Annotated in this window: 431 protein-coding genes, 2 tRNA genes, 1 other RNA gene and 3 pseudogenes (2 of these 437 cut by a window edge); 227 read left to right on the forward strand and 210 right to left on the reverse strand. The window is 63.2% G+C overall.

Annotated elements, in window-relative coordinates; all coding sequences use genetic code 11:
• A protein-coding gene (locus X907_RS06460; protein ID WP_233352556.1) for an FAD-dependent oxidoreductase crosses the window boundary here: on the forward strand, positions 1-54 show its final stretch. It extends 888 nt beyond the left edge of the window; the window shows 54 of its 942 coding nt (coding positions 889-942); its start codon lies off the left edge, out of view; its stop codon occupies positions 52-54.
• Here the strand turns inward: X907_RS06460 and X907_RS06465 are convergent.
• Together X907_RS06465 and X907_RS06470 are read right to left on the reverse strand one after the other, a co-directional pair.
• Positions 46-684: a hypothetical protein gene (locus X907_RS06465; RefSeq protein WP_127566382.1), complete on the reverse strand. Its 639-nt coding sequence runs from the start codon at positions 682-684 to the stop codon at positions 46-48. The genes X907_RS06460 and X907_RS06465 overlap by 9 nt on opposite strands.
• A 3-nt stretch (positions 685-687) precedes the next feature.
• The gene (locus tag X907_RS06470; protein WP_233352557.1) at positions 688-927 is read right to left on the reverse strand and encodes a DUF2188 domain-containing protein; all 240 of its coding nucleotides are present in this window, start codon (positions 925-927) and stop codon (positions 688-690) included.
• A 244-nt stretch (positions 928-1,171) separates the two neighbouring features.
• Here X907_RS06470 and aspS point away from each other — a divergent pair, with 244 nt between their 5' ends.
• The gene (gene aspS, locus X907_RS06475) at positions 1,172-2,998 is read left to right on the forward strand and encodes an aspartate--tRNA ligase (protein ID WP_127566384.1); all 1,827 of its coding nucleotides are present in this window, start codon (positions 1,172-1,174) and stop codon (positions 2,996-2,998) included.
• 68 nt (positions 2,999-3,066) lie between these two features.
• Here aspS and X907_RS06480 read toward each other — a convergent pair whose 3' ends face one another.
• The 4 genes from X907_RS06480 to X907_RS14670 all read right to left on the reverse strand — a co-directional run bounded on the left by X907_RS06480 (position 3,067) and on the right by X907_RS14670 (position 6,124).
• Positions 3,067-3,366 (reverse strand): GIY-YIG nuclease family protein, encoded by a 300-nt coding sequence (locus X907_RS06480; protein ID WP_127566386.1) that lies wholly within the window; start codon positions 3,364-3,366, stop codon positions 3,067-3,069.
• A 308-nt stretch (positions 3,367-3,674) separates the two neighbouring features.
• Entirely contained in the window at positions 3,675-4,859 is a 1,185-nt protein-coding gene (locus tag X907_RS06485) for a pentapeptide repeat-containing protein (protein ID WP_170175485.1), read from the reverse strand.
• Positions 4,860-4,920: 61 nt separating this feature from the next.
• A complete protein-coding gene (locus tag X907_RS06490) occupies positions 4,921-5,418 on the reverse strand; it encodes a pentapeptide repeat-containing protein (protein WP_127566390.1) in 498 nt (165 codons plus the stop codon).
• Positions 5,419-5,989: 571 nt separating this feature from the next.
• Positions 5,990-6,124, reverse strand: coding sequence for a hypothetical protein (locus tag X907_RS14670; RefSeq protein WP_257791278.1), 135 nt, complete (start codon positions 6,122-6,124; stop codon positions 5,990-5,992).
• Positions 6,125-7,337: 1,213 nt separating this feature from the next.
• Between X907_RS14670 and X907_RS06500 the strand changes: the two genes are divergently transcribed.
• The 9 genes from X907_RS06500 to hisIE all read left to right on the forward strand — a co-directional run bounded on the left by X907_RS06500 (position 7,338) and on the right by hisIE (position 15,333).
• Positions 7,338-8,348 (forward strand): DDE-type integrase/transposase/recombinase, encoded by a 1,011-nt coding sequence (locus X907_RS06500; RefSeq protein ID WP_127566394.1) that lies wholly within the window; start codon positions 7,338-7,340, stop codon positions 8,346-8,348.
• Between the two features lie 345 nt (positions 8,349-8,693).
• Positions 8,694-8,999 carry a YerC/YecD family TrpR-related protein gene (locus X907_RS06505; RefSeq protein ID WP_127566396.1) on the forward strand — a complete coding sequence of 102 codons (306 nt, stop codon included), beginning with the start codon at positions 8,694-8,696 and terminating at the stop codon, positions 8,997-8,999.
• Positions 8,996-9,880, forward strand: a complete 885-nt coding sequence (hisG, locus tag X907_RS06510; RefSeq protein ID WP_127566398.1) for an ATP phosphoribosyltransferase — start codon at positions 8,996-8,998, stop codon at positions 9,878-9,880. Before X907_RS06505 ends, hisG begins: the two co-directional genes overlap by 4 nt.
• Positions 9,880-11,193, forward strand: coding sequence for a histidinol dehydrogenase (gene hisD, locus X907_RS06515; protein WP_127566400.1), 1,314 nt, complete (start codon positions 9,880-9,882; stop codon positions 11,191-11,193). The genes hisG and hisD overlap by 1 nt, the downstream gene beginning before the upstream one ends.
• A gap of 1 nt (position 11,194) precedes the next feature.
• Positions 11,195-12,403 carry an imidazoleglycerol-phosphate dehydratase HisB gene (gene hisB / locus X907_RS06520; RefSeq protein WP_233352558.1) on the forward strand — a complete coding sequence of 403 codons (1,209 nt, stop codon included), beginning with the start codon at positions 11,195-11,197 and terminating at the stop codon, positions 12,401-12,403.
• A 208-nt stretch (positions 12,404-12,611) separates the two neighbouring features.
• Positions 12,612-13,220, forward strand: coding sequence for an imidazole glycerol phosphate synthase subunit HisH (gene hisH, locus X907_RS06525; protein WP_127566402.1), 609 nt, complete (start codon positions 12,612-12,614; stop codon positions 13,218-13,220).
• Positions 13,221-13,223: 3 nt separating this feature from the next.
• Positions 13,224-13,946 carry a 1-(5-phosphoribosyl)-5-[(5-phosphoribosylamino)methylideneamino]imidazole-4-carboxamide isomerase gene (locus tag X907_RS06530; RefSeq protein ID WP_127566404.1) on the forward strand — a complete coding sequence of 241 codons (723 nt, stop codon included), beginning with the start codon at positions 13,224-13,226 and terminating at the stop codon, positions 13,944-13,946.
• Positions 13,940-14,707 carry an imidazole glycerol phosphate synthase subunit HisF gene (gene hisF / locus X907_RS06535; RefSeq protein ID WP_127566405.1) on the forward strand — a complete coding sequence of 256 codons (768 nt, stop codon included), beginning with the start codon at positions 13,940-13,942 and terminating at the stop codon, positions 14,705-14,707. Before X907_RS06530 ends, hisF begins: the two co-directional genes overlap by 7 nt.
• A complete protein-coding gene (gene hisIE, locus X907_RS06540; protein WP_127566407.1) occupies positions 14,704-15,333 on the forward strand; it encodes a bifunctional phosphoribosyl-AMP cyclohydrolase/phosphoribosyl-ATP diphosphatase HisIE in 630 nt (209 codons plus the stop codon). The genes hisF and hisIE overlap by 4 nt, the downstream gene beginning before the upstream one ends.
• A 25-nt stretch (positions 15,334-15,358) precedes the next feature.
• Here hisIE and X907_RS06545 read toward each other — a convergent pair whose 3' ends face one another.
• A complete protein-coding gene (locus X907_RS06545; RefSeq protein WP_170175486.1) occupies positions 15,359-17,947 on the reverse strand; it encodes a M14 family zinc carboxypeptidase in 2,589 nt (862 codons plus the stop codon).
• 73 nt (positions 17,948-18,020) lie between these two features.
• Between X907_RS06545 and X907_RS06550 the strand changes: the two genes are divergently transcribed.
• Both X907_RS06550 and X907_RS06555 read left to right on the forward strand, forming a co-directional pair.
• Positions 18,021-20,033: a TonB-dependent receptor gene (locus X907_RS06550; protein ID WP_170175487.1), complete on the forward strand. Its 2,013-nt coding sequence runs from the start codon at positions 18,021-18,023 to the stop codon at positions 20,031-20,033.
• Between the two features lie 119 nt (positions 20,034-20,152).
• Positions 20,153-21,808 (forward strand): thiamine pyrophosphate-binding protein, encoded by a 1,656-nt coding sequence (locus X907_RS06555; RefSeq protein WP_127566414.1) that lies wholly within the window; start codon positions 20,153-20,155, stop codon positions 21,806-21,808.
• 378 nt (positions 21,809-22,186) lie between these two features.
• Here the strand turns inward: X907_RS06555 and X907_RS06560 are convergent, their stop codons facing one another.
• Positions 22,187-22,360 carry a DUF4169 family protein gene (locus X907_RS06560; protein WP_127566416.1) on the reverse strand — a complete coding sequence of 58 codons (174 nt, stop codon included), beginning with the start codon at positions 22,358-22,360 and terminating at the stop codon, positions 22,187-22,189.
• Positions 22,361-23,752 carry a class II fumarate hydratase gene (gene fumC, locus X907_RS06565; protein WP_127566418.1) on the reverse strand — a complete coding sequence of 464 codons (1,392 nt, stop codon included), beginning with the start codon at positions 23,750-23,752 and terminating at the stop codon, positions 22,361-22,363.
• A 100-nt stretch (positions 23,753-23,852) separates the two neighbouring features.
• On the opposite strand from fumC, the gene X907_RS06570 reads away from it, so the two are divergent.
• Positions 23,853-24,260, forward strand: coding sequence for a RusA family crossover junction endodeoxyribonuclease (locus X907_RS06570; RefSeq protein WP_127566420.1), 408 nt, complete (start codon positions 23,853-23,855; stop codon positions 24,258-24,260).
• Between the two features lie 21 nt (positions 24,261-24,281).
• Positions 24,282-25,307 carry a zinc transporter ZntB gene (locus X907_RS06575; RefSeq protein WP_127566422.1) on the forward strand — a complete coding sequence of 342 codons (1,026 nt, stop codon included), beginning with the start codon at positions 24,282-24,284 and terminating at the stop codon, positions 25,305-25,307.
• Between the two features lie 5 nt (positions 25,308-25,312).
• Here the strand turns inward: X907_RS06575 and X907_RS06580 are convergent, their stop codons facing one another.
• Positions 25,313-25,753 (reverse strand): SspB family protein, encoded by a 441-nt coding sequence (locus X907_RS06580; protein WP_127569364.1) that lies wholly within the window; start codon positions 25,751-25,753, stop codon positions 25,313-25,315.
• Positions 25,754-25,906: 153 nt separating this feature from the next.
• On the opposite strand from X907_RS06580, the gene X907_RS06585 reads away from it, so the two are divergent.
• The gene (locus tag X907_RS06585; RefSeq protein ID WP_170175488.1) at positions 25,907-27,283 is read left to right on the forward strand and encodes a cytochrome P450; all 1,377 of its coding nucleotides are present in this window, start codon (positions 25,907-25,909) and stop codon (positions 27,281-27,283) included.
• 101 nt (positions 27,284-27,384) lie between these two features.
• Positions 27,385-27,987 (forward strand): hypothetical protein, encoded by a 603-nt coding sequence (locus X907_RS06590; protein WP_127566426.1) that lies wholly within the window; start codon positions 27,385-27,387, stop codon positions 27,985-27,987.
• Positions 27,988-28,009: 22 nt separating this feature from the next.
• Here the strand turns inward: X907_RS06590 and ssrA are convergent.
• Positions 28,010-28,373: a transfer-messenger RNA gene (ssrA, locus tag X907_RS06595) on the reverse strand.
• On the opposite strand from ssrA, the gene X907_RS06600 reads away from it, so the two are divergent.
• Positions 28,374-29,045 carry a DUF2459 domain-containing protein gene (locus X907_RS06600; protein WP_127566428.1) on the forward strand — a complete coding sequence of 224 codons (672 nt, stop codon included), beginning with the start codon at positions 28,374-28,376 and terminating at the stop codon, positions 29,043-29,045. It abuts the tmRNA gene before it with no gap.
• On the opposite strand, the gene X907_RS06605 is transcribed toward X907_RS06600, so the two are convergent.
• Entirely contained in the window at positions 29,042-29,422 is a 381-nt protein-coding gene (locus X907_RS06605; RefSeq protein ID WP_127566430.1) for a VOC family protein, read from the reverse strand. The genes X907_RS06600 and X907_RS06605 overlap by 4 nt on opposite strands.
• Before the next feature lie 196 nt (positions 29,423-29,618).
• On the opposite strand from X907_RS06605, the gene X907_RS06610 reads away from it, so the two are divergent.
• The 15 genes from X907_RS06610 to X907_RS06680 all read left to right on the forward strand — a co-directional run bounded on the left by X907_RS06610 (position 29,619) and on the right by X907_RS06680 (position 44,763).
• Positions 29,619-30,458, forward strand: coding sequence for a thymidylate synthase (locus tag X907_RS06610; protein ID WP_127566432.1), 840 nt, complete (start codon positions 29,619-29,621; stop codon positions 30,456-30,458).
• A gap of 9 nt (positions 30,459-30,467) precedes the next feature.
• Positions 30,468-30,980, forward strand: coding sequence for a dihydrofolate reductase (locus X907_RS06615; protein WP_127566434.1), 513 nt, complete (start codon positions 30,468-30,470; stop codon positions 30,978-30,980).
• Positions 30,981-31,086: 106 nt separating this feature from the next.
• Positions 31,087-32,271 (forward strand): FtsH protease activity modulator HflK, encoded by a 1,185-nt coding sequence (gene hflK / locus X907_RS06620; RefSeq protein ID WP_127566436.1) that lies wholly within the window; start codon positions 31,087-31,089, stop codon positions 32,269-32,271.
• Between the two features lies 1 nt (position 32,272).
• Positions 32,273-33,166, forward strand: a complete 894-nt coding sequence (gene hflC, locus X907_RS06625) for a protease modulator HflC (protein ID WP_127566439.1) — start codon at positions 32,273-32,275, stop codon at positions 33,164-33,166.
• Positions 33,167-33,170: 4 nt separating this feature from the next.
• A complete protein-coding gene (locus tag X907_RS06630) occupies positions 33,171-33,380 on the forward strand; it encodes a DUF2065 domain-containing protein (RefSeq protein ID WP_233352560.1) in 210 nt (69 codons plus the stop codon).
• Between the two features lie 80 nt (positions 33,381-33,460).
• Complete coding sequence (locus X907_RS06635) at positions 33,461-34,861, forward strand: Do family serine endopeptidase (RefSeq protein WP_127566441.1); 1,401 nt, start codon at positions 33,461-33,463, stop codon at positions 34,859-34,861.
• Positions 34,862-34,880: 19 nt separating this feature from the next.
• Positions 34,881-35,807 (forward strand): tRNA (adenosine(37)-N6)-dimethylallyltransferase MiaA, encoded by a 927-nt coding sequence (miaA, locus tag X907_RS06640; protein WP_127566443.1) that lies wholly within the window; start codon positions 34,881-34,883, stop codon positions 35,805-35,807.
• The gene (gene ilvC, locus X907_RS06645; protein WP_127566445.1) at positions 35,804-36,796 is read left to right on the forward strand and encodes a ketol-acid reductoisomerase; all 993 of its coding nucleotides are present in this window, start codon (positions 35,804-35,806) and stop codon (positions 36,794-36,796) included. The genes miaA and ilvC overlap by 4 nt, the downstream gene beginning before the upstream one ends.
• A gap of 60 nt (positions 36,797-36,856) precedes the next feature.
• Positions 36,857-37,651: a TVP38/TMEM64 family protein gene (locus X907_RS06650; protein WP_127566447.1), complete on the forward strand. Its 795-nt coding sequence runs from the start codon at positions 36,857-36,859 to the stop codon at positions 37,649-37,651.
• Positions 37,652-37,708: 57 nt separating this feature from the next.
• Positions 37,709-38,749, forward strand: coding sequence for a rod shape-determining protein (locus tag X907_RS06655; RefSeq protein WP_127566449.1), 1,041 nt, complete (start codon positions 37,709-37,711; stop codon positions 38,747-38,749).
• A 107-nt stretch (positions 38,750-38,856) separates the two neighbouring features.
• A complete protein-coding gene (mreC, locus tag X907_RS06660; protein ID WP_233352561.1) occupies positions 38,857-39,762 on the forward strand; it encodes a rod shape-determining protein MreC in 906 nt (301 codons plus the stop codon).
• Positions 39,763-40,275, forward strand: coding sequence for a rod shape-determining protein MreD (gene mreD, locus X907_RS06665; protein WP_127566453.1), 513 nt, complete (start codon positions 39,763-39,765; stop codon positions 40,273-40,275).
• A 20-nt stretch (positions 40,276-40,295) separates the two neighbouring features.
• Complete coding sequence (mrdA, locus tag X907_RS06670) at positions 40,296-42,173, forward strand: penicillin-binding protein 2 (protein ID WP_127566455.1); 1,878 nt, start codon at positions 40,296-40,298, stop codon at positions 42,171-42,173.
• Between the two features lie 2 nt (positions 42,174-42,175).
• Positions 42,176-43,321 (forward strand): rod shape-determining protein RodA, encoded by a 1,146-nt coding sequence (gene rodA, locus X907_RS06675; RefSeq protein ID WP_127566457.1) that lies wholly within the window; start codon positions 42,176-42,178, stop codon positions 43,319-43,321.
• 86 nt (positions 43,322-43,407) lie between these two features.
• Positions 43,408-44,763 carry a sodium-dependent transporter gene (locus tag X907_RS06680; RefSeq protein WP_127566459.1) on the forward strand — a complete coding sequence of 452 codons (1,356 nt, stop codon included), beginning with the start codon at positions 43,408-43,410 and terminating at the stop codon, positions 44,761-44,763.
• Between the two features lie 96 nt (positions 44,764-44,859).
• Here the strand turns inward: X907_RS06680 and pip are convergent, their stop codons facing one another.
• A complete protein-coding gene (gene pip / locus X907_RS06685; RefSeq protein WP_233352562.1) occupies positions 44,860-45,789 on the reverse strand; it encodes a prolyl aminopeptidase in 930 nt (309 codons plus the stop codon).
• Positions 45,790-45,990: 201 nt separating this feature from the next.
• Here pip and X907_RS06690 point away from each other — a divergent pair, with 201 nt between their 5' ends.
• Positions 45,991-46,590, forward strand: coding sequence for a hypothetical protein (locus tag X907_RS06690; RefSeq protein WP_127566463.1), 600 nt, complete (start codon positions 45,991-45,993; stop codon positions 46,588-46,590).
• Positions 46,591-46,597: 7 nt separating this feature from the next.
• Positions 46,598-47,215, forward strand: coding sequence for a class I SAM-dependent methyltransferase (locus X907_RS06695; protein ID WP_127566465.1), 618 nt, complete (start codon positions 46,598-46,600; stop codon positions 47,213-47,215).
• On the opposite strand, the gene X907_RS06700 is transcribed toward X907_RS06695, so the two are convergent.
• Genes X907_RS06700 through X907_RS06710 form a run of 3 tightly spaced genes read right to left on the reverse strand, consistent with a single transcriptional unit; the run spans position 47,189 to position 50,291 of the window.
• Positions 47,189-48,298, reverse strand: a complete 1,110-nt coding sequence (locus tag X907_RS06700) for a hypothetical protein (protein ID WP_127566467.1) — start codon at positions 48,296-48,298, stop codon at positions 47,189-47,191. The genes X907_RS06695 and X907_RS06700 overlap by 27 nt on opposite strands.
• On the reverse strand, positions 48,295-49,014 hold the full coding sequence (locus X907_RS06705; protein WP_127566469.1) for a class I SAM-dependent methyltransferase: 720 nt from the start codon (positions 49,012-49,014) through the stop codon (positions 48,295-48,297). Before X907_RS06705 ends, X907_RS06700 begins: the two co-directional genes overlap by 4 nt.
• Positions 49,011-50,291 (reverse strand): glycosyltransferase family 4 protein, encoded by a 1,281-nt coding sequence (locus X907_RS06710; protein ID WP_127566472.1) that lies wholly within the window; start codon positions 50,289-50,291, stop codon positions 49,011-49,013. Before X907_RS06710 ends, X907_RS06705 begins: the two co-directional genes overlap by 4 nt.
• A gap of 184 nt (positions 50,292-50,475) precedes the next feature.
• On the opposite strand from X907_RS06710, the gene X907_RS06715 reads away from it, so the two are divergent.
• The 5 genes from X907_RS06715 (at position 50,476) to X907_RS06735 (ending at position 55,311) form a co-directional block, all read left to right on the forward strand.
• Positions 50,476-51,687 carry an MFS transporter gene (locus X907_RS06715; protein WP_233352563.1) on the forward strand — a complete coding sequence of 404 codons (1,212 nt, stop codon included), beginning with the start codon at positions 50,476-50,478 and terminating at the stop codon, positions 51,685-51,687.
• 104 nt (positions 51,688-51,791) lie between these two features.
• On the forward strand, positions 51,792-52,946 hold the full coding sequence (locus X907_RS06720) for an MlaE family ABC transporter permease (protein WP_127566474.1): 1,155 nt from the start codon (positions 51,792-51,794) through the stop codon (positions 52,944-52,946).
• Positions 52,943-53,707: an ABC transporter ATP-binding protein gene (locus X907_RS06725; protein WP_127566476.1), complete on the forward strand. Its 765-nt coding sequence runs from the start codon at positions 52,943-52,945 to the stop codon at positions 53,705-53,707. The genes X907_RS06720 and X907_RS06725 overlap by 4 nt, the downstream gene beginning before the upstream one ends.
• Before the next feature lie 3 nt (positions 53,708-53,710).
• The gene (locus X907_RS06730; protein ID WP_127566478.1) at positions 53,711-54,667 is read left to right on the forward strand and encodes an MlaD family protein; all 957 of its coding nucleotides are present in this window, start codon (positions 53,711-53,713) and stop codon (positions 54,665-54,667) included.
• Complete coding sequence (locus X907_RS06735; RefSeq protein ID WP_127566480.1) at positions 54,664-55,311, forward strand: ABC-type transport auxiliary lipoprotein family protein; 648 nt, start codon at positions 54,664-54,666, stop codon at positions 55,309-55,311. The genes X907_RS06730 and X907_RS06735 overlap by 4 nt, the downstream gene beginning before the upstream one ends.
• Here the strand turns inward: X907_RS06735 and X907_RS06740 are convergent.
• Positions 55,308-57,287 (reverse strand): hypothetical protein, encoded by a 1,980-nt coding sequence (locus tag X907_RS06740; protein WP_127566482.1) that lies wholly within the window; start codon positions 57,285-57,287, stop codon positions 55,308-55,310. The genes X907_RS06735 and X907_RS06740 overlap by 4 nt on opposite strands.
• 83 nt (positions 57,288-57,370) lie before the next feature.
• A complete protein-coding gene (locus X907_RS06745; protein WP_127566484.1) occupies positions 57,371-57,682 on the reverse strand; it encodes a hypothetical protein in 312 nt (103 codons plus the stop codon).
• 179 nt (positions 57,683-57,861) lie between these two features.
• Between X907_RS06745 and X907_RS06750 the strand changes: the two genes are divergently transcribed.
• The gene (locus X907_RS06750) at positions 57,862-59,070 is read left to right on the forward strand and encodes a DUF418 domain-containing protein (RefSeq protein WP_127566486.1); all 1,209 of its coding nucleotides are present in this window, start codon (positions 57,862-57,864) and stop codon (positions 59,068-59,070) included.
• Complete coding sequence (locus X907_RS06755; protein ID WP_170175489.1) at positions 59,067-59,471, forward strand: gamma-glutamylcyclotransferase family protein; 405 nt, start codon at positions 59,067-59,069, stop codon at positions 59,469-59,471. Before X907_RS06750 ends, X907_RS06755 begins: the two co-directional genes overlap by 4 nt.
• A 28-nt stretch (positions 59,472-59,499) precedes the next feature.
• Here the strand turns inward: X907_RS06755 and X907_RS06760 are convergent, their stop codons facing one another.
• The 6 genes from X907_RS06760 to X907_RS06785 all read right to left on the reverse strand — a co-directional run bounded on the left by X907_RS06760 (position 59,500) and on the right by X907_RS06785 (position 65,079).
• On the reverse strand, positions 59,500-60,507 hold the full coding sequence (locus X907_RS06760; protein WP_127566490.1) for a patatin-like phospholipase family protein: 1,008 nt from the start codon (positions 60,505-60,507) through the stop codon (positions 59,500-59,502).
• Entirely contained in the window at positions 60,507-61,307 is an 801-nt protein-coding gene (locus tag X907_RS06765; RefSeq protein WP_127566492.1) for a 3-hydroxybutyrate dehydrogenase, read from the reverse strand. Before X907_RS06765 ends, X907_RS06760 begins: the two co-directional genes overlap by 1 nt.
• 93 nt (positions 61,308-61,400) lie before the next feature.
• Entirely contained in the window at positions 61,401-62,183 is a 783-nt protein-coding gene (gene yaaA / locus X907_RS06770) for a peroxide stress protein YaaA (protein WP_127566494.1), read from the reverse strand.
• 91 nt (positions 62,184-62,274) lie between these two features.
• Positions 62,275-63,684 (reverse strand): FAD-binding oxidoreductase, encoded by a 1,410-nt coding sequence (locus X907_RS06775; RefSeq protein WP_127566496.1) that lies wholly within the window; start codon positions 63,682-63,684, stop codon positions 62,275-62,277.
• A gap of 9 nt (positions 63,685-63,693) precedes the next feature.
• Positions 63,694-64,074 carry a GrlR family regulatory protein gene (locus X907_RS06780; RefSeq protein ID WP_127566498.1) on the reverse strand — a complete coding sequence of 127 codons (381 nt, stop codon included), beginning with the start codon at positions 64,072-64,074 and terminating at the stop codon, positions 63,694-63,696.
• Positions 64,075-64,104: 30 nt separating this feature from the next.
• On the reverse strand, positions 64,105-65,079 hold the full coding sequence (locus X907_RS06785; protein WP_127566500.1) for an L-threonylcarbamoyladenylate synthase: 975 nt from the start codon (positions 65,077-65,079) through the stop codon (positions 64,105-64,107).
• Between the two features lie 157 nt (positions 65,080-65,236).
• Between X907_RS06785 and X907_RS06790 the strand changes: the two genes are divergently transcribed.
• Entirely contained in the window at positions 65,237-67,240 is a 2,004-nt protein-coding gene (locus tag X907_RS06790; RefSeq protein ID WP_127566502.1) for a PhoX family protein, read from the forward strand.
• Positions 67,241-67,376: 136 nt separating this feature from the next.
• Here X907_RS06790 and X907_RS06795 read toward each other — a convergent pair whose 3' ends face one another.
• Genes X907_RS06795 through X907_RS06810 form a run of 4 tightly spaced genes read right to left on the reverse strand, consistent with a single transcriptional unit; the run spans position 67,377 to position 70,466 of the window.
• Positions 67,377-68,201 (reverse strand): alpha/beta fold hydrolase, encoded by an 825-nt coding sequence (locus tag X907_RS06795; RefSeq protein WP_127566504.1) that lies wholly within the window; start codon positions 68,199-68,201, stop codon positions 67,377-67,379.
• A 7-nt stretch (positions 68,202-68,208) separates the two neighbouring features.
• Positions 68,209-68,796 (reverse strand): TetR/AcrR family transcriptional regulator, encoded by a 588-nt coding sequence (locus X907_RS06800; protein WP_127566506.1) that lies wholly within the window; start codon positions 68,794-68,796, stop codon positions 68,209-68,211.
• Positions 68,797-68,838: 42 nt separating this feature from the next.
• Positions 68,839-69,822, reverse strand: coding sequence for an NUDIX hydrolase (locus tag X907_RS06805; RefSeq protein ID WP_127566508.1), 984 nt, complete (start codon positions 69,820-69,822; stop codon positions 68,839-68,841).
• On the reverse strand, positions 69,819-70,466 hold the full coding sequence (locus tag X907_RS06810) for an HD family hydrolase (protein WP_233352564.1): 648 nt from the start codon (positions 70,464-70,466) through the stop codon (positions 69,819-69,821). The genes X907_RS06805 and X907_RS06810 overlap by 4 nt, the downstream gene beginning before the upstream one ends.
• A 94-nt stretch (positions 70,467-70,560) precedes the next feature.
• Here X907_RS06810 and X907_RS06815 point away from each other — a divergent pair, with 94 nt between their 5' ends.
• From X907_RS06815 to X907_RS06840, 6 genes are all read left to right on the forward strand, one after another.
• Positions 70,561-71,400: a universal stress protein gene (locus X907_RS06815; RefSeq protein WP_127566510.1), complete on the forward strand. Its 840-nt coding sequence runs from the start codon at positions 70,561-70,563 to the stop codon at positions 71,398-71,400.
• A 313-nt stretch (positions 71,401-71,713) separates the two neighbouring features.
• Complete coding sequence (gene rpsA, locus X907_RS06820; RefSeq protein ID WP_127566512.1) at positions 71,714-73,423, forward strand: 30S ribosomal protein S1; 1,710 nt, start codon at positions 71,714-71,716, stop codon at positions 73,421-73,423.
• A gap of 150 nt (positions 73,424-73,573) precedes the next feature.
• A complete protein-coding gene (locus X907_RS06825; RefSeq protein ID WP_127566514.1) occupies positions 73,574-73,858 on the forward strand; it encodes an integration host factor subunit beta in 285 nt (94 codons plus the stop codon).
• A 56-nt stretch (positions 73,859-73,914) separates the two neighbouring features.
• Positions 73,915-74,331: a large conductance mechanosensitive channel protein MscL gene (mscL, locus tag X907_RS06830; protein ID WP_127566516.1), complete on the forward strand. Its 417-nt coding sequence runs from the start codon at positions 73,915-73,917 to the stop codon at positions 74,329-74,331.
• A gap of 40 nt (positions 74,332-74,371) precedes the next feature.
• Positions 74,372-75,016 carry a phosphoribosylanthranilate isomerase gene (locus tag X907_RS06835; protein WP_127566518.1) on the forward strand — a complete coding sequence of 215 codons (645 nt, stop codon included), beginning with the start codon at positions 74,372-74,374 and terminating at the stop codon, positions 75,014-75,016.
• 179 nt (positions 75,017-75,195) lie between these two features.
• Entirely contained in the window at positions 75,196-76,407 is a 1,212-nt protein-coding gene (locus X907_RS06840) for an ammonium transporter (protein WP_127566520.1), read from the forward strand.
• Between the two features lie 66 nt (positions 76,408-76,473).
• Here the strand turns inward: X907_RS06840 and X907_RS06845 are convergent, their stop codons facing one another.
• The 6 genes from X907_RS06845 to X907_RS06870 all read right to left on the reverse strand — a co-directional run bounded on the left by X907_RS06845 (position 76,474) and on the right by X907_RS06870 (position 81,862).
• Entirely contained in the window at positions 76,474-77,538 is a 1,065-nt protein-coding gene (locus tag X907_RS06845) for a zinc-binding metallopeptidase family protein (RefSeq protein ID WP_127566522.1), read from the reverse strand.
• Positions 77,539-78,684 carry a beta-ketoacyl-ACP synthase III gene (locus tag X907_RS06850; RefSeq protein ID WP_127566524.1) on the reverse strand — a complete coding sequence of 382 codons (1,146 nt, stop codon included), beginning with the start codon at positions 78,682-78,684 and terminating at the stop codon, positions 77,539-77,541.
• Positions 78,685-78,841: 157 nt separating this feature from the next.
• Positions 78,842-79,063, reverse strand: a complete 222-nt coding sequence (locus X907_RS06855; RefSeq protein WP_127566526.1) for a hypothetical protein — start codon at positions 79,061-79,063, stop codon at positions 78,842-78,844.
• Positions 79,060-79,641 (reverse strand): DNA-3-methyladenine glycosylase I, encoded by a 582-nt coding sequence (locus X907_RS06860; protein ID WP_127566528.1) that lies wholly within the window; start codon positions 79,639-79,641, stop codon positions 79,060-79,062. Before X907_RS06860 ends, X907_RS06855 begins: the two co-directional genes overlap by 4 nt.
• A 65-nt stretch (positions 79,642-79,706) precedes the next feature.
• Complete coding sequence (locus X907_RS06865; protein WP_233352565.1) at positions 79,707-80,957, reverse strand: DNA polymerase IV; 1,251 nt, start codon at positions 80,955-80,957, stop codon at positions 79,707-79,709.
• On the reverse strand, positions 80,954-81,862 hold the full coding sequence (locus tag X907_RS06870) for an ROK family protein (protein ID WP_127566532.1): 909 nt from the start codon (positions 81,860-81,862) through the stop codon (positions 80,954-80,956). Before X907_RS06870 ends, X907_RS06865 begins: the two co-directional genes overlap by 4 nt.
• Positions 81,863-82,039: 177 nt before the next feature.
• On the opposite strand from X907_RS06870, the gene X907_RS06875 reads away from it, so the two are divergent.
• Together X907_RS06875 and X907_RS06880 are read left to right on the forward strand one after the other, a co-directional pair.
• Positions 82,040-82,405 (forward strand): response regulator, encoded by a 366-nt coding sequence (locus X907_RS06875; RefSeq protein WP_145962654.1) that lies wholly within the window; start codon positions 82,040-82,042, stop codon positions 82,403-82,405.
• Between the two features lie 15 nt (positions 82,406-82,420).
• Positions 82,421-83,782: a PleD family two-component system response regulator gene (locus X907_RS06880; RefSeq protein WP_127566536.1), complete on the forward strand. Its 1,362-nt coding sequence runs from the start codon at positions 82,421-82,423 to the stop codon at positions 83,780-83,782.
• Positions 83,783-83,829: 47 nt separating this feature from the next.
• Here the strand turns inward: X907_RS06880 and rpmG are convergent, their stop codons facing one another.
• Positions 83,830-83,997 (reverse strand): 50S ribosomal protein L33, encoded by a 168-nt coding sequence (rpmG, locus tag X907_RS06885; RefSeq protein ID WP_009800672.1) that lies wholly within the window; start codon positions 83,995-83,997, stop codon positions 83,830-83,832.
• 229 nt (positions 83,998-84,226) lie between these two features.
• On the opposite strand from rpmG, the gene X907_RS06890 reads away from it, so the two are divergent.
• Positions 84,227-84,454 (forward strand): hypothetical protein, encoded by a 228-nt coding sequence (locus X907_RS06890; RefSeq protein WP_127566539.1) that lies wholly within the window; start codon positions 84,227-84,229, stop codon positions 84,452-84,454.
• 13 nt (positions 84,455-84,467) lie between these two features.
• On the opposite strand, the gene X907_RS06895 is transcribed toward X907_RS06890, so the two are convergent.
• From X907_RS06895 to X907_RS06955, 13 genes are all read right to left on the reverse strand, one after another.
• Positions 84,468-85,634 (reverse strand): MFS transporter, encoded by a 1,167-nt coding sequence (locus tag X907_RS06895; protein WP_127566541.1) that lies wholly within the window; start codon positions 85,632-85,634, stop codon positions 84,468-84,470.
• 9 nt (positions 85,635-85,643) lie between these two features.
• Positions 85,644-86,276 carry a hypothetical protein gene (locus tag X907_RS06900; RefSeq protein WP_127566543.1) on the reverse strand — a complete coding sequence of 211 codons (633 nt, stop codon included), beginning with the start codon at positions 86,274-86,276 and terminating at the stop codon, positions 85,644-85,646.
• Positions 86,273-86,998 (reverse strand): NUDIX domain-containing protein, encoded by a 726-nt coding sequence (locus X907_RS06905; RefSeq protein WP_233352566.1) that lies wholly within the window; start codon positions 86,996-86,998, stop codon positions 86,273-86,275. Before X907_RS06905 ends, X907_RS06900 begins: the two co-directional genes overlap by 4 nt.
• Before the next feature lie 13 nt (positions 86,999-87,011).
• Positions 87,012-89,264 (reverse strand): ribonuclease R, encoded by a 2,253-nt coding sequence (gene rnr, locus X907_RS06910; RefSeq protein WP_127566545.1) that lies wholly within the window; start codon positions 89,262-89,264, stop codon positions 87,012-87,014.
• The gene (gene topA / locus X907_RS06915; protein ID WP_127566547.1) at positions 89,261-91,858 is read right to left on the reverse strand and encodes a type I DNA topoisomerase; all 2,598 of its coding nucleotides are present in this window, start codon (positions 91,856-91,858) and stop codon (positions 89,261-89,263) included. Before topA ends, rnr begins: the two co-directional genes overlap by 4 nt.
• Before the next feature lie 363 nt (positions 91,859-92,221).
• Entirely contained in the window at positions 92,222-93,343 is a 1,122-nt protein-coding gene (dprA, locus tag X907_RS06920) for a DNA-processing protein DprA (RefSeq protein ID WP_127566549.1), read from the reverse strand.
• On the reverse strand, positions 93,340-93,957 hold the full coding sequence (gene plsY, locus X907_RS06925) for a glycerol-3-phosphate 1-O-acyltransferase PlsY (protein ID WP_373870275.1): 618 nt from the start codon (positions 93,955-93,957) through the stop codon (positions 93,340-93,342). The genes dprA and plsY overlap by 4 nt, the downstream gene beginning before the upstream one ends.
• Entirely contained in the window at positions 93,945-95,228 is a 1,284-nt protein-coding gene (locus tag X907_RS06930; protein ID WP_127566551.1) for a dihydroorotase, read from the reverse strand. The genes plsY and X907_RS06930 overlap by 13 nt, the downstream gene beginning before the upstream one ends.
• A complete protein-coding gene (locus X907_RS06935; protein WP_127566553.1) occupies positions 95,225-96,187 on the reverse strand; it encodes an aspartate carbamoyltransferase catalytic subunit in 963 nt (320 codons plus the stop codon). Before X907_RS06935 ends, X907_RS06930 begins: the two co-directional genes overlap by 4 nt.
• Before the next feature lie 65 nt (positions 96,188-96,252).
• Positions 96,253-97,191, reverse strand: coding sequence for an AEC family transporter (locus tag X907_RS06940; RefSeq protein WP_127566555.1), 939 nt, complete (start codon positions 97,189-97,191; stop codon positions 96,253-96,255).
• On the reverse strand, positions 97,188-98,105 hold the full coding sequence (locus tag X907_RS06945) for an AEC family transporter (RefSeq protein WP_127566557.1): 918 nt from the start codon (positions 98,103-98,105) through the stop codon (positions 97,188-97,190). The genes X907_RS06940 and X907_RS06945 overlap by 4 nt, the downstream gene beginning before the upstream one ends.
• Positions 98,102-98,521 (reverse strand): Holliday junction resolvase RuvX, encoded by a 420-nt coding sequence (gene ruvX / locus X907_RS06950; RefSeq protein ID WP_233352568.1) that lies wholly within the window; start codon positions 98,519-98,521, stop codon positions 98,102-98,104. The genes X907_RS06945 and ruvX overlap by 4 nt, the downstream gene beginning before the upstream one ends.
• A 67-nt stretch (positions 98,522-98,588) precedes the next feature.
• Positions 98,589-99,332: an SDR family NAD(P)-dependent oxidoreductase gene (locus tag X907_RS06955; RefSeq protein WP_127566561.1), complete on the reverse strand. Its 744-nt coding sequence runs from the start codon at positions 99,330-99,332 to the stop codon at positions 98,589-98,591.
• Between the two features lie 95 nt (positions 99,333-99,427).
• On the opposite strand from X907_RS06955, the gene X907_RS06960 reads away from it, so the two are divergent.
• The 10 genes from X907_RS06960 to dxs all read left to right on the forward strand — a co-directional run bounded on the left by X907_RS06960 (position 99,428) and on the right by dxs (position 107,328).
• A complete protein-coding gene (locus X907_RS06960; protein ID WP_127566563.1) occupies positions 99,428-100,573 on the forward strand; it encodes a GNAT family N-acetyltransferase in 1,146 nt (381 codons plus the stop codon).
• Positions 100,570-101,148 carry a hypothetical protein gene (locus X907_RS06965; RefSeq protein WP_127566565.1) on the forward strand — a complete coding sequence of 193 codons (579 nt, stop codon included), beginning with the start codon at positions 100,570-100,572 and terminating at the stop codon, positions 101,146-101,148. Before X907_RS06960 ends, X907_RS06965 begins: the two co-directional genes overlap by 4 nt.
• A complete protein-coding gene (locus X907_RS06970; protein ID WP_127566567.1) occupies positions 101,138-101,569 on the forward strand; it encodes an HIT family protein in 432 nt (143 codons plus the stop codon). Before X907_RS06965 ends, X907_RS06970 begins: the two co-directional genes overlap by 11 nt.
• A 152-nt stretch (positions 101,570-101,721) precedes the next feature.
• Complete coding sequence (locus tag X907_RS06975) at positions 101,722-102,156, forward strand: SET domain-containing protein (RefSeq protein WP_127566569.1); 435 nt, start codon at positions 101,722-101,724, stop codon at positions 102,154-102,156.
• Between the two features lie 53 nt (positions 102,157-102,209).
• Positions 102,210-103,121 (forward strand): histone deacetylase family protein, encoded by a 912-nt coding sequence (locus X907_RS06980; RefSeq protein WP_127566571.1) that lies wholly within the window; start codon positions 102,210-102,212, stop codon positions 103,119-103,121.
• Between the two features lie 49 nt (positions 103,122-103,170).
• The gene (locus X907_RS06985; protein WP_127566573.1) at positions 103,171-103,764 is read left to right on the forward strand and encodes a histidine phosphatase family protein; all 594 of its coding nucleotides are present in this window, start codon (positions 103,171-103,173) and stop codon (positions 103,762-103,764) included.
• A gap of 47 nt (positions 103,765-103,811) precedes the next feature.
• Positions 103,812-104,063 carry an exodeoxyribonuclease VII small subunit gene (locus X907_RS06990; RefSeq protein ID WP_127566575.1) on the forward strand — a complete coding sequence of 84 codons (252 nt, stop codon included), beginning with the start codon at positions 103,812-103,814 and terminating at the stop codon, positions 104,061-104,063.
• On the forward strand, positions 104,063-104,431 hold the full coding sequence (locus tag X907_RS06995; RefSeq protein ID WP_127566577.1) for a tRNA-binding protein: 369 nt from the start codon (positions 104,063-104,065) through the stop codon (positions 104,429-104,431). The genes X907_RS06990 and X907_RS06995 overlap by 1 nt, the downstream gene beginning before the upstream one ends.
• 45 nt (positions 104,432-104,476) lie before the next feature.
• Positions 104,477-105,367, forward strand: a complete 891-nt coding sequence (locus X907_RS07000) for a polyprenyl synthetase family protein (protein ID WP_127566579.1) — start codon at positions 104,477-104,479, stop codon at positions 105,365-105,367.
• Positions 105,368-105,423: 56 nt separating this feature from the next.
• A complete protein-coding gene (gene dxs / locus X907_RS07005) occupies positions 105,424-107,328 on the forward strand; it encodes a 1-deoxy-D-xylulose-5-phosphate synthase (RefSeq protein WP_127566581.1) in 1,905 nt (634 codons plus the stop codon).
• A 101-nt stretch (positions 107,329-107,429) separates the two neighbouring features.
• Here dxs and X907_RS07010 read toward each other — a convergent pair whose 3' ends face one another.
• Positions 107,430-107,639: a cold-shock protein gene (locus tag X907_RS07010; protein WP_127566583.1), complete on the reverse strand. Its 210-nt coding sequence runs from the start codon at positions 107,637-107,639 to the stop codon at positions 107,430-107,432.
• A gap of 312 nt (positions 107,640-107,951) precedes the next feature.
• Here X907_RS07010 and X907_RS07015 point away from each other — a divergent pair, with 312 nt between their 5' ends.
• From X907_RS07015 to mnhG, 9 genes are all read left to right on the forward strand, one after another.
• Positions 107,952-108,179, forward strand: coding sequence for a hypothetical protein (locus tag X907_RS07015; RefSeq protein WP_127566584.1), 228 nt, complete (start codon positions 107,952-107,954; stop codon positions 108,177-108,179).
• A 44-nt stretch (positions 108,180-108,223) separates the two neighbouring features.
• Positions 108,224-108,946, forward strand: coding sequence for a TlyA family RNA methyltransferase (locus X907_RS07020; RefSeq protein ID WP_127566587.1), 723 nt, complete (start codon positions 108,224-108,226; stop codon positions 108,944-108,946).
• Positions 108,947-109,055: 109 nt separating this feature from the next.
• On the forward strand, positions 109,056-111,368 hold the full coding sequence (gene mbhE / locus X907_RS07025; protein ID WP_170175490.1) for a hydrogen gas-evolving membrane-bound hydrogenase subunit E: 2,313 nt from the start codon (positions 109,056-109,058) through the stop codon (positions 111,366-111,368).
• Positions 111,369-111,372: 4 nt separating this feature from the next.
• Positions 111,373-111,807, forward strand: coding sequence for an MnhB domain-containing protein (locus X907_RS07030; protein ID WP_127566591.1), 435 nt, complete (start codon positions 111,373-111,375; stop codon positions 111,805-111,807).
• A complete protein-coding gene (locus tag X907_RS07035) occupies positions 111,804-112,202 on the forward strand; it encodes an NADH-quinone oxidoreductase subunit K (protein ID WP_127566592.1) in 399 nt (132 codons plus the stop codon). Before X907_RS07030 ends, X907_RS07035 begins: the two co-directional genes overlap by 4 nt.
• Positions 112,199-113,692 (forward strand): proton-conducting transporter transmembrane domain-containing protein, encoded by a 1,494-nt coding sequence (locus X907_RS07040; RefSeq protein WP_127566593.1) that lies wholly within the window; start codon positions 112,199-112,201, stop codon positions 113,690-113,692. The genes X907_RS07035 and X907_RS07040 overlap by 4 nt, the downstream gene beginning before the upstream one ends.
• Entirely contained in the window at positions 113,689-114,033 is a 345-nt protein-coding gene (locus tag X907_RS07045) for a Na+/H+ antiporter subunit E (RefSeq protein ID WP_127566594.1), read from the forward strand. Before X907_RS07040 ends, X907_RS07045 begins: the two co-directional genes overlap by 4 nt.
• A 5-nt stretch (positions 114,034-114,038) precedes the next feature.
• Positions 114,039-114,311, forward strand: a complete 273-nt coding sequence (locus tag X907_RS07050) for an MrpF/PhaF family protein (protein ID WP_127566595.1) — start codon at positions 114,039-114,041, stop codon at positions 114,309-114,311.
• Positions 114,308-114,751, forward strand: a complete 444-nt coding sequence (mnhG, locus tag X907_RS07055; protein ID WP_233352569.1) for a monovalent cation/H(+) antiporter subunit G — start codon at positions 114,308-114,310, stop codon at positions 114,749-114,751. The genes X907_RS07050 and mnhG overlap by 4 nt, the downstream gene beginning before the upstream one ends.
• Before the next feature lie 204 nt (positions 114,752-114,955).
• Here mnhG and X907_RS07060 read toward each other — a convergent pair whose 3' ends face one another.
• Positions 114,956-115,627: a hypothetical protein gene (locus X907_RS07060; RefSeq protein WP_127566597.1), complete on the reverse strand. Its 672-nt coding sequence runs from the start codon at positions 115,625-115,627 to the stop codon at positions 114,956-114,958.
• Between the two features lie 134 nt (positions 115,628-115,761).
• Entirely contained in the window at positions 115,762-117,114 is a 1,353-nt protein-coding gene (locus X907_RS07065) for a hypothetical protein (protein WP_127566599.1), read from the reverse strand.
• A gap of 163 nt (positions 117,115-117,277) precedes the next feature.
• Between X907_RS07065 and X907_RS07070 the strand changes: the two genes are divergently transcribed.
• Entirely contained in the window at positions 117,278-118,588 is a 1,311-nt protein-coding gene (locus X907_RS07070; RefSeq protein WP_127566601.1) for a class I SAM-dependent RNA methyltransferase, read from the forward strand.
• 9 nt (positions 118,589-118,597) lie between these two features.
• On the opposite strand, the gene X907_RS07075 is transcribed toward X907_RS07070, so the two are convergent.
• Complete coding sequence (locus X907_RS07075; protein WP_127566603.1) at positions 118,598-119,566, reverse strand: DDE-type integrase/transposase/recombinase; 969 nt, start codon at positions 119,564-119,566, stop codon at positions 118,598-118,600.
• Positions 119,567-119,849: 283 nt separating this feature from the next.
• On the opposite strand from X907_RS07075, the gene serS reads away from it, so the two are divergent.
• From serS to secF, 8 genes are all read left to right on the forward strand, one after another.
• Complete coding sequence (gene serS / locus X907_RS14675) at positions 119,850-121,418, forward strand: serine--tRNA ligase (protein ID WP_127566605.1); 1,569 nt, start codon at positions 119,850-119,852, stop codon at positions 121,416-121,418.
• Positions 121,415-122,230 carry a 5'/3'-nucleotidase SurE gene (gene surE, locus X907_RS07085; RefSeq protein WP_127566607.1) on the forward strand — a complete coding sequence of 272 codons (816 nt, stop codon included), beginning with the start codon at positions 121,415-121,417 and terminating at the stop codon, positions 122,228-122,230. Before serS ends, surE begins: the two co-directional genes overlap by 4 nt.
• An 8-nt stretch (positions 122,231-122,238) precedes the next feature.
• The gene (locus X907_RS07090; RefSeq protein ID WP_127566609.1) at positions 122,239-122,883 is read left to right on the forward strand and encodes a protein-L-isoaspartate(D-aspartate) O-methyltransferase; all 645 of its coding nucleotides are present in this window, start codon (positions 122,239-122,241) and stop codon (positions 122,881-122,883) included.
• 93 nt (positions 122,884-122,976) lie between these two features.
• Positions 122,977-123,405, forward strand: a complete 429-nt coding sequence (locus X907_RS07095) for a DUF6491 family protein (protein WP_127566611.1) — start codon at positions 122,977-122,979, stop codon at positions 123,403-123,405.
• An 88-nt stretch (positions 123,406-123,493) separates the two neighbouring features.
• Complete coding sequence (locus X907_RS07100) at positions 123,494-124,447, forward strand: LysM peptidoglycan-binding domain-containing protein (RefSeq protein WP_127566613.1); 954 nt, start codon at positions 123,494-123,496, stop codon at positions 124,445-124,447.
• 94 nt (positions 124,448-124,541) lie between these two features.
• Positions 124,542-124,925, forward strand: coding sequence for a preprotein translocase subunit YajC (yajC, locus tag X907_RS07105; RefSeq protein ID WP_127566615.1), 384 nt, complete (start codon positions 124,542-124,544; stop codon positions 124,923-124,925).
• A 35-nt stretch (positions 124,926-124,960) separates the two neighbouring features.
• A complete protein-coding gene (gene secD, locus X907_RS07110; protein ID WP_127566617.1) occupies positions 124,961-126,592 on the forward strand; it encodes a protein translocase subunit SecD in 1,632 nt (543 codons plus the stop codon).
• Between the two features lie 15 nt (positions 126,593-126,607).
• Entirely contained in the window at positions 126,608-127,582 is a 975-nt protein-coding gene (secF, locus tag X907_RS07115) for a protein translocase subunit SecF (protein ID WP_127566619.1), read from the forward strand.
• Between the two features lie 83 nt (positions 127,583-127,665).
• Here the strand turns inward: secF and X907_RS07120 are convergent, their stop codons facing one another.
• Entirely contained in the window at positions 127,666-128,979 is a 1,314-nt protein-coding gene (locus X907_RS07120) for a serine hydrolase domain-containing protein (RefSeq protein ID WP_127566621.1), read from the reverse strand.
• Positions 128,980-129,105: 126 nt separating this feature from the next.
• On the opposite strand from X907_RS07120, the gene X907_RS07125 reads away from it, so the two are divergent.
• Positions 129,106-129,957 carry a squalene/phytoene synthase family protein gene (locus tag X907_RS07125; RefSeq protein WP_127566623.1) on the forward strand — a complete coding sequence of 284 codons (852 nt, stop codon included), beginning with the start codon at positions 129,106-129,108 and terminating at the stop codon, positions 129,955-129,957.
• On the opposite strand, the gene X907_RS07130 is transcribed toward X907_RS07125, so the two are convergent.
• Both X907_RS07130 and trmFO read right to left on the reverse strand, forming a co-directional pair.
• On the reverse strand, positions 129,954-131,915 hold the full coding sequence (locus X907_RS07130; protein ID WP_170175491.1) for a S9 family peptidase: 1,962 nt from the start codon (positions 131,913-131,915) through the stop codon (positions 129,954-129,956). The two genes, X907_RS07125 and X907_RS07130, sit on opposite strands and share 4 nt — an antisense overlap.
• A 67-nt stretch (positions 131,916-131,982) precedes the next feature.
• Complete coding sequence (gene trmFO / locus X907_RS07135) at positions 131,983-133,386, reverse strand: methylenetetrahydrofolate--tRNA-(uracil(54)-C(5))-methyltransferase (FADH(2)-oxidizing) TrmFO (protein WP_127566627.1); 1,404 nt, start codon at positions 133,384-133,386, stop codon at positions 131,983-131,985.
• A 150-nt stretch (positions 133,387-133,536) separates the two neighbouring features.
• Here trmFO and X907_RS07140 point away from each other — a divergent pair, with 150 nt between their 5' ends.
• From X907_RS07140 to X907_RS07165, 6 genes are all read left to right on the forward strand, one after another.
• Positions 133,537-134,646: an energy transducer TonB gene (locus tag X907_RS07140; RefSeq protein WP_127566629.1), complete on the forward strand. Its 1,110-nt coding sequence runs from the start codon at positions 133,537-133,539 to the stop codon at positions 134,644-134,646.
• 50 nt (positions 134,647-134,696) lie between these two features.
• Complete coding sequence (locus tag X907_RS07145; RefSeq protein WP_127566631.1) at positions 134,697-135,416, forward strand: hypothetical protein; 720 nt, start codon at positions 134,697-134,699, stop codon at positions 135,414-135,416.
• Between the two features lie 7 nt (positions 135,417-135,423).
• A complete protein-coding gene (locus X907_RS07150) occupies positions 135,424-136,524 on the forward strand; it encodes an energy transducer TonB (RefSeq protein ID WP_127566633.1) in 1,101 nt (366 codons plus the stop codon).
• A gap of 60 nt (positions 136,525-136,584) precedes the next feature.
• On the forward strand, positions 136,585-137,430 hold the full coding sequence (locus tag X907_RS07155) for a hypothetical protein (protein ID WP_127566635.1): 846 nt from the start codon (positions 136,585-136,587) through the stop codon (positions 137,428-137,430).
• A gap of 76 nt (positions 137,431-137,506) precedes the next feature.
• Positions 137,507-138,547, forward strand: coding sequence for a hypothetical protein (locus X907_RS07160; RefSeq protein ID WP_127566637.1), 1,041 nt, complete (start codon positions 137,507-137,509; stop codon positions 138,545-138,547).
• A 5-nt stretch (positions 138,548-138,552) separates the two neighbouring features.
• Positions 138,553-139,563 carry a CPBP family intramembrane glutamic endopeptidase gene (locus tag X907_RS07165; protein WP_127566639.1) on the forward strand — a complete coding sequence of 337 codons (1,011 nt, stop codon included), beginning with the start codon at positions 138,553-138,555 and terminating at the stop codon, positions 139,561-139,563.
• Between the two features lie 38 nt (positions 139,564-139,601).
• On the opposite strand, the gene aqpZ is transcribed toward X907_RS07165, so the two are convergent.
• Positions 139,602-140,309, reverse strand: coding sequence for an aquaporin Z (aqpZ, locus tag X907_RS07170; RefSeq protein ID WP_127566641.1), 708 nt, complete (start codon positions 140,307-140,309; stop codon positions 139,602-139,604).
• Positions 140,310-140,705: 396 nt separating this feature from the next.
• Between aqpZ and X907_RS07175 the strand changes: the two genes are divergently transcribed.
• Both X907_RS07175 and X907_RS07180 read left to right on the forward strand, forming a co-directional pair.
• A complete protein-coding gene (locus X907_RS07175; RefSeq protein ID WP_127566643.1) occupies positions 140,706-141,620 on the forward strand; it encodes a hypothetical protein in 915 nt (304 codons plus the stop codon).
• Positions 141,621-141,630: 10 nt separating this feature from the next.
• On the forward strand, positions 141,631-142,560 hold the full coding sequence (locus tag X907_RS07180) for a hypothetical protein (protein ID WP_127566645.1): 930 nt from the start codon (positions 141,631-141,633) through the stop codon (positions 142,558-142,560).
• Positions 142,561-142,603: 43 nt separating this feature from the next.
• On the opposite strand, the gene uvrA is transcribed toward X907_RS07180, so the two are convergent.
• Entirely contained in the window at positions 142,604-145,495 is a 2,892-nt protein-coding gene (gene uvrA, locus X907_RS07185; RefSeq protein ID WP_127566647.1) for an excinuclease ABC subunit UvrA, read from the reverse strand.
• Between the two features lie 257 nt (positions 145,496-145,752).
• On the opposite strand from uvrA, the gene ssb reads away from it, so the two are divergent.
• Complete coding sequence (gene ssb / locus X907_RS07190; protein ID WP_127566649.1) at positions 145,753-146,229, forward strand: single-stranded DNA-binding protein; 477 nt, start codon at positions 145,753-145,755, stop codon at positions 146,227-146,229.
• 73 nt (positions 146,230-146,302) lie between these two features.
• Complete coding sequence (locus X907_RS07195; RefSeq protein WP_127566651.1) at positions 146,303-146,674, forward strand: TM2 domain-containing protein; 372 nt, start codon at positions 146,303-146,305, stop codon at positions 146,672-146,674.
• Positions 146,675-146,680: 6 nt separating this feature from the next.
• Here X907_RS07195 and X907_RS07200 read toward each other — a convergent pair whose 3' ends face one another.
• On the reverse strand, positions 146,681-147,724 hold the full coding sequence (locus tag X907_RS07200; RefSeq protein ID WP_127566653.1) for a Kelch repeat-containing protein: 1,044 nt from the start codon (positions 147,722-147,724) through the stop codon (positions 146,681-146,683).
• Between the two features lie 483 nt (positions 147,725-148,207).
• On the opposite strand from X907_RS07200, the gene gyrA reads away from it, so the two are divergent.
• The 5 genes from gyrA (at position 148,208) to queA (ending at position 154,218) form a co-directional block, all read left to right on the forward strand.
• On the forward strand, positions 148,208-151,072 hold the full coding sequence (gyrA, locus tag X907_RS07205) for a DNA gyrase subunit A (protein WP_233352570.1): 2,865 nt from the start codon (positions 148,208-148,210) through the stop codon (positions 151,070-151,072).
• Positions 151,072-151,566, forward strand: a complete 495-nt coding sequence (gene coaD / locus X907_RS07210; protein ID WP_127566655.1) for a pantetheine-phosphate adenylyltransferase — start codon at positions 151,072-151,074, stop codon at positions 151,564-151,566. The genes gyrA and coaD overlap by 1 nt, the downstream gene beginning before the upstream one ends.
• Positions 151,563-152,564: a peptidylprolyl isomerase gene (locus tag X907_RS07215; RefSeq protein ID WP_127566657.1), complete on the forward strand. Its 1,002-nt coding sequence runs from the start codon at positions 151,563-151,565 to the stop codon at positions 152,562-152,564. Before coaD ends, X907_RS07215 begins: the two co-directional genes overlap by 4 nt.
• A 5-nt stretch (positions 152,565-152,569) precedes the next feature.
• Positions 152,570-153,016, forward strand: coding sequence for a peptidylprolyl isomerase (locus X907_RS07220; protein ID WP_127566659.1), 447 nt, complete (start codon positions 152,570-152,572; stop codon positions 153,014-153,016).
• A 137-nt stretch (positions 153,017-153,153) separates the two neighbouring features.
• On the forward strand, positions 153,154-154,218 hold the full coding sequence (queA, locus tag X907_RS07225) for a tRNA preQ1(34) S-adenosylmethionine ribosyltransferase-isomerase QueA (protein WP_127566661.1): 1,065 nt from the start codon (positions 153,154-153,156) through the stop codon (positions 154,216-154,218).
• 127 nt (positions 154,219-154,345) lie between these two features.
• On the opposite strand, the gene typA is transcribed toward queA, so the two are convergent.
• Positions 154,346-156,172, reverse strand: coding sequence for a translational GTPase TypA (gene typA / locus X907_RS07230; protein ID WP_127566663.1), 1,827 nt, complete (start codon positions 156,170-156,172; stop codon positions 154,346-154,348).
• Between the two features lie 665 nt (positions 156,173-156,837).
• Here typA and gor point away from each other — a divergent pair.
• The 3 genes from gor to X907_RS07245 all read left to right on the forward strand — a co-directional run bounded on the left by gor (position 156,838) and on the right by X907_RS07245 (position 161,058).
• The gene (gor, locus tag X907_RS07235) at positions 156,838-158,220 is read left to right on the forward strand and encodes a glutathione-disulfide reductase (protein ID WP_127566665.1); all 1,383 of its coding nucleotides are present in this window, start codon (positions 156,838-156,840) and stop codon (positions 158,218-158,220) included.
• A gap of 4 nt (positions 158,221-158,224) precedes the next feature.
• The gene (locus tag X907_RS07240; protein WP_127566667.1) at positions 158,225-159,592 is read left to right on the forward strand and encodes a class II 3-deoxy-7-phosphoheptulonate synthase; all 1,368 of its coding nucleotides are present in this window, start codon (positions 158,225-158,227) and stop codon (positions 159,590-159,592) included.
• A 164-nt stretch (positions 159,593-159,756) separates the two neighbouring features.
• Positions 159,757-161,058, forward strand: a complete 1,302-nt coding sequence (locus X907_RS07245; RefSeq protein WP_127566669.1) for an alginate export family protein — start codon at positions 159,757-159,759, stop codon at positions 161,056-161,058.
• Between the two features lie 61 nt (positions 161,059-161,119).
• Here the strand turns inward: X907_RS07245 and X907_RS07250 are convergent, their stop codons facing one another.
• On the reverse strand, positions 161,120-162,814 hold the full coding sequence (locus tag X907_RS07250) for a methyl-accepting chemotaxis protein (RefSeq protein ID WP_127566671.1): 1,695 nt from the start codon (positions 162,812-162,814) through the stop codon (positions 161,120-161,122).
• Between the two features lie 235 nt (positions 162,815-163,049).
• On the opposite strand from X907_RS07250, the gene X907_RS07255 reads away from it, so the two are divergent.
• The gene (locus X907_RS07255; protein ID WP_127566673.1) at positions 163,050-164,354 is read left to right on the forward strand and encodes an alginate export family protein; all 1,305 of its coding nucleotides are present in this window, start codon (positions 163,050-163,052) and stop codon (positions 164,352-164,354) included.
• A gap of 60 nt (positions 164,355-164,414) precedes the next feature.
• Here the strand turns inward: X907_RS07255 and X907_RS07260 are convergent, their stop codons facing one another.
• From X907_RS07260 to X907_RS07275, 4 genes are all read right to left on the reverse strand, one after another.
• Positions 164,415-165,746: a PepSY domain-containing protein gene (locus X907_RS07260; RefSeq protein WP_127566675.1), complete on the reverse strand. Its 1,332-nt coding sequence runs from the start codon at positions 165,744-165,746 to the stop codon at positions 164,415-164,417.
• Positions 165,743-167,800, reverse strand: a complete 2,058-nt coding sequence (locus tag X907_RS07265) for a TonB-dependent receptor family protein (protein WP_127566677.1) — start codon at positions 167,798-167,800, stop codon at positions 165,743-165,745. The genes X907_RS07260 and X907_RS07265 overlap by 4 nt, the downstream gene beginning before the upstream one ends.
• A gap of 68 nt (positions 167,801-167,868) precedes the next feature.
• On the reverse strand, positions 167,869-168,288 hold the full coding sequence (locus X907_RS07270; protein ID WP_127566679.1) for a DUF2946 family protein: 420 nt from the start codon (positions 168,286-168,288) through the stop codon (positions 167,869-167,871).
• A 146-nt stretch (positions 168,289-168,434) separates the two neighbouring features.
• Positions 168,435-168,701, reverse strand: coding sequence for an HU family DNA-binding protein (locus tag X907_RS07275; RefSeq protein ID WP_127566681.1), 267 nt, complete (start codon positions 168,699-168,701; stop codon positions 168,435-168,437).
• A gap of 209 nt (positions 168,702-168,910) precedes the next feature.
• On the opposite strand from X907_RS07275, the gene X907_RS07280 reads away from it, so the two are divergent.
• Positions 168,911-169,108, forward strand: a complete 198-nt coding sequence (locus tag X907_RS07280) for a hypothetical protein (protein WP_127566683.1) — start codon at positions 168,911-168,913, stop codon at positions 169,106-169,108.
• On the opposite strand, the gene X907_RS07285 is transcribed toward X907_RS07280, so the two are convergent.
• From X907_RS07285 to X907_RS07295, 3 genes are read right to left on the reverse strand one after another with little or no spacing between them, the layout of a single operon-like run.
• Positions 169,096-169,512, reverse strand: coding sequence for a PaaI family thioesterase (locus tag X907_RS07285; RefSeq protein ID WP_127566685.1), 417 nt, complete (start codon positions 169,510-169,512; stop codon positions 169,096-169,098). The two genes, X907_RS07280 and X907_RS07285, sit on opposite strands and share 13 nt — an antisense overlap.
• Positions 169,509-170,504: an NADP-dependent oxidoreductase gene (locus X907_RS07290; protein ID WP_127566687.1), complete on the reverse strand. Its 996-nt coding sequence runs from the start codon at positions 170,502-170,504 to the stop codon at positions 169,509-169,511. Before X907_RS07290 ends, X907_RS07285 begins: the two co-directional genes overlap by 4 nt.
• Before the next feature lie 4 nt (positions 170,505-170,508).
• Complete coding sequence (locus X907_RS07295) at positions 170,509-171,333, reverse strand: hypothetical protein (protein WP_127566689.1); 825 nt, start codon at positions 171,331-171,333, stop codon at positions 170,509-170,511.
• 133 nt (positions 171,334-171,466) lie between these two features.
• Between X907_RS07295 and X907_RS07300 the strand changes: the two genes are divergently transcribed.
• Positions 171,467-172,411 (forward strand): Gfo/Idh/MocA family protein, encoded by a 945-nt coding sequence (locus X907_RS07300; protein WP_127566692.1) that lies wholly within the window; start codon positions 171,467-171,469, stop codon positions 172,409-172,411.
• 84 nt (positions 172,412-172,495) lie between these two features.
• Positions 172,496-173,842, forward strand: a complete 1,347-nt coding sequence (gene gltX / locus X907_RS07305) for a glutamate--tRNA ligase (RefSeq protein ID WP_127566694.1) — start codon at positions 172,496-172,498, stop codon at positions 173,840-173,842.
• Between the two features lie 235 nt (positions 173,843-174,077).
• Here gltX and X907_RS07310 read toward each other — a convergent pair whose 3' ends face one another.
• The gene (locus tag X907_RS07310; protein WP_127566696.1) at positions 174,078-174,605 is read right to left on the reverse strand and encodes a phosphoribosyltransferase; all 528 of its coding nucleotides are present in this window, start codon (positions 174,603-174,605) and stop codon (positions 174,078-174,080) included.
• A gap of 101 nt (positions 174,606-174,706) precedes the next feature.
• Between X907_RS07310 and X907_RS07315 the strand changes: the two genes are divergently transcribed.
• Complete coding sequence (locus X907_RS07315) at positions 174,707-174,883, forward strand: DUF1328 family protein (RefSeq protein ID WP_127566698.1); 177 nt, start codon at positions 174,707-174,709, stop codon at positions 174,881-174,883.
• A gap of 42 nt (positions 174,884-174,925) precedes the next feature.
• On the opposite strand, the gene tyrS is transcribed toward X907_RS07315, so the two are convergent.
• Positions 174,926-176,161 (reverse strand): tyrosine--tRNA ligase, encoded by a 1,236-nt coding sequence (tyrS, locus tag X907_RS07320; protein WP_127566699.1) that lies wholly within the window; start codon positions 176,159-176,161, stop codon positions 174,926-174,928.
• 94 nt (positions 176,162-176,255) lie between these two features.
• Between tyrS and X907_RS07325 the strand changes: the two genes are divergently transcribed.
• From X907_RS07325 to X907_RS07345, 5 genes are all read left to right on the forward strand, one after another.
• Positions 176,256-177,359: an anhydro-N-acetylmuramic acid kinase gene (locus X907_RS07325; RefSeq protein WP_127566701.1), complete on the forward strand. Its 1,104-nt coding sequence runs from the start codon at positions 176,256-176,258 to the stop codon at positions 177,357-177,359.
• Between the two features lie 158 nt (positions 177,360-177,517).
• Positions 177,518-178,366 carry a hypothetical protein gene (locus tag X907_RS07330; protein ID WP_127566703.1) on the forward strand — a complete coding sequence of 283 codons (849 nt, stop codon included), beginning with the start codon at positions 177,518-177,520 and terminating at the stop codon, positions 178,364-178,366.
• Between the two features lie 48 nt (positions 178,367-178,414).
• On the forward strand, positions 178,415-179,671 hold the full coding sequence (locus X907_RS07335) for a DUF8173 domain-containing protein (RefSeq protein WP_127566705.1): 1,257 nt from the start codon (positions 178,415-178,417) through the stop codon (positions 179,669-179,671).
• Between the two features lie 82 nt (positions 179,672-179,753).
• Entirely contained in the window at positions 179,754-180,725 is a 972-nt protein-coding gene (lipA, locus tag X907_RS07340; protein WP_127566708.1) for a lipoyl synthase, read from the forward strand.
• A 14-nt stretch (positions 180,726-180,739) separates the two neighbouring features.
• Complete coding sequence (locus tag X907_RS07345) at positions 180,740-181,228, forward strand: type II toxin-antitoxin system RatA family toxin (protein WP_127566710.1); 489 nt, start codon at positions 180,740-180,742, stop codon at positions 181,226-181,228.
• On the opposite strand, the gene X907_RS07350 is transcribed toward X907_RS07345, so the two are convergent.
• Together X907_RS07350 and X907_RS07355 are read right to left on the reverse strand one after the other, a co-directional pair.
• Positions 181,196-181,696 carry a CinA family protein gene (locus X907_RS07350; RefSeq protein ID WP_127566712.1) on the reverse strand — a complete coding sequence of 167 codons (501 nt, stop codon included), beginning with the start codon at positions 181,694-181,696 and terminating at the stop codon, positions 181,196-181,198. The two genes, X907_RS07345 and X907_RS07350, sit on opposite strands and share 33 nt — an antisense overlap.
• The gene (locus X907_RS07355; RefSeq protein ID WP_127566714.1) at positions 181,693-182,829 is read right to left on the reverse strand and encodes a bifunctional 2-C-methyl-D-erythritol 4-phosphate cytidylyltransferase/2-C-methyl-D-erythritol 2,4-cyclodiphosphate synthase; all 1,137 of its coding nucleotides are present in this window, start codon (positions 182,827-182,829) and stop codon (positions 181,693-181,695) included. Before X907_RS07355 ends, X907_RS07350 begins: the two co-directional genes overlap by 4 nt.
• A 94-nt stretch (positions 182,830-182,923) precedes the next feature.
• Between X907_RS07355 and dusB the strand changes: the two genes are divergently transcribed.
• The 10 genes from dusB (at position 182,924) to hflX (ending at position 195,332) form a co-directional block, all read left to right on the forward strand.
• Entirely contained in the window at positions 182,924-183,952 is a 1,029-nt protein-coding gene (dusB, locus tag X907_RS07360; protein WP_127566716.1) for a tRNA dihydrouridine synthase DusB, read from the forward strand.
• A complete protein-coding gene (locus tag X907_RS07365; RefSeq protein WP_127566718.1) occupies positions 183,949-184,989 on the forward strand; it encodes a two-component system sensor histidine kinase NtrB in 1,041 nt (346 codons plus the stop codon). The genes dusB and X907_RS07365 overlap by 4 nt, the downstream gene beginning before the upstream one ends.
• Complete coding sequence (locus X907_RS07370; protein ID WP_127566720.1) at positions 184,986-186,278, forward strand: response regulator; 1,293 nt, start codon at positions 184,986-184,988, stop codon at positions 186,276-186,278. The genes X907_RS07365 and X907_RS07370 overlap by 4 nt, the downstream gene beginning before the upstream one ends.
• 118 nt (positions 186,279-186,396) lie before the next feature.
• Positions 186,397-188,577, forward strand: coding sequence for a sensor histidine kinase (locus X907_RS07375; protein WP_233352229.1), 2,181 nt, complete (start codon positions 186,397-186,399; stop codon positions 188,575-188,577).
• A 3-nt stretch (positions 188,578-188,580) separates the two neighbouring features.
• Positions 188,581-190,005, forward strand: coding sequence for a nitrogen assimilation response regulator NtrX (gene ntrX, locus X907_RS07380; protein ID WP_127566724.1), 1,425 nt, complete (start codon positions 188,581-188,583; stop codon positions 190,003-190,005).
• Positions 190,005-191,378 (forward strand): Trk system potassium transporter TrkA, encoded by a 1,374-nt coding sequence (trkA, locus tag X907_RS07385; RefSeq protein ID WP_127566726.1) that lies wholly within the window; start codon positions 190,005-190,007, stop codon positions 191,376-191,378. The genes ntrX and trkA overlap by 1 nt, the downstream gene beginning before the upstream one ends.
• 4 nt (positions 191,379-191,382) lie before the next feature.
• Positions 191,383-192,780, forward strand: a complete 1,398-nt coding sequence (locus X907_RS07390; RefSeq protein WP_127566728.1) for a potassium transporter TrkG — start codon at positions 191,383-191,385, stop codon at positions 192,778-192,780.
• 6 nt (positions 192,781-192,786) lie between these two features.
• The gene (locus X907_RS07395) at positions 192,787-193,641 is read left to right on the forward strand and encodes a D-amino-acid transaminase (RefSeq protein ID WP_127566730.1); all 855 of its coding nucleotides are present in this window, start codon (positions 192,787-192,789) and stop codon (positions 193,639-193,641) included.
• Between the two features lie 105 nt (positions 193,642-193,746).
• On the forward strand, positions 193,747-194,007 hold the full coding sequence (hfq, locus tag X907_RS07400) for an RNA chaperone Hfq (RefSeq protein ID WP_127566732.1): 261 nt from the start codon (positions 193,747-193,749) through the stop codon (positions 194,005-194,007).
• Positions 194,004-195,332, forward strand: coding sequence for a GTPase HflX (gene hflX / locus X907_RS07405; protein WP_127566734.1), 1,329 nt, complete (start codon positions 194,004-194,006; stop codon positions 195,330-195,332). The genes hfq and hflX overlap by 4 nt, the downstream gene beginning before the upstream one ends.
• A gap of 3 nt (positions 195,333-195,335) precedes the next feature.
• Here the strand turns inward: hflX and mazG are convergent, their stop codons facing one another.
• From mazG to X907_RS07420, 3 genes are all read right to left on the reverse strand, one after another.
• Positions 195,336-196,139, reverse strand: coding sequence for a nucleoside triphosphate pyrophosphohydrolase (gene mazG / locus X907_RS07410; protein ID WP_127566736.1), 804 nt, complete (start codon positions 196,137-196,139; stop codon positions 195,336-195,338).
• Between the two features lie 65 nt (positions 196,140-196,204).
• Positions 196,205-196,948, reverse strand: coding sequence for a glutaredoxin family protein (locus X907_RS07415; protein WP_170175492.1), 744 nt, complete (start codon positions 196,946-196,948; stop codon positions 196,205-196,207).
• Between the two features lie 86 nt (positions 196,949-197,034).
• Entirely contained in the window at positions 197,035-197,496 is a 462-nt protein-coding gene (locus X907_RS07420) for a methyltransferase family protein (protein ID WP_127566738.1), read from the reverse strand.
• A 180-nt stretch (positions 197,497-197,676) separates the two neighbouring features.
• Between X907_RS07420 and X907_RS07425 the strand changes: the two genes are divergently transcribed.
• Positions 197,677-198,324 (forward strand): hypothetical protein, encoded by a 648-nt coding sequence (locus X907_RS07425; RefSeq protein ID WP_127566740.1) that lies wholly within the window; start codon positions 197,677-197,679, stop codon positions 198,322-198,324.
• Between the two features lie 274 nt (positions 198,325-198,598).
• On the opposite strand, the gene X907_RS07430 is transcribed toward X907_RS07425, so the two are convergent.
• From X907_RS07430 to X907_RS07480, 11 genes are all read right to left on the reverse strand, one after another.
• Positions 198,599-200,767, reverse strand: coding sequence for a TonB-dependent receptor domain-containing protein (locus X907_RS07430; protein ID WP_233352231.1), 2,169 nt, complete (start codon positions 200,765-200,767; stop codon positions 198,599-198,601).
• A 144-nt stretch (positions 200,768-200,911) separates the two neighbouring features.
• Complete coding sequence (locus X907_RS07435) at positions 200,912-202,405, reverse strand: sulfite reductase subunit alpha (protein ID WP_127566744.1); 1,494 nt, start codon at positions 202,403-202,405, stop codon at positions 200,912-200,914.
• Entirely contained in the window at positions 202,402-203,409 is a 1,008-nt protein-coding gene (locus X907_RS07440) for an FAD:protein FMN transferase (protein WP_127566746.1), read from the reverse strand. Before X907_RS07440 ends, X907_RS07435 begins: the two co-directional genes overlap by 4 nt.
• A gap of 9 nt (positions 203,410-203,418) precedes the next feature.
• Complete coding sequence (locus tag X907_RS07445) at positions 203,419-204,240, reverse strand: DUF4198 domain-containing protein (protein ID WP_127566748.1); 822 nt, start codon at positions 204,238-204,240, stop codon at positions 203,419-203,421.
• Positions 204,241-204,263: 23 nt separating this feature from the next.
• On the reverse strand, positions 204,264-204,776 hold the full coding sequence (locus tag X907_RS07450; RefSeq protein ID WP_127566750.1) for a DUF2271 domain-containing protein: 513 nt from the start codon (positions 204,774-204,776) through the stop codon (positions 204,264-204,266).
• Between the two features lie 12 nt (positions 204,777-204,788).
• Complete coding sequence (locus tag X907_RS07455; RefSeq protein ID WP_127566752.1) at positions 204,789-205,406, reverse strand: PepSY-associated TM helix domain-containing protein; 618 nt, start codon at positions 205,404-205,406, stop codon at positions 204,789-204,791.
• Between the two features lie 133 nt (positions 205,407-205,539).
• Entirely contained in the window at positions 205,540-205,908 is a 369-nt protein-coding gene (locus X907_RS07460) for a DUF6746 family protein (RefSeq protein ID WP_127566754.1), read from the reverse strand.
• A gap of 417 nt (positions 205,909-206,325) precedes the next feature.
• A complete protein-coding gene (locus tag X907_RS07465; protein WP_127566756.1) occupies positions 206,326-206,952 on the reverse strand; it encodes an FMN-binding negative transcriptional regulator in 627 nt (208 codons plus the stop codon).
• Positions 206,936-208,363 carry an amidase family protein gene (locus X907_RS07470; protein WP_127566758.1) on the reverse strand — a complete coding sequence of 476 codons (1,428 nt, stop codon included), beginning with the start codon at positions 208,361-208,363 and terminating at the stop codon, positions 206,936-206,938. Before X907_RS07470 ends, X907_RS07465 begins: the two co-directional genes overlap by 17 nt.
• Before the next feature lie 64 nt (positions 208,364-208,427).
• Complete coding sequence (locus X907_RS07475; RefSeq protein WP_170175493.1) at positions 208,428-210,620, reverse strand: TonB-dependent receptor; 2,193 nt, start codon at positions 210,618-210,620, stop codon at positions 208,428-208,430.
• 133 nt (positions 210,621-210,753) lie between these two features.
• Positions 210,754-211,761: an alpha/beta hydrolase fold domain-containing protein gene (locus X907_RS07480; protein ID WP_170175494.1), complete on the reverse strand. Its 1,008-nt coding sequence runs from the start codon at positions 211,759-211,761 to the stop codon at positions 210,754-210,756.
• 115 nt (positions 211,762-211,876) lie between these two features.
• Here X907_RS07480 and X907_RS07485 point away from each other — a divergent pair, with 115 nt between their 5' ends.
• Positions 211,877-212,656: a helix-turn-helix domain-containing protein gene (locus X907_RS07485; RefSeq protein WP_127566764.1), complete on the forward strand. Its 780-nt coding sequence runs from the start codon at positions 211,877-211,879 to the stop codon at positions 212,654-212,656.
• Here the strand turns inward: X907_RS07485 and X907_RS07490 are convergent.
• The 9 genes from X907_RS07490 to X907_RS07530 all read right to left on the reverse strand — a co-directional run bounded on the left by X907_RS07490 (position 212,653) and on the right by X907_RS07530 (position 222,597).
• A complete protein-coding gene (locus tag X907_RS07490; RefSeq protein WP_170175495.1) occupies positions 212,653-214,827 on the reverse strand; it encodes a S9 family peptidase in 2,175 nt (724 codons plus the stop codon). The two genes, X907_RS07485 and X907_RS07490, sit on opposite strands and share 4 nt — an antisense overlap.
• Positions 214,828-214,928: 101 nt before the next feature.
• A complete protein-coding gene (gene pruA, locus X907_RS07495) occupies positions 214,929-216,551 on the reverse strand; it encodes an L-glutamate gamma-semialdehyde dehydrogenase (protein ID WP_127566768.1) in 1,623 nt (540 codons plus the stop codon).
• Positions 216,552-216,851: 300 nt separating this feature from the next.
• Positions 216,852-217,712 carry an MBL fold metallo-hydrolase gene (locus X907_RS07500; RefSeq protein ID WP_127566770.1) on the reverse strand — a complete coding sequence of 287 codons (861 nt, stop codon included), beginning with the start codon at positions 217,710-217,712 and terminating at the stop codon, positions 216,852-216,854.
• Positions 217,709-218,497 carry a TatD family hydrolase gene (locus X907_RS07505; protein ID WP_127566772.1) on the reverse strand — a complete coding sequence of 263 codons (789 nt, stop codon included), beginning with the start codon at positions 218,495-218,497 and terminating at the stop codon, positions 217,709-217,711. The genes X907_RS07500 and X907_RS07505 overlap by 4 nt, the downstream gene beginning before the upstream one ends.
• 21 nt (positions 218,498-218,518) lie before the next feature.
• A complete protein-coding gene (locus tag X907_RS07510; protein WP_127566774.1) occupies positions 218,519-219,562 on the reverse strand; it encodes a DNA polymerase III subunit delta' in 1,044 nt (347 codons plus the stop codon).
• A complete protein-coding gene (gene tmk / locus X907_RS07515; RefSeq protein ID WP_127566776.1) occupies positions 219,559-220,194 on the reverse strand; it encodes a dTMP kinase in 636 nt (211 codons plus the stop codon). The genes X907_RS07510 and tmk overlap by 4 nt, the downstream gene beginning before the upstream one ends.
• Before the next feature lie 8 nt (positions 220,195-220,202).
• Positions 220,203-221,348, reverse strand: coding sequence for a D-alanyl-D-alanine carboxypeptidase family protein (locus X907_RS07520; RefSeq protein ID WP_127566778.1), 1,146 nt, complete (start codon positions 221,346-221,348; stop codon positions 220,203-220,205).
• Positions 221,349-221,443: 95 nt separating this feature from the next.
• Positions 221,444-222,004, reverse strand: coding sequence for a septal ring lytic transglycosylase RlpA family protein (locus X907_RS14695; protein ID WP_127566780.1), 561 nt, complete (start codon positions 222,002-222,004; stop codon positions 221,444-221,446).
• Positions 222,005-222,102: 98 nt separating this feature from the next.
• On the reverse strand, positions 222,103-222,597 hold the full coding sequence (locus tag X907_RS07530; RefSeq protein ID WP_233352234.1) for a response regulator: 495 nt from the start codon (positions 222,595-222,597) through the stop codon (positions 222,103-222,105).
• A gap of 178 nt (positions 222,598-222,775) precedes the next feature.
• On the opposite strand from X907_RS07530, the gene X907_RS07535 reads away from it, so the two are divergent.
• Positions 222,776-223,345 (forward strand): hypothetical protein, encoded by a 570-nt coding sequence (locus X907_RS07535; RefSeq protein ID WP_127566784.1) that lies wholly within the window; start codon positions 222,776-222,778, stop codon positions 223,343-223,345.
• A 109-nt stretch (positions 223,346-223,454) separates the two neighbouring features.
• A tRNA-Ser gene (locus X907_RS07540) sits at positions 223,455-223,544 on the forward strand.
• Here the strand turns inward: X907_RS07540 and X907_RS14740 are convergent.
• From X907_RS14740 to X907_RS07560, 4 genes and pseudogenes are all read right to left on the reverse strand, one after another.
• Positions 223,515-225,161, reverse strand: a pseudogene (locus X907_RS14740) (recombinase family protein); the annotation flags it as partial. The gene X907_RS07540 and the pseudogene X907_RS14740 overlap by 30 nt on opposite strands.
• On the reverse strand, positions 225,158-225,550 hold the full coding sequence (locus tag X907_RS07550) for an HVO_A0114 family putative DNA-binding protein (RefSeq protein WP_009802170.1): 393 nt from the start codon (positions 225,548-225,550) through the stop codon (positions 225,158-225,160). The pseudogene X907_RS14740 and the gene X907_RS07550, both read right to left, overlap by 4 nt.
• Positions 225,547-225,906, reverse strand: coding sequence for a toxin-antitoxin system TumE family protein (locus X907_RS07555; protein ID WP_009802169.1), 360 nt, complete (start codon positions 225,904-225,906; stop codon positions 225,547-225,549). Before X907_RS07555 ends, X907_RS07550 begins: the two co-directional genes overlap by 4 nt.
• Positions 225,903-226,181 (reverse strand): hypothetical protein, encoded by a 279-nt coding sequence (locus X907_RS07560; RefSeq protein WP_206740500.1) that lies wholly within the window; start codon positions 226,179-226,181, stop codon positions 225,903-225,905. The genes X907_RS07555 and X907_RS07560 overlap by 4 nt, the downstream gene beginning before the upstream one ends.
• Positions 226,182-226,401: 220 nt before the next feature.
• Here X907_RS07560 and X907_RS07565 point away from each other — a divergent pair, with 220 nt between their 5' ends.
• From X907_RS07565 to X907_RS07590, 6 genes are all read left to right on the forward strand, one after another.
• Entirely contained in the window at positions 226,402-227,598 is a 1,197-nt protein-coding gene (locus X907_RS07565; protein WP_009802168.1) for a hypothetical protein, read from the forward strand.
• Positions 227,599-227,724: 126 nt separating this feature from the next.
• Positions 227,725-229,782 carry a ParB/RepB/Spo0J family partition protein gene (locus X907_RS07570; RefSeq protein ID WP_112062389.1) on the forward strand — a complete coding sequence of 686 codons (2,058 nt, stop codon included), beginning with the start codon at positions 227,725-227,727 and terminating at the stop codon, positions 229,780-229,782.
• Positions 229,783-229,878: 96 nt separating this feature from the next.
• Positions 229,879-230,919 (forward strand): DUF7146 domain-containing protein, encoded by a 1,041-nt coding sequence (locus X907_RS07575; protein WP_040613343.1) that lies wholly within the window; start codon positions 229,879-229,881, stop codon positions 230,917-230,919.
• Between the two features lie 320 nt (positions 230,920-231,239).
• Positions 231,240-232,178 carry a DUF2493 domain-containing protein gene (locus tag X907_RS07580; protein ID WP_127566786.1) on the forward strand — a complete coding sequence of 313 codons (939 nt, stop codon included), beginning with the start codon at positions 231,240-231,242 and terminating at the stop codon, positions 232,176-232,178.
• A 121-nt stretch (positions 232,179-232,299) separates the two neighbouring features.
• Positions 232,300-232,743, forward strand: a complete 444-nt coding sequence (locus X907_RS07585; RefSeq protein WP_009802164.1) for a hypothetical protein — start codon at positions 232,300-232,302, stop codon at positions 232,741-232,743.
• A gap of 557 nt (positions 232,744-233,300) precedes the next feature.
• Positions 233,301-233,633: a DUF736 domain-containing protein gene (locus tag X907_RS07590; RefSeq protein ID WP_009802162.1), complete on the forward strand. Its 333-nt coding sequence runs from the start codon at positions 233,301-233,303 to the stop codon at positions 233,631-233,633.
• Positions 233,634-233,675: 42 nt separating this feature from the next.
• Here X907_RS07590 and X907_RS07595 read toward each other — a convergent pair whose 3' ends face one another.
• The gene (locus tag X907_RS07595; protein ID WP_009802161.1) at positions 233,676-233,903 is read right to left on the reverse strand and encodes a helix-turn-helix domain-containing protein; all 228 of its coding nucleotides are present in this window, start codon (positions 233,901-233,903) and stop codon (positions 233,676-233,678) included.
• A 170-nt stretch (positions 233,904-234,073) separates the two neighbouring features.
• On the opposite strand from X907_RS07595, the gene X907_RS07600 reads away from it, so the two are divergent.
• The 22 genes from X907_RS07600 (at position 234,074) to X907_RS07700 (ending at position 252,005) form a co-directional block, all read left to right on the forward strand.
• Positions 234,074-234,349, forward strand: coding sequence for a DNA -binding domain-containing protein (locus tag X907_RS07600; protein ID WP_009802160.1), 276 nt, complete (start codon positions 234,074-234,076; stop codon positions 234,347-234,349).
• Positions 234,350-234,478: 129 nt separating this feature from the next.
• The gene (locus tag X907_RS14745) at positions 234,479-234,820 is read left to right on the forward strand and encodes a transcriptional regulator domain-containing protein (protein ID WP_366080137.1); all 342 of its coding nucleotides are present in this window, start codon (positions 234,479-234,481) and stop codon (positions 234,818-234,820) included.
• Complete coding sequence (locus X907_RS07605) at positions 234,744-235,193, forward strand: DUF2285 domain-containing protein (protein WP_158085768.1); 450 nt, start codon at positions 234,744-234,746, stop codon at positions 235,191-235,193. Before X907_RS14745 ends, X907_RS07605 begins: the two co-directional genes overlap by 77 nt.
• 261 nt (positions 235,194-235,454) lie before the next feature.
• On the forward strand, positions 235,455-235,739 hold the full coding sequence (locus X907_RS07610) for a helix-turn-helix transcriptional regulator (RefSeq protein ID WP_009802159.1): 285 nt from the start codon (positions 235,455-235,457) through the stop codon (positions 235,737-235,739).
• Positions 235,736-236,242 carry a DUF2840 domain-containing protein gene (locus tag X907_RS07615; protein ID WP_009802158.1) on the forward strand — a complete coding sequence of 169 codons (507 nt, stop codon included), beginning with the start codon at positions 235,736-235,738 and terminating at the stop codon, positions 236,240-236,242. The genes X907_RS07610 and X907_RS07615 overlap by 4 nt, the downstream gene beginning before the upstream one ends.
• Complete coding sequence (locus X907_RS07620; protein WP_009802157.1) at positions 236,239-236,817, forward strand: S26 family signal peptidase; 579 nt, start codon at positions 236,239-236,241, stop codon at positions 236,815-236,817. The genes X907_RS07615 and X907_RS07620 overlap by 4 nt, the downstream gene beginning before the upstream one ends.
• Before the next feature lie 13 nt (positions 236,818-236,830).
• Positions 236,831-237,178, forward strand: coding sequence for a DUF736 domain-containing protein (locus X907_RS07625; RefSeq protein ID WP_084399898.1), 348 nt, complete (start codon positions 236,831-236,833; stop codon positions 237,176-237,178).
• A gap of 22 nt (positions 237,179-237,200) precedes the next feature.
• Complete coding sequence (locus X907_RS07630) at positions 237,201-237,884, forward strand: lytic transglycosylase domain-containing protein (protein ID WP_112062388.1); 684 nt, start codon at positions 237,201-237,203, stop codon at positions 237,882-237,884.
• 247 nt (positions 237,885-238,131) lie between these two features.
• Entirely contained in the window at positions 238,132-239,889 is a 1,758-nt protein-coding gene (locus X907_RS07635) for a relaxase/mobilization nuclease domain-containing protein (RefSeq protein WP_009802154.1), read from the forward strand.
• 23 nt (positions 239,890-239,912) lie between these two features.
• The gene (locus X907_RS07640) at positions 239,913-241,922 is read left to right on the forward strand and encodes a conjugal transfer protein TraG (RefSeq protein WP_127566788.1); all 2,010 of its coding nucleotides are present in this window, start codon (positions 239,913-239,915) and stop codon (positions 241,920-241,922) included.
• An 8-nt stretch (positions 241,923-241,930) separates the two neighbouring features.
• Positions 241,931-242,344: a ribbon-helix-helix domain-containing protein gene (locus X907_RS07645; RefSeq protein WP_009802152.1), complete on the forward strand. Its 414-nt coding sequence runs from the start codon at positions 241,931-241,933 to the stop codon at positions 242,342-242,344.
• A 162-nt stretch (positions 242,345-242,506) separates the two neighbouring features.
• On the forward strand, positions 242,507-243,490 hold the full coding sequence (trbB, locus tag X907_RS07650) for a P-type conjugative transfer ATPase TrbB (RefSeq protein ID WP_112062325.1): 984 nt from the start codon (positions 242,507-242,509) through the stop codon (positions 243,488-243,490).
• Positions 243,487-243,816, forward strand: a complete 330-nt coding sequence (locus X907_RS07655) for a TrbC/VirB2 family type IV secretion system protein (RefSeq protein ID WP_009802150.1) — start codon at positions 243,487-243,489, stop codon at positions 243,814-243,816. Before trbB ends, X907_RS07655 begins: the two co-directional genes overlap by 4 nt.
• Positions 243,816-244,085: a VirB3 family type IV secretion system protein gene (locus X907_RS07660; RefSeq protein ID WP_009802149.1), complete on the forward strand. Its 270-nt coding sequence runs from the start codon at positions 243,816-243,818 to the stop codon at positions 244,083-244,085. The genes X907_RS07655 and X907_RS07660 overlap by 1 nt, the downstream gene beginning before the upstream one ends.
• A gap of 3 nt (positions 244,086-244,088) precedes the next feature.
• Complete coding sequence (trbE, locus tag X907_RS07665) at positions 244,089-246,548, forward strand: conjugal transfer protein TrbE (protein WP_112062326.1); 2,460 nt, start codon at positions 244,089-244,091, stop codon at positions 246,546-246,548.
• Positions 246,541-247,281, forward strand: coding sequence for a P-type conjugative transfer protein TrbJ (gene trbJ, locus X907_RS07670; RefSeq protein ID WP_009802147.1), 741 nt, complete (start codon positions 246,541-246,543; stop codon positions 247,279-247,281). The genes trbE and trbJ overlap by 8 nt, the downstream gene beginning before the upstream one ends.
• Before the next feature lie 5 nt (positions 247,282-247,286).
• Positions 247,287-247,559 carry a putative entry exclusion protein TrbK-alt gene (gene trbK-alt / locus X907_RS07675; RefSeq protein WP_009802146.1) on the forward strand — a complete coding sequence of 91 codons (273 nt, stop codon included), beginning with the start codon at positions 247,287-247,289 and terminating at the stop codon, positions 247,557-247,559.
• A 3-nt stretch (positions 247,560-247,562) separates the two neighbouring features.
• Positions 247,563-248,849, forward strand: coding sequence for a P-type conjugative transfer protein TrbL (gene trbL, locus X907_RS07680; protein WP_009802145.1), 1,287 nt, complete (start codon positions 247,563-247,565; stop codon positions 248,847-248,849).
• The gene (gene trbF / locus X907_RS07685) at positions 248,849-249,532 is read left to right on the forward strand and encodes a conjugal transfer protein TrbF (RefSeq protein ID WP_112062327.1); all 684 of its coding nucleotides are present in this window, start codon (positions 248,849-248,851) and stop codon (positions 249,530-249,532) included. Before trbL ends, trbF begins: the two co-directional genes overlap by 1 nt.
• Complete coding sequence (gene trbG, locus X907_RS07690) at positions 249,529-250,566, forward strand: P-type conjugative transfer protein TrbG (protein ID WP_112062328.1); 1,038 nt, start codon at positions 249,529-249,531, stop codon at positions 250,564-250,566. The genes trbF and trbG overlap by 4 nt, the downstream gene beginning before the upstream one ends.
• Entirely contained in the window at positions 250,563-251,741 is a 1,179-nt protein-coding gene (locus X907_RS07695; protein ID WP_112062329.1) for a TraB/TrbI/VirB10 family type IV secretion system protein, read from the forward strand. Before trbG ends, X907_RS07695 begins: the two co-directional genes overlap by 4 nt.
• Before the next feature lie 3 nt (positions 251,742-251,744).
• The gene (locus X907_RS07700) at positions 251,745-252,005 is read left to right on the forward strand and encodes a DUF2274 domain-containing protein (protein WP_009802141.1); all 261 of its coding nucleotides are present in this window, start codon (positions 251,745-251,747) and stop codon (positions 252,003-252,005) included.
• Between the two features lie 517 nt (positions 252,006-252,522).
• Here the strand turns inward: X907_RS07700 and X907_RS07705 are convergent.
• Positions 252,523-253,704: an NAD(P)/FAD-dependent oxidoreductase gene (locus X907_RS07705; protein ID WP_009802140.1), complete on the reverse strand. Its 1,182-nt coding sequence runs from the start codon at positions 253,702-253,704 to the stop codon at positions 252,523-252,525.
• 30 nt (positions 253,705-253,734) lie between these two features.
• Positions 253,735-256,350, reverse strand: a complete 2,616-nt coding sequence (locus tag X907_RS07710; protein WP_009802139.1) for a helix-turn-helix transcriptional regulator — start codon at positions 256,348-256,350, stop codon at positions 253,735-253,737.
• A gap of 210 nt (positions 256,351-256,560) precedes the next feature.
• Here X907_RS07710 and X907_RS07715 point away from each other — a divergent pair, with 210 nt between their 5' ends.
• The 7 genes and pseudogenes from X907_RS07715 to X907_RS14800 form a co-directional block, all read left to right on the forward strand.
• Positions 256,561-257,772: an alkane 1-monooxygenase gene (locus X907_RS07715; RefSeq protein ID WP_009802138.1), complete on the forward strand. Its 1,212-nt coding sequence runs from the start codon at positions 256,561-256,563 to the stop codon at positions 257,770-257,772.
• A gap of 174 nt (positions 257,773-257,946) precedes the next feature.
• Positions 257,947-258,420 carry a rubredoxin gene (locus tag X907_RS14750; RefSeq protein ID WP_040612567.1) on the forward strand — a complete coding sequence of 158 codons (474 nt, stop codon included), beginning with the start codon at positions 257,947-257,949 and terminating at the stop codon, positions 258,418-258,420.
• Between the two features lie 10 nt (positions 258,421-258,430).
• Positions 258,431-259,876, forward strand: coding sequence for an aldehyde dehydrogenase family protein (locus tag X907_RS07725; RefSeq protein WP_040612565.1), 1,446 nt, complete (start codon positions 258,431-258,433; stop codon positions 259,874-259,876).
• Between the two features lie 31 nt (positions 259,877-259,907).
• The gene (locus X907_RS07730) at positions 259,908-261,536 is read left to right on the forward strand and encodes a GMC family oxidoreductase (protein WP_009802135.1); all 1,629 of its coding nucleotides are present in this window, start codon (positions 259,908-259,910) and stop codon (positions 261,534-261,536) included.
• Positions 261,537-261,662: 126 nt separating this feature from the next.
• The gene (locus X907_RS07735) at positions 261,663-263,285 is read left to right on the forward strand and encodes a long-chain fatty acid--CoA ligase (protein WP_170175496.1); all 1,623 of its coding nucleotides are present in this window, start codon (positions 261,663-261,665) and stop codon (positions 263,283-263,285) included.
• A 94-nt stretch (positions 263,286-263,379) separates the two neighbouring features.
• Complete coding sequence (locus tag X907_RS07740) at positions 263,380-264,066, forward strand: OmpW/AlkL family protein (protein ID WP_009802132.1); 687 nt, start codon at positions 263,380-263,382, stop codon at positions 264,064-264,066.
• Positions 264,067-264,755: 689 nt separating this feature from the next.
• Positions 264,756-265,309, forward strand: a pseudogene (locus X907_RS14800) (IS66 family transposase); the annotation flags it as partial.
• A 51-nt stretch (positions 265,310-265,360) separates the two neighbouring features.
• Here X907_RS14800 and X907_RS14770 read toward each other — a convergent pair.
• Positions 265,361-265,508: pseudogene (locus X907_RS14770) on the reverse strand (integrase catalytic domain-containing protein); the annotation flags it as partial.
• 763 nt (positions 265,509-266,271) lie between these two features.
• On the opposite strand from X907_RS14770, the gene X907_RS07750 reads away from it, so the two are divergent.
• Positions 266,272-266,649 carry a hypothetical protein gene (locus X907_RS07750; RefSeq protein ID WP_127566790.1) on the forward strand — a complete coding sequence of 126 codons (378 nt, stop codon included), beginning with the start codon at positions 266,272-266,274 and terminating at the stop codon, positions 266,647-266,649.
• 49 nt (positions 266,650-266,698) lie between these two features.
• On the opposite strand, the gene X907_RS14430 is transcribed toward X907_RS07750, so the two are convergent.
• From X907_RS14430 to X907_RS07790, 8 genes are all read right to left on the reverse strand, one after another.
• Positions 266,699-268,927, reverse strand: coding sequence for a coiled-coil domain-containing protein (locus X907_RS14430; protein ID WP_170175497.1), 2,229 nt, complete (start codon positions 268,925-268,927; stop codon positions 266,699-266,701).
• 138 nt (positions 268,928-269,065) lie between these two features.
• Positions 269,066-270,283 carry a phage major capsid protein gene (locus tag X907_RS07760; RefSeq protein ID WP_127566792.1) on the reverse strand — a complete coding sequence of 406 codons (1,218 nt, stop codon included), beginning with the start codon at positions 270,281-270,283 and terminating at the stop codon, positions 269,066-269,068.
• Positions 270,284-270,286: 3 nt separating this feature from the next.
• On the reverse strand, positions 270,287-271,117 hold the full coding sequence (locus tag X907_RS07765; RefSeq protein WP_127566794.1) for a head maturation protease, ClpP-related: 831 nt from the start codon (positions 271,115-271,117) through the stop codon (positions 270,287-270,289).
• Positions 271,118-271,412: 295 nt separating this feature from the next.
• Positions 271,413-272,450 (reverse strand): helix-turn-helix domain-containing protein, encoded by a 1,038-nt coding sequence (locus X907_RS07770; RefSeq protein ID WP_127566796.1) that lies wholly within the window; start codon positions 272,448-272,450, stop codon positions 271,413-271,415.
• Positions 272,450-272,818, reverse strand: a complete 369-nt coding sequence (locus tag X907_RS07775) for a hypothetical protein (protein WP_127566798.1) — start codon at positions 272,816-272,818, stop codon at positions 272,450-272,452. The genes X907_RS07770 and X907_RS07775 overlap by 1 nt, the downstream gene beginning before the upstream one ends.
• Entirely contained in the window at positions 272,818-273,009 is a 192-nt protein-coding gene (locus tag X907_RS07780) for a helix-turn-helix transcriptional regulator (RefSeq protein WP_127566800.1), read from the reverse strand. Before X907_RS07780 ends, X907_RS07775 begins: the two co-directional genes overlap by 1 nt.
• 56 nt (positions 273,010-273,065) lie before the next feature.
• Positions 273,066-273,587 carry a hypothetical protein gene (locus X907_RS07785; protein ID WP_170175498.1) on the reverse strand — a complete coding sequence of 174 codons (522 nt, stop codon included), beginning with the start codon at positions 273,585-273,587 and terminating at the stop codon, positions 273,066-273,068.
• A 7-nt stretch (positions 273,588-273,594) separates the two neighbouring features.
• A complete protein-coding gene (locus X907_RS07790) occupies positions 273,595-274,857 on the reverse strand; it encodes a tyrosine-type recombinase/integrase (RefSeq protein ID WP_127566804.1) in 1,263 nt (420 codons plus the stop codon).
• Between the two features lie 733 nt (positions 274,858-275,590).
• On the opposite strand from X907_RS07790, the gene zwf reads away from it, so the two are divergent.
• Genes zwf through X907_RS07810 form a run of 4 tightly spaced genes read left to right on the forward strand, consistent with a single transcriptional unit; the run spans position 275,591 to position 280,275 of the window.
• Positions 275,591-277,054, forward strand: a complete 1,464-nt coding sequence (gene zwf, locus X907_RS07795; RefSeq protein WP_127566806.1) for a glucose-6-phosphate dehydrogenase — start codon at positions 275,591-275,593, stop codon at positions 277,052-277,054.
• Positions 277,038-277,757, forward strand: coding sequence for a 6-phosphogluconolactonase (pgl, locus tag X907_RS07800; RefSeq protein WP_170175499.1), 720 nt, complete (start codon positions 277,038-277,040; stop codon positions 277,755-277,757). The genes zwf and pgl overlap by 17 nt, the downstream gene beginning before the upstream one ends.
• Before the next feature lie 29 nt (positions 277,758-277,786).
• Positions 277,787-279,646 carry a phosphogluconate dehydratase gene (gene edd / locus X907_RS07805; RefSeq protein WP_127566810.1) on the forward strand — a complete coding sequence of 620 codons (1,860 nt, stop codon included), beginning with the start codon at positions 277,787-277,789 and terminating at the stop codon, positions 279,644-279,646.
• The gene (locus X907_RS07810; RefSeq protein WP_127566812.1) at positions 279,643-280,275 is read left to right on the forward strand and encodes a bifunctional 4-hydroxy-2-oxoglutarate aldolase/2-dehydro-3-deoxy-phosphogluconate aldolase; all 633 of its coding nucleotides are present in this window, start codon (positions 279,643-279,645) and stop codon (positions 280,273-280,275) included. Before edd ends, X907_RS07810 begins: the two co-directional genes overlap by 4 nt.
• A gap of 255 nt (positions 280,276-280,530) precedes the next feature.
• Here X907_RS07810 and X907_RS07815 read toward each other — a convergent pair whose 3' ends face one another.
• Positions 280,531-281,358: a 2-keto-4-pentenoate hydratase gene (locus X907_RS07815; RefSeq protein WP_127566814.1), complete on the reverse strand. Its 828-nt coding sequence runs from the start codon at positions 281,356-281,358 to the stop codon at positions 280,531-280,533.
• Between the two features lie 277 nt (positions 281,359-281,635).
• Between X907_RS07815 and X907_RS07820 the strand changes: the two genes are divergently transcribed.
• The 4 genes from X907_RS07820 to X907_RS07835 are packed head-to-tail and all read left to right on the forward strand — an operon-like array spanning position 281,636 to position 286,069.
• Positions 281,636-283,273 (forward strand): pectate lyase family protein, encoded by a 1,638-nt coding sequence (locus X907_RS07820; RefSeq protein WP_127566816.1) that lies wholly within the window; start codon positions 281,636-281,638, stop codon positions 283,271-283,273.
• A gap of 9 nt (positions 283,274-283,282) precedes the next feature.
• A complete protein-coding gene (locus tag X907_RS07825) occupies positions 283,283-284,290 on the forward strand; it encodes a TRAP transporter substrate-binding protein (protein WP_233352235.1) in 1,008 nt (335 codons plus the stop codon).
• The gene (locus tag X907_RS07830; RefSeq protein ID WP_127566818.1) at positions 284,283-284,786 is read left to right on the forward strand and encodes a TRAP transporter small permease; all 504 of its coding nucleotides are present in this window, start codon (positions 284,283-284,285) and stop codon (positions 284,784-284,786) included. Before X907_RS07825 ends, X907_RS07830 begins: the two co-directional genes overlap by 8 nt.
• A complete protein-coding gene (locus X907_RS07835) occupies positions 284,786-286,069 on the forward strand; it encodes a TRAP transporter large permease (protein WP_127566820.1) in 1,284 nt (427 codons plus the stop codon). Before X907_RS07830 ends, X907_RS07835 begins: the two co-directional genes overlap by 1 nt.
• Here the strand turns inward: X907_RS07835 and X907_RS07840 are convergent.
• From X907_RS07840 to X907_RS07865, 6 genes are all read right to left on the reverse strand, one after another.
• A complete protein-coding gene (locus tag X907_RS07840; protein ID WP_127566822.1) occupies positions 286,066-286,428 on the reverse strand; it encodes a methylglyoxal synthase in 363 nt (120 codons plus the stop codon). The genes X907_RS07835 and X907_RS07840 overlap by 4 nt on opposite strands.
• An 80-nt stretch (positions 286,429-286,508) precedes the next feature.
• Positions 286,509-289,244 (reverse strand): TonB-dependent receptor, encoded by a 2,736-nt coding sequence (locus X907_RS07845; protein ID WP_233352236.1) that lies wholly within the window; start codon positions 289,242-289,244, stop codon positions 286,509-286,511.
• Between the two features lie 231 nt (positions 289,245-289,475).
• Positions 289,476-290,234 carry a 2-dehydro-3-deoxy-D-gluconate 5-dehydrogenase KduD gene (gene kduD, locus X907_RS07850; protein ID WP_127566824.1) on the reverse strand — a complete coding sequence of 253 codons (759 nt, stop codon included), beginning with the start codon at positions 290,232-290,234 and terminating at the stop codon, positions 289,476-289,478.
• A gap of 9 nt (positions 290,235-290,243) precedes the next feature.
• On the reverse strand, positions 290,244-291,092 hold the full coding sequence (gene kduI / locus X907_RS07855; RefSeq protein WP_127566826.1) for a 5-dehydro-4-deoxy-D-glucuronate isomerase: 849 nt from the start codon (positions 291,090-291,092) through the stop codon (positions 290,244-290,246).
• Positions 291,093-291,135: 43 nt separating this feature from the next.
• Complete coding sequence (gene uxaC / locus X907_RS07860) at positions 291,136-292,590, reverse strand: glucuronate isomerase (protein ID WP_127566828.1); 1,455 nt, start codon at positions 292,588-292,590, stop codon at positions 291,136-291,138.
• Between the two features lie 107 nt (positions 292,591-292,697).
• Complete coding sequence (locus tag X907_RS07865) at positions 292,698-293,777, reverse strand: LacI family DNA-binding transcriptional regulator (protein ID WP_127566830.1); 1,080 nt, start codon at positions 293,775-293,777, stop codon at positions 292,698-292,700.
• A 159-nt stretch (positions 293,778-293,936) separates the two neighbouring features.
• Between X907_RS07865 and X907_RS07870 the strand changes: the two genes are divergently transcribed.
• The 15 genes from X907_RS07870 (at position 293,937) to X907_RS07935 (ending at position 310,281) form a co-directional block, all read left to right on the forward strand.
• The gene (locus tag X907_RS07870) at positions 293,937-295,469 is read left to right on the forward strand and encodes a UxaA family hydrolase (RefSeq protein ID WP_127569388.1); all 1,533 of its coding nucleotides are present in this window, start codon (positions 293,937-293,939) and stop codon (positions 295,467-295,469) included.
• On the forward strand, positions 295,466-296,914 hold the full coding sequence (locus tag X907_RS07875; RefSeq protein ID WP_233352238.1) for a mannitol dehydrogenase family protein: 1,449 nt from the start codon (positions 295,466-295,468) through the stop codon (positions 296,912-296,914). Before X907_RS07870 ends, X907_RS07875 begins: the two co-directional genes overlap by 4 nt.
• 23 nt (positions 296,915-296,937) lie before the next feature.
• On the forward strand, positions 296,938-297,951 hold the full coding sequence (locus tag X907_RS07880; RefSeq protein WP_127566832.1) for a sugar kinase: 1,014 nt from the start codon (positions 296,938-296,940) through the stop codon (positions 297,949-297,951).
• A gap of 163 nt (positions 297,952-298,114) precedes the next feature.
• Positions 298,115-298,618, forward strand: a complete 504-nt coding sequence (locus X907_RS07885) for a Na+/H+ antiporter subunit E (RefSeq protein WP_170175500.1) — start codon at positions 298,115-298,117, stop codon at positions 298,616-298,618.
• Positions 298,608-298,904, forward strand: coding sequence for an MrpF/PhaF family protein (locus tag X907_RS07890; protein WP_233352239.1), 297 nt, complete (start codon positions 298,608-298,610; stop codon positions 298,902-298,904). Before X907_RS07885 ends, X907_RS07890 begins: the two co-directional genes overlap by 11 nt.
• Complete coding sequence (locus tag X907_RS14435) at positions 298,901-299,191, forward strand: cation:proton antiporter (protein ID WP_170175501.1); 291 nt, start codon at positions 298,901-298,903, stop codon at positions 299,189-299,191. Before X907_RS07890 ends, X907_RS14435 begins: the two co-directional genes overlap by 4 nt.
• Complete coding sequence (locus X907_RS07895; protein ID WP_170175502.1) at positions 299,188-300,117, forward strand: hydrogenase subunit MbhD domain-containing protein; 930 nt, start codon at positions 299,188-299,190, stop codon at positions 300,115-300,117. Before X907_RS14435 ends, X907_RS07895 begins: the two co-directional genes overlap by 4 nt.
• Positions 300,114-300,428, forward strand: a complete 315-nt coding sequence (locus X907_RS07900) for an NADH-quinone oxidoreductase subunit K (protein WP_233352240.1) — start codon at positions 300,114-300,116, stop codon at positions 300,426-300,428. The genes X907_RS07895 and X907_RS07900 overlap by 4 nt, the downstream gene beginning before the upstream one ends.
• Positions 300,425-301,900, forward strand: a complete 1,476-nt coding sequence (locus X907_RS07905; RefSeq protein WP_127566838.1) for a complex I subunit 5 family protein — start codon at positions 300,425-300,427, stop codon at positions 301,898-301,900. The genes X907_RS07900 and X907_RS07905 overlap by 4 nt, the downstream gene beginning before the upstream one ends.
• Positions 301,897-303,378 carry a complex I subunit 5 family protein gene (locus X907_RS07910; protein ID WP_127566840.1) on the forward strand — a complete coding sequence of 494 codons (1,482 nt, stop codon included), beginning with the start codon at positions 301,897-301,899 and terminating at the stop codon, positions 303,376-303,378. The genes X907_RS07905 and X907_RS07910 overlap by 4 nt, the downstream gene beginning before the upstream one ends.
• The gene (locus X907_RS07915) at positions 303,375-305,045 is read left to right on the forward strand and encodes a complex I subunit 5 family protein (RefSeq protein ID WP_127566842.1); all 1,671 of its coding nucleotides are present in this window, start codon (positions 303,375-303,377) and stop codon (positions 305,043-305,045) included. Before X907_RS07910 ends, X907_RS07915 begins: the two co-directional genes overlap by 4 nt.
• Positions 305,046-305,372: 327 nt before the next feature.
• The gene (locus X907_RS07920; RefSeq protein ID WP_127566844.1) at positions 305,373-306,104 is read left to right on the forward strand and encodes a Crp/Fnr family transcriptional regulator; all 732 of its coding nucleotides are present in this window, start codon (positions 305,373-305,375) and stop codon (positions 306,102-306,104) included.
• 67 nt (positions 306,105-306,171) lie between these two features.
• A complete protein-coding gene (locus X907_RS07925) occupies positions 306,172-306,621 on the forward strand; it encodes a DUF2267 domain-containing protein (protein WP_127566846.1) in 450 nt (149 codons plus the stop codon).
• A 1-nt stretch (position 306,622) separates the two neighbouring features.
• On the forward strand, positions 306,623-307,426 hold the full coding sequence (locus X907_RS07930) for a universal stress protein (protein ID WP_127566848.1): 804 nt from the start codon (positions 306,623-306,625) through the stop codon (positions 307,424-307,426).
• Positions 307,427-307,542: 116 nt separating this feature from the next.
• Positions 307,543-310,281 carry an HAD-IC family P-type ATPase gene (locus X907_RS07935; RefSeq protein ID WP_127566850.1) on the forward strand — a complete coding sequence of 913 codons (2,739 nt, stop codon included), beginning with the start codon at positions 307,543-307,545 and terminating at the stop codon, positions 310,279-310,281.
• Here the strand turns inward: X907_RS07935 and X907_RS07940 are convergent.
• On the reverse strand, positions 310,272-311,681 hold the full coding sequence (locus tag X907_RS07940; RefSeq protein WP_127566852.1) for a bifunctional enoyl-CoA hydratase/phosphate acetyltransferase: 1,410 nt from the start codon (positions 311,679-311,681) through the stop codon (positions 310,272-310,274). The two genes, X907_RS07935 and X907_RS07940, sit on opposite strands and share 10 nt — an antisense overlap.
• Positions 311,682-311,692: 11 nt before the next feature.
• Positions 311,693-313,447: a PHA/PHB synthase family protein gene (locus tag X907_RS07945; RefSeq protein ID WP_233352241.1), complete on the reverse strand. Its 1,755-nt coding sequence runs from the start codon at positions 313,445-313,447 to the stop codon at positions 311,693-311,695.
• 158 nt (positions 313,448-313,605) lie between these two features.
• Between X907_RS07945 and X907_RS07950 the strand changes: the two genes are divergently transcribed.
• From X907_RS07950 to X907_RS07965, 4 genes are all read left to right on the forward strand, one after another.
• Entirely contained in the window at positions 313,606-314,037 is a 432-nt protein-coding gene (locus X907_RS07950; protein WP_127566856.1) for a phasin family protein, read from the forward strand.
• Between the two features lie 92 nt (positions 314,038-314,129).
• Positions 314,130-314,897: an SDR family NAD(P)-dependent oxidoreductase gene (locus tag X907_RS07955; RefSeq protein ID WP_233352242.1), complete on the forward strand. Its 768-nt coding sequence runs from the start codon at positions 314,130-314,132 to the stop codon at positions 314,895-314,897.
• Entirely contained in the window at positions 314,894-316,081 is a 1,188-nt protein-coding gene (locus tag X907_RS07960; protein WP_127566858.1) for an acetate/propionate family kinase, read from the forward strand. The genes X907_RS07955 and X907_RS07960 overlap by 4 nt, the downstream gene beginning before the upstream one ends.
• 502 nt (positions 316,082-316,583) lie before the next feature.
• Positions 316,584-317,705, forward strand: a complete 1,122-nt coding sequence (locus tag X907_RS07965) for a baeRF11 domain-containing protein (protein ID WP_127566860.1) — start codon at positions 316,584-316,586, stop codon at positions 317,703-317,705.
• 221 nt (positions 317,706-317,926) lie between these two features.
• Here X907_RS07965 and X907_RS07970 read toward each other — a convergent pair whose 3' ends face one another.
• The 3 genes from X907_RS07970 to X907_RS07980 form a co-directional block, all read right to left on the reverse strand.
• Positions 317,927-320,380, reverse strand: a complete 2,454-nt coding sequence (locus X907_RS07970) for a TonB-dependent receptor plug domain-containing protein (protein ID WP_170175503.1) — start codon at positions 320,378-320,380, stop codon at positions 317,927-317,929.
• A 117-nt stretch (positions 320,381-320,497) separates the two neighbouring features.
• A complete protein-coding gene (locus X907_RS07975; protein WP_127566864.1) occupies positions 320,498-321,586 on the reverse strand; it encodes a dipeptidase in 1,089 nt (362 codons plus the stop codon).
• Positions 321,587-321,731: 145 nt separating this feature from the next.
• The gene (locus X907_RS07980) at positions 321,732-322,280 is read right to left on the reverse strand and encodes a helix-turn-helix domain-containing protein (protein WP_127566866.1); all 549 of its coding nucleotides are present in this window, start codon (positions 322,278-322,280) and stop codon (positions 321,732-321,734) included.
• Positions 322,281-322,682: 402 nt separating this feature from the next.
• On the opposite strand from X907_RS07980, the gene amaB reads away from it, so the two are divergent.
• The 3 genes from amaB to X907_RS07995 all read left to right on the forward strand — a co-directional run bounded on the left by amaB (position 322,683) and on the right by X907_RS07995 (position 326,235).
• Complete coding sequence (gene amaB / locus X907_RS07985) at positions 322,683-324,158, forward strand: L-piperidine-6-carboxylate dehydrogenase (RefSeq protein WP_127569399.1); 1,476 nt, start codon at positions 322,683-322,685, stop codon at positions 324,156-324,158.
• A 39-nt stretch (positions 324,159-324,197) separates the two neighbouring features.
• Positions 324,198-325,196: a tetratricopeptide repeat protein gene (locus tag X907_RS07990; RefSeq protein WP_127566868.1), complete on the forward strand. Its 999-nt coding sequence runs from the start codon at positions 324,198-324,200 to the stop codon at positions 325,194-325,196.
• A gap of 94 nt (positions 325,197-325,290) precedes the next feature.
• Complete coding sequence (locus tag X907_RS07995; RefSeq protein ID WP_127566870.1) at positions 325,291-326,235, forward strand: tetratricopeptide repeat protein; 945 nt, start codon at positions 325,291-325,293, stop codon at positions 326,233-326,235.
• A gap of 39 nt (positions 326,236-326,274) precedes the next feature.
• Here X907_RS07995 and X907_RS08000 read toward each other — a convergent pair whose 3' ends face one another.
• Positions 326,275-326,766: a hemerythrin domain-containing protein gene (locus X907_RS08000; protein ID WP_127566872.1), complete on the reverse strand. Its 492-nt coding sequence runs from the start codon at positions 326,764-326,766 to the stop codon at positions 326,275-326,277.
• Positions 326,767-326,851: 85 nt separating this feature from the next.
• Positions 326,852-328,231 carry an META domain-containing protein gene (locus X907_RS08005; RefSeq protein WP_170175504.1) on the reverse strand — a complete coding sequence of 460 codons (1,380 nt, stop codon included), beginning with the start codon at positions 328,229-328,231 and terminating at the stop codon, positions 326,852-326,854.
• Between the two features lie 128 nt (positions 328,232-328,359).
• Here X907_RS08005 and kynA point away from each other — a divergent pair, with 128 nt between their 5' ends.
• Genes kynA through X907_RS08020 form a run of 3 tightly spaced genes read left to right on the forward strand, consistent with a single transcriptional unit; the run spans position 328,360 to position 330,873 of the window.
• The gene (kynA, locus tag X907_RS08010) at positions 328,360-329,208 is read left to right on the forward strand and encodes a tryptophan 2,3-dioxygenase (RefSeq protein WP_127566876.1); all 849 of its coding nucleotides are present in this window, start codon (positions 328,360-328,362) and stop codon (positions 329,206-329,208) included.
• A gap of 19 nt (positions 329,209-329,227) precedes the next feature.
• A complete protein-coding gene (locus X907_RS08015) occupies positions 329,228-329,491 on the forward strand; it encodes an Lrp/AsnC ligand binding domain-containing protein (RefSeq protein WP_127566878.1) in 264 nt (87 codons plus the stop codon).
• Positions 329,491-330,873: an L-serine ammonia-lyase gene (locus X907_RS08020; RefSeq protein ID WP_127566880.1), complete on the forward strand. Its 1,383-nt coding sequence runs from the start codon at positions 329,491-329,493 to the stop codon at positions 330,871-330,873. The genes X907_RS08015 and X907_RS08020 overlap by 1 nt, the downstream gene beginning before the upstream one ends.
• 211 nt (positions 330,874-331,084) lie before the next feature.
• On the opposite strand, the gene X907_RS08025 is transcribed toward X907_RS08020, so the two are convergent.
• Complete coding sequence (locus tag X907_RS08025) at positions 331,085-331,531, reverse strand: MerR family transcriptional regulator (protein WP_233352246.1); 447 nt, start codon at positions 331,529-331,531, stop codon at positions 331,085-331,087.
• 51 nt (positions 331,532-331,582) lie between these two features.
• On the opposite strand from X907_RS08025, the gene X907_RS08030 reads away from it, so the two are divergent.
• Positions 331,583-333,598 carry a TonB-dependent receptor plug domain-containing protein gene (locus tag X907_RS08030; RefSeq protein WP_127566882.1) on the forward strand — a complete coding sequence of 672 codons (2,016 nt, stop codon included), beginning with the start codon at positions 331,583-331,585 and terminating at the stop codon, positions 333,596-333,598.
• A 197-nt stretch (positions 333,599-333,795) separates the two neighbouring features.
• On the opposite strand, the gene X907_RS08035 is transcribed toward X907_RS08030, so the two are convergent.
• The 4 genes from X907_RS08035 to X907_RS08050 all read right to left on the reverse strand — a co-directional run bounded on the left by X907_RS08035 (position 333,796) and on the right by X907_RS08050 (position 337,582).
• Positions 333,796-334,443, reverse strand: a complete 648-nt coding sequence (locus tag X907_RS08035; RefSeq protein WP_127566883.1) for a CoA transferase subunit B — start codon at positions 334,441-334,443, stop codon at positions 333,796-333,798.
• Positions 334,444-334,457: 14 nt separating this feature from the next.
• Positions 334,458-335,153, reverse strand: coding sequence for a CoA transferase subunit A (locus tag X907_RS08040; protein ID WP_127566885.1), 696 nt, complete (start codon positions 335,151-335,153; stop codon positions 334,458-334,460).
• A gap of 322 nt (positions 335,154-335,475) precedes the next feature.
• Positions 335,476-336,369: a YihY/virulence factor BrkB family protein gene (locus tag X907_RS08045; RefSeq protein WP_233352248.1), complete on the reverse strand. Its 894-nt coding sequence runs from the start codon at positions 336,367-336,369 to the stop codon at positions 335,476-335,478.
• Between the two features lie 67 nt (positions 336,370-336,436).
• On the reverse strand, positions 336,437-337,582 hold the full coding sequence (locus tag X907_RS08050) for a CaiB/BaiF CoA transferase family protein (protein WP_127566887.1): 1,146 nt from the start codon (positions 337,580-337,582) through the stop codon (positions 336,437-336,439).
• A gap of 104 nt (positions 337,583-337,686) precedes the next feature.
• Between X907_RS08050 and X907_RS08055 the strand changes: the two genes are divergently transcribed.
• Positions 337,687-338,964: a diguanylate cyclase domain-containing protein gene (locus X907_RS08055; RefSeq protein WP_127566889.1), complete on the forward strand. Its 1,278-nt coding sequence runs from the start codon at positions 337,687-337,689 to the stop codon at positions 338,962-338,964.
• Here the strand turns inward: X907_RS08055 and mfd are convergent.
• The 3 genes from mfd to X907_RS08070 all read right to left on the reverse strand — a co-directional run bounded on the left by mfd (position 338,961) and on the right by X907_RS08070 (position 344,107).
• Positions 338,961-342,458, reverse strand: coding sequence for a transcription-repair coupling factor (gene mfd, locus X907_RS08060; protein WP_127566891.1), 3,498 nt, complete (start codon positions 342,456-342,458; stop codon positions 338,961-338,963). The genes X907_RS08055 and mfd overlap by 4 nt on opposite strands.
• Positions 342,459-342,735: 277 nt before the next feature.
• Positions 342,736-343,056: an FAD assembly factor SdhE gene (locus X907_RS08065; RefSeq protein ID WP_127566893.1), complete on the reverse strand. Its 321-nt coding sequence runs from the start codon at positions 343,054-343,056 to the stop codon at positions 342,736-342,738.
• A 49-nt stretch (positions 343,057-343,105) separates the two neighbouring features.
• Complete coding sequence (locus tag X907_RS08070; RefSeq protein ID WP_127566895.1) at positions 343,106-344,107, reverse strand: hypothetical protein; 1,002 nt, start codon at positions 344,105-344,107, stop codon at positions 343,106-343,108.
• Between the two features lie 151 nt (positions 344,108-344,258).
• Here X907_RS08070 and recG point away from each other — a divergent pair, with 151 nt between their 5' ends.
• Positions 344,259-346,352 carry an ATP-dependent DNA helicase RecG gene (gene recG, locus X907_RS08075; protein ID WP_127566897.1) on the forward strand — a complete coding sequence of 698 codons (2,094 nt, stop codon included), beginning with the start codon at positions 344,259-344,261 and terminating at the stop codon, positions 346,350-346,352.
• A 43-nt stretch (positions 346,353-346,395) separates the two neighbouring features.
• On the opposite strand, the gene X907_RS08080 is transcribed toward recG, so the two are convergent.
• Positions 346,396-347,109, reverse strand: coding sequence for a DUF502 domain-containing protein (locus tag X907_RS08080; RefSeq protein ID WP_127566899.1), 714 nt, complete (start codon positions 347,107-347,109; stop codon positions 346,396-346,398).
• 182 nt (positions 347,110-347,291) lie between these two features.
• Here X907_RS08080 and X907_RS08085 point away from each other — a divergent pair, with 182 nt between their 5' ends.
• The gene (locus tag X907_RS08085) at positions 347,292-348,428 is read left to right on the forward strand and encodes a DUF3089 domain-containing protein (protein WP_233352250.1); all 1,137 of its coding nucleotides are present in this window, start codon (positions 347,292-347,294) and stop codon (positions 348,426-348,428) included.
• On the opposite strand, the gene rfaE2 is transcribed toward X907_RS08085, so the two are convergent.
• Together rfaE2 and kdsA are read right to left on the reverse strand one after the other, a co-directional pair.
• Positions 348,425-349,894 carry a D-glycero-beta-D-manno-heptose 1-phosphate adenylyltransferase gene (gene rfaE2, locus X907_RS08090; protein WP_127566901.1) on the reverse strand — a complete coding sequence of 490 codons (1,470 nt, stop codon included), beginning with the start codon at positions 349,892-349,894 and terminating at the stop codon, positions 348,425-348,427. The genes X907_RS08085 and rfaE2 overlap by 4 nt on opposite strands.
• Positions 349,895-349,902: 8 nt before the next feature.
• Complete coding sequence (gene kdsA / locus X907_RS08095) at positions 349,903-350,766, reverse strand: 3-deoxy-8-phosphooctulonate synthase (protein WP_127566903.1); 864 nt, start codon at positions 350,764-350,766, stop codon at positions 349,903-349,905.
• 122 nt (positions 350,767-350,888) lie between these two features.
• Here kdsA and X907_RS08100 point away from each other — a divergent pair, with 122 nt between their 5' ends.
• Genes X907_RS08100 through X907_RS08115 form a run of 4 tightly spaced genes read left to right on the forward strand, consistent with a single transcriptional unit; the run spans position 350,889 to position 355,809 of the window.
• A complete protein-coding gene (locus X907_RS08100; RefSeq protein WP_127566904.1) occupies positions 350,889-352,343 on the forward strand; it encodes a cryptochrome/photolyase family protein in 1,455 nt (484 codons plus the stop codon).
• Positions 352,340-353,710, forward strand: coding sequence for an NAD(P)/FAD-dependent oxidoreductase (locus tag X907_RS08105; RefSeq protein ID WP_127566906.1), 1,371 nt, complete (start codon positions 352,340-352,342; stop codon positions 353,708-353,710). Before X907_RS08100 ends, X907_RS08105 begins: the two co-directional genes overlap by 4 nt.
• 2 nt (positions 353,711-353,712) lie before the next feature.
• The gene (locus X907_RS08110) at positions 353,713-354,501 is read left to right on the forward strand and encodes a DUF1365 domain-containing protein (RefSeq protein ID WP_170175505.1); all 789 of its coding nucleotides are present in this window, start codon (positions 353,713-353,715) and stop codon (positions 354,499-354,501) included.
• A gap of 57 nt (positions 354,502-354,558) precedes the next feature.
• Entirely contained in the window at positions 354,559-355,809 is a 1,251-nt protein-coding gene (locus tag X907_RS08115; protein ID WP_127566910.1) for an SAM-dependent methyltransferase, read from the forward strand.
• Here the strand turns inward: X907_RS08115 and X907_RS08120 are convergent.
• From X907_RS08120 to X907_RS08135, 4 genes are read right to left on the reverse strand one after another with little or no spacing between them, the layout of a single operon-like run.
• Positions 355,806-356,597 carry an SDR family NAD(P)-dependent oxidoreductase gene (locus X907_RS08120; protein ID WP_127566912.1) on the reverse strand — a complete coding sequence of 264 codons (792 nt, stop codon included), beginning with the start codon at positions 356,595-356,597 and terminating at the stop codon, positions 355,806-355,808. The genes X907_RS08115 and X907_RS08120 overlap by 4 nt on opposite strands.
• Entirely contained in the window at positions 356,594-358,144 is a 1,551-nt protein-coding gene (locus X907_RS08125) for a cryptochrome/photolyase family protein (protein ID WP_127566914.1), read from the reverse strand. The genes X907_RS08120 and X907_RS08125 overlap by 4 nt, the downstream gene beginning before the upstream one ends.
• On the reverse strand, positions 358,144-358,824 hold the full coding sequence (locus X907_RS08130) for a DUF6134 family protein (protein ID WP_127566916.1): 681 nt from the start codon (positions 358,822-358,824) through the stop codon (positions 358,144-358,146). Before X907_RS08130 ends, X907_RS08125 begins: the two co-directional genes overlap by 1 nt.
• Positions 358,825-358,868: 44 nt before the next feature.
• The gene (locus X907_RS08135) at positions 358,869-359,528 is read right to left on the reverse strand and encodes a cupin domain-containing protein (RefSeq protein ID WP_170175506.1); all 660 of its coding nucleotides are present in this window, start codon (positions 359,526-359,528) and stop codon (positions 358,869-358,871) included.
• Positions 359,529-359,638: 110 nt separating this feature from the next.
• Here X907_RS08135 and X907_RS08140 point away from each other — a divergent pair, with 110 nt between their 5' ends.
• Entirely contained in the window at positions 359,639-360,652 is a 1,014-nt protein-coding gene (locus tag X907_RS08140; RefSeq protein WP_127566920.1) for a cysteine synthase A, read from the forward strand.
• Here X907_RS08140 and X907_RS08145 read toward each other — a convergent pair.
• The gene (locus X907_RS08145) at positions 360,649-361,710 is read right to left on the reverse strand and encodes an amino acid ABC transporter substrate-binding protein (protein WP_127566922.1); all 1,062 of its coding nucleotides are present in this window, start codon (positions 361,708-361,710) and stop codon (positions 360,649-360,651) included. The two genes, X907_RS08140 and X907_RS08145, sit on opposite strands and share 4 nt — an antisense overlap.
• Positions 361,711-361,773: 63 nt before the next feature.
• On the opposite strand from X907_RS08145, the gene metC reads away from it, so the two are divergent.
• The gene (metC, locus tag X907_RS08150; protein WP_127566924.1) at positions 361,774-362,916 is read left to right on the forward strand and encodes a cystathionine beta-lyase; all 1,143 of its coding nucleotides are present in this window, start codon (positions 361,774-361,776) and stop codon (positions 362,914-362,916) included.
• 13 nt (positions 362,917-362,929) lie between these two features.
• Here the strand turns inward: metC and X907_RS08155 are convergent.
• The 6 genes from X907_RS08155 to X907_RS08180 form a co-directional block, all read right to left on the reverse strand.
• Positions 362,930-363,006: transfer RNA gene (locus X907_RS08155), tRNA-Pro, on the reverse strand.
• A gap of 93 nt (positions 363,007-363,099) precedes the next feature.
• A complete protein-coding gene (locus X907_RS08160) occupies positions 363,100-363,546 on the reverse strand; it encodes a MerR family transcriptional regulator (RefSeq protein ID WP_127566926.1) in 447 nt (148 codons plus the stop codon).
• Positions 363,547-363,558: 12 nt separating this feature from the next.
• A complete protein-coding gene (locus tag X907_RS08165; protein WP_127566928.1) occupies positions 363,559-363,861 on the reverse strand; it encodes an integration host factor subunit alpha in 303 nt (100 codons plus the stop codon).
• A gap of 81 nt (positions 363,862-363,942) precedes the next feature.
• Positions 363,943-364,905 carry a beta-ketoacyl-ACP synthase III gene (locus X907_RS08170; RefSeq protein WP_127566930.1) on the reverse strand — a complete coding sequence of 321 codons (963 nt, stop codon included), beginning with the start codon at positions 364,903-364,905 and terminating at the stop codon, positions 363,943-363,945.
• The gene (gene plsX, locus X907_RS08175) at positions 364,902-365,978 is read right to left on the reverse strand and encodes a phosphate acyltransferase PlsX (protein ID WP_127566932.1); all 1,077 of its coding nucleotides are present in this window, start codon (positions 365,976-365,978) and stop codon (positions 364,902-364,904) included. Before plsX ends, X907_RS08170 begins: the two co-directional genes overlap by 4 nt.
• A 116-nt stretch (positions 365,979-366,094) precedes the next feature.
• On the reverse strand, positions 366,095-366,634 hold the full coding sequence (locus X907_RS08180; protein WP_127566934.1) for a ubiquinol-cytochrome C chaperone family protein: 540 nt from the start codon (positions 366,632-366,634) through the stop codon (positions 366,095-366,097).
• Between the two features lie 121 nt (positions 366,635-366,755).
• Here X907_RS08180 and X907_RS08185 point away from each other — a divergent pair, with 121 nt between their 5' ends.
• Positions 366,756-367,259 (forward strand): outer membrane protein assembly factor BamE, encoded by a 504-nt coding sequence (locus tag X907_RS08185; RefSeq protein ID WP_127566936.1) that lies wholly within the window; start codon positions 366,756-366,758, stop codon positions 367,257-367,259.
• Between the two features lie 103 nt (positions 367,260-367,362).
• On the opposite strand, the gene X907_RS08190 is transcribed toward X907_RS08185, so the two are convergent.
• The 10 genes from X907_RS08190 to glyA form a co-directional block, all read right to left on the reverse strand.
• The gene (locus tag X907_RS08190; RefSeq protein ID WP_127566938.1) at positions 367,363-369,534 is read right to left on the reverse strand and encodes a sodium-translocating pyrophosphatase; all 2,172 of its coding nucleotides are present in this window, start codon (positions 369,532-369,534) and stop codon (positions 367,363-367,365) included.
• 175 nt (positions 369,535-369,709) lie between these two features.
• Positions 369,710-370,192, reverse strand: coding sequence for a hypothetical protein (locus X907_RS08195; RefSeq protein WP_127566940.1), 483 nt, complete (start codon positions 370,190-370,192; stop codon positions 369,710-369,712).
• 24 nt (positions 370,193-370,216) lie between these two features.
• Positions 370,217-371,200 (reverse strand): thiamine-phosphate kinase, encoded by a 984-nt coding sequence (thiL, locus tag X907_RS08200; RefSeq protein WP_127566942.1) that lies wholly within the window; start codon positions 371,198-371,200, stop codon positions 370,217-370,219.
• Positions 371,200-371,685: a transcription antitermination factor NusB gene (gene nusB / locus X907_RS08205; RefSeq protein ID WP_127566944.1), complete on the reverse strand. Its 486-nt coding sequence runs from the start codon at positions 371,683-371,685 to the stop codon at positions 371,200-371,202. The genes thiL and nusB overlap by 1 nt, the downstream gene beginning before the upstream one ends.
• Positions 371,686-372,123, reverse strand: coding sequence for a 6,7-dimethyl-8-ribityllumazine synthase (locus X907_RS08210; RefSeq protein ID WP_127566946.1), 438 nt, complete (start codon positions 372,121-372,123; stop codon positions 371,686-371,688). It lies immediately after the preceding gene.
• 27 nt (positions 372,124-372,150) lie between these two features.
• Positions 372,151-373,266, reverse strand: coding sequence for a 3,4-dihydroxy-2-butanone-4-phosphate synthase (ribB, locus tag X907_RS08215; RefSeq protein ID WP_127566948.1), 1,116 nt, complete (start codon positions 373,264-373,266; stop codon positions 372,151-372,153).
• Complete coding sequence (locus X907_RS08220; RefSeq protein ID WP_127566950.1) at positions 373,266-373,883, reverse strand: riboflavin synthase; 618 nt, start codon at positions 373,881-373,883, stop codon at positions 373,266-373,268. The genes ribB and X907_RS08220 overlap by 1 nt, the downstream gene beginning before the upstream one ends.
• Positions 373,884-373,899: 16 nt before the next feature.
• Positions 373,900-374,565 (reverse strand): RibD family protein, encoded by a 666-nt coding sequence (locus tag X907_RS08225; RefSeq protein WP_127566952.1) that lies wholly within the window; start codon positions 374,563-374,565, stop codon positions 373,900-373,902.
• Positions 374,565-375,047, reverse strand: a complete 483-nt coding sequence (gene nrdR, locus X907_RS08230; protein ID WP_127566954.1) for a transcriptional regulator NrdR — start codon at positions 375,045-375,047, stop codon at positions 374,565-374,567. Before nrdR ends, X907_RS08225 begins: the two co-directional genes overlap by 1 nt.
• Before the next feature lie 11 nt (positions 375,048-375,058).
• Positions 375,059-376,363 carry a serine hydroxymethyltransferase gene (gene glyA / locus X907_RS08235; RefSeq protein ID WP_127566956.1) on the reverse strand — a complete coding sequence of 435 codons (1,305 nt, stop codon included), beginning with the start codon at positions 376,361-376,363 and terminating at the stop codon, positions 375,059-375,061.
• A 274-nt stretch (positions 376,364-376,637) separates the two neighbouring features.
• Between glyA and X907_RS08240 the strand changes: the two genes are divergently transcribed.
• On the forward strand, positions 376,638-377,066 hold the full coding sequence (locus X907_RS08240) for a Ros/MucR family transcriptional regulator (protein WP_127566958.1): 429 nt from the start codon (positions 376,638-376,640) through the stop codon (positions 377,064-377,066).
• A 15-nt stretch (positions 377,067-377,081) separates the two neighbouring features.
• Here the strand turns inward: X907_RS08240 and X907_RS08245 are convergent, their stop codons facing one another.
• The 7 genes from X907_RS08245 to X907_RS08275 form a co-directional block, all read right to left on the reverse strand.
• Positions 377,082-377,327 carry a DUF6898 family protein gene (locus tag X907_RS08245; RefSeq protein ID WP_179951431.1) on the reverse strand — a complete coding sequence of 82 codons (246 nt, stop codon included), beginning with the start codon at positions 377,325-377,327 and terminating at the stop codon, positions 377,082-377,084.
• Complete coding sequence (gene hemA, locus X907_RS08250; RefSeq protein WP_127566960.1) at positions 377,327-378,541, reverse strand: 5-aminolevulinate synthase; 1,215 nt, start codon at positions 378,539-378,541, stop codon at positions 377,327-377,329. The genes X907_RS08245 and hemA overlap by 1 nt, the downstream gene beginning before the upstream one ends.
• A 131-nt stretch (positions 378,542-378,672) precedes the next feature.
• Entirely contained in the window at positions 378,673-379,569 is an 897-nt protein-coding gene (gene mmsB, locus X907_RS08255) for a 3-hydroxyisobutyrate dehydrogenase (RefSeq protein WP_127566962.1), read from the reverse strand.
• 30 nt (positions 379,570-379,599) lie between these two features.
• On the reverse strand, positions 379,600-380,649 hold the full coding sequence (locus tag X907_RS08260; RefSeq protein WP_127566964.1) for an enoyl-CoA hydratase/isomerase family protein: 1,050 nt from the start codon (positions 380,647-380,649) through the stop codon (positions 379,600-379,602).
• A gap of 24 nt (positions 380,650-380,673) precedes the next feature.
• Entirely contained in the window at positions 380,674-381,081 is a 408-nt protein-coding gene (locus X907_RS08265; protein WP_127566966.1) for a type II toxin-antitoxin system VapC family toxin, read from the reverse strand.
• Complete coding sequence (locus X907_RS08270) at positions 381,078-381,338, reverse strand: type II toxin-antitoxin system Phd/YefM family antitoxin (RefSeq protein ID WP_233352252.1); 261 nt, start codon at positions 381,336-381,338, stop codon at positions 381,078-381,080. Before X907_RS08270 ends, X907_RS08265 begins: the two co-directional genes overlap by 4 nt.
• Before the next feature lie 262 nt (positions 381,339-381,600).
• The gene (locus X907_RS08275) at positions 381,601-382,737 is read right to left on the reverse strand and encodes an isobutyryl-CoA dehydrogenase (protein WP_127566968.1); all 1,137 of its coding nucleotides are present in this window, start codon (positions 382,735-382,737) and stop codon (positions 381,601-381,603) included.
• Between the two features lie 51 nt (positions 382,738-382,788).
• Between X907_RS08275 and hemB the strand changes: the two genes are divergently transcribed.
• On the forward strand, positions 382,789-383,772 hold the full coding sequence (hemB, locus tag X907_RS08280) for a porphobilinogen synthase (RefSeq protein ID WP_127566970.1): 984 nt from the start codon (positions 382,789-382,791) through the stop codon (positions 383,770-383,772).
• A gap of 240 nt (positions 383,773-384,012) precedes the next feature.
• On the opposite strand, the gene X907_RS08285 is transcribed toward hemB, so the two are convergent.
• Genes X907_RS08285 through X907_RS08295 form a run of 3 tightly spaced genes read right to left on the reverse strand, consistent with a single transcriptional unit; the run spans position 384,013 to position 385,993 of the window.
• Entirely contained in the window at positions 384,013-384,645 is a 633-nt protein-coding gene (locus tag X907_RS08285) for a trimeric intracellular cation channel family protein (protein ID WP_127566972.1), read from the reverse strand.
• A complete protein-coding gene (locus X907_RS08290; protein WP_127566974.1) occupies positions 384,642-385,502 on the reverse strand; it encodes an NAD(P)-dependent oxidoreductase in 861 nt (286 codons plus the stop codon). The genes X907_RS08285 and X907_RS08290 overlap by 4 nt, the downstream gene beginning before the upstream one ends.
• 20 nt (positions 385,503-385,522) lie before the next feature.
• The gene (locus X907_RS08295; protein WP_127566976.1) at positions 385,523-385,993 is read right to left on the reverse strand and encodes a flavin reductase family protein; all 471 of its coding nucleotides are present in this window, start codon (positions 385,991-385,993) and stop codon (positions 385,523-385,525) included.
• Positions 385,994-386,077: 84 nt separating this feature from the next.
• Between X907_RS08295 and X907_RS08300 the strand changes: the two genes are divergently transcribed.
• From X907_RS08300 to X907_RS08325, 6 genes are all read left to right on the forward strand, one after another.
• Positions 386,078-386,974 (forward strand): flagellar motor protein MotB, encoded by an 897-nt coding sequence (locus X907_RS08300; RefSeq protein WP_127566978.1) that lies wholly within the window; start codon positions 386,078-386,080, stop codon positions 386,972-386,974.
• Positions 386,975-387,084: 110 nt separating this feature from the next.
• Positions 387,085-387,813: an arginyltransferase gene (locus X907_RS08305; protein ID WP_127566980.1), complete on the forward strand. Its 729-nt coding sequence runs from the start codon at positions 387,085-387,087 to the stop codon at positions 387,811-387,813.
• An 83-nt stretch (positions 387,814-387,896) separates the two neighbouring features.
• Positions 387,897-389,012 carry a TRAP transporter substrate-binding protein gene (locus X907_RS08310; protein ID WP_127566982.1) on the forward strand — a complete coding sequence of 372 codons (1,116 nt, stop codon included), beginning with the start codon at positions 387,897-387,899 and terminating at the stop codon, positions 389,010-389,012.
• 3 nt (positions 389,013-389,015) lie between these two features.
• A complete protein-coding gene (locus tag X907_RS08315; RefSeq protein WP_127566984.1) occupies positions 389,016-389,804 on the forward strand; it encodes a TRAP transporter small permease subunit in 789 nt (262 codons plus the stop codon).
• Entirely contained in the window at positions 389,804-391,378 is a 1,575-nt protein-coding gene (locus X907_RS08320) for a TRAP transporter large permease (RefSeq protein WP_127566986.1), read from the forward strand. Before X907_RS08315 ends, X907_RS08320 begins: the two co-directional genes overlap by 1 nt.
• On the forward strand, positions 391,371-392,477 hold the full coding sequence (locus tag X907_RS08325; protein ID WP_127566988.1) for an AI-2E family transporter: 1,107 nt from the start codon (positions 391,371-391,373) through the stop codon (positions 392,475-392,477). Before X907_RS08320 ends, X907_RS08325 begins: the two co-directional genes overlap by 8 nt.
• Here X907_RS08325 and X907_RS08330 read toward each other — a convergent pair.
• From X907_RS08330 to folK, 13 genes are all read right to left on the reverse strand, one after another.
• Positions 392,474-393,478, reverse strand: coding sequence for a M48 family metallopeptidase (locus X907_RS08330; RefSeq protein ID WP_127566990.1), 1,005 nt, complete (start codon positions 393,476-393,478; stop codon positions 392,474-392,476). The two genes, X907_RS08325 and X907_RS08330, sit on opposite strands and share 4 nt — an antisense overlap.
• 24 nt (positions 393,479-393,502) lie before the next feature.
• A complete protein-coding gene (locus X907_RS08335) occupies positions 393,503-394,051 on the reverse strand; it encodes a LemA family protein (RefSeq protein WP_127566992.1) in 549 nt (182 codons plus the stop codon).
• A 94-nt stretch (positions 394,052-394,145) separates the two neighbouring features.
• Complete coding sequence (locus tag X907_RS08340) at positions 394,146-394,598, reverse strand: hypothetical protein (RefSeq protein WP_127566994.1); 453 nt, start codon at positions 394,596-394,598, stop codon at positions 394,146-394,148.
• Positions 394,599-394,600: 2 nt separating this feature from the next.
• Positions 394,601-396,853, reverse strand: a complete 2,253-nt coding sequence (parC, locus tag X907_RS08345) for a DNA topoisomerase IV subunit A (protein WP_127566996.1) — start codon at positions 396,851-396,853, stop codon at positions 394,601-394,603.
• A gap of 50 nt (positions 396,854-396,903) precedes the next feature.
• A complete protein-coding gene (gene recO, locus X907_RS08350; RefSeq protein ID WP_127566998.1) occupies positions 396,904-397,632 on the reverse strand; it encodes a DNA repair protein RecO in 729 nt (242 codons plus the stop codon).
• 159 nt (positions 397,633-397,791) lie between these two features.
• Positions 397,792-398,739 carry a GTPase Era gene (era, locus tag X907_RS08355; RefSeq protein ID WP_127567000.1) on the reverse strand — a complete coding sequence of 316 codons (948 nt, stop codon included), beginning with the start codon at positions 398,737-398,739 and terminating at the stop codon, positions 397,792-397,794.
• Complete coding sequence (rnc, locus tag X907_RS08360; protein ID WP_127567002.1) at positions 398,729-399,418, reverse strand: ribonuclease III; 690 nt, start codon at positions 399,416-399,418, stop codon at positions 398,729-398,731. Before rnc ends, era begins: the two co-directional genes overlap by 11 nt.
• Complete coding sequence (gene acpS, locus X907_RS08365; RefSeq protein WP_127567004.1) at positions 399,415-399,828, reverse strand: holo-ACP synthase; 414 nt, start codon at positions 399,826-399,828, stop codon at positions 399,415-399,417. The genes rnc and acpS overlap by 4 nt, the downstream gene beginning before the upstream one ends.
• Positions 399,825-400,571 carry a pyridoxine 5'-phosphate synthase gene (locus X907_RS08370; protein ID WP_127567006.1) on the reverse strand — a complete coding sequence of 249 codons (747 nt, stop codon included), beginning with the start codon at positions 400,569-400,571 and terminating at the stop codon, positions 399,825-399,827. Before X907_RS08370 ends, acpS begins: the two co-directional genes overlap by 4 nt.
• A 5-nt stretch (positions 400,572-400,576) precedes the next feature.
• The gene (gene pyrE, locus X907_RS08375; RefSeq protein WP_127569408.1) at positions 400,577-401,164 is read right to left on the reverse strand and encodes an orotate phosphoribosyltransferase; all 588 of its coding nucleotides are present in this window, start codon (positions 401,162-401,164) and stop codon (positions 400,577-400,579) included.
• 28 nt (positions 401,165-401,192) lie between these two features.
• Positions 401,193-403,334, reverse strand: coding sequence for a RelA/SpoT family protein (locus tag X907_RS08380; RefSeq protein ID WP_233352255.1), 2,142 nt, complete (start codon positions 403,332-403,334; stop codon positions 401,193-401,195).
• Positions 403,335-403,415: 81 nt separating this feature from the next.
• The gene (gene rpoZ / locus X907_RS08385; protein ID WP_127567010.1) at positions 403,416-403,781 is read right to left on the reverse strand and encodes a DNA-directed RNA polymerase subunit omega; all 366 of its coding nucleotides are present in this window, start codon (positions 403,779-403,781) and stop codon (positions 403,416-403,418) included.
• A gap of 108 nt (positions 403,782-403,889) precedes the next feature.
• Entirely contained in the window at positions 403,890-404,408 is a 519-nt protein-coding gene (folK, locus tag X907_RS08390) for a 2-amino-4-hydroxy-6-hydroxymethyldihydropteridine diphosphokinase (protein WP_170175507.1), read from the reverse strand.
• Positions 404,409-404,454: 46 nt separating this feature from the next.
• On the opposite strand from folK, the gene X907_RS08395 reads away from it, so the two are divergent.
• Together X907_RS08395 and X907_RS08400 are read left to right on the forward strand one after the other, a co-directional pair.
• The gene (locus X907_RS08395; protein ID WP_127567014.1) at positions 404,455-405,036 is read left to right on the forward strand and encodes a LabA-like NYN domain-containing protein; all 582 of its coding nucleotides are present in this window, start codon (positions 404,455-404,457) and stop codon (positions 405,034-405,036) included.
• Positions 405,026-405,676 (forward strand): uracil-DNA glycosylase, encoded by a 651-nt coding sequence (locus X907_RS08400; protein WP_170175508.1) that lies wholly within the window; start codon positions 405,026-405,028, stop codon positions 405,674-405,676. Before X907_RS08395 ends, X907_RS08400 begins: the two co-directional genes overlap by 11 nt.
• A gap of 262 nt (positions 405,677-405,938) precedes the next feature.
• Here the strand turns inward: X907_RS08400 and smpB are convergent, their stop codons facing one another.
• Entirely contained in the window at positions 405,939-406,409 is a 471-nt protein-coding gene (gene smpB, locus X907_RS08405) for an SsrA-binding protein SmpB (RefSeq protein ID WP_127567016.1), read from the reverse strand.
• Entirely contained in the window at positions 406,406-407,278 is an 873-nt protein-coding gene (gene dapA, locus X907_RS08410; protein ID WP_127567018.1) for a 4-hydroxy-tetrahydrodipicolinate synthase, read from the reverse strand. The genes smpB and dapA overlap by 4 nt, the downstream gene beginning before the upstream one ends.
• A 154-nt stretch (positions 407,279-407,432) precedes the next feature.
• On the opposite strand from dapA, the gene X907_RS08415 reads away from it, so the two are divergent.
• The gene (locus X907_RS08415) at positions 407,433-409,586 is read left to right on the forward strand and encodes a lytic transglycosylase domain-containing protein (protein WP_127567020.1); all 2,154 of its coding nucleotides are present in this window, start codon (positions 407,433-407,435) and stop codon (positions 409,584-409,586) included.
• Between the two features lie 228 nt (positions 409,587-409,814).
• On the opposite strand, the gene X907_RS08420 is transcribed toward X907_RS08415, so the two are convergent.
• Positions 409,815-410,807, reverse strand: a complete 993-nt coding sequence (locus X907_RS08420; protein WP_127567022.1) for a threonine ammonia-lyase — start codon at positions 410,805-410,807, stop codon at positions 409,815-409,817.
• 190 nt (positions 410,808-410,997) lie between these two features.
• Between X907_RS08420 and X907_RS08425 the strand changes: the two genes are divergently transcribed.
• A complete protein-coding gene (locus X907_RS08425) occupies positions 410,998-412,635 on the forward strand; it encodes a long-chain-fatty-acid--CoA ligase (protein ID WP_127567024.1) in 1,638 nt (545 codons plus the stop codon).
• A gap of 250 nt (positions 412,636-412,885) precedes the next feature.
• Complete coding sequence (locus tag X907_RS08430; protein ID WP_127567026.1) at positions 412,886-413,077, forward strand: superinfection immunity protein; 192 nt, start codon at positions 412,886-412,888, stop codon at positions 413,075-413,077.
• On the opposite strand, the gene X907_RS08435 is transcribed toward X907_RS08430, so the two are convergent.
• From X907_RS08435 to X907_RS08445, 3 genes are all read right to left on the reverse strand, one after another.
• Entirely contained in the window at positions 413,078-414,499 is a 1,422-nt protein-coding gene (locus X907_RS08435) for an MATE family efflux transporter (protein ID WP_127567028.1), read from the reverse strand.
• Positions 414,500-414,584: 85 nt separating this feature from the next.
• A complete protein-coding gene (locus X907_RS08440; RefSeq protein WP_233352259.1) occupies positions 414,585-416,867 on the reverse strand; it encodes an NADP-dependent malic enzyme in 2,283 nt (760 codons plus the stop codon).
• Positions 416,868-416,941: 74 nt separating this feature from the next.
• Positions 416,942-418,477 carry an NAD(P)H-hydrate dehydratase gene (locus X907_RS08445; RefSeq protein ID WP_233352261.1) on the reverse strand — a complete coding sequence of 512 codons (1,536 nt, stop codon included), beginning with the start codon at positions 418,475-418,477 and terminating at the stop codon, positions 416,942-416,944.
• 110 nt (positions 418,478-418,587) lie between these two features.
• Here X907_RS08445 and X907_RS08450 point away from each other — a divergent pair, with 110 nt between their 5' ends.
• The 10 genes from X907_RS08450 (at position 418,588) to X907_RS08495 (ending at position 432,621) form a co-directional block, all read left to right on the forward strand.
• Positions 418,588-418,926: a P-II family nitrogen regulator gene (locus X907_RS08450; protein WP_127567030.1), complete on the forward strand. Its 339-nt coding sequence runs from the start codon at positions 418,588-418,590 to the stop codon at positions 418,924-418,926.
• 67 nt (positions 418,927-418,993) lie between these two features.
• Positions 418,994-420,397 (forward strand): type I glutamate--ammonia ligase, encoded by a 1,404-nt coding sequence (gene glnA / locus X907_RS08455; RefSeq protein WP_127567032.1) that lies wholly within the window; start codon positions 418,994-418,996, stop codon positions 420,395-420,397.
• A 185-nt stretch (positions 420,398-420,582) separates the two neighbouring features.
• On the forward strand, positions 420,583-423,792 hold the full coding sequence (locus X907_RS08460; protein ID WP_127567034.1) for an autotransporter outer membrane beta-barrel domain-containing protein: 3,210 nt from the start codon (positions 420,583-420,585) through the stop codon (positions 423,790-423,792).
• 45 nt (positions 423,793-423,837) lie between these two features.
• Positions 423,838-424,446: a transglycosylase SLT domain-containing protein gene (locus X907_RS08465; RefSeq protein WP_127567036.1), complete on the forward strand. Its 609-nt coding sequence runs from the start codon at positions 423,838-423,840 to the stop codon at positions 424,444-424,446.
• Positions 424,447-424,505: 59 nt separating this feature from the next.
• Positions 424,506-426,602: a DNA topoisomerase IV subunit B gene (parE, locus tag X907_RS08470; RefSeq protein ID WP_127567038.1), complete on the forward strand. Its 2,097-nt coding sequence runs from the start codon at positions 424,506-424,508 to the stop codon at positions 426,600-426,602.
• Between the two features lie 148 nt (positions 426,603-426,750).
• On the forward strand, positions 426,751-428,169 hold the full coding sequence (locus X907_RS08475) for an amidohydrolase (RefSeq protein WP_127569416.1): 1,419 nt from the start codon (positions 426,751-426,753) through the stop codon (positions 428,167-428,169).
• A 1-nt stretch (position 428,170) separates the two neighbouring features.
• Positions 428,171-429,445 carry an amidohydrolase family protein gene (locus X907_RS08480; RefSeq protein ID WP_127567040.1) on the forward strand — a complete coding sequence of 425 codons (1,275 nt, stop codon included), beginning with the start codon at positions 428,171-428,173 and terminating at the stop codon, positions 429,443-429,445.
• A gap of 192 nt (positions 429,446-429,637) precedes the next feature.
• Complete coding sequence (locus tag X907_RS08485) at positions 429,638-431,044, forward strand: DEAD/DEAH box helicase (RefSeq protein WP_127567042.1); 1,407 nt, start codon at positions 429,638-429,640, stop codon at positions 431,042-431,044.
• Between the two features lie 122 nt (positions 431,045-431,166).
• Positions 431,167-432,222, forward strand: a complete 1,056-nt coding sequence (locus X907_RS08490) for a GGDEF domain-containing protein (protein WP_127567044.1) — start codon at positions 431,167-431,169, stop codon at positions 432,220-432,222.
• A gap of 114 nt (positions 432,223-432,336) precedes the next feature.
• Positions 432,337-432,621, forward strand: coding sequence for a hypothetical protein (locus X907_RS08495; protein WP_127567046.1), 285 nt, complete (start codon positions 432,337-432,339; stop codon positions 432,619-432,621).
• On the opposite strand, the gene X907_RS08500 is transcribed toward X907_RS08495, so the two are convergent.
• The 11 genes from X907_RS08500 to X907_RS08550 all read right to left on the reverse strand — a co-directional run bounded on the left by X907_RS08500 (position 432,618) and on the right by X907_RS08550 (position 441,659).
• Positions 432,618-433,223, reverse strand: a complete 606-nt coding sequence (locus X907_RS08500) for a glutathione S-transferase (protein ID WP_127567048.1) — start codon at positions 433,221-433,223, stop codon at positions 432,618-432,620. The two genes, X907_RS08495 and X907_RS08500, sit on opposite strands and share 4 nt — an antisense overlap.
• 59 nt (positions 433,224-433,282) lie before the next feature.
• Complete coding sequence (locus tag X907_RS08505; RefSeq protein ID WP_127567050.1) at positions 433,283-433,642, reverse strand: HesB/IscA family protein; 360 nt, start codon at positions 433,640-433,642, stop codon at positions 433,283-433,285.
• A gap of 10 nt (positions 433,643-433,652) precedes the next feature.
• A complete protein-coding gene (locus tag X907_RS08510) occupies positions 433,653-434,084 on the reverse strand; it encodes an SUF system Fe-S cluster assembly protein (RefSeq protein WP_127567052.1) in 432 nt (143 codons plus the stop codon).
• A 20-nt stretch (positions 434,085-434,104) separates the two neighbouring features.
• Positions 434,105-435,346: an aminotransferase class V-fold PLP-dependent enzyme gene (locus tag X907_RS08515; protein WP_127567054.1), complete on the reverse strand. Its 1,242-nt coding sequence runs from the start codon at positions 435,344-435,346 to the stop codon at positions 434,105-434,107.
• Positions 435,343-436,440 carry a SufB/SufD family protein gene (locus X907_RS08520; RefSeq protein ID WP_127567056.1) on the reverse strand — a complete coding sequence of 366 codons (1,098 nt, stop codon included), beginning with the start codon at positions 436,438-436,440 and terminating at the stop codon, positions 435,343-435,345. Before X907_RS08520 ends, X907_RS08515 begins: the two co-directional genes overlap by 4 nt.
• Positions 436,440-437,204 (reverse strand): Fe-S cluster assembly ATPase SufC, encoded by a 765-nt coding sequence (gene sufC, locus X907_RS08525; RefSeq protein ID WP_127567058.1) that lies wholly within the window; start codon positions 437,202-437,204, stop codon positions 436,440-436,442. The genes X907_RS08520 and sufC overlap by 1 nt, the downstream gene beginning before the upstream one ends.
• Positions 437,205-437,253: 49 nt before the next feature.
• Complete coding sequence (locus X907_RS08530) at positions 437,254-438,036, reverse strand: hypothetical protein (protein ID WP_127567060.1); 783 nt, start codon at positions 438,034-438,036, stop codon at positions 437,254-437,256.
• Entirely contained in the window at positions 438,036-438,404 is a 369-nt protein-coding gene (locus X907_RS08535; protein ID WP_127567062.1) for a hypothetical protein, read from the reverse strand. Before X907_RS08535 ends, X907_RS08530 begins: the two co-directional genes overlap by 1 nt.
• The gene (sufB, locus tag X907_RS08540) at positions 438,404-439,909 is read right to left on the reverse strand and encodes a Fe-S cluster assembly protein SufB (protein ID WP_127567064.1); all 1,506 of its coding nucleotides are present in this window, start codon (positions 439,907-439,909) and stop codon (positions 438,404-438,406) included. Before sufB ends, X907_RS08535 begins: the two co-directional genes overlap by 1 nt.
• 131 nt (positions 439,910-440,040) lie before the next feature.
• Complete coding sequence (locus X907_RS08545) at positions 440,041-441,180, reverse strand: cysteine desulfurase family protein (protein ID WP_127567066.1); 1,140 nt, start codon at positions 441,178-441,180, stop codon at positions 440,041-440,043.
• An 8-nt stretch (positions 441,181-441,188) separates the two neighbouring features.
• A complete protein-coding gene (locus X907_RS08550) occupies positions 441,189-441,659 on the reverse strand; it encodes an Rrf2 family transcriptional regulator (RefSeq protein WP_127567068.1) in 471 nt (156 codons plus the stop codon).
• A gap of 237 nt (positions 441,660-441,896) precedes the next feature.
• Between X907_RS08550 and X907_RS08555 the strand changes: the two genes are divergently transcribed.
• The gene (locus tag X907_RS08555) at positions 441,897-442,571 is read left to right on the forward strand and encodes an alpha/beta hydrolase (RefSeq protein ID WP_127567070.1); all 675 of its coding nucleotides are present in this window, start codon (positions 441,897-441,899) and stop codon (positions 442,569-442,571) included.
• Between the two features lie 71 nt (positions 442,572-442,642).
• Here the strand turns inward: X907_RS08555 and lpdA are convergent, their stop codons facing one another.
• The 14 genes from lpdA to X907_RS08625 form a co-directional block, all read right to left on the reverse strand.
• Positions 442,643-444,055, reverse strand: a complete 1,413-nt coding sequence (gene lpdA / locus X907_RS08560) for a dihydrolipoyl dehydrogenase (RefSeq protein WP_127567072.1) — start codon at positions 444,053-444,055, stop codon at positions 442,643-442,645.
• 27 nt (positions 444,056-444,082) lie between these two features.
• Positions 444,083-444,895, reverse strand: coding sequence for an acyl-CoA thioesterase (locus tag X907_RS08565; RefSeq protein WP_127567074.1), 813 nt, complete (start codon positions 444,893-444,895; stop codon positions 444,083-444,085).
• A complete protein-coding gene (locus X907_RS08570) occupies positions 444,896-446,260 on the reverse strand; it encodes a pyruvate dehydrogenase complex dihydrolipoamide acetyltransferase (RefSeq protein ID WP_127567076.1) in 1,365 nt (454 codons plus the stop codon). It abuts the gene before it with no gap.
• Between the two features lie 48 nt (positions 446,261-446,308).
• Entirely contained in the window at positions 446,309-446,569 is a 261-nt protein-coding gene (locus tag X907_RS08575) for a DUF5076 domain-containing protein (RefSeq protein WP_127567078.1), read from the reverse strand.
• Between the two features lie 5 nt (positions 446,570-446,574).
• A complete protein-coding gene (locus X907_RS08580; RefSeq protein WP_127567080.1) occupies positions 446,575-447,993 on the reverse strand; it encodes a pyruvate dehydrogenase complex E1 component subunit beta in 1,419 nt (472 codons plus the stop codon).
• Complete coding sequence (locus X907_RS08585; protein WP_127567082.1) at positions 447,993-448,391, reverse strand: nuclear transport factor 2 family protein; 399 nt, start codon at positions 448,389-448,391, stop codon at positions 447,993-447,995. The genes X907_RS08580 and X907_RS08585 overlap by 1 nt, the downstream gene beginning before the upstream one ends.
• Complete coding sequence (gene pdhA, locus X907_RS08590) at positions 448,388-449,416, reverse strand: pyruvate dehydrogenase (acetyl-transferring) E1 component subunit alpha (RefSeq protein WP_127567084.1); 1,029 nt, start codon at positions 449,414-449,416, stop codon at positions 448,388-448,390. Before pdhA ends, X907_RS08585 begins: the two co-directional genes overlap by 4 nt.
• Positions 449,417-449,548: 132 nt before the next feature.
• Positions 449,549-449,863: an FtsB family cell division protein gene (locus X907_RS08595; RefSeq protein ID WP_127567086.1), complete on the reverse strand. Its 315-nt coding sequence runs from the start codon at positions 449,861-449,863 to the stop codon at positions 449,549-449,551.
• 107 nt (positions 449,864-449,970) lie between these two features.
• Positions 449,971-451,248, reverse strand: a complete 1,278-nt coding sequence (eno, locus tag X907_RS08600) for a phosphopyruvate hydratase (protein WP_127567088.1) — start codon at positions 451,246-451,248, stop codon at positions 449,971-449,973.
• A 170-nt stretch (positions 451,249-451,418) separates the two neighbouring features.
• Complete coding sequence (rpmF, locus tag X907_RS08605; protein WP_036513502.1) at positions 451,419-451,601, reverse strand: 50S ribosomal protein L32; 183 nt, start codon at positions 451,599-451,601, stop codon at positions 451,419-451,421.
• Between the two features lie 432 nt (positions 451,602-452,033).
• The gene (locus X907_RS08610) at positions 452,034-453,662 is read right to left on the reverse strand and encodes a CTP synthase (protein ID WP_127567090.1); all 1,629 of its coding nucleotides are present in this window, start codon (positions 453,660-453,662) and stop codon (positions 452,034-452,036) included.
• 85 nt (positions 453,663-453,747) lie between these two features.
• The gene (locus X907_RS08615; RefSeq protein WP_170175509.1) at positions 453,748-454,182 is read right to left on the reverse strand and encodes an MAPEG family protein; all 435 of its coding nucleotides are present in this window, start codon (positions 454,180-454,182) and stop codon (positions 453,748-453,750) included.
• A 7-nt stretch (positions 454,183-454,189) separates the two neighbouring features.
• Entirely contained in the window at positions 454,190-454,621 is a 432-nt protein-coding gene (gene secG, locus X907_RS08620; RefSeq protein WP_127567094.1) for a preprotein translocase subunit SecG, read from the reverse strand.
• A 49-nt stretch (positions 454,622-454,670) separates the two neighbouring features.
• Positions 454,671-455,258 carry the 3' portion of a response regulator gene (locus X907_RS08625; RefSeq protein ID WP_233352267.1) on the reverse strand. Its footprint extends 417 nt past the window's final position, so only the last 588 of its 1,005 coding nucleotides appear in the window; the start codon falls outside the window, past its right edge — the gene reads right to left on this strand; the stop codon is at positions 454,671-454,673.

Genomic DNA, 455,258 nt, shown 5'->3' on the forward strand with positions numbered 1-455,258 from the left:
GCGCTGGTCAGCGGGCTGGTGGGAGGGCCTTTGGGAAGGTTGGGGTTACGCTGAAAATTCGTCGGGTTTTCCGGCCGCGTACCAGTCTTGCATGGCCCTGATGACATTTATGGGGGCGTATAGCTCAATGTCGCGCTCGGACGCGCCGTTGGTTATTTCACGCTCATAGTGCCATCCCCGGAACGTTGCGTAATCGCCCAGTACCCGTTCGGTCCCGATGCTGTCGGCGCCTGCATGATGGACCAGCCAGTCGCGAACATGCCGAACCGCTTCGACATAGTCCATTCCGTGGGAATGGATGTCCCAGCCCGCGATGTCTGACAGACCCTTTTGATAGTCGAACTTGTTGCTTTCCAATATCAGGATCGATTTCTCCGCCAGCTCGTGACCGCCGAATTTCCGGCATCCATGGTCAATGCCAAGCTCGAACGGCATGTTCATGCGGTAGTATTCGTCCGCTTCGCTGGATTTGCAGCGGCTGAGATCGTGAATTCCGAATTTCGACGATCTGACCAGCTCCAGAATCCGGTCCAGACGCGCGGCTGCGCCGTCTGCATTCTCCGGAGCGATCCGGACATGGAAGCCGAGATCAATTACACAGAACGCGATAGACTGGAGTATCGGCGCGTAATCGCCATCGAACGGGCAATTAAGGAAAACCGACCGCTCGAACGGGACCGGCAAGCCTTAGGCCTTCGGAGGACGCGGTTCGTTGCGGAAGGAATTCCGCTCCCGGATCAGTCCATTACGACCGTGGATATAAAGCTCGGTGCCCTGGTTTTTGGCAATCTTGGTGGCCGCCGCGATGGCGGCTTCCTGTGTCGCGTGAACACTTGAGGCTCGTGCTGCGCCAGCTTTCCGTACGCTCCAGCCCGACTGGCTCGGAACAACATGCTGGCCTTTGCGGCTGATGGTTCTGTTCGACATGTCTGAACGTTCCGACTCTCAATACGATTTCTGCACCAAAGATAATACGCCAGCAGGCATTGATCCAGCTTTTCCCGGCCAAAGTTTGGCGTCCACCCGGGATTACGAATGTGTCTGGCCGCGCACAACCCCGCAAACCGCGTCCCCGCCTTGACATTGGCGGCGTGGCGATGCCTTTTCCGCGCTGATTTTCAAGGCGGGTCCCATCACCCGTTTCCACCCCGTTTTCAAAGAGCCCTGACCCATGTCCGTTACCAAGACCCACTGGCGCACCCATACCTGCGGCGAGCTGCGCAAGACCGACGTGGGCAATGATGTCACCATCTCCGGCTGGGTACACAGAAAGCGCGATCATGGCGGCCTCCTGTTCATCGATCTGCGCGATCATTACGGCCTGACCCAGTGCGTGCTGGAGCCAGACTCAGAGCATTTTGCGCGCCTTGAGCGCCTGCGCGTGGAGAGCGTTGTCACGCTGACCGGCAAGGTGGTTGCCCGCAGCGAGGACACGGTGAACAAGAATCTGCCGACCGGCGAGGTGGAGCTGCGCGTGGAAGGACTGACCGTCCAGTCCGAGGCCGAAGAGCTGCCGCTGGCCGTGTTCGGCGAGCCGGACTGGGCCGAGGAAGTGCGCCTGAAACACCGCTATATCGATCTGCGCCGCGAGAGCCTGCACAAGCGCATCGTGCTGCGCTCCAAAATCATCGACTCCATCCGCCGGCGCATGATCGAGCAGAATTTCGTCGAGTACCAGACGCCGATCCTCACCGCGTCCAGCCCGGAAGGCGCGCGCGACTATCTGGTCCCCTCGCGCATCCATCCGGGCAAGTTCTACGCCCTGCCGCAGGCCCCGCAGCAGTTCAAACAGCTCATCATGGTCTCCGGCTTTGACCGCTATTTCCAGATCGCGCCCTGCTTCCGCGATGAGGATGCACGCGCCGACCGCGCGCCGGGCGAATTCTACCAGCTCGACATGGAAATGAGCTTTGTCGACCAGGAAGACGTGTTCGGCGTGATCGAGCCGGTGCTGGCGGGCCTCTTCCGTGAGTTCGCCGACGGACGCGAAGTGAGCGATGATGCCTTCGCGCGCATTCCTTATGCCGAAGCCATCCGCACCTATGGCTCTGACAAGCCGGACCTGCGCAACCCCTTAAAAATACAGGCCGTCACCGAGCATTTCGCCGGTTCCGGCTTCAAGGTCTTCGCCGGGATGATCGAGAAGAACGCAGGCGTAGAAGTGTGGGCGATCCCTGCGCCTACGGGCGGCTCACGCGCCTTCTGCGACCGGATGAATAGCTGGGCGCAAAAGGAAGGCCAGCCCGGCCTTGGCTATATCTTCTGGCGTGAAGAGGGCGGTCAGCTCGAAGGCGCTGGCCCCATCGCCAAGAATATCGGCGAGGCGCGCACTGACGCCATCCGCAACCAGCTGGGTCTCAAAGCGGGCGATGCCGTCTTCTTCGTCGCAGGAGTCCCGAAGGATATGTACGCCTTTGCCGGCCGCGCGCGCGATATTGTCGGGCGCGAGCTCGATCTGTGCGAGAAGAACGTCTTCAAGTTCTGCTGGATCGTCGATTTCCCCATGTATGAGTGGAATGAGGACGAGAAGAAAATCGATTTCTCCCACAACCCGTTCTCCATGCCGCAAATGGAGGCCGAGGCCTTCATGGCGCTGGACAAGGCCGACCATGACACGCTGCTGGGCCTGAAAGCCTGGCAGTATGACATTGTGTGCAACGGGGTGGAGCTGTCCTCTGGCGCGATCCGTAACCACCGCCCCGATGTGATGCTCAAAGCCTTTGAATTTGCCGGTTATGGCCCCGAAGTGGTCGAGGAAGCGTTCGGCGGCATGCTCAACGCCTTCCGCTATGGCGCGCCGCCTCACGGGGGCATCGCGCCGGGCGTGGACCGGATCGTCATGCTGCTGGCGGGCGTCGAAAACCTGCGCGAGATCGTGATGTTCCCGAAAGACCAGCAGGCCCGCGATCTGATGATGAACGCGCCGGCCTACCCGGAAGCGCGCCAGCTGCGCGAGCTGCACCTGCGCACCGTGCTGCCTGAGGCGAAGAAGGGGTAGGAGGGGAAGCCTCCTGCTTCTACCTCTCGTCATTCCAGAAGCGGCGTGAGCCGCTATCTGGAACCCAGCTAGAGCAGCGTCTCGTACAGATCGCGCCAATCAGGGTTGGCCGCTTCGATCAGTTCCAGCTTCCATGCGCGTTTCCAGCCTTTGATCCGCGTTTCGCGGACAATGGCGTGCTCCATGGTGGCATGCATCTCGAACCAGACGAGCAGCGTCACGCCATACTTGCGTGTGAAACCGGGCACCATTCCTTCGCGATGTTCGTAAATCCGCCGTACCAGATCACTGGTCACGCCGGTGTAGAGCGTGCCGTTGCGCTGGCTCGCCAGAATGTAGACGGCAGGCTGAAAGAGGCGCTCTCGCATCCCGGTATTCTGACGGCTGATTGCGCGAAAGAAACAGTTTTCTGGGTTCCGGCTCTGCAGCTTCGCTGCGGCCGGAATGACGATTGGAGTGGTAACGTACCGATCCCTCGTCATTCCGGGGGAGCGTAGCGACACCCGGAACCCAGCTTTTTATAAGCGACTGGGTTCCAGATAGCGGCTGCGCCGCTTCTGGAATGACGAAGGTTGGGAGCTGTGAGAGTGTGGCGCATAGTGCCTAAAAGCGCGACCGCGCGCCCGCGACTGCCTGTACCCCGGCTACGGCCAGGGCACGCACTGGAAAACCAATCCTACCGCCGGTCGGACCGTTCCGCGCGGGCAGGGGGCGCAGGCGGTGTGGACGGGCGCTGCGCGTCCTCCAGCCAGAGCTGCACCGGCTCGCCCAGTTCAGAGCGGCGCATTTCAAACTGCCAGCCCGTATACGCCCGCGCCCGGGCGAGCTCGGCCTGCGCACGCGCGGCTTCGCGCAAGGATGCGCGGGCGCTTTCCATCGCCTCGCGCTCCAGCCCGCCAGAGGCCATGGCGCGCGATTGCACGCTGGCCAGCGCATCGGCGAAGGCTTCCTGGGCGGCTTCCAGCTGCGCCAGGCGGCGCGCCTCGGCCTCGGCGATGAAGGCGCGCTCATCCACCGGACGGGCGCCGGGGACTTCGTCCTCGCAGACAGCCAGCGTGATATTCATGTCTTCAGGCAGACGCGTTGATGCGTCGCCGCATGCCCGTTCCAGCAGGGATGGCGTCAGGCCGCGTGCCTCGCTCAGGTCCGCGCCGGTGAGGTTTACCGCGCGAAAGCGCGCCCCGGTCAAATTGGCCTCGCGCAGGCTCGCGCCGGTCAGGTCCACATGATCAAGGAAGGCGCCCTCCATCGCGGCATCGCGCAGATTGGCGTGGTGCATGATGATGTGCTGCATGACCACATTGGTCAGGCGCGCATCGCTGAGGTCGGCCGCGCGCATGTCGCCAGAGCGTATCGTCGCCGTGCTGAAATCGGCCTCGCGCAGATTGGCCCCCTGCAGGCTTACCTGCACAAGGCTGGCCCCGGTCATGCGCACATTGCGCGCATCGGCGCCCTGCAGCATCACCTGATGGGCGCGCATGTCGGTCATGTTGGCGTCTGTCAGGCTGGCGCCGCTCATTGTCACGTTCGACAGGCGCACCTCGCGCATGGAGGCATCGGCGAAGTTCGCGCCATCAAGGCGCATATTGGCAAAGCGCGCGCCGAGCAGCTGGGCGCCGGAAAAATCGGCATTGGCAAAATCGCCGCGATAGAGATGGGCGCCGGCCAGGTTGGAGCCGCTGAAATCGCATGATGCGCATTCCCCGCCAATAACGAGGCGGCGCTGCGGGTCGCTGTCGCGCGGGGCTCTGATGGCTTGCCCGGCATCATTGGCATCGCCAAAAGCGGACGCGGCCAGCGCTGGCGGCGTTAACGCCGTCAGGGGGAAAAGCGCAGCAATGACAACATGGCGCAGCTTCATGCCCTTTTCCCTACTCCCCGGCGCAGGCAAGAGCGACTTAAATTGCAGTAATGGGAAAAGTCTAGCGGCCCGGCGCGCAAGGCGGAACGCGAAGCCCGCCCGGCAGGCGGGTGGAGTCATCGCCGCAGGCGGCGTTGAGCTGGGCCTGCGTCAAACCGTGCGCGCCCTGCATTTCCGCGCCGGAAATATTCGCGCCGGCAAGGTTCGCCCCGGAAAAGTCCGCACCGCCAAAATACCCGCCGACCAGAATGGCCCGCTCCAGATTGGCTCCGGCAAAGCTGACCCCGGTAAACCGGCCGCCAAACAGATTGGCGATGGAAAGATCAGCTTGCGCCAGCCGTGCATTGTTCATCGTGGAGAGCGAGAGATCGGCCTGGCGCAGGCGCGAGCCGGAAAGATCGACGCCCGGCAGATTGCGATAGGCAAGGTCGGCCTGGAACAGATTGCACCCCGTACACGATGCGCCCGCCTGTACCCGCGCGATCTCGCCGGCATTTTGCGCCAGTGCGGGCGCGCCAGCGGCGATTGCCAATGCCAGAGCGGCCAGAACCTGTTTCATCACGGCACATCCTCATCCTGCCCATGCGGGCTTTGGGGAAGGAGCAAGCAAGAGCCGGGCCGGGGGAGGGTGCTGGGGGCAGGCCCAGCTGAAGATGCCTGATGCTCTGGGTTCCGGCTCTGCAGCTTCGCTGCGGCCGGAATGACGATGTAGAAAGATGCGCTCTCTCTTCTCGTCATTCCGGGCGAGCGTAGCGAGACCCGGAACCCAGATTTTCATGAGCGGCTGGGTTCCAGATAAGCGCTGACGCGCTTTCTGGAATGACGAAGGGAAGGCTTCGACCGTTATCGCATCGCACTGACGCCTGCGCCGCCGCCCGCCGTCTCCACCTCCGACCGGCCCTCCATGACAACGTGCCAATGTATTAACACGATGAACTGAGTGGGCTGGCCAAGGCAGGGGAAGAGGGAATGCGTGGGTGGAGCCGCGCGGCGGGAAGAGGGAAGGTGCGGGCAGGGCGGTGCGTCTGGAAGGTGCGGGGTGCGGAGCGCCACACGGGTATCTGGGTTCCAGATAGCGGCTCACGCCGCTTCTGGAATGACGATGTAGAAGAACACGCCCTCTCTTCTCGTCATTCCGGGCGAGCGTAGCGAGACCCGGCCTTGCGTGTGTTGGCGATGCGCCGGACGCGGCCCTCCCGGGGATCATAAAGATCAAGCCAGAGCTTGGAGATGTCGCATCCGATATAGCGATAGGGTAAAGTCAAGATGCCTGTTCCTGTGATGCGAGGTCCGATGCAACCGGCCTCGTGCAACTGTTCAGGTTGAACCACGGTGTGCGGGACGGGGTCCGGGCCGGGTCACGGTCTTCAAAAACCTGGAACCCAACGGCCTCCGTCCCGCAAACATCCTGACACATCAACCACACACAGGAACCCAGCCGGCGCGCAGCGCCGCAAGGGCGACCGCCCGCCCGCGACTTTTCGCGGAACATCGCAACGCGGATGCGTTGCGGAACTAAAATAAAGACTGGGTTCCAGACAAGCGCTGACGCGCTTTCTGGAATGACGAAGGGAAGGGTTCGGACAGTCTGGTGCATCGCGCAGCAAGCACGCGGACCGGCGAGCCACTTCACCCACTCAACTCCACCTTCACCCCGCAACCATCTCCCGCAGTCTCTGATCCGCCTCGCTCCACCTCGAGTGGCCCAACAGAGCGTGCCAATGTGGTAACGCAATGTGCTGGGTGAGCAAGTCATGGCGGGGCGGTGCGTCTGGGAACTGGTGGGGAGTTATGGCAGGGCGGTGCGTGTGGAAGGGGCGGAGCGCAGCGGCACCCGGCCGGGTTTCTGTACTGCGCCAGCTCCCCCGGTCATGGCCGTGCGCCGTGCTCTCACGTCTCGCGAGCTCAACTCACCGGGTCCCCGGCCGCAGAGCCGGGGTCCAGCGTCCAGCCCCTGCGCTATTCCATGGAGCTCGCGTTCCCCGTTGTCACGGGGACAGGCGGGGCGGGGGAACCCGGCGTGTAGGGATTCTTGTTCAATGCGGCGCAGCCATTTTTGTATCTCGAACCTCTCCACCGGGGTCCCCGCCCCCGAGCGGGGACCCAGCTTGTCGAGCATAATGTGACACTTGCCATGCATGCCACCTTCATGGGACAGGCGCAGGCTCGCCAGCGGGCGCCTGTACGTCCCCAGACGGACAATCGGGTCCATGACAACGCCCCGTGGCCAAAAACATGGATCCCGGCTCTGCGGCCGGGAACCCGGTGGAGAGGTCCACGGCCAAACCGGCAGAAGCTTTGAAAATGCATCAATATCGGGGTCTCCCGCGCTGACGGGAGACCCAGCTTGTTCTTCAGGAACAGCTCGCCATGGATACCGGCGCCCCCGTTTTCATGTTTCATCTCGTTTGATTGTTTGGATACCGCTTCGGTGTCTGCGGGTGTAGAGTATGTGCGGTCCAGACTGGGAGGCCGGTGATGGAGTTGCGTCTTCATGCCAATGCCCGCACGACGCCGGCGACACGGCGTTACATCCAGACCTGTGGCAAGCCGGTTGCTGTGCTGTCGGCCGAGCTGGGGGTGTCAGAGACTACGATAAGACGCTGGCGGGCGCGCAGCGAAGTGGCTGACCGCCCGCATGTGCCCCATACGCTGAAGACCTCTATGAGCGGCGTGGAGGAAGCGCTGGCTGTCGAGCTGCGCTGTCATGTGGGCCTGTCGCTGGATGATGCGCTGGAGGTGATGCGGCGCTGTGTGAAGCCGGACCTGTCACGCGCGGCCCTGCACCGCTGCTGGCGCCGTCATGGCATCTCGGCCCGGCCCGTGCAGGCGCGTGCGCGCACCGGCGTGTTCGAGACCGGCCAGCCCGCCGGGTTCATCCATGTCGATGTGAAGCACCTGACACGCCTGAACCGGCAGCCCGCCTATGCCTTCATCGCCATCGACCGGGCCACGCGCTTCGTCCATCTGGACATCTTCAACACGCGCAGCGCAGCCAACGCCGCCGCCTTCTTCGAGCGCTTCCTGGAAAGCTTCCCGCTGAAGGTCCACACCGTCCTGTCCGATAACGGATCAGAGTTCACAGACCGGTTCGCCGTCGACAAGAAGGGCAAGCCCGAAGACCGTCCCAGCGGTACCCATGCCTTCGACCGGGTCTGCGCCGCCCACGGTGTCAAACACCGGCTCACACGCCCCTTCCGTCCGCAGACCAACGGTATGGCAGAACGCTTCAACCGCCGCCTGCAGGAACATCTCGACGCCCACCCGCCAAACGGACGCAATCAGGGCCGCAACTGCTTCGACACGCACGAGCAGCGCAACGCCTATATCCGAAACTTCGTCCAAAACTATAACCGCACACGCCTGCGATGCCTCGGCTATCAAAGCCCGCTCGAAATCCTCAACAATCTCACGGAACACAACATTTTCACGGGGACAGGCGGGGCGGGGAAGAGTGCCAGGAATCGGGAATCCATAACAATGCCCTGACGTTTGAAATCTGGGTCCCCCGTCGGGGCGGGGGACCCCGGTAGAGGGCGTTGCAAAGTCCCCATCCCCGCCTCCGCCCACACCCCCACACCCTCGCATCCCTCATTTCACGCCCACTGCTCTCGACCCATTGTGTTATCGCGCTAATACGATATAGGGGTGTCACAACGGTGTATGGTTCGGCGCGATGGGGTGTCCGGGCCAGTGGCATCGGGTTCCGTGTGGGCCAGCTCTCTGAGGTCCGTACCAGTGACGCCTGGGCCAGCGCATCCGGCCTTGCGGTATCCGGCCCTGTGTCACCCGGCGGCGCAGCGGGCGGGCAAAAGAATGAAAGGGAGGGCGGTGATGCGCCTCGACAGGGAAACGAAGGAACGTGATTTCAACGCGCTGTGCGAGGCGCTGCTGGCCGCAAAGGATGCGGGCGAGATGGCGCGCTTTCTCACCGATCTGACGACGCCGGGCGAGCGCGATGCGCTGGCCGAGCGCTGGCGTGTGGCGCAATTGCTGGAGGCGGGCCGGTCCTATCGCGAGATCAGCGCGGAGACCGGCGTCTCCACCACCACGGTCACGCGCGTGGCGCGCTTTCTCGCGCAGGAACCGCACCAGGGCTACCGCCTGATCCTTGACCGCATGAAGGAGAAAGTCCGATGAGCGCCGGACGCCTCACCTTGGCCGTACAAAAAAGCGGCCGGCTCGCCGAGGGCGGGTTTGACCTTTTAAAACAGTCGGGCGTGAAGCTCGCCTATGCGCGCGACGCGCTGATGCGCCGGGCGGAGAATGTGCCGCTCGATCTGATGCTGATCCGCGATGATGACATCCCGAGCTTCGTCGCCTCTGGCGCGTGCGGGTGCGGCATTGTCGGTGAGAATGTGCTGGCCGAGGCGGCGGCGCGTTCAGCCAGAGTGGCAGGCTTGCAAATCGTCCAGCGGCTGGGCTTTGCCAGATGCACGCTGAAACTCGCCGCGCCTCTGGAGGGACCGGTCCAGTCGGTGGCAGATCTTGAGGGCCGCGCCATCGCCACCTCCTATCCCGCCCTGACGGCGGCTTATCTGAAAGAACGTGGCATCACGGCAGAAATCGTGGAGATGGGCGGCTCTGTCGAGGTCGCCCCGCGCATGAAAATCGCCGACGCGATCTGCGATCTGGTCTCCACCGGCGCGACGCTGGAAGCCAATGGCCTCGCCGCGTTCGAGACCGTGCTGGAGAGCGAGGCGGTGCTGATCGCCAACCGCGAAGCGCTCAATGGCGCGGCGGCGACGCTGGACCTGCTGGTGGAGCGCTTCAAGGGCGTGATCGCCTCGCGCCAGACCAAATACATCCTCCTGAACGCCCCCAAGGACCGGCTGGACGAGATACGCGCCGTGCTGCCGGGCGCCGATGCGCCAACGGTAGCCCCCGTGGTGGGCCGCGATGATGTGGTCGCCATCCATGCGGTGTGTACGGAGGAAGTGTTCTGGTCGACGCTGGAGCAGATCAAGGCCGCGGGCGGGCGCTCCATCCTCGTCCTGCCGATCGAAAAGATGATGGCCTGATGACCCTTCTCAGCCGATATGTCTGGGCGGAGTTGTCGCCTGAGGAACGCGCGGCCCTGATGGCCCGGCCGAGCGATAGCTCGGATGCGTTTGCGGTGGCCGCGAAAATCCTCTCCGAGGTGCGCGCCGAGGGCGAAACCGCCGTGCGCCGCTATGCGCAAGAACTCGATGGCCATGCGCCTGCAGACTTCCGTGTGCCGGTGAGCGATCTCAAAGCCGCGGCGGACGCGCTGGACCCGGAGGACGCAAAAGCCATCCTCGCCGCTGCCGATGCCGTGCGCCGTTATCACGAGTGCCAAGGATATAAATCCTATTGCCTCGAAACATGGCCCGGCGGCGTGGCGGAGCGGCGCGTCACGCCGCTGGAGGTGGCAGGCCTCTACGTGCCTGCGGGCACCGCGCCTCTGGTCTCAACGCTGCTCATGCTCGCCATCCCGGCGCAGATCGCTCGCGTCAGCCGCATCGCTGTCCTCACCCCGCCCGTCGGGAAGGCCGGGCCGGACCGCACCATTCTGGGCGCGGCGGGCCTGCTTGGCCTTGATGAGGTGTACGCGCTTGGGGGCGCGCACGGGGTTGCCGCGCTGGGCCTCGGCGTTGCGGGACTTCCCCGCGCTGACCGCATTTTCGGGCCCGGCAATGCCTATGTCGCGGCCGCCAAGGCGCTGCTCGCGCAGACGCCCGGCGGCGCGGCGGCGGACCTTCCCGCTGGCCCTTCCGAGGTCATCATCATCGCCGATGACAGCGCGGACCCGGACTTTGTCGCCCTCGATCTGCTCGCCCAGGCAGAGCATGACCGCCTCGCTCAAGTTCTGCTCATCGCTTTCTCCGAAGGATTCATCGACCTGGTGGAAAGCGCTCTCAAAGCCCGCCTTGAGGGACTTCCCAGGCGTGACATCGCGCTTGCGGCGCTTTCCGCGTCCAAGGCATTCCTCGTAAGGAACGAAGCGGAAGCGGTGGCTGCGGCGAATGCCTATGCGGGCGAGCACCTCATCATCCAGACAGCCGATCCGGAAGCGCTCTGCGGTGAGATCCGCCATGCCGGGTCCATATTCCTTGGTCCATGGACGCCCGAAGCCGCTGGCGACTACGCCGCGGGCCCCAACCATTCGCTGCCCACTGCCGGGGCCGCCCGCGCCTATGGCGGGGTCAGTGTCGAGATGTTCCAGAAGACGACCAGCGTTCTGCGTTTCGAGGCCAGAGGCGCAGCCGCCATCGCGCCCACGGTCGAGCGGCTCGCCGCCCTTGAAGGGCTCGATGCGCACCGGCTCGCCATGGCCGTGCGCCGGGAAAAGGCGCAAGAGGAGATGATCTGACATGAGCGCCATTATAGACCTCTCCCGAGGGGCGGGGATAAGGGCAGAACTATCCCGCAAGGCGCTGCTCGCCCGGCTGTCGGATATTCTGGGGTGCGACCCTGAAGCGCTCGTCCTCGCTGCGAACGCCGAGGCGGCGCAGCAAGCGCTCGAAGGTGTGGATACATCCTTCGACACCAGCCGTTTGGCTGAGGGTCTCGCGGCGCTGGAAAGCCCGTCGAAAGAAGGCGTTACGCTCTACCGGCTGGGCCGCGAGATCAGCGATTACGTGGTGATAGATACGCGAAATCCGGCGCTGGCGGCGGAACTCACCGATAAATCGGCCCTGCCATACCCTTATCTGGCCCCTGACATAGTACCGCGCCTCACGCCGGCCGCCATTGCATCGGCGAAAGCTGAATGGGATCAGTATGTTTCGCTGATGCTGTCATGTGCTGCGCGAATGGGTGAACTGACGGGCGCGGTGGTGGATAGAGAGGGGGATAAACTCACCCTTTCCAGCCCCGATAAGGGCGCTCTGGCGCAGCGCCTCGCCGCTTTGGGGCTGAAACTGGAGGAGACGGGCGAGGGCTTCACCGCCTGGGTGCTGACCCTTGCCGAAGCCAAGGCTCTGGCCGCCTATCTGGGTGGTCTCAAAGCCCCGCGCACGGCCTCGATCCGGCGCACCACGAAAGAGACCGACATCGCGCTCTATATCGATCTCGACGGAGAGGGCGGGCGGTTTGAAACCGGCGTCCACTTCTTCGATCACATGCTGGAGCAGGTCTCCCGCCATGGCGGCTTCCGTCTCGATGTGGTGTGCGAGGGCGATATCGAGGTCGATACCCACCACACGATCGAGGATGTGTGCCTGGCGCTGGGCGAGGCGATCCGCCTGGCGCTCGGCGACAAGGCCGGCATTGCCCGCTTCGGCTTTGCCCTGCCCATGGACGAGACGCGCGCAGGCGTGTGGATCGATCTTTCGGGCCGTCCTTACCTGCGTTTCGACGGCGAGATCCCCGGCGAGCGGGTGGGGGATTACCCGGTGGATATGTGCGCCCACGCTTTCCGCTCGATCTCGGAGACCCTGAAAGCGGCCATCCATGTCGAGGTGAGCGGGGATAACCCCCACCACATGATCGAGGCCTGTTACAAGGCGTTTGGCCGCGCGCTGCGCCAGGCCATCCGGATTGAGGGCGCCTCTATCCCCTCCACGAAGGGGGTATTGTGATGGGGGCCACCGCTTTTCTATCCCGCGTTTCACCGGCGTTTGCCGGGAAAACACTGCGGAGAAATACCCAAGCTTCGTCATTCCGGAAACGCCGTCAGGCGTTATCCGGAACCCAGCCATCTTTTTGTAAAGACTGGGTTCCGGGTCTCCCCCGGATCAAGTCCGGGCTCGCCCGGAATGACGAGGGTGGGGTAGTTGGAATAATACAATGACCCTCGCCCTTATCGATACCTCGACCGCGAATATCGCCTCCGTGCGCTATGCCTTGAACCGGCTCGGCGTCGAACCTGTCCTCGCCGCGACACCGGGAGAGGCGGCGCGCGCGGACAAACTTATCCTGCCGGGTGTGGGCGCGGCTGGCCCCGCAATGCGTGCGCTGGAGCGCTCCGGCTGGGCCGATGCCCTGCGTAATGACACCCGCCCGCTGCTGGGCGTGTGCCTGGGTATGCAGCTTTTGTTCGGGGAAAGTGACGAGGATAGCGGCACACGTACTCCCGTTCCCCTGCTGGGGCTTATCCCCGGCCGGGTGGAGCGTCTGGCCCCATCTGATGCGGGTCCGTGGCCGCACATGGGCTGGAATACCCTCTCTTTCCCGCCCGGTTCAGACCCGCTTCTCACCGGGATAGAGGAGGGGGCGCATGTCTATTTTGTCCACGGGTTTTACGTGCCCGAAGGCGCATCGACGCTGGCCACGACGGCTTACGGAACGCGGATAAGTGCGATGGTGCGCCATGGACACATTGCCGGCTGCCAGTTCCATCCCGAACGCTCCGGCGCTGTCGGCGCGCGTATATTGTCCAACTTTATCAAGGGTTAAACCGTGATACTTTATCCAGCCATAGATGTCCTCGAGGGGCGGGTAGTGCGCCTGGCAAAGGGGGATTTCGCCGCCGTTACCGACTATGGGGATGACCCCGCCGCGGTGGCTCGCAGCTATCTGAAAGCGGGGGCAGAATGGCTGCACCTGGTGGATCTTTCCGGCGCGCGCGATGGCAAGAGGCGTCAATTATCCCTGGTCGAAAGCGTCGCCGCGACGGGCATCAAGGTGCAGACCGGCGGCGGCGTACGCACGGGCGAAGACATTGAATCGCTGCTGGATTCCGGTGCTTCGCGGGTGGTGATCGGCTCGCTGGCCGTCACCGATCCGGGAAAGGTTTCCGGCTGGCTTGTCCGCTACGGGGCGCAGGCGATTGCCGCCGCCTTCGATGTGCGCATGAAGGGGGATACGCCCATCCCGGTGGTCAAGGGCTGGACCGAGGAAGCGGGGATAACGCTGGGGGAGCTCCTGCAGGCCTATCAACGCCACGGCCTGCGCCACGCGCTGGCGACAGACACCGGCCGGGACGGCATGCTGGAGGGCATCAATATCCCGCTTTATCAGAGCCTTGTGGCCTCGCGGCCGGAGATCGCCTGGCAGGCTTCGGGCGGTGTCGCCACGCTGGACGACATCCGGCAGGCCAAGGCCCTCAAAATGGGCGGAGTAATCATTGGCCGCGCGCTCTTTGAGGGCCGCTTCACGCTGGAAGAGGCGCTGGCATGCTAGCCCGGCGCATCATTCCCTGCCTTGATGTGCGCGATGGCAAGGTGGTCAAGGGCGTGCGCTTCAAAGACCATGAGGTGGTCGGCGATATTGTAGATCTGGCAAGGCTTTACGCCGAGCAGGGCGCTGACGAGCTGGTCTTCTATGACATCTCTGCCAGCCCGGAAGGGCGCGAGGTGGAGCCCCTCTGGGTGGCCCGTGTCGCGCAGGTGATCGACATACCGTTCTGCGTGGCGGGTGGCATCCGGTCAGTAGCGGCGGCCCGTGCGCGCCTGCATGCGGGAGCAGACAAAATATCCATCAACACCCCGGCCCTTGAAAACCCCAATCTGATCAATGCACTGGCGGAAGAATTTGGCAGCCAGTGTGTGGTTGTCGGCATGGATAGCCGCAAAATTGGGGGGATAAACCGGCTCCACCAATACACCGGCGATCCGGACCGGACCCTGACCAGCGAGCGCGACACGCTGTCATGGATAAAAGAGGTGATAGAGCGCGGCGCAGGCGAGATCGTGCTGAACTGCATGGACCAGGACGGCGTGCGCCAAGGCTATGATATTGAACAGCTAATCGCCGCCCGTGAGGTGTGCTCGGTACCCCTGATCGCCTCGGGCGGGGCGGGCGCGATGGACCATTTCGCCGAAGTGTTCAAAAAGGCCAATGTTGACGGGGCGTTAGCGGCAAGCGTCTTCCACAAGGGCGTCATTTCCATCCCCGATCTGAAGATCTATCTCGCACAATCCGGCATCGAGGTGCGCCCATGAGCGATGAACTCTCCCCGCTTTCTGCGGAGCAAATCGACTTTGAAAAGGGGGGCGGGCTGGTGCCTGCCATCGTCCAGCATGGCCTCACCGGCGAGGTGCTGATGCTGGGCTATATGAATGCGCAGGCGCTTGCCGCGACGCAGGAGAAGGGGCTCGTAACCTTCTGGTCGCGCTCGAAAAACCGGCTCTGGACCAAGGGCGAGACGTCTGGCGATGTGCTGCGCCTGGCCGGCCTCGCCGTTGATTGTGACCGTGACGCGATACTGGTGCAGGCTTTGCCCGAAGGGCCGACCTGTCACATCGGCACGCGCTCCTGCTTTGGCGATTATCCCGGCCCGGCGCTGGCTTTCTTGAGCGAACTATCCGCGATCGTGGATAGAAGGGCGGATAGTTCGCCGGAGGAAAGCTATACCGCCCGGCTATTGGCCAAGGGAATCAACAAGGTAGCGCAAAAAGTTGGAGAAGAGGGCGTCGAGACGGCATTGGCTGGCGTTTCAGAGGATAACTCCGCCCTCACCGGCGAAGCGGCGGACCTGATTTTCCACCTCATTGTCCTCCTGAAAGCGCGCGGACTATCCCTCATTGATGTCGCCGAAGAATTGAAGCGCCGCCACGCCAAGGCGTGACAGCGCTTGTCTTTTCGTCCCTGACCTATTGCGCGGTCCGCCAGGGATTGCGGAATGTATCCCCGAAGAAGACGGCATTTGTCAGTACACGTGCGGAGCCGCGGAAATAGGCGCGGTAATAGGGATTGTCGGCAAACAGGATCACCGCCCCGCGTCCGCGCCGCTCTGCATAAACGGCGCCAAGTCCTTGTAATGCATTGATGTTTGCCTCTGACGCATAGCCGGACAGCAACCCGTCACGGCTGTAACGCACTGGAATCGCAAAGGGATTCGTCCCGATCGCGAAGGCCTGCGTGCTCTCGCGCTGCACCGGCAGACGGTTTGAAGTGAGGCCGTAGAGAAGCGGGTGGGAGAGATCCACATCCGTGCCGAAGATAGCGCCGGAGATGCGCTCCTCGGTGTCCCAGCGTGATATGGTGGCATAGGCGAGGGGATTGCCGCCGCCATTGTCCCCGTTTCGTTCGGCCCAGCTGGCGCTGGTCAGCTCGTTGCGGATCGCATAGCTGGCGCCGCCCTGAATACCGATCAGCACACCGCCGGCACGCGTCCAGTCGCCGAGCCTTTTGGCGTCAGCCTCGCCCAGCCCGCCATAGCCGCCATTGGCCAGGATGATATGCGTGTAACGGCTGAGGTTGGCCCGGCCGAACTCGCTAATATCAATCATGGAAACCGGCATGTTCAGTTCGTGGTCGAACAGGTGCCAGATCTCGCCGGTTGCGTTCACATCCTGCCCGCGCCCCGTCAGCAGCAATATTTCCGGACGGCGCACATTGCTGGTGGCAAAGCCGCCCAGATCAGAACCCTGACGCGTCGCGCCGCTGGTCGCCGCGATGACGCGCACACCGTCCGCCGCTGTCCTCTGGACAAGGGCGTGGACAGTTTCGGGATCGACATCTTGCTGACGCACCTGAATGACGACCGAACCAGGGGGGACAGAGACCTCTCCATCCGCCGTGGTTACGCTGATGGCATCAGGCACCATGCGGGCGCGGATGCCGGCATCGAGGAAGCGATAGAGCGCACGCGGCGCATAAAAGTTAGTCCAGTCAATGACATAGGCATAATCGGTACGGGCAGGGGCCGGAACGGCCCGGTCAGCTGGCGTGACGCGTTCACCGGCCAGGTTTGGCGCGAAGATGCCGGGGCGAACTGCAGCAAAATCAAGGCCATAGGCCAGAGGCTGCGTCCATCCGGAGACATCGTAGAACTCGGTCATGTCGTCAATGATGCGGGTCTCGAAAAGGGCCTCGACCACGCGGAACTCGCGCTGGCGCACAAGGACTACATAACTGTTTGCCGGGTCGAAATCTGTATTTCCCAGCCTTGTGCGCTGTCTGAGCCGGTGAATCTCGATGCCATGAACGTCCAACATATCGATGAAATCATTCAGTCTTCCGGAATCGGCGGAGCTGAAGACATAGGCCAGATTGGGTGCGGCGTTCGCCAGCTGCGCGCTCTCGCGGTAGAAATCGCGCTGGAAGGACAGAAGCTGCTCCCGATTGGCCAGACCGGCCCGGACCAGCGCCAGCCCCACGCGGGCCTGCTGACCTATCTTGTCATCATAACGCAATGTTCCAAAATCGGTTTCCTGAACGATGCCGCGCACCGAGCTCTGCTCGAACAGGTAGGGCACCGAGCCGACAAGGCCGGGATAGCTGGAGCCATAGCCGAGATAGAAATCGTCGAAAAGCTCCTCGCTGACATAGAGCGCGCCTTCACCGTCGAGCTGTTCGGTCAGAAAGCTGTTCATGCGCTGGTTAAGTGCAAGCCCGTCTGCTGACAGCAAAGGGTGCAGGCCGTCTGGCGGCCCCGGAGAGAAGAAGTAGGTTGTGTTCTGCCCCATCTCGTGGAAATCAGCCGCAATATTGGGCATCCATTCACGCGTCGCGCGCACCAGCGCCACCGCTTCGGGCTGGGTCACGGGCAGCCATTGGCGGTTCAGGTCAAACCAGTAATGGTTCGTCCGCCCCCATGGCCATTCATTGAAATGCTCGCGGTGCTGCGGGTCTGCCACCGGCACCCGCGCGCGGTGCATATTGGTCCAGCTGGCGAAGCGCTCCGTGCCGTCCGGGTTGATCGGACCGATCAGGTGGATGACCGAACGGTCAAGCATATCAGTGACTTCCGCGCCCTGACCGGCGGCCAGAAAATACAGGAGCGGCATGATCGCGTCATAGCTGGACGGCTCTGAGCCATGCACGCCATGAGTGAACTGGATCACGACCGGGTGGTCTGCCGGGATCGCGCTTGTATTGCCGGCCGCGGAAATGGCGTGCTGCGCCTCGCGGATCTCGTCCAGCCGCGCATGGTTTTCCGGCGCGGTGATGGTCACGCGCATGATCCGGCGGCCGAAATGGGAACGCCCGACACTGTCAATCGTTACCCGGTCGGAGGCGGCGGCAACCGCCTGCATATAGGCTGCGATCATGTCGGGTGTGTAGATGATTTCGCCGACGGCAAAGCCGGTTACAGCCTCTGGCAGGGGAATCGCAGGATCGTACTCGACATCCTGAGCGATCAGCTCAGTTAAAGGCTTGGGCTCATAGGCATTCGCCGCCGAAAGCCCTACACACGCGCCCAGCAAACCCACCAGCACGAACCGGCAAAACATCATGGCATCAACCCCCGCAAGAAACGCCGTAACCCTAGGCGGGCAAGGCCTTGCGTCAAGCGCGATGCGCGCCTGTATGGCTGCTCCAGCGGTGCTGCTTGCCATGTCCGCGATAGCGGTGGCTCAGCCTGCTTCTGCTGTACCGGACGAGGTGATCGTCGTCAGCGCAGCACGCACGGCCCAGGCGCGCGATAGCGCCGCGGTGCCGGTGGCCGTGCTGGACGCGCAGACTATCCGTACCGTCGGCGCCCAGCATATCGCCGAGCTGTTGAACCGGGCGCCGGGCGTCTACGTCCATCGCGGCAACGGGGCAGAACACCTGACCGCCATCCGCTCTCCGGTCCTGAGCGCTGGCGCGGGCGCGGGATCATTCCTGTATCTGGAAGACGGGATTTCCCTGCGCGCGCCTGCGTTTGCCAATATTAACGGCCTGTTCGAGGCGGTCGATGAGCTGGCCGGCCGGGTGGAGATCATCCGGGGGCCGGGCGGGGCGGTCTATGGCTCGAACGCGCTGCACGGACTGGTCAATGTCATCACGCCTGACCCGGCCCTTTCCAGCCGCCGCGCCGAGCTGGAGCTGGGCAGCTATGGCCGTATACGCGTCACGGCCTCGGCCAGCGGTTCAACGCGCCTGGGAGATGGCTTTATCGGCCTCTCGGCGCGTTCCGAGGACGGTTGGCGGGATGATGCCTCGCTGTTTCGCGCCGGCCTTCAGACGCGGCTGGACTGGGGGCAGGGAGCAACGCGCTGGAGCCTGCGCGCCAGCGCCATCCATCTGGAGCAGGAAACCGCCACCTTCGTGAACGGGTTTGAGGCCTATCGCGATGAAGCGCTGTCGCGGCGAAATGCAAACCCGGAGGCCTTCCGTGATGCGCGCGCCTTCCGGGTGAGTCTGCATGCCGATCACACCCTGTCCGAACGCTGGAGCCTGTCTGGCGCCGTGTACGCACGCAGCAATGACATGGACTTCCGGCTCCACTTCCTGCCCTCGCGCGCGCTGGAGTTTACCGGCCATGACAGCATTGGCGCGCAATCGGCGCTCACCCGCCAGACATCGCAAGGCAGCCTGACCATCGGCGCAGATGGCGAATGGACGCGTGGTTATCTGATTGAAGACCAGACGCTGGCGAGCTTTGGCGAATTCCCGCAAGGCGTTCATTACGACTATGACGTGGAGGCGCTGACCGGCGCGGTGTTCGCGATGGGCCGCCACACCCTTACAGAGGCGCTGGAGATCGAAGGCGGGGCGCGGCTGGAGACGACCCGGTTTGACTATACGAACAATACCGATGATGGCGCGACAGGGCGCTTCCTGCGCTTGTCTGACCGCTCTGACAGCTTCACCACGTTCGCGCCTCATGCAGGGCTCGTCTGGCGCTTTGCGGATAATTGGCGTGCGTTTGCGCGTGCCGCGCGCGGCGTACGTGCGCCCCAGACGGATGAGCTCTACCGGCTGCAGCCCGGACAGGAGATCGACAATATCGAACCGGAAGCGCTCGACAGTCTGGAGGCGGGCCTGCGCCTGTCGCGCCCCGACGGTCTGGCGCTGGAGCTGACCGCCTTCACCATGGTCAAGCGCAACGTGTTCTTCCGCGATGCGGACGGTATCAATGTCACCGACGGGCGCACGACCCATGAGGGTATGGAGATTGAGGGCGTGTGGCCGGTCACGGCCACGCTGACCTTCTCTGGCGCGCTCATTTGGGCCATTCACAAATATGATTTCGACAGGCCGGTCAGTCAGGCCTTTGAGGTGATCGAGCGCGGCAACCGCGTCGATACCGCCCCGGAATGGCTGTGGAATCTGCGCGCAAGCTGGCAACCCGTGGACGCGGTTCGTCTCGAAGCGGAATGGGTGCATGTGGGCGAGTATTTCGCCGATGCGGCCAATGATGCGGTCTATGCCGGGCACCATCTGGTCAATCTGCGCGGCGCGATGCAGGTACGCGAGGGCGTTGAGCTCTTCGCTTCGCTGCGCAACGCCGCCAATACACGCTATGCCGAGCGTGCCGACTTTGCCTTTGGCGGCTATCGCTACTTCCCCGGCGAACCGCGTACCGTTTCCGTTGGCGTGCGGGTAAGGGGATAGCTTGCCAGTCCTCAATCTCGCGAGTTGCGGCGAGGTGAGCTACAACGCAGCCCAAACTTGCCCCGCCCGCCGGTCGCGGCTAGCAGTGAAAAAGAAATATTTTTCTGAAAGGAAATCCCATGCCCCGTCAGACTGGTGCCCAGCACCTCGCCGATGCCTTGCTTGCCAATGGTGCTGATCTGGCGTTTGGCGTGCCGGGCGAGAGCTATCTGGCGCTGCTTGATGCGGTCTATGAGAAGGGCAAGGACTTCCGCTTCATCACCTGCCGTCAGGAGGCGGGCGCGGCCAACATGGCCGAGGCTCATGGCAAGCTGACGGGCCGCCCCGGCATCTGCATGGTCACGCGTGGGCCCGGCGCGACGCAGGCCAGCGTGGGCGTCCATACCGCGTTTCAGGACTCCACACCGATGATCCTGCTCATTGGCCAGGTGGCGCGCGACATGAAGGACCGGGAAGCCTTTCAGGAAATCGACTACACGCATTTCTTCCGCGATCAGTGCAAATGGGTGGCCGAGATCAATGATCCCGCCCGCGTGCCCGAATACATTGCGCGTGCCTTTGCCACCGCGATGAATGGACGGCCCGGCCCGGTCGTGCTGTCTTTGCCCGAAGACATGCTCACCGAAACCGCCGAGGCGCCCGCCATCCGCCGCGTGGAGACAGCCCATGCCGCGCCTGCGCCGGGCGACATCGCCAAGCTGGAAGCCCTGCTGGCAAAAGCAAAGCGCCCGTTCGTGATCTATGGCGGCACCAAGTGGAGCGGCGAGACGGTGGAGAAGGCGCGCCGCTTTGCCGAAAACAATGATCTGCCCGTCGCCTGCTCCTTCCGCTCCAAGGACCATTACAACAATATGGGCCCGAACTATGCCGGGGATCTGGGCGTTGCGCCGAACCCCAAGCTGGTGGAGCGCGTGAAGGGCGCAGACCTTCTGATCGTGTTCGGCCCGCGCCTCGGCGAGATGACGACCTCTGGCTATACGGTGCTCAAACCGCCGGTTCTGGAGGGACAGACGCTGGTCCACATCCATCCCGGCGCGCAGGAGCTGGGCCGGGTCTACCAGCCTGATCTCGCCATCAACGCCACCGTGGCCGCCGCCGCCGATGCGCTTGCCCACATCAAGGTGGATGCATCCGCCTGGGCCGGTGAGGCTGCTGCCGCGCATGAGGAGTTTCTGGCGTTTTCCTCGGTCGTTGAGGTGAAGCGCGGCTTCAACCTCTCGAAAATGTTCTGCTGGCTGTCGGACAATCTGCCCGAAAGCGCGATCCTCACCAATGGGGCGGGCAATTACGCGGCATGGCTGCACCGCTTCTACCGCCACAAGGCTTGCCGCACCCAGCTGGGGCCGACCTCCGGCGCGATGGGCTATGGCGTGCCTGCTGGTATCGCGGCCAAGATCGCCAAGCCGGACGCGCTGGTCGTCTCGGTCAATGGCGATGGCTGCTTCCTGATGTGCGGGCAGGAGCTGGCGACCGCCGCGCAGTACGGCGCCAACGTCATCTTCATCGTCGCGGACAACGGCGCCTACGGCACGATCCGCATGCATCAGGAGCGCGAATATCCGGGCCGTGTTTCAGGCACCGAGCTTAAAAATCCGGACTTTGTGGCCTACGCCAAGAGCTTTGGCTGTGAAGGCATCCGCGTGGAGTCGTTCGACGACTTTCCGGCTGCTTTCGAGCAGGCGAAAAATTGCGGCAAGCCAGCGCTGCTTCACCTGATCTGCGATGTGGAAGAGATCGCGCCGGGCCGCACGATTTCGGCTCTGAGGGGGAAGTAGGTGGCGTTTCACCGTCCACCTCTCAATCGTCATTCCGGCGAACGCCGGAACCCAGCTTTTTTTGAGAAACACTGGGTTCCAGATAAGCGCTAACGCGCTTTCTGGAATGACGAAGGTGGAGTGGTTTTAATACTTGTCATCCTCCGGCAGAGCGCTAGCGAGGTCCGAGCCACCCATGCCTGAGAGCTTGCTTTTCCCTCGTCCTTCGAGACGTTCGCTTCGCTCACCCTCAGGATGAGGGAAAAAGCACACCAAAGCCCTCATCCTAGCGGACGCAGTGGCGCTCGAAGGGCGAGGGCGTAGTTTCTTTGCAGGCATGGGTCACCCGCATCTCCGCCTGCGCGGGGACAGGTAAAGCGGGTGATGACGGCACAACGCCTACTCCCGCTTCTTCCCGTCCAGGTCGCGGGCGGCCTTGTCCGTCTCCGCCTTGCGTTTCAGCTTTTCAGCCTTCGTCTGCCCGTAAGCGGCGCGATTGGCGGCAGCGTCTTTCGCTGCCGCCTCTTTTGCCTTGCGCTTGCGCGCGGTCCGCAGATTGACGATTTCGCTCAATTATATCGGGCCGATCATCTGTTCGGGGCGCACCACCTCGTCGAACTCTTCTGACGTGACAAAGCCGAGCTTGATGGCTTCCTCGCGCAGCGTGGTGCCGTTCTTGTGCGCGGTTTTGGCGACGGTCGTCGCGTTGTCATAGCCGATCTTCGGGGCAAGCGCCGTCACCAGCATGAGCGAGCGTTCCATGATGTCGGCAATGCGCGCCTCATTGGCCTCGATGCCGGCCACGCAGTTCTCGGTGAAGCTGATCGCCGCGTCGGCCAGCAGGCGGGTGGAGGTGAGCACGTTGTAGATCATCACCGGCTTGAACACGTTGAGCTGGAAATGGCCCTGGCTGCCGGCGAAGGTCACGGCGGCGTTATTGCCCATCACCTGCGTGCAGACCATGGTCATCGCCTCGCACTGGGTGGGGTTGACCTTGCCCGGCATGATGGACGAGCCGGGCTCGTTTTCGGGCAGGGCAAGCTCGCCAATACCGCAGCGCGGGCCGGAGCCCAGAAGCCGGATGTCATTGGCGATCTTGAACAGCGACACGGCCAGCGAATTGAGCGCGCCATGTGCCTCCACCAGCGCGTCCTTGGTGGAGAGGGCTTCAAACTTGTTGGGCGCCGTCACGAAGGGCAGGCCGGTCAGCTTGGCCACTTCCTCGGCGAACGCCACATCAAAGCCCGGCTTGGCGTTCAGCCCCGTGCCGACCGCCGTGCCGCCTTGTGCCAGCTCGTAGAGCGCGGGCAGGGCCGCTTCCACGCGGCGGATGCCGTTCTCGACCATCGCGACATAGGCGGAGAACTCCTGACCCAGCGTGATCGGCGTCGCGTCCATCAGATGCGTGCGGCCGATCTTGATAACGTCCTTGAAGGCCTCTGACTTGGCCTTCAGCGCATCGCGCAGGGTTTTCAGGGCAGGCACCAGCGTGGCGTGAAACTCGCGCGCTGCGGCGATGTGGGTGGCCGTAGGGAACACGTCATTGGAAGACTGGGAGCGGTTCACATGGTCATTGGGGTGGACCGGGCTTTTGGACCCCATCTCCCCGCCCAGCATTTGAATCGCGCGGTTGGAGATGACCTCATTGGCATTCATGTTTGACTGTGTGCCGGACCCGGTCTGCCAGACGACGAGCGGGAAATGGTCATCGAGCTTGCCGTCCGCCACTTCCAGCGCGGCCGCCGCAATGGCATCGCCTTCCTTGGTGTCCATATTGCCGAGCGCCATATTGGCCTTGGCCGCGCAGTGCTTCACCACGCCCAGCGCGCGTACAAGCGGCACCGGCATGGTCTGGCCGCCAATCTTGAAGTTGATGAGCGAGCGGGCGGTCTGTGCGCCGTAATACTTGTCGGCGGGAACCTCTAGCGGGCCAAAGGAGTCGGTCTCGGTGCGCATGGCAGACATGGTGTTCCTCAGCGGGTCTGGTTTGCCTGCGCGCCTTGCCACAGGGCCAAAGCGCGCGGACACTGGTGAATATAACGAATCGGGTGTGTAGCATCGGGCCATGAGGGATCAAGCCGCTGACCGCTACGCACTGCAGGATGAGGGCCTTGAATGGTCCGGGAGAGGCAAGGTGCAGGTAGCAACACCAACAGGATCGCTTCACTTGCGCGTCGATGCGCTGACCTCGCAGTCGCGCCGTTTCAAGACGCTGATCGGGGAGTTTTTCCGCACCGAGTTCAAGCGCGTGCGCCCGAAATGGGGACCGTATGAGGTCACCATCATCATCGAGCGCACCGAAAACTCGCCCGTCCATGATGTCGACAATGTCGCCAAGGCGGTGCTGGACGCGCTGACCGGCGTGGTCTTCCACGATGACAGCCAGGTGGAGCGTCTGCACGTGGAGAAGGTGATGGGTGAGCGCGCGCGGGTGCGTGTGCGCGCCGTGCCGCTGGTGCCCGAAGCGGCCTGATCTGCCACGGGAGGCCATCCCATGGCCGCAAGCGATTTGACGACTGACGGCTTTGCCCTGCCGCCCGTCCTCTGCTTTGCGCTGGATGGCCGGGGTGCAGCAGAACCCGCAACACTTGAGGCAATAAGCCCGCCCAACCACGACGCGAAGCCGGAAGCGCGCGGCAAGGGGCGCCCGCCCTTCATCTGGGTCCATCTGCAACGTGAAGACCCGCGCACACGCGCCTGGCTGGAGGCCGAGAGCGGCCTGGACAGCTTCCTGCAATCGGCATTGCTGGCTGATGATACGCGGCCGCGCTGCACCGTTCACGGGGAAGGGGCCATTATCATCCTGCGCGGAGTAAACCTGATGGAGGGTGCCGAGCCGGAGGACATGGTCTCGGTGCGGCTCTGGGTGGACCGTTCCCGCGTGATCGGTGTCTGGGTGCGTCCGCTGAGCGCGGTGGAAGACCTTGTCAGCGCCATTGAGCGCGGCATCGCGCCTGTCAGCCCCGGTGAACTGGTCGGCAAGCTCGCCCAGCGTCTGGCGGACCGGATGGAGCCGCACGTCTCCGAATTGCACGAGGAGCTTGATGCGTTCGAGGATGCGCTGCTGGAGGACGACACCGTGCAACGCGGCGCACTGGCAGACCTGCGCCGCCGCGCGATCCGCCTGCGCCGCTATATCGGCCCGCAGCGAGACGCGCTGACCACGCTGTCGATTGAAGACCTCAGCTGGCTCTCTGACCGTGACCGCTCGCGGGTGCGCGAAGCCGCCGACAAGACGACCCGCATTCTTGAAGAGCTGGAAGCGGTGCGCGAGCGCGCGGCACTGATACAGGACCAGATCGTGGAGGCGCGCGGCGCACGCATGGACCGCTATATGGTGCTGCTGTCAGCGCTGGCGGCGATCTTCCTTCCGCTTACACTCTTCACCGGCCTTCTCGGCATCAATGTCGAAGGTATCCCGTTCGCCGAGGAGGAATGGGCGTTTGCCGCCGTTACCGGGCTCATCATCGTGGCCGCGGTGATCCTCACCTACGTATTCAGGAAAATGAAGCTGCTCTGAGCGCCTCAGTCTTTCTTGCGGAAGGCGTCCAGGCTGACAACCGTGCCTTCTTCGCCGCCGCCTGCTGCAGCGCTCGGCGCGGCGCCATTGGCGGCGTCCGGTGCTTCGTAGTCGAAGTGAAGATGGAAACCGACCGCCGGATCGTGGAAGCGCGTCACCGCGCGATAGGGGACTTTGAGATATTTCGGCACGCCGCCGAATTTCAGCGTGACCTCGAAATAGTCTTCCTCCGCCGCGAGATCCCAGAACTGGTGTTCCAGCACGACCGTCATCTCGTCGGGATAGGCTTCGGCCAGGCTGGGATCGATGTCACAGCCCGGATCAGAGGTCTTGAAGGAGATGTAGAAATGGTGGGCGCCGGGCAGACCTTCGGGACTGCCGGCCTTGTTGAGCGCCTGACGGATCACGCCGCGCAACGCGTCCTGCGCCAGCCGGTCATACCGCATCAGGTCCTTGCTCACTGCGTCTCCCCCTGCCTCGAGCTTTCGCAACCGAGCCTAGCCGACGCGTTCCTTGCGTCAATCGGCCAGCACTGCTGCACCAATCTTCAATAGCCGTACGATCCATACTGCGCTAGTAATTGGCATATGGAAAAACCCATGCCAGCCAAGGGTGACGCCGATATGACGGACAGCTTTCAGCCGGCCCGGGTGACGCCCCTGGAACAGCCCACGAATCTGCTGAAAACTGGCATGTTGATGCGGGAGAACCCGCTATCCATCCTGCCCGCACTGCTTTTTGAAAAGACGATTCTGACCGGACCATATCTCGGCCGGTCGGTGCATCATGTGTCCGGCCCTGCGGAAATGAAGTCGGTCCTGCAGGACAATTTCGAGGACTGGTGCAAATCCCCGCTCATCCAGCGCATGCTGCGTCCTGTTCTGGGCGACGCCATCCTGACCGCGCATGGCGAGAACTGGCGGCGGCAGCGCATGACACTGCAACCCGCCTTCCTCAAGCGCCGGCTGGACCCGTTCGCGCCGATAATGGCCGAGGCTGCACTGATGGCGGTGGAGCGGCTGAAGCACCCGCAAACGCCTGAGATCATGAGCGTGATGAGCGATGCGACCTTCGCCGTTATCGAGCGCGTGCTGTTCTCTGACGTCGAAGGTTTCGACAGGGGCGAGGTGAGGCGGGCCATAGAGGTGTTGCTGGAAGAGATCGGGCAGATGCGCCTGTCTGACCTTGCACCTGTCCCTGAATGGATGCCGCGCATGATGACGCGGCGAGCCGTTCAGGCACGCAAGGTGTTCCGCAAGGCGGTAGAGGGCCAGATCGCCCGCAGGCGCGCGGCGGCCGATCCGGGCAGCGATCTTCTGGGCCTTCTTCTCACCGTCCGCGACGAGGAGACCGGCGAAGGCCTGTCCGACACCGATATTCGCGACAGTGTGATGACGTTTGTGGCGGCAGGCCATGAAACCACCGGCATAGCCCTGACCTGGGCGCTTTATCTGCTGGCCAACCAGCCGCAAGCGCAGGCGCGCCTGCGCGAAGAGGCAAAGGCCGTGCTCGGCGACGGGCCCGCGACCGCCGAGCATGTGAGCCAGCTTTATTTCACCCGTCAGGTGCTGGAGGAGGCGATGCGCCTTTATCCGCCTGCGCCCATGGTGGCCCGCCGGGCCGTACGGGCGACCGAGATATGTGGTCGCCCGGTGCGCAAGGGCGATGTGGCGCTGCTCGCCTTCTACTGCCTGCACCGGCACACGACGCTCTGGGACAATCCCGACAGCTTTGATCCGGACCGCTGGCTGCGCGACCGCAGGCCCACCGACCGCTATCAATTCCTGGCCTTTGGTGGCGGGCCGCGCGCCTGCATCGGCATGGGCTTTGCGATGATGGAGGCAACCATCATGCTGGCCACGCTGGTACGTGAGCTGGCGTTTTCACCGCCCGCCGATGCCCGCCCTGTTGAGCTGGCCATGCAGGTTACCTTGCGTCCCGCTGGCGGGCTTCATCTGATTGTCAAACCGGCCTGATACGCGTGGCCCAGCTGTCATGAAAATCAGGGCGCGCCGCTTTCGCAGCGCCCGTAATGGCGTTAACCTTGCTGACAGCTGGCAAATCAGGGGGTGGGGTATTGGAACGGCTGACCGAGCTTGAACATGAACCGGCCCGCGCCCTCGCCGCTGAATACATGCATGAGGCCGACATCCTTCTGGGCCGCCTCCCGCGCCGCGTGGCCCGGCATTACCGGCGTGAAGTGGAAGTGCGGGTGATTGAAGCCCTGAATGGCGGCCGCAATGCGAGCGCGGACACGGTGGCCCGCGCGCTCGATCTCGTCGGCCCGCCCGGCCACTACCTGCCGTCTGAAATCGCCGGTCAGGCCGCACGTCATGCCGCGCGCACCCTCAACCCGCGCCGGGTGGTAGAGGCATTGCGCTACGGGGCCATGTCAGGGCCGGGCACCGCCGCTGCCGTCAGCGTGCTGGGCCTGCTTTACGCCGCTGCTGCCTTTGCCATCATCGCGGGCATTGCCCGGCTGATCTCGCCTGATGCTGCCGGCGTCTATCAATTGGCCAATGGCGCCTATGTTCTGGGCGTCGGCGGGAATCACTCCGAAGCGCGCGACGTGCTGGGTATATTGTTCGTGCCGCTCAGCTGGGCCTTTGGCGCAGGCCTCTACACAGCGCTGGCGCAGCTATTGCCGGTCGTGATCCGCGAACGGTCGCGCAGACGATAGCCAGGTCGCGAAAATCTGAGGAAGTAGGGGGCTTCTGTTGCCAGGCGCCCCCCGAACCCCGCCTGCGGCTTGCTAGAGCCGAGGACTTAAGATGCGAAATGATCGCGCCGCTTACGCAGCGAGACGCACTTCTTCAGCAAAGTTGTCGTTGGCAACTTTAACAATGGGCTGATAACGGAGCCCATGCGGGTGAAAGCAACGTCTTTACCCATCCGTCGATCCTGATCGGCCCCATGCTCACCGCCCAACGCAGCGGAAAAGAGATTGGTGGAGCCGCCGGGAATCGCACCCGGGTCCGGTCTGGTTATTACACGCACGTTTATCACCATAGACCGCCGAAGCGGACGAGATTGAATATAAGGCGTCTGGCCGTGTTATGAAAGGGTATGGCACGGCTTTACCCCCTGATATGTCTGCTGACGGGCTTCACGCTTGCGCTTGCTGCCTGCACCCGGCCTGCGCCGGTGGCGGTCGCCAGCGCGGATGACTGCGAGCTGATCGCCGTCAGTTCCAATGGCTGGCATACGAATTTCTACCTGCCTGCAAGCGCGTTTCCCGGTGACGGGCCGTTGCGCGCGGCGTTTCCCGATGCGCGCTGGTTCTCAATCGGCTGGGGCGATGCGGGAGCCTATGTGGATGGCGTAAACCCGCTCAACAGCATCGCCGCCATCGCATGGCCAACGCGCTCTGTCGTGCATGTCGCGGCGCTGGGCCGTGATCCGCGCGAGGCCTATTTGAGCGAATATCGCGATGTCGCGCTGTCCGGTGAGGCGCTCGCCATCATCGTTGAGGGTCTGGAGGCCGAGCTGGTGCTGGATGAGGCGGGCGCTCCGCGCTTAGTCGCTGACGGGCTGGATGCGCGCGGCAGCGCGTTTCTGGCTGGCCGCTCCACCTACCACGCTTTCCAGAGCTGCAATGTATGGACGGCGGCCCGCCTGCGCGAGGCGGGCCTTGATGTCGGCTGGACGGGCGCGCATTTGCTGCCCGCAAGCCTGCTAAACCGGCTGGAGCGGACAGCGCCATCACGCTGCCCGCCCCCCGGGAAGGAAACCCGCTAGCCGGGAATGCCGGTCATCAGGAAGGCATTCAGCTTGTTGCCGTCGGGATCGCGGAAATAGCCGGCGTAGAAATTGTCGCCGCGCGGGCCGGGCTTGCCTTCACACGTGCCGCCATGGGCCAGCGCGATGTCATAGAGCCGGTGGACCTGCTCCTTGTCTTTCGCTTCCAGCGCGACCATCACGCCATTGCCGACACTGGCCGCATTGCCGTCAAACGGCTTGGTGGCGGCGATGCCGGCCGCGCCGCCGGGCTTGCCCCAGGCCACGAAAGCGTCACTCTCCATCATGCGCGGCGTGTCGAGCTCTTTCGCGATGGCATCGTAGAAGGCACACGCTTTTTCCAGGTCGTTCGTGCCGACAGTTACATATCCGATCATTGAAATATTCCCTTTTTGTTCCAGCCCACGCAAACTGCCACCAGCGCGCGGTGCGGGCAAGGGCGATTTGATGTCCGGAGACTTAAATCCTGTTCATAACTGGCTTGTGCCTGCGGTTTGGTGGCCCGCATGGGTAGGCCGAATCACCCCGATGGGGCAGGGTGCCCCCATACCCTCGCGGCTTAGAGAATCGCCCATGGCCCTTGCCGAACATCATCCCGCCCCCACGCCCCCCGGCATCGAGGCGGCGTATCTCGATCTGCTGCGCGATGTGATGGCCAACGGCACGCCGTCAGATGACCGCACAGGGGTAGGCACGCGCACGGTGTTTGGCCGCCAGATACGCTGTGATCTGGCTGACGGGTTTCCGCTTCTGACCACCAAGAAGGTGCATTTCCGCTCCATCGCCATCGAGCTTCTCTGGTTCATCAAGGGGATGACCAATGTGACATGGCTGCAGGAGCGCGGCGTCACCATCTGGGATGAGTGGGCGGACGAAAATGGCGAGCTGGGCCCCGTCTATGGCAAGCAATGGCGGCGCTGGACTGGCCCTGACGGGCGCGAGATTGACCAGCTGGCAGATCTTGTGGCGCAGATAAAGGCCAATCCGGCTTCGCGCCGCCTCGTGCTGTCGGCTTGGAACCCGGCCGATGTGCCCTCCATGGCGCTGCCGCCTTGTCATACGCTGTTCCAGTTCCACGTCGCGAACGGGCGTCTCTCGCTGCAGCTTTACCAGCGCAGCGCGGATTTGTTCCTCGGCGTACCGTTCAATATCGCGAGCTATGCGCTGCTGCTGGCCATGATGGCGCAGGCGACGGGGCTGAAACCCGGCGAGTTCGTCCACACATTCGGGGACGCACACATTTATTCAAACCATGTCGAGCAGGTGGAGCGCCAGCTGGCCCGCGATATGCGGCCGCTGCCCACGCTGAAGCTCAATCCGAACATCACCGACCTCTTCGCCTTCGAGTACGAAGACATTGAGATCATCGGCTATGACCCGCATCCGGGCATATCCGCGCCGGTGGCGGTTTAGGGCGGCGGTGTGAGTGGTATCCCCCTCTCAATCGTCGTCGCCGTCGCGAAGAATGGCGTGATCGGGCGGGACAATGACCTGCCATGGCGCATCCCCTCTGACCTGAAGAACTTCAAGGCCACCACGCTCGGCAAGCCGGTCATCATGGGCCGCAAGACGTGGGACAGCCTGCCGCGCAAGCCTTTGCCCGGCCGCGCCAATTTCGTTGTCTCACGCAGCGTCACGGCACTGGAAGGCGCGCAAGTTTTCTCCGATGCGGACGATGCGGTGGAGGCTGCGCGCAAGGTTGCGGTGAAGGATGGTGCCAGCGAAGTATGCCTGATTGGCGGCGCGGCGCTTTATGCAGCCCTGCTGCCCGCTGTCAGCCGCATCCATCTGACCGAAGTCGATCTCGAGCCGGAGGGTGATGCGCATTTTCCGATGCTTAACCCGCTCGAATGGCGTGAGGTCAGCGCCGAACGTTTCAACCCGGCACCGGGCGATGATGCGGGGTTTGTGGCGCGGGTTCTGGAGCGGGTGTGACGCATCGCGCACTGCGTCCGGTGCCGGTTTGACTTGAACCGGCGGGCCGATCCGTCCACATATCGTCGCAACACCGATCAATTTTCATTCCGTTACGAGGACGTATATGCCCTGGAACGACAATGCAGGCGGCGGCGGGGGGCCTTGGGGCTCTGGCGGCGGCGGACGGCGCGGCAATAACAATAACCAGAATCCGTGGGGGCAAGGCCCCGGCGGCGGACGGCGTGGCTCTGGCAACGGGCAGGGCGGCGGCGAGCCGGATCTGGAACAGTTCATTGCCCAGTTGCAGGCACGTATCCGGCGCATGTTCGGCGGCGGTGGCGGCAAGGGCTCCGGCGGTCCGGGCCTTGGCCTGATCGCGGCGGGCATCTTCTTTGTCTGGCTCGCCTGGCCGGGGTCTGCCTGGTACGTGGTCGGCCCGCAGCAGGCGGGTGTGGTCCTGCGCTTTGGCGAATATGTGCGCACCACGGGCGCGGGCCTGCAGTTCAAGCTGCCGGTGCCGTTCGAGACGGTGATGCTGCCGGAAGTGACGACGACCAACGAGGTCGCCGTCGGTGCCACGCCGCAGGAAAGCCTGATGCTGACCCGCGACGAGAACATCGTCGAGATCGATTTCGTGGTGCAGTGGCGTGTTGACCTGACCTACCCGGAAGGTGTGCGCGACTTCCTGTTCAATGTGCGTGATCCGCAAGGCACGGTGAAAGCCGTTGCCGAAAGCGCGATGCGTGAAGTTGTCGGCACGACCGAGCTTCAGCCCATCATTACGGCGGGCCGGACCGATGTTGCCCGCCGCGCGCGCCAGATCATCCAGGATACGCTCGCCAACTATAATTCCGGCATTCAGGTGCTGGAGGTCCAGCTGCGTGAAGCGTCGGCACCGGCCAGCGTTATCGACGCGTTCCGCGATGTGGACGCGGCGCGTCAGGATGCGGAGCGTGCCGCACTGCAGGCGACGGCCCACGCCAACCAGGTGATCCCCGAAGCGCGCGGTGATGCAGTGCGTCTGCTGGAGGAATCGCGCGGTTATCGCGAGCGTGTGATAGCGGAAGCTGAGGGCCAGGCCTCACGCTTCAACCAGATTTACACCGAGTATCGCCTGGCACCCGATGTTACCCGCCGGCGCATTTTCCTCGAAACGATGGAGCAGGTGCTGGGCCGGTCTGAACTGATCATCCTTGATCAGCAGAGCGGAAGCGGCGCAGTGCCATACCTTCCGCTTGACCAGCTTGGCCGGGACCGCAGCCCCGCCCGCACGCAAACCGGTTCCGCATCCAGAACGGGAGAGCGCTGATATGCCTCGTATTGTATTGATCAGCCTTGCCGTCATCCTCGCCATCGCGGTGATTGTCGGTCTGTCGGCGACCTATACCGTTTCCGAACGGGAATCCGCTCTGGTGCTGCGGCTGGGTAATCCGGTCGCCGTCATCAACGAGCCCGGTGACGAAGAGCCGGGTCTGCACTTCAAGATCCCGTTCGTCGATGACGTGCTTCATTTCGACAAGCGCAATGTCGAGTTCAACATGGCACCGGCCGAGATACTGGCCGCAGACCAGGAACGTCTCGTCGTTGATGCCTTCCTGCGCTACCGCATCGTCAATCCGTTGCGGGTCTACCAGACCGTGCGCGACGAGCGTGGCCTGCAGCAGCGCCTGTCGGCGATCATGGATGACTCGCTGCGCGGCGTAATCGCCTCTATCCCGTCCAGCGAGGTCATCTCCGGTCAGCGCGCCCAGGTGATGAACCGTATCCAGCTTGCCGTCGAGGCGCAGGTCGCCACGCAGGATATCGGAATCCAGGTAATTGACGTGCGTATCCTGCGCGCTGACCTGCCTCAGCAGATCACCGACCGGGTGTTCGAGCGGATGCGGTCCGAGCGTCAGCAGGAAGCAGCCCTGATCCGTGCCCAAGGTGAGGAGCGGGCCCGCCAGATCCGCGCCGAGGCCGACCGGGAAGCCGTGGTTATTCTCGCGAATGCCCGCGCCGAAGCGGAACGTATCCGCGGTGAGGGCGATGGCCGCCGGACGGCGATCTTTGCGGAGTCCTATGGGCAGGACCCGGACTTCTTCGCCTTCTACCGCTCGATGCTGGCCTATGATCTCGCCCTGCGGGACAATACGCCGATCATCATCAGTCCGGATTCGGAGTTCTTCCGCTACTTCCAGAACCAGGCGGGGGCGCCGAACTAACCAGATGAGTGTCGGAGCCATGCTCGGCTGGATCGTCCTCGCTATCGGCCTCGTGCTGGTTGTCGAGGGGCTTCTTTACGCGCTGGCTCCGTCTCTCGCCCGGCGGATGGCAGAAGCGGCGGCCAGCGTGCCACCCGGCACGCTGCGGCTGGCGGGTGTGGGCGCGGTTGCTGCAGGCGTAATCCTGGTCTGGTTTGGACGGTCCGTGGGCTGAGCGCCACCTGCAATGGGGGGTGTTGGCAGGCAAACAACGCGTTAAGCTTGATCAAACCTGCCTTGCTACCGGAGTCGCCCATGCGTGCCGTTCTGGCTGTCATAGCCGCCGCATTCCTGCTTGCCGTCCCTCAGGCGCTGGCCCAGCCCCGTGAGGGGTTCGGTGATCTGGCAGACCAGCTCTCGCCAGCGGTGGTCAACATATCGGCGGCCCAGCGCATGCGCTCGCAGGCCAATCTGCCGACTTTCCCGCCGGGCTCTCCGCTCGAGCGCTTCAATGATCTTCTCGGTGACAATCCGCGCGTGGCCAACTCGCTGGGGTCGGGATTCATCATCGACGCGCGCGGGCTGGTCGTAACGAATAACCATGTCATTGAGGAAGCCGACGAGGTCGAGGTCGTCTTTACCGATGGGCGCACGCTGCCGGCCGATATTGTCGGCGTGGACCCGGCGACCGACCTGGCGGTACTGCGCATTCGGGGCGGGGGCGAGAATTTCCCCTTCGTGCGCTTTGGCGACTCTGATGGCGCGCGGGTCGGCGACTGGGTTATTGCGATCGGCAACCCGTTCGGCCTTGGCGGTTCACTGACAGCAGGTGTGATTTCGGCGCGAGGGCGCGAGATCGGCGGACGCTATGACGACTATCTGCAGACCGACGTCGCCATCAACCGGGGTAATTCCGGCGGGCCGCTCTTCAATATGGATGGCCAGGTTGTCGGTGTGAACACCGCCATTTTCTCACCGACCGGCGCCAGTGTCGGTATCAGCTTTTCCATCCCCTCCAACATTGCAGCGCCCATCGTGCGCCAGCTGGCCGAGTTCGGCGAAACCCGCCGTGGCTGGCTGGGCGTCAATGTGCAGGCCGTGACCGCCGATACCGCAGAAGCGCTGGGACTGGCCAGTCCGCGCGGCGCCATTGTCAGCCGGGTCGATCCGGACGGACCCGCCTATGCCGCGGGAATTGAGCGCGGTGACCTCATTCTGGCGTTCAATGGCGAGGTGGTGCCCGATGACCGGCGCCTGCCTCGCATGGTCGCCGACACGGCTATCGGGTCGCGTGTCAGCGTCGATGTCCTGCGGCGGGGTGAGCCTTTGACCCTGGAAGTAGAGGTGCAGCGCCTTGACGAACCCGACGCTGCCCCGGCGCGCCCTGTGGGCGCAGATTCAGACACGCCGGGCGCAACGCCATCGTCGCGCACCGTGTTCGGCCTGACGCTCGCGCCTGTTACCGACGCGCTGCGCCGCACGCACCGCCTGCACCCGGACGCCAGAGGGCTGGTCGTTACAGCCGTCGAACCGGGGTCGGACGCGGCGGGCAAGGTACGCGTCGGCGACGTTGTGGAGGAGATTGCCTGGACGCAGGTCAGCACGGTTGACGAGGCCCGCCAGATTGCCCGCGCCGCAGCGGGTGAGAGCGGCCGCCCGGTGCTTTTCAGCTTGAACCGCCAAGGCCAGTTCATCCTGCAAAGCCTTAGACCATAAGGCTTTGCTGGAGGTGGCCATGCCGCCCTTTATCCTGATTGGCGGCCCGACCGCATCCGGCAAGACGGCTCTAGCGGTTGCGCTGGCGCGCCATATTGGCGGCGAGGTGATCAACACCGACTCCATGCAGCTTTACCGGGGGCTGGACATATTGTCCGCGCAGCCGGACGAGGCCGAGCGCGCCGGGGTGCCGCATCATCTGTTCGCCGTTGCAGACCCATCGGAGCGCTGGTCGGCGGGCCGGTGGGCCCGGGCTGCACTGGCGATCGCCGAGCCTTTGCAAAAACGAGGCGTGCCTGCCGTTTTCGTCGGCGGTACAGGGCTGTACTTCAAGGCGCTGATAGATGGCATTGCTCCGGCGCCGGACATTCCGGCCGGGGTGCGCGCCGACGTGGGCGCACTGGAGCAATCGGGATACGCGCCACTGCGTGCCGAGGCGGAGCGTCTGGATGCTGAAGGCGCGGGGCGGATCAAGCCCGGTGACCGGCAGCGTCTTGTTCGCCTGATCGAGCTGGTGCGCACAACGGGAAAACCTTTAAGCGTGCTGCACGCCGATACCCGTCCGCTGATTGCGCCGGGCAGCTGGGCGGGCTTTGCCCTGCGGCCTGACCGCGAGGCGCTCTACGCCCGCATTGAACGGCGCTTTGATGCCATGATGGCAGCAGGCGCGCTGGAAGAGGCGCGGGCCCTGCATGCGCGCGGGCTGGACCGTCAGCTTCCTGCGCTGAAGGCTGTGGGTGTCCGGCCGCTGCTGGCACACCTCGACGGTGAACTTCACCTCGAAGAAGCTGTGGAGCGGGCCAAGACCGACTCCCGGCGCTATGCCAAGCGTCAGTTCACCTGGTTCACCAACCAGCATGCCGACTGGACGCGCCTTGATGCCCCCACACATGAAGAGAACTTCGCACGCTTGCGGATCGCCCTTGAAGAGACGGATACGCCATGACCCTGCCTGAAGCGCTATACGACCGCGATATTGATCTTGCGCCCCTGCAAGCCTGCACGCTGGCCATTATCGGTTATGGCAATCATGGCCGGTCTCACGCGCTGAACCTGCGCGATAGCGGTGTGAGGGACGTGCTGGTGGCGCTGCGTGATGGCTCGCCGTCGCGGGCAAAGGCGCAAGGCGACGGGTTTGAGGTGGTCAGCCTTGATGAGGCCGCCGCGCGCGCGGATTATGTGTCGATCCTCGCTGCCGATGAGGCGCATGGGGCCATATGGGCTGATCATATCGCTCCCAACCGCAAGGCCGGGCAGGGGCTCATCTTCTGCCACGGTTTTTCCATCGATTATGACCTGATCGGTCCGCCCGCCGATTGCGACGTCATTCTCGCCGCTGCCAAGGGGCCGGGGGGCGCTGTGCGCGAGAGCTTTGAGCGTGGCGGGGGGCTGACGGGTTTCTGGGCGGTTCATCACGACGCGTCAGGGCAGGCGCAAGCCATAGCGAAAGCCTATCTCAAAGGGCTCGGTTGCGGGCGCGCCGGCATCTTCCCGACCAGCTTCCGCGAGGAGGCGCTGGCCGACATTCTGGGTGAGCAGGCCGTGCTGGTTGGCGGCATGTGCGCACTGGCGCGCCAAGGGTACGAAACGCTGGTCGCCGCAGGCATCAGCCCGCTCATGGCCTATATCGATACGGTCCATGAACTCAAATACATCGCCGAGCTGATCCATACGCGCGGCATTGCGGGCATGTATGCCGCCATCTCCGACACGGCGGAATTCGGGGCACATGGCGTGGAAGCACGCATTGCAGAGGCCGTGAAGCCGGTCTTTGAAGACATTGTTTCGGATGTCACCTCCGGTGATTTTGCCCGCCGCTGGGTCGCTGATTTCGAGAAAGACAGGGCAGGCCTGCATGCGGCCCGCGCAAGGGCGGGCCAGCACGAGCTGGAAGACACGGGCCGCTATCTGCGCAAGGCGTTGGGGCTGGAATAGCCCACCTTGCGGTGTACACCTTGCATAGCCGGGTGCCAGCGAACGCGTTATGAGAGTTTTATGAACCAGCTGACCAGCTTTCTGACCCGACTGGACGCGCGTGCGGCGCGCGCCATCGCGGTATCAATCGCCCTGTTTGCGCTGGTCCTGGCGATTTTCCTGGTCGGGCGCTTCGTCTTCGATATCGAGCCGGGCGATGTCCAGCTCTGGTTCGAGGAGGCTGCTTCGCGCTGGTATGCGCTACCGCTGACCATATTGGCGTTTACCGTGCTCTCCTATGTAGGCGCGCCGCAGTTTGCGCTCTTTGCGGCGGCGGTGCTGGCGTTCGGGCCAACGACCGGATTTGTCTATTGCTGGCTTGGCACCATGGTTTCGGCAGCGGCGAATTTCTGGACCGGCAGAGTGCTGGGCGCCGATGTCGTGCGCCGCTATGGCGGTGAAACGGTCAATCGCATTTCGGCTTTTGTCGGCAAGAACGGGTTCTGGGCCAGTGCGATCATCCGCAATGTGCCGTCAGCCCCGTTCATCGTCGTCAATATGGCCGCTGGCGTGTCACAGATGACGTTTCTCGCCTTCATGGGCGGAACCGGCCTTGGCATCCTGCCCAAGATTGCGCTGGTCACTTTTGCTGGCAGCGGTGTCATCGCCTTGCTGTCGGGCAGCGGGTTGTGGGTGGTTGCGATCCTTGCACTGACGGCATTCGGCTGGCTTGTGGCGATGCTGATGGCGCGCAAATGGCTGCGCTCGACGCCGGCCGGGCAGGCGGCAGAAGGTGTTTCCGATGTGCCTGCGGAGGCCAGCGACGGCACGTCATCTCTTGCAATCCGCGACGGCACATCGCACAAGGGTAAATAGTGCCCCGCCTTTAGTGTTCGGGCGGCCCACAGCCACCGGCTCGCAGGTATTTTCAGGATGTTTTCTAGCGTTTTCGGTCTTCTTTCCGCTGACATTGCCATCGATCTGGGTACTGCTAATACCCTGGTCTATGTGAAGGGCCGCGGTGTCGTGCTCAACGAGCCCTCCGTGGTTGCCTACAAGATCGAGAAGGGCCGAAAACACGTCCAGGCCGTAGGCGCGGAAGCCAAGCTCATGCTGGGCAAGACCCCCGGCAATGTCGAAGCCATCCGCCCGATGCGCGATGGCGTGATCGCGGACTTCGATGTGGCCGAGGAAATGATCGCCCACTTCATTCGCAAGGTTCACAACCGGCGCAGCTTCGTCTCGCCGCAGGTTGTGATCTGCGTGCCGTCGGGTGCAACGGCGGTCGAGCGCCGCGCGATCCACGAGAGCGCTCTGGGCGCCGGCGCGCGCAAGGTTTACCTGATTGATGAACCGATGGCCGCTGCGGTCGGCGCAGGCCTTCCCATTGACGAGCCGACCGGTTCGATGATCGTCGATATTGGCGGTGGCACCACCGAAGTCGCCGTGATGTCGCTCTCCGGCATCGTCTATTCGCGCTCGGTGCGTGTCGGCGGCGACAAGATGGACGAGGCGATCATCAACTATATCCGCCGGTCCGCGAACCTCCTGATCGGTGAGACGTCGGCAGAGCGCATCAAGAAGGAAATCGGCTCGGCCAGCCCGCCCCCGAAAGGCGAAGGCCTGACGCTGGAGATCAAGGGGCGCGACCTGATGAACGGCGTGCCGCGCGAGATTGCCGTCACCGAAGCCATGATTGCTGACGCGCTGTCCGAACCGGTAGAGCAGATTGTGGAGGCTGTGAAGCAGGCGCTGGAAGCCACACCGCCGGAACTGGCCGCTGATATTGTGGACAAAGGCATCGTGCTGACCGGGGGTGGCGCGCTGCTGCGCAATCTGGATACTGAATTGCGTGACCGTACGGGTCTGCCGGTAAGCCTTGCCGATGAGCCTTTGTCCTGTGTCGTGCTGGGGTGTGGCAAGGCAGTGGAAAATCTCAAGATTTGGCGGCCTATCCTGTCAGAAGCCGTGTAGGCGGCGCGGGATTGATTCTCTAGAGGAGGTGCCGGGCGGTGGCGCAATGGCGTTCAGCGCGGCAGGGGGCAGATGACGCGGTCCGCTTTTCGCGGACCTTGCTCCTCATGTTCATTGCCTTGTCGGCTGTTCTGATAGCCGCAGACCGTACCGAGGATCGTGTCGAGGCCGTGACGGTATTCCGCGCGGCTTTCAATGATCTGTCTCTGCCCATTCTGGAAGCGGCGGCCCAGCCTCTCAGAGGCCTCTACAACATAGGTCCGTGGTGGCGCCGCCAGATAGAGCTGGCCGGCGAAATCCGCGAACTGCGTCAGGAAATGTCCGAGTTGCGGGCCTGGCGCGACGTGGCGCTGAACTACTCCGAGCAAATGCGCCGGCAGCAGGAATTGCTCAACCTTGATCCGCCCATGCCACGTCAGCGCATCACCGCCTGGGCTGTCACCGAGACAGGCGGTCCGTTCGTCCGCACGCGCCTTGTCGGCGTTGGTACAGATCACGGCGTCGCGCCCGGCTATCCGGCGCTGAACATTTACGGGGTGGTTGGCCGCACGATTGATGTCGGCGCACGCTCATCACGCATACTGCTGCTGACGGACCTGAATAGCCGGGTATCTGTCATGGCCGACAGATCCAATGCCCGCGCCATGCTGGTGGGCGACAACACCGACTTTCCGCGCCTCGACTATCTGGGCCGCGCGCCTGACCTGCGGGAAGGCGACCGGATCGTCACCTCCGGCGATGACAACATCCTGCCGCGCGGATTGCCGATTGGTGAGGCCGTGCTGGACAGGCGCGGCGCCTGGCGTGTTGCGCTGTACTCCAGCGCCACCCCGATAGACCTGATCTGGATATGGCCGTTCACACCCGTTGGCGCACCAGCTGATGAGGCACCGCCCGGTTTGCAGCTGCCCGCACCCCCACCCGAACAGGCACGGGACGATACGCCCGCGCCGGTCATCGGCGTGTCACAGGACGAGCCGGAAGCCGACTCTGATAGCGGGGAGGGGCGATAGATGCGTGCATCGCTGGAACGCAACTCGACCTGGCCGGTCCTGACCGCGATGGCCTTGACGCTGACCCTGAGTCTGCTTGCAGTGGCTGCGCCCTTGCGGCTGCCTGAAGGGCAAGGGTTTCCGGCGCCCTTTTTCCCGCTGATCGCGTTGTTTGTCTGGTCTGTCCGCCATCCGCGTTTTGTCCCGCCCTGGCTGATATTCATCATCGGCCTGTTTCAGGATCTGCTCACCGGCGGGCCGCTTGGCATGTGGGCTCTTGCCTATCTGCTGGCGTTTGCGATCGCGCGCTTGCGCTCCACTGAACCCTCAGCGCGTGAGTTCATCCTGCTCGTCGCGCGCTTTTCGGTGATGGCGGGTATCGCGACGCTGGTTGCCTGGTCTGCAGGTTCGCTTTCCATTGGCCAGCCTGCAGACCCCACAAGCCTTGTCACCGAAGCTGTGATAACGCTTATCGTGTTTCCGGCGTTTTGCTGGCTGTTTGCGCGAAAGCGCGAACGCACCACATTTTCATGAGGGTTTGACAAAGAGCGACCATGCGCCGCGACAAGCAGGAAGCCCAGGCCCAGTTCAATCGGCGCACCTTCATGGTGGGTGCGGGCGGGGTTGGCGCGTTCGCCGGTATCGGTGCCCAGCTCTACACCTTGCAGATCCTGCAGGAAGACGAGTACCGGGTCCTCTCCGACAACAACCAGTTCTCCTTCCGTATCCAGTTGCCGACGCGCGGCAGGATACTGGACCGCTTTGGCGAGACCATTGCAGAGAACCGCGATAGCTACCGCATCTATCTGATCCGCGAGCAGGCGGGCGATCCTGCACTGGCCCTCGACCGGCTGTCGCGCTTCATGCCGATGAGCGAAGCGCGGCGCGAACGTGTCTTGCGTGATCTCGCGCGCACACCCCGTTTCCAGCCGGTGACGATTGCCGAGGGCGTGGACTGGGAAACCTTCAGCCGCGTCAATCTGCACCTGCCTGAACTGCCGGGCGTAATGCCCGATGTGGGCGAGGTGCGGACCTATCCGATGCCTGCTGCCTTTGCGCATGTCGCCGGATACGTACAGTCAGCGCCGCCCGAAATCGCAGGCGATGACCCGCTACTGCGTCATCCGGCATTTCGTGTCGGACGGACCGGGGTGGAGATAGCACGTGACGTGGAGCTGCGGGGGGCAGCTGGCTCCCTGAAGGTCGAGGTAAACGCGTTCGGCCGCGTCATCCGCGAATTGCCCGATCAGTCTCGTCCGGCCGAGCCCGGGCGCGACATCGCGCTCACCATCGACTCCGAAGTGCAGCGCTTTGCCACCGAACGGCTCGGCACACAGAGCGCCTCGGCTGTGGGGCTGGATGTCCAGACCGGCGAGATTGTCGTGATGGCCTCAACCCCGTCATTTGACCCCAACCTGTTTGTGCTGGGCATCCCTTCGCGCGAGTTCAGCGACCTGAATGAAAACCCGCTCCGTCCACTGTTCAACAAGGCAACGAACGGCCTTTATGCGCCAGCGTCCACTATCAAGGGCGTCATCTCTCTGGCCGCGCTCAGACACGGCGTGATGCGCCCGGGTGAACGGGTCACCTGCCGCGGATCGGTACAGCTCGGCAACCGGCGCTTCCATTGCTGGCGGCGGGAGGGACATGGCCCGGTCAACATGCACGACGCCATCAAGGTCTCGTGTGACACCTATTTTTATGAAGTTGCCGCCCGGCTCGGCATTGAGCGCATCCGAGAAGCGGCGCTGGAACTGGGCTTCGGTCAGCTGTTCGAGGTGGGCATCCCGATGCTGTCGCAGGCAGGCGGATTGTTCCCCAGCCCGCAATGGAAGCGTGCGCGTACCGGGCAGGGCTGGTCCATGGGTGACACCTACAATGTCGGCATCGGACAGGGGGCCGTGCTCGCCTCGCCGCTGCAACTGGCTGTAATGACGGCACGTATGGCGACGGGCCATGCGGTCGAACCGACGCTCTACCCGCGCGGCGGGCCGGTACACTTCCCCAGGCTGGACTTTGACGATGCGCACATCCAGGCGGTGCATAACGCCCATGTCGGTGTGGTACACGAGCCAGGGGGCACGTCATACTGGTCACTTGGCGGGCTGGGTGTTGAAGGTATCCGCATGGCGGGCAAGACGGGCACCAGCCAAGTCTACTCCATCACGGCCGAGGAGCGCGCGCGCGGCGTACGCGATCAGGATGATCTGCCCTGGCGTTTGCGCAATCACGGACTGTTCATCTGTTATGCTCCAGCGGAGGCGCCGCGCTACGCGGTCGCCGTCGTTGTTGAGCATGGCGGAGGCGGGGCCCGGTCCGCAGCCCAGCCCGGTCGCGACATATTGCGCGAGCTGATCTTGCGCGATCCCGCGGGCCATTCGGGCGTGGTGGCTGCCCGGCATGAGCCGATCAACCTGGCTCAGGGAGGCTAGCCTTGCCGGTATTCACCCAGCCAGTGCCGCGCGATCTCCGGGCCAAGCTGTTCGAGCTGAACTGGGCCTTTGTCCTTCTGATCGTGCTTACAGGGTGCATCGGTATCCTGATGCTCTACTCGGTGGCTGGGGGCGCGTGGGATCCTTGGGCGATCCGTCATGCCACGCGTTTTGGCGCCGGCTTCCTTGTGATGCTGGTCGTGGCGATGGTGCCGCCCCGGATGTGGATGAGCCTTGCCTATCCGGCCTATCTGGGCGCGCTTTTCCTGCTGATCATGGTGGAGCTTTTCGGCGCCACTGCCATGGGCGCGCAGCGCTGGATAGACATCGGCCCGCTGCGCATGCAGCCCTCTGAACTCATGAAGATAGCGCTCGTGCTGGCGCTGGCGCGCTATTATCACGATCTGCCGCCGGAAAAGGTTTCCACGCCGGGCGGCATGATTGTCCCCGTGCTGGCAATCGCGCTTCCGTTCGGCCTCATCGCCAAACAGCCTGATCTGGGAACCGCGGTGCTCACCGGCGCCACCGGCGCGGTTATGGTGTTTCTGGCCGGGCTGAGCTGGAAAATCATCGTGCCGGGAATGGTGGCGGGTGTCGTCGGCGGCGTTGCGTTTTTGCGCTACGGCCTCGAAGAATACCAGCGTGCGCGGGTATTGACCTTCCTGAACCCTGAGAATGATCCGCTTGGCGCCGGTTACCACATCATGCAGTCCAAGATCGCGCTGGGCTCGGGCGGCCTTACCGGCAAGGGCTATATGCAGGGCACACAATCCCATCTGAACTTTCTGCCGGAAAAGCAGACCGACTTTATTTTCACCATGCTGGGCGAAGAATTCGGCTTTGTCGGCGGTATCGCCGTACTGGTGCTCTATGCGCTGATCCTTGGCCATTGCCTGATGACAGCGATGGCCTGCCGCTCGGTTTTCCTGCGTCTGGTAACAATGGGCGTCACGACAACCTTCGCCCTCTACGTGTTCATCAACGCAGCGATGGTGATGGGGCTGGTGCCTGTGGTTGGCGTGCCATTGCCCATGATTTCCTATGGCGGTTCGGTGATGTTCACCGTGCTGATCGGACTGGGCCTGATATTGGGCGCACACATCCATCGCGCGGCCGAACCACCGAAAGGTGCAGGTCTTTTCGGCTAAGCACGCTTGACCTTGCAGGCCCGGTAGGGAAGTCTCGCCGCCAAATCACACCATAACAAACAAGCTTGAATAGCGGGGGAAAGTACATGGCCATAGGCGGCGGCGCGCACAGTACCTGGGGGACACGATTCGGCTTCCTGATGGCGGCCATCGGCTCCTCGGTGGGCCTCGGCAATTTCTGGCGATTCCCTTATGTGGCGGGTGAAAATGGCGGCGCCGCCTTTATCGTCATTTATCTCGTCTGCGTGGTGTTCATCGCCCTGCCCATCCTGATGGCCGAGCTGTCTGTCGGGCGCCATGCGCGCCGCTCTGCGGTCGGATCAGTCCAGAAAATGGCCTTCAACGCAGGCGCCCCCGGCATCTGGTCGGTGGCCGGCTGGGTCGCGATGGCGGGCGGCATATTCATCCTGTGCTTCTATTCGGTCGTTGCAGGCTGGGTCGTCGCCTATGTGTTCCAGATGGCCACAGGCCAGTTCATGGGGCTGTCGACTGATGTTGTGGCAGGCCGGTTCGAGGAACTGATCGGCGATACCAACGCCGTTATTGGCTGGCATACGGCCTTCATGATCGTCACGGTGGGCATCGTCTCGCTGGGCGTCACCAAGGGCATTGAGCGTGCCGTGACCATCCTCATGCCGCTCTTCTTCACCATGCTGCTGGCGCTTGTGATCTATGCGGCCTTCACCGCCGATATGGGCGCGGCGCTGGCCTATCTGTTCACGCCGGACTTCTCCGAGATCGGCCCGCAGACTTTCCTTGCCGCGCTGGGCCAGGCCTTCTTCTCCATCGGTGTCGGCAGTGCGATCATGATTACCTACGGCTCCTATCTGCCGCGCACTGACAATCTGGCCGGTTCAGCGACCATCATCACCGGTGCAGACACCCTGGTGGCGATCGTTGCAGGCCTGGCGATCTTCCCGTTCGTGTTCGCCTTTGCGCTGGACCCGGCTGCGGGCCCGGCCCTGTTCTTCCAGACGCTGCCAAGTGCCTTCGCCCAGATGCCGGCGGGCCAGTATGTCGGTACGGCGTTCTTCGTGCTCGCCTTCATTGCCGCGCTGACTTCGTCAATCTCGCTATTGCAGGTCGTGGTGGCTTTCGCCGAGGAGCATACGGACTTTGGCAGGACGGGTTCGGCGGTCTTCTTTGGGGTGATCATCTGGCTGGTCGGCTGCGGTGCGGCGTTCTCCGGGGGATTCTTCGATCTGCTGGACACGCTTTCGGGCAGTGTCTTCCTGCCGCTGGGCGGGCTGCTGATCGCGGTCTTCACGGGCTGGGTCGTTGCCCGTTCGCTGATGCGCCACGAACTGGCTGGCGCATCCAACCTGGTGTTCAACATCTGGCGCTTCCTGATCCGGTTCCTGGTGCCGATTGCCGTGTTCCTGATCCTTGCGGCCGGCATCGCTTCGGCCTTCGGCGTCAGCCTGCCGGGCCTGCAGGGCTAGCTTTACACAACGCCTGAAAAGCCCCGGAACCGCACGCGGCTCCGGGGCTTTTTGCCTCCCAGGGTTTTTAGCGCGCGTGGATGCAGCGAAAGCTGGCTAGCCCAGCTCTGCTCCAAGCCGGTCGGTCGCGCGCACCAGCGCATCGACAATGCCCGGCTCGCCCGCGGCATGGCCGGCGTCGGGGACAATGTGCAACTCGGCTGACGTCCAGTTTCTACGCAGCTGCCAGGCGGCGCGCACGGGCGTGACCATGTCATAGCGGCCCTGCACGATCACGCCGGGTATCCCCGTCAGATGGGCCGTGTTGTCCAGAAGCACGCCATCACGCTCAAGGAAGCCGTTATTGACGAAATAGTGGGTTTCCATGCGCGCCAGCGCGTCGGCCCGGCGGGCATCCGGTGGAGGGGCATCGCTTTCGTGCACAAGGCTGATCAGCGCGTTTTCCCATTGTGCCCAGGCCAGTGCATCCTCACGGCGCGTGTCCAGCTCATCGGCCTGCAGGCGGGCGTGATAGGCGCGCAGCACGTCGCCGCGTTCTTCAGCGGTCAGGCGGCCGGTCAGCGCCTGCCAGGCGTCGGGGAATATCCGGTTGGCACCGTCGCGGTAGAACCAGTCGAGTTCGGCTTTCGTGCATCCGAAAACGCCCCGCAGGATGAGGCCCATCACCCTTTCCGGGCACGCGCGCGCATACGCCAGCGACAAGGTAGCGCCCCACGAACCGCCAAACACAATCCAGCGTTCAACACCAAGCGCAGACCGGATGGTTTCCATGTCGGCAACCAGCCGGTGCGTGTCGTTCGCGCGGATGTCGGAGAAGGGTCTCGACCGGCCGCAGCCGCGCTGGTCAAAGATGATGATGCGATAGACATGGGGGTCAAAAAAGCGGCGCATTGAGGGTGCCGCGCCGCCGCCCGGGCCGCCATGCAACGCAATAATTGGAACCCCGTCGGCCCGGCCGCATTCTTCATAATAGAGTGTGTGCCCTTCGCCGACATCCATCATGCCGGTACGATAGGGTTCTATCATGGGGTACAGGCCGATCCTTTCCCGTCTGCGTAAAGTGTCCATGGGCGGCCCTGTAAACAGTCGAGCATGCGATTTCGCTTTGAGTATCGGAACACTATGAGGTTTTATTCAATTGCGGAAGCGATACGCCATCGTATCGCAGCACAGCCATCGGCCGGGGCGCTTGTGACGGTAACGCACACACTAGGTGGACTGACACTGATGCTGTCGGCTGCAGTGCTGTTGACGGCCTGCGTAAGCCAGCCCGTTGACATCGCCTCCCGCCCCCAGTCTGAAATGCCGGTCAGCGCGCAGGAAGATTTGCGAACCGCCGTAGCGGCGTTCCGCATGCGCCAGGAAGAGGCTGGCGGGTGGACTCTGGGCGCGGACGGTTCGGCGCGCGGGCTGCTGGGACGTCTTGTAGGCGGCGCGCCCGAACGCGGGGATGCTGTTGGCGATTATATCCGTCAGGCTGGTGATGCCCTGCCGTCCTATCTTGCCGGTGATATTGTTCTGGCCAGTGATCTGGCAGATGATGTCTCGCAAGCTGCGCTTGTAGTTGCCAGCACCAGCACGCCGCTGCCCGAAAGCCTGCTGGTCCGGGATATTACGTCGGTCGAGACTGTTCTTGCCTCCGCGCGCCGGGCCCGTACCTTCTTTCAGGCGGTGTCGGTAGACGAGCGTGCCGGGCTCACATCCAATCAGCGTGTGACCCTCAGCGAGGCACTCGCGCGTCTCGATGATGGCATTCGCGGCCTGGTGGAGGCAGCAGATGCGCTGGCCGACCGGCGCTGGGCAGCCAGCAATGCGTTGACCGGCTGATCCTGTCTTGAGCGCATATCCGGCCTTCGACCCTGAAACCGTACAAGGCTTCCTCGCACGCGAGGAGGGCGAAGCACTGGCGCGCCATGTCCGTGCGCTGACCGTACAGGGGCCAGTTCTGGAAATCGGGTCCTGGTGCGGGCGGTCCAGCGTATGGCTGGGACAGGCCGCGCAGGAAGCCGGACGCATTGTCTACGCGCTCGACCATCATCGCGGCTCTGAAGAGCATCAGCCGGGCGAAGGCTATCACGACCCGGCGCATTTCGACGCCGGGCTGGGCCGGGTAGACACGCTGCCCGCTTTCCGCCGCTCTATTGCTCTGGCGGGTCTGGAGCAGACGGTTATCGCGCTCGTCGGGCCGTCAGCCATCATTGGCGCACACTGGGCCACCCCGCTGGCCATGGTCTTCATTGATGGCGGGCACGCGATGGATACGGCGCTGGCAGACTATCGCGCTTGGGCCGGGCAGGTCGTGCGCGGCGGCATTCTGGCGATCCACGACGTGTTTCCTGACCCGGCGGACGGGGGGCGTCCGCCCTACGAGATATGGAAGCTGGCCGTGGCGTCCGGCCTCTTTGAGCCGGTCGAGCGGATCAATTCACTCGAATTTCTGCGCCGGCTTTAGCGCGCGCTCCAGCCAGGCATCGGCGCGGGCATGGCGGATCAGCAGGTCGGATCCCGGCGACAGGGCGTCAAGCGCATCGGCGGCGAGGATGACCGCACCGGCGGTCCATGAGGGGCGCTCCTTGGGCCAGACATCGCCGATCTCGTACTGCCAGCCCATCCAGTAGCCGCCATCAGGGGCCGCCAGCGGCGCCAGCTCGTTGACCAGTGTCCGGGCGTCATCACGCCGCCCTGCACTGAGGCAGGCCAGTGCCAGCTCCGCTGTTTCTGCTGCCGTCACCCAGGGTTCGCCGGTGACACACCGGCAGCCCAGATCGGCGACGACGAATGTGTCCCAGCCCTCATCCAGGCGCGCCTTGGCGTCTGCGCCGGTCAGCACCCCGGCCAGCACCGGATAATACCAGTCCATCGCGTAGGAGGAGCGGTCTATGCCCTTGCGGTCAAACCGCTCCGGCATGGCTGTCAACGCGCGGGCGATGGCCGCGCGGCTTCTGGCCCAGTCGGTGCGCGGTTTTTCAAGGATTTCGGCCATGCGCAGGCCGCACTCGAAGCTCTTGAACAGGGAGGAATTGCCCGCCCGCAAGGCGTCCACGTCTTCCAGTGGCTGGCCGATGTCCGGCGCACGCCAGACCACATCGCCATGGCGGGTCTGCAAATTCATCACGAAATCCAGCGCGCGGGCCACCATCGGGAAGTAGCGCGCGATCAGGCGTGGCTCGTCCAGCGCCAGCGCGCAGCGCATCACCGTCACGGCGGCATAGCCGGCAAAATTGGTGTCGCGCGCCGTCACAGGCACTGGCGGAGGCGCAATGCGCTCGCCGCTTTCGTCCATGGGAATGCCCGCGCCCAGTTCGCCCGTCCAGCCGCCATCGGCCTCCTGCCGGGCCGCCAGCGCGTCCAGCGCCAGATGTACGCCTTCCACCCGTCCGGCCACGGCAAGGCCCATCGCGCTTTCGCCATGGTTCCACGGGTCCCAGACGCCGGTTTCGACCCACGGGATCGCTCCGTCGCGCTGCTGCAACGACTCAATGCGGTCGGCGCAGGCGCGGATATCCAGCCCGGTTACGATGGATCGCGGGCTCATGGGCGGGCCTTGTCAAAATAGAGGGCAACCGATTTGCCCAGAAGCGGATTGAGAGCTTTCTCGCTCCAGCGCGTCAGGCGCGGCGCGGACAGCAAATCCCATTCGAGCATCGTGCGGTAGGCGGCCACCAGGCCGCTCTGCTCGCGCCGCTCCCACAGCGCGCATTGCAGCCACCAGAACGGGCTGTGCAAAGCATGCGCCCAGTGACGCTGGCGGAAGGTATAGCCGAGCGCCTCCACCTGTTTGCGTAGCGCGCCATCCTTGAAGATGCGCACATGCCCGCCCGGCGTGTTGTGATATTCCTCAGACAGCATCCAGCAGATCTTTTCCGGCCAGTAGCGCGGCACGGACAGCGCAAACTTGCCGCCGGGCTTGAGAACCCGGTCGATCTCGCTCAGCGCCAGCGGCACATCGGGAAGGTGTTCGAGAACCTCAGAGCAGATGACGGCATCAAAACTGTTGTCTGCAAAGGGCAGGCGGCCTGCATCGCCGACCGTGAACACGGCAGTGCGCGGCGGGGTTTCAGGTGGCGGGGGCAGCTCGAAAAAGCCATCGATCGCCGCGCCCAGATCAGCAAAGTCGAGGTCCAGCCCCGTCACATCCAGCGCGCGTTCGTGCCAGTAGAGCGCATGCAGATGGCGCCCGCGCCCGCAGCCGAGATCCAGCACGCGCTGGCCGTCGGCAAGTTCCAGCCGATCAGGATCAATCGTCATCATGCGGCCATCACTCCAGTGTCGGTCAGGCCCAGCACATCGCGGTAGAGGCCGATGGAGAGCCCCGCATGCAGATCCCAGCGGAAGAGGGTGCGCACCCGGTTCAGCCCGGCCCGGCTCATGCCTGCGCGCAGGCTTTCGTCGTCCAGCACGCGGGCAATCGCTGCGGCCAGCGCCTCGTCATCGCCGACCGGCGTGACCAGCCCGGCATCGCCGGCCACTTCCGGCAAGGCGCCGCCATCCGACACGATGACCGGTGCGCCGCAGGCCATCGCCTCGGCAGGGGGGAAGCCAAAACCTTCAAAGCGCGAAGCCGACACGAAGACGGTGGCGCGGCGGTGCAGGTCTGCGATCTCTTCGCGCGTCAGGCCGGATACGAAATTCACCCTGTCAGACAGGCCAGTACGCTCCAGCATGCGCTTTGTCGGTCCCTCGCGCAGCTGGCCGATCACGGTCAGGTGGGCAGCCGGATGGCTGTCTTTGAGGCGGGCCAGTGCCGCGATCAGCACATCCAGCCCCTTGATCGGCACATCCGCGCTGGCGCTGGCGACGATCAGCCCGCTCTCGCGCTTTACCGACGGGTCAGGCGTGAAGCTGGCATGGTCGATACCGTTATAAGCCACGCGTACGCCGCTTGGGTCCATGCCCGTACGTTCGGCGTAGGAGCGCCGAGCGGCATCGGACACAGCGATGAAATGGGTGAGGGCGCGCGCCGCCTTTGCCTGCTCATTCACGAAGGAATGCCAGCGCCAGGACAGCGCCTTGCCAAGCCGGGTATGTGCGCCCGCCACCGCGAAATCACGGTCAATCGCAATCGGATGGTGCAAGGTAGTGATCACGGGCAGCGTTTGGGCGATGCGCGCCATCGGCATGGCCAGTGTCTGGTTGTCGTGGATGATGTCAAAGCGGTGGCCCTCACGCGCGATGAAATCCTCCAGACGCAAGGCGAAGGCCGTCATCTCACCGAACGCGCCGGTATTGTGGGCGAGCCATTCGGCGCGGTCGGCCCGGCTGGCCAGATGCCGCCAGCGCAGCGCCAGCATGGCGTTATCGACAGCAAAGAGATCAAGCGAAGGCAGCTTGATAAGCTCGATACCTTCAACCAGCTCAGGGTAGGGCGGGCCGGACGCCACGCTCACCTCGCAGCCCGCAGCTTTGAGTGCCCGCGTCAGCTCATGCACATAAATGCCCTGCCCGCCGACATGCGGGTGGGAGCGATAGCTGGTCACCAGCACCCGCAAGGGCCGCTGTGACACGGGATAATCAGCAAGGTCTTTCATTGGCGCGGGAAGCTAGACGGGCAATGCCGTTCCGCCAAGTGCCAATGTGAACAGCGTTTACTGTGGGGGATGTTCTTTTTCCTCGTCCGTCGAGACGTTCGCTATCGTTCACCCTCAGGATGAGGAAAAGAATGCCCAAGCCCTCATCCTGAGGAGCACGTAGTGCGTCTCGAAGGACGAGGGCTTGCTAGCCCCATTGCCCGCGCCGCCCGCACCGCGCTACACCGCGCGCGTGACAAGCCCGGCCCGACTTCTCGCCCGCTCCGATACGCGTTTTGCGCTGTTTTACGGCGCGTTCTATCTCGGCTTCGGGGCGTATCTGCCCTACATGCCGGTCTGGTATGCCGAGCGCGGCCTGTCGCCGGAGTTGATAGGCATTGCCGCCGCCGCCGGCATGGTGGGGCGGGTCGCCGTTGCCCCGCTGGGGGCATTCTGGTCGGACAGGGCGGCGCGCAGGCGCGACGCGATTCTGGCCTTCTCGCTTGCCGGGCTAGCCGTATTCTTGGCGCACATACCGGGCACGCATCCAATATTCATCCTCGCGCTGGCAGGCCTCAGCGGCGCTGCCGTTACAGGCGTCATCCCGCTGGTGGACGCGTTTGCCATGGGGCAGGCCCGCAAGGAGGGGTTTGCCTTCGGCGTGCCGCGCGCCTTTGGTTCGGCCCTGTTTGTCATTGGCAATCTGGGCACGGGCGCGCTGATCTCGATGTATGGCGGCGAAGCGGTTCTGGTCTGGGTGCTTGCCAGCGCGGCGCTGACGGCGCTGGCCGCCGTCTTTCTTCCCGCTGGGCGTATCGACACCTCGGCCGGAGCAGCGCGCCACGAAGCGCCTCCCTTGCGCATTCTGCTGGGGGCCGGGTTCCCGCTGGCCTTTGCCGCTTCCGCCCTCATTCAGGGCGGTCATGGCTTCTACTATGCGTTTTCCGCACTGGCCTGGCGCGCTGATGGTGTGCCCGCCTGGGCCATTGGCGCTCTGTGGGCGACGGGCGTCGGCGCGGAAATCATCTTCTTCGCCGTCTGGGGACGTGTGCTGAAGGGGTGGAGCCCTGCGGCGATGATGGCACTGGCCGGGGGCGTCGCAGTAGTGCGCTGGCTGGCGCTCGCCCTGTCCCCGCCATTATGGGCGCTCTTTCCCTTGCAGGGATTGCACGCGTTCAGCTTTGCTGCCGCCTATCTGGGTTTTCTGCGCTATGCGGCCGACCATGCGCCCGAACGTCTCGCCGCGACGGCGCAGTCGGTGAACTCTGCCCTTTCGGGCGGGCTGGTGCTGGCCGGTGCAACCTTCGTCTCTGGTCTGGCGTTTGCTGCCTTCGGCACGGCCGGGTTCGCGCTGATGGCCATACCGGCAGGACTGGGCGGATTGTGCGCGCTCTGGCTGATACGGCGTGACCGATAAGCGTCATTATGCGCACAATATCGTGTAACGGCCTTGAGAAGACTTGGGAATGGGCGCGAAGCGCCTGATAAAGCTGGCAACAGGGCTGCTCGCGCCGGAGGGGTATGGCTGCCAGAGACACCAGTTCGCAGGTTCAGCCCCGTCTCACTGTCAGCGAGGCGGACGGCAGAGCTGTGCTGCAGCCTTCGGGCGACTGGCTGATCGAGACCATTGGTCAGATGGACCGTCAGATGCGCGCCGTGGAACAGCAACACAGCGCAAACCAGATCAGTCTGGACGTGTCCGGGCTGGGCCGTATTGATACCTCCGGCGCCTACCTGCTCGGACGTCCGCTCCGGCAGGGCGATGATACGATCCCGGAGAGCAGCATAACAGGCGAGCATCCTGCAGCTGCCAGGCTGATCCGGGAGGTCCACAAGCGCATGGATCATTGCCCGCCGGAGGAAAGCTCTGGCTGGGGACTGAAGACCCTGCTGGAGCGGGTGGGTGCAGGCACCCAAGAGGTGCTGGAGGAAGCCTGGGACACGCTCGGCTTTTTCGGCCACACGCTGGTGACGCTGGCCGCGTCCTTGCTCAACCCGGCAAAGCTGCGCTGGACATCCACAGTCCATCTTATGGAAACGGTCGGCATCAACGCCTTGCCGATCATTGCCGCCCTCTCGTTCTTCATCGGGGCGGTCGTGGCTTTCATGGGCGCAAGTCTGCTGGAAACGTTCGGCGCATCGGTCTTCACGGTTGATCTGGTGGGCATTTCGGTCTTGCGCGAATTCGCAGTGCTGATCACGGCGATCATGCTGGCAGGGCGCTCGGATTCGGCGTTCACCGCGTCGATCGGCTCGATGAAGATGCAGCAGGAAATCGATGCCATGCGCGTCATCGGGCTGAACCCGTACGAGGTTCTGGTCGTGCCGCGGGTGATTGCCTGTGTGGTCATGGCGCCCTTGCTCACGCTCGCAGCCATGCTGGCGGGGCTTTTTGGCGGCCTGCTGGTGTCCTGGGCGACACTGGACATATCGCCAGCCTTCTTCCTGACCCGGCTGCAGAATGTGATCGACTGGTCCCATTTCATGGTGGGCATGTCCAAGGCACCTGTGTTCGGACTGGTGATTGCCATTATCGGCTGCCGTCAGGGCATGAAGGTCGGCGGCGACGTGGAGAGCCTGGGTCAGCGCACCACGGCTTCGGTCGTACAGGCCATATTCATGGTCATCGTCATCGATGCGCTGTTCGCGCTCATGTATCTGGAGGCCGACATATGAGCGCGCGCCCGGTTATCGAGGTGCGTGGGCTGATTACGCGTTTCGGCAGCCATACCGTGCATGATGGTGTGGACCTTGAGGTGCGGCGCGGCGAGGTCATGGGCATTATCGGCGGTTCGGGCAGCGGCAAGTCGGTCCTGCTTCACGCCATACTGGGTCTCAAGAAGCCCAATGGCGGCGAGATATTCTACGATGGCGCGGCGCTCTCACGCATGTCGGCGGATGAGCGCTCGGCGCTGGAGCGGCGCTGGGGCGTGCTGTTCCAGGGATCGGCGCTGTTCTCCTCGCTGACGGTGAAGGAAAACATTCTGGTGCCGATCCGTGAGCATGTCTCGCTGCCGCCCGCCCTGATGGACGAGATCGCCGATCTGAAGCTGGGCCTGGCTGGCCTGGGGGTCGAGGCCGCCAACAAGTATCCGTCCGAGCTGTCGGGCGGCATGAAGAAGCGGGCAGGGCTGGCGCGGGCGCTCGCGCTGGACCCTGACGTCCTGTTTCTGGACGAGCCGACGGCAGGGCTCGATCCGATCAGCGCTGCTGCGTTTGACGAGCTGATCCGCGAACTGTCCCAGACGCTGGGACTGACCATACTGCTGGTGACGCATGATCTTGATACGCTGCACGCTGTTTGCGACCGGGTGGCGGTCATCGCCGAGAAGCGTATCATTGCCGTTGATACGATAGCGCGGCTGGCTACCAACCCTCACCCGTGGATACAGAGCTATTTTGGCGGCCCGCGCGGGCGGGCAGCATTGAGGAGCTGAACAATGGAAACCCGTGCCCACCATGCACTGGTCGGCCTGTTCGTCATCCTGCTTGCGCTGGCAGGCGGACTGTTCTTTGTCTGGCTGTCGCAGGCCTCGTTTGACCGTGAGTTCCGCCAGTATGATGTGGTGTTTGAAGGGCCGGTGCGCGGCCTTCGCACGGCCTCGGAGGTGCGCTTCAACGGCATCCAGGTCGGCGAGGTTGTCGATCTGGGGCTGAACCCCGACGATACAAGCGAGGTGATCGCGAGAGTGCGGGTCGATTCCACGACACCGATCCGCGTGGACAGCTTCGCCCAGCTTGAACCACAGGGTTTGACGGGCCTGTCCTATATCCAGATTTCGGCAGGCGAGTCGGGCTCACCCTTGCTCGAAACCCGTTTTGGGGACCGTCCGGCACGCATCTATGCCCGCCAGACCCAGCTGGATCTGCTGGTCCAGGGCGGCGAGACACTGCTGGAGACCGTTCAGACCACAGGTGTGTTGCTGAACCGCCTCCTGAACGACGAGAACCAGGAACAATTCTCGTCCCTGCTGGAGAACCTCGCCACTCTTTCAGGCCAGTTGGCCGAGAATGGCGCGATGATGGCCGAGATGCGCGATACCATTGCCTCTATCGAGCGGGCGGCGAACGATATGTCGACTGCGGCGGCCAGCATCGAACAGTTCGGCGTCACGGCCGAGCGCTTCCTGATTGATGAGGTCGGGCCGATGGTGGCCGAGACCGAGGCTGCGTCCATTGCGGTCAATCAGGCGTCAATGGAGACTTATGACGCGCTGGTTGCCTTGCGCCCCGGCCTGGAGGCCTTTGCCAGTGACGGCGTTTACCAGCTCAACGCGGCGTCGCACGATTTGCGCCAGCTTGTTGAAAACCTGGAGCGTCTGACAGCAGATCTTGAAAATGACCCCGGCGGGCTTCTGACCCGGCGGCGCGGTGAGGAAGTCGAGGTGCCCCAATGATCGCAAGAAACCTGCTGATGGCCGGAGCAGCGCTGGCGCTTTCCGGTTGCATCTCGCTTCTGCCGGAGTCTGAAAGCAGCTCGCTCTACAGGCTTTCAAACCATGTTCCCGTGGAGACGGCCGTAAATCACGAAGCCCCCGTTGTGCGCATCGCACGGCCCGTGGCACCGCGCGCGCTGTCGGGTGACAGGATCGCTCTGGACGCGGGGCAGGGGCGGGTGGCCTACATGGCCGGAGCAAACTGGATCAGTGCCGTGCCGGTTCTGGTGCAGGAACTGGTGGTCGATACGTTCGACCGGCGCTCCACCGTGCTTATGGCGGCCAGACCCGATGACGGTGTGGCTACAAGCTGGGATCTGCGCATGGAGCTGCGGCGGTTCGAGGCGGTCTACGATCAGGGCAGCAATGCCGCGCCGCGGATCGATATTGCCATTCGCGCGCGCCTGATTGACACGGCGAGCCGCGAAGTGGCGGGTGTACGCACATTCGAGGCGTCGCGCCGGGCTGACGGGAATCGCCAGGCCCTGATTGTCGACGCGTTCAGCCGTGCCGCGTCTGATTTGTCGGGCGATTTGGTTGACTGGGCGTCCGCGCAGGTGACGCAGGCTCAGGAGAATACGGCCGGGGAGGCGCAGGCAGACTAGTCGCGCCGTTTGCCGCGCTTTGCCGGACTGCCGGCAGGCGGTTCGTCATCCTCGTCCGGGTCCATGTTCGCCAGCAGGTCTTTCCACCGCCAGCCGCCTTCCGGCCGCGCCTGTGTGGCCAGACGCTCGTCGCGCGGGCGCTCCCGGCTGGTGCCGTCCTCGTCGGCGTCGTCAATGACCCGGTCACGGGCTTCTAGCTGGACCTCGTCCTCCGCCGGAGCGGGCGAGGGACGCGATGACCGCCGCCGGACGTTCAACGGATCGGGAACCTCATCGGGGGCGATGTCGATCGGCTTGCGTCCGCCAGCCACCGATCCCATGCGCAGCATGAAGTCTGACAGAAGCTCGTAATTATGCCGCACGCGCGCCTGGAACATGGCATCGATCTCGCGTGCGCTTTCAGAGGCGTCCTCGGCGGTCTGGTTGAGCTTGGACAGCCCCTCCGACAGGGCGCGTTCCAGTTCGAGCGTGGCCCGGCGGGCGGCGGCGGGTGCGTCGTCAAAGCGCGAACGCATGTCGCGCAGCATCAGCTCCACATGGTCGGCCTGCTTGCGCGCTGCCTCCAGCGTGTCTGCGAGCTGCTTGCGGACGGTTTCACCCGCCTCTTCAGACGCTTTTGCGGCCTTGTCGACGAGTAGTTCAGCCTCCCGCAGCCGCGCCTGGAAGGCTTCGTCAGACCGGCGGGCCGCCTCGAACCCGGCTTCGCTGACGCGTTCCAGTGCGGCCTCGGCGGCGCTCGCCTGCCCGGAGAAGCGTTCAGCGGACTCGGTGGCGGCTTCACGGGCTTCCCTGGCCGTCTCGGTCAGGCGTTTGAGAATGGCCTCATTGGACTCGGCGGCAAGCCGGGTCTCGCTCTCAATGGTTTTCGACAGGGCTGAGGCGCGGGTAATGGCGTCATTGATAGCGCGCGTAAACACTGCGCCGCTTTCCTCGGCGGACTTGCGCAAAGTCTCTGCGCCCGAGCCTGCAGTCTTGGAAAGGGTGGCGAGTTCGGCCTTGTGGAAGTCCAGCGCCGCCGCAATTTTTTCCTGCTCCTTGCGCAGGGCTTCACTGGCCTCTGCCAGACGCTCGCGATGTTTGAGATAGGCCGCATCCAGACCATCGCCGCGGCTTTTTAGCGTCTCGGCGAGCTCGCGCATGCTGCCGGCACGTTGCGCCAGTATCTCGGAGGCTTTCTCGGCGGACTTGATGGTTTCGTCACCGGCGCCGGAAAGACGTTCCGCGCCAGCGCGCAAGGTGAGGGCGCCTTCATTGGCCTTCTCCTTCGCCAGCTCGGCCGCTGCCGCGACCATCTCGCCCTGTTCCTGAATGGCCGCCGCGATAAGCGAGGCTTTATCATCAAGGCTGTCGGCAATCTCGGCCAGCTTCTCTCGCTCACCTTTAAGGGAGCGCATAAGCGACTCTACCCGTTCCCGGGCCGCCTTCGACGTATCTTCGAGACTGTCGGCATGGTGGGTGATGACTTCTTCCATCGCAGCCAGACGCGCCAGTGCGCTGTCCATGGCGGTGTTGATCCGGCCTACCTGCAGGCTGACGGCATCGGCCATCTGGCGCACCTCGCCCTGCAAGGTGTCGGCGGGGGTCGACAATCGTGCAACGGCATTTTCAACCGAACGGACTTGCGCGCTGGCGCGGGCAACCGTCCGCCCCAGCAGTCCGGAAAGCAGGAAGAGCAGGGCTGGCGCACCCGCAAAGATGGCGATGCCCGCCAGCTGGGCAGGGCTTAGCGCCGCGAAATCATCAATCACGTAGCCATAGAGATAGGCGCCCGCACCACCAAGCCATAGCGCGGCGCAGGCAGCCCCGGCGAACGCAATCCATCCGCCTCCATTTGCCGCCTTCGCGGGCGCGACACTGATCGAAGCCGCGGTTCGCGGTGCTGGCACCTGACCCTCTGCCGGGTCTTTCAACACAGCCGGTGTCACCGGCTGTGCGGTTTTGGCGGATTTGGCAGCGGAGTTGTCGTCGGCAGGCATTATTCGCCTCGATCACAGCACAAGGGGCATGTCAGCACCAATGCCGACAGCAAAAGCTGGTTCTAGGGCGAGACGGAGAAAAATTAAAGCCGCAAGACCGGCGCAGCCGGCACAGATGGCAGGTGGCCGGGTGCCGAAGCGCAGCCGGAGACGGGCTCAACCGGCCCGTTGCGAACGACAAAAATCAGCTCGCCGTGGACGGTGCGCGTCTGTTCCACATACACTTCAGATGCAAGGAAGTGGACAGTGGCCGCGTCATCCATGAAACGGGCTTCCTCGAAGCTCTGCTGGCGAACGGCCGGAGTGCAGTCTTCCCCACGATCATAAGCGATGCCCACGAGTGCCAGCACGGCCCCCGCGATCCAGTGCAATATGTCGATTGCCACGCCTAACATCGATTTTGTCCCTATCCCTGTGTCAGCTTATGAACCTGTGCCCGCGCCCGCTCAAGGAAATTTACCCGTTTGCGCGATGAAATCTTCGTAAGGTTGCCGGGTGGTTACGGGTTTTCTGCTTGCATGGTGCGGCGGGCGGCCCGAAGTTGGCGTCGAAGCAACGGGGAGAGCTTTTCACCATGGAACCGGCACCAGTCACTTTGACGGACCGTCATCAGAGTCTTGATGTGCTGCGTGGCATCGCCGTGCTGGGTATTCTCATGGTGAACATCCCCACCTTTTTCATGTTGCCGGAGGCCTATCAGTACCCACCAGCTGACCCGGGCTTTGATGCGGCCGGTGCGCAGGCCTGGCTGTTTGTTCACGTCTTCTTCGAGATGAAATTCATCACCATTTTTTCTGCCCTCTTCGGTGCAGGCATATTGCTGATGACCGGGTACGGACCGGACTCCTCCACGAAGGTTCACTATCGCCGCATGCTCTGGCTGCTCGCCTTCGGCATGGTGCATGCCTACGCGCTCTGGTTCGGTGACATCCTCGTCTCCTACGCCGTGTTCGGCATGATCGCCGTGCTCTTCCGCAAGATGAGCGCGGGAAAGCTGGTCTTCTGGGGCTTTTTCTGGATCACGCTGACCGGATTGCTGATGGTGGGCATGTTTGCCTCCTTCATGATGTTACCCGAAGAGATGGACCCTGCCTCGATCGGTATGGCGCAAAGCCCTGAGGCGGCCGCCAGCATCATCGCCGCTTATCAGGAGGGCAGTGCGGGGCGCTGGGGCCATAACGCACTCATGGCCCTTATGGCGCAGCTGTCGGGGATGGCCCTGTTCGGTGGCCGGGTGATCGGCGTGATGTTCCTGGGCATGGCGCTGTTCAAGTCCGGCTTCCTGACCGCCAAATGGGGCGTCACCAAGTACGCCGCCAGCGCCTTTGTCGGTCTCGCGATCGGCTTGCCGCTCGCCTGGTATGGCGGGCAGCACGCGGTCGCTGACAATTTCGACCTGCGCGGACTCTGGCTGCACACGGCGACGAACTATGTCGCCAGCCTGCTGATGGCGTTTGGCTATGCCAGCATCGTGATGCTGATCTGTAAAATTCCGGTGCTGGCGCTGCTGCGCGTGCCTTTTGCCGCCGCCGGGCGGATGGCCTTCACCAATTACCTCACCCAGACGATCACGCTGGTGATCCTGTCCACGGGCACGATTGGTCTGGGCCTCTATGGCACGCTGGGGCGTGAAGAGCTCATCCCCATCGTGCTCAGCATCTGGATGGTACAGCTCGCCGTTTCGGTTATCTGGCTGCAGGTCTTCCGCTTCGGGCCGTTTGAATGGCTGTGGCGCTCGCTGACCTACTGGAAGCTGCAACCGATCACCAAGCCCAAAGCATGAGCGCGGTAAAGGCGGGAGACGCGTTCGCGGTCTACGGCCTGCTACGCAAGGGCGCGTCGGGATTTGCGCAGTTCGGGCTGGAGGCTGCGTTCAGGCCGCTCGGCCCCTGCCGCATACCCGGCGTGATCCATGATCTGGGCGGCTATCCGGGCCTTGTCGCAGGCGAGGGCGCGGTCATTGGCGAGCTGTTTGAAGTCGCCGACCCGTCAGTGATCGCCCGGCTCGACGCGTTCGAGGACTATTATCCGCAAGCGCCTGACCGCTCGCGCTATCTGCGCCAACGTATCCGCCTCGTGTCACCAGATGCCGACGCCTGGGTCTATGTCTGGAACCGGCCAGTGACGGGATTTGCACGCGTGGAGAGTGGCGACTGGCTGGAATGGGTGGCCAGCAAGACGTGATGGCCCCGGCCTGTTCCTGGAGCCCGGCCTATTCCTGAAGATAGCCGCTGCGTACATCCACGCTGGAGCGCTTGCCGACATGGGTGACGCAATTCTCCAGCCATTCCTTCGCCGCCTGCCGCCCTGCGTCACGAAGGCCGGTCAGGAAGCGCCAGCTTGTGTCGTACTTGCTGGCGGCTGAATAGTCTTTGAGCGCTTCATCGGCGCGGATGGCGTGAATGTGCAGATTGCGCAGGCGGGCCTTTTCCGCGTCTTTGAGTAGATCATCCTCGATCAGCCGCTTGACGAAGGCGACCGCGCGCAGCTCGGCCATCAGCGAGGCGTTGAACGTGATCTCGTTGACCCGGTTCATGATGTCGTCGGCCGATTTGGGCGTACCGGGGCGTTTGAGCGGATTGATATGCACAATCAGCAGATCGCCCGGCGTGTCAGCGTAGAAAACCGGCCACAGGGCAGGATTGCCGGTAAAGCCGCCATCCCAGTAGGGCTCCCCGTCAATCTCCACGGCCTGACGGATGAAGGGCAGGCAGGCCGACGCCAGTACGGCATCGGTGCTGATGCGCTCGCCGGCAAAGACTTCGGCGCGCCCCGTCGTCACGCAGGTCGCGGTCACGAACAGTGCAATTTCATTCTGCGCGCGCAGCCGCTCAAAATCGATCTGCGCGTCCAGAATGTCCTTCAGCGGATCGAGATTATATGGGTTGAGATCATAGGGGCTGGTCAGGCGCGAGAAGGCGTCGAAGAACGGCATCAGCTTCAGGAACGTGCCGCCCGGAACCATTGGCCGGAAGGCTGCGCCGCGCCGGGAAACTTCCTGCCAGAAGCTTTCAAGGCTTTCGCGGGCGCCGTCTGCGCCGCCATCCAGCCAGCCATGGGCCAGCGCCACGGCGTTCATCGCGCCAGCGCTGGTAGCCGTTATAGCTTGTGGGGTTATGCGGCCATCTTCCAGCAGGGCATCAAGCACGCCCCAGGTGTACGCGCCATGCGAACCGCCGCCCTGCAGGGCCAGCGAGACCGCTCCGGCGCGCGCCGCCATCAGGCGGCCACCCAGCCGCCCTCGACAGGGAAGGCCGCACCATTGGCCGATGCGCCGGAATCCGACACCAGATAGAGCAAGAGGCCGGTCAGGTGATCGTATTCAACGAACTTCTTCGTCGGCTGCGCGCTCAGCATCACATCGCGCACTACTTCTTCCTCGGAGATGCCGCGCGCCTTTGCCGTGTCGGCGATCTGGCTTTCCACAAGCGGGGTGCGCACATAGCCGGGGCAGATGGCGTTGCAGGTAATGCCCGCTTCAGCCACTTCCAGCGCCACCGTTTTGGTCAGGCCCAGCACTCCATGCTTGGCGGCCACATAAGCCGACTTGTAGGGCGAGGCGACAAGCCCGTGCGCGGAGGCGATATTCACAATCCGCCCGCGCCCGGCCTTCTTCATCACTGGTACGGCGTGGCGGATGGTGTGGAAGCAGGAGGTCAGGTTAATCGCGACGATCGCGTCCCATTTCTCCGGTGCAAGCTCTTCAACCGCAGCGACCTGCTGGATGCCCGCATTGTTGACGAGAATGTCGAGCCGGCCAAAGGTTTTCACCGCGTCGGCGATCAGCTCCTTGATCTCGCCGGCGTCCAGCATGTTGGCGCCGTTATAGGCCGCCTTCACGCCGAACTCGGTCTCGAGGGACTTGCGGGTCTTCTCGATCTCGCCGGCATCGCCCAGCCCGTTGAGCATGATGTTCGCGCCATTCGCCGCCAGCGCACGCGCCAGCGCGAGGCCGATGCCGGAGGTCGAGCCGGTAATGACCGCAACCTGGCCGCTCAAGTCGGTCTTCAGACCGCCCATGACTGTCTCCTTGGCCTTGTTGGCCTGTGTCGGGATTTGTTGCGGTGCAGAAGACGGTTTGCGCCGATTTTGTCAAGACCTGGGGCGTAGGCTTCAGCCCTTCTTCGAGGGCGGTTGAGGGCGGGTGAACAGGAGCCGGTCTGGCTTCGAACCGGCCTTGTCGAGCTTGTAACCCTCAACACTGAAGCGGGAAAGCTGGGCTGGATCCTCAGTCCGGTTTTCGATGATCCAGCGGGCCATCATGCCGCGTGCCTTCTTGGCGTAGACCATCAGCGCGCGCAGCTGGCCGTCCTTCTCTTCCTTGAAGTCAACCGCGATGACGCGCGCCTTCATTGTCGCCAGACGGGCAGCCTTCGAATATTCATTGGACGCCAGATTGACGATCACCGGATGGGCGTGGCCGTCCAGCGTGGCGGAGAGCTCTTCCGCGATGTCGTCACCCCAGAAGTCATAAAGGTTCGCGCCCTTTGTCGTTTTCAGGCGCGTGCCCATTTCGAGCCGGTAGGGCTGGATGGCGTCCAGCGGACGCAAGGTGCCATAAAGCCCTGAAAGAATGCGCAAATGGTCTTGCGCCCATTCCAGATCGTCCTTCGACAGGCTCGCCGCATCCAGTCCGCGATAGACCTCGCCCGCGAAGGCCAAAGCGGCGGCCTTGCCGCCCTCGCTCTCAGGGTTGAACGCCTTGAAACGCTCCACATTGAGCGCGGCCAGATCATCGGAAATGTGCATGAGCTGGCGCAGCTGGGCGCGCGACAGCTTCGCTGTGGTCTTTGACAGTTCTGCCGTGCGCGTCAGAAGCGCGGGCCGGCTGGTCTCCAGCTCCAGACGGGCCGGTTCGAAATCGAGCTGCTTGGCCGGGGAGAGAAGGATCAGCATGAAGGTTGGGTCTCGCCTGCAACGGTAGTGGTGGTTTCTATCGAAATAGGGGTGTTCACCGGAAATGCCAATGGCAGGTGCCCGGCGGATTTCAGGTCAGCCCCGTCAGGATGCGCGGGTTCATGATATTGTTCGGGTCCAGCGCCGCCTTGATCGCCCGCATCAGCTCCACCTCTACCGGCTTGCGCGCTTTCAGCTCGGCCTGTTTGAGAATGCCGATACCGTGCTCGGCCGAGATCGATCCGTGATGCTTGTCCACCAGATCATAGATGAGCCGCGTGGCGGGTGCCGCGCGCGCGATGAAGTCCTCTCCGGCACCGGCCTCGCGGGCGGCCAGGTTGAAATGGACATTGCCATCGCCGACATGGCCGAACGCGATCACGCGAGAGCCGTCAACCAGCGCTTCGGCCTGCTGCGTCGCCTCGCGCATGAAAGCTGCCATGCGCGATACCGGCACCGACACATCGTGCTTGGCGGCCTTGCCATGCGCCTTTTCGCCTTCCGGCACGTTTTCACGCAAGGCCCAGAACTGCGCGGCCTGCGCGTCCGACTGCGCCAAAGCGGCGTCCGACACCAGCCCGGCCTCAAACGCGCTTTCCAGCGCGGTCTCCATCAGAATGCCGGCGCGTTCTTCCTCCGCGCTCGACAGCTCGATCAGCACCATCCAGTCCGGATTGCCTTCCAGGGGCGAGCGGGCGCCGGGCACGTGCTGGCACACCAGCTCCATCGCGAAGCCGGAGATCAGCTCGAACGCGCTGACCGCGCCGCCTGTCCTGTCCTTGAGATGGCCCAGCAGGCTCACTGCCGCTTCGGGATCGGGTACGGCCGCGATCGCGACACTCACCGATGCCGGGCGCGGGAATAGCTTCAGCGTGGCCGCGGTGACGAGGCCGAGCGTGCCTTCCGCGCCGATGAAAAGCTGTTTGAGATCGTAGCCGGTATTGTCCTTGCGCAGGCCTGAGAGCCCGCTCAGCACCCGGCCATCGGGCAGCACCGCTTCCAGTCCCAGAACAAGCTCGCGCATCATGCCATAGCGCAGCACCTGCACGCCGCCCGCATTGGTGGAGATCAGCCCGCCAATCATGGCGGAGCCCTGCGCGCCGAGGCTCAGGGGGAAGAGCTTGCCTGCGTCGCGGGCGGCGTCCTGCACGGTTTGCAGCACGGCGCCAGCCTCGACCGTCATCGACTCATTGGCGGTGTCGATATCGCGGATGGCATTCATCCGCTTCATCGAGATGACGACCTCGTTGGCCGGCGTGGAGGCACCCACCAGCCCGGTAATGCCGCCCTGGGGCATGACTGCGATGCGCGTATCATTACAGGCGGCCAGCATCTGTGCGGCCTCCTGCGTGCTGGCCGGTTTCAGGACCAGCGGCGTGCCGCCCGCATAACGTCCGCGCCAGTCGCGCGCATGGCTTTCCAGCTCCGCCGGATCAACGGACCAGGATTTAGGATCCAGCGAGGCGGTCAGCGATGCGAGGGCAGGGGGCAAAGCGGTCATGGCGGGAATCTAGTCCTCCAGTTCGACGGGCAGGCGGGACATGATTGCGGTCAGTTTCAGGCCGGGCGCGCGATCCATGCGTCCTTCTAGATGGTATAGCTCACCATCCACCCGGCCGTCATAAACTACGCTGAAACGTTCAACATCCCCTACGACTGATACGGTCTCGGGCCGGTGACGGACGAACAGCATGCGCGCGACCGGGCCATTGGACCCTTCTCCCAGATAGCCGTCATAGTAATAGCTGCTATCGCCGCCCGTCGCGCGGCCATTGCGCACGGTCACGACCCCGCCGGACTGGTCCAGCGGGCTGCGGAAGCGCACGACATAGACGCCATCGGGTATCCATCGCGAGCGCGGGAAGTGAGGTTTTGTTGTCTGGGTGTCCATGCTGGATTCGCCTGCTGACGGGTTCACTCTTCAGTTGTCTTTCGGTGCGGCGGCGCGGGCAAGCCGGTCATTGATGGCTTCGCCCAACCCTGTCGCGGGAATCGGTGCAACCGCTATTGGCCTGCCGAGTGCGTCTGCCTCGCGCAAACAGGCAAACAGGCGTGTGGCCGCTTCGGCCAGATCGCCGGCCAGCGACAGATACAGTACCTTGCCAGCCGTTTCTCCCTGCCATGTGCGGAAGGCGAGATAGGTTTCGTCCGCTGCCGGTTCGGTGACATCCAGCCTCAACGGGGATTGAGGCGCGTAATGGCTCTTGAGCATGCCCGGCGCGTTGATGGCCGCGCCAGCGCCAGCCCTCTGAACGGGCTGTCCGGTCAGCGCCTCGATGCGTTCAGCTTCCAGGGCGCCAGCGCGCAACATCACCAGGCCGTCGGGCGTGTCCGCCAGGATCGTGCTTTCGAGGCCCATCCGGCATGGCCCGCCATCAAGGATAAGGCCAATCCGGCCGCCAAGGCTTTCGGCGACATGCAGGGCCGTTGTGGGGCTGATACTGCCCGAACGGTTTGCACTGGGCGCGGCGAGCGGGCGGTCGAGGCGCGTCACAAGCCCGGTCATCGCTGGCGATGCCGGCCAGCGTACGGCCAGCGTATCAAGGCCAGCCCGCGCCAGATCACAAACCGGGCTGGTATCGCGGTGACGGCCTACCAGCGTCAGCGGGCCGGGCCAGACCGCTTTAGCTAACGCAAGGGCAGCAGATGACAGATACACCAGCGTCAGCGCGCGCTCCAGACTGTCCACATGGGCGATCAGCGGGTTGAATCGCGGACGCCCCTTGGCCTCGTACAGCGCGGTAATGGCCGCCGGGCTGGTGGCGTCAGCGGCCAGCCCGTAGACAGTCTCGGTCGGCACCGCCACCAGCCCGCCCGCATCCAGCAACGCAGCTGCCCGGTCAAGGCTCACAGCATCGTGTGCTGGCAGGATGGGGGCGGTCGCTGTATCGCTCATGGCGGGAGGCTTGGCGTGTGTGTGCCGCGTTGGCAAGAGGCGCGAAGCGCAAACTGCGGCAAAGCGCCCCGGCAAACCTGTTTCAGGTATCACACCCTCGTCACACTGGCCTGCTAGGCCCATATCGCAGCCAAGAAGAAACTCCCCGGAGCCTGACATGACCGATCTCGCCACACGACTCGATCCCGATTTCGAGCCGGAAACCAACCGTTCAGGCAATCGTCCGTTTGCCGATGTGGTGAGTGCGCGCCTCGACCGGCGCAGCTTCCTGCGCGGCGGGCTGGGGCTGGCGGTCAGCGGTTTTGTGGCCGGTCCGGTGGCCGCCTGCGCACGCACGCCGGAGGCTCAGGCGATGGCCGGGCCTTCTCTGGGCTTCAATGCGGTGCCGGTGACGGCGGCCGATACGATTGTTGTGCCAGACGGCTACGAAGCAAAAGTCGTCTATCGCTGGGGCGATGCCATTAGTGGGGATTTCCCGGCCTTTGCCCCGGACAATTCCGGCGAGGATCAGGCCCACCAGGCCGGCATGCACCATGACGGCATGCACTTCTTCCCCATCGATGGCAGTTCCACAGACGGGCTGCTGGTGATGAACCACGAATATATCGAGACGCGCTTCCTGCACTATGGCGCGACGCAAGGCAGCGAGATCAACTCCTGGGGCACGCCCGATCATGCGGGTCCGCGCCCCGCTGACCACGTCCTTAAAGAGTTGAACGCCCATGGCGTTTCCGTCGTGCGCATGCGTGCGGACGGTAATGGTGACTGGCAGATCATGCGCGATCCGCGCAATCGCCGCATCACCGGCCTGACCCGGATGGAAATTGCCGGCCCGGCGCGCGGTCACGCCAAGATGGCGACGCTCTACAGCCCGGAAGGCACCCACACGCGCGGTACGCTGTCCAATTGTGCGCACGGCGTCACGCCGTGGAATACGTATTTCGCGGCGGAAGAGAACTGGTCGGGCTATTTCGTCAATACGGACGCGGAGCATCCGCGTGAACATGCCCGCTACGGCGTGCGCCCCGATGTCAGCCGGCATAACTGGCACCTCGCTGACGATGGCGGGGACGGGTTTGTGCGCTTTGACGCCTCCACCAAGGCCAATGCGCCAGCCGGCGATTACCGCAACGAACCGAACATGTTCGGCTGGATGGCCGAGATTGATCCGTTCGACCCGGACTCCACGCCCGTCAAACGCACCACGCTCGGTCGCTTCGCCCATGAGGGCGTGGTGTTCGCACCGGCCGAGGCCGGTCAGCCCGTGGTCTGCTATTCGGGCGACGATTCGCGCTTTGAATACATCTACAAGTTTGTTTCCGAGGGGCTTTACCAGCCCGGCGTGACGCGCGGAGACATCCTTGATAGCGGCACGCTCTATGTGGCCCGCTTCAATGATGATGGAAGCGGCGACTGGCTGCCGCTGGCCTACGGTCAGAACGGGCTGGACGAAAGCAATGGCTTTGCCGATCAGGGCGATGTCCTGATCAACACCCGCACGGCGGCTGACATTGTGGGCGCAACGCCGATGGACCGTCCTGAATGGGGCGCGGTCGACCCGCAGACCCGGGCGGTCTATTTTACACTGACCAACAATACCCGCCGCACCGAAGATCAGGTGGACGCCGCCAATCCGCGCGCCGACAACGCGTTCGGCTCGATCATCCGCTGGAACGAGGCCGATGGCGACCAGACCTCCGTCCGCTTCAACTGGGACATTTTCGTCCTCGCCGGTCCGGAAGGTGACAGCCGCGATGCCAATGGCGACCCGCTGGATCAGGATGCCATTTTCGCGGCGCCGGACGGGCTGTGGTTCGATGCCGACCGGCGCTTGTGGATACAGTGCGACATCTCGGACAGCGCATTGAATGCGGGTGTTTACGCGCCCTTCGGCAACAACAAGATGCTCGCCGCCAATCCGGACACGGGCGAGATACGCCGCTTCCTGACCGGCCCTGTCGGCTGCGAGATCACCGGGGTGGTCACGACGCCTGATCAGCGCACCATGTTCATCAATGTGCAGCATCCCGGCGCGAACACGCCGGAGGCCGATTTCGCAGCGGGCAATTTCGACAGCCACTGGCCCGATGGCGGCAATACCCTGCCGCGTTCGGCAACGGTGGCGATTCGGCGCCTGGATGGCGGGAAGATAGGGGCGTAGGGGTTTTCCCTCGTGCTTCGAGACGCGCTGCGCGCTCCTCAGCATGAGGGAAAACAATCGAAGCCCTCACCCTGAGGGCGAACGCAGTGAGCGTCTCGAAGGGCGAGGGCTTGTTCGCGTGCTGGAGGTGTCTGGGCTAACCCCTTACCCCGTCCAGAAAATCGGCCACTTCGGCCAGCACGCCGGGATCGCGCAATACGCCGCGATGGCCGAGTCCCGGCTTGATGACGAGCTTGGCGCCGGGCCAGTCTCTCGACGCCTTCTCGCCTGCGCCGAGGGGCACGATTACATCGTTGTCGCCGTAGATGAATAGCGCCCTTGCGGTCATCGCGGGGGCGTCACGGGCGATATCGAAGCGGGTTATCGGCGTCTTCAGGACGGATTCTATACCGTCCTTGATCAGCTTTATTGCCCGCTCCGACACACCCATCGACCCGGCCTGGAAGCTGACATTGTCGTCCATTGAACATGGCGCAGCCAGGGCGATGAAAGCGGCCGGTTTGACGAAGCCTTCGCTCATCGCAAAGACGCTCGACGCTGCTCCCATGGAGTGGGCCACAACCGCGAAGGGCTGGCCGAGAGTTGCCGCTGTGGCACTGAGGCCTTCGCCAAATTGCGGCAGGGTCGCGGCGTGCCCTTGTGATGCCCCGTGGGCTGGCCCGTCAATCAGGACAACCCGGTAGCCGTGCTCCATCAGGTTTCGTGCATGACTGGAGAGATCGGCCGCATCTGCCTCCCAGCCATGCAGGAAGAAGACGGACGGGCCAGTGCCGCCGGAATAGATGCGCTGGCGGCCCAGCGGCCCCTCGATCCAGCTCGCGTCGAGCGTCTCGAGAAAATCCCTGCCGGTATCGCTCTGCTTGCGCACGCGGGGGCGCTCAAAGCGTTTTGCGGCAATGGCGCGGAAGCGCGCGGGTGCGATCGTGGCCATGATATTGGCCATCAGAATTGCAGTTTTCATCGGTCTCTCAGGCGCGTGCGCTGTCAATAAGGGCGGTGAAGCTGGCGCGGGCCAGCCGCCCGGCCTCGTCGCGCCCCTGAACCACTGACCAGGACTGGCAGCCCACACCAATCGCCTCGAACTGGAAGGCGAAGCGCTTGGCGTCGGTAGTGGCGGCAAATCCGCCTTCGTGGATGGCCAGCTTGGCAAGACGCTCCACCCAGTCTGTCCAGCCGCGCCGTGCCTGCCGGGCGAGTTCTGCCGCCTTTGGCGTCAGGGCAGGTGCCTCGAAGGCGGCTTGCAGGATCGGGCAGGGGCGTGACGGATCGCGTAAGAGCCAGCCCGTCCAGTTCGTCCCCAGCGCCTCGATCCGGGCCAGTGTGCCACTTTGCTGGCGTGCAGGCTCTACCACCTGCTGGCGGAATTGCTCGATAGCAGCTTCGATAACGCAAACCTGCAAGGCTTCCTGACCGCCGAAATGGGCAAACAGCCCGCTTTTCGACATGCTGCACGCCTTGGCCAGATGGCCGATGGACAAGGTGGCAAGACCGCCCTTGGACATCTCGTCCAGCGCGGTTTCAACGATACGGGTCCGGGTGGATTTTTCGTGTGGCATGCCGCCTATGTGCGAACGTTCGTTCGCCTTGTCAAGCGGGTGTCATTTCAGTCTCGGAATCGCCAGCCCCAGCGCCGGACCCGCGCTCACCGCCTCCTTGCGGAAGCGGTAGAGTTCGGCCGGGCGCCCGCCCGTGCGTGCCTCGAACCGGCCCGTGCCTTCGACGAAGCCTGCCCGGTCCAGCGCACGGCGGAAGTTCTGCTTGTGCAGGGCAAAACCGGCAATGCCTTCCACCATGCGCTGCAGCTCGGACAGGGTGAAGGTTTCACCCATTAATTCAAACACTACGGGGCGGTACTTAACCTTGCCGCGCAGGCGTGAAATGGCGGTAGCCAGAATGCGCCGGTGGTCGGAGGCCATGATCTGTCCGGTCCCGGTGCGTGCGCGGGAAGGTTCGCCCTGATCGCGCGCCGCCTCGGCCACCAGACCCGCTTCATAGAGCAGTTCATAACGGTCCAGCGCGCGTTCCTCGTTCCAGACAAGGCCATCCAGCGCGAAATTGGTACGGACCCGCTCCAGCCGCGCTGCGCGGCCTCCCGGTGCGCCTGCCTCATCGGCCCAGCTGCGCAAGGCAGGCGCCAGTAACTCATCGATGAGGGGCGGGCGGCCATGGCGATGATCTTCCCAGGGGAAGAACTCGTTCCAGCTTGCCCAGCGTGCGCCCAGGCCTGACAGCTCACGCGCTTCACGGGCGAGGCCCAGATAGCCCAGCGAGATAACGCGTCCACCGGCTGCGCCCGTGAGCGCCGCCAGCGGGGCTTCACGCCCGCGGTCGCCAAACGTGTAGAGCTGCTCCACATAGCCCAGCTCGAACCCGGTCTGGCCGCGCACCCATTCGCGCAGGCCGATCTCGAAGGTGCGGTGAGCTTCCGGATCAAACGGACCGAAGGGCAGGGCGGCTTCCGGCGTCGCCAGCCCTTGCGTGACCAGCACGCGCGGCTCGCCCTCTTCACTGGCGAAGATCACCGCGTTCAGGCCGACGACCAGACCCTTTGATACCGGAAGAGGCGGGCGCGAAGGGCTCATGACTGGCCCGCCTTGTGGCCTGTCTTGCGGTCTTCCTCGTCCATGGCAATCAGTAGCGCCTCGAAGCGCGCGACATAATCGCCCTGAACCTCGGCGGTGGAGCGCACGGGAATCTCCACGCGCAAACCCAGAGGCGGTTTGCCGAAGAACTCGCGCGCGTCTTCCACGCTGAAACCGGCAAGCTGGACCGCCTCGAAGAAGGCGCACAGACGGTCGGCCTTCTTGATCGTGGTCTTCACATATTTGGGTAATTGGGCGGGCAGGCCGAAGCGGGTGTGTACGGCGCGCTCCAGCTTCGCCTCGAAGGCCTGATAGTCGAAGCCCAGCGCGCTCTTGAAGGGCGAGATCATGTCGCCGATCACGTATTCTGGCGCGTCGTGCAGCAGGGCGGCCATGCGCCATTTCGCCGGCCATGCGGGCTCCATCTGGCCGCACAGGCGCTCCACGATCAGGCTGTGCTCGGCGACAGAAAAGGCATACTCGCCCAGCGTCTGCCCGTTCCAGCGCGCCACGCGGGCCAGGCCTTGGGCAATGTCCTCAATTTCGATGTCGAACGGAGAGGGGTCCAGCAAATCCAGACGCCGCCCGGACAGCATGCGCTGCCAGGCTCTGGGCGGGGGCGTCGATGTCTTGCGTTGAGCCATGTGGGTAATCGTGTCGCGGGCCAGCTTCTCCCCTCCCGGTCTAGAAGGAATTGGCGTAAGTTCAAGCACAAGGACACGCATATGGAGGCTGGTGATGAACCCCGAACGCATTCTCGTAGCCCTGCAGGGCGATGAAGCCGATGACACGCCCCTTGCTGCCGCAATGGCGCTGGCCCCGCTGGTCAAAGCGGATATACGCGCTGTTTTCGTGGAGCCCGACCCTGCGAGCTACATGCTGTGGACCGGGCCGGGCGCAGCCGGTGCCTCGGTTGTTACCAGCGCGATCGAAACCGTCCGCGAGGAGGCGGCCAAGGCCGCCATTGAGGCCGAAGCTCGCATGAAGCGTCATCTTGAAACGCTGGAAGACCGGGGCGTGAACGCCTCTTTCCGACGGGTGACGGACAGCCCTTCGGAGGCTGCCCAGCAGGCAAGGCTGGTACGCATGCTGGTCGCGTGCCCGGATGCTGCTGCCGGCAAGGGGCCGCTCTCTGGCTTTACCGCGTCCTGCCTTGTCGATGAGGCGTGCCCGCTCTTCGTTCCGCGTGGCGGGGCTATACCGCCGAAGAAAATCTGCGTGGCGTGGGATGGCTCGCGTGAGGCCTCGCGCGCGGCGTTCGCTGCCGAGCCTTTCTTCACCAAGGGCGTGGAGGTGACGATCCTGCACAGCCCGAAAAATCTCGACTATGCCGACCGCGCAGCGGCGGCGCCCAACCGGCTGGCCAACTGGCTTGCCCCGCGCGGTATCAAGGCGAAATCTCAAGCCGTGGAAGCAAAGGGCAGTCTCGGTGAGGCGCTGCTGGAGGCAGCTTCGGGCGCGGACCTGCTGGTGGCGGGTGCCTATGGCCAGTCCCGGCTTGCCCAGTTCATTTTCGGTGGTGTCACCCGCACCCTGCTGGGCGCCAAGGACGGGCCGTCCTTGCTGGTGGCGCACTAGTGTTGCACCTGCGATAACACCCCCTCCCGCTTGCGCTTAAAGCCCTGATGGAGTAAGGACGCGCGCGCTTCGGTTCTGCCGGTTTGGCAGGCAGGGCGCTTAACCGGGCACGATTTTGTCATCGGCCCTCCGGCTCCTCCAACCCCCTTTCTTTAATGATAGACGGGCCCGGAGTGCCGGGTTCCGGTGGCAGGGACGTGTCCAGACCGTAACCATTCCGGCTGCGAGGGGCGTTTGCTCCAAAGCAGCAAGACCGCCGGAGACAACCGGCCGGCCGGAATACAAACGCATAAGCTGGAGACTGTCTTTTCGCATGAATGCTACATCTTCCTCTGCGGCTAGCCGCGACGATTTTGCCTCAATGCTCGAAGCGAGCTTTGCAGGCCGTGACCTTGTAGAAGGCTCTGTGGTGCGTGGCACCGTGACCGCCGTCGAACACGACATGATCGTGATCGATGTGGGTCTGAAAACCGAAGGCCGCATCTCGCTGCGCGAGTTCGCGGGCCCGGGATCGACCACGCCGAAAGCCGGTGACGAGGTTGAAGTCTATCTGGAGCGCATCGAGAACGCGCTCGGCGAAGCGGTGCTGTCACGTGACAAGGCCCGCCGCGAGGAAGCCTGGGACCGTCTTGAGAAAATGTTCGAGGCCAAGGAGCCGGTCAACGGCGCCATTGTCGGCCGCGTCAAGGGCGGCTTCACGGTCGATCTGGGCGGCGCTTCGGCCTTCCTGCCGGGCTCCCAGGTTGATATCCGCCCCGTGCGCGATGTCGGCCCGCTGATGAACAAGGAACAGCCGTTCGCGGTTCTGAAAATGGACCGTCCGCGCGGCAATATCGTGGTTTCGCGCCGCGCTGTGCTGGAAGAGTCGCGCGCTGAACAGCGCGCCGAGCTCGTCGGCAATCTGGCCGAGGGCGAGACCCGCGAAGGCGTCGTCAAGAACATCACCGATTACGGTGCGTTCGTGGATCTGGGCGGCATTGACGGCCTGCTGCACGTCACCGACATGAGCTGGAGCCGCGTTGGCCATCCGAGCGAAGTCGTGGAAGTCGGTCAGACCGTGAAAGTCCAGATCATCAAGATCAACAAGGACACCCAGCGCATCTCGCTCGGCATGAAGCAGCTGCTCTCAGATCCGTGGGATGCTGTGGCCGCCAAGTACCCGGTGGGCGCGACCTTTGAAGGCCGCGTGACGAACATCGCCGAGTACGGCGCGTTCGTTGAGCTGGAATCGGGCGTTGAAGGTCTGGTCCACGTCTCTGAAATGAGCTGGACCAAGAAAAACATCCACCCCGGCAAGATCGTCTCCACCTCCCAGGAAGTCACCGTCATGGTGCTGGACGTGGACGAGGAGAAGCGCCGCATTTCGCTCGGCATCAAGCAGACCCAGCGCAATCCGTGGGAAATCTTCGCTGAGACCCACCCGGCCGGCACGGTCGTGAAGGGCGAAGTGAAGAACATCACCGAGTTTGGCCTGTTCATCGGCGTCGGCGAAGACATTGATGGCATGGTCCACCTGTCCGACATCGACTGGGATCGTTCTGGCGAAGAGGCGCTTGCCGACTTCAACAAGGGCGACATGGTCGAAGCCAAGGTGCTGGACGTGGATGTCGAAAAAGAGCGCGTCTCGCTCGGCATCAAGCAGCTGGCTGGCGATCCGATGGAAGATTCCGGCGGGTTCAAGCGCGGCGAGACCGTGACCTGCACCGTGACGGAAATCACCACGGGCGGTATCGAGGTCTCCTTCGGCGAAGGCGGGCAGATGAAGTCCTTCATCCGCAAGTCCGACCTGTCGCGTGACCGCGCCGAGCAGCGACCCGAGCGTTATTCGGTCGGTGACAAGGTTGATGCGCGCATCACCAATATCGACAAGGGCGCACGGCGCGTATCCGTCTCCATCAAGGCCCTGGAAATGGCCGAGGAGAAGGAAGCGGTCGAGCAGTATGGCTCGTCTGAATCCGGCGCATCGCTCGGCGACATTCTCGGCGCCGCGCTGAAACAGCAGGACACCAAGAAGGACGAATAGTCCGCCTTGCTGACTAACGGCAAATGGCCGGACCTGTCACGGGTCCGGCCATTTTCTTTGCCGGTATCACTCTTTTTGCCTTGAAGTGATTGACCTTGGCCGGTACCCGTCCCAAGGTTCCAGCCTTCGTCATCCCGGGGACGCGAAACCATGATCAAGTCTGAACTGATCGAAAAACTGGCCGCCGCCAATCCGCACCTTTTCCAGCGTGATGTCGAGCGGATCGTCAATTCGATATTCGAGGAAATCACCCAGGCGCTGGAGCGCGGGGAGCGCGTGGAGCTGCGCGGGTTTGGTGCCTTTTCGGTGCGCAATCGTCCGCCGCGTCAGGGCCGCAATCCGCGCACCGGCGATTCTGTGTCGGTGAAAGAAAAGCATGTGCCCTTCTTCAAGACGGGCAAGGAATTGCGCGAGCGCGTGGACGGCAAGAGCTAGGCCCGCGCGGCAAACCGGCATAGGCTTTCCTGCAGCTTCGCCAGGAGGGCTACAACATGCTCAATGAATTCAAGAAATTTGCCATGCGCGGTAATGTGGTCGATCTTGCGGTCGGCTTCATTCTCGGCGGCGCGTTCTCCACGATCGTCTCGTCCTTCGTGAACGACATTCTTATGCCGCCCATCGGGCTTCTGCTGGGCGGGGTGGATTTCACCGAGCTCTTCGTGGCGCTGGACGGGGTGGAATACGCCTCGCGCGCGGCGGCGGCCGAGGCCGGGGCTGCGACCATCAATTATGGTATCTTCATCAATGCGGTGATCAGCTTCGTGATCGTTGCCTTCGCGCTCTTCCTGCTCATCAAGGCGATGAACCGGCTGGAGGACAAGAAGAAGGACGAGACGCCAGCCGCTCCACCCGCCAAGCCGCGCAATGAAGAGCTGCTGGAAGAGATTCGGGATCTTCTGAAGAAGTAGCCGCTTTTCTCGCCGCCGGGGGCGGGCTAGGACCGTCCCCATGACCACGCGCGTAAAAATCTGCGGGATGAGTGACGAGGCATCGGTGAAGGCGGCCATCGCCGCCGGTGCCGATTATCTCGGCTTCATCATCTTTCCCAAAAGTCCGCGCGGCGTGACACTGGCTGATGCCGCGCGCCTGTCGGCGCTCAAAGGCAGCGCGAAATCGGTTGCCGTGCTGGTTGACCCTGATGACGCGCTTCTGGGGCAGGTCTTGCGCGTGCTTGCGCCCGACATCATCCAGCTGCACGGACAGGAAAGCCCGGAACGCTGCCTTGATGCGCGCAATTACGCAGGTGAGGGCGTGTGGAAGGCCGTGCCGGTCGGCGGGGCCGCCGATGTAGCGCGCGCCAGCCGCTATGCGGGCTTTGCCGATGCGATCCTCTTTGACGCCAAACCGCCCGCAGGCGCGGACCGCCCGGGCGGCTGGGGCGAGGGCTATGACTATAGCCTCGTCAAAGGTTTTGACGCCTTGCCCTTCATCCTGGCCGGCGGTCTGACGCCTGAAAATGTCGCCGGCGCCATCACCGCTTCGGGAGCGCCTGCCGTCGATGCCGTGTCGGGCGTGGAAAGCGCGCCGGGTGTGAAGGATGCTGCCAGAATTATGGCCTTCCTGAGCGCGGTGAAGCGTCTAGAGATGCGGTAGCGCGGCGTTAGCGGCAGGGAAAATCCGGGCGGGTGCGCGCTGCACCAATTCCGTGCAGGCGAGCCCCAAACTCCGGCACGTCCGCTCCTGCTGCGCTGCAATACAAGCCGGGACGCTGACAAGCTTCGACAGGCGGACGCACGCTTTGCGCAGGTTTTCTGCCAAGGGGTAATCCGCAAATGGAAGACGCTGCCTTCTCTGCAGGCGATACCGCCTGGATTCTGACTGCTTCAGCGCTTGTGCTGATGATGACCGTTCCGGGGCTTGCGCTCTTCTATGGCGGCATGGTGCGCCGGACCAGCGTCCTGTCTACCCTGATGCATTCGCTGGCGGCGGCAGTCCTGGTCACGGTCACGTGGACGCTGGTTGGCTACTCGCTCGCGCTGACGGGTGAGGGGGCATTCATTGGCGGGCTGGACCGGCTCTTCCTCGCCGGGCTGGAGCCGGGCAGCGACGCGGACGGACTGCCAGAGCCGGTCTTCATCCTGTTCCAGCTCACCTTCGCCATCATCACCGTGGCGATCATCTCTGGCGCAGCTGCCGAGCGGATGAGTTTCAAGGCCTGGGTTATCTTCGTGCCGGTCTGGCTGCTGGTGGTCTATGCGCCGATTGCGCACTGGGTGTGGGGCGGCGGCTTCCTGGATGAGGCGGGCGTCATCGATTTTGCCGGCGGTGCGGTTGTACATATCAATTCGGGGGTTGCAGGGCTCATTCTGGCGCTGGTGCTGGGCCCGCGCCGGGGCTGGCCGAAGGAAGGCCATCCGCCGCACAATCTCGTTCTCACGGTCATAGGTGCGGGTCTGCTCTGGGTTGGCTGGTTCGGGTTTAACGGCGGCTCGGCGCTGGCAGCGGACGAGATCGCTGCCCATGCCGCGCTCGTGACGCAGATTGCGGCGGCCATGGCGGCGCTGGTCTGGTGCGCTCTGGAATGGATCCTGCGCGGCAAGCCGACCGTGCTGGGCGCAGCCTCTGGCGCGGTGGCGGGGCTTGTCGCGATCACGCCCGCAGCGGGTTTTGTTGGCCCGCAGGCGGCCTTTGCTCTGGGGGCTGTTGGCGCTGTGGCGGCCTATTTCGCCGTCACGGCCCTGAAAAGCACACTGAAATACGATGACAGCCTGGACGCGTTCGGCCTGCACGGGATTGCCGGGTTCGCCGGCGCGGTGCTCACCGGGGTGTTCGCCGTCGAGGCGATAGGCGGAACCGCCGGCGGCATTGAAGGCAACTGGCTGCTGGTGTGGACCCAAACCTGGGGTGCGCTGGCCGCCGCTGCCTGGTGTGCCATCGGCACGTTTGTCATTCTCTTCCTGATCGGGCGCGTGGTGAAGCTGCGCATCGAGGAAGAACACGAAGTTACCGGGGTCGACATCGCGCTGCATGGCGAAAGCGCCTGACGATCTCGGATTACCGTTCCTCCCTGACTAAAAACCCCGCCAGTTCGCTGGCGGGGTTCTTTTTTATCACGATGTCAGGGCCAGTGCGGTCCGCAGCATCGCCACCAGCGCGCGCGGCGAGGTGGTTTCCTGGTTGGAGTGGTAATTCACTGTCGGCACCTGCAGGCTGGCGCCGGTAAACGCACCCTTGGACTGGGCGGTGATCTTGCCCAGCTCGGTCAGGCCGATGCCTTTGAGTGGCTGCCCGCGCCGGGTGCGCGCTGCATTCTCCGCCTCGATAAAGGCGTCCTTGAAAATGATGGGCGCGCCTGCGCTTGCGGCTGCGCGTTCGACCCGCTCTACCATCGCTTCGTGGAAGCTGGCACTGGCATCACGCCGCCGCAGGATGACGGCGCCTGCCAGCATGGCCGCCGAATCCTCGAACGGGCTGGTGTCCAGAACGACGACATCCTTGCGCGCGGGCAGCGCCTTGTCTGCCCAATGCAGGAAGTGCGCGGCGGAACGCCCGATTTCCTCTTCGGCGGTGAAGACGATATGACCGCCCAGTCCCAGCTCGGCGGCAACGCGCAGTACCGCCACCGATACCGGGTTGTCCAGCTGGCCGGAGACTTGCCCGTTCGAGCTGCGATCAAGTGCGCGGGCAAAGCTGATAGGGGTTCCCGGCGGCAGGGCCGGCATCCCGGGAATATCCAGAACGATCCGGCCCTCGCCATCCAGCCTCGCGCCGGTGACATCGCCGTAGGCGAGGCGTCCGCCGGTCTTGCGGTCATACGCGAAGACTTCCTCGCCGCCATAGCGTTCGTTAACGCGCACAGCGAGAACCTCCGACGCAACCGCCTGCTCGCCATACTTCTCGTTCTTGACCGCGTGGGCGGCGTAGACGGGGGCTCCGTCGGGCGCGATCACGGCGCCGTGCCTGTCCACATGCGCGATGAAGACCGGGCCGGGCTTTGCGGTATCGATGACGCACAGATTGGCGTGGCGCTCCGGCGTGAAGCCAAGCCCCGAAAAATCGCGCGCGAGATGGTCAAGAAACGGTGTCTCGTGGCCAACGACGCTCGGAAAATCGAGATACTCGTTGGTCTTGGCCAGAATCCGCGCGGCGAGATCGGTCTCGCCGGCCCGGTTCATCTAAAGCTTCTCCACAAAGACGGTGCCGGCAGAATACCCGGCGCCGAACGAGCAGATCACACCCTTGTCGCCGCTTTTCAGATCATCGGAGTGCTTGTGAAATGCGATGATCGAACCGGCAGAGGATGTGTTGGCGTATTCATCCAGAATGGTCGGCGCATCCTCGCCACCAGCTTCCCGCCCGAACACTTTCTTGGCGATCATCAGATTCATGTTGATATTGGCCTGGTGCAGCCAGACACGGCGCATCTGGTCTGGCTCCAGCCCAAGATCATCCATGTGCTCGCGGATCATGTCCGACACCATCGGCACGACCTCCTTGAAGACCTTGCGGCCCTCCTGGACGAAGAGCCTGTCATCTTTCGGTGAACCATTCTGCAGCGGACGGTTGTCGCCGGTGGCGCGCTCGGTGCGGTTCAGGAAGCCGAAATTATTGCGGATATTGTTGGAGAACTGGGTTTTCAGGCGCGAGCCGATAATCCGCCATCCGCCTGTCCCCAGCTCCGCGCGCTCCAGCAACACCGCCGTGGCCACATCGCCAAAGATGAAATGGCTGTCGCGGTCGCGCCAGTTGAGGTGCCCGGACGTGATCTCCGGGCTGACCACCAGTATGGCGCGGGCATTGCCCGCCGCGATCATGTCCGCAGCGGCCTGCATGCCGAACGTGGCCGAGGAACAGGCGACATTCATGTCAAAGCCGAAGCCGTGCTCCATCCCCAGAAGCTGTTGCACCTCGATCGCGACCGCCGGATAGGCGCGCTGCATGTTGGACGCGGCGACAATGATGCCATCCACGTCAGCAGGCGTCTTGCCGGCGCGCTCCAGCGCATCGCGGGCAGCGTGGGCGCCGATCTCGGCAAGGATGGCAGGCTCATCGTTCGAGCGCTCAGGGATGTTGGGCATCATCCGGGTGATGTCGAGTACGCCGTCTTTTTCGACGACAAAGCGGGACTTGATGCCCGATGCCTTCTCGATGAACTCCGCTGAGGAGGGTGTCAGCGCTTCCAGCTCGCCGCGGGAGATGTCGTCCGCATGCTCGCCATTATAGCGCTCGGCATAGGCATTATACGCAGCCACCAGCTCTTCATTGGATATGGAATGGGGCGGCGTCCACAGCCCTGTGGCGCGAATGACGGCTTCACTCATCGGTTTCCCCAAACGATTCCTGATCGCTATGTCGTTACCCTAGCCTTCACAAAGGTGCAGAGTCGACCATTGTGACGCCGGTGGCCTTTGGCCATACCCGATTATCCCCGCACGTGCATGTGGCTTGCGCACAACAAGGGATGGTCGTTGGAGCGGATCAGCCGCTGCGCCCGCCGCTGATGACGCGGTGAATGGGCTGCGGGCGCTCGCGTACGACGCCATCTCCGTCCGTACACTGGTATTCCAGCACGCCAGTGGGGCCGTGGCGTCCGCCCATCTCGCAGTCCCGGTCCAGCGCGTGGGCTGGCGGACGGTTGGCGCAGGCACCGAGCGCGAGAACCCCAAGGGCAAGAACGGCGAGTTTCAGTGCAGGTTTCATGATGACCTCGACAGGTTTTTCACTTCCTCATGGCGGTGACAGCTGACCAGATGATCGTTGACCAGCCCGGTCGCCTGCATGAAGGCATAGACGATGACCGGGCCGCAGAATTTGAAGCCCTCCTTCTTGAGGGCCTTGCTCATCGCCTGACTGACCGGCGTTTCGGCGGGCACTTCCTTCATCGTGGAGAAGCGGTTCTGCACCGGCTCGCCGTCCACGAAATTCCACAGATAGTCGCTAAAGCCCTGTCCGCGCTCGCGCATGGCGAGATAGGCTTTCGCATTGCCTATCGAGGCTTCGATCTTCGCGCGCGATCGGATAATGCCCGCATTGCCGAGCAGGCGGGCAATATCCGCCTCGCCATAGCGTGCCAGCGTCTCCGGGTTGAAGCCGTCAAACGCCTCCAGGAACGCCTCGCGCTTGCGCAAAATGGTGATCCAGCTGAGGCCGGCCTGAAACCCGTCAAGGATCAGCTTGGCAAACAAGGCCTCGTCATCACGCTCGGGCACACCCCATTCGGTGTCGTGATAATCGACATAGAGCGGGTCTTCGCCCGGCCAGGGACAGCGATGGAGCATGGGGTTTTTCCGCCTTCCAGATTTCAGCCAAACATCTCAGTGCCATGCGGCCAAGTGAACAAATGCTAATGGTCTTTCAGGGAGCGCCCCTTGATGACCGCCGAGGGGCCAAATCTGGCGCGGGCCTTGTCCATGGCGCGCTCGGCAGCGGCGCGCTTGGGCCCGTCAGGATCGAGAAGGTCGCGCGCATCGCCCGTGGCCGGTTCCAGATCGCTGAAACCTATCCCGATCAGCCGGTAGCGTGGGCCTTGCGGCTCGGCGCGTAAGAGCTCGCGGCCTGTGCGGAACAGCGTGTCGGCCAGCTGGGCGGGCTGGTTGAGCGTGCGCCGCCGCGTCAGGGATTTGAAGCTGTCCGTCTTCAGTTTCAGCGTGACGACGCGGCCAGCAATGCCTTGCGCCTTCATCCGGTCGGCCACCTTCACGCATAGCGGCCAGAGACGCTTTTCCAGCTCCTCATGGCTGGCGACATCGTCAAAGAAGGTGGTTTCGGCTGACACGCTCTTGCGTTCGCCATCGCGGGCCACCGGACGATGGTCTATGCCTTGCGCCAGCCGCCAGAGCCGCGCGCCCGACGGCCCGTGACGGCGCAGCAGCGCATCCTCACCGCGCGCAATGACGTCTCCGAGCGTCTTCAGCCCGTCCCGGTTCAGCGTGGCGGCAAAGGCCGGGCCGACGCCAAACACGCTCTGCACCGGGCGCGGGCGCAGGAAGTCTGCCGCCTCGGCCCGTCCTATCACCGAAAATCCGTCCGGCTTGTCGAGTTCGGATGCGGTCTTGGCGAGAAACTTGTTGTAGCTGAGGCCCACCGACACCGTGACGCCCACCTCCGACTTGATGCGCGCCGCCAGCTTCATCAGCGTCAATGCGGGCGGGCTGCCGTGCAGGCGCTGCGTGCCCGTCAGGTCGAGAAACGCCTCATCGATGGAGAGCGGCTCCACCGCCGGGGTTACGTCCTCCATCATCTGGCGGATGCGCTTGCCTTCGGCTGCATAGAGGCTCATGCGCGGGGAGATGACCACGGCATCCGGGCAGGCTTTGAGCGCCTTGAACATGGGCATGGCCGAGCGCACGCCGTGCAGCCTTGCCACATAGCAGGCGGTGGCCACCACGCCGCGCTTGCCGCCGCCAATAATGACCGGCTGGTTGGCCAGCGACGGATCATCGCGCTTCTCAATGGAGGCATAGAAGGCATCGCAGTCGATATGGGCGATCGAGAGGGTTTCCAGCTCGTCATGGACGAACACCTTGCGCGAGCCGCACGCCCCGCATCGCGGCGGCGTTGATGGTGCAAAACAGGTACGGCAATACCCGGTCATTGCGCTTCCATTGGCCATAGCCAGGCAGCCCCGCGCACACCGGAGGAGTCGCCGTGCCGGTTCACTACGACGCGTGTGCGGAACTCGTCGGAGAAGACATGCGGGGCGAGGCGGGTTTCCAGATCGGCGGCCAGGCCGGGCAGGTTGGATAGTCCGCCGCCCAGCACGATCACATCGGGGTCCAGCACGTTGACGATGGTGGAGAGCGAGCGCGCCAGCCGGTCAGCGTGACGGGCGAGCGCGGCAGCTGCTTTCACGTCGCCTTCGGCGGCCTTTGTTGCAATCTGGTCGGCTGTAAGGCTTTCGCCTGTCACTCGCTGGTGGTCGCGTGCCAGCGCCGGGCCGGAGCACCAGCTTTCCACGCAGCCAAGGCGGCCGCATCCGCATCGGGGTCCGGGAATCTCGTCCGTTGAAGGGCGGGGCAGGGAGGTGTGTCCCCACTCGCCGGCGATAAGCCCGCCGCCCTCATGGAGGCGTCCGCCAATGACGATGCCGCCGCCTACGCCCGTGCCTGCGATCACGCCGAACACGCAATGCGCGCCCGCGCCTGCGCCGTCGGTGGCTTCGGACAGGGCAAAACAGTTGGCGTCATTGGCGCAGCGCACGTCCTGCGCCAGCACGTCTGTCAGATCGCGCTGCAGGGGCTGGCCATTGAGGTGGGAGGAGTTGGCGTTGCGTACCAGCCCGGTGCGCGGATTGATCGAGCCGGGGTGACCGATGCCAACGCTTGCAGGCGTGCCGCCCGCTAGCTGGCGGACTTCGGCGACAAGATCGCGAATCAGTTCCACGCCGAGGCGGTAAGTGGACTGCGACGGCTTGCGGATGCGGGCCAGAATGGTGCCGTCAGCGCCCAGCGCGATGGCTTCTGTCTTGGTGCCGCCCAGATCAACGCCGATGCGGATCATGCGGAATCCCCTGCCAGTCATGGTGTGGCCACGTTCTTATCTTGTTCCTTACCGGGTTCCTAGCGCGCGACTCATCGTTGATTAAGGAAAATGGTGTCTACTCGGCAGTGGATGGAAAAAGGTCCACGCCAAAGGCGGGGCAAACGGGGGAAGCACGCGGTCGCCATGCTGCAGGTCATGTCCAAAAAAGTTCTGATCGTTGAAGATAACGAGCTGAACATGAAGTTATTTCATGATCTGCTCGAGGCCCACGGCTACGAGACCCTCCAGACCCGGGAGGGCCTGAAGGCCATTGATATCGCGCGCGAGCATCGCCCCGATCTCATCCTGATGGACATCCAGCTGCCGGAAGTGTCCGGGCTGGACGTCACCAAATGGCTCAAGAGCGATGAAGACCTCTCCGGTATCCCGGTCGTGGCCGTCACCGCCTTTGCCATGAAGGGTGATGAGGAGCGTATCCGCGAAGGCGGGTGTGAGGGCTATCTCTCCAAACCCATCACGGTGACGAGCTTTATCGAGACAATCCGGAAATTTATCGGATAGGGAGGCGCCAGACCCATGAGTGCGCGCATCCTCGTAGTCGATGATATCGAGACCAACAGGCGCTTGCTGGAAGCGCGCCTGTCGGCTGAGTATTTTGATGTCGTGCTGGCGTCTTCCGGAGCCGAGTGCCTTGAAAAGGCCCGCGACACCATGCCGGACATGATCCTTCTGGACATCATGATGCCAGGCATGGACGGGTTTGAAACCTGCCGCCGCCTGAAGGCCGACGCTGCCACCCGCCATATCCCCGTCATCATGGTAACGGCGCTGGATCAGCGCGAGGACCGGGTGAAGGGGCTGGAAGCGGGCGCGGACGAGTTTCTCACCAAGCCGGTCAATGATGTTGCCCTGTTTGCGCGTGTGCGCTCGCTTCTGCGCCTGAAGGAAGTGCTCGACGAGCTGCGCCTGCGCCACGAGGGCGCACTGGCTGATGATGGCGTTGAGGACGGTGATCTGGACGGCCCGGCGATTGTTATCGTGGCCGCTGGCGATGATGTCGCCGCCGAGCGCCTGTCTGCCAAGCTGCCCAAGGGCTTCGCGGCGCGCCCGATCGGTGATCCGGCTGGCGTGGTGAAGGCCGCGCGGGCCGGGGCAGAGCTGGTGCTGATCGATCTGGCGACGGCAAAGTTTGATGCCTTGCGCGTCTGTGCGCGCATCCGCTCTGACGCTGTAACCCGGCACACGCCGATCATCTGCGTTGTCGATCCCGACACGCCGCAGGACATGGTCCGCGCGCTGGATCTGGGGGTCAGCGATGTGGTGACGCGCCCGGTTGATCCGGGTGAGCTGGCGGCGCGCCTGAACACCCAGCTAAAGCGCAAGCGCTATGCCGAACAGCTGCGCGAGCGTCTGGAAGAGAGCCTTGAGATGGCGGTCATTGATCCGCTGACCGGGCTTTATAATCGCCGCTATATGGGCTCACGCCTGCGTCAGGCTGTCGATGCCTGGGAGGCCGCCGCCGAGACGGTGTCGGTCATCCTGTTTGACATCGACCATTTCAAGCGCATCAACGACACTTGGGGCCACCAGGCCGGAGATGAGGTGCTGCGCGCCTTTACCGAACGCATGAACGCCCAGCTGCGCGCGCTCGACATTGCCGGGCGTCATGGCGGCGAGGAATTCATGGTCGTACTCTCCGGAGCGACCCAGAGGGAAGCCGTGGAAGCCGCCGAGCGGGTGCGGGCAGCGATCGCGCGCGCGCCCTTCCGTCTGGCGAATGCGGGAATCACGGTGGATGTGACAACCAGTGCCGGCGTCGCCGAAATCATGCATGGCGATACGCCAGAACGCCTTATTGCGCGCGCTGATGCCGCGCTCTATCAGGCCAAGGCTGCTGGCCGCAATCAGGTCATGGCGGCACAGAAAAAGGCCGCGTGACGATCACGCGGCCTTCCTCAAATCGGCAGATGCGGTAAGGGGCAGATCTACTTGATCTTGCCTTCCTTGAACTCGACATGCTTGCGCGCGACCGGATCGTACTTTTTCAGCACGAGTTTCTCGGTCATGGTACGCGCGTTTTTCTTGGTCACGTAGAAGTAACCCGTGCCAGCCGTCGAATTGAGGCGGATCTTGATGGTTGTCGGCTTGGCCATGTCACTCACCTGAAACTGGATTGCCGCGCCAGACCGGACCTGACGCTTCGCGAGCGCGCGAAAATACGCATGTTCGTATGGGTGTCAATGGCGGTGATGCGTTCAGCTCCGCCAGCTCATGGACACGATTGCGGGAAAAAGTGACTGAAAGCCAATGAAGCCGTATACTCTGTTTTCGGCGTTGATCCCGCGAATGGGTTGTTGACGTCGTGTGCCCAGGACGAGGTTTATGGCAGACAACGTTACAAACGAGCCTTTGCTTGAACACCTGAAGGCGCTGCGAACCCAAGTGGGAACGCTGCAGAACGATATGTCCGATGTGAAGACCAGCCTTATTAGCCTGCGTCAGCACCTGACCGCGTTCATGTCCACCGATGCCGCACATGAAGGCGCGCTGGCGTCGTTGCAGGCACGCCTTAATCGCATCGAACGTCGGCTGGAAATCTCCGAAACCTGATCACAAGCCCGGTTCAGCGCCGCCAGTTTCTCAGCGCAATCGGCAGATAGATTGCCGCAATCACGCTGAGTGCGAGCAGGAAGCCGTGCGGGTTGATCCAGTCCATGGCCATTCCGCCCAGTGGCGGCCCGAACAACGATCCCGAACCGTAGGCGAAGATGAAGGCTGCATTGGCGGCGGCCAGCTGGCCTGCCTGAACCCGCTCGCCGATCACTGACAGCCCGACTGTGTAGTAGGCGCTGGCAAGACCGACATAGAGGAAGATGAGCGGGAAGAGGGCAAAGCCAAACCCGCTCGACGCGATGATGAGCAGCGGTATGGCAACCGCGCCGCCGGTAATCAGCGCCAGCGTACGCATGCGTCCTGTCCGGTCAGCAAAATTGCCAATGGGTATCTGCATGCAGAGCGCCCCCAGCGCGCCAGTGGTCATCAGCAGGCCCACCATTACGGTCGTCAGGCCTGTCCGGTCACCATAGACGGGCATCAGGGCGAAGAAGCTGTTTTCCAGCGCGCCGAACAGGAAGCCGGCAAGAATGGCAGCCGGGGCGAGGCGCGCTGTGGTGAGCATGGCCAGCGGGCTGCCCTCGTCCCCACTCGGCGGTATCAGGCCCGGACCACGCAGGAACACGACCGGCAACACGCCCGCCGCATAGATCGCCGCTCCGGCGATCCACGGCGCCCAGCCTTCTGCCCCCAGCAGCGCCAGCAGCAGCCCGCCAGAGCCGAACCCCGCCGACAGCACCGTCGCATACACCGCCAGCAATGAAGCGCGCCGTTCAGGCTTTGCCAGCTGGTTGATCCATGTCTCGCTGGCGATGAAGACGATGGTTACAGCAATGCCGATAACAAAGCGCGTGCCAAACCATGCCCAGACATCGCGCACGGCCGGAAACACCAGAATGCCAAGCGCGATGACCGCCAGGCTGGTGGCCAGCAGCGCGCGCGGGCTGATGCGCGTGAAAAGGCCCGGGATGAAGGGGGTCGCCAGAATCATGGCCAGCGCGGCGGCGGCGGCGTTGACACCTGCTTGCGCGCCAGAACCCGTCATCGCCTCCAGATTGAGCGAAATGAGCGGCATGAGCAGGCCGAAACCGCACCCGGCCAGCCCCCCGCACATGATCGTCACAAAGAGCGACCGTGTGCGCGCATGAGTGTCGCTGATGAGGAATGAGAGGGCCATGGGGCCAGTCTATAGCCGGGTCGTAAGCAGCCGTCCCGCCTGTTTTCGCACATGCAACGGCCTGATGATCACGCCGGATGCCGCAGCCCGCGCAAGCGGTATGAACGGGGCAAGCCCGGCAAGGCCCAGACGCGCCTCTACGGCCTCTTCTTCCACCCAGATGGCCCGTCCGCCTGGTGCCACGGGAAAGAGTGCCTGCACGGCGCGCGAGGCGGCGATGGCAAACAGGCGCACATGCCAGCGGCGGCCGCCCGGCAGGGCGAGCATGCTTCGGCCCAGATAGATTAGGCCCTGCCGGTCAGGGGCAAGGCCGTGGCGCGCTGCCCGCCCCCACAGGCCCGGCTGCGGCGCCAGGGCTACGGCATGGTGCGCGGGAGAGGCGAACAGCAGGCCCAGCTGGGCATGCGCCGCGCTTAACGCCGTGTCAGTGAATGCACGGGCAGGCAGGCTGCGAACACCAAGGGCGCGTGCCGATATATCGGGGTCATCGCCCACATTGACGGCGGCACGCGCGCTCACGGGCGAAAACGCCAGCGGCAGCGCCTCTGGCACGGCGGGCAGGGCGAAGCGGCCTGTGGCGCTGTCGACGACAAAAACACCGGCTGCGGGGCGCGCGCGCTGCCTCTGGTGCGGCGCGCTCATAGCTCGTCGACGCGCGGACCTTTCGGCGTCACGCGCGCGCAGCGTACCGGGGCAGGGCCCTTCATGTGGCTGGCAAGTTCGGCCAGCACGAAGCGGGTGATGATGGGCAGGTCCAGCGTGCCGGTATCCTCCAGTGACACCCAGCGTAAATCTTCCAGCTCCGCGGCCAGAAAATCATCGGCGCGTCCGGTAACAGCCTCTTCCGGTGCGCGGAAGAACCAGGCGTCAAACCGGCGCGGACGGCCGGGCGGTGTAATCGCGCGCGCCACCAGCTCCAGCGGTGCGGCGGCGGGGGCGAGGCCCGCCTGGGTGAAGGGTTTCCATTGTGGGCTGGCCCGTGAAATAGGCGCGCTCTCGCCGATCAGAAGCCCGGTTTCCTCTGCCGTCTCGCGGATCGCGGCTGCAGCGGCCGCGCGGGCCCGGCGCTCTGTCATGCAGCGTGTCAGCACGGCACGTACTGGTTCCGCCGGTTCACTGGCCAGCGGCGCATAGCCGTCCGTCCGGTCGACGCGACCACCTGGAAACACGTATTTGCGTGGCATGAAGACATGCTCGCCAGAGCGCCGGCCGAACAGGATTTCGGTCGTTCCGTTGGCACGCTCGCGCGTGAGGATCAGGGAGGCGGCCAGCGCCGGCCTGCGCACGGAGGGGTGCGGTTTCACGCCGGGGCGTTCATTGCCTTCCGAATGGCGCGTCGGGTCGAAAGGATTGCCTTTAGCCACGTTTTTAAGGTCTCTACCGCCGCCGTCTGGACTTGTTGCCCCTGTCCCGGCCCGCCGGAGGGCGTCCGCCCTTGCGGCGCCCCATCGGCTTTCTGCCCGGTTCAGGCGGGGTCAGTATGTCCACCAGCAGGCCGCCCGTCACGGGTGTTGCTTCGCTAAGCCGCACATTGACGGTCATGCCCAGCCGGTAGGTCGCGCCGGTATTCTCGCCGATAAGGGCGTGTGCGGACGGATCGTGGTGGAAATATTCCCGCCCCAGACGCGATACCGGGCAGAGCGCGTCAGCCCCGGTTTCGCTCAGGCGGATGAAGGCACCAAAGCGGGTAACGCCGGTAATGCGCCCCTCAAATTCCGCGCCCACCCGGTCAGCTAGGAAGCCTGCAATGAAGCGGTCGGTAGCATCGCGTTCGGCGGCCATGGCGCGGCGCTCGTTGGAGGTGGTTTCCTCGGCAATCACTTGCAGCGAGGCGCGTTCTTCGTCGGTGGTTCCGTCCCGGCCCAACTTGAAGGCGTGGATCAGCGCGCGGTGGACGGTCAGGTCGGCATAGCGCCGGATTGGCGAGGTGAAGTGGGCGTATTTTTCCAGATTTAGCCCGAAATGGCCCAGATTGCGCGTGTCATAGATGGCTTGTGACTGGCTGCGCAGCACCACCTCATTGACCGTCTCGTAGTGCGGCCCGTCCTTTGCCCGCTCCAGCACCTGATTGAAGCGCTTGGTCGTCAGGCGCTCGCCGCGCGCCCAGCTAAGCCCCACGGTCGGCAGGAAGTCGGACAGGGCCTCGATCTTCTCGGTGCCCGGCTCGTCATGGACGCGGTAGATGAGCGGCGTGCGGGCCGCTTCCAGCGCCTCGCCAGCGGCGACATTGGCCTGGATCATCATCTCTTCGATCAGCTTGTGCGCGTCGAAGCGTTCGCGCCGCTCCACCGCGATCACCGAGCCATCCTCGCCAATGCGCACCTTGCGTTCGGGCGCATCGATTTCCAGCGGCTCGCGCACCGCGCGCGCCTTTTGCAAGGCTGCATAAGCGCCCCAGAGCGGTTCCAGCACGTGTTTTTTGAGCGTCTCCGCCTTGCCTGTGCCCTTGCCGTCAATGGCGGCCTGTGCCTCCTCATAGGAGAGCTTGGCCGCCGAGCGCATCCAGCCGCGCAGGAAGCGGTGGGCGCGCTTGTTGCCGTTCCTGTCGAACACCATGCGCACGGCGAGGCAGGGGCGGTTCTCCCCCTCGCGCAGTGAGCATAGATCGTTGGACAGGCGCTCAGGCAGCATCGGCACCACCCGGTCGGGCAGGTAGACCGACACGCCGCGCTTCCTTGCGCCCTTGTCGAGCGCTGAACCGCCCTGCACATAGGCCGCAACGTCTGCGATGGCGACGATAACCACCCAGCCGCCCTTATTGGCTGGATCATCATCGGGCGCAGCCCACACCGCATCGTCATGGTCCTTGGCGTCTGCCGGATCGATGGTGATGAGGGGGATGTCGGTCAGGTCCTCGCGGTCCTTGGCCGTGACCGGCTTGATGGCTCGTACTTCCTTTTCTTCGGCATCGCCAAAGCCTTGCGGGATGCCGTGTTCGGCCAGGGCGATGATGGAGCCAGCGCGCGGGCTGTCCGCGCTGCCGATGACTTCCTCTATAGCCCCGGTTTTAAGCCCGTGCGCGCGTTCGGATGCCAGGCGCACCATGACCAGATCGCCATCCTTCGCGCCCGTGCCTTCGCCCTTGGCGGGGATCAGCTCGTGCTTGGTGCGCCGGTCCACCGGCACCAGCCGCGCGCCGCCGCGCCCGGTCTCGCGATAGACGCACAAAATGCGGTGCGCAGACTGGCCGAGCGTGCGCATGACACTGGCGTAGTATTCATCGCCGTCCTTTTCCAGGCGCGCCAGAAACTTGTCGCCAATGCCCAGCGCGCTTTCGCGCCTGCCGCCCTTGCCCTGACCGGGCGCGAGCCGGATGACGGGGCTGTCGCCGTCGGCGCGCACCGCGCGGCACAGCATCTCGCCATCGACATCCCGGTCGACGATCTCCACCACGGTCACGGGCGGCAGGCCGCCACGTATGGCATAGGATTTCTGCCCTGTGCGGGTGATCTCGCCGTCTGTTTCCAGCACTTTGAGCGCGGATTTCAGGGCAATCTTCGCATCACCGCGCAAGGCCAGAGACCGGGCGATCTCGCGCTTGGTGAAGCGGCCTTCGCCCAGCCGGATCGCTTCCAGCAGGGCTTCGCGGGTAAACCCGCCATCGCGGAACGGATCGTTTTCGCGGCTCACTTACTTCCTGCTTTCGCCTTTGAGGCGGCTGTCTTCGTTGCGGCAGGCTTCTTCGCTGCTGCGGTCTTCTTCTTCGCCGGTGCCTTGCGCTTGCCCTTGGCAGAACCGGCCTTGGCATTGATGAGTTCCACCGCCTGTTCCAGCGTCACAGCTTCCGGCGTTACGTCCTTGGGCAGGGTGGCATTGATTTTGGCCCATTTCACATAGGGGCCATAGCGCCCGGCCATGACCTGGATGGGGCCGCCATCAGGGTGCTCGCCCAGCTCTTTGAGCGGTTCGGCGCTGGCGCGTCCGCGCCCGCCATTGGCCTTCTTGTCCTCGATCAGGGTGACGGCGCGGTTGATGCCGATCTCGAACACTTCATCGATGGACGGCAAATTGGCGTAGGTCTTGCCGTGCTTGACGAAGGGGCCGTAGCGGCCAAGCCCGGCCTCGATCATCTCGCCATCATCCGGGTGCGGCCCCACCTGACGGGGCAGGTCGATCAGCATGACCGCCTTTTCCAGATTGATGGAAGCCGGGGCCCAGCCCTTGGGCAGGGAGGAGCGGCGCGGCTTGTCCTCGCCCTCCAGCTTCATCTCCAGATAGGGCCCAAAGCGCCCGTCTTTGAGATAGATCATCTGCCCGTGCTCAGGGTGCGCACCGATCTCGCCATCACCCTCGATAACGGACTGACCTTCGCCATTGCCGCCGAGCGGGCGGGTGAAGCGGCAGTCAGGATAGTTGGAGCAGCCCACAAACGCGCCATGCTTGCCGAGGCGCAGCGACAGCGTGCCGACATTGCAGGACGGGCAGAGCCGCGCATCCTTGCCGTCTTCGCGGGCCGGGAAGATCAGCGGTGCCAGCGCGATATTCATCGCATCGATCACCTGACCGACGCGCAAATCGGCAATGCCTTCCACGTTGGCGGAGAAATGCTCCCAGAAGCGGCGCAGCAGCTCCTTGTAGGGCATTTCGCCGGCGGACACCTTGTCGAGCTGGTCTTCAAGGTCCGCCGTAAAGTCGTACTCGACATAGCGGGTGAAGAAGTTTTCCAGGAAGGCGATGACGACCCGGCCCTTGTCTTCGGGCACGAAGCGCTTGTCTTCCATACGCACATAGTCGCGGTCGCGCAGCACCGAGAGCACGGAGGCGTAGGTGGAGGGCCGGCCAATGCCCAGCTCTTCCATCTTCTTGACCAGCGTGGCCTCGGTATAGCGCGGCGGGGGCTGGGTGAAGTGCTGTTCGGTGAAGGTTTGCGCGGCTTTGGCGCTAGCGCCCTGTTTCACTGCAGGCAGGCGTGCTTCGCCGTCCTCATCGGCATCATCGTCCAGCCCTTCGCGATAGAGCGCGAAGAAGCCGTCAAACGTGACGACCGAGCCGGTGGCGCGCAGGGCGAGCTTGCCGCCATCCGCTTCCAGATCGATCGTGGTACGCTCCAGACGCGCGCTTTCCATCTGGCTGGCGACCGCGCGCTTCCAGATCAGCTCGTAGAGCCGGGCCTGATCGGCTTCCAGGCGCAGCGAGGAGGGGTGACGCAGGAAGCTGGTCGGGCGGATCGCCTCGTGGGCTTCTTGCGCGTTCTTGGCCTTGGAGGAATAGGCGCGCGGCACGTCCGGCACGTATTCCTCGCCATAGCGCTCGCCAATGGCCTTTCGGGCCTGATGAATGGCGCTGCCATCCATCGAAACGCCATCGGTACGCATATAGGTGATGAGACCGGTGGTCTCGCCGCCAATATCGATGCCTTCATAGAGGCGCTGGGCGACACGCATGGTGCGCTGGGCATCAAAGCCCAGCTTGCGCGAGGCTTCCTGCTGCAGGGTGGAGGTGGTGAAGGGCGCGGGCGGGTTGCGCTTTGTGGGCTTGGCCTCGACCGCTGCGACGGTGAAGTCTGCAGACTTCACCGCAGCCTCGGCGGCGCGCGCGGTCTGCTCGTCACCAATACTCAGGCGCGTGATCTTCTTGCCGTCAAACTGGGAGAGGCGTGCGCGGAACAGATCAGACCCGTCGGCGCGGACATCGGCCTCGATGGACCAGTATTCCTGCGGCGTGAAGCGCTCAATCTCGCCCTCGCGCTCGGTAATCAGGCGCAGCGCCACCGACTGGACGCGCCCCGCGGAGCGCGCGCCGGGCAGTTTGCGCCACAGCACGGGCGAGAGCGTAAAGCCGACCAGATAATCAAGCGCGCGGCGGGCGAGATAGGCGTCCACCAGCTCCATATCCACATCGCGCGGATTGGCGAGGGCGTCCTGCACGGCGCTTTTGGTGATCGCGTTGAAGGCAACGCGCTTGACCGTCTTGTCCTTCAATGCGCGGCGCTTGGTCAGCGCTTCGAGCAAGTGCCAGGAGATGGCCTCGCCCTCGCGATCCGGGTCAGTGGCCAGGATCAGCGTGTCGTGATCTTTGAGGGCGTCGGCTATCGCCTTCACTTTGGGGGCTGACCGGGAATCGATCTCCCACTCCATTGCGAAGTCTTCGTCGGGCCGTACCGATCCATCCTTGGCGGGCAGGTCGCGCACATGGCCGAAACTCGCCAGGACGGTGAAATCCTTGCCCAGATATTTGTTGATGGTCTTGGCCTTGGCAGGCGACTCAACGACGACGACAGTCATGAAATGCTATATGCCCTTTGCATGAGGGATGGGGCTGGCCGCCCGGCGCGCGAAAGTGGGGGTGGTTCCGGCGCAAGTCAACATGGCCGGTATTGTCTCCGCAAGATGCGCGTTAAGGCTGCATTGGTTACAAATTTCACGTTGGGAGGTTTTCCGCCAGCTGGATGGTCAGCAGATTGAGCGGGCTTATCTCTCATAAAAAATCACCTCCCAACATCCCTGCCAGTGCCTCCTCCCGCCTCGCTGCCGGCTGTCTGGTTGACGTCTCGCCGTTGATGATCGCTCTTGTCAGAACGGGCAATAGATACGGCGGCGGATCCAGTCCTGTCGCAGAAATACGCTGGCGGGACCGGCCCGATGGTATCAGCAGGCCAGGCGCACCATCCCGCCGGGGTCCACCTCGCAGCGTCCGGCCAGTTCCAGCTCAACCAGGGCTGCGGCCACCACGCGGGCAGGCGCACCGGACAGGCGCACCAGCTCGTCGCGTGAGATGGGCGCGGGCGAGAGCAGGGCGGCAACGCGCTCACGCACGGCGTCCGTTGCGCTGCTATCATCGGAATCCAGCAAGGGTTCGTCCTCATAACCGGCGCGTTCGCGCTCTTGCACATTGTCCCGGCGCAGGCCGGAGAGGATGGTGATGACATCATCGGCGCATTCAATCAGGGCGGCGCCTTCGCGCAGGAGCCGGTTGGTGCCCTTGGCGCGCGGATCGAGCGGGGAGCCGGGCACGGCCATCACCTCGCGCCCCTGTTCCAGCGCATAGCGCGCCGTGATGAGCGAGCCGGAGCGTTCGGCGGCCTCCACGATGACAACGCCCATGGAGAGGCCAGAGATCAGCCGGTTGCGGCGGGGAAAGTCGCGCGCTTGCGGGGAGTAGCCGGGCGGGGATTCGCTGACCAGCAGGCCCTGTCCGGCGATGGCCGCGTGCAGATCGCGGTGCTCTGGCGGGTAGATGCTGGTCAGCCCACCCGCGAGCACCGCCACGGTGCCGGTGCTTATCGTTGCCGCATGCGCTGCGCCGTCTATGCCGCGCGCCAGACCGGAGACCACGACAATACCGTGCTCACCGAGGCCGCGCGCCAGATCACCGGCAAAGCGCAAACCCACGCCCGACGCGCTGCGCGCGCCGACGATGGCGCAGGCCGTGCGGCCAGTCAGATCAAGCGGGCCCAGCGTGGTGATGACGGGCGGGGGCGGGTCGAGGGCGGCGAGGCCAGCAGGGAAATCCGGCTCGCAGGCGCACAATAGCCGCGCGCCGATCCGGTCCAGCCAGTCGAGTTCCGCTTCGGCTTCATCGCGCGAGGCAGGCACGAGCGCGGTCGCGCGTCCACCCTTTTTCGCCAGTGCGGGCAGGGCATCCAGAGCGTCTTCGGCGGTCTTGAAGCGCTTGATCAGCTCGTTGAAGGTGACGGGGCCAACCCCGCGCGTGCGCGCCAGTCTCAGCCAGGCAGTGCGCCCGGCGGGGCTGAGCGGCGTGCGCTTCACGCCTTCTTCGCCCCGATGCGCGGTTCCTCACCGCGAACGAGGCGCGCGATATTCTCCTTGTGCCGCCACCACAGCAGCGCGGCGAGAAACAGGGCCAGCAGCGCCACGTCCGGCCGACCAAAGGCCAGCGCCAGCAGCGGTGCGAAGGCTGAAGCGGTCAGCGCGCTAAGGGATGAGATACGGAATACCAGCGCCATGCCGAGCCATGTGGCGCAGACCAGCAGGCCGACCGGCCACAGCACGGCCAGCAGCACGCCAAGGAAGGTCGCTACGCCCTTGCCGCCCTTGAAGCCCAGCCAGAGCGGGAAGCAATGGCCGAGAAACGCCGCGCCGCCTGCGATCAGGCCCGCGGTGGGCGAAACGGCGAAGGTAAAGATCAGCGCGGCAATGCCTGCCTTGCCGCTATCGAGCACCAGAGTGGCGAGCGCGAGGTCCTTGCGGCCCGTGCGCAGCACGTTCGTTGCCCCGATATTGCCGGAGCCAACCGTGCGTATATCACCCAGTCCTGCGAGCTTCACCAGCACCAGGCCAAAAGGGATGGAGCCGAGCAGATAGCCGCCGACGGCAGCGAGGATCAGGAAGATTTCGGCTGGCAAAAGGCTTACTCCGCAAATCCGGGCCGGGCGTACACCATGGCCCCGTCAACGACACTCAGCAAGACACGGCCCTGGAGGCGGCGGCCCGAGAAGGCGGATGGTGCGGGGCTTTCCAGCCCGTCCTTGCCGTAAACATTGGGCGCTTGCGGATCGAACAGCACCAGATCGGCCGGCGCGCCTTCTTCCAGCCGCCCTTGCGGCAGGCCCAGCAGTTCGGCCGGATTACTGGTGAGGGCTTTCAGGCCAGCGGCCAGCGGCAGCTGCCCGTCCGCATCGAGCGTACACAGAACCGGGATCAAAGCTTCGAGGCTGGATGATCCCGGCGCGGCATCGGAGAAGGGATTGGCCTTGGCTTCCAGCGCGACCGGCGTGTGGTCGGAAACGATCACGTCAATCAGCCCGTCAGCGATGGCGGCCAGCAGCGCCTGCCGGTCGGCTTCACTGCGCAGAGGCGGGTCGAGCCGGTAGGCCGGGTCCAGCCCGCCCATATCCACCTCGTTGAAGAGCAAATGAGTGAGCGGCGCGCTGGCAGCGACGTCCAGCCCGCGCTTGCGGGCGGTCTTCATCGCGTCGAGCCCGTCAGCGGTCGTCAGCCGTTCAAACAGGATGCGGGCGCCCGTCAGCTCGGCCAGCGCCGCGAGGCGCTCCACGCCAAGGCGCTGGGAAATGCCCGGACGCGCGGAAAGGCCGAGACGCACCGCCATCGCGCTTTCATGGGCGATGGTCCCGGCGGAAAGATGCGTGTCTTCCGCCGTCAGCCCCACCCAGGCGTCAAACGCGCTGGCATAGCTCAAAAGATTGCGCAGGAAGCGCGTGTCGGCGATCAGATCACCGCCATCGGAGACCAGCGCCGCACCGGCGCGCAGCATCAGGCCGATCTCGGCCATGTCGCCAGCTTGTGTATGCGTGCGCGCCGCGCCTAGCAGGCGGACAGGAGCCTGCAGCGCACGAAAGCTGATCCAGTCAATGTCTTCAGGCCGGGTGAGGCCAGCGCCGCTGGATGAGGACAGGGCCAGCGTGCCAACACCTGCCGCAGCAGCAGCGCGGATGGTGGTGTCGAGGCTTTCAATGCCGGAGCGGCCCGGCTCAGCGGCGCGCGCGCCAATGTCGATAAGAGCGGGGCTGAGCGCCGCACCATCCGCCTCGATAATCTGGTCTTCCGCATCCGGGGAGAGACCGGGGCCGATAGCGTCAATCACGCCGTTCTCGACGCGCAGATCGCCTTCTCTGTCGCGCCCCGATGCCGGGTCGATCAGGCGCGCGCCCGCGATGAAGATACCGCCGCTCATGGCACCATCTCCTGCATGCCGCGCCCGGCGAGCAGTTCGAGTACCGCCATGCGCACGGCGACGCCTGCCTCCACCTGATCGAGGATGACGGACATATCCGTGTCGTCGGCCAGCGCGGAATTGATTTCGATACCCCGGTTCATCGGCCCCGGATGCATGACGATGCAGTCCTGATTGGCCAGCGACAGGCGGGCATGGTCGAGGCCGTAGATCGCTGCGTATTCGCGGGCCGATGGGATCAGGCCGGAGCTCATGCGCTCGCGCTGCAGGCGCAGCACCATCACCGCGTCACAGCCCTCAATGGCCGCCTCTACCGAATGGAACACAGATGCGCCCCAGCGGTCGGCATCGGCGGGCAGCAGGCTGGCCGGGCCGCACAGGCGGATGTCGGCGTTCATCAGCGAGAGCAGGGCGACATTGGAACGCGCGACGCGTGAATGGAGAATATCGCCGATGATGGCGATGCGCTTGCCGCCCACGTCTCCGAGGTGTTCGCCCAGCGTGAACAGGTCCAGCAGCGCTTGCGTGGGGTGCTCATTGGCTCCGTCACCGGCATTGATGGTGGAGATGCCGGTCGTGCGCTGGAAAAACTCTGCCGCGCCGGGGCTGGGGTGGCGCACGACCAGCAGGTCTGGCTGCATGGCCGCCAGCGTGTTGGCGGTGTCGGCGAGCGTCTCGCCCTTTTTCAGCGAGGCATTGCCAGCGGAGAAGTTCACCACATCCGCGCCCAGGCGCTTGGCGGCGATCTCGAAGCTGGCAAGCGTGCGCGTGGACGCCTCGAAGAACAGATTGATCACCGTCAGCCCTTTAAGGCTGGGGTGCTTCTTGTCTTCGGTCCGGTTGCGGGCGAGATGCGCGCGGGCGCTGTCGAAAATGAGCTCCAGATCAACGCGGTTGAGAGCGGACGCCGCTATCAGTCCGCGATGGGGGAAGGTGTAGCTGTATTCACCCTGTCCCATTCAAGCACTCCGCCTCGATTGCGGTTGCGCGGTATAGTGGTGTGCGCGCCGCCCGGCAATAGACCCTAACCCAAAAGCGTCAGCGCGGTGAGGACCGGCAGCGCAATCGCGCTGGCCAGAACCGTGAGCGTTATCATGCCTGCCGTCAGCCCGGTCTCGCCCTCGAACTCGGTAGCCACCGCGTACACAAACGCCGCTGATGGCCCGCCCGTGGCCAGTACCAGCAGGGTTTCCGCATTGCCGTTGATGCCCAGCACGCCTGCGGCCATGAGCACGAATAGCGGCACGGCAAATGACCGGATCGCCGCCGCGCTGAACAGCAGACGGATGCGGCCCTTGAGGGCGGCAAAGTCCAGCCCCGCCCCCATGCAGATCAGCACCAGCGCCAGCGAACCGTATCCGGCCAGATCCAGCGGAGAGAGCAGGGTGTCCACCGCTTCTGCCGTCATCAGGGGCGGCAATAGCGGCCAGATCAGCGCTGTGGCGACGGCAAGCAGGCAGGCGATCAGCACCGGGTCCCTCACCAGTGCCGGCAGCGCCTTTCGCATACCGCCATCGCGCGTGCCGGCAAAGGCCATGACGATGATGATCGTCGCCAGCACCAGCGCGGGCGCTGCAATCGTGCCGGTCCATTGCGTGGAGGCTGCGCCCTGCAGCCGGTCAGCCAGGGTGAAGAAGAGGACCACGTTCCACACGCAGCACACCGCCACCAGCGCCGCCGTCTCGCGCGCCGTCGCTTTCAGCAATCTTGCCACGCCGAGCGACAGGATGAGCGCCAGCACTATCCCGCCTGCCGACAGGGCGATGACGGGCAGGGCGCCCGCCTGCGTCAGGTCTGCGCGCGCTATCGTGACGAACAATATGCAAGGCAGGAGCACGCGGTAATTGAGAAGATTGATGCCGCGCCACTGGCCATCGGGAATGATCTGCCAGCGCCGCAGGGCGTAACCCAGGGCGACCAGCACGAAGGCAGGAAAGAAGACGGCGAGTATGTGCAGGGTCATAGTGCGGCAATCGCTATCCAGATGGGCATGGTGATGGCGGCAAGCAGGGTGGTGGCGGTGACATGGCCTGCCATCATCTCCGCATCCCCGCCCATTTCGCGAGCCAGCACATAGGCGGCGGCTGCGCCCGGTGTTGCGCCAATCCCCACCAGCACGGCGAGTGCCACGCCTTCGACGCCCAGCAGAATGCCCAGCGCATAGAAGACCGCAGGCGCGATCAGGAGCTTCGCCGTCACCGAGAGCGAGATAATGCCCGGACGGGCGCGCAGCGAGCTGAAATCCAGCCCCGCCCCGATGGTCAGAAGGATGAGCGGCAAGGAGGCGCGCCCTGCAAGGTCCAGCGTGTCGGCGACCGGGCCGCTCTGGAACACACCGGCCACATTCGCTGCAAGGCCCGCCAGACAGCCGATAATGATCGGATTGGTGATAATGCGCAGGCCGACGCGTTTCAGGTTGGGCACGTGATCGCTCTTGCCCCAAACGGTCATCACCGCCACGCACATCACATTGACCAGCGGCACGGTCGGGGCGAAGGCCAGCGCTGCCAGCGCCGCGCCTTCCTCACCAAAGGCTGCCGGTGCCAGCGCCAGCAGCACGAAGCCGTTCCAGCGCACCCCGCCCTGAAAAAGGCTGGTATAGACCGGCCCCGGCATGGGCAGGAGGCGGAAGGCGAGCATGATGACGCCCATTGCGACAAAGCCGCCGGCCGCTGCCAGCATGAAGCTGCCCGCAGGCACGGATGCATAGTCGGCCCGGCTGATCGTGATGAAGAGGAAGGCCGGCATCAGCGCCTGATAGGAGAGCCGGTTTATCCCGCCCCAGAGCGGCGCGGCCACCAGCCCGGACCGGCGCAACACCCAGCCCAGCGTGATAACGCCGAACACCGGGAAAAGCGCGATGACGACCGGGCTCATGCTTCCGGCACGCCTTCGGCGATACGCAGGAGCGCGTCCTCAAGGATTACGGCGGCGGCTTCCGCGTCGATCATCTCCTTGTGGCGGTGGATGGGTATGCCTGCCTCGGAGAGGGTTTCACCCGCCTCGAAGGTGGAAAGCCGCTCATCCTGATAGGCAATCGGCAGGTCACGCAGGCGAAGGAGATTGGTGGCAAGCGAGCGGGCAGACTGCGCGCGCCGCCCGTCCCCGCCATCCATGTGCAGGGGCAGGCCGATAATCAGCCCCTTGCAGGCACGCTCGTCGTAAAGCTTGAAGATGCGCGCCGCGTCCTCGGAGAATTTGGTCCGCTCGATGGTTTCAATCGGGCTGACCAGTGTGCGGTCTGAATTGCACGCGGCAACGCCAATCGTGCGTGTGCCGGGGTCCAGCGCCATGAGCGGTCCTTTTGGCAGTAAGGCCGGGTGCAGGAAGATCATGGCGCTGGGAATGCTCCGGCTGGGTTCAGGCGGTCAGGCCGCCTGCGACATCAATCGTGGTGCCGGTGACGAAGCTGGCCTCATCGCTGGCAAGGAACACCGCGACACTCGCGATTTCATCGGCTTTACCATAGCGGCCCAGCGGCACCATCATGCGCTGCAGGTCGGCGGTCTCGCCGTCTGCGGGGTTCATGTCGGTATCGATGGGGCCGGGCTGGATGACATTGGCGCGCAGCCCCTTGCGGCCCAGCTCGCGCGCGGCAGCTTTGGTAAGAAGCTGCACGGCGGCCTTCGACGCGCAGTAGGAACCAAGACCGGGCGAGGGCGCGCGGTCGCCAAGAATGGACCCGACCGTGATGATCGAGCCGCCCGGCTCCATGATGTTGGCGGCAAGGCGGATGGCCTCGAACGGCGCGGTGACATTGACCGCCATGACATCGTTCCAGTCCTCATCGCTCATCTTGCGCAAGGTGACTTCGCGCGCGATGCCGGCATTATTGACCAGAATGTCGATACGGCCGTGCTTCTCCGCCGCCGCACTCATCACGCGGGCGGTTTCGCCCTGTTTGCGCGCGTCGCAGCCGACGGCCTCTGCCTTGCCGCCTTTTGAGTTGATGGCGGCGGCCACCGCCTCGGCCTTGTCCTTCGATCCGCCATAGGTCAGCACCACGGTTGCGCCCTCATCGGCAAACGCCTGACAGATGGCCGCGCCAATCCCGCGCGAACCACCCGTTACAAATGCGACTTTTCCTGACAGCCTTGCGCCCATGACAGATGTCTCCTCCAACTTGTTGCGTTGCCGCTCTATATGAGCGCGAGAGACAAGCCCTTTCGCTCACCTACTGCAAGTATCGAGACGCATGAATGTCTGAAATCAGCGTGCGCATGATCGAGGGGCTGGCGGAGATCAGCAGCGAGGCGTGGGACGCCATCGCCAATCCTGACGGGCAGATGTTCGATCCGTTCCTGAGCTGGGACTTTCTTCAAGCGCTGGAGCAATCAGGCTGCGTCAGTGAGGAGACGGGCTGGATACCGCGCCATCTGATCGCAGAAGACGGCGCGGGCAATGTGCTGGGCGTGCTGCCGCTCTATGTGAAAACCCATTCCTATGGGGAGTACGTGTTCGACCACGCCTGGGCCGACGCGCTGCACCGGGCAGGGGGCGAATACTATCCCAAGCTGGTCACGGCCGTGCCATTCACGCCGGTGACAGGGCGGCGCGTGCTGGCGGCAGATGCGGGCGTGCGCGGAGCGCTAGCCGCATCCGCCAAATCCGTCGCCGGGCAATGGAATGCTTCCGGATGGCATGTACTGTTTCCAGATGCCTCAGAGCGCGAGGCGCTGGCCGCATCGGGGCTCAGCGAACGCCTCGACATCCAGTTCATCTGGGATAATCGCGGCTATGGCTCTTACGATGATTTTCTGGGTGATCTCGCCTCACGCAAGCGCAAGGCGCTGAGTAAAGAGCGTGAGGCGGCGCAGGCCGGGCTGGAGATCGTGGCGCTCACCGGCGCGGAGCTGACGCAAGAGCACTGGGATGTGTTCTTTGCCTGCTATCAGGACACCGGCGCGCGCAAATGGGGCACGCCCTATCTCAACCGCGAGTTTTTCCAGCTCGTCCATGAGCGCATGGCGCAGCATGTCCTGATGGTGATGGCGCGCCGGGACGGGCAGTGGATTGCCTCGGCGCTGAACTTCATCGGGGGTGAGGCGCTCTACGGGCGCTATTGGGGCTGTCTGGAGGGCCAGGACAGCCTGCATTTCGAGCTCTGCTATCATCAGGCCATCGACTACGCGATTGCGCATGGGCTCAAACGCGTGGAGGCGGGCGCGCAGGGCCATCACAAGCTGGCGCGCGGCTACCGCCCGCAAGCGGTCGGCTCCTCCCACTTTCTCACCCATCAGGGCCTTGCCAGCGCCATTGACCGCTATCTGAGCCGCGAACGCCAGGCGGTGCTGGCAGAAATCGCTTCTCTTGACGCCGAGGGACCGTTTAAATCGGGAGTATGAGCTTTGTCCGGCTGGCCAATCCCCTGAGCTTCAGCGCCGCAATCACCATGGTTGCGGCGCTGAACGGTCAGGGGATTTACGCGTTCATGGGCAATGAGCACCTCGCGCAGATGGACCCTTCCTATCATTTCGCGCTGGGAGGTTTCCCAGTTTACGTCGCGGAGGCTAACCTGCAGACTGCACGCGCTTATCTGGACGTGATCGACCGTAAGGCGACTGAACGGAAAACAATTGAGCAAACGGTTGACGATGAGGTGCGCGACGCCGAACCGGACTGCCCTGTCTGCGGAGGCGAAAGCCACCCCCGGACCAACTGGCTGCTCACAATTCTGACGAATTTTGCTGTGACGCTTACGGGGTTTCCGGTGCCGTCAAAACGTCGGCAATGCGTTGGTTGCGGCCATGTCTGGCGACCGGCAGGGCGTGAACCCTTTACCCCCGAGGAGCTGGGTTACGACCCCGATGGCCCTGTCGAGGGCGATTTCGTGGCCTCGCTCAAGTCAACGCTTTCGAGGATCCGCTCCATCGGTTACGAGCACATGCAAGACAAGCAGGAGACCCGCCATGAGCCTTGATGGCCGTTATGACGACCAGAGTATTTTCGCGAAAATCCTGCGCGGCGAGGCGCCTGCCGTGAAGGTGCGCGAGGATGAGCACACGCTGGCGATCATGGATGTCTTCCCGCAGGCACCGGGCCATGTGCTGGTGATTCCGAAAGAGCCAGCGCGCAACCTGTTCGAGTTGTCGGAAGAAGCGGCGGAAAAATCCATTCTGGCGGTCAAGGCCGTTGCCGCCGCCGTGCGGCGCGCTCTGGAGCCGGATGGCGTGTTCGTCGCCCAGTTCAACGGCGCACCCGCCGGCCAGACTGTCTTCCACATCCATTTCCACATCATTCCGCGCGTGGAAGGCGAGGAGATCGCCGGGCATGGCAAGGCGGGTATGGCCGATCCGGCGGAGCTGGAAGCGCTTGCGGTGAAAATCCGCGCCGCGCTCTGAATTGGCGTCTGCCCCGAAAATCCCGCTTGATTTTTTCCCTATTCGCGCATCATAGGCGCTGGAGCGTCGCACTCTGCACGGGGCATTGAATCGCCCCTTGCCCCTTTACCCGCCCGCGTCGACGCACGGGCGCGTTCTGGCGTTCTTGCACCATGTTACTCATCGACACCTTTGTCGGTCCCAGTGCCATTGAAGGCGTTGGGGTTTTTGCGGCTGAACCGATCCGCAAGGGACAGCTCATCTACCGCTTTGAGCCGGGTTTTGACCGGCTGATTGGCGAGGTTGAACTGCCCAATCTTCCCGAAAGCATCCGCCGCTTTGTCGAGCGCTATACCTATCCGCACCCCAAAGAGGCCGGGATGCTGGTGCTGGACGCAGATAATGGCCGGCACATGAACCACTCGCTGGAGCCCAATACCGATTTCCGGGACTCGGTGTTTGGCTATGCGATCCGCGACATAGCGGCGGGTGAGGAAATCACCTGCAACTATGCCGAGTTCGAGCCGGGCTTTTACATGCTGCCTTCCATGGTGTCGGCCCACGCCGCCGCCCCGAAGGCGGTCAATGGCAGCGGCGCGCATCTTTAAGGCCGGGTGGCCATGTGCTTGTTAAAGGCGCGAGGTGATGGCAGACATTTGCCATGCGCACGATTGCCATCACTTCTGCCACCGGCTTTGACCACGTAACGCCGGACGGCCATCCCGAACGCGTGGCGCGGCTTGAGGCCGTTTCCCGCGCCCTTGCGCCATTGTCACCGCGCGAAGCCTCGCCCGCGACGCGTGAGGCGCTGCTGCGCGTGCATGATGCGGCCCATATCGATCAGGTTTTCGCGGCCAGTCCCTCAGACGGTCATGTTTCGCTGGATGCCGACACCTGGATGAGCCCCGGCTCGCTCAATGCGGCCCTGCATGCCTGCGGGGCGGTGATTGAAGGTGTTGATGCGGTACTGGACGGGGACGCCGAGGCCGTGTTCGTCGGCTGCCGCCCGCCCGGCCACCATGCCGAGCCAGACCGGGCGATGGGCTTTTGCCTGTTCAACCAGATCGCTATCGGCGCGCTGCACGCGCTGGAGGTGAGGGGGCTTGGCCGCGTGGCCGTCATCGATATCGACGTGCATCACGGCAATGGCACTGAGGCCAGCGCCGAGCGCGAGCCGCGCCTGTTTTTCGCCTCCGTCCATCAGGGCTGGATTTATCCCGGCACCGGCGCAGCCCATGAGACGGGCCGGCACGGCAATATCGCCAACCGTCCGCTGCCTGCGGGCGCAACCGGTGACACCTGGCACCCCGCGCTGGACGAGCTGATCGAGGCGGTGCGCGCCTTCCAGCCCGACCTGCTGCTGGTCTCTGCCGGATTTGATGCGCACAAGGATGATCCCCTTGCAGGGCTGGCTCTGGACGAAGGCGATTTCGCCCGTGCAGGCACCGCTCTGGCGCGGCTTGCACAGGAAAGCGCGCACTCCCGGCTTGTCTGCGTGCTTGAGGGCGGATACGACTGCCCGGCGCTTGAACGGTCGGTTGCGGCTTTTATTGGCGCGCTGCAGGCGGCCTGACGGGGACCAGCGCTTGTCAGCCCTTGTTGATCAATCTCCGAAAAGCACCATGAAACAGACCGTTGCCACGCGCCTGCCCGGCTCCATCATCATTGCCCGCCACGGTGAACCCGATGCGGACCGCCGCATGGTGCTGGACTGGCGCGGCTATGAGAAATGGTGGGCCGATTACGATCTGGCGGGCCTGAAAGAGGGCCAGAGCGCGCCCAAGGCGCTGTGTGAGGCCGCTGGAAAAGCCCATTCGGTCTATGCCTCCACCCTGATCCGCGCGATTGAAACCGCGCAGGCTTGCGTCGGCGCGCAAGAGATCACGCAGAATTCGGTCTTTATCGAAGCGCCTTTGCCGCCCCCGCCCATTCCCGGCCGGTTCAAGGCGCGCACCTGGGGCGTCTATGCCCGCTGCACCTGGTGGCTCGGCATGGCGCGCGGCAAGGAAACCCGCGCGCAGGCCGAAACCCGCGCCGAGGAAGCCGCCGCCATCCTCATCGAGGCCGCCCAGCACGGCGATGTGGCCCTGTTTGCCCATGGCTGGTTCAACCGCATGCTGCGCCCGGTGCTCAAACGCCATGGCTATGTCTGCGTGCGCGATGGCGGGGATGATTACTGGTCCTGGCGGCGCTACGAGCTCAAAGGGCGCAGCTAGCGTTCACCCCACTGGACGCGCGCCGCGGCGCTTGTCACTCTGGTAACATGACCGACTCAACCCCTGCCGATATCGCCAAGCTGAGCTTTGAAGCCGCGCTGAAAGAGCTGGAGGATATTGTCCAGCAGCTTGAGCGCGGGGATGTGGAGCTGGAGAAATCCATCGCCATGTATGAGCGCGGCGCGGCGCTGCGTGCCCATTGCGAGGCGCGGCTTAAAGATGCGCAGCTCAAAGTCGACAAGATCGTGCTCGGCGCGGATGGCAAGCCGGGGACCGAGCCTGCGGGCCTTGACGGCTGATGCGTACACCTGCCGACCCGCCTGCCAGTGAAATCAGCCCGGACGATTTCTTCGCCGCCGACATTCGCCTTGGCACGATCACGCGCGCCGAACCGTTCCCGGAGGCGAGAAAGCCTGCCTACAAGCTCTGGATCGATTTTGGAGAAGGGGTGGGCGAGAAGCGCTCATCTGCGCAGATAACCGCGCATTACAATGTGGAAGACCTGCCGGGACGCCGTGTGCTGGCGGTGGTCAATTTTCCGCCGCGCCAGATCGGCCCTGTGCGCTCTGAAGTGCTGGTGCTCGGTGTGACGGACAGTGCGGGCCAAGTGGTCTTGCTGGAGGTGCCAGAGCACGCCGATGTGGCCAACGGCGCTGGTGTCAGCTAGACCGGCTGCGTACCACCCCCTTTTGCCCGGAGCGCACCGCCCGTCATGGCCAGTTTTCAGGCCCAGCTTGAAGAATCCGCTGACCGCGTGACCGTGGCGCTCGACGCGCTGCTGGCGCGCGCTGACGGGCCTGAGGCGCGCCTGGCCTCGGCCATGCGCTATGCGGCCCTGGGCCCGGGCAAGCGCATCCGGCCCTTCCTGACCCTCGCCGCCGGACGCATGCTGGGCGCGGATGAGCGCGGTCTCCTGCGCGCGGGCTGCGCTATCGAGTGCATTCACGCCTATTCGCTGATCCATGATGATCTGCCCTCAATGGATGATGATGATGTGCGGCGCGGACGTCCGACCGTGCATATCGCCTATGATGAGGCGACGGCGATCCTGGCCGGTGATGCGCTGCAATCGGCGGCCTTCGAGATCATGGCCGGCGCCGACACCCATCCCCATCCGAGCGTCCGTCTGGCGCTGGTCGAAGGGCTGGCCAAGGCCTCCGGCGCGCGCGGCATGGCCGGCGGGCAGATGATCGACATGCTCTCGCCCCAGCGCGTAGGCGATGATATTGGCGTGTTGACGCGCCTGCACCGGATGAAGACCGGCGCGCTTATCAGCTTTTCGGTGGAGGCTGGCGCAGTGCTGGCGGAGGCGGGCAGCGATGCGCGCCATGCGCTTGAAGGTTACGCCCATGATCTCGGGCTGATCTATCAGATCGTCGATGACCTTCTGGACGCCGAAGGCCTGCCGAGCATTGCCGGCAAGGCGGTCAATAAGGATGCCCGTCAGGGAAAAACCACATTTGTCACGATTCTGGGGGTGGACGGCGCGCGCGAACGGGCGCGTCATCTCGCCGCTCAGGCCAAGGAATACCTCGCACTCTTCGGCAGTTCTGCCAATATCCTCAAGGACTGCGTGGACTTCGTTCTTGAGCGGCGTTCCTGACCGCCACAAACATTGCCACGGGAACCGGCAGATGCCGGACTGACGCTGGAGCCATCATGCCCGAGACGCCCAATCTGGACCGCATCGCCTCTCCGAAGGACCTCAAAAGCCTCGACCTTGCCACACTGCGCGCGGTTGCAGACGAGCTGAGAGCCGAGACGATTGATGCGGTGTCGGTAACGGGCGGGCATCTGGGCGCAGGGCTCGGCGTGGTGGAGCTGACAGTAGCCCTGCATCACGTGTTCGACACACCCGATGACGTGTTGATCTGGGATGTCGGCCATCAGTGCTATCCCCACAAGATTCTCACCGGGCGGCGCGACCGTATCCGCACGCTGCGCCAGGGCGGCGGGCTTTCCGGCTTCACCAAGCGCTCCGAGAGTGAATACGACCCGTTTGGCGCAGCCCACGCCTCAACCTCCATCTCCGCCGCGCTCGGCTTTTCCGTTGCCAGCGATCTCAAGGGCGAGAAGCGCCATGTCGTGGCGGTGATCGGCGACGGCTCGATGTCGGCCGGCATGGCCTATGAGGCGATGAACAATGCCGGGGCGCTCGACAAGAATCTCATCGTCATCCTGAATGATAACGATATGTCGATCGCTCCGCCCGTGGGCGCGATGAGCCATTACTTTGCGCGCCTTGTCTCCTCCAAGGGCTATCGCTCCCTGCGCAGGATCGGCAAGGGCCTCGCCAAGGTGATCGGCGTCGAGGAAGCGGCCCGCCGCGCCGAGGAATATATGCGCGGCATGGCCGTTGGCGGCACCATGTTCGAGGAGCTGGGCTTTCGCTATGTCGGCCCGATTGATGGCCATGACGTGGCCCAGCTCGTCGCGGTGCTGAAGAATGTACGCGACGGGCAGGACGGCCCGGTCCTGATCCACGCCGTGACCCATAAAGGCCATGGCTATGCGCCTGCCGAGGCCGCTGCCGACAAGTATCACGGCGTTGCCAAGTTCAATGTCATCACTGGCGAACAGGCCAAGTCAAAACCCGCCGCGCCCAGCTATACCGGCGTCTTTGCCGACGCGCTGATCCGCGAAGCAGAGGCCGATCCGTCAATCGTCGCCATCACGGCCGCCATGCCGGGCGGGACGGGTTTGGACAAGTTTGCCGCGCGCTTCCCGCAGCGCTGCTTTGATGTCGGTATTGCTGAGCAGCATGCCGTGACCTTCGCGGCGGGGCTTGCGGCAGCGGGCATGAAGCCGTTTGCCGCGCTCTACTCCACCTTCATGCAGCGTGCCTATGACAGCGTGGTCCACGATGTCGCCATCCAGAACCTGCCGGTGCGCTTTGCCATCGACCGGGCAGGGCTGGTCGGCGCGGACGGCTCCACCCATGCGGGCAGCTTTGACGTCGGTTATCTCGGCATGTTGCCCGGCATGGTCATCATGGCCGCAGCCGACGAGGCCGAGCTGGCACGCATGGTGAAAACCGCCACGCTGATTGATGACGGCCCCAGCGCCTTCCGCTATCCGCGCGGCGAGGGCACGGGCGTGGAAATCCCCGCCAACCCGCAGGCGCTGGAGATCGGCAAGGGCCGCATCGTGCGCGAAGGCAGCACGGTGGCGATCCTCTCGCTGGGTACACGCCTTGAGGAATCCCTCAAAGCCGCAGACCAGCTGGCCGCCCATGGCCTGTCCGCCACGGTGGCCGATGCCCGCTTTGCCAAGCCGCTTGATGAGGATCTGATCCTGCGCCTGGCCCGCGAGCATGAGGTCCTGATCACCATCGAGGAAGGCTCGCGCGGCGGATTCGGCGCGTTTGTGCTGCACCTGCTGGCGGAGAAAGGCGTGCTCGACCGGGGCCTCAAAATCCGCACCATGACGCTCCCGGACGTGTTCCAGGAGCATGACAGCCCGGTGAAGCAGTATGATGAGGCGCGCCTGAATGCCCGCCACATCACCGCAACCGTGCTCGACGCGCTGGGGCGGTCCGAAGAGGCGGCAAAAGCGCTGGCGTAATCACGCAGACAAAGAAAAACCCCTCCTGCCCGTCGGCAGGAGGGGTTTTCCCGGTCAACGCCTGCGCAGCAAGCTGCGCGGGCGTGATCTCAATCTGTCAATCAGGCCGATTGCAGGTTGGTCGCGGAGAATTTGCCGCTCTTGGCGTCGCGCGCTTCCTCGTAGGAAATGCGCTGGCCTTCGTTGAGGGCGGCCATGCCCGCACGTTCAACAGCCGTAGCATGGACGAATACGTCCTTGCTGCCATCATCCGGCTGGATGAAGCCGTAGCCTTTGGTGGTGTTGAACCATTTTACAGTTCCCGTAGCCATGGGAGTATTCCTTGTAACAAGACAAAACAAAGCGGCCTGTCGCACAGGCGCGCCAGCGGTATCGAAGAGAGGTAGAGGGAAGGGGGCGCCAAAAAAACGGAAGCGCAAAACCTGATCGTCGGCCAAATCTCGATAAGGCTTTATATTCTAAATGCGTGGCGTGCGCAAGGAAAATTGGCAATAGAGAATACTTTGTGTTGAAATGAATGCACCCGTATAGGTGCCCGCAGTTTTTTCATTATAGAATTGCCCAATTCGAGCGTAGCCGGTGTGAGGCTTCCTGTGCGCAGGAAGACGCGATATGCTCGCGTCATGACAAAGCTCCTTGATCACGCCGTGAAAGTGGCCGGAACGCTCCCTGACGACGTTCAGGATGAGATTGCCCGCCTGATGCTGACCCTTGCCGGTGATGACAATGCGCTTGAGCCGGTGGATCCCGATCATCTCGATGGAGTGCTCGAAGGGCTGGAGCAGGCGCGCGCCGGTGAATTTGCATCTCGCGCTGAACTGGCAAGGACCTTAAGCCGGTTTGGCGAATGAAGGTTCGCTTCTCGCGCCGCGCGCCGGGACTGGAGTAGGGTCGCATGCGGGCAGATCTCCAGCTGGTCGCGCTTGGCCATTTTGAAACGCGCGCCCGTGCTCAGGCTGCCATCAGGGCAGGGCGGGTGCGGGTGAATGGCGAGGTGCTGACCAAGCCATCGCAGACCATCGCGCCCGGCGCCCAGATCGAGGCAGAGGCCGAACACCCTTTCGTCAGCCGCGCCGCGCTCAAGCTGGTCGCGGCTCTCAATGCATTTGCGGTCAGTCCGCAGGGGCGCGTCTGTCTGGATGTGGGCAGTTCCACCGGCGGCTTTAGCGAACTTCTGTTGCAGCGCGGCGCAGCGCAGGTTTATGCGGTTGATGTTGGCCGGGACCAGCTTCACCCATCCTTGCGGGGCCATCCACGCCTGACCAGCCTTGAGGGTACGGACGCGCGCGGCCTGTCGCCTGCCTTGATACCGGAATCACCCTCGCTGATAGTGTGCGATGCCAGTTTCATAGGGCTGTCCAAACTGCTCGGTGTGCCCCTCTCGCTGGCGGCAGTTGACGCAGATTTGATCGCCTTGTTCAAGCCACAATTCGAGGTTGGCCGGGCCCATATCGGCAAGGGCGGTATCGTTAGCGATGAATCGGCCGTGCAGACAGCGCTGCAGGCCTTTCAGGACTGGCTGCAAGGGCAGGGCTGGCCGGTGCAGGCTGTCATGCCCAGCCCGATTTCCGGCAGTGATGGCAACCGCGAAATCCTTGTCCATGCGAGGCGCGCATAAAGCCCCACATGGCGCATGGTTCTTACAATTATCATTGACGCTGCATTGCAGTATTTGCTTAACACACCCCTCCTGTCTCGACTGTTTACCCCCAATTGCCGGAGGCCCGATGTCGCCTGTCTGGTTTGTGATCATAGCGGGCGTGAGCGCGCTCATCGCCGCTCCTGTTACGCGCGCTGCCGGGCGTTTTGCCGGGCCGCTGCTGGCACTGGTGCCGGCCTTCCTGTTCGTTTCGCTGCTGATGCAACTGCCTGACCTGCCAGCAGGTACGGCCATTCTCCAGACGATTGACTGGGTGCCCGCTTACGGCGTTTCGCTGGGCTTCCGGCTGGACGGCTTCTCGCTTCTCTTCTCGCTTCTGATCACCGGCATCGGCACGCTGGTGGTGATCTATGCGGGCAGCTATTTCAGCGATGACGCGAAGGACCGGGGCCGCTTCCTGGGCTTCATCTTGCTGTTCATGACCGCGATGCTCGGCACGGTGCTGGCCGATGACCTCATCATGCTGTTCATCTTCTGGGAGATGACCAGCCTGGTCTCCTTCTTCCTGATCGGCTTCAAGCATGAAGACGCCAAGGCCCGCAAAGCCGCGCTCCAGTCGCTGGTCGTTACGGCGGGCGGCGGTCTGGCGCTGCTGGGCGGTATCATCATTCTGGGCCTGACGGCTGGCACGTTCTCGCTGACCGGGATCACGGCGCAGGCACCGCAGATTGCCAATTCGCCTGCCTTCCCGGCGATCATCGTGCTGGTGCTCATCGGCTGCTTTACCAAGTCTGCCCAGTTCCCCTTCCATTTCTGGCTGCCGAACGCCATGGCCGCGCCGACCCCGGCCAGCGCCTATCTGCACTCGGCCACCATGGTGAAGCTCGGCGTCTATCTGCTTGCCCGGTTTGATACCGGGTTTGGCGAGTACGTGATCTTCTACGGTCCGCTCATGGTATTTGGCGGTATCACCATGCTGATCTCGGCCTATGCCGTGATGCGCTCCACCGGCTTCAAGGCGGTGCTGGCCTGGTCGACCGTATGCTCACTGGCAACGCTGGTCCTTCTGGTCGGTGTTCCGGGAGAGGCGGGCGTCAAGGCGATGATCGGCTTCCTGGTGGCCCACGCACTGTACAAGGCAGCCCTCTTTTTTGCTGCCGGTCAGGTTATCCACTCCACTCACCAGTACGAGCTGGCGCGTCTCGGGGGGCTTCGCTTCAAGCTGCCGATTACCGCGATTGCCAGCCTCCTGGCGGCCATCTCCATGGCGGGCGTGCCCTTCTTCCTCGGCTACAAGGCGAAGGATTTGTTCCTGACCGCGGCCTTCGAGGGCGGAAACTGGGGCATGTGGCTTACACTGGTGGCGCTGGCGAGCTCCGCCGTGATGACGGCGGTGGCCGGTCTGGCTGCGCTTAAACCCTTCTTCCTTAAGCCGCCCTATGGCGAGGTGAAGCTCTATCACAACGAGTATTACGGCATGGCCCTGCCGCCGCTGGCGCTCGGCGTGCTGGGACTGTTCATCGGCGTCATGCCAGCTCTGGCGTGGAACAGCGTGCTGATCCCGGCGATGAGCGCGCTCTATGGCAACACCGTGGTGCTTGAAGTTCACGCGGCGCCCAGCCTGGGCCTCAAATTCCTCATCACCCTGGGGCTTCTGGCTTCTGGCGCGGCGCTGGTCTGGTTCTGGACGCGGCTCTATCGCGACCCCGATAACGTCAAGGCCAATGTGGTCTTTGCAGACCTTGGCTACGGCGCGGTCATGGGCTGGCTCGACCGGGCAGGGAAGGTAACAGCGCGCGCGCTGCAGACGCTGTCCTTGCGTACCTATATCGCGATTACGCTGGGCGTCTCCACGCTGGCTCTCCTGCTGTCGCTCACCGGCTTTAGCGGCGAGATGGTAACGGCGGCTGCCGCCGAGCCCGTCCGGCCCTATCTGGTCGTGGTGTTGCTGCTGACCCTGATCGGGGCTGCCGTGGCCGCGTTTGCCCGGTCGGTACTCATTGCGATCCTGGGCGTGGGTATTGTCGGCTACACCATGGCGGTGGTGTTCCTGATGAATGGCGCACCGGACGTGGCGTTTACGCAGTTCACCGTCGAGACGTTGTCCATCGTGATCCTGCTGGCCGTACTGCTGCGCCTGTCACTCGCTCCGGCACCGCAAAAATCCCTGTTCAAGCGTCCTCTGGCGCTGGCGATTTCGCTGGGCTTTGGCATTGCCTGCGGCCTCGGCGTGCTGGCGATGAGCGTGCTGCCCTTCGATCCGCGCCTGTCGGAATTCTTTGGCGAGGCCAGCTATGCCGAGGCGCACGGCCGCAATGTCGTCAACGTCATCCTGGTTGACTTCCGCGCGCTCGACACGCTTGGCGAGATTACCGTCGTGGCCTTCGCCACATTGTGCGTCTGGGCGCTGCTGCGCCGCCGCGTGAAGAAGGAGGGCTAGGACCATGCAGTCTGTCATTCTCAACGCGCTGGCGCGGATGTTCTTCGTCGCCATGCTGGTCTTCTCGGTCTTCATCCTGCTGCGCGGTCATGATGAGCCGGGCGGGGGCTTTATCGGCGGTCTGGCGGCGGCGTCTGCCTACACCATCGTGACCCTGGCCTTTGGCGCAGCGCGCGCCCAGCGCTGGCTCATCCTTCACCCGGTCGTGCTGATGGGTGTTGGTATTTTCTGCGCGATCATTTCGGGTATTCCCCCGCTGATCGGCGATTTGGGCGGCTTTCTCTACCATCTGTGGTGGGAAGGCCAGATCGGCTTTCTCCATCTGAAGCTCGGCACGACATTGCTGTTCGATATCGGCGTCTATTTCGTCGTTATCGGCGGTGTGCTCTCCATCCTTTTCCGCATGTATGAGACCGGCGCCGAGGAGGCCAGCGAATGACGCTTCTCTACGCTATCGCCGTTGCTGCCATCATGGCGGCGGGCATATTCCTGATGCTGGACCGCAATGTGATCCGCATCGTGCTGGGCACGGCCCTGATCGCCACGGGTGTGAACCTGATCCTGTTCCTTGCCGGGCGGCTGGGAGCCACGGACCCGGCCATCATCCAGGCGGGCAGCTATGCGCTGGGCGAAGGTGCGGCCAATCCGTTGCCGCAGGCGCTCGTCCTGACCGCCATTGTGATCGGCTTTGCGTTGCTGGCGCTGGCCGCCATCGTCGCCTACGAGGCGACGCGCGCGCTCGGCACGGTCAATGCTGACGAGATGATTGCCGCGCGCGATCTCGGTGATCCGTTCAAGGGTGAAGACACCAAGGGGAGCCCTGCACGCAAATGAGCGCTGATCTTCTGGTCATTCTTCCCATCGTGCTGCCGCTGACAATGGCGGGTTTCTGCGCCGTTTTCTGGCTGCGTCCGGACTGGCAGCGCTGGGTCACGGTGTTCGGCATGGCCCTTCTTGCGGCCGCCGGTATCGGCCTGCTGCTGGCCGTGCAGGCAGAAGGCGTGCTGTCCACGCAGCCGGGTAACTGGGCTGCGCCGTTCGGCATTTCCATCGTCGCTGATCCGCTATCGGCTCTGGCTGTGGCGGCAGCAGGACTGGTGGCGTTTGCCGCCTCTGTCTACGCCTTCCGGGGTGTGGACCAGAATGCCCTGCATGGCGGCTTCTTCCCGCTCTTCTGCGGCCTGATGGTGGGCGTCAATGGCTCCTTCCTCACGGGCGACATCTTCAACCTCTATGTCTGGTTCGAGGTGCTGCTGGTCTGCGCCATCGGCCTTCTGGTCGTTCACCGCGAAGGCATCAACCTTGATGCCGCCGTGAAATACGCCGCGCTGAACCTGTTTGGCACCATCCTGTTCCTGACGGGCGTAGCGTTCCTTTACGGCGCAGTGGGCACGCTGAACTTTGCTGATCTGGCGCGTATCGTGCCTGAGATGGAGCCGTCAGCGGGCCTGACCTTCGCACTGGTGCTGTTCCTGCTCGCCTTCGGGGTGAAGGCCGCTGCCTTCCCGCTCTTCTTCTGGCTGCCGATCGCCTACCACACAGCCCCGCCGGTCGTGTCGGCGCTGTTTGGTGCGCTGCTCACCAAGGTCGGCATCTATTCGGCCATGCGCGTCTTCATGCTGCTGTTTGAGGGCACTACGGGGCTCGTCGGCGAGGTTGTCGTCTGGGTGGCAGCGATCACGATGGTGACGGGCGCCATAGCCGCCCTCATCCAGACCGATCTGCGCCGCATGCTCGCCTTCCTGATCGTGTCGGGCATGGGCTATCTGATGATGGGCCTCGCCCTGTCGACGCCTGAAGGTCTCGGCGCGGCGAGCTTCTACCTCATCCACGATATTCTGGTAAAAGGAGCGGTCTTCCTGCTCGCGGGCGTGATTGCCATTGCCGCCGGGTCGTCTGACCTGACGAAAATCGGCGGGCTCATCCGCACCCATCCCGTGCTGGCGGTGATCTTCCTCGGCGCGGGCCTGTCGCTGGCCGGCCTGCCGCCTTTCTCCGGCTTCTGGGCCAAGGTTCTGGTGGCAGATGCGGCCTTTGACGGCGCAAAGCCCATCCTTGGCGGAATCGCGCTCGGCACCGGCCTTATCAGCCTGATGTGCGTGGTGAAAATCTGGATGGAAGCCTTCTGGAAGACCGCGCCCGAAGGCATGCGCGTCACGGCGCGCCTGCCGCTGGTGATGGTGGTTCCGGCGACCGCGCTGGTTCTCGTCAGCCTGGCCATCGGCCTTTACGCCGGTCCGCTCATGGAGCTGACGCAGGCTGCTGGAGAGGGCCTCGCTGATCCTTCGGCCTATATCGACGCCGTCATGGGAGCAGGTCAATGAACCCGTTTCGACTGATCATGAAGCTTGGGATATGGGCGCAGCTCGGCGTCATCTTCCTGATCGAGCTGTTCAAATCGTCCTTTTCAGTGGCCTGGGCGGTGATCAATCCCTCCATCAGGTTTAATCCGGCCATTGTTGCTGTACCGCTGGACCTGAAAAGCGACATCCATATCGCCACTTTGGCCAATCTGGTTTCGCTCACCCCGGGCACGACCTCGCTGCATGTCTCCGAGGATCGCTCGACCCTCTACGTGCATGCGCTCGATTGCCCGGACAGGGAGGCGGTCATTTCCGGGATCAAGACGACGTTTGAAAGCATTCTTCTCCGGTCGGAGGCATAACGGTCATGCTGGTTGATCTTTTCCCTTCCTACCTGCTGCTGGGTCTGGTTCTGGGCCTTCTGCTGACCGGCATACGTCTCGTCATCGGGCCGGGCGTGGCTGACCGCTTCGTCGCTCTGGACATGATGACGGTGCTGGCCATCGGCATCACGGCTCTGACCACGCTGGTGACCGGACGCAAGGAATTCCTCGATATCGGGCTTGGCCTCGCCGTCACCGGCTTCATCGCCACGGTGGCGCTGGCCGTGTTCCTGGAACGCAAGGAGAGGGATCAATGATCCGCGAGATTATCGGTGCCGTCCTGATGCTGGGCGGGATGTTCTTCCTGATCGTGGCCGCGATTGGCGTGTTCCGCCTGCCAGATCCTTTCCTGCGCCTGCACGCCTCCACCAAGGCCGGTACGCTGGGCGCGGGCCTGCTGGTGGCGGGTGTCGCCGTGTCCTACACGGAGGATAATCTGGGCCTGACAGCCTCCATCATCATCGTCTTCCTGCTGGCGACCCTGCCTGTGGCCGGGCACCTTCTGGGCCGGGCCATGTATGTGTCGGGCGCGGATTTCGTGATGAAGGACGGCAATGACGGGCTGAAGGGCGTGCTGCCGCGTGCGCAAGCCTCGCTGGAGGCGCGCCTTGCCGGGCGCAGCGCCGACCCGGCTTTGCCGACACCGGAAAAGCAGAAGGAAAAGGCCGAGAAAGCCAGGGTCAAAACCGGGGAATAGAAAAAAGGGCGGCTCGGATGAGCCGCCTTTTATGCTTTGTGCTCAGCCCATCCGGGCTTCGCTGCGGGCAAAAGTGCCCGGCGGCCGGTCGGCCTTGCAGGCCGCAAAGCGGCCTGAAAAGCGCGAACGCGCGCCCGCGACTTTTCGCGGAACATCGCAACGCGGCCTGCCCCCGGCTACGACCGGGGAATGCGTTGCGGACAACTAGTTCGACGGGCGCCACACCCCGTCAGGCCCCTGGCAGACCCATTCATACCGGCCGGTGATCTGCACCTGGCGGCAATTCTGGTTCACCTGCTGGGCCGGATAGTGCGGCTGGGTGCCCTGCGGCTGGTAGCTGTAGGGGTCATAGCCCGGACCGCCGGCCAGCTGGCTGTTATCCTGATAGCCGTAATTGTCGTAATACGGGTCATAGCCCTGCTGGCTGTAGCCATATTGCTGCTGGCCGTAATGGGGCTGCTGGTAGCCGGCCTGCGGGCGCGGGCCACCCGGCAGATGGTCGCAATTACTGCCGACGCTGCCCATCGCACCGCCAGCCAGCGCGCCAAGGCCCGCACCGGCGATCACGGCGCCATCATTGGAACGGCGGTTGTACGGCTCGACATAGCCGCGGCCGCGATGACCGCGCCAGCCACGATTATTGTGGGCCTGGTTCTGATAGTGGCGGTCGCGCCGGGCTGATTCGTTGGAATTGTGTATCTGCGCGCCAAGCACTGCGCCGAGAAGCCCGCCGACAACGGCGCCGGTGACCTGCTGATTGCGCTGCTGGGAGATGCACTCCGCGTAGGTCTGCTGCGCCTGCGCGGCAGGGGCGAGAGCCAGCGGGGCTGCGAGCGCTGCGGCAACGATGGCCGAACTTTTCAGAACATGTTTCATCGCAAGGGGCTCCTTTCGTGCCTGGTCCTTGAATATGGTCCTACCCTGCCAGATCGCGGATGAGCGCAACATGAACGAAAACCGCCCTGCGGAAGTTCCGCAGGGCGGTTCGCGCGTCGTCCCTGACGGGAAGGCTACTGGACCCGTGCCACCTGCCAGTAGCCATACTGGTCCTGACACATACGCACGCGGTCATAGGCGACCTCGCCATTGGGCAGGAAGATTTCCGCATCGCCCCAGCGGCAGCGCTGATTGCCCCAGTTGTGGAAGTCGCGGGCGTAGACGACACCGCGCACGCCTGAATACGGGTTGTGCCAGTAATACGGATTGCCCGTGGAGAAGGCGTAGTGCGTGGCATAGTGGTACTGGCCACGGTCGCAATCGCTCAGGGCTGCGCCGAGCGTGCCGCCAATCAGGCCGCCAGCCAGCAGCGCGCCGGCATCACCGTCCGAGATGGCAGCGCCGAGCAGGGCACCGACCAGCGCCCCGGCAGCGACATTGCCACCGCTCGGCCGGCACACACCGTCCGTGTAGTAGAAATTGTGGCGGGCATAGCTGGAATGCCAGCGCGGGTGATACGTCCAGCCCGAATAGTGGATATGGTGGTGGACGATCCGTACCGGCGGCGTCCAGCGCACATTCCGGCGGCCATAGCGGTTCACATAATAATGGTTGTGATAGACCACGGGCGCGCGAACGGCATTCGAGCGTGAATAGCGCACATTATAGTGCTGGTGGCGGTAGTTGGGCCGCGATTGCTGCGGACGGTTCTGCCACTGGCCCTGCTGCGGGCGCCCTTGCGGACGGCCTTGCGGACGGTGTTGCTGCGGGCGGTTCTGCCACTGGCCCTGAGGCTGGCCTTGCGGACGGCTCTGCGGGCGCTGCTGTTGCTGCGCCTGCCTGCGATCCTGCCAGTCGCGGCGGTCAGGCCTGCCTTGCGTTGACTGGCCACGCTGCGCCTGTTCGCGGCGCTGCTGGAACTGGGCCCGGCGGTCCCCATCGCCACGGTTCTGCCACTGGCGTTGCGGCTCGCTCTGCTGCGCGACAGCCTGCTGCGGGGCGATAGCGGGTTGGCCGCCGGGACGGGTGGGTTGCCCCTGTCGTTGCGGACGCTGCTGAGGCGCTTGCTGTTGTTGCGGAGCGCTCTGCTGCGGAGCGCTCTGGCGAGAGGGGCGCTGCTGCGGAGCCGACTGCTGGGGACGTTGCTGCGGAGCCGATTGCTGGGATTGTTGGCGCCCCTGCCAGCCGCCTTCACGGCCTCCGCCACCACGCTGGCCGCGGCTTTCGCTGCCGCCGCCGCGTTGGCCACGGCTTTCACTGCCGCCTCCGCGCCGGCCCTCACGGCCACCGCGTTCTTGCGTATCAAGGGCAAGATCAACCGCATTGGCGGCTTCTGCTGACGGGACGAAAGGCAGTTCGCCGGGCGCAGCGAAGGCGGTCATCAGTGCAATCGCTGCTACCGATATGGTCAGTTTTCCGGTCGCCATCGGGCTTCCTCCTTGGTTTCAAGAGGCCACAATCGGGCAATTAACCAGACGGTAACAATGCCAAGCTGAGCCGGACATGAACAATGCCTTCAGGTTGGCTCAGCCGCGCGATTTACCGCGTGGCGCTTGACGATACAGCCCTTACAGGGGCAAACGCTCCGCCATGAAGCGCCGTTCCCGTTCATCTTCGCCCCAGAGGGCCGTGCCGGAGCGGACGCTGCGCGTGACCGCCCGTGCCATAGGCGCGCGCGGTGATTCCATCTGTCCGGATCCGGAAACCGGCGGATCGGTATTTGTGCCCGGCCTTCTGCCCGAAGAGACCGCTGATATCGTGGCGCGCGGCGAACGCGGGAGGATACGCGAACGCCTGACCACTTCCCATGAACGCATTGAACCCTTCTGTTCCGTCGCAGAAAAGTGCGGCGGCTGTTCGCTGCAGCACTGGCAGGGTGATGCCTACCGCGCGTGGAAGCGTGATCTGGTCGCCGATGCGCTGGAGCGCGAGGGGCTGACGGCTGAGCTATTACCGCTCGTCGATGCGGGCGGCGCGGGCCGCCGCCGGGTCGCCCTGCATGCGCGCAAGATGGGCACCCGCCTGCTGCTTGGGTTCACCGAGCGGGCAGGGCAGGCCATCGCCGACACGAATGATTGCCCGATAGCCGAGGCGCGCATCCGCAAATCCTTCCCGGCCTTGCGCGAACTGGCCATGGCCGTTCTCACACCAAAGTTTGACACCGCGACGATCTCCGTCACCGCAACTGATCCGGGTCTCGACGTGCATGTGGCGCGTAAAGGCCAGGTGACGCTCGATGACCGGTTGACGGGCGGGGAGCTGCTGGCGCGCGAGGGCTGGGCGCGCCTGACCATTGGCAGTGAACTCATCGCGGAAGGCACGCCCCCGGTGGTGCGCTTTGGCAGCGCCAAGGTAGCTCCGCCGCCCGGCGGCTTCCTGCAGGCGACCGATGCGGGCGAGGCGGCGCTGGCAGCCATCGTCATGGACGCGCTCAAAACCGCCCTCAAATCCGCGCCGAAAGAGGCCAGAGGCGTGATCGACCTTTATGCCGGTTCGGGCGCCTTCGCGCTGCGCATGGCCTCTCTGGCGCCTGTGAGGGCCGTAGAGGGGGAGGCCGCGCCGCTGGCCGCGCTGGACCATGCTGCGCGCCATACGCCCGGCCTGAAGCCTGTGAGCGTGCTGCAGCGCGATCTGGCGCTGGAGCCGCTCTCCATCCGCGAGCTGACGGGCGCAGCATTTGCCGTGGTCGATCCGCCGCGCGCGGGCGCGAAAGAGCAGATGGCATTGCTCGCCGGATCCGGCATCCCGGTGATTGTTTCGATCAGCTGCAATCCGGCGACGTTCGCGCGTGACGCCGCCATTCTGGTCCGCGCCGGATACCGGATGGGGCCGGTTACGCCCGTGGACCAGTTCGTCCACACCGCCCATGTGGAATGCGCGGCCGTGTTCACGAAGGGGTAGTTTCACCCTTCATCTCGTCACCCCCACGCAGGTGTTGTGTTCCGTGAGATTGTTGAGGATTTCGAGCGGGCTTTGATAGCCGAGGCATCGCAGGCGTGTGCGGTTATAGTTTTGGACGAAGTTTCGGATATAGGCGTTGCGCTGCTCGTGCGTGTCGAAGCAGTTGCGGCCCTGATTGCGTCCGTTTGGCGGGTGGGCGTCGAGATGTTCCTGCAGGCGGCGGTTGAAGCGTTCTGCCATACCGTTGGTCTGCGGACGGAAGGGGCGTGTGAGCCGGTGTTTGACACCGTGGGCGGCGCAGACCCGGTCGAAGGCATGGGTACCGCTGGGACGGTCTTCGGGCTTGCCCTTCTTGTCGACGGCGAACCGGTCTGTGAACTCTGATCCGTTATCGGACAGGACGGTGTGGACCTTCAGCGGGAAGCTTTCCAGGAAGCGCTCGAAGAAGGCGGCGGCGTTGGCTGCGCTGCGCGTGTTGAAGATGTCCAGATGGACGAAGCGCGTGGCCCGGTCGATGGCGATGAAGGCATAGGCGGGCTGCCGGTTCAGGCGTGTCAGGTGCTTCACATCGACATGGATGAACCCGGCGGGCTGGCCGGTCTCGAACACGCCGGTGCGCGCACGCGCCTGCACGGGCCGGGCCGAGATGCCATGACGGCGCCAGCAGCGGTGCAGGGCCGCGCGTGACAGGTCCGGCTTCACACAGCGCCGCATCACCTCCAGCGCATCATCCAGCGACAGGCCCACATGACAGCGCAGCTCGACAGCCAGCGCTTCCTCCACGCCGCTCATAGAGGTCTTCAGCGTATGGGGCACATGCGGGCGGTCAGCCACTTCGCTGCGCGCCCGCCAGCGTCTTATCGTAGTCTCTGACACCCCCAGCTCGGCCGACAGCACAGCAACCGGCTTGCCACAGGTCTGGATGTAACGCCGTGTCGCCGGCGTCGTGCGGGCATTGGCATGAAGACGCAACTCCATCACCGGCCTCCCAGTCTGGACCGCACATACTCTACACCCGCAGACACCGAAGCGGTATCCAAACAATCAAACGAGATGAAACACGCAGGTGGGGGTCCAGAGATCATAACGCTCAGTGGGTCGCCAGCGGCTCTGGGTTCCCGCCTGCGCGGGAACGACGAGATTTTGTAACTCACCCGGATTAAACCCGCCCCCGATCCTCACCCCCACCGCCAAAGCCCGGTGGACGTGTGCGGCGGGCGCGGCTATCACGCGGGCCTAACTTTTCGGCGGGCCAAATCCCATGCACGACATACGTTTCATTCGCGAAAACCCGGACGTCTTCGACGCCGCCATGAAAAAGCGCGGGCGCGGGCCGGAGGCGTCACGCCTGCTGGCGCTGGATACGGCGCGCCGCGAAGCCACCGCGCGCCTGCAGGAGATCGAGACGGAGCGTAATGCGAAGTCCAAGCTGATTGGCCAGGCCAAAGCCAAGGGCGATGACGCGCTGTTCAACCAGCTCCGCGCCGAGGTGGATGCCCTCAAAGGCCAGATGGACGAGGCGGACGCCGCCCAGAAATCTGCTGATGAGGCGCTGCGCACCGAGCTCGCCTCGCTGCCCAACATGCCGTTCGAGGACGTGCCTGAAGGCGCAGACGAAAACGACAATGAAGAAGTGCGCGGCTGGGGCGAACCGAAAGAGCTTGGCTTCGAGCCGAAGGACCATGTTGCCATTGGTGAGGGGCTTGGCGGGCTCGATTTCGAGGCCGCCGCTGCCATGTCCGGCGCCCGCTTTGCGGTGCTGAAAGGCCAGCTCGCCCGTCTGGAGCGCGCGCTCGCCGCCTTCATGCTCGATATGCACACGCTTGAACATGGCTATCAGGAGACCAGCGTGCCGCTGCTGGTCCGCGACGAGGCGCTGTTCGGTACCGGGCAATTGCCGAAATTCAAGGAAGATTTGTATGAAGTTAAGACGCCAGTATCCATCCGTCTGGCTGACCTTCGATATCAAACTCAAATCGACATTAAAAAAAGAGAAGAAATTATATCAATTGCAGATATAATGCTGGCAAAATTAAAGGTAATCCGTGAAGAGGCTTCCAGTGAAGGCTTGTCTCCGGACGATGTCGTGCCCCATCAACACTGGCCTGTTTTGAGCATTGTCGAAAGCGCATTGGAAGAGTTGACGGAGCGTGGGGAGGCTCTGAATAGAAATTCAGAAAAGATTCGGATAGAGGCGGATCAACTCGCGGCTTCTCAGAACGCTAGTAGCTGGCTCATCCCCACCGCCGAAGTCTCGCTGACCAATCTGGTGCGCGACGCGATCCATTCTGAAAGTGCCTTCCCGATGCGGCTGACGGCGCACACGCCCTGTTTCCGCTCTGAGGCGGGCGCGGCGGGGCGCGATACGCGCGGACTTATGCGCATGCACCAGTTCTACAAGGTGGAGCTGGTCTCCATCGTGAAGCCCGAAGAGAGCGAAGAAGAGCTGGAGCGTATGACGGGCTGCGCCGAGGCGGTGCTACGTGCTCTGGAGCTGCCCTACCGGGTCATGCTGCTGTGTGCGGGCGATATGGGCTTTGGCGCACGCAAGACCTACGATCTGGAGGTGTGGCTTCCCAGCCAGAACACCTATCGGGAAATTTCGTCCTGCTCCAATTGCGGGGATTTTCAGGCCCGGCGTATGGATGCCCGCTTCAAGCGCGAGGGCGAGAAGAAGCCGGAATATCTCCACACGCTCAATGGCTCAGGCGTGGCCGTGGGCCGCGCGCTTCTGGCCGTGCTGGAAAATCATCAGAATAAAGACGGCTCGGTGACGATTCCGGCCGCGCTGCGCCCCTATATGGGCGGTATCGAGGTGCTGCGCCCATGAGCAAGCTTTTTACCGGCAATAATCCGCGCATCCTGATCACCAATGATGACGGCATCCGCGCGCCGGGGCTGAAAGTCCTGCGTGCTATTGCCGAATCCATCTCTGACGATGTCTGGGTGGTGGCGCCTGCCGAGGAGCAGTCCGGCATGAGCCGTGCGCTGTCGCTGAACTCGCCCCTGCGCGCGCGGCGTGTGGCCGACAAGCGCTATGCGGTCACCGGCACACCGGCTGACTGCGTGCTGATGGCGATCAACGACATCGTGGAAGGCAAGGAGCCTGATCTGGTACTGTCGGGCGTCAATCGCGGCCAGAACATCGCCGAGGACGTGACGGTTTCCGGCACGGTGGCGGGCGCGATGCAGGGCCGCCAGATGGGCATTCCCTCGATCGCCTTCTCGCAGGCTTATGGCTTTAGCGGGCGCGACACGATCAAATGGCAGACGGCCAGCGCCTTCGGCCCGGTCATCCTGAAAAAGCTGCTCGAGGAACGCTGGTCGGAAAATGTCGTGATGAACGTCAACTTTCCGGACCGCGAGCCAGAGGATGTGGCCGAGATTGAGGTAACGGTGCAAGGCACGCGTGACCAGCATAATATCAAGACCGTGCGCCGCGAAGATCTGCGCGGGCAGGCCTATTACTGGATCGGGTTTGAGGGACGCCCTTCGACTCCGGCGGTCGGCACTGATCTGCGCGCCATCTACGAAGGCCGCATCTCCATCACACCGCTGCACCTTGATCTGACCCACCATGAGACGCGAGACCGGCTGGCCGATCACTTAAGCGGTCCGGTGGAAGCGCCGGTTGAAAGCTGAAGGCGGCCATGAGCGGGGGCTTTGACACGCGCGTTATCGAGCTGGTCATGGCGCTCCGCAATGCGGGCGTGAAGGACAAGGCGGTGCTGGCGGCGATAGAGCGCACACCGCGCGATCTGTTCGTGCCGGAGAATTTCGCCGACCACGCGTTTGAAAACCGCCCCTTGCCGATTGATTGCGGCCAGACCATTTCCCAGCCGCTTATCGTGGCGCTGATGACGCAGGCGCTGGAGGTCACCGACCGCTGCAAGGTGCTGGAGGTCGGCACCGGCTCGGGCTATCAGGCCGCCGTGCTGGCAAGGCTGTGCCGCCGGGTCTACACGATCGAGCGCTACCGCACACTCTCTCTGGAAGCCGTCAAACGCTTTGAAGGCTTGCGCCTGACCAATATCGTCACGCGCATTGGTGATGGCACGAAGGGCTGGCCCGAACAGGCGCCCTTCGACCGCATCATCATCACGGCGGCGGCGCCCTCGCGCCCCGATGCCATTCTCGCCCAGCTGCGCGAGGGCGGCGTGTGCGTGGCGCCGGTGGATAATGGCCCTGTGCAGACGCTCTACCGCTACCGCCTGGAAGGCGGAGAAATCAGTGAGGAGGCGCTGCTGGATGTGCGCTTCGTGCCGCTGGTAGAGGGCGTCGCCCGCTCCCTGTGAGCGGAAATTGTGAACGCACGCTAACTTGACCTCGCCGGGGGAGGGTTCATGCTTGCGCGAGGGACTGGATTGTCTTTTTTGGGAGATATCCGCATGAAACCACGTAATTTTGTCACCGGGATGGCCGCTGCGGCAGCGGCACTCGGCATGGCGTCGGCCGTATCGGCACAGGATATGTCGGACGCGGCCGCCGAGCGGCTGGCCCAGTTTGAACGCACGGGCGAAACCCGCACTTGCGTCAACCTCACCCAGGTGCGGTCTATTCAGCCGCTGGACGACAGCCATTTCCTGATCGAGATGCGCAATCGCGACACGTATCTCAATGTGGTCAATGGCCGGTGCAGCCGCGCCGCCAGCTCCAGCACCTACCTGCAATACTCCATAACCGGCAGCCAGCTCTGCCGCGGCGAGATTGTCAATGTGATCGATAATGGCGGGCAGGGCATGCTCTCGGGCAGCTGCAGCCTTGGTGGGTTCGAGCGTCTGACGCAAGCCGGGGAAGGTGACAGCGCATCGCGCTGACACCGTGCGCGTAGCTAACGCGTGATTAACGCTCCCGCGCCATGATGCCTGTCCGTACCCCTTATGGTGCGGACAGGAATGGCGGTTGATGATAACGCAGGCGTTTCGTTGGGCGGCTTTGGCGGTGCTTTGCGCCGCCCTTGGCGCGTGCGCGTCCCGCCCCGAACCGATTCGCGGCGCGTCTGCACCGGCGTCTGGCGCTTCCAGCGACGCCGCCAGTTGCGGCAGCCGCTATACTGTCCGGCGCGGTGACACGCTCAGCGGTATCGCTGATCGGTGCGGTGTCCGCTGGCTCGATCTCGCCGCCGAGAACAATATCTCCGCGCCCTACACCCTGCGTGACGGCCAGGTGCTGGTCATGCCGGGCGGCGCGCGCACCTACACGGTCCGGCGCGGCGACAATCTCTACCGCATCGCGGTCAGTCACGGCATGACCCAGCAGGAGCTGGCGGCGATCAATGGTATCGCCCCGCCCTATACGATCTATCCCGGTCAGGAATTGCAGCTGTCAGGTAATGCGCGGCCCGTGCAGACGGCGTCTGCCACGCCGGCGCCAGCGCCGCGACCGGCCCAGCCATCAACCCAGCAACCCGCGCAACAGCCTTCCCAACAGCCCGCTCCGGCGCAGCAGCCTGCGCCCGCTCCCTCGCAGCCGGTCGCCGGGGCGCCCCAGTTCCGCTGGCCGCATGGCGGGCAGGTGATCGCCAATTTCGGCTCCCAGCCCGGCGGCCGCCGCAATGATGGCATCAAGATCGCAGCCAGCGTTGGTGAGCCGGTGCGCGCGGCAGCGGCTGGCGAAGTGGTCTATGCGGGCAATGAGTTGCAGGGCTATGGCGAGCTTGTCCTGCTGCGCCATGGCGACTGGGTGACCGCCTACGCCCATAACTCGGTACTGCGGGTCTCGGTGGGACAGCAGGTGGAGGCCGGCGCGGTGATCGCCGAGGCGGGCTCTACCGGATCGGCAAACCGCGTGCAGGTACATTTCGAGATCCGGCGCGGCGTGACTCCGGTCGATCCGCTGCAATACCTGCCCCGTCGCTAATAACTGAGCACAACAAGCGGATGCGAGTTGCGCCTGCGGCTCGCGTGGATATAGTCCCGCGCAAATTTCCCCTTGCATCCAAGGATACAACGCCATGCCCGCATTTCTCGACTCTGTGACGCTTGCTGCCGCCGGTGGTGGTGGTGGAATGGGTGCGCTGCTGATCCAGCTTTTCCCGTTCGTGCTGATCTTTGTGGTCTTCTACTTCCTGCTGATCCGCCCGCAGCAGCAGCGCGTGAAGAAGCATCGCGAAATGGTCGAGGCGCTGCGCCGCGGCGATGAAGTCGTCACGGCAGGCGGCCTGATCGGCAAGGTTACCCGCGTCGCCGATGGCGAACTGACCGTCGAACTGGCGCAAGGCGTGCGCGTGAAAGTGGTGCGCCACACCATTTCTGAAGTGCGCGCCCGCACCGAGCCGTCCCGTTCGCGCCGCGACGAAGACGATGCCGATGACAGCGATGAGGAACAGCGCGGCTAGCGCTCAGCGCTGCTGCGCCCTATCTGCAATCCGCCATGCTTTATTTTGCCCGCTGGAAGATCGCCCTCATCCTTGGAGCCATCCTGATCGGGGTGCTGTTCCTTCTGCCCAATTTTGTGCCGGAGAGCACGCGCTACGGCCCTGATGGCCGCCCGCAAGGCGTGTGGACAGTCCTGCCCAGCGACACGCTCAATCTGGGTCTGGACCTGCGGGGCGGATCACACCTCGTTTTCCAGGTGGATATGGATGAGGTGCGTTCAGAGCGCCTTGTGCGCCTGTCTGATGATGTGCGCACCGTATTGCGCAACCAGCCGGCCATCCTGACGGCGGCGCCGGCCGTGGTTGAGGGCCGCGTCGTCGTGCGTCTATCTCGCCCGGACGACATGGAGGCGGCGCTGCGCCGGCTCAGAGCCATCAACGAGCCGGTCTCGAACTCCTTCGGTCAGGCCAGCATGGACCAGACACTGTCCATTGATGCTGATCCGGATGGCCGTACGATCCGCGTTGGCATTACCGAGGCCGCTTTCGCTGAAATCCAGCGCCGCACCGTCACCCAGTCGGTGGAAGTCATCCGCCGGCGTATTGACGGCACGGGCACGACCGAGCCGACGATTGTCCGTCAGGGCGATGACCGTGTGCTGGTGCAGGTGCCGGGCGAGAGCGATCCCCAGCGCATTATCGACGTTGTCGGCACCACGGCGCGCATGACCTTCCACATGGTCGAGGCCAATGTTGATCCCGGCCCGGACGGGCAGGGGCGTACACCGCCCGGCGTCATCATTCTGCCGACCGAAGAAGCGGGTGAACCCTTCCTGGCCGTACAGCGCCGTGCGCTGGTGACCGGCGAGCAGCTGGTTCGCGCCAGCCAGGGCTTCAACGAATCCGGCCAGCCTTCGGTGAACTTCACCTTCAACACCTCCGGCGCGCGCGCCTTTGGCGATGCGACGGCGGCCAATGTCGGGCGCCGCTTCGCCATCGTCCTCGATGATGTCATCATCTCCGCGCCGCGCATCCGCTCGCCCATCATGCAGGGGTCAGGCATGATCGATGGCGGTTTCACCGTTCAGTCCGCGAATGACCTGGCCAATATGCTCAATGCCGGCGCGCTGCCTGCGCGCCTGACGCCGGTCGAGCAGCGCTCGGTCAGTGCCGGTCTGGGACAGGACTCGATTGAACGCGGCCAGACCGCGATCATTATCGGCTTCAGCCTCGTCATCGTCTTCATGCTGCTGGCCTATGGCTTCTTCGGCATCGCATCCACGCTGGCGCTGATCGTCAATATCTGTCTCCTGATGGGCGGTCTGTCGGGGCTGCAGGCGACGCTGACCCTGCCGGGCATCGCCGGTATCGTCCTGACAATCGGCATGGCGGTGGACGCCAATGTGCTGATTTTCGAGCGTATCCGCGAGGAATACCGATCAGGCCGGACGGTGACCAACGCCATCGAGAACGGCTATCAGCACGCGCTGTCGGCCATTCTGGACGCAAACGTGACCACCTTCATCGCGGCGGCCGTGCTCTACATGATGGGCGCCGGTCCGGTGCGCGGCTTCGCCGTCACGCTGGGTATCGGCATCGTGACCTCGGTCTTTACCGCCTTCGTGTTCTCGCGGCTTCTTCTGGCGGGTTGGCTGCGTTTTGCCAAACCCAAAGCCCTGCCGATGTAGGCGGGAGAAAAAACCATGAATCTTTCCAGTTTTGCTCTCGTACGCTTCCTGCCGGTGGAGACCAATTTCGGCTTCATCCGCATGCGGGTCGGCGCGTTTGTCCTCTCGCTCTTCATGGTGCTGGGGTCGGTGACGGCTTTCTTCACCATGGGCCTCAATCTCGGCATTGATTTTCGTGGCGGCACGGCAATCGAAATCAGCACGCAGGGACCAGCCGACATCGCGCTGATCCGCGAGGTGGTCACGGCTGCGGTCCCCGGCGATGTGCAGGTACAGGGCTTTGGCACCGAGGAAGACGTCCTCATCCGCGTCGGCGAGATCGACCCTGAGGTCATCAACGCGCTCGAAGGCTTTGACGCTCTTGACGCTGCACAGGCCCAGCAGGCCGTGCAGCAACTGGTGCGCGGCGCTCTGGTCGAGGCGATACCTGATGTCAGCTTCGAGCGGATGGAGGTTATCAGCCCGCAAGTTTCCGACGAGCTGCGGGTGGCAGGCGCGACAGCGGTGCTCGTCTCGCTCTTCCTGATGCTGGTCTATATCTGGCTGCGCTTTGAGTGGCAGTACTCGGTAGGCGCGGTGCTGGCACTGGCCCATGACGTGATCATCACGATCGGCTTTTTCTCCGTCACCCAGCTGCAGTTCAACCTGCCGACCATCGCGGCCATTCTCACCATAGTCGGTTACTCGATGAACGATACCGTGGTCATTTATGATCGCATCCGTGAGATGTTCCGCAAGTATAAATCCCTGCCAACGGCCGAGGTGCTGGACCTTGCCATCAACGCCACGCTGTCGCGCACCATCCTGACATCCGGCACCACGCTGGTGGCGCTGATCGCCATGGCGGTCATGGGCGGTCCGGCTCTGGAAGGCTTTGCGATGGCGCTGATCTGGGGCGTGGCCATCGGCACATATTCCTCGATCTTTGTGGCTGCACCTCTGCTCACCGTGACAGGTGTCCGCCGCGATGCCGGGGACCGCGAGGACTGACCGGCCCCGCCAGCAGGCATCTGAACCAAAGAAAAACCCCGGCGCTGGCGCCGGGGTTTTTGCTTGCAGGCTGTGTGGCAGGCTTACTCGGCGATTACCGCAGGCATGAGCTGGCGGAATATCGCTCTGGCGCCTTCACGCGGCGTTGTGGCAGAGGGCTGCTCCTGCGCCAGGATCAGCGCCACCACGCCGGTTTGCGGGCTGACAAAGAAATCAGTGTCGAAATAACCGCCCCAGCCGAAATCGGCCGGGTAGCCGCTCGCCGATGAGCCCTGTCCCTCATAGACAACGCCCAGCGAGTAGCCAAAGCCCAGATTGCCGGCATTCATGTTCTCAGGCATGCGGTCTGCACCGACATGGACCCGGGTCATCGCGTTCACGCCGTCCTGTGACAGGATACGTGTGCCTTCCAGCTCCCCGCCATTGGCAAGCGTCTGTGCGAAGCGGAAATAGTCATTGGCGGTAGAGAACAGGCCTGCGCCGCCTGCGGCGACATTGGCGCCAAACGCATAGTCCAGGCTGGACGGCAGCGCCTGGATCGCCCCGCTCTCGTCGTGGGTGTAAAGCGTTGCGATGCGCCCATGCAGCGCCTCGTCCGGAAAGAATGTCGTGCTGTCCATGCCCAGCGGCCGGAAGATGCGCGACTGCATATAGCTTTCCAGGTCCTGACCGGAGACAACTTCCACCACCCGGCCCAGAATGTCGTTCGACCAGCTATAATACCAGCGCTCTCCGGGCTGGAAATAAAGCGGCAGTCCGGCCAGATGGTCGATGCGCTGCTCCAGCGTCATGTCGCGGTCTTCATAGACGTTGCGGGTCAGGTAGAGGCGGCCCAGATCCGTCTCGTAATCAAACACATAGCCGATACCGGATGTATGGGTGAGGAGGTCCTCAATCGTGATTGCGCGGGCGGCCGGCACGGTCGCGATCTCACCGCTTTCATTGGCCATCACCGACACCGCCACGTGTGCATCGGCAAAAGCAGGGATGATGTCGGCCAGCGGCTGGTCGAGCCGCAGCGCGCCATTTTCGACCAGCTGCATCACCGCGACGGCAGTAACGGGCTTGGTCATGGAGGCAATGCGCACCAGCGTGTCGGCATTCATCGGGCGTTCCGCCTCGATATCGGCGTAGCCAGTCTCGGAGATGTGCTGCACCACACCGTCGCGCGCGATAAGCGCCACATAGCCGGAGCGCGCCTGCGCGGCGGCGAACTGGTTCAGCGTGGCATCCAGCGCGGCCAGGCCTTGCCCGTTAAGCTCGCGCGCGGCGGGTATGGACTCGCTCACCGTATCGGCACTGGCCTGCGTTTGCGGGCTGCAGGCGGCAAGGCCGAGGGATCCCGCCAGCGCGGAAGCCAGCAGAAGGGTGGTCAGGCGCCAGCGCGCGTCATACATGTCGGGTCTCCGCAGCAGGGGGTGGTGTCTGGTGACGCGAAGCTCACCCCGCAGCTGCAGTATTGGCAAGTCAAAACACGCCTCTCTCCTGCGATTGGCGCCGTATTTTTGGAAACTGTCCCGACCATGAGCGCCGACACCTTCGCTGATACGCTTCGCCGCGAGGATCCCGCCCGGTATCTGGCCAGCCTGTTTGCGCCTGCGCCCGTGCGCGCCAATCTGTGGGCGGTTTACGCCTTCAATGCAGAGATTGCCCGCATCCCGGCCAGCGTAAGCGAGGCTGTGATCGGCGAAATGCGTCTGGCATGGGCCAGGGAGGCTCTGGCCGACCTGTATGCCCGCCCGCCGCGCGTACGCCGCCATCCGGTCTATGAGGCGCTGGCCACCCTGCGTGACCAGCCAGGTGCTCCAGACGAGGCCCTGCTGGCAGGCCTGGTCGAGGCCAGAAACGCCGATCTGGGTGAGGGCGCGTTTCCCGACACGGCAGAGCGTGACGCTTACATTGACCGCACAGCAGGCACGCTGATGCGCGCAGGCGCCCGCCTGTGTGCGCCGGACTGGCAACCTGGCGATGGGGCAGAGCGCGCCCTGACAGCAGCGGGGCGCCTGTGGGGATATACCGGCCTGCTGCGCGATTTTGCCCGGCTGTGCGCGGCTGGCCGGCCGCCTGTCACGCAAGACGAGCTGGAGGCCAGCGGCGCCAGTGTGGAAACGCTGCGCCGGGGCTTGCAACCCGAAACCGCCATAAAGGCGCGTGAAGGGCTGGTGGACCGGGCGCGACACGCCGCGCGCGACCTTTCCGCCTCACGCAAGGCGCTCCCGGCATCGGTTTTTCCCGCCATCGGCTATGCGGTGCTGGCGCGGGGCGATCTCGCCGCTGCCCGCCGGCCGGCAGACCCATACAACTACGCCCCCGCGGATAATCCGCTGGGGGCGCAGCTTGCCCTGCTATGGGCTTCGGTTACAGGCCGGGTCTAGTCAGCCGGGTCACCTAGCACCTCAAACAGGAAGCGCTCCATCTCCTCGAGCACCTGAAGGCGTGCCTGATACCCGGTCAGCCAGTGATCGCCCCCCTCCTGGGCAATGAAGGTCACGGGATGGCCCGCACTGCGCAGTGCGGAGTCCATGCGCTCGCTCTGATTGATCGGCACCACGCTGTCGTCCCGGCCGTGCAGCAGCAGGACAGCAGCCCCGGCACGGGCCGCGTTTTCTGCGGGCGAGCGGGCGCGCAGATAGCCGGAATCTGCAGACGTGGCGCTGCCTACCATGGACTCCCGCCAGTAGCGTACCGCCGCGCCGCCTGCGATTGACCGCGAGGCGGTGTAGTTGAGCATGCCCTGCAGATCGGAGACGCCGTTGATCGAAATGGCGCAGGCATAGAGTTCGGGCGTGTAGACTGCACCGGCGAGAGCAGCGTAACCGCCATAACTCGCCCCGGCGATGCAAACGCGTTCGCTGTCGGCAATACCCTGCTGGATCGCGTAAGCAACGGCATCGGACACGTCGTGCTGCATGATGCCAAGGCCCCACTCACCATATCCGGCGCGGCGCCAGTTATAGCCGAACCCGTCCGAGCCCCGGAAATTCGGCTGGATAACCGCAAAACCGCGATCGGCAAGGAAATGCGCAAAGAGGTCAAATCCGCCATAATCGCGCGCCGCCGGTCCACCATGGGGCAGAACTACAGCCGGGTGCGGTCCGGGGGTGTCGGGAACGGTGATGTAGGCCTGTACGGTGGTGCCATCGCGCGCGGTGTATTCGATGGAGCGGCGTTCCGGCAGTTCCAGCCCGGCCACGACCGGATTGGTTTCCATCGGAGCAGACAGCTCCAGCTGGCCGTTGACGTTTTCTGTCAGCAGGAAGAAATGGGACGGTCTGTCATTGTAATCGGCACTGATAATCATCGAGCGCCGGTCTTCGGTCCATGAAGCGATGGTCACCACATCGGCGTCCAGGGCGGCCTCCAGCTCGGTCTGCAGGCTCTCCCATTCCTCATCAAACCAGAGCGTGCTGACATTCTCTTCGGCCAGAACCAGCCCGATCACTTCCCGCGAGTGGGGATCGCGGCGCGCGCCCCCGATCTCAAACCGGGTATCTTCGTAGATTATGGTCTCATTGCCTGATCCATCGAGCGGAATGGACAATACGGTGTCGGCGAACCCTTCACGGTCAACGGTCACCAGAAGCTCGGTCTCGTCTGCGTTCAATCCGAGAATGCTGGTAATCTGCGGGGCCCCTTCCGGCCGACGCAGGGAGCGGAACCTCGACCGGCTCTCGGCCAGTGAAACGGTCATGTAGCGCCGGTCGCTGCCCCGGTCGATCCGGGCAACCGGCTCGAAATTGCGGTTCAGTATCCAGCCGGCATTATTGGCATCTGCTGCGATTTCAAGGCTGGCAAGCCCTGTATCTACATCGGCCCAATACAGGTCCGGAGTGCCTAGGTTGGAGCTCACTTGCACCAGCACGCGCCGGTTCTCCCGGTCGACGCCGCGCACGTTGGAGGTGTCCGGGTTGAAGGCCATGCGCCGCCCCTGCCGTATCAGCCGGCGGAATTCCTGCGTACGCAGATCAAACGCCATCAGCAGGTTGAAATCGACCACGCCGCGAACAGCATCGAGCTGGGTTGCTATCCCGCCGCGGATCACGAGCATGTCCTCGTCGACCCAGAACATGCCGCCAATTCTTACGTCGTTGGCAGCCAGCGAAATGGTCTCGCCCGTCTGCAGATTGCTGACGCGGATTTCTGCCCGGTCATCGCGCCGTGAGAGGTAGGCAAGCTGGCTGCCGCTAGGCGACAGCGTCGGCGAGCTGATGGCGCCGAGCTGGGCGAACTCGGCGGCAGGCACGCGTTCCTGCGCCATCGTCGCGGCAGGCAGGGCAGAAAATGCTCCGGCTGCCAGCACGATGCTGGCGGCAAGGCTTCTGACGTTCAACATGGTAGGCCCCCTCAAAGCTGGATTTTTTGTAATGTTCCGCATTGAGAGGGGGATCACAAGGGCGCAATTACTCTGCGGCGTGTTTCGTCTGTCCCAGCCAGGCATCACAATCGGCAAGGGCGCGCGCGCTCATCAGCCGCTTCTTGGCCTGGGCCTTGGCAGCGCCGCGCAGGCGCTCGCCATTCGGCCCCTTGGACGGCCCCTGCATGTCCGGGAAGAGGCCGAAATTGACATTCATCGGCTGGAAGGCGCCCTTGCGGCCCGGCACATGGCCGGTGGTGATATGCATCAGCAGCGCCCCCAGCGCCGTGGTGGCAGGCGGCGGCGTTGCGGGCTGGCCCAGACGCTCTGCGGCGGCAAACCGGCCTGCCAGCAGCCCCATGGCCGCGCTTTCAACATAGCCCTCAACCCCGGTTATCTGTCCGGCGAAGCGAAGCGCGGGCCGCGCCTTCAGGCGCATTACCGGGTCCAGCAGCTTTGGCGAGTTCAGGAAGGTATTCCTGTGAATGCCGCCCAGCCTTGCGAACTGCGCGTTCTCCAGCCCCGGTATCATGCGGAAAATGTCGCTCTGCGCGCCGTATTTCAGCTTGGTCTGGAAACCGACCATGTTGAACAGCGTGCCATGGGCATTGTCCTGACGCAGCTGGACGACCGCATAGGGCTTCTCGTCGGGCTTGTGAGCATTGGTAAGGCCGCGCGGCTTCATCGGCCCGTGGCGCAGCGTCTCGATGCCGCGCTCGGCCATCACCTCGATGGGAAGGCAGGCCTCGAAATAGGGCGTGTCCTTCTCCCAGTCCCGGAACACCGTCTTGTCGCCGGCCAGCAGCGCCTCGACGAAGGCGTGATACTGGTCCTTGTCCATCGGGCAGTTGATATAGGCGGCGCGGTCTTCCTCCGTTTCGCCCTTGTCATAGCGTGACTGCTTCCACGCCACGCCCATATCGATGCTGTCGGCAAAGATGATCGGCGCGATGGCGTCAAAGAAGGCGAGTTCGCCTTCACCCGTCAGCCCATGCACCGCTTCGGCGAGCGCAGGCGAGGTGAGGGGGCCGGTTGCCACGATCACATTGTCCCACTCTTCAGGCGGCAGCCCGGCGATTTCCTCCCGGCGTATCTCGATATTGGGGTGCGCTTCCAGCTTCGCCGTCACCGCGCGGGAGAACGCTTCGCGGTCCACGGCCAGCGCGCCGCCCGCAGGCACCTGGTTCACATCGCCCATCGCCATGATCAGCGAGTTCGCCCGGCGCATCTCCTCGTGCAGGAGGCCCACCGCATTGGTCTCATGGTCATCGGAACGGAAGGAATTGGAGCAGACCAGCTCCGCCAGCCCGTCTGTCTGGTGGGCTTCGGTACGGCGTACCGGGCGCATCTCGTGCAGGATCACGTGCGCGCCAGCCTCTGCCGCCTGCCAGGCCGCTTCCGAACCGGCCATGCCGCCGCCAATGATGTGTATGGGTTGGGTTTGTGTCATGGCGCGGATATAGCGCCGCAACGGCGCAGGCTCAAACCGGCAGGGCAGGCGGGTAGGCGGAATTTCCGCCGGGGGCAAATTTCGTGTTGACCGTCCGGGATTTGCATCCAAGGATTGCGTCCGGGGAAGGCGGGCTGAACGGGGGCAGTAATGCAGAAAATTATCATCGCGGCGCTGGCCGCGCTGTGTGTCAGTGCGGGCGGATACGCCATTCCGCCCGGTGTCCTTGCGGCGTTTGATGCCTATATGGACGCGGTGGAAGCCAATGATCTGGTCGGGGCGGTGCCACATGCGGAGGCCGCCTGGCAGGCCGCTTCGCGGGGTGGGGTGGACACCGAGACACTCGCCGTGCTCGCCGAAAACCGCGCGGAGATATACGTGCTGACCGGCGATCATGCCCGTGCCGGTGCTGCTTGGCAGGACCTTGCCGGTGTGCTGGAGCAGGACAATGCAGAGGCCGAGGAGCGTGCCCGCGCGTATGTCAGCGCGGCGGTCCAGTACGCTCTGGCACGTGATCTTCCTGCGGCAATAACGGCCGCCGATGCGGCCATCGTGCTCTACCCGCAGGATGCTGTATCCAACCGGCTTTTTCTGGCTCTGCGCGTGAAGGCGGTATCGGAGTGGGCGCAGGGGCAGCTTGGTCCGGCAGGCGTGGCGGCGGATCGCGCCATGCGGGTGCGTGAGCAGATCGGTGCCAGCGTGGACAGCACGACCATGACCACGGCGATGATCGCTGCCGTACACCATATCCTCGGACGGAACCGGGTGGACGCGGCCTTCTACATATCGATAGCGAGTGATCTGGCTGCCGTGCTTCCGGCTGATGATGAGAACCGGCTTATGTTATGGGGCTGGTCTTCCTTCCTGCGGTCATTGCTTTCCGACACCGAACGCGAAGCCCTCTATGAGCGGCGGTTCAATTCTGCGCTGCTGGATTTTGACGATCCGGGGCGGCAGGAACGTGAGCGCGCACAGGAAGAAGGTGTTGAGGACGCGCGGCCTCTTCGACGCGATCATCCAAGATACCCGCAACAGATGCTTGAACGCGGTGTTAATGGAGTTGCCGTGGTGATGTTTGACGTCACTGAGGAGGGGCGCCCGGAAAATGTGCGGGTGGCAATGTCAATTCCTCATGCCGACTTCGGCCGAGAGGCGGTGCGGGCGGTCCAGAGGTGGCGGTACACGCCTCGCACGGAAAACGGTGTGGCCGTAAGGCGCGAAGGCGTGGTGACGTCCTTCGACTATCAGATCAGCCAATAAGGCAGCCCGCCATGCTATTTTCGATCGCGCTATATCTGTCGGCATTGACGATGTCGCCACCAGAATCCGAGCTGGATCTGCCTGCCGTCACCGTGCAGGACGTCATGTCGGCGTGGGAGGCAGGGCAGGCGGCAGAGGCCGGGCGCCTCGCTGAGGCCTATCTGACGGCCCGCACCGCCGACGACGGCAGGCTGGGTGTTGAAGGCGCAGGGCTCGCGTTTATTGCAGGCATCGGACGGGTGATCAGCGCCGGCAGGGAAGACGCTCACTCCGGCTACTGGATGTGGGTGGCGCGTCAGCACGAGGACGTGTGCGGCGCGTTGCCAGACCAGTATTCGACGGTGATTGACATCATGATGACCGCGCCGGGCCGCTGGCTTCGTGTGGACAGGCTGATCCGGGGTGGGCCGTTTCTGGACGCCACCAGCCAACCGTGCCGGGACGAGGCCCGCGCTTCCGTTATACCCGCCGCTGCAAATGCTGTCGGCGCGCCTGGTGCGGTGGTGGTGTTTTCTCACGATGCGGAACGGGGCTGGGGTGTTCGCGGCCGCCGGCCGACGGTCCGCGTGCCGCTCATTTTTGAATATCCGGCCGGCGCGCTGTCACCATCCTTGGCCCAGGGCCGCGTGTTTGAAATCCGCTTCAGGTCGGTACATGCTGTCCCCGGTGGTGCAATCGTCCTGAGCCCCTGCTCGGCCATGAGTTTTGATCTGGGCATGGAGGTGGGCCCTCTCTGCCGGGCCGATCAGCCGGGCTCCGGGGAGGAGTGATCACCCGATGACAGCAAACCAGCGAATCGACCAGCGGGCTGGCCTCATGCTTCAAGCCATGACCGCCATGCTGGCCGCTCTCGGCCTGAGCGCCGCCGCCAACGCCATTCCTGCCGACGTGATGAACGCCTATCGCGCCTATATGGCTGCGATTGAAGCTGATGATCTGGACGCGGCTGCGGCCCATGCCGAGGACGCCTGGCAGGCTGGTGTGGCAGCCAGTATCGACGGCGATACGCTTGCGGCGCTGGCCGAGAACCGGGCGCAGCTACTGTATGATATGGGCCGGTATGAAGCGGCCGGTCCGGCGTGGGACGCCGTGTATGCGGTTGCACCAGACATTAATGTGCTGGCGCTGGCTTCATCCGCCTATTTGCTGGCCGAGGACCGGCAGGCAGCAGCCGAACGTGCACGGTCGCTGCTTGCGGCAGGGCGCGGCCTGTCTGACGATCTCACCTATCTGGCGCGCTACATTGTTGCGGTGGAAGCGGGTCCGGGCGGGTTCACCGCAAGCACTGGCCGGGAAGCGTTCCAGAGAGGGCGTGCGCCGCAGCTGGTTCAGGATTTCATGCGGGAAGGAGAGCGGATGCTGCAAGGGCGTAGCCATGCACTGGAGTTCAGATATGCCGCTTTTGCGGCCGGTGCAGCGCGGGGGATTGGTCTCCATCCGTCTGTCGCTGATCATCTTCAGCAATGGGCTATACAGGTCGACCTGCCAGAGCACGAGGCACAACTGGCCCGCGCGCATCTGGGGGAGTCGCTGTTTGCTGCCCTGCTGATCCGGCAGGGGGTGTTTCCGGTACGAAACCGGGATGACCAGTCTGACGCAGCCACCAACGACCGCCTCGCTCGTAATGCTGTCCCGCCGGATTACCCCGCCGCTGCTCTGAGGCAAGGCCGGCAGGGGCTTACGGTGATGCGCTTTGATGTCAGTGAGGCGGGCCTGCCGGAAAACATCCAGGTCGTGTTCTCGGTGCCTGATAGCACCATGTTTGACCGGGAGAGCGTTCGCGCCATCGAACGCTGGACTTATGACCCACGAATTGAAGAAGGCGTGGCGGTCCGGCGGACCGGTGTGGAGACCAGCTTCAGATTCAGCGTGCAGTGACACCCCCTGCGTCACCCTGATCCTTGGCAGACCGGGCAGAGCGGGCTAAGTCCCGCTGCCATGAAACTCATCCATGCCGATGCCCTGCAAGACGGGCTTGCCCTCATATTGCGTCATCCCCGCGCCGTTCTGGCCGCCAGCGCGCTGTGCGCGGCCATCGCCGCGCTTGAAGCGCTGGTCTTCTCGCTCACTGGCGAAGCGGGGCCGGGCCTGATTGGCGTTACCCTGCTTTTCATCCTTGGCTTTCATGCTTGGGTGATTGCGGCGGTGCTGGTCACGCGCCCGGCGCTGGGGCTGGCCGAGGGAGACATTCAGGACCGAGCCCGCGACGTGTCGCGTCTGGTGCTGGTGGCAGGGCTGACGCTGGTGCTGGTGCTGACCGTGCTGGGCACCGCCTTTGTCATGCTGGCCTTCATGCTGGGCGCGCTGGCAATCCTTGGCGCTGAGCGGACAGGCCTGACCGAGCCGCCCGAAGGCTTTGTGAATATCTTCGCCCTGTTCAGCACCGCAGAATGGATCATCGCGGTTGCTCTGATCGCGGTATTCGCCGGTTTTGCTCTCTGGTTCATCTCCCGCCTGCTGCCCGGCATTCCCGCCACGCTGGCGCGCGGCAAGGTGCAGCTTCTGGCCGCATGGCCGATATTGCAGGGGAGGGGGCTTGGCGGCTTCATTACCGGCACGCTGGCGGTGTTGCCCGGCATCGTGCTGCTGGTGGCCTTCGCCTTTCTGGTGGAAAGCGTGACCGGATATAACCCCGCACAGGGCGTGCGGGCAGACGGGTTGAACCCGCTTGGCATCGCCCTTTTGCGCGCCGTTCTGGTGGGCGGATCGGTGGCCTTCGGGCTGACCCCGCTGCTGGGCACGCATGCCCGCCTCTACATGAAATTTACGTCACAAAGCGTGTAAAACACGCCTTGGAGCGTGCCGTGCTCACGGGCCTGTGATAGTGTCCCGCCAAATTGTTGCAGGGTAGGGACATACAATGACATCTCCGATCGAGACGAAATACGATTTCACCAGCGCAGCCTTCTGGTTCTTCAAATGTGTGGGCCGCAATCCGGGCGGTGCCTTCTCGATCGCGCTCTGGCAGATCATCGCCTATGCGGTGATTGTCGGCGCTCTGCTGGTTTTCGGCCTGCCTGCCATCCAGTCGGTTCTGGAGCTCGTTGCCACGACGGACGATCCTGATCCGGCCCAGGTCTTTGCTGCTGCGGGCACGCTGGCGGCCCTGTCGCCGGTAATCGTGATCGTTTCCATTCTTGTGGCGCTCATGGCGCAAGGCGCCTGGCTGCGCCTGATGACGCGCAACGAGGTGGCGGGCGGTATCCCCTTCCGTCTCGGCGCGGATGAGGGACGGCTCTTCCTGGTCAATCTGTGCCTGATCGGCCTCGTGATCGCCGGCTATGTCGCCGCTATCATCTTTTTCGGAATTGTCGTTGCCGTGACCATGGGGATCAATTCTGCCGCCGATGGTGCATTCTGGGCGGCGCTTCTCAACGGTTTCATCTGGTTTGCGGCAGTGGTCGGGTTCACCGTCGCGGCCGTCATCATCTGTGTGCGCCTGGCTGCCGGTCCGGCGCTCACCGTGCGCCAGAAAGGCTTCCGCCTGTTCCACTCCTTTGCGGCCACGAAGCGGATCGTGGGCTGGCTGGTGCTGACCTATTTCGTCCTGCTTCTGATCGCGCTCGTCGGCTCCATGGTCCTGTCCATCGTCCAGCAGATCGCCGTGATGGGCGGCATGATGGGCGCCATCGCCCCCTACTGGGGTGATCTGATGGCGGGCGCCGAGCCGGACCCCGAACAGGTCCGCGAGATGATCACCGGGCTCATCACCAGCCCGGCAGCCATTATCGCCCTGTGCGTGATGCTGCTGGCGCAGGTGATCTTCCAGATCGTGTTTGAAGGCCTGTGGCACGGCGTCGGCGCATACACGGCGGTTCGCCATGATAGCGGTGATGGCCCGTTTGAAACCGATCTTGCTGCCCCGGCTGAATCGGTCGGCAACGCGCCGTCAGAGGGCTGATACTCATGGCTGAGCAGGCCCTCGTGCCGCCGCCCTGGCAGGCGCTCTACGCCCCGTGGGCGCCGGCATCGCGGCGGACCTTTGGCTGGGCGACGCCCTTCATCCTGTTTCTGACCTACGTCATCTCGTCCATTCCGATGATCGTGCTGACGGTCATTGCGATGGCTGGGGCGCCCGGAGGCCTCGAAGCTGCGGCTGAAGGGGACACGTCTGCTGCGCTCTCCGGCGATGTCATGTTGCCGGGTATTCTATTGCAGTTTGCCTTGTGGGCGGCGCTGATCATCGTCTGGGTGAAGGCGTTTGAACGGCGTGAGCTGGCCTCGATGGGCTTTACCGCCACGGGCTGGCTGGGGCGCTATTTGCGCGGGCTTGTCGTGGGCGTGGGCCTTGTCCTCCTGCTGGGCGGGGTGATGGCCGCGCTGACCACGCTTGCGCCGCAGGCCGTGCCCGAAAGCATGCGCGACATGGCCATGCCGGAAAATGCCGACTGGGCGGTGCTGGCGGGCGGCGCCTTTATAGGCTTTGCGCTGTTCGCCATCATCACCTTCCTCATTCAGGGCGGTGCGGAGGAGGTGATCTTCCGCGGCTGGCTGATGAGCACGCTGACGGCGCGCTGGGGCGCGGTGGCAGCCATTATCGCCTCCAGCGTGATCTTTGGTGCCTTCCACCTGCATGTGATGGTGTCCGGCGTGGCCTACGGCCTGATGGCCGTGTTCGGCATCACCGCGACGGGGCTTTTCTTCGCGCTCTACGCCTATGCCGAGCGCGGCGTGTGGGGCGCCGCCGCCGCCCATGGCACGTTCAACGCGGCGGCTACGCTGATACCGCTGGCGGTCATGCAGGCCAGCGAGCCGGACCGCATGCCATCTGATCTCTTCGCCGAGGTGATTGCCCGCGCAACCGGCATGGCGGGTGTGGAAGCCACAGAGGTCGGCCCGCATCTTCTCGTTCAGCCGGGCGTGTTCCTCACGCTCAGCCTCATCCTCTTCCTGCGCCTGCGGGCGAGGAAGGGGTAGCCGCGACGCCCCTCGCGGAGCATCGCGGCCATCGCTACCTAGTTGTCAGCCTTGAAGAAGTGCCGGTAGGCGAAGCCGGCAATCACGGCGCCAACAAGCGGGGCAACCCAGAACAGCCAGAGCTGCCCGGTGGCACCGCCATCGCCCAGCGCCAGCCATTCCATCAGGGCCGGGCCGGTGCTGCGCGCCGGGTTTACCGAGGTGTTGGTGACCGGAATGCTGATCAGGTGGATCAGCGTGAGGCACAGGCCGATGGCCAGCGGCGCAAACCCCGCCGGAGCGCGGGCATCCGTTGCGCCGATAATGACGACGAGGAAGCCCAGCGTCAGGATCAGCTCGATCGAGAAGCCGGAGACAAGATTGTAGCTGCCCGGCGATCTCTCAGCAAAGCCGTTTGAGGCCAGCCCCGCCACGTCGCCTGGTGCGCCGCTCGCGATAAAATAGAGTGCGGCTGCTGCCACGAGCGCCCCCAGCAACTGGGCGGCGATATAGGCCGGAATGTCGCGTGCCGCGAAGCGCCCGCCAGCCCACAGCCCAAGCGTCACCGCGGGATTGAGATGGCAGCCGGAAATGTGCCCGATGGCGTAGGCCATGGTCACAACGGTCAGGCCGAATGCCAGCGACACCCCCAGAAGCCCGATGCCGACATCCCCGAAAGCGGCGGCGTACATGGCGCTGCCGCACCCGCCAAATACAAGCCAGAATGTACCGAAAAATTCTGCCAGACTGCGTTTCATTATAGGCATGACTCGTCTCCAGTTGTCCTTGTCCTGTCCGGACCGCGGCATTGGTCAATGAGTCGGCCTATACAGGAAATGCATCTGGACTGTTTCTTTATTGATCAGGTGATCGGCGGCGAAACCTAGCCCGCTTTCTTCAGCGCTTTCTGGCGGCCCACGCCGCACTCAATGCACTGGATAAGGAGGAACTGGGCGCGTGCGGTGCCTATCCCGCATCAAGCGCAAGGTGGGCGGGGTGAAACCCCTGACGCGCGGTGATCCGGCTCCTTTTTTTTTGAGGGGCTTCACCCGGCGTCCGCTTCCGTCCTGCGCGGGAATATTTTTATCGCCAGCCCAATTACGGGTTGCGGTCCCGTATTAATGCCGCCACGATTGCCTATGGCGATAGCGGGAGGGCGGGCCATGGCTTTCAGCTTCTGGAAAGCACTGGGCTACGGCGTCAAGCGTGTGCGTGAACGCCCGGTGGAGGCGGCGCGCATCTGGGCGTTTGATGCGGCGTTCATCATTGTGCTTCCCTTCGTCCTGCTGGCGGTTAGCGGTGCCTGGACAGGGCAAGGTGGCCGCATCACGCTTGATGGCCTGCCGCCGGCGCAGGCATTTGCGGCGCTGGCGATTTTCTTTTCGATGTCTGTGTTCTGGCTCTGCTCTGAAGGGGCATGGGCTCGCTTTCTGGCGACCGATGAGCCTGCCGGGATCATTCCCTACCGTCTTGGCAAGGATGAACTGCGCATATTTGGCCTGCTGGTCGCCTGGTCGATTCTGGCGATCATCATCGCGTTCTGCATGATGATGCCGATAGCCTTGCTGGCTACGATGATGGCAGATGGCGTTGTCGCCGGACGGGCCAGCGCGGGCTTCTTTGCCGTGCTGCTAATGATCGCTGGCATGTTCATCCTGCCGCGTGTGAATACCAGTCTTATGCTGGCTGTCCGGCGCAAGGCCTTCAACCCGATGTACCATTTCAGCGCCACCGATCCGTTCTGGTTCCGTTTGGGCCTGGCCTTCGGTGTAGGCGTCGTCTTTGCCCTGCTGCTGGCCTACGCGTTGCCGCTATTCCTCGCCTTTGTCCTGGGCTTTGATGGGCCTGCGCGTCTGGTGATGGGTGGCCAGTCAATGACGCCCTGGGCCGAATGGTTCGCCGTGCAGAAATCGCCTCAGGCCGGTCACGCCTTGATTGTTCTGATCGCCTGGCTTGGGTCGGGCGCGGGTATGTTGGTGGCGCGCGGCATTTATGCCCACGCGGCGCTCAATGCGCTGGAGCAGCACCAGCTTGACGCCCGGCACGTCTATCCGGCCGGTGAGGCCACTACTGGCTAGCAGGCACTCCATGAAGATAGCCTTTTCAATCCGCGCTGCATTCCTGCGCACGCCCCGCATGGTCGCCCGGCGTCCGGGCCGGTTTTCCATTCTGCTGCTGGCGGATTTCGCGGCCTATACGGCCATGACACTCATCCCGCTTGCGATGATCTGGCCATACATGCTGGATCCGGCGGCGATGCTTCAGCTGGAAGAAGGCGAATTCTTCCCGCGCGCTCTCATCGACCTCTATGTCCGCATGTGGCTCTTCTTCGGACCGGCTTCGCTGGTTTTCTGGGTGGTCAGCGATGCGGCCTGGTTCCGCCTGCTGACAGGGCGGGAGGCCGGCTGGTTTCCCTACAGGCTGGGGCGAGACGAGTTGCGTGTAGCTGGAACAGGTCTGGTGATATGGCTGGCAGGCTTGCTGGCCAATTCGCCGCTGATTGCCCTGATCGGCCTTCTTGTCATCCTTGACCCGAACAATATCTGGGCGGCGTTACCGCTCATGTCGGTAAGTCTGGTCATCTTCTTTTTCGTCTGGACGCGGGTTGCGCCAATGGTGCCGCACGCGATTGTCACGCGGACATGGAAGCCGTTCACGGTCCTGGCGCGCGCAAGGCATATCTGGGGGCGCCTGATGGGCGCTTTCGCCTTGCTGATCTGCGCCCTGATGGCGTTCAGCCTGCTGTATTCCCTTGTGATGATCGCTGTCATGGTCCCGGTCATGATCGCGGGTGCAGGCACGATGGTTGCCGGCGATCCGATGGCAGGCATGCTCTCGCCCGCCTTCGTGATCATGCAGGCTCTCAATATGATATTTAATCTCGTGGGCTCGCTCGCATTCATCGCCTTCGCCCGCGGCATCTCCGCCGAGGCTGCGATCTGCCTTGATCAGCACCAGAGAGTGCAAATCCCCGTTGCGCCGCCGCCTTCAGGCGAGGCTGTGCCCGCGGCAGGATAAAGTTTCCGGAGAGGGGCTGCAGAAGGCGGTATTGGCTGATGGCCTAACCCGCTTTCCGCAGCGCTTTCTGACGGGCCATGTCGCGCTCCAGTACGGGCTTGAGATAACGCCCGGTCCAGCTCGCCTCCACGCCGGCCACGTGTTCGGGCGTGCCAGCGGCCACGATCTCGCCGCCGCCATCCCCGCCTTCGGGGCCGAGATCGATGATCCAGTCGGCGGTCTTGATGACATCGAGATTATGCTCGATCACGATCACCGAATTACCCTGTTCGACCAGCTCATGGAGCACTTCGAGCAGCTTCTTCACGTCCTCGAAGTGAAGCCCTGTGGTCGGCTCATCAAGGATGTAGAGCGTGCGGCCCGTGGCGCGCTTGGAGAGCTCCTTGGAGAGCTTTACCCGCTGCGCCTCACCCCCCGATAGCTGGGTGGCGGGCTGGCCGACCTTCACATAGCCAAGGCCGACGCGTTTCAGGGTTTCCATCTTGTCGCGCACGGACGGCACGGCCTGGAAGAAGTCGGCGGCCTCTTCCACCGTCATGTCGAGCACCTGCGCGATGGATTTGCCCTTGAAGGTCACTTCCAGCGTCTCGCGGTTGAAGCGCGCGCCATGGCACACATCGCAGGTGACATAGACATCGGGCAGGAAGTGCATCTCGATCTTCACCACGCCATCGCCCTGACACGCCTCGCAGCGCCCGCCTTTGACGTTGAAGGAGAAGCGGCCGGGCTTGTAGCCGCGCGTCTTGGATTCCGGCAGGCCGGCAAACCAGTCGCGAATGGGTGTGAACGCGCCGGTATAGGTCGCGGGGTTGGAGCGCGGCGTGCGGCCAATCGGCGACTGGTCTATGTCGATGATCTTGTCGAGCAGTTCCAGCCCTTCCACCGTCTCGTGCGGGGCAGGGACCGCGCTCGCCCCGTTGAGCTTGCGCGCAGCCGCCTTGTAGAGCGTTTCCAGCGTCAGGGTGGATTTGCCGCCGCCCGACACGCCCGTGACGCAGGTGAACACGCCCAGCGGAAACTCCGCCGTCACGTTTTTGAGGTTATTGCCGCTCGCGCCAGTGACCTTCAGCACGCGCTTTTTATCGATCTTGCGGCGCTTTTCCGGCACCTCGATCATGCGCGTACCGGCAAGATACTGCCCGGTCAGGCTTTTCGGGTTGGCGCGGATGTCCTCCGGCTTGCCTTGCGCCACCACCTCGCCGCCATGCACACCGGCAGCGGGGCCGAGATCGACCACATAATCGGCCGTCTCGATGGCTTCCTCGTCATGCTCCACCACGATCACGGTATTGCCGAGATCGCGCAGGCCCCGCAGGCTCTCCAGCAGACGCGTATTATCGCGCTGGTGCAGGCCGATAGAGGGTTCATCCAGCACGTAGAGCACGCCGGTCAGGCCCGACCCGATCTGGCTGGCAAGGCGGATACGCTGGCTCTCTCCGCCTGACAGCGTGCCGGATGCACGGCTGAGCGTGAGATAATCCAGCCCCACATCGACCAGGAAGCGCAGCCGGTCGCGTATCTCTTTCAGGATGCGCCGGGCGATCTCCTGTTCCTTGTCGGTCAGGCGCTCCTCGATATTGGAAAACCAGGCCAGCGCCTCGCGGATGGAGTGTTCACCGGCCTGCGAGATGTCATAGCCGCCAATCTTCACCGCCAGCGCTTCGGGCTTCAGGCGCTTGCCGTGGCAGGTCTCGCAAGGCTGGTTGGACTGGAAGCGGCCCAGCTCCTCGCGCACCCAGGCCGAATCCGTCTCCCGCCAGCGCCGTTCCAGATTGGGGATCACCCCCTCAAACGACTTGGTGGTGGAAAACTGGCGAAGCCCATCTTCGTAGGTAAACTTGATCTTGTCGGCGGTGCCGTAGAGCACGGTGCGCTGAAACTTCTCCGGCAATGTGCGCCAGGGCTTGTGCATGTTGGCGCCATAATGGTCGGCCAGCGCCTGCAGGGTCTGCTGGTAGAGCTTGGACGTGCCGCGGCTCCACGGCGCAACCGCGCCCTCATAAAGGCTCTTTTCCCGGTCCGGGACGATCATCGCCTCGTCAAATTTCAGGCTGACGCCGAGGCCGTCACAGGCAGGACACGCCCCGAACGGATTGTTGAAGGAGAAGAGGCGCGGCTCAATCTCCTCAATGGTGAAACCGGTCTCCGGGCAGGCAAACTTTTCGGAGAAAATCAGGCGTTGGGGCGCGTCCTTCCCGTCGGCGGGCGCGTCGGCGAACTCGGCCATGGCCAGGCCGTCGGCGAGGCGCAGGGCGGTCTCCAGACTGTCAGCAAGGCGCTGTTCCAGCCCCTCGCGGATCGCCACCCTGTCCACCACCACGTCAATGTCGTGCTTGAACTTCTTGTCGAGCTCCGGGGCTTCTTCCAGTGTGTAATAGGTGCCGTCCACCTTCACCCGCTGGAAGCCCTGCTTCATCAGCTCGGCAAATTCCTTGCGGTACTCACCCTTGCGCCCGCGCACGATCGGCGCCAGCAGGTAAAGCCGCGTGCCATCTTCCAGCGCCATCAGCCGGTCGACCATCTGGGAGACGGTCTGCGAGGTGATGGGCAGGCCGGTAGCAGGCGAGTAGGGGATGCCGACGCGCGCCCATAAAAGGCGCATATAATCATAGATCTCGGTGACCGTGCCGACCGTGGAGCGCGGGTTTTTCGAGGTGGTTTTCTGCTCGATGGAGATGGCCGGCGATAGGCCTTCAATGGAATCCACATCCGGCTTGCTCATCAGCTCCAGGAACTGGCGGGCATAGGCCGAAAGGCTCTCCACATAGCGGCGCTGACCCTCGGCATAGATCGTGTCAAATGCCAGCGAGGACTTGCCCGACCCGGACAGGCCGGTGAACACGATCAGCTCGTCGCGCGGCAGATCGACCGACACGTCTTTGAGATTGTGCTCGCGCGCGCCGCGCACCGAAATGTGTTTCAAAGGGTCGGGCATGGGGGCGGAAAATCCATAAATCTGCAAAGGGCCAGCGGGCGGCACTGGCCGGAGGTTAAATAGGCCGCAAGGCAGCCCCGCGCTACCTTGCCCGCATCGTCATTACACCTCGCGGTGCGATTGCGTTCACCGGGCGCATGGACACCCCGGCGGTGATGGAGTGATATGCGCTCGAAAATTCACTTGGCGACTCGCCCGTTGACGGGCGGAACAATATGTGAACATTTTAAAGAAAAGCGCAAGCACGGGGTTCGGATATGGCAGGCAGTGTCAACAAGGTCATCATTATCGGCAATCTGGGCGCGGACCCGGAAGTGAAGGCCATGCCGTCCGGCGACCGGATGGCGAAATTTCCCGTCGCGACGTCGGAAACCTGGCGTGACCGCCAGTCCGGCGAACGCCGCGAGAAAACCGAATGGCACAACGTGGTCATCTTCAACGAGAACCTCGCCAAGGTCGCCGAGAACTATCTTAAAAAAGGCGCCAAGGTTTACATCGAAGGCTCGCTGCAGACCCGCAAATGGCAGGATCAGAACGGGCAGGACCGTTACTCCACCGAGATCGTGCTGCAGAAATATCGCGGCGAGCTGACCATGCTGGATGGCAAGGGCGATGGCGGCGGTTCGGGCGGTGGCAATTATGGCCGCATGGATGACCGCTCAGGCGGCGGCAATAATGACCGCCCGCGCGAAAGCTTCGCCTCCGACACGCTGGACGACGATATCCCGTTCTAGGGGCGTATCTGCTTTACAGCTCACTGGCTAACGCGCGATGGTCCCCGCTCAATCATCTTGAGCGGGGACATCCATGAATCGCCAGAGCTACACAGCCGAACTCCTGACCATTGTCGGATCACTGCCCGAGGCCAACCGGCCAGGCTTCATCTCCGCCTTTCAGGCCTCGGAGAAGAACCCGGTCCTGTTGTTCGGATTCAATATCTGGCTGGGCGGTCTGGGCATTGACCGATTCCTCGTCGGCGACATTCTGGCCGGCGTGCTCAAGCTCATCACGCTGGGCGGATTTGGCCTGTGGGTGCTGATCGACTGCTTCCTGATCGGCGGCAGGACACGGCAGAAGAATATCGAGTACGCGCGTCAGCTGCGCGATTCCTTCTCCAGCCGCGCCAGCGCGCCGGCCCCGGCACCCGCATCCTCCGAACCCCCGCCAGCCGCGTCCTGACGCGCACTAGGGCCTGAACACCTCCACTGCGGCGCTGGTATCGACGGCGCCGCGCTGGGCGGCTCCGCCAATCGTGTAGATCGCGCCATCAATGGCGTGCGCGCCCAGGCCGTGGCGCGGGGTGGGCATGGTGCTGACCGCTTCCCAGCTATCGGTCTCCGCCCGCCAGGCCCACACCTCCTCATAGACGCCGCCGCCATCCTCAAACCATTCGCCGCCAAACACGTAGAGCGTATCGCCGACGCTGGCGGCCGCCAGCCCGCCAGACCCGCGCGGGCCACGGGAGGGCTGGGGCAGGGGCGCGGCAAAAGTCCAGCTATTGCTGGCCGGGTCATAGACCTCATGGGCGGGCGTATTGCCGCCAGAGACGGTGCGCCCTGCCACCACATGGATCAGCCCGTTCATCACGGCGGCAGCGGCTGAATTGCGTGCGCTGGGCGAGGGCGCCAGCGTCGTCCATGTCCCTTCCGCCGGGTCCAGCACCAGATGCGCTGTCACGTCCGACTGGTGGTTCCATTCCGAATTTTCCACGCCGGACGGACGCCGCCCGGTGATGACATGGATGCGGCCATCCAGCGCCACCGCCACATTCTCCGACCAGGGGCCGGGCAGGGCTGGCCCTTCCTGCCAGGCGGTGTCCTCGCCGGGGCGCAGCGCCCATACCCGGTTGGTATTGGACCACACCCCGCCCTGCTCGGTGGTGTAGCCGCCAATCGCGTAGAGCGTGCCGTCAAGGCCGGCGCATTGCGGGTGATGGATCGGCATAGGCAGGCGCGGCATCTCGCGCCAGCTCTCATCGGCGCCGGGGGTAAGGGCCAGCACGCGGTCTGAAATGTCCAGCGGACGCTCTGAAATCCCCGTCGCGAACCCGCCAATCACGTAGAGCGTGCCGTCCAGCAGGGCAGGGTAGATTTCCTGTACGGGGAAGGGCAGGTCCGGAGCATTGCTCCAGCGCGTGTCGTCATTGCGGCGCGCGAAGCCCGCGCCCGATGCGATCAGGCCCGTTCCGGCGGCGAGGCCCAGCGTTGCGGCCCTGCGTGTGAGTTTCATGGGGTCAGCCTCCCTTTGCGTTTTCAGCAGGCTAGCATCGGGGCGGTGGTGGTTCCATAGCTGCCGGTTCGGAGCTGTCGAAGTATCTTTCAATGGCCTCTCAACCGGGGTCCCCCGCCCCGACGGGGGACCCAGACATTGGCTGAAGGTCAGGAAAAGTGCTGGATCCCGGGTCAAGCCCGGGAACCCGGTTGAGAGATCGAAGGCTCCTCGGGCCGCGAAGCGGACCGCAAGCGCGACTGCGCGCCCGCGACTTTTCGCGGAACATCGCAACGCGGATGCGTTGCGGAACTAAAAGAGGCATGGATCACCCGCATGAAGCGGGTGATGACAGGTATACCCCCCAACAACACCTCATCGTTTGCCCCTGTGGCTGGGGCTTGGTAAACCCTTTCCCAGCTTTGCTGACACGTGATTCCGGGTGCCAGCGCCCATTCCTTGCGGGGCATCTTCCATGCCCGCCAGACTACAGGACAGATACGCTTGAGCGACACACCGAACGAGCCCGGCCCGGACGATATCGATATTGACGAATCCGGCGCTGGCGGGAACGGCATGAATGGCGATGAGGCGGGCGGTCAGCCCCCGCGCCCCGAAGGCGGGCCGATGATCGCCATCGAGGAGGAGATGCGCCGCTCCTATCTCGATTACGCGATGAGCGTGATCGTGAGCCGCGCCATTCCTGATGCGCGCGACGGGCTCAAACCCGTTCACCGCCGCATCCTCTGGTCGATGCACGAGCAGGGCTATACCCACGACAAGCAATACCGCAAATCGGCCCGCGTCGTCGGTGACGTGATCGGTAAATACCACCCGCACGGCGACCAGGCCGTCTATGACGCGCTGGCACGCATGGCGCAGGACTTCTCGATGGGGCTGAAACTCCTCGACGGTCAGGGCAATTTCGGCTCGGTCGATGGCGATCCGCCTGCCGCGATGCGTTACACCGAAGTGCGCATGGACAAGCCTGCCGAGGCGCTGCTGGCCGATATCGACAAGGAAACCGTCGATTACCGGGAAAACTACGACGCGTCGGAAAAAGAGCCGATTGTCCTGCCTGCACGCTTCCCGAACCTGCTGGTGAACGGGGCTGGCGGCATCGCCGTCGGCATGGCGACCAATATCCCGCCGCACAATCTGGGCGAGGTGGTCGATGCGACCGTCGCCCTGCTGGAAGACCCGGAACTGACCGATCTCGATCTGATCGAGTTCGTACCGGCTCCCGATTTTCCCACCGGCGGCGAGATCATCGGCCGCACCGGCTCGCGCAATGGCTTGCTGACCGGACGCGGCTCGGTGCTGGTACGCGGCAAGACGACAATCGAGGAAATCCGCAAAGACCGGCAGGCCATCCTGATCCACGAGATTCCCTATCAGGTGAACAAGGCCTCGATGATCGAGAAGATCGCCGAGCTGGTGCGTGAAAAGCGCATTGAGGGCATTTCAGATCTGCGCGATGAGTCCGACCGTTCGGGCATGCGCGTGGTGGTCGAGCTGAAACGCGATGCGAATGCCGAAGTGATCCTGAACCAGCTTTATCGCTGGAGTCCGCTGCAAACCTCGTTCGGGGTCAATATGCTGGCCCTCATCGGTGGCAAGCCGCAGCTGGCGGGCCTGAAAACCTATCTCGAAACCTTCATCGCCTTCCGCAAGGAAGTGACGGCCCGACGGGCCAAGTTCGATCTGAAGAAGGCGCGCGACCGCGCCCATATCCTGATCGGGCTGGGCATTGCAGTGGCCAATATCGATGAGGTGATCCGCCTGATCCGCGCCGCGCCGGACCCTGCGACGGCCCGTGAACAGCTTAAAGAGCGTGCCTGGCCGGCGGCAGACATCGCGTCTCTGGTGGCGCTGGTGGCTGATCCGCGCTCGATCATTCTTGACAACAACACGATCCACCTGACCGACGAGCAGGCGCGCGCCATTCTGGAACTGCGCCTGAACCGCCTGACCGCGCTTGGCCGTGACGAGATTTCCGGCGAAGCGGAGAAGCTGGCGGTCGAGATCGCCGACCTGCTGGACATTCTCAAAAGCCCCGTGCGCATCCGCGAGATCGTCAAGGGCGAGCTGCTGGATTCCAAGGAACGCTTTGGCGTGCCGCGCCGCACCGCGCTTGTGGAGGGTGATTTCGAGATCGAGGATGAAGACCTCATCCCCCGCGAGGAGATGGTCGTCACCCTGACCCATGGCGGCTATGTGAAGCGCACCCCTCTCTCGCTCTACCGGGCGCAGAACCGGGGCGGGCGCGGCCGGGCAGGCATGGCGATGAAGGACGAGGATTTCGTCTCCACGCTGTTTGTCGCCTCCACCCATGCGCCGCTGCTCTTCTTCACGTCGGACGGCATGGTCTACAAGACCAAGACCTGGCGCCTGCCGCAGGGCGCGCCCAACACCAAGGGCAAGTATCTGACGAACCTCCTGCCGACGCTCGGCGAAGGCGCGCGCGTCACCTCCATCATGGCGCTGCCGGAGGACGAGGCTGAATGGAGCCGGTTTGATGTGATGTTTGCCACCACATCGGGCGGTGTCCGGCGCAACAAGCTGTCGGACTTCGTTCAGGTGAACCGCAACGGCAAGATTGCCATGAAGCTGGAGGAGGCTGACGGCCAGATCCTCGATGTGCGCCTGTGCCATGAGGGGCAGGACGTTCTGCTGACGACTGCGAACGGCAAGGCGATCCGCTTCCCCGTCACCGATGTGCGCGTGTTTGCCAGCCGTAATTCCACCGGCGTTCGCGGCATACGCATGGAGAAAGGCGACACGGCCATCTCCATGGCGATCCTCAACCATGTCGAGATCGGGCGGGCCGAGACGCGCGCCTATCTCAAGCGCCGCCGTGCCGAAATGCGCAATGAGGGCGACGAGGAGCTGGATGCGGCCGAGGCCGACATCGACGCTGGCGATGAGGAAGAGGGCGAGGAAATCACCTTGTCCGAGGTCCGCTACATGGAGCTTCGCGCCCATGAGGAAATCCTCCTCAATGTCGTGGAGTCCGGCATGGGCAAGCGCGTCATCTCGTATGAATACTTCCCGCAGAGCCGGGGCGGGCAGGGCGTGTGGACCAAGGACAAGCGTCAGTCCGAGCCGCTGGCAGCCTGCTTCCTGATCGAAGAGGGCGATACCGTGATGGCCGTCACCGATGGTGGCCAGCTTATCCGCTTCCCCGTCGACACGGTGCGCATTGCCAGCCGCGCCACCAAGGGCGTGCGCCTGATCCGTCTTGCCAATGACGAAAAGGTGGTGTCCGTTGCGCGCATCGCCAAGAACGACGAAGCCGAGGGCGATGAAGACGCCGGCGGCGGCGAAGCCGATACGGCGCCGGAAACCGGCCCGTCTGGAGAAAGCTGATGAAAGAGCGCGTCGCCCTTTATCCTGGCACGTTCGATCCGCTGACGAACGGCCATATCGATATCGTGCGCCGCGCGGTGAAGCTTTACGACAAGCTGGTCATCGGCATTGCCCGCAATGAGGACAAGCGCCCGCTCTTCTCGCTTGATGAGCGGGTGGAAATGGCGCTGGACCTGACGCGCGAATATACCGGCGAGACGGTGATCGAGGTGCGCCCGTTCTCCGGCCTGCTCATGCACTTTGCCGAGGAAGTTGGCGCCGGAGCGATTATCCGCGGCCTGCGCGCCGTCTCGGACTTCGAGTACGAGTTCCAGATGGTCGGCATGAACCAGCGCCTCAATCCTGACATCGAGACGGTGTTCCTTATGGCCGATCCGCGCCATCAGGCGATTGCCTCGCGGCTCGTCAAGGAAATCGCGCGGCTGGGCGGTGACATTACCGCCTTCGTGCCGCCCACCATCAAGACCCGTGTGCTGGAGAGATTTGCCAAATGATCCGTATGACTTCTGCCCTGCTGACGGCGAGCGTCAGCGCCTTCGCCCTGGCGGCCACGGCCTGCGCAGACGCGTCCACCGATACCGGGATGGCGGAGTCGTCCGCCACGATCCAGGAAGCCGATGGCAGCCGCTATGCGCGCGACGGTATCCCGTCCGGCCCCGATGCGGCCCGTCAGATCATCGCGGACGCGCCTGAGGCGGCATGGCGCGCGGTTGATCCGGACAGGCTTCTCGTCATCTCCACGCGTCATGGCGACATCTGGGTGGAGCTGGCACCGGAATTTGCGCCCAACCATGTCGCGCGCATCCGCGAACTGGTGGCTGAAGGCTTTTATGACGGCAAGGTCTGGCACCGCGTAATCCGTGATTTCATGGCGCAAGGCGGCGGCGCGTCCGACAATCCGGGGCTGAATGCCGACAGGGAGCCGCTGCAGGCGGAGTTCATGATCGCCCGCCGCCTGGATACCGATATCGCCATCAGCGAGCTGCAGGACCGTGTGGTTAATCCGCGCGAGGCAAACACCCGCGCACGCGCGGGCTTCTGGAACGGATTCCCGGCCTCCACCATGCCGCTAGGCCAGGCCGGCATTCGCGCCGATGGCCAGGTGGAATCCTGGCTTTTGCACTGCCGCGGCGCAGTAGCAGCAGCCCGCACCAGCAATCCCGATTCGGCTAACAGCCAGTTCTACATCACCACCGGCACCCCGGCGCATCTGGAAGCGGTCTACACCGTGTGGGGGCGTGTCCGGGCGGGGCAGGACGCGGTGGATGCCATCCGTGTCGGCACGATGGGCGAGACGATGGGCTTCCGCCCGGACTTCATCATGTCCATGCGCATGGCCAGCGAACTGCCCGAGAGTGACCGTCTCACGATCGAGGTGTTCGACACCGATACGCCTGACTTCGCCGTCTATCTCCAAGCCCTTCAGGCGGCCAATAATGACCGCCTGCCCGATGTCTGCGACATCGAAATTCCTGTCCGCATCACGGAGTAAATCCCTTGGCCGATACCCTCATCTTCACCCTCGACACCGGGGGTGATGTAAAAATCCGTTTCCGCCCCGATCTCGCCCCCAAGCATGTCGCCCGCATCAGCGAGTTGGCACAAAGCGGCTTTTATGACGGCATCAGCTTCCACCGCGTGATTGACGGCTTCGTCGCGCAGGGCGGCTGCCCGAAAGGCACCGGCACGGGCGGTTCGGGCACCAAAATCCCGGCCGAGTTCAGCGCCGAGCCGCATGTACGCGGCACCATGTCCATGGCGCGCACCAATGACCCCAATTCCGCTGACAGCCAGTTTTTCATCTGCCTGGACGCCGTGCCCTATCTGGACAATAGCTACACCGTCTGGGGCGAGGTGATTGAAGGCATGGAATTCGTCGACGCCCTGCCCAAGGGCGAACCGCCCCGCAATCCAGGCAAGATCGTGAAAGCGACGGTTCAGTAGCAATGGCGGTTTCTCCCCCCGTTTACGGGGGGAGTGCCCCTGAAAGGGGCGAGGGGGGGAATAAAACAAACTCCCCCCTCCGTCAGCTTCGCTGACACCTCCCCCGTAAACGGGGGAGGAAAAGACACGGCCACCCCATGAAGCTCTCCGACTTTGATTTCCACCTGCCAGAGGACCGGATCGCGCTGAGGCCCGCTCGTCCGCGTGACAGCGCGCGCCTGTTGCATGTGGGCCAGGGCGGGGCGCTGGGTGATCACACCATGCTGGACCTGCCAGCGCTATTGCAGCCCGGCGATCTCCTGGTGCTGAACAATACCAGCGTCATCCCGGCGGCACTGACCGGGGAGCGTCCGGCGCGCGCGGTTGGCGGCGGCGGCCCGGCCCGCATCGAGCTGAACCTGCATACGCGCGTGAGCGAGGATAGCTGGCGCGCCTTCGCCCGGCCCGCCAAGCGCGTGCGCGAAGGCGACACGATCCATTTCCCCGAAGGCCTGTCGGCGACCGTAATGGCGAAAGCCGAAGGCGGCGATATTGCCTTGCAATTCAATGCGTCAGGGGCAGGTCTTGATGCCGCACTTGAAGGTGCGGGCAACCCGCCTCTACCCCCTTATATTGCCTCGAAACGCGATACGGATGCTCAGGATCGCACTGATTACCAGACCCTGTTCTCCGACCCCGCCCGCAAGGGCTCGGTCGCTGCGCCCACGGCTGGCCTGCACTTCACCGACCGCCTGTTCGCGGCGCTGGAGGCGAGGGGCGTGTCGACCACCCAGCTGACCCTTCATGTTGGCGCTGGTACCTTCCTGCCGGTGAAGACCGAAAACGTCGCCGAGCACACCATGCATGCCGAATGGTATGAGATCAGCGAGGACACCGCCGCCGCGATCAATACGGCAAGGGCTGAAGGCCGGCGCATCATCCCGGTCGGCACCACGGCGCTCAGAACGCTGGAAAGCGCCGCCGATAATGAAGGCCGGGTGAGGGCGGGCAGCACCGAAACGGCGATCTTTATCACGCCGGGCTATCGTTTCCGGGTGACGGACGCGCTGCTGACCAATTTCCACCTGCCCAGATCCACGCTCTTCATGCTGGTCAGCGCGCTGGTGGGGCTGGACGTGATGCAGGGCGCCTATTCGCACGCGATTGCGCGCAGCTACCGCTTCTTTTCCTATGGCGATGCGTGCCTGATCGAGCGGGGTTAGCCCCTCTTCCTTCGAGACGCTCGCTTCGCTCGCCCTCAGGATGAGGGGCGAAAACCCAAACCCTCATCCTGAGGAGGCCGAAGGCCGTCTCGAAGGACGAGGGTTTGGTGCAAAGTCAGATCCCGCCTCAACCCTTGTCGCGGCTGGCCTTCTTGCGCTCGTGCTCCAGCAGGAGTTTCTTGCGGATGCGGATGGATTGCGGCGTTACCTCGACCAGCTCATCATCATTGATGAACTCCAGCGCGTATTCCAGCGTCACGCGGATCGGCGGGACGAGCACCACGGCCTCGTCGGCCCCGGCGGCGCGGATATTGGTCAGCTTCTTGCCTTTTAGCGGGTTCACGATCATGTCCTCCTCGCGGGAGTTCAGACCGATAATCATGCCCTCATAGACTTCGGTGGCGTGGCCGATGAAGAGCTTGCCGCGCTCCTGGATGTTCCACAGCGCATAGGCCAGCGCCTTGCCGGTTTCCATGGAGATGATCGCGCCCTTGGGCCGCTGGCCGACATCGCCCGCCTGCTTCGGCCCGTAATGGTCAAAGCTGTGGAACATCAGGCCGGAGCCTTGCGTCAGCGTCAGGAATTCGGAGCGGAAGCCGATGAGGCCGCGCGTCGGCACGATGTAATCCAGGCGCACCCGGCCATTGCCATCGGGCACCATGTTCTTCATCTCGGCTTTACGTGAGCCGAGGCGCTCCATCACGCCGCCCTGGTGGATTTCCTCCACATCGATGGTGAGGTTTTCATAGGGCTCGCTTTCCACGCCATCGACCATCTTGGTGATGACTTCCGGGCGGCCCACGGCCAGCTCAAAGCCTTCGCGGCGCATGGTCTCGATCAGGATGGAGAGATGCAGCTCGCCCCGGCCCGACACCTTGAACTTGTCGGCATCGTCCAGCTGCACCACGCGCAGTGCCACATTGTGGATCAGCTCGCGGTCAAGGCGCTCCTTGATATTGCGCGAGGTGACGAACTTGCCTTCGCGGCCCGCGAAAGGTGAATCGTTGACCTGGAAGGTCATGGCGATGGTCGGCTCGTCGACCACGAGTGCCGGCAGCGCCTCGACATGTTCCGGATCGCACAGCGTGTCGGAAATATTGAGCGGATCAATGCCGGAGAAGGTGACGATGTCACCGGCGCTCGCGCTCTCCATCTCCACGCGCTCCAGCCCGTGAAAGCCAAACACCTGTAAGACCTTGCCTTTGCGCGTCTTGCCGTCCGCGCCGATCACCGAGACCTGCTGGTTCTTGGCCAGCTTGCCGCGCCGGATGCGGCCAATGCCGATCACGCCGGTATAGCTGGAATAATCAAGCGCGGAGACCTGCAGCTGAAGCGGGGCGTCCGGGTCCACATCCGGGTGGGAGACGCGCTCCACGATGGTCTGGAACAGCGCGTCCATATTATCGCTCTGGGCGCTCGGATCGAGCGTGGCAAAGCCCTGCAAGGCGGACGCATAAACTACGGGGAAGTCCATCTGCTCGTCATTGGCGCCGAGGCGGTCAAACAGATCGAAGGTCTGGTCGACCACCCAGTCAGGGCGCGCGCTCGGCCGGTCGATCTTGTTGATGACCACGATGGGTTTGAGACCCAGCGCCAGCGCCTTCTTGGTCACGAAGGTGGTCTGCGGCATCGGGCCGTCCACCGCATCGACCAGCAGCAGCACCGAATCGACCATGGACAGAACGCGCTCCACCTCGCCGCCAAAATCGGCGTGGCCGGGCGTGTCGACGATATTGATGCGCCAGTCGCCCCAGGTCACGGCCGTGTTCTTGGCCAGGATGGTGATGCCGCGCTCTTTCTCCAGATCGTTGGAATCCATCACCCTTTCGACTTCCTCGCCGCGCGTGCCCAGCGTGCCGGACTGGCGCAGCAGCTTGTCAACGAGGGTGGTCTTGCCGTGGTCGACGTGGGCGACGATGGCGATATTGCGCAGTTTCTCGACCGGGAAGGTCATGGCGGCGTTCCTGACGTCTTGGGGAGCTAAGTGTTCTTTTCGCGCGCCCTCATACAGGCGGGCGGGCCTTATGGCCAGTCATGATGCAGCCCCTCGCCCTTTTCGTTCTCGCGGTGAAACGCGGAGAAGGCGGAAGCGCAGCGACCTTTTTCTGGGTCTCCCGTTCCCCGTTTTCACGGGGACAGGCGAGGCGGGAGACCCCGGAATTTGAAACGTCTGCGTAGAGTAGGCCAGACCTTGTGTAGCGCGAACCTCTCCACCGGGGTCTCCCGCCCCGACGGGAGACCCATAAAGCCCGGCAAGCTGCGACGGCGGAAAGGCCCCCCGCAACTCGTCATGCCCGCGCAGGCGGGCATCCAGAGATTAAGGGCGAGGACCTACTCACCTCGTCATTCCGGGCGAGCCGCAGGCGAGACCCGGAACCCAGACATTCTGGCGAAAAGCTGGGTTCCAGATAGCGGCTGACGCCGCTTCTGGAATGACGAGGGTATTTTCATCTCCACCCAAAAACGGGGACAGATTCCGGCCCCGAAAACCGCCCTCGCACCGCCCCGCCGTTGTGGCAGTTTTGCCACATGTGAAAATGGGCCTTCCGAACCTATGAATCGGGGGTGCGCGTACCCACGTTCGGGCGTTCAAACCTATAAAACGGGGCTTTCATACCCATGGCCGATTTTGACTATGATCTCTTCACCATCGGGGCCGGTTCAGGCGGGGTGAGGGCCTCGCGCCTAGTGGCCATGAAGGGGCATAAAGTGGCCGTGGCCGAAGAGCACCGGCCCGGCGGCACCTGCGTCATCCGCGGCTGCGTGCCGAAGAAGTTCATGGTCTATGCCTCTGGCTTCAAAAAGCAATTCGAGCTGGCGAAGGCTTATGGCTGGTCGGTGGAGGCGCCGCAATTTGACTGGCCAAACTTCCGCGATGCGATGAATGCGGAGGTGGACAGACTATCCGGCATTTATGCGAAGAACTTGGCCAATGCGGGCGTGGAGCTGATCTCCGAGCGAGCCGAATTCATCGATGAACACACGCTGGAGCTCAAACCCAGCGGACGGCGGATAAGCGCGAAAACTATCCTGATCGCAACAGGGGGAAGACCCAATGTGCATGAGGGGCTGGAAGGCGTAGAGCTGGCCATCACCTCGGACGAGCTGTTTCACCTGAAACGCCTGCCCAAAACCATGCTGATCGCGGGCGGCGGCTATATCGCGTGCGAATTCGCGCAAGTGTTTGCGCAGATGGGCGTTGAAGTGACGTTGGTCTATCGCGGCGACATCGTTTTACGCGGGTTTGACGATGATGTACGCGAGTTCGTCCATGAGGGGCTGAAAGCCTCCGGCGTGCGCGTGATCACGCACACCGTGTTTGAAAAGATCGCTGATAACGGCGATGGCACCAAGACAGTTCACCTTAAGAATGGCGATGAATGCCCTGTAGATGAAGTGGTTTTCGCGATTGGCCGCGATCCGCACACCAGGGGGCTGGGCCTGGAGAAGGCCGGCGTGGAAACCGGCGCGCGTGGCGTCGTGAAGGTCGATGAGTACTCGCGCTCAAACGTGCCGCACATCTATGCCGTGGGCGATGTGACCGACCGGGTCAATCTGACGCCGGTGGCCATCCGCGAGGCGATCTGCTTTGCCGAAACGGCCTTCGGGGACAATCCGAGCGCCTATGACCACAGCAATATCGCCAGCGCCGTCTTCACCCAGCCGCCTGTCGGCACGGTGGGTTTAAGCGAGGCGCAGGCCCGCGCCGAACACGGCGATGTCGATGTTTATAAAAGCGTTTTCCGGCCGATGAAGGGCATGCTCGGGCCCAATCCCGACCGCATGCTGATGAAGATGATTGTGCAGCGCGGCACGAACAGGGTTCTCGGCGTGCATATTGTAGGCGATGATGCGTCCGAGATCATCCAGGCTGTCGGCATTGCCGTGAAAGCCGGGCTGACCAAGGAACAGTTTGATGCGACCTGCGCGGTGCATCCAACCGTCGCCGAAGAGCTTGTAACCATGCGGGAAAAATGGACCCCGCCCGAATTGAAAGTGTAGCGCCATGAGTGGATGGAAACCGTCAAGCTGGAGATCGAAAACCGCTCTGCAGTTGCCGAACTATCCCGACGCGGCCGCGCTGGCAGCGGTCGAGGCGGAGCTGTCGCGCCGTCCGCCGCTGGTCTTTGCCGGCGAGATACGCCGTCTGCGCCGCCAGCTCGCCAATGTCGCCTCTGGCCAGGCTTTCCTGCTGCAGGGCGGGGATTGCGCGGAAAGTTTCAAGGAGTTCTCCGCCGGAAATGTGCGCGATACATTCCGCGTGCTTTTGCAGATGGCGGTGGTGATGACCTTCGCCGCGGCAAAACCCGTGGTCAAAGTGGGGCGGATAGCCGGGCAGTTTTCCAAGCCGCGCTCCAGCGATACCGAGGTGATCGATGGCATTGAGTTGCCGTCCTATCGCGGTGATTCCATTAATGATATGGCGTTCACGCCAGAGGGGCGGGTGCCAGATCCGCAACGCCTTGTGCGCGCCTATGACCAGTCGGCTTCGACGCTCAATCTCCTGCGTGCCCTGGCCTCTGGCGGCTATGCCGATCTCCACAATGTTCACCAGTGGACGCTGGATTTCCTGTCGGATAGTCCGGCCGGGGAGCGCTATCAGGAATATGCCGACCGCATCACCGAGGCATTGTCCTTCATGCGCGCCTGCGGGGTGACGGCTGATGCCGCGCCGTCGCTGGAAGGCGTTGATTTCTATACGTCTCACGAGGCGCTGCACCTGCCGTTCGAAGAAGCAATGACCCGGATGGAGACCCAGTCCGGGCGCTGGTATGGCACCTCGGCGCACCTGATCTGGATCGGGGATAGAACCCGCCAGCCGGACGGGGCGCATATCGAGTATTGCCGCGGTGTCGAAAACCCGATCGGCCTCAAGTGCGGCCCGACGCTCGATCCGGACGAACTCATTGAACTGATTGACCTTCTCAACCCGCGCAATGAGGCGGGCCGTCTGGTGCTCTATGCCCGCATGGGCGCTGGCAAGGTAGAGAAGGGCCTGCCGCCGCTGGTGCGCAAGGTCGTGTCCGAAGGGCGCAATGTCGTCTGGTCATGTGACCCGATGCACGGCAACACCATCAAGGCCGGAAACGGTTATAAAACAAGGGCTTTCGATCATATCCTCTCCGAGCTCAAGAGCTTTATCGAGGTGGTTCGCAGCGAGGGCGCAGAGCCCGGCGGCGTCCATTTCGAGATGACCGGACAGGATGTGACCGAGTGCGTTGGCGGGGCAGGGCATCTTTCCGAAGCTGACCTTTCCAGCCGCTACCATACCCATTGCGATCCACGCCTGAACGCCGATCAAGCCCTTGAAATGGCATTCCAAATTGCCGATGCGCTCAAACCCGCTGCGGCCATGCGCGAAGCGGCTGAATGATCGCTAACTAGCTAATATATATGCGTTGTCATGCGCCGCGCCTGCTTCATGGGCGTGGCGTATACTGCCGTCGGTTTCAACTGTCCACCCGGCTTGATCCCCGCCCCAGACCGGCTATGTGACGGTCCCGTGACACTTTGGTGACAGGGCGGGCGGACGTGATCATGATCAGCGGCAGGGGATTGTTCGCGGCCGTCGCGATCTGGCTGTCCGGTGCTGCTGCCCACCCGCAGCCCCCTCAACCTTCTGTGGAATTGGAGTTTTCCGGCTTTGCGCGTGTACGCGCGGAAACGCTCGGCGCGCACTACCGGGCCGGGATGAACGGTTCGGACCAGCTGCTTTCAACTCAGCTTTTCCTGCGCGGCGAGGCCCGCCTGGAATCGGTTACGCTTGTCGGAGAACTCATTGATGCGCGCGGCTATCTTCAGGATGATGGCTCGGTCATTTCTTCGAGCGCCTACAATGCGGCGGACATTTTCCAGCTGTATGCCGAAGCTCAGGTGTCGAGCCAACTTACTGCCAAAATTGGTAGATTTACGATGCCGCTCGGCTCGGGGCGCCTGTCCGACGCCAGCTCGTTCTCCAACATGCCAGCCAATTTTGAAGGTGTGCGGCTTCAGCTCGACATAGATGAAAACTGGCGGGCCATTGGCTTTTTCACGGCGCCGGTGATCCGCGACCCGGCAGACCGGCAGGCACTGGCGGATAACCGCATGGGACTTGACTACGCGGACTGGCATACGCGGTTTTACGGCGCCCATCTGTCGCGCAACGGCTTGCCACATGGCCTGCGGGCAGAGGCCTATGTCTTCGCGCTCGACGAGAATGGCGGCGCACGCCTGGTAACCCCGGGCGTGCGTCTGCGCCGCCCTCCGCAAGAGGGGCAGTACGACTTCGATGCCGAGCTAATGCTCCAGACCGGGCACACCATTATCGGCGCCACGCGCCGCGATGTCAGTGCAGCGGCGTTTCAGGCGAATACGGGCTATACGTTCGAGCGCGAAAACCCGGTCCGCCTCTCGGCCCATCTCAGCTATGCCAGTGGTGACCGGCAGCGCAGCGCAGACTGGAACCGCTTCGATCCGCTGTTCGGCGGACGCGGGTCTGATTACGGCCATACCGGCCTGTTCGGTCCAATAGCGCGGGAAAACCTCATCAGCTACGGCGCGCGCGCCGAGTGGAGCAACGGGCCGGTACGCGCACGCCTCGTCGCCCATGATGTCCATCTTGCCTCACGGACAGATAGCTGGGAGCGTGCACGCCTGCGCGATGGTAGCGGCAATTCGGGTCGTCATATCGGCCAGGTGATCGATACGCGGATCCAGTGGGACGCCGTTCCCGAGCGCCTGACGGTGGAGTGGGGCGCAGCGGCGCTCATCAAGGGCGACTTCGCGCGCCACGCGCCGGGCGCTCCCGATACCGGCAACTCACTGTACAGCTATCTTTCGCTAAGCACGCGGTTCTGAACGGCAAAACGCCGCCGGGCTTGTCCCGGCGGCGTCTGCGCTATGCTCATGGCACCGGGTGCTATGCGGCGCGTACCTTTTCCACGAAAGCGGCCATCTGCGTTTTCAGCGATTGCGTCTGGCCGGACAACATGGAGGCAGCGTTCTTTACTTCGGCGGCGGCCTTGCCGGCCGCGTTCGACGCTTCTGCTATGCCGGCCATGGAGGCTGTAACCTCGCCCGTGCCGGTCGCGGCTTCGGCGACATTGCGGGCGATTTCCTGCGTTGTGGCCTGTTGCTCCTCTGCTGCTGCAGCGATGCCTTCGGACCGCTCGGTGATGCCGGATATCTGGCCGGTGATGACCGTGACAGACTCAATGGAGCCATTGGCGGCGGTCTGCATGTCCTGGATCTTCGAGTTGATTTCCTCGGTCGCTTTCGCCGTCTGTTCGGCCAGCGCTTTCACCTCGCTGGCGACCACGGCAAACCCTTTTCCAGCCTCGCCTGCGCGTGCAGCCTCGATCGTGGCGTTAAGGGCGAGCAGATTGGTCTGTTCGGCAATCGTGGAGATCAGCTCGGTGACAGAGGCGACGGTATCGACCACTTCGCGCAGGCGGTTCATGGCCTCGGCAGACTGACCGGCCTGCTGGAGTGCCTGACGGGCCTGCTCACGGGTTTCGCCGATCTGCTTGGCGACTTCCGTGATGGAGGCAGAGAACTCTTCTGCTGCACCAGCGACCGATTGCACATTGGCGCTGGCCTGTTCGGCGGCGGCAGACACCGTGGTGGACTGGCGGTTTGTCTCCTCGGCAATGGCGGCCATGTTGGACGCATTGCCCAGAAGCTGCTCCGCAGCTGCGCCCACCTGGGTGACGATCTGGCCGACTGCAGTCTCGAAATCGTCAGCCAGCTGGTTCATTTCCTGAATGCGCTGCTCGCGTGACCGTTTTTCGGTCGCCTCGGCTTCCGCCTCAAGCTCGCGGGTACGCTGCAGCTGTTCGCGGAAGTAATTGGCGACGCCTGCCAGTTCCCCGATCTCGTCCTTGCGCTCGGCGCCGGTTACGACGGTGTCCAGCTTGCCATCGGCGATGTGCTGAATGCTGGCCATCACGTCAGAGAGTGGCCGTGCAATGCCAAACCGCGCGATCACGAAACCCAGCGCCAGACCGGCCAGAATGCCGATGACGGCGACAGCGATCAGCATCATCATGCTGGATTCCGCGACGTCGGCGGCGTTGTCGACTATATCATTGCCATAGGTGTCGAGCGTATCAACTACCGACCCCACGTCACCGCGAAGCGCTCGCAAGACGGCGCGGTTTTCGTAGGCGTGATCAATGACCCTTTGATGGGCCGATCCGATTTCAATACCGCGAGCCCGCCGAGCGAGGTTGATGGTCTGGTTGGCCCGTTCGACATAGGCGTTGAACTGGCCTTCGACCGCGTCGACCCGCGCCCGTGTTGCCGGCTCAACATTGGCTTTCAGCCAGGTGAGCCGGTCACGCGCCTGCTCGACCGCTTCGTTCATGATGCTTTGGGCGTCATCTGCCAAAGCCGGACTTGCAGCAGCAATATATTCTGCCCGGCCAATATCGACGATGCTCTGATTGAGGCGCGCCCCGATGCGGGTTCCGTTCCCGGCCTCGTTGATCTCAACGCTGGCGGCCGTCAGCGCCTGGAGCCCCCAGGCACCGATGCCGGAAATGGCTGCCGCACTGAACGCCATGATACCGATGATGATAAAAATCTTCGTTGCTATTTTAAAACGCGAAAGCATGCCCAAAGTCTCCTTTACTTGTCCCGCCCAGCGTCTGCATGCGGTTGGATGAAGAAAAAATGCTGACTGTCCTTGCGGTATCAAGTTCTCGACGAAACACCTAACCGAGGGTTAATCGCGCTGCCCGGCGCTTCCAAGTGGATCGCCCGGATTGGTTTGCGCCACATGGTTAAGCTGAAAGTCAACTTTTCGGTTTGTATTGGCGGAGTTCTTCCTCAACTTCGCCAGGTTCATCATGAAAATCGCTCTTGCTTCCGCCCTTTCGGGCCTTCTCGTGACGGTCTCTGCGCCGGCCATCGCGGCCGCGTCAGAGACGCAGGCTTCCCCCTTCACGCTCTCCGGTTCGGCGCGCATCCGCTATGAATCGATCAGCGATCTGTTCCGCGCAGGCGCCAACGGCTCAGATCAGATGCTCTCCAGCCGTGTTCGCATCAAGGGCGAATACGATGCGGGCCGCGTCATTTTTGGCGGCGAGTTTCTCGACGCGCGGGCATGGCTCACCGATAGCGGTTCGGTTATTCCGGCTGGCAGCGTGAATGCTGCGGAGTTGCTCCAGGCCTATGTACGTGTGCCGCTGGAAGGCGGCGAGCTTCAGGCTGGGCGATTCGTGATGAATGTCGGGTCTGGCCGTCTGGCCACCGAACAGGGTTTCCGTAACACGCCCAATAACTTTGAAGGCGTACGCGGACGTTTCACGCCTGCGGAAAACTGGACTCTCGAAGCGTTCTTTACGGCGCCGGTACGCATCCGCCCGAATGACCGCAATGCCATCGAGAACAACACCGCCCAGATCGATGAAGCCGAGTGGGGCACCCATTTCTGGGGTGTTCATGCCACGCGTACCGGCCTGGCCGGCAATCTGCGTGCCGAAGCCTATCTGTTCGGCCTGAATGAAGAAAACGGCGCCGATCTGCTTACTCCGGGATTCCGGATTTCCAGCCCGCGTGCGGCTGGCACCTATGATTTCGAGATCGAGATGATGGCCCAGTTTGGCGATCAGCCCTCGGCTGGCGGCACGCTGGATGTACGCGCCTGGTCGGCAAATGCGGCACTGGGCTACAGCTTTGATGCGCCATGGCGCCCCCGCCTGTCAGGCCAGCTGGTTTACGCCAGCGGTGACAGCAATCCTTCTGACGGGGAGTGGAATCGCTTCAACCCGCTCTTTGGCGCGCGCCGTGGGGATTATGGCACGACGGGCCTGTCCTTCGCCCATTTCCGCGAAAACCTGATCGCGTTTGGTCCGCGTCTCGACCTGCGTGATGGTCCGACAGCGATCACCCTGCAGGTGCAGGAATCCTATCTGGCTTCCGACACCGACCGCTGGCGTGTTGCAAACCTGCGCGATACCACCGGCCAGTCCGGCAGCCGTATCGGTACGCTGGCAGAAGCGCGCATGACTTACTGGATCCGCCCTGACCGGCTGCAGCTGGAAACCGGCGCCATGGTGCTCTTCCGTGGTGATTTCGCCAAAAACGCGCCTGGTGCGCCCGCCGGCGACAACCCGGTCTACGGCTATGTCATGCTGAGCGCACCGTTCTAGCCTGATCTTTCTCAGAGTGCGTATGAAGGCCCCGTCCCGGTTAGGACGGGGCCTTTTCGTTCAGCGCTTTGGCTGTGGCCGTCTGCGCCGCCGGGTGAATGTCAGCCCGGTCAGAGCCAGCGCTATCAGGGCGGCGATGACCACCATCATCAGCGTGTCTCGCACATCGCGGCCCAGCGGGTTGGCGAACTGCCATTTGTGAAGCTGGTCAAAGCTGCGCCCCTCCAGTGCCGCAACCGGGCCTGCCTGTCCGGCCTGCGCGAGCAGGCCATCTACCGGGTCAGCGAAGACCGGGCCGCCTTGTGTTTCCACCCGCCAGACCGGCAGGCGCTTGCTGGCAAAGCCGTAATCGCCATCGAATCGGGTCTGCAGGGCGGTCACGCTGTCTGATGGCGCGTCCGCAAGGCGGAGCGCGCGGGCAGCATCATCAAGGGGCAGGCCCGCGCCGTTACCGGCGAAATAGCGCGCCTCACGGCCCTCTGCCGCGCGCCAGAGCCCGCCTTCAGTGTCCGCCGTGGCCGCCAGATGGGCAAAGCGCCCTTGCGGCACCTCATCAAGGCTGGCGGGCGCAAACAGGGCGGCGCCGGGGCGTTCGGCGGCAAACAGCGATGCGTTCACCCAGGCATGGAAAAGCCCCGATACAGGAAAGGCGAGGGCAGGCAGGGCCAGCGCCAGCCCGGCATAGCGGTGCCATCGGCGCAGCCCCTTTCCCTTTGCGGTAAACGTAAGGCTGATGCCTGCCAGCACCGTGCTGATGAAGATCAGGGTGAGCGCAGTGATGACCAGCAGGCGCAAGGGCTCGACGGGTTTCAGGAAGGAGAGCGTGTGTACGCTCTGGAAGACACGCAGCATCACCCGGCGTGGCGCATTGGTGACGGAGGCCAGCCGGTCCGAGCCGGTATCGACATAGACGGTAAGCCGGTCTGACGTGTCGAACATCACCGCCATGACCGGCAGGAGACGGTTGATGGCCGGATAGTCTGCGCTGAAGGCTGTGATCTCTTCCACCGTGAGCACGGGCACGTCGGGCAGGGCGGCGTAGTGGCGGGCGAGCGTGATGGCGTGCTCGCGCGCCGCTTCCGGTGCTGGTTCGCCGGTTGCGGCATTGAGGGCGAGGCGGGGCGTATGCGGATCAGTGCGCACTGACCAGTAGGCGCCATTGCCGGACGGGGCCAGCCGGAGATGTCGAACCCCGGACGGCATGGCGGCGAGGGTGGAGGGGGCCGAAGCCCCCTCCGTTTCGATTTCCAGCGCGGGCGGCATCTGGATCGCGGCTCGCGGCGCGGTCCAGCTCATGATGGGATGGAGGAAGCCTGAAAGCCCCCACATCACCACGGCAAGAACCGCGAGTTGCGGCCCCGTCCGGTGCAGCCGCCGGACATCGATCCTCATTGCCCGCCCCCGAAGGCCAGCGTCACGCCCGCATAGACGGCGCGGGTTTCGCCGGGGGTAAAGCGCGCCAGCGCAGCCGTGGACGCATCGGCAACAGTCTGTACCGCCGAGACATAGGCTTCGTCGGTCAGATTGCGGCCCTCGACATAGAAGCCGAGGCGGTCATTCACATCATAACGCGCAGAGACGCCCAGCAGGGTGTAACCGGGGAGCTTTTCCGAATTCATGTAGTCGGTGAAGCCGTCCCCGCTCTGCCAGGTAAGGCTGGGCGCAATCTCGAACGGACCGAAGCCGTAGCGCAGCTCGGCCACCAGACGGTGACGGCCCAAGCCCGGCAGGCGGTTATCGCCATAGGTCGTATCGCCGTCGAAACGGAAATCGCCATAGGTGTAGGCCAGACGCGTGCGCCACGTTCCTGCTTCGCCCTCATGCAGCAGGGCTTCAGTGCCGAGTTCGAAGCCGGTACGCACCGTGTCATCGGCGTTGAAGATCGCAGCCGGAATGCCGGGCACGACCGTGAAGGCGGTGAACTCGTTATCCAGATGGATGCGGTAGAGCGCGGCCTCAAACCGGAAACGGTCGTAGGCGCCCCTCAGGCCGATCTCGTAGCTCGTGCCTTCCATCGCGCGGATCGGCGTGAAACCGCCCACCCCGCCTTGCGTCACGTCGGAGAAGGTGGGCGGCTCGAAGATCTGGCTGATATTGGCAAACCCGGTCAGCGCGTCATCGAAGCGGTAGAGCGCGCCGATGCGGGCCGTGACGCTGGAGAAGCTGACATCCCCGCCTGCCGCCGGGTTGATCCGGTCCTCGACTTCGCGCCGCGTTGAATTGTTCACCAGCCCCGCCAGCAGGTCGAAGCGCTCGGTCAGCCCCACGCGGGCATCGATAAAGGCGTTCGCGCCTGAACCCTTCTGGCGTGCGTTACCAATCTGGAAGCCGGCTGTGCCGCCATTATTGAGGAACACCCGTGCGTCGGTTTCACTGCGCCGCAGATCGCCGCCAAGCGTGAACTCCACCGGCAGGCCGGCCAGCTCGGCCTCATGGCTCCAGCGGGCAAAGAGGCGGTAATCCTCCATGTCCTGATCGACGATGACCGGAACCGGGTGCCAGAGCGTGCGCGTGGTTGCGCTGCCGCCAATGGAAAAGCGGCCCACACCTGTATCAAAATGGGACACTGTCCAGCCGCGCCAGGCATTCAGGTCGCGGCCATAGCGAAGGGCGATCGCAGCAGGGTCCTGCTGGCGCGGATCAGCCCGCAGCTGGGCCAGCGTCAGATTGCCCGGCATCTCCTGATTGATGTCGCTGCCAAGCAGGCCAAAGCGCGTTTCCACCTGATCATTCCAGCGCCAGCCGAGATCGGCATAAATGCGGCCATTGGACTGGTTTGCGTTGGGACGGAAGCCGTCCTGACGCTGCCAGGTAGCGGCGAGGGCATAGTCCAGATTGCCGTGCGTGCCGCTGGTGCGGCCATGGGTGCGTGTCGTACCGAACGAGCCGGCTTCCAGCCGGACACCCGACTGGTTGTTCAGCGAGGCCGCGCTTAGCCCCTCAATCTCGATAGACCCGCCCAGCATGGTGGAGCCGGTGCGGAAACCGTTGGCACCGCGATTGACCGCCATGTGCGAGACGAAAAGCGGATCAAGCTCCTGATAATCGCCAAACCCGTCGGCGTTATTGATCGGGACGCCGTTGAAGATCAGCTCCACACCGCGCAGGTGCATATTGTTGGCAAGACCCGAACCGCGCACCGACAGGCGCGAATCCTCGCCGAATTTGGGCTGGGCCACCACACCGGCGGTAAACGCCAGCGTATCGGCAAACCCGATCGCGTAACGCGTGGCGAAGCTTTCCGCGTCGATGATGGAGATATTGCCGGGCTGGCGCGCGGCTTCGGCTGCCGCTTCTTCAGCAGGCGCGGACAGGCGGTAGCCGGTGACGACAACGCGGTCCTGTAGTTCGCCGGTTTCGGCCGTTTCCGCGAAGGCAGCTGTAGACAGGCCGGCAGCGGCCAGCAGAACGAACCCGGCAGTGCGGGCAAGGTATTGGGTTTTCATTGGGATGTCCCCGAAGGCAGATGCTTGAACAGTGGCCCGCAGCCCCGTTCAGCGTCATGCCGAGGGGATCAGGCCGTTTGGAGGTCTGTCAGGCTGCTTGAGGGTGGTCCGCGCTGGCCGGGCAGGGCGATATGACCGGATGCGGATTTGCCTGCTTCTGGCGCGTATAGACGGTGAAGCGGCAGGGCGTGGCTCAGCCAGGCCGGGCTGTCGGGCATGACCGCAATGGCGGCAAGTCCGGCAAAGGCACACGGTGCCTCAGGGGTAATGGGATCTGCGCTATCGGGCGATACGGCCTTGCCATCGGCATCGAGGACCAGTTCGCGCATGCCCTCGGATGTACAGATGACAAGGGTGAACTGCCCGTCGGCGCCTGCCTGCGGCATCCACCCCGATGGCACCAGGCCGCTCATGCACGCGGCGACAAGCGCGAGCGTGGCCATGATCTGGCGAAGGCTGGAAAGCCGGGAGGGGCGGGCGTTCAACATGGGTTGATCTGCTAACGCCGGTTTCTGATGCGTGCAACATCGCGAAGCTGCGGCGAAACGCGCAAACAAAAACGCCGCCAGTTGCCCGGCGGCGTTTTCGCGAAGGGGTGTCTCCCGTCCCTTTCGGGCGGGAAACGGAAATTCCCTTAGATGTCTTTCAGCGCAGACGCCGGGCGGAATGCCAGCGAGGTCTTGGCTTTGGACTTCATTTTTTCGCCCGTACGCGGGTTGCGGACTTCACGCGCTTCGCGGTGCTTGGCGTGGAAGGTGCCGAAACCGGCGAGCTGAACCGTGTCGCCTTTTTTGGCGGAGGCAACGATGGCATCGACGAAGGTGTCGATGGCGTCGCCGGCCTGGGCGCGGGTGATGCCAGCCTTGTCGGAGATGGCTTTGGCGAGTTCTGCTTTGTTCATGAGGGTTCCCCCCGGTTGTTTGACGCCTCGCCAGCCGCAAGCGGCAGGGTTGGCCGTTCATTGGACGGATGAATCAATCGCGATTCTCATAAGGCATAGCAAGGAAATACAGGGGAGTCGGCAGGTTTTACGCAGGCATCTGCCATTCATCCGATCCATATGGTAAACAAAAGCTTGAAATCTGGCCCGGTGTTTGCGCTACGGAAAGCATGGAACCCAAACGCGCCCCATTATTGAACATCGTCGCCGCGACCGGCCTGGCTGTCAGCGTGGCTGTGCTGAGCTATGCGGGGTTTGAAGCCCTGTTTTCCAGCCCCACCCTGTCGGCCCTGACAGGCGCGGTTGTGGGCGGTTTCGTTCTGGGACGCCTATTGCGCCAGCGCCGGGACACGGCTCACCGCGCGTAAAGCACCATCTGCGTACAGCGGAAGAGCGCGAGCACCTTGCCATCGGCTTCACGCCGCGCGGCTGCATCCCACACCTGCGTGGTCCGGCCCAGATGCACCGGCTTTGCTTCCCCCAGCACCCGGCCATCGCGGGCTGTGCCCATGAAGTTCGATTTCAGCTCCACCGTGGTGAAGCTGATCGCGCCTTCGGGCAGATTGGCCATGGCCCCATAACCGCATAGCGAGTCCAGCAACGCCATGATGCTCGCGGCATGCAGGAAGCCGTTGGGCGCCAGCAATTCCTCGCGCACATCTATATAGCCTTCGACGTGCGCGGGATCGCCATTGGTAATGACGAGACCCACGAGGCCGGGCAGCTTACCGGCGCTGACGGCATTGATGGCGTCGAGATCTGACGTGTTCACACTTTCACCAGCATTTTGCCGAGATTGGCGCCGGTGAAGAGGCCGGTGAACGCCTCGGGCATCTTTTCAATCCCCTCATAGACGGTTTCGCGGCTCTTCACCTTGCCGCTCATCATCCAGCTGGAGAGATCCTTGATGAACTCGCCCTGCAGGTCGAAATGCTCGGTAACGATGAAGCCGCGCATCATCAGCGACTTCGTGACGATATTGGTCATGTTGTGCGGGCCGGGCGAGGGCGTCTCGTCATTATAGCGCGAGATCATGCCGCACGCGGCGATGCGCCCGAACTGATTGAGCACGTCGAGAGCGGCCACCAGATGATCGCCGCCGACATTCTCGAAATAGGCGTTCACGCCTTCAGGGGCCGCCTCCTTGATGGCTTTGCGCAGGTCAGGCACGTCCTTGTAGTCGATCGCGGCGTCGGCCCCGATCTCCAGGCAGAAATCGGTCTTGGCCTTGCCGCCGGCGGTCGCGATGACGCGCGCGCCCATGGCCTTGGCAAACTGGATACCGGCAGAGCCCACCGCGCCTGCGCCCGCGCTCATCCACAGCGTTTCGCCTTCTTTCAGGCCTATAATGCGCTTCAGGCCCGCATAGGCCGTCAGCCCTGTAAGGCCGGCAATGCCCAGATAGGCGTGGGCGGGCAGAAGGTTTGCATCGACCTTCATCAGGCCCTTGGCGGGTGCCACATAAGCTTCGCGCCAGCCGAGCATGCTCATCACATAGTCGCCCTCTTTCAGGGCGCCGGAGCGCGACTTGATGACCTTGCCGACCGCGCCGCCTTCCATGGGCTTACCGGGCATGAACGGGTCGATATAGGTCTTCAGGCCCGCCATGCGCGGGCGCATGTAAGGATCGACCGAGAGCCATTCATTCGCCACCAGCACCTCGCCCTCGGCCGGCTCAGGCAGGTCCACCTCCGCCAGCGTGAAGTATTCGGGCTTCACCGCACCGGTGAAGTGACGAACGAGATGGATTTCACGAGATTTCATGGACTTACTCTTCAGTTGCGGAAGGGGGTGGAGCTTCGGCCGGCGCGTCGCCGGAGTCGAGGCTGATGGACATGAGTTCAAGGAAGGAGACATCGTAGCCGAGCTGCAGCACCAGTTCCATACTGGCCATGGTCAGGGCCATGATCAGCACGGTTGATGGGATGGTGACCAGAAGGCTCGCAATGAGCAGGCCGGCCAGGGCCAGCGGGTGCAGACCATACCCGCCAGAGCCGATCCGGATCAGCGCCACGAAGAACACGATGGCGCTGAGGCTCTGTGTCATTATGAATGCGAGCTCGCTGAAGATGAGCAGCGGAACCACCAGCAGCGATGCAATCAGCATCGCATTGTTTGCCGTCAGGTAGCACTGCAGATGGTGCCACCAGCTGACCGATGGCCGGAACAGCTTGATAACCACAAGATAGGGGACCATGCCTGCCACCAGAATGGGCCAGTTTAAGAGCCCGCCCCAGCGAGACACCGTTGCGGAGACCTCCTCGAACGTGTGTCCACGCTCGGCAAGCGCTGCGCGCACCCTGTCCCAGCCATCTGCTGCCATCATCGTCTCGAGCGAGAACATGTTGGGCAGGCCGAAAAACGCGATGATCGCGAAGGTCAGTCCCATCAGGCTGAGAAACAGCCGCAGAGGTGAGAAGTAGGCGTTGGTCCCGTTTAGTACATCGCGGGCGATGCGCGGCGTAAACACCAGCGTGTCGATCACCGTGCGGACAATGTTCGGCCCTAGCGGAAGGCCTGCAACACCGGCGACCGCGCCACGCAGCTCTGACTGCGGCGTTACGGGCCCGGAATCCCTCTCTGAATTGCTCATTCGTGCTCTCCCCGCCCTGTTGCCCGTCATGCTAGGGGCGCTTTGCGGCAGCGGAAACAGGAAAATCCCGCGCCGGGGCGAATTGTGAACTTCCCCTTTGTCAGCCTCGCCGCAACGTGCAATCTCCGCCCCTATGAGCAATGCATCCCAACCCTTGCGCGCCGGGGTCGTCGGCGCGGGCGTTTTTGGCGGCTATCATGCAGGCAAGTATGCCGGTGATGCCCGCACCGAGTTTATCGGCGTATTCGATCCGGTGCGTGACCGGGCGCGGGCGATTGCCCGTCAGTACGGGGCCATCGCCTTCACCTCGCTCAACGCGATGATCGAGGAAGCCGACATCATCACCGTTGCCAGCCCGGCCCTCTTCCACCATGACGCAGCCCACCGCGCGCTGGCGGCGGGCCGGCATGTGCTGGTGGAAAAGCCGATCTGCGCCACCGTGGAAGAGGGGCGTGAGCTGCTGGAGCTGGCGCGAAAATATGGCCGCGTCCTGCAGGTCGGCCATCAGGAGCGCTTCGTCTTTGCCGCGATGGGGCTGTTCGGCACGCTGCCGCCTGCGCGCACCCTGTCCGCACGCAGGATGGGCACGCCGTCGCCCCGCAATCTGGACGTCTCGGTGACGCTCGACTTGATGATCCACGACATTGACCTGGTGCTGGCGCTGGCGGGCAGCGCCCCGTCAAAGGTCGAGGCGGATATGCGCGCCGAACGCGGCGGGCTGGCCGATCACATCGTCACCAGGCTGGAATTTCCCGGTGGTCAGGTGGCAGAGCTCGAATCGAGCCGCGTGGCCGCAGACCGCGACCGCGTCATGACCATCGAGTTCGAGGGCGGGGCAGTGCTGGACGTGGACTTCATCCGCAAGCGTTTCGAGAACGGAGCCGGGCTGCCGCTGGATCCCGGCTTTGCCGACGCGCCCATGGCGAAGGATTCGCTGGGCGCCAGCGTGCAGAACTTTGTGTCGCGCGTGCTCGACCCCGCTCATGTCAGTCCGGCCGCGGACGGGCAGGCAGGTGTCCTGGCACTGGAGACGGCTCTTGCCATCGACGCCGCAGCGGGCAGCCTCAGCCGGATGTAGGCGAGCGGCATTTGACGCCTGACAGCGGGCATGGCAAAGCCAGCCGCCTTCACCTGCCGCTCTAACTGTGCTGGAAATCCGTCCATGTCCGTCAAAGTCCGTTTTGCGCCGAGCCCGACCGGCCTCATCCATGTCGGCAATGTCCGCATTGCCCTGATGAACTGGCTGTTCGCGCGCCGCGAGGGCGGGACTTTTGTGCTGCGCGTTGACGATACTGACCTTGAGCGCTCCACCAAGCTGTTTGAGGACCAGATCGTGGAGGACCTCCACTGGCTGGGCCTGAATTTTGATGAGCGCTTCAACCAGTCGGCCCGCTTTGACCTTTACGAGGCTGCGCGCGCGAAGCTGGTCGACACCGGCTTCCTCTATCCGTGTTACGAGACCGAGGACGAGCTCGATCGCAAGCGCAAGCTGCAACGCGCGCAGGGCAAGCCGCCTGTCTATGACCGCGCCGCGCTGAGCCTCACCGACGCCGAGAAGGCGAAATACGAGGCCGAGGGGCGCAAACCCCACTGGCGCTTCAAGCTGTCGGGTGGGCGTATCGAGTGGAACGATCTGGTGCGCGGCCCCAGCCATATCGATACGAGCTCGGTCTCTGATCCGATCCTGATCCGGGAGGATGGCAGCTATCTCTACACGCTCCCCAGCGTCGTCGATGATCTTGAAGCGAAGATCACCCACGTGATCCGCGGCGAGGACCATGTGACGAACTCCGCTGCGCAGATCGAGATTTTCGAGGCGCTCGGCGGCAAGGGCTCATCGCCTGCACTCGCGCACTTCCCGCTGCTGGTAGGCTCTGATGGCGAGAAACTTTCCAAGCGTATTGGCGGCCTCTCGGTAAAGGCGCTGCGCGAGGAAGAGGGCATCGAGCCGATGGCGATCCTCTCGCTGCTGGCCAAGCTTGGCACGTCTGACGCCATCGAGGCGCGCAGCGATCTTGCCTCGCTGGTCTCCGAGCTCGATTTCTCGAAAGTCTCGCGTACGCCTGCGCGCTTCGACTTTGCCGAGATGGAGCGGCTGAACGCCAAACTGCTCCATGAGACAGGGTTCCTCGCGGTCAGGGACCGGCTGGAAGCCCTTGGTATCACCGCCGGTGAGACGTTCTGGAATGCCGTGCGGCCCAATCTCAACCGGCTGAAAGACGCCGCAGACTGGTGGCAGCTGGTCGAGGGGCCTGTCACGCCGGTGATCGAGGATGCGGACTATGCCGCCAAGGCGGCGTCACTGCTTCCCGATGGCGAGCTGACCCGCGAAAGCTGGGGCGCGTGGACGAGCGCCATCAAGGCCGAGACAGGCCGCAAGGGCCGCGAGCTGTTCATGCCGCTGCGCCAGGCGCTGACCGGCCAGAACCATGGCCCGGAGATGGATGTGGTGCTGATGCTGATCGGCCGGGAAAAGGCGCTGACGCGTCTGTCGGGGCAGGCGGCTTAATATCATATTTTAGCTCCGCAACGCATCCGCGTTGCGATGTTCCGCGAAAAGTCGCGGGCGCGAAGGCCTGTCCCCGGCTTGATCGGGGATCGCGCTTGCGGTCCGCTTCGCGGCCCGAGGGGCCTTCGAGACGTTCGCTTCGCTCACCCTCTGGATGAGGGAAAAGCGTACAACGCCCTCATCCTGAGGAGCCACGCAGTGGCGTCTCGAAGGACGAGGGCGTTTAAGTCACCCCTCACACAAACCCGTCTGGGACAGGCTTGTGCGCTGCGATCTCTTCCTCCGTCAGCCCCTCCAGTTCATGGGGGAAGACCAGCCAGTCGTCGGTCTCGTGGACGTGGTAGTCCGGCCGGATTGTAGTCTCGTTGCGCTTTGGCTTGTACCAGGCGACAGCGGTGCGCACCTCATAGCGGCCCTTTAGCGCGTCCAGCACGGCCGCCAGCGTATGGCCCCGGTCCAGTACATCATCGACCACCAGCAGCTTGCTGCCGGCGGGCAGCACCGCTGTCAGCGCATCCAGACCAGAGATAGCGATCTCGCTCTTACGCTCGTCTATCCCGGTGTAGGAATGGGCGGCGAGGGGTGAGTGGCCGATTTTCACGCCCTTGAAGGCCAATGCCTCATGCAGGGCAATCGCGACCGGACAGCCTCCACGCCAGAGTCCGACCAGATGATCAGGCCGCCAGCCGCTTTCCAATACGCGTAGCGCCAGACTAAACCCGTCGCGCACCAGGCTGTCAGCGGTCAGAAAGCGTTTTTCCATGGGGATTTACCGGCTTTTATGTGTTGTTTTTTGAGTGCTGTGGAACGCTATCTGCGGGGCGGCGTTATCTGTTCGTGTTCATAATGCGAAAGGATAGCAATATGCTTCGTCTAGCACTGGCCTTCTTTATCGTTGCGATAATTGCGGCCCTGTTCGGTTTTGGTGGTATTGCTGCCGGTGCCGCCAGCATTGCCCAGATACTTTTCTTCCTCTTTGTGGTCCTGTTCCTTGTCGCCCTCGTGGTGGGCTTGGTGCGCGGACGCTCACCGAGGATATAGTTCTCCCCAAGGGTAGAACGTCAGTGAGGCCGGGCTTTCCCCTTAGCCCGGCCTTACTAATGCGTGACGTTTCTTGCCGACAGACAGCTTGATCGCGCCATCTTTCACATCAGCCTCACCGAGTGAGCGGGACTGATCACTTTCGGTCTCGTCATTCACCTTCACGGCGCCCTCGGCAAGCTTGCGCTTGGCTTCACCTTTTGAGCCAGACAGGCCCGCCTCGACGAGAGCATCGAGCAGGCCGATACCAGCACCCAGATCAGCGGTGATCGTCGGCAGGGCATCGCCCGTGCCGCCCCCGGCGAACGTCGCCTTGGCGGTTGCCTCCGCCTCGCTCGCCGCTGCATCACCGTGCAGCATGGCGGTCGCGGCATTGGCAAGCGCAATCTTGGCGTCGTTGATCTCCGCGCCCTGCAGGGCCTCCAGCCGGGCGATCTCGGTCAGCGGCATGTCGGTGAAGAGTTTCAGGAAGCGGCCCACATCCGCGTCTTCGGTATTGCGCCAGAATTGCCAGTACTCGTACGGGCTTTTCATATCGGCATTGAGCCAGACCGCGCCGTCGGCCGTCTTGCCCATCTTCGCGCCTGATGCGCTGGTAATCAGCGGCGTCGTGAAGCCATAGACTTCCTTGCCATCGACGCGGCGGCACAGCTCCACCCCGTTGATGATATTGCCCCACTGGTCGGCTCCGCCCATCTGCAGGGCCGTGCCGAATCGCCGGTTCAGCTCCAGATAATCGACCGCCTGCAGGAGCATGTAGTTGAACTCCAGGAAGGTCATGGGCTGCTCACGGTCCAGGCGCAGCTTCACACTGTCAAAGCTGAGCATGCGGTTGATCGTGAAATGCGTGCCGTAATCGCGCAGAAAGTCGAGATAGCCGTATTCGGCCAGCCACTCGTCATTATTGACGACGATGGCCTCCTTCATGTCGAGCAGGGCGCCGAAGGGTTTGAGGATGCCTTCCTTGTTCTCGGCGATGATTTCCGGCGTCAGCATGGGGCGGCTGGTGTCACGCCCTGTGGGGTCGCCCACCTTGGTGGTAGCGCCGCCCATGAGAATAATGGGCTTGTGCCCTGCCTGCTGCAGGCGGCGCAGCAGCATGATCTGCACCAGTGAGCCAACATGCAAGGAACGGGCGGTCAGGTCGAAGCCAGTATAGCCGCTAAGCGTTTCTGACGCCGCGCGCTTGTCCAGCCCCTCAATATCGGTTGCCTGATAGAGATAGCCGCGCTCGACCAGCGTTTTGACAAGTTCTGACGCATAGGTGTTTGCGGCCATGGCTTAGGGCTTTCCTGCTGAAACGAATATGGCGCTAATAGCAGTAATGCACGCGGGTATGGAAGGCGTAGAGCCATCGGATGGGTAAACTAACATGAAGTGGGTTGGTCTGATGAGCGGCACTTCGCTGGACGGGGTGGATGCGGCGCTGCTGGAGAGTGATGGCGAGACGCTGATCCGCTTCGGGCCGGGGCTGGAGCGCCCCTACACAGTAGATGAGCGCAAAGTGCTGCAGGCCGCCGTCGATGCCGCGCTGCAATGGCGCTGGCAGGGCGAGGCGCCCGGCGTGTTCGCGGACGCAGAAGCCGTGCTGACCACCACCCATGCCGAGGCGGTGGAGGCCGTGTGTGCAAAGGCGGGCCTTGCGCCGTCAGAGCTGGATGGCGTTGGCTTTCACGGTCAGACTGTGCTGCATCAGGCACCCAGAGACGGCGTGGCGGGCCGTACCCTGCAGATCGGCGACGGGCAGGCGCTCAGCCGCCGGCTCGGCTGCCGGGTGGTTTTCGATTTCCGGTCAGCAGATGTCGCGGCTGGGGGGCAGGGCGCGCCTCTGGTTCCGGTCTATCACCGCGCGCTGGCAGAGTGGTCCGGGCTGGAGCGCCCTTTGGGCGTCATCAATATTGGCGGCGTCGCCAATATTACCCATATCGCGGCTGACGGCACGCTGACCGCCTTCGATACCGGGCCCGGAAACGGCCTTATCGACGCTTTCATTGAGGCCCATACCGGCGAGGACATGGACAAGGATGGCGAAATCGCTGCGCGCGGCCGCATCCACGAGGCGGCTTTTGCGGAGTTTCTCTCCAATCCGTATTTTGCTGCTCCGGGACCAAAATCGCTCGACCGCTGGGATTTTTCCCTCGATGCGGTGCGCAATCTCTCGCTCGAAGACGGCGCAGCCACGCTGACCGGCCTGACCGCAAAGACGATTGCGCTGGGCGTTGCTGCCCTGCCGGACGCGCCGGAACGGCTGGTCCTGTGCGGGGGCGGCCGGCGCAACAAAACGCTTGCCGAGCTGGTCTCGGCGGCAACCGGCCTGAAAGTCTATTGCGCTGAAGCGCTGGGCTGGCGCGGTGATCTGGTTGAGGCCGAGGCGTTCGCCTTCCTTGCGGCACGGGTGATGGCTGGCCTGCCCTATACCTGGCCCGGCACGACGGGAGTGGCTACGCCGATGGGCGGGGGCAGGGTGGTGGAGTAGCGCCGCTGGCGCATATCGTGCAACGCCGCATTTTTCCTGACAGCTTAATGACAGACGGCAAAAATTTATCGTTTTTCGGAAAAAACCCTTTCATATCGAGTTTCGATATGTTATCGAGTTTCGATATGGTTGGTCCCTCATCAAAAGAGGTAAGAAAAATGAAAAACCGTCTCCTCCTTTCCACCGTCACCGCCACGGCGGTCATTCTTGTGGCCTGCGGGCTGCCGCCCGTTGCCTCAAGCTCCTCAGCGCAGGATGGCACGCGTATCACGGGCGGAGATATTCGCCTCTCCCTGAATGAAGACACCGATGCGCGTATCACCGGCGCTGACGTCAGGCTCGATGGCCGGGTCGGCGGCGAGTTGCGCGTTGCTGGCGCCGACATCACGCTTCGCGACATGTCGGTGGGTTCGCTCTCGGTGACGGGCGCTGATGTAAGCTTTGCCGGTGCTGTTCTGGGCGATGCCCGCGTGACGGGCGCTGACATCTCCATCCGGGGCAATGTTGGCGGCGATCTGCGCGTTCGCGGCGCGGATGTGCGTATGGAAGGCAATGTCGCCGGGGAGGTGGATGGCAGCTTCGCCGACGCGCACTTCAACGGCCGGCTCGGCAGCCTGCGTGCCAACGGCGCCGACATCCGCCTCGCGGCGGGCTCCATCGTTGATGGCGATGTCCGGCTCAATGCCGCCGCCTTCGACAGCCGTGCCGCCATCGGCGGAACGCTGCATGCCAATGTTCGCACGGCGCGCCTTGGCGGTTCAGTCGCCGGCAATGCCGACATCTATGCCGACGAAGGAAACCGCCGCCGTTTGCGTGACACGGACGGGCTGGTCGAGATCAGCGGTGAGCTGTCGGGTGGAACGATCTGCGCGCGGCGCGTTGTTATCTCCGGCACCGTTACCGGGCCATTGAGTGTGCGCGCGCTGGAGCCGGTCAGCTTTACAGGCGATGGCACCGCCCCGCAGCTGGACTATACACCGCGCGGCTCTGACCGTTGCCGCCGCTAGTTTTCGCCAGATTGAATTTCCTGAGCCATTACAGAAAGGCTTGAAACCATGATCAGCAAATGGATAGCGCGTTTCGCCCAGACGGGCATGCTGGCCGGGCTGTTGCTCGCCGCATCGCCCGCCCATGCGCAATATATCGGCGGCGATCTCAATCTTGATCTCGATCAGGACCGTTCGGCCCAGTTCCTGGCCGGCGATGTGACCCTGCGCGGCCGCGTCGGCGGCGACATTAGCGGCCTGGCGGGCAATGTCGACATTACCGCCGACATAGGCGGCAGCGTCCAGCTGGCTGCCGGGGACATCGTCATCCGCGGCACGGTAGGCCGGGATGTATCGATCGCCGGCGCCAATATCTCCATTCTGGCAGATGTTTCGGGCAGTGCCGACCTGGCTGGCGCTGACATCCGGGTCGGTGGACGCGTTGGCCGGGATCTGGCCGCTGGCGGCGCTCTGATCGCCATTGATGAAAGCGGGTCCATCGGCGGCAATATGGATCTCGCTGGCAGTGAAATCCGCATGTCCGGCACGGCGCAAGGGCGTCTGAAAGGGCGGGCCCGCACCGTTATCATCGAAGGCACGGTGGCCGGCGATGTCGAGCTTCATGCAGAGAATGTTGAAATCATGCCGGGTGCGCAGATCGCCGGTCAGCTCCGGGTTCGCGGCCCCAACGCGCCTGTCATCGCGGATGGTGCCCAGATCATCGGTGAAATGACTTATGAGGAAGCGCCGTTCAGCGAACAGCGCCGTGCCCGCAGCCATGCGGGCCCGCGCGTGTCAGACTTCGGTCCGCCGGTCTGGGCATTCGGGACGGCCATGGGTATCGCGGCTTTTGTGCTGGGCCTGCTGGCCTGCCTGATCTCGCCGCGCGCCGTGTCGGGCATTGCCGACCATTTCCGGGCGCGCCCCTGGGCTTCGGGTCTGCTGGGGCTGGTGCTGGCCGCCTTCCTGCCGATCCTGCTGGTGGCGGTGTTTGTCTTCCTCGCGATCACGGTGATCGGCATTCCGCTGGGTATCATCCTGCTGTTCGCCTTCCCCTTCATTATGGTGCTGGCCTACGCATTTGGCGCAGTGGTGCTCGGGGACCTGATCTTCAACCGCTCGGGCGACGGAATCGGCCTTGGCATGCGTGTCCTGTCGCTCTTCCTTGTACTGGCGGTTGTCGGGGCGCTCGGTGTTGTGCCGGTGCTTGGCTTTATCATCGGGTCGATTGTCTTCTTCATCGGCCTTGGGGCCTGGACGCTGGCCCTTTTCAATCGCAATCCGCGCATAGTTGCCGCCGAGCATAACGGTGGGGCGGCAATCTAGCGTGCCAACGCATAGCTGACTTGCGCAGCGGCCCGGTTCACAGCGCTTGAACCGGGCCGCTTTGCGCGCCATGTTCCCGGCCATGACAACACTCTTCGACACCCGCCAGCAGCAGCGCGCCGAGCGCCATCCCGAAAAGCAGAAGCGGCCCGATACGCCGGTCCTGCGAAAGCCGGAATGGATTCGCGTAAAAGCCCCTGCAGGCGGTGTGTTCTCGGAGACCCGCAAAGTGGTGCGCGAGAATAATCTCGTCACCGTGTGCGAGGAGGCGGGCTGCCCCAATATCGGCGAGTGCTGGGCGCAAAAGCACGCCACCTTCATGATCATGGGCGATACCTGCACCCGTGCGTGCAGCTTCTGCAATGTGAAGACGGGCATGCCCGCGCCGCTGGATATTGACGAGCCGCGCCGTGTTGCCGAAGCCACCGCCACCATGGAGCTGCAGCACGTCGTCATCACCTCGGTGGACCGTGATGATCTGGCCGATGGCGGGGCGGAGCATTTCGCACTGACCATCCGCGCGATCCGCCAGCTCAATCCGAAGACCACTATCGAAATCCTCACACCGGACTTCCTGAGGAAGCCCGGCGCGGCCGAAATCGTGATTGATGCGCGCCCGGATGTGTTCAACCATAATCTGGAAACCGTGCCGCGGCTCTATCTCTCCATCCGGCCCGGTGCGCGCTATTACCACTCGCTGCGCCTGCTGGAGCGGGTGAAGGAGCGCGATCCCTCCCAGTTCACCAAGTCCGGCATCATGGTCGGCCTTGGCGAGACCAAGGAGGAGGTGATGCAGGTGATGGACGATATGCGTTCAGCCGGTATCGATTTTCTCACCATCGGCCAGTATCTGCAGCCGACACGCAAGCACGCTGCCGTTGATCGCTTCGTCACACCTGACGAGTTCAAGGGCTATGAGACGATTGCGCGCGCGAAGGGCTTCCTCATGGTGTCCGCCTCGCCGCTCACCCGGTCCAGCTATCATGCAGGCGAGGACTTTGCCCGGCTGCGTGATGCGCGCGAGGCGGCGCTGAAAGCAGGCCGCAAGGCCTGAAGCGCGGCGAGCTGATGACCTCTGAACACCGCGAGAGCCTGCGCCTCCCATACCAGCCTGACGAGCTGTTTGATCTCGTCAGCGATGTGCGCGCCTATCCCAAATTCATACCACTTATCAGTGCGCTGCGCGTGATACGTGAGAGCGTGGTTGAGGGGGTGGGCGAGCTGGACGCCGAAGCGCGCGTGCAGTTCCGTTTTGTCCGTGAGAGCTTCACCACGCGCGTCCTGTTGGACCGGCCAGCCAGGACCATCAAGGTCTCCTACCTCTCCGGTCCGTTTCATGATCTGGCCAATGAGTGGCGCTTTGCAGAACTGGCAGACGGTTCGACCGAAGTCAGCTTCTGGATCCGCTACCGCTTCCGCAATCCGGTGCTGAACGCCCTGATGGATGCGAGCCGGTCGCGCGCCATCCGCTATCTGATCGAGCGTTTCCGTGAGGAAGCCGCCCGGCGCTACACGCCAGTGGAGTCAGGCACTGACCGCCTCGGACAGGAGGCGTAGGGCTTCCGACGCCGCTGCTTCACGCACACCGTGGCGGTCCAGGTGGGCGAAGAGATGCCGTTCGCTATGCGTTGGCTCTCCGCGCCGGGCGAGGCCGAACCAGACCAGCCCCACCGGCTTTTCATCGCTACCGCCACCCGGTCCGGCAATGCCGGTGATAGCCACGGCGATCTCCGCGTGGGAGTTGAATAGCGCGCCTTCGGCCATGGCGCGCGCTACCTGTTCGCTCACCGCGCCGTGCTGGGCGATCAGGGTGACGGGCACAGCCAGGCTCTCGGCCTTCGCGGCGTTGGAGTAGGTGACAAAGCCGCGCTCCAGCACGGCTGAGCTGCCGGCGATCTCGGTGATGGAGGTGGCGACCAGCCCGCCGGTGCAGCTTTCGGCCGTGGCCAGGGACACACCCTGCCCGGTGGCAAGCTCAACCAGTTCACGGGCCGCATGGGTTAGCAGGGCGGGCAGGGTGCTCATCGCAGAACTCCGGTGAAGGCGGCCTGCGCGGCGATCCCTTCGCCCCGGCCGGTGAAGCCCAGTTTCTCGGTGGTGGTCGCCTTGATGTTCACGCGCGCCAGCGGCAGGCCGGTCAGTTCTGCCACACGCGCCCGCATCGCATCGCGTACCGGCCCGATCTTCGGGCGCTCGCAGATCAGTGTGATGTCGGCGTGAGCGGGGCTTATGCCCGCCTCGCGGGCAAGCTGCATGGCGTGGGTAAGAAACTGCGCACTGTCAGCGCCGCGCCAGCGTTCATCGCTTGGCGGAAAATGCTGGCCTATATCGCCTGCGCCCGCAGCGCCCAGAATCGCGTCCGTCAGGGCGTGCAGGCCCACATCGGCGTCAGAATGGCCTACCAGCGCCAGATCGCAGGGCACGAACACGCCGCACAGATGGACGCCGTCTCCCGCCGTTAGCCGGTGGACATCAAAGCCCGTACCCATGACCGGCAGGCCGGACGGTCCGCCCAGCTGGGTTTCGGCGCGTGCAAAATCGTCCGGGTAGGTCACTTTGAACACCGTCTCATCGCCTTCAACCAGCTTAACCTGAAGTTCCGCTGCGCGGACCAGCGAAATTTCGTCGGGATAATCAGCGCCGCGCGCCTCATCGAACGCCCAGCTCAGCGCGGCGAGATGAAAAGCCTGCGGCGTCTGCACGCGCATCAGCCCGTCGCGCGAAACAGCCTCGACGCCCGCCTCGGTTTCGCGCGCCAGCGCATCGGCGACGGGCAGGGCAGGCGCGGCGCCCGATGTGTCCTCCAGCGCGTGCAGCAAGCGGTCGATGAGCGCCGGGCTCAATCCCGGACGCGCCGCATCGTGAATGAAAACAAGCGGCTGGCTAGCCTTTTCAATGCAAGCTTTTACGGAGCGGGTGCGGCTGGCCCCGCCTTCCACCAGAATGACATCAAGCCCTTCGAGCGCCTGGCGGGCCATTTCGATATGACCTTCGGCTACGGCGATGATGATCTCCCGGCAGAGCGGATGGCTGGCAAACGCTTCCACAGACCATCGCAGCAAGGGCTTGCCCGCAACACGCTCGAATTGCTTGGGCAGGCTGCGGCCAGCCCGCGTGCCGCTTCCTGCGGCAACGATGCATGCACTGAATGGCGTCATCGGGTCTCTTTCGTGCAGCACTCTGGCACCAAAACCGGGCAGAGCGCTGTGCGGCGTCTGGCGGTCCGCGTCCATACACTGTATCTGCACGCCTATGACAAGGGTGTCACATAATGCCGTCGAGGCAGGTTTCAGCGTTGGCGCGGTGCGTGTGGACGTGCCGTGCATTCTCGCGCCGATGTCTGGCGTGACCGACTACGCCATCCGCAAGCAGGCCAAGGCCTTCGGAGCGGGCCTTGTGGTGTCGGAAATGGTGGCGTGTGAAACGCTGGCGCAGGGCCGTGCTGACGTGGTGCGGCGCATGGCGGGCGATGCAGATGTCGCGCCGCGTGTGATCCAGCTGGCCGGGCGTGAAGCGAAATGGATGGATACAGGCGCGCGCATCGCCGCTGACGCGGGTGCTGAAATCATCGACATCAATATGGGCTGCCCGGCGCGCCAGGTGACGCGTGGCCTGTCGGGATCTGCCCTGATGCGTGATCTCGACCATGCGCTGGAGCTGGTCGAGGCGACGGTGAACGCCACCGATGTGCCAGTGACGCTGAAAATGCGCCTCGGCTGGGACCACGACACCATCAACGCGCCGCAGCTTGCACGCCGCGCTCAGGATGCCGGCATCCGCATGGTCACGGTGCATGGCCGCACCCGCCAGCAATTCTATACCGGGACCGCCGACTGGGCGGCGGTGCGGCCCGTGAAGGATGCCGTGTCCATCCCTGTGGTGGTCAATGGAGACATTACCAATGCCGATGAGGCGCGCGCGGCGCTGGCCCAATCTGGCGCGGACGCCGTGATGGTGGGCCGCGCCGCCACCGGGCGCCCCTGGCTGCCCGGTGCCATCGGCCGGGCATTGCTTGAGGGCGGTGATGCGCTCGATCCGCCCATGGCGGACATGATTGGCGCGCTTGTACGGGCCACCGATGACTCAGCAGCCCTTCATGGCGAAATTCTGGGCGTGCGGTGCATGCGCAAGCATTATGCCGGCTTTGTAGACCACCTGTTTGATGATCCGGGCGAGGCGCGAAACTGGCGCAGCGTGCTGTGCAAGGCCGCCAGCGTGAAGGCCGCTATTGCGGGGCTGGAGCGCCTTGCTGGCGAAGCCGGGATACGCAGCGCCGCATGAACCCGTCAGACGCCACGACCGCCCAGGCTGCCGATTTTCTGCCAAGCGCGGTGCTGCTGATCAATGGCGCTGGTATCATCTCTTATGTGAACGACGCCGCCGAAGCGCTGTTTGAACGCTCCGCGCGCCGGATGGCGGGCGAGCCTCTGGATGCGCTGGGACCGTGGGGCAGGGCCGCGCGCGCGGTAGCCAGCCGGGCGATCAGCGAGGGCAGGGCGGTTTTCGCCCATGATGTGCGCGTGGAGTTTCCCGACGGCACACGCCGGGCAGCGATTGATGCCGCGCCTCAGATGGACGGGGCCTGTATCTCCATCCGCCTATGGCCGGAGGCCGGTGCTGTCGCGCGTGGCGACCGGGCAGCGAACGCTGCCGCAGGGTTCGGGCGGATGCTGTCTCACGAGCTGAAAAACCCGATGGCAGGTGCGAGAGGCGCCGCGCAGCTCATCGCGTCGTCGGCAGACCCCGAAACGGCCGAGATGGCTGCGCTCATCATGACGGAGCTGGACCGGGCGCTGCGTATTGCCGACCGCTGGAGCAAGGTTGGCGATATAGCGCCGCACCCGTTTGCGCCGCTGAGCCTCAATGAGGTGGCCAGCGAGGCACTGCGCTCCATGTCGGCGGCCAGCGGCAAGGGGCTGGTGCTGGTCGAGGACTACGACCCGTCACTGCCCGATGCCTTTGGCGATCGTGATCTTGTGCTTCAGGCCGTGCTTAACCTGCTGGTCAATGCCGCCGAGGCTCTGGCGGGCCAGAGCGACGGCACCATCGAGATTTCCACGCGCTACCGCATGGCGCGGCCGGGCGGGGTCGCCCCCGAAGCGCGCCTGCAGATTGATGTGACTGATAATGGGCCCGGCGTTCCTGAAGAGCTGGGCGAGTCGATTTTCTCACCATTTGTGACCGGCAAGCCGGCCGGCGAAGGGCTCGGGCTGGCGCTGGTGTCGAGGGTCGCGGAGCTGCATGGCGGCGGACTGGAATATGAGAGCCGGGCCGGACGTACGGTGTTCCGTATGTATTTACGCGAGGAGGGGACATGACGCAGGACAGCAGCGCCGGGCGGCGTATTCTGGTTCTGGAGGATGACGAGACCTTGCGCCTGGTCATCTCCCGTGCGCTGACACGCGCCGGTTTCGACGTACGTGCGACGGCTTCGCCCTCATCGGCCATTGAGCGGATGGCGCGCCGCGATGCTGACCTTCTGGTCGCGGACGTGCTGCTGGGCGACGAGAACTTCCTCGACCGGCTCGAAGAGCTTCAGCATGTGCGCCCCGACGCGCCCGTACTGGTGATAAGTGCGCAAACGACGGCCGCTACGGCGATCCAGGCGGTCCGGGGCGGCGCGTATGAGTATCTGCCCAAGCCGTTTGATCTGGACGATCTGGTAGATGCCGCCTGCCGGGCTCTCGACACCGGCGAGCGGGCAGGGCAGCAGCGCTCGGGCGCAAACCCGTTTCCCGATCTGGTGGGGCGGTCCCCCGCCATGCAGACGGCTTTCCGTTTGCTGGCAAGGCTGTCGACGGCCAGCGCGCCGGTATTGTTCACAGGGCCGGACGGGTCGGGCAGGGCCAGCGCCGCGCGGACATTGCACCGCGCCTGCAAGCCGGGCGCGCCGCTGATCGAAGCCGGGCCTGACAGGCTGAGGCGTGAGGGGGTTCAGGTTTTCGCCGAGGCGCGCGGTGGCGGCCTGCTGCTGCGCCGTGCCGAACGCTGGGACGATGGTATTCAGGATCTCGTGCTGGAGCAGCTTGGCCAGATGAGTGACACACGCCTTTACGTTACCGCGCTGGCTGATGTGCGCACAATCATGGCGCCCGCCCTGTTCGAGCGCCTGGCAGTGGGCCATGTCGATATGCCGCCCTTGCGCTCGCGCGGCGATGACCGCCTGCGCCTGTTCGAGCACTTTCTCAAAAAACACGGACGCACCGACTTTGCGATTGCGCGCGACGCCGCAGAGTTCATCAACGCCTACCCTTGGCCCGGCGAGGTAGCAGAACTCGAGCGGACCGCTGCGCGCCTTGCCGTTCAGGGTGATCGCGGGACGATGGGGCTGGCGGCACTGCAAGAAGCGCTGACAGCCCCTGTGGCGCCGGGCACCGGCGCAGCGCTGGAAGACGCCGTGCGTGCCTTTGCCGCTGCGCGCCTCAGCGAGCACAGTCATGATGTAGCCAATGATGTTGCAGCGATAGTGGACAAGGCCATGATTGAAACCGTGCTGGCCCATTGTGGCGGGGTGAGGCGGGATGCGGCACGCTACCTCGGACTTAACCGCAATACGCTCGCGCGGCGCCTGACGGCCCTGGGCATGGATTCCGGCGGTGAGGAGTAGTTGCAACACTGGGCGTTGATATTTGGCCACACCCGGTCCAACATGGATGTCGGGGCGATTTACGAATAGGCGCAGACGCTTGCCATCCTGGCTCAAAAACGGCTTTAAATCCTTGCGCATGTCGCTGTTCGCCACCGGGTTTCTGGTGGCAGCTGTGGGTGTGGTCGCCTGCGCGATTCTGGCCGTATCGGAGCAGGGCGCAATCGGCAGCCTGGCCCCGCTTTTCTATACACTGCTATCCATATCAGCCGTCATTATTGCCGGCCTCGCCGGCGCCGTCAGCGTGCGTGCCGCGCGCATTTTCATGGGCCGGCGCTTTGGTGCGCCCGCGCCCCGTCTCCACATGCGGTTCATGGCGCTGTTCGCGCTGGCTGCGGTTGCACCGTCCATTCTGATGGCCCTGCTGCTGGCTCTCGTTTTGGGCCGGGGGGTGGAGTTCTGGTTTGGTGAGCGTGTCACCACGCTGGTTGAGACCATGGCCGAAGTTGGCCGGGCGCAAGCGCCGCTGGAGTTGAATCTGGCCGAGCTTCAGCTGGTCAGCATGGCGGGGGATCTGTCCTATCCCGAAGCCGTCGCGGCGATGAGCGAGAGCCGTATCGAATACACGCAATATCTGCGCAACCAGGCTATCGGGCGTAATTTTGCGTCTGCCTACGTGATCGACAGCCGCTCCACGATTCTGGCCCGCGCGGAGGCGCCAGGCGCGCCACCATTCGTGGCACCGTCACAGCGCATGTATGAGTTTGCGGCCTCGCGCGACATCGGTGTCAGCGACCCGACCCAGCGTGAGGATGCGCCGGCCTATGTTCGGCTACTGGTGAACCTTCCAGCCTATGATGACGCGTATCTTTATGTGGTCTGGTACGTCGATCTGGGGGTGCTGACCGCCGCCGAGGAGGCGACCGCCTCCTACCGTCAGGCCGTGGCGCGTGAAGAGGGGATGCGCCAGGTCTTCATCCTCGTCTATTTCGCCGCTGTGGCACTGATCCTCGTTGGCGCGTTGTGGCTGGCGCTGAGCGCGGCGACGCGGGTGGTAACGCCCGTTGCGCGTCTTGTCGGCGCCGCAGAGCGGGTGCGGCGGGGCGATCTCGACGCGCGCGTCCTGGTCCAGCGTGACGACGACGAGATTGCCGCCCTTGGCCGCGCCTTCAACCGGATGACGCGCCAGCTGCGTAGCCAGCGCCGCGCCCTGCTCGAAGCGAACGCGGAATCGGAAAGCCGGCGCAACTTCATCGAGGCGGTGCTGACCGGGGTCAGTGCCGGTGTGGTGGGTCTCGCCCCTGATAACCGCATCACGCTGGTCAACCGCTCGGCAGAAGCGCTGCTGGATGTGGAGGCAGGCACGCTGACCGGCGAGCAGGTCGACACCGTGCTGGGTGTGTTTGCGCCCATCGTGGAGGAGGCGCGGCGCTCGCGCGCGGTGCTGATCGAGCGGCAGATCGACATTCCAGGCAATGATGGCGCGCTGCTCAATCTGAACGTACGCGCCTCCACCGATGACAAGGGCGAGCTGGTCATCACGTTTGATGACGTGACGCGCCTCGTCGCGGCCCAGCGCAACGCCGCATGGCGCGATGTCGCGCGCCGGATTGCCCACGAGATCAAGAACCCGCTGACCCCGATCCAGCTGTCCGCCGAGCGCATCCGCCGGAAATACCGGGCTGCGATACCCGACGACCAGGCCGAGATATTCGACAAATGTGTCGAGACCATCGTGCGTCAGGTCAGCGATATAGGGCGGATGGTCGACGAGTTCTCTGCGTTCGCGCGGATGCCGACACCCAAGATGGAAGCGGCCGATCTCGTCGGCGTGGTTGAGGGCGCAGTCTTCTCGCAGCGCGTGGCGTCGCCGCGCATCAAGCTGCCGCTGGAACTGCCCGGGCATCCGGTGATCGTGGAGTGCGATAGCCGTCTCACGGCGCAAGCGCTTGCCAATATTCTGAAGAATGCCGGTGAAAGCGTGCTGGCGCGGCTTGATGAAGATGGCGCCAAACAGGGCGGCGAGGTTGCCGTGACCCTGAAGCTTGAAAACGACACCGCCGTGATTGAGGTCGTCGATAACGGGCTTGGCTGGCCGTTTGCGGACCGGGCAAAGCTGACCGAACCCTATATGACGACACGTGAGAAGGGCACAGGCCTTGGCCTGGCCATCGTGAGGCGGGTCATGGAAGACCATGGCGGCCGGCTGGAACTTGAAGAACGCGAAGACGGGGCGCGGGGCGCAGTTGTGCGGCTGGCCTTCCCCTTGCTTGAAATAACGAATGCGGCCAATGAGTCCGCTCTGTCCAGAGAGGCGTAAGGTATGGCACACGACATTCTGGTCGTTGATGATGAAGCCGATATCCGCGAGCTGATCGGCGGCTTGCTTGAGGACGAGGGCTATATGGCCCGCTATGCCGGTGACGCCGACGAGGCTCTGGCGGCGGTGCGCCAGCGCAAGCCCTCGCTGGCCATTCTGGATGTCTGGCTGCAGGGCAGCCGGCTGGACGGGATCGCCCTGCTCGACGAAATCCGCGCTGCCGATCCCGGCCTGCCAGTCATCGTGATCTCCGGGCACGGCACGATCGAGACCGCCGTGGCCGCCATCCGCAAGGGCGCTTACGATTTCATCGAGAAGCCGTTCAAGTCCGACAAGCTGCTGCTGACGGTGGAGCGTGCGCTGGAAGCCAGTCAGCTGCGCCGGGAAGTCGCCGAGCTGCGCGCCCGCACCGAAATGCATAACGAGCTGATCGGAAGATCGACAGCTGCAAACCAGCTTCGCCAGACTATTGATAGGGTTGCGGCCGCAAATTCACGTATTTTGATAAGCGGCCCGGCAGGGTCCGGCAAGGAGCTGATCGCCCGGCTGATCCATGCGCGCTCCCCGCGTGCAGGCGGTAATTTTGTGCCTGTCAGCGCAGCCATGATGAACCCGGACCGGGTTGAGGAAGAGCTTTTCGGAGCCGAACGCGCGGACGGCGGCGTCGAACGCGTCGGCCTACTGGAACAGGCCCATGGCGGGACGCTATTCCTTGATGAAGTCGGCGACATGCCGCTCGCCACGCAAGGCAAGCTGCTGCGCATGCTCGTCGAGCAGCGCTTCCGGCGGCTGGGTGGCGGCGTCGATGTGGAAGTGAATGTGCGTGTGCTGTCCTCCAGCTCGCGCGATCTGCGTTCGCTTATCAGCCAGGGGCGCTTCCGGGAGGATCTCTATCACCGTCTGGCGGTCGTGCCGATTGATGTGCCGCCATTGTCGGACCGGCGCGAGGACATTCCGCTCTTGGTGAGCCACTTCCTGGAGCGTCTGACGGCGATGTCCGGGCTGACGCCGCGCAAGATCGGGCCCGATGCCATGGCAGCGCTGCAGGCGCATAGCTGGCCGGGCAATGTCCGCCAGCTGCGCAACAATGTGGAACGCGTGCTCATTCTGGCAACCGGCGATCCCAATGAAGCCATAACGCTTGATGCGCTTCCTTCAGAGGTGGTGGGACGCGATAGCGGTCCTGGCGGACTGGATACAGAGCGGATGATTGCGCTGCCGCTGCGCGATGCGCGCGAGAATTTCGAACGTGAATACCTCAAGGCACAGATCAGCCGGTTTGGCGGCAATATTTCCAGGACGGCCACCTTTATCGGCATGGAGCGTTCCGCCCTTCACCGGAAGCTGAAGAGCCTCGGTGTGGGCGGCACTGACAGGGCTGGCGACGGTGAAAGTGACGATACATCCGCGGCGGGGAGTGAAGGCTGATGAAAGCCGTCGTCTGCGGAGCAGGGCGGGTAGGGTACGGCATCGCCCGCGAGCTGGCTGCCGAAGGCAATTCGGTGACGGTCGTGGACTGGTCGCAAACGCTCATCGACCGGGTGACAACCGATCTGGATGTGCGCGGTATTGTTGGCCATGGCTCACATCCTGACACGCTTGAACGCGCCGGCATTGCCGATGCTGACCTGCTGGTTGCGGTCACGTACTCCGACGAGACAAACATGGTCGCCTGCCAGGTGGCGCATTCCATCTTCGATACACCGCTGAAGATCGCGCGGGTGCGGGCCCAGAGCTATCTGGCGAAATCCTGGCGCGATCTCTTTGCCCGCGGTGCGCTGCCGATTGATGTGACGATCTCGCCGGAGCTGGAGGTGAGCCGTGCCATCCTGCAGCGTCTGGAGACGCCGGGCGCATCGGCGACGGCGCCTTTCGCCAATAACCGGCTGCAAGTGTTGGGTCTGCGCGTGGATGAAGGCTCCCCTATAGCGGGGACGAACCGGGAGCATCTGCGCGAGCTGTTTCCCGATCTTGGCATGGATGTCGTCGGTGTGCGCCGGGATGATACGGTTTTCATCCCCGAAGAGCGCGACCCGCTAAGTGTCGGCGATGACGCCTATGTCGCCGTCGCGGGGCCGCACGTGCCGCGTGTGCTGGATGTGTTTGGTCATCAGGTGCAGCGCGCGCGCCGCGTGGTGATTATCGGCGCGGGCAATATAGGGGTGTATGTCGCCCGCGCGCTGGAGCGCATGGCGGGGGTGCGTGTCCGCGTCATCGAGGCAGACAAGGCGCAGGCCGAAAAGGCCGCCGACAGTCTTTCGCGCACCGTTGTGCTGCATGGTGACGGCCTTGACCGCCGGCTGCTGCGCGAGGCGGGGGTAGAGGATGCGGAGCTGGCGATCTGCCTGACCAATGACGACAAGGTGAACCTGCTCTCGGCCGTCATGGCCAAGCGTGAGGGTGCGCAGCGTACGCTCTGCCTGGTCAACGAGCCGGGGCTGAAGGATGTACGCACCGAGCTTGGGATAGACATCATGATCGATCCGCGCGGCGTCACCGTGTCCACCATCCTCCAGCACATTCGGCGCGGCCGGATTACCGGCCTGCAGACACTGGCTGACGGTCAGGCCGAGGCGCTGGAGGGCGTGGCACTGGCGACTTCGCCGCTGGTGGGCAAATCTCTGCGGGATCTGGACCTGCCCGAGGATGTTTCGGTTTGCGCGCTTGTGCGCGGCGAGAAGGTCTATTTCCGCCGGGACAATGTGACGATCGAGACCAATGACCGGCTGGTGGTGTTTGCCCTGAAAGCGGCTGTTCCCAAGGTAGAGCAGCTATTCCGGGTCTCCCTGGAATACTTCTGATCCCATGCAGCCCTCTCCCCGCACGATACGCGCCCTGGGCTGGAGTTGGCTCACGATAGGTCTGTTTGCGCTGCCCGTGACACTTTATGCCACCGCCCTGAGCGAAGTGGCGGCCGCGCGCGGGCTGGGGGCCAGCGCGCTGATCGGTATATTTGCTGGTGGCGGCTGTCTGCTGGCCACAGCCGGGCTTGGCCGGCGGGTTCGCGCGCCAGCGGCCTTGCGCCTTCTGGTTATTGGCTGGATTACCGGCCCTCTGGTCGCCGCTCCTTCTTTCGGAGCGGTGTCGGACGGATGGGTGGAGGCAGTGTTCGAGGCGGTGTCAGCCCTGACGACGACGGGTGCGACACTGACCGAGCCGGACGCGATGCCACGCAGCCTGGTCGTCTGGCGCTCCATGCTGCAATGGCTGGGCGGGCTGGCAACGCTCGTACTCGCGGTCACGGTACTGGCGGGGCTGGATGACCGCCGCGCCGGCCTGCGCCGGTCATCGCTGCTGACGATCGAAAGCGGCGACCTGTTCTCCAATCTGGGACGCGCACTTGTCCGGCTGGGTGGGGTGTATACGGGCCTGACAGTGATCGGTTTCGTGATACTGGCCTTCGCTGGCGCGAGCGGGTTCGAGGCATTCAACCTGGCACTGTCAGGCATTTCGACCGGCGGCTACGTGCCGCGCGGCGGCGAGCTGACAGAATGGCTGCCTTGGCCAGCGGTAACAGTGCTTGCGGTCCTTTGCGTGCTAGGGGCGGGGAATATGGCGGTGCTCTACGAGCATGTGTCGCGGGGGCGGGTCACCCGCCGGTTTGGCGATGTGCGCTCCATGCTGATCGTTTCGGTGATCTGCGGCGCGATGCTCGCCCTCGCGTCCGGCCCGGCGACGGGGATTGCCGGATTTTTCGACGCGCTGTTCGCCGTTACAACTACCGGGTACTCTGTGAGCCCTGTGGGCGCGGGCCTGCCCTTGATTGCCCTCTTGACGCTGGCGCTCGCCGGTGGCGCGGCGGTATCGACGTCTGGCGGCATCAAGATGGCGCGGCTCCGGCTTCTGGTGAGGCGGGCAGGGCGCGATATACTGCTGCTGGTCCAGCCCTCTGCGGCCGGTGGATCACGCTTTGCCGGACGCGCGGTCAACGAGGCGGCTCTGGTATCGGTCTGGGCCTATGCGCTGGCCTATCCCGTGGTTCTGGCGCTCGGAGCGCTCGCGCTGGGCCCGTTTGCCGCTGATATGGGGATTGCCTGGTCGGTGGCTGGGGCTGCGCTGACAAATGCCGGGCCGATAGCGGGAGAAGCCTATGGTGAAGTGGGCGCAGGCGGCCTGATAATCGCCTCGATCCTGATGATTCTCGGCCGGATCGAAATTCTGCCGTTTGCGGCGGTTGTGTTCCTTCTGTTTAGCGGAGACTGACGCTTTATGGCCCGCATCGCCTACGTAAACGGCTGCTACCTGCCCATCGATGCGCCGGCCATCCAGATCGAGGACCGCGGTTTCCAGTTCTCCGACGGTGTCTACGAGGTCTGGCTGGTCCGCGACGGCCAGTTTCTTGACCATGCAGGTCATCTGGAGCGCCTGAAACGTTCGCTCGGCGAGCTGCGTATTGATCTGCCGATGAGCGACGCCGCGCTGGATGTCGCCTTGCGTGAGACGCTTCGCCGTAACCGGCTGGGCGATGCGCTGGTCTATCTGCAGGTCACGCGCGGAGCTGCCAGGCGCGATCACGCCTTCCCGCTAAAACCCGTACGCCCTACCATCGTCATTACGGTCCGGCCCGCCCCGCGCGCGCCACTGGCAGCACGCGCCGAAACGGGCATTGGTGTCATCACGGCCAATGACATCCGCTGGAAGCGCTGTGACATCAAAAGCATATCGCTCCTTCCCAATGTTCTGGCCAAACAGGCGGCGCGCGAAGCAGGGGCCTTTGAGGCCTGGCTGATCAATGCAGACGGCGAGGTCACAGAGGGCAGCTCCAGCAATGCATGGATCGTGACGGGCGAGGGGGCACTGGTAACGCGGCCCGCAGGCGATGACATCCTCAACGGTATCACCCGCCAGCGCATTATCCGCATCGCCGCCGCCCAAGGACTGCGGCTGGAAGAGCGTGCCTTCACGGTGGAGGAGGCCTTGAGCGCGCGCGAGGCCTTCATCAGCTCGGCCACCTCCATGGTGATGCCGGTTGTCAGCATTGATGGCAGACCTGTAGCCAATGGCGCGCCGGGTTCGCTTGCCGGGGCGCTCAGGGAATCTTATGAGGCAGGTGAACAAGCCTGACACCCGTGTTCGGCTTACCCCATTGCACCCGCACGCGAGCGCCGCTACCTATGGCGTTCCTTGTGTGTGATGCCCTTTATGTGGGCGGGGAATAGGTGGATTGCCATGTCGAACGATAAAAAACAGAACCTTCAGGACGTGTTTCTCAATACGGTCCGCAAGACCAAGACACCCTTGACGATTTTCCTTGTGAACGGGGTGAAGCTGCAGGGCATTGTCACCTGGTTTGACAATTTCTGCGTGCTCCTGCGCCGCGATGGACAGGTCCAGCTTGTCTACAAGCATGCGATCTCGACCATCATGCCGAGCCAGCCGGTTCAGCTGTTTGACGGTGCCGAAGATGGTGCGGACGGGGACAGCGATTGACCGAAACTGCCCAGGCACCAACCCGCGCACTCATAATCCATCCGCTGCCCCCGGGCGCGGATGACAGCCGGGCCGATGCGCGTCTTGAGGAGGCCTCTGGCCTGGCCATCGCGCTGGGTCTTGAGGCCGCTGACGCCATCATCGAGCCAGTGCGCAAGCTGGAAGCGGGCACGTATTTCGGCAAGGGCAAGCTGGAAACCCTGCATGAGCGCATGCAGGCACTAGAGGTGCAGGCTGTCATCATCGACACGGCCCTGTCGCCCGTCCAGCAGCGCAATCTGGAAAAGCGCTGGCAGGTGAAGGTCATCGACCGCACCGGGCTGATCCTGGAAATTTTCGGTGAACGGGCCCGCACCCGCGAGGGCCGGCTGCAGGTGGAGCTGGCGCGCCTCACTTATGAGCGCTCGCGCCTGGTGCGCACCTGGACCCACCTGGAGCGTCAGCGCGGCGGCCGCGGCTTCCTGGCTGGCCCCGGTGAAACCCAGATTGAGACCGACCGCCGCCTGCTGGCCAGCAAGATGGCCAAGCTGCGCCGCGAACTGGAGCAGGTAAAGCGTACCCGCGCCCTGCACCGCACGCGCCGGCAGGCCGCGCCATGGCCGTCGATTGCGCTGGTCGGTTACACGAATGCGGGCAAGTCCACCCTGTTCAATCGTCTGACCGCGGCTGGCGTGCTGGCCAAGGACATGCCGTTTGCCACGCTGGACCCGACCGTGCGCGGCGTTCGTCTGCCATCCGGGAGGCGCGTGCTCGTGTCCGACACGGTGGGCTTCATCACCGATCTGCCGACCGAGCTCATTGCCGCCTTCCGCGCCACGCTGGAAGAGGTGAGGGAGGCCGACATTCTCGTCCATGTACGCGATCTGTCGGACCCCGACCATGAGGGGCGAAAGGCGGACGTTGAAAGCGTGCTGACCGCACTGGAATGCGGGCCTGCGCATGGTCAGCCCATGATCGAGGCCTGGAACAAGTTTGACCGGCTGGACGCCGAAGCGCGCGATGACGCTGTCTGGGCGGCGCGCATGGCGGCCAGCAAGTCCCGCGCATCGGTACACACGGTGTCAGCCGTGACGGGCGAGGGGGTATCCGCGCTTCTGGAGGCGGTGGATGCCGCCCTGGGCCGGGATGATGAGCGTATCTCGCTCGACCTTGAGCCCGGACAGGCCGAAATCGCTGCCTGGCTGCATGAGCATGGCGAGGTCGTCAGCGACCGGCGCGACGCCAAGACCGGGCAGATCCGGATCGAAGCGCGGCTCGCCGGACCTGATGCAGGCCGGTTCCGGGCGAAGTTCGCAGCCCTGCTGAATGATGAAGCGGACGCGTAAAAGCTAGCGCGCTGCGCGTTCATCCTCTTTCACGCGGCCCCATTCAGCTTCCATCTCGTCGAGGCTGGCCTTGCTGACCGGATTTCCAGCCGCGTCCATACGCGCCTCCACCGCGCGGAAGCGGCGTTCAAACTTGGTGTTGGCGTCACGCAAAGCTTCTTCGGGGTCAACATCAAGTTTCCGCGCCAAATTGGCGCAGACAAACAATAAATCGCCAACTTCTTCCTTGATGTTGGCGGTGTCTTTCGCCGCGATGGCCTCGCGCAGCTCGCGTGCTTCTTCCTCGAACTTGTCGAATACGCGCTCCGCATCGGGCCAGTCAAAGCCGACGCGGGCGGCCCGCTTGGTGAGTTTTAGTGCTCTAACAAGGGCGGGCAGGGCAAGGGGAATGTCGGCAAGGGCGGAACTGTCCGGGTTTCGCGCCGCGCGCTCTTCGGCTTTTTGCGCCTCCCAGGCGATTGTCTGGCCTTGCGCGTCGCGCGTATCACCATCGCCGAACACGTGCGGGTGGCGGCGCTCCATCTTTTCGGCGATGGCGTCAGCGACATCATCAAACGCGAAATGCCCGGCCTCGGACGCCATCTGGCTGTGAAAGACGACCTGAAACAGCAGATCGCCCAGCTCGGACTTCAGATCCGCCATATCGCCGCGCGCGATGGCATCGGCAACTTCGTAGGCTTCTTCGATGGTGTAGGGTGCGATGGACGCGAAATCCTGCTCCACATCCCAGGGGCAGCCGGTTTGCGGATCGCGCAGGCGCGCCATGATGGCGAGGAGGCGGTCCAGAGGGCGGGCGTCGGCGGTCATCTTGCGCGTCTCCATCAGTCCTGTCTTTCATGGGCTGATGTGCGCGAAAAATAAACCTGCGCGGCCTAGCCGATCGCATACATGCGCAGCGGCATCCAGACCGCCATGGCGATCATGATCAGGTTTTCGGTCAGCGAGATGAAGCCCAGCGGTACTCGGCTATCGCCGCCCATGCAGGCGCATTTGAGCTCGCGCCGGTCGATATAAACCGCCTTGAAGACCGAAATGGCCCCAATGGTACCGATGAAGAGCGCAACAGGCGAGGAGAGCCAGATCAGCGAACCGGCCAGCATGAGAACGCCCGCACCAGCCTCGGCAAACGGATAGATGCGCCCATAGGGCACCCAGCGTTGCGCCAGCAGGTCGTAATTGAGAAACATCGTCGAGAAGGACTCGATATTGGTCAGCTTCTGCAGGCCGAGCAGCACCATGGCGATGGCAATGAAATACTCCACCGTATGGAGGTGGAGGAGGGGGCCGCCCGCCTGCCACGCGACGGCCAGCGCCAGCAGGGCGGCCACCGAGAACAGGGCGATGACGGGCGTGTAGCTGGTGCCTTTGCCGGTGGAGAGACCCAAATGCTCCCGCAGCGCCTCATATCCGCCAATGCGCTTTCCATCGATGAAGGTCTGCGGGGTGGTCTTCACGCCGTGCTCCGCCTTGAAGGCGTCGGTTTCCTCGCGGCTGGTGAGCAAATGGTCCTCTACCGTGAAGCCCTTGCTGCGCAGGAGGTGGCGGCTTTTTAGCCCGTAGGGGCAGGTATGATCCGGCATATCCATGCGGTAGAGAACGGCCGTTTTTCCAGTCATCACAGTGTCCTTTCCGTGAAGGGCGGATTGGCGCGCACCCTCGACCTTACCATCATGGGAAGGTCAACGCGAAAGGCGAGGCAGGTTCAGATCCAGCGGCGCACGCGGGCGCAATAGGCAGTAAACGTATTACCGAACAGGGTCTGCAGCGCGCGTTCTTCGGGCTGTATCTGGAAGTGGTTGATATAAGCGACGAAGAAAGCAATGCCCACCAGCCCGCCTGGATGACCCAGAATGAGTGTCCAGCCGAGCAGCATGACCGCCATGCCCAGATACATGGGATTGCGGGTGCGCGTGTAAACGCCGTTCACAACAAGCGAAGTGGCCGCGCCGGGATCGATAGGGCTGAGCGTTGTACGCGCTTTCTGGAAGGCAAGAATGCCGGCTGCGGCTGTTGCCACGCCCAATGCCGCGACGAGCAAGCCAAGCGCTGCCTGACCGGGAAAGCTCATGCCCAGGCCCGGCGTCAAGGCCGTGAGGCCCCAGCCCAGCGTGCCTGAAACCAGCACGACAAGAGGGGGCGGAATTCGGGTTTCAAGCCATCTCATTGCGGGTACGCCTTTTCGTGCGGTGAGCCGTGGGAGAGGGCAGCTCGGCACGGTCTCGCTCTACGGCGCCAGTCTAGGCAAGGTTGAAACTTTAGCTAGAGTGCGAACACAATGGTATCGCTCGCTCACCATCCGTCGTCCCGACGGCCGGCCCGGCCGCGATGGCGGGCGCGTACGAAAATGGCGGCCGTGCTGGCTGCCTTGGCCCTGCACGTGGTTCTGATGGCCGGGCTTGCTGGTGTGTGGCACAGCTCCACGCTGGAGACGATGCCTGCTCCGCAGATTGTCTTGTTGAGTCTGGTTTCGCCGCCTGCGGAGCCGGAATCCGTGCTCATCCCAGCCCCGGAAGCCATGCCTGAGCCGGTGCCCGAGGTCGAGGCGGACTCTGTCCAGGCGCGACCGGCCCCGGTTCCGGCTGCCCCAGCGGGGGCGGAGGATGTGGCGGAGCCGGCGGACATTCTCACGGCTGATGGGGGGCAGGCGGGCTTTGCGCCCGATGCGCCGCGCCAGGGGGCCGCCGCGCGCAGCGTGGCGTGCGCAGTGGCCTCGGGCCAGCTGCGAGAGGCGATGGGGTGCGATGGCACCCGTGATGGTGCGTTTGAGAGTTTCACGGCGCACGCCGACGCCGATACCGTTGCCCGGATTGATCGGGCCTTCGCGATGACACCGGATGATCCGGGGCCGAGGACCCCGACAGCAAACCTCGCCCCGATGGCGTTACCGGGTCAAACCTTCAGCCAGCATTCCCATTATGTGAGTGGCGCACATTCGGCATTTGGCCGGTTGCCGGTTTCCGAAAGAAACCGTGATCCGGGGTTCGGGGACTAGGGTCAGGCCCGGAGGCTGGCTGCTTTGTAAGCGCCTGATCCTCTCATGCATGTTTGTCGCAAAGGAGGAACTCTCTCAATATGGTGCGTGCGCTGTGGCGGGCGAGGTGCCATTCTGTTGCCGTCGTTGAAATGCCAACTGAGTATCACGCCGGTGGCCCAGCCCCCTGATCCCGGGCCGCGACTCGCCGCTTCTGGTTTCAAGCCGCCGCAGCGGCCTGAACAGAAGGGCGTCAGCGTTACTTCCTCGTACCGCTGACGCCCTGTCTGGGACCCTAGAAGCGCACGTTCATGGACACCCACAAACGGCGCGGTTCCTGCAAGTTGGCGTACTCGCTGGCATAGGCCGTGGAGCCATTGGCCGCGACATAGGGCAGATAGCTCACAAAGTCCTGATCGAACAGATTATAGACCGTTGCATTGAGTGTTACCTGCTCGTTGACATGCCAGGCACCGCCCGCATGGGCTACGGTGTAGGCAGAGAAGCTGCCCAGCTGGTCCTGGACGATGCCGGACCCCCGATAGCGCTCCGAACGGTACTCGCCGCGCAGCCAGAAGTTCAGTGCGTCGCTGAAGCGCCAGTCGATACGGCCGTTGAGCATGTGGTCGGGCGTGTTGACCAGGGGCTCTCCAGCATTGGCGCCGCTCTTTTGTTCGCTATCGGTCCAGGTGTAATTGCCAGACGCCCTCACGGTGTCGGTAACATCCCAGCGGGCGTAGAGTTCGATGCCGCGTGTCTCGGCCTCGTCAATATTCACGTTCTGGGAAAACTCCGCCACCACCGGCCAGTATCCCACATCCGTGCAGCCTGACGGATTGGCGGGGAGGGCGGCATATTCCGCCTCGGTCAGCCCGAAGCTGCAATTGGCCAGCGGCGTACCCGATGCGATCTTGTTGTCGAACAGATTGTAAAAGACGGTCGCATTGACCTGCAGGTTTGACCGGTTGTCGAAATAGATTCCAGCTTCATAGGTGGTGGACGTTTCCGGCTGCAGGGTCGGCGTGCCGAGGGTCGGCCGCGTGCCCTGTGCGGTGAACCCGACAATGCCTTCTGCGATCTGGTCGAGGCGCGGCGTCTTGAAGCCGCGGCTGACCCCGCCGCGCAGCGTGACCATGTCGGTGGCGTTCCAAACCAGATAGGCGCGCGGGCTGAAATGGTCGCCGAAAACATTGTGGTTGTCATGGCGTGCGCCGACAGTCAGGCGCAGCGTATCCATGATGCGCCACTCATTCTCGCCAAATACGGCCCATTGCTCATGCGTGAACGGCTCAGGGGCTACCCCGTCCACCATTTCTGCATCCCAGTACTGACCGCCGATGGTGAGGGTATGCGCGCCAAACGCCCGGCTATAGCGGGTATTGAAGATCGTGTTGGTCGCTTCAAGATCGCGGGGATCGCCCTGGCGGCGGGACGTGCCGGGCACATCGTCGGGGAGTACCCGGCCGATCGTCTCGGTCACGTTACGGGTGATATCGCTGTCGAGTGTGCCGCCGAGCAGATTCCAGGTGTGAGCCAGGACAATCTGGTCGCGGTTGAATTCCTGGGTCGGGCCGTATCCCTGCACGCCCAGCGTTCCGAGCTGGCCGGTCGAGTTATCATATTCCTGACGGGTAAGATCATAGTCCAGCCACAGGCGATGGTCAGGATGCGGGGTCAGGTTCAAACGCCCGCCAAGCGACCAGATCTCCGCCTCGACCGGGCTTGGTCCGCGCTGGGATACGCCGAGCGGATTGCCATTCACGTCGGTGTAGGTGAGGTCAGCCGCTTCGCGATGATAATAGCGGCCGCGCAAGGCAAAGCTGAGCAGGCCGGGCCGGATTGCACCGTCGACATACCCGCTGGCCGAATAGGTGTTGCCGTATTCGTCGTCGCCTTGCAGCGTGGTGTCTACGGTGATCTCGCCCTGCAAGCCATCGCGCGGTTCGCGGGTGATGATATTGATCACGCCGCCCATGGCGTCGGAGCCGTACAATGTGGACATCGGGCCGCGCACAACCTCGATACGTTCAATGGCCGATACGGGCGGAATGAAGCTTGATCCAGTTTCACCGAAGCCATTCGGCGTGACATTGCCGGCCGGGTTCTGGCGGCGGCCATCGACCAGCACCAGCGAGTAGTCGGAGGGCATGCCCCGCACCGAGATGGACACGCCGCCAGTCTTGCCTTGTGAATTGCTGACATCAATGCCCTGAACGGTGGACAGCGCTTCGGCCAGCGACGATGTGCGCTGCTGCTCAAGCTCGACGCGCGGTATGAGCGTCACACTGGCAGGCGCATGTTCCAGAAACTGCTGGAAGCCGGAAGCTGTGACCACGATACGGTCAATCTCGTCGGCCGCATGAGGCTGGCCATCCCCGTCATTCTCCAGCTCATAGGCAAGGCCCGCGCCTGTTAGCCCCAACGCGCCCGCCAGAATGGTTCCCGTCAAAAGTACCGTTCGCATTGTCCCGTCCCTCATTTGCGATTGCGAATAACTTGCACCCGATAACGCCCGAGAGGAGGTGATGCAAATGCGAATTGTTCTTATTTGCATAAAATTTACAGTAGTGACTTAAAAGGCAGGCAATAGCGGCGTACAGGGTGGGAGCTAGTAAACGTCCCGCCTGTAGCGCCCATTGCGCCGGAGCGCCTCCAACTGCCGGCGCCCGCATATGCGGGAGAGCACCCCATGAACGCCTTCGCCCAGCGTGTGGCGCGAACCACATACGTAGATCGCGGCGCCACTGCGCAGCCATGCCCGGACACGGCTCGCCTGCTCCAGCAGCACATCCTGTACATAGCGCGGTCCTTGCGATTCCCGCGAGAAGGCCAGATCAACCCGTGCAAGCGCGCCGCCAGCCTGCCATCGCTCAAGCCACGGCACGTGTAACGGATCGCTCTGCGCGCCGCGCTCACCGAAGATGAGCCAGGAGGGTGTGCGGCCGGTCTGCATACCCTCGCGTATGTGTGCCGCGAGGCCTGCAAGGCCGGTACCCGCGCCGATCAGGATAAGCGGGCGGCCGTCAGACGGGCCATGAAACGCCGGATTGCTCCGGATCCGTAACGGGACCGGCGCGCCCGGGCGCGCATGCCGGCACAGCCAGCCCGAGCCGAGTCCGGGCTGGCCATCCGGGGTGCGTGCTTCTCGTACAAGCAATTCCAGATCCAGCTGGCCGGGGAGCGAGGCAATCGAGTACTCCCGGCACGGCAAGGGCGGTAATCGGGCGGACAGCGCATCCTCATCCAGGCCACGCAAGCCGGCCAGACTGTCGCGATCAGGCAGGACGCGGCTTGCCAGCAGCGCGGCGAGTTCCCGCCCGCCTCCGAGCACATCAACCGCCTCATCAACCCTGTCCGGCGCGTTGCGTGGCTTGATGACGGCGATGTCCCCCGCTTTCCATGATGGCATGGCCCCGTCTGGCGGTGAGAGGTGTACCCGCCAGGCAGGCAGCCCAAGTCCTTGCGGGTTCAGGCACTCCCGCCGGGCAAGCTGCCAATCGTCAAACGCGGCTGGCGCGTGTGCGTCCCTCCCGTCTGCGCCGAGCGCGGCCAGATGACCGTGCCAACGGGTGATGCCGGCCTCGTCATCCCCGTCCAGTTCCACAGGTGGGAACAGGGGTGACGCGCCGTTCTGTGTGAGCCAGGCTGCCAGTCTGCGGCCGAAGGCGCAAAAGGCGCTGTATCGCCGGTCGCCCAGCGCCAGCAGGGCAAATTTCACCCCCGTCAGAACGGATGGCGCGGACATGATGCCTGTCTCAAATGCCGCCGCGTTATCGGGCGCGTCACCGTCTCCCGTGGTGGACACGATAAAGACCGCGCGGCGGGCAGCCGTGACATCGGCGGCTGATAGCGCCTCCAGTGGCGCCAGACGCACGGCACGTCCAGATTGTCTGAAGGCTTCCGCCGCGTGCCAGGCATGTGCCTGAGCGGTGCCGGTCTGGCTTGCAAAGGCGATCAGAACCGTATCCTGGGTGGACGCGCCCGCCCCGAATGCCTCCACGCGCTGGCGTGTCCGGCGCTCGCGCCAGTAATGACCGGCATATATGGCGCCAGAAAAGGCCAGCCATGAGGCCCCCACACCCAGAGCAGCGCCGACACTCATTGCAGAAGCGCCTCAAAGGCCGGGCTCAGACACTCCTTAAGGCCGGCCGGTGTACGCACGACAAACCGGGCGGCAATCGTCCGGCTGCGGGCATAAGTCATCGCAGCATCAGGCGGCATCGCCCCAAACGCCGTTGCCAGCGCATCGGCCATCATGCAGCTTGTATGGATGACCGAAATACCTGCCATGCCGTGCATGGACGGTCTTTTGGCGGCCGGATCGAATGTGTGCGCGTAGCGCGTGCCGGCGTGCTCGAAGAAGCGCTGGTAATCTCCCGAGCTTGCAACGCTGACCCCGTGCAGGGCAGCGAGCACCGGCGTGGTGTTGCACCCCGGCGGATCGTCCAGCTTCACCCACCAGGGCAGGCCGTCAGGCTTGACGCCCTGACCGCGCAGTTCGCCGCCAATCTCCAGCAGAAAACTGGAAACGCCGAGCTCATCCAGCAGGCTTGCGCCCCGGTCTACGGCATACCCTTTCGCAATGCCGCACAGATCAAGCTTCACACGGCCCGGCTGGATGGCAACGCCCGTGTCAGGATGGAAGACGATGTCCTGCCAGCCGGATGTGGCTGCTGACGCGCGCATCGCATTTTTGCCGGGTGGCTTTGATACCGGTCCGGGCGGCCCGAAACCCCAAAGATCGCTGAGGGCCCCGAGAGCGGGGTCAAAAGCTCCGCCGGTTCCGTGTGCCAGACGCAGGGCCGCATCCAGTACCTCGGCAAATTCCGGCGAAAGCACAAACGCCGTACCGGCTGGCGCGGTGTTGAAGCGCGCCAGCTCGGACTCCGGCTCCCAGGGGCTCATCTGTGCGATGATCGCGCTGAACACCGCTTCCAGCCCACTGCGCACAGTGTCCAGTGCCAGCCCCGCCGGGCGGACCAGAGAAAGGGACCATGAGGTTCCCATCGTGTCACCGGCAAGCTGCTCCACTCCCGATTGCGCATCAGGCGGCGTTAGCCGGTCAGGATCCAGCCAGCCGGGTATGAGGACACGATAGTCAACCATTGCGGTGGTCTATTGAGGCAGAACTTCAAGCGTTGCGACGTAGGTCGCGCGGCGGTTTGTTGCGCCTTCAAAGGATGGGTTGTCGTCGTTTACCGATGCCTCCAGCCAGTACATGCCTGCTTCCGGCCAGATCACGGTGAAGATGCCTTGCGCATCCGTGCTGACAGTCCAGTCGCCGACCTGATCGCGATAGCGCGAACCGCCCGGAACAATCTCGACCTCGATACCGGCCGCCGGCTGACCTTCGAGCACGAGCTGGAATTGTGCTGATTCTCCGGCAAACAGATCGTTGGGGTGGGTCACCGGCACCAGTTCCAGACCTGAGCCCTGGGCTGACAGCGCGCCTGTATCCGGCGCGCCGCGCGTCGTGAATGCTTCAACACGGCGGGCCAGTTCGGTGACCTGCAGGTTGTCGGCACCGGCTGGAATCTCGGCGGCGAAACGTTCTGGCGTACCGCGCCAGCGCTGGCGCTCTCCATTGATCGTGTAGCTGGCAAACAGGCCAGAGCTGGCAATGGCAACCCGGTAGGTTCCCGGTTCCGTCAGCTGGATGTCGAACGTGCTGCGGTAACGGCCTGTCGCCGCGTTTTGCGCGTCGACGGGGGCTCCCCCCGGTCCGGTTACTACAAGGCCTTCCAGGCGCAGCGGATGATGCTCGAAATAGAACAGATCATTCGAGATCGCCGCATCGATCGTGACCCACGGGTCTTCACCCGAGAGAACCGTTGCAGACGGGTAAAGCCACATACGGTGCGCCTCGGCAGCCGTGGTCAGAGTGGCCATCAGGGCCAGGCCTGCCGCTGTGGCGGTGAACGAACGAAACAGGGTCATGACGGTCTAAGTCTCCTTGCTAATCACGGATTGAGGTGGATCACGACGGCGCCAAGCTCGTGGCTGCCGGTGGTTTCGAGGGTCTGGCCTGCCTCAGGCGGCCACTGGAATGGAATGCGGACCAGTTCGCGTCCGCCGACTTCCCGGGCGGCTTCGACGACCAGCCGGTATTCGCCGGGAACCAGAGCGCTGAGCGCCGGGTGACTGGCTTCGTAGGCGGTGGCGTGGCGCCCAGGCGGCCGTGTTGCGCCACTTATGCCGTCCGCAGGCATCTCCATTGCCCGGCCCGCCCGGCGCCACCATTGACGCATGTCTTTGAGCCAGGTCGTTCCTTCGCCATTGCGCAGGGCCACGTCGTACCAGACCGACAGTGTGGCAACGGCCGTCTGGTCGGGTTGCTCGATCCATACCGCCACATAGGGGCGGTGATACTCGGCGACATTCAGCCGCGGAATCTCGACCTCTACCCTTAGCTCGCCAGCAAGGGCAGGGCCCGTCAGTGCTCCGGTCAGGGCGGCAGGCAACAGCAATCGCATGGATTTACCTCGTCAGTGAACAAACAGAAGGATGAGAATGAGCGGGGCAGCCAGCCCCAGACTGACCACAGGCCAGGTGCTAGGCCGGCCGCGCGCGTGAAATTGCAGTAGCAGCAGCCCTGTCAGACAGAAGACGATGCAGGCAACGGCAAAAATGTCGATGAACCAGCTCCAGGCAGTGCCGGTATTGCGCCCCTTGTGAAGGTCGTTGAGGAAGGCGATCCAGCCCCGATGAGTCTGCTCCAGCAGCACCTCGCCTGTTTCGACATCAATGCTGAGCCAGCCATCTCCGCCTGGACGGGGCAGGGACAGATAGATGTCCACATCGCTCCATTCGGCCTGCCGGTTGCCCGTCCGCACCCCCAGCTCATCGTGCAAGCGGGCCGCTACAGCCTCTGGAAGCGGCGCCTCGCCCTCGAACCCGGTCTGCAGCGTCTGAAGCGTGTCATTCTCCAGGACCATGCCTGTCTCTACCGTGACCGCGCGCGCCTCAATATCGGCGGCATGGTTGAGTGTGATGCCGGTTACGGCGAACAGAATCATCCCGACCAGGCAAAGCGCGGAGCTGATCCAGTGCCAGAGGTGCAACTGGCGTAACCAGAATGCTCGCGATTTCGGGGGGGCGGACATGGGCTGACATTTCCGGTACGTAACGGAGATAATGTTCCGCTATCGCGCCGCACTGGGTTGCGATGCGCGGCCATTGGCCAGGCTCATAGACGCGAGTGCGGCTATCGAACCACGGTGGACGGGGGTGCTAAGGCTATTCGGGCAGCACCGTGCGAACGCCGTCGACAAACACCGCGCCTTGCGTACGCACTGTCTCGTCATCCCACTGCTCAGACGCGAGATGCACCTCTTCCAGCACATCTGCCAGCCGCGCGATTTCCGCCGACAGGCGCTCAACCGCGTTTTCGAGCGTGTAGCTAAGCTCGTGAATGTCCATCATCGCTTCCTGATCGACATCACCAGACAGGCGCGCCTCTAGCAGCGCGGTATGGCTGCGCAGATTGGCTACCGCTTCCTCAAGCGTTTCGGACGCGAGCCCTTCAAAATGGCCATCGTCATCGCCATGGGCGGCGGGAGACAACACCAGAGCGGCGCAGAACGCCGCAACAACAAGAGATTTCATGAGTCGCCCTCCTAATACTGCAACTAAGTCGCAACTGCATCGCACGGCCGTGCCTTGATTACAAGTCCGGGGAGACAGCGGCAGGCAAGAAAGGACGGCATTGTCTCGATTTTCTGCCATCTTTCGCAGAATGATCGTCCGGGTCTTTACGCCTCGGCTGCGCGTGCGCTCAAGCCCGGCGGCGTTTTTCTTCTGGAGGCGTATCATCCTGACCAGATTGGCTTGGGGACCGGCGGGCCGGGTGCCACGGTTGATCGCGGGCGCTTTGCTGCATGCCCGGCCACAACCGCCAAAGGCGGAATACATTGGCGTCAACGTGATGATTGCTGGTCAGATGTGGACCCTAAGCTTGATACAATGGTGCGGGTTCTGGGTTGCCGTGTGGCGGTAGATACTCACGCGGCCGTATTGGACCAATCAGGAGGACGCTGTGCCTGTTCGAACACTGCGCATGAGGCTCGCAAGTGAGGGAGCTTCGGGGTCGAGGGCGTCCAGAATTTCGGCGAACTGGGCGTCACTTTCGTCCTGGCCGAGCTTGAACACCGGGCGGGCTGCACGTATGGGCGCGGTGAACCCGACGACACCACGTGACAGACGCGCATACCGCTCACCCATCTCTTCTGGCGACCAGCCATTGGGACGTCCGGATTCCATTGCGCCGATCAGATCACGCAGCAGGGCGTCGATCTCGCCTGGGTCCTCGGTCAGGGTGACATCGCATTCAAAGGCGGCACTGGCATAGTTCCAGGTCGGCGCCTGGCTGCGGTCAGACAGCCAGGACGCGGAAACATAGGCGTGTGGCCCCATGAAGAGAAACAGGGCGCGCGGGTTGGCGCGCAACCGCTCGAGATGAGGATTGGAGCGGGCAAAATGCCCGGCCAGTGCCACGAGACGGCCTTGCGCATCCAGGCGGGGGCGGATGGGCAGGGGCGTAGCGGAAAATCCGCCCTGGGCGCTGACGATCCAGGCGAACGGGCTCTGTTCGACCAGCTCGATTAGCGCCAGATCTGAATCCGGGCAGTATTTTTCAGGCGCGGGGTCCATCAGGAATCCTTTTTCCAAGGGCCGATACAGGAGGCCAGCGATCTGCCCATGGGCACGCGGCTTCCAGCTCGAAAGCCAGTTCCAGAAGACGGTTTTCGGCACCGCGAGGCCCGGCCAGCATGACCCCGACCGGCAACCCGCCCCGGTTCCAGTGAAGAGGCAGGCTTATCGCAGGCGTACCGGCGAGGTTCTGAAGCGGGGTATAGCCCAGCCAGCCGAACATCCGCTCCATGAGCAGGTCAGGATCCAGATCTGGCGCCATATCTCCGATCAGAGGTGGCGGGCTGGCGAGCGTGGGCGTTAGCCAGACGTCAAAGTGGTCCGCGAACGCGGATAGCTGAGCCGGCAAAGCGGCGATCTGAGCATATGCCTGTTCAAGGTCTTCAGGAGAAAGGGCCTCGGCCATGCGCCCGAGGGCCCGCGTCCAGGGCTCGAGCACCCTGGCGGGCTCCTGACCGCGCGCCCGGACCGCGTCCACACAGTCAGCGCCCAGATGCATCCACAGCACGCGTTCGGCGCGTTCTGCGGCGGGGCCATGGACGGGCAGTTCTGCGGCCTCGACATGATGGCCCAGAGCGGCGAGCAGCTCGGCCGCTTCGGTCAATGCCTCCTGGCAATCAGGATGGGGTGCCCCGCCGGCCAGCGTGGGTTCGATCAGGGCGATCCGTAGGCGCCTGCGGCCGGGCCCGGCGGGCGCGGCCTCACGGCCGGGGCGGGCAAGAGCAAAACCTGCCGCTACATCGCGGACAGTACGGGCCATCAGGCTGTCGGCGACCAGCAGATCCTCAATCGGATGACGGGCGCGCACCCTTACGGCGGCGCCCCGGCCGGGCTTGAGGCCGACAATGCCGCAGCATGAGGCCGGTATCCGGATCGAGCCCGCTCCGTCGCTACCGTGTGCCAGGGGTGTCATGCCAGAGGCTACGGCCGCAGCGGCGCCTCCGCTCGACCCTCCCGGCGAGAAACGTGCGTCCCACGGGTTACTGGTGACCGGTCCGATGTGTGGCTCGGTAACACCCAGAAGCCCGAACTCGGGCATGGCGGTCTTGCCCAGGGGCACCAGCCCGGCCTCGTCCAGCCGGGTGGCATAAGGAAAGCCCTGCGCTGCGGCTGTGGGCGGCACACTTGCCGATCCCCCACGCCCGGGCATGCCGGGATATTGCAGGGAGTCCTTGAGCAGGCACGGGACGCCGGAGAGCGGGCCGGCGGGCAGCGGCGATCCGGCACGTGTCCGCGCCAGATCGTAGGCCTTCCAGCTTATTGCCTGCAGATCTGGGTCGAGAGCGTCAATCCGCATGATGGCGGCTTCAGTCAGCTCTAATGCCGACAGCTCGCGTCGGCGGACCAGCTCCGCCTGGGCCATGCCGTCAAGTCCGCCAAGGGACATGGCATCCGAAATCTTCACGTTCATGCTTTCCGTCAAACGCAAGGCGCCCGTCAGGGCGCCTTGCTGATGAAGGGTATCGATAAGGGTTTCAGTAGCGCCAGCGCGCCGTGATTCCGATGGTCCGGGGCCGGACGATACCCTGGCCAATCCCGTTCACTTCCGAGACCGTGCGGGTGACCCCACGCTCGTCAAAGATGTTGGTGCCGAACAGCGAGATGTCAGCATTTCCGAACGTGCCGGTCAGGCGCAGATCAACCAGATCATAGCCCCCCTGAAGGCGAGGCGTCGCCCCTGGAATGGCGGAGTTCAGATCGCTGATACCTTCCGAAAGATGGACGTGTGAGGCGCTGAACACCGGATCGAACGGCGCATAAAAGCGATAGGTCGCGGTATTGGTGATCGACCAGTCCGACGAACCTGGCAGGCGTGCGCCTTCCGGAGCCGTGCCAGCCCAGAGAATGAAGAGCGGTTCTTCCAGCCGCGCCTCCTGGAAGGTGACGGAACTGGACAGGTCGAGCTGGTCGGTGGGCCGCCATGAAGCGCTCAGCTCGATGCCGCGGCTTGAAGCCGCCCCGCCATTGGTCGCGTAGTTGAAGAAATCCGGGGTCTGCAGCCTGAGCTGGATATCCGTCCAGTCAACGTAGAAAACGGTGGCGTCGAGCTGAAGATCACCATTGAGCCAGTTGCTGCGAACACCGATCTCGTAATTGGTCAGCTTGTCACTCGATGACCCTGAAGGGATCGGATGCGCGCTGAGGCCGGGCACGTTGGGCGTACCGAAACGGAAACCCTCCGAGATCAGGCCATAGACCATGAGGTTCTCATTGGGCGTGTAGCTGAGCGAGAGTGTCGGCGAGAAGCCTTCCTCAGTGTTAGAGGCTTGCTGGATGATGGGATCGCCGGGATAGGTCGAAAAACCAACCTGGGTGCTGACGGTATCCACTTCCGTGCGGAACAGCCTCCCGCCCGCCGTCAGCCTCCATTGAGGCGTAAGATGGAACGTTGCCTCGCCAAAGAGGGCGGTTTCCCGGCCGGATACGGTGGAATAGAACGCGTTGAAGATTTCGCCGTCCGGCGCGATCACGGCCCCGGCTCCAGGCCCATACAGGCTGGACTGGTCAAACTGACCGGCAGCGCCAACCGAGCCGATCTGCTCGTAAAGTTGCTTTTCCGTGTCAAACACCATCGCGCCGACTAGCCACTCGAAGCGTTGCCCCGAGGGAGACGCAAGGCGTAGCTCAAGGCTGGTGCCTTCGCTTTCACCACCGGAATTGATGTAGAGCGGGTTGGTGAGATTGAGGTCAAGATCCGCATTGTACAGGGCCCGGATCGGGGTGTAATCGAACCGCCAGTCCTGGCTCTTCTCGTGATACGCGGCCAGAGCGGTAAAGCTGGCCCAGCCGAAATCATGGTCCAGGCGCGCGCTGTGGATCACCACTTCAGTGTCGGTGAACTCTGGGGTGGCCGTATTCCGCTGCAGATCGCCGACAGACGGTATCTGATAGGCGTTGTCCGCGCTATCGATGGTCTGGAACATGCTCATCCAGCTTAGCGTCGTGTCGGCAGATGGCGTGAACACCAGCGAGAGACGCCCGCCACCTACCGTGAGGTCGTTCGCTCCGCCTGTACCTACGTTCTCGATATAGCCCGGATCGTCGCGGTAGAGCAAAACTGCGCGCGCCGCGAACCGGTGTTCGACAATCGGCAGGTTCACCATGGCTCTGGCGGTGTAGCCAAGATTGGCGTTGCGGGTCTGGCTTAGCGTGGTCTCCAGAGCGGCCTCGAAACCGCTCGCATCGGCGGTGTTGGCAACATAGTTCACTGCTCCGCCCATTGACGCAGAGCCGAAGAGGGACCCTTGAGGACCGCGCAACACTTCCACCCGGTTCAGGTCGAAAGCATCAATGTCAGGCACGGCAATGGTCCAGCCCGGCTCGGTCAGCGGGATCTCGTTGAGGAAATACCCGGTGGTCGCCTGGCCCTGCACATTGCCCGAGCTGGTGGCGATGCCGCGCACTACCACGTGAGAGACGCCGGGCTGGTAGTTATTGAACACCACGCCGGGGGCTCGCTGGATATAATCGGCAAGAGACTGCGCCCCGAGATCGGCAAGCGCTTCACCGCCGAACGCGGACACGGAGCCAGCGATGTCGCGGGGATCTTCCTCGCGCCGGGTCGCCGTCACGATGATCACCTCGGCCGCACGGCCCTGGCGGGCCTCCCTCTCTCCGTCCTGTCCGGCCGGCTCTTGCGCGAAGGCCTGGGACGTAAGTGCGCTCACTCCTGTCAAGAGTATCGCTCTGAATGCCATTTTGCGTGCCATCATCTCCCCTTCCTGATTGGGTCCCCCGGTGTGCCCGGTTGTGACAAGGCTATGACGGCGGAAGGGGCGCCCACACGCCGCGAAGGGACATTCACTGTCGCGATTGGGCCAAGCCGGCAGTCAGCTCGGCTTTTAGCCAGTCCGCGCCGTCCTGTAACGCCTTTGCTGCCAGAGGAGATATCTCCACTGCTTCGAGAAAACTGTGTGTGGCTCCCTTATAGATCTGGGCTCTCACTCGAACACCAGACGCTTCCATACGGCGCGCCAATTCGAGGCTTTGTCCAGTCAACACGTCACATTCGGGGATGGTGAGAAAGGCCGGCGGCAGGCCCTCAAGCGCCGCCTTAGCCGGAACGGCGAGCGGGTTTCCGGCATCGGCAGGGCCGCGCAGATAGTTTTCCCAGAACCTGTCCATCTCAGCTGACGTTAGCATCGAGTCCGGGCCACCGAAACGGCTCTCCCACTCTGGCGCGATTACGTTATCGAAAGCCCCATAGTGCAGGTGGAGCGCTTTCAGGAGGCCTGTTTCCCCCCGGTCGCGCAACATCACGGCACTGGCCAGTGCCATGTTCGCACCGGCAGAGTCTCCACCTGCCGCTATCCGGTCAGGGTCGGCTCCCAACTCATGGGCGTGCGCCCGTATCCAGACAATAGCGGCAGCGATCTGCTCCAGCGCCACCGGAAAGCGGGCCTCCGGAGACAGCGCATAGTCTACACCGGCGACGATGACGCCCGCCCGGCTCGCATACTCCCGCATCAGCCGGTCATGTGTGTCCAGGCTGAACATCACCCAGCCTCCGCCGTGGGCGTAGACCAGGACCGGCTTGGGCTGTGTGGACGGGCAGGGATCATGCAGCCGCACCCGGACCTCGCCATGCGGTGTAGGTACTTTCACCTCGAAAGTGCGTGCCATCTCCGGCCCGCCTGCCGTCCAGGGAGCGCGCACGAATTCCGCGACGGCGCGCGCTTCGGCAGGGGTGCAGTCCGCAATCGGCCGCTGGCTCGCATAGGACTGTGCAATACGGGCCATGAAGCGTTCGATGTCCGGGTCGAGCGCCGTGCCCGATATGCCAGCTTGTGTGCTGATGGAATGCGCCATGCCGTCTCCCTGTGGCGGCAGAGTGCCGCATCTAGATGTTCTTTTTTGGCTTTTTAGAGCGCGTTCCGCACACCCGCTATCGCAATTGGATACCTGATCATCTAAAATGGGCCACATGGAGCGCAGTACACGTGGAGATGATTACCAGCATGTCAGCCGGCCGGTGGCCGCGCTGCTGGACGAGTATCCCGATCACTTCCTTGATCCCTTCCACTCGCATGAGCGCGCGCAGCTGATTTATGCCAGCGCCGGAGTCATGTCGGTCATGACCGACGAAGCAAGTTTCACCATTCCGCCGCAACGCGCCGTCTGGATGCCTGCCGGCGTGCGCCATCAGGCGCTGTGCCGGGGGCCGGTTTCCCTGCGCACGCTCTATGTCGAGCCAGGCGCGGATCTGCGTCTGCCCAAACGATGCATGGTGCTGGAGATCTCGCCCCTGCTGCGGGCTCTGATCCTTGAAGCCTGCGAGTTGCCGGTGGAGTATGATCTTGATGGGCGCGATGCGCGGCTGATCCGTCTCATGCTGGACGAGATCGCACGGGCCGTGGAGCATCCGCCTGGAGCACTTCGCGTCCCCATGCCGACGGACAAGCGTCTGATGCGGGTATGTACGGCAATCATGGATGACCCGTCCGCCGATTTCGATCTCGATGCTCTGGCGCGTCTGGCGGGCATGGGCCGGAGAACCTTCACCCGCGCTTTCCGGCGTGAAACGGGGCTGAGCGTCGCAGATTGGCGCCAGCAGGCGCGTCTGGCTGCGGCGCTCTCGCTGCTGTCATTGGGGTTGCCGGTGACCACCGTGGCCTTCGACGTGGGTTATAACAGCCCTAGTGCCTTCACAGCCATGTTCCAGAAGGCGTTCGGCATGCCCCCCAGCCAGTATTTCCGGACTTAAGCCCGCCCGGCGGCGAAGTCGGCAAAGGCCCAGAACAGCGCCATCTGCGCGTGCCGGTCAGAAACACCGCCGCTGGTCTGATGGCCGGCGGCCATATGCGTCATGAACAGTACCGGATTGTCCGATGTGGTGGCCTCTCTGAGCGCCGCGGTCCATTTTGCGGGCTCCCAGTAGCTGACCCGAGGGTCGCGCACGCCTGCGGTGGCCAGAATGGCCGGGTAGGGCTGTGGCCGCACGTTCTCATAAGGCGATATGGCGGCGATCCAGTCATAAGCGTCCGGGTCTGCGAGCGGGTCGCCCCAGTCCGGGCGGAAGAGCGGGACCAGAGGGTGATCGGCATCACTCATCGTGTTGAGCATGTCCACGAAGGGCACTTGGGCGATGATACCCGCATAGAGGCCCGGCGCGCGATTGACGGCGCCGCCCACAAGAAGCCCGCCCGCCGAGAGGCCATAGCCCACAATTCCACCGGCTCTTGCGAGACCTTGATCGAGCAGATGCTCGGCGCAGGCGTTGAAATCAATGAAACTGTTGACCTTTTTCTCTCTCCGGCCATCCAGAAACCAGCGGCGGCCTTGTTCCGATCCACCGCGGACATGCGCGATGGCGTAGATCCATCCCTGATCGACAAGAGCGATGGCCTCAGGGGAGAAATTGGCTTCGGTGCTTACCCCATAAGCGCCATACCCGTAGAGCAGGACCGGCTTGGGGCCAGTGCCGTCAGGCGTTCGGCGGCGCAGAACGGTGAGGGGAATCTGTGCGCCGTCCGGGGAGGGGGCGTTCAGCCTCAGAACCTCGTAATCATCGCGGCGGAAACCGCCACCAATCCGCTGACGTGCCAGTTCGTGCGTCTCACCGCTGCTCATGTCGCAGCTTATCCAGCCTGCCGGCTCGCGCGGTGACTGGTGGATCAGCCGCAGACGCGAACCTGAATGCTCCTGAACCCCATCGAAGGCCAGCCCATACGCGTCATCATCAAAACCGGTCACGTGTTCGGCGCCGTTCAGATCCCGCGTGACGATTTCCAGCCGTCCGTTCCGGCGCTGCCGGCGGGCTAGGTGCCCGGCGAAGGGACGAATGTCGAGAATGTGCGTGCCGGGCTGATGCACGACCAGCACACGCCAGTTTTCGCGGCCTGGTGCCTCGCGCGGCGCGGTGACGATCTGACCGTCGATAGCCTGATCAGCGTCTGTCAGGATGACCAGAGTGCCGCCCCAATCCTCGACTTCATAGCGAAGGCCGGGTGTGCGTGGCTCGACTAGCACAGGCTCATCCTCGATCCTGTTGGCGGCAATCAGCCGCCATTCATCCAGAACGGGCCCAGAGATACGGATCGCGATATGCGCACCCGACGCGGCCCGGCGTACCGAGAGGAATAGCGCCTCATCGGTCTCTTCATAGACCAGCGTATCGGCTCCGGTGCTGTCACCGAGCTTGTCCAGCGGCGTGCGATAGACGCGCGTGGGCCGTCCGCGCGCATTCCGGCGTGTCCAGAACACGAAGCGTGAGCACGGTGAGACCGCCACGCCCTCCCACCCGAAGGCTTCGGCATTGGGCTGTTCAACCGTCTCGCCGGTCTGCAGATCGTGGGCGCATATCCGGTAGGCGTCTCCGCCTTCGGTATCTTCAGCCCAGACGAAGTAGCGATGGTCAGGGCTGTGCTGTTCGGCGACCGGCCGGTAATAGGCGCGGCGGCGCGCCCGGTCACCCGGCGCGAAAACGATCTCCTCGGAGCCGTGCGGCAGGGTGCGGACGTGTTCGGGGTGATCCGCTCCCAGCGGGTGTCTTACGCGATAGGCAAAGCCGCCGGTTTCGAGGGCGGGTGCCTCTGTCGGCTCGCTCTGCAGCGCGCTCATCCGCGCAGCGTAGACCCCGCGCCGTTCGGTCAGCGGTTCCAGCACCGCTTCAGCGTAAGCGTTCTCCGCTTCCAGATGTGCAATGATTTCGGCGTCCAGCAGCGCTGGATCAAAACGCGCCTCGTCCCAGTTCTCCGCCCGCAGCCAGGCGTAATTGTCGATCCGGACGCGGCCAAGTTGTTCGATCCGGACCGGACGGCGTGCAGCGCGAGGCGGGGTAGGGGCATGGACACCCGCTGACGCAGCGGGCTGGCCCGGCAACCAGGCGAGAAAGGCGCCAAGCGACGCGGATATCAATAGCTCTCTGCGGTTCATTGCTGGCTCCCTGTCCCACATAGCCTAACGCTCCACAGCGGGCGCGGCGATCCGCAGCGGGCCACGGATCGTCTGGATCGGGCCACGCGCGCCTGGAGATGTCAGATGCTGGCGTCAGGCTCAATGGAGGGGTAGCGCCAGTCAGCGGGCGGGATGAAGTTCTCCTTGATCGTGCGGGGGGACACCCAGCGCGTGAGGTTCCAGAGCGAGCCGGCCTTGTCGTTGGTACCTGACGCACGCGCGCCTCCGAAGGGCTGCTGGCCCACTACCGCGCCCGTAGACTTGTCATTCAGATAGAGATTGCCGGCGGCATAGCGCAGTTTCGCCTGAGCGTGCTCGAGTACGGCGCTGTCCTGCGCAAAGATGGCACCGGTGAGTGCATATTCGCTGGTTTGGTCGATGTCGCCAAGGATCTCGTCAAAGCGCGCATCCTCGTAAACGAAGGCGGTGATGATCGGGCCAAACAATTCCTCACGCATCAGCGGCGAGTTCTGATCCTGCGTTTCGATCAGGGTCGGGGGCGTGAAATAGCCCTCGCAGTCATCGGGTTCACCCTGGGTCAGAACGGTGTGACTTGAGTCCCTGCGCGCGCGGGCAATGGCCTCGGCGTGGCGGGACCAGGCGCGCCGGTCGATCACCGCACCCATGAAGCAGCTGAAATCGCGCACATCGCCAACACGGATCTGGGCGATCTCGTCCACCAGCCGGTCGCGGAGCGTTGGCCAGAGTGAGCGGGGGCAGTAGAGGCGCGACGTCGCCGAGCATTTCTGGCCCTGATACTCGTATCCGCCCCGGATGACGCCGATTGCGAGCGCGTCCACATCCGCGCTGGCATGGGCCAGGGTGAAATTTTTCCCGCCTGTTTCGCCAACCAGCCGGGGCATGTTGCGATAAGAGCCAGCCGCGATCTCTCGGCGCAGATGGTCGAACACGCCCGTCGAGCCGGTAAAATGAATGCCCGCCAGGCCGGAATCGTCCAGCACGATGCGCGTTACCATTTCGGCGTCGCCATAGACCAGGTTGATGACGCCATCGGGCAGACCTGCTTCCTGCAGCACGGCCATGATGTAGTGCGCGGACAGCTTGGCGTTAGGCGAGGGCTTCCACACGACAGGCACCCCCATCATGGCAGGCGCGCAGGGCAGGTTGGCGGCTATTGCCGTGAAGTTGAACGGTGTAACGGCGTAAACGAAGCCTTCGAGAGGGCGGTAATCCACCCTGTTCCATTCACGAGGGGCAGAAATGGGTTGCTCTGCGTAAAGACGCGTCATGAAGTGCGCGTTGAAGCGCAGGAAATCGGCAAACTCGGCGGCCGAGTCGATCTCCGCCTGGTGTACTGTTTTGGACTGGCCGAGCATGGTTGCGGCGTTGAGGCGATACCGCCAGGGTCCGGCGACAAGGTCAGCCGCTTTCAAGAATATGCGGGCACGGGCCTCCCAGCCTGTTTGTGACCAGTCGTGGGCAGCGCGCTTTGCGGCGTCGATAGCAGCTTTGACATCCGCCGCCCCGGCGAGATGCGCATCGGCCAGGACGTGTGCATGGAGGTGCGGCATCACCGCCGTTTCCAGATTGCCGGTGGTGATCGCCTTGCCGCCGATGATGCTTGGCAAGCTGGCACGGTTACCAGACATGGTGGTGAGCGCGGCTTTGAGGCGCGCGCGTTCGGTGGAGCCCGGCGCGTAGGCGCGGACGATCTCGTTGGCGGGGAGGGGCAGGGTTGTCATGCCGGCAAACTATCTGACCGCTGCCGCGCAGAATGTCGTTCCTGGGTCAAACGAGCGCGTCTTCAGGCCAGCCGGCGCGCCGTAGCGTCAGCCCTTCGCGCAACGCCCCGTCATCGATCTGGATGGTCTGCTATGAGAAGTGAACGGCCAGGTTTTCCCGCAAGACACGCGAGGAGGCTAGCGTGCAAGATTTCTATGCGGCACAGATGCCGGATTACTACTTTACGCCCACACCAATTAGTCGCATAATAAATATTATGAGAAATATAATCTGGCTTGGGACAGGCTCCAAAGGCGATCTTACGTCGAGTCTGCGGCCAGGATCTCGCCCGTAATCTCGTTCAACACGAGCTTCAGCCCGTCATAGCCCGGCCGGACGCCATCGGGGCAACGTGCGAGCACCGTGCGGTAATCCATGTCGATATGCATATTGGTGAGCACGGTGCTGGCAACGCCGGCGCGCGTCGCCCAGCCGAGCGTCTGGTCCAGATGCGAGTGAGACGGATGTGGCTTCTCGCGTAAAGCGTCCGCTATCCAGAGGCTTATGCCGGAAATCGCATCAAAGGCGCTGTTCGGCATCTCCTTGACGTCTGGCGTGTACGCGACAGGGCCGATACGCACACCGCTGCATGGCACAGACCCGTGATCGACGGTAAAGAAGCGCCCTTCTATGCGCCCGCCTGCCCCGTCTACCGAGAATCCGCCATCTTCCGGCAGAACCACGGGCTCCAGTATGGGGGGGTAGCCGGAGCCCGCTGGCGTCTCGAAGATATAGCCAAAGCGTGCAAACAGCGCTTCATATGTAAAATCAGCCATATAGGCCAAAAGTCTCGCGCGGCGCCGATAGACGATGGCGCGCAGATCATCAATGCCGTGCGACTGGTCGGCATGGTCGTGGGTGAAGGCCACGCCATCAAGATCATGCACGCGCTCGCGCAGCATCTGAAACCGGAAATCCGGTGATGTATCAATGATAAGCCGGGTAATCTGCGCGTCGTTTGCCAGCGCAGACAGGCTTGCCGCGCGTTCGATCAACAAGGAGCAGCGTGTGCGGTAATTCTTCGGCTCCGCCGGATCGCAATCGCCCCAGTCGCCATCAACACGCGGAACACCGCCCGATGAGCCGCACCCCAGCAATGTGATGCGCAGGAGACCGCTCATGGCGAGACCGTGATACGGTCGAACAGGGTCAGGCAGTTTGCGGTCGTACGCTGCGCGGTTTCTTCCGCCGTCCAGCCCCGGATTTCTGCCAGTTTATCAGCGACATGCGGGAGAAAGCTCGGCTCGTTTTTCTGCCCGCGATACGGCACAGGCGCCAGATACGGGCAGTCGGTTTCGATGATAACGCGGTCGGCTGGGATGATATCGCGGAAGATCGCACGGACATCGTCGGCCTTCTTGAAGGTGATGATGCCGGAAGCAGAGAACCACAGACCCAGCGCGCTTGCCCGCCGTGCCAACTCTTCCCCGCCGGTATAGCAATGCAGGAGAGCCTTGAACGGCCCCTTCCCCATCTCCTCCTCCAGCAGATCAGCCATCTGCTGATCGGCCTCACGGCAATGCAGGATGACGGGAAGCCCGGTACGCCGTGCCGCTTCGATGTGGGCCCGCAGGCTCGCCATCTGCTGGTCGAGCGGGCTGTAATTATAGTGCAGATCAAGGCCCGTCTCGCCAAACGCCACGAGTTTTGGATGGCCACCAGCCATGGAGATCAACTCGTCAGCGCTGATGTCCGGCCGGTTCTTGGCGTGATGCGGGTGCGCGCCCAGCGTACACCAGACATCCGGCTGCGCTTCGGCGATGGCCTTGACCTGATCGAATTCGCCGAGACGGCAGCAGATCGCGATGACGGGCGATACCCCAGCCGCGCGCGCGCGCTCCAGCACCGCGTCCAGGTCATCGCTGTAGGTCTCGCCGCGCAGATTGGCGTGTGAATCGATGAGCATGGGTGAAAGTCCCGTCCTACGTCAGGCGGCAGACTGCCGGGCGGCATCTTCCAGCAATGAAAATGCGGCCAGCAGGCTTTGCCGCGGGTCGAGATAGAGCGTTTCAGCCTCCCGGGCGAGGCTGGTAATGCGCCGCGAGGCATCAGCCCACTGCCCGGCCTGCGCCGAATCGCCCTTGCTGGCCGCGTCTCTTGCCCGCCGTGCGGATTCCCCGGCCATCATGTCGAACAGGACAGCGCGGGCCTGATGGCTGTCCGTGCCGGTCGCTTTACTGATGAGCCGTTCGGCGCCGCTCTGGTCGATCCGGCCTGACGGACTGAAGGCCGCTGTCAGGTCACGCTGCATGCCAGCCAGGCCGCTGACATGGAAGGCAAGCGCCCTGCCCGGCGCGCCTTTGGCAAGTCTTGCCAGCAAGGCGGCTTCCTCGCCGGGTACGGAATGCCGCTCTTCAAGCCAGTCGGCGCAGTGTGCTTCTGGCCCCGCGCGTAAGTGCAGACGGCGGCAGCGCGAGCGCACGGTCGTGGGCAGACGGCCCGGTGATGTGACCACAAGGATCAGGATTCCGCGTTCGGGCGGTTCTTCAAGACTTTTCAGCAAGCCATTGGCAGCATTGCGGTTCATCTCGTCCGCGCTATCGATGACGGCCACGCGCCAGCCGCCCTCTGCCGCACGGCGGGAGAAGAAGGCGGGAATCCGGCGGGCTTCCTCGATCGTGATCTCGCCCTTCAGCCGTTTGCGCTGCTCATCATACGGGCGGCGCACCAGCAAGAGATCGGGATGGGACAGCGCCTCCATGCGCTGGTTCACCGGATCTCCCGGCGCATGAGCCAGAGGCGCGGATGGATCAGGTTTCACGCCCAGCAGACGCCGCGCCATGCGCCAGGCCAGTGTTGCCTTCCCGACGCCCTTGGGGCCGGTGATCATCCAGGCGTGATGCATCCGGCCAGAGCGGATGGCAGAGGCGGCGGCCGCTTCCGCGTGTTCATGCCCGAGAAGGCTGTGGACATGGCGTGGATGCGGCAGGCCGGGCTCTGCATCGGCTTCTGGCAGGGCATCATCGCTCATTGCGGCCACCCAAGGCGTTGCTGGATGATGCCCAGCGCCGCGTCGAGCACGTCTGCCGGCGGCTGGCCCGCATCGATAACGGCGCACCGCTCCGGTTCCGCCGATGCGATGTCCAGAAAGCCCTGCCTGAGCCGCTGGTGGAAGGTCAGCCCCTTGCCTTCAAAGCGCTGTTCGTTATCGCCTCGTGACCCGGCACGGCGTAAACCGGTCTCGGGATCCAGATCGAGCACCAGTGTCAGGTCCGGCGCAAAATCGGCGAGCGTCAGGCGGCGAAGCGGATCCAGCGTGGCCCGGTCAATGCCGCCCGCGGCGCCCTGATAGGCCGTAGTGGAGTCGAAAAAACGGTCAGATATGACCCATTTCCCGGCTGTCAGCGCGGGTTTGATACGGCGCTCCACATGGTCATAGCGCGCGGCGTAAAGCAGCAGCGCCTCACTCATGGGCTGCCAGCGGTCCGCAGCACCTTCTACCAGCAGCTTGCGGATGCCTTCAGCGCCGGGCGTGCCGCCCGGTTCACGGGTGCGCTCAACGCTGATGCCGCGCTGGACGAGAGCCGCTTCCAGCTCCGCGGCGAGCGTGGATTTGCCCGTCCCTTCCCCGCCTTCCAGCGTAATGAACCGTCCCGGCTTCATGCCGCACGTCAGCCGGCAACCAGATTGACCAGCGCGCTCATCGCGCGTGACACCATGCCCTGCCGGCGCACATCGCTGGCGGCTTCCAGCGGGTATTCGCGCGTGCGGCCATCGGGCATCGTGATCACAAGGCGCGCCACTTCATCACCTTCGGCAACTGGCGCGGTCAGCGGGCCGTCATAGACGATCTCGGCGCGCATCCGGTCGCGCTCACGCCGGTGCATTGCCGCGCGAATGGGCGCGGTTGTACGCAAGGAGACGTTACGGGCGGTGCCCATATAAACGTCTGCCGCACCGATCTCTGCGCCTGCCTCAGCAAGGTCGACCATGACAAAGTCGGAGAAGGCAGCCCGCATCAGGCGTTCGGCCTCGTTGGCGCGTTCACGCATGGACTGGGTACCGTTAAAGACGATAATACGGCGTTCTCCGTTACGCTCTGCGGACGCAGTCAGGCCATAGCCTGCCTCGCTGGTATGGCCTGTTTTCAGGCCGTCTGCGCCTTCAAAAACACCCAGCAACGGATTGCGATTGGCCTGGCGGATGCCGTTATAGGTGAAGGTGGTTTCACTATAAAATTCATAGTATTGCGGGTAGTTTCTAATAATGTGCGCCGCCAGGCGGGCCAGGTCTTCTGCCGAGATGACATGGCCCTCCGCCGGCAGGCCGGTGGAGTTGCGGAAGCTGGCCGTTTCCAGACCGATTTCGCGCGCACGGCGCGTCATCATGTCGGAAAAGGCCTCCTCGCTGCCGCCAATCGCCTCGGCGACCACGATGCAGGCATCATTCCCGGACTGGACGATGATACCCCGCAAGAGATCGTCCACTCGCGCGCGGCTATTCACCTCAAGAAACATGGTGGAGCCACCCGAAGCCGCCCCGCCCTCGCGCCAGGCGCGTACGCTGACAGGCAGTTCGTCGTCGAGTGACAGCGTGCCCGCTTCGAGCGCCTCGAACACCATGAGCGCGGTCATCAGCTTGCTCATCGAGGAGGGCGGCATGGGTTCGCTGCCGTCTTTCGAGAACAGGACTTCTCCGGTCTCATAATCCATGATGACGGCATGGCTGGCCGATGTCTGGAAGGCAGGTTCCTGCGCACTGGCAAGACCGCCAAAAACGAGAAACAGACCGGCAAGTGCGGCAACGAGACGGACCATGGCGGCTCTCCAGCATCAGCAGATAAACAGGGACATTCCATAAAACCGTGCGCCGGGCCTGCAGTCCAGACGGGCGAACAGGTTCAAGAGGCGGTTCAGTTGCCGCCGCCGCGTGCGCTGGCGGTATTGCGCCGGGGAAGAAAGCCTGAAACGGCGGCCCGGTCTTGCGGATCGGCGGGCCCGAACGCCTCCACCCTCACCTCCGCCAGACCGTCTTCAATAAGGCCAAGTATCCGGGCGGCGGCCCGGCTGAGATCCACGATCCGTCCCTCGACGAAGGGGCCGCGATCATTGATGCGGACAACCACGCTCTGGCCGTTGTCGAGGCGCGTGACACGGGCAAGGCTGCGCATGGGCAACTCTGGATGCGCCGCCGTCAGCGCATGCATGTCATATACTTCCCCACTTGCCGTCAGGCGCCCGTGAAAGCGATCACCATACCAGGATGCCAGACCTGTTTCGCTTTGGCGTGCGGGCTGGGTCAGGGGATCAGGCGCAACGCTCCCCGCGGCTGCCACGATGTGGACCGGACTGGCCGCAGGCAGGACAGTAGCTGACACGTCTCCGGTATCAGTGGTTTGCGAACACGCTGTCACCAGCAGGCCTGCAATAGCGGCCATAACACCTGTAAAGCGATTGCGCGTTGACAAGATCATCGGCCATCCTTGCGCCCTGCCCGCCCGGAGGCTGTGTCACTAGCAGGCACAGCGCGGCCGGGCAATCGGCCAGATGATCCAGTGCGCGCTGTATGGGGTCAGGCGGAAATGCCGGCGGCCTGCTCTCTGGCTTGCCGCCTTTCCTTGCCGGAGAACTCGACATCCTTGTGACGGCGGCGGTCCGGTCCGGTGTAGTTTTTCGAACGTACAAACGGGCGCGGCGCGTTGATGATCTCGGCGATCCGGTTCCACAGATCGCGCGCGGTAACCGGCTTGACGCATACTTCGGTGACGCCCGCATCGCGCGCCGAGATGACACGCGATCGCTCGGTAAAGCCGGTAATCATGATGATGGGGATCATCTGCTGGTTATGGTCGCGCCCGGTCCTGATCAGACGGGTGAGCTCGATACCGTCCAGGATCGGCATGTTGTAGTCCAGCAGGACGAAATCGTAGGAGCGCGTGCGGATCAGCTCCAGCGCTTCCACGGCGCCGCGCACCTCGTCCACATTACGAATACCGAAACTGTTGAGAACGGTTCGCAGGATCGAGGTCATGTGCGTGTTGTCGTCCACAACCAGGACACGCAACACTTCAAGCCTTCTGCGCTCTCCCGCACTATTATCCGGCAACGCCCCACACTCCGGTCGATCTCCAGTCAAGCTAGGAGGGCAGTGCTGAACAAACGGTTGCTGACCTGACCAGCTCGCGTTTGCGTTGGGGGGCGGAATGCGGCCATGATGCCGCCTGAACTTGGAAAAAGGACGCGACATGAGACGATTTGCCTTGCTTGCAGGCGCTGGAATGACCCTGGGCCTCGCCGCTCCGGCAGTGGCTGAAGACAACTTCTGGGACCGGCTGAACGCGCTGTGCGGACAGGCGTTTGAGGGCGGGCTGGTGCGCGCGCCGGAGGGCGATACCAGCTTTGAGGGGCAAGCCCTGTTCATGCATGTGCGCGCCTGCGAGGAGAATCGAATCCGCATCCCGTTCGTGGTGGGTGATGATCTGTCGCGCACCTGGGTGCTGACGCGACACGATGATGGCCGTATCGAGCTGCGCCACGACCATCGCCATGATGATGGCAGCGATGATGAGGTGACCATGTATGGCGGTTTCTCGCCCAGCGAAGGCGGGCCGCACGGACGGATATTCCCGGCTGATGACCAGACCAACACCGTCATCCCCGGCTCATGGCCGAATGTGTGGATGATGGAGGTCCATCCCGGCGAGCGTTTTGTCTATTTCGTCCAGCGCCTCGGCACCGAGCGCGCCTTCCGCGTGGAGTTCGACCTGTCAGAGCCGGTGGATGCGCCCCCTGCCCCATGGGGTTGGGAGGACTAGGTGCCCGCCCCTGCCCTGCCGCCCGCGGGCGGGGCAGATGCGGCGCCCACAACGCAGCGGGCAATTACGCTTGCGGGACGGCGCGTTAAGCGGCTAAACGATGCGCGTCGGAGGGGTGGCCGAGTGGTTTAAGGCACCGGTCTTGAAAACCGGCGTGCGGGAAACCGTACCGTGGGTTCGAATCCCACCCCCTCCGCCATTTCGGTATAAAACTGGGCACGCCGTTCGCCGCCGATTCTGCGCTATTTGCGGCGGCTAGGGTTCTCAGAAGCTCGTTCTTCGATCCCATGATGCGCACTTCGCGCTCGTCGACCTCGACGCGCTGAGCTAACGCGCGCAGATGATCGCGCCGATAGCCGCCGCCCTCCAACCGCATTTTCTCGCGGGCCGCTGCGGCGAATCTCTCGATCATTTCCGGCGTGACGGCCTGATGAGTGGCGCTGTCGAGCATGGCTTCGGCGCGTTCCGCGTCGGTTTTCGCCTGATCACGAAGGACTTTCAGACCGGCGATGCGCTCTTTCAGCGCCGGATCGTCGAGGTCGGCGACGCCGATCTCGATGGCGTCGTAAAGGCGTTTCAGCCGCAGCTCCGATTCCGTTGCCCGCCGGTTCAGTTCGGCGATGTGCTCACGGCGGCGCTCAGCGCGCTCTTGCCGTCGGTCGAGCACATCGACGAGAACCTCTTCCAGCCGATCAGACGTCAGCAGACGCTCCTCCAGATGCTGAGCAACCAGCGTATCGAGCTTATCCATCGGGATTGTCCGGCCCTTGCAGCCAGTCTCGCCCTGACGCGCCTTGATCGAGCAGGCGTAGTAGCGGTAACGCCCGCTCTTGCCAGTGCGGATGGTCATGGCGCCGCCGCACTTGCCGCAAAAGCAGATCCCCGTCAGCAAGGTTGGTCCTGTCACTACGCGTGGCGGCGCGACCTTGGGATTGCGCGCCTGCATCAGCTTCTGCACGGCGTCGAAGGTCTTGCGGTCTATGATCGGCGGAACCGGAACCGTCACCAGGTCTTCCGGCTTGGTCGGCTCCTTGTTCTTGCGATGCTTGCCCCATTGATGCTCGCCGATATAGGTCCGCCGGGTCAGGATGCGATGAACCTGTCCGATGCCCCAGCGGCCGCCGTCTCGCGTGAAGATGCCCCTGCCATTGAGATGCGTGGCGATCGCTTTGACGCCCATGGCCCCGCGCGTTCCGTCCCCTTCCAGGGCGAGGCGATAGATCAGCCGGATCGTGTCGGCGTGCAGCGGATCGATCTCCAGTTTCTTCTTGGTCTTGGCGCCGCGCTGTTCGGCCGCGACCACGCGATAGCCGACGGGCGGGCGCGAGCCGTTCCAGAAGCCCTGGCGGGCGTTTTCCTTGAGCGCGCGCAGGACGTGCTTGGCGTTCTCCTTGGACTGATATTCATCGAACAGCGCCATGATCTGGCGCATCATGACGTGCATGGGATCGTCGCCCATCTCCTGGGTGATGGAGACGAGCTTGACGCCGTTCTTGGCGAGCTTCCGGACGTAGAACTCCAGCTCGAAATGGTCGCGGAAGAAACGGCTGAATGAGTGGACGACCACGATGTCGAAGGCTGAGGGCTTGGACGTACCCGCCTCGATCATGCGCTGGAATTCGGGGCGCTTGTCGTTCGTTGCTGACGCTCCTGGCTCCACATAGGTCTCGACGAGTTCGTAGCCGCGCGCCTCGCACCACGCTTCGCCCTGGCGTTTCTGGTCAGGGATCGAGACGTCATGCTCGGCCTGCCGCGTCGTCGAGACGCGCAGGTAAAGCGCGGCGCGGAGCTTCACGGCGTTTTGCGGTGCGTTCATGATGCGCCTCCCGCTGCCTTTCGCCATTCCTCGCCGGTCAACGTCAGATCAAGCGAAACACGGTCGTAGAGGACTCGCGGACGCCGCCGGCGCCCTTCCGGTTCCATCTCGACCAAACCGTATTCGGCCATCTTCTTCAGCGTTCGCGACAAGTTCGATTTGGCGCGCCCAGTCATCTCCGCCAACTCGTCAAGCGAAGCCGGTGCGCGTTCGGCGATGGTCCGCAACAGTTCGCGATTACCGGCTGACAGCACCTGGGCAAAGGACTCGGTCGATGTGAACCATACCTTCGGATCGTCCGGCCCCGGCTTTTGCTCGCCGCGGGCGATCCGCATGGTGCGGGCCTTCATCTCCTCATAATCGGCGATGCCGATCTTCAACGTCGTCATTGCAGTACGCCTCGCTCCTTTAACACTGCATCCACCGTCTCCCAGAAATCGACGATCAGGCTCGCGGCATCCTGATAGTCATAGGGACGCACGGTCCGGAGCCGGTGGCGGTGATCCTGCGGTTCTCCGCGTTTGCGGCGGCCGACAGGATGAGCATTGTCGAAGCCGACAAGCCGCTCGCCGTCAGGTCCGTGCAGCGTCAGCGAATAGTCGAGCCCATGGGGCTTCTCCGGGCTAACGGGCACGCGCGTAACGACGAACTTCACCCAATGCCTGCCCGCAGGGTCGATGACGAGCACCTGGCCATCGAGATCGAGCAAGGCGTCAAGGCTCGGATCGTATGTCTCCTCTGTCATATTAGGTTATCTTTAGATGATAACTTTGTCAAGGAGCCAACCGAACCCAAGGGGCCGAACAAATCGTCGAACAGATCACCGAACCAGGCCTCAAACACATCCACTTCGGACGAAGTGACCGGCACGCGCTTCAGCCACTCATCGGTGACGCGCCAGTCGGTCAACTCTGGTTCGGGACGTCCACGCGGCTTCGGTTCCGGAATCTGCGCGTAGTCGTAAAGATCAATTTTTGCCGCGCGCGAACGCTGCCGGCGTTTGGGTACGGAATTGGACATGAAGCGACTGTGCCGCCCCGTAGTACGCGGAGAAATGCTCCGCATCCGGGTGAAGCGTCAATGGCGGCGAAGACAGGTGTTCGGCGGTGCTGCGCCAAATGCCTGGCCAATCAAGACGAACATGTTCCCCGATAAAGAGTAAGAGTTCGGCGGCTTTCGCCGTGACGGGTTTGGAGGTCGAGAGAGAGGCTCTCGGCCGACCTGTCGCGGAGATTGACCCATGACCAACCTTGAAACCCTGGACGGCCGGCGCGACGCGAGCGGCGGCTACAAAGTCGATATCTCGCGCGGAGAGCGGATCGGCCGCGTCTCCTCGGAATGGTTTTCCCGGCCGAATGACGAGCGCTATCTGTCCCTGTCGGAGCTCTACGCGTCGGTGAAGGGCCGCGCCGAGCGCAGCCGCACGCGGACAGTCGAGAGCGCGGCGATCCGCGTTGAAGCCCATCGCGACGATCCGGAAAACCTGGCGCTCATCCTGCCCGACGCCGAGGCGCCGGTCGCGCCGACCCATTGGAGCTTCGGCCAGCTCGCCAGCCTAGTCAGCGCGCCGGCGGCCTATCTGCGCCAGCTCCCGGCGCCGCTTGCGGGCATCAACCTGCAATACGGGCTCACCTCGCACCGAGCCGAGCAGATCAAGACGCTGGAAACCGAAGACGGGCGCACGGAACTGCGCGCCGTCACCGGCCCGGATTATGGCCGCATCTACGACCACGAACTCGTGGCGGCCGTGCAGAAGATCGCGGGGAACGGAACTGGCGATACGCGCTGGAAAGTGCCCGGCACGCTCGACTGGTCGAGCGGCGTCTACAATCCGATGGTCGACATCACCAAGGACACGACCACGCTCTACGCCTCCGACCGAGACGTCTTCCTCTTCCTGGTCGACGACATGAACCCGATCGAGGCGGGCAAGCTGTCCGACGGATCTCCCGATCTCTATTTCCGGGGCTTCTATTGCTGGAATTCTGAAGTCGGCGCGAAGACGCTCGGCATCGCCAGTTTCTATCTGCGCGCCGTCTGCCAGAACCGCAATCTCTGGGGCGTTGAGGACTTCCAGGAAATTAGCATCCGACATTCCAAATACGCCGCCAATCGCTTCGCGCACGAGGCGGCGCCGGCGCTGACCCGCTTCGCTGACTCCTCGCCGCGACCCTTCGTCGAAGGCATTCGAGCAGCGCGCGAGCGCATCGTCGCCCACAGCGACGATGACCGCACCGACTTCCTCCGCAAACGGGGCTTCTCCAAGGCGGAGACGGCCAGAATCGTCGAGACAGTCCTCGCCGAAGAAGGTCGGCCGCCGGAGTCCGTATTCGATTTCGTGCAGGGCATCACCGCCGTCGCCCGGTCGAAGCCGCAGCAGGACACCCGGCTCGAAATGGAGGGCAAGGCGAAGAAGCTCCTCGAGCGCGCGGCGTAGCTGCGGCCGGCGCTCCGCCTTTCCGGTCCGTCGCTTCCTCAAGAGGAAGAGGCGGGCCGGGTTCTCCGTGACGGGTTTGGAGGTCGAGAGAGAGGCTTTCGGCCAGCCCGCCCACGGAGAACTGACATGACCAAGTCTCAGAAAATCACCCTCAGCGCCTCGCGCGACATCCCCTTCAACAAGCTGGTGCTCAGCCAGTCCAATGTCCGCCGCGTCAAGGCCGGCGTCTCGATCGACGAGCTCGCCGAAGACATCGCCCGGCGCACGCTTCTGTCCTCGATCACCGTCCGGCCGGTGCTGGATGAGGACGGCGCTGAAACCGGCATGTTCGAGATCCCGGCCGGCGGACGCCGCTACCGGGCGCTCGAACTGCTGGTCAAGCAGAAGCGTCTGAACCGCACGGCGCCCGTGCCCTGCATCGTGCGCACGGACGGCCTCGCCGAAGAAGACAGTCTCGCCGAGAATGTTCAGCGTGCGCCGCTTCATCCGCTCGACCAGTTCCGCGCCTTCCAGGCGATGCGCGAGAAAGGCAAGAGCGAGGAAGAGATCGCGGCGGCCTTCTTCGTCTCGGCGAACGTCGTCAAGCAGCGGCTCAAGCTCGCCGCTATCGCGCCATCGCTTCTCCACGCCTATGCCGAGGAGGAACTGACCCTCGACCAACTCATGGCCTTCACGGTCAATCCCGACCATGAGCGCCAGGAACAGGTCTGGGAGTCGATCAAACGGACTTATGCGAAACAGCCCTATGAAATCCGCCGCATGCTGACCGAAGGCGCCGTGCGCGCCTCCGACCGGCGGGCGCAGTTCGTCGGGCTCGACGCCTATGAGGTGGCCGGCGGCGCCATCCTTCGCGATCTCTTCCAATCCGACGACGGCGGATGGCTCCATGACGCTGGCCTGCTTGCGAAACTCGTCGATGAAAAGCTCGAAACCCATGCGGAAGCGATCCGCGCCGAGGGCTGGAAATGGATCGAGATCGGCACGGACTTTCCCTACGGCCATACCTACGGTCTGCGCCGGATCATCGGCGAGACCGAGCCGATGAGCGAGGACGAGATCGCGAACTTCCACGCACTGAAAGCCGAATACGATCAGCTTGAGGACGATTACGCCGACGCCGAGGAGTTCCCGGAAGATATCGACACCCGGCTCGGCGAGATCGAAACGGCGATGGAAGCCTTGCAGGAGCGTCCCGTCCGCTTCGAGCCGGATGAAATCGCCGTGGCCGGCGTCTTCGTCAGCATCGGCCATGACGGCCGCCTGCGTGTCGAGCGCGGCTATGTCCGCCCCGAGGATGAACCTTCCGTCGAATCCGACGGACAGGACGAGGTCGATGGGATCGACGCGTCTGACGAGGAGGACGTCGACGACGCTACGCCCCCTGATGCCAGCGACGAGGCGGAAGAGGAAGACGATGGCCTGAAGCCTCTCTCCGACCGCCTCGTCATGGAATTGACGGCGCATCGCACGCTCGCTCTGCGCGACGCGCTTGCCAACGATCCGCAGACGGCGTTCCTCGCCGCCTTGCACGCGATGGCGCTGCGGCTCTTCTACCACTATCCGCTGGATAGCTGCGTCGAGATCACCCCGCACAGCGCCGGTTTCGGCGCCCAGGCGCCGGGCCTTGGCGACACGGCTTACGCGCTCAGCATCGACGATCGCACGACGAGCTGGCTAGGGGCGCTGCCGAAAGCGCCTGAGGATCTGTGGGAGGCGCTGGTCGGGTTCGACAACGATAGCCGCGAGGCGCTGTTCGCGCATTGCGTCGCCATGACCGTCAACGCCGTCCAGGAACCGTACAACCGCCGTCCGCGGGCGCTCGCCCATGCCGATGTGCTGGCGGCGACGCTCGGGCTCGACATGGCGGCGACGGGCTGGGCGCCGACGGGCGAGAGCTATCTCGCTCGCGTCACCAAGGCCCGCATTCTGGAGGCCGTGCGCGAAGCGAAGGGCGAGAATGCATCCGACCGCATCGCCGGCCTCAAGAAACCGGACATGGTCGCGGCTGCCGAAGAGCTTCTCGAAGGAACCGGTTGGTTGCCCGAAGTGCTGCGCATGCCGGCTCTTCCCGACAGCGAAGCGCAATCGGCGGATAACGGCGGCGAACCGGCCATGGGCGATTACGCCGTCATCACCGATGATGAACCTGTCACCGGCAACGCCTTCGCCACTGCGGCCGAGTGACCGGGAGCCAAGCCCCCCAACGGCTCCCGCAGCCGCCCCTGGAGCCCGCCCAATGTGGCGGGCTCCTTCTTTTTTGCTCTCACCATGGAGGCGCAAATGAACAGCGCAGCATCCGAAATCGCACGACGGCTCGGCCGCGAGGCGGAGGCCGTCTGCCGCCATTACCTCTCCAACGGTCGCAAGCAGGGCCGCTACTGGATCGTCGGCGACATCGAGAACACGCCCGGACGCAGTCTTTATGTTCGCCTGACGGGACCAGCCCACGGTCCGGGCGCTGCCGGCAAATGGGCAGACGCCGCCACAGGCGAACATGGCGACCTGCTAGACCTCATTGCCGCTGCGCATCATTTGCAATCCTTCGGCGAGACGCTCGATGAGGCGCGACGATTCCTGAGCTTGCCACGCCCCGAACCGCCACAACGTGAGCGTCAATCCGCGCCCACCGGATCGCCGGAGGCTGCACGGCGCCTCTTCGCCATGGGAAGACCGGTCGGTGGAACGCTCGCCGAGCGCTATCTTCGTCGACGCGGTCTTTCCGGGCTTGGCGACGCGCCAGCGCTGCGATTTCATCCGTGCTGCTACTATTGGCGAGAAGGTCAGCCCAAGGACACCCCACCGGAGACCTGGCCTGCATTGCTCGCCAAGGTCACGGACGTGAACGGCAATCTCACCGGCGTTCACCGCACATGGCTCGATCCGGCGACGGCTCGCAAGGCGCCCCTCGATCCATCACGCAAGGCGATGGGGAACCTGCTCGGCCATGGCGTGCGGATCGGAACTGCGAGCGACATCCTCGCTGCTGGCGAAGGGCTGGAAAGCACGCTCTCCGTGCGCATGGCGTTGCCCAACATGCCCGTCATATCCGCGTTATCGGCCAATCATCTCGCCGCGCTGATCCTGCCGACCGGGCTTCAGCGTCTCTACATCGCTGCCGACGCCGACGAAGCAGGCGACATGGCCACCGCCAATCTGATCAAACGCGCAGGAGCCGTCGGTATCGAAACGATCCGGCTTATTTCTCTTGGCGGCGACTTCAACGAAGACCTCCGCAAGCTCGGACGGGACGACCTAAGGACGCATCTGGGTCAGCAACTGGCCACGGCCGATTTCTCACGGCTGCTTTCCGACGAACACTGAGCGGCTGAGCAGGCCCGTCATTAGTCTGGTCGCTATCGTCAGATCACCTCCTAATTGGAGAGCCTCGCCTTCGGCCTTCCGAGAGGAGCGAGACGGAGCGGAGACTGGCCGGGCCGGCAACGGCTGCGGCGACGCTCTTTTCCGCCGCCGGGCGTGAAAGCCCGACTTTGCATCGCGAAACAAAAGAGCGCCGCCTTCGCCGTCCTCCGCCTCTGGCTCCGGCCGCCGTGACCGGCGGTGCAGTCCCAGCCAGCCCCCGCTTTCCCGTCGCTCGGGAAGGCCGCGAGAGGCGCGGCCCATGCCGAACAGGAGACGATCCCATGACCGCCGAGACCACCGAACCAATGGCCAGCTCCGCAACCGCGGCCGTACTCGAAGAATTGCAGCTTTACGGCTATCGGCCTTTCGCCGACGAACCCGACCCGAGACCCTTGCCCGATGCCGACGCCCTCCAGGGTGCGATAGCCGATATCTTCGACGCACTCGCCGCCACGCTGGAAGACACGCGTCTCGAACCGGATGTCGAAGACCTGCTCTGGTCCGTGACCAACCTGTTTCATCGCACAGCAGCCCGCGTCGACCGCGACCTCGACGACAACGAGCAGGCCCAGAAACGCTCGCAGCGCGAACAGGACGGGTCGGAAATTCGCTCGGTCGAACTTGAAGCCCTGACGGCGCAAGGAACCACGCTGATCGAGCGGCGCAACGCTTACGAGCTCATGCGCGATATCGCCGCCGACCACTTCGAGACCCATATCGGTCAGACCTGGCGACCGCACTCGGGATCACGGATCAGTCACCGGACGCTGACGGCGGCCATGATCGACAGCCGCGACTATCTCTCGGCGAAGCGGCGCGCGGAGATCGAACCCCTCCTGCCAAGCGGACCACGGGTTGCGTTCTCCGGCGGACTGGACGTCACCGACCATCGGGCGATCTGGGATGCGCTGGACCGTGTGAAGGCCAAGCACGCCGACATGGTGCTCCTGCATGGCGGATCGCCCAAAGGCGCCGAGAAGATCGCCGCGTGCTGGGCCGATAACCGCAAATGCCAGCAAATCGTCTTCAAGCCGGACTGGAAGCGCCACGGCAAGGCGGCGCCGTTCAAGCGCAACGACGCGCTTCTTGAGGCGATGCCCATCGGCCTCATCCTCTTTCCGGGGTCGGGAATTACGGACAATCTGGCAGACAAGGCCAAAAAGCTCGGCGTCCCGCTCTTCGATTTCAGGCCGAAGAACAACAAAGCGCAGGCAGCGTGATGCCTGAGATGCATCACCTGATGCGCGCGCCGGAAGGTTTCGGCGTGCGCTGCTTTGCGCTATACTTCGAAAAGCGCCGTGGCGGTTGGTGGAGGCGCTCCATCCATGAAGGAGACCGCCCATGTTTCTGTCCGCATTGCTGAGCGTTGTCGGCCTCGGCTTTCTCTGCTGGCTGTTATTCAGCCTGGCCGTCTATGCGCTTCCGTTCTTCGTCGCCGTTACTGTCGGCTACTATGCGTTTGAAAACGGCGCGGGGCCGATCGGCGCCATCGCTGTCGCACTATTCGCCGGCGCAGTCGCTCTTATCCTCGGGCAAGTCGCGTTCGCCACGATACGGTCACCGACCATCCGCCTGGCGATCGGCGCGCTCTATGCCTTGCCGGCCGGGTTGGCCGGTTTTCACGCGGTCAAGGGTCTCTCTGAGACCGGCGGCGCGGGCGAGACGTGGACCCTCATCTTCGCAAGCATCGGTGCAATCATCGTCGGCGCGACAGCATGGGTGCGCATCGCATCCCTTGCAGGACCAGAGACGCAGTCCGGCGGTGTCAATTCGCATCATGCTTGATACGCAGCCACAGACGGCTAAATCGCTCACGTCAATGGGGATTCACTCCACGGTTAAGGTTCAGATAAGTGGAAACCGGGATCGTGCTTGACACGTTCCGCAGCCACTTTCGTGCGTTGAAGGAACATGCCCAATCCGGCCCTTGGCGCGCAAGGTCAGAATGGAGCGGTCTCGTTCAAATCTATCCGGCGTGGTTTTAACTTTTTCTCTGAAACGATGTCGATCGCTCATCGCCTACGCTCGTTGCCGGCGTTTTTCGACTGTCGCGCTGGCCGGTGACGAACTTCTCCTGAGCCTCATCACCCACGCCCGACACGGCCTCTCATGGACTGATCTGGCCGGTATCGGCTGACGCCTCGACCGCCTTGGCCGCAACGGCGGAGCCGAACTTTCTTCCCCTGGGCTACGCCCATTCCTCGCGAAACAAGAAACTCCGTCTCCGCTGTCCTCCGCATACGCTCCGGGTCCTCCGGACTGCGTCGGCGGTCGTCCCGGCCTTGTCGATCTCCATCGAGGCCGCGACGGGCGCGGGCTCGAAAGCCAAAAGGAGAACTGACATGGCCACCATCGGAACCTTCAAGAAGTCCGCCAACGAGTACGTCGGCGAAATCGTCACCCTCAGCGTTCAAGCGAAGAATGTAAGGATCATCCCGGAAGAGGATCGCGCGAACGACAACGCACCCAGCCACCGCGTCTTCGTCGGCCGAGTCGAGATCGGCGCCGCCTGGTCCAAGCGCTCGAATGAGGGCCGCGACTATCTGAGCCTCAAGCTCGACGATCCGAGTTTCACCGCTCCGATCTACGCCAACCTCTTCGACGACACCGTCATCGAAGGCGAAGAGAGCTACAGCCTTATCTGGTCGCGGTCACGCCGCCAGAGCGGCGATTGACGCCCCGACAGCCCCGCCCGGTCTTCCCAGGCGGGGCTGCCATCATGCCTCTCGGCTTTTCCGCTGATCGTCCAAGAGTTCGGCCGGTTTGACGTCAAGTGCCTCGGCCACGTGCCAGAGGGTGATGATAGTGACGTTCTGCTGCCCGCGTTCCATCGCGCTTATATGAGCGCGGTCAACGCCCATCCTATCCGCCAGAGCGGCCTGGCTGAGGCCGGCTTTTTCCCTAAAATACTGAAGGTTCGCGCCAAATACTTCCCGAATATCCATCCGCCAGTAAAATGCGGATCGCGTATTTTAATGCGACGCACTATAATACGCGGCGAACGACGCGGCCGCCACGAAGCTGCAACCAACCCGGCGACGTTTGCGCCGCCTGCGCTTGCTAGGTTATGGTTTCCAGTTCATTAATAATATGGGCCAACTTGCAAGGATTTCGCATGCCCTCGAGACAGCACAGGATCGCCGACGCGCCACCGAACGATGCGGCTGTGACGGTCTATGATCGCAATCACCTGAAGCTCTATATGCGCCTGCTCGATGCAAGTGAGGCCGGTGCAACGCTTGAAGATGTGGCGTCGCTCTTGCTCGGTATCGACGCCAACAAGGAGCCGGAACGTGCGCGCCAGGTCCACGACAGTCATCTATCCCGCGCTCGTTGGATGACCGAACAAGGCTACCGAGATCTTCTCAAGAATGGTCTTCCCGCAGGTTGATCGGCGTGCGGGCACCATGCGTAAAAGACGACGCCAGTGGCCACACAGCGCAACCGCTGGTATAAAGCGTAATATCCCGACTGACTGACGCAATTCCATGCGCCAGTTTGCGATTGGGAGGATTTCGCAATGCCGTCAGATTGGCGCGACGACAAGCAGTATGATCACTTCGATGATCTCGGTGTCTCCGGGCTCGCTTGGGAATGCCTTCGTCGGAACTCGCGCTATCGTGATGACTACGAGCTAATGCGGGAGGGCGGCGGCGCTCCAGCAGACTGGGGGTTACGATTTCGCTGTAAACCCACAGCTCAACGCACTCAGCGCTCCGATTTTCTGGCTTCCAACCGCAGCACCCGCCGTCGTTCAACTGATCGATGCTCTTCCGGACGTGGGCTTGACCTCTGCCAATCCAGCCGCGCGCATCGCATATCAGAAGATCGACGACGACGGGATTTCTTGGGTTCGGCTTAAAAACGGCGTTAATCTCGTTGGTAATTTGCTCAGTGATCGCCCCGTTGGCCTGCTACTTCCGCTAGATGACGACTGGGCAGTTCGGCTAGCCGCCGCTGATCGCCTATATCACCAACTTGTGGAGCGCGACCTGCATCCGCCTATCACGCGACAGCGACGCGAACGCCTGAAACGAGCCCTGCGAACAATCGACGGCCGCCAGCGCGGGGCCAGTTATCGCGCCGTCGCCACAGTCTTTTTTGGAGCCGCCCGCGTGTCCGCTGAGCCATGGAAGACCAGTTCGCTAAAGGCTCAAATCGCCCGCCTTGCTGCCTACGGACGAATGATGATCGATCATGGGTACAGGAATTTGCTGAAAGGGCAATCTCGGTAGGGGCAGGAAAATTGATCAGTAAATATGCTTCTCACGTCCATAATGCGCGCCTACTGGGCGATCTTATTACCGTGTCCTACACCTTAAGATTTCTAACACCAAACGATACCTCTTCACACTCCGTTCTCATGCCCCCCAAAGGGGAGTGACGTTTTCGCCGCGCGCTGATCGTCATCCCTCCCGGCGCGCATCTTACGCTTTTCTCGTCTCCGACAGTCCCGCGCTTCCCGAAGCGGGATGGCCTAACCGGAGACGCGACCCATGCCCGATCCCAATGCCGGACTTCCCCCACGCTATTTGAGAACGCCGGAAGCGGCCCATTTTCTCGGCCTTTCGGGGCGGACGCTCGAAAAACACCGGACCTATGGCACGGGGCCACGCTACTCGAAGATCGGCGGGCGCGTCGTCTACGCGATCGAGGATCTGCAAGCCTGGGTCAGCCGGGGAGAGAAGAACTCGACCTCGGACGACACGGGCGACGAGGTGTTGCCCGCCAAGCGGCATGCAGCGATCTCGCCCGCCTATGCACGGAAGGCCCGCTCATGAGCGGCGGGGCCACTGTCGAACTCGTCTGGATCGAGAAGCAGATCGAGCACTGGATTCGCTTCGGCCGGATCGTGCGGACAACGATCCAGAGCCGCAGTGGCAGCACCGTCGCTTTCGATCCCGGCGCCGTCTTCGCCTTCGTCCGCTGGCAGGCGAACGACTTCGGGACTACGGAAAGCCGGATCGACATCCTGCGTGCGCCCCGACCGGGTGAGTCCTATGCGACCGTGCCGCAGGTGACACCCGGCGGCGATAGCCTGCTGCGCCAGTCCGGCTGGCTCAAGGTCGAACGGGTTCTTCAGTTCGCCGATGCGATCGAAGCGCTCGGCATCGACCCGGCCGACGCCGCGCCGGACTATTGGCGCCACGTTCACAACAGGCTGTCAGCAGGCCTGGAGCCGCGAGGCTACACAGCCGCTCAACATCGCGCCTGGCTCCTGCGCCAAGCCTGTCCACCCGATCCACTGACATTGCGAGCCGCGTCGGCGGGGAGCGTGTCATGACCCGGTTCGGATACGTCATGACGACCTATTTCTCGGTGCTCGCGATCGGCGGACTGGCCTTCGTTCATGTGAGCCCCAAGCTGATCTGGAACGCGTCCGCAAGCGCGCCCATCGGGCTATACGCCGTTGCGTCGGACGACGATCTTGCCGTAGGCGATCTGGTCGTCGTCGATCCGCCGGAATCGCTTGCGACCTATCTCGCCGAGCGCGGCTATCTGCCCGAGGGCGTACCGCTCCTCAAGCACGTCGCTGCGCTTCCCGGACAACGTGTCTGCCGCGATGGCGCCGCTGTCGCTGTCGACGACATCCCCCTGGCGCAGGCCCAGCCGAGCGACCGCTTCGGACGCGACCTGCCCGTTTGGCAGGGCTGCCACTTCGTCGCCAAGACGGAACTCTTCCTCCTGAATCCAAGCCATCCCGACAGTCTCGACGGTCGCTATTTCGGCGCACTCCCGGCAGACGCCGTGATCGGGCGCGCCGTTCCGATCCTCACCGATGAAGACGGCGACGGCCACTATGTCTGGCGCGCCGATCACGACGCCGACGCTCTCGAAAATTCTTCCGACCGCAAATGAAAGGAACTGCCCCATGGCTCAGATCGGTCAATTCACCCGCACAGAAACCGGCTTCACCGGACGCCTTCACACGCTCATTCTCTACCGAGAACTCACCCTCGTCCCGGCAACATCGTCGGACAGCGAAAACGCGCCCGACTATCGCATCCATCACGGCGATCACGACGGACCGGAGATCGGCGCCGGCTGGAAACGCACCGGCGAGAAGGCTGGTGAATACATCTCTTTGCAGATCGACGACCCGACCTTCGCATTTCCGATCCGCGCCAATCTCTTCAAGACCGACGCCGAGGACGGACATTGGGCGCTCTATTGGAACCGCCCCGCAAAGCGCCCCGAGAAACGCGATGAGCGCGGCTAGACCGTCTCGGCGCTGCGCTATTATGGCGAAGTTCCTCCTCTGCGGTCTGCTCTCCGGCGTGGTTGTCTCTCACGCCGTATCAGCAGAGACCGCGTCCTCCAGGACGGAACAAGGCGGCAATTCCTATGCTGCCTATATCGCCGAAGCTGCGCAGCGCTTCGGCTTCCCGGCGCGTTGGATCCTCGCTGTCATGCGCAGGGAAAGCGCCGGCGACGTGCGCGCCGTCAGCGAAAAAGGCGCGATGGGGCTGATGCAGATCATGCCCGATACCTGGGATGAGCTGCGCGCGCGTTACGGTCTGGGGCGCGACCCGTTCGATCCTCGCGACAACATTCTGGCGGGCGCCGCTTATCTCCGTGAACTGCATGACCGCTTCGGATCGCCGGGCTTCCTCGCCGCCTACAATGCGGGACCGACACGCTATGCCGAGCATCTAGCTACAGGCCGACCGTTGCCCCGAGAAACCCGCGATTATGTTGCGGCGTTGGCGCCGCTCCTCGGCGCGTCGGTTGCAGCAGAACGGCGAGAACCGAGCGCAATTCTGACCGTGGACTGGCGCGCGGCGCCGCTCTTTTCCGCTCGTACCGACCGACAAACGCCTGCTGATGAAACGCATCTGAGCAGTGGCGCAGGCACTTTTCCTTCACACACATCCGGCGCATCGGACGGTCTGTTCCCGCCAACTGGAAACGGGGATCGGCGATGATCCCGCTGATCGCACTCTCGCGCGGTCCGTCGCGCGATGGCGTGTTTCCGGGAGGGAGGACGGGGACGGAAGGCGCAACAACAACGGGAGGGCGAGATAAAAGGCGCGGCACGGATACGCGCTATGTCGTTGTTGTTGTTGGGTATTTCGCCCGCTGCGGTCATGGGCACAGTGCCGCCCCACGGCTCAACCCACTGTTTTTATGCGGGTTTCACCGTGCCGCGCGCTTTCAAGCGGGCGCTTTGTCATGAGCGACCGCGATAATGACATGCGCATCCGGCCCGGCCGCATCCGCAACAAGGGGACAAGCGCCCGGAAGGCGCAAAGCTTTGTCGGCCAGGTAATGGGCGCCGCCCGCAAGGCCGGACACACCGGATACAAGCTGAACGGTTCGAAAGGACGCGGGCGCGGATCGCAATTCGGCCGGGGCCGTTTCGCCGGCGCAGCGCGCGGACTGTCACGCACCCAGCGGCGCGTCGTCATCAAAGCGCGCGTCGTCCGTCATCGTGGCGCACGTTTCCGTTCCGCCCCGCTCGCCAAACACATCGCCTATCTGAAGCGTGAAGGCGTGACCCGTGACGGGCGTGATGCGGGCATGTTCAACGCCGAAGCAGACAGCGTCGATGATCGCGCTTTCGCAGAGCGATGCGAAGAGGACCGGCATCATTTCCGCTTCATCGTCTCGCCTGAAGACGCCGACCGCCTCGAAGACCTGCGCGCCTACACACGCGACCTGATGAGCCAGGCCGAGCGCGATCTCGGCACGAAGCTTGACTGGATCGGCGTCGATCATTGGAACACCGACAATCCGCACATCCATGTTCTCGTGCGGGGCCGAGCCGATAACGGCAAGGACCTCGTCATCGCCCGCGACTATATCAGCCGAGGGTTCCGCAGCCGCGCCGAGCAACTGGTCGAACTGGAGCTCGGGCCGCGCGCCGAGCAGGAGATCGCATCCGAACTTCAGGCGGAGGTGAAAGCCGAACGCTGGACGGGTCTTGACCGCGCGCTCCAGGGGCTCGCCGATGACGGTGCCGGGGTTGCTGATCTGCGTCCCGGCTCCCCGGAACCGCGCGATCCGGAGCTGCGCAAACTCCTTATTGGTCGCGCCCAGACGCTGGAAGGGCTCGGCCTCGCCGACAGGCTCGCCCCGGCGGTTTGGTCTCTGAAACCGGGCGCACAGGAAACGCTGCGCGATCTCGCCGAGCGTGGCGACATCATCAAGACCATGCACCGCGCCATGTCCGGCGGACCAGGGCGCGCACAAACGGACTTCGCGATTGAGGACACACCGACTGCCCCAGTACTTGGACGGTTGGTCGAGCGCGGGCTGCATGACGAGTTGCGCGGCGAGGCCTATGCCGTGATCGACGCCGTGGACGGCAGCGTCCATCATCTGCGCTTCAACGATCTCGACGCCACGGGCGACACGCCCGAAGGCGGGATTGTCGAGACGCGGGTCTGGCGCTCGGACAATGGCGGCCGTCAGCGCATGGCCCTTGTCGGCCGCTCCGACCTCAACCTCGAAACCCAAATCGGCGCGAGTGGTGCGACCTGGCTCGATCGGCTGCAACTCGCCAAGACCCAGGCGCCGCTCAGCATGGGCGGCTTCGGCGCCGAAGTTCGCGAAGCGCTCGACCGGCGCGCCGATCATCTCGTCGCCGAGGGGCTCGCGACCAGAAATGGTCGGCGCGTCACCTTCGCCCGCGACCTCCTGAAGACGCTGCGCGAACGAGAGCTCGACGCTGCGGCGGCGCGTGTCGAAACCGAGACAGGCTTGCTTCGCAGAAATTCTGCAGAAGGCGATCGCATCTCGGGAACCTATCGCCGGCGTCTCGATCTCGCCTCAGGCCGTTTCGCCATGGTCGATAGCGGCCTCGGCTTCGAACTCGTCCCGTGGAAACCCCAGCTCGAACGCCATCTCGGCCAGACCGTGACGGGAACGATGACGCCGGGTGGTGGGATCGACTGGAGCCTCGGCCGCAAGCGCGGGCTTGGCATCTGAGCATCACCCCGGAAGGAAAAGACATGCCGATCAAGACACAGCCAACACAGGCCACCAAAATCCTCTGGGGCCAGATCATCATCGTCTCGCTCGTTGTGGTCGGTTTCATCTGGACCGCAACACAGTGGACCGCATGGCGGCTCGGCTTTCAGCCTCAGCTCGGCGCGCCGACGACGGACATTCTCGGATGGCCGATCTATCCGCCCTGGAGCTTCTTCGTCTGGTGGTATTTCTACGACGCCTATGCGCCGCGTGTGTTCGTCGAAGGCGCGATCATTGCCGGCAGCGGCGGGATCGCCGCGATCGGTGTCGCGATTTTCCTCTCCGTCCTCCGGGCTCGCGAGGCGCGCGACGTAACCACCTACGGCTCAGCCCGATGGGCGGAGCGGAAGGACGTTGAATCGTCCGGGTTGCTTGCCGCGGACGGCGTCGTGCTTGGCCGCTTCGAGAACCACTACCTCCGGCATGACGGCCCGGAGCATGTGCTCTGCTTCGCGCCAACCCGCTCGGGCAAGGGCGTCGGCCTCGTCGTCCCGAGTCTCCTGACCTGGCCGGGCTCGGCCATCGTCCATGACATCAAGGGAGAGAATTGGCTGCTCACCGCCGGGTGGCGGGCGCGGTTCACCCGCACCATCCTGTTCGATCCGACCGACGCGAAGAGCGCGGCCTACAATCCACTGCTCGAAGTCCGGCGCGGCGACAGCGAAGTACGCGACGTCCAGAACGTCGCCGACATCCTCGTCGATCCGGAAGGTCTGCTCGAACGCCGGAACCATTGGGAGAAGACTAGCCATTCGCTGCTCGTCGGCGCGATCCTCCATGTCCTCTACGCCGAGGCGGACAAGACGCTCGCCGGCGTCGCCGCCTTCCTCTCTGATCCGGGCCGGCCGATCGAGGCGACGCTCGCGGCGATGATGCGCACACCGCATCTTGGCGACCGGCCGCATCCGGTCGTGGCGCAGGTGGCGCGCGAACTCCTCAACAAGTCGGAAAACGAACGCTCCGGTGTTCTGTCTACGGCGATGAGTTTTCTGGGCCTCTATCGCGATCCCGTCGTCGCCAGGGTCACGAGCCGCTGCGACTGGCGGATCAAGGATCTGGTCTCTGGCGCGCGGCCGACCACGCTCTATCTCGTCGTGCCGCCCTCCGACATCAGCCGCACAAAGCCGCTCGTCCGGCTTGTGCTGAACCAGATCGGACGTAGGCTGACAGAAGAGTTGAACGCCAATCGCAAGCGCCATCGCCTGTTGCTGATGCTCGACGAATTTCCGGCGCTCGGGCGGCTCGACTTCTTCGAAAGCCAGCTCGCGTTCATGGCGGGCTATGGATTGAAGGCCTTCCTCATCGCGCAGTCCCTCAATCAGATCGAGAAAGCCTATGGCCAGAACAACGCCATCCTCGACAACTGCCATGTCCGGGTGAGCTTCGCGACCAATGACGAACGTACTGCCAAGCGCGTGTCCGATGCCCTCGGCACGGCGACCGAGATGCGGGCAATGAAGAACTATGCCGGGCACAGATTGTCGCCCTGGCTTGGCCATCTCATGGTCTCCCGGCAGGAGACCGCGCGGCCTTTGCTGACTCCCGGCGAGATCATGCAATTACCGCCGGATGATGAAATCGTGCTCGTCTCCGGCGCGCCGCCGGTCCGGGGCAAAAAGGCGCGCTACTATACCGACCCACAGCTCAAGACACGCATCCTGTCACCGCCCAAACTGATGGCCGAACCGACCGTATCGAAAGAGTTGCAGGCAGATGATTGGAGTGACCGCGCACCCGTCGCCGCGCCAAAGCCAAGGAAGAGGGCCTCCAGCGATGCGGGCGAAGATGCAGACGGCGGCATTCGCCGTGAGCCGGAACTGCCCGAGCATGAAGACATCGCGCCGGAGCCGGCACCATCTGCGCGAGAAGAGTTCGCGGGTCTCGATGATGAAACGGATGATGACGCTCAGCGGGCTCGCCAGATGCAGGGCCGATTCCGCAGCATCGCCCGGCAGGCCTCGCTTGATCCCGATGACGGCATCGAACTTTGAGGCCCGCCATGAAGAAAGATCGGCTCAATGTGTATTTCGATCCAGCTTTATCAGCGGAGCTCGACACGCTGGCGGCGCGGCGCAAAGTTTCGAAATCCCAGATCGTGGAAGCGGCGCTTGCCTCCTACCTTTCCCCCGACGCTGCGGATCAGCGCGAGGCTGCGATTACGCGACGTCTCGACCGGCTGACCCGCGCCGTCGAACGGCTCGAACGCGACGTGACGATCGGCAACGATGCGATAGCCTTGTTCATCCGGTTCTGGCTCACGACGACTCCGCCATTGCCAGATACGATGCGCGATGCCGCGCAGGCGAAAGGCCGCGAGCGGTATGAAGGCTTTGTAGAAACGCTCGGTCGGCGGCTCGCAAAGGGTAACACCTTCGCCAAAGAAGTGTCGCAAGATTTCACACCGAAAGAGTAAATCTACAGCCTGTTTCCCAGGTATTTTGAAGTGAACTGTTTCGACCGTTTTTCGCTTTCTCCTGCCGTTGCGCGCCGTAGTACTACTACGCCTTCAAGGCTGTTGCCGATCAGCCTTTAAAGGTCTTCTTGATCGACCCCGTAATCCAATGCGGGGCCGCCAATGACCGTCCATACATTCAAATCCGAAGCGCTCGCCCGTGGCGCGCGCATGCTCAGAACCGCTCTGGGGGCCGACGTCGCCGCATGGCTCGAAGACCCTGCGGTTGTCGAGGTGATGCTCAATCCGGATGGCCGCCTCTGGGTCGACCGCCTGAGCGAAGGCCTCGCCGACACCGGCGAAGAGCTTTCCGTCGCTGACGGCGAACGCATCGTCCGTCTGGTTGCGCACCATGTCGGCGCAGAGGTTCATGCTGGCGCTCCGCGTGTGTCCGCGGAGCTGCCGGGAACAAGGGAGCGGTTCGAGGGGCTTCTGCCGCCTGTGGTCGCCGCCCCGGTCTTCGCGATCCGCAAGCCGGCCGTCGCGGTCTTCACACTCGAAGACTATGTCCGCGCCGAGATCATGCCAGACGATGCGGCGGCGGCATTGTGCGACGCCATCACATCCCGCGCCAACATCCTTGTCGCTGGCGGCACCTCGACCGGCAAGACCACGCTCACCAATGCATTGCTGGCGGAAGTCGCCAAATCCTCCGACCGCGTCGTTCTGATCGAGGACACACGCGAGCTCCAATGCCTGACGCCGAACCTTGTCGCTCTGCGGACCAAGGATGGCGTCGCGTCGCTTTCCGATCTCGTTCGCTCCTCGCTGCGCCTGCGGCCTGACCGCATCCCCATCGGCGAGGTGCGCGGGGCTGAGGCGCTCGATCTCCTCAAAGCCTGGGGCACCGGCCATCCCGGCGGCATCGGCACCATCCATGCCGGTTCAGCGCTCGGCGCGCTGCGCCGCCTCGAACAGCTCATCCAGGAAGCCGTCATCACCGTGCCCCGCGCGATGATCGCCGAGACAATCGACCTGATCGCCGTCCTCTCGGGGCGCGGATCGGCGCGCCGACTTTCCGAACTCGCCCGCGTCGAGGGCCTCGATGCGACCGGGGACTACCAGATCCAACCGCTTCTTCACCCCAGGACAGGAGACCATCCATGACCAAAACCACAATTCTCTATCCGCGCTGGCCGCTTTACGCGACGGCGCTCGCGTTCAGCCTTTTGCTCGTCGCGCCCGCCCATGCGGCGGGCTCGGGCATGCCCTGGGAGGCGCCGCTCCAGTCAATCCTGGAATCCATTGAAGGGCCGGTCGCCAAGATCGTCGCGGTGATCATCATCATCGTCACAGGACTGACGCTCGCCTTCGGCGACACCTCCGGCGGTTTTCGCCGCCTCGTGCAGATCGTCTTCGGCCTCTCCATCGCCTTCGCGGCGTCGAGCTTCTTCCTGTCATTCTTCTCGTTCGGCGGCGGAGCGCTGATCTGATGCGCGAGCTGGCCGACATTCCGGGCTTTTACGCGCCCGTCCACCGCGCCCTGGTCGAACCGATCCTGCTCGGCGGCGCGCCCCGCACGGTCGCCATCGCCAACGGCACGCTCGCAGCAGCCGTCGGACTTGGCCTTAGGCTCTGGGTGGTCGGGATCGCACTCTGGCTTGTCGGCCATCTCCTCGCGGTCTGGGCCGCAAAACGTGATGCCCAGATCGTCGATGTTGCGCGCCGGCATCTTCGTTTCCCAACCTGGTTCGGAGTCTGAGCGATGATGCGCCTCGCCGAATATCGCTCGACCGCCTCGCTATTGGCAGATTTTCTTCCGTGGGCGGCGCTCGTCGCGGAGGGCGTCATCCTCAACAAGGATGGCAGTCTGCAACGCACCGCACGGTTTCGGGGGCCTGACCTCGACTCCGCGACACCGTCAGAACTCGTCGCCGTGTCCAGCCGGCTCAACAACGCCCTTCGCCGGCTCGGATCGGGCTGGGCGGTGTTCGTCGAAGCGCAGCGGGCGCCGGCGCGCGACTATCCGCTCTCACATTTTCCCGATGCCGTTTCCGCCCTCGTGGACGCGGAACGACGCGCCCAGTTTGAAGATGCGTCCAGACATTTCGAAAGCAGCTACTTCCTGACTTTCGTCTGGATGCCGCCGCTCGACGATACGAGCCGCGCGGGACGATGGCTCTATGAGGACGCGCCCGACAGCAGCCTCAACCCGCGAGAGCATGTCGAGAGTTTTATGGCGCGAACGGATCGCCTGCTCGATCTCCTCGACGGCTTCATGCCGGAGGCCGCCTGGCTCTCAGACGAAGAGACACTGACCTTTCTGCATTCGACCGTGTCGACGCGTCGTCAACGCCTGCGCTTGCCCGAAACGCCGATGCATCTCGATGCGCTCCTGGCCGATAGCGCGCTTGTCGGCGGGTTGGCGCCGAGTTTGGGCGGGGCGCATCTGCGCAGCCTCTCCATCATCGGATTCCCCACGGCCACATGGCCGGGACTGCTGGATGAGCTCAATAGCCAACCCTTCGAATATCGCTGGGTCACGCGCGCTATCTGCCTCGACAAGACCGACGCGACCAAACTGCTGACGCGCATCCGCCGGCAATGGTTCGCCAAGCGCAAATCCATCGCCGCGATCCTGAAAGAGGTGATGACCAATGAGGCGTCGACGCTGCTCGATAGCGACGCGGCGAACAAGGCCGCCGACGCCGATGAAGCCTTGCAAGAGCTCGGCGCCGACATAGCGGGCGCCGCCTACATCACCGCTACGCTGACCGTCTGGGATGAGGACGAAGCCGTCGCGGACGCCAAGCTAAAGGCGGCGGAAAAAGTCATTCAGGGTCGTGACTTCACCTGCATGCCCGAGACTTTGAACGCCATCGAGGCGTGGCTCGGCTCGTTGCCCGGCCATCTCTACGCCAATGTCCGTCAACCGCCGGTCTCCACGCTCAATCTCGTCCACATGATCCCGATATCGGCAGTCTGGGCAGGACCGGCGCGCAATGATCATCTGGACGGACCTCCACTCTTTTACGCGGAGACGGAAGGCTCGACTCCGTTCCGCTTTTCACCCCATGTCGGCGATGTCGGGCACACGCTGGTCGTCGGTCCGACCGGGTCGGGCAAATCCGTGTTGCTGGCGTTGATGGCGCTGCAATTTCGTCGCTATGCGGGCGCGCAGATCTTCGCCTTCGACTTCGGCGGCTCGATCCGCTGTGCGACCGTCGCCTGTGGTGGCGACTGGCAGGATCTCGCCGGCGCGCTTTCGGATGACGAAGCCGCCGTCCAGCTTCAGCCGCTGCGCAACATCGACGATATCGGCGAACGCGCCTGGGCGCAGGACTGGCTGTCCGGCCTGATCGCGCGAGAAGGCGTCACCATCGATCCGGTCGCGCGGGATCATCTCTGGTCGGCGCTGACCTCGCTCGCCTCGGCGCCTGTCGCAGAACGAACGCTCACGGGGCTATCCGTCCTGTTGCAGTCGACCGAACTCAAACAGGCGCTCACGCCATTCTGTCTTGGCGGCCCCTTCGGGCGTTTGCTCGACGCCGAAACAGAAGAACTCGGAACAGCCGATTTCCAGGCCTTCGAGACCGAAGGGCTGATCGGATCGGCCGCGACGCCGGCCGTGCTCGCCTATCTGTTCCACCGGATCGAGGATCGCCTCGATGGACGTCCGAGCCTCATCATCGTCGATGAAGGCTGGCTCGCGCTCGATGACGGGACATTTGGCGGCCAGCTCCGCGAATGGCTTAAGACTCTAAGGAAGAAGAACGCCTCCGTCCTCTTCGCCACGCAATCGCTCGCCGACATCGACAATTCCGCGATTGCGCCCGCCATCATCGAGAGCTGTCCAACGCGCATCTTCCTGCCGAACGAGCGTGCCTTCGAGCCGCAGATCGCCGACATCTACCGCCGCTTCGGCCTCAATGAACGCCAGATCGAGATCGTCGCGCGGGCCATGCCGAAGCGGGACTATTACTGCCAGTCGCGCCGCGGCAATCGGCTCTTCTCGCTCGGTCTCGGCGAGGTCGCGCTCGCCTTCACGGCCGCATCGTCGAAGACCGATCACGCCGCCATCACCGACATCCTCTCCGAACACGGACGAGACGGCTTCGCCGCAGCCTGGCTCGCCCGTCGCGGTCTCGATTGGGCCGTCGAACTGCTCGGCCAAACACCTGATCCGATCCCATCCCCTCAAACCACGGAGACTACTCATGCGTAAGAAACTCGCCGCCCTCATGCTGACCGGAGCCATCGCTTTGGCGCCGATGCAACCGGCCTATGCGCTATTCGGCGTCGGCGACGTCGTCATCGATCCGACCAACCTCGCGCAAAATATTCTCACCGCCGCACGCACCCTCGAAATGATCAACAATCAGATCACGCAGCTTCAGAACGAGGCGCAGATGTTGATCAACCAGGGACGCAACCTCGCAAACCTGCCGCACTCATCGCTGGCGCGTCTGCGGTCGATCATGCAGCAGACGGAAGATCTGCTGGGCGAAGCGCAGCGCGTTGGATACGTCGTCTCCGAAATCGAACGCGTCTTCTCAGAACAATATGGAGACGCCGCAGCAACCGGCGATTTCGCCGCCATGAACGCCAATGCCGAGGCGCGCTGGCGGACCTCGGTTGCAGGCTATGAAGACGCGTTGAAGGTCCAGGCCGGCGTCGTCGGCAATATTGAAGCGACGCGCACGGAATTGAGCACTCTCGTCTCGCAAAGCCAGGGTGCGGTCGGCACCTTGCAGGCGGCGCAGGCCGGCAATCAACTTCTCGCCCTGCAAAGCCAGCAGATGACGGACCTAACCGCCGCCATCACCGCGCAGAACCGCGCGGACGCGCTGGACGCGGCTCGGCGCGCGTCCGCTAAAGCGCAGGGGCGCGAGAACCTCAATCGCTTCCTCGACTACGGGACCGGCTACACGCCAACCGCCGTCAGCATGTTCCGGTAATACCCGTGCGCAATTCTCCCGACCAAATCATCAGGCCCGTCGCCATCGCCTTGGGCGGGCTCGCTGCGCTCTTCGCCGCGGTTGAGCTGGCGAATACGGTCACTCCGGAAACGCCATCGGTTCCTCCCGTGACCAACAATCCTTTGCAGGCGGAACTTTCTCGCTGCCGAACGGTGACGCCGGAAGAGCTGGAAATCGACACGATGTGTCGCGCCGCCTGGGCAGAGCAACGCCGCCGATTTCTCGGGCTTCCCGGCGACGATCCCGAGAAGGAGTAGGATATGGGCGGTGTTGGCGTCATTGACCGGTTCCTGCAGGTCTTCACCTCCTACATCGACAGCGGCTTCGGCCTGCTCGGCGGCGACGTCGCCTTCCTGGCAACGACCCTGATCGTCATCGACGTGACGCTCGCTGCGCTCTTCTGGGCCTGGGGCGCCGACGACGACATCCTCGCCCGGCTCATCAAGAAAACGCTCTTCGTCGGCGTCTTCGCCTACATCATCGGCAACTGGAACGCGCTCGCCCGCATCGTTTTCGAAAGCTTCGCCGGGCTTGGCCTCATCGCTTCGGGCGGCAGCCTTAGCCCCGGCGAGCTGCTTCAGCCCGGCCGCATCGCAGAGATCGGCCTTGATGCGGGCCGTCCGATTCTCGCGTCGATTTCCGATCTGATGGGCTTTGTCTCCTTCTTCGAGAATTTCCTCCAGATCATCATCCTGCTTTTCGCCTGGCTGGTCGTTCTCCTGTCCTTCTTCATTCTGGCGATCCAGCTCTTCGTCACGCTGATCGAGTTCAAGCTCGCCACGCTGGCCGGCTTCATCCTCGTACCCTTCGGCCTGTTCAACAAAACCGCCTTCATGGCTGAACGCGTGTTGGGGCTGGTGATCTCGTCCGGGGTCAAGGTCCTGGTGCTCGCCGTGATCGTCGGCATCGGCTCGACCATCTTTGGCGAGTTCACCGCGGGGTTCACGGGTGAGCCGACCATTGAAGACGCCATGGCAATCGTTCTCGCCGCGCTTTCCATGCTCGCGCTCGGCATCTTCGGTCCGGGCATCGCCAACGGCATCGTTTCGGGCGGCCCGCAACTCGGCGCAGGCGCTGCGGTTGGCGCAGGTCTCGCCGCCGGCGGGCTTGCTGTCGGCGGGGTCGCTGGCGCCCGGATGGCCGTCGGAACAGTCGGCGCCGGAGCGCGCGGCGCGGCGGCAGTCGCTGGTGGCGCCTCGACCGCCTACAGCATGGGAAACGCTGCCGCTGGCGGCGGCGCCTCCGGTGTCGCCGCCGGTCTCTCTAGCGTTGGAAAAGCGGGCGTCAGCGCCGCAACGAACCCGCTTCGCCGTTCCATGAGCGAAAGCTACCGCTCAGGTTCGCGCGCAGCCTTCGAAGCGACCGGCGGCAAGTTCAGTAACAGCCCCGACGTCTCGCCCTCAGCCAGTGGCGTACCGCCAGCCTGGGCGCGGCGCATGAAACAACAGCAAACCCTTCACCACGGCGCCGCCGTCGCAGCTCATGCCGTTCGCTCTGGCGACCATGGTGGCGGCGGGACCGCCGTCAGCCTTTCGGAGAAATCATGATGTTCCGTCGTCCAAGCGTTCGCTATTCCAAGACCCCAGAGCCCGTCACGCCCTATCAGAAAGCCGCACAGGTCTGGGACGAACGCATCGGGTCCGCCCGCGTGCAAGCCAGGAACTGGCGACTGATGGCGTTCGGCTCTTTGCTGCTCTCAGGCGGGCTCAGCGCCGCGCTTGTCTGGCAGTCCACACAAGGGACGATCACGCCCTATGTTGTCGAGGTGGACAGGCTTGGCGCGGCGCAAGCCGTGACGCCTGCCACCGCCGACTTCCGACCGACCGATCCGCAGATCGCTTACCACCTCTCGCGCTTCATCGAGAATGTGCGCCAAATCCCGGCCGATCCGATCGTGCTGCGCCAGAACTGGCTGCACGCTTACGACTTCACGACCGACAAGGGCGCGCTGGCGCTCAACGACTACGCCCGGGTGAACGATCCCTTCGCCAAGGTCGGCGACACGCAGATCTCGGTCGAAGTCTCCAGCGTTATCCGCGCCTCCGAGAGCAGCTTCCGCATCGCCTGGATCGAGCGCCGCTACGCCAACGGACAACTCGCCGCAACGGAACGTTGGACCGCCATTCTCACCATCGTTCTGCAACAGCCGCGCGATGCCGAGCGCCTGCGCAAAAACCCGCTCGGCATCTTTGTCAACGCCATCAACTGGTCCCGGGAGTCCGCCCAATGATAAAGACACTTCGCCTGAACAAAGCCTCCATGACGGTCCTCCTCGCCGCGACCACTCTCTCGGGATGCGCGACCTTCAAACCGCCGGAGATCGCTTACGACACCCCTCCGATCGAAGCGAAGCTTCTTCCGGAACCGGAGAGTCCGGTGCGGATCGTCGAGCGCACCAGCCCACTGCCGCTGCCTGGTCAACTCAAGCCGATCAATGGGGGAGACCGAGCGCCGGAATCTGCCGGTCCCGCTGAGCGGGTGAACGAGGCGAACGCCGCCGCCCGGATGGAGCCGGTACGAGACGGCTTCATCAACGCCGTACAACTCTATCCCTACACCGAGGGCGCGCTCTATCAGGTCTACGCATCGCCGGGGCAGATCACCGATATCGCCCTGCAGCCCGGAGAGAGCCTTGTTGGCTCCGGACCGATCGCGGCCGGCGACACGGCGCGCTGGATCATCGGCAACACCCAGAGCGGTTCAGGGGATGATCAGCGCATCCATATTCTGGTCAAACCGACGCGGCCTGATCTTCAGACCAACCTCGTCATCAATACGGATCGGCGGACTTATCATCTCGAACTGAGAGCGAACCCGTCCGCCTACATGGCGTCCGTCTCGTGGACCTATGCCGAGGATGCCTTGATCGCGCTCAGGCGGCGCAACGCCGAGGCGGAAGCAGCCTTGCCGATCGGACGTGACGTGGTCCTCGACTCCTTGCGCTTCCGCTATCGGATCGAGGGCGACCGCGCGCCCTGGCGGCCGCTTCGCGCTTTCGATGATGGGCGGCAGGTCTTCATCGAGTTCCCGCGCGGGATCGGACAGGGGGAAATGCCGCCGCTCTTCGTTATCGGTCCGGAAGGCGAAGGCCAGCTCGTCAACTATCGCATCGCCCGCAACTACATGATCGTCGATCGGCTCTTCGCCGCCGCCGAACTGCGTCTCGGCGACAGGCAGAAACGCGTGCGGATCGTCCGCACCGACGGGGTGAGCCGCAACGCCCCTACCGCGTCACGCCCCGGCGCCGTGGGGCCACGCAAATGAGCGACGATAGAGAATCCCGTGAGGACAAAGAGATTGCCGCCTCTTTGCGGCTGCGCGCCGATCCGCCAACGGTCATGCGTCTCTCGCGCCGCACGCTGACGGTGCTTGGCGCGGTCGGAGGCCTCGGTCTCGGTGCCATCCTGATTGTGGCTCTGCAAGATCGCAAACCGGCCGATGGACCGCCGGAACTCTATTCGACCGAGCGAATCCAGGCAGCCGAAGGTCTGTCGCGCCTTCCGACCGACTACACAAACATACCCCAACTTGGGCCGCCACTGCCCGGGGAGCTCGGGCGGCCGATCCTGTCAGCTCAACAACGCGGTCAGCCCGTGCCGGCGGTCGTCGCTGCGCCTGCCGTCGATCCTGACGAACAGCGCCGGTCGCAGGAGTTGGAGGCAGCCCGGCTCAGCCGACTTTTCGCTGAAGCCACGACCACCATCGATGACCAGCCTCAAACTTCGTCGGCGGTCGGTCCTTTACAATCCGGCGCCGGATCCTTCTTTCCCGCGAGCGTAACAAGCGCAGCACCAGATGCCACGGACAGACGGGAAGCCTTCCTTGACGAACCCATTGATCGACGCACGACAAGCAACGACCGGCTCACCGATCCGCCAAGCCCCTATGTGGTCCAGGCCGGTGCGGTCATTCCGGCGGCGCTGGTCACGGGTCTGCGCTCGGACCTTCCCGGTCAGATCACCGCGCAGGTGACATCCAATGTCTATGACAGCCCGACCGGTCGCTTCCTGCTGATCCCGCAAGGCGCGCGCCTCATCGGTGAATACGATAGCCGCGTCGCTTTCGGCCAAAGCCGCGTGCTGCTGGCCTGGACACGGCTGATTCTGCCCAATGGGCGCTCTATCGTTCTCGAACGCCAGCCCGGCGCCGACGAGGCCGGCTATGCCGGCCTCGAAGACGGCGTCAACAACCACTGGGGACGGCTGTTCATGGCGGCCGGGCTCGCCACTGTCCTGAATATCGGTGTGGAGCTTGGCGCCGATGATGACGACGACATCGCCCGCGCCATTCGCGAAGGAACGCAGGACACGATCGGCCGCGCCGGTGAGGAGGTTGTTCGTCGTCAGCTTTCCATCCCGCCGACCTTGACCATTCGCCCCGGATTCCCAGTGCGCGTGATGGTCACGCGCGACCTCATCCTCGAACCCTATCGGAATTGACCCATGACCAAATTGAAACTCGGCGCCATCCCAGACGATAAACCTGTCAAATTGAGTATTGAACTTCCCGCCGATGTGCATCGCGATCTTGTTGCCTATGCTGACGTGCTGGCCCGTGAGACCGGACAGAAGAACGAAGCCGCAAAGCTTATCGCACCTATGTTGGCGCGGTTCATGGCGACAGATCGTGGTTTCTCGAAATCTCGAAAAAGTGGCCGGTCGCCTTACTCCCCCCGGTCAACGTCGGAACCACAAATCACCTGATGTCCGAAGCTTCATCATCACGGCCATCCAGGCATCGAGCGTTCAATCACCAAAAAAGCTTCGCCTTCCGGTGGCTACCGCCTGTGAGGAACCTGGCGGGAGGGCTGGATCGCCAGCTGTCAATGTCCTGTTGAGTATAGCTGTCTTTGTGGGAAGAAAGCAGGGTGGCAGTCGTCGCGATGCGCACAGTTGCCTCCGCCTTGCGCAATTTCGATATGATTTCTTCAGGCCGAAATCGCTTTACCTCCATGAATGCAGCCAGGTGATTCTTTGTTCGTGGCCGCGTCCAAAAGGATCGGGTCAGTGCGCGCATTCTGATGCATGTCCATGTGGTGTTCCTCCGGCGAAGTTGACGTGTCGGAACATCAGTCTCCTTCGGCATCGCCCAATGGACAACCTATTGAAAATTCAAATCCAGGCGCAAAGAACGAGGTGTGGAATCTGTCCAATACTCTGGATGCGGCTTCGAAGCAGAAAAAGTGGCCGAACTCGCCCCAAAATCAGACCTGATTGTGGATTATTGAGTGTCAACTGGAATGCGCGGAGAAATCGCTCTCGCAAGGGCGCTCTGACGATTGGGAAGGTTTACGATCTCGGCTGCGATAAGACGTTCGCCGCATTTCAGATGCGTTTCCAAAGTTGGTGGATGCTGAGAAGCATCGCTGCGAACCAGATCGTAACCGGACGATATTCCGACCGCCTGAACCTTCATGTCTTTGAGATCGGACCAGAACCGTGGGGGAACTGGGGTAGGACGTTCTTTGTTGCAAATGGCCGCTGCCGCAATCTGGGCCTGCGTGGTTGCATTGTGAATGGTTTCGATACGCAGTTTTCCGGATGCGAATTCGTTTTCACCGCGGGCACAATCTCCGATTGCAAATATTTCGGAGTCAGATGTCCGCATGTCCTGATCGACGCAGATACCATTGTCACATTCCAGGCCCGCGGCTTCGGCAAGCGCAATATTGGGTGTTGCACCAATCCCCGCCAACACGAGATCGGTCTTTATTTGGGATCCATCGCCAAGATGGATCGAGGAAACGCGGCGATCAGCGGCGCCGAACCTCTCAATCTTCTGATTGAAGAGAAACTGAACACCGGCATCTTTCAGCTTCTGAGTAACGAAATTGGTTGTTGCGGGTGAGGCAACGCGGGCCATGGCGCGAGCGGCGGCCTCGACAACAGTGACGGTTCTCCCAAGATTGACCGCGGCAGAGGCCACTTCGAGCCCGATAACACCGGCGCCAATGATTGCAACGTCGCGACAGCCAGGATCGCTCAAGGCTTGGCGAAGCCTTGCCGAATCGCCCAGGTCTCTCAGATAGTGGATCCCTTTCAGGTTCGCGCCCTTCGCATTAAGACGACGCGGCGATGCCCCTGTGGCAAGGATCAAGGTATTGAATTTCATCGTCTTCCCGTCCGCAAAGTGGATTCTACGCTTATTCCTATCAATCTTGACGACCTTGCGCGCCCGCATCAGGTCGATGCGATTGTCTTCGTAGAATGAAAGAGGACGTATCAGAGTTGGCTGCGGTCTATCCGGTCCCTGCAGCCACGCCTTGGACAGAGGCGGGCGCTGATAAGGCAGCGACACCTCATCGCCAATAAGTTTTATCGCACCTTCGTAGCCATTCATGCGCAAGGTTGCGGCAGCATTTGTTCCGGCCGCTCCATTGCCGATAATCACAGTTGTGTTCATGTTTCTTTCCTCCCCGGGTTTACCGATTGTTTAGATGAGGCTAAGCGAGCGCGCAGCCATTACTGCCTCGGTGCGATTGGCGACGTTTAGACCACGCAAAATTTTTCTGAAATGCCACTTCACGGTGTCTTCCGTGACATGCATGCGCACTGCAATTTCCTTGTTGCTCAGCCCAAGTGCGGCATGTTGCAGGACGATTACCTGCTTCTGACTTATGGGGGCCGATCTATATGCAAAGGGGCGTTCAGTAATCTGCACATCATGCGCAGGTACTTTGGTCCTGGCGACCTGAGTTGTCCGTTGATCCAAGAACGCTTTCGCCGCTGGACTGATGACACGCAGAAAATGCCGCCTGTTTATCAAGGACCTGAAAGCGCCCAGTTGTTGTGCCTTCAGATCGGCATCGGCGATTCTTTTCAGCGCCTGCTTTTTTTCGCCCATCAGATAAATTGCAGTCGCAAGCGTATATTGCGCCCTGATTTCTCCGCGTTGGTCTCGGACGGCGGAAAAGTTGGAAAGGGCTTTTCGAGCGTGCATCTCGGCCAGGCCCAGTTTGCCGTCTCGCAGAAATCTTGAGGCTTCTAGCAAGGCGATTTCCGCCTGGATGGCGCGATTCTGGTTTGGCAGAAACAGCAGGTCTTCGTCGGACGGAAGCGGCTCGGTCGAGAGCGGAGTGCTGGTTCGGGTTCCCATAGCAAAGACTTCGGAGCCCAATCGCACCAGAATGCCCAGCCGCTTCAGACCGCGATCCTTTGCCATCAGGCGGCAACGTTCAAGCAACAAGAACGCCTGCAATGTGTCACCCTGGCGAATATAGATCTCGGCCGCGCTTCGGACGGTGTTCCACACCACATCCGTCACCCCGAATTCCAGCGCAAAATCCAGAGCCTCTTGCACAAGACGCTCATCGGGTGTGATCGACTCTTCTTCTGTTTGGACCTGAAGCTCGAAGGCCGCGAGCATTCCTTTGATAAAGGGTGTGCGCTCATGGGCGACGTTTTCGTTTTTCTGTGCGCGACGAATCTCGCTGCGCGCGCCATAGATGTCGCCATTGAGCAGCTTAGCCAGAATCCCAGCAGCAGCAAGCCAGCCAAACGCATAACGGTGACGGACCGCGCCGCTCACGACCGTGGCGGAGGCTATTTGATCTGAAAGGGCAGCAAACTGCCTGCCGGAAGCGGCGATGAATGCTCTGCACGTCTGTGCCGCGGCATGGCCGACAGGATTGGCCGACCCATAGGTATCAACCCAGGCCGCGCATCTTTCATCGCTTTCTTTCAATTCATCGTGGGTGGCAAGACCGATGGCATGCACCAGTTTCCCCCAGCCATTCGAATCTTCCTCCTCCGAAGGTGCGGAAACCCTCTGGTCGTTCAGCCTGGAAAGCACATCCTGTGCTTCCTGTGCGCGTTGACTGAAGTACAGCACCCAAGCATATCCGATAGCCAAGGATGGCATCTGAAGCAGTTTGGCTCTGGGAATGCCCGTGAACCAGATCGTCAAGGCCTCAATCTCTCCTTGTCTCAGGGCTAGATCGAACAGAGCTTGATCAGTTAGCCGTTTGGCCCAGTTGTGATCGTGTGCGCGAAGAGCAACATCCACGACCAAACGGTACTCTTTTTTTCGCCAATGCCAGAATGCGATACGTTTTAGGAAATACGACCGACGCGATCCATTTGCTTCGATGAAACGATTGCGCAGGTACTCTTTCAGGGCCCGGTTCATTTCATAGCATTTTGGTTTTTCAACGCTGGATATCAAAAGCCCGTGGCGCGATGCTAGTTCTGCCAATTTGCAACTGGAATCGTTAATCTTGAACACATAATCGCTGCAGTCTGCCGTGATTTCCTCCAGCCAACTGGCGTTAATCAGGTGATCGAGGAGCGGCCGCGTAATCTGTGCCAGTACGTCGGTTTCGAAGTATGCCTGAACCTCTGAAAGGTCAGCGATCGCGTCGCCTGATGCTTTCGATTTGCCAGCCAGTGCGCATAGAAGCGGCCAACCAGCCGTCTTGTTGTATATCTTCGTCGCCCGGTCGGCTTCCAACGGTAGAATTGAACATGTCTCGTCAAGAGTGAAGCTTAACTCTCTTGGACCGATCGTAACCACATGCGAAACTACCGACAGGGTGACCAACGTGCCCGGTTGGTGCCCGCTTACTACCAGTCGAACGGCTTCTGGCGTTTCCAGGGTGATCGTTTTCAGAAATCTCTGTGTGGCGGCAGAGTCAGAAACGCCGTCCAAGCAAATCATGACGGGTCTTTTCCAATCGAAAAGAAGGCGCAGTGCGATGATCTCTGGGCCGCGATCACCGGACGTGACGGGAAGGTCCGGTGGCGAAAGCATTGCGACAATCGCGGTTGCAATAAGGTCCGCTTCAGAGACGCTCTCTGGCCAGAACGACGACAGGTCCAGATAGATACAATCGTCTCCTCGGTCGGCAGCCGATTGGGCGCACAAGGCGATCTGCACTGATTTGCCGAAGCCGCGAGGTGCCTGATAAAGGAGGCATTTCGCGCCGGGGTGTCCCGCAATATCCAGTCTGTCACGTCTCAGGCAGCCCTGAGTCAATTTCTTTTGACGGACATTCATGCGTTCCAGAAAATCGTAGATGTCGTTCGGGATTGCGCTGGAGGTCTTAATCATCCCTCCCTCCCTGAAAGTGATGTATCGTAGGCGTGCCGACATCTTACCTAGCGCACAAAAACTCTAAACTACACGAACGTGTAGTTGTGGGGTGACCTGATTGAGAGGCAGCTTAATTCCAAGCGGCAAGAAGCAGCAAGTACGAAAAGGAGATGCTCTTCTGGCCAATACAGAAACTTACAACAGCCTTTTCCTTGGGAGGAGTAGACTATGAGCGATCTAAGCCAAGCGTCCACGGCGCAAGCTGGCGCCGATGAAGTATACGTTGATAAGAAACGGTATTTTTGGATTTTGTCCGTATTCTGGCCGGCAACGCCGCTAATCGGACTGTATCTGGTCTCGGTAACCGGCTGGAGCATCTGGTACGGGACTGTGCTGATTTTATGGTATCTGGCGGTTCCGATGCTGGACGCTATGTTTGGCGAGGATTTTTCCAATCCCCCCGAATCGGCCGTACCTGATCTTGAAAGAGACCGATATTATCGCGTGCTTACTTATCTGACGGTGCCCATGCATTATGCGGCTTTGATCGGGTCTTGCTGGTGGGTCGCAACCCATTCTCTGAATGCGCTCGAATTCGTCGCGCTGGCACTGTCGCTGGGGGTCGTCAACGGTTTGGCGCTGAACACCGGCCATGAACTCGGTCACAAGAAGGAAGCTTTTGATCGCTGGATGGCAAAACTGGTGCTGGCAGTGGTGGGCTATGGCCACTTCTTCATCGAACATAACAAAGGGCACCACCGTGACGTGGCCACCCCGAAAGACCCGGCAACCTCGCGTATGGGCGAAAACATCTATTCTTTCGCAACCCGCGAAATCCCCGGGGCTTTCAAACGCGCTTGGGAGCTAGAAGAGGTGCGCCTTGAGCGGAGTGGTAAGAGCGTCTGGAGCCTGGATAACGAAATTCTTCAGCCGCTGATCATTACCGTCGTTCTTTACGCCGGGCTGCTGGCATTCTTCGGGCCCATCATGCTTGTGTTCCTGCCCATTCAGATGGCGTACGGATGGTGGCAGCTGACTTCGGCCAACTATATCGAGCATTATGGCTTGCTGCGCGAAAAACTGCCCAACGGCAAGTATGAGCATCAGAAGCCGCACCATTCGTGGAACTCGAACCATATCATGTCCAACCTGATCCTGTTCCACCTGCAGCGGCACTCGGACCACCACGCGCACCCGACGCGGTCCTATCAATCCCTGCGGGACTTCAAGGATCTGCCTGCGCTTCCTTCGGGCTATCCCGGGATGTTCTTTGCCGCGCTGATCCCCTCCTGGTTCCGGTCGATCATGGATCATCGTGTCCTGGACTGGGCCAAAGGCGATCTGAACAAGATCCAGATCGAACCCGGTATGCGCGACTACTATGACCGCAAATTCGGGTCGGTCGCACCTGCGCAGCCTGCCGCAATGCCCGCCGAATAAAACCCAAGGCTTGGCATCTCAGACAAAGGCGTTGGCCCCGATGGGGCCAACCCTGACCTGACAAACAGCCCCTTGCTCGCACTCGAAGACGGGGCCGCAGACACAACCGACAGAAAATCTGGGACGACGCATGTGCTTGCCTGTCAACTCATGTGTGTAAGGGAGGAATGAACAATGGCCAAATATCAATGCCCGGATTGCGGATACACCTACGATGAAATCCAGGGCCACCCGCATGAAGGTTTCCCGCCGGGAACGCCGTGGTCGCAAGTGCCCGAAGACTTTGCGTGCCCCGATTGCGCGGTCCGCGACAAAGAGGACTTTTTGCTGATCGGAGAAGCCGCAGCGCCTACACCAACCCCGGCACCGGCACCGACATCCGCTCCGGCCCCGGCACCCGCACCCGTGGCGGTTGCCGCTCCTGCCGCCGCACCGCCGCCTGCTCCGGTGGCACAGGCGGCCCCCGCCGCCGGAACCGCCTACCGGAAATGGCTTTGCATCACATGCGGTCATATCTACGACGAAGCCCTTGGCGACGAACACGAAGGTTTTCCGCCGGGAACTTTGTTCAGCCAGATCCCCGATGATTGGTGCTGCCCGGACTGTGGTGCCACGAAAGAGGACTATGTCCTCTACGAAGAAAAATAAGAGCGTGAACATGAATCAGGTTGCCTCATTTCCCGCCAAAACAGCCGGTGCCGATGACATCCGAGCGGCGTTTGACACCCAGATTCGAGCACAACTTGCCCGGCGGGCGGTCTTTGACCGCAAGGCACGTATCGCACAGCTGGACCGCCTGGCAGAGGCCGTCAAACGGAACGAGGACAAAATCATCGCGGCTTGCGCGGCTGATTTTCGCAAACCCGCCGAAGAAGTGAAACTGACCGAGATCTTTCCTGTGCTTCAGGAAATCCGGCACACCAAACACCATCTGAAGTCGTGGATGCGCCCCAAACGGGCGCGCGCCACTTTGGGGGTGTTTGGCACCAAGGCACGGGTTCGCCCCGAGGCCAAGGGTGTATGCCTGATCATCGCGCCCTGGAATTATCCGGTGAATCTTTCGCTCGGGCCGCTGGTTTCGGCAATCGCGGCCGGCAACAGCGCCATTATCAAGCCGTCCGAAATGACACCGAATGCGGCCCAGGTCATCACCGACATCGTGGAAGAGGCGTTCACACCGGATCTGGTCAAGGTCATCGAAGGCGATGCCTTGGTTTCCCAGGAGCTTCTGTCACTGCCCTTCGACCACATATTCTTCACGGGCAGCCCGGCGATCGGCAAGGTCGTGATGGAGGCGGCGGCAAAAAGCCTGACATCGGTCACTCTGGAACTTGGTGGCAAGTCGCCCACTATCGTCGGGCCCAACGCCAATATCAAAAAGGCCGCGCGAAACATCGTCTGGGGCAAGTTCTCAAACAACGGTCAGACCTGTATCGCCCCCGATCATGTGTATGTGCACCGCGATGTATCGGCCGCGTTCAAGACCGCGCTTCAGGCCGAGATCGGTCGGGTCTATGGGAAAACGCCCGAGGCACAAAAAGCAACGCCCGACTATTGCCGGATCGTGAACGATAGGCATTTTGACCGGCTGCGCAACCTGATCGAGGATGCCCGTGCCAAAGGCGCAAGTATCCTTCAGGGCGGTCAGACCGATGCGGGCCAGAACTTCGTTGCCCCGACGCTGATTTCCGAGGTTTCGGATGATATGGAAATCACTCAGGAAGAGCTGTTCGGGCCAATTTTGCCGATCATCGAATATGTTGATCTGGACAAAGTTATCGACAAGATCAACGCAAACCCCAAGCCCCTTGCTCTTTATATCTTCGACAAAAGCAAGGACTTCGCTGACCAGATTATCACGCGCACCTCTTCGGGCGCGGTGGGCGTAAACCTTACTGTTGTGCATTTCCTGCACCCGAACCTGCCATTTGGCGGCGTCAACAACTCCGGCATCGGGGCGGCCCATGGGGAATATGGCTTCAAGGCATTTTCGCATGAAAAAGCTGTGCTGGAGGAAAAGCATTCGATTACGCACATGCTTTTCCCGCCTTACACGGGCTTTGTACGCCGCCTCATAAACATCGTGGTCCGGGTGCTTGGATAACAGCCGCCCGGAACCAATAGGGAGATAAGAAATGTACGACTATATCATCGTCGGCGCCGGATCCGCCGGTTGCGTTCTGGCCAACCGGTTGTCTGCAAACCCGGCAAAACGCGTCGCGCTTATCGAAGCGGGCCCAAAGGATAAGAACCCCCTGATTCACATGCCAGTGGGGATCGCATTGTTGGCCAATAGCAAAAAGCTGAACTGGGCATTCGATACCGAACCACAAGAACATTTGAATGGCCGTAGACTGTTCTGGCCTCGTGGCAAAACACTGGGCGGGTCGTCGTCCATCAACGCCATGGTCTATATCCGCGGGCACAAGGCCGATTACGACTACTGGGCGTCCGAGGCAGGCACGGATGTCTGGGGCTGGGACCGCATGACAGACCTGTTCAAGCGGATCGAAGACAACCATCGGTTCGGAGCATCCGATAGTCATGGTAAGGGCGGCGAGCTTTCCGTGAGCGAGCTGAAAACCGTGAACCCTTTGAGCCGCGATTTCGTACAGGCTGGGCGTGAATTGCAGATTCCTCACAACGGCGATTTTAATAGCGGTTCGCAAGAGGGGCTGGGCATGTACCAGGTCACGCAAAAGGACGGAAGGCGCTGGAGTTCGGCGCAAGCCTTTCTGCGGGGGGCTGAGTCCCGTTCCAATCTTGAAGTCATCACCGACGCCCGTGTGACCCGCGTCGTCATGGAAGAAAAGTCCGCAACGGGTGTCACCTTGCGGCAGGGCGGCGAATATCGCCAACTGCGTCTCAATGCCGGCGGCGAGGTGATCCTGTCTGGCGGGGCCGTGAATTCGCCTCAACTTCTCCTTCTGTCAGGTATCGGGGATGCCCAAGAAATTAAACGGCATGGTCTAGCCGTCGTTCACGACCTTCCCGAGGTGGGCAAGAACATGGCCGACCACCTCGATGTAACGATTATGCATGCTGCTAGCTCACGGCGCCCGATCGGTGTCGCGCCCAGCTTTCTGCCGCGTGGCATTGGTGGTTTGTTTTCCTACATCTTCAGACGTAAAGGGTTTCTCACGTCAAATGTTGCGGAAAGCGGTGGGTTCATTAAGTCGTCCCCTGACCGCGATAGGCCGAATGTTCAGTTTCACTTCCTGCCCACATATCTGAAAGATCATGGCCGCAAGATCGCTTTTGGTTATGGCTATACGCTTCACATCTGCGATCTTTTGCCAAAGAGCCGCGGCTATATTGGCCTCAAAAGCCCGGATCCGATGGACGATCCTCTGATTCAGCCGAATTATCTTGGGGATCCGGAAGATATGAAAACGATGATTGCGGCCTTTAAAGCCGGGCGCAGGATCCTCGAAGCTCCGGCAATGTCTGCGCACAGCAAATACGAAGTGCACCCCGGCAAATCCGTACAGACCGACGATGAGATTGCGGCATTCATTCGGGAAAGCGCAGAAACAATCTATCACCCGGTTGGCACATGCCGAATGGGTGCGGACGAGGCTTCAGTTGTAGATCCGGAACTAAAAGTTCGCGGTGTATCTGGGCTGCGAGTGGTGGACGCATCCATCATGCCAAGCCTTGTCGCCGGCAACACAAACGCCCCGACCATGGTCATCGCTGAGAATGCGGCCGAGATCATTCTGGGGCAGGTGCGTATTTTTGACAGGAGTCGTTCAGTTGCCTGAACTTTATGATGAAAAGCGAAAAACAGTCCGGTGTCAGGGGGCGATGGGGTTTATTGTAAGAAGCTTCGAGCAGTTTCAGAACGGCACGATTCCAACCCAAAATTCAAGTTCTGAAGAGGAAGCCAAATGCGCGGACAGATGATGGCTATGCCACTGACCATTCATTCACTGATCGACCACGGAGCTCGCTACCACGGCGACACCGAGATTGTGTCGGTGGAAACAGATGGCACAAAGACTAAGACGAACTGGAAAGGTATTTCTGACAGATCCCGGCAGCTCGGCTCGGCGCTGACAAAGATGGGGCTCTTCAAAGGGGATCGCGTGGCGACGATCGCGTGGAACAATGCGCGGCATCTAGAATGCTACTTTGGCATTTCCTGCTGTGGAATGGTATGTCACACGATCAATCCGCGCCTTTTCCCGGAACAGCTTGTCTATATCATCAACCACGCGAAAGATCGGGTCATCTTTTTTGACAAGACGTTCCTGCCGATCATTGAGGGGATCAAGGAGAAGCTGACGACTGTCGATACCTTCGTTCTTATGTCCGTGCGTGATGAAAAAGCAGCAAGAAAAATCCCCGGACTTGTGTTCTACGAGGACTTCCTGGCCTCGGGCGACGAAAACGCCGATTGGGTGGATGTCGATGAGAATGATGCATCCAGCCTTTGCTATACTTCCGGGACTACAGGAAACCCCAAGGGCGTTCTGTATTCGCACCGCTCTACGGTGTTACATTCGTTGGGCGCGGCCCTTCCCGATACGCTGAACATTTCAGCACGCGAAGTGATGATGCCCGTGGTTCCGATGTTCCACGTCAATGCCTGGGGCATCCCATATGCTGCTGCGATGGTCGGCGCAAAGCTGGTCCTGCCTGGTCCGGGACTTGATGGTGACAGCCTTACACGGCTCATCGACGACGAAGGCGTGACGGTCGCGCTTGGTGTTCCTACAATCTGGCAGGGGCTTCTCGCATCGCTCGACAAACTCGGCTCCAAAGCCGAAACCCTCACACGGACAGTGGTCGGTGGGTCGGCTTGTCCCCCGTCGATGATCGCCGAATTCCGCGACAAATATGGCACCGAAGTCGTGCACGCCTGGGGCATGACCGAAACCTCGCCTCTCGGGACCGCGAATGCCTTGCTGGAACGCCATGCAGGCATGACCGAGGAAGAGCAGGCGAAAGTGCGAGAAAGCCAGGGCCGCCCGCCCTATGGCGTGGAACTCAAGATCGTTGACGATGAAGGCAGCACACTTCCCGAGGATGGGGCGGCGCAAGGCAATCTTCGCATTCGCGGCCATTGGGTCGTAGACAGCTATTTTGGTGCGGAGCCAGGCACGACTTTGGCATCCGATGGATGGTTTGAAACCGGCGATGTGGCCTCGATTGATGCCGATGGGTTCATGACGATCCGGGATCGCTCCAAGGACATCATAAAATCTGGCGGCGAATGGATTTCCACCGTCGAACTTGAGGGCATCGCGGTCGGTCATCCCGGTATCGTGTATGCCGCCGCAATCGCGGCAAAACATGAAAAATGGGACGAACGGCCGGTCCTTGTCGCGGTCAAGGCACCAGGAGCAAAAGTGTCAGAGAAGGATTTGATTGCCTTCTTTTCTGACAAAGTCGCCAAATGGCAGATCCCGGATACGGTCGTTTTTGTGGATGAACTTCCACGAAACGCAACCGGTAAGGTGCTGAAGAACAAGCTGCGGGAAGCCTATGGGGACGTGCTTCTGGCATAGCCTGAAATCAGGCAAGCGGGTTTGCGGATCGCATGTTCCGCCTGTTTGCGACCGCGCATAGGGCGCGAAAAAAACGACCAAAAGGGAGGAATAAATGAAACAATCTAATGTAAAATCCAAGGGGCCTTTTGCCTCGAAGTTTGTGTTAATCACGATGATCGGTGGCTTTTCGTCGTTCAGCGTCGCAAATGCGGAACCGCTTTACTCCAAGGGCGACTGGCTTTTTGGCCTGAATGCGGCGAAAGTATTCACGAACGAAACGTTGGATTCAATCAGCGCGGGCGGTGCGCCAATACCCGGGGCTGGTGTCAATATCACCGATGACACCACGCTGAGTTTCGACGTTTCCTATTTTTTGAATTCATCTGTAGCGTTGAACTTCTTTGGTGGTTTGCCTGCCAGCGCTAATCTTGCAGGGAGCGGCAGTTTGGCAGGACTGCCTGTTGGAGAGACGGAATATGGCCCTGCTGTTTTGTCGCTTCAATATCACTTTTCGACTAATTCATCCGTTAGCCCTTATGTTGGTGCCGGTATCGCTCGAATCTTGTTTCTGGAAGAACAAGGGGATGCACTCGCGGACTTCGACTTGAAAGACGCCTGGGCGCCCGCTGTCCAAGTTGGAATGCGCTATCAAATGAGCGATAATTGGTTTGCCAATGCCGATATACGTTACACGCCATTCGAAACAGATATCTCTGGGACACTCGGCGGGGCGCCAGTCAGAGGCAAGATTTCGGTGGACCCAACAATTCTCAATATCGGTATTGCCTACCGGTTTTAAGCTATTATTGCTAGAAGAGCTGGCAAGGAAAGTGAGTAACAAAAACTCGAAAAGCAAGCTCTTGGAGATGTGAGGAAACGGGCCCGACCTCAGAACGAAGCGGACACGTATTGCGTGACTGACCTGAGCTCCACGCGGCAGAGTTTATTCTGGGAGTCTCACCTTATTTTTTGGCCGCCCCTAAAAGTGCCCTCATTCAGGGCTGGAGTATTTGGCGCTTCCTTACCTCTACGGGCTGGCTCTAACGAGGCGATCCATCAGTGCTGGTTCAGGCATTTTGCCCTGAGCCGGCCATTGAATGACTCGATGAAAAGTCATTGTCTGTCGTAAGCGCCACACTGCTCCCCTCGTGCGGCGCATGAGGTGAATGTGGCAAGAGTCCGCCGATCGTTAGAGTCGGACGGTCCAATTGGGAGCAGACGGCAAAATGGACGTCCTGAGGCGCCCCCAATGGGTTCCGAGATTATTGGGAGAGTCCGTTGGTTGAATAGCTCAAAGCGTGTTGGTTGGCGAGCGCGCCGAGCCCGGAGCCATCCCAAAGCTCAGGCGCTCGGCGCGCGCCTGTCGGCGTGAGGCCGCGGGTGCAGCAGGTCATCTAGCCCGAGCGCGCGTTGTGCCCGTGCGGCTGCGGCGAGATGGCCAGGATTGGCCAGGACGTCAGCGAACGGCTGACGCGCCTGGAATGACCGCAAGGACCGTGGAAGCTCGTCCAATGCTGGGTCCATCTGCGCCGAAGGTTCGTGAAGCTGGCGCGCAACACCAAGTCCCCGATCGCCGAGGCCGCCGTGCGCCAGTTCACTAAGCTATACGCCATTGAGGCGACGGTGCGAGGAATGACGCCACAAACTCGGATCGCCGCGCGACAACGGCACTCCTCCCCGATCATAGCCGCCTTGAAGCCCTGGTTTGAAAAGCAATTGTCAAGGGTCTCCTCCGGCTCTAAGCTGGCCGAAGACATTCTCTAAGGTCTTGCCCATTGGGAAGGGCTCACCCGCTTCCTGGCGATGGCCGGCTCGAGTTCGATACCAACCCGGTCGAAAACGCCATCCGGCCGATATGCCTAATCAGAAAAAATGCCCTGTTTTCTGGACACGAGATCGCGGCCGAAAACTGAGCGCTGCTCTCATCCGTCGTGGCCACCTGCAAGCTCAACGACGTTAATCCCATTGCCTACCGCGCAGATACCTTCGACGCCATCATCAACGGCCATCCGCAGAGCCAGATCGAGGAACTCATGCCCTGACGATTCCGGAAAATGTCATGCCTAAATCCGTAGGCGATCGGCGAGGCGCTTACTGTCTGTCGGTTTTCCGGGCCGTGAGGCGTCCAGCGTCACATTGTTTGGATGTGCCTATAGGTCGAAGTTCACGGGAGATGAACTCAGAGCCTTGGTCGACCCGGATCGTCTTCGGATAGTCAATCTTGCCGCACACAAGGTCGAGTTCATCTGACTTTAATCCGGTCTTTACAACGAACACCCACGCGGATTCTTTCGGAACTGTCGTCCAAAAATCGATGCCAGCTTTCCAGGCAACCTCAAACTGCTCCGGCCCGAGCGAGGAGTACGCAAGCACGTCCCGCTTTCTTGACTAAAAACCGATCGGCGCACCAGCACTTTTCATCGTCGAGACGCTTTTGGCGCCGAGAGGTGACCAGACGTCGGGTGTCACCTTTCCCCTGCAATACACCTTTTTAAGTCCTCAAAGCTTGTGGCCAGCCTCGATTCCATTGGGCACCCCCGTCAAGCGTCCTGCATCAGGTCAATTCATCAGTAATGGTGATACGCGATGAAGCCGCAGCCGGCCAGTAGAAGTTCTTTCCATTTCCAAATGAAGTGCCTCGCCCCTTGTTCCCGGCTAACGCCGGGTGACTTGGACGACACCTGCCGGACCTTGAAACCGTCCTTCCGAAGAATTTTTCCCGCCTCTGCGCGGCTCCTCCTGGATCATGTGTGGACACCCTGCGACCTCCGTATCAAATGGCTTCCATTCCAGCCAACAACCGAAAATGTTAATGTCATCATAGTGCTATCGCGTAGCAATAGTGCCCACCTTCATCCCGCACGGCCCGCCATTTTCTTCTAAAAAGCACTTATATTTCATATCAATAATTGTTTTCAATATTTTCCAGTATACATTTCGATATACGTTAGGCAGTCTGGCCGGGCTGATCCCCCTCACTTTGGGATAAAAAGGAGAACCCGCCATGACCGCCGCGAATCTGTTTATCGACCGCCAGCCTCAAGCCTTCGCCAACGCGCATGCCGACTATCTGGACGCCCAGGCAGCGTTCGTTCGTGTCCATGCGGGGCCGCATACCCCTGAGGCGAGTGACGCCAGCGTAGAGCGCAAGCTGGACGCCCAGCGGGCCATGTACACCGCCCCGGCGCGCTCGCTCGATCAGGTGCTTGTGAAGATCCGGGACTTTCTGGCCACTGAGGCGCCCGGCTCGCTCGATGAATGCCAGCGCCGGTTGCTTGGCGCCATTGCCGACGATGTAGAGGACTTGGCGACCGGCCGCCGCTATGTCGGCCCGGACACACCGGAGGTTGTCGCGTTGCGAGGCGTTCAACGGATCGCGTAACCCGGCACCTGCCAGAAAGTCGAAAGGGCGCTCCGCTGGAGCGCCCTGTTCACCGTCCAAGCCGCCCGTGCTGCCGCTTCTGCATATCAGCGGAAACTGCGGATCGGCTAACTTCCACAGCTTGGTTCCCTGCCGCTTGCGCCATAGGTGCAGCCCTCTCATCAACAGCGGTGTCAAAATACGGGCTGGCATCTACCTTAACCACTACCACGCGCTCTACCACGCGCTCGCGCGAAGCAGCGGCCCCGCTCACCTGCCCCGCAGGGATAATGTTGCCGGGCACAGATGGGGCGAATATCTCTCTTCCTCGCTCGCCTACTGCATAAGCCATGCCGGGTCGAACTGCCCCGCCAGTAGCCTTCCCACCGCCGAATCCCAGCATCTTTCCAACGCCGCTGAAAATTCCGCCTGCGCCGCCACCGCCACCGCCTGCGCCGGCAAACAATCCGAACAGTTGATCTGCGAGGGCGTCCAGCGCGCGACTCAGACCTCGCGTGGCGGCATCGCGCATCCAGTTGGAGAAAGCCTCTTTCGCATTCCCATCCAGAGCGCCCAGCAAGCCGTCTCTGAATGCGGTGCGGAAAGCGTCTCTAAACTGACCTTGATCGATAGCGGCCCGCATCGCGTCCACCTCTCCCGTGGCGACATCTGTAGCCTCTCCCGTGGAGAAGCCGGCGGCCGTGAGTTGCGCTATCCGGGTCCGGATTTCCAGCTCGCGTTCCAGCGAACGAACAAGTCCTTCATCACCGCGCGCACGGGCCAACGCCAGGTCAATTTCCAGCTGGCGAGCCGAAAGCTCTAGCCTTGCTTCAATCAGCTGGTTCGCACGTTCCTGCGCCCTAGCGTCGTCTTCCAACCCGTGCAGGCGAGCCTGATCAGCCCGGGCGGTCGCTTCGGCGTCTGATATCTGTGCGCGCCTGTACGTTTCGATCCGGGATAGCGTGTCGAGTTCACGCTGAGCGCGCCTTGCGGCATCGCTGTCCCCACGCGCTTCTGCCTCGGCCAATTGCAGTTGTAGCGCTAGCTGCTGGCGGGTAACGGCCAGAGCACGGCCCCGTTCTGCTTCGAGGTCAGTCTGGCCTGCACCTGCACCGGACCCTTCAGCCGCGCCGGAGTTTTGCTGCGGCGGTGCGCGCCTGATGGTCGCGGCCAACACCAGAAGCCGCTCGGCAACCGCGTCATCAATCGTGCGTCCGTAGTCAATACCGCGCGCCTCACCTGCTCGCATGTGCGTTATGATCTCACCGATGCGTTCGCTCTCTTGTTGCGCACGCTCGCCACCCAGCGAGTAACGCAGGGTGGCGCGTATCTGGGCTTCGCCGCCGCGATCAGTCGCGCTGATATTGCGGTTCAAAAGCTGGGCTGCCCGGCCTTCCAGAAGATCCGCTGCCTGCATCGAGTCTGACTGTGCGATACCCCCACCCATACCGAAGGCACGCGCCAGAGCTGCCCCGACATTAATGGCGGCGGCCTGAACTTCACCCAGCATCCGCGCCATATTCTCAAGCTCGCTGACATTGCTCAGAATGGCCCCGTTGAGCTGTGTCTCAATAATCTGGCGCATCTCTCGTAAACGGGCGTTCGCGTCGGCGCCCTGCCTAACCATGTCGTTGCCCAGCACACCCCCAGCCTCCCGCAGCCGTTCTGCGAACTGAGCAACGCCCTCCGAGCCGCGACGGAATAGGCCCACCAGGCGGGTGCCTTCCGTGTCAAATGCGCGATTTGCCAGCAGCAGCGCTTCCTGATTTGACTCCGCGTTGGCGATCGCGTCCGCGTAATCCATCAAGACATCGTAGCTCGCCCGCAAATTGCCGTTGGAATCCCTCAGTTCAATATTGTGCCTTTGCAGCATGTCGCGCAGCACGCCAGTGCCCTCAGCGGCCTCTGCGGTTCGCCGGGCGAAGCGCTGGAGCGCCATGTCCATCGTCGCTGCACTGGCGCCTGTCTGATCCGCGCCGTAGCGAAGCTCCTGCAGCTGCTCAACGGTCACGCCAACCCTATCGGCAGTATCCTGCAAGGTCTCTGCAAGGTCGAGCGCGCCATTCGTTGCCTCAGTGAATGCCCTCACAGAGAGCCCTACCCCGAGCGCGCCAAGCGCAACGGTCGCCCCGCGCTGCAGGCGCTGGAAACCCCGGTCAAGATTGGCGTTCATTGATTGAAACCGGCGTTCGATTCGCCGCGCCCCGGCGTTTGAAGCGCCCACGGCCTTGTTCAGAGCCGCATCTAGCCGGTTCATGCGCGCGTCGATCTGGGCGAGCAAAATGGCGTCATCACTCATTTTCGGCCCTTTCCTGAAAAAGCGGCGGTCCAGAGACTTTCGCGACCTCTGAACCGCCTGTCTTGCGCGGACAAGCTGGAAGCTAGGAGAAGAGCCTCAGCCACTCGCGGCGACTAACCCGCCATCCGCGCAAACTGGTTATGCCGCGCTGAACTTCATCACCTTGATGGCGCGGGAATCGACTACCCCGCCACCGGTGCGCTTGGTGGTGTAGAACTTCACCCAGCCTTTAAGGGTGTAGGCATCGCGGAGAACGTTCAGTCCCGTGCGGTCCACGATGCAGTAGCCGCGCTGGAAATCGCCAAACGCGATGGCCTTGGAACCGGATGCGATATCCGGCATGTGTTCGTCGATCTCGACCGGATAGCCCAGAAGCGTCGAAGGCTGGCCCGCCGCAGTCGATTGCTGCCAGAGGTAGTTCCCCTCGCCGTCCTTCATTTTGCGGACAGTGCCGGCCGTTTTCGAGTTCATGAGCCAGGACGCGTTGACCCGGTATTCGGCATTGAGGCTGTAGACCATATCCGCCAACCGGTCGGCAGGCAGAACGCCGGTCGACACAGCCTCGAACGCTCCGTCATTGCCAGAAAGGACATGCTGGAGCGTGCCCAGAGGACGTTCGGCATCGATATCCGCGCTTGTGTCGTAGGTCAGGAAGCCCTTGGGCTTCGCCACCCCGTTTCCGTTGACATAGGCGGCGTCTTCCAGCTCCCCGAGCGTGCCCTGAATGTCGTCACTGACAAACACCTCGATGTCGAAAGAGGAGTCGTCGAGAAGACGTTGCGTGACCTTCGGCTCGGCATAGGTTTCGAAAAGCGGGATGGTGATTTTCGACATGCCCGCGCTTTCCGTGCCACCGCGCTCCTGTGTTTCACCGACCCAGCCCCCGGCCTCGGCGCGTTTGCTGGTGAACAGGATTTCAAACTCGCTGCCCGCGTTTTCCATCAGCACCGTGCGAGACAGCCGGCGCATCGCGGAACCGTTGCGCGCGAATTCAAAGATCACCCGGTCAATCTCTGGCGTGACAGTGAAGCCGCCTTTGCTGTCCTGCCCGACGCTCATGGAGTTTTCCGGCGCATGGCCGGTGATGTAAGCCGCCAGCGGCTTGAGCGTTTCGGCGTGGGGTGTGCCGGTGCCGCCAGAGGCGATCCGGGCACGGGCAGACATCTTGAAGGACCGGTCAAGTTCGGCCTTCACTGCATCAAGTTCGGCCTTCTGTGCCTTGATGTCGGAGGCGAGGGCCTGAATGGCCTTGAGCGCCTTTTCCGGGCCATCGCCCGCGGCGGCCGCTGCTCCGTTCGCCATTACCGGCGAAACCGCCAGAAAGCGGGATGCAGTCGATTTGAGTGCGTTTTTCATCGTCTAACCTTTCAGGATCTCGGCCCGGATCGTCTCGATCTCGCGGGCCAGTTGGTGCCATTCTTCGTCTTGTGGAGTACCGCTCAGCGCCGCATATCCGCCCGCCGCAATCGCGGTTGCCGCAGCCTTGGCGAAGCCCAGCTCGCGCAGGGAGCGCTCAAGATCACGCTTTGACTGAGGCGTGCACGTTGCCCGGTTTGCCGGGACCGGCTCCGGGTCAGCTTCCCGGTCAAGAAGCCGGTCAGCAAAGCCGAGTTCGACCGCCTGGTCGGCGCTCATCCACGTCTCTGCCTTCATCATCGCCATGACAGGATCAACGCCCTGCCCGGAGCGTTCGGCGTAGGTGCGGGCTAGATCCCCGTCGATTTGCTCAAGAAGGTCCGCCGCCTCCCGCAATCCATCCGCATTGCCCAGGGCGATAATCCACGCGCAGTGGATCATCAGGCGGGCATTGCGGGCGATGCGGATATCTTCCGCCGCCATGATGAGGACCGACGCTGCCGACGCCGCCACGCTCATCACTTCGACCCTCACGGGCTGACGGTGCTCGCGCAGCAGATTGTACATCGCCACACCTTCCCAGACCTCGCCGCCAGGCGAGTTCACCTGAAGCGTGACGGGCAGGCTTCCGGCCTCCGCCAGCATCCCGGCGAGGGCCTTGGCGGTAACGCCGCCGTGGCCGATTTCCTCGAAGATCCGGATCACGGCCCGGCCGTTCTCGTTGCTCAGCGAGAAAACGGGATTGGCGACACCGGCAAGGCTCATCTGCTGCGAAAGCCCTTTCGGCTTCGGCGGCAAGGCGATGGCAGACGGACGATTGAAGGGGAGTTTCATGGCGTCACCGTGGTTGAGGTCAAAGACGGGTGACGGCGCAAGGTGCGCCGCCGCTCTGCGTCCAAGGCCCCAGCATCGCGCCGGTGACTCTGGTGGTTTGTGGCGGACCCAGCATCGCGCCGGTATCCGCCCACCCGAATCACCTGCACTGATCCGGGTTTCTGCGTCAAGCGTGGTTTGTGTTTATGTTCCATTGGTGAACCTAAGTGGTGAAAATCATTTCAATTGCTGACTTGCGCGAGAAGTGTTCCCCCGCCGGTCCCGCGCGCCTCGCCGCCAGAGATTTGACCCCCCCCTACCCACCGTCATTGCCCCGCAGTGGGACCGGCGGCGCGCCCTCCGGGGTGATTGCGTGGAAGAACTCAGCCAGGTGCGTGCCGTATCGTTCGGCCAGGTGGCGGGCATGGAATGGGCACTGGCAGGTCAGCACCCTGCCATCCTTGGAAACGCCGCAACGGTTGAGGTCACGCACTCGCGCCTCGCGCCCGATTTTGGCGTCCATTGACGCGCGCCACTGACCGTTGAGGGCAAGCGGATGCGCTTCCCGCTTGTCGCCCGTATCGCTCCCGCCCTCTGGCCTTCCTGCCAAGCCCTTTGCGATGTTTCCGCCAGCACTGGCCGGTCCGGGCTGGCGAGACAGTCCCGCCATCGCCTGTTGGCTGAGAGGTGCAGCTTTGCCGTTTCCGCTGGCAGGCTCGGCGCCGCGTGTAGCGCCTGCCTCATCCGGCTGCCCGCCCCGCCCCGTTTCGGTCAAAAGGGGATCAGGGGATTTATCGTAAGAAAGACTCGTAACTGCATCGACATCAGTGATCGATGGCCCATCGACCGTATGAGGGTCGATAGCCCTATCGACTGCACGGTCGATAGGGTATGGCGAGACTTCACCTTGCAGGACAGTGGATGCTGGCGGAATATCGAAAGCACCCCGAGTGCGCTTGCGTTCGGCCTTGAACTCATCAAACGATTTGGCAGGTGTCTCGCCTGCCTCGCGTTCATCCCCTACATCAAGGCGAACCCTGTAAGCGCATGGTTTATCGCTTCTATCGGGCCTGCGCACCTGTACCCATCCCAGCCACTCCAGCCGAGCGAGCGCGCGGTTCACACCGTCATGGCTCATCTGCACCACTGACGCGATGCGCGACTGGCGTATGGGGTAGGTCCAGCCCTTGTTATCGGTGTAGGTGCCAATGGCCGACAGCACCAGGTAATCGCCGTGCGTCATCAGCTTGGCCACTACATCGGCAATCGCCCCCGCTGGCGTTATCGCCATGCGGGGGCCGCCCCGGCCCTTTGGCCGGCTTTCGCTATTGGTGCTGGACGATCTATCCGCCATCAGTGCAACGGCGTCTCCGGCCTGCTCTCGAATGCCGTGATGGCCATCTTGAGCTGGTCTAGTGCGCCGGGATGCATCTGCCCCTTTTCAACGAGGCTGGCCGCTATCCCCAGCACCGCCTGGGCTTCGATCAACACCCGCATCCCCTCGCTGTTTTCCGAGAGGTGAGCGGTCGCTTGCAGACCCTCTGCCACTTCGAGGGCCATCACCACGCCCCGCGCCTGGGCGCCCAGCATGGCAAGGGCGTTTATCGAGACGAAGGTCTTGCCTCCCGCCTTACACATTGTGCGGCTGGCGAACTGTTCTGCCAGCATGGCCAGAACTTCCGGTGGGGCACCGCGCGTGATCCGTTCCAGAAACGGCCCCATCACGCCGCCTCCGCATCGCGTTCAGCGATACGCTCGCTTGCCCACGTCTCTATCTCCGCCTCTGGCCAGCGCACGCAGCTAGGCCCGATTTTGACCGGCCTTGGGAAGCGGCCTTCACCAATCCAGCGGTAGAGGGTTGCGGTTGAAATACCGACGCGGCGTTCAACATCGCGGCGTTTCAGAAAAGCCATGACCGGCCCCTTTCATGCGTAAAAAACTACGTATGAGAGGGTGGCGGAATGCGGCGCTATGTATTCCCCGGAGTTTCGTGGTTTTCAGAGGATAAGGCGGTTGCGAGTTTCGCATGTTCGTTTTTGGCTTCGTAATACCAACGCTCTGCCACCGATGCCGAGACCGCGAATTTCTCACCTACCGCAGCAAACAGCGCTTCTCCGATAGGGTCGCCATCTTCGCTGCGCCGCCGGATTTCCAGATACACAGCGAGCGCCTTCTCGCGCCGCATACGCAGGCTATGGAGTTGCTTTCCTTTGCCGATCACAGGTCCGAAAACGTCATCCAAGCTCTTTTCGCGGCGCGTTAGAAGTTTGTCATAACGCGTTATGAATGCTAGGGATAACCACTCTGGCGCAGGCATTTCATGGGCACAGCATATCCGCAATGCTGCGAGTATTGCGATGTTGTCGCCAGCTTCGAAGGCACCGCGCTCGGCTTCTACCCGCGCCGCCGCATGAAACTGGTACAGTGGGCCAGACCATGACGGGTTTCCCCCCAGCTCCCATTGGCGCTGAGCTGCCAGAAGCCCTGCCATTTCGGGATCATGCTCCATTGCGTCCCCCGATCTCGATCACGTTGCCCGGCCGGACTTGTGGCGGTGTCAGGGCGAACCGCGCCCATGCGTCCATCAGGTCGCGGCGGCGTTTCAGCGCGTCCATGCGCCGGTAAGCCTTCTCGGCCTTGTTTCGAATGGTATGCGCCAGAGAAAATTCTATCAGGTCGCGCGGAAAAGCGGTCTCCTCGCCTGCCCAGTCGCGGAACGTGCTCCGGAAGCCGTGAACAGTGGCCACCCTGCCGCTTATCCCCATGCGCCGCAAAACGGCGCTCAGCGTCATGTCAGACAGGGGCGCCTTGTCCCGGTTCGGGCTGGGAAATATCAACCCTTCGCCGCCCATCGTTTCGGCCATCGCTTTCACGATTTCCACCGCGCGAGCGGTTAAGGGAACCGAGTGCGTCTTGCCTGCCTTCATCCGCTCGCCGGGAATGGTCCAGACGGCGTTCTCAAGGTCGATTTCATCATGGCGGGCGCCGCGCACCTCGCCAGATCGCGCCGCCGTCAGGATCACGAATTCCAGCGCCAGGGCGGCAACGCCGGTGCGTTCTTTCAGCTTCTCCATGAAAGCAGGCAGGTCATCATAGGCCATCGCAGCGTGGTGGCGCTTCTCCGCCTTGGCTTTAAGGCCGTCGCTAGGCAACAGGTTCCTAAGGTGGCCTCTCCAGCGCGCCGGATTCGGTCCCTCGCGCTGGCCCATGGCCGCTGCCCAATCAAGAATGTTCTCGATCCGGCCACGCACCCGCCGGGCCGTCTCGCGCTTTTTGTTCCACACCGGTTCTAGCGCCTTGAGAACGTGGTTTGTCTCGATCTGGTCAACGGGCAGGTCACCAAAGTGCGGCCATGCGTAGTCGCGAAGGCTGGCCGTCCATTGCGCCGGGCTTTTTGGATTGGCCCATTTCGGCGTCTGGGCAGATATGAACCGCTTGCTGGCATCGCGAAAGGTCAGGATGGCCCGCAAACGCGCTTCCTGCGCTGCCTGAGCTTCGCGCCGGGCGTCAAGAGGGTCTATCCCCTCGTGGAGCTGCTTTCGCGCTTTCACGGCCTCATCACGGGCGTCTGAGAGCGAAACGAGGTCCACCGGACCCAGCCCCATCATTCGCGCCTTGCCGCGCAGCGTGTAGCGTAGCACCCAGCTCTTGCCGCCAGTCGGGCCGATCTTGAGATACAGGCCGCCGCCGTCCGGATAGAATCCGGACTTACCCGCCTTCTCGACGCCCTTGGCGCTCAGCCTGTGTTGCGCTCTGACCATGCCGGTATGCGTTCCAGTATACGTTTTGGCCTAGGAATTGATGGTTATTCGCGAGAAGCGTCAAGAACCGTTCAGCGGCGAATCACACGGTTTCATGCGGCGTTTGAGGCAATATGAGACGAGGGGAGAACCCCCAAGTTCGGACACCCCCTCCGCCATTTCCTTATTGCTATCAATGTATTAGGGTAATTATTGGCTTCCCGGCCAACATGGCGGCCATCATGGCCGGGGCACCGCACACCCGTGGAAGTTCGCATTAACAAGAGGCTTGGTAAGTTTTCCCGTGGCGAGGAACGGCATAATCACGGGAGTTAGTGCTCAACCCGGCTGTTGCCTTTGCCGGCCAAGCCGGAGTTGTAAGTGGATCGGTGAACGGCCTTGATGGTGTTGGGGTATTTCGCGGCTGCTTTCTCAAGCTCCATTTAACCGGCAAAGCAGCCCGCCCCTTCCGGGCAGTGCTTTTTGATGAAGCCGCCCGCAATCGATGGGTGCGCAGCCTCTGGGACCAGCGCTCCACCGATGCTGAAGCACGCCTGCCCGAGGCGGGCATATCATCACCACGCCAGCCCCGGACCCGGTCGCCGCGCCCGTGGCGGCGGCCCGGAAAGCGGCATATGACACCGGTTGCACCGGACCGGGAACCAAGGCACTCTTTGCTTGCCGGTCCTGAATTCCCATCAGGTATGCCGGACACCCGGTTTTAAACTCCGCACACAGGGACCGCCGACGGCACATGGCAGAACTCGTTCCGGTTGAAGCCTTTGACATGGTCATTTTCGGCGCGACCGGCGATCTGGCGCGGCGCAAGATCCTGCCTGCACTGTTCCATCGCTGGTGTGACGGACAGATACCGGAAAATTCCCGGATTATCGCGGCGGCCCGCGAGGATATGAGCACGGGCGAGTATCTGGAGCGCGCCAGCGAATTCGTGAACGGCGACAAGAAGGCGAAAGCCTGGGCCGCGTTTTCAGACCGCGTCACGTATACCGCCATCGATGCCCACGGCGACGGACCCGGCTGGCAAACGGTCAGAGACGCTCTGGACGATGATCCGGCGAAGGTACGTCTCTTCTACCTTGCCCTGCCGCCCTCGGTTTACGGGCCTGTATGCACCGCGATCGGGCGGCACGGCCTGAACACGAAAGCCAGCCGCATCGTACTGGAAAAGCCGATTGGCCACGACTTTCATTCGGCCCGCCAGATCAACGAGGCGGTCGGCGCGGTGTTTGACGAAAGCGCGATCTTCCGCATCGACCATTATCTCGGCAAGGAGACCGTCCAGAACCTTCTGGTGCTGCGCTTTGCTAACATGCTGCTGGAGCCGGTGTGGAACGCAAACGGCATTGACCACGTCCAGATAACGGTGGCCGAGACGCTGGGGGCAGGCGAGCGCGCGGAGTATTACGACCGGGCCGGCGCCGTGCGCGACATGGTGCAAAATCATCTGCTCCAGCTATTGTGCCTTGTGGCCATGGAGCCGCCGGTGAGTCTGGACGGCGATGCGGTGCGCACTGAAAAACTGAAAGTGTTGCACGCACTGCGCCTGATCCGCGCCGAAGATGCCGGCAAATGTCTGGTGCGCGGGCAATATGGCGCGGGCTTGATCGATGGCTCGAAAGTGCCCGGCTATGTTGAAGAGGTGGGCCGGTCATCAAAGATCGAGACCTTCGCCGCGATCCGGGCGAGTATCGACAACTGGCGATGGGCGGGAGTGCCCTTCTATCTGCGCACCGGCAAGCGCATGGCAACGCGCCGCTCCGAGATCATTGTCCAGTTCAAGCCCGTGCCGCACGACATCATCCGAGCCGATGCCGGTGTTCTGCAGCCTAACCGGCTCGTCATCCGCCTGCAGCCCGATGAAGGCGTTAAACTGATGATGATGACGAAGGACCCCGGTCCCGGCGGCATGCGTCTGCGCTATGTGCCGCTGAATCTGAGCTATGCGGACGCATTCGAGGCTGACTACCCGGACGCCTATGAGCGCCTGCTGATGGCGGTGGTGCGCGGAAATCTCGCCCTGTTCATGCGCCGCGACGAGGTTGAGGTGGCGTGGCGATGGACCGATGCGGTGATCCGCGCCTGGCAGGATGGCGCATGCCCCTTGCACACCTACGCTGCCGGGACTGACGGCCCGTCGCAAGGATCGCTGCTGCTCAGCCGGGAAGGACGCGAATGGTTCGATGGCGACCATGCCTGAAACCTTCAGCCCGTTCGAGAATAGCGATGCCGCCTCCGCGGCGCTGGCAGATGCGCTAGCCCACACCCTGCAGGATGCGCTGGCCGCCCGCGCACGCGCCACCCTGATCGTGTCGGGGGGCTCTACACCTGAACCCGTCTACCGCCGCCTTTCGGTCACGGACCTGGACTGGGCACGCATTGATGTGGTGCTCGCCGACGAACGCTGGGTGGAGCCAGGCGAAGAGGGATCAAACGCAGATTTCATCCGCCGTACGCTGCTCACGGGCAAGGCTGCGCAGGCACGCTTTACCGAACTGAAAAGCGCTGGCGCGCGCCCGTCTGACGGATTGCAGACTACCGGGGCCCGGCTTGCGGCACTAAACTGGCCTGCCGACTGCGCCGTTCTCGGTATGGGCGATGACGGCCACACCCTGTCATGGTTTCCCCATGCTGACGGGCTGGACGGCGCACTGTCTGCCGATGGCGCACGCGTCACAGCCATCACGGCCCGGCCGAGCGCGGTGACCGGCCCGTGGACCGGCCGGATCACGCTGACCTTGCGCGCGCTGGAGGGTGTAAAACTCTGCGCCCTTCTCATCCGGGGAGATGCCAAGCGCGCTGCACTGGAAGAAGCGCTGCTGCCCGGTCCGGTTGAAGACATGCCGGTGCGCGCGCTGCTGAACCACGCTTCGCTTGATCCGAAGATATTCTGGTCGCCCTGACGCGACGCAAACTCCGAAAGCCAAAGCCGATGTCCGCCCCGCTCAATCCCGTTCTTGAAGAGGTGACCGCCCGCATCGCCGCGCGCAGCGGCCAGACCCGCGCCACCTATCTGGACCTCATCGCCCGCGCCAAAGCCGATGGCGTGCAGCGCAAAATCCTCTCCTGCGGCAATCTCGCTCACGGCTTTGCGGCGTCGGGCGAGGACAAGAACGCCCTGAAAGACCTTGTCTGGCCGAATGTGGGCCTCGTCACCTCGTTCAATGACATGCTGTCGGCCCACCAGCCGCTGGAGAGCTATCCGGCCCTTATCAAGCAGGCCTTGCGCGAGGCTGGCGCGACGGCGCAGGTAGCGGGCGGCGTGCCCGCCATGTGCGACGGTGTCACGCAGGGCCAGCCCGGCATGGAGCTGTCGCTCTTCTCGCGCGATGTGATCGCGATGGCGACGGCCGTCTCCCTCTCCCACAACATGTTCGATGCCGCGATCTGCCTTGGCGTGTGCGACAAGATCGTGCCGGGGCTTCTCATCGGCGCGCTGCGCTTTGGCCATCTGCCCGTGCTGTTCCTGCCCGCCGGGCCGATGCCTTCAGGGCTTCCCAATGACAGAAAAGCGCAAGTCCGCCAGCTCTTCGCTGAAGGCAAGGTGGGACGCGACCAGCTGCTGGACGCGGAAAGCGCGAGCTATCACAGCCCCGGCACCTGCACTTTCTATGGTACGGCCAACTCCAACCAGATGATGATGGAGATCATGGGCCTGCACGTGCCGGGCTCGGCCTTCATCAATCCCGGTACGCCTTTGCGCGAGGCGATGGTGAAAGCAACCGCGAAGCGCGCAGCAAAGATCACCGCTCTGGGCAAAGACTATCGCCCGCTTGGCGAGGCGATAGATGCCCGCGCCATCGTCAACGCGATTGTGGGGCTGCACGCGACCGGCGGATCGACCAACCACACCCTCCACCTCGTCGCGATTGCGCGCGCCGCCGGGCTCATCATCAACTGGGATGATTTTGACGATCTCTCGCGCGTCACCCCGCTGCTGACGCGCATCTATCCCAATGGCAGGGCGGACGTGAACCATTTCCACGCGGCGGGCGGCATGGCCTTCCTCGTGCGCGAACTGCTGGAGGCCGGTCTTTTGCACGGCGATGTGCTGACCCTGGGCGCAGACAGCCTTGCCGATTTTGCCACCGAACCCTTCCTCGAAGGCGACACACTCGCCTTCCGCCCGGCAGCATCAGAGAGCCTCGATATGGACGTGCTGCGCCCGGCTTCCGATCCGGTGGCCAAGGATGGCGGTTTGCGCGTACTCGACGGGCCACTTGGACGCGCCGTGATCAAGGTGTCCGCCGTAAAGCCCGAACACCGCGTCGTTGAAGCCCCTGCCCTCGTCTTTGACAGTCAGGACGCCATGCTGGCCGCATTCAGGGAAGGTAAGCTGGAGCGCGACTGCGTGGTCGTGGTGCGCTTTCAAGGGCCCATGGCCAATGGCATGCCGGAGCTGCACAAGCTGACTCCGGCGCTCGGCGTGTTGCAGGACAGGGGCTTCAAGGTCGCGCTTGTCACCGATGGGCGCATGTCCGGCGCGAGCGGCAAGGTGCCCGCCGCCATCCATTTAAGCCCCGAGGCGCTGGCGGGCGGCATGATCGCCAGGCTACGTGACGGCGATGTGATCCGCATTGACGCTGATCACTGCCGCCTTGATGTGCGGGTGGAGCTAAGCGAACTTGCCGCACGCGAAACCGCAACCTGCGATCTCACCGCCAGCCATTCCGGCCTTGGCCGGGAGCTGTTTGCGGGCATGCGCTCACAAGTCTCCACCGCAGAGGAAGGGGCCATGACCCTGCCCGGCCTTTACGAACCCGCCAGACAGAATGAGAAGGTGCGCGCATGACCCGGCCCAACCTGCCAGCCATCATTGATGCGGCGAGCGTCATTCCCGTCCTCACCGTCGAAGACATGGAGACGGCAGCCCCGCTGGCACGCGCGCTCGCCGCAGGCGGGCTGAAGGTGATCGAGCTGACCTTGCGCACCCCCATCGCCCTGGATGCGATGAAGGGCATGCAGGATGCGGCGCCAGAGCTGATGGTCGGCATGGGCACGGTGCGCACGCCCGAGGATGCAGCCAGGTCCGCGCGCGAAGGCGCGGCCTTTCTCGTCAGCCCCGGCCTGACGCCGGCGCTGGGAGAGGCGATGCTGGCGACGGGCCTTGCCTGCCTGCCGGGCGTTGCCACCGCTGGCGAAGCGATGGCCGCGCGTGAACAGGGCTTTGAGGTGCTCAAATTCTTCCCCGCAGAGCCCGCAGGCGGGATCGCCTATCTCAAAGCCCTCGCGGGGCCGTTGCCTGATGTCCGCTTCTGCCCCACCGGCTCGATCAGCCGCGAGCGCGCGCCAGACTATCTCGGCCTGAAGAATGTCGTATGCGTCGGCGGGTCATGGATCGCGGAAGCAAAGGACATTGCCAGCGGCAACTGGGCGGCCATCACCGCCAATGCCCGTGCCGCGCAAGCGATGAAGCGCTAGGGTCTGTATTCAAAAAAGGCGCGTAGCGGATTTGATGTCTGACAAGGAGAGACGGCTACCGTGGAGCCTCCCTCCACAAGGACGGCTCGACGCTGTCAGACGGTAAATCCGCCGCGTCCCTAAAGGGATATGGGCCAGATCACCCGTTTCATCGTCGCGAAACCTTGAAAGGGGACGGCCCTTCCGGCGGTTTCGCTCCTTGAACCGGACAATCTGGCCGCATACCGCGCTCCAAACCCTGTCTGAATACAGACCCTAGGCGCTGGCTTTCTGCGCCAAAACGGAAGAGGCCGCGACAAGACGCAGCGCAATCGTGCCAAACGGCCCGAAATCAGCAACGGATTCAGCCCCTACCGGCGCTTCATGGACGCCCGTTGCTGCGCCGGTGGACACATAGTCGCCAGCCTTCAGCTCCACACCGCGCGCCCGGCACAGCTCGATGAGAAAACACAACGCCGCCAGCGGACCGCCGGGGATTGCGGCAGCGCTGGCTTCGCCGACCCTCTCGCCATTGATTTCCACCCGCGCGGGCAGCGCATCCAGCGCCCGGCCCTGCCAGCCGCCGATCTGCGGGCCGACAATAAGTCCGTTATTATTGCCAAAATCACTGACCACCGACATCGGTCCCAGATCGTTGATTCCGGCAAACGGGCTTGACGCGATCTCTACACCGACATGAAGGCTGTCAACGATACCCGCCGCCGAATCCGCGGTGACCGGGACGTTCTCTGCCAAACCCGATTTAAGGCGAAAAACGAACTCGGCCTCGACCGCAGCAAAACCGCCTTCAAACACGGGCATTTCGTGGACCGATCCCGGCTCGTGCGTGAATATCTGGCGGGCGAAGATCGGCCCGGCGAGGCGCTCAGAGCCTGCCTGCTTGCGAAATCCGGGCGGGATCATGCCAATCTTCCAGCCCGCGACATTATCCGCCCACAAGGAGATCGCGCGGGCCTGGACCGCATAGGCGTCATCCAGAGTTGCGGGCAGCACGCCGGGAAAATTCTTTATGGCCCCGCCCTGCACACGCGCTGAGATGAAGGCGTCCGAGACGGCCCTGATATTGTCTGAAACTGCTGCCACGTCGCGTCCTTTTATTCTTTTCTTCTTGACTGCACCGGTGCGTGGCGACCCGCGCACCCTCCCCCTGCTGGCCGGATCATCTTTTGCGGCAGGGGGCTTTCGCGCTGGCGGATATACCGCTAACCTGTCTAATGGTAACCGGTGTCATTAGTTTCCATAGTTACGAACACCGGGCCAGATGGCAAGCCTGTTTTTGCAAGCGCACTTCGCATGGGCAGGCCCTACGGGAAATAACGGCTTCGATCGGGTTCACGATGAGAAGCGGGGAGGAAATGCAATGCGCACGATAATCGCGGCCCTGGCCGCCATGGCCCTTATGGCTGCCTGCTCACCCGATCCCGCCGCCAGCGGGACCGAAGAGAGCGCCGCTCCCTCCCCTGCCCCGGCCAGCGAACGCGCTGACCGCGCCCGAACCTCCGACGAGCAGGCTGCTGCTGCCCTGGCCGCTGCCGCCGCACGCCCGGACCGGGTACCGGCCGCGCCCGACATTCACCCCTTGAGCGATGAACCGGCTCCGTGGTTCGTGGAGCCGGGTGACATTCCCGCATTTCCGGGGGCGGAAGGTTTTGGGCGCTATGCGATTGGCGGGCGCGGGGGACAGGTCTTCAAGGTAACCAATCTGAACGATTCCGGTCCTGGCTCATTGCGCGAGGCGGTCGACGCCGAGGGCCCGCGCATCGTTGTGTTTGATGTGGACGGGATCATCCAGCTGGAAAGCCCGCTTATCATCCGCAATGACTTCATCACCATTGCAGGCCAGAGCGCGCCGGGCGGTGGCATCACGCTGCGCGACTATGATCTCACCGTGAATGCCAATCACGTCATCATCCGCCATATCCGCTCGCGCATGGGCAATGAGGCCGGCCATGAGGACGATTCCATTTCGATCCGTGGTGGCCACCACATCATCCTCGATCACGTCTCCACGAGCTGGGCTATCGATGAGAACCTCTCTGCCTCGCAGAGTTTTGATCCGGAGCGCGGCGGCAACCACCTCTCCAACGTCACGGTGCAATGGTCGATCATCTCTGAAGGGCTCTATGACGCTGGCCATGAAAAGGGCGACCGGGGCTATGGCAGCCTGATCCGGGGCAGCCACGGTGCGCGCTACTCCTGGATCAATAATCTGTGGGCGCACAACCATTCGCGTATGCCGCGTGTCGGCAATTACGCGACGCCCTACATGGACCCGGAAGGCGTACTCTTCGATTTCCGCAACAATGTCTTCTACAACTGGGGCCACGGCGCGGAGACCGATTTCTGGAACTGGACGCCTGCGCGCGACACGTTCGACTACACCGCCGCGCAAGGCCTCGTCAGCGACATGCTCTATGGCCGCGAGGGCTTTGACTATCATCATGCCGCCGGCACCGACCTCGATCCCGCGTCGGTCGCGCGCTACAACTTCGTCAATAACGCCTATGTGCAAGGCCCTCAGACGCTGGGGCCGGTCATTTTCTATATGCGCAATGTGACAGGCCGGGCCTTCTTTGAAGGCAACACCATTGATGGCCAGCTTCTGCCCCAGCTTAATATCGTGCGTTCGGCCGCGCCCGACCGCACCTTTGTGGACCGCGCTTTCCCCGCTGGCGAGGTGACAACCGTTTCAGCGGAAGAGGCCTATGAGCGTGTGCTGGCGCGTGCCGGTGCCTCCTTCTACCGAGATGCGATTGATACGCGTGTGATCGAGGAAGTGCGTACCCGCACCGGCTTCATCCCCGACAGTGCAGACGATGTCGGCGGCTGGGTGGATGTGACGCATGGTGATCCCCGAACCGACTCCAACGGCGACGGCATTCCCGACGAATGGCTGCTCTCCCAGGGCATTGACCCGACGGGCGAGAGCCGCGCCAATGAGACCGATGAGAGCGGCTACACGCTCATCGAGCGCTGGCTCAACAGCCTCGCGGACTAGGAGGCCGTCATGGTAAGGCTGACACGCCGGGCATTGACGGGCGGACTCATGGCGGGTGGCGCGCTGGGCCTCGGAGCCTGCGGGGATGTGCTCTCCCGCCCGTTCTTCTCGTCCGACACCCATTCTGCCGATTATCCCACTGTCGAAGCGGTGCGGATGATGAGCCGTCTGCTGGACGAACGTTCCGGCGGGCGGCTGTCCATCCGCATCTATTCCGGCGGACAGCTAGGCTCGGAGCGTGACACGCTGGAATTGACCGTATTTGGCGGGCTGGACATGAACCGGGTCAATCTGGCCCCGCTCAACGCCTTTGCGCCCGAGACCGTCATCCTGTCCTTGCCCTTCGTATTTGAATCCGAACCGCACATGCGCGCGGCGCTCGATGGTGCGCCCGGCCGGGCCGTGCTGGACGCGCTGGAGCCGCACGGGCTTATCGGACTGTGCTTTTATGATTCCGGCGCGCGTAGCTTCTACAATATCCGCCGGCCCATCCGCACGCCCGATGACATGCGCGGCCTGAAAATACGCGTCCAGAACTCGGATCTGTATGTGTCGATGGTGGAGGCGCTCGGCGCCAACGCGACACCGATGGACCTGTCGGAAGTCTATCAGGGCCTGATGCAGGGCGTGATAGACGGCGCCGAGAACAACTGGCCGTCATACGAATCCACCCGTCATTTCGAGACGGCACCCTTCTATAGCCTGACCGGCCATGTCATGGCACCAGAAGTACTGGTGATGAGCGCGCGGCGCTGGCATGCGCTGTCCGACACTGACAAGGCGCTAGTGAGCACCTGCGCGCGCGAATCTGTCCCCTATATGCGCGATCTCTGGGATGCCCGGGTATCCGCCGCGCGCGAGCGCATCACCGCGTCGGGCGTGGAAGTCAACGAGGTCGATGATGTCAGCGACTTTGCCGATCTGATGCGTCCCGTTTGGGAGCGCTTTGTGCGCACCCCCTCCCAGCAACGCCTGCTGGAAGACATCCGCAATATGGCAGGAGGAGCCGATGCTTGACCGCTTCGCGGCCGTTACACGCTGGCTGTCCCGCCTGCTCATGTTCGCCGGCGCGGCCGGTATTGCCGTAATGACAGCCATCATCGGCTGGCAGGTCTTTGGCCGCTATGTGCTCAATGCCAGCCCTGCCTGGACCGAACAGGCCGCGCTCGTCCTGATGGTCTGGTTCGTCATGTTCGGGGCGGCGGCCGGCGTGCATGAAGGCTTCCACATCCGCATCGGCGTGTTCGTCGAAGCGCTGCCTTTACGCATCCGCACCGCCTGCCGGGCACTGGCTCTTCTGATCATCGCCGCATGCGGGGTAGCGCTCGTCATCTGGGGCACGCAGCTGGTACTGGCGGTCTGGAGCCATGTCATCCCGACCCTCGGTATCTCGCGCGGATTTGCCTACATGCCACTGCCCGTCAGCGGCGGGCTGATCACGCTATTTGCAATAGAACGCCTGGCCGAGCTGGCCGCGGGCCGCGAGCGCGGCCGCATGGAAGGACGTGTCTGATGGAACTCGCCATTCTCCTTGGCACATTGCTCCTTCTGCTGGCCATTGGCGTGCCAGTTGCCTTTGCGCTTCTGGGCGCAACGCTGGTCGCCTTCGTCGTGCTCGACCTGCCCGCCATTGTCGCCGTGCAGCGCATGGCATCGGGCATGAGCGTGTTCTCGCTCATGGCGATACCCTTCTTCATCTTTGCCGGTGAGCTGATGCACCGGGCGGGCATCGCCGCGCGTCTGGTACGCATCGCCGAAGCGGCTTTCGGGCGCTCGCGCGGCGGGCTGGGACAGGTCGATGTCGGCGCGTCCATGCTGTTTGGCGCAGTATCCGGCTCGGCGGTGGCCAGCGTCTCCGCACTCGGCTCCACCCTGATGCCGATGATGAAGGAAAAGGGCTATGACACTGATTATGCGGTGAATGTCACCTCGACCTCCGCCGTGGTGGGCCTGCTCATTCCGCCCTCGCACAACATGATCATCTACGCTGCCGCAGCAGGTGTTGGTGTCAGCGTCGGCGAGCTGTTCATCGGCGGCATAGTTCCCGGCCTGCTGACCGGCGCGCTGCTAATGTTCGTCGCCTGGCTGGTCGCCGTGAAGCGCAATTATCCGCGCGGCGAGTTTCCCGGCTGGCCGGCTTTCGTGGCCGCGCTCGCCGCTGCCCTGCCCGGCCTGATGACCGCGGTCATTATCGTGGGCGGCATACTGGGCGGCTTCTTTACCGCTACCGAATCCTCGTCCATCGCGGTGATCTACACCCTCGCCGTGGCGGTGCTGGTCTACCGCTCGCTCAGCTTCAGGGCATTTCTTGATGCCACGCTGGCAGCGGCACGGACCACGGCCATGGTGCTCTTTATTATTGGCGCTGCCTCGGCCTTCGGCTGGGTGCTGGCAATCCTTGAAACACCCTCCCAGCTCGCCGCGCTGATCCTCTCGGTCACCGACAACCCCATCCTCATCCTGCTCATCATCAACCTGATACTGCTCGTGCTGGGCACGTTCATGGACATGTCGCCACTGATCGTGATCACGACGCCCATCTTCCTGCCCATTGCGGTGGGGCTGGGCATCGATCCGGTACATTTCGGGGTGATCATGATGCTCAATCTGGGGATCGGGCTGGTCACGCCGCCCGTCGGCTCTGTCCTGTTCGTCGGCGCTGCCGTCGGCGGGATGCGCATGGAAGAGACCGTAAAGACAATCTGGCCCTTCTACGGGGCACTGGTGGCCGCCCTGATGGCGATCACCTATTTGCCCTTCCTGTCGATGGGGCTGGTGGACATGATGCGCGGCTAACGGCCGATAATGACTTCCGCGCTCGCCCGGTTGAGCGCGAGGGGAATGTCGTAAAGCACGGCAAGGCGCGTGAGCGCCTTCACGTCGACATCGTGTGGCTGCGGGCTCAGCGGATCGGTGAAGAAGATCAGCGCGTCCAGGCGTCCTTCGGCAATCATCGCGCCCAGCTGCTGGTCTCCGCCCAGAGGCCCGCTCTTCAGGGCAGTCACCTTCAGCTCCGGATAGGCTTCCATGAGCCGCCGCCCCGTCGTGCCGGTGGCGTAAAGCTCCAGCCCCCCAATCTGCTCGAGATGCTCCCCCACCCAGTCGAGCAGGACCGGTTTGCACGCATCGTGGGCAACAAGACCGAGTGATTTCATCGCCGTTTAGTACTCCAGGCAAAGAAAACCCCGGACCAGTACAACCAGTCCGGGGCCAAAGAAGCTACTATCGGGAGAGATCAGTAGCGATAGCGGACACCGAACAGGTATTCACGGCCGGTATGGTGATAGACCGACACCCTGTTGGTGCTGTCGGCGTACTGGTCGTTGAATTCGTCGGTCAGGTTGATCCCGTCGAAGGTCAGCGTCACGTTGTCGGTGAGCTGGTAGCGCACCGCTGCATCGACGTTGAACGTGCGGTTCTTGCCTTCCTCGTCATTCCCGTTCCGGCCCGGGAACTGGGTGAGATAGGGGTCACGCCCGTTGAAGGACACACGCGCGCTCAGGCGGTCATCCTCATAGTAGAGCGTGGCGTTGTAGGAACTGCGGGACAGGCCGGTCAGCTGGTTGGTGCCAGCCGCGCCGTAATTCACCTCGGAGTCCACCCAGGTGTAGTTCATCACCGCGCCGAACCGGTCGAACGGTGCGGGCAGGAAGTTGAACGGGCGCACCCACTGCACTTCGAAGCCGCGCAGATCACCGCCCTCACCGTTCACGTTCCGGCTGACATCGACCAGCGGGTCAAGCCCGGCTGCAAGGTCCGCTGCCAGCGGCGTGCCGCCCGCCACGGCCGAATTCGGCAGGCCGGTTGCGCTGTAGGGCATGGTGTCAGTGGCGCGGGCCACAAACGAGCCGATATCCTTGTAGAACAGGGCGACGGCGAACATTGAATCGTCTTCAAAATACCATTCAGCGCTGAGGTCGTAATTGTTCGCACGGAAAGGCTCGAGGAACGGGTTGCCGTAGTTCACAGTGTAGGCCGTGCCCGACACCGAACCGCCCGGGGTGAGTGCGCCCAGCGACGGCCGGCTCATCACCTGGGCTGCACCAAAGCGCAGGACCATGTTGCTGGTCGGCTCGATGGCGAGGTTGAGGCTCGGCAGGGTGTCAGTGTATTCATTATCCACCGTCACCTCGACGTTGGAGATGATGCCGGTCGAGCTGGTCTCGGTGCGCACGACGCGGACGCCGAAATCACCGCGAACCGGCATACCTGCCCAGTCGGTGCTGAAAGCGGCCTGTACGTAGCCGCCAAGGTTTTGTTCCTCAACGTTACGGATATTGCCGACGAACGGCACCAACGGACGCTGGTAGAGGCCGACCATGCTGGCAACCGCGTTCACGTCCGGAATGAGCCAGCTCGTCACATTGCCAGATGGCATGCCGAGGCCACTGCCAAAGCCGGTAACCTGCGTGGACATGGCCGCCGTCACCGGCATCCACTGGGCTTCCGGCAGCAGAAGGTCGCGGCGCGCCTCCCAGCTGTCAAACTCATAGCTCTTCCAGTTGAGGCCGCCGCGCAGAGTGAACACCTCGTTCAGATCGAACTCGGCATTGAACTGGGCGGTCGTATAGGTGTTGTCCACATAGTTCGGGCGGTCACGCGTTTCGGTCAGCAGATAATTGCTGGGATCGTTGACGTCGAAACCCCATTCGATGAGCGGCGTGCGATCATTCTGACGGTAGTCATACATGAATCCCGGAGCGTCGAAATTGGTGAACAGGATGGTCGCCTGAACCGGGTTGGAGAAGTTCGACTCTGCCCGACCAAGTACGCCGTCCACCCGGAAGCGGTTGGAGAAGTCGTGGCTCAGGGACAGCGTGTACTGCGTGAACTCCGTTGTCAGCTCGTCATACCGGTGTTCGGCGTAGATGTCGTTATTGTCGAACCGGCCGTAGATCAGGTTGTTATTGCTGTCGATCGCGTAGTCGGTGACGATTTGTGCCGGCTTGCCGATAAGGGCGGGCGTGCCGCTGCCGCCGCGAGAGAAGGAGAAGTTCTCCAGAAACTGCTCGCTACGCGTCGCATCAAAGCGCGAATAGAGCGCATCGAACGTGATCTCGGTCGCTGCGCCCGGACGCCATTGCAGCGAGCCGGTCAGGCCCAGGCGCTCCTGGTCATGCACCAGACGGCCGTAGCGGGGGATGCGCGGATGAAAGGCGTTATTGACCGCATCCACTTCACCCGCGTTAGCGCACGCGGTACACGCCGCAAAGCTGTTGGCGTTCTGCCAGCGGACGGTCGAGTGACCTTCTTCAAGCTGTGAACGGTTGGAGTAGGCGACCGACAGCAGCCAGCCAAACGTGCCGTCGGCGTTCTGGTCCGCAATAAGGCCAGTCAGGCGCGGATTGAACTCCTCGGACAGATCATTGTAGCCGATCTGGGCCCCACCAGCGAAGGTAAAGCCGTTATAGTCGAAGGGACGGGCCGTGCGCAGATCGACCGTGGCACCAAGTGAGCCTTCATCCACCGACGCCGATTGCGTCTTGCGGATCACCACCGACTGGAAAAGCTCCGAGGCGAAGGTATTGAAGTCGAAGGAGCGCGAGCGGTTGCCGCCGCCCGATGAGTCCGTACCGCCCGTCACACTCAGGGCTTCCATACCGTTGATCCGCACGCGCGAGAAATCAGGGCTGAGCCCGCGCACCGTGATCTGCCGGCCCTCACCGGCATCGCGGTCAATCGCCACGCCGGGAAGGCGCTGAATGGCTTCGGCCAGATTGAGATCCGGAAAAGCAGCAATGTCGTCGGCGACGATGGCATCGACAACGCCCGTCTCTTCGCGTTTCAGGGCTGCGGCGGCCTGCAGGCCGGCCCGGTAGCCCGTGACAGTAATGGTTTCGGTGGGACCGCTCGCGGCCTGTTCGGCCTCCTGAGCGTTTGCCGGTACCGTGGCGAGCGCCGTAGCCAGTCCGATGGCGGAAACGCCGGTCAGCCAATAGCGCGCACGCGCCATTCCAATGGTCGTGGACATTCTTCTTCCTCCCCTTTGGCCGCTGTTTTCAGCTTGCCTTGATTTTGGTTTCGAGCCCTAGCGATTTGCCTATGACACCGGTAGCAATTTTGCGGCCAAAGAGAGGCTGGCTCGTATGCTTCCTGCGATCAGGGCGTCACGCATCAGAATCCCAGCTGACTATGCCGGAAAATGACACCGGTAACAATAATCGTTAGAAATTTTCTTTTTCGCCAATTAAATTGCTTTAGATCAACGGGATAGCCATCCACCGTCGACAGCCAGAACGGTTCCGTGGACATAATCTGCCGCAGGTGAGGACAGGAATACGGCGGCTCCGCCAAGGTCTTCTGGCGCCCCCCAGCGGCCCGCCGGAATGCGCGCGAGAATCTCACGGTTCCGGGTCTCGTCCGCACGTAGGGCATCGGTATTGTTGGTGGCGAAATAGCCGGGCGCGATGGCGTTCACATTGATGCCTTTTGACGCCCACTCATTGGCGAGAAGTTTCGTCAGCCCTGCAACCCCGCTCTTGGACGAGGTGTAGGAAGCAACGCGTATCCCGCCCTGGAAGGAGAGCATCGAGGCGATGTTGATGATCTTTCCACCCTTGCCCTTCTCCACCATGTGGCGGGCCACGGCCTGTGACAGGAAGAAGACCGATTTCAGGTTGACGTTCATCACCTGATCCCAGTCCTCTTCAGTAAATTCCAGCGCATCATTGCGGCGGATGATCCCGGCATTGTTGACGAGGATATCAACCCCGCCGAGCGCGGCGGCCGCTTCGTCCACGACATCGCCGACAATCGACGGATCGCCAAGATCAGCCCTGATCTCGACGAAGCGCCGCCCGGCCGCTTCGACCATTCTGCCGGTGTCGGCAGCACTGGACCGGCCCACGGCAGCGATGTCCGCACCGGCTTCGGCCAGCGCCACGGCAATCGCCTGACCAAGCCCCGTATTGGCACCGGTAACCAGTGCGGTCTTGCCCGCAAGCGAAAAGGAAGCAGCCATGGTCAGACCCTATTTCAGCTGGCAAATATCAAGGACGTTCATGTCGGTATAGTCGAGATTCTCGCCCGCCATCGCCCAGATGAAGATGTAGTTGGACACGCCCGAGCCCATATGGATCGACCAGGGTGGCGAGATCACCGCTTCCTTGTCGGAGACCACGATGTGGCGGGCATTGTCCGCCTCACCCATGAAGTGGAAGACGCGGCCCTTCTCGCCCAGCCCGAAGTAGAAATAGATTTCCGAGCGCCGGTCATGCAGGTGCGGCGGCATGGTGTTCCATACGCTGCCGGGTTTCAGGATGGTCATGCCCATCAGAAGCTGAGCAGACTGGCACACGCCCGGCACCACGAACTGGTAGATCGTGCGCTGATTGCTCTCTTCCATCGTGCCGCGCTCCAGGGGCGTGGCCTGCGCAATGGATATTTTCTTCACTTCGTAGGCCGCATGGGCCGGACAGGAGACCAGATAGAACTGCGCGGGCTTGTCCGTGGACGCGGTCTCGAACACCACCTCCTTGCAGCCCATGGGCAGGTAGAGCGCGTCCTTTTCGGCGAGCTCATGGCGCGTGCCATCGACAATGATAGCGCCGGGCCCCTCGCCCACATTGACCGCCGCCATTTCGCGGCGTTCCAGGAAGGGATGGCCCTTGGCCGATTCCGGCTCGGTCTGCGCCGGCAGCGCAAGTGGCTTGCCATCCGGGGAGGCGCCGCCGATCACAAAGCGCTCGTTGTGGGAATAGACCAGGGTGATCTTGCCCGGCGCGAACAGGCCATCGGCCAGATAGCGCTCGCGCAGCGCGTCATTGGAGGCACCGTCCATCATGTCCGGATGGGTGGCTTGCAGGGTCTTCTTGAACATGGTGGAGGTCCTTTTTTTTGCGGGAAATGGGCTGTGAAAGGAGTCAGGCGTGCTGGCGCGCAGGGTCGGCCATGGGCGGCGCATCCAGCCTGTAGGCGCGTTTGGCAAGTGTGTAAGCGAGCTCCACGGCGAGCTCTGCAGCTTCGTCCATCTCCATGCGGTGCTCGGCAACAAGCCGCGCGAGGAAGCTGCAATCGACGCGCCGCGCCACATCATGGCGGGCGGGGATGGAGAGGAAGGCACGAGTATCGTCGTTAAAACCGACCGTGTTGTAGAAGCCGGCTGTCTCGGTGGTCTGCTCGCGGAAGCGTCGCATGCCTTCCGGACTGTCATGGAACCACCAGGCGGGCCCCAGCTTCAGTGCCGGATAGTGCCCGGCCAGCGGTGCCAGCTCGCGCGCATAGGCGCTTTCATCCAGCGTGAAGACGATGATGGAGAGCGCCGGATCATTGCCAAACCGGTTCAGCAGCGGCTTGAGCGCGCGCACGTAATCGGTGCGGGTGGGAATATCCGCCCCCTTGTCACGGCCATGGCTGTCAAACAGCGGGCCATTATGGTTGCGGAATGATCCGGGATGTATCTGAAGGACCAGACCGTCATCCAGGCTCATCTTGGCCATCTCGGTCAGCATCTGGGCGCGGAAAAGCTCATTGTCTTCCACCGAGGACTGGCCTTTCACTACCCGCGAAAACAGTGCCTGTGCCTCTGCGCCGGAAAGGTCCGCCGTTAGCGCGGTCGGGTGGCCATGATCGCTGGACGTGGCTCCGGCAGCGATGAAGTCAGCCCGGCGCACGCGATGGGCCTCCAGATACCCCTTCCACGAATAGACATCGAGATTGGTGATGTCGCCAAAGGCTTCCAGCGCACCTTCAAACGCTTCGTGATCGGCGTCGATGACCGGATCGGGCCGGTAGGCCGTGATCACGCGCCCGCCCCAGCCAGAGCGTGCAATGGCATGGTGATGGTCCAGCGTGTCGGTCGGCCCTTCAGTGGTCGCCAGCACCTCGATATTGAACCGGTCAAAAAGGGCGCGCGGGCGGAACGCCTTCGTCTTCAGCGCCGCGTCGATGACGTCATAATAGTGATCTGCCGTCTGCGCGCTCAGGCGCACATCCAGCCCGAAAACCTCAACGAACACATGGTTCAGCCACATCGCGGACGGCGTGCCCCGGAAAAGGTGGAAATGCGCCGCAAATGTTCGCCACGCCTCGCGCGTATCCGTGTCCGGTGCGCCCGCCCTTGACGGTACTCCCAGCGCCTCCAGCGGCACGCCCTGACTGTACAGCAGGCGGTAGAGATAATGATCCGGGGCCAGCAGGAGCGTGGCAGGGTCTGAGAAAGACTCGTTGAGGGAGAACCACGACGGATCGGTATGGCCGTGCGGACTGATGATCGGCAAGGCACGGACGGCCGCATATAGCTCGCGCGCAATCCCTCGCGTCGTCCGGTCTGCCGGAAACAGACGGTCAGGGCTCAGCGTCAGCGGCTGATCGGACATGGCCTTCCTCCCCGGTCTCGTATCATCGCGCCGGTATTTTCCGCCTCTTTGGTAACCGGTGTCATGCTATATTTCAAGGCTGCCCACAGGTCAGTGAGCGTGCGGCCTCAGCGCGGTCCGGCCGTCGATTCCCTTACCGCGAGACCAGGCCGCACGTCCGGTTGGCTCGCGCTGCGATTACCCTCCGCGCTTGCCAGTTCGATCAGTTTTTCAGCCGCGAAACGCCCCATATCACGGATCGGCAGGCGCACCGATGTCAGCGGGGGCCAGAGACGCGCGGCCATCGGGCTGTCGTCATAGCCGATAACCGAAAGATCACCGGGTATGGAAACTCCGGCATCGCGTGCGGCGGTGTAGACACCTGCCGCCATCTCGTCATTGCCGGTGAAGATGGCCGTCGGCGGCGTGTCCATGGCAAGGAGCTGGCGTGCGCAGGCGACGCCGGAATCGTATGTGTAGGCACCTTCAACCACATAACGGTCTTCAAGCGACAGCCCGCACTCTTCCAGGCCTTCGGCAAACCCGCGGCGGCGTTCATGGGACGAGCGGAAACTTGGCAGGCCACTGATGAAGGCGACATGGCGGTGTCCGAGATCGGCGAGATGACGGGCCGCCTCCGCCGCCCCTGCCGCGTCATGCGTGACAATCATGCGTTCAGCCTCGTCCAGCGAAACCGAGGCGACGCGCACATAGGGGCAGTCCAGATCACGCAGCATCGCCACAAGCTCGTCATCTTCGGACACCGAAGGTGTCAGCACGACACCAAAGAGTTTGAGTTGTTCCACAAAAGTCTGGACCTGATCGAGAAAGCCCGGATCGGCCCTGTTGCAGGGATGAACGACAAGCTCCAGTCCGGAATCGCGTACCGCATCCAGAATGCCCTGCTGGACATTGACCACATATTGCGGGTTCGGATTGTCATAGATCATCCCGATCAGGAATGAGCGGCGGAAAGCCAGCCCCCTCGCCTGCGGGTCGGGCCGGTAACCCAGCTCCTTGATGATCGCATTGACCTTGTCACGCGTTTCTACCTTTACGAAAGGCGAACGGTTGATGACCCGGCTGACGGTTTTTTTCGATACGCCGGCCAGGCGCGCAATATCGTTGATCGTGGCGCGTCTGCGTACGGTTGCGTTGCCACCGGCGCTGTCGGAAGCGGTCTGTGAACGCAGAGGTTTGCTGTTCATTGGTGTGCCCTGGGCGAATCCCGACGGTACGGACCCGAATATCGACATAGCATGGCGCGCAGGCATTGTGGCAAATCCCTGTACACGTCCGCCCGAGCCGCGTGACTGGCGCTGCGTTATTGCTTGACCTCGGCTGACACCGGTTTCCATATTGCCGCCATGCAGGAGGCAGCGCAATTTACCAAGGCTGACGGCCGGGCGGCCCTGGACGCGTTTCGCGTGACCGGGGTGGACAGCGTCGCCGTGGCGCTGCGTGATCTGAACGAGGGCGAGTCTGTCAGCATTGACGGGCAGGTCTTCATGCTGGCTGGCCCGGCCGGGCGCGGTCACAAGCTGGCAGTAAAAGCCATCAAGGCAGGTGAGCCGGTGCTCCGGTATGGCTGGCCGATTGGTCTTGCGCGCCGCGACATTGCGCCCGGCGACACGGTCCACACGCACAACCTGGCCACCGCCCTGACACCTGATACCTCTCTGGCCTACACGCCCTTGGCTGAGGTGATACTGCCAGGCTCGCGTCCCCTTCCCCGCACTTTTGAGGGTTATCACCGCCCGGACGGCCGGGTGGGTATCCGCAATGAAATCTGGGTCATCGCCACCGTGGGGTGCGTAGCGCGGACCGCCCAGCGCATCGCGGCCGAGGCAGCCGCTCGTCATCACGGCGAAGTTGATGGCGTCCACGCCATTACGCATCCGTTCGGCTGCTCACAGCTTGGCGCAGACCTTGCCGATACCCGCGCCATACTCGCCGCGCTCGCCTCCCATCCCAATGCAGGCGGTGTGCTGGTGGTGGGGCTGGGGTGTGAATCCAACCAGATGGATTCGCTTCTGGCCGCCGCGCCCGGCCTTGATCCCGCCCGCTTGCGCACGCTAAAGGCGCAGGCCGCCGGCGACGAGCAGGAGGAGGGCCTGGCGCTGATCGCGCAGCTGGTCCAGGCTGCGCGCCACGATATACGCACACCCCAGCCCGTCAGCACACTGACCCTTGGGGTGAAATGCGGCGGCTCGGACGGGTTTTCAGGCCTCACCGCCAACCCGCTCGCAGGACGCATGACGGATATGATCACCGGCGCAGGCGGCACCAGCATCATCACCGAGATTCCGGAAATCTTCGGGGCCGAACAGCTCTTGCTCAACCGCGCGGCTGACCGAACGGTGTTTGAGGCCGGCGTCAGAGTGGTTGAGCGATTCAAACGCTATTTCACCGAAAACCATCAGCCCGTGCATGAGAACCCCTCGCCAGGCAATATCGCTGGCGGCATCACCACGCTGGAAGAAAAGTCGCTCGGCGCGGTGCAAAAGGCCGGGCGGGCCAGCCTCACCGAGGTCATAGATTATGGCCAGCGAGCCACGAGACCGGGCCTGACGCTGCTCGAGGCACCAGGAAATGACGCCGTATCATCTACGGCGCTGGCAGCAGCGGGCGCGCACATCATCCTGTTCACGACCGGGCGGGGAACGCCGCTCGGCTTTCCGGTTCCCACGATCAAAATGGCCTCCAACAGCGACCTTGCGGCCCGCAAGGCGCACTGGATCGACTTTGACGCGGGCACGATCATGGACGGCGAGGCGATGGAGGCAGCGAGTAACCGCCTGCTGGATCTCGTCCTCAACACGGCCTCTGGCGCGCGCACCTGTAATGAACGCAATGACGAACGCGAAATCGCAATCTGGAAGCGGGGGGTCACGCTGTGAGCGCGCGTCTGACCGCCGCCACGCTTGAGACCGTGCCCGCTGATTTGGTACGCCCGGCCTATGACCGCACGCGCCTTCAACCGGGCATCGTGCATATTGGACCGGGCGCGTTTCATCGCGCGCATCAGGCGGCGCTGGTCGACACGCTGCTGCACACAGACCCGCGCTGGGCGATCACAGCCATCGCCCTTCGCAGCCGGGAAACGACAGACGCGCTCAATGTCCAGGATGGGCTATTCACGCTGAAAACGGTGGGCCTCGGGGGGCAAACCCGCGTCATCGGTGCAATCCGCCGTGCTTTCAGTGCGCAGAACGATCCGTCTGGCACCCTGGAAGCACTGAGCGCCGCGGCGACACGATTGATTACGCTGACCATAACCGAAAAAGGGTATTGCCTGGGCACAGACGGCGGGCTGGAGTTTGACCATCCCGACATTCTGCACGATCTGGCTCGGCCGGACACGCCGCGCAGCGCAATCGGCTGGCTGGTGGCAGGCCTGGCCCGGCGCAAGGCCGATGGAGCACTGCCCCCTGTCATCATGAGTTGTGACAATCTGACCGATAACGGGATCAGGCTGGGCGAGGCCGTCACCCGGCTGGCGCACCACAATGATCCCGCACTGGCCGGCTGGATCGAGCGCCACGTCCTGTTTCCACGCACCATGGTGGATGCCATCACTCCGGCCAGCGATCCGGCTTTCCTGGATGCGCTGGAGGGTGAACTTGGGGTGCGCGACGAGGTGGCCGTGAAGCGGGAAGTCTTCACCTCTTGGGTCATTGAAGCTGCTGACGCCGAAGCGATAGCCGTCCTGGGCGAGGCCGGAGCGGTGCTGACACGCGATGTCGAGGGCCATGCGCTGGCCAAGCTGCGCGTGCTCAATGGCGCCCATTCCGCACTTGCCTGGTTGGGCCTTGCTCTTGGCCACCAGCGGGTTAGCGATGCCGTTACCGATGAATGGCTGGGCCGCGAGACCGGACAACTGATCCGCGAAGAGATACTGCCTGGCCTGTCTGCGCCGGACGGGCTGGATCTCGATGCCTATGCGAACGGTGTGCTTGCGCGCTTTGCCAATCCGGCGATCAGTCATCTGCTCTCGCAGATCGCCTGGGACAGCTCGCAGAAACTGCCTGTTCGCCTCCTTGGCACAGCCGAAGGCAATCTGGCGGCGGGGCGGCCGGTTTCGCGCCTTGGGCGCGCCATCGCCGCATGGATGCGGTTTGTCGTGCGCAGCGCGCGCAGCGGCACACCGCTCACCGACCCGCTCGCAGCCGAACTGGATGTCGCCGGGCGCGCGGCAAATGACGACCCCGATAGCGACACCGCACGCTTTCTCTCCCTTCGCGCCGTGTTTCCATCCGCGTTGATACTTAACCCGCTCTTTCGCGATGCCGTCGCCTGCGGCTATCGTGAGGTGATCGCGCTGGAACGCGGAGCGCGGCCCTGACCCCTTCCCATGGAGTGTCCGACATGAAGACTCGTCTCAACGCCGCCGTGTTCGGCGAGGTCATGCTGCGCCTGAGTGCGCCGGGACGTGAACCGCTCCTGCGCTCGGCGAGGCTGGAGACCTGGTTCGGGGGCGCAGAAGCCAATGTGGCGGCGGGCCTGGCCGCCCTCGGCCACAGCGCGCGGGTCATTACCGCCCTGCCCGACAACGCGATTGGCGATGCCTGCCTTGGCGAACTGCGCCGGTCCGGCCTCGACACCACACACGTCGTTCGCAGCAACGGCCGTATGGGGCTTTACTTTCACGCCAGCGGAGCGATGCAACGCCCGGCCGAAATTGTCTATGACCGCGCCCATTCAGCATTCAGCCTGATGCCTCATGAAGGCTGGAACTGGGACGCGGCACTGGACGGGGTGGACTGGTTGCATCTCTCAGGCATTACGCCTGCTCTTGGCGCGGCCCCGGCACGCGCCGCCCTTGATGCCGCGCAGCGAGCCCGCGAGCAGGGTGCAAAGGTATCCTTCGATTTCAATTTCCGGCCCATGCTCTGGCAGGGGCGCGAGGCCGAGGCGGGCGCGATACTGGGCGAACTGGTGGCGCAAGCGACCCTGCTCTTTTCCAGCGCCGGCGATCTGGCCCGCATCATGCCCCTTGAACTGACCGGAAGACGCGAGGCCGATTTCGACAGCAGCGCAAAGGCCGCTTTCGCCCGCTTTGCCGGCCTTGAGTGTATCGTCACGACCTTCCGCCAGTCGCGCGGCACGCTTGAACAGACGCTGGAAGCCCGGCTTGCCAGCCGGGACGGTGTGATCGCTGCCGGTCCAGAGACATTGGCTGGAATCGTCGAACGCATTGGCGGCGGCGATGCGTTTGCAGCCGGCCTGATAGACGCTCTGGCAAGCGGTACAGACCATCAGACAGCACTCACCGATGCGCTGACGATAATGGCGGTCAAACACTCCATTCCCGGCGATCAGTGTACAGTGCGGCACAGTGACATCGCCGCATGGCGTGAGGGTAGCGACCTGAAACGCTAAGGCTGCGCGGGCGCCTTTTTTTTGCGGCTGAATGAAAGCAGCTGCGTTCCGCGACGACCCCGGCCACGCGTCGACCCACTCCGGCAGCAGGTCATTTGCCTTCGCGTGCGGCGCAATATTTACTTATCCCAACCGCCACCAGTCAGGGATGACGCTGCCCGCCGTGTCCACTTCGCTCCTGCTTTCCGCGCTCAAGCGCGCTGCGCTGCTGGGCCTTGCCTGGCTGGTCCTGACCGGCGGCCAGCTTGGCGCGCTTCCGTATCTTCTCATCACCGTTCCGGCTGCTACGGCGTTGAGCCTTGTCCTCCTGCCGCCGGGACCGCGCCCTTTGCGGCTTCTGGCCCTGTTTGCGCTGTTTCCAGGCTTTCTGGTGCGCTCGGTCATGGGCGGGGTGGATGTCGCCTGGCGGGCCTTCCATCCGCGCCTGCCCGTGAAGCCGGGCTGGATAGAGCTTGAAACCCGGATGCAGGACGGCCCCGCCCGCGCGCTCTACGGCGCCGAGACGAGCCTTCTGCCCGGTACGCTGTCTGCCGGATGTGATGCGCAAGGCATGAAAATCCACTGCCTTGAGGTGACGGATCGCGCGCGTGAGCGCCTGATCATCGAGGAAGAGCGCCTTGCGCGCGCCTTTTCACAGGATGAGGCGCAGGGCCGCGATGATGGCTGACCTCTTCATGCTCGCCGCCCTGTGCGTACTGATCTCGGTTGCCGGAGCGCTGATCCGCGCCTGGCGGGGGCCGGGCCGGGCCGACCGTATGATGAGCGCGCAGCTGATCGGTTCAGGGGGCGTGGGGATTGCCGTGCTGATTGCGGCAGCGCGCAGCGAGCCCGCCATTCTGGACGTGGCGCTGGTACTGGCGCTGCTCGCCGCCTTCGCGGCTCTGGCCTTCGTCAAGACCGTCACGCCCAAAGGGGCGGGCGATCCGGAAGCCGACGAGGCCGAAACCCCATGAACGCGATGGAGTGGTTCATAGCCGGCCTTCTGGCGCTGGGCGTGTTCTTCTATGTCGCCGGAACGGTGGGGCTGTTGCGCTTTCCCGATACCCATTCGCGCCTGCATGCGCTGACCAAGGCGGACAATCTGGGCCTCGGCTTCATTGCCATTGCAGCAGGCCTGCACTGGGGCGATGGCTGGATTGCGGGCAAGCTCGCCCTTGTCTGGCTGCTCACCCTGTTTGCAGCCGGCATGGCGGCCCAGCTCGTCGCGCGCGCGGCCCTGAAGGCGGAGGGTGGCGAGTGAGCCTGGCCTTCGATCTTGCCCTGTGTGCCCTGATCCTTGGCGCGGCCGGTCTGGCTGTGGCGGGGCGCAATCTCTTTGGCTCTGTCGTCTTCTACATCGTCTATGGCGTGCTGATCGCGCTCGCCTGGGTCAGTCTTGGCGCGGCAGATGTCGCGCTTGCCGAAGCGGCCATCGGCGCAGGCGTGACCGGCGTCCTGCTGATTGGGGCATGGCAGGGCATGAAGGATGCAGGCGGGCTGGAAGCCGAGATCACAAAAAGCCTGCCTGTGCGCGTCCTGGCGGGGCTGGGCGCCGCCGCGCTCGGCGCTCTGATCGGGTTTGCGGTCCTCTCCCTGCCCGGCCATGACGGGCTGACCGGCCCGGTCGCGGAAAACCAGCCTGCACTGGATCTCGGCAATCCGGTAACCGCCGTACTGCTCAGTTTCAGGGCCTATGACACGCTGCTGGAAACGCTGGTGCTGACGGCCGCGCTGGCGGCCGTCTGGTCGCTCACCCCGGCGCGCTTCTGGGGCGGGATACCGGGGCCAAAGCATACCACCCGGCCTGATGGCGTAATGGCGAGCTTTGGCCGCCTCCTGCCCCCTCTGGGCGTGCTGGTCGCGGTCTATCTGGTCTGGGCAGGCGCGGACCAGCCGGGCGGCGCGTTTCAGGCGGGCACCGTGCTGGCGGCGGTTTGGATACTCATCGTGCTGGCGGGCCTGCGCGATGAGCCGCGCCTTTCCAGCCTCATTTTGCGCCTCATCGTCATTGCCGGGCCGCTGGTCTTTCTGGGCGCGGGGCTGGCAGGCGCACTGGCAGGCCTCGCACTCGGCTATCCCGAAGGCCATGCCCGAACGCTGATCCTCATCATCGAATATGCACTCACCCTTTCCATCGCGGCGACACTCGCCCTGCTGATCGCCGGTCCGGCAAGGCGGGCGCCATGATGGAGCTTCTGGCAGAGCGCGGCAGCCTGTTCGCGCTGACCGGCGCCGCTTTGATCGCACTGGGGTTTTACGGCTTCATCATGCGCCGCGCGCTGATCCGCCGCCTGATCGCCTTCAATGTGATCGGCAGCGGGATATTCCTGCTTTTCGGCGGCACGGGCTATTTCGGGGGCGGTGTCGATCCGGTCCCGCGAGCCCTGATCATTACCGGCATCGTGGTTGCCCTTGCACTGACCGCCTTCGCCGCTGCGCTTGCCGTCAGGCTCGCCCGGAGCGGTGACGACGATGAGAATCCGGAGGCAGGCCGGTGAACCTGCTGTTTGCGCTCGTCGCCCTGCCCCTCCTCTTCATGCTGGCCAGCCTTGTGGCCGGGCGCCATGGTCCCCGCCTGATCTGGCTGGCAGCGCCGCTTATGACCGGCCTTGCCGTATGGCTGGCGATGGCGGTCCACACTGCGCCGGAAGGTGGCGCGCTGGGTGGCTGGCCTGTCCCGCTCGGCATCATGCTGGAGGCTGACGGGCTGGCAGCTGCGCTCATGCTGGCAAGCGCCATTACCGCCGCCATTACAGGGCTCTTCGCGCTTGGCAGCTATGGCACTACGCGGGCCGAAACCACGCGCAGCTACACCTTCTGGCCGCTCTTCTATGGGCTATGGGCTGCGGTCAATGCGGTGCTGGTCAGCCGCGACCTGTTCAATCTTTACGTCGCCATCGAGCTATTATCGATCTGTGCGGTGGCACTGGCCGCGTTCGGCTCGCGCAAGGCCGCGATGGACTATCTGATGATCGCACTGGCGGGCTCTCTGGCCTATCTGCTCGGCGTAGTATTGATCTTTGCCGCCGTCGGCACGCTGGACCTTTCCCTCATCGCGGAGCGCGCGCCAGAAGCCCGTACAAGCGTCCTCATCGGCGCTGCCCTCATCTCGGCAGGGCTGATCGCCAAGACCGCGCTCTTCCCCTTGCATGGCTGGTTGCCGCCCGCCCATGGCGCGGCCCCGCCTGCGGTCAGCGCGCTCCTCTCCGCACTGGTGGTGAAAGCCTCCTTCGTCATCCTGCTGCGGGTCTGGTTCGAGGCCCTGCCGGGGCTGACGCAACCTGCCATCATCACCGGGTTCGGGGTGCTGGGTGCCGCCGCGATACTTTATGGCTCCGCACTGGCCCTGAGGCAGGAGGGGCTCAAGGCGCTCATCGCCTATTCCACCGTCGCCCAGCTTGGCTATCTCTTCCTCGTCTTTCCGCTGGCAGGCGGCGGAGAAGCCATCACGCCCTGGGCGGCGGGCGCATGGGGCGCGATGGGCTTTCATGCCAGCGCCCACATGCTCGCGAAGGCCGGGCTCTTCCTCGCTGCTGGGCTGATGATCCACGCCAGCGGCAATGGACGGATGGACGGACTGACCGGCCTTGCCAGAGCCATGCCTGTCACCACGTTCGCCTTTGCCCTGTGCGCCGTGTCGCTGATGGGCCTGCCACCCAGCGGCGGCTTCATGGCGAAATATCTCATGCTGATCTCATCACTGGCGTCCGGACAATGGCCCTATGCGCTGGTCATCATCGCAGGCGGGCTGATGGCGGCAGCCTATCTCTTCCGCCCGCTGGCGCGCATGTTCGCCGGAACGGAAACGCCCGCAATTACGCCGCTGCCTCATAACTGGCTGCCGCTGGCACCGCTGGCGCTGGCGATAGCGGCGATGGCACTGGGCCTGCTTTCAGCGGCTCCCTATGAGCTGATGGTGTCCGGCCTGCCAGAGGCCGGTGAAGCCGGGCTGGAGGAGGTGGAGCCATGAACACGGCCATTCTCATCCCGGTCCTGCTGGTGCTGACACCGCTCATTCCGGCTGTGGCAAGCGCGCTTCTGTCCGGTCATGCGGGCTGGCGCAATGGCGTGAATATCGGCTTTGCCGCGCTGAAGCTGGCGCTTGTCACCTATGCGCTGGCAGGTGTGGCGGCAGGGGCGGAATATGAATGGCGGATCGCCTTCGTGCCCGGCCTTGATCTGGTACTGCGCCTGGATGCGCTGGCGCTCCTGTTCGTCACGCTCTCTGCCGTTTTGTGGGTGGCAACGACGCTCTACGCCATCGCCTATCTGAAGGGCACGCCCCATCAGGCGCGCTTCTTTGCCTTCTTCAATCTGTGCGTCGTCGCCGCGAGCGGGATCGCCATGTCCGGATCGCTCATCACCTTCTTCGTGTTCTACGAGATACTTACCCTCGCCACCTGGCCGCTGGTCGTCCACACCGGCAGCGCCAAGGCCATGGCGGCAGGGCGCACCTATCTCGCCTACACGCTGGCGGGCAGCGCGGCCTTGCTGGCCGGGATTGTCTGGCTGGAAAGCGGATCGGGCCCTGTGGAGTTCGCCGACGGGGCGGACCTTTCCGGCTTCTCCACGCTGAGCGCCAGCGTGATCTTCGTCCTGCTGATCGGCGGGCTGGGCGCGAAGACAGCCCTGATACCGCTCCATCCCTGGCTACCAGCCGCCATGGCCGCGCCAGCCCCGGTAAGCGCCCTGCTTCATGCCGTCGCCGTAGTGAAGGCAGGCGCGTTCGGCGTGGTGCGGGTGATCTATGATGTCTATGGCATCGAGACGGTCGCGGCGCTGGGCCTCGGCATACCGCTTGCGGCCCTCGCCTCTGCCACCATCATATACGGATCGCTGCAGGCCCTGCGCCAGAGCGACATCAAGAAGCGCCTTGCCTACTCCACCGTGAGCCAGGTCAGCTATATCGTGCTGGGCGCAAGCCTTGCCGGGCCGTTCGCGGTCATTGGCGGTCTGGTTCATCTCGTCCATCAGGGCCTGATGAAGATCACGCTTTTCTTCGGGGCGGGCGTGCTGGCCGAGCGCGCCGGGATTACCGGCATCGCGCAGATGGACGGGATCGGGCGGCGCATGCCCATCACCATGGCCGCATTCAGCGTGGCAGCGCTCGGCATGATCGGGGTGCCGCCCGTCGCGGGCTTCGTCTCCAAATGGTATCTCGCCCTTGGCGGCTACCAGTCGGGGGCCAGCTGGGTGGTGGGCGTGCTCATCGCCTCCAGCCTGCTCAATGCCGCCTATTTCCTGCCCATGCTCTACCGCGCCTGGCTGAAACCCTCGGCAGACACCTTGCCCAGCCGGGAGGCGCTGGCCAGCACAAGGACATGGCTCCTCATCCTGCCCGGCGCCTTCACGGCTATGGCCGCGCTGGGCGCGGGGCTGTTTGCCGGGTTCGAGCTGAGCCCGCTGGGCTGGGCGACGCTGATCGTTGAACGGATCTATCTGCCATGAGCGCGCTCTGGCTCCTTCCTCTCGCCCTTGCCCTGCCCCTTTTGCTGGCGGCGGGCAGCGCGCTGCCGCTCATTCGCGACCGCAGCCTGACGCTGGCCATCTTCGCGCCGCTTCCGGGGCTTGCCGCAGCCCTGTTCGCGCCGCGCGGCGAGGTGCTGGTATTGCCTGAGCTGGTGCTCGGCGTGACGCTCTCTTTGAGCGAGACCGGCGCGCTCTTCCTCGGCGGAGCGAGCCTTCTCTGGCTGACCGCCGGGCTCTATTCGCGTTTCTACATGGCCGGCAAGGACCGGGGCGGCAATTTCGCCCTGTTCTGGAATCTCTGCCTTGCGGGCAATCTGGGCGTCTTCATCGCCGCTGACGCGATCAGCTTCTATGTCGCCTTCGCGCTCGTCTCACTGATGGCCTTCCCGCTGGTCATCCATGACCGCAGCCAGAAAGCCCTCAAGGCAGGGGTCGGCTATATCGTACTGGCCGTGATCGGGGAGGCCGCCCTGCTGGCCGGGCTGGTCCTCGCTTCGGGGGCTGCAGGCGGGGTGGCCGGCATCGAGGCGCTGGTCGATGCGGTCTGGCTGTCGCCTGACCGCCCGCTCATCCTCGCCCTCCTGATCACCGGGTTTGGCATCAAGGCCGGTCTTGTGCCGCTCCATGTCTGGCTGCCGGTGGCTCATCCTGCGGCACCGGTGCCAGCCTCCGCCGTCCTTTCCGGCGCGATCGTGAAGGCAGGTATTTTCGGCCTGCTGGTCTTCCTGCCGCTGGGTGAAACCCTTCTTCATACCGGCGCCATCCTCGCCGCGCTGGGCTTTGCCGGCGCGTTCGGCGCAGCGCTTTACGGGCTGACCCAGGACGACCCCAAGGCGATCCTCGCCTACTCCACTGTCAGCCAGATGGGGCTGATGCTGGCCGCTATCGGCGCAGGGCTGGCGACAGGACTGGAAGCGGCTGGTATCACGAGCGCCATCGCAATCTACGCCCTCCATCACGGCCTCGCCAAGGGCGCGCTCTTCCTCGGCGTGGGCGCAATGAGTGCCAGCGCGGGCAAGGCCGCACACCGCCAGCGCGCCGTGCTCGCGATCATCGCCCTGTCGGTCGCCGGATTGCCGCTGACCGGCGGCGCGCTTGCCAAGCTCGCCCTGAAAGCGCCTCTGGGGCCATTGAGCGAGCTTCTCATCACAGCCTCGGCCTTCACCACCGCCCTGTTGCTGACGCGCTTTCTGGCGAGCGTAAGGCCCGGCAGCGCTGGCGAGGCCCGCGCGCCGTTGGTGCGCTCCGTCCCCGTGATGGTTCTGGGCGCAGGCGCGCTGATCCTGCCCTGGATGGTGTGGAATATGAGCGGTCTGCCGATGAGCTATGTCTGGCAGTGGAGCAATCTTCTGAACGGCGCCCTGCCGCTGGCGCTCGCCGTTCTGGCCGTATGGGCCGCACAGCGGACGCGCCTTTCCCTGCCAGCCGCCCCGCAAGGCGATCTGCTGGCGCTAGCCGAACCAGCTCTTACAAAGCTTGTCACCGCCTTGCAGACGCTTGGACGCCGCCTGCCCTCGGTCCCGCGCCTGCCCGCCCGGAAGGCCCTCTCCGGGCGCTTGCTGGACCGGGTAGAGGCAGGGCTCGCGCGTGCCCTGCCTGCCCTGCTGCTGGGCCTGGTCCTTGTGCTCGCGCTGCTCGCAGCGTGATGTAAACCCGGCGTTGCGGTCCTTCTCGACGCTCTGCCAACCGCTGGCGGGCGCAGCTGGATATATGAAGGCCTTAGAGCGTTGCAGGCACAATCAGCAGTCCGCGACTATCGTGTCCGCCGGAACCGTCACGCTGCCGCCTCGAAACTGCCCCCTCGATTTTGAGCGAGCTTAATGGCGCGCAGAGGAAGAGCATGGTGAGAACTTCACTATCGAATCTGCCCTGACGCCCACTTCCCCAAATTCCTCCAAGAACGCGACTCGACCTTAGGCCCCGCAGGCGGCATTCTGCTTGATCAACACCTTTGCCGGACAGGGCCAGAACAGGTGATAAAGCAGTCGATACTCCTGCTCGCCGAGGATAGCCGCTGCGTGGGCTGTGAGGTCCGCGAGCGCGGCGTATGTGCCACGCTGGACATCAGCCAGATCGGCGACATGGAGGCGGCCGTTTCGGTAAAGCGCCTCAGCGAGGGCCAGTTGCTGATGCTGGAAGGCGATCCCAGCGATCACGTGGCCAACGTCACACGCGGCCGGCTGAAGGTCTACAAATCCCTGCCTGATGGCCGCACCCAGCTTTTGCGCGTGCTTAGACCCGGCGATTTCATTGGCGCGCCCTTTCGCGACAGGACGGCCTGTACGGTCGCGGCAATTACCGAGTGCGAGCTGTGCCTCCTCCCCCGCAAGGCGCTGGAACACCTTTTCGAGCGCCATCGCGAGATCGAACACGCCGTGATGCGCCAGCTGGAAGACGAACTGGCTGAGGCCCAGTCGCGAATTCTCACGCTCGGACGCAAGACGGCCATGGAGCGCGTGGCCGGCTTCCTCGTAGATGAGCAGGAGCACGCCCGCTCATGCGGCGAACAGATAGACGAGTTGGTCCTGCCACTGGGCCGCGCGGAAATTGGTGATCTTCTCGGCCTGACCATAGAAACCGTCAGCCGCTGCATGACCCGGCTGAAAAAGGCCGGGATCATTGCGCTGGAGGGCGGCAAGTCGGAGCGGGTGTCGGTGCTGGATGCCGGCCGGCTGCAGGAGCTGGCAAGCGCTGAGGCGTATTGATCCTGATCAATGCCGCGCATTTCATGAAGGAAGAAGGTCTGCCCCGTAGCAACGGAGCGCGACCCCCATGCGTCAACCGCCTGCAGTCCTGCGTGATGCTGTTTCGGAAACCTGCGACCTGCTGGACACGGTACAGGCCCGGCTGGGCCTGTCTAACCGGATGCACGCCTATGCGGCCTTGCAGGCAGTGCTGCACGCCGCACGCGAGGGCCTGCCCGCCAGCTCCACCCTGCGCATGGCTGCTGGCATGCCGCTCTTCATAGGCGGTCTGACGGTCCGCGACTGGTATCCGGCAGCACCTCAGAGCGGTCCATATACGTTCGAGCGCCGGGTTGCAGAGCGCCTGCCCTTAAGTTTTCCTCTGTCGGCGCCCGAGACCGCCTCAGGCGTTCTCTTCGTGCTGTCCAGACGGATGGACCCCAGCGCCCTTGCCTGCCTGCAGGCTAGCGCAAACGGCTTCATGCCTCATCCTGCCGCATCTAACAGGCCGCAATCCGGCCAGCCACAAGGAGACTAAAATGGCTCCCAAGACACTCATGGTTCACGTCTCGCCCGACGGCTTCAAGAACGGGCGGATCGACGCTGCACTTGCACTGGCCAAAGCCTTCGGCGCCAGGCTGATCGGTGTGGGCGCGATGGCCCGGCCTGAAGCGATCGTGACCCCTGAAGGCGTCATGTATCCTGATCCTGACAATGTCACGATGCTGGAAAAGGATCTGAAGGCCCTCGCCGCACGCTTTTCCAAGAAGGCGGCGGCTCTGGGCAAGGACAAGGCCAGCTGGCGCAGCGCCCTCACCGCGCCTGCGCCATTCCTTGCCGAGAATGCCCGCGCTGCTGACATGCTGATCGTCAGCTCACGTGCAGACAGCGATTTTCCCGTTATCGGTGTGGATCCGTCTGATGTGATCATGGCGGCGGGCCGTCCCGTGCTGACAGTGCCGCGCGGCAAGGGGGACATGGATTTCTCCACCGTCCTGGTCGCTTGGAAGGATACGCCCCAGGCCCGCCGGGCCGTCGCTGCCGCCCTGCCCGTGCTGGCTGGCGCAAAGCGCGTCGTGATTACCGGCGTGGGTGATGAGACTGCAGGCGAAGCGCTCGGGGAGGTGGCCGTCTGGCTCGCTAGCCACGGCATCAAGGCCGAAACGGTACACGTGAAGGAAAGGAACGCCGGCAAGGCGATCATCAAGGCCGCCGAGCTGCAAGGGGCGGGCCTGATCGTGGCTGGCGCCTATGGCCGCAGCCGCCTGCGCGAATTCATCCTTGGCGGGGTGACGCGCGATCTATTGTTCAAAAGCAAGACGCCCTGCCTGTTCAGCCACTGACCAGCCCCGTTTGCGCTTGCAGCAAACGCAAGCCGCGCCAAGACTGTTATGCGCCCGCAAGGCCAGCTTGAGCCTTGCGGGCGCTGATATGCCACGATTTGCCAGCGGAACTGTCCATGCCCGACACCCCTTCCCTCCCCGATACCGCTGCGGCCGGCGCCCGCTGGCACGCCATGACGCCGGATACCGTGCTGGAACAGCTTGATGCGGGACGCGAGGGCCTCAGCCGTGAGGACGCTGCAGCCCGGCTGGAGCAGTACGGGCCTAACCGGCTGGAGACCGCCCGCAGGCGCAGCCGGCTCGCAAGGCTGGTCGCCCAGCTGCATAACCTCCTGATCTATGCGCTGATCGCCGCGGCGTTTCTCGCCGCCGCCATTGGGCACGTCATCGATGCGGTGGTGATTGCGGCCGTGGTGATCGTCAATGCGGCGATAGGCTATATCCAGGAAGGACGGGCCGAGCGCGCCCTGGACGCCATACGCGGCATGATCGACCCACACGCTGCGGTTCTGCGCGATGGCAAACGGGTCACGATACCCGCCTGTGAAGTCGTACCCGGCGACATCGTGCTGCTGGAAGCGGGTGACCGGGTGCCCGCCGACATGCGCCTCGTCAAGGCGCGCAGCCTGAGGGCAGATGAAGCCATTCTTACGGGGGAATCCGTTCCCGTGGACAAGACCTGCGCAAAAACGGTACCAGATGACGCCCCGCTCGGCGACCGGCACACCATGGCATTCTCCGGCACGCTGATCACGGCCGGGCAGGCCACAGGCGTCGTCGTGGCCACTGGCAAAGCCAGCGAGCTTGGCCGCATCAGCGCCATGCTGGGTGAGGTGGAACGGCTCACGACGCCCCTCCTGCGTCAGATGAACCTGTTTGCGCGCCAGCTAACCATCATCATTCTGGGCATGGCCGGGCTTGTATTCGTTTACGCCGCCTTCAGCCAGCACTACGCGTTCGACGATGCGTTCATGGCCATGATCGGCCTTATCGTGGCGGCGATCCCCGAGGGCCTGCCTGCGGTGATGACGATCACGCTGGCCATTGGCGTGCAACGCATGGCTGGGCGTAACGCCATTATACGCCGCCTGCCAGCCGTAGAGACCCTCGGCGCAGTATCGGTGATCTGCTCGGACAAGACAGGCACACTCACCCGAAACGAAATGATGGTGGCCGCCGCCGCAACCGGCGACGCGCTGTGGCAGGTCAGCGGCACGGGCTACGCGCCCGACGGAGAATTCACCCGCGATGGTAGCCCGGTAACCGCGCTTGACGATCCGGTGCTGGCCGAGCTCTGCCGGGCTGCCCTTCTGTGCAACGATGCGGGCCTGCGCGTGGTCGACGGAACGCACGCCGTCGATGGCGACCCTATGGAAGGCGCGCTTATGGCCATGGCGCTGAAGGCCGGGCTGGAGGAAGCCGAACGCGAACGCCTTGCCCGTATTGATGCCATCCCCTTTGATCCGCGCCACCGCTACATGGCGACGCTTCATAAGGGAGAAGAGAACGGACCTGTCGCCTATGTGAAAGGCGCGCCGGAGCGCATTCTGGATATGTGCGCCGCGCAGGCCACCGCCGAAGGCGAAACCGGCCTCGACCCCGCCGTCTGGCAGGAAAAGGCCGAGCAGCTTGCCCTTCAGGGCCAGCGTGTCCTGGCTTTCGCCCGCAAAGGGCTGCCCGCAGGCACCACCGAGCTTAACGAGGCAGACGTCGAAACCGGACTGGTCCTTCTCGGCATTACCGGCCTTATCGACCCGCCGCGCCCGGAAGCGATTGAGGCGGTCGCCGAATGCCGCCGCGCGGGGATCGCCGTGAAGATGATCACCGGCGACCATGCCGGAACGGCGCGCGCCATCGCCATCCAGCTTGGCCTTGCCGAGGCCCCGGACGTGATGACCGGGCAGGATCTGGACAAGCTTGATGCCGATGGGCTGGCAATGGCAGCCCGCAAGACAGAGGTGTTCGCCCGTACCAGCCCGGAGCACAAGCTGCGCCTCGTCGAAGCCATGCAAGCGGATGGCTCAGTCATCGCCATGACCGGCGACGGGGTGAACGATGCGCCAGCGCTGAAACGCGCCGATGTCGGCATTGCCATGGGCAAGAAAGGCACAGAAGCGGCCAAGGAAGCCAGCGAAATGGTGCTCGCTGACGACAATTTCGCCTCCATCGTCGCCGCCGTGCGCGAAGGCCGCACTGTCTATGACAATCTCACCAAGGTGATCGCCTGGACCCTGCCGACCAATGGCGGCGAGGCGCTGACCATCATCCTCGCCATCGCGTTCGGCCTGACACTGCCAATCTCGCCCGTCCAGATACTCTGGATCAACATGGTAACAGCGGTCGCACTCGGCCTGACACTGGCTTTCGAGCCCACAGAGCCCAACGCCATGCGCCGTCCGCCGCGCGCCACCGGCACCCACATCCTCTCGGGCCGCCTGTTGTGGCGTGTCGTGTTCGTTTCGATCCTCATGGTGATCGGCACGTTCGGGGTCTATTTCTGGGCGGTGGATAACGGCCTGCCACTGGAGGCGGCGCGCACCCTGGCGGTAAACGCCATCGTGGTGATGGAGATATTCTACCTGTTCTCGGTCCGCTTCGCCCACGGTACGTCCATGACATGGCGCGGCGCGCTGGGTACCCGGCCCGTTCTCATAGGGGTGGGGCTTGTCGTACTGGCCCAGATGGCCTTTACGTACCTGCCCTTCATGAACGCGATATTTGGCACCGCCCCTGTCGGGCTGGCGGGTGGAGCGCTGGTCCTCGCTGCGGGCGTCGGGCTTCTGGTGGTTGTAGAAGCGGAGAAAGCCATAGCGTCCGCGCTCGCGCGCCGCAGGGACGGCAGGGCTCAGGCCTGATGATCGGCCACCAGCCGGGCCAGCGCACAGGCTGCGATGCGCGACATGGCTTCTTCTGAGCGGCTCGGCAGGACGATCGGCACTTTCGCGCCCATCACCACACCGGCAGCGACCGCGCCCGCGAGGTAATCCAGCTGCTTGGCGAGCATGTTGGCTGCGCCAAGGTCGGGCGCGAGCAATATGTCCGGATCGCCGGCCACCTGCGACACAATCCCCTTCGCTTTCGCCGCGCGGGGTGAAATCGCATTGTCGAACGCCAGCGGCCCGTCCAGCAGCCCGCCCTTGATCTGACCCCGCTCTGCCATCTTGCACAGGGCGGCCGCATCCAGCGTCGCCTGCATGCGCGGGCTCACTTCTTCGACCGCAGCGAGTATGGCGAGCTTCGGGGTGTCGATACCCATGGCACGGGCGAGATTGATCGCGTTCTGCGCCATGTCAGCCTTACACATCAGATCGGGCGTGATGTTCAGGGCGGCATCCGTGACCAGCAGGAGTTTGGGATAGGCCGGCACGTCCATCACATAGACATGGCTCATGCGTTCCTCGCGCCGCAACCCGCCCTGACGGGCAACGACGGGCTCAAGAAATTCGTGGGTGTGGATCGCCCCCTTGATCAGCATATGCGCCCCGCCCTCATTGATGAGGGCCACCGCACGCGCGGCGGAGGCGTGGCTATGCGGCGTATCGATGATCTCGATGCCGGAAAGGTCCGCGCCTAGCTCTGCGGCCGCCTTGTCGATACGGTGTTTCGGGCCGACCAGTACCGGCACGATCAGGCCCGCCTCGGCCGCACCCAGCACGCCGGAAAGCGACAGCGTGTCCACCGGATGGGTCACTGCCGCTCTCAGAGGCGCCAGGGCCGCGGCGCGCGCGATCAGCTTCTTCAGCCTGTCGCCCTGCTCATGGATGAAGGCTTCCGGGCGCTGTCCGCGCGCGATGTGAAGCTTTTCCGACGGCGGGCGCACTTCCACCCGGCCTTCTGCCGCGACATTGCCCGCCTCGTCCGCGCAGACGCAATCCAGTACGATGGACCGGTCATCGGCGCGCTTCTGTGCCACGCTGACGCGCACATGGCTCGCCTCCCCGATGGCGACCGGGCGGACAAAGCGCAATTCCTGGCGCAGATAGGCGGTGCCGGGGCCAGGCAGTCGGGTGCCGATCACCGAGGAGATCAAAGCTGCCGCCCACATGCCCGGCGCAATCACGTCCTTGAAAGGCACGCTTTCGGCCACGGAGCGGTTGAGATGTAGCGGGTCCATCTCGCCAGACACCGCCGCGAACAAAAGCGCGTCCTCTTCACGGAAAACCCGGCGCAGCTCCGCGCTCATGCCCGGTTCGATCTCGTCAAAGGTCAGGCTCTGCAGCGGGCCATCATCAGGCAGAATTTCAGCGTCGGCCATGTATGCTCCTGTCAGCGCATCAGCACGTACTGGCCTGGCGCGTCCTCCAGCCGGGCTTTCTTGTCCGGCCTGAACTTTGTGTCGAGGAAAGCCATGGCAGGCGGTGTAACGCGTTCGCTGGAAAAGCGCTCCAGCCAGTCAAACCATTGCGGCCACCACGAGCCGGTCTCTGCCGTCGCCTTCTCCAGCCAGCTATCCGGGTCGGCATAGTGCCGGTTACCCGGGCTGAGGCAAACCCTGTAGCGGCGGCCCTCCCTGCCGGGCTCGCTGATGATACCGGCATTGTGCCCGCCACTGGTCAGAAGGAAGGTGACATCGCAATGCGGCAGCAGAAGGTGGGTCTTGTAGACCGAGCGCCAGGGCGCGACATGATCGCGCTCCGTACCCACCGCAAAGACCGGCAGGCGGATGTCGGGCAAGGCAAGGGTCTGACCGTCTGCCTCAAACTGCCCGCGCGCCAGCCGGTTCTCGAGGAAAAGCTGGCGCAGATACTCGGAATGCATGCGGTAGGGTAGCCGGGTGCCGTCCGCATTCCAGGCAATCAGGTCATTGGGCGGGCGGCGCTGGCCCATGAGATAGTCGCGCTCCATGCGCGACCAGAGCAGGTCTGATGAGCGCAGCATGGTGAAGGCACCGGCCATCTGATGGCTGTCGAGATAACCCTGCGCCCACATCAGACTTTCAAGGAAGGCCACCTGGCTTTCTGTGGTGAAAAGCGTGAGTTCGCCAGCCTCCACGAAATCCATCTGTGCGGCCAGCAGCGTCATGGAGGCCAGCCGGTCATCGCCCTCACGCGCCATCAGGGCGGCCTGTATCGCCAGCAGCGTGCCGCCAAGGCAGTACCCGGCCGCGTGAACCCGCCTGGCACCCGTGATCTGGCAGACCGCCTCTATCGCCGCGGCCGGGCCGAGCTTGCGGTAGTCTTCCATGCCGAGATCGCGGTCATCCGGGCCGGGATTGCGCCATGAAATCATGAATACTGTATGCCCCCTCTCAACGAGGTGGCGCACCAGCGAGTTCTCCGGAGACAGGTCCAGAATATAATATTTCATGATCCAGGCCGGCACGATCAGAACGGGTGTGGCATGTACATCCGGGGTCTGCGGCGCATACTGGATCAGTTCCATCAGATGGTTGCGGTAGACGATTTTGCCTGGCGTCACCGCCACGGCTTCACCAGGCTGGAAAGCTTCAGCGCCTGCAGGCGGTTCATGGCGCAGGGTCCGCCCGGCATCGTCCAGCGCGTGCAGGAAGCCGCGCACCAGATTGGCGCCGCCCTCCTCCATCGTTGCGTTGAGCGCCTCCGGATTGGTCAGCAGAAAGTTGGATGGCGACACCGTGTCGAGCCATTGGCGTGCGCCGAACTCGGCCATTTCCTCGTGGCGCCGCGCAACACCATGCACATTCGTCGTGGCCTGCTGCCACCAATCCTGCACGCTCAGGAACGACTGGGCCAACACGTTATAGGGATAGGCCTGCCAGGCCTCGCCATCAAAACGCCGGTCCTGCGGCAGTGCCTCGACACAAGGCTCGCAACTGCCCCCTGACGCCGCGTAGCGGGTCAGATTCCACCAGCCTTCCATCGCCGATTTGGCGAGTTCTGCCTGCTTGCCGGGCGATGCGGCCAGATGGATCGCCCAGTCCGACCAGGCATCGAGCATCGCAGCAGGCGACAGGCCGCCAGTGAAGCCGGAAAGCGCCGCGCGGAAGGCATGGTCAGAGCCTGCGGCGGGAGCGGTGTCGGGTCGGGGGCTGGTGTTGGCCATGAGACCTTCAAGGATGCGGGCGGACCGGCTGCAAACGATAATGCCCAACCTTCCCCGTAAGAGCGCAAGGCGCATTGACCTGAATCAATGCGCAGGCCGCATCCAATGCCCATCATTGGAACTGTTACGCCCCCTCGTAACGCTGGAAGGAGCCCGACATGCCCGCCAAGCAGAAAGCCAATAACGCCGATAACATGCTGCCCCAGATGAACGCCATCATGGAGATGGGCAGCCGCAATATGGAAATGCTCGCCGAAGCCGGTCAGGAAATGACGTCCGGCATGCGCGAAGCCAGCCAGGCCATGCAGGAATTTCTCGGCACACGCCTGAAAAAGGACGTTGAGGCCGCACGCCTCTTCGCTGATTGCCGAACGCCTGACGAGTTCTGGCGCGCCCAATTCACCTTCTTTGAAGATGCCGTGAAGGACTATTCGAAAGAAGCCGCACGGATGATCGACATCGCCAGTTCCGCGACGCTCGGCTTTGCCCAGCCGGTGGAAAAGGCGGCCGAAGAGGCGCTGAAATCCATTAGCGAAGCCAACGAGAAAGCCCGGGAAACCGTGCAGAAAGCCGTCAAGCAAGACAGCTGACGCGGCGCACCCCGCCCGTCTTTACAGGAGGCCGTTCACTCGGCCTCCTACGCCTTCCTATTGTCAAAACCATCGATCAGGAGACCTCCCCCATGGCGGAAACGATGAAGTTCGATTTTGCTGGCAAGACAGCCATCGTCACCGGTGCGGCCTCCGGTATCGGCGCGGCCATTGCGCTTGAGCTTGGAAAGTCCGGTGCGTGCGTCATCGTGTCTGATCTTGATGATGGCGGCGCGCAGAATGTCGCCGACGCCATCAAGGCAGCCGGCGGCACCGCCCATGGCTTTGAAGCCGACGTGTCCGACGATGACGAAATGGCCGCTCTGGTGGATTTCGCCGTCAAGAAGGGCGGCGGGCTGCATATGGCCGTCAACAATGCCGGGATTGCCGGACCGATGGCACTTCTGGCCGATTATCCGGTCGATGGCTGGCGCCACGTGATCGACGTCAATCTGCACGGCGTGTTCTACGGCATGCGCCGCCAGATCCCGGCCATGTTGAAATCGGGCGGCGGCTCCATCGTAAACATGAGCTCGATCCTGGGCAGTGTCGGCTTCCTCAATGCCAGTGCCTACACCGCCTCCAAGCACGCCGTGGTCGGCATGACCAAGGCCGCCGCGATGGAATACGCCCCGCAAGGCATCCGCATCAATTCCGTCGGCCCGGCCTTTATCGACACGCCCTTGCTAACCAATAATCTCGAGGCCGAATTGCTCTCACAGGTCTCCAGTCTTCATCCTGTGGGCCGGATGGGGACGTCTGAAGAAGTCTCCGCCCTGACCTGCTTCCTCCTGTCAGACCGGGCCGGTTTCATCACGGGCAGCTATCACCTCGTCGATGGCGGATACACAGCGCAGTGAGGATCCTGGTTTTCAACGCCGGCAGTTCCAGCCTGAAGTTCGGCGTCTTCGAAATCGGCACTGGCGAGGCGCACCTGCTAAAGGGCGGGTTTGACCGCTTCCAGAACGGCTATTGCAAGCTGAAGCTCGTGCATGGCGCTGAGGCCATTGAGCGGCATATGGCATGCGGCGATATAGGCGCGGCAGGCGGTGTGGTGCCGGCCCTGCTGAGCGAGTTCGGCCTGTCGCGTATCGATGCGGTGGGACACCGCATAGCCCATGGCGGGCCGGACTTTACCGAACCCGCTTTGCTGGACGATGCGGCCATCACCGCCATTGAGGCGATCACGCCGCTCGCCCCGCTGCATAACCCGGCCAATCTCGAAGCGGTGCGGCTCGCTCGTGCGCTCTGGCCCGCCCTGCCTCAAATAGGGGTGTTCGACACCGCCTTCCACCAGACCAACCCGGCGGCGGCCACAACCTACGCCGTGCCGCTCGCCTGGCGTCAGGCAGGTCTGAGACGTTATGGCTTTCACGGCACCTCGCACAAATACGTGGCCCAGCGCGCCGCAGACGCACTCGGCCAGCCTCTGGCCGCGCTGAAAATCGTCAGCTGCCATCTCGGCAACGGGGCGAGCGCCTGCGCGATTGATGGCGGGGTATCGCTGGACAGCTCCATGGGCATCACCCCGCTGGAAGGGCTCGTCATGGGCACGCGCTCTGGCGACGTGGACCCCGGCGCGTTCGGCTTCCTTAGCCGCCAGCTGGGCCTCTCGATCGAGGAGATCGAAGACGCGCTCTACCGTGAAAGCGGCCTTCTGGCACTCGGCGGCGTGGCCGATATGCGCGATATAGAGGCACGGGCAAGTAATGGCGATCCGGATGCCCGCCTGGCCATCGATGTCTACGCCTGGCGGGCGCGCAAATATGTAGGGGCCTATGCCGCCATCATGGGCGGGATCGACGCGCTGGTCTTCACCGGCGGGATTGGCGAGAATTCCCCTGCGATGCGCGCGCGTATCTGCGAGGGGCTGGAATTTCTGGGCCTAGCCCTCGACCCGGTCCGAAATCACAATGTGATGCTGGACGATTATGCCGCGCCGCGTATCGAGAAGGATGGCTCACGCGCTGCCGTGATCGTGACGGAAACGGCTGAACAGCTCATGATAGCGCGTGAGACGGCGCAGGCGCTTAAAGGCAAGTGATGGCCAGACAATCCTCCCCTCCCCCGGCCCGGCGACGGCATGTGCTTCAGCACGCGCGGCGTGAACAGGGTGTATGGTTCGGCCCGGCTCTCCGGCGGGGAGCAGCTGCGCGCCGCCAGTGCCCGCGCGGTCGCCAACCGGCTCATCCATTCCGACCTGGTCTGCCGCCGGGCACCGCAAATTTCGCGAACGCGTTCCCGTCAGCGTTTCACGGGAATTCTGCGCGCAACATCGTATGCTCACCAGGCTTTCGGGAGGCCAGCAATCGCCGCACAAGCCGGATATGACGGATTTGCCGTCTGATTCCCGTCAAGATGCGTAATTCCGAGACCAGTTCGCGTTCGTCTGACAGCACCGTCATTTTCCGGAAACTTTCCTTCCAGCCCCGCCCCGCGGCGTTTTGTCAGCGCATAAGTCTCTTTACCCCGCCTTGCGGCGCCGTGATCCGCTATACACATGGGTGAAGACCATTCTCCCTCGAACCAATGCAAGGAAATACTGAATGCTCCACGTCGATCTGCCCACCCGCGCCGACATCGCTGCGCTCAATGGCGTCCGGAATGACGCATGTGTCTCGATTTATCTTGAGACCACACCGCTGACGCAGGATAGCGGCGCGTCGCTCATCAAGCTCGGCAATCTGGCAAAGAAGGCGCGCGATCAGCTGGAGGCAGCCGGGTTCGACAAGCGGCGTCTGGCCGCGCTGATGGAGCGGATCGAAGCGGTGGAGGCCGATGAGGAGTTCTGGCGCCTGCAGGCCAACAGCCTTGCCATTCTGGCCACGCCCGACCAGCTGCAGACCTTCCGGCTGCCAAGCCATCTGACCTCCATGGTGGAGGTGTCTGACCGTTTCCATCTCAAGCCCTTGCTGCGCGCGGTCACCTTCCCCCATTCGGCCTATATCCTGGCGCTGTCGGAGAATGCGGTGCGTCTGGTGGAAGTGCATGCTGACCTGCCGCCGGCAACGATCAAAATCGATAATCTGCCGAAGGACGCGGCGAGCTCTGCTGGCAAGTCGACACTCAATGACCGCTCGGCGAGCGGACGCATTCAGGGCTCTGAAGGACAAAATGTCCGCTTCCAGCAATACGCCCGCAAGGTCGATGCCGCGCTGCGCCCCTTCCTCTCCGGGCGTGAAACACCGCTGATCCTGGCCGCAACCGGGCGGCTGGCTTCGGTATTCCGCTCGATCTGCAGCTATCCGCACCTGCTGTCCGACGGCATTGAGGACAGCCCCGACCGCATCACGGATGGTGAGCTTGCCCAGTCAGCACGCAGCGTTCTGGACGCCGAATATGCGCGGGAGATCAAGGACATCAAAGCGCTCTATGAACAGCGTGCCGGGGATGGCCGGGCGACGGCAGATGTGTCGGACGCGGCCCGCGCAGCCACGTTTGGTGCGGTTCACACGCTGCTGGTCGACATCGATTCCGTGATTGCCGGCTCCGTTGATGACGAGACCGGCGCGGTGAGCTTTGCCAAGGCGGCAAGCACGCAGACCTATGGCGTTGTCGACGAAATTGCCGGACGGGCGCTCGCCAGCGGCGCACGGGTTCTGGGTGTTCGCAGGAGCGACCTGCCCGGTGGCGGCGACATGGCCGCAATACTGCGCTTCGCCGTGTAGTCTGCTGCGGTCTGATCGCAACCAAAAAAAGGCCTGCACGGCGACGTGCAGGCCTTTTTCCGTTCTGCCTTGACCCGAAGGGGAACAGGTCAGTTCAGGAACAAGCCGTTTGTGAACCGGCGCTTTGGGTCCGTCGGGATGGACGCCGGCCGCAAACGGCTTGTTGCCAGACGGCAGGACCAGCCTTGCGGCTCGCCCTGCCCCCTGATTACGCACGCATTCTAGAAATCGTAGCTGAGGCCGAGATAGTAATAGCCGCCACTGGTTCCGAATACGGAGTGGTTGTCATAGATCATGCCCATGGAATCCAGGGCTGCCGAACGGCCGGGCGGGTAGGTATTGCCCAGATTACGTCCGCCGAGCGTGACCGTGACGTTTTCAAAGCCGCGATAGCGCACTTCAGCGTCGTAGAGCACTTCAGCATCACGCGGCAGGAAGTTCGTCGCGCCATCCAGGCGGCGCCACGTGCCGTAATACACCGCACGGCCCATCAGCTCGAAGTCGGCCACGGTGTGGGTGAGCGTGATATTGGAGCGCCAACGCGGCGTGCCACGTTCAAACTCCTGCACTTTCGCCGGTGAGAACACACCCGCCGGGTCTGAACGCAGGCTCTGCTCGTTATAGTTGGTCGCCAGGCTCAGATTGGTCGTCTGGCCGTTGTCCCAGTCGAACAGGTAGGACGCGACGAGGTCGAAGCCACGCACCCGCGTGTCCAGACGGTTCTGGAAGTAGCGCACGGTCTGCACGCTGCCGCCATTGGGGTAACCCAGAGCGGCCAGCTGGGCGCGCTGGGTTGCATTGGTGGTGATGGAGTCGTTCAGCAGGAGGCGGTCATCCACGTCGATCTGGTAGAAGTCGAGCGTGGCGGACAGCGCGCCGGCCGTCAGGACAAAGCCGCCGGAAATGCTGGTGGAGGTTTCCGGGACCAGCGGGGTGGAGCCGAAGATCTGGGCTTCAGCCGAACCCGGCACCAGAACGGCGTCGAGTACGAAATCACCCATGTTCAGCTGCGAGGTCTGGCTCTGGCCGAAGAGCTGGCCGGCAGCCGGAGCCCGGAAGCCCGTGCTGACCGCGCCGCGAATGGCGAAATTGTCGGTCAGGTCGTAACGGGTCGCCAGTTTGTAGCTGAGATTGTCACCGAACGCTTCATAGTCTTCAAAGCGCAAGGCAGCCGCAAAGCTCCAGCGGTTCGTGATATCGGCTTCCACCTCCAGATAGGCGGCGATGGAGTCGGTCTCGAACTCACCGGCAGCGTCCGGGCTGAAGCCCTGGAAGCCGTTGGCGCCCACGGGAAGATCGCGAAGCGGCCCGATGCGGTAGGACGCCGGATCGCCCACGCCGATCGTGTAGGCCTCGTTGCGGTAGCTCAGGCCGCCGAAGAAGAACAGATCGCTGGCAAAGGCCGCAACGCCGAAGGATTTGTAGAAGTCGGCATTCAGCTGGTATTCGCGCTGACGCAGGCTGCCCGGACGGAAGCTGGTCGGCGAATCCACGCCCATGGAGGCGTTGATGGTGTTGGAGATGCGGTAATCGATCTCGTTCTGACCCCAGCGGGCCGAGACATCCCAGCCGAAGCTGTCAGACTCTTCACGGCGCACACCGATCACGGTCGAGAAATCGGTCTGCTCACCGCCAAACATCGGCACATAGCCGCCCGGATAGATCGCCGCGAGGTCGAAAGCTTCCGGGTGGGCCGGCGTGCCCTGAAAGGCAGACGGCGCGTAGGTGGCGTGCTGGCCAAGGCCGCCCGCAGCCTGGGACTGGCGGTAAACGAAGCCGACCTCACTGTCCGTGAACGCCGCGTTGCCGAACAGATAGGCGTCCATGCCATTGCCCAGATCCAGACCGGCATTCCACGATGTCTTGATCGCGCTGTAGGCCGGGTCGCCCAGATTGATGGGGTGCAGCGGGACATTCTGTACGCCTTGCGCGCGCAGCGCCTCGGCACCGGCATGCGGGCCGTGACGATAGGTGCCGCTTTCTTCCGTTGCCTGGAAGGACAGGTTGAGGAAGCCATTGGCCGTAAGCGGCAGGCCGATATTGCCCTGCAGGTCCAGCACGTCGCCGCCATCATAGAACCGGCCGGCATGGGCGCTGATGGTAGCGCCCTCATTGCTGTCACGCAGATTCATGTTGATGACGCCCGCAATGGCGTCCGAACCATATTGCGCCGAGGCGCCGTCACGCAGCACTTCGATCGAGCCCAGCGCGATCGGCGGGATCATGTTGAAGTCCTGGCCTTGCGAGCCGGACGTGGTGGCGTGGCCGGTACCGATCTGCACCACCGACGAGCGGTGACGGCGCTGGCCGTTCAGCAGAAGCAGAACGTGGTCAGCCGGCGATGCACGCAGCGTCGCCGGACGTACGAAGGACGAGCCATCGTTCAGCGGCAGGCGCTGGACGTTAAAGGCCGGGACGGACGTGCGCAGCGCGTCGTTGACGTCGACATACCCCGTCGAGACAAGCTCGTCCGGCGAGATGACGTCGATGGGCACAAGGCTCTGGGTGTCGGTGCGGCCCTGACGGCGGGTACCCGTCGTCACGGTGATGACTTCGACCTGTGAGCGTGCAGATGCGTCGTTGGGCGCCTGGGCCATGACGGCCGGAGCCAGCCCTGTAACGCTCGCGGTGGCCAGCGCCACCATCCCCGCCTGGGCGAGCAATGTTTTTTTCATGATATTCCCCGATTCATTCATCGACAGTGATGTCGGATGGGTTGTCAGCCGATCATCTAAAAAATTTCCTATCGTAAATATTTTAGATGATCAAGCCCGGTGTCATCAAATCGTCAATCAACCGATGACATCGCGATAAAGGCGCAACAGATTGGCGCCCATGATCTTGTCGGTGTCGCCCTGGCTATAGCCCCGCGCCCGCAGCCCGTCCCGGATCACATTCATGCGTGCCGGCCCGTTCAACTGATCGATAAACAAGGGCCAGTCGGCATCATTGAAGGCCGCGCCCATCTCCCGGCGCAGCGATTCGAGATACTCCTCGCTCATCTCGATAACGCGGTGATCGCGGTCGCTGCCAATGGCTACATGCTCGATGCCGCACACATTCACAGCATGGTCGATATGAGCGAAGTACGCCTCTAACGCGCCTTCGCGCCGGTCGGTGAGAAACGGGCGGATCTGGCAGATTCCCGTTACACCGCCGCGTTCGGCCACGGCCCGCAGATTCTCGTCGGTCGTGCTGCGGATATGCGGATGAACGGACCGGCACGATGCGTGGGAGTTGATGATCGGCACCGCTGAAGCCGCCACCGTTTCGGCCAGGGTCCGCATGCCCGCATGGGATACATCGATCAGCATGCTAACTTCGTTCATGCGCTCGACAAGCGCGTGGCCGAACAGGCTGAGACCGCCATCATTGGGCTCCCAGCATCCTGAACCGGCCCAGTTCTGGTCGTTATAGGTCATCTGTGCAGAGCGGACGCCCCGCTCATAAAAGGCATTGACCCTGTCGAGATCGCGGCCGAACTGCGTGGTGTTCTGGAACAGGTAGAACACAGCGATACGGCTGTCACGGTGGGCCTGAAGGGCGTCGTCCGCCCGCGTCGCCTTGATGAACCAGTGCGGATTATCGGCGATGTGGGCATCGTATTCGTCCAACGCCTGAAGGGCGTCCTGGTAGGCGTCCTCTTCGTATTTGCGCGGATCGCCCAGCGTGACCGTAATCGCTGAAAGGCCGCTTGAGCGCATCGCAGTCAGCAGGTCATCGCCATATTCCAGGCGAAGCTCGCCCATCGCATCGAACGCAAATGGCGCACTGGCAGAATCAGAAGCGCTGACTGCACCCCAAGCGGCCGAGCCCGCCACCATTCCGGTCAGACCGGCAGGCAGCGTCGCTGCGAGGAAACCGCGTCGAGAAAATTCCATGATATTGCCCCATAATATTTTCGTATCGGAAATATTATGGGTTGGCGAATGGCTCGCTGGCAAGCCCCCTGCCCGCGATTCGGGCTACACTGCCGGACGTCGGAGCAATGGAAAGCTGTGCTGGCGCGGGGGTAATTCCCGCCTGTCAGGCCGTGTTTATCCAGAGAACTACGGCATCCTGCTCGCTGATCGACACGCAGGCGTGACGCATATTGCTGTCAATATAGATGCTGTCGCCTGCGCGGAGGTGTTCGGGCGCGTAATGCTCGGTGTGAAACAGCACCTCGCCTTCCAGAACGTAGAGAAACTCCTCGCCCTGGTGCCCCCGCCAATCGAGAAACTCATCGATGGCCCGCGCCTTGATAACGGAGCGGAACGGCAAAATCCGTTTGTTCATAAGATCTGACGCCAGCAGCCGGTGGGCGTACACGGCCGTTTCCATCAGCTTGCCATCCCCGGCACGCGTGACCGAGCGGCGCCCCGACGCTTCCAGACTGGTTTCGGCATTGAACAGCCGCGTGATGTCAATCTCGAAGCCGTCGGCCAGTTTCTGCACCACATCAAATGTCGGCGACATATGGTCGTTCTCGATCTTCGAGAGTGTGGACGCAGCAAGGCCGGTGCGCTGCGCCGCCTCTTCCAGCGTCCAGCTCTTGCTTTTACGCAACTGGCGGACCTGCTTGCCAAGCGCCATAGCGCCTGCCCTGCGCCTTGCGGGTGGCTGAACGCGATTGGACTCGATGATGTTTTGATAGTCTTGCGTATTGCTCATGTTCGCCCCGTCGCGTGCCTGCGCCCTGTCCAGCCGTATTACCGATGTGTAGCGCGTCAAAACTATACCGCAAGGCCGATGCGCCAAGTCCATTCTCTTACGCATTTGACGCACAGAAAACTTTCCGATAGGAAAAGTCGTATGACGCTGACGTTTGCGGCGGGCTCACGGGTCACGGTCCGGGCCACCAGCTGGCAAACGCAATGAACCACACTAACCAGAATTGGGGCGGGCTATATGCCTGATACACAAAGTCACTTTGCCGCTGACGATGCGGTGATTGCGCGCGGCCCTGCCGTATTGGCGCGCGAGGCCTTCTCGGCCATGGGTCTGGACTTTCCGTTGACACGCAAAGGGGAGTTGACTGTCCGTACGCCGGTGGACGGCTCGCAAATTGGCACGATGACGCCTGAAACGGCTGCATCAACCAAGGCTGCTATCGAGAACGCCGTGTCGGCGTTCCAACAGTGGCGCGCCGTGCCAGCGCCGATCCGGGGCGAGCTGATTCGGCGATTCGGCAATCTCTGCCGCGAACACAAGGAAGCACTCTCCTGCCTCGTCACGCTGGACTGCGGCAAGACGCTGGATGAAGCACGCGGCGAGGTTCAGGAAGTCATCGACATCTGCGACTTTGCCGTTGGCCTGTCGCGCCAGTTGCATGGCCTGAGCATCGCCACCGAGCGCCCCAACCACCGCATGGCCGAAACCTGGCACCCGTTGGGTGTGTTCGCGCAGATCAGCGCGTTCAACTTCCCGGTCGCCGTGTGGTCCTGGGGCACGATGATCGCCCTGACTTGCGGGAATGCAGCGATCTGGAAGCCATCAGAAAAGTCTCTTCTGTCGGCATCGGCCTGCGCCGGACTGCTGGCGCGCGCATGCGCAGATTTCCCCCAGGCGCCAAAGCATCTCCATCAGATTCTGGTCGGTGGCGGCGATGTCGGCGCGCAGCTCGCGGCTGATCCGCGCGTCGCGCTCATCAGCGCCACCGGCAGCACCAAGATGGGGCGCAGCGTGTCGAGCACTGTGGCGGCGCGCCTCGGCCGTTCAATCCTTGAGCTCGGCGGCAATAACGCCGCCATCATCACGCCGTCTGCCAATCGCGACCTCGTGCTTCGCGGCGTGACATTCTCGGCAGCGGGCACGTCCGGCCAGCGCTGCACCTCCATGCGCCGGTTGATCGTGCACGAAAGCGTGCATGACGAACTGGTGGCCCAGCTCAAGCGGGCCTTCGGCCAGCTGCGTGTCGGCAACCCTCTGGAACCTGGCGTGCATGCCGGTCCGCTAATCGATCTTCCGGCGATGGACATGTTCAACGCGGCGCTCGATCAGGCACGGGCCGAAGGCGGTGTGGTGCATGGCGGCCAGCGCCTGCTGGCAGAAGAATACCCGGACGCGGCCTACTTGGCTCCCGCCCTGGTCGAAATGCCGTCACAGACACCGATCGTACATACCGAAACCTTCGGTCCAATCCTCTATGTCATGCGCTATCGCGACATCGAGGAAGCCATCGCGATGAATAATGCCGTGCCGCAGGGTCTCTCCTCGGCGATCTTCACCGACAATATGCGCGAGGCGGAGCTGTTCACATCCAGCCTCGGCAGTGATTGCGGTATCGCCAACGTCAATATCGGCACCAGTGGCGCAGAGATTGGCGGCGCGTTCGGCGGCGAGAAGGAAACCGGCGGAGGCCGCGCCTCCGGCTCGGACACCTGGAAGGCCTATATGCGCCGCGCCACCAACACCATCAACTACTCAACCGACCTTCCCCTGGCCCAGGGCGTGCGTTTCGACGCGGCCTGAGCTGACATTCGACTTACCAACCCGAAGAAAGGGCAGACCATGACTTTCAAGACCCTGCTTATCACCGGCGCGGCCGCCCTGGCCCTCGCCGGCACGGCAGCCAGCGCGCAGGAAATTCCGCAAGGAACCAGCTACCAGACGGAGTCGCTTCTGGGCGAGCGTCTGTACACCCGCTCTGCCGAGACGATGAATCTGGCAGATCCCAGCGCATTTGAACGCGCCACGATTGAAGCCCATGCGGCCTATGTCGCCGACATGAACCCGGACACGGCCACCTGGTATGGCCGGATGCTGTCCTATCAGGGCTATTTCCGTGAAGCGATCGAAGTCTATGACGCGGCGATCGAGCGTTTCCCCGAAAACGCCAAGCTGCGCCGCCACCGCGCGCACCGCTATTTCACGCTGCGCGATTTTGATGCGTCGATTGCCGAAGGCCTGCGCGCCGCTGAGCTCTATGAGAACATGCCGCTTGAGCGCGAGCTGCTCGGCCCGGACTACTTCCCGTCCACGCCGGACGTGGTCCAGTTCTACCTCTACTACCATCTGGGCCAGGCCTATTTTGCGGCCAACCAGTACCGCGAGGCAGCGCGCTGGTTTAACCGCTCACATGAAGTAGCCGTGGGCGTAGATGATGCCGTGAGCATCACCGCAGCGGTCTATTGGGAGTACATCTCGCTGGCCCGTGCGGGCGACTTCTTCGCCGCCCGTGAGCTGCTGGAGAGCTACACCTTCACCCTCGAAGACCTGAGCGAGAACATCGAAAGCAATTTCTATTTCGATGGCATCCAGCTCTTCAAGGGCGAGCGCGACTTCGACACCTTCTTCAGCGATGAAGACACCGGCATGGCGTTCTCCAACGCGTCGGCGGCGGCCTCATCTACGGCCTTCACCCTTGCCAATTATCTGCTGCTGCAAGGCCATCGTGACGAGGCGAAGGAATGGTATCGCCGCTCGATCAATGTCGATGGCTGGTCGTTCTTCGCCCGTATCCAGGCGGAAGCTGACTGGGCGACGCTCTTCCCGGGCGAGACTCCCTAAACCCCTGCCCGGGGCCCTGTGCCGCCTTCCCCGGCGGCGCAGGGCATTTCCTTGCCTGACTGCTCACTGAAAGGTGCTGGCCATGCCGATCCGAATGTCTACCACCGTCGCTGCCATGCTACTGCTGGCAGCAGGTCCGCTGGAAGCCCAGATTGCCGACCGCGACGCTGCCCTCGCCCCGGCGGGGGAAACCTTGCGCGAGGGCCAGACGCTGATCGGTACGCCCTTGAGCGAGCCGGGCTTCAGCCCCGAACTGCGCGCCGAGCTGGAGCTTGATCTGGCGATTGCGCGGGCCACGCTGGAACTCGCGCCGCACCGTGAAGATTCCTATATCTGGCTTGGCCGCCGGCTCGGCTATCTCGGCCGTTTCGAGGACGCTGTTGATGTGTTCACGCAAGGACTGGAGCTGTTTCCTGACAGCTACAAGCTTTTGCGCTTCCGCGGGCGCCATCTGGCGCGCAGCCGTCAGTTTGAGGCTGCGATAGCCGACTACACGCATGCGCTGGAACTGATGGAAGGCGTGCAGGACAGTTTCGAGCCGGACGGTATCGCCAACGCCTATAACCTGCCGCTCGGCACCTTCCGCTCCAACCTTCACTATTACCGCGCCCAGACCAGCTTTGCCGTTGGCGATTTCGAGATGCTGGTGTCCGGCATGCAGGCTGCGCTGGATGAGCCTCTGCTGATCGATCCGACCGGCGATATGGGCGTAGCCATCGCCTACTGGCTCTATATCGGCCACAGCCTTCTGGGCGATGACGCGGCGGCGCGCGCGGCGCTTGCGCCGGTACATGCTGACCTGCCGCTGATCGAGAACGCCAACTATCTGCGCGGCGCGCTCTTCTTCAAGGGCGAGATCGCCCGCGAGGAGATGGAGGCGTTTCCAGGTGCGATCGAGCAGTTCGCCCTGGCCATGGCGGACCGTCTGGCGGGCGATAACGACGCTGCCGAAGCGCGCATGGAAGCAATCGTCCGTGCGGGCGCGTCCGGCTTCTGGCCGGCTGAAACCGAAATCCTGCGCATCCGGGAGGAGCGCTAAACGCCAGGTGCCGGTTCGGCAAACATGCCCTGCCGGCACTTATTCCTTGGCGTCTTCGGCCTTTTCCGGCGTTACTTCGGCACCGGCTTTCTCGCGCTTTTTGCGGCGATCAAATACGTCACGCATGTGGCGCTCATCGTCCTTGGACAACAGCTTGGCAAATTCGGGAAAGTGATCGTCTTCTTCTTCATCGATGTGGTGAAGATAATCATGTTCGAGCGTCTTGAATTTCTGAAGCCAAGCGCCTGATGCCATGTCTGTCGCGGCCAGATCGTTCAGGGCCTCGTCAATGTCGTGATGTTCGGCAACCGAGTGGCGGGTTTCATCGGTTGCGGCGGGCTTGCGCATCATCGTTGAATAGAGCGCCTGCTCTTCGGCAGCGGCGTGCGCCTTCACCTCCCGGGTAAACTCTTCGAACAGAGTACGGCGCTCGCGCGTGTCACCGCTGGTTTTGCCGATTTTTTCCAGCAGGTCACGGTGACGGTCATGGTCGTCCTTGAGGCGCGCAAAAATGGCGGCACTATCAGCCATCGCAGAGTTCTCCCAATTCATGCCAAGGGTTTAGCAACCCTCTAGCTGAGAGAATGGTTCCCTGCGCGACAGCGTTCCTGCGCCGTTATTCCCTTACCGCAATAATCCGCCCTTCACCGAGGCTGAGCACGCCGTCGGTATCAATGCTGGCAGGCAGCGAGCCCTGGATAATGCCAAGGAAGGTCGTTTCCAGCGCCATCAGATCGCCTGCACAGGCCATGCGCGTGGACACGCCCTGCCCCAGCACGATGCCCTCACCAGTCATCTGGTAGCTGGCCGAATAGCGATTGCAGGGCGCCTGACCCGACAGGCGGCCCTGGCCATCGAACTCCATCGTAACGGCGCGCGGGCCGGGCACTTCTTCGCCTGCAACATGCGTGACGCGCCATACCTCACCGGCCAGCAGGCTCTCCGCGTCGCCGCCGCAGCCGGAATAGGTCTCCACATCACCAAGCGTGATGGTTACGGTGTCGGGATAGGACAGGCCCGCCATCGAATCCTGACAGATCGTGTGGGTGATCTGGATCGTAAACAGCTCCCCGTCATCGCCAGAAACGGTCAGTACATTCGTTTCCTCGTCCAGCGCAGCCCGCCCGGTCACGCGCCCGGAAAGACGTGTTTCACCGTAGTCGCCCAGATACTCCGCTTCACCGCCCGCGAGCCGCAAAATCCAGCCCGGCTCGTTGCCGCGTGCGGTGTAGACAGCCGGCTCAGGCTCCGGTTGATCTGCGTCAGATTCGGATTCTTCCGGCAGATAGGCGCTCGACTGGCACTGCACCCACTCGCCATCCGTCTCGAAGCGGACCAGCGCACCTTCGCCCCTGCTCCAGAACGCCCGCGGCCCCTCATCGCTGCCAGCCTCGAAGCGCGCGCCCGACGCGGCAGGCACCGAGGCGAGTATATAGGCGGCGTCGCCCATGGTGAGCGTGATGTCCGGCGCGTGATAGCGGGCGCTGAACGACTGCCCGTCATCGCACATATAGGCCGTGTCATCCGATGCGGCGTGATTGCTCCTGACCAGCATGATGACACCTAGATCAGCCGCCGGGTTCCCCGCAGGGAACCGGGCGTCTTCGGGCGTGATCCAGACCTGCGCGCTGTCGGGATCGAGGATCCGGCCGCTTACCGCAAGCTCGCGATCAGTGGCCACGGCCTCGGGGTCGTAGGTGAGGGTCAGGTCGATGGGCACCTGACGTCCGTTGAACGGTTCGCGCGCCTCCGATACCAGCTCGGGCCGGTCACTGCCGGGCTCGAACGCCAGCAATTGCGCTTCCACAATCGCGTTGTCTCCAAGGGCAATCCGCTCGCGGTACGCGACGGCAAAGGTCACGCTGGCCGTTCCGGCTGCAGAGCCAGTGCCGTCACCCTGCACCGCCTGCCCGTTTTGGCCACAGCCAGCGGTCAGCAGAAGGGCGGCAGTTGCGAACGGAAAAAACGCGTAAGCCGGTGTCACAAAGAGGCGCAAATGGGATACTCCCTGCTGTGTCAGCACACATGATTACACTTACCCGCCCGGTGCGGAAAGCAGAACCGCACTGGCCCTGCCGGGCAGAACGCCTTGCCGCTGTCCCTGCCCGCCTGTAGACCGGACGCATGAGCGAACATTTCCCCACTTCGGTGAACCTCGAAGGCGAGGATATTCACTGGTCCCCGGAAGGCGGGCTCAGCTATGGCCGCTATCTCGTGCTTGACCGCATTCTCGGCGCGCAGTCCCCGCTGACCGAAGAGCATGACGAGATGATGTTCATCATCATCCACCAGGCCAGCGAGCTGTGGCTGAAACTGTGCCTGCACGAGCTGGAGGCGGCGATAGCCCATGTACAGGCGGATGAAGTCCGCCCGGCCATGAAAATGCTGGCGCGCATTGCCCGCATCCAGGAGCAGCTGACCCAGTCCTGGGCGGTGCTGTCGACGATGACGCCGTCTGACTATCTGAAATTCCGTGACCAGCTGGGGCAAAGTTCAGGCTTCCAGTCAGCCCAGTACCGCACGCTGGAATACCGGCTCGGCAACAAGAATGCGGCGCTGGCCAAGGTGCATGCCTCCGACGAAGAAGCGCACACGCTTGTCAGCAAAGCCCTCGTGCAGCCAAGCCTTTACGACGAAACCTTGAGGTTTGCTGCCAGATCCGGCCTGACTGTTCCCTCCACAGCTATCGAACGCGACTGGTCCCAGCCTTATCAGCCCGACGACGCCGTAGAGGCAATGTGGCGAGAGGTGTATCTCGACACCGGGAAATGGTGGGAAGTATATGAATTTGCCGAGAAACTTGTTGATCTGGAGCAGAAGTTCCAGCAATGGCGTTTCAACCATATGAAAACGGTTGAGCGGATTATCGGCTTCCGGCGCGGCACAGGCGGGTCCGGCGGGGTGTCCTACCTCGTCAAAGCGTTGAACTTGCGTCTGTTCCCCGAACTCTGGACCGTGCGCACCACACTCTAGTCAGGCAGGTACAATCCCGATGCGGCAGTTTTACATCTTCATCAAATGCGAGCTGGGCAAGACCTATGACGTCGCTTCGGCTCTGGTCGATACGCTGGAAGAGACCCGCCAGGTGCATTCGGTTTCGGGCGCATTCGACCTTCTGGCCCAGTTCGCCGTGGACTCCGAAGCCGATATAGGCCGCTTCGTGAATCTGAAAGTGCAAACGATTTCAGGGGTGAAGGACACGCAGACCATTATCTGCTTCAACGCCTTCACCCGTGATCGCGGCCTTGGTGACTGATGCATTTCGGCGTTTTCGACCTTTTCAAGATCGGTATCGGCCCGTCCAGCTCCCACACAGTGGGGCCGATGAAGGCTGCGCGTCTGTTTCTTGAGCGCGTGGACGCCGAACACGGGCTGAAAACGATCACGCGGGTAAAGGCGGAGGCCTATGGCTCGCTGGCGCTGACCGGCGCTGGCCACGCCACCGACAAGGCGCTGATCTGGGGGCTAGCGGGCGAGGCACCCGAGACAGCCGATCCCGATGTCCTGCCTGGTATTATCGACGAGGTGGAGAATTCCGGCACGATCCGGCTGCTGGGGCAGCACCAGATCGGCTTTGACCGCGATACTGACCTGCTCCTCGATGGCAAGGTCCGGCTACCCTTCCATTCCAACGCAATGAAATTCACAGCCTTTGATGCGAACGGTGAAAGCCTGTCGGAACAGCTCTGGTACTCCATTGGCGGCGGATTTGTGATCGATGAAGCCGAAGCCGGACGAAACTCGGCGGCGGAAGCCCCCGAAGGCGAGCCCTACCCGTTCGATAATTGCAATACGCTGATCGAGATTGGCGACCGCGAAGGGCTTTCCATCCCCGAAGTGATGATGGCCAACGAGACCGCATTCCGCGGCGAGGCAGAGGTCCGCGAGCGCATCGCCGTCATCTGGCAGGCCATGGAAGATTGTATCGACCGCGGCGTGGCGGGCGATGGCGTCCTGCCCGGCGGGCTCAACGTAAAGCGCCGCGCACCCGCCATGCAGCGCCGCCTCCTGGAAGATCCGGAGCGCGCCACCCGCGATCCGCTATCGGCCATGGAATGGGTCAATCTGTGGGCGATGGCGGTCAATGAGGAAAACGCCGCCGGTGGCCGCGTGGTCACCGCTCCGACCAATGGCGCGTCGGGCATCATCCCCGCTGTAGCGCGCTATTTCGACCGGCACTGCAAAAAGCCTGGCGATGAGGACGCGATGGTCCGCTTCTTCCTTACCGCGTCCGCCATTGGCGCGCTCTACAAGCTCAACGCCTCGATTTCGGGCGCGGAAGCGGGCTGTCAGGGCGAGGTGGGCGTTGCCTGCTCCATGGCCGCTGGCGGGCTGGCCGCCGCGCTTGGCGGCTCAAACCGGCAGATCGAGAACGCCGCCGAGATCGGCATGGAGCACAATCTGGGCCTGACCTGTGATCCGGTGGGCGGGCTGGTGCAGATACCTTGTATCGAGCGCAACGCCATCGGCGCGATCAAGGCGATCAACGCGGCCCGCCTCGCCATGCTGGGCAATGCCGAATACAAGGTGCGCCTCGATCAGGTGATCGAGACCATGCGCCAGACCGGCCTCGACATGGCCGACAAGTACAAGGAAACCTCCGAAGGCGGCCTCGCGGTCAACGTGCCGGTGTGTTGAGGTAGCGCCCTCGTCCGGGCAGCTGAAACCCCGGACGCGTCAGCGATCCGGGGGCAGCACCGTTTTCTCCCCCCGTTTACGGGGGGAGTGGCCTGAAAGGCCGAGGGGGGGATTTTTGAAAAGAAAAGTTTCCCCCCTCCGTCAGCTTCGCTGACACCTCCCCCGTAAACGGGGGAGGAAATCGCTTCGCGCTTCCGGGGTTTCAACACCCCTACCCCGCCGACACCAGCGCCTCGGCGACGGCGCATTCGGCGCGCGTCTCGTGGCGGCACGTAGCGAGCGAGGTTTCAAGCTGTGCCTCAATGGCGCGCAAATCCGCGATCTTGGCCCGCACCTCGTGCAAATGCTGCTCGGCCAGCGCATCAATATCGCTGCAGGTGGCGTCACGGTCTTCGAGCAGGTCCAGCAGGCCTGAGATGGCCGCCAGCGGGAAACCCAGTCTGCGCCCGCGCTTGATGAAATCCAGCCGGCGCAGATGGGCGGGCGTGTAGGCGCGGTGACCACCGGCCGTGCGGGCCGGTTCGGGCAGCAAGCCCACCTGTTCGTAATAGCGGATGGTGACGACCTGGCAGCCGGTGCGGCGGGCCAGTTCTCCAATGCTCAGCACTTCCTGCATGACGGGCTTGAACCTATAGCGACTATAGCTCGCAGCATGCATGCCGATGTGATTCCGGCAAGTCCGGGATCGGTCCGAAAAAGGATAACCGGCATGGCAGTCTCCTCCCTCCTTTCTCTCCCGCTGAAGCGTGCCTTTGGCCTTTCGGCCAGTGTCGCCGCACTGGCGCTGGGCGCAGGCATCAGCCCGCTCCCGCTCCTGGCGGCTGAGGCCCATGCCGATGAGCCGGAGACCATCATCGTCTCGGCCACGCGCACCCGCAGGCGCGTGCAGGACGAGCCGATCCGCGTGGAACTGATCGACCGCGAGGAGATCGAGGAAAAGGCCATCATGTCGCCGGGCAATATCTCGATATTGCTGGCCGAGACGGGCGGGCTGTGGGTGCAGGCAAGCTCCGCTGCGCTGGGCTCTGCCGGCATCCGCGTGCAGGGGATGAGCGAGCGCTACACCCTACTGCTGGCGGACGGATTGCCGCTCTATGGCGGACAGGCGGGCTCCATCGGCCTGTTGCAGATACCGCCCACCGATCTGGGGCGGGTGGAGGTCATCAAGGGCGCGGCGTCCTCACTCTATGGCGCCTCGGCGCTGGGCGGGATGATCAATCTGGTCTCGCGTCGGCCCTCGGACGAATTTGAGGGCGAAGTCCTCACCAATATCACCAGCCAGCGCGGGCAGGATGTGACGGGTTACGCATCCGGCCCCTTAAGCGAGGCATGGAGCTATTCCCTGACCACTGGCGGGCACTGGCAGGAGCGGCGCGATCTGGATGATACGGGCTGGGCCGACATTCCCGCCTATCAGCGCTACACGCTGCGCCCGCGCCTGTTCTGGCAGGGCGCGTCGGGCGCCGAGGCGCTGGTGACGTTCGGCGCGATGACAGAGCGCCGCCGGGGCGGCACGATGCCCGGCCGTACCGTGCCGGGCGGCAGCAGTTTTGTGCAGGGTCTGGATACGCAGCGCTTTGATGCCGGTCTCAATCTCGACCTGCCGCTGGATGACGGACTGACGCTGGGCGTGCGCGCTTCGGCCATGGAAACGCAGCACACGCATCTGTTCGGCACGCAGATTGAAGACGACCGCCACCGCACGGGCTTTGCCGAAGTCTCCCTCACCCGCAGCGCAGGCATTCACACGCTCGTCGGCGGGGCTGCCGTGGAGGTCAATGACTACGCGTCTGACGATTTTGCGGCGTTCAACTATCGCTACACCGTGCCCGGCGTGTTCGCGCAGTATGATCTGGATGTGACGCCGGACCTCACACTATCCGCCAGCGTCCGTGCTGATCACCACAGCGAGTATGGAGGCTTTGTCAGCCCGCGAATCTCCGCCCTCTACCGGCCGGGCGCATGGACGGTCAGGGCGTCCGCGGCGCAGGGCTATTTCGCGCCCACGCCCTTTGTTGACGCGATAGAGGAAACCGGCCTTTCCCGGCTGGAATCACTCTCCGGGCTTCAGGCCGAACGCGCCGACACGCTGTCGTTCGATGTGGGACGGCGTTTCGGCCCGGTGGAAGCCAATGTGATCCTCTTCCAGTCGCGTGTACGCCACGAGACGGCGCTGGTGCCTACGGGTGTCTCGCTGCCCGACGGCACCAGTCAGATGCAGATCATCAACGCGCCGGGAACTGCGCAGACGCAAGGCGCCGAATGGCTCCTTCGTTACCGCTATGACCATATCACGGTAACGGCGAGCTATATGTTCACCGACGCCGTGTCGTCTGATCCGGTGACCGGCATGCGTCGCACCACGCCGCTCACCCCGCGCCACTCGGCCGGTTTCGTGGCGATGTGGGAGGATCATGACCGGGGGCGTGTCGGGTTCGAGGCTTACTATACCGGCGCGCAGGAACTGGACGATAATCCCTACCGCTCCCGTTCAAAGCCTTACATGATGATGGGCATTCTCGGTGAGATCAATCTCGGCCGGGTCAGCCTCTTCCTGAATGCCGAAAACCTGCTGGACATCCGCCAGAGCCGGTATGACCCGCTGGTGCGCCCAACCCGCGCGGGCGATGGCCGCTGGAGCGTCGATGCATGGACCCATACCGACGGCTTTGTCGTCAATGGCGGGATGCGGATGCGCTTTGGCGGCGGGCATCATGGTCATTGAGTGTTAGAACCCCGGACGCGTCAGCGATCCGGGGGCAGCACCGTTTTCTCCCCCGTTTACGGGGGGAGTGGCCTGAAAGGCCGAGGGGGGGGATTTTGAAAAGAAAAGTTTCCCCCTTCCGTCAGCTTCGCTGACACCTCCCCCGTAAACGGGGGAGGAAATCGCTTCGCGCTTCCGGGATTTCAGGTGCTTGAAATTTAAGCCGCCAGCTTTGCCGCGACCCGGTACTTCGCCTCGGTGGATTTGGCGATGTCGTCCAGCGTGATGCCGTCTGCCAACTCGATCAGCTCAAGCCCGTCTTCCACCACGTCGAATACGCCATAGGTGGTGATGACGCGGTCAACGCAGCCCTTGCCGGTCAGCGGCAGGGCGCATTCCTTCAGGAGCTTGGGCGAGCCGTCCTTGGCGGTGTGCTCCATGATGACCACAACGCGCTGCACGCCGGCGACGAGATCCATCGCGCCGCCCATGCCCTTGACCATCTTGCCGGGGATCATCCAGTTGGCGATATCGCCCTTTTCGGAGACTTCCATGGCGCCGAGGATGGACAGGTTGATATGCCCGCCGCGGATCATGCCGAAGCTGTCGGACGAGCTGAAATAGCTGGTGCGGTTCAGCTCGGTGATGGTCTGCTTGCCGGCATTGATAAGGTCAGGGTCCACCTGGTCCTCGGCCGGGAACGGGCCCATTCCCAGCATGCCGTTTTCCGACTGCAGGGTCACGTCCATATCCTCGGGGATGTAGTTGGCCACGAGCGTCGGGATGCCGATGCCCAGATTGACGTAGAAGCCGTCCTCAAGTTCCTTGGCGGCGCGTTCGGCGAGCTGGTCGCGGGTCCATGCCATGATCTGTCTCTCCCTTAAGCCGCGCGCACGGTGCGCTGTTCGATGCGCTTCTCGTGGCTGCCCTTGATGATGCGCTGAACAAAGATGCCCGGCGTGTGGATATGGTCGGGATCGAGGCTGCCGACGGGGACGATCTCTTCCACCTCGGCAATCGTCACCTTGCCGGCGGTTGCCATCATCGGATTGAAATTGCGGGCCGTCTTGCGGAAGACCAGATTGCCTTCGCTATCGCCCTTCCATGCCTTGATGATGGAGAGGTCCGCCTTCAGGCCGGTTTCCATCACATAGGTCTCGCCGTCGAAATCCTTGTGTTCCTTGCCTTCGGCGACCAGCGTGCCAACGCCTGTCTTGGTGTAGAAGGCGGGAATACCCGCGCCCCCTGCCCGGATGCGTTCGGCCAGCGTGCCTTGCGGGTTGAATTCCAGCTCCAGCTCGCCGGAGAGATACTGCTTCTCGAAGATCTTGTTCTCGCCCACATAGGACGAAACCATCTTCTTGATCTGGCGGGTGTGCAGCAGCAGGCCCAGCCCGAAATCATCAACCCCGGCATTGTTGGAAATGACGGTCAGCTCCTTCGCGCCGCTATCGCGCAGGGCGAGGATGAGATTCTCCGGTATGCCGCACAGACCGAACCCGCCAGCCATCACGGTCATGCCGTCAAAGGTCAGGCCGTCGAGCGCAGATTTCGCATCAGCAAAGACTTTTTTCACCTTGGATGTCCTCCGGGCATAAATTCAACGTGCGTTGTATAATTGCCGGGCGCGCATCCGCCAAGCGGGAGTTGCGTCCATCAGCTGTGCCGGTGGGGATAGCGTATCACTGGGCCGGGGTCCATCGCCCGCACGGGGCCGGACTGCAGCCGGAAAAGGAAACGCCGGACTGGAGGTTTGCCTCCAATCCGGCGCAGGTTGAGGAAACACTAGCCTCATGAAGCCCGGAACCGGCGAGGGACTGGGAACACATGGCCCAAGCTTCGAGGGATATAACGCCACAGCGCGCCTGAACCGGCGCTGAACGGCAAGGCACGTGCAATCAGTCTGTGGGACGGCGGAAATACTGCCTGTCGGATTCGACGGCGACCGCCCCGCCCAGAAACAGGATGTAAGCGGCCCAGTAGATCCAGAGCAGGAAGATGATGACCGCGCCCAGAGACCCGTAGAGCGACATGCTCACAACGGTGGCCACATAGGTGTTGAAACCCGCGGACAGCGCCAGCCAGAGCGCAGTCGAGACGGCTGCTCCGAGAGCGCAGCCGGTCCAGGACGTCTCTCCTGCCCGCTGCATCACGTAGCGATAGAGCAGCATCAGCGCTGCCATCATGGCCAGCACCGATACGCTGTACGGATTGACGACATAGCGGACAGAATCGCCTCCCAGCCCGAGAGGCTCCAGCACGAAGCTGATAATCGAGGGTACGATCATCACCGTCAGATTGGCCGCTATCAGCAGCCCGATGCCGGCAAGCACCGCCAGCATGGCAATCAGGTTGAACTTCACCAGGGAGCGCAGGCCGTCGCGTCCGGCGATATGGTTCAGCCCGGTAATAATGGCCTTGGTGCCGCGCGAAGCCGCAAACAGGGCTATGGCGAGTGCGACGAAACCCTGAAGTGTCAGCAGCGCCGGCGATGTTGTGGCGAGGCGCGTCAGCTGGCTCATCACGAGCTCTGCCACCTCGGGCGGGAGCACACGCGCGATCCGTCTGACCTGCTCCACCGCATCGGCCTGGTCCTGAACCAGACCGTAGATCGAGGCGATGACCGCGATCGCGGGGAAGATGGACAGCAGGGCAAAGAAGGACGCGCCGCCAGCATAGAGCATTACTTCACGCTGGAGGATGCGGGAGATGGAGCGGACAATAATAGCGATCGGGCCGAAGCCGGTAACGGCCCGGATCCGCGCTCTGGCCGCTTCAATTCGCTGTTTCAAAACACTCCGCCTTCCAGTCCCGCTAATGCGCGCGTCGATATACCCAACGCGTCAACGCCAAGCCCGTTCAGCCCTTGCTGCCAAAGGCGCCCGCGCTGCGCAGCGCTGCGATGGAATCGCTGTCGAAACCCCAATCGGACAGAACACTGCCGGTATCGGCTCCGGGGGCAGGTGCAGGACCCTGAATGGCACCCGGCGTTTTTGAAAAGCGCGGTGCAGGCGCCGCCTGCCTTACCCCTGCAATATCGGTAAACACGCCGCGCTCAACCATGTGCGGGTGGTTTGCAGCCTCCTCAGTGGTCAGCACGGGGGCAAAGCAGGCATCACTGCCCTCCAGCATGGCGCACCATTCATCGCGGGTTTTTGACGCGAACGCGTCCTCCAGCTTCGCGCGCTGGGCGCCCCACTGACTGGCGTCATAAGGGTTCGCCATTACCGGATCGTCTTTCAGGGACAGCTTGTCCAGAAGCAGCGCGTAAAATTCCGGCTCCAGCGGACCGATGGAAACATGCTTGCCGTCTGCGCATTTATACGTGCCATAAAAGGCCGCACCGCCATCAAGCAGGTTTTCACCCCTGCCCCTGCTCCAAATCCCCATGGCCTGCAGCTGGTGGATGGCGCCCATCAGGGATGCTGCACCGTCGACAATGGCCGCATCGACCACCTGCCCCTCGCCGGTTGTCCGGGCGTGGGTCAGGGCCGCCAGCACACCGAAGGCCAGATAAAGCGAGCCGCCACCGAAATCGCCGACGAGATTGAGCGGAATGGCCGGGCTCTCCGGTGTGCCCATCGCATCCAGCGCGCCGGTCAGCGAGATATAGTTGATGTCATGACCTGCCGCATGCGCCAGCGGGCCATGCTGTCCCCAGCCTGTCATGCGCCCATAGACCAGTGCCGGATTGCGCTTGTGGGCAATATCGGGCCCCAGCCCCAGCCGCTCCATGACGCCGGGGCGATAGCCCTCCAGCAGGATGTCAGCGCGGCTGATCAGTTCGAGGCATGCTTCGACGGCCGCCGGGTTCTTCAGGTCGAAAGCAGCAGAGCGCCGCCCGCGCGCCAGAATCTCTGCCGCGCCGCCGCCATGCGCGCCCGGCCGGTCGATGCGCACAACGTCCGCGCCCATGTCAGAAAGCAGCATCGCTGCAAAAGGTGCAGGCCCCAGGCCAACAAATTCAATCACTTTAACGCCACGCAAAGGGCCTTGTGCATTCATGGGGCTGCTCCATGTGGTGAAAATCTGATGCGTTTGAAGGAATTCGGGTTGTGACACTGAAATTACATAGACACAATGGCAGCCCTGTCAGGCCCGGGGGACCGATGGGGCGTGCTGTCACATTACTCGTTTGCGGAAACGCAGAAGCGGCCGGTGAACTCGCCGGAGAGCTTGGCGCGCTGGGGTTTTCAGCGCGGGCGGCAAGTGCCTGCAGCGCCGCGCCTGCCCTGCAGGCAGACCCGGCCGACGCGATCATAGCGCTGGAGCCGCTGGAGGGCGCAGCAAACCTGCAAGCACGCGCAATCATTTCGCTGGCCGGTATGTTTGATGGCGCAAGCGCTGTTGTCGTGCCGCCCGCTCATCCCATCCAGATTGCCGCGCGGGTGCGCTCACTCCTGCGCCTCGGCGTGCTGGAGGAGACGGCCAGCTTGCGATTGGCTGACCTGGGAGATGCAGGCCATCTGCTCCACAAGCCCGAACAGAAAAGCGGCCCCATCTCGGTTCTTTATGCCGGCCCGCCTGATCCGGCCTATCTGCGGCTGGAGCATGCACTGGAACGCGCTGACGCCCAGGCCGTAGCAGCGTTTTCGACATTCAACGCATTCGACTATCTTCACGAACGCGCGTTTGACGCAGTGGTGCTCAATACGCGCCCGAAACCGGATATTGCCCACACGGTGTGTTCGGCCATGCGGCGCAATACGCGGCTTTATCATACCCCGACAGTGCTCCTCAGCCATGATGAGGTGTACCGGGCGGCAGATGAAGCGTTTGCCCGCGGCGCATCAGATATTCTGCCCGCTTCGCTGGATGCCGATGATCTGGCTGCGCGCATTCTGACGCTGGCTCATGAACGCAGGCGCAGGCGCCTGTCGAAAGGGCTGCTGGAATCCTGCCGCGTGCCGGCCGTGCTTGATGGCGAGACAGATCTCTTCAACGAGACGTTTGGACGGCGCCACCTTTCCAGCCTGACTGACCTTGCCCAGAAGCAGGGACTGTCTCTGGCCCTGATCGGCCTCAAGGCGTCAGTTCCCGGTGCTGCAGGCCCGGCAGAAGGGCGCCATGCTTCGGGTGCGCTGAACCAGTTTGCCTCCATGCTGCGCCATTGCGTGCGGGCAGAGGATCTCGCCGTGCGTCTTTCAGCCGACACTTTCTATCTCGCTTTGCCCGGAACCAGCGCTGCTGACGCGCAAGTGGTCGCCGCACGCGTCGCCGCCATCGCCGAATGCACGGCCTATGAGGGCGAGGACCCGCAAACGCCCTTCCGCATCGTGTTGCGCCACGAGGTGACGGATGCCGGGGCTGGCGACAAGGCCCAGACCCTCATCGCCCGCACACTGGCCGGCCTGCATCAGGAGCGCGTCGCCGTCGCAGCCGTCTAGGCGGCTGCCTTCCCGCGGGATGCAGCATCAGCAATCGGAGCGATCAGGCGTTGCACGCCCTTGAGGCGTTCGTTCACGTCCGGAAAATCACCTCGCAGCACCATCGAATTGTCGGGGCGCAGCTTGTAGTCGGCGGGCCGCTTGTTCATCAGCTCAATGAGCGCCATCGGGTCAGCAAAGGCATGATCGCGGAAGGTCGCGACCGCGCCCTTGGGCCCGGCATCGAGCTTTGCAATCCCTGCCCGCTTGCACAGCGCCTTGATGGCGACAACCTGTAAAAGGCTCTCCACCTCGTCCGGCAGAGACCCGAACCGGTCGATCAGCTCGGCGGCGAAGGCTTCGCGCTCCTGCTTCGTGTCGAGCTTTGACAAACGCCGGTAAAGCCCCATGCGCACATCAAGATCGGGAACGTAATAGTCCGGGATCAGCACCGCTGCGCCGGTATTGATCTGAGGTGACCAGTCGCCCTCGTCCAGCGCCGGACCGTCCGTTTTCAGCGAGGCAACCGCCTCCTCCAGCATGGCCTGATAGAGCTCCACGCCGACATCGCGGATATGCCCGGACTGCTCCTCGCCGAGCAGATTGCCGCCGCCGCGCAAATCCAGATCGTGGCTGGCGAGGGTAAAGCCCGCGCCCAGGCTATCGAGCGATTGCAGCACTTTCAGCCGCTTCTCCGCCCCTTCGGTGATCTTCTCGCGTGCAGGCGTGGTGAGGTAGGCATAGGCGCGCGCCTTGGAGCGCCCTACCCGTCCGCGCAGCTGGTAAAGCTGGGCCAGGCCGAAACGGTCGGCGCGGTGAACAACCAGCGTATTGGCCGTCGGCACGTCGATGCCCGATTCCACGATCGTGGTGGAGAGCAGTACATCAAACCGGCCCTCATAGAAGGCGGTCATGATGTCTTCCAGCGCCGTGGCTGCCATCTGGCCATGGGCGATCTCGAAGCTGACCTCCGGCACCGCTTCGCGCAGGAACTCGGCCGTGTCTTCCAGATCAGAAATACGCGGCACCACGAAGAAGCTCTGACCGCCCCGGTATTTCTCGCGCAGCAGCGCCTCGCGCGCGGTTACCGGATCAAACGGCGCGACATAGGTGCGCACGGCCAGACGGTCCACGGGCGGCGTCGCGATAATGGAGAGATCGCGGATACCGCTCATCGCCAGTTGCAGCGTACGGGGGATTGGTGTGGCGGTAAGGGTCAGCACATGGACATCGGTGCGCAGCTCTTTCAGGCGCTCCTTGTGCTTCACCCCGAAATGCTGCTCCTCATCAATCACCAAGAGGCCGAGATCGGAGAAAGTGATCGTCTTGGCCAGCAGCGCGTGGGTACCGACCACGATCTCGCAGCGCCCCTCCTCCAGCTCCTTGCGCGTTTCGGCGGCTTCCTTCGCGCCGACCAGCCGGGAGAGCTGGCGCACCTTCACCGGCCAGCCCTTGAAGCGCTCGGAGAAGGTGTTGAAGTGCTGGCGTGCGAGCAGCGTGGTCGGCGCGACCACCGCCACCTGCTTGCCGCTCATCGCGGTGATGAAAGCCGCGCGCAAGGCCACTTCGGTCTTGCCAAAGCCGACATCGCCGCAGATCAGCCGGTCCATCGGCCGGCCACGGGCGAGATCCTCGAACACATCCTCGATGGCGGAAAGCTGGTCGTCGGTCTCGGCAAAGGGGAAGCGGGCGGCAAACTCGTCATAAATTCCCGCTGGCGGCTCGATGACCGTGCCTTCGCGGGCATTGCGCTCTGCGGCGATGCGGATCAGCTCGTCGGCCATATCGCGCAGGCGCTTCTTGGCCTTCGCCTTGCGCGCCTGCCAGGCGACCCCGCCCAGCTTGTCGAGCTGCGCCGTCTCGCTATCATTGCCGTAGCGCGAGAGCAGCTCGATATTCTCTACCGGCAGGAACAGCTTGGCCGCGCCGGCATATTCCAGCTCCAGACAGTCGTGCGGCGCGTCCTGAACCGTCAACGTCTTCAGGCCCAGATAGCGCCCCAGCCCGTGATCGGAATGGACCACCAGATCACCGGCCGAGAGGCTGCCCGCCTCGGTGATGAAGTCGGCATTCTTGCGCTTGCGCACCCGGCGGGCCAGCCGGTCGCCCAGAATGTCCTGCTCGGCAACCACGGCCAGCGTGTCGGTCTCGAACCCCTGCTCCAGCGGCAGGACGACGCGCGCGATGGCGCTTTTGGGCAGGCCCTGAACCGCGTTCCAGTCGCGCGCGATGGCTATTGGAGCAAGGCCGTGCTCGCCGAGTACGCTGGCGAGCCGGTCTGACGCGCCTTCGGTCCAGCCTGCGACCATCACCCGCTTGCCGGACTGGCGAAGCTGGACGATGTGCTGGCGCGCGGCGTCAAACACGTTGTGTCCGGCCTGACGTTCAGCCGCAAAGCTGCGCCCGATACGCCCCGGCAGGGTGACGACATGCTCGCCCGGCTCGTGCAGGGCGGTGAAGCGGCGCGTGGCGCGCGCGCTCAGCATCGCCTCCCACTCATCGCCGGTGAGATAGAGCGCCTCAGGCTCCAGCGCGCGGTAGACAGGCGCGGAGAACGCACCCTTGCCGGTGCTCGCCTGCGCGGCATCCTGACGGGCCTGATAATAGTCGGTGATCTGTTCGAGGCGCTCGGCGACCGCATCGCTGCTCAGCGGATCAAGCGCGGTGATGCCGGTATCGCCCAGATAGTCGAACACCGTCTCCATGCGCTCATGGAAGAGCGGCAGCCAGTGCTCGGCCCCTTGCGGGCGGGCACCTGCGCTGACCGAATCGTAGACCGGATCGCCCGATACCGCGCCGCCAAAGCGTTTCAGGAAACCCGATCGGAAGCGCGAGATCGCCGCCTCGTCGATCAGCACCTCGCTGACCGGCGTGAACTCCACGCCCTTCAGCTGGCGGGTGGTGCGCTGGCTCTCGACATCGAAGGCGCGTACCGATTCCAGCGTGTCGCCGAAGAAATCGAGCCGCACCGGCTCCTCAGCGCTCGCCGGGAACACATCAATCACCCCGCCGCGCACGGCAAAATCACCGCGTTCAGACACGGTGGCGGTGCGCGTATAGCCATTGGCGGCGAAATACGCCGTCAGGCGCTCCACCTCGACCATGCCGCCTTGCTTGGCGCTGATGCCCGCTGTCTGCATGACGCTGCGCGGCGCGACGCGCTGCAACACGCCGTTCACCGTGGCGATGACGATCAGCGTGCCATCGCGCTTTGCGTCCCAGTTCGCCAGGCGATGGAGCGCCCCTGCCCGGCGCGCCGCGGTGCGCGGGCTGGGGCTGATCCGGTCATAGGGTTGGCAATCCCATGCGGGAAGGCGCAGGCAGGCAATGTCCGGGCAGAAAAAGGCGCAGCCTTCAGCGAACGCCAGCGCGCGCGCCTCGTCCGACGCGATGAAGAGATTGATCCCGCCCCGAACGCGCGCCGCATCGCAGAAAACCAGCGCGTCATAGCCTTCCGGCACACCGCTAATGGTGAGGCTTTCCGGCGCGGCGGCGATACGGTTCAGATCGGTCATTTCTTCACGTCCATCAATGCGGTATCGCCCGCATGGGCGTTTTTACGGCCCGTGCGGGTTGGGTATTTATCACTTTAGTTCCGCAACGCATCCGCGTTGCGGTGTTCCGCGAATACCCTCCTGCGCGGGCACAGGCAGTCGCGGGCGGCCTTTGGCCTAACGGGCCGCTCCGCGGCCCGCAAGCGCGAACGCGCGTCTGAGCCCATGCGAGGCGCGAAGCCCGGATGGGCTGAGCATCACCAAATCTGGGCACCGGCTTGCGCCGGTGAAACGCGTACTAATTGCCTCCCGGACCGTCGCTGACGCTGGCCTCGAAGCGGAAGCTCTTCAGCGCCGCCAGCACTGAGCCGTCATAGTTGGCGGGCGTTTCCGCCCTGCCCGTGATCCACGCATAGACTTCGGTGTCAGGCGCGTCGAGCAGGCGCTCGAACTCGTCCAGCTCCGCCGGGCTCAGCCCCTCAAGGCGCGCCTCGGCAAACCGGCCCATGATCAGGTCGGCCTCCTTGAAGCCACGCCGCCAGGCCCGGAAGGTCAGACGCTTCTTGCGGTCACCCGCATTGATGGACGGGTTCGGATCGGAAAACGGATCATCACTCATGGCGCGGGATATAGCGGCCGAAGGGAAAGAGGCAAAGGGTCAGCGTGCATTAGTTCATAACGTCCATACCTTCGATGAACGGCGCAGTTTCAATAAAAGTTACAGCCACCATCCACAAGTCCCACAATATACTGGCCATCACAATTAATAGGACAACACCCGCTGTTTTCATAAGTCGCGTGGGGTCAAGCCGAACTGTAGTAAGCAATGATGCTAAAATAGCAAGAACGCAAACTATAATAAATATTCCTAAATTTACTGCATTCAACGCATATGGGAGAAATGTTATTATAAATACGCCTACTGCAAAACAAAATATATATACAAATGAAATCTGCCGTATAATCCGAGCATGCCTGTCCGTCCAACGTATATATCTACGAAAATACGCGTTATTATATAATATATACTTCACTCTTCTGCCGACTACGGGTATATAAAATGGAAGAAAAATTTTGGGCCTAAGAAGCAAAGGTATTGAATATAAAATTATAATAATAATTGATACTAAAAACTCATCATCTTTATTTATTGCTCGAAATGAGTTCTCGTTTTCAGTCGACTCGATTATAGCGATTGCTTCAGAGAAAACTGATCCCGCCATTATATATAATATAACAAACCCGATCCCAAGGGCAATTGTTCGCTGGAAAGCAGGACTCGGATCGCTGATTTGATCTGCAGGTTTACTCTTAAAGAATATTGATGTGATCGCCAAAGGCAGGAAAAACATTAGTGTAGTTAGGGCGTCTTTTTCAGCTGCGGTGATATCGGGTAAGTTTACCCAATCAAACAGCCCTCCCCAAGCCCACCGTGTAAAAGGAAACCAGTAGTTTACCACCCAATTCGCGAACGCGCCGATGCCCAAAGTGCCAAGCAGTGTAGCTGCAATCTGGAAGCCCGCGAAAAGCGGCCCAAGCTCCTTTAGAATGTTTTTATGACGCATCGATTTTCCAAATTCACATAATTGAATCGGGTATATTTTGCGATTTATATAATAGTTAGCAACCATTAATTGTTCTGAGTTCGGGTTTTTAGCGCGGTAGCTCAAGGTGAATATGTGTGACTGCGCTCATTTCAGGCTAAGCAGTGTCTAGAAATCGCTTCAACCGACACGTGATTTTTGTCCCTAACGTCGGAACAGTCGTGTCACTTCGGCTACCGCCCTTCCCTCAGCCTCTCCCCCGCGCGAAACTGCCCCCATGCGCCCTGAGTCCCTCTTTCCCCTGTTTGCCGATCTGACGAGCCTTGCCGGTGTCGGGCCGAAGCTGGCTGCGCTGCTGGAGAAGGTGTTTGGCGGCGGGCGCGTGAAGGATGCCGTCTTCACCCTGCCGACCGGGATTATCGACCGCTCGCGGCGCGTGACGATTGCCGAGTGTGGTCAGGGCGGCGCGTCGGGCCTTGTCACGCTGGACGTGATGATCGAGGCGCATGTGCCCGGCGCGAGCCTGAAAACACCCTACAAGGTGCGCGCGAGCGATGAGAGCGGCTTCCTGCATCTGGTCTTCTTCCACGCCCGCAAGGACTATCTGATGCGCACCCTGCCGCCCGGCGAGCGGCGCATCGTGTCGGGCAAGGCGGAGCGGTTCGGCTCTGAAATCCAGATCGTCCATCCGGACCTGGTGGCCAAGCCCGGCGAGATCAGTACCGATGATCTTATCCAGCCCGTCTACCCGCTCACCGCAGGACTGACCGCCAATACCGCCAGAAAGGCCGTCAGGGCCGCGCTGGAGCGTGTTCCCGACCTGCCGGAGTGGTTGCCTGCTGAAATGCCAGAAGCGGCCTCCTGGCCCCTCTGGAGGGCCGCTGTGGAGACGGCGCATGCCCCGCGCTCGGCCGCTGATCTGGAACCGGGCAATCTCGCGCGCACGCGGCTCGCCTTTGATGAGCTGCTGGCCCATCAGCTGGCCCTGAAACTGGCCCGCGCCAGCCGCCGCGCCCGCAAGGGCCGCGCGCTTGGTGGAAATGGCGAAAAGGTGCAGGCCGTCATCGCCGCTGCGCCTTTCACGCCTACGGGCGCGCAAATGCGCGCCTTCGAGGCCGCGAAAACCGACATGGAGGCGGCGACGCGCATGATGCGCCTCGTCCACGGTGATGTCGGCTCCGGCAAGACCTTCGTTGCGGCCCTGTGCGCGGCCCACGCGGCAGAGGCGGGCGTTCAGACGGCGCTGATGGCGCCCACCGAGATCCTCGCGCGCCAGCACGCCGCCGTGCTGACGCCCCTGCTGGCGGCGGCAGGCATTCGCACAGTCACGCTGACCGGCCGGGACAAGGGCCGCGCGCGGGCAGACATCGCCGCAGCAATCGCGGACGGATCGGCTCATGTCGTGTGCGGCACCCATGCCCTCTTCCAGGAGGCGGTGGCGTTTCATGATCTCGGCCTCGTCGTGATTGACGAGCAGCACCGCTTTGGCGTGTCAGACAGGAAGCGCCTCGCCGAGAAAGGCCTCGCCCCCGACACGCTGGTGATGAGCGCCACGCCCATTCCACGCACGCTGACCCTCGCCGTTTATGGCGATCTCGATGTCTCGCGGCTGGATGAAAAGCCTGCAGGGCGCATCCCGCCAACCACGCGCGTTATTCCCGGTGAACGGCTGGACGATGTGATCGAGGGGCTGGGGCGGGCCGTAGCGAAGGGTGAGCGTGCCTACTGGGTCTGCCCGCTGGTGGAGGAGAGCGATATTTCCGACCTCGCTGCGGCGGAGGAGCGCTATCATTTGCTCTCCAACTCGCTTCGTGCCCGCATAGGCCTCCTGCATGGGCGGATGCCGGGCAAGGAGAAGGAGCGCATCGCGAATGCCTTCCGGAATGGCGAGATCGATATACTGGTCGCTACCACGGTGATCGAGGTGGGCGTCGATGCGCCGGACGCCACCATCATGGTGATCGAGCATGCCGAGCGCTTCGGCCTCGCCCAGCTGCACCAGCTCCGGGGACGCGTAGGGCGCGGCGACAAGCCCTCCTCCTGCCTTCTGATTTATCATGGCAGGCTGGGCGAGACCGCGCAGCGCCGCCTTGAGGTGATGCGCGAGAGCGATGACGGCTTCTTTATCGCCGAGGAGGACTGGAAGCTGCGCGGGTCTGGCGATCCGCTGGGCCTGCGCCAGTCCGGCCTGCCGGACTACCGCTTTGCAGACCTTGCCGCCCATGCGGGTCTGCTACCCATGGCGAGCGATTACGCCAAGCTCATCGCCGCGCGCGAAAACCCGTTTGAGGGCGAGAAGGGCGAAGCGCTGCGCACCCTCCTGTACCTGTTTGAGCGTGATGAGGGCGTGAAGCTTATGCGGTCGGCCTGACATAGCTTTCTCCCCCCGCCTGCGGGGGGAGGAAAACGAGTGCCTAGTCGTTCTGCCTTGGCGGTTCGCCTGCCGCCTCGCGGGCTCTGGCTTCGGCCTCGGCCTGATCCAGCGTCTCGCCTGCCGGCATGGCGCCTTCAGGCAATCTGTCCGGCGTCACAAGCCCGAAAGAGATAATGAGCTTGGCAGCCTCCTCAATCGTGATGTCGAGCGAAATCGCCTTTGAGCGCGGGATGAACAGCAGGAAGCCGGAGGTGGGGTTGGGAGTCGTCGGCACGAACACACCGATCACCTCCTCCTTGCCTTTGCCGACATGGTGGCGGATAGCGCCCTTGCCGTGGGAGGCCACAAAGGCCACGGCATAGCTGCCCGACATGGGGTATTCGACCAGCACCACCTCCTTGAAGGCGTTGTTCTGGGCGCCCAGCACCGTCTCGACCAGCTGTTTCAGCGCGCCGTAAATATTACGCACCAACGGCATCGTGTTGACGATGCGTTCGCCGATAGCCAGCAGGCTTCGCCCGAAAATATTGGCCGCAAGCGCACCCAGAAGCGTCAGTCCCAGCACGGCAATGATCAGTCCCATGCCCGGCAGGGCGAAGGGCAGATAGGTCTCCGGGTTATAGCGCTCCGGGATCAGCGGCTTGATCGTGGAATCGACAAAGCTGATGAAGACATAGATCAGCCAGATGGTGACGGTCACAGGTGTGGCGACCACGATGCCGGTCAGAAAACTGTTGCGAAGCCAGCGCAGCACTAGATCCGTCTCCTGTCACAAAAAGGGGTTACCCCGCCCGGCGCGATGATGGCAAACTTGTAACGGGACTGCCAGCGCGCCTGGCGGTAAGCACAGGCAAAAAGGGTATGTACTGATCCATGCTGAACTTGCGCGCACCTGCCCGCCCCCTGACATGGCTTCTGGCCCTCGTGGGAACGGGGATGTTTTTGCTGCTGCTCGCGGCCAGCTGGCTCATGCGCGATCAGATTTACCAGACCTTCCTTGATCCCGGTGTGCCCTTCCAGACTTATGAGCCGCCGCCCGCCCCGGATTACGCGCAAGGCGAAAGCTGGGCTGTGCGGCCAATGCTGGCGGCGATGGATGAGGATGAGCCAGCGGTGTTCTTCGTGCATCCCACCCTGCACACGGGCGGCGATCACTGGAATGCCTCCCTCGACCGGCGCAGCCACCGGGAGCGGCTCGAACGCTTCTACCTGCCAAACTATGCCGGTCCGTTTGCGGAGACAGGCGCGGTGTTCGCGCCGCGCTACCGGCATGCTGCCCTCTACGCATACATGAATAACCGGGAGGACTCCCTGCAGGCCCGTCTTCTTGCCTATGAGGATGTGCGCGCCGCCTTCACGCAATTCCTCGCCGATGCAGGTGATGAGCGTCCCATCATCCTTGCCGGCGCCGGACAGGGCGCAGGTCACGTAACCGGCCTGCTGCTGGACATTGTGTCACGCGACGAGGACCTCGTTGCACGGCTGGTGGCGGCCTACATCATTGAGGCCCCTGTTGCTGCCGATCTGTTTGACGGTCCGCTGCAGAATATTCCGCTATGCGGCGCACCGGACGCTTTTCGCTGCGTTGTCACCTACTCTGCCGTCCGCGCTGACGAGGCCGCGCGCATAGATGCGATCACTGAGCGCAGCTCGCTATGGGTCGACCGTGGCCGGCTGGGACAGACGCCCGGTCTCGAGCTCGCCTGCGTAAACCCGCTATTGTGGAACACGTCTGAGGACTATGCGCCTGCGCGCCTGCATCGCGGCGGCGCGGCAGCCGAGGGGCTGGAGCTGGGCGAACGCCCCTCCCCGCTGGCCAGCCAGACCGGCGCGCAGTGCCAGAACGGTCTGCTCTTCGTTGATCAGCCACGGTCGCGCACGCTGCAACGGCCATCACGGCTCGCGGAAGCGCGGCGCGTACCGCCCTTCAACCTGTTTTATGCTGATCTGGAAGCCGATGTGACGCGCCGGGCGGCACTGCTGGCTGAAACGCTCGCCGAAGAGCGCCGCTGGGCACCGGAATTGCCGGAGGCCGAGGAAATCGGGTCCGTGCCGGTGCGCCCGATCGACTAGAGCGCCTTGCCGGCCTTCATCTTTTCGACCAGCGCGGTCGTGGAGAAACCCGCCTGCAGCGGGGCGATCACGATCTCGCCGCCGCGCGATCTGATGAAGTCGGCTCCTGGCAGGTCGTCGGGCTTGTAGTCAGCCCCTTTCACCAGCACATCGGGCGCAATCGCGCGGATCAGTGCTTCGGGTGTGTCTTCCTCGAACACCACCACCCGATCCACGCTCTCCAGCGCTGCGAGCATCGCTGCGCGGTGAGCCGCCGGATTTACGGGCCGCCCTTCGCCCTTCAGACGCGTCACGGACGCGTCGCTATTGAGCCCCACCACCAGCCGGTCACACACCGAGCGCGCATGACGCAGCGAGGCAAGATGGCCGGGATGGAGAATATCGAAACACCCATTGGTGAAGCCGACCTTCAGCCCGTCACGGTGCCACGAGCTGACGGTGCTGGCGGCCTGTTCGCGCGACAGCACCCGCCAGTCGACATCACCTGCCCCGGGTATCGCGCTGTCGAGCAATTCTTCGGGAGACACGGTCGCCGTACCTGTCTTGCCGACGGCTGTACCGGCCGCCAGGTCTGCCAGAGCGATCGTGTCCGCGAGCGGCAGGCGCGCCGCTACGCCCAGCGAGAGGGCTGCCAGAGCGGTGTCACCAGCGCCTGACACATCATAGACGGAGCGCGGGCGGGCGCGATGGTGATGGACCTCGCCGTTCTCGATAAAGCTCATACCTTTGGCGCCGCGGGTCACGACAAGCGCGGGGGTCGAGCCAAGCCGCGACTTGAGCGCTGCAAGCGCAGCCTCAACTTCGGCATCCGAACCAACGGGCATGGCAACTTCGCCAGCGAGTTCCTGCGCGTTCGGCTTGATAAGGTAGGCGCCGTCATAGCGGGTATAGTCATCACCGCGCGGATCGACACAGACCGGCTTTCCGGCCGTTTTGGCGAGCTTGATGATTTCGGCGCACACCGCGCGCGTCAGCATCCCCCTGCCATAGTCAGACAGGATCACGACGTCTGCGCGGTCCAGAGCACCCGTGACGGCTGCGATGACCGCCTTGGCCGTATCGGCACTGATGGCCGCGCCGGGATCAAAATCCACGCAGAACATCTGCTGGCTGCCAGACACATATCGGGTTTTGGTTGGTGTGCTCCGGCCGGGCTCGCGGATCAGGGTGCAGCCATGCGTTCCGCAATCGGTCAGAAGCCCTTCAACCGCATCGCCCTGCGGATCATTTCCGGCGACGCTGATAACGCTTGCCTCACCGCCCAGGCTGATCAGATTGCGGACAAGATTGCCCGCACCGCCGAGCATCATTTCCCGGCGGGTCTCCGACAGGATCGGCACCGGCGCCTCGCGAGAAATGCGCTTCACCTCGCCATAGACGAAGGAATCCAGAAGCACGTCACCAATAACGAGCGCGCGTTTTCCGGCTATGGAGCCCAGAAGGAGTGAAGCGGCCTGACGCTGCATGACGCGCCCTAAAGTGCCATCACAGGGCTGGCTTTGGCCATGCGGTCAAACTCCAGCAAATCAGCTGCGATCGCCTCAAAACGCTTCAGCGGGATCATGTTCGGCCCGTCAGACGGTGCATTGTCCGGATCGGGGTGGGTTTCCATGAATACGGCAGCAACGCCGATGGAAACGGCGGCACGCGCGAGATACGGCACGAACTCGCGCTGGCCGCCAGACGACGCGCCCTGCCCGCCGGGCTGTTGCACCGAATGCGTCGCATCGAAAACAACAGGGCAGCCAAAGCTGGCCATGATCGGCAGGGAGCGCATGTCGGAGACCAGCGTGTTATAGCCAAAGCTCGCCCCGCGTTCGCAGGCCAGCACGTTGGGATTGCCCGCCCCGGTGATCTTGGCGACGACATTCTTCATGTCCCAGGGCGCGAGGAACTGGCCCTTCTTCACATTGATCACGGCCCCGGTCTGCGCGGCAGCGATCAGAAGATCCGTCTGACGGCAGAGGAAGGCCGGGATTTGCAGCACATCGACGGCCTGCGCCGCGATGGCGCACTGTTCGGCGGTGTGAATGTCGGTCAGGACCGGCAGGCCCGTCGTCTCGCGGATTTCGGCAAAGATCGGCAGGGAATCCTCCAGCCCGATACCGCGCTGGGCGCTGGCACTGGTCCGGTTCGCCTTGTCGAACGAGGTCTTGTAGATGATCTGGCAACCCAGCCGCTCGCCGATTTCCTTCAGCATGGCCGACACTTCCAGCCCGTGCTGGCGGCTTTCCAGCTGGCACGGTCCGGCGATGAAGGTTAGCGGACGGGCATTGCCAATCTCGAAAGCCGGGAGGATGCCGCGAGCGAGTGTGACAACGGCGTTGGGAGCAGTCATGAGCGATCTGTCTTTCCTTGCAGGTGCAGCGCGACCGGATCTTCGCTGATCCGCGCGCCGGTTGCCTTCGTAATAGCTGACATAGGTATTCCCGTCATCCTTGCACTGCGGCTTTCATTATCGTGTCCACCTCAAGTCATTCTGCTGGTTCTCCCGTCATCTGCTGGTTCCGTCAGGATCTCAGACTTGCTGATAACCCCGCCCTGCTTGCCGCCACGCAGAGTGGCGCGCCGGTCATCTGTCTGTACGTGCTTGATGACAAGACACCCGGAAAATGGGCCAGAGGCGGCGCATCTCGCTGGTGGCTGCATCACAGCCTCGCCGCGCTCTCTGCCAGCCTTGAAGAGCTTGGCGCACGCCTGGTGCTGCGGCGGGGAGATGCATTTGAGATTGTCACCGGCCTAGCCAGCGAGCTTGGCGCACAGAGAGTTTTCTGGAATCGCTGTTACGAGCCGTTCGCCCGTGAACGGGACACCAGCATCAAGACCCGGCTCAAGCAGGCTGGCTGCGAAGCGGAGACCTTCAACGGCGCCCTCCTGATCGAGCCCTGGAACCTGAAGACGAAGGATGGCGGGCCCTACCGCGTCTACTCGCCCTATTTCCGGGCGCTGGCTCCGCATTGTGACGACATCGCCCCCCTGCCTGCGCCGTCTTCTGTCACCGACGGTTCGCAGGGCGTGCATTCCGACGCGCTTTCCAGCTGGTCATTGCTTCCCTCATCACCTGACTGGGCCACAGGGTTTGGCCCCGTCTGGACACCCGGCGAGGATGGCGCGCGGGCTAGGCTCGAAACCTTCTGCGAGGATGCGGCGCGCGACTATGCCGACACGCGCAACCTGCCGGGAACCGACGGCACGTCGCGCCTGTCTCCCCATTTGCATTTCGGTGAAATCTCCCCCCGCCAGATCTGGCATCATGCGGTCAGCCATGTGCCCGCCGGGAAAGGGCGCGAGACCTTTCTGAAGGAAATCGGCTGGCGGGAGTTTTCCTACAATCTTCTCTTTCACTTCGATGATCTGCCCGAATCCAATTACCAAGCCAAATTCAACGGCTTTCCGTGGAATTTTGATGAAACGGTTTTCAAAAACTGGACCCGCGGACAGACAGGCTATCCGATTGTCGATGCCGGCATGCGCCAGCTATGGCAAACGGGCTGGATGCATAACCGCGTGCGCATGATCGTCGCCTCCTTCCTGACCAAGCATTTGCTGATCGACTGGCGCCGGGGCGAGGAATGGTTCTGGGACACGCTGGTGGACGCAGACCTCGCCAACAACGCCGCCAGCTGGCAGTGGGTCGCCGGATCGGGCGCCGACGCCGCGCCCTATTTCCGTATCTTCAATCCGGTGACCCAGGGCGAGAAGTTTGACGAAGCCGGCCACTATGTCCGCGAATGGGTGCCAGAACTGACGAACCTGCCGGAGAAGTATATCCACGCGCCGTGGACGGCTCCGGCTGACGTTCTGGCGCGCGCAGGAATAACGCTTGGCCGTGACTACCCCAAACCGATAGTGGACCACGCCAGAGCGCGCGAACGCGCACTGGCCGCCTTCTCCAGCCTCAAGGACGCTGCATGAGCTCGACTGACCCGATATTGAACCGGCCTGCACGCATTGCGGTGATTGGTGCCGGTGTGGCTGGTCTGGGCGCGGCCTGGGCGCTGCGTGGCCTGCATCAGGTTGTGCTCTACGAGAAGGATGGCCGTCTTGGCGGCCACGCCAACACCGTCCACGTCGATCACGCGGGACAGGAAACACCGGTCGATACCGGCTTCATCGTGTTCAACCGCCTCAACTACCCCAATCTGACCGCGCTGTTTGCCCATCTGGGCATCGAGACACATCGCACCGACATGAGCTTCGGGTTCAGCCTGGGCGGACGGTGTGAATGGTCCTCCAACGGGCTTGGCGGCCTCTTCGCGCAGCCGTCCAATCTCATGCGGCCCTCCTTCATCGGCATGCTGTGCGATGTGTTGCGCTTCAATTCGCAAGCGGTAGAGGATCTCGAAGGCGGCGTTCTGACGGGTTTGTCACTCGGCCAGTATCTCGATCTGTACGAGTTCAGCACCGCCTTCCGGGAACAATACCTCCTGCCCATGGGTGCCGCGATCTGGTCAGCCAGCGAAAGCGAGATGGCCGCCTACCCGGCCGAAGCCTTTGTACGCTTTTTCAAAAACCACCGTCTGGTGAACGCGAAACGTCCCAAATGGGAAACCGTGGCGGGCGGCAGCCAGACCTATGTCAACGCGCTGTGGCGCGACATGGAGGCGTCCGCCGTGCAGCGCCGCTCCGGCGCGGTCAGCATCACCCGGCTGCGCACCGGCGGGGTACGGATTGTGGACGCTGATGGCCATGCAGAGCGCTACGACGAGGTGATCCTTGCCTGCCACTCCAGCGAAGCGCTGGCACTTCTCACCGATGCGGACGCCGATGAGCGCGAAATGCTGGGCGCGATCCCCTACGCACCCAACAGGGCGGTGCTCCACCGCGATGAGAGCTTTCTGCCCCGCCGCAAGGGCGCGCGGGCGGCATGGTGCTATATGCGCGATGACAATACCGGCGCTGCTGCAGTGACTTACGACATGAACCGTCTGCAGCATATCAATCCGGCGCAGCCATTGCTGGTGACGCTAAACCCGTCACGTGAGCCCGACCCGGCCAAAGTGCTGGGCCGGTACAGCTACGACCACCCGCAATTCACACCCGCCGGCCTGGCCGCGCAAAGAATATTCAACCGCGTTCAGGGCGTGCGCCACACATGGTTTGCGGGCGCGTGGCTGGGATATGGCTTCCACGAGGACGGGCTCCGCTCCGGCCTGCGGGTGGCCTTGCGTCTGGGCGGTGCCATACCGTGGGCATTTGCCGACGGGGACGTAAATGGCGGAGAATGGGGTGAGCGGCCGGGCATCGCCCTGCCCGATATTCACGCCCTGCCTGCGGAGTGATGATGACGCCGCCTGCCCGGCTTTTCCTCGGACACACCGTACACGAGCGCACCCAGCCCTTCGTGCATCGCTTCCGCTACTCCATCGCCATGATGATGCTGGACCTCGACCAGCTGGAGGCGGCCGGGCGCCTTTCACGCCTGTTTTCGGTAGAGCGCTTCAACCTGTTCAGCTTCCGCCAGCGCGACCATGGCCCGCGCGATGGATCATCGCTTAAGGAGTGGGCTCTGGCGCGGCTGGCCGCTGCGGGTGTGAACAGTGACGTGTCGCGCGTGCGGCTTTTATGTTCACCGCGTGTGCTGGGCTACGTCTTCAACCCGATTTCGCTTTATCTGGCGGACGATGCGGACGGAAACACGCTCGCGGTGATCTATCAGGTCCATAACACGTTCGGCGACGCCCACGCCTATGTGGCACCGCTCACCGGCGGCATGCCGGAGAAGCACAGCGCGCAGAAGCGCTTCCATGTCTCGCCCTTCTTCCCGGTATCGGGACGCTACGACTTCACCTTGCGCGATGGCGACGATCAGCTCTCGCTTGTGGTCAGCAAGGTCGAGGCATCCGGCAAGGACTTCCTCGCCACCATGCAGCTAATGGCTCGCCCGGTAACATCCGGAAATCTCCTCAAACTCTTTGCGGGGCAGCCTTTTTCGACCTTGAAAACGATCTCCGCCATCCACTGGGAAGCGCTACGGCTTCTGGTGAAAGGCGCGCGCTATCACCGCCACCCCAAGCCGCCTGCCGGCGATACAATTATCGACCGATCAGAGGCATCCAACCGTAGAGTTTGAGCGTAATCACTAAAAGGCGTAGAATTGGACCGGCAGTCAGCCGGAAGGTATCTCCGAATGACCGATGCAGCTCTTTCCAGTTTCGACGCGTCACGCCCGCTTCAGGCGTGCAAGGATACGATTGCCCGGCTGCAGGGCGTTCCGCGCCTGTTCAAGGCGGGCCTTACCCTGCTTTTGAAATTTGGCACCGGATCGTTGACCGTCGTGCTGCCAGACGGCCGCAGCCTGCGCTTCCAGGGCAAGGCGCCGGGCGCTGATGCGGTGATGGAGGTACAGGACTACGCCATGGTCCGCCGCGTGTTTGCGGGCGGCGATGTCGGCTTTGCTGAGTCCTACATGGCGGGCCAATGGACGACCCCAGACCTTGCCAAAGTGCTGGAGGTATTCTCCGCAAACCTCGATAAAATCAATAATATCGAGAAGGGCGGCCCCCTCACCCGCATGGCGCACTGGGTCTGGCACCGCCTGCGCGCCAACACCAAGGCGCAGGCCCGCAAGAACATCGAAGCACACTACGATCTCGGCAATGCCTTCTATGAGCTGTGGCTTGACCCGTCCATGACCTATTCGGCCGCGCGCTTTACCGCGCCGGATCTGGGGCTGGAGGCCGCGCAGAAGGAAAAATACGCCAGCCTTGCCCGCCTGATCGGACTGGAGCCCGGCATGCATGTGCTGGAAATCGGATGCGGCTGGGGCGGGTTCGCTGAGTATGCGGCCAGCGAGATCGGCGCGCGTGTGACCTGCCTCACCCTCTCCCCCTCCCAGCGCGACTATGCCCTTGAACGCATGGAACGCGCGGGCCTGTCGGACCGGGTGGAAATCAAGCTGCAGGATTATCGTGACGAGACCGGCAGCTATGATGCCGTCGCGTCCATCGAGATGTTCGAAGCGGTCGGCGAGGAATACTGGCCGTCCTACTTCGCCAAGGTGCGCGAGTGCCTGAAACCCGGCGGCAAGGCGGGTCTGCAGATCATCACCATCCGCGACGATCTGTTTGACAGCTACCGCAAGCGCGCGGACTTCATCCAGCGCTACATCTTCCCCGGCGGCATCTTGCCGAGCGTGGAGCGCCTGAATGGCGAGTTCGCCAAGGCAGAGCTGAACTCCGTTACGGCTGAGATGTTCGGCGTGGACTATGCCGATACGCTCGCCCACTGGATGGAGCGTTTCCAGGCTGCGTGGCCGCAGATCGAGCCGATGGGCTTTGATCTGCGCTTCCGGCGCATGTGGGAGTTCTATCTGGCCTATTGCGAGGCGGGCTTCCGCACTGGCCGCATCGATGTCGGCCAGTTCGTGCTGGAGCGCTAATCTGCCGGCTTGTCCCAGCCGGTCTGCTTCCTCACTAGCCCCAGAGACCAGCTGTATGGCAGCGCGTAGATGGCTTTCAGCGCCCACGTAAACCGGCGCGGGAAGGTGATTTCAAAGCGCTTGCTTTTCAGGCCCGACGCGATGCGCTTGGCCGCCGTCTCCGCACTGACCATGAAGGGTTTGGGGAAGGCATTATCGTCCTGCGCGGGCGTTTCCACAAAGCCCGGCGTGATGGCTTGGCAGAGCACGCCATAGCGGTGCAGCTCGATGCGCAGGCACGCCGCCATATTGACCAGCGCCGCCTTGCTGGCTCCATAGGCCGAAGAGGTCGGCATGCCGCCGAAGGACGTGGCCGATGACACGATGGCGATCTGCCCTGCCCTGCGCCCGCTCATGCGCGGGGTCAGCGCGCACAGGCACGCCGCCGTGCCCGACAGATTCACATCGAACGTTTTCTTGTAGTCCTCAAAGGACGGGTTCTCGGCGTTGATCGAGAGGTAGATGCCCGCGTTCAGAACGGCCAGCGCAATCGGCCCGTGCGCCGCTTCAATGGCCTTCACCGCGTCTTCCACGCCTTCAGCGTCGGTCAGGTCGACCGCGTGAGCGATGATGCGGCCCTTGCCGGAATGCTCCGCGGCGATCCTCTCAAGCTTGTCGGCGCTTCTGGCAGAAACCACCACCGTCCAGCCCTGGCCAGCCAGACGCTTCGCCAGTGCCGCGCCAATGCCTGAACTGCCGCCCGTTACCCAGGCGATACCGTCTGACGGTTTCATGGCGCGCGGTCTCATGAGGCTTTCCTTTGTGTCCGGGCGATGCCAATGGATTCGAAGAAGCGGTTTGCGTCGCCGCGTATTTCCTCGCGGCGGGCGTCGCTGAACCGGTTGAGGTTTGAGAGGATGGGTCCGAGGCGGCGATTGCCCTTCAGCCTTGCCTCATTCTCCATCATGAAATTCCAGTATAGATAATTGAACGGACACGCTTTTTCGCCGGTCTTGGCTTTCACCTCATAGCGGCACTTGCCGCAGTGATCGCTCATCCGGTCGATATAGGCGCCGCTCGCCGCATAGGGCTTTGTGGCCATGACACCGCCATCGGCGTAAAGCGCCATGCCGTGCGTATTGGGCGCTTCCACCCACTCATAGGCATCGGCATAGACGGCCAGATACCATTCATTGACGGCCTTGGGATCAATACCGGCCAGAAGCGCGAAATTGCCGGTGACCATCAGGCGTTGGATATGGTGGGCGTAGGCGTGCTTGCGCGTGGTGTTCACCACATCGGCGATGCAGGCCATATCCGTTTCGGCGGTCCAGTAAAACGCCGGCAAGGGCCGGTGCGCGTTCAGCGCGTTGCGCTCCAGATATTCCGGCATGAAGTGCCAGTAGATGCCGCGCACATATTCGCGCCAACCAATTATCTGCCGGATGAAGCCCTCAACCGCGTTCAGCGGTGCCTTGCCGTCCTGCCACGCGCCTTCCGCCTTGCGGCAGACCTCCAGAGGGTCCAGCAGGCCGCAATTAAGGTAGAGCGACAAGACGGAGTGGTAGAGGAAGGCCTCTCCATCCTTCAACGCATCCTGATAATCACCGAAATCCGGCAAGGCGTTCTCGATGAACCAGTCCAGCTGTTCCATCGCACCTTCGCGCGTCACCGCATAGCCAAAGGGCTCGATATCGCCGAACCCGTCCGGGAAGCGCTCTTCGACCAGCGCCATTACATTGAACGTGATGGCGTCGGGCTCGATCCAGGCGCGGCGCGGCAGTCTGGTGTCCGACGGCAGAGCCTTGCGGTTCTCCGCGTCATAATTCCACTGACCGCCTTCAGGCTGGTCTCCATCCATCAGCAGGCCGGTCTCCCGGCGCATCTCCCGGTAGAAATACTCCATGGTCAGGCGCTGCTTGCCGCTGGCCCAGCGGGCGAAGCGCTCATGCGAGCAGATGAAGCGGTCATCGGCGCGCATTTCGACCGGGACATCGAACCTGTCCGGCCATTCGCGCATGATCTCCATGAGCCGATACTCACCGGGCTCGGTATGGACAATACGCTGCAGACCCGCCTCGTCGCCCAGCGCGCGCGCCACCTCGCCTTCAAGGCTGTGGGAGTTGCCGGGATCATCAAGGCGCACATAGCGGACGCTCAGCCCCTCCTCTCGAAGGCTCTGCGCGAAATGGCGCATGGCCGAGAACAGGAAAGTGATCTTCTTGCGATGATGCGGGACGTATGACGCCTCGTCATTGACCTCGGCCATCAGGATCAGATCGTCAGGCTGGACGCCCCGCAAAGCAGACAACTCGCGCGTCAGCTGATCGCCAAGGACAAGCCGCAAGGTGCGCATCAGGCGACCGGATTGGCCTGCCGGACATAGCGGATGCGCTGGCCACGCGCCTCGAACTCGCACCCCGCCCAGAAGCCGTTCTCGTCATACCACAGGTCGACGGTAAGCGTGCCTTCCAGGCGGATGCGGCGGGCCTGAATGGTGCCGCCATCAGCTTCGATCTCTTCCATCCCCATATCAGAGATGGAGACCTCCATCGCGTCGCCGTGTTCGGTATTGAGGATCCGGCGCAGATCTTCCTCGTAGCCGCGCCAGTGCGAGGACGGGATGATGTCGCCGGGGAGTTCAGCGGTGTGCTGCTCCCCCTCAGGCAGGACGCCCTCGCTGACAATGCCTGCGCCATTGCGCACGGCCTCGACAGGGAAGCGGCTGCCGTCTTTCAGCGTCTCGCCTTCCAGCGCGACCAGCTGCCCGTCGCGCCAGCGCTCTACCGAGTCATGCTCATAGCGGAACACCGTCACCGGCCCGAAGCCCGCACGCAGCCGCACCGACACTTCTGCGATCAGCTCGTCGCCGTTGCGTTGAAAGCGGACCTCGTGCGTGCCGAAACTGGAATTGCCGCGATAGACATTGAACTGGATCGTCTCGCCGCCAGCCGGATCAGCGGGAATGGCCGCATGGGCAGCCGGCAACGAGAACGACAAGGCGATGGTCGAAGCAAGGATCGCAAGCGGTTTCATCAGGCGGGCTCCCGGTTGTTGGGCAAACTTGGACAAAACGGCAATCAGTTCCGGCGGCGCAGGGAGCGGTTCAGCCTGTTCAGCCAGCCATAAAGCGGGTTGGCCGGCTTCCAGTCACCCAAGCTTACCGTCAGGCAGATGCAGGGCGTGGCCCCATCCACCTCCGGCCGGTGGCGCAAGCCTGGCGTAGCGCGGCACAGATCGCCTGCTTGGTATAACGCGTGGCCATCATGAAAGGCTCCCGTCAGCACCAAGGTCAGCTCCTCGCCCCCATGGTCGTGATGGGGAATGCCGCCGCCTGGCATTAGCCGCACAAGATTGGCGTCCACATTCGCGTCGCTGGCATCGGCAAGATGAATTTCCTGAACGCCGCCAAGTTGCCGCGACCAGTCCAGCTCACCGCCCGGCATATCCAGAAATGGCGTCAAAGCGCGCGGCAGGCCGGTTTCCGTATCTATTGCTGAGGGCTGTTCAGATGATGTGATTGGGGTTCCTGCATGCTCCAGCACATGATCGAGGGCATTTTGGGACATGGCGGCGGGCGGCAACTGGCTGAGCAGGCTGCCAAATCCCGCTTCAGCAACGCGCACGCGCACCGCAGCCTGCGGGTTCAGCGCCGCCTGACATTCCGCCAGCAGGCGCATGGCGGCTGGCCCTGCACCGGCGGCATAATCGAACAGAAACGCGTCTTCTCTGGCAGGCACGGGGGAAAGCTCCATCTGGTGTTGCGGAAATCTATACGCCGTTGACCCTTGACCGGATCAGCCAGAGCGCTAGCCAGAGCACTGATGTCTGCTCAAAGAGAGGCCACGCCATGACAGCCCCCCGTCCCGCACGCTCCGTGATTGATCTGATTGGCCATACGCCGCTGGTACGCCTCAACGCCGCCAGTGATGCAACGGGCTGCGAAATCCTTGGCAAGGCCGAATTTCTCAATCCCGGCGGTTCGGTGAAGGACCGCGCCGCGCTCGGTATTGTGCGCGCAGCCGAAAAGAGCGGCGCGCTGAAACCCGGCGGCACCATTGTGGAAGGCACGGCAGGCAATACCGGCATCGGGCTTGCCATGGTGGCTTCGGCGCTGGGATACCGCACGGTGATCGTGTTTCCGCGTACCCAGTCGAGGGAGAAGCGCGACGCGATCCTGCTGGCGGGGGCAGAGCTGATCGAGGTGGATGCCGTCCCTTACGCCAATCCCAATCATTATGCGCGCTATTCCGGTACGCTGGCCGAAGAGTTGAACGCCAGCGAGCCCAATGGTGCCATCTGGGCCAACCAGTTCGATAATGTCGCCAACCGGCAGGCCCATTTTGACACGACGGGCCCGGAAATCTGGGAGCAGACCGGCGGGAAGATTGATGGCTTTGCCGCTGCCGTCGGCTCTGGCGGCACGCTGGCCGGTGTCGGCATGTATCTCAAATCCAAGAGCGACAAGGTGCAGATTGCGCTGGCAGACCCCGGCGGCGCGGCGCTTTACGGCTATTACGCGCATGGAGAGCTGAAAGCGGAAGGCAATTCCATCACTGAAGGCATCGGCCAGAGCCGCATCACCGCCAATCTGGAAGGCGCGCCGGTCGATCACGCCTTCCGCATTCCCGATGAGGAAGCGCTGGAAATCCTCTACGCGCTGATCCGCGATGAGGGGCTGTGCCTTGGCGGCTCTGCAGGCATCAATATCGCCGGTGCCATCCGCCTTGCCCGCAAGCTGGGGCCGGGCCACACCATCGTGACCATTCTGTGCGATCACGGCGCGCGCTATCAGTCCAAGCTCTACAACCCGGAATTTCTAAAAGAGAAGGGTTTGCCGGTCCCGCCTTGGGTGAGAAATTAACGGAACGGCGGGGCATACATCAGCCCGCCCTCATTCCACTGTGCGTTAAGGCCCCGGCGCAAATTCAGGCCGGACGCCGTGCCGAGATGACGCTCGAACAATTCGCCATAATTGCCGCCTGCCTCGATGGCCCGCAGCGCGAATTCCGCATCGAGGAACAGGCCCTCGGCCAGCGGACCTTCCGCGCCCAGCAGGCGGCGGATTTCGGCATTGCCGCCATTTTCGGCCATTTCGGCCGCATTGGCGGCCGTCACGCCATACTCCTCGGCCGCAATGAGGGCATGGAGCACCCAGCGCACGGCATCCGCGAATTTCTGGTCGCGTGAGGCGACGACCGCGCTCAGAGGCTCCTTCGAGATCACATCCGGAAGGATCAGGTGCGCATCCGGTTCAGACAGCGTCATGCGCATGCCGGCAAGGCCGGACAGGTCATTGCTCAGCGCATCGCACTGGCCGCGCCCATAGGCGGTTATCCCGGCTCGGACCGTCGCCACTTCCACCAGCTGGAAGGTCAGCTCATGGGTCTGGGCGTAATCAACGAGGTTCAACGCTGTGGTGGTGTTGCGCAAAACACAGATGCGCGCGCCGTCCAGTTCCCGCGCACTGGTGACGCCAAGATCGCGCGGCACCAGAAAGCCCTGCCCGTCATAATAATAGACGCCTGCGAACGAGAAATTTTCCTGCGCATCGCGGCTCAGCGTCCAGGTCGTATTGCGCAGAAGGATGTCGACCTCGCCCGCCGACAGCGCGTCCAGCCTCTCCTGTGTGGTCAGCGGCACAAGCTGCATACGCTCCGGGCTGCCGAGGAAAGCGGCCGCATAGGCGCGGCACAGATCGACCTCGAAACCGTTCCAGTTGCCCTCTTCATCCTGCCGGGCAAAGCCCTGAAGCCCGGTATCGACGCCGCATCGCAGCGTGCCGCGCTCCCTCAACTCATACATCTGCGTGCCAAGCTCGGCGGTCTGGCTTTGCGATACGGTAAAGCCCAGCGCAAAGGCCGTTGCAGCGCGCGCGAGGCGGCGCGGCATGAGAAAGTCGAAGAAAGCTGTTGGCGTCATGGTGCGGTCCGCCCTAAAGGCTGACAGACTATGGGTTTAGCGAAGAGGAGCGTCGGCGTCGATATGAAACGCGATACGCGCATCATCCATTCAGGGCGCAGCGATGAGGGTGACGGTCTCGTCAATCCGGCAATCAAGCGCGCCTCCACCGTGCTGGCTCCTTCCACGTCAGAGCTGTATGAACCCACAGGCTCGCGGCGGCATTATGGCCGTGGCGGCATCGCTCCCAACAGGGAACTTCGTGACGCGATTCGCGGCCTTTATGATGCGGACCACTGCGCGCTGGCCCCATCAGGTCTGGCGTCTGTCGTGCTGGCGATCCGCACAGCGCTCAAAGCTCCGGGAGAGGCCCTGATAAGCGACGGTACGTACGGGCCTGTGCGCCGGTTCTGCGACGAGGAACTGCCCCGGCTAGGCGTGAAGCCGGTCTATTATGATCCGCGCATCGGGGCCGGGATCGCGTCGCTCATTAACGCAAATACCGCCCTTATCGCACTGGAATCGCCGAGCTCTCTCACATTCGAACTTCAGGACGTGCCAGCCATCGCCCAAGCCGCGAAGGCAGCCGGTGTTCCCACGGTGATCGATGACACGTGGACGGCGGGCGTGCTGATGAACCCGCTGGAATTGGGCATCGACTATGCCGCGCAAGCCCTGACCAAATATGTCGGCGGGCATTCCGATTTCCTGATGGGATCAGTTACGGCCAGAGGCGAGGCGGCGAAGACGCTTGCCGACCGCGAGAAGCTGTATGGCCTGCATGTCTCGCCCGATGATGCGTTTCTGGCACTGCGGGGGCTGCGCACCCTGCCCTTGCGGCTGGAACGCGCGGAATCTGCATCGCTGGAGATCGCCCGGCGGCTGGAGGCGCACCCCAAGGTCAGCCGCGTCCTGCACCCCGCTTTGCCCTCACACCCGGACCACGCGCTGTACAGCCGTGACTTCTCAGGCGCAGCCGGATGCTTCTCCTTCGTGCTGAAAGGGATCAGCGCCCGCGAGGGCGAAGCCATCGTCGACCGGCTCAAACTCTTCGGGATCGGGTTTTCCTGGGGCGGCTATGAAAGCCTTGCCCTGTCTTGCGACCGGCAGATAAAGCGCACCGCCGTGCCTTGGAAGGCCGAAGGCGCGCTTTTACGCCTGTCCATCGGGCTGGAGGACATAGAAGACCTCTGGGCCGATCTGGAGCAGGCGCTGGCGAGTATCTGACCATACGGAAAAATGGTCGGAGCGGCGGGATTCGAACCCACGACCCCTTGTCCCCCAGACAAGTGCGCTACCGGGCTGCGCTACGCTCCGACTCTTCATCTTCCTTCGCAAGGGGTGTGGAGCGAAGGAGCGGTCTTATAGGCTGGTGGTTACGGCGTTGGCAACACGGCTTTCCAGCCTTGGCTAACCACGCGCAGCAAGCGCGGAATCGAGACGGGATTTAGCCCGTTCCACCTTCGCCAGAACGGCTTGCAAGGCCGGGACCGAACCGGCGCCCGCTGAAGCACTGCTTCCTGCCGCCGCCGCTGGCATTGCTGGGCCTTCGCCAGAACTGTCAGGCAGTGGTGTCACCACTTCACCGCCCTCACCCAGCGCCGCAACCGCCGCCACGCCATTATCGCGCAGATATTTCTGCACGCCCTTGATCGTGTAGCCTTCAGCATAAAGCAGACGCCGCAGCCCCTTGAGCAGGGTCACGTCCTGCGGCCGGTAGAGCCTGCGCCCGCCCTTGTGCTTGACGGGTTTCAGCTGGGCGAACTTGGTCTCCCAGAAGCGCAATACGTGCGTGGGAAGGTCCACCTCGGCGGCGGCCTCCGAAATGGTCCGGTATGCATCAGCGGACTTGGTCATACGGGCGCTGTCCTATTTCGACAGGGCAGTATCAATGCGTTCTTTCAGAACCTGTGAAGGCTTGAAAACAAGCACCCGGCGCGGATCGATCGGCACTTCCTCGCCGGTTTTGGGATTGCGGCCGACCCGGCCATTCTTGTCGCGCAGCTGGAATGAGCCGAAGGAGGACAGCTTCACCGTCTCCCCCTTCACCAGCGTGTCGGAAATCATGTCGAGCACGGCCTCTACCAGCTGCGCCGATTCCTGGCGCGAGACGCCAATATCCCGGTGGATGGCATCAGCCAGATCCGCGCGGGTAAGTGTCTTGCCCGTCATTGCAAACTCCCCGGATTGAATTCGATAACAAACGTTATGCCCTAGCGGGCGCGGCGGTCAATGTTAACCATACGTTTACGGTCAATATCTCGCTAAGGCCGCACCCCATGTAAACCCGCCGCCCAGTGCTTCCATCAGCACCAGGTCGCCGCGCTTGATCCGCCCGTCCTTTACCGCCGTGTCAAACGCCAGCGGTATCGAGGCTGCGGACGTGTTGCCATGCCGGCCGACGGTGGAGATGACTTTCTCCACCGGAATGGACAGGCGCTTGGCCACGCCTTCGAGAATGCGCTGATTGGCCTGGTGAGGCACAAACCAGTCAATCTCGCTGATCGGAATGCCGGCCAGTTCTGACAGCTCCTCCATCGAACCGGCAATCTTGCCGACCGCGTGACGGAAAACCTGATTGCCCTGCATCCGCAGATGGCCAACGGTTTTGGTGCGGGACGGCCCGCCATCCACATAAAGCAGGTCACAATACTGCCCGTCAGAACGCAGATGGGTCTTGATCAGCCCTTCGCCCTCGCTGGCCGACGACAGCACCATCGCCCCTGCCCCGTCGCCGAAGAGCACGCATGTCGTCCGGTCGGTCCAGTCGAGTATGCGCGAGAAAGTCTCGGCGCCGATGACCAGCGCATTCTTCGCCTGTCCGGCCTTGATGAAATTATCCGCCGTGGCCAGCGCATAGAGGAAGCCTGAACATACTGCCTGAATGTCAAAGGCAGCGCCCTGGCGGATACCCAGCTTTTCCTGCACCATGGTGGCCGTCGCCGGGAATGTCAGGTCCGGCGTGGCGGTTGCCAGCACGATCAGATCGATCTCGCCCGCATCCATTCCGGCATGAGCCAGGGCCGCACGCGAAGCGTGGGTGGCAAGATCAGACGTGAATTCATCATCTGCCGCGATATGGCGCTGACTGATGCCGGTGCGTTCGCGAATCCATTCGTCACTGGTCTCGACAAAGCGCGCCATGTCCGCGTTCAACATGACGTGTTCTGGCAGGTAGGTGCCAATGCCGGCGATACGGGATCTGATTGCGGTCACGCGCTCTCCTGCTGCCCTTCGGGCGCTTGTTCCGTTGCGAGACGTTCCTGCGCCGCCTCTAGCAATCCCAGGTTCTTCTCGATTTCATTCAAGAAGGCACTGTCGGCCATTTCCAGTGCGATACGCAGCGCAGTGGCAAATCCGGCAGCGTTCGTGCCGCCATGGCTTTTGACCACCACACCATTGAGCCCCAGAAACACGCCGCCATTGACGTTATTCGGGTCCATTCGCGCCCGCAGCTGGTCCAGCGCGCCGAGCTGCAGGAGGCTGGCAGCAATTTTGGCGATGATGGAGCTGGTCAGCGCCTCGCGCATCCAGCCGGCTACCAGGCGGGCCGTGCCTTCAGCGGTTTTCAGGGCGACATTGCCGGTAAAGCCGTCCGTTACAACGACATCGGTTGTGCCAAGCGAGATGTCGTCGCCCTCGACATAGCCGCGATAATTCATGTCGAGGCCAGCGGCGCGGATCAGGGCGTCGGCATCGCGTACGACATCATTACCTTTAAGCTCTTCCTGGCCGACATTGAGCAGCCCGACAGTCGGGCGCTCCTGGCGATGGACCGCGCGGTGGAAGGCCTCGCCCATGATCGCGAACTCAACCAGCTGGGCTGGCGTACATTCCACATTCGCGCCAACATCGAGAACGGTAGAGAAGCCTTTCGGCACGGGCCAGCTCGCCGCTATCGCCGGACGATGGACACCCGCCTTCATACGCAGGCACACCTTCGAAATTGCCATCAGGGCGCCGGTATTGCCGGCCGAAACCGCCACTTGCGCATCGCCATCACGCACGGCCTGAACCGCATTCCACATCGAGGAGCCCCGCGAGCGCCGAACGGCCTCTGACGGCTTGGCCGACATATCAACCTGGCTGTCGGAGTGGCGTATCTCGCTTATCCCCGCCAGCTCCGGGTGCGCTTCGATCAACGGACCCAGCTGAGCCTCGTCTCCATGGAACAGCAGGCGCACTTTCCTGCGCCGTCCTTTCAGGAAGACTGCCGCGCCGTCAACGACGATGCCCGGCGCATGATCGCCGCCCATGGCATCGAGGGAAAGTACCAGCTCTGAATTCATAAAGGGATCCGGAAACGTAAATCCTGTCCCGCGCCGGTTCCAAAATCGGTCCCGCCCGGAGCGAAGGCCCGCAACTTACCGATTGACCGCTCCGATGCAACATCGCCGCTCGGCTGCTAGGCGGCTGCCAGCGCCCCCAGGCGCCCTTCGAGCAGCTGATCTGCCGGCATGGACCGGATCTGCTGGTCTGCCGCAATCGCATGACGCGACAGCGCTTCGGCGGCGGCATCATGCTCCGGCGCGTCGTCGAACAGATTGCGCCACAGCACGGCTTTCAACTGCCCCGCATCTCCGGCCTTGAGCGCGGCATCATACGCGGCTGCCCGTCCATAGAACGCTTCTGCCATGGACTTGATCTTCTTGCCGACACTCATATCGCCAATACCCATCTCCCGGAGCGCTGCGTCCATATCGTCGAAGAGGCGGCCAAAGAGCGCCTGGGCCAGCTTTTGCCCGCCCTCGCCCTCCTCGCGCAGCCGGCGCATCACCAGGGCTGCGTGCAGCACGATCATGTCGAATCGTCCGTCGACTGTGTCTGGCACGCCAAGCTCCGCGTAGAGGCGCGGGGCGCGGGCTTCGGCCAGAATGGCCTCGTACAGCGCGCTGGCGCGGGCCTTTACAGGATCGGCACGGAACAGATTCAGCGGAAATCGCATTTGGCACTCCCTGACGGCGGGACTAGACGCTAGGATGCGCGACAGGTAGGTCAAAAGGCTGACGCGCGCCAGTAGGCGCGTGGACGCACCTGCAGGTGAGGCGATGGAGGCCAGAACGCGAATGAACCGCAAATCCATGCAAATGCTGACTGTCGCAGGCGTGGCGCTCGGCGCAATGGTCCTTACAGCCTGCAACCCGACCCTGCGCACGCACGGTTATCGCTACACCGATGGCGAAGTGCCGGAAATTCAGGTGGGCGAAGATACCGAAGCGACGCTTCTGGCAACGCTCGGCAGTCCGTCGGTACGCGGCACGTTTGAGGAAAACACCTGGTACTACATCACCGATACACGCGAATACCTCGCCTATCTGCGCCCGAACACGCTGGCGCGCCGGGTGATCGCCGTGCGTTTTGATGACGACGGTACGGTAGCTGAAGTAAACGAGTACGACGCGTCGGATTCCCGCCAGGTCAATTATGTCGCGCGCACCACACCGACACGTGGCCGCGAGCTGACACTTCTGGAACAGGTGCTAGGCAATGTCGGCCGGCTGCCGACCGATCAGATTTCCGGTCAGGACAATTTGCCTGGCGGTGCTGGTGGCCCGCGCCGGAACGACTAGTCACCCTGCCCGGCGCTCCAAACGCGCCATCGCGATCTTCACGCACACAAAAAAGCCCCGGCATTACTGCCGGGGCTTTTCTTTATACCTGTGATGCCTGGCGTCAGGCGGCGCCTGCCAGAACAGCCAGCAGGAGCAAGGCCACGATATTGGTGATCTTGATCATCGGGTTCACGGCAGGGCCTGCCGTGTCCTTGTAGGGATCACCCACCGTATCGCCGGTCACGGCAGCCTTGTGAGCCTCAGAGCCCTTGCCGCCATGATTGCCGTCCTCGATATACTTTTTGGCGTTGTCCCAGGCACCACCGCCCGAAGTCATCGAGATGGCCACGAACAGGCCGGTCACGATCACACCGAGAAGCATCGCACCCACAGCGGCCAGCGCATGCGCCTTGCCGGCTTCATTGAAGCCAAGCTCCGCCCCGCCAACGAACCAGATCACGAAGAACAGCACGATCGGCGAGAGCACCGGAAGCAGTGAGGGCACGATCATTTCGCGGATCGCAGCCTTGGTGAGCATGTCCACCGCACGGCCATAGTCCGGCTTGGTCTCGAAGGTCATGATGCCCGGATTTTCGCGGAACTGGCGGCGCACCTCATGCACCACCGCTTCGGCTGCCCGGCCCACGGCCATCATCGACATGCCGCCGAACAGGAAGGGCAGCAGACCGCCAAAGAACAGGCCGACGACCACGTAGGGGTTGGACAGCGCGAAATCGACCGCCACACCGGCGAAGAACGGATACTCGGCCGGGTTGGCGGCAAAATAGCTCAGATCTTCGGTGAAGGCGGCAAACAGCACCAGCGCGCCGAGGCCTGCCGAACCGATGGCATAGCCCTTGGTGACGGCTTTGGTCGTGTTGCCGACTGCGTCGAGCGTATCGGTGGTTTCACGTACAGATGCGTCGAGATCGGCCATTTCCGCGATACCGCCCGCATTGTCGGTCACCGGACCGAACGCATCGAGCGCGACCACCATGCCCGCCAGCGCCAGCATCGTCGTCACGGCAATGGCGATACCAAACAGGCCCGCCAGATTGAAAGTAACCAGAATGCCGACAATGATCGTCAGCGCGGGCAGAGCGGTGGATTCCAGCGAAACCGCGAGGCCCTGGATCACGTTCGTGCCGTGACCGGATTCAGAGGCCTTGGCCACCGACTTCACCGGGCGGAAGTCCACGCCGGTATAGTATTCGGTGATCCACACGATCGCGCCGGTGACCAGAAGACCGGCAACGCCGCACAGGAACAGGTCGAGGCCATTGAAGCTCACACCGCCAGCAGTGGTGATCTCGGTATCGAAACCGATCAGCGACCAGGTCACGACGCCCACGCCGACAAGGGCGAGAACCGCCGAGGCGATGAATCCCTTGTAAAGCGCACCCATAACATTGCGCGAGCCTTTGGAAAGGCGCACGAAATAGGTGGCGATGATGGAGGCAATGATGCACACGCCGCCAATGGCGAGCGGGTAGATCATCATCGTATCGACGCCGATATCGCCTGCCAGGCCGCGGAAGAAGATCGAGGCGAGCACCATGGTGGCGACAACGGTCACCGCATAGGTCTCGAACAGGTCAGCGGCCATGCCCGCACAGTCGCCGACATTGTCACCGACATTGTCTGCAATGGTCGCGGCATTGCGGGGATCATCCTCCGGGATGCCCGCCTCCACCTTGCCGACCATGTCACCGCCGACATCTGCGCCTTTGGTGAAGATACCGCCGCCAAGACGGGCGAAGATCGAAATGAGGGACGCACCAAACCCCAGTGCGACGAGCGAGTCGATCACCGTGCGGCTGACCGGCTCAAAGCCCATCACTGTTGTCAGAAGGAAGTAATAGACCACCACCGACAGCAGGGCGAGGCCAGCAACCAGCATGCCCGTCACCGCGCCAGACTTGAACGCCATGGAGAGCCCTGCAGCCAGGCCCGTCCGCGAAGCCTCGGTCGTGCGCACATTGGCACGGACCGAAACCAGCATGCCGATAAAACCGGCCACACCGGACAGGATCGCCCCGATCAGGAAGCCGACAGCGACCTGCCAGCCGAGCAGGAAGAATACGGCAACGAAAACCACCGCACCGACCATCGCAATGGTGGTGTATTGGCGCTTCAGATAGGCATTTGCGCCTTCCTGGATCGCCTTGGCGATTTCCTGCATGCGTTCATTGCCCGCGCTGGCGGACAGGATGGAGCGGACTGTTACCGCGCCGTAGATCAGGGCCAGTATACCGGCCGCAATGACCAGCCATAGCCACAGCTCAATGCTCATAATTGGTTCCCCGTTTTGTTTCTTGTTTTTTAAGGGGGAATGGCCGCTTGACCGGCAGGCACAACGAATCGTGCTGCCTGCAGCCCCTCCCATTGACCCGCGGACTATGCCTAATGGGGTGAAGCGGCGCAATCAGTGTTGGTTTCAAACCCTAGCCGGGTCTGGACGCCGGGGATTAGCGATAGCGGCGCTGCAGCTGGATGCCCGCTGCCAGCGGTTCAAGCTCGCTGACAACCCCCGCGCCCAGCCGGGCATCAAGTGCCCGGTCCCAGTGCTCATACGTGTCGCCGGTTGAAAAGTCATCTCGCGACACAAGGGTGAAGGGGTGGGCATAGGCCAGACCAACAAGATCGTGCATCACGAAGTGAAGCTGCCGGCGGATTTCTGGAATGCTCGCTTCGTCGGCGAGATGCAGCCTGACGCTCAGAAATGAATACCCCGCCAGCCGGCCGTTATGGACCAGCGGAACGGTGATGGCGGGCAGGTCAAAATGCGGGGTCTCAGGCGGCGCAAGCCGCTCCCCGGCCTGCATCGCCAGATCGCGAAGATCATTGGGCACCACCAGCACGGACGTCTCTGCCTGCGCGGGCGGAGGCGCCGCCAGCGCCGTGGGCGCGGCCAGCAGGATCAGGGCAAGGAGGACAGCGAGGCGTTTCATGGCCTCACCCTACCCGTTCACCCGTCAAAAATGCGTGAATCCACCGGCCCCATGCTCGATCGGCGTGCCGCCGGAAACGACCGTCACCGTATCGCCAGAGCTGAACGCGCCCAGGACGGTCGCCCGCAGGCCTGCCTTGCGCAGCTCGGCGGTAAATGTGTCGACCCGCGCCTGCGGCACGGCGCACGCCAGCTCGTAATCATCGCCGAAGCTTGCCAGCGCCAGCCGTGCGGCCTGTGTGTCGTCCTGATTGTCCAGCCAGCGATGCGCCGCCTCCGATAGCGGCAACACATCAAGATCAATCTCCAGGGACAGACCGCTTGACGTGGCCAGATGGCCGCTGTCGGCGATAAGGCCGTCGCTGACATCTATGGCCGCATGCGCATGGGCATGCAGCGCATCGGCCAGCGCGAGGCGTGGCATCGGGAGCTGAAGACGCTCCAGCAGATGGGCCCGGTCATCGGCCGATGGCTGGTACTCTTTCGTTTCGACCTTAAGGCCGAGGCAGGCATCGCCGATCGTGCCGGTTACGACCAGACAATCTCCGGGCTTTGCGCCCGAACGGGTTATGGCCTTGCCAGCAGGCACCTCGCCGAATGCGGTCACGGCAATGACCCAGGGGCCCTTCGCCGACGTGGTGTCGCCGCCTATCAGGGTGATCGCAAATGCCTCCTGATCCACCGCCAGCCCGTCGGCAAATCCGCCCCGCAGCGCGTCAGTCGCGCCGGCTGGCCAGACGATATTGGTCATATACGCAACAGGCCGGGCGCCCATCGCCGCAAGATCCGACAGGTTCACACGCAACGCCTTGCGGGCTGCAAGCGCCGGGTCGGTGCCTTCAGGGAAATGGCGCCCCTCCACCAGCGTGTCGGCAGTGATGACCAGTTCCCGCCCCGACCGCACCGAGAGCAGCGCAGCATCGTCTTTCAGCTCAAGTGCGCCCTTGAAGCCCGCGGCCAGTGGTGCAAGGCGGTCCTTTATATATCCGAACTCGCCGTTCTCACTCATCAGCTCTCCGGCGCGGCGTCAGCGGCGGGGCGGGCTGCCCGGGCGAACGCATCCAGCGACGCGTTGATGAAAGCCGGTTCCGGCCCCTCGAAAAAGGCATGCGCGATGTCGACATACTCGTTGATGACCACGCGGGTCGGGACGTCGGTCCGGCGCAGCAGCTCATACCCACCTGCCCGCAGTATCGCCCGTACGGTGGCATCCAGACGCGACAGTTTCCAGCCCTCTTTCAGGGTAGAGGCCGTCAGCTTGTCGACATCATCCTGCGCCCGCACGACGCCGGAGAGCAGGTCTTCAAAGAAGTCCTCATCGGCCTCGATGAACTCACCCGGTTCGCCATCATGGCCAAAGCGGTGGTCGCGGAACTGTTTGACGACGGCGCGCGCGCCCGTGCCCGACAGCTCCATCTGATACAGCGCCTGCACAGCAGAGAGACGCGCCGAACGGCGAAGGCGGGCACGCGTATCGGAAGGCGTTTCCGTCATCTAGCGGGACCCGAAACGCTGGGCATTGGCGATCATCGCAAGTGCTGCCTCGGCGGCGTCCTTGCCCTTGTTCTTTTCGCTGACATGGGCGCGCACGCGCGCCTGACGGATATTCTCGACCGTGAGAATGCCATAGCCCAGCGGAACACCCTTCAGGGACAGATCCATCAGCCCGCGCGCGGACTCGCCGCACACATAATCATAGTGGCTGGTTTCGCCGCGGATCACACACCCAAGCGCCACATAGCCGTCATAGGGCTGCTTGCCGGCTTCGGCCATGGCGATCACGCCGGGAATCTCGAACGCGCCGGGCACTTCGATGATCTCGAACTCAGCGCCCGCTTCGGTCAGCGCGGCCGTCGCACCCTCCACCAGCTGCTCGGTAATATCCTCGTAGAACGGGGCCGCAATGATGAGAAGTTTCGGTCTAGCGGCCATCACGGCCTCCTTCTGGACAGGTCTGTTTCAACTAAGCTCGCGCTGGCTGGTGATTTCAAGGCCGTAGCCATCCAGCGCAACAATGGTCTGAGGCGTTGTCGTAAGCAGCTCCATGCGGCGAACGCCCAGATCAATCAGGATCTGCGCGCCCAGCCCGTATTCGCGCAGACGCCGCGCCTCGCGTGTGTCGGGCGGGTCGGACGGGCTGGCGCCAAAACGTTCCGTGATGGCAGACGGGTTGGTCTCGCGGATGAATACCATCACAGCAGGCCCGTCATGCGCCGCGAGCTCGGCAATGGCGTGCTCGACCAGCCCTGCCCGCCCGCCAAGCGCGCCCAGCACATCATCAGCAAAGCTGACCTTGTGCATGCGCACCAGCGGGGCATTGCCGGGCCGTATATCACCCTTCACCAGAGCGACATGCTCTACCGCATCCACAAGCGAGCGGTAGACAATCAGGCGGAAAGGCCCGCCATGGCGTGTCTCAACACTGGTTTCGAGGCGGCGCTCGATAAAACGGTCGTGCTGGCGCCGATAGGCGATCAGATCTGCAATCGTGCCGATCTTGAGATTATGGGCGGCGGCAAACCCCACCAGCTCCGGCAGTCGGGCCATCGTCCCGTCTTCGTTCATGATCTCACAGATCACGCCGGACGGGTTGGCACCGGCAAGGCGGGCAACATCCACCGCGGCTTCGGTATGGCCCGCCCGCACCAGCACGCCGCCATCGCGCGCCGTGATGGGAAATATGTGGCCGGGACTGACAATGTCTTCAGGCCCGGTCACCGGATCGATGGCAACAGCAACCGTGCGCGCGCGGTCGTGGGCGGAGATCCCTGTTGTGATCCCTTCGCGCGCTTCGATGGATACCGTGAAAGCGGTCGTGTGGCGCGAGCGGTTGCGCGGCGTCATGGGCTGCAGGTGCAGCGCCTCGGCGCGTTCACGCGTCAGCGTCAGGCAGATCAGGCCCCGCCCGTGCTTGGTCATGAAGTTGATCGCGTCAGGCGTCGCAAACTGGGCCGGGATGACAAGATCGCCTTCATTCTCGCGATCTTCAGCGTCGACAAGAATGAACATCCGGCCGTTGCGGGCTTCTTCGATAATTTCCTCGGCAGAGGCGAGGTTGAACCCGTTTGCTGACATCACTTCACGTCCTTCGCGCCGGTCATTGCGGCAAGGCGCGCGGCGTAGCGCGCCATGATGTCCACCTCAAGGTTCACCCGCATGCCCGGCTGCAGGCGCGAGAGCGTGGTAACAGCCGCCGTATGGGGAATAATCATCAGATCGAAGGCTGTCCCAGACACGCCATTGACGGTCAGCGAGACCCCGTCAACCGCAATCGAGCCCTTCTCGGCGATAAAGGGGGCAAGCTCAGCGGGCGCCTCAACCGTCAGCGCCATCCAGCCATCAGTGTCGGTGCGGGCCCTCACGGTGCCTACGCCATCAACATGGCCCTGGACAATGTGTCCGCCCAGCTCGTCACCGACTTTGAGCGGGCGTTCCAGATTCATGCGCGAACCGGGCGTCCATTCGCCCAGCGTCGTCCGGCGGAGCGTTTCGGGTGACACCTCGACCTGATAGAGCGCGCCAGACTTGTCCGGCTCGATAGCGGTCACGGTCAGGCATACGCCGTCATGGGCGATGGAGGCGCCCAGCACCAGCTCGGCGGCGGGCCACGGCCCGCGCACCGTAAAACGGCGCACCGGCCCGTCTTCGAGAGCGGTCAGCTCGCCGACGGCAGTGACTATTCCGGTGAACATGGGTTGGTGCCTGCCGTCAGTTGCCTTCGCGCTCATAGCTTTCATGCAGGTCGCGTCCGATGACGCGAACCGATGTGCGCCGGAATTGGGGTGCGCTGGCCAGATTGCCAAGCCCAAGCGCTGCAAACACGTCCATGCCGTCCCCGCCAATGATCATCGGCGCACGGAACCATTCCAGCCGGTGAACCAGGCCGGCTTTCAGCGCTGACGCTGCCAGCCTGCCACCCGCCTCGATCAACACGCGCGAATGCCCTGCAGAGCCGAGATAACGCAAGGCAGCGCGCAGATCAGCGTGCCCGTCAGCGCCCGTCTCGACGCGCACCAGGCGCGCACCCTTCGCGCTGAGGGCCTTGGCCCGGGCTTCATCATCAGACCCATGGAAAATTATGGCGGGCCCTTCCTCGAAAAGCTTCGCGCCGGGCAGAATGCGAAGACGGGTATCGAGAACCGCCCTCTCCGGCTGATCAGCCGCTTTCACGCCGCCAGGACGCACCGTCAGGCGCGGATCGTCTGCCAGCACCGTACCGATCCCTGTCATGATGACGTCATAGCGTGCGCGCAGAGCGTGAACTGCGTCGCGCGCTTCCGATCCGGTGATCCATTGTGACTGGCCGGTCGACGTGGCGATCTTCCCGTCCAGCGAGGTCGCCAGTTTCAGCGTTACATGAACAAATCCAGCCATTATGCCTCGTCCTCGCCCTCACCTAGCTCGTCGCCAAGCTTTTCACCGCGGATGAACTCTGAAAAATCTGCCACTTCACGAAAATCGCGATACACCGACGCGTAGCGCACATAGGCAACCGGATCGAGATTGCGCAGCCCCTCCATGACGAGCTCGCCTATCCGCCGCGACGGAATATCCGGCTCGCCGCTGCTTTCCAGGCGCCGGATAATGCCCGAAATCATCTGCTCGATACGCTCGCGGTCAATCGAGCTCTTGCGCGCAGCCAGCAGCACCGAGCGCATCAGCTTGTCGCGCTCAAAGGGCACGCGCTTGCCGTCCGATTTTATGACCTGAAGGTCACGCAACTGCACCCGCTCAAACGTGGTGAAACGCGCGCCGCAGGACGGGCATTGCCGCCGCCTGCGGATAGCCTGCCCGTCTTCCGAAGGACGGGAGTCCTTTACCTGCGTATCAGGATGGGAGCAGAACGGGCAGCGCAACGGCCTGGCTCCTAGCCCAGATCAGGATAGATCGGGAAACGCCTGCACATGGCGATGACTTCCTCGCGTATGCGGCCCTCGACCTCTGCATTGCCTTCACGGTTCTCGGCGAGAGCATCGAGCACATCGGCCATCATCTCGCCGATCCGCCGGAACTCTGCAACGCCAAAGCCGCGCGTCGTCCCTGCCGGCGCGCCGATACGCAGGCCGGAGGTGACAGTCGGCTTTTCCGGGTCGAACGGCACGCCGTTCTTGTTGCAGGTCATGTGAGCGCGTTCCAGCGCCGCCTCGGAGATGTCCCCGGTCAGCTTTTTCGGACGCAGATCGATGAGCGCCAGATGGCTGTCGGTACCGCCCGAAACCAGCGCGTAACCGGCATCTGACAGGGCACCGGCCATGGCGCGGCAATTCTCCACCACACTGGCCGCGTACTGCTTGAATTCCGGGCGTAGCGCCTCACCAAAGGCGACCGCCTTGCCGGCAATCACATGCATCAGCGGACCGCCCTGAAGACCGGGGAAGACAGCCGAATTGATCTTCTTGCCAATATCCGCATCGCGCGAAAGCACCATACCGCCCCGCGGACCACGCAGCGTCTTGTGCGTCGTGGTCGTCACCACATCGGCGTGCGGAACCGGGTTGGGATAGACGCCTGCTGCGGCCAGTCCGGCGAAATGCGCCATATCGACCAGAAGCAGGGCGCCAGCCTCATCGGCGATGGAGCGAAACTTTTCAAAGTCGATCTCGCGCGGATAGGCCGAACCACCGGCGATGATCATTTGCGGGCGCAATTCAAGGGCCTGCTCGCGCAGCTTGTCATAGTCGATCAGGGCATCGCTCTCGCGCACGCCATAATGATGCGCCTCGAACCATTTGCCCGACATGTTCGGACGTGCGCCATGGGTCAGGTGCCCGCCGGCAGACAAATCAAGGCCGAGAATGCGATCACCAGGTTTCAGCAGGGCCAGAAACACGGCCTGGTTGGCCTGACTTCCCGAGTTGGGCTGGACGTTGGCATAGGCCGCACCAAACAGCGTCTTGGCGCGCTCGATGGCCAGTTCCTCGGCAATGTCGACAAACTCGCAGCCGCCATAATAGCGCTTGCCGGGATAGCCTTCGGCATACTTGTTGGTGAGCGGTGAACCTTGCGCTTCGAGAACCGCGCGGCTGACAATGTTTTCCGACGCGATCAGCTCGATCTGGTCCTGCTGGCGCCCGATCTCTTTTGCGATGGCGCTGGCAATCTCGGGATCGCGGCTGGCCAGCGTTTCGGTGAAAAACCCGTTGCTGACGGTTTCCTGGGCTGCATCCGGCATCGGCGACTCCCTCGTTGCGGCTGTTCGAATGACCCTGAAATACGCGCTGGCGAAGCGCTTCACAACCACACACCACCGCACACGGCAAAAAGCCGCGTCCCGTAAGCGGCGCGCCGGCACCGGAGCATGACACCTCACACGAAGATTTATGATTTCTTTTACTGCACAAACTTCATGGTATTGGCAGAGCCTATACTTGTTCGGCCAACCAAAGCGGTTTACACAAATTGCAAGCCGCCTCCCCTTAAACAGAAGCGAATGTCAGGTGATGAATATGACCGAAGACAACACTGCCCCGATCGATCAGGAAGAAGTATTGCGGATGACCACCGACATCGTGGCATCCTACGTCGCCAACAACACGATTGCCGCTGACGGGGTGCCGGAAATCATCCGTCAGGTGCATGGCGCGCTGCGCGAACTGACCGGCGGAGAAGTCAAGCCTGAAGCCAAGGCGAAGCCGGCTGTGCCTGTGTCGCGGTCTGTCACTGACGACTACATCATCTGCCTTGAAGACGGCAAAAAGCTGAAAATGCTCAAGCGCTATCTGCGCTCGCAGTATGATATGTCGCCGGACGATTACCGCCGCAAATGGGGCCTGCCGTCTGATTATCCGATGGTGGCACCCGCCTATTCGCGCCGCCGGTCTGATTTCGCCAAGGAAATCGGACTTGGCCGTGGCGGCCGCAAGTCACGCAAATAGCATCTGGCTCTATCGTCAGACGATGACGCCCCGGCCTTTTGGCCGGGGCGTTTTTTGTGTGCCATCAGTGTTCAGGCCGAGACGCCGCGCCAGCTTGCGCAGGGCCACCCGCTCCAGATCATGCCGGGCCGTGCGGGCCGGGCCGAACACGACCACCTCGGTTCCGGTTGCGGCATCAATAGCGGCAAGGCGCACCGAATCGGCCAGTCCCAGATATTCGAAGATGATTTCCCGGCCGGGCAGTCCGCCTCGGCCCGTCATTACGCGACCCGGGCGTTCGCATACCGCGCGTATACAGCCTGCAGCGCGGCAATCAGCTGATCAAACATCTCGTCGGTATGCAGAGGCGACGGCGTGAAGCGCATCCGCTCTGTGCCTTTCGGGACAGTGGGATAGTTGATCGGCTGAACATAAATCCCGTGCTCATCGAGCAGCGCATCCGTTATCCGCTTGCACAGCACCGGATCACCCACATGCACCGGCACGATATGGGTCGCGGACTCCATTACCGGCAGTCCAGCCGCCTTCATGCGGGCTTTCAGCGTCGCGGCCCGTTCCTGGTGCTGGTCACGAAGGTGCGAGGAGGATTTGAGATACTCCACGCTGGCACGCGCGCCCGCAGCCAGCACGGGCGCGAGCGAGGTCGTGAAGATGAAACCCGGTGCCGCAGACCGCACCGCGTCGCATATCACCGCATCGGCCGCGATATACCCGCCCATGACGCCGAACGCCTTGCCGAGCGTCCCTTCGATGATGTCGAAACGGTGCATCAGACCGTCACGCTCGGCAATTCCGGCGCCGCGCATGCCGTAAAGGCCAACCGCGTGTACCTCGTCGAGATAGGTCAGGGCGCTATACTTGTCGGCGAGATCACAGACCGCCTCAAGCGGGCCAATATCTCCATCCATCGAATAGACTGATTCAAGCGCGATCAGTTTCGGCGCATCCAGCGGGGCAGCCCGCAGCAACTCTTCGAGATGTGCCACGTCGTTGTGCCGCCAGACATGCTTCTCGCAGCCGGAATGGCGCACGCCTTCGATCATGGACGCATGGTTCAGCGCGTCCGAATAAATGATGAGGCCAGGCAGTATCTTGCCGAGCGTCGCCAGCGTGGCCTGATTGGCGATATAGCCGGACGTGAAGAGCAGCGCGGATTCCTTCTGGTGAAGGTCTGCCAGCGAGCGCTCCAGTTCCACATGGTAGTGCGTCGTGCCCGAGATATTGCGTGTACCGCCAGAGCCGGCCCCGACATCGTCAATCGCCTGCTTCATCGCGCCCGTCACGCACGCGCTTTGCCCCATGCCCAGATAATCGTTGGAACACCAGACGGTGACCTCGCGCATGCTGCCATCATCGGCGCGGTAGCGTGCTTTCGGAAACTCGCCCTTCTTGCGCAGCAGGTCGGCGAACACGCGGTAGCGCCCTTCGGCACGCACCCGTGCGACCGACGCCTTGAATGCTGCTGCGTAATCCATGTCGTGTTCTCCTGACCGCTCTGATGGCGGACTATCGGGCCGGTCTTGTCTGAGCCGTATATGGACTGGTTTCATGCATACCGGAAGGCGGACCGATTGTCGCGCCTTCTAGTTGAAACTGTTTCGCAATTTCATTCCGTCCGGTTGGCGGCGATCATTTCAATGATCCCTGAGAAGTCTTTCTCATTTCCTCCGGATTCGGTGAACAGAGTGTAGAGCTTCTCGGCATGGGCGCCGAGCGGAATGGCGGCATTCGCCGATTGCGCGGTTTCAAGCGCAAGCCGCAGATCTTTCAGCATCATGGGCGCAGCAAAGCCTGGCTTGTAGCCGCGATTGGAGGGCGCAGCCGGAACCGGCCCCGGAACCGGGCAATAGCTGGTCATCGACCAGTTCTGCCCCGACGCCTTGGACGAAATGTCGAAGAAGCGCTGCGGATCGAGACCCAGCTTCTGCGCCAGCGCAAACGCCTCGCACGTGCCGATCATGTGGATGCCCAGCAGCATGTTGTTGCAGATCTTGGCCGCCTGCCCGGCCCCGGAATCACCAGCGCGGATCACCGCCTTGCCCATCTTCTCCAGAAAAGGCTTTGCCGCTTCGAAAGCCTCTTCAGGCCCGCCGACCATGAAGGTCAGCGTGCCGCCTTCGGCCGCCGCCACGCCGCCAGATACCGGCGCATCCACGAATTTGATCCCGGCCTTGGCTGCCACGCCGCCAACGGCGCGCGCCGAATCCACATCAATAGTCGAGCAATCCATCAAAATGGCGTCGGGCTTCACATGAGCGATGATCCCCTCCTCGCCCTCATAAATGCCCCGCACATGCTTGCCGGCGGGCAGCATGGTCACAACCGCATCGGCGCCAGAGACCGCTTCGAGCACGCTTGATGCGGCCTTGCCGCCCTGCCCGGAAAACACCGCGACCGCATCCTGATTGAGGTCGAACCCGCGCACCTCATGGCCGGCCTTGACCAGATTCACGGCCATGCCCGAACCCATATTGCCCAGTCCGATAAAGGCGATGACGGCCATGATGTGTCCTCCGGAGATTATGGTTATTGTCTAGTCGAGAAAGCTCTGTTCGCGCTCCGCTTCCAGCGGAACGAACATCGCCTCCACGTCTTCAGGGCGCATTTGCGGCCCCCATTTGGGGGCATTGTCCTTGTCGATGATGACAGCGCGCACGCCCTCGTAGAAGTCCGAACCCTCCACCAGCAGACGCATGGACACGCGCAAATCCTGCTGCATCACGGCGCGCAAATCGAGATCTGCGCCCTTGCGCAGCGCGGCCAGCGTGACCGCGCAGGAGGTGGGCGATTTGGAGTTGAGGATGGAGAGCTGCTTGGCCGACCAGGCGTCACCCGCCGCTTCGAGGCGCGCTTTCATCGCGGCCAGCTCATCACCGGCAAACGCCGCATCAATCAGCCCGCCCAGATGCGCCAGATCAGACTCGCCGGGATCACCGGCATGGGCTTCCAGAATGTCTTCAAGCGCCTCGCCATCAGCATCGAGCTCAGCGCTCTCCAGCGCGGCGATAAGGGCCTCCTGCCGGTCAGAGGGCACATAGTGCGTGGCCACGCCAGCCGCGAGGCTGTCAGCGGCTTTCAGGCGCGCGCCCGTCAGCCCCATCCACATGCCCGTCTCGCCTTTCAGGCGCGGCAGGAAATACGCGCCGCCGACATCCGGGTGGAAACCGATGCCGGTTTCCGGCATGGCAAACATCGTCCGGTCGCCCGCCACGCGGTGCGAGCCGTGAACCGAAATGCCGACCCCGCCCCCCATCGTGATGCCGTCGATCAGGGCGATATAGGGCTTGGGATATTCAAAGATCAGCGTGTTGAGCTGGTATTCGTCGCGCCAGAATTTCCAGGCTTCATCGCCGCCCGCCTTGCCGCTTTCCGCCAGCATGCGAATGTCGCCGCCCGCGCAGAAGCCCTTGCCCCCTGCCCCGTCGACGACCACAGCTTTCACGCTGTCATCCTCGCGCCAGTCGAGCAGCGCCTTGATGAGCCCGTCGATCATTTCCTGATTGAGGGCGTTCAGCGCCTCAGGCCGGTTCAGCGTGATACGGCCCACGGAGCCGGTTTTGCGGGCGTTTATGAGGGAGGTCATCGGGCCGGAAATCCTTATGTGCGTCTAGCGGAGGTCGATGAAAGGCGCACCAAGCGCCTCGCAGGCTGCTAACAGCCCGGCATCCCGGCTGGCAAGGGGCGCGTCCAGCGTCACCGCCAGCGAAAGATAGGCGAAATCGAACAGGGAAAGGTTTGCCGCCAGTGCGCCCTGGCCGCTTGCCAACGTGTCGTCTATCGAGGCCGGAGCGAAATAGCGGATGCCCAAGGCGTCCAGACCGTCGAGAGCATCTTGGTAAATCAGGCCCCGCCGTGAAAACCGGACGAACTGATTGCCCACCTCCCAGCCGAAGATATAGGGCGCTGCCAGTTCGTACTCATCAGATTGCGCGAGCAGCTTTTGCGTTGCTGGCGTCGATTGCGAGGGCAGCACCCACGCAATCGCGACCGATGCATCAAGCACGAGCGCGCTCAAGTGCGGCCAAGCTCTTTAAGCTCTTCCCAGCTGAGCGCATCCTCTTCCGGGTCTGGCCGGATGGTTGCGCCAAGGGCGCGAAAGCGCTCTACCAGCTCACGGGCTGGTACTTTTTTCCGGGGCTGCCGTGATGGCACCAGATCCGCCAGCGGCTTGCCGTGGCGGGTGATGGTGATGGGCTCGCCCGTCTTCTCCAGCTCGTCGAGCAGGCGGGAGAGATGGGTTTTGGCCTCAAGCACGCCGACATATTTCATCATGGCACCCGTCAATTCTGACCAGAAGTCTGACCATAATAGCTCAAATTCTGGTCAGAATCCATGGTGAGCTGACAATGCCGTTTTTCATCGTTTCCCGACGCAGATTAGCCTAACCCATTTCTTGATCCCGGCAGGTGCCCGGAAAGCCAAGAAGCTCCAACCTCGTCACCCCCACGAAGGTGGGGGTCCAGAGATTATGGAGCGAAGGCAGTTGTCGTCAGCTCTGGGTTCCCGCCTGCGCGGGAACGACGAAGAGGAAATTCTACCGCAAAACATCCTTCGCGATGATGACGCGCATGATCTCGTTGGTGCCTTCAAGGATCTGGTGGACGCGTAAGTCCCGCACGATCCGCTCGATCGGGTAATCCTTCAGATAGCCATAGCCGCCATGCAGTTGCAGGGCGTCATTGGCGATTTTGAAGCCGAGATCGGTCGCGAACCTTTTGGCCATCGCGCAGTATTTCGGCGCGGCAGGATCGTTGGCATCCAGCGCCGCGGCAGCCCGGTAGAGCATGAGGCGCGAGGCTTCGAGCTCGGTTGCCATGTCGGCCAGCTTGAATTCATTGGCCTGAAACGCGGAGACCGGCTTGCCGAACTGCTTGCGCTCCTTGGTGTAGGCCACGGCGAGATCAAAGGCTTCGGACGCACCGCCCAGCGAGCACGCGCCGATATTGATGCGCCCGCCATTGAGGCCTTTCATGGCGAGGGTAAAGCCCATGCCCTCGTCTGCCAGGCGGTTCTCCACCGGCACCCGGCAGTCTTCAAAATTCACGACAGCTGTGGGCTGCGAGTTCCAGCCCATCTTCTTCTCGTTCGCACCGAAGGAGAGGCCCGGCGTGCCCTTCTCCACCACGATTGTGGAGATGCCTTTCGGCCCGTCTTCGCCCGTGCGGCACATGACGACATATAGGTCTGACACCCCGCCGCCGGAGATGAAGGCTTTCGCGCCGTTCAGCACATAATGGTCGCCATCGCGCACAGCCTTGGTGCGCAGGCTGGCGGCGTCCGACCCCGCACCGGGTTCGGTCAGGCAGTAGGAGCCGATAATCTCCATGGCGGTCAGGCGCGGCAGCCAGCGCTGGCGCTGTTCTTCGGTTCCCCACGTGTCGATCATCCACGACACCATGTTGTGGATGGAGATGAAGGCTGCGGTCGACACGCATCCGCGCGAGAGCTGCTCAAAGATCAGCGCCGCATCAAGCCGGCTCATGCCCGATCCGCCCACATCATCGCGCGTGTAGATACCGGCAAAGCCCATCTCGGCGGCTTCTTTGAGGACATCGACCGGGAAATGCTTTTCTTCGTCCCAGCGCGCGGCATTGGGCTTCAAACGGTCATCAGAGAATTTGCGTGCGGCGTCCTGAATCAGCGCCTGCTCTTCCGTCAGCTCGAAATTCACGGCAAACCTCCTGACAAGCTCTAACGGTCTTTGGCACGCGAGATAGACGAAATGGCCCTGTTTCCCAATACCCGCCTGCGGCGCACGCGCAGCCAGCCCTGGATCCGCAATCTGGTACGCGAGACCCATCTGACCCCGCACGACCTCATCTGGACGATTGTCGTATCAGACAGCGCAGACCCTATCGAGCCGGTCGAAGCCATGCCCGGCACGGTGCGTATGAGCGTCGCCGAAGCGGCGAAAGCCGCGAAGCGCGCGCGTGATCTTGGCATCCCGGCGATTGCCATCTTCCCGCATATCGCCCCCTCGCTGAAGGATGGTTCGGGCAAGGAAGCGCTCAATCCTGACGGCCTCGTCATGCGCGCGGTCAAAGCCATGAAGGATGCCGCCCCGGAAGTGGGCATAATCTGCGATGTCGCGCTCGATCCCTTCACCGATCATGGCCATGACGGGGTGATGGAGAGCGGCGTGATCCTCAATGACGCGACCGTCGATCTCCTCATCGCGCAGAGCCTTGCCCAGGTTGAGGCGGGCTGCGATGTGCTGGCCCCGTCCGACATGATGGATGGCCGCATCGGCGCGATCCGGGGTGCGCTGGAGGAGGCTGGCCATACCGACACGCTGATCCTCTCCTATGCCGCGAAGTATGCATCGGGCTTTTATGGCCCGTACCGCTCCGCCATCGGCTCGGCGGCGCTGAAAGGTGACAAGAAGACCTATCAGATGGACCCGGCCAACAGTGATGAAGCCCTGCGCGAAGTGGCCATGGACATTGAAGAAGGCGCCGACATGGTGATGGTCAAGCCCGGCCTGCCCTATCTCGACATCGTCACCCGCGTGAAGGAGGCGTTCGGCGTGCCGACCTATGCCTTCCAGGTGTCCGGCGAGTACGCCATGATCATGGCGGCCGCGCAAAACGGCTGGATTGATGGCGAGCGGGTGATGATGGAAACCCTCACCTGCTTCAAGCGCGCAGGCGCGGACGGCATCCTCACCTATTTCGCGCCCATGGCCGCGGAGATACTGGGGGAGTAGCGCTCTCAAACCTGTCGTGGCCCGGCTTGTCCGGGCCACCCATGCCTCTGGCCTTTGAGCAACGGGTTACTTGCGGAAGGCGTTACGCCGTCCGAAGAGCGCGACTGCGCGCCCGCGACTGCCTGCCCCCGGCCCCGATCGGGGGTTCGCGGAACATCGCAACGCGGATGCGTTGCGGAACTAAAAGAGGCATGGGTCCCCCGGATCGCTTCGCGCCCGGAGGATGACAAGCGGAGATGGCTAATCAATCTTCCCGATCGGTGGCAGGGACCAGCCAAAGAGGATGGCCGCGCCGCGTATCGTGAAAGCCAGCGCAGCGGCCCCGAGCGCGGCGACACTGGTCATCACGCCCATCTGCACGGCGATGATGTAGGCCGAAGCCCCTGCGAGCGCCGCGAGCGCGTAGATTTCCGCGCGCAGTATCAGCGGCACCTCGTTGACGATGATGTCGCGTAACAGTCCGCCAAAGGCGGCGCTCATCACGCCGGTCAGCGCCGCGATGGACCAGTGCGCCCCGGCGGCAAGGCCGGCTTGTGCCCCGATAACGCAGAAAACGCTTAAGCCCGCCGCATCGGCCCAGACCAGAGCTTGTCTGCGTGTGCCCTTGCCCGACGTGACGAGCGCTGAGCCGTAATAGCCTGCCACGCCGCCAATCAGCGCCAGGGCGAGATATTCCGGCGCATTGACCCAGTAGACAGGCAGGCTTCCCAGGATCATGTCGCGCAGCGTACCCCCGCCCATGCCGGTCACGGCACCCAGAATGGCCGCGCCAAACGGATCAAGCCGGTTGCGCGCGGCGATAATCCCGCCAGAGACGGCGAACAGGAACACGCCTGCATGGTCGAGAATGGAAAAGAGAAGCTCGACGCTCATTCGCGGTTCAGCCGCGCAATGAGGCTGGACGTATCCCAGCGTTTGCCGCCCATGGCTTCCACTTCGCCATAGAACTGATCGACCAATGCGGTGACGGGTAGCTTGGCGCCATTGGCCCGCGCCTCTTCAAGCGCGATACGAAGATCCTTGCGCATCCATTCAACAGCAAAGCCGAAATCGAACTTGCCCTGATCCATGGTCTGCCAGCGGTTTTCCATCTGCCAGCTCTGCGCCGCGCCCTTGGAGACCGCGCTGATGACGGTTTCCACGTCCAGCCCTGCGGCTTGCGCAAAGTGAATACCTTCGGACAGCCCCTGCACCAGGCCGGCAATGCATATCTGGTTGACCATCTTGGTCAGCTGACCGGCGCCCGCCGGCCCCGCATGGACAATGGCCTTGGCGCAGGCCTGCATGACGGGTTCGGCCTTGGCGAAAGCATCTGCGTCCCCGCCGCACATGATGGAAAGCTGGCCGTTCTCTGCGCCTGCCTGCCCGCCAGACACCGGCGCATCGACAAAGCCGATACCGCGCGCGCTGGCAGCTGCGTGAAGTTCGCGTGCCAGCTGGGCGGACGCCGTGGTGTGATCGACGAGCACCGATCCTGGCTTCATGTGTTCGAGCAGCGGCAGGGCAATCGCGCGGACATCGGGATCATCGCCCAGGCACATGAAGACGATGTCTGCCCCGTCAGCGGCCTCTTCAGGGCTGCTGGAGGCGGTGCCCGCGTGCTGATCTGCCCAGGCCTTCGCCTTGGCTGCTGTCCGGTTCCAGACACGCACCTCATGGCCCGCAGCCTTGAGGTGGCCTGCCATCGGAAAGCCCATCACGCCGAGGCCGAGAAATGCTGCGCAGGCCATGTGTATCGTTTCCTTCGTGTTTAGTGCGCCGCTGCGAATACCGAACGGTGGAATACCAGCGCGGGCGCTATGCGCGGCTGGTCGAAAGCCGCCACCCGCCCGACAATGATGATGTGGTCTCCACCCTCATGCACCGCGTCAAGCGTGCATTCAAAACGCGCTATCGCGTCCCTGACCAGCGGCACGCCGGTCTGCCCTTCTGCCCATTGGCCGCCTGCACGCCCCAGATCATCATCGCGCGCGCAGGCCAGCGCCAGCGCTTCCTGATCGGCTCCCAGCACATTGATGGCAAAGCGCGGTGCGGACGAGAACTGGCCATATCGCAGGCTCGCCCGGTCAAGCGACCACAGCACCAGCGGCGGCTCCAGCGAGACTGACGCAAACGAGTTGATGGTCAGCGCGCGGGCGCGGCCATCCTCCAGCACCGTGACCAGCGCCACGCCGGTGGGATAGCAGCCCAGAGCATCGCGGAATGCGCGCGCAGTTTCCAAAGTGTGCCTCCATCCGGTGCTTCAACCCGCCCTTAACCCTGTTCGTGTAGCTTGGCGATACAACAACAAGAATGCGGGTGGGATATGGCGTCCGGTCAACCAATCATCATCAAGAAAATCAAGAAGGCCGGACATGGTCATCATGGCGGCGCTTGGAAAGTGGCGTATGCAGATTTCGTCACAGCGATGATGGCGTTCTTCCTGCTGATGTGGCTGATCAACTCGGTCGATCAGGAGCAGTTGCGCGGCGTGGCCGACTATTTCTCTCCTTCCACCGTCAGCACCGACAATACCGGCTCCGCGCCACTGCGCCTGATGCCGCCGCGCGGCGATGAAGGCGTCTCCAGCCCGGACATGGCGTTTTTGGAACGCAATCCGACCTCGCACGCCCCGGGTTCAGGAACTGACGAAACACCCGATAATGGCGAAGGCAGCCCGCGTGACATCGCGCAGGACGCGCTGACCAGCGCCCTGGCGCGCCGCGAACAGGCCGAGTTTGAAAGCGCGGAGATGTCTTTGCGTCAGTCGCTGGAAGAAATGCCCGAGCTTGCCGAGCTCTCCCGCCACCTGATCATAGACCAGACGCCTGAAGGCCTGCGCATCCAGCTGATCGATGAGGAAGGCCGTCCGATGTTCAACGCCGGAGCCACCCGTCCCAATGAGCGCGCCATCGTGCTTCTGCGCGCAGTTGCCAATGCGGTGGAGCGCCTGCCGAACCGGATCACCATCTCTGGTCACACCGATGCCTCGCCCGTTCCGGCCAATGCGCCGTCGAACTGGGAGTTGTCATCTGCCCGCGCCAATGCAGCGCTGCGCATATTGCAGGAGCGCGGCATCTCTGACGACCGGGTGTCTGATGTCCGCGGCAAGGGCTCTGCCGAACCGCTTTTCCCGGACGATCCCTACATGGCAGGCAATCGCCGCCTGTCGATCGTGCTGCTGCGTGAAGCGCCCGTGCTGCCACCGGGGGGCGCGCTGTAAGCGCCCGCCTCTTGTATGAAAACGGGCTGTTCCGGTGGAACTGCGCTGAGGCTACACTGATTTCAATCCTGATGCGGATTCGCCGCCAGTATTGAGGGATCAGAATTGCCGTGACGCACCCGTTCACCACGCGCCAGCTGCCGTTCTTCCTGACGGCACCGACGCCCTGCCCCTACCTGCCGGGGCAGCTTGAGCGCAAGGTGTTTACCAGGGTCGATCCGGCAGACGGGCCAGGGCTGAATGACGCGCTGACGCATGCAGGCTTCCGCCGCTCCCAGTCCATCCTTTACCGGCCCGCCTGCGAACGCTGCTCGGCGTGCAAATCGGTGCGGATTCCCGTCTCAGAGTTCACGTTCTCCCGGTCGCAGCGGCGCATCCTGAAACGCAATGACGACCTGATGGTCGACATCCGTCCGGCCGATGCCACGACCGAGCAATTTGCCCTGATGAGCCGCTATCTGGAATCGCGTCACGGCGACGGTGACATGGCTGGCATGCACTTCCTCGATTATGTCGGCATGGTCGAAGACGGAATGCAGCGCACCCATATCGCCGAATACCGCGATGCAGCGGGGCATCTGGCCGCCGCCGCCCTCGTTGACGAACTCCCCGACGGGCTATCGCTGATCTACAGCTTTTTTGACCCCGACCGCGCGCCTTTCAGTCCCGGCAGTTTCATGATCCTTGACCATGTGCGGCGCGCGAAAGCCGCCAGCCTCGCCCACATCTATCTGGGCTACTGGGTCAAGGGCAGCGCAAAAATGGACTACAAGGCGCGCTTTTCGCCACTGGATGTCCTCGAGCCCGCAGGCTGGCGGCGGTTAGAGGCTGGCGAGTAGCCCAAAGCCTGCTATTGAAGGCGTAAAGGCCCGCTCTGGAATCGGGCCGTCAGCGTGCAAAGCGCGTCTACGGGGAGACAGTCATGGATCGCAGGACATTCCTGAGCGGGGCGGCAATCACGGCCGCCGCAACAGCAACCGCCTGTTCGCAGGAAACACAAGGTGAGGTGGCCGCACCGGCCGTGAACCGGCGGCGCACCCGCAGGCTGCGCATGGTCACCACCTGGCCGGCAAATTTTCCAGGGCTAGGCACCGCCGCCGATACGACCGCCCGGCTGATCGGCGAAATGTCCGGCGGCGAGCTGGAAGTGCAGGTTTATGGCGCGGGCGAGATTGTCGGCGCGTTTGAGGTCTTTGACGCGGTCTCCAACGGCGTCGCCGACATGTACCACGCGGCAGAGTATTACTGGCAGGGCCGTTCACCGGCCTACAATTTCTTCTGCGCGGTTCCGATGGGCATGACGGCCATGGAAATCATGGCCTGGGTGGAATATGGCGGCGGACAGGAATTGTGGGACGAGCTCTCGGCCCAGTTCAATATCAAACCCTTCCAGGCTGGTAATTCCGGCCACCAGATGGGCGGGTGGTTCAAGCGCGAGATCAACGCACTCTCGGACTTCCGCGGCTTGCGCGTACGCATGCCGGGCCTTGGCGGCGATGTGATCCGCGCACTGGGCGGCGCGGCGGTCGCCCTGTCTGGCGGCGAGATCTACCAGGCCCTCCAGTCCGGCGCGATTGATGCCACCGAATGGGTTGGGCCGTGGAATGATCTGGCTTTCGGCTTCTACCGCGAAGCGCCGTTCTACTACGGCCCGGGCTTCCATGAACCCGGCTCCTCGCTCGCACTGGGCATGAATCTGGGCGTCTGGGAAAGCCTGCCTGCCAATCAGAAAGCCATCGTGAAAGCGGCAGCCCATGCCGCCAACAATCTGTCGATTGCCGAATTTACCCACCATAACGGCATCGCGCTGCAAACCCTTATCGAGGATCACGGCGTGCAGCTTCGCAATTTCTCCGACGAGATATGGCGCGAGCTGGGCCGGGTCAGCGAGGAAGTGGTGGCCAATGCCGCCAATGCGGACGCCATCTCCCGCCGGGTTTACAACAGCTACGTCCAGTCGCGCCGCCGTTCGCGCGAATGGGCCAACGTGTCCGAGACGCCATACCTGCAAAAACGCGAACTCGTGCTCGGTGGATAGACAATGCGAGCGGGCGACTGGCTGCTCATCGCCATTCTGGCCTTTACCGGCCTGCTCATACTCGCCGACATCGCGACGGGCGGCAGTGTTCAGGCATGGATCGCATCCGACCTCTCCGCCCGTGGGCGCGATCTCGGTATCGCTCTGGGCTGGGTAGGCTGGGCGCTGACGCCCGTTATCGCGCTGCCGCTGGTCGCCGCCCTGTGGATTGTGATCGCTGCGCCGCCCGCCCTGATGACCGCAGCACTGGTCCGCACCAGCGTCATCATCGATGCCGTCAACCGCGCCATTGGTGACGCGGCCCGCTGGTTTGCTCTCGCGCTGGTTCTGGTCACCAGCCTTGTTGTCATTCAGCGTTATGTTTTCGGGGTTTCGGTCACAAAGCTGCAGGAAAGCATTATATACCTGCACGCTCTACTTTTCCTTCTGTCCAGCGCGGTCACCCTGCTGGCGGGCGGGCATGTGCGGGTCGATATTTTCTACTCGCGCCTGTCGTCCAGGGCGAAGGCGTGGACTGATCTTGCTGGCGTCTATCTGGCGCTGATCCCGATGTGCTGGCTGATCCTCGACACGTCGCGTACCTATGTGGGCGGTGCCTGGCGGATACTGGAACGCTCGCGCGAGAGCGACGGCCTGCCTCTGGTCTTTGCCCTGAAAACCGCCATTCCCGTCTTTGCCGTAATGATGATCGCGCAAGGGGTCTCGATGGCCGCAAGAGCGGCGCTGACGCTGGCTGACAGGGACACCCCTGACGAAGGCCTGCGCGAGGACGCGCCGACGGGAGCCCTGTGATGGACCTCCTGCTCGTCGCCCTTCCCTTCCTGATGTTTGTCACGGCAGTGATCGCGCTGCTGCGTGGCTTCCCGGTAGCGTTTACGCTGGCCGGTGTCGCCATCCTCTTTGCGCTGATCGGCCTGGCGCTGGACGCGTTCGACCCGCTGCATTTGCGCGCCTTCCCGCAGCGCATCTACGGCAACATCATGGAGATGGACAAATCCATCCTCGTGGCCGTGCCGCTTTTCGTCTTCATGGGCGTAATGCTGGAAAAATCGCGCGTCGCCGAGGAATTGCTTGAAGCCATGGGCGCGCTCTTCGGCTCGATGCGCGGCGGGCTTGGCATCTCGGTGGTGATCGTCGGGGCCTTGCTCGCGGCATCCACCGGCATCGTAGGCGCCACCGTGGTAACGATGGGCCTATTGTCGCTTCCGACCATGCTGCGCCGTGGCTATGACCCGGCGCTCGCCAGCGGTTCAATCGCCGCGTCCGGCACGCTGGGGCAGATCATTCCGCCGTCTATCGTACTGATCCTGCTGGGCGACCAGCTGGGTTCGGCCTATGCGCGCGCGCAGCGTGAACAGGGCATTTTCGCGCCCGACATTTTGACCGTGGGCGATCTGTTTGCAGGGGCACTCATTCCCGGCCTGCTGCTGGTTGGCGCCTATATCGTCTACCAGATCGTCATCGCGATAATCCGTCCTGCGGCCTCACCGGCCATTCCCAAAGAGGAACTGAACGCGGACATCTTCAAGGCGCTGCGCGCGCTGATACCGCCGCTGGCGCTGATCGTTGCGGTGCTGGGTTCGATCCTTGCCGGCCTTGCCACACCCACCGAAGCCGCCGGTGTCGGCGCGCTCGGCGCAACCCTGCTGGCGGGTTTCCGCAATGCGGGCGCATCGTCCAATCCGCGCGGTGGGCGCTGGCTGGTGGCTATCGGTGCTATCAGCCTGCTGGCGCTGATCGCTGCGGCCATGGCGCTCAATCTGCGCGCCGGAGTGGACGGCAATGAGCGCCTTCTGACCCTGGGCCTCGGCGCGGTGGCCGTTGCGGGCACGCTATGGGCGCTCATCCGCCTGTTCCGCACACGCGTACTCGACGAGGTGATGACACAGACCGCGCGCATCTCCTCCATGGTTTTCGTGATCCTGATCGGTGCCTCCCTGTTTGCGCTGGTATTCCGGGAGCTCGGCGGTGATGGCAGCGTGCGCGCCATGCTGGAGGCTGTGCCGGGCGGCGTGTTCGGCGCGGTGCTGGTGGTGATGCTGATCATGTTCGTGCTGGGCTTTTTCCTCGATTTCATCGAGATCACCTTCGTGGTCGTGCCTATCGTCGCGCCAATCCTGTTCCTGATGGGCGTGGACCCGATCTGGCTGGGCGTGCTGATGGCGTTGAACCTGCAGACCAGCTTCCTGACCCCGCCCTTCGGCTTTGCGCTGTTCTATCTGCGCGGTGTGGCGCCGCCTTCCCTGCCGACAAGCGCCATCTATCGCGGTGCCATCCCCTTCGTTATCATTCAGCTTTTCGCAATAGCGCTGGTTGCCGCCCTGCCCTGGCTCGCAACCGCCCTGCCAAGAGCACTTTATGGCTGAATCTCGCCCTGACGACGCGCCCGGCGGTCCGACCCCCGCAGAACGCGCAACATTGCAGCGCTTTGTCATTGTCGTTGCGGCGCTGGCACTGACCGGACTTTTCGTCTGGATGGTGAAGGATTTTCTGGGCGCGGTCTTCCTTGCCGCCGTGCTGGCCCTGATGCTGACACCCATTCAGGACGACATGGCCGACACGCTGGGCGGCCGGGCACGCCTGTCGGCGAGCCTGCTGATGGTATCGGTCATCCTGATAGGCATGGTGCCGCTGGGCATACTGGTCGTCATCGTCGTGCGCGAAGCGTTGCAGGTAAGCGAGTCGCTCACCCCCTTCGTGCAGGAACAGGTAACGAACTGGCGGGCAGCAGGCGGCGGTGTACCCGAATGGGTGCCGTGGCGCGAGGAAGTGATCCGCTATCAGGGCGAAATTGCCAGCCAGATCGGCAGCTTTGCCTCGACGGCAGGGCGCGTCTTCATCAACGCGATGACTTCGGCTGCAGGCTCGACCCTGATGGTCTTTCTGAACCTGATCGTTTTTCTCTACGCCCTCTATTTCTTTCTGGTTCATGGCCGCGCGATGACGGCAACGACCCTGAAGCTGCTGCCGCTGCGTCCACGCGACCGGATCCTGCTGGCCGGGCGGGCCGTCTCCACCATCCGCGCGACGATAAAGGGCACGCTGATCATCGGCCTTGTGCAGGGCACCGTTACAGGGCTGGCGCTCGCCATCGCTGGCGTGCCGGGCGCGCCGTTCTGGGGTGCTGTGGCGGGGCTTCTCTCCGTGATTCCGGGGATCGGCACCCCCCTGGTCTGGGGGCCGGCTGCCGCCTGGCTGATCTATCAGGACGATATGACAGCCGGTATAGCGCTCGGCCTGTTCGGTTTCATCGTCATCATGAATATCGACAATTTCCTGCGCCCGCGCCTGGTCGGCAGGGACGCCAAGATGAGCGATCTCATGGTGCTGATTTCCACGCTCGGCGGCCTGACCCTGTTCGGCGCCATGGGCATCATCATCGGCCCGATGATTGCCGCCCTGTTCAGCGCGGTCTGGCACGTCTATGCGCGCGCCTACGCGCCCTTGCTGGGGGTAAAACCCTAAACCGCAGGCACAGCCCCGGCGCGCGGCGGCGGCCGGTTGCCGCCCGCATAGCGCTCCAGCGCCGCGATGCGCTTGTCCATCGGCGGGTGGGTGGCGAACATGCCTGCAAACCCGCTGGAGCGGTCATGCAGGAACATCTGGCGCACTTCGGCGGGCGCCCCCTCCACATCCGGATTGCCGGACACCTTCATCAGGGCCGAGATCATCGCGTCGGGGTTCTTGGTCAGCTCCACCGCGCCTGCATCGGCCATGTATTCGCGCTTGCGCGACAGGGTGAAGCGGATGGCGATCGCCAGCATCCATGCCAGCGCGGCAAGAGCCATGGCCACCAGGATGAACACGCCGGCATTGCCACCCGATCCGCGCCGTCCGCCCCCGGCCCGTCCCAGCGAGCCGTGCAGCATGCCGCGTACCATGATCTCCACGGTGAAAGAGATGATGCCGACAAAGATGATGGAGATGACCAGCAGGCGCACATCGCGGTTGATGATATGGGTCAGCTCGTGGGCCAGCACCGCTTCCAGCTCATCCCGGTCGAGTTTTTCCATCAGGCCGCGCGTCACCGTGACCGCCGCCTGTTTCTCCGTCAGGCCGGAGGCATAGGCGTTCAGTGCAGGCGTTTCGATGATCCGCAAGGCGGGCATGGTCAGCCCGCGCGAAATACACAGATTTTCCAGCAGGTTGTATAGTTCCGGCTCGTCATTGCGCGACACCTTCTTCGCGCCGGTGCTGGCATCAATGATCGCCTGATGAGACAGCCAGGCAATGGTGAACCAGATCGCCACCCCGATGAGCACCCAGGGCGTAACCATGGGCATCGCATAGGCCGCCTCTCCGGCAGCCCGGCCGACATCAGCCTGCTCGCCCGCCGTCCAGGCCAGAAACAGCACTGTCATGGCGTATACGAGGCCGAGGATCAGGAACGGGAATCCTGCCAGCAGCAGGATGGATTTGAGATTATTGTTCCAGATATGGCTGCGAAGGCCGGTCGCTGCGAGCATGACAGGCCTCCGCGTGCCGATACCCTAGAACTTCACCGACGGCGCAGCGCGCTCGGACGCCGCAATCTCGAAGAACTCGCGGGACTTGAAGCCGAACGGGCCTGCCAGCACCACAGCCGGGAACTGCTCGATGGCCGTGTTGTACTCGGAGACCGCATTGTTGAAGAAGCGGCGGGCGGCAGCGATCTTGTTTTCCAGATCGGCCAGCTCGCGCTGCAGGGCCAGAAAGTTCTGGTTGGCCTTCAGATCCGGATAGGCTTCCGACAGCGCGAAGAGCTGGCGCAGCGCACCGGTCAGCATGTTCTCGGCAGCGGCGAGATCCTTCATGCCGGTGGCATCAATGGCCTGCTGGCGCGCCTTGATGACGTTTTCCAGCGTTTCCTTCTCGTGCGTCGCATAGCCCTTCACGGTCTCGACAAGGTTCGGCACGAGGTCGTAGCGCTGCTTCATCTGCACATCGATATCGCCCCATGCCTGGTTGGTCGTCTGACGCAGGGCCACAAGGCGGTTGTAGATGAGGATGATGGCCAGGCCGATAACGGCAAGGATGACGAGGATGATGACAAATTCCATGGAATTATCCTTCCCGTGAGGAGGTGGCGGGGCTTGTACCTGTGATGAATAAACGTAACCGCCCGGCGCGCCAAGCCTGTTGGGCGCTGGTGGCTTAAGGGGTGGTTTCCAGAAGGCGGGCGCGGTGCAAGTCCTTCTCACGTCCCATTAGTCTGAACAGGCGTATCAGCTCGCTGCGGCTGGCGACCTGGACGGACATGGCACCCTTGCCGAGGTTGATGCTCTCATGCACCTCGACCGGCCACCACTTACCCTTACGGCATACTTCCAGACCGGCCATGATCTCGACCGGCACTTCGCCAAAGCTGGCGTTAAGGAACTGACGGGAGCGGAACAGTTGAGATGGCTCTGACTGTTTTCGCGTGACATCGGCGCGCGCCAGAAGCGCTAATGCATCCCTGTCAGATACCAGCACATCAATGTCAGCCAGCGGCCCGTCCTCGATGCCGTGGAGATGGAGTCCGGCTCCGCCATAAATAGCCCACGGATCGCGGCATGCTGTCATGGCGCGAGCCAGAGCCGCAAGCGTCACACCAAGGCCAGTCACACTTAAACCTGCCCTCTCGGCGCGAAGCGGCCAGCGCGGGAAAAGCCCTTCGGTGCCAGACGTCCGGCCTGCGCGCGCTTGCCAAGGAAGAGCTTCCAGTCTTCCACCAGATGCTTGCGCCCGGCCCCGTCAGTCCAGGTCAGCCCCTCTTCGGCGGCGAACACCGTGACATCGCTCACCTCCCCGCCCTTGCCGCCCAGCAGGCGCACGCCCTTGCCGCGCGTCATTTCAGGGATCTCATCAAGAGCGAAGACGAGCAGCTTGCGGTTCTCGCCGATCACGGCGGCGGTATCGCCCTTGGCCTCGGTGACGACGATCACCTCCGCGCCCTCGACGAGATTTACCAGCTGGCGGCCCGCCCGCTTGATGGCGGGCAGTTCGGCTTCCGGCACGAGGAAGCCATGGCCGGAGCTGGACGCGATCAGCAGCTTGCGTGCCGGATCATGCTTCACCAGCGCCAGCGGAGCCGAGCTTTCATCAAGATCGATCTGCAGGCGCACCGGCTCACCAAAGCCGCGCCCGCCCGGCAGTTTGGACGCATCCAGCGTGAACACCCGGCCATCGGTGGCAAACAGGAGAAGCTTGTCAGTCGTCTCACAGCGCACGGCAAAGGCTGTCTCGTCGCCATCCTTGTGCTTCAGGCTTGAGAGGTCGTCTACATGGCCTTTGAGCGCGCGTATCCAGCCCTTTTCGGAGAGCACGACCGTCACCGGCTCTCGCACCACCAGCGCTTCCTCCACGCGGTCGGCCAGATCATCGGCTGGCGCATCAGCGAAATGGGTGCGGCGGCGGCCAATGGCGGTGCGCGGGCCGAAGCTCTCGCGCACGGCAGCGATTTCACCATCGACCTTCGCCCATTGCTGCTCGTCACTCGCAAGGAGGGCTTTCAGCCCCGCACGCTCCTCGCCCAGCCGGTCAGATTCCGCGCGCAGCTCGATCTCTTCCAGCTTGCGAAGGGAGCGCAGGCGCATATTGAGGATCGCCTCGGCCTGCCGCTCGGACAGCTGGAACTCGGCCATCAGATCGGGCTTGGGCTCATCGCTCTCGCGGATGATGGCAATCACGCGGTCCAGATTGAGGAAGCAGATGATATAGCCCGCCAGCACTTCCAGCCGGTCTTCGACCTGCGCCAGACGGCGTGTGGCCCGGCGCACCACCACTTCGCGGCGATGGTCCAGCCATATCTGCAAGACCTCTTTCAGGCTCATCACGCGCGGCGCGCCTTTGGGGTCCAGCACGTTGAGGTTCAAGGGAAAGCGCACTTCCAGATCAGTCGCCCGGAACATGGATTCCATCAGCACGGCCGGATCGACCGTGCGCGCGCGCGGCTCCAGCACCAGGCGCACATCCTCCGCGCTTTCATCCATCACATCAGCCAGCAGCGGCAGCTTTTTGGCTTCCATCAGGCTCGCAATGCGTTCCACCAGCCGCGCCTTCTGGACCAGATAGGGAATTTCCGTGACGACGATGCGCCACGTACCACGCCCCTGATCCTCCACCTCCCATTTGGCGCGCAGGCGGAACCCGCCCCGGCCTGTCTCATAGGCTTCAAGGATCGAGGCGGCAGGCTCCACGCATATGCCGCCCGTGGGAAAGTCCGGCCCTTTGACGAATTTCGCCAGCGCACGGACGTCTGCATCGGGTTTGGCGATCAGATGGCGCGCGGCATCGCAGATTTCGGCGGCGTTATGGGGCGGGATGCTGGTCGCCATGCCCACCGCAATGCCCGTCGCGCCGTTGGCGAGCAGGTTCGGGAAGGCGCCCGGCAGGACGACCGGTTCCTCTTCGGAGCCGTCATAGGTCTTGCGGAAATCGACCGTGTCCTCGTCCATGTCCGCCAGCAGCAGACGGGCCGCTTCGGTCAGGCGCGCTTCGGTATAGCGCATGGCCGCCGCGCTATCGCCGTCCACATTGCCGAAATTGCCCTGCCCCTCGATCAGCGGATAACGGGCGGCAAAATCCTGCGCCAGACGCACCAGCGCGTCATAGACGGACTGGTCGCCATGCGGGTGGTATTTACCGATCACATCGCCAACCACGCGCGCGGACTTCTTGAACGCCGCATCGGGATCAAGCTTTAGAAGGCGCATGGCGTGCAGGAGCCGCCGGTGAACGGGCTTCAGACCGTCACGGGCATCGGGCAGCGCACGCTGGGTGATGGTGGAAAGCGCATAGGCCAGATAGCGCGAGGACAGCGCATCCTCGAAGCGCTCAGGGAAAATGCGCCCTGCCTCACCAACCGGTTCGTGTCCCATGCCTCGCCTCTGTCACTGATTCTGCTTCGAGCCAGTATAGGGCGTTCAGCCTAAAGTCTGCCCGCCGATTCCAGCCGCTCGATCATGCGCGTGCGCGCTTCGGGCAATACCTTGTCAGTCGGCCACAATACGCGCCGCTCGATGAAGTGGGCGGTCAGTTTCAGCCCGGCAGCAATGTCGCCCGGCGAGACCTCGCCCGACCCCGCCATGAAGCCCGGCAGGGCCAGCAGGCGGTCGGCATATTCGGCTCCGGCTTCAGCGCTCACGGCACGTCCGGTACGCGGGCTGACATATTTGAGATCGTGGGTCTGGCCGGTCGCGGCGCACTTCTTCAGATCCATGCCATAACCGAGATCAGCCAGCAGGCCCGCCTCCCAGCGAATGTAGAGCGCGGGCCATATATCGATGTCATTGAGGGATGACACCAGCACCTCGAACGCGCCATGCACCGCCGGATGTGCCTCGCGCTCCGGCAGGGCCAGCACCGCCATCGCGCAGGCCGCATTGAGACCCGACAGCGCCAGCGGATCATCCATCAGCGCGCCCGCGTCCAGCGATTCTGCTTCCAGCGCATAATTGCCCAGATGCTCGTCCAGCCTCGCCCGCCAGACCGCCCGCACCGCATTGCCCGGCTGCAGGATTGGCCGCATGGCCTTCGACCTTCCGCCGCGTACGAGGCCGGGATGACGGCCATGCTCCGGTGTCAGCAGCTCCACAATGGCGCTGGTCTCGCCATAATTGCGCACAGCGATGATGCGGCCGGTATCAGTCCATTCCATGGCAATAGTCTTGGCCGCTTCTTTCCCTCGTCATTCCGGGCGAAGCGAAGCGCAGACCCGGAACCCAGAGATCAATATGCACTGGGTTCCGGATAGCGCCGATGGCGCTTCCGGAATGACGAAGTTTGGGGATGTTCTGATCTGGGAAGGCGGAAAAACTCACGCATCAAACTCCAGGCCGAGCGCGGAATAGCGCGCACGCTCCTCGCTCCAGCCGGGACGCACCTTCACGTGCAGGAAGAGGTGAACCTCGCGCTCCAGATCGGCGGAGAGTTCCTTGCGGGCCAGTTCGCCAATGGTTTTGAGCGTCTGTCCACCCTTGCCGATAACCATCGGCTTGTGGCCTTCGCGCTCCACGTAGATCGTCTGCTCGATACGCACCGAACCATCCTTGCGATCCTGCCAGCTATCGGTCTCCACGGTGAGGCCATAGGGCAGCTCGTCATGCACGCGCAGGAACAGTTTTTCGCGCGTAATCTCCGCAGCGAGCAGGCGCATCGGCAGATCGGCGATCTGGTCCTCATCGTAGAAGAACTCGCCTTCGGGCATCAGCGCGACCAGGCGCGCGGCAAGATCCTTCACGCCGCTGCCATTACTCGCCGAGATCATGAAGACCTCGCTGTAAGCGCCTGTTTCATGGAGGCTTTGCGCCAGCGCCAGCAGCTCGTCCCGCTTGATGAGATCAATCTTGTTGAGCGCCAGAATGGCCGTCCGATTGGCGTTTTTAAGCCCCTCGATCACGCGGCGCGTATCTTCGTCGGCGCGCGCATCCTGCCCGCCTGTACGGCCCTTCAGCACGCGCGACGCGGCAGCGGCATCGACCACATGGACGATGGCATCGGCCTCGTCTGCCCCGGCCCAGGCTGCTTTCACCATCGCCCGGTCGAGGCGGCGGCGCGGCGCGAATACGCCGGGCGTATCGACCAGCACGACCTGCGTGCGGTCCTTCATCATCACGCCGCGTATCTGGAAGCGCGTGGTTTGCACCTTGTGGGTGACGATGGAGACCTTCTGGCCGACCAGCGCGTTCACAAGGCTGGATTTGCCCGCATTGGGCGCGCCCATCACGGCAACAAAGCCTGCGCGGGTGGTGTCCTTACTGGTCATGGGCGTGTTCCCGTTTGAGCATGGCGTCGGCGGCGGCGCGCTGCGCGGCCTGTTTGGTCGCGCCTTCACCCATAGCAGGTTCCAGCCCGTCTATCGTTACTTCCACGGTGAAATGGGGGCGATGATCCGGCCCTTTGCGTGACACCAAGTTATAGGCCGGAGCAGGCAGGCTTTTGCGCGCCGCCCACTCCTGCAGATAGGATTTCGCATCCTTGGTCTGGCGGGTGAGCTGGGCCAGCTCCTCCTCCCACGCGGAGTCGAAAAAGGCACGCGCAGCTGGGAGCCCGCCATCGAGATATATCGCGCCGATCAGCGCCTCGCAGGCATCGCCAAGGATGGATTCCTTCTCGCGCCCGCCAAGGCGCTCTTCGCCCGGCGATAGCAGCAGCGCTTCTCCCAAACCGATGGACCGAGCCACGCGCGCGCACGCCCCCTTATTGACCAGCGCGTTCAGACGATGCGCCAGCCCGCCTTCGCTAAGGCCCTCAAACATGGAATAGAGCTGTTCGGCCACCAGAAGGCCCAGCACGCGATCGCCCAGAAACTCCATGCGTTCGTTGGAGTCCGTGCGGCGGCGGCCATCGCCATGGCTGGCATGGGTCAGCGCGATTTCCAGCAGGCCGGGATCGGTAAACTTATAGCCGATGGCGTCTTCAAGCTGCTTCAGCCGGTTGGTCATGCGCCCGGCTCCACCTTCGGGATCGCTTCCAGGATCGCGAAGGCCTGCGCCCAAGGGTAATCATCGGTCAGGGTCAGGTGGACGGTGAAATCCATGCCGTCCGGCGTCAGGGCGCGGGCGCGCTCCAGCGCCTTGCCCGACAGCTTCATCGTGGGCTTGCCGCCTTTGAGGTTGATGACTTCCAGATCACGCCAGATCACGCCCCGGTAAATGCCGGTACCCAGCGCCTTGGCGGTCGCTTCCTTGGCGGCAAAGCGCTTGGCATAGGTGTCCACCTCGCGGCGCCGGCTTTCGGCCTTGGCGCGCTCGCCAGCGCTGAAAACCCTGTTCTTGAACCGGTCGCCAAACCGCTCAATCGACCGCTCGATGCGGCGAATGTCGATGATGTCGGTGCCGATGCCGATTATCACGCGACTTTCTCCGCGCGCGCTTCATCCATCAAAGCGCGCATGCGCTTCACGGCCGTCTCCAGCCCGGTAAAGATCGCCTCGCCGATCAGGAAATGGCCGATATTCAGCTCGGCGAGCTCCGCGATTGCGGCCACCGGCTTCACATTGTCGAAGGTCAGGCCATGCCCCGCATGCGGCTCGATCCCGCGCCGGGCTGCCTCTCTGGCCGCGTCCTTCAGGCGTTCCAGCTCGCGCGCGACACCCGCTTCATCGCCCTCCAGCCAGAGCTCGGCATAGCGCCCGGTGTGCAGTTCCACGACCGGTGCGCCCAGCACTTCGGCAACCGCAATCTGCACCGGGTCCGGCTCGATGAAGAGCGAGACGCGGCACCCCGCATCCTTCAGACGGCGCACAATCGGCGCGATGGTGTTGTGCAGGCCCGCCACATCCAGCCCGCCTTCGGTCGTGCGCTCCTCGCGCTTCTCTGGCACCAGGCAGGCCGCGTGCGGCCGGAAACGCTCGGCAATGGCCGCCATCTCGTCTGTTGCGGCCATTTCCAGATTGATCGGCAGGCGCGTGGCCGAACGGATCGCCTCCAGATCACCGTCGCGAATATGACGCCGGTCTTCGCGCAAATGGATGGTAATTCCGTCCGCGCCCGCGCTTTGCGCCACCGCCGCCGCACGTACCGGATCGGGATGCGCGCCGCCGCGCGCGTTCCTGATCGTCGCGACGTGATCAATGTTCAGTCCGAGACGCAACATCGGCCTTACGCCTCCAGCCCCCGGCTGCCGGGCTTGATGGCCGGAATGCGCTCCAGCTCTGGCGGCAGCGCATCTTCGGCATAGGCCGGGAAAGCCACCGTCGCGAGCGCGATCAGCGGCACGCCCACGTCAGCGCGCCCGCCGGAACGGTCCACAAGACAGCATTCAGCCACCACTTTGGCACCAGTCTTCTCTATCGCGGAGATGCACTCGCGCGAGGAGAGACCCGTCGTCACGATGTCCTCGACAACCAGTACGCGGTCGGCAGCCGTCAGCTGGAAGCCGCGCCGAAGGCGGAACTCGCCATCCTCACGCTCGACAAACAGGAAGGGCAGGTCCAGCTGGCGAGCGGTTTCATAGCCCGGAATAATCCCGCCCAGCGCGGGCGAGACAATGGCGGTAATGTTGTCCTGAACCTTCGCGCGCACGGCCTCAGCCATCGCCTTGCACAGCTTTTCGGTGCGGGCAGGCTCGCGGAAGACCAGCGCCTTCTGCAGAAAGACCGGGCTGCGCAGGCCAGAGGACAAGATGAAATGGCCCTCCAGCAAGGCACCTGCCTCGCGGAACTCGTCCAGCACTTCGTCTGCGGTCATCATGTCCGGCCTCCCGATAAAAGCGGCGCTACTCGTAACGGGCGCGCTCGGCACTGACTACCCGGTCACACGTCTTCAGTGCAGCGACGATATTGGACAAATGGCGCACGTCCACCACCTCAATGTCGAACGCCATATCAAAGAAATCGCGCGAGCGGGAAAGCGTCTTGATATTGGTGATGTTGCCGCGCGCCTCACCAACGGCACCCGCAATCTCGGCCAGCACGCCCGGCTCGTTGCGCACCGTCGCCAGTACCCGGCCCACCGAAACAGCGTTCGAGCGCGCTTCAGGCGTCCATTTCAGATCAATCCAGTTATCGCCAGAGGCAGGGGCTTCCTCCTCCAGCTCGGCCAGACGTTCGCAGTCGATGACGTGGACTTCCACGCCAACGCCCTCACGCAAAATGCCGACAATGCGGTCGCCCGGAAGCGGCGAGCAGCAGGGCGCGAAATGCAGCGACACGCCGGGCGTCAGCCCGCTGCCATGCACGTAAAGCGCGCCCTTTTCATCATCGATCAGCTCGCGCTGGCTCGGATCATTGGGGCTTTTCTCGCGCTGGCCGGGAAATACCGCGTCAAAGAGCTGGGTGGAGGTGATCTGCCCCCTGCCCAGTGCCTGATAGAGTTCCGGCGCGGATTTCAGGTCGAGCCGCGCCAGCGCCTCCGTCAGCATGTTTTCCTTGAAGGCCTTGCCCTCGCGCTGGAAGGCGTGCTCGGCGATCACCTTGCCAAGGCGCTCAAACTCCTGCTGCTGGGTTTCACGGATAAGCTTGCGGATCGCGGCCTTGGCGCGGCCGGTAACCACAAGGTCTTCCCACCCGGCAGGCGGCTGGCGCACCCCGCCCTTGATGATCTCTACCGTATCGCCATTACGCAGCCGGGTACGTAATGGCCGCTCGCGTCCATTGATACGCACGCCAACCGCCCCTGCCCCCAGCTCGGTATGGACCGCATAGGCAAAATCCAGCGGCGTTGCACCCTGCGGCAGGGCAATCAGCTCGCCCTTGGGCGTGAAGGCGTAGACCTGGTCGGTGAGCATCTCCAGCTTGGCATGCTCGAGAAACTCGTCCGGGTCACCGCCCTGCTCGAGAATTTCGACAAAAGCCCGCAACCGGCCGAGCGGGTCGCCGCCTGCCTCGCGCGCTGATTTGGCGTCATAACCGTAGCGGCCAGCCTTGTAGCGCCAGTGCGCGGCCACGCCGGTCTCTGCAACCGCCTCCATGGCCTCGGTACGTATCTGCAGCTCCATGCGCACATTGTGCGGACCGACAATGGTGGTGTGCAGCGAGCGGTAATTATTGGGCTTGGGGGTGGAGATGTAGTCGTGGAAGCGCTCCGGCACTGAGCGCCAGTTCTGGTGGATCACCCCCAGCGTCCGGTAGCATTCGTCCGGCGTGTTCACGATCACGCGGAAGGCATAGATGTCGGCAATGTCGTCAAACGAGGTGCCCTTGCGCTCCAGCTTGCGCCAGATCGAATAGGGCCGCTTCTCGCGTCCGAACACGCGGCAGTCTATGCCCGCTTCCTCAAGCCGCTGGGAGAGCAGCGAGGACATGGCGGCAATCGCGGAGGCCCGTGTGGCCCGCAGCGCGGCCAGCCGGCGGGTGATGGACTCGTACGCATCCGGATTGATGTTACGGAAAGCGAGATCTTCCAGCTCCACGCAGATACGGTTCACGCCGATGCGCCGGGCCAGCGGCGCGTAAATTTCCAGCGTCTCTCGGGCGATCCGCTCACGCTTTTCCGGCTTCGGCATGAAATGCAGCGTGCGCATATTGTGCAGCCGGTCGCACAGCTTCACCAGCAGCACGCGGACATCGTCCGTAATGGCCAGGACGAGTTTCTGGAAGTTTTCCGCCTGACGGGTCCGCTTGTTGATCAGCTCCATCTGGCTGAGCTTGGTCTCGCCATCAACGAGGCGGGCGACATCCTCACCAAAAAGCTCGGTTATCTCCTCAAGCGTGGCGTCGGTATCTTCAACCGTGTCGTGCAGGAGCCCGCTGCACACCGTTGCCACGTCGAGATGAAGGTCGGCGAGCAGCATCGCCACCGCCACGGTGTGCCCGTAATAGGGCTCACCGGAATGGCGCTTCTGATGGGCGTGCTTGTCGCGTGAATAGTCGTAGGCGCGGCGTATCAGCTCCGCATCCGCATTGGGATGGTAGGTCAATACGCGCGCTATGAGGTCGTCGGCGCTTGGGATGGTTCCCGGCGCTTCGGCGGACGCGCTGAGCGCTACCCCGCCCAAAGCTTACAAACGGCCGTCTGCCGGCCCGTCCCGATCGCTCTGCAGGGCGCGCAGCATGGCTGCCTCGTCCATTTCAGGTGCAGGCAGGGCGCGCGGAGCGTCAGCAGCGTCGTGACGCGCCTCGTCTTCATCGTCATCAGCCGGGATGACACGCTCCAGACCCGCAACCAGGCTTTCCGCCAGCGCATCAAGGTCCAGCTTTTCGTCGGCTACCTCGCGCAGCGCCACAACCGGGTTCTTGTCGTTATCCCGATCGATCTGCAGCTGAGACCCGGCCGCGATATTGCGGGCGCGGTGCGCAGACAGAAGGACCAGCCGGAAACGGTTGGGGATTTTTTCGATGCAATCTTCGACAGTAACGCGAGCCATGAGCGTGGACGCTCCCAAATGCAAACAGGGGGTCGGGGGTAATAGCGAACACTCCTGATACCTCAGTGTGCCTCCGGCTTCAAGCGCGCCGCTGCGCTGCACAAAGCATCACCCGCCCCGGACGAACGGTCCAAGCTGTGTGGTGGCGTGAATGTCTCCGGGGGGCAGCGCGTCAATCAGCCCGCTGATCGCACTGCCGGTTACCGGATGTTTCCAGCCTGGAGCAATCTCCTGCAAGGGCAAGAGCACGAAAGCGCGCTGATCGGCGCGCGGGTGCGGCAGAACAGGCCCCTCACCGCCGTCCGACACCAGCCCGCCAAAATCGACAATATCGAGATCCAGCGTACGGGGCGCATTGCGCTGCGAGCGCACCCGCCCGAACTGCTCCTCCACCTCATGCAGGCACAAAAGCAACTCTGTTGGCGTCAGGCGCGTTTCAACCTGCGCAACGGCATTCACATAGGCCGGGTCTGCCGGATCTGGCCAGGCAGGCGATTGCCAGAGCGAAGACCGGGCGACAAGCCGGACACCGCATGTTTCCAGCGTCTCGGCGGCCTCGCACAGCAACGTCCGGGGCGTTCTGCGCCCCAGGGCTTGGTTTGAGCCGAAAGCGATGTAGATATTCAAGCGAGTGCCTATTTTAATTCGCCATTAGCCCCCCGCAAGGAGCCCCATGACTTTTTATCCCAATGAGCGCATCGGCCTTTTTATCGACGGTGCCAACCTCTATTCCGCAGCCCGCGCGCTCGATTTCGACATCGATTACCGCAAGCTTCTCGAAGAATTCAAAAAGCGTGGCCGCCTCGTCCGGGCGAACTACTACACCGCCCTGCTGGAAAATGACGACTACACCCCTATCCGCCCGCTCGTGGACTGGCTGGACTATAACGGGTTTGCAATCGTCACGAAGGCGGCGCGCGAATACACCGATGAGCATGGCCGCCGACGCATCAAGGGCGACATGGATGTCGAGATCGCCGTTGATGTGCTGGAGTCTGCCAGCTATCTCGATCATATCCTGCTATTCTCCGGTGATGGCGATTTCCGCAAAGTGGTCGAGGCCGTGCAAAGGCGCGGTGTCCGGGTCTCGGTCGTTTCCACGCTGAAATCACAACCGCCCATGATTGCCGACGATCTGCGCCGTCAGGCCGATAACTTCATCGAGTTGGCGGAGCTTGGCCGTCTGGTTGGCCGTGAACGCCGTGCCCGCGAGGACTTCGCACCGGCTGCGTCCAGCGATGATGATGACGCATAGCGTCCCGGCCGAGCCTGGCGCCGATTGCCCGCTTTGCCCGCGCCTTGTCGCCTACCGGCAGGAAAACGCCCGTCAGGAGCCGGACTGGTTCAACGGCGCGGTACCCTCCTTCGGTGACGCAAACGCGCGCCTGCTGATCGTGGGGCTGGCGCCGGGGCGTACCGGAGCCAACCGCACCGCCCGGCCCTTTACCGGCGACTGGGCGGGCGATCTGCTCTATGCGACGATTGAGCGGTATGGCTTCTCGAGGGGCACTTATAAGGCCGACCCGAAAGACGGGCTGACCCTGCACGACGCCATGATCACCAATGCCGTGCGCTGCGCGCCTCCGCAGAACAAGCCGGTGGGCGAGGAGATGGCCAATTGCCGCCCCTTCCTGGCCGCGCGTATCGCGGCCCTGCCGAAGCTGAAAGTGATGATCGCTCTGGGGCGGATTGCGCACGAGAACACGCTGCGCGCGCTGGGCCGGCGCCCAGCAGCTTTCACCTTCGCCCACGGGGCAGAGCATGAGGTGGAGGGACCGCAAGGCCCCCTCACCCTGATCGATAGCTATCACTGCTCGCGCTACAACACGAATACGGGCCGCCTCACCGAACCCATGTTCCACGCCGTGTTCGAGAAGGCGAAGGCAAGGCTCTAGCCGGCAACAGAACAATCATTCCTATAGCAAGATGATTGTCATGGCCCGGCTTGTCCGGGCCACCCATGCCTGAGAGCTGGCTTTTCCCTCGTCCTTCGAGACGCTCACTGCGTTCGCCCTCAGGATGAGGGAAAAGCACGACCTAAAGCCCTCATCCTGAGGGGCTTCGTCAGAAGCCGTCTCGAAGGACGAGGGCTTGGGAAACGAAAGCCAGAGGCATGGGTCCCCGCATAAAGCGGGGGATGACAGCTAGCGTTACCCCCTACCCGAAATCCTTCATCAGGCGGGCCTTGGAGCGATTCCACTCACGCTCCTTGATGGTCTCGCGCTTGTCGACCGTCTTCTTGCCCTTGGCGAGACCAATCAGAAGCTTGGCAAGCCCCCGGTCATTGAAATAGAGCCGCAAGGGGATGATAGTACGTCCCTCTCGCTGCACCGCGCCTGCCAGCTGGGCCATCTGCTTCTTGTGAAGCAGCAGCTTACGATGGCGGCGCGGCTCATGGTTGAAGCGGTTGCCGCCCTCGTAAGGGGGAAAATCGGCATTGATCAGGTAAAGCGCGCCATCGCGCTCCACGCTGACATAGGCTTCGGCAATATTGGCCCGGCCCTGACGCAGGGATTTGACCTCGGTGCCGACCAGCATCAGGCCAGCCTCCATCGTGTCCTCGATCTCGTAATCGAAGCGCGCACGCCGGTTGACGGCAATCAGCCCATTATCATCGCTCTTGCTCATATCAGCGACAACTCTTCGAGGACCGTTCTGATCCGGTCCTTCACTGCGTCGGGGCACTCTACCAGCGGCAGGCGCACCTCGGCTGAGCACAGGCCCAGAAGGCTCGCCGCGTATTTCGCAGGCGACGGGCTGGAATAGGCGAACAACACTTCATGGAGCGGTTGCAGGCGGTCATTGAGATCGCGCGCCTCCTCCCACCTGCCTTCCAGTGTTGCATTCTGGAAAGCGGCGCACAGGGCGGGCGCCACATTCGACGACACCGAGATCACGCCCACGCCGCCATGCGCGTTATAACCCAGCGCGCTGGCATCTTCCCCGGAGAGCTGGATGAAGTCAGCGCCAATGGCGCGGCGATGCTGCGTCACGCGGGCAGTATCGCCCGTCGCGTCCTTGACCCCGATTACATTAGGATGTTTCGCGACGCGTGCCATGGTGTCTACCGAGACATCCACGATCGACCGGCCGGGCACATTGTAGACAAAGAGCGGAATTTCCACCGCATCGGCGATAGCGAGATAATGCGCCGCCAGCCCTTCCTGCGAGGGCTTGTTGTAATAGGGCGCAGCGACCAGAATCGCGTCAGCGCCTGCACTCTTGGCAAAGCGCGCCAGTTCAATGGAACGCGCGGTGTTGTTGGACCCCGCGCCAGCGATAACCGGCACCCGGCCTGCCGCCGTGGCGATAACCGTCTCGACCACATGACGATGCTCGTCATCGCTCAGCGTGACACATTCGCCCGTGGTGCCGACCGGAACCAGGCCATGGGTGCCCGCCTTTATCTGGTGCTCCACCACACGTTTCAGCGCGGCGGTATCAACCTGGCCACTGCTGAAAGGGGTGATGAGTGCCGTAAAAGAGCCGCGGAACATGGTTTGCATAGCCTTGTGAGATTGGTGCGCGAACGCAAATGGGCGCGGACCATATCGATTGCAACGTCAAGCGCCAAGACGCTGCAATCGCTGTGGACAGTGCGCGCGCATTCGACGAATCTGTATATCTGCCTGCCGCCAGGAGTTTGCCCCCATGCTGTTGCGTGCCGCCCTGCTCGCCCTGTCAGTCTCAGCGCTGAGCGCCCCCGCCTTCGGCGATGTCCCGGTGCCGCGGCTGAAACCGCCCATGGCCAACCACTCCGCCATTCTGAACGATGCCGATTTTGACCTTCTGCGCCGGGGATTGCGGGCCGCCGATGCCGGTGACTGGACGTTCGTGCGCGAGGCCCGGTTCAATATCAGCCATCCCGTCGCCCAGAACCTCCTCCTCTGGCGGCTGGCGTCCTCGGATGCTCGCGCGATCTTCTCCGAACTGCACATGGCGCTGGAAACGCTTGGCGGCTGGCCGCGCGAAGCGGCGATCCAGCGTGAAGCGGAATGGAAGCTGGCGGATTCCGGCCTTGGCCCGGACCTGACGGCCAGCTGGTTTGCGCAACGTGAACCGCTCACCGGCGAAGGCCGCATCGCCTGGGGCGAAGCGCTGATCGCCCTTGGCCGCACCGATGAGGGCCGCGAACAGATACGCGAAGCCTGGCGGACCCAGTCCCTGCGCCAGACCAATCAGAGCCAGGTCCTGCGCCGGCATGGCGATTTCCTGACGGCTGCAGACCATGCCGAGCGCGTGGACTTCCTGCTCTGGGCCGGCCAGCGCAGCCTGGCCAGTGCCCTGTTGCCCCAGCTTGGCGCTGGTGAACGCCGCGTTGCCGACGCCCGCATACGGCTGGCTGCACGCGGCACCGGCGTTGACGGCGCCGTGAACGCTGTCCCGCCCAGCCTGCAGAATGATCCGGGTCTGGTGTTCGAGCGGACGCGCTGGCGGCGGCGGGCAGGCAATGCCGATGGCGCCCTGCAGCTGGCACTGGAGCTGCCGGACGCGCATACCAACACCACTGCGCTGGAATCGATGTGGAGCGAGCGCAAGCTGATCATTCTGGATCTGATGCGGTCAAACGACCACGATACCGCCTACCAGCTCGCCGCATCGAACGGGATGAGTGCCGGGGTCGCTTTCGCCGATGCCGAATTTCTGGCTGGCTGGCTGGCTCTGGTGCATCTGAACCGGCCAGAGGACGCACTAACCCACTTCAACCGGCTGGAAGCAGGGGTGACCACGCCGGTTTCGCTAGGCCGGGCAAAATACTGGCAAGGGCGCGCTGCGGAGGCGGCTGGCAATGCCGTGCTGGCTCGTGACCGCTTCATGGCTGCTGCCCAGCACGCCACCACCTATTACGGCCAGCTGGCCATTCTGGCGCTGGGTGGCACTGCGGCGGAGCTGGACCTGCCGGCCGACCCGGTCATCACCGAGGCGGACCGCGCAGCCTTCAATGAACGCGAACAGGTGCTGGCCTTGCGCATGCTGGGCGAGCTGAACCAGACCTTCCTGTTCCGTACCTTTGCCGCCCATCTGGAAGGGCGCATGGAAACACCGGCCGAACAGGCCATGCTGGCCGACATCGCGCTGGATTATCTGCGGCTCCGCGAGTCGGTGCGGGCGGCCAAGGCTGGCCGCATGCAAGGCATGATCCTTGCCGAGCGGGCCTACCCGGTCATTGATGTGCCCGCAGACGCGCCCGTGAGGGCAGATCCGGCGCTTACCCTTTCGGTGATCCGGCAGGAAACCGAATTTGATGCCCGCGCCGTCAGCGGCGCAGGCGCGCGCGGCATGATGCAGATGATGCCGGCCACGGCCCGTCAGACTGCCCGCCAGCTCGGCCTGCCTTACGAGTTTGAATGGCTGACCGACGACCCTGACTACAACATGCGCCTTGGCATGGCCCATCTGCAGGAGGTCGTCGATGATTATGACGGTTCACTGGTGATGGCGCTGGCAGCCTATAATGCGGGCGGCGGACGCGTGCGCCGCTGGGTGCAGGAATATGGCGATCCGCGCTATGGCGCGATTGACCCGATTGACTGGGTGGAAAGCCTGCCGTTTGCCGAGACCCGCAATTATGTGCAGCGGGTGATCGAGAATTTGCAGGTCTACCGCGCCCGCCGGGCCGGACACACCGCCGTGCCACTGGCCATTGAGCGTGACATGGTCGGGGCTGGCGCGGGCCTGCGCCGTATCTTGCCGCACCTCTCCGACGAACAGCTGGCCGAGATCGAGGCAGCCGACGCCGCTGCCCGTGAAGAGCTGGGCATGGCGCCGGTGCCGGACGTCGATGGCGAGGACGGCGGGAGTTAGGGGGCTTTTCCCACCTAACTTGTCATGGCCCGGCTTCTTGTCTCCCCCCGTTCACGGGGGGAGTGGTCCGAAGGACCGAGGGGGGGGGGGGATGATCGAAACAAGCTCCCCCCTCCGTCAGCTGCGCTGCCGTTCGTCGCTCCGCGCCTCACCCCCCCGTAAACGGGGGAGGACATCGTTGCTGGCTCTGGGTTCCCGCCTGCGCGGGAACGAAGAAGAAAAGTGCCGCTACCGGGTCTCTAGAAGAGCGCCCCCTATCGCGCGTCCAAACACCGCCGCGTCCACATTCCCGCCCGTGGCGACCACAATCGTCGTGCGGCCCTTTGCGTCTATCCTGCCCGACAGCACGGCGGCCAGCGCACACGCCCCGCCCGGCTCCAGCACGATTTTCAGATGCTGCCAGGCAAAAGCGATGGCAGCCATGGCCTCCTCATCGCTGACCACGCCAACGCCCTTCAGGCGGGGCTGGTTGATGGGGAAGGTCATCTCGCCCGGCGCGTGCGACAGGAGCGCGTCCTGCAATGATCCCGATGACTGCAGATTGCTCTCACGCTGGCCAGAGGCGAGCGAGCGGGCATGATCGTCAAAGCCTTCGGGCTCCGCGCCATAAACGTCGATGTCCGGCGCTTTCTCCGCCAGCGCCAGATTGATCCCGGCCAGCAAACCGCCCCCGCCGACGCAGCAGACGAGCTGATCTGCCGTCTCGCCACGCTCTTCAAGCTGGTGTGTGATTTCCAGCCCGCACGTGCCCTGCCCGGCAATGACGCCGAAATGGTCAAAGGACCCGATCAGCGTCGCACCTGTCTCTTCGCACAGGCGCCGGGAGATCGCCTCGCGGTCCTCGCTGGCGCGGTCATAGGTGACGACGTGGCCGCCCCTCGCCCGCACGCCCTCGGCCTTAATCGACGGCGCGTCTGCCGGCATGACGATAGTGGCCGGGATGCCAAACAGCTTTGCCGCCTCGGCGATACCTTGCGCGTGATTGCCGGATGAAAAAGCGACGACGCCGCGCGGGCGGTCAGCGTCCGGGATCAGCGAAATAGCGTTATAAGCGCCGCGAAACTTGAAAGAGCCGGTGCGCTGCAGGCACTCGGCCTTCACCAGCACGCGCCCGCCGGCAGCCTCGTCCAGCGCCGGGCTCCACAGCAAGGGCGTGCGCACCGCCAGCCCCTCCAGGCGCGCCGCTGCCTGCAGGACATCACTGAAGCCGGGTAGATGCATGCTCTCTCCTCCGCGCACGGGCCGCTTGCTGCATCACGGCCATATCTGCTGCAAGCAAGTTGCGCAAAAGGTATTGCATCGCAGCGCGGGCGCGCCTTTGATACCGGCAACTTCAAACAACGGGTCAGGCAGGCGGGCAAAAGCTCTGCCGGTGAATGGCCGGTAACATCCGAGCGGGAGGACAAACGCCATGTTGCGTGGACAGATGATGAATCGCCAGCTGATGATTTCTGGCATTCTACAGCATGCAGCCGACAATCACGGAGGCCGCGAGATCGTGAGCCGCCTGCCCGACACGGGTGAGATTCACCGTTATGGCTGGAAAGACTGCCACGCCCGCGCCAAGCGCCTCGCCAATGTGCTGACCGGCCCGCTGAAAGTGAAATCCGGCGACCGGGTGTCCACCATTGCCTGGAATACGCACCGCCATCTGGAGCTGTATTACGCGGTATCGGGCGTCGGGGCCGTTATCCATACGGTCAATCCGCGCCTCTCGCCCGACCAGATCGCCTGGATGCTCGACCACGCCAAGGCCAAGCACGTCTTCTTCGATGTGTCGTTTGCGCCCATCATCGATGCCGTCGCCAAAAAGTGCAAAACCGTCAAACGCTTCGTCGTGATGACGGACAGCGCGCACGCGCCGAAAACGGCCACCAGATGCGATGCATACGAAGACCTGCTGAAAAGCGCCTCGCCGGACTATGACTGGCCGGAGTTTGACGAGAATCTCGCCGCCGGCCTGTGCTACACCTCCGGCACGACGGGCGATCCCAAGGGCGCGCTCTATTCGCACCGATCCACCGTGCTGCATGCCATGGCGTGCCTCGGTCAGGACGTGCTGGGCGTCGGCTCGCGCGGTACGATCATGCCGGTCGTCCCGATGTTCCACGTCAACGCCTGGGGCGTGCCCTATGCCACGGCCATGGGCGGCGGCAAGCTGGTCATGCCGGGTGCGCAGCTGGACGGCAAATCCCTGCAGGAGCTGATCGAGAGCGAGCAGGTTACACAGGTGCTCGGCGTGCCGACCGTCTGGCTCGGCCTGCTGCAGTATCTGCGTGAGAGCGGCAAGCGTATCGACAGCGTGGAGAACGTGCTGATGGGCGGCTCTGCCATGCCTGAAGCGCTGCTGCGCGCCTATCAGGACGAATACGGCGTGGACATGCAGCAGGGCTGGGGCATGACCGAGATGAGCCCGCTGGGCACGGTCGGCAAGCTCCTGCCCAAGCACGATGACCTCTCCGATGACGAGAAGATCAAGATCAAGCTGAAACAGGGCCGGCTGATCTATGGCGTGGAAATGCGCGCCGTGGACGATGATGGCAATGTGCTGCCCCGGGACGGCAAGTCCTCGGGCCATATCCAGGTGCGCGGCCCGTGGATCATCGATGCCTATTTCCGCGGTGCTGGCGCCGAGGCCTTCACCGATGATGGCTGGTTCCGCACCGGCGATGTCGGCTATCTCGACACCGATGGCTATATGACCATCACCGACCGCTCCAAGGACGTCATCAAGTCCGGCGGTGAATGGATCAGCTCCATTGATCTGGAAAACGTGGCCATGGGCCACCCGGACGTGATGATGGCAGCCGCGGTGGGCATGCCGCACCCCAAATGGCAGGAGCGTCCGCTGCTGGTTATCCAGCCCAAGCCCCACACCACGCCCACAGCCGAGGCCATTCAGGAATTCCTCGCCGAACGCCTGCCCAAATGGTGGGTGCCGGACGGGATCGAGTTCATCGACGAAATGCCGATCGGCGCAACCGGCAAGATCCTGAAAACCCGCCTGCGGGAAATCTACAAGGATTATCAATTCCCCGACGCGGGGTAGGTCTGCCCTACTCTCGTCATTCCGGGCCAGTGTTTTCCTCCCCCGTTTACGGGGGAGGTGGTCCGAAGGACCGGAGGGGGGAAATCTTTCTCAACAATCCCCCCCTCGCCGCTTCGCGGCACTCCCCCCGTAAACGGGGGGAGAAAACTTGTGGTCCCACCAAACCGGCTCAGTAAAATTACCAACCTGTCACTTGCGGTCTCCGCGAAACATACTACCTTTATCGAAAATCGATAAAAGGAGCCCGCAAATGGAAATCCTCGTTCTTCTTCTGGTTGGTCACTTCCTGCCCACAATCGTTGCGCTCGCGCGCGGCCATCACAACGGCTTTGCCATCTTCCTGACGAACCTGCTGCTCGGCTGGACGGTCATTGGCTGGGTGGTGGCGCTGATCTGGTCGACGACGGCCGTCCAGCGGCGCGCCACCATCATCAACGCCTGATCACTCGGCGGGCTTGACCGGCACCCCGGCCCTTGCCGCCTGCGTCGGCGGCACAACGGGCCGGGCCTTGCCCTCAATCGCGGTCATCGGCGCATAGCGCAGCACCAGAAAAGCGGTAATGGCGCCCGCCAGCACATTGGCCAGCGCATAACCACTTATCATGCCCACCGGGCCAAACTGCGCCGCTCCCAGCCAGACCAGCGGCACCAATAGCGCGAAACAGCGCATCAGATTGATCCCCACCCCCAGCAGCGGACGGCCCAGCCCGTTGAATCCGGCGGCAGCGGCCATGGCGATTCCATAGCCGCCCATGGTCACCGGCGCGATCCACCAGGTCAGCCGGGCCATGGCCTGCGCCTCTTCAGACGGCAGGAACAGCCACGAAAGCGGATAGGCCAGCACCGCCAGTACAGCTGCCATAGCAACGCCCCAGCCTGCACAGAACAGGAAGGCGGAGCGGAAGGCCTCGCGCACGCGCTCGATATGACCAGCGCCGCCATTCTGGCCCGTAATGGGCCCAATCGAACCGGACAGCGCGAAGAGCGGTATCAGGGCCAGCGCTTCCAGCCGGCCGGCCACGCCAAATCCGGCCACGACCGGCTCGCCAAATTGTGCAGCGGCGGCGAACACAAACGTCATCGCCATCGGGTTGATCATGTTGGAGCCGGCTGCAGGCGCGCCGATGCGTGCGATCTCGCCCCAGTTCCAGGCGATCTCGGAAAAGCCCGGCCAGGACAGATCCAGGATCTTCTCGCGGAAAATCATGATCCCCATCGCCACTACGAAAACTACCAGGTTGGAAATCAGGGTGGCCAGCGCCGCGCCCTCGACCTCCATCGCCGGTATCGGCCCCAGACCGAATATCAGGATCGGATCGAGGATCATGTTCAGCACGGCGGCGATGATCATGATGATGCTGGGCAGGATAGCATCGCCGAGCGCACGCAGAATATTGCTGGCGATCATCGGGCCGACCATGAAGATGATGCCGGCGAACCAGATGACCATGTATTCGCGCACGAAGGGCATCATCGCCTCGCTCGCGCCCATCAGGCGGAAGAGCGGGTCAATCAGGGCGATGCCGATGGCCGAAGTGATGGCGGTAATGACCAGCGCCAGAAGCACGGCGTCGGTCGCCACGCGTTTCGTGCGCTCGCCATCACCGCGCCCGGCCGCGCGCGCCACCACCGATACCGCCCCTGCCCCCAGACCGATGGCGATACTCATCACCGCCATGGAAACGGGAAACACGAACTGCACGGCGGCCTGCTGCACGGTACCCAGGCGGCCCACCCAGTAGGCATCGACAATGCCGACCAGCATCATGGCGACAATGCCAAAGCTCATGGGGATGACCATCCGCATGATGTGCCCGAAGACCGGGCCCTGCGTCAGGTCGCGGGCATTGCGTTTCTGGGACATGCAGGAAGAACCGGCCTTTTAAGAATGGCTCTCACATTTAGGCGCGACCGGCCGCCCCCGCCAGTGGCAGTTCGTAAAATCTTTGTCACGGCCTGTGGGTAAGGTCGAAACTCGCCATGCCGGCAAGGTTTACGATGTCGGACACCGGCGATCCCAGCCGCGCAATCTGCACTGATTTTTCCAGGCCCACGAGCAGTCCCTCGATCACGGTTGCCCCGCCCGTCGCCTTCAGGAGCCGCGTGGCAATGGAGGCGGAGTGGACGGCCGGCATGACCAATACGTTCGCTGCGCCCGACAGGCGCGAGAAGCTGTAAGCTTCATGATGATCGGGGTTCAGGGCCACATCCGCCGCCATCTCGCCCTCATACTCGAAGTCCACGCCGCGCGCGTCCAGAACGCGTACCGCGCTCTGGATTTTTTCGGTACGGATGCCCGGCGGGTTCCCGAAGGTGGAGTAGGACAGGAACGCCACGCGCGGGGTAAGGCCCAGCTTGCGGGCGGCAGCAGCGGCGCCAACGGCGATGTCGGCCAGTTCGGGGGCTTCGGGAAATTCGGTAACGTTGGTGTCGGCTATAACCACCGTCCGGCCCCGGCTGATCGCCAGAGACAGGCCGATAAGCCGGCCTCCGGGCGCCTCGTCCAGAACGAGGCGTATATCCGACAGCGTGTTCATGAAGTGGCGGGTGACGCCGGTCACCATACCCTGCGCATCGCCAAAGCGCAGCATGCAGGCGGAGAACACGTTGCGGTCGTTATTGACGAGGCGCTGCACGTCCCGGCGCAGATAACCCCGGCGCTGCAGGCGCTCATACAGGAAGTCCACATAGTCCGGATTCTGGTCAGACAGACGTGCGTTCCAGATTTCCAGCGAGCCGGGATCAATGCCCAACTCCTTCATATTGGCTTCGGCGATTTTCTCGCGCGCAACCAGTACCGGCGTGCCTAGCCCCTGCGCCTGGAAAGCGGCGGCAGCACGGATCACGCTCGGCTCCTCGCCTTCGGCGAACACGATGCGCTTGGGCTCTGCCTTGATGACTTCGGTAATATGCTGCTGCAGCGCGGCGGTCGGATCGAGCCTGCGCGCCAGCCGCGCACGATAACCTGAGCCCTCTTCGGGCATGGGCAGGCGGGCGACACCGCTATCCACCGCCGCCTTGGCAATATAGGGCGGTACAAACGAAATCAGGCGCGGATCAAAGGGTGACGGGATGATGTAATCACGGCCAAAGCTGAGGCGGGCGGAGCGATTGGCACGCGCCACCTCGTCGGGCACATCGGTGCGGGCAAGGTCAGCCAGCGCCCGCGCCGCAGCCAGCTTCATCTCCTCATTGATCGTCGTGGCACGCACGTCGAGCGCGCCACGGAAGATGTAAGGAAAGCCCAGCACATTGTTGACCTGATTGGGAAAATCAGACCGGCCCGTAGCGATGATCGCATCCGAGCGCACCTGCTTGATGAGATCGGGCATGATCTCCGGTGTCGGATTGGCCATGGCGAAAATGATCGGGTCCGCCGCCATGGACTTGACCATTGCCTGGCTGACAATGCCGCCCGCCGACAGGCCCAGCATCACGTCGGCGTCGACCATTGCCTCATCTAGCGTGCGCATGTCCGTCTCACGGGCATGCGAGGCCAGACGGGGATGCAGATCGTTCCGGCCGGTATGGACCACACCGTTCACGTCGATAATGGTGACATGATCGTGCTGCACGCCGAGCGACTTGATGAGTTCGAGAACGGAGAGCCCCGCCGCCCCGGCCCCGATCAGCACGACCTTGATGTCTTCAAACTTCCGGCTGGTCAGGTGGCAGGCATTCATCAGTCCCGCAGCCGCGATAATGGCGGTGCCGTGCTGATCGTCATGGAACACCGGAATTGCAAGCCGCTCACGCAATTTCGCTTCGATTTCAAAGCATTCGGGAGACTTTATGTCTTCCAGGTTTATGCCGCCAAAACTGTCGCCAAACCCCGCCACACAATCGATGAACTTCTCGGGATCCTCGTAGTCGATCTCGATATCGAAGGCGTCTATATCGGCAAAGCGCTTGAAAAGGACCGCCTTGCCTTCCATCACCGGCTTGGAGGCGCGCGGCCCCAGATTGCCAAGGCCCAGAATGGCTGTGCCATTGGACACGACGGCGACCATATTGCCCTTCGACGTATAGTCGTAGACGGCGTCAGGATCGGCTGCGATGGCGCGCACGGGCGCCGCCACGCCCGGACTGTAGGCCAGAGCCAGGTCACGCTGCGTCGCCATGGGCTTGGTCGGTGCCAGCGCCAGCTTGCCCGGCGGATCCTGACGGTGGAAGGCCAGTGCATCCTCATCGGTACGCGAGCTGGACGTGTCTGGCGGGCTCATTTCGGGCATGGGATACACTTTCAGATCGGCAAATCAGGCTGACGGGCTTGGTTAAAGGCTATAGCCGGGCAGAACCGGCTCGGCTAGCGCTTCAGACGGGCGAGCGCTGCAAGGCGCGCCTGCTCGCGCCCAAGGTTTTCCAGTGCAGCCGGAAGCGCATCCAGCAGGTCTTCTGCCGTACCGCCCGGCGGCAGGTGATAGCCCGCCTCGCCATGCAGGAAGGCAGCTGACCGCGCGGCCTCGAACGGCGCTACCCCTTGCGCCATCAGGGCACCGATAATTCCCGCCAGCACATCGCCGCTGCCTGCCGTGGCGAGGCGTCCGCTGGCGTGGACATTCACCGCTGCGCGGCCTTCAGGGTGCGCGATCACGGTCGCCGGGCCCTTTAGCAGCACGATGGCACCGGCTCGCCGTGCGGCCTCCTGGACAGCCTCAATCGGACGACTACGTGGCCGCCCGGCAATGTCCGGGAACAGCCGGGCAAATTCTCCCGCATGCGGTGTCAGCACGGCCCGCTCATGCAGGGCTGCGAACAGCGCTTTCGGGTCATTAGCGAACACGCTCAAGGCATCGGCATCGAGCACGGTCTGAATCCCGGTGGCGAGCGCTGCCAGCACGCGCTCTTTCAGTGTCTCGTTCAGCCCCGCTCCCGGCCCGATCACCAGCGCGCTGGGCCGTTGAAAGTTTAAGGTTTTGGCAAAATCCTCCTCGCGGATGGACTTCGTCATCACGGCAAGACTGGCGCTGGCTGCTTCCATCAACGAGGCGGGCGGGCAAAGCAGCGTGACGAGCCCTGCCCCGGTTTTCAGCCCCGCCATGGCTGAAAGACGCGCGGCACCCGTTGCCCCCGGCGGCCCCGCCAGCACGCACAGCCGGCCCTTGCCGTGCTTGTGCGCCCCGCTGTCATGCGCCGCATCCGGCAAAGTGATGCCCGGCAGTTGCACGATGTCCGGGAGAGCGCCTGCACCCTGCCGCCAGCCATCCGGGATACCGATGTCGACGACGATGATCTCGCCGCAGGCAGCCCGCGCCGGGTGGAAGAGATGGGCGGCTTTCAGCCGGTGAAACGTCACCGTCAGATCAGCCTCGATACACAGCCCTTCAACGGCGCCATAATCGCCGTGAGCGCCGCTGGGCACATCCACCGCCACAATCGCGCAATCGCTCTCAGCGAGGCTTCTGGAGGCCTCCAGGGCCACGCCCTCCAGCGGCCTTGAGAGGCCAGACCCGAACAGAGCATCGACGACCAGAGCGAAGCGCTCCGCCTTGAATGAATCCAGTGGCTGGACCGCACCCGTCCAGAGGCGTGCCATATGCGCGGCATCGCCTTTCAACGCCGCTGTATCGCCCAGCGAAAATACGTCGACGGCCCAGCCCTGCTCCGCCAGCAGGCGCGCGACGACATACCCGTCACCGCCATTATTGCCCGGGCCACACAGAATGGCGGCAGGACGTGGCGCCCACCGCGCCATAATGGCTTGCGCCACCCCTGCCCCGGCGCGCTCCATCAAGGCAGCCGACGCGATACCACTCTTCACGGCGAACGCGTCGGCGCGTGCCATTGCGGCACAGTCCAGCACCTCCGGCCCCGGCAGGCCCATTGCCCCACCCTTGAACATTCGTGCCTCACCTCCGGGCAGCCACTCTGGACGTCATGCCACTTCGGCCAGATTGGCTTGAGACGCGTCATGGCTTGGCTATGCGTGTCCCCATCAAGGAGACCTGCTTCATGAAGAAGATCGAAGCGATCATAAAGCCTTTCAAGCTCGATGACGTGAAGGAAGCCCTTCAGGAAATCGGACTGCAAGGCCTGACAGTGACCGAAGCCAAGGGCTTCGGACGGCAGAAAGGCCATACCGAGCTCTATCGCGGTGCAGAGTACGTGGTCGATTTCCTGCCGAAGATAAAGATCGAACTGGTGATTCCCGATAGCCGCGTGGATGCTGCCGTCGAAGCCATCCAGAACGCGGCTCAGACCGGACGCATCGGCGACGGCAAGATTTTCATCATGCCGGTCGAGACCGCCATTCGTATCCGCACCGGAGAAACCGGCGACGACGCGCTTTAGACGCTGCGCTCCGCCTTCCCATCATCCCCGAGCGCCTAGCGGCGCACAACACTGAAACGAGGACGACATGTCAGACGCGATCCTGAAGAAGATCAAGGACGAGAATATCGAATACGTGGACCTGCGCTTTACCGACACGCGCGGCAAGCTGCAGCACGTGACCTTTGACAAGTCGATGGTCGATGCCGACTTCTTTGAAGATGGCCAGATGTTTGACGGCTCCTCGATCAATGGCTGGAAGGCCATCAACGAGTCCGACATGGTGCTCAAGCCCGACACCGCTGGCGCGTTCGTCGATCCGTTCTTCCAGGAGCCGACGCTCGCTGTCTTCTGCGACATCTACGACCCCATCACTGGCGAGCCCTATAATCGCGACCCGCGCACGACCGCGAAGAAGGCCGAGACCTACATGGCCTCCGCCGGCATTGGCGACACGGCCTATTTCGGACCGGAAGCCGAGTTTTTCGTCTTTGATGATGTGCGCTGGAAAACGGCGCAGAACGAGACCGGCTATGTGCTGGACTCCGAGGAAGGCCCGTACAATTCCGGCACCATGATGGAAGGCGGCAATCTGGGACACCGCCCCGGCCCGAAGGGCGGCTATTTCCCGGTTCCGCCGGTCGATTCGGCGCAGGACATGCGCACCGAGATGCTGGCGGTCATGCGCGAGCTGGGCCTCGAGCCGGAAAAACATCACCACGAGGTCGCGCCGAGCCAGCACGAGCTGGGGATGAAATTCTCCACCCTGCTGAACATGGCCGACCGCATGCAGCTCTACAAATACATCGTCCACAATGTGGCCGCGTCCTACGGCAAAACGGCAACCTTCATGCCCAAGCCCGTCTATGCCGATAACGGTTCGGGCATGCACGTCCACCAGTCGATCTGGAAGGACGGCAAGCCGCTCTTTGCCGGCGACAAATATGCCGACCTGTCGGAGATGTGCCTTTATTATATCGGTGGCATCATCAAGCACGCGCGTGCCATCAACGCATTCTCCAACCCGACCACGAACTCCTACAAGCGTCTCGTGCCGGGTTATGAGGCCCCGGTCCTGCTCGCTTATTCGGCGCGTAACCGCTCGGCGTCCATCCGCATCCCGTATGTCGGCTCACCCAAGGGCAAGCGTATCGAAGCGCGCTTCCCCGATCCGGCCGGCAACCCGTACCTGACCTTCACCGCTCTTCTGATGGCCGGTCTTGATGGCATCGCCAACAAGATCCACCCCGGCGACGCGATGGACAAGGACCTCTACGACCTGCCGCCCGAAGAGCTGAAAGACATCCCGACGGTGAGCGGCAGCCTGCGCGAGGCGCTGGCCAATCTCGATGCCGACCGTGAGTTCCTCAAAAAGGGCGGCGTGATGGATGACGACCAGATCGACGCCTATATCGACCTGAAGATGGAAGAGGTCAGCCGGATCGAGCATCACCCTCACCCGGTCGAGTTCGAGCTCTACTACAAGGTCTGATCAGACCTGCCTTCCAGTGAAGCAGGCCCGCCGGTTATCCGGCGGGCCTTTTTCGTGACTGTTATGGAAAGATTACAAGCGCGTCTGAGTGGTCGACGGGCGCATAAGCATCGTCTAAGACTCTTTGCGGCTTACTGTGCCTGGCTCTCGCCGGGCCAGAGGGGAATGTCCGCCGGAGGGTCTATATGCGCCGTCGTCTTCTTACTGCTGCATCGCTTGTAGCGCTGTGCTCATCGCCAGTCTGGGCTGATGAGGAGATTAGCAGCGAACGCACCAGCCCGGTGCGGACATCCGATGCCGGTGACATCGTCATCACCTCCAGCGGACGCGTGACGCTGACCGGCAATAGCGGCCCTGCAGTCGTCATCGATTCTGATAACTCGGTGGAAACGCGCTCTGGCTCAAGCATCACCATTGCCGACCAAAGCAACGCAACGGGAATTTTTCTCGAAGGCGGCCGTACGGGCAGCCTGAGCCACGGTGGCGTTATTCAGCTTACTGACGAAAGTCTGTCGCTCAATACGGCGCTCAACGAACCGCTTGGTGCTCTCACCGAAGAAACCAACAAGACCGGCATTCTGGTAGGCGCCGCAGGCGAACCGGCATTTGTCGGCGATGTAACGGTCACGGGTGGCGTAGCCGTTGTCGGCCAGAACTCCTACGGAGTGCGCGTCGTTTCGGGCATTGATGGCAACCTTAATCTCGGCGGAACGATCAGCGTCACGGGCGAAAACAGCACTGTCGTTTCGGTCGAGGGTCCGGTCAGCGGCGACGTCGTTGTTCGTAACGTCTCGAACATCAATGCCACCGGAGCAGGCTCGACCGCCCTCGCAGTCAATGCAGACATCGGCGGCGGTGTTCGTATATCAGGCCCCTTACAGGCGAACGGTTACCGCATTTCCGACCGCACCTTGCGCGAAGTGTTCCAGGCCCTTGCTGAAAACGGCAGCCCCATCGCTGAGGACCAGCGCCAATCAGGCCCGGTCGTCGTGATTGCTGGATCCGTGGTGGACGGCGTCTTCATTGCCGGCGGGCAAGACGGCGCAACCGCTGGCATCATCAACGGGCTCGGCAGCGCACCGTCACTGGTGGTCCAGACAGCTGCAGGCGCGACGGGACCGCTCACGCTTGGCGAAGTGGTCTACGAGGAAGCGGACACGAGCGAGGACGCCGAAGAAGGCGATACCGTAACCACTAATCGCGGGTTTGGACTGGTCAACGACGGGAACATCAGGGCAAACGGCGTGTTCGACGGCGTCAGCTCCACCGCGATACTGATCGCAGGACGTGACGTGAACGGCACCGTTCAGGCCGCCATTCTGGGCGCAGGCGGTTTCGAGAACACTGGGTCGGTGGTCTCTGTCGCCTATGATGCCCACACGACCGCTGTTCATCTTGGTGACGGCGCGCAAATGGCTGGGTTCACCAACTCAGGGAGCGTGTTTGCCACTTCTGCGCGCGGATTTGACGATGACGGCTTCGCCGACAACGCGTTCGGCACGGGCTCCGCGACTGCAATCCATATCGAATCCGGTGTGCTGATCGACCGGATAGACAATACAGGCACCATTCGCGGGCGTGTAAACACTGGCGGTGTGGCGGCCACCGGCATCCACATTGAAAACAACACGCTGCAAACCATCACGAACACCGGCACGATTGCCGCTGATGCCGTCGATCTTGCAGACAGCGCAAATCCTGTTCTGACGGCCATTGACGCACGCAACATGACTGCTGGCCTGACAATCACTCAGTCGGCAGCAACCGGTGAGAATGCCGTGGCGCCCGCAATCGCCGGCGACATCCGCTTCGGCTCCGGCGACGACACGCTCGACATTCAAGCCGGAACAGTAACCGGCGACATCTATTTCGGAGCGGGCGCCGATAACCTGATCCTGCGCAACGCGACGCTGACCGGCGCGATTAACTCCGGCGATGGCCAGCTCACCATAGATGTTGAGAACTCCAACCTCGAGCTGGGGCTCACCAATCAGGTCAATATAACGTCGGCGCGGTTCGGCGACGGAGCGGTCCTTAACCTCGTTCTGGACCGGAACACGTCCGCCAATGCGTCTGTGTCAGCCAGCGGCGAAATATCATTCGAACACGGGTCTGAACTTGTCGTGTCCCTGTCCGAGCTGGTTGGCGCGGCTCAGACCTATCAGGTGCTCTCTGCCGGCACGCTGAATATCGCCGACGAGGCGGTGATCCTTGAGGCCGTCGACACGCCCTTCATCTACTCTGCAACGCTGGAGCGCGATGCCGGCGATCCCAATTCGCTGGTGCTGAGCCTGGAGCGGAAAACAGCCGAGCAGATCGGGTTCGATCCCAACCGCGCTGCCGTTTATGACGCGGCACTTTCCCTGTTTGATGATGTCAGCTCGCTGGGCAATGCCATCGCATCGATCCGCGACGCCGACGCATTCTACAGTGCGTACGACCAGCTGCTGCCCGAATACGCGGCCAGCGCAATCCAGTTTGCCCTTGCCTCCCACGACGCCGCTGCAGGGGCGCTGTCCACGCGTCTGCGCAATGCGCGCCTGTCGCCGTCCGAACTTGCCGGTCTGTGGATCCAGGAGTTTGGCTATTACGCTGACCGTACAGGCTCCGCCCTGGGGCCGGGCTATCGCGGTTACGGGGTTGGGCTTGCCGTCGGTATCGACCGGCCACTCGGGCCGTTCTATGCAGTAGGCATGAGCCTTGCCGGCGCGGCAAGCGAGATCGAACAGATCGGGCTCAACCATGATCCGATGACCACTTTGATGGGTCAGGTATCAGGCTACGCCGCCATCGACTTTGGCGGTATTGACGCGTCGTTCACCGCTTCAGCAGGCATCAACCGATTCGAGACCCAGCGTAATATCGGTATTGGCAGCTATACCGGCTCCACGTCTGCTGACTGGGGTGGCTGGCATTACTCCCTGTCTGCCCAGGCCGGGCGTGACATTCCGCTAGGCAACTGGATCGTCAGGCCGGAAGCCTCCCTGACCTGGCTTTCGATTTCCGAAGACGGTTTCAATGAAATCGCGCTCGACAACACGGCCCCGGAACTTGCCCTGTTTGTCGATAGCCGCACGACCAGCGCGCTGACAGGCGGAGCCACGGTTACCGTCGCCCGCATGTTCCAGCGCTCGGGCAGCTGGTGGATGCCCTATGCCCGCGTAGGCTATCGCGGTGATTTCTCCGGAAATTCAGGCGAAACAACGGCCCGGTTTGGTGAGAACGGCACGCCCTTTACGCTTCGCGCTGCAGACTTGCCTTCGGCTGGCCTGCTGGCTGGTCTGGGCTTCTCCGGAGGCTCGAACTACACGACATTCACCTTCGCCTATGACGCAGACTATCGCGACGACTACGTGAACCACGTGCTCCGTCTCGTGCTGCGGATGAATTTCTAGGCCGGTTTAACGCCTCTTAACCATGGCGAGGGATACACTCTGGCCATGGTTATACGTCTGGCCCTCTTCTTTGCGCTTCTGGCGGCGGCGGCAATCCTGGTGGCCGCCTGCAGCCATCGCGCGCCCCCGACGCAGGTGCAGAACGCCTGCTCCATCTTCGCCCAGTATCCGGCATGGCGGCGCGCGACCGAACGGGCCGAACGCCGTTGGGGCCTGTCCCAGGGCACGCAGCTGGCCTTCGTGAACCGCGAATCCAGCTTCGTCGCCAATGCCCGCCCGCCCCGCACCCGCAGGCTGATCGTGCTTCCGGGGCCCCGTGCCTCATCGGCGCATGGGTATGCCCAGGCGCTTGACGGCACGTGGGACTGGTATCGCGAGCAGACCGGCAACCGCTCCGCGCGGCGGACGAACTTCGCTGACGCAGTGGATTTCATTGGCTGGTACGCCTCAATGAGCCAGCGCCTGTCGCGCATCTCGCTGGACGATCCGCGCAATCTCTACTTCGCCTATCATGAGGGCCATACCGGCTATAATCGCGGCACCCACAACTCCAAGGCCTGGCTGCAACGCGCCGCCAGCCAGGTGGAGGCCGATGCCCGCCGCTATGACAGCCAGCTGCGCTCCTGCCAGCGCCGCAGCCGCTGGTTCCGGTAGTAGAAAAGCCGCGTTGAGTGCTTTCCCGCACCGCCCGCAATCGGGCAAGGTGCAAAGTGATGACCCACGATTCGCAAAACGACCTGTTCGGCGGCGGCGCGCCTGCTCCGAAACCCGCCTCGCCCGCCCCGCGCGCAGAGCCTGAGCCCGTGAAGGCAGCAGAGCCCCCTGCGCCGCGCGCGCCAGCGGCCTCCCCTGCTCCAACACCTCCGCCGCAGCCCGGCTATAACGCCTCCTCGATCGAGGTGCTTGAAGGGCTGGAGCCGGTGCGCAAGCGGCCGGGCATGTATATTGGCGGCACCGATGAGCGCGCGCTGCATCACCTCTTCGCCGAAGTGCTGGACAACGCGATGGACGAGGCCGTGGCAGGCCATGCTGACCGCATCGAGGTGAGCCTCGATGAGGAAGGCTTTGTCACCGTCACCGATAATGGCCGCGGCATCCCGGTAGACGAGCATCCGAAATTTCCCGGCAAGTCGGCGCTGGAAATCGTGATGACCACGCTGCACTCAGGCGGCAAGTTCTCCGACAAGGCCTACCAGACCGCCGGCGGCCTGCACGGGGTGGGCATCTCCGTCGTCAACGCGCTGTCAGAGCGGGTCGAGGTGGAAGTGGCGCGCGACCGCACCCTCTGGGGGCTCAATTTCTCGCGCGGCACGCCGCTGGGCAGTCTGGAAAAGCTTGGTGCAGCGCCCAACCGGCGCGGCACCAAAATCCGCTTCAAGCCCGATCACGAGATTTTCGGCAGCCGCGCGCATTTCAAGCCCGCGCGCCTGTTTGCCATGTCTCGCTCCAAGGCCTTCCTGCGCCGGGGCGTGGAGATACGCTGGTCGTGCGTGCCTGAGCTGGTCGAAGGCACGCCCACGCCTGCAGAGGCCGTGCTGTCCTTCCCCGGCGGGCTGGCCGATCACCTTGAAGAACTTGTCAAAGGCGCAGCCCTCGTCACCGAAAGCTTCTCAGGCCGTGTCGAGCGCTCCGAAGGGCGCATGGGCGCGGTGGAATGGGCCGTAGGCTTCTCCGCCAACGGATTTGGCGAGCATGACAGCTTCTCCAACTCCTACTGCAACACCGTACCCACGCCGCAAGGGGGTACGCATGAGGCGGGCCTGCGCGCCGCGCTCTCGAAGAGCCTCAAAGCGCACGCCGAGCTGGCCGGCAATCGCAAGGCGGGCCTCATCACACCCGATGATGTGATGGGCGGGGCAGGTGTGCTCGTCTCCATCTTCCTCAAAGACCCGGAGTTTCAGGGCCAGACCAAGGACCGGCTTTCTACACCGGAGGCGCAGCGTCTTGTCGAGAACGCCATCCGCGACCGGTTCGACCACTGGCTCGCCGCCCGGCCGAAGGAAGCCGCGCGCCTGATCGACTGGGCGGTGGAGCGCGCCGAGGACCGGCTGAAGAAGAAGAAGGAAAAGGAAGTCCAGCGCCAGAGCGCCACGCGCCGCCTGCGCCTTCCCGGCAAGCTGGCGGACTGTTCCACCGCCGGCGCAGACGGGACCGAAATCTTCCTCGTCGAGGGCGATTCCGCCGGCGGCTCGGCCAAGCAGGCGCGCGACCGCAAGACGCAAGCCATCCTGCCCCTGCGCGGCAAGATCCTGAATGTTGCCTCTGCGACGCCGGACAAGATCGCCGCCAATCAGGAAATCTCCGATCTGATGCTGGCGCTCGGCACCCGTCCGGGCTCGACATTTGACCTTGATGAGCTGCGCTATGAGCGCGTCATCATCATGTGCGACGCGGACGTGGACGGCGCGCATATCGCGGCCCTGCTCGCCACCTTCTTCTACCGCTTCACGCCGGGCCTGATCGAGAGCGGACGCCTGTTCATGGCCCAGCCGCCCCTCTATCGCCTGACCGTGGGGGCGAAGACCCTCTACGCGCAGGACGACGCGGAGAAGGACGCCATTATGAATGGCGAGTTCAAGGGCAAGCGCGTGGAGCTTGGCCGCTTCAAGGGCCTCGGCGAGATGACGCCGCCGCAACTGAAAGCCACCACGATGAACCCGCAGACGCGCTCACTCGCGCGCGTGACCATTGATGACGCCTTCCGCGAGGAGGCCGATGATCTGGTTGAAACCCTGATGGGCAAGAAGGCAGAGCTTCGCTTCCAGTACATCCAGGAACACGCGCCCTTCGTGGAAGCGATTGATTTGTAGTGTTTATCCGCTCAACTCCCTGTGATGTAACACAATAACCCCCTTCCCCCTGCGGCGGATTCCGGCGAACGTGCCCGCAACGCAATTATCCGGGGAGGGTTGAACGGTGGCGATACACGGTTCACGGGAAAAGGGCGCGCTATGGCCGATGATGGCGGGCGCGCTGGCAGGGCTGGCAGCCCTTGGCCTTGCGGCCTGTAACGGCGATGCTGGCGAGACGGGCAACGGCAATGGCGCCAGCGCTGGCAATGGCGACGGTCTTGTCCGCTTCAACCCGGACCCCTACCCCTCCACCTACACCCCCTTCCCCTCTGAAGTGGTGCTCATTCAGGGCGCGACCGTTTTTGATGGCATTGGCGGCGAGTTCGAGAATTACGACGTCCTCATGCAGGATGGGCGCATTGCCAGTATCGGCGAAGGCCTTGAAGCGCCAGAAGGCGCAACCATCATTGACGGGCGCGGACGCTATGTGACGCCGGGCGTGATCGATATTCACTCCCATCTGGGCGTCTACCCCTCCCCCGGTGTCAGTGCGCACAATGACGGCAATGAGATCACCAGCCCGGTGACGGCGGAGGTCTGGGCCGAGCACGGCGTCTGGCCTCAGGATCCGGGCTTTGACGCGGCTTTGGCCGGCGGCGTGACCACGCTGCACGTCCTGCCGGGCTCGGCCAACCTCTTTGGCGGGCGCGGCGTGACGCTGCGCAATGTGCCTTCGCGCACCGTGCAGGGCATGAAGTTCCCTGATGCCCCCTACACGCTGAAAATGGCCTGCGGGGAGAACCCGAAACGCGTCTATGGCGGACAGGGCCGCGCGCCCGGCTCGCGCATGGGCAATATGGCCGGATACCGCGAGGCCTGGCAGCGCGCAGTGGAATACCGCCGCAGCTGGCAGCGTTACTGGGACGCCGGCGATGCCGACGCCACCCCGCCCACCCGCAATCTGGAGCTGGATACGCTGATGGGCGTGCTGGAAGGCGAAATCCTCATCCAGATGCACTGCTACCGCGCTGATGAAATGGCGCTGGTGCTCGATATGGCGCGCGAGTTCGACTATCGCATCACCACATTCCATCACGCGGTCGAGGCCTACAAGATCGGCGATCTTCTGGCAGAAGACGATGTCTGCGCGGCCGTGTGGGCTGACTGGGGCGGGTTCAAGATGGAAGCCTACGACTCCATCAACGAAAACCTCGCCCTTGTTCACGCCGCAGGCGCGTGCGCGATGATCCATTCCGACGACCAGCTGGGCATCCAGCGCCTCAATCAGGAGGTCGCCAAGGCGCTCGCCGCCGGAAGGCGGCTCGGCATTGAGGTCACAGATGGCGAGGCAGTCGCCTGGTTCACCTCGAACCCCGCACGCGGGCTTGGCATTTTCGACGAGACGGGCTCGCTGGAAGCGGGCAAGCGCGCCGATGTCGTGCTCTGGTCGGCCCATCCCTTCTCCAGCTACGCCGTTGCCGACCATGTCTATATCGACGGCGCGCTGATGTTTGACCGCGATGATCCCGAGCGGCGCACCGTGCGCGATTTCACCCTCGGCCAGCCCGGCGAAGGAGTGCTGTAAAATGTTGAAATCCATGATCTCTGCAGCCGCCTTGGCCGCCATCAGTCTTGGTACGGCATCAGCCCAGACCATTGCCGTCACCAATGGCCGTGTCGTCACCAATAGCGATGCCGGCATCGTCGAAAGCGGTTCGGTGCTTATCCAGGACGGCTTTATCGTGGCCGCTGGCGCGAACATCGCCATTCCCGCTGGCGTGGACACCATCGACGCCAATGGCGGCTGGATCACGCCGGGCATCTTCCACCCGCACACCCAGCTTGGCCTGATCGAAGTGGGCCTTGAAAGCACCACCTCCGACGTGTCGGCGCCGGGCGCCAGCTTCACCGCCGCGATCGATGTGGCCGACGGGTTCAACCCGTCGGGCGGACATATCCCGGACAGCCGCCGCCGGGGGATTACCCGCTTTGCGGTATTCCCCTCCACCGCACGCGGCGTGATTGGCGGGCGCGGCGCACTGGCCAACAGCTCCGGCAGGCCGGATTCGCTCTTTGACGACCGCACCTTCCTCTATATCGACCTGTCGCAATCGGGCGCACAGACCGCTGGCGGATCACGCAATGCGGCCTGGGCCTATCTGCGCGCTGCCTTCGAGGATGCCCGCTTCTATCCGGGCCGCTTCATGTCCCACCATGAGGGCGATGCCATCAACCGTTTCGACGCGGCGTCGCTGGTGTCTGCCGTGCGCGGCGAAATCCCGATTGCCCTTCAGGTGGAACGCGCATCCGACATCCGCCGTGCCCTGCGCTTTGCCCAGCAGCATCCCTCAGCGCGCTTCATTCTGGTCGGCGCGGCCGAAAGCTGGATGGTCGCCGACGAAATCGCCGCCGCGGGCATTCCCGTCATCATCGACCCCTTGCGTAACCTGCCTGCCAGCTTTGACGTGCTGGCGGCACGCCTGGACGCCCCTGCACGCCTGCATGCCGCAGGCGTGCAAACCGCCTACACCACGATCAGCGCGGACCTCTATTTCAACCCCCGCCTGATCACTCAGCACGCCGGCAATGCGGTTGCCAATGGCGCTAGCTGGGAGGATGCCTTCCGCGCCATCACCCTCACCCCGGCCGAGATCCACGGCGTAGGCGAGCGCTATGGCGCTCTTGCAGAGGGTTATGCCGGCGATGTGGTGGTCTGGGATGGTGACCCGCTGGAGGTGATGAGTGCGCCGGTGGCCGTCATCATTGACGGCGAGAACCAGTCCCTGGTCTCGCGCCAGTCACGTCTGGCAGAGCGCTATGCCGAGCAGGTACCAAACGGGCATTATGGCTATCGCCACTAGAGAGAATCGCTGCCGCAGGTATGGGCGTTAAGCCACAGTGCGGCACTGATACATCACGTCTGCGCTAGGACGCGTTGACACCCAATGGCGCGCGCCTATGTTGCGCGACGCAAGCGGCTTGCGATCCGCGCGACCCGCCCGAACGTACGATAGCGCGCCCCGTGCCATAATGGCGGGGCGGATATGAGGCGCATGACTTTTGATGATCTGGGCTTGAGCCCGAACCTGCTGGCAGCCATCAAGGACGCTGGCTATACCGCCCCTACCCCCATTCAGGCCGGTGCCATTCCGGTGGCATTGACCGGACGCGACGTTCTGGGCATTGCCCAGACGGGTACGGGCAAGACCGCCTCCTTCACCCTGCCGCTCATCGAACGCCTGTCGCGTGGCCGTGCCCGTGCCCGCATGCCGCGCTCGCTCATTCTCTGCCCGACGCGCGAACTCGCCGACCAGGTGGCACAGAATGTCCGCCTCTACGCGAAGAACCACAAGCTGACCATGGCGCTGCTGATTGGCGGGGTCGCCTTCCAGCCGCAAAAGGAGATTCTCGACAAGGGCGCGGACATTCTCATCGCGACGCCCGGCCGCCTGCTCGACCATTTTGAACGCGGTGGTCTGATGCTCATGGGCATCGAGATCATGATCGTCGACGAAGCCGACCGCATGCTGGACATGGGCTTTATCCCGGACATCGAGCGCATTTTCTCGCTGGTTCCGCCGCGCCGCCAGACGCTGTTCTTCTCCGCAACGATGCCCAACGAGATCGTGCGGATCGTCAATACCTTCCTGAAAGATCCCGAGCGCATCGAAGTCTCGCGCCCTGCGCAGACCGCTGAGACCATCAAGCAATACATCGTGCGCGTCGCCGATGGCTCTCCGGCGGGCAAACGTGCCGCGCTGCGTGCTGCGATCAACCGCGATGGCGTGAAGAACGGTATCGTGTTCTGCAACCGCAAACGCGATGTCGATATTGTCGCGCGCTCGCTGCAACGCCATGGCTTCTCTGCGGCCCCGATCCACGGTGATCTGGCACAGGCCCAGCGGATGAAGACGCTGGCCGATTTCAAATCGGATCAGGTGCGCATTCTCGTGGCGTCCGACGTCGCCGCGCGCGGTCTGGATATTCCCGCCGTCAGCCATGTCTTCAATTTCGACATCCCGCGCAACGCCGATGATTATGTCCACCGCATTGGCAGGACCGGCCGCGCCGGGCTGACCGGGGAATCGATCACGCTGGTAACGGGCGATGACAAGAAGTCGCTGGCCAATGTGGTGAAGCTTATCGGGTCAGAGCCAGAGACGCTGGCGCTTGATGGCGCTGCAACGCCCGCCGCCGCACCCGCAAGGACAGACGACGCCGAAGGCGAGGTCAAGGCAGCCCGCTCACGCCGTGGCGGCCGCTCCCGGACGCGCCCCGCAACTGACAAGCCCGATGACCAGGCCGCGGCCAAGGCCCCAGCCGACGCCCCTGCCCCCACTCCTGCAAACGACGCACAAAAGGGCAAACGCGCAAAACCGGCGAGCAAGGACGCGGGCGTTGAAGCGGCCGGCTTTGGCGATCATGTGCCAGAGTTCCTCTTGCGTTCGGCGCTCGGCTAGGCTTGAAAATAATTCAAATTCGGCGGTCGCGTTTACCCCATCTTTCCAAAACGCCCCTAATCTCCCCTCCCAAGGGAGTCATTGGTCCGAAGAATTCGGTCTGAGAAAACGGGGAAAGTCACGTGAACGGTCGCTTGCAAACACATGAAGGTTTTGATCTGGCGCGACGAGCGCTGGATCTGATGGTCGAGCACAAGGTTGCTCCCACCCCCCAAAACTATGCCGTCTGGGTCGCTTATGTCTCTGACTCCATCCCCGAGCTGTCAGAAGCACTTCAGAGCGCCGTAGACAAGGGCGGGCCGATTGATGACGAGCTGTGCGACGAGCTCTATGACCGCTATTTCACCTTCAAGCGCATTCAGGACGCTGTTCTTGATACCGGCGGCGCTATGAGCCGCGAACTCGGCGCGGTGGTGAAAACCCTGGAAGCGGCCGAACGCGACACCGCCGCTTATGGCGAGGCCCTGGCTGGCGCGTCCGGCCAGCTGGACGACGCCACAGACACGGTCACCTTCAAACGCATGGTGGAGGGACTGGTATCCGCCACTGCCCGCATGCAGCGCCGTTCGAGGGAGCTGGAGCGCCGCCTGCAGGAAACCTCCGTCGAGGTGAACCAGCTGCGCGGCAATCTCGAAAAGGTCCGCGAAGAAGCGATGACCGATGCCCTCACCGGCCTCGCCAACCGCAAACGCTTTGACGAGTCCATGCGCAAGGCGCGCCGTGATTCCGATCTGCAGGGTGACGATTTCTGCCTGGTGCTGTGCGATATCGACCACTTCAAACGCTTCAACGACACCTGGGGTCACCAGACCGGCGATCAGATCATCCGCTTTGTCGCGGCCTGCCTCTCCCGCTTTGCAAAAGACACGCACATCGTCGCGCGCTATGGCGGCGAGGAATTTGCCATCGTCATGCCGAAGACCCAGCTAGCCGACGCTGCAGAAGTCGCCGAGAAAGTCCGTGCGACCGTTGAGTCCAAGCGCCTCTTGCGCAAATCCACCAACGAGGATCTCGGCCACATCACCGTGTCCATGGGGGTATCCCAACACCTGTCTGGCGAATCCGTCGAAAGCCTGATCGAGCGGTCCGACAGCAATCTTTACAAGTCCAAGCAAACTGGCCGGAACCGCGTCACAGTGGACCGTGCTCAGGACAATACCGGAGTAGCGGCTGCCTAGTCAGCCCCGGTAAAGCGCTTCCCATAACTGCCGTTTCAAACGAGAATGCATCTTCGGTCTCCGGGGGTGCATTTTTGTTATGGTGCAGCAGCGTACAGGCGAACCACAATCCCGGTGGCGCGGCGAGAACGTCTCGCGGGTGGAAAACCTCTCCGACATAATTTTCGCACTGGTGCTGCCCCTGGCGGCGTTGCAGTCTATCCCTCCTCGTTCGATGAGCTGGCAGGGCTCTGGCGCGGGGCGATTTCCATTGCCGTCTGCTTTGCGCTGGCATTCCTGCTGCCGGATTCCATCGCGGCTTTTGCCGGAGTGCTGTTCGCGCTCATGGGCCTGATAGCGTGGCTATGCTCGGCACGTGCCGAAGCGCGCATCCGCCAGCAGGGCGCCGCAGCGCCTTAGGTGACCGTTGGCGGGGCGGTCAGCCTGATGCTGTCACGTTGCTCCCAGCGCTCCAGAAATGCGCCAAGTTCCGGATGGGCCGCGCGCCAGTCCAGCTCCGCGTACCGCAGGTCAAGATAGGACAGCGCCACGGCAATCGAGAGAGCGCCGTGGTCTACCGACCGTTCAAACTGGCCGCGCTCACGATCCAGCTGTTCCAGCGTGCGGACGATCCCCCGCTCCCAGCGCTCGGTCCAGAGCTTGTAGCGCCGGTTGGCCGGCCGGTTCATCTCGATCCGGCGGCCTATGGTCAGGTCCATGAGACCATCCGCAACAGCCTGTTGGCGCAGGACCAGAATGCGGCTCTCGCCATTGGCAGGAATCCAGCGATCATCGTTCAGCGTGTCTATAAACTCGCAGATCAGCGGAGAATTGATCAGAGCCGGGCCGCTCTTGCGGATCAGGGCAGGCACCTTGCCGAGCGGATTGGCTGCGTGCAGCGCCGCCGGATCATCCAGCGGCGACACCTCGACCAGCTCGATCTTGCTTTCGAGGCTCTTCTCGATGATCAGCGCCCGGCATTTACGGGCGTAAGGCGATGTCGGCGAATAGAACAGCTGCATGCAAGCCCCCGAAATTCAGCAACCGGGTTTAAAAACTCGCAAGGCGGACGGCAAGTTGCCTAGACGGCGTTAGCCACAGGAATAATGGTGACGCTTTCGCCACACCCGCACGCATCGGTCTGGTTGGGATTACGGAACACGAATTTCGCGTGCAGCGGGGTCACTTCATAGTCGATCTGGCTGCCGAGCAGGAACAGGATCGCCTTGGAATCGATGACGATCTCGACGCCCTGATCCTCCACCCGCTCATCCAGCGGTGCAGGCGCCTCGACATAGTCCATCGTGTATTCCATGCCCGCGCAGCCGCCATTCTTCACGCCTACGCGCAAATAGCCCTTGCCCTCACGCGCCATCAGCGCGCGTACGCGCTCCGCAGCGGTTTCGGTGAGAGTGACGGGTTTGGGTCTTTCACGGGCCATGGGCTGGCTCCTAGAGCATATTCAGTTGAAGGCGGGCTTCGTCGGTCATCCGGTCCGGCGTCCAGGGCGGGTCGAAGGTGAGGCTCACCTCTGTCCGCTCAACCCCGTCCACCGTATTGCAGGCATCCTGCACCCAGCCCGGCATCTCGCCAGCCACCGGGCAGCCAGGCGCGGTCAGCGTCATCTCAACCTTCAGCGTCCGGTCATCTTCCAGATCGACCTTGTAGATCAGGCCCAGCTCGTAAATGTCGACCGGAATTTCCGGGTCATGCACGCGCTTGAGCGCGGCGACCACATCATCAGTGATGCGCGCGATTTCCTCGGCCGGGATCGCCCCCTCGCTCTCGGCAGAGGTTTCCGGCGCCAAAGGGCGCACAGGCGCAGCACCCAGATCGATGACATCGCGCTGGCGGCTGGCGGCGGGGCTGGCAGTGCTGGACATATCGTTCATTCCCATAAGCCCTAGATGAGGAACTCGCGCGCGCGGCGCAAGGCATCGAGGAAGGCATCGACCTCCTCAGGCGTGTTGTAGACGGCAAAGCTGGCGCGCACGCTGGCGGTAACGCCAAAGCGCTTCATCAGCGGATGGGCGCAGTGATGGCCCGCCCGCACGGCGACGCCATAGCGGTCCATGAGCTGGGCGATGTCGTGCGCATGGGCGTTCTCCACCACAAACGACACGATAGGCCCCTTGCCGGGTGCCTCACCCAGAATGCGGATACCGTCCATCGCCTTGAGGCCCGCCGTCACGGCCTCTGCCAGCGCGTGTTCGTGCGCCAGAGCCTCCGGCGTGACGTGTGCGTGCATCCAGTCCAGCGCCGCGCCAAGCGCAATCACATCGGCGATGGCAGGCGTGCCGGCCTCGAACTTGTGCGGCGGCGCGGCATAGACGACGCCCTCTTCACTGACCTCGGCGATCATCTCGCCGCCGCCCATGAAGGCCGGCAGACGATCCAGCCAGTCACCCTTCGCATAGAGCGCGCCGGTGGCGTTCGGCCCGTAAAGCTTGTGACCGGTGATGACGTAGAAATCACAGCCAATGGCCGACACATCGACCGGGCCATGCACAGCCGCCTGCGAGCCATCAAACAGGATCGGCACGCCGTGCCGGTGCGCGATCTCTGTCAGCGCCTTCGCGTCATTCTTCGTGCCGAGCACGTTGGACATATGGGTGAGCGCCACCATCTTCGTGCGTGAGGTGAAGAGAGCTTCGTAAGCTGCTGTATCCAGAGCACCTTCATCCGTCACCGGAACCCAGCGTATAACCACGCCCTTGCGCTCGCGCAGGAAGTGCCACGGCACGATATTGGAGTGGTGCTCCATCTGGCTGAGGATGATTTCATCACCCTCTTTCAGGCTGTGGCCGATACCCGAAGCCACCAGATTAATCGCCTCGGTCGCCCCGCGGGTCAGCACGATCTCTTCGTTGCGCGACGCGCCCAGAAACGCGGCGAGCTTGCCGCGCGTCGCCTCGAACGCCTCGGTCGTCTCGTTGGCGAGCGTATGCAGGCCGCGGTGTACGTTCGCGTAGGAGCCGCGCCAGACATCGCCCAGCGCGTCGATCACCGCTTGCGGTTTCTGCGCGGAGGCGGCGCTGTCCAGATACACCAGCGGCTTGCCATGAACCTCGCGCGACAGGATGGGAAATTGCGCGCGGATGGCGTCCACATCGAACGCAGAGGCTGTACGGGCGAGCGCGCTCACGATACCGCCTCCAAAGCTGCGTCGAGCCTGGCCAGCAGGGCCTCGCGAACGGTCTCGTCCTCGACGGCGTCCAGCGGCTCGGCCAGGAAGCTGCGCGTCAGCACGGCGCGCGCGCGCGCCTCAGTGAGCCCGCGCTGGCGCATGTAGAACAGCGCCTCCTCATCGACCGCGCCCAGCGCATTGCCGTGCGCGCAGACTACATCGTCGGCGTAAATCTCCAGCTCCGGCTTGGCGTAGATTTCCGCGCCATCGGCCAGCAGCAGCCCGCGATGGTTCATCTGCGCGTCGGTCTTCTGCGCGGCCTGCTCGACATGGATCTTGCCCTGGAAGACGCCGCGCCCGCCCTTGGCCGCCGCGCCCTTGAACAGCTCACGCGTCGCGCCATTCGGGCCGGTGTGGCGCACAATGCCGGTCTGGTCGAGATGGAGGCCGGAGGCCACCAGATACGATCCGCCGAGCTGAAGCTCCGCGCCCTCGCCTGCATGGCTGACATGGGTTTCCAGCCGGGCGAGCTTCGCGCCGAAGCCAAGCGTCGTCTGGTGCAGCTTTGCGCGAGCGGCGAGATCGATATCGCTCGTCACCACCAGCACGCCGTCCGGTGAGGCATCCTGCTCGACAATCCGGGTCAGCGTCGCGCCCTCGCCCAGCACGATACGCAGGGCGATATTGGCAAATCCTCCGGCTGCCACGCGGTAGCGCTCGTGCAGCGTCGCGCTGACGCCTGCAGGCACGTTTACGGCTGCGATATGGTGGGATGCGCCCTCGCTGCCTTCAAAGCGTAGCGACAGGCTTTCGCCGTCTTTGAGATCATAGACCGGGCAGCCCTCCGTCAGACCCGCCGCCAGGCGCGGCATGAGCAGCTCCGGCTGGTGGTCCAGCGTCGCAATCTCGTCGGCCTTGCGCGAGGCGTTGACGGCGAGCGTGCCGGCCCCTGCCGGTGCCTTGGCGAGCGCGGCACGCAGATCAGACCATTTCCACGCCTCGACGCGCCGGTGCGGCAGACCGCCCGTTTCCAGCGCAGCGCGCAGCTCGCCCGTGGGCAGGCTGGCCGCGAGCGCCGCTTCAAACGCGGAGAGTTGCGGGACTACACCCATCAGGCTGCCGCTCCGGTGAATTTCTCATAGCCTTCGGCTTCAAGCTCCAGCGCGAGCTCCGGCCCACCCGTCTCCACGATGCGGCCGTTCGCCATCACGTGGACGACATCCGGTTTGAGATATTCCAGCAGGCGCTGATAGTGGGTGATGACCAGCATGCCGCGCTCTGGCGAGCGCAGTGCATTGACGCCGTCGGCCACCACGCGCAGCGCGTCGATATCGAGCCCGGAATCCGTCTCATCAAGGATGAGGAATTTCGGCGAAAGCATCATCGCCTGGAAAATCTCCATGCGCTTTTTCTCACCGCCGGAGAAGCCGACATTCACAGGGCGCTTGAGCATTTCACTGGAAATACCCAGTTTTGCGGCATTTTCCCGTGCAAGCTTCATGAATTCCGGCGCGGAAATCTCACCCTCGCCGCGCGCCTTAAGCTGCGCGTTGGCGGCCTCTTTCAGGAAGGTCAGCGTCGGCACGCCGGGGATTTCAACCGGGTACTGGAAGGAAAGGAAGAGGCCCTTCGCGGCGCGCTCTTCGGGCTCCAGCTCGCCAATCTCCTCGCCCAGGAAGCTGACCGAGCCCTCCGTCACCTCATAACCCTCATGGCCCGCCAGCACGTAGGAGAGCGTGGATTTCCCGCACCCGTTCGGCCCCATGATGGCGTGGACCTCGCCCGCAGGCACGGTCAGGTCGACGCCTTTCAGGATGGCCTTGGCTTCACCCTCTTCCGGGTTCACGCGGGCATGGAGGTTCTTGATCTCAAGCATGTCTTATTCCGTTAAAAGCTGTCTGAACTTGCGGGCGTGCTGATGGTGATCATTGACGCGCACCCTGCGCCAGAACGTCCCTGGCCGGGATCACATCCTCACCAAGTTCGTAACGCTGGACCACGACATGCGCCCGTTCGCCTTCGCGATATGTCACGTGGTAAGCCATGTGAATTCGACGTCTGACCAGACCGTAATCATCCGGCGTGAGTGGCACGAATTCCGGGTGGTCCTCTGGAGCACGACGCGGATGCGGCCCACCCACCGGCAATCGACTAAAATACTCCAGCGTATAACCCGTTTCCCCTTCACACCTTGCGGTGCCATCCTCGGCTAACCTGCATTCGAGGATCGGAAGACTACCGATCAGCTCAAGGAAATCTGTTTCGGACACGGAGAGTGCGGGTGCACCTTCTCGAGAAACGCGGTGGCAATCACCCCGCGGTTCGGTAGTGGAGGTAGCCAGCGACGCGAGGTAGAAAAAAGGCCGGACTGTCCGGTGGCCTTCCGCCTCCCAATTGCGGCACTCCCATCCAAATTCGCGCAACTGAGCTCTGCGAACCTGCGCCCTTTGGCTTAGCTGCGTTCTCTGGTCAACGAGCAAATAGTAAAAGTACCAGCCGAGAAGGTTTTCCGCGCGCTCAATACCGTATGCCGTATGATCCGTGATCAAAAGTTGCCCTATAGGGCTTACTCGCGTGTCGTCAAAGACCACCCCTCGGCTAATACCTTCCGGCGGCACAAAGTCAGAGGAGGTGGAGGAGCACCCCACCGCAGCAAGGCTTGCGACAGCAATGGTGACACCAACACTTCTACCAAATGACAATTCCATCACCCCACGCTCCCTTCAGGGCCGTATTCGGCGATTACCTCAATGCGGCCGATAATGGCGTCGTTGAAGGCTTCCAGCTCCTCGGCTGGCACCCACAGCTCTTCATGTTCGCGACCGCCAACAATCTTGCGCTCATAGGAATTGGCCAGATCGGATCGCACATGAAACCGCGTGACGAAACCTTTCGGGATCGAATTATAGCGCACGTTCCAGTCACGGGCGATCTGACGGGCATAACCCTCGTTCGTGACCGGATAAAAGATCGGCTGCTCAGGGAGCCTGGGCGGAAACCGGCGCCAGCCGCTTTCTTCAATCAGCGCCAGCTCTTCCGCTCCGACAGGGCGATAAAGCGTAACGGTTTCACCCATCACCCCACGCTCCCTTCCAGTGAGACTTTGAGGAGCGCCTGTGCCTCGACGGCAAATTCCATCGGCAATTCCTGCAACACTTCGCGGCAGAAGCCGTTGACGAGCAGGGCGACGGCCGTTTCCTCGTCGAGCCCGCGTGAGCGCGCATAGAAAAGCTGGTCATCGGAGAGCTTGGAGGTCGTCGCCTCGTGCTCCAGCGTGGCTTTGGGCGTTTTCGCCTCGATATAGGGCACGGTGTGCGCACCGCACTGATCCCCGATCAGCAGGCTGTCGCACTGGGTGAAATTGCGTGCGCCTTCCGCCTTGGCGTGGACCGAGACGAGGCCCCGATAGGTCTGGTCGGAGCGCCCGGCCGAAATGCCCTTGGCGATGATGCGCGATTTCGTGTTGCGCCCCAGATGGATCATCTTGGTGCCGGTATCGGCCTGCTGGCGGCCATTGGTGACGGCGATGGAATAGAACTCGCCCTGGCTATTATCGCCGCGCAGTACGCAGGACGGGTATTTCCAGGTAATGGCAGAGCCGGTCTCGACTTGCGTCCAGCTGACTTTGGAATTGCGCCCCCGGCAGTCTGCCCGCTTGGTGACGAAGTTATAGACCCCGCCCTTGCCTTCGGCGTCGCCCGGCCACCAGTTCTGAACGGTGGAGTATTTGATCTCGGCATCGTCGAGCGCGACCAGCTCCACGACCGCCGCATGCAGCTGGTTCTCATCGCGCATCGGCGCGGTGCAGCCCTCGAGATAGGAGACGTAAGCGCCCTTGTCGGCGATGATCAGCGTACGCTCGAACTGGCCGGTGCCTTGCGCGTTCATGCGGAAGTATGTCGACAACTCCATCGGGCAGCGCACGCCCGGCGGCACGTAGACGAACGAGCCGTCGGAGAAGACCGCGCTGTTGAGCGTCGCGAAATAATTGTCGGTAACGGGCACCACACTGCCGAGATACTGGCGCACCAGATCGGGGTATTTTTGCAGGGCTTCGGAGATCGGCATGAAAATCACACCGGCCTTCTCCAGCTCCTTCTTGAACGTCGTGGCGACGGACACGGAATCGAATACAGCATCGACGGCGACCTTTGGCATTTCGCGCGCTTCAGCCGCCGTGCGATCCTCCGCGCCCTCCACGCCCAGCAGGACTTCGGCCTCACGAAGCGGGATGCCGAGCTTCTTGTAGGTGTCAAGCAGTTCGGCAGGAACTTCGTCCAGCGACTTGTAATTGGCGACGTTTTTCGGCGCAGCGTAATAATACGCATCCTGATAGTCGATTTTCGGATGATGGACGTTCGCCCATGTGGGCTCTTCCATCTGCAGCCAGCGGCGATAGGCATCGAGGCGCCAGTCGAGCATCCATTGCGGCTCGCCCTTCTTCTCCGAAATGAAGCGGACAATATCCTCGCTCAACCCCTTGGGCGCGAACTCCTGCTCGATCTCGGTCGTGAAGCCATACTTGTACTTGTCGGCTTCGAGCCGGCGTACGTCTTCAATCGTTTCCTTCACCGCAGGCATGGGCCCGGTCCTTCTTTTAGTCAGCCTCAAGCGCCGGTGCGCCCATCCGGGCGCTTGGCTACCGCGCCACGAGGCGCGGCGGCCGTTCGGCCTTGCCATTCTTGCAGGTGCAAGAATGGTCTAGTCAGTCACTACACAGCGGCCGCCAGACGGGGCCGGACGCGCGCGTATTCGCGTATCCAGGCATCCGAGAAGCGGTCCACATCGTCTTGCGTACTCGTCCAGCCAAGGCTGATACGGATGGCGCTGGCGGCCTCGTCCGCACTCGCGCCCATCGCTTCCAGCACGCGGCTTTTCCTCACCTTGCCGGAGGAACAGGCAGAGCCTGCGCTGATGGCAAAGCCCGCCAGATCCATGGCGATAACCTGTATTTCGGCGGCCCACCCGTCAGCAGACAGGCAGAGCGTATTGGGCAGGCGGTCCGCCCCTGCCCCCCATATGCGCACGCCTTCAACCGATTCCAGCTTTGATTGCAGCGCATCACGCAGGGCGGCTATGCGCGCGACCTCATCAGCCTCTACGGCTTCGAGGGCGGCAGCAAAGCCTGCAATCCCGGCGACATTCTCGGTGCCGGAGCGGCGGCCCGTCTCCTGACCTCCGCCATGCATCTGGCGCGTCAGCGGCGCATCGCACGCCAGTAGCAGCGCGCCGACGCCTTGCGGCCCGCCCGCCTTGTGCGCTGAGAGCGCCGCGTAATGGGCCAGGCTGCCGGCAAAATCGAAAGCGAGCTTGCCCGCCATCTGCACGGCATCGACGTGGAACAGCCCTTCTGCCTCGCGCACCAGCCGCCCGGCAGCTTCGATGGGCTGGATCACGCCGGTCTCGTTATTGGCCGCCATCAGCGCCACAAAGGGCACGCCGTCAGCGTCCCGGTCCCAGCCCTCAAGGCGCTGTTCCAGCCAAATGAGGTCAGCCACGCCCTCAGCCGTGACGGGCAGGATTTCGACCTGAAGACCGCTGGCGGACGCCGCATCGCGTACCGCATCATGCTCGATGGCGGAAATGATGAGGCGTTTAGCGCCCGCCGCCCGCGCCGACGCGATGGCCAGATTGTTCGCCTCCGTCCCGCCGGAGGTGAACACAACGTCCTCCGCGCGTGTCACGAAATGGCGGGCGAGCGAAGCCCGCGCCGTCTCTACGATGGCCCTCGCAGCCCGCCCGGGGCCATGGACCGAGGACGGATTGCCGCCTGCATCATAGGCACGCGCCATCGCTTCGCGCGCTTGCGCGCGCAACGGGCTGGTTGCGTTATGATCCAGATAGACGCTCATAATTCCTGCTATTCTGCCGCTGCAGCTCTCAGGGTGGCGGCCATGCCGCGCGGACCGCTGGCAGACCCTGCCACCCGGCGGCTGACCACATCCTCAAGACTGACCGAGCTGAGATAGAGATGGATATGGCGCGACAGCTCGTCCCACAGATCATGGGTGATGCAGCGCTGACCGCTTTCCATGCAGCCCTTCATCTGGTGCTGGCAGCGCGTGATGTCGACCGGCTCATCGACCGCCAGGATGATGTCGGAGATACGGATGTCCGCCGCAGTCCGCGCCAGCCGGTAGCCGCCGCCAGGGCCACGCACCGCCTTGACGATACCCGCCCGGCGCATGCGCGCGAACAGCTGCTCCAGATAGGATAGAGAGATTTCCTGCCGCGAGGCGATTTCAGCCAGAGGGACCGGGCTGCCATTCACATGGCTGGCAAGATCAGCCATGGCCATCACCGCATAGCGGCCTTTGGTACTCAGCTTCATGACTGCCTCTCCCAAGCTGCCCGGCACGGTAAATTGTTTACCGCACTCGCATTTGCCCGGCGCTATATGCTAAGAGCGCGCACGCCGTGCTGGCATACATTCGTCCCTCCGGAAGTAGGTATCCCAGTCACAGAGTCAAGAATTATTGTCTGGCCCTTTGCAGCTTGCGCCAATTAGCCGCGCGCATATCTGACAAGGCCGCTGGATAAATCAGTTTCAGGGAAGACCAGATCACTCATGCCTGACGTCATTATTCCCGGCCCGGCCGGCCGCATCGAAGGCAAGTACACGCCCGGTAAAGCCGAAAACGCGCCCGTCGCGCTGATCCTGCATGCCCATCCGCGCGGCGGCGGACACATGGACACGCCCGTCTCGCTGATGATGTATGAAGTGTTCAAGCAGCGCGGATTTGCCGTGCTGCGCTTCAACTTCCGCGGCGTGGGCCGCAGCCAGGGTGTTTACGAGCAGGGTCTGGGGGAGCTGTCGGATGGCGCGACGGCGCTGGACTGGATGCAGGCCCACAATGCCAACGCCCCCTATTGCTGGGTGGCGGGCCACTCCTTCGGTGCGTGGATCGGCATGCAGCTTCTGATGCGCCGTCCGGAGATTGCCGGCTTCATCTCGGTCTCCCCGCCCACCAATATGTATGATTTTACCTTCCTGGCGCCCTGCCCGGCTTCCGGCCTCGTCGCGCACGGCGATGCGGACGTGATCGTGCCGCATGACGACATGGAAAAGGTGATGAGCAAGGTTCGCGCCCAGAAGGGTATCGACATCAAGCGCCAGATCATCCCCGGCGCAGGCCATCTGTTCTCCAACCATGTGGAGCCGCTGCAGACCGCGATTGATGACTATCTCGATCTGCGCCTGGTTGAGCTGGACAACCCCAAGCCCAAGATCACCAAGCGCTAGGGCTCACCGGGTGACATGCGGGCCTGCGATATTCCGCGGGCCCGTCCACCCGGCCGCCAGCGCGGACACTGCTAATAGTGTAGCGCGCGGCCATACGCATCCAGCACGCTCTCATGCATCATCTCAGAGAGCGTGGGGTGGGCGAAGACGGTATGCATCAGCTCGGCTTCAGTGGTTTCGAGCTGGCGCGCGACGACATAGCCCTGAATGAGCTCTGTCACTTCCGCGCCGATCATGTGGGCGCCCAGAAGCTCGCCGGTTTTCTTGTCGAATACCGTCTTGATGAGGCCCTGATCCTCGCCGAGCGCAATCGCCTTGCCATTGCCCACAAAGGGGAAGCGGCCGACGCGCACGTCGTGCCCCGCTTCCTTGGCTTTGGCTTCGGTAAGGCCCACAGAGGCGATCTGCGGATGGCAATAGGTGCAGCCTGGAATGTTGGACTTGTCCATCGGGTGGACATCCTGGCCTGCGATTTTCTCAACGCAGATGACGCCCTCATGGCTCGCCTTGTGGGCCAGCCAGGGCGCTCCGGTGACATCGCCGATGGCGTAAAGACCTGAGACGCCGGTCGCGCCATAGCCGTCAGTGACGACGTGGCCACGCTCGATCTTCACGCCCAGCGCTTCCAGGCCCAGATTTTCGACATTGCCGGTAATGCCAATGGCGAGAATCACCTTCTCGACCTCGATCACTTCCGGTTTGCCATCGACCTTGATGGTCGCCTTCGCGCCGGACTTGCCGGTTTCCAGCTTTTCCACCTGCGCCTTGGTGAGGATTTTGAGGCCCTGCTTCTCGAACGCCTTCTTCGCGAACTGGCTGATCTCTTCGTCCTCGGCGGGGAGGATACGGTCCACCATCTCCACCACGGTCACTTTGGAACCCAGCGTGGAATAGAAGCTGGCAAACTCCATCCCGATTGCGCCGGAACCGATGACGAGGATGGATTTGGGCAGCGCGTCCGGCACCATGGCTTCCTTGTAGGTCCAGATGGTCTTGCCGTCCGGCTCAAGGCCTGCTGCCGGAATGGTGCGCGCGCGCGCGCCGGTGGCCAGGATGACGTGTTTGGCTTCGTAGGTGGCGCTCTTGCCGTCCTTGCCCTTCACGACGACTTTAGGGGCCTTGGAGCCCTTTTCCAGCTTCGCCTCGCCGTCAATGACGGTGACCTTGTTCTTCTTCAGGAGGTGGCCCACCCCGCCCGACAGCCGCCCGGCGACCTTGCGGGAGCGCTTGACGATGGCCTCGATGTCAAAGCGCACATTGTCCGCCTTCAGGCCAAACTCCTCGGCGCGCTGGAAGAGATGGTAGATGTCGGAGGTGCGAAGCAGCGCCTTGGTGGGGATACAGCCCCAGTTCAGGCAGATGCCGCCCAGGTGCTCGCGCTCCACCACGGCCGTTTTCAGCCCCAGCTGGCTCGCGCGTATCGCGGCGACATAGCCGCCCGGCCCGCCGCCAATGACGATGAGATCAAACTGGGAATCGGCCACGGCCCTGTCCTTTCACCTCTATGCGGCTCAACTGGCCGCAACGTTCTTCTGTCTTGCCACCAGCGCGGGAGCGGGTGACGGCTTGCCGTACTCATCAACAGCCACGATGACAAACTCGGCCCGCGCCACCGTGCGCCTATCGCCGCTCATCAGGTTTTCGGCGTCCATCTGCACGCCGACCCGCATCGAGGTACGCCCCACATCAATGACTTCGGAATGCAGGTCGATCATCTCGCCTTCATGGGCGGGCTTTTCAAAGCTGATCTTGTCGGAGGCTGCCATGGTGACATTCATCCGGGCGTGCCGGTAGGCGGCGATCACCGCCGCCTTGCCCATGCGCTCCATCGCGCCGCCGCCATAAAGACGCCCCAGATGATCGGTGTCGCCGGGGAAGATGATCTCCACCATGCGGCTGGCGCCGTTGGAGGGGTCCAGCTCCGGCAGGCGCGTGCGCGGCACGGGCGGCAGAGCCTCCGGGTTCTCCCTGCGGTCCGCCGCGACCATGACGAACTCACCTTCGGTACAACGATGGCGTTCGCCGGTGAGCATGTCTTCGGCGTCCAGCTGCACGCGCACGCTCAGCGAATGATGGCCCACCATGCGCACCTGGCCGGTCAGCTCCAGAAGATGGCCGAGGCGCGCGGGCGCGCGAAACTCGATCTTGTCTGAGGAGGCCGTCACGAAGGGCCGGCGGGCATGACGCGCGGCAACCAGAAAGGCCACCTTGTCCATATGCGCCATCGCCGTGCCGCCAAACAGGCTGCCCTGGTGGTTGGTCTGCTGCGGGAAGACCAGATCGCACAGGCGGATGGCGCTGTCAGGGCTGGGTTGGATGGCCATCTAGAGCAACATCGTCACCGGATCTTCGACGAGCGGCTTTAGCGCGGCGAGGAATTTCGCGCCCGCCGCGCCATCGACCACGCGGTGATCGCAGGTCAGCGTGACCGTCATAACCGTCGCGATAGCCAGCGCATCATTCTTGACCACAGGGCGCTTCTCCCCTGCCCCGACGGACAGGATCATGCCTTGCGGCTCGTTGATGATGGAAGCGAATGACTTGATGCCCATCATACCGAGATTGGAGATGGAGAAGGTGCCGCCCTGGAACTCTTCCGGCTTCAGCTTGCGCTCGCGCGCACGGGCGGCGAGGTCTTTCATCTCTTCGGAGATTTTCGCGAGCCCCTTGGTCTCCGCCTTTTTGATCACCGGCGTGATCAGCCCGCCCTCAATGGCGACGGCGACGGCCACATCGGCGTGTTTGTGCATGACCAGCCCCTCATCGGTATAGCTGGCATTGCTTTCAGGAACGCGGATGAGCGCCAGCGCACAGGCGCGGATCAGCATGTCATTGACCGACACCTTCACGCCTTCCGGTGCTTTGGCGTTGAGCTCGGAGCGCAGTTTCAGCAGCGCATCCAGCTCCAGATCAATGCTCAGCGGGAAGTGCGGCACATCGCGGAAGCTTGCCGTCATGCGGCGCGCGATGGTCTTGCGCATGCCGTCGAGCGGCACGACTTCGTAACTGCCCTCTTCCAGATTGAGGCTCGCCACGCTGATCTTGCCGGGCTCGGTCTTGGCGGGCGCGTCTTTCTTGTCCTGCGCCGCGTCTTTCTTCGCTGCCTTGGAAACGCCTTGCGACAGCGCGGCTTCCACATCGCGCTTCACGATGCGGCCATTGGGGCCAGAGCCCTCCAGATCGCTCAAGTCCAGCCCTTCCTGCTCGGCCATGCGCTTTGCCAGCGGCGAGGCCTTGAGGCGGGAGTCTTTACCCCCTTTGGCTGAACTCCCGGACGCGCTTTTGGCGCGATCCGGGACCTCGTTCTTGTCCTGCTGCCGGCCCCGGCTCTCGCTGCGCTCGGCCGGGGGTTCAGACGATTTCGGCTCCTTACCCTTGCCCTCATCCTTGGGAGCAGGCTTTTGCGAACCGGCAGACTGCGCACTTTTAAGCGCGCTCTCATCCTCGCCCTCTTCCAGCAGCACGGCGATAACGGCATTGACCTTCACGCCTTCACTGCCTTCCTCGACGAGGATCTTGCCGACCCGGCCCTCGTCGACGGCTTCGACCTCCATGGTGGCCTTGTCGGTCTCGATCTCGGCGATCACATCGCCGGATTTCACCTCATCGCCTTCTTTGACGAGCCAGCGCGAGAGCGTGCCTTCCTCCATGGTCGGCGAGAGTGCGGGCATCAGGACTTCAATGGGCATTATCAGCTCCGCTGGATCGTACGGCGTGGGAAACGAGGGTATCGATCATCAGTTCGCTATCCCGCCACGCGGGGTATCAGTGGGATTGTTTATCTCGGCCTGAAACAGGCCCAGCATCTCGTTTAACGCAGCATCAGGACTCGTAGCCTTTCCCGTCTGAGCCAGTGCTATCGCCATATGCCGGGAAAAGTCGGCCAGCAGAATGCCCGCATGGCTGCCGCTCTCTATCACCCCGGTATCGATATGCACGGTGACGTCGCCGTCATCGGCAAGAAAAGCGACGAAGAAGGGGGAAGCATCCTGCCTCATAGCACCTACTCCGCGTAAGTGACGGCTTTGACCGCCTTGATGATGTCATCGACACCCGGCAGTGCGAGCTTTTCAAGGTTCGCGGCGTAGGGCAGCGGTACATCTTCCTGATGCACACGCGCGGGCGGTGCATCGAGATAATCGAACGCCTCTGCGGTCACGACGGCGGCGATTTCCGCGCCCACGCCCATCCGGCCCCAGCCCTCTTCGGCGCAGACGATGCGGTTGGTCTTCTTCACGCTTTCAACCACCGTGTCGGTGTCCAGCGGGCGCAGGGTGCGCAGATCGATGACCTCGCACTCAATGCCTTCTTCAGCCAGCTTCTCAGCCGCCTGCAGGGCAAAGCCGACCATGCGCGAATGCGCCGTAATGGTGCAGTCCGTGCCCTCGCGGCGGATTTTCGCCTTGCCGATGGGCAGCACCCAGTCGTCCACATCCGGCACATCAAAGCTCTCGCCATAGATGAGCTCGTGTTCGAGGAACACGACCGGATTCGGATCGCGGATCGCGGCTTTCAGGAGGCCCTTGGCGTCCGCCGCATCATAGGGCGCGACGACTTTCAGACCGGGCACATTGGCATACCAGGCCGAATAGTCCTGGCTGTGCTGCGCGCCGACGCGGCTGGCCGCACTGTTCGGCCCGCGGAACACGATGGGACAGCCCATCTGCCCGCCGGACATGTAGAGCGTTTTGGCTGCCGAGTTGATGATGTGGTCAATCGCCTGCATGGCGAAGTTGAAGGTCATGAATTCGACGACCGGTTTCAGCCCCGCAAACGCCGCGCCCACACCAACGCCCGCAAAGCCGTGCTCGGTGATCGGGGTGTCAACGACACGCTTGGCTCCGAACTCTTCCAGCAGGCCGCGCGTGACCTTGTAGGCGCCCTGATATTCGGCGACCTCCTCGCCCATGACGAAGACGCTCTCGTCGCGGCGCATTTCCTCGGCCATCGCATCACGCAGCGCGTCGCGTACCGTGGTGGAGACCATCTTGGTGCCTTCAGGGATTTCCGGGTCTTTCAGGGGGGAGGAGGATTTCCCCCCTCCGCTTCGCTTACGCTCAGCACCTCCCCCGTGAACGGGGGAGGAAACCTCATCGTCGTCCTTCTTTCCTCCCCCGTTCACGGGGGAGGTGTCCGCCTTGGCGGACGGAGGGGGGGATTCTATAGCCTCATCGCTCTCGCCTTCCTCTTTCAGGATCGCGATGGGCGCATTGACCTTCACGCCTTCACTGCCTTCTTCGACCAGCAGCTTGGCAACAATGCCTTCCTCGACGGCTTCCACCTCCATGGTGGCCTTGTCGGTCTCGATCTCGGCGATCACATCGCCGGATTTGACCTCATCGCCTTCCTTGACGAGCCAGCGGGCGAGCGTGCCTTCCTCCATCGTGGGAGAGAGAGCGGGCATGAGAACTTCGATAGGCATCAGGCGGCCTCAGGTTTGAAAGTGAGCGCGTGCTCGCGCATACGCATGGCAAACTCGGTCAGGGTGTTGAGCGGGCGGATCAGGACCTCCAGCCGCGTCATGCGGCCTTCGCTGTCCAGCGTGATCTTGTCAAAACCGACAAGGCCCTTGCCGCCAACCGTCCCGGTGAATTCCAGCAATATCTCATCGCCATCGATCCATTCGCGGCGATAGGCGAAGTCATCGATAGCGGCGATCACGCCGGCAAGGATGTGGACGACATAGGCCTTGTCTGCGCTCGGCTTCCACACCACCGGGGAATGCAGTTCGCACCCGTCCGCGATGATCGCGGACATAGCGCTGGCATCCTTGGCGGCCACGGCCTCGTGCCAGGCCTTGAGGAAGGCGCGGGCCGTCATGCGTCAGCCTCGATCAGCACGTCGGTGTAGAGCTCGGAAGGATCCGGCTCAGGGCTCGACTGGGAGAAATCCGCCGATTCCTGGACGATCTTCTTGATCTCTTTTTCCATCTCTTTGAGCTGGTCCTCGGTGGCGAACTTGCCTTCGAGAATGCGCTTGCGGGCGAGATCGATCGGATCCTTGTGCTCGCGATACTCGTTCACCTCGTCGCGGGTGCGGTACTTGGCCGGGTCGGACATGGAGTGGCCGCGATAGCGGTAGGTCTTCATCTCCAGAATGTACGGCCCCTTGCCGGAGCGGGCGTGCTCCACGGCCTTTTTTGCGGCTTCATAGACGGCATTCACATCCATCCCGTCGACTTCCTCGCCGGGAATGTTGAACGACACGCCGCGCTTGTAGAGATGGGTTTCGGATGAGGAGCGCTTCACGCTCGTGCCCATGGCGTACTGGTTGTTCTCGATGATGTAGATCACCGGAAGGTTCCAGATCTTGGCCATGTTGAAGCTCTCATAGACCTGGCCCTGATTGGCGGCGCCGTCCCCGAAATAGGTGGCGCACACCTTGCCGTCGCCGCGATAGGCATTGGCGAAGGCCAGACCGGTGCCGAGCGAGACTTGCGCGCCGACAATGCCGTGCCCGCCGAAGAACTGCTTCTCGCGGCTGAACATGTGCATGGAGCCGCCCTTGCCGCGCGAATAGCCCCCTTCCCTGCCCGTCAGCTCGGCCATCACGCCATTGGCGGTCATGCCAGCGGCCAGCATATGCCCGTGATCGCGATAGCCGGTGATCACCTGATCGCCTTCGCGCAGCGCGCTCTGCACGCCAACCACAACCGCTTCCTGACCGATATAGAGATGGCAGAAGCCGGCAATCAGACCCATGCCGTAAAGCTGGCCCGCCTTCTCCTCGAAGCGGCGGATCAGCAGCATGTCGCGATACCACGCGATATACTCGTCTGCGCCGGGCCCTGCGGGCTTCTTGGCGCGGGCGGTCGATTTGGAGGAGGCAGATTGCCGAGCGGCCATACTTCACACGCGAAATAATATCGCGCTCCCTTGTCAAGAACTCATGCGGGAGTATCAGACGGACGCCTGCCGGGTAAAGCCTGAAACGGAAGTTTTGCGCATGCGAAGAAGCGCGCTGCAGCGCAGCAATGCTCAGTATGCGATGGGTTGCGGCTCGAGGCGCACAATGATCTCGTGGGGATGAGCGAAGTTCAGCACCACCCGCGCACGCTCTTCCACATAATCAAGATCAAGCTCGCCAGAGTTCGGCGAGAGCCGGGCGGCGCGGTCTTCGAGCCGGATGCGCTCGGCGCGCACCTCTGCCAGCTCCGCCTCAGCCTGGGCGATGCGTGCAGCCACTGTTGCCTGTTGCACAAAGCCGCGCTCGGAGAAGAAGGCGTGATGGGCCACATAGCCCAGCACTCCGACCATCAAGCCTATCAGAATGAAGCGCTTCAGCGCGTTCATTCCCGCCTCCATCCACCGTCCGCCTTTTGCGGATCTGACAAATGGAAGCTATCGCGACAGTGTAAAGGAAACGTTAGGCGAATCGTTACCCGAGGCGATTCGGGCTGCTATTCCGCAGCAATGGCGCTGCGCCCCGCATAGACCGCCATATCGCCCAGCTCTGCTTCAATACGCAGCAGCTGATTGTACTTTGCCGTACGGTCTGCGCGCGCCAGCGAGCCGGTTTTGATCTGCCCGCAATTAGTGGCCACGGCGAGATCAGCAATCGTGTTGTCTTCGGTTTCACCCGAACGATGGCTCATCACCGCGCCATAGCCGGCACGCAGGGCCATCTCCACAGCATCCAGCGTTTCAGAGAGCGTGCCGATCTGGTTGACCTTCACCAGAATGGCGTTGGCTGCGCCCTCCTGGATACCGCGGTGGAGACGCTGCGGGTTGGTGACGAACAGATCATCGCCAACAAGCTGGCAATCGCCTTCCAGCGCGGCGGTGAGCAGGTTCCAGCCCTCCCAGTCATCCTCGGCCATGCCGTCCTCGATGGAGATGATGGGATAGGAGGCGACCAGACCCTGCAGATAGGCCGTGAAGCCGACGCCGTCATAGGTCTTGCCAGCGCCTTCGAGCACATATTTGCCATCACGGAAAAACTCGGTGGAGGCAATATCCAGCGCCAGCACTACATTCTCGCCCGGCTTGTACCCTGCGTTCTCTACAGCGGCCATGATGGCATCAAGCGCCTCTTCGGGGCTGCGCAGATCAGGGGCAAAGCCACCCTCATCGCCGACATTGGTATTGTGGCCATCGGCTTTGAGACGCGCGCGCAGGGCGTGGAAAATCTCGGCCCCGCACTGCAGCGCGTCGGAAAAACGATCAAAGCCAGTCGGCATGATCATGAATTCCTGAAAATCGATGGGATTGTCCGCGTGTGCGCCGCCATTGATGATGTTCATCATCGGGGTCGGCAGGACGCGCGCATTCACCCCGCCCAGATAGCGGTAAAGCGGCATATTGGCCGACAGGGCCGAAGCCTTGGCAGCTGCCAGCGAAACGCCCAGCATTGCGTTCGCGCCAAGGCGCGCCTTGTTGGGTGTGCCATCCAGCGCAATCAGGGTCTGGTCGATGCGGCGCTGCTCCTCGGCATCAAAACCGGCCAGCGCATCAAAAATCTCGCCCTCGACCGCCTCGATCGCCTTGCGCACGCCCTTGCCGCGATAGCGGTCCCCGCCATCACGCAGCTCTACCGCCTCGTGTGCGCCCGTGGAGGCGCCGCTGGGCACCGCTGCGCGGCCGATGGAGCCATCTTCCAGTTCGACATCCACCTCAATCGTGGGGTTGCCCCGGCTATCGAGAATCTCGCGCGCGATGATGTCGGTAATGGCGGTCATGGGTCTATGTCCTTGGCTTGGGGCGCGCGGGAGGGCATGCCCGCACGAGTAAGGGTTTCTGGCGCGCTTGATAGCCGAGGGCCGGTCAAGACAAAAGCCCCGCGCGGGGTTATCGCGCAGGGCTTTTGATAAGCTGTCAGACGGGCCCGCGCCGCAGCGCGAGAGAGGGCCTAGTCTTCTTTCGGCGTCAGGATCTGCTTGCCGCGATACATGCCGGTCTTCAGATCGACATGGTGCGGACGGCGCAGCTCGCCGGTGTCCTTGTCCTCGACATAGGCCGTGGTGCCGATCGCGTCGTGGCCGCGGCGCATGCCACGCTTGGACGGGGAGGTTTTGCGCTTAGGGACCGCCATGGGTCTCTCCTGAACTGGTCGTTTTCAAAAATCGGTCTGGCTCCGCGCGGGACACGCGAAGCAGTGAGCGGCGGGCTATACCTGTTTGCAAACATCAAGGCAACAGGCGTGGTGCGCCAGACAAGGCAGATGTGATCGGGATTCCCGTGATTCGCCGCTCGCTTTGCGCTATGATCCCTGTTGCGCAGTCCCGCCCGCAGGCCAGACGACATCAAGGCTCGGAACATTTTGTAGAGATGAGTCGGTAGGACCTCTGGCGCGGACTGCGGTTCTTGTGTTTGCGGTCACGCTCGCACCTTCCCGCGTTTCGTCCTTACCCCCCCTCGTCACCCCCACGCAGGTGGAGGTCCAGAGATCGTAGGGCAAAGGCGGTGCATGCCGCTCTGGGTTCCCGCCTGCGCGGGAACGACGACAAGGAGAGACGCATCCCCCTCACACCAGCCTTGAATGCTCCATGGCTGCCGCGATGAAGCTGGCAAACAGCGGATGCGGATCGAAGGGGCGCGATTTGTATTCCGGGTGGAACTGCACCCCGACAAACCAGGGATGGTCCTTGTGCTCGACAATCTCGGGCAACAGCCCGTCGGGTGACAGGCCGGAGAAGACGAGGCCATGGGCCTCCAGCTGCTCCCGGTAGCCGATATTCACCTCATAGCGGTGCCGGTGGCGCTCTGAGATCATCTCCGCGCCGTAAATCTCATGCACCTTCGTGCCTGGTGCCAGCTGGGCTGGATACGCACCAAGGCGCATCGTGCCGCCCAGATCACCTGCTTTCGAGCGGCGTTCCAGCTCATTGCCCTTGGCCCATTCGGTCATCAGGCCGACCAGCGGCACTTTCGGCTCACCAAATTCGCTGCTGCCCGCGCCCTCAATGCCCGCCAGATGGCGTGCGGCCTCGATGACAGCCATCTGCATGCCAAAGCAGATACCGAAATAGGGAATCTTGCGCTCACGCGCGAACCGCGCTGCTGCGATCTTGCCTTCCGCGCCCCGCTCGCCAAAACCGCCCGGCACCAGAATGCCATGCACGTCTTCCAGAGCGCTGAAGGCATCAGGCTGCTCGAACTGTTCAGAATCCAGCCAGCGCAGCTTGACCTTCACCGCATTGGCGATGCCGCCATGATTGAGCGCTTCCATAAGCGATTTATAGGCATCGATCAGCACGGTGTATTTGCCGACAATGGCAATCGTCACCTGCCCGTCGGGCTCGTTCACGGCTTTGGAGATTGCCTGCCAGCGCGTCAGGTCGGGTTCTGGCGCATCGGACAGGCCAAACCGCTCCAGTACGACATTGTCAAAGCCCTGGGCGTGGTATTCCAGCGGCACGTCATAGAGCGAGGACGCGTCGCGTCCTTCGATGACGGCGTTCTCCGGCACATTACAGAACAGGGCGATCTTGCGCTTGTCGGACGGCTCGATCGGTATCTCGCACCGGCACAGCAGAATGTCGGGCTGGATGCCGATGGAGCGCAGCTCCTTGACCGAGTGCTGGGTCGGCTTGGTCTTCATCTCGCCGGCCGCCTTGATGAAGGGCAGCAAGGTGACGTGGATGAAGATGGCGCGGTCGCGGCCGAGCTCCTGACCGAGCTGGCGGATGGCTTCAAAGAAGGGCAGGCCTTCAATATCGCCGACCGTGCCGCCGATCTCGCATAGCACGAAATCGACATCGCCCGCGTCAGACAGGACGAATTGCTTGATCGTGTCGGTAACGTGCGGGATCACCTGCACGGTCGCGCCGAGATAATCGCCGCGGCGTTCGCGCTCGATAATGGTCGAATAGATCCGCCCCGTCGTGATGTTATCGCCACGCGTGGCCGACACGCCGGTAAAGCGCTCGTAATGGCCAAGGTCGAGATCGGTCTCGGCCCCGTCTTCGGTGACATAGACCTCGCCGTGCTGATAGGGCGACATCGTGCCCGGATCGACATTGAGATAGGGATCGAGCTTGCGCAGCCGGACGCGGTATCCGCGTGCCTGCAGGAGCGCACCAAGAGCGGCTGAAGCGAGGCCTTTTCCAAGAGAGGAGACCACGCCGCCGGTTATGAAAATGTATCGCGGCATGGAAGGACGGGTTAGCGCAGAATCACCCGGCGGGAAAGCCGCGCCCTGTCACCGCATGTGAGAAAAGCCGGGAAAACGCAGCGCTTCAGCCCAGTTGCTGCGACAGGAACAGCACCCACAGCCCTGCCAGCGCGAGAAAATTAAGGGTGAATACCGCTCCGCGCAGGGGCACATTGCCGGTGAGCGTCTGAACGGCGGTGTGCATTACCCGCCCGGCCACGAAGAGCCAGGCGAGCCATACCATTGCGATTGTGGCCGACTGTGTCGCCCAGAGCGCCAGCACCAGCGGATGGAACAGCATGGGCGCTTCGAACTGGTTGCGCAGATTGGCCGCGACGCGGGCGCCGCGATCCACATCGCCGCCAGCAAACTGCAGATCGGCATAGGTGCGCGCGCGTGCCCTGACAGCCCGCAGGCGCTCGATGGTCAGCCATGCATAGAGAAACGCGACCAAGGCCAGGTGCGCGGCAGCAGGCAGTAAAATGAGACGGGCCTCTGTGTCTGCGAGAAGCCCGTCCATCTGCTCCCTACCGGCCCGGCTCGTCGTCAGAGGCAGCAGGTGCGTCCTCGGCCTCACCCTCGAACGGTGCAGGCACCTCAGCGGGCTCTTCAGGCGTTTCGGCGGCAGGCGTCTCGTCCGCCGGCACAGGCTCGCCCTCATCGTCGAAGTCGAAGGGCAACGGTCCGCGCTCTTCCTGGGTGCCGATACGGTCGATGACCGATTGCCCGGAACGATCAATGGTCGACAAGGCCGCCAGCGCGATGGAGTTTGCCATGAACACGGCGCCGAGAATCATTGTGGTGCGCGTCAGAAGATTGGCTGCGCTCCGGCCTGACATCATGCCGCCAGGGCCACCGCCGCCAATACCAAGGGCACCGCCCTCGGAACGCTGCATCAGAACGACCGCCACCAGTGCAATCGCCACAAGAATCTGGATTATAAGCAGAATAGTGGTCATGGAGCCTTGAAACGCCTTGTTTGCCGCAAGGCGCGAACCCGGCGGCGGATCAACTTGCCGCGCGTTGTAGCTCAGCCTCTTTCGATTTGCCACTCTCCAACTGCCGCGCGGGCGCAAGCCTGCGGCGGAGGGCTTCCACTGTGGCCTCGATTTCCTTGACCGAGGTAGCGACTGAATCGCCACCTGCAAAGGCCGTCAGCACGCCCATGGCCAACTCCTTGATCAGGTTCAGATTGGCCATGGTAAACCCGCCCTCACCCAGAAGCTCCTCACAGACCTGATAAAGCGCGAATGCAATACGCGAGGCCTCGCCTGCGCTCTGCCGGGCCAGACGCAGCCGAAGCTCCTTGGCCGTGCGCGCCAGATCCTCCAGATCGAGTACCGCCACATTGCCTGAGCTCAGCTCGCGCAAGCCCACCTCTACGCCAACTGTCAGGCGCATGCACAGGCGACGGATGCGCTCGGTCTCGACGGTGCGCCGCGCCTCCGCGATCCAGCGATTGGCCTCGTCGATAGCGCTTTCATCACCTTCGGTGACGACCTGCAGCGTATTGGGCGCGTCAACGCGGTTTCCTGCCCCGATCCCCCGGTCAATATCCTTGCGGCGGTCCGGTCCGATATAATCGCTGGTGACGAC

This window comes from Glycocaulis alkaliphilus (genome assembly GCF_004000605.1).
GTDB classification, from domain to species: Bacteria; Pseudomonadota; Alphaproteobacteria; order Caulobacterales; family Maricaulaceae; genus Glycocaulis; species Glycocaulis alkaliphilus.

What these genes read in the sequence shown, in the direction of transcription:
- X907_RS06500 (WP_127566394.1), top strand. Translation starts at nt 7,338, where the DNA reads ATGGAGTTGCGTCTTCATGCCAATGCCCGCACGACGCCGGCGACACGG.
- X907_RS07490 (WP_170175495.1), bottom strand. Translation starts at nt 214,827, where the DNA reads ATGAACCGCAGAGAGCTATTGATATCCGCGTCGCTTGGCGCCTTTCTC.
- X907_RS07330 (WP_127566703.1), top strand. Translation starts at nt 177,518, where the DNA reads ATGAAAAACCGTCTCCTCCTTTCCACCGTCACCGCCACGGCGGTCATT.
- X907_RS07995 (WP_127566870.1), top strand. Translation starts at nt 325,291, where the DNA reads ATGTCTACCACCGTCGCTGCCATGCTACTGCTGGCAGCAGGTCCGCTG.
- era (WP_127567000.1), bottom strand. Translation starts at nt 398,739, where the DNA reads ATGACCAGTAAGGACACCACCCGCGCAGGCTTTGTTGCCGTGATGGGC.
- X907_RS08610 (WP_127567090.1), bottom strand. Translation starts at nt 453,662, where the DNA reads ATGCCGCGATACATTTTCATAACCGGCGGCGTGGTCTCCTCTCTTGGA.
- ilvC (WP_127566445.1), top strand. Translation starts at nt 35,804, where the DNA reads ATGACCCTGCCTGAAGCGCTATACGACCGCGATATTGATCTTGCGCCC.
- X907_RS07595 (WP_009802161.1), bottom strand. Translation starts at nt 233,903, where the DNA reads ATGGATATTCGGGAAGTATTTGGCGCGAACCTTCAGTATTTTAGGGAA.
- hemB (WP_127566970.1), top strand. Translation starts at nt 382,789, where the DNA reads ATGGCCCTGTTTCCCAATACCCGCCTGCGGCGCACGCGCAGCCAGCCC.
- hflC (WP_127566439.1), top strand. Translation starts at nt 32,273, where the DNA reads ATGCCTCGTATTGTATTGATCAGCCTTGCCGTCATCCTCGCCATCGCG.
- X907_RS07345 (WP_127566710.1), top strand. Translation starts at nt 180,740, where the DNA reads ATGACCTCTGAACACCGCGAGAGCCTGCGCCTCCCATACCAGCCTGAC.
- X907_RS06705 (WP_127566469.1), bottom strand. Translation starts at nt 49,014, where the DNA reads ATGATGACGATTGATCCTGATCGGCTGGAACTTGCCGACGGCCAGCGC.
- X907_RS08320 (WP_127566986.1), top strand. Translation starts at nt 389,804, where the DNA reads ATGGACCTCCTGCTCGTCGCCCTTCCCTTCCTGATGTTTGTCACGGCA.
- X907_RS07375 (WP_233352229.1), top strand. Translation starts at nt 186,397, where the DNA reads ATGTCGCTGTTCGCCACCGGGTTTCTGGTGGCAGCTGTGGGTGTGGTC.
- kduD (WP_127566824.1), bottom strand. Translation starts at nt 290,234, where the DNA reads ATGGCTGCTTCCTTTTCGCTTGCGGGCAAGACCGCACTGGTTACCGGT.
- X907_RS08545 (WP_127567066.1), bottom strand. Translation starts at nt 441,180, where the DNA reads ATGAGCGTCTATCTGGATCATAACGCAACCAGCCCGTTGCGCGCGCAA.
- X907_RS07350 (WP_127566712.1), bottom strand. Translation starts at nt 181,696, where the DNA reads ATGAGCACCCTGCCCGCCCTGCTAACCCATGCGGCCCGTGAACTGGTT.
- X907_RS07790 (WP_127566804.1), bottom strand. Translation starts at nt 274,857, where the DNA reads ATGGTCAGAGCGCAACACAGGCTGAGCGCCAAGGGCGTCGAGAAGGCG.
- X907_RS07735 (WP_170175496.1), top strand. Translation starts at nt 261,663, where the DNA reads ATGCGCGGACAGATGATGGCTATGCCACTGACCATTCATTCACTGATC.
- X907_RS07585 (WP_009802164.1), top strand. Translation starts at nt 232,300, where the DNA reads ATGTTTCTGTCCGCATTGCTGAGCGTTGTCGGCCTCGGCTTTCTCTGC.
- X907_RS07070 (WP_127566601.1), top strand. Translation starts at nt 117,278, where the DNA reads ATGAAGCGCCGTTCCCGTTCATCTTCGCCCCAGAGGGCCGTGCCGGAG.
- miaA (WP_127566443.1), top strand. Translation starts at nt 34,881, where the DNA reads ATGCCGCCCTTTATCCTGATTGGCGGCCCGACCGCATCCGGCAAGACG.
- X907_RS07925 (WP_127566846.1), top strand. Translation starts at nt 306,172, where the DNA reads ATGCGTCAACCGCCTGCAGTCCTGCGTGATGCTGTTTCGGAAACCTGC.
- rfaE2 (WP_127566901.1), bottom strand. Translation starts at nt 349,894, where the DNA reads ATGCAGCGTCAGGCCGCTTCACTCCTTCTGGGCTCCATAGCCGGAAAA.
- X907_RS07470 (WP_127566758.1), bottom strand. Translation starts at nt 208,363, where the DNA reads ATGAACGTGAAGATTTCGGATGCCATGTCCCTTGGCGGACTTGACGGC.
- X907_RS06470 (WP_233352557.1), bottom strand. Translation starts at nt 927, where the DNA reads ATGTCGAACAGAACCATCAGCCGCAAAGGCCAGCATGTTGTTCCGAGC.
- X907_RS06610 (WP_127566432.1), top strand. Translation starts at nt 29,619, where the DNA reads ATGGCCCTTGCCGAACATCATCCCGCCCCCACGCCCCCCGGCATCGAG.
- X907_RS06555 (WP_127566414.1), top strand. Translation starts at nt 20,153, where the DNA reads ATGCCCCGTCAGACTGGTGCCCAGCACCTCGCCGATGCCTTGCTTGCC.
- X907_RS06940 (WP_127566555.1), bottom strand. Translation starts at nt 97,191, where the DNA reads ATGACCCTGCACATACTCGCCGTCTTCTTTCCTGCCTTCGTGCTGGTC.
- X907_RS06735 (WP_127566480.1), top strand. Translation starts at nt 54,664, where the DNA reads ATGATCGCAAGAAACCTGCTGATGGCCGGAGCAGCGCTGGCGCTTTCC.
- X907_RS08435 (WP_127567028.1), bottom strand. Translation starts at nt 414,499, where the DNA reads ATGTCCCAGAAACGCAATGCCCGCGACCTGACGCAGGGCCCGGTCTTC.
- kduI (WP_127566826.1), bottom strand. Translation starts at nt 291,092, where the DNA reads ATGTTCAAGAAGACCCTGCAAGCCACCCATCCGGACATGATGGACGGT.
- X907_RS07315 (WP_127566698.1), top strand. Translation starts at nt 174,707, where the DNA reads ATGCTTCGTCTAGCACTGGCCTTCTTTATCGTTGCGATAATTGCGGCC.
- X907_RS08530 (WP_127567060.1), bottom strand. Translation starts at nt 438,036, where the DNA reads ATGGAATTGTCATTTGGTAGAAGTGTTGGTGTCACCATTGCTGTCGCA.
- X907_RS08220 (WP_127566950.1), bottom strand. Translation starts at nt 373,883, where the DNA reads ATGTTCACCGGAATAGTCACTGCCGTCGGCGAGCTGACCGCTCTCGAA.
- X907_RS07915 (WP_127566842.1), top strand. Translation starts at nt 303,375, where the DNA reads ATGAGCGCGCTCTGGCTCCTTCCTCTCGCCCTTGCCCTGCCCCTTTTG.
- X907_RS14745 (WP_366080137.1), top strand. Translation starts at nt 234,479, where the DNA reads ATGCCGTCAGATTGGCGCGACGACAAGCAGTATGATCACTTCGATGAT.
- kynA (WP_127566876.1), top strand. Translation starts at nt 328,360, where the DNA reads ATGAGCGAACATTTCCCCACTTCGGTGAACCTCGAAGGCGAGGATATT.
- X907_RS07180 (WP_127566645.1), top strand. Translation starts at nt 141,631, where the DNA reads ATGAAGATAGCCTTTTCAATCCGCGCTGCATTCCTGCGCACGCCCCGC.
- uvrA (WP_127566647.1), bottom strand. Translation starts at nt 145,495, where the DNA reads ATGCCCGACCCTTTGAAACACATTTCGGTGCGCGGCGCGCGCGAGCAC.
- typA (WP_127566663.1), bottom strand. Translation starts at nt 156,172, where the DNA reads ATGACCTTCCCGGTCGAGAAACTGCGCAATATCGCCATCGTCGCCCAC.
- X907_RS06805 (WP_127566508.1), bottom strand. Translation starts at nt 69,822, where the DNA reads ATGAGCCCTTCGCGCCCGCCTCTTCCGGTATCAAAGGGTCTGGTCGTC.
- X907_RS07060 (WP_127566597.1), bottom strand. Translation starts at nt 115,627, where the DNA reads ATGAAACATGTTCTGAAAAGTTCGGCCATCGTTGCCGCAGCGCTCGCA.
- X907_RS07020 (WP_127566587.1), top strand. Translation starts at nt 108,224, where the DNA reads ATGCGGGCAGATCTCCAGCTGGTCGCGCTTGGCCATTTTGAAACGCGC.
- X907_RS06505 (WP_127566396.1), top strand. Translation starts at nt 8,694, where the DNA reads ATGCGCCTCGACAGGGAAACGAAGGAACGTGATTTCAACGCGCTGTGC.
- X907_RS08115 (WP_127566910.1), top strand. Translation starts at nt 354,559, where the DNA reads ATGACCGATGCAGCTCTTTCCAGTTTCGACGCGTCACGCCCGCTTCAG.
- lipA (WP_127566708.1), top strand. Translation starts at nt 179,754, where the DNA reads ATGACAACACTCTTCGACACCCGCCAGCAGCAGCGCGCCGAGCGCCAT.
- X907_RS07935 (WP_127566850.1), top strand. Translation starts at nt 307,543, where the DNA reads ATGCCCGACACCCCTTCCCTCCCCGATACCGCTGCGGCCGGCGCCCGC.
- rpmG (WP_009800672.1), bottom strand. Translation starts at nt 83,997, where the DNA reads ATGGCCAAGCCGACAACCATCAAGATCCGCCTCAATTCGACGGCTGGC.
- secD (WP_127566617.1), top strand. Translation starts at nt 124,961, where the DNA reads ATGCTTTATTTTGCCCGCTGGAAGATCGCCCTCATCCTTGGAGCCATC.
- hisB (WP_233352558.1), top strand. Translation starts at nt 11,195, where the DNA reads ATGAGCGCCATTATAGACCTCTCCCGAGGGGCGGGGATAAGGGCAGAA.
- mrdA (WP_127566455.1), top strand. Translation starts at nt 40,296, where the DNA reads ATGCGCCGCGACAAGCAGGAAGCCCAGGCCCAGTTCAATCGGCGCACC.
- X907_RS08520 (WP_127567056.1), bottom strand. Translation starts at nt 436,440, where the DNA reads ATGGGTGTAGTCCCGCAACTCTCCGCGTTTGAAGCGGCGCTCGCGGCC.
- X907_RS14435 (WP_170175501.1), top strand. Translation starts at nt 298,901, where the DNA reads ATGAACGCGATGGAGTGGTTCATAGCCGGCCTTCTGGCGCTGGGCGTG.
- X907_RS07355 (WP_127566714.1), bottom strand. Translation starts at nt 182,829, where the DNA reads ATGACGCCATTCAGTGCATGCATCGTTGCCGCAGGAAGCGGCACGCGG.
- X907_RS08105 (WP_127566906.1), top strand. Translation starts at nt 352,340, where the DNA reads ATGAGCTCGACTGACCCGATATTGAACCGGCCTGCACGCATTGCGGTG.
- X907_RS06790 (WP_127566502.1), top strand. Translation starts at nt 65,237, where the DNA reads ATGACCGATCTCGCCACACGACTCGATCCCGATTTCGAGCCGGAAACC.
- X907_RS06840 (WP_127566520.1), top strand. Translation starts at nt 75,196, where the DNA reads ATGGAAGACGCTGCCTTCTCTGCAGGCGATACCGCCTGGATTCTGACT.
- X907_RS07485 (WP_127566764.1), top strand. Translation starts at nt 211,877, where the DNA reads ATGGAGCGCAGTACACGTGGAGATGATTACCAGCATGTCAGCCGGCCG.
- X907_RS08285 (WP_127566972.1), bottom strand. Translation starts at nt 384,645, where the DNA reads ATGAGCGTCGAGCTTCTCTTTTCCATTCTCGACCATGCAGGCGTGTTC.
- X907_RS07740 (WP_009802132.1), top strand. Translation starts at nt 263,380, where the DNA reads ATGAAACAATCTAATGTAAAATCCAAGGGGCCTTTTGCCTCGAAGTTT.
- gltX (WP_127566694.1), top strand. Translation starts at nt 172,496, where the DNA reads ATGTCCGTCAAAGTCCGTTTTGCGCCGAGCCCGACCGGCCTCATCCAT.
- X907_RS08035 (WP_127566883.1), bottom strand. Translation starts at nt 334,443, where the DNA reads ATGGCATGGACCCGCGACCAGCTCGCCGAACGCGCCGCCAAGGAACTT.
- hisH (WP_127566402.1), top strand. Translation starts at nt 12,612, where the DNA reads ATGACCCTCGCCCTTATCGATACCTCGACCGCGAATATCGCCTCCGTG.
- X907_RS07155 (WP_127566635.1), top strand. Translation starts at nt 136,585, where the DNA reads ATGAAACTCATCCATGCCGATGCCCTGCAAGACGGGCTTGCCCTCATA.
- X907_RS07270 (WP_127566679.1), bottom strand. Translation starts at nt 168,288, where the DNA reads ATGTTGAACGCCCGCCCCTCCCGGCTTTCCAGCCTTCGCCAGATCATG.
- serS (WP_127566605.1), top strand. Translation starts at nt 119,850, where the DNA reads ATGCACGACATACGTTTCATTCGCGAAAACCCGGACGTCTTCGACGCC.
- X907_RS07325 (WP_127566701.1), top strand. Translation starts at nt 176,256, where the DNA reads ATGAAGTGGGTTGGTCTGATGAGCGGCACTTCGCTGGACGGGGTGGAT.
- sufB (WP_127567064.1), bottom strand. Translation starts at nt 439,909, where the DNA reads ATGCCTGCGGTGAAGGAAACGATTGAAGACGTACGCCGGCTCGAAGCC.
- trbF (WP_112062327.1), top strand. Translation starts at nt 248,849, where the DNA reads ATGTTCCGTCGTCCAAGCGTTCGCTATTCCAAGACCCCAGAGCCCGTC.
- X907_RS07435 (WP_127566744.1), bottom strand. Translation starts at nt 202,405, where the DNA reads ATGAGTGTCGGCGCTGCTCTGGGTGTGGGGGCCTCATGGCTGGCCTTT.
- X907_RS06850 (WP_127566524.1), bottom strand. Translation starts at nt 78,684, where the DNA reads ATGAGTGAAGCCGTCATTCGCGCCACAGGGCTGTGGACGCCGCCCCAT.
- recG (WP_127566897.1), top strand. Translation starts at nt 344,259, where the DNA reads ATGCGCCCTGAGTCCCTCTTTCCCCTGTTTGCCGATCTGACGAGCCTT.
- X907_RS08445 (WP_233352261.1), bottom strand. Translation starts at nt 418,477, where the DNA reads ATGTTCAAGGGTGGGGCAATGGGCCTGCCGGGGCCGGAGGTGCTGGAC.
- X907_RS14750 (WP_040612567.1), top strand. Translation starts at nt 257,947, where the DNA reads ATGGCCAAATATCAATGCCCGGATTGCGGATACACCTACGATGAAATC.
- trkA (WP_127566726.1), top strand. Translation starts at nt 190,005, where the DNA reads ATGAAAGCCGTCGTCTGCGGAGCAGGGCGGGTAGGGTACGGCATCGCC.
- X907_RS14430 (WP_170175497.1), bottom strand. Translation starts at nt 268,927, where the DNA reads ATGAGTGATGACGCCATTTTGCTCGCCCAGATCGACGCGCGCATGAAC.
- gor (WP_127566665.1), top strand. Translation starts at nt 156,838, where the DNA reads ATGGCCGATTTTGACTATGATCTCTTCACCATCGGGGCCGGTTCAGGC.
- X907_RS07725 (WP_040612565.1), top strand. Translation starts at nt 258,431, where the DNA reads ATGAATCAGGTTGCCTCATTTCCCGCCAAAACAGCCGGTGCCGATGAC.
- smpB (WP_127567016.1), bottom strand. Translation starts at nt 406,409, where the DNA reads ATGAGCAAGAGCGATGATAATGGGCTGATTGCCGTCAACCGGCGTGCG.
- aspS (WP_127566384.1), top strand. Translation starts at nt 1,172, where the DNA reads ATGTCCGTTACCAAGACCCACTGGCGCACCCATACCTGCGGCGAGCTG.
- X907_RS07950 (WP_127566856.1), top strand. Translation starts at nt 313,606, where the DNA reads ATGCCCGCCAAGCAGAAAGCCAATAACGCCGATAACATGCTGCCCCAG.
- pruA (WP_127566768.1), bottom strand. Translation starts at nt 216,551, where the DNA reads ATGACAACCCTGCCCCTCCCCGCCAACGAGATCGTCCGCGCCTACGCG.
- X907_RS07260 (WP_127566675.1), bottom strand. Translation starts at nt 165,746, where the DNA reads ATGAGGATCGATGTCCGGCGGCTGCACCGGACGGGGCCGCAACTCGCG.
- aqpZ (WP_127566641.1), bottom strand. Translation starts at nt 140,309, where the DNA reads ATGCCTATAATGAAACGCAGTCTGGCAGAATTTTTCGGTACATTCTGG.
- queA (WP_127566661.1), top strand. Translation starts at nt 153,154, where the DNA reads ATGAAGCTCTCCGACTTTGATTTCCACCTGCCAGAGGACCGGATCGCG.
- X907_RS07930 (WP_127566848.1), top strand. Translation starts at nt 306,623, where the DNA reads ATGGCTCCCAAGACACTCATGGTTCACGTCTCGCCCGACGGCTTCAAG.
- X907_RS07505 (WP_127566772.1), bottom strand. Translation starts at nt 218,497, where the DNA reads ATGCTCATCGATTCACACGCCAATCTGCGCGGCGAGACCTACAGCGAT.
- X907_RS07125 (WP_127566623.1), top strand. Translation starts at nt 129,106, where the DNA reads ATGAGCGCCGACACCTTCGCTGATACGCTTCGCCGCGAGGATCCCGCC.
- X907_RS07820 (WP_127566816.1), top strand. Translation starts at nt 281,636, where the DNA reads ATGCGCACGATAATCGCGGCCCTGGCCGCCATGGCCCTTATGGCTGCC.
- X907_RS07965 (WP_127566860.1), top strand. Translation starts at nt 316,584, where the DNA reads ATGCTCCACGTCGATCTGCCCACCCGCGCCGACATCGCTGCGCTCAAT.
- uxaC (WP_127566828.1), bottom strand. Translation starts at nt 292,590, where the DNA reads ATGTCCGATCAGCCGCTGACGCTGAGCCCTGACCGTCTGTTTCCGGCA.
- X907_RS07565 (WP_009802168.1), top strand. Translation starts at nt 226,402, where the DNA reads ATGACCAACCTTGAAACCCTGGACGGCCGGCGCGACGCGAGCGGCGGC.
- X907_RS08110 (WP_170175505.1), top strand. Translation starts at nt 353,713, where the DNA reads ATGACGCCGCCTGCCCGGCTTTTCCTCGGACACACCGTACACGAGCGC.
- X907_RS07390 (WP_127566728.1), top strand. Translation starts at nt 191,383, where the DNA reads ATGCAGCCCTCTCCCCGCACGATACGCGCCCTGGGCTGGAGTTGGCTC.
- X907_RS07250 (WP_127566671.1), bottom strand. Translation starts at nt 162,814, where the DNA reads ATGCTTTCGCGTTTTAAAATAGCAACGAAGATTTTTATCATCATCGGT.
- X907_RS07480 (WP_170175494.1), bottom strand. Translation starts at nt 211,761, where the DNA reads ATGGCGCATTCCATCAGCACACAAGCTGGCATATCGGGCACGGCGCTC.
- X907_RS06655 (WP_127566449.1), top strand. Translation starts at nt 37,709, where the DNA reads ATGTTTTCTAGCGTTTTCGGTCTTCTTTCCGCTGACATTGCCATCGAT.
- X907_RS06945 (WP_127566557.1), bottom strand. Translation starts at nt 98,105, where the DNA reads ATGAGCCCGGTCGTCATCGCGCTTTTCCCGGTGTTCGGCGTTATCACG.
- X907_RS07555 (WP_009802169.1), bottom strand. Translation starts at nt 225,906, where the DNA reads ATGACAGAGGAGACATACGATCCGAGCCTTGACGCCTTGCTCGATCTC.
- mreD (WP_127566453.1), top strand. Translation starts at nt 39,763, where the DNA reads ATGCGTGCATCGCTGGAACGCAACTCGACCTGGCCGGTCCTGACCGCG.
- X907_RS07640 (WP_127566788.1), top strand. Translation starts at nt 239,913, where the DNA reads ATGCCGATCAAGACACAGCCAACACAGGCCACCAAAATCCTCTGGGGC.
- X907_RS08225 (WP_127566952.1), bottom strand. Translation starts at nt 374,565, where the DNA reads ATGGCTGGATTTGTTCATGTAACGCTGAAACTGGCGACCTCGCTGGAC.
- X907_RS06680 (WP_127566459.1), top strand. Translation starts at nt 43,408, where the DNA reads ATGGCCATAGGCGGCGGCGCGCACAGTACCTGGGGGACACGATTCGGC.
- X907_RS06740 (WP_127566482.1), bottom strand. Translation starts at nt 57,287, where the DNA reads ATGCCTGCCGACGACAACTCCGCTGCCAAATCCGCCAAAACCGCACAG.
- X907_RS08325 (WP_127566988.1), top strand. Translation starts at nt 391,371, where the DNA reads ATGGCTGAATCTCGCCCTGACGACGCGCCCGGCGGTCCGACCCCCGCA.
- dxs (WP_127566581.1), top strand. Translation starts at nt 105,424, where the DNA reads ATGCCCGAGACGCCCAATCTGGACCGCATCGCCTCTCCGAAGGACCTC.
- X907_RS07700 (WP_009802141.1), top strand. Translation starts at nt 251,745, where the DNA reads ATGACCAAATTGAAACTCGGCGCCATCCCAGACGATAAACCTGTCAAA.
- trbJ (WP_009802147.1), top strand. Translation starts at nt 246,541, where the DNA reads ATGCGTAAGAAACTCGCCGCCCTCATGCTGACCGGAGCCATCGCTTTG.
- X907_RS07460 (WP_127566754.1), bottom strand. Translation starts at nt 205,908, where the DNA reads ATGAAATCTCTTGTTGTTGCGGCGTTCTGCGCCGCTCTGGTGTTGTCT.
- ruvX (WP_233352568.1), bottom strand. Translation starts at nt 98,521, where the DNA reads ATGGCGCTGGACCCCGGCACACGCACGATTGGCGTTGCCGCGTGCAAT.
- X907_RS06730 (WP_127566478.1), top strand. Translation starts at nt 53,711, where the DNA reads ATGGAAACCCGTGCCCACCATGCACTGGTCGGCCTGTTCGTCATCCTG.
- X907_RS06965 (WP_127566565.1), top strand. Translation starts at nt 100,570, where the DNA reads ATGAGCTTTGTCCGGCTGGCCAATCCCCTGAGCTTCAGCGCCGCAATC.
- hisG (WP_127566398.1), top strand. Translation starts at nt 8,996, where the DNA reads ATGAGCGCCGGACGCCTCACCTTGGCCGTACAAAAAAGCGGCCGGCTC.
- coaD (WP_127566655.1), top strand. Translation starts at nt 151,072, where the DNA reads ATGAAAGAGCGCGTCGCCCTTTATCCTGGCACGTTCGATCCGCTGACG.
- X907_RS08180 (WP_127566934.1), bottom strand. Translation starts at nt 366,634, where the DNA reads ATGCGATTTCCGCTGAATCTGTTCCGTGCCGATCCTGTAAAGGCCCGC.
- mbhE (WP_170175490.1), top strand. Translation starts at nt 109,056, where the DNA reads ATGTCGCCTGTCTGGTTTGTGATCATAGCGGGCGTGAGCGCGCTCATC.
- X907_RS07295 (WP_127566689.1), bottom strand. Translation starts at nt 171,333, where the DNA reads ATGAGCAATTCAGAGAGGGATTCCGGGCCCGTAACGCCGCAGTCAGAG.
- X907_RS06710 (WP_127566472.1), bottom strand. Translation starts at nt 50,291, where the DNA reads ATGAAAGACCTTGCTGATTATCCCGTGTCACAGCGGCCCTTGCGGGTG.
- X907_RS08575 (WP_127567078.1), bottom strand. Translation starts at nt 446,569, where the DNA reads ATGAGGCAGGATGCTTCCCCCTTCTTCGTCGCTTTTCTTGCCGATGAC.
- X907_RS07760 (WP_127566792.1), bottom strand. Translation starts at nt 270,283, where the DNA reads ATGAAAAACGCACTCAAATCGACTGCATCCCGCTTTCTGGCGGTTTCG.
- X907_RS14695 (WP_127566780.1), bottom strand. Translation starts at nt 222,004, where the DNA reads ATGATCTTGTCAACGCGCAATCGCTTTACAGGTGTTATGGCCGCTATT.
- X907_RS08585 (WP_127567082.1), bottom strand. Translation starts at nt 448,391, where the DNA reads ATGACGGCCCGCGCCTTCCTCAAGGCCTGGCACGAGGCCGTGGCCGCC.
- yajC (WP_127566615.1), top strand. Translation starts at nt 124,542, where the DNA reads ATGCCCGCATTTCTCGACTCTGTGACGCTTGCTGCCGCCGGTGGTGGT.
- X907_RS06980 (WP_127566571.1), top strand. Translation starts at nt 102,210, where the DNA reads ATGCGCACGATTGCCATCACTTCTGCCACCGGCTTTGACCACGTAACG.
- X907_RS07175 (WP_127566643.1), top strand. Translation starts at nt 140,706, where the DNA reads ATGGCTTTCAGCTTCTGGAAAGCACTGGGCTACGGCGTCAAGCGTGTG.
- X907_RS06480 (WP_127566386.1), bottom strand. Translation starts at nt 3,366, where the DNA reads ATGCGAGAGCGCCTCTTTCAGCCTGCCGTCTACATTCTGGCGAGCCAG.
- X907_RS08485 (WP_127567042.1), top strand. Translation starts at nt 429,638, where the DNA reads ATGACTTTTGATGATCTGGGCTTGAGCCCGAACCTGCTGGCAGCCATC.
- X907_RS07715 (WP_009802138.1), top strand. Translation starts at nt 256,561, where the DNA reads ATGAGCGATCTAAGCCAAGCGTCCACGGCGCAAGCTGGCGCCGATGAA.
- X907_RS07215 (WP_127566657.1), top strand. Translation starts at nt 151,563, where the DNA reads ATGATCCGTATGACTTCTGCCCTGCTGACGGCGAGCGTCAGCGCCTTC.
- X907_RS08425 (WP_127567024.1), top strand. Translation starts at nt 410,998, where the DNA reads ATGTTGCGTGGACAGATGATGAATCGCCAGCTGATGATTTCTGGCATT.
- trbG (WP_112062328.1), top strand. Translation starts at nt 249,529, where the DNA reads ATGATAAAGACACTTCGCCTGAACAAAGCCTCCATGACGGTCCTCCTC.
- X907_RS06880 (WP_127566536.1), top strand. Translation starts at nt 82,421, where the DNA reads ATGAGTGCGCGCATCCTCGTAGTCGATGATATCGAGACCAACAGGCGC.
- X907_RS08240 (WP_127566958.1), top strand. Translation starts at nt 376,638, where the DNA reads ATGACCGAAGACAACACTGCCCCGATCGATCAGGAAGAAGTATTGCGG.
- X907_RS08030 (WP_127566882.1), top strand. Translation starts at nt 331,583, where the DNA reads ATGGCAGTCTCCTCCCTCCTTTCTCTCCCGCTGAAGCGTGCCTTTGGC.
- X907_RS07785 (WP_170175498.1), bottom strand. Translation starts at nt 273,587, where the DNA reads ATGGCAGGGCTTCTGGCAGCTCAGCGCCAATGGGAGCTGGGGGGAAAC.
- X907_RS06785 (WP_127566500.1), bottom strand. Translation starts at nt 65,079, where the DNA reads ATGAGCGATACAGCGACCGCCCCCATCCTGCCAGCACACGATGCTGTG.
- X907_RS07635 (WP_009802154.1), top strand. Translation starts at nt 238,132, where the DNA reads ATGAGCGACCGCGATAATGACATGCGCATCCGGCCCGGCCGCATCCGC.
- X907_RS08085 (WP_233352250.1), top strand. Translation starts at nt 347,292, where the DNA reads ATGTTTTTGCTGCTGCTCGCGGCCAGCTGGCTCATGCGCGATCAGATT.
- topA (WP_127566547.1), bottom strand. Translation starts at nt 91,858, where the DNA reads ATGACTGTCGTCGTCGTTGAGTCGCCTGCCAAGGCCAAGACCATCAAC.
- X907_RS07880 (WP_127566832.1), top strand. Translation starts at nt 296,938, where the DNA reads ATGAAGACTCGTCTCAACGCCGCCGTGTTCGGCGAGGTCATGCTGCGC.
- X907_RS07810 (WP_127566812.1), top strand. Translation starts at nt 279,643, where the DNA reads ATGACCCGGCCCAACCTGCCAGCCATCATTGATGCGGCGAGCGTCATT.
- X907_RS08500 (WP_127567048.1), bottom strand. Translation starts at nt 433,223, where the DNA reads ATGCAGCTGTTCTATTCGCCGACATCGCCTTACGCCCGTAAATGCCGG.
- X907_RS07780 (WP_127566800.1), bottom strand. Translation starts at nt 273,009, where the DNA reads ATGGCTTTTCTGAAACGCCGCGATGTTGAACGCCGCGTCGGTATTTCA.
- X907_RS06845 (WP_127566522.1), bottom strand. Translation starts at nt 77,538, where the DNA reads ATGAACCGGGCCGGCGAGACCGATCTCGCCGCGCGGATTCTGGCCAAG.
- X907_RS06485 (WP_170175485.1), bottom strand. Translation starts at nt 4,859, where the DNA reads ATGAAGCTGCGCCATGTTGTCATTGCTGCGCTTTTCCCCCTGACGGCG.
- zwf (WP_127566806.1), top strand. Translation starts at nt 275,591, where the DNA reads ATGGCAGAACTCGTTCCGGTTGAAGCCTTTGACATGGTCATTTTCGGC.
- parE (WP_127567038.1), top strand. Translation starts at nt 424,506, where the DNA reads ATGACCCACGATTCGCAAAACGACCTGTTCGGCGGCGGCGCGCCTGCT.
- X907_RS06575 (WP_127566422.1), top strand. Translation starts at nt 24,282, where the DNA reads ATGGCCGCAAGCGATTTGACGACTGACGGCTTTGCCCTGCCGCCCGTC.
- X907_RS07120 (WP_127566621.1), bottom strand. Translation starts at nt 128,979, where the DNA reads ATGTATGACGCGCGCTGGCGCCTGACCACCCTTCTGCTGGCTTCCGCG.
- X907_RS08050 (WP_127566887.1), bottom strand. Translation starts at nt 337,582, where the DNA reads ATGAATGCACAAGGCCCTTTGCGTGGCGTTAAAGTGATTGAATTTGTT.
- glyA (WP_127566956.1), bottom strand. Translation starts at nt 376,363, where the DNA reads ATGCCGGATGCAGCCCAGGAAACCGTCAGCAACGGGTTTTTCACCGAA.
- trbE (WP_112062326.1), top strand. Translation starts at nt 244,089, where the DNA reads ATGATGCGCCTCGCCGAATATCGCTCGACCGCCTCGCTATTGGCAGAT.
- X907_RS08065 (WP_127566893.1), bottom strand. Translation starts at nt 343,056, where the DNA reads ATGAGTGATGATCCGTTTTCCGATCCGAACCCGTCCATCAATGCGGGT.
- X907_RS08370 (WP_127567006.1), bottom strand. Translation starts at nt 400,571, where the DNA reads ATGTTGCGTCTCGGACTGAACATTGATCACGTCGCGACGATCAGGAAC.
- rpoZ (WP_127567010.1), bottom strand. Translation starts at nt 403,781, where the DNA reads ATGGCTCGCGTTACTGTCGAAGATTGCATCGAAAAAATCCCCAACCGT.
- secG (WP_127567094.1), bottom strand. Translation starts at nt 454,621, where the DNA reads ATGACCACTATTCTGCTTATAATCCAGATTCTTGTGGCGATTGCACTG.
- X907_RS07770 (WP_127566796.1), bottom strand. Translation starts at nt 272,450, where the DNA reads ATGGCGGATAGATCGTCCAGCACCAATAGCGAAAGCCGGCCAAAGGGC.
- X907_RS07000 (WP_127566579.1), top strand. Translation starts at nt 104,477, where the DNA reads ATGGCCAGTTTTCAGGCCCAGCTTGAAGAATCCGCTGACCGCGTGACC.
- X907_RS08260 (WP_127566964.1), bottom strand. Translation starts at nt 380,649, where the DNA reads ATGACCTCCCTCATAAACGCCCGCAAAACCGGCTCCGTGGGCCGTATC.
- X907_RS08160 (WP_127566926.1), bottom strand. Translation starts at nt 363,546, where the DNA reads ATGACCAAGTCCGCTGATGCATACCGGACCATTTCGGAGGCCGCCGCC.
- hisD (WP_127566400.1), top strand. Translation starts at nt 9,880, where the DNA reads ATGACCCTTCTCAGCCGATATGTCTGGGCGGAGTTGTCGCCTGAGGAA.
- X907_RS06975 (WP_127566569.1), top strand. Translation starts at nt 101,722, where the DNA reads ATGTTACTCATCGACACCTTTGTCGGTCCCAGTGCCATTGAAGGCGTT.
- hflK (WP_127566436.1), top strand. Translation starts at nt 31,087, where the DNA reads ATGCCCTGGAACGACAATGCAGGCGGCGGCGGGGGGCCTTGGGGCTCT.
- X907_RS06605 (WP_127566430.1), bottom strand. Translation starts at nt 29,422, where the DNA reads ATGATCGGATATGTAACTGTCGGCACGAACGACCTGGAAAAAGCGTGT.
- X907_RS08055 (WP_127566889.1), top strand. Translation starts at nt 337,687, where the DNA reads ATGGGGCGTGCTGTCACATTACTCGTTTGCGGAAACGCAGAAGCGGCC.
- X907_RS06990 (WP_127566575.1), top strand. Translation starts at nt 103,812, where the DNA reads ATGACCGACTCAACCCCTGCCGATATCGCCAAGCTGAGCTTTGAAGCC.
- X907_RS07425 (WP_127566740.1), top strand. Translation starts at nt 197,677, where the DNA reads ATGGCGGCCGTGCTGGCTGCCTTGGCCCTGCACGTGGTTCTGATGGCC.
- X907_RS07610 (WP_009802159.1), top strand. Translation starts at nt 235,455, where the DNA reads ATGCCCGATCCCAATGCCGGACTTCCCCCACGCTATTTGAGAACGCCG.
- X907_RS07300 (WP_127566692.1), top strand. Translation starts at nt 171,467, where the DNA reads ATGAGCAATGCATCCCAACCCTTGCGCGCCGGGGTCGTCGGCGCGGGC.
- X907_RS07980 (WP_127566866.1), bottom strand. Translation starts at nt 322,280, where the DNA reads ATGGCGCTTGGCAAGCAGGTCCGCCAGTTGCGTAAAAGCAAGAGCTGG.
- X907_RS07955 (WP_233352242.1), top strand. Translation starts at nt 314,130, where the DNA reads ATGGCGGAAACGATGAAGTTCGATTTTGCTGGCAAGACAGCCATCGTC.
- mmsB (WP_127566962.1), bottom strand. Translation starts at nt 379,569, where the DNA reads ATGGCCGTCATCGCCTTTATCGGACTGGGCAATATGGGTTCGGGCATG.
- X907_RS06765 (WP_127566492.1), bottom strand. Translation starts at nt 61,307, where the DNA reads ATGGGCGGTCTGAAGACCGACTTGAGCGGCCAGGTTGCGGTCATTACC.
- mnhG (WP_233352569.1), top strand. Translation starts at nt 114,308, where the DNA reads ATGATCCGCGAGATTATCGGTGCCGTCCTGATGCTGGGCGGGATGTTC.
- X907_RS07840 (WP_127566822.1), bottom strand. Translation starts at nt 286,428, where the DNA reads ATGAAATCACTCGGTCTTGTTGCCCACGATGCGTGCAAACCGGTCCTG.
- X907_RS07625 (WP_084399898.1), top strand. Translation starts at nt 236,831, where the DNA reads ATGGCTCAGATCGGTCAATTCACCCGCACAGAAACCGGCTTCACCGGA.
- X907_RS08535 (WP_127567062.1), bottom strand. Translation starts at nt 438,404, where the DNA reads ATGGGTGAAACCGTTACGCTTTATCGCCCTGTCGGAGCGGAAGAGCTG.
- X907_RS08505 (WP_127567050.1), bottom strand. Translation starts at nt 433,642, where the DNA reads ATGGCCCGTGAAAGACCCAAACCCGTCACTCTCACCGAAACCGCTGCG.
- X907_RS07455 (WP_127566752.1), bottom strand. Translation starts at nt 205,406, where the DNA reads ATGTCCGCCCCCCCGAAATCGCGAGCATTCTGGTTACGCCAGTTGCAC.
- X907_RS06825 (WP_127566514.1), top strand. Translation starts at nt 73,574, where the DNA reads ATGATCAAGTCTGAACTGATCGAAAAACTGGCCGCCGCCAATCCGCAC.
- X907_RS08480 (WP_127567040.1), top strand. Translation starts at nt 428,171, where the DNA reads ATGTTGAAATCCATGATCTCTGCAGCCGCCTTGGCCGCCATCAGTCTT.
- X907_RS08210 (WP_127566946.1), bottom strand. Translation starts at nt 372,123, where the DNA reads ATGGCCGCTAGACCGAAACTTCTCATCATTGCGGCCCCGTTCTACGAG.
- secF (WP_127566619.1), top strand. Translation starts at nt 126,608, where the DNA reads ATGAATCTTTCCAGTTTTGCTCTCGTACGCTTCCTGCCGGTGGAGACC.
- edd (WP_127566810.1), top strand. Translation starts at nt 277,787, where the DNA reads ATGTCCGCCCCGCTCAATCCCGTTCTTGAAGAGGTGACCGCCCGCATC.
- X907_RS06745 (WP_127566484.1), bottom strand. Translation starts at nt 57,682, where the DNA reads ATGTTAGGCGTGGCAATCGACATATTGCACTGGATCGCGGGGGCCGTG.
- X907_RS08125 (WP_127566914.1), bottom strand. Translation starts at nt 358,144, where the DNA reads ATGCGCACCTTGCGGCTTGTCCTTGGCGATCAGCTGACGCGCGAGTTG.
- X907_RS08465 (WP_127567036.1), top strand. Translation starts at nt 423,838, where the DNA reads ATGGTTATACGTCTGGCCCTCTTCTTTGCGCTTCTGGCGGCGGCGGCA.
- X907_RS07570 (WP_112062389.1), top strand. Translation starts at nt 227,725, where the DNA reads ATGACCAAGTCTCAGAAAATCACCCTCAGCGCCTCGCGCGACATCCCC.
- tmk (WP_127566776.1), bottom strand. Translation starts at nt 220,194, where the DNA reads ATGAAGCCGGGACGGTTCATTACGCTGGAAGGCGGGGAAGGGACGGGC.
- X907_RS07255 (WP_127566673.1), top strand. Translation starts at nt 163,050, where the DNA reads ATGAAAATCGCTCTTGCTTCCGCCCTTTCGGGCCTTCTCGTGACGGTC.
- kdsA (WP_127566903.1), bottom strand. Translation starts at nt 350,766, where the DNA reads ATGACTGCTCCCAACGCCGTTGTCACACTCGCTCGCGGCATCCTCCCG.
- X907_RS06650 (WP_127566447.1), top strand. Translation starts at nt 36,857, where the DNA reads ATGAACCAGCTGACCAGCTTTCTGACCCGACTGGACGCGCGTGCGGCG.
- X907_RS08130 (WP_127566916.1), bottom strand. Translation starts at nt 358,824, where the DNA reads ATGAAACCGCTTGCGATCCTTGCTTCGACCATCGCCTTGTCGTTCTCG.
- X907_RS07065 (WP_127566599.1), bottom strand. Translation starts at nt 117,114, where the DNA reads ATGGCGACCGGAAAACTGACCATATCGGTAGCAGCGATTGCACTGATG.
- X907_RS08185 (WP_127566936.1), top strand. Translation starts at nt 366,756, where the DNA reads ATGAACCGCAAATCCATGCAAATGCTGACTGTCGCAGGCGTGGCGCTC.
- X907_RS06600 (WP_127566428.1), top strand. Translation starts at nt 28,374, where the DNA reads ATGGCACGGCTTTACCCCCTGATATGTCTGCTGACGGGCTTCACGCTT.
- X907_RS07620 (WP_009802157.1), top strand. Translation starts at nt 236,239, where the DNA reads ATGACCCGGTTCGGATACGTCATGACGACCTATTTCTCGGTGCTCGCG.
- hisIE (WP_127566407.1), top strand. Translation starts at nt 14,704, where the DNA reads ATGAGCGATGAACTCTCCCCGCTTTCTGCGGAGCAAATCGACTTTGAA.
- X907_RS06725 (WP_127566476.1), top strand. Translation starts at nt 52,943, where the DNA reads ATGAGCGCGCGCCCGGTTATCGAGGTGCGTGGGCTGATTACGCGTTTC.
- X907_RS06890 (WP_127566539.1), top strand. Translation starts at nt 84,227, where the DNA reads ATGGCAGACAACGTTACAAACGAGCCTTTGCTTGAACACCTGAAGGCG.
- X907_RS07975 (WP_127566864.1), bottom strand. Translation starts at nt 321,586, where the DNA reads ATGGAATTTTCTCGACGCGGTTTCCTCGCAGCGACGCTGCCTGCCGGT.
- X907_RS07900 (WP_233352240.1), top strand. Translation starts at nt 300,114, where the DNA reads ATGATGGAGCTTCTGGCAGAGCGCGGCAGCCTGTTCGCGCTGACCGGC.
- pdhA (WP_127567084.1), bottom strand. Translation starts at nt 449,416, where the DNA reads ATGGCCGCTCGGCAATCTGCCTCCTCCAAATCGACCGCCCGCGCCAAG.
- X907_RS08190 (WP_127566938.1), bottom strand. Translation starts at nt 369,534, where the DNA reads ATGAGCATTGAGCTGTGGCTATGGCTGGTCATTGCGGCCGGTATACTG.
- X907_RS06955 (WP_127566561.1), bottom strand. Translation starts at nt 99,332, where the DNA reads ATGGGCGCAAGGCTGTCAGGAAAAGTCGCATTTGTAACGGGTGGTTCG.
- X907_RS07430 (WP_233352231.1), bottom strand. Translation starts at nt 200,767, where the DNA reads ATGCGAACGGTACTTTTGACGGGAACCATTCTGGCGGGCGCGTTGGGG.
- X907_RS07095 (WP_127566611.1), top strand. Translation starts at nt 122,977, where the DNA reads ATGAAACCACGTAATTTTGTCACCGGGATGGCCGCTGCGGCAGCGGCA.
- X907_RS07630 (WP_112062388.1), top strand. Translation starts at nt 237,201, where the DNA reads ATGGCGAAGTTCCTCCTCTGCGGTCTGCTCTCCGGCGTGGTTGTCTCT.
- X907_RS06570 (WP_127566420.1), top strand. Translation starts at nt 23,853, where the DNA reads ATGAGGGATCAAGCCGCTGACCGCTACGCACTGCAGGATGAGGGCCTT.
- X907_RS07765 (WP_127566794.1), bottom strand. Translation starts at nt 271,117, where the DNA reads ATGAAACTCCCCTTCAATCGTCCGTCTGCCATCGCCTTGCCGCCGAAG.
- X907_RS06995 (WP_127566577.1), top strand. Translation starts at nt 104,063, where the DNA reads ATGCGTACACCTGCCGACCCGCCTGCCAGTGAAATCAGCCCGGACGAT.
- X907_RS08460 (WP_127567034.1), top strand. Translation starts at nt 420,583, where the DNA reads ATGCGCCGTCGTCTTCTTACTGCTGCATCGCTTGTAGCGCTGTGCTCA.
- metC (WP_127566924.1), top strand. Translation starts at nt 361,774, where the DNA reads ATGAAACGCGATACGCGCATCATCCATTCAGGGCGCAGCGATGAGGGT.
- X907_RS06585 (WP_170175488.1), top strand. Translation starts at nt 25,907, where the DNA reads ATGCCAGCCAAGGGTGACGCCGATATGACGGACAGCTTTCAGCCGGCC.
- X907_RS08025 (WP_233352246.1), bottom strand. Translation starts at nt 331,531, where the DNA reads ATGCATGCTGCGAGCTATAGTCGCTATAGGTTCAAGCCCGTCATGCAG.
- X907_RS07440 (WP_127566746.1), bottom strand. Translation starts at nt 203,409, where the DNA reads ATGGTTGACTATCGTGTCCTCATACCCGGCTGGCTGGATCCTGACCGG.
- X907_RS07040 (WP_127566593.1), top strand. Translation starts at nt 112,199, where the DNA reads ATGAGCGCTGATCTTCTGGTCATTCTTCCCATCGTGCTGCCGCTGACA.
- X907_RS07870 (WP_127569388.1), top strand. Translation starts at nt 293,937, where the DNA reads ATGCAGGAGGCAGCGCAATTTACCAAGGCTGACGGCCGGGCGGCCCTG.
- X907_RS06720 (WP_127566474.1), top strand. Translation starts at nt 51,792, where the DNA reads ATGGCTGCCAGAGACACCAGTTCGCAGGTTCAGCCCCGTCTCACTGTC.
- X907_RS07655 (WP_009802150.1), top strand. Translation starts at nt 243,487, where the DNA reads ATGACCAAAACCACAATTCTCTATCCGCGCTGGCCGCTTTACGCGACG.
- X907_RS08315 (WP_127566984.1), top strand. Translation starts at nt 389,016, where the DNA reads ATGCGAGCGGGCGACTGGCTGCTCATCGCCATTCTGGCCTTTACCGGC.
- X907_RS08430 (WP_127567026.1), top strand. Translation starts at nt 412,886, where the DNA reads ATGGAAATCCTCGTTCTTCTTCTGGTTGGTCACTTCCTGCCCACAATC.
- X907_RS06970 (WP_127566567.1), top strand. Translation starts at nt 101,138, where the DNA reads ATGAGCCTTGATGGCCGTTATGACGACCAGAGTATTTTCGCGAAAATC.
- pyrE (WP_127569408.1), bottom strand. Translation starts at nt 401,164, where the DNA reads ATGACCGCAGACGAAGTGCTGGACGAGTTCCGCGAGGCAGGTGCCTTG.
- X907_RS07240 (WP_127566667.1), top strand. Translation starts at nt 158,225, where the DNA reads ATGAGTGGATGGAAACCGTCAAGCTGGAGATCGAAAACCGCTCTGCAG.
- X907_RS07200 (WP_127566653.1), bottom strand. Translation starts at nt 147,724, where the DNA reads ATGAAACTCACACGCAGGGCCGCAACGCTGGGCCTCGCCGCCGGAACG.
- X907_RS07335 (WP_127566705.1), top strand. Translation starts at nt 178,415, where the DNA reads ATGATCAGCAAATGGATAGCGCGTTTCGCCCAGACGGGCATGCTGGCC.
- X907_RS07550 (WP_009802170.1), bottom strand. Translation starts at nt 225,550, where the DNA reads ATGACGACGTTGAAGATCGGCATCGCCGATTATGAGGAGATGAAGGCC.
- X907_RS07310 (WP_127566696.1), bottom strand. Translation starts at nt 174,605, where the DNA reads ATGGAAAAACGCTTTCTGACCGCTGACAGCCTGGTGCGCGACGGGTTT.
- X907_RS08140 (WP_127566920.1), top strand. Translation starts at nt 359,639, where the DNA reads ATGACAGCCCCCCGTCCCGCACGCTCCGTGATTGATCTGATTGGCCAT.
- trbB (WP_112062325.1), top strand. Translation starts at nt 242,507, where the DNA reads ATGACCGTCCATACATTCAAATCCGAAGCGCTCGCCCGTGGCGCGCGC.
- X907_RS07825 (WP_233352235.1), top strand. Translation starts at nt 283,283, where the DNA reads ATGGTAAGGCTGACACGCCGGGCATTGACGGGCGGACTCATGGCGGGT.
- X907_RS07415 (WP_170175492.1), bottom strand. Translation starts at nt 196,948, where the DNA reads ATGACTGGAAAAACGGCCGTTCTCTACCGCATGGATATGCCGGATCAT.
- X907_RS07265 (WP_127566677.1), bottom strand. Translation starts at nt 167,800, where the DNA reads ATGAAAACCCAATACCTTGCCCGCACTGCCGGGTTCGTTCTGCTGGCC.
- surE (WP_127566607.1), top strand. Translation starts at nt 121,415, where the DNA reads ATGAGCAAGCTTTTTACCGGCAATAATCCGCGCATCCTGATCACCAAT.
- X907_RS08565 (WP_127567074.1), bottom strand. Translation starts at nt 444,895, where the DNA reads ATGGCCATCCAACCCAGCCCTGACAGCGCCATCCGCCTGTGCGATCTG.
- X907_RS07710 (WP_009802139.1), bottom strand. Translation starts at nt 256,350, where the DNA reads ATGATTAAGACCTCCAGCGCAATCCCGAACGACATCTACGATTTTCTG.
- X907_RS07280 (WP_127566683.1), top strand. Translation starts at nt 168,911, where the DNA reads ATGGAACCCAAACGCGCCCCATTATTGAACATCGTCGCCGCGACCGGC.
- rpmF (WP_036513502.1), bottom strand. Translation starts at nt 451,601, where the DNA reads ATGGCGGTCCCTAAGCGCAAAACCTCCCCGTCCAAGCGTGGCATGCGC.
- X907_RS07100 (WP_127566613.1), top strand. Translation starts at nt 123,494, where the DNA reads ATGATAACGCAGGCGTTTCGTTGGGCGGCTTTGGCGGTGCTTTGCGCC.
- X907_RS07910 (WP_127566840.1), top strand. Translation starts at nt 301,897, where the DNA reads ATGAACACGGCCATTCTCATCCCGGTCCTGCTGGTGCTGACACCGCTC.
- X907_RS07365 (WP_127566718.1), top strand. Translation starts at nt 183,949, where the DNA reads ATGAACCCGTCAGACGCCACGACCGCCCAGGCTGCCGATTTTCTGCCA.
- X907_RS06865 (WP_233352565.1), bottom strand. Translation starts at nt 80,957, where the DNA reads ATGACCGGGTATTGCCGTACCTGTTTTGCACCATCAACGCCGCCGCGA.
- X907_RS08570 (WP_127567076.1), bottom strand. Translation starts at nt 446,260, where the DNA reads ATGCCCATTGAAGTCCTGATGCCCGCACTCTCGCCGACCATGGAGGAA.
- X907_RS08420 (WP_127567022.1), bottom strand. Translation starts at nt 410,807, where the DNA reads ATGCATCTACCCGGCTTCAGTGATGTCCTGCAGGCAGCGGCGCGCCTG.
- sufC (WP_127567058.1), bottom strand. Translation starts at nt 437,204, where the DNA reads ATGCTTGAGATCAAGAACCTCCATGCCCGCGTGAACCCGGAAGAGGGT.
- X907_RS08450 (WP_127567030.1), top strand. Translation starts at nt 418,588, where the DNA reads ATGAAGAAGATCGAAGCGATCATAAAGCCTTTCAAGCTCGATGACGTG.
- X907_RS07970 (WP_170175503.1), bottom strand. Translation starts at nt 320,380, where the DNA reads ATGAAAAAAACATTGCTCGCCCAGGCGGGGATGGTGGCGCTGGCCACC.
- X907_RS06700 (WP_127566467.1), bottom strand. Translation starts at nt 48,298, where the DNA reads ATGAGCCCGCGATCCATCGTAACCGGGCTGGATATCCGCGCCTGCGCC.
- X907_RS08475 (WP_127569416.1), top strand. Translation starts at nt 426,751, where the DNA reads ATGATGGCGGGCGCGCTGGCAGGGCTGGCAGCCCTTGGCCTTGCGGCC.
- eno (WP_127567088.1), bottom strand. Translation starts at nt 451,248, where the DNA reads ATGACCGCCATTACCGACATCATCGCGCGCGAGATTCTCGATAGCCGG.
- mreC (WP_233352561.1), top strand. Translation starts at nt 38,857, where the DNA reads ATGTTCATTGCCTTGTCGGCTGTTCTGATAGCCGCAGACCGTACCGAG.
- X907_RS07150 (WP_127566633.1), top strand. Translation starts at nt 135,424, where the DNA reads ATGACAGCAAACCAGCGAATCGACCAGCGGGCTGGCCTCATGCTTCAA.
- X907_RS07590 (WP_009802162.1), top strand. Translation starts at nt 233,301, where the DNA reads ATGGCCACCATCGGAACCTTCAAGAAGTCCGCCAACGAGTACGTCGGC.
- recO (WP_127566998.1), bottom strand. Translation starts at nt 397,632, where the DNA reads ATGGAATGGACTGATACCGGCCGCATCATCGCTGTGCGCAATTATGGC.
- X907_RS08550 (WP_127567068.1), bottom strand. Translation starts at nt 441,659, where the DNA reads ATGAAGCTGAGTACCAAAGGCCGCTATGCGGTGATGGCCATGGCTGAT.
- hfq (WP_127566732.1), top strand. Translation starts at nt 193,747, where the DNA reads ATGTCGAACGATAAAAAACAGAACCTTCAGGACGTGTTTCTCAATACG.
- mscL (WP_127566516.1), top strand. Translation starts at nt 73,915, where the DNA reads ATGCTCAATGAATTCAAGAAATTTGCCATGCGCGGTAATGTGGTCGAT.
- X907_RS08395 (WP_127567014.1), top strand. Translation starts at nt 404,455, where the DNA reads ATGACTTTTTATCCCAATGAGCGCATCGGCCTTTTTATCGACGGTGCC.
- ntrX (WP_127566724.1), top strand. Translation starts at nt 188,581, where the DNA reads ATGGCACACGACATTCTGGTCGTTGATGATGAAGCCGATATCCGCGAG.
- X907_RS08510 (WP_127567052.1), bottom strand. Translation starts at nt 434,084, where the DNA reads ATGTCCAGCACTGCCAGCCCCGCCGCCAGCCGCCAGCGCGATGTCATC.
- X907_RS06815 (WP_127566510.1), top strand. Translation starts at nt 70,561, where the DNA reads ATGAACCCCGAACGCATTCTCGTAGCCCTGCAGGGCGATGAAGCCGAT.
- X907_RS07030 (WP_127566591.1), top strand. Translation starts at nt 111,373, where the DNA reads ATGCAGTCTGTCATTCTCAACGCGCTGGCGCGGATGTTCTTCGTCGCC.
- X907_RS07420 (WP_127566738.1), bottom strand. Translation starts at nt 197,496, where the DNA reads ATGAGATGGCTTGAAACCCGAATTCCGCCCCCTCTTGTCGTGCTGGTT.
- X907_RS06935 (WP_127566553.1), bottom strand. Translation starts at nt 96,187, where the DNA reads ATGGGACAGGGTGAATACAGCTACACCTTCCCCCATCGCGGACTGATA.
- X907_RS06985 (WP_127566573.1), top strand. Translation starts at nt 103,171, where the DNA reads ATGAAACAGACCGTTGCCACGCGCCTGCCCGGCTCCATCATCATTGCC.
- X907_RS07465 (WP_127566756.1), bottom strand. Translation starts at nt 206,952, where the DNA reads ATGGACCCCGCGCCTGAAAAATACTGCCCGGATTCAGATCTGGCGCTA.
- X907_RS06930 (WP_127566551.1), bottom strand. Translation starts at nt 95,228, where the DNA reads ATGAGCGGCGGTATCTTCATCGCGGGCGCGCGCCTGATCGACCCGGCA.
- X907_RS08290 (WP_127566974.1), bottom strand. Translation starts at nt 385,502, where the DNA reads ATGGCCTGCGCAGCATTTCTCGGCCTCGGCGTGATGGGCTTTCCGATG.
- ssb (WP_127566649.1), top strand. Translation starts at nt 145,753, where the DNA reads ATGGCAGGCAGTGTCAACAAGGTCATCATTATCGGCAATCTGGGCGCG.
- X907_RS07835 (WP_127566820.1), top strand. Translation starts at nt 284,786, where the DNA reads ATGGAACTCGCCATTCTCCTTGGCACATTGCTCCTTCTGCTGGCCATT.
- amaB (WP_127569399.1), top strand. Translation starts at nt 322,683, where the DNA reads ATGGGTCTGGACTTTCCGTTGACACGCAAAGGGGAGTTGACTGTCCGT.
- X907_RS07140 (WP_127566629.1), top strand. Translation starts at nt 133,537, where the DNA reads ATGCAGAAAATTATCATCGCGGCGCTGGCCGCGCTGTGTGTCAGTGCG.
- X907_RS07865 (WP_127566830.1), bottom strand. Translation starts at nt 293,777, where the DNA reads ATGAACAGCAAACCTCTGCGTTCACAGACCGCTTCCGACAGCGCCGGT.
- X907_RS08165 (WP_127566928.1), bottom strand. Translation starts at nt 363,861, where the DNA reads ATGACGGGCAAGACACTTACCCGCGCGGATCTGGCTGATGCCATCCAC.
- X907_RS08300 (WP_127566978.1), top strand. Translation starts at nt 386,078, where the DNA reads ATGGCGTCCGGTCAACCAATCATCATCAAGAAAATCAAGAAGGCCGGA.
- X907_RS06775 (WP_127566496.1), bottom strand. Translation starts at nt 63,684, where the DNA reads ATGACCGCTTTGCCCCCTGCCCTCGCATCGCTGACCGCCTCGCTGGAT.
- X907_RS07510 (WP_127566774.1), bottom strand. Translation starts at nt 219,562, where the DNA reads ATGAGCGATGATGCCCTGCCAGAAGCCGATGCAGAGCCCGGCCTGCCG.
- trbL (WP_009802145.1), top strand. Translation starts at nt 247,563, where the DNA reads ATGGGCGGTGTTGGCGTCATTGACCGGTTCCTGCAGGTCTTCACCTCC.
- X907_RS08580 (WP_127567080.1), bottom strand. Translation starts at nt 447,993, where the DNA reads ATGCCTATCGAAGTTCTCATGCCCGCTCTCTCTCCCACGATGGAGGAA.
- X907_RS06795 (WP_127566504.1), bottom strand. Translation starts at nt 68,201, where the DNA reads ATGAAAACTGCAATTCTGATGGCCAATATCATGGCCACGATCGCACCC.
- fumC (WP_127566418.1), bottom strand. Translation starts at nt 23,752, where the DNA reads ATGTCTGCCATGCGCACCGAGACCGACTCCTTTGGCCCGCTAGAGGTT.
- X907_RS06800 (WP_127566506.1), bottom strand. Translation starts at nt 68,796, where the DNA reads ATGCCACACGAAAAATCCACCCGGACCCGTATCGTTGAAACCGCGCTG.
- X907_RS08015 (WP_127566878.1), top strand. Translation starts at nt 329,228, where the DNA reads ATGCGGCAGTTTTACATCTTCATCAAATGCGAGCTGGGCAAGACCTAT.
- X907_RS07660 (WP_009802149.1), top strand. Translation starts at nt 243,816, where the DNA reads ATGCGCGAGCTGGCCGACATTCCGGGCTTTTACGCGCCCGTCCACCGC.
- X907_RS06755 (WP_170175489.1), top strand. Translation starts at nt 59,067, where the DNA reads ATGAGCGCGGTAAAGGCGGGAGACGCGTTCGCGGTCTACGGCCTGCTA.
- X907_RS07940 (WP_127566852.1), bottom strand. Translation starts at nt 311,681, where the DNA reads ATGGCCGACGCTGAAATTCTGCCTGATGATGGCCCGCTGCAGAGCCTG.
- rpsA (WP_127566512.1), top strand. Translation starts at nt 71,714, where the DNA reads ATGAATGCTACATCTTCCTCTGCGGCTAGCCGCGACGATTTTGCCTCA.
- X907_RS08310 (WP_127566982.1), top strand. Translation starts at nt 387,897, where the DNA reads ATGGATCGCAGGACATTCCTGAGCGGGGCGGCAATCACGGCCGCCGCA.
- X907_RS07730 (WP_009802135.1), top strand. Translation starts at nt 259,908, where the DNA reads ATGTACGACTATATCATCGTCGGCGCCGGATCCGCCGGTTGCGTTCTG.
- X907_RS07750 (WP_127566790.1), top strand. Translation starts at nt 266,272, where the DNA reads ATGACCGCCGCGAATCTGTTTATCGACCGCCAGCCTCAAGCCTTCGCC.
- X907_RS08270 (WP_233352252.1), bottom strand. Translation starts at nt 381,338, where the DNA reads ATGATGAAATATGTCGGCGTGCTTGAGGCCAAAACCCATCTCTCCCGC.
- X907_RS07560 (WP_206740500.1), bottom strand. Translation starts at nt 226,181, where the DNA reads ATGTCCAATTCCGTACCCAAACGCCGGCAGCGTTCGCGCGCGGCAAAA.
- X907_RS07615 (WP_009802158.1), top strand. Translation starts at nt 235,736, where the DNA reads ATGAGCGGCGGGGCCACTGTCGAACTCGTCTGGATCGAGAAGCAGATC.
- X907_RS06545 (WP_170175486.1), bottom strand. Translation starts at nt 17,947, where the DNA reads ATGATGTTTTGCCGGTTCGTGCTGGTGGGTTTGCTGGGCGCGTGTGTA.
- X907_RS08400 (WP_170175508.1), top strand. Translation starts at nt 405,026, where the DNA reads ATGACGCATAGCGTCCCGGCCGAGCCTGGCGCCGATTGCCCGCTTTGC.
- pgl (WP_170175499.1), top strand. Translation starts at nt 277,038, where the DNA reads ATGGCGACCATGCCTGAAACCTTCAGCCCGTTCGAGAATAGCGATGCC.
- tyrS (WP_127566699.1), bottom strand. Translation starts at nt 176,161, where the DNA reads ATGGCCGCAAACACCTATGCGTCAGAACTTGTCAAAACGCTGGTCGAG.
- X907_RS07945 (WP_233352241.1), bottom strand. Translation starts at nt 313,447, where the DNA reads ATGGCCAACACCAGCCCCCGACCCGACACCGCTCCCGCCGCAGGCTCT.
- X907_RS07890 (WP_233352239.1), top strand. Translation starts at nt 298,608, where the DNA reads ATGATGGCTGACCTCTTCATGCTCGCCGCCCTGTGCGTACTGATCTCG.
- plsX (WP_127566932.1), bottom strand. Translation starts at nt 365,978, where the DNA reads ATGAATTCAGAGCTGGTACTTTCCCTCGATGCCATGGGCGGCGATCAT.
- X907_RS08440 (WP_233352259.1), bottom strand. Translation starts at nt 416,867, where the DNA reads ATGCCCGAAATGAGCCCGCCAGACACGTCCAGCTCGCGTACCGATGAG.
- X907_RS07645 (WP_009802152.1), top strand. Translation starts at nt 241,931, where the DNA reads ATGAAGAAAGATCGGCTCAATGTGTATTTCGATCCAGCTTTATCAGCG.
- X907_RS07045 (WP_127566594.1), top strand. Translation starts at nt 113,689, where the DNA reads ATGAACCCGTTTCGACTGATCATGAAGCTTGGGATATGGGCGCAGCTC.
- X907_RS06550 (WP_170175487.1), top strand. Translation starts at nt 18,021, where the DNA reads ATGGCTGCTCCAGCGGTGCTGCTTGCCATGTCCGCGATAGCGGTGGCT.
- hisF (WP_127566405.1), top strand. Translation starts at nt 13,940, where the DNA reads ATGCTAGCCCGGCGCATCATTCCCTGCCTTGATGTGCGCGATGGCAAG.
- X907_RS06900 (WP_127566543.1), bottom strand. Translation starts at nt 86,276, where the DNA reads ATGAGCGCGCCGCACCAGAGGCAGCGCGCGCGCCCCGCAGCCGGTGTT.
- X907_RS06780 (WP_127566498.1), bottom strand. Translation starts at nt 64,074, where the DNA reads ATGGACACCCAGACAACAAAACCTCACTTCCCGCGCTCGCGATGGATA.
- X907_RS06835 (WP_127566518.1), top strand. Translation starts at nt 74,372, where the DNA reads ATGACCACGCGCGTAAAAATCTGCGGGATGAGTGACGAGGCATCGGTG.
- X907_RS07395 (WP_127566730.1), top strand. Translation starts at nt 192,787, where the DNA reads ATGGCCCGCATCGCCTACGTAAACGGCTGCTACCTGCCCATCGATGCG.
- X907_RS07535 (WP_127566784.1), top strand. Translation starts at nt 222,776, where the DNA reads ATGAGACGATTTGCCTTGCTTGCAGGCGCTGGAATGACCCTGGGCCTC.
- X907_RS07845 (WP_233352236.1), bottom strand. Translation starts at nt 289,244, where the DNA reads ATGTCCACGACCATTGGAATGGCGCGTGCGCGCTATTGGCTGACCGGC.
- rnc (WP_127567002.1), bottom strand. Translation starts at nt 399,418, where the DNA reads ATGACCAACCGGCTGAAGCAGCTTGAAGACGCCATCGGCTATAAGTTT.
- X907_RS07035 (WP_127566592.1), top strand. Translation starts at nt 111,804, where the DNA reads ATGACGCTTCTCTACGCTATCGCCGTTGCTGCCATCATGGCGGCGGGC.
- X907_RS07090 (WP_127566609.1), top strand. Translation starts at nt 122,239, where the DNA reads ATGAGCGGGGGCTTTGACACGCGCGTTATCGAGCTGGTCATGGCGCTC.
- X907_RS08595 (WP_127567086.1), bottom strand. Translation starts at nt 449,863, where the DNA reads ATGAACGCGCTGAAGCGCTTCATTCTGATAGGCTTGATGGTCGGAGTG.
- parC (WP_127566996.1), bottom strand. Translation starts at nt 396,853, where the DNA reads ATGGGACACGAACCGGTTGGTGAGGCAGGGCGCATTTTCCCTGAGCGC.
- X907_RS07160 (WP_127566637.1), top strand. Translation starts at nt 137,507, where the DNA reads ATGACATCTCCGATCGAGACGAAATACGATTTCACCAGCGCAGCCTTC.
- trmFO (WP_127566627.1), bottom strand. Translation starts at nt 133,386, where the DNA reads ATGACACAAACCCAACCCATACACATCATTGGCGGCGGCATGGCCGGT.
- X907_RS08555 (WP_127567070.1), top strand. Translation starts at nt 441,897, where the DNA reads ATGCCTGACGTCATTATTCCCGGCCCGGCCGGCCGCATCGAAGGCAAG.
- hemA (WP_127566960.1), bottom strand. Translation starts at nt 378,541, where the DNA reads ATGGATTACGCAGCAGCATTCAAGGCGTCGGTCGCACGGGTGCGTGCC.
- dusB (WP_127566716.1), top strand. Translation starts at nt 182,924, where the DNA reads ATGACAAGGGTGTCACATAATGCCGTCGAGGCAGGTTTCAGCGTTGGC.
- X907_RS06690 (WP_127566463.1), top strand. Translation starts at nt 45,991, where the DNA reads ATGCTGTCGGCTGCAGTGCTGTTGACGGCCTGCGTAAGCCAGCCCGTT.
- X907_RS07145 (WP_127566631.1), top strand. Translation starts at nt 134,697, where the DNA reads ATGTCGCCACCAGAATCCGAGCTGGATCTGCCTGCCGTCACCGTGCAG.
- X907_RS07370 (WP_127566720.1), top strand. Translation starts at nt 184,986, where the DNA reads ATGACGCAGGACAGCAGCGCCGGGCGGCGTATTCTGGTTCTGGAGGAT.
- X907_RS06860 (WP_127566528.1), bottom strand. Translation starts at nt 79,641, where the DNA reads ATGCTCCATCGCTGTCCCTGGCCGGGCGAAGACCCGCTCTATGTCGAT.
- dapA (WP_127567018.1), bottom strand. Translation starts at nt 407,278, where the DNA reads ATGTTCCGCGGCTCTTTTACGGCACTCATCACCCCTTTCAGCAGTGGC.
- X907_RS06630 (WP_233352560.1), top strand. Translation starts at nt 33,171, where the DNA reads ATGAGTGTCGGAGCCATGCTCGGCTGGATCGTCCTCGCTATCGGCCTC.
- X907_RS08615 (WP_170175509.1), bottom strand. Translation starts at nt 454,182, where the DNA reads ATGGACGGGCTTCTCGCAGACACAGAGGCCCGTCTCATTTTACTGCCT.
- X907_RS06635 (WP_127566441.1), top strand. Translation starts at nt 33,461, where the DNA reads ATGCGTGCCGTTCTGGCTGTCATAGCCGCCGCATTCCTGCTTGCCGTC.
- X907_RS08195 (WP_127566940.1), bottom strand. Translation starts at nt 370,192, where the DNA reads ATGAAACGCCTCGCTGTCCTCCTTGCCCTGATCCTGCTGGCCGCGCCC.
- X907_RS07245 (WP_127566669.1), top strand. Translation starts at nt 159,757, where the DNA reads ATGATCAGCGGCAGGGGATTGTTCGCGGCCGTCGCGATCTGGCTGTCC.
- X907_RS07520 (WP_127566778.1), bottom strand. Translation starts at nt 221,348, where the DNA reads ATGGTCCGTCTCGTTGCCGCACTTGCCGGTCTGTTTCTCGTTTTTGGC.
- X907_RS08415 (WP_127567020.1), top strand. Translation starts at nt 407,433, where the DNA reads ATGCTGTTGCGTGCCGCCCTGCTCGCCCTGTCAGTCTCAGCGCTGAGC.
- X907_RS06490 (WP_127566390.1), bottom strand. Translation starts at nt 5,418, where the DNA reads ATGAAACAGGTTCTGGCCGCTCTGGCATTGGCAATCGCCGCTGGCGCG.
- X907_RS08120 (WP_127566912.1), bottom strand. Translation starts at nt 356,597, where the DNA reads ATGAGACCGCGCGCCATGAAACCGTCAGACGGTATCGCCTGGGTAACG.
- yaaA (WP_127566494.1), bottom strand. Translation starts at nt 62,183, where the DNA reads ATGCTGATCCTTCTCTCCCCGGCCAAGCAGCTCGATTTCGAACCGGCC.
- X907_RS06760 (WP_127566490.1), bottom strand. Translation starts at nt 60,507, where the DNA reads ATGGCGGCGCGCGCCGGAGCGGTCTCGCTGGCCCTGCAGGGCGGCGGT.
- X907_RS06875 (WP_145962654.1), top strand. Translation starts at nt 82,040, where the DNA reads ATGTCCAAAAAAGTTCTGATCGTTGAAGATAACGAGCTGAACATGAAG.
- X907_RS06870 (WP_127566532.1), bottom strand. Translation starts at nt 81,862, where the DNA reads ATGATCCGCATCGGCGTTGATCTGGGCGGCACCAAGACAGAAGCCATC.
- X907_RS07075 (WP_127566603.1), bottom strand. Translation starts at nt 119,566, where the DNA reads ATGGAGTTGCGTCTTCATGCCAATGCCCGCACGACGCCGGCGACACGG.
- X907_RS08000 (WP_127566872.1), bottom strand. Translation starts at nt 326,766, where the DNA reads ATGGCTGATAGTGCCGCCATTTTTGCGCGCCTCAAGGACGACCATGAC.
- X907_RS07130 (WP_170175491.1), bottom strand. Translation starts at nt 131,915, where the DNA reads ATGTTGAACGTCAGAAGCCTTGCCGCCAGCATCGTGCTGGCAGCCGGA.
- X907_RS06750 (WP_127566486.1), top strand. Translation starts at nt 57,862, where the DNA reads ATGGAACCGGCACCAGTCACTTTGACGGACCGTCATCAGAGTCTTGAT.
- X907_RS07775 (WP_127566798.1), bottom strand. Translation starts at nt 272,818, where the DNA reads ATGGGGCCGTTTCTGGAACGGATCACGCGCGGTGCCCCACCGGAAGTT.
- X907_RS08245 (WP_179951431.1), bottom strand. Translation starts at nt 377,327, where the DNA reads ATGACGGGCCGAGGCGGACTGCCCGGCCGGGAAATCATCTTCGAATAT.
- X907_RS07450 (WP_127566750.1), bottom strand. Translation starts at nt 204,776, where the DNA reads ATGCGATTGCTGTTGCCTGCCGCCCTGACCGGAGCACTGACGGGCCCT.
- X907_RS07575 (WP_040613343.1), top strand. Translation starts at nt 229,879, where the DNA reads ATGAACAGCGCAGCATCCGAAATCGCACGACGGCTCGGCCGCGAGGCG.
- X907_RS07990 (WP_127566868.1), top strand. Translation starts at nt 324,198, where the DNA reads ATGACTTTCAAGACCCTGCTTATCACCGGCGCGGCCGCCCTGGCCCTC.
- X907_RS08020 (WP_127566880.1), top strand. Translation starts at nt 329,491, where the DNA reads ATGCATTTCGGCGTTTTCGACCTTTTCAAGATCGGTATCGGCCCGTCC.
- X907_RS06855 (WP_127566526.1), bottom strand. Translation starts at nt 79,063, where the DNA reads ATGAAACCTGCACTGAAACTCGCCGTTCTTGCCCTTGGGGTTCTCGCG.
- X907_RS07010 (WP_127566583.1), bottom strand. Translation starts at nt 107,639, where the DNA reads ATGGCTACGGGAACTGTAAAATGGTTCAACACCACCAAAGGCTACGGC.
- glnA (WP_127567032.1), top strand. Translation starts at nt 418,994, where the DNA reads ATGTCAGACGCGATCCTGAAGAAGATCAAGGACGAGAATATCGAATAC.
- X907_RS06960 (WP_127566563.1), top strand. Translation starts at nt 99,428, where the DNA reads ATGTCTGAAATCAGCGTGCGCATGATCGAGGGGCTGGCGGAGATCAGC.
- X907_RS06810 (WP_233352564.1), bottom strand. Translation starts at nt 70,466, where the DNA reads ATGGCTCAACGCAAGACATCGACGCCCCCGCCCAGAGCCTGGCAGCGC.
- X907_RS08330 (WP_127566990.1), bottom strand. Translation starts at nt 393,478, where the DNA reads ATGCTCGCAGCGACCGGCCTTCGCAGCCATATCTGGAACAATAATCTC.
- X907_RS06895 (WP_127566541.1), bottom strand. Translation starts at nt 85,634, where the DNA reads ATGGCCCTCTCATTCCTCATCAGCGACACTCATGCGCGCACACGGTCG.
- X907_RS08145 (WP_127566922.1), bottom strand. Translation starts at nt 361,710, where the DNA reads ATGACGCCAACAGCTTTCTTCGACTTTCTCATGCCGCGCCGCCTCGCG.
- X907_RS07275 (WP_127566681.1), bottom strand. Translation starts at nt 168,701, where the DNA reads ATGAACAAAGCAGAACTCGCCAAAGCCATCTCCGACAAGGCTGGCATC.
- X907_RS07830 (WP_127566818.1), top strand. Translation starts at nt 284,283, where the DNA reads ATGCTTGACCGCTTCGCGGCCGTTACACGCTGGCTGTCCCGCCTGCTC.
- X907_RS07015 (WP_127566584.1), top strand. Translation starts at nt 107,952, where the DNA reads ATGACAAAGCTCCTTGATCACGCCGTGAAAGTGGCCGGAACGCTCCCT.
- X907_RS07050 (WP_127566595.1), top strand. Translation starts at nt 114,039, where the DNA reads ATGCTGGTTGATCTTTTCCCTTCCTACCTGCTGCTGGGTCTGGTTCTG.
- X907_RS07500 (WP_127566770.1), bottom strand. Translation starts at nt 217,712, where the DNA reads ATGAGCGGTCTCCTGCGCATCACATTGCTGGGGTGCGGCTCATCGGGC.
- X907_RS07705 (WP_009802140.1), bottom strand. Translation starts at nt 253,704, where the DNA reads ATGAACACAACTGTGATTATCGGCAATGGAGCGGCCGGAACAAATGCT.
- X907_RS07165 (WP_127566639.1), top strand. Translation starts at nt 138,553, where the DNA reads ATGGCTGAGCAGGCCCTCGTGCCGCCGCCCTGGCAGGCGCTCTACGCC.
- X907_RS07600 (WP_009802160.1), top strand. Translation starts at nt 234,074, where the DNA reads ATGCCCTCGAGACAGCACAGGATCGCCGACGCGCCACCGAACGATGCG.
- X907_RS08335 (WP_127566992.1), bottom strand. Translation starts at nt 394,051, where the DNA reads ATGGAATTTGTCATCATCCTCGTCATCCTTGCCGTTATCGGCCTGGCC.
- X907_RS07195 (WP_127566651.1), top strand. Translation starts at nt 146,303, where the DNA reads ATGAATCGCCAGAGCTACACAGCCGAACTCCTGACCATTGTCGGATCA.
- X907_RS06580 (WP_127569364.1), bottom strand. Translation starts at nt 25,753, where the DNA reads ATGCGGTATGACCGGCTGGCGCAGGACGCGTTGCGCGGCGTGATCCGT.
- X907_RS07290 (WP_127566687.1), bottom strand. Translation starts at nt 170,504, where the DNA reads ATGAAATCTCGTGAAATCCATCTCGTTCGTCACTTCACCGGTGCGGTG.
- nusB (WP_127566944.1), bottom strand. Translation starts at nt 371,685, where the DNA reads ATGACGGAAACGCCTTCCGATACGCGTGCCCGCCTTCGCCGTTCGGCG.
- X907_RS07445 (WP_127566748.1), bottom strand. Translation starts at nt 204,240, where the DNA reads ATGACCCTGTTTCGTTCGTTCACCGCCACAGCGGCAGGCCTGGCCCTG.
- pip (WP_233352562.1), bottom strand. Translation starts at nt 45,789, where the DNA reads ATGATAGAACCCTATCGTACCGGCATGATGGATGTCGGCGAAGGGCAC.
- X907_RS07580 (WP_127566786.1), top strand. Translation starts at nt 231,240, where the DNA reads ATGACCGCCGAGACCACCGAACCAATGGCCAGCTCCGCAACCGCGGCC.
- X907_RS07695 (WP_112062329.1), top strand. Translation starts at nt 250,563, where the DNA reads ATGAGCGACGATAGAGAATCCCGTGAGGACAAAGAGATTGCCGCCTCT.
- mfd (WP_127566891.1), bottom strand. Translation starts at nt 342,458, where the DNA reads ATGACCGATCTGAACCGTATCGCCGCCGCGCCGGAAAGCCTCACCATT.
- ribB (WP_127566948.1), bottom strand. Translation starts at nt 373,266, where the DNA reads ATGTCAGCAAACGGGTTCAACCTCGCCTCTGCCGAGGAAATTATCGAA.
- mazG (WP_127566736.1), bottom strand. Translation starts at nt 196,139, where the DNA reads ATGACCGCCGACGCCCGCCCTCTGGACCGCCTCCTCGCCATCATGGCG.
- thiL (WP_127566942.1), bottom strand. Translation starts at nt 371,200, where the DNA reads ATGAGTGAGAACGGCGAGTTCGGATATATAAAGGACCGCCTTGCACCA.